The sequence below is a fragment of the Mesorhizobium sp. AR07 genome (genome assembly GCF_024746815.1).
Lineage (GTDB): Bacteria > Pseudomonadota > Alphaproteobacteria > Rhizobiales > Rhizobiaceae > Mesorhizobium.
On the sequence record NZ_CP080525.1, the window covers coordinates 3,566,064 to 4,013,308 of the forward strand.

Consider the following 447,245-nt stretch of genomic DNA (forward strand, 5'->3'; position numbering starts at 1 on the left):
GAAACCGCAGGCCGCGTTCTACAATACCGAGTTCGGCGAACGGTGACCACGGCGCCGGTGTCACTGTCGTGGATGGCAGAAGGAACGCGCCTTCGGCTCCCTCGAAATTGATTTGGCCAAGCAAACGCTTGAAACGCCGCTACGGCATCTCGATTGCGGCTACCATTTCACGCTCAACCCAGTTTATCGCTTAAGGATGGCTGTCGCCGAAATCCTTGAGACTCGCCCGTAGCGGTCATCCGTCCAGCTCAGCGAGCCACCAAGGTCGCCGCAGCCGACAGCCCACAGCGCCTGCACCTACACATTCGCTCTGAGGACCAATGGACAGGACGACCTTCTCGAGAGCGCCGCTGCTTGCAACCGGTAAAGACCCTGAACGTGCTACGTTATTCAGCCGATCGGAAGATCGAGGTGATCTCGTCTTGTGCTCACATACCCGGGATTGTCAGATCGCACAGCATACACGATCGAAAAAAACGTGGCCCGCGCCTAAACAGCGCGGGCCACGTTGGGGTCTACTGGCCAACAATGATCCGCTGTTTGTCGCGATTCTGCGCGTAGGTGCCCTTGTCATAGGCGGTCTGCGCCTCAAGCTGAGCCTTGGTGAAGTTGGTGTAGAGATACCGGTTGCCGTCCTTGTCCGACATGAACTTCAGTTTCTCCAGGCCCATGGCCACCTGTTTTTCGCCCATGCCAAGGAAACCGCCCACGTTGACGATGACGGCATCGACCTTCTTGTCGCCGGTCATAACCACGTCGCCGATCTCACCGACTTTTGCATCGTCGGCGCCATAGACGTTCGTGCCGATGAAGTCCTTGGTGCTGATTTTATCCATCGGCATCTCGGTCAGCGAAGACTTGTCGATTGCCGCGGTGGTCGTCTTGTCTGTCGTCGCCGCGGCCGGCTGGTTTTTCGCGGTAGCGGCAACATTGTTGCTGTTGGACGCCGATGCCGTGTCGTAGACCTTCAGGTCAAAATCCTTTTGCGCTTGAAGGTCTTCCTTGGTGGTCTTCGCGACCAACCAGCGATCACCCTTCTTCTCGACCCACTCGGCCTTGCTGAAATCGTAGGCGACGTTCTTTTCCCCTAGGCCCAAGAATCCGCCTACGCCGATGATAATGTACTTGGCTTTGCCGTCCTTGGTGAGAACGATGTCTTTGACATCGCCGATCTTCTGGGCATTGTCTGCGGCGCTATCATAGACGTCGGCGCCTATGATCTTGGTGACGAGGCTGCCGTCTGCAATAGCCGCCGGCGCCGTCGCCGCAGTGGTCGTAGCGGTGGCAGGTTTGGTGGCATCTTCAGCGGCGGCCCCTGATACCCACAGGCCAGACGACAGCAGGGTTGCTATTGCGGTGGTAGCCAAAAGTTTGCCGATCATGGTACGTTTCCTTGTGCGTTAGTGTTGATGCACGCCGCGTTCGGCCGAACCATTGCAGGGAGGCTGAACGCGGCACAGTTTGCGACGGCACAACGGGCCGCACGATGCGAAGTTCCCTTTGGAATTCGGAAGTGGCCTGAGATGGCTGGGGGGCTCGCGTTAACCGCAGCGGAGTTGTCGGCATCCGAACCACATAAGATTCCCTGCTGCGACTCGCATTTTTCTGAGCGTATACGGCACCTGTATCGCGGGAACTTGTTGGCCCCTGAACGTTCCCCTGCCGAAGCAATTTGCGGTTCGAGGAAAGGGAAACCTATGCAGAATCGTGGCTCGGCTGGCTGGCAGCGATCATCATCGGCGGTATCGCGGGAAGGGTCGCCGAGATGTCATGAAGAGCAACATGGGCGTGCTCATGAACATCATTTTGGGGATCGTGGGGTGCCATTGTCGCCAACCTCATCCTGAGCGTGATTGGCATATCGCTGGCCGGCTGGCTGGGCTATTTGGTCGCCGGCTTCATCGGCGCGTGTATCTTGATCGCGGTGGGGCGAGCGATAAAAACGCGCGGTCGCGCTCAATCTGAGGCCTTCGCCCGACGAATGGCTCAGTGTCCCTCAGCCTATGCAGTCCGCCTTGGAGCGAAGACGAGCTGTTCCATGAAGGCGACAGGGCCATGGATCGAAAAACCCCTTGGCGCATTTATTCTCCGGCCAATTAAGGCTTCAGGAGAGGACCCATGAAAAAGACACTGCTCATTTTGAGCCTGCTAATCCCGCTCGTAGCGTGTTCCCGTACCGAACAAGGCGCTGCCGTCGGTGGCTTGGGAGGTGCCGCGATCGGTGCCGCGGTGGCCGGCGATCCGGTACAAGGTGCTGTCGTTGGTGGTGCAGTCGGTGCGCTGGCCGGTGCGGTGATCGGGCATGCCAGTGAGGCAGGTCAATGCCGTTATCGGGATCGTCATGGCCGGGTTTACATTGCCCGGTGCCCGGACGGCTACTGATACCTAAGGCGCGTGATCTGTGCGATCACGCGCCGTCACCAAGGTAGGACAATTGGATGGCCTATAAAGTCAAAACACTGCTCGGTGTCTGGTTCGTCCTTCTAAGCGCTGCCGCGATCAACGTCGGCCTTATGCCCGCGCTTTCGGCCGCACCAATCGCAGCGCAGACGATCGCCGATCACTTCTCATCGGTAAAATCCATGTCCGGCGACTTTGTTCAGTCGGGCCCGAAGGGAGAAAAGACCAGTGGCAGGTTTTTTCTCAAGCGCCCGGGCAAGATCCGATTTAATTTTGCCGGCCAATCAGGGGTCACCGTAATAGCCGATGGAAAATCGGTGGTCGTCTATAATAAAAAACTTAAGACATCGCGGCTCTATTCGCTCTCGAAGACGCCGCTCAAGCTGCTACTCGACAACAAGGTAGACTTTTCTGGCAGACACCTCAAAAGCATCAAAGAAGAAAGCGACCTGATAATTATCAAGCTGGTTGACCGATCAGCCTATGGTAATTCAAACATTTCGATGATGTTTGACAGGAAATCACTCGATTTACGAAAATGGAGCCTTACCGACGAGAAGGGACTAACCACAACGGTGAATATCTTCAATGTAAAACTGGGTGTTCCACTTACCGAAGGAACCTTCACTATCGATTACGCGGCAAACCGGGAGTACAACACCGCCAAGTCGCGGTGAAGTCGGTGATCGAATTCTCTGGGGCAATGCCGCCCCGGAGAGACAGCGGACGAATCGCATCGCTTTGCCGCCCCAGAATCGTAGCACCAGTTAGCCGGGAGAAAGCCCGCCTGCGGGCTGCAACTTGAGCAAGGGGTTAAGCAAACGCCAAATGGTATGACCACGCCCTTCCTTCGCAAATCATCAAGAACGGAACCTTCTCGATCATTCAAAGGTAGTCGTCCGTCGAGTGTTCGTTCACCCAGACTGGAAACGACGAACAGCCCGTCTCGGCCCCCTCCGAGGCGGGCTATTTGCATTGAAGCCGGACCTGTATGGGGAAATAATATAACATCTTCAAACGCCGTTGAGCCAAACTGCAAATCTGGAAAAGCCCGCGCCTCTGGCGGAGAGCGCGGGCTCCGATCGAGTGCGGACCCGATCTCCAGCAGATACCGAGGGGTCGTTATCTGCTGCCCAGTACGAACCCTTAGCGGCGGCTAATGTTCCAAAAGCTCTCGCGATCGGGTAGAGCGGCGCGTAGATGGCCGATACCGTTAAACAAGTACCGGCTCTGGGGACGCCATCGCCCCGCCACCGCCTCGTCTTGGGACGATTGCACGGTAGGCCGGACAGGGCGGAGGATCATCGTCGTCATCGCGCCGGCGACGATGCGGCCAAGGCGCCCCCTTATTCTGACGTCGTCGAGCATACGGCGCTCCCCAAAGCGTGCGATTCCGATTTTGACGGTTGTCATCCGACACGCCGTCCAGGGTCTCCAAAGCGCGCAGGATGTCGTCGATCATGGCTATCGTTCCATCCTCCAGCTGACGCAGCAGAGGTATTCCGGGAACCGAGCACGCGTCGGACGCCCAGGAAGCCAAAATCGCCCGCTTCTCGGCAGCACTCAGGTCTGGAAGGCCGACAACGTCGTCAGGATGTGTGATCCCTTGTTGAGCCGTCCTGCATTTCCGGTTTGCCAAAAATTCGAATCCGGTTGTCATCTCCATTCTCCGCAATCTGTGCCTCCCGGCTGGGCCGGGAGGCGGGACCGCAGTCTTGCGTTAATTCGGGGAATTAGGCGACTTGGCGCCGTCGCTCCGTATCCTGGCTGATCTGCTGTTGCTGAGTGGGGGCTGCGGCGCTCGACGAAACAAGACCGATGCGACGCGGCTTCAATTCCTCGGGGATCTCGCGAACGAGGTCCACCGAAAGCAGACCGTTGTCCAGCGTGGCCTTCGCAACTTTCACATAGTCCGCCAATTTGAAGACTTGCTTGAAGTTGCGGGTCGCCATGCCGCGGTGCAGGATCTGGCGATCGCTCTCTTCGGGCTGCTTCTGGCCGATCACGACCAGTTCCGGCCCGTGCTGGGTCAACTCAACTTCGTCGGGGCTGAACCCGGCGATGGCCATTGTTATCCGGTAATCGTGGTCTCCGGTCTTCTCGATGTTGTAAGGCGGCCAGTCCGAGCGCACGCTGTTGTCGAGCATGTCGAAGAGACGGTCGAAGCCGACCGTAGTGCGATAGAGTGGGGCGTAATCAAAGCTTCTCATAGCCATATCCTCCGTAAAGCAACATGGGTTACAAGCAGCGTCACTGCGACGCCTGTTTCGTCGAGCCTAAGCCTCGACGGCAAACGATTTGGGAATGGCCAAGAAATCGTTCAAGAGCCAGAACGGATTTTTTTCACTCGGCTTTTTCGATACCTTAACTTCGAACAAAAGCTCGATCAAACCTCGGCTTGGGATTGCCGGAGCAACCAGTCTGCAACGTGGTAGGCACAACCGGGATGCTATTTCCAGTTCTTGGAGGTGGCGGTTGTACCGGCGCTATCGACGCTGCCGGCTAATCGCCGCGTGCGCGCGCGGATTGTCGCTACATAGGCTGGTGATCCTGGTGACAATGATCGCTTGAAGCCGGGCGTCCCCTGCCGGCTAGGCCACGTCATCACCACCGAGTCATCGAGCGAGTTCGAATCTGCAGAAGGTAATGGTATCAGGTCCGGCCAATCTGGCCGGACCTGCGCCATTTCAATGAGCGCTCGAGTTCTACAGTTCTCGCAGCCGATAGGTACTTAACGCAGGTGGTCCGCCTGATCGCGGCGACGTTTCGGCTCGGGCGGCCTGCCGTTTTTCAGGCGGACATGACGCTGCTTTTCTCGTCAACAACTCTGCCCTTTGCCAGCTTTGCGGGCGGTGTCCATGCTTAATGAACTCCGGACGACCAAGCTCCGCGCGCACCACGCAGCCAGGCGGGCACATTCTGGGGGAAGTTCAAATGCCGCTTCAACCACCAGCGCGCGGGCGGCCACCCAGGCCCGGCATTTTGATAAGAGCCGGCGGCTTGTGCCTGAGGCAGGTACCCGTCGCTCTTAGGTGGACTAAGAGCGACGGGCGGTGTTGCCTGAAAATGCGGAACTGCTACTTTAGCCGCAAACGAGATGCTAACGGCTGCACGGTAAATGAAGTCTTAAAAGCCCCGTCGGGGTTTGAAAGACAAGCATCTTCCGTCATCGGAGCAGGCCGGCCATTGGTCCCTGGGCTGGCAAGTGTCTCGCGATTCGGCGAGCTTTACCGAATCGCGAGATGTCTTGGTCAGTTGGCGCTGGCGACGGGCGCCACAAGCGGCGTGATGCGGCGAATAGCGACGCGGCGGTTCTGCCGTTCCGGTCCCGTCGTGTTCACCTTGAGATAACGTTTGCCGTAGCCTTGGGTCGTCAGGTTTTCCGGCGGGATGCCGAAGGCGCTGGTCAAGGCCTCGGCGACTGCCTCGGCTCGCCTGTCGGACAAGGCCAGGTTAGCGTTCTCGCTACCGACTGCATCGGTGTGGCCTTCGATGAGGAACGTTTCTGCCGGGTTCTTCTTCAGCAACCTGTTCATTGCATCCGCCACCCCTTGCAGCTTCTTGACTTCGCTGTCGGAGATCGAAGCCGAACCGGATTCGAAATTCAACGTATCTAGATCGACACGACGTGCGATATCGCGAACACGGGCCGAACGCTTGACCTCGACGACCGAGTAGAGCCGTTGGACCTTTTCCACCGGCGGCTGTTCGAGGAAGGTATAATAGTCTCCCTGATCCTGGACCGACTCTGAGTCCAGTATGTATTGGTCGCTGGGGATGGTCAGCTGCATGGGCGGCAAGTCATCTCCAGGATCGCGCCAGTCGTGCACGTCCTGATAGTAGTGCTCGTCAACATAGCTTAACACGTATTCGCGACCATCGGGCGTGATGCGCGAACGTTGGATGACGTCGCCATTGCTGTTGCGGATGGTGACGATCTGGTTGCCGTTGTCGCGCACGATGGTTTCGCGCGTACGGCCGCGCGGCAACTCCTCATAGTAGACATCCTTGGCGCCCCGGTCCAAACGTGGAGTTTCGTTGCTTTCAACAATAGTTTGGTTGTTGAACTGGATGATCAGGCGATCGCCTTCCGTCTGCACGTCTGCGCCTTGCGGGCGTTCCTTCGCAAGGACGTCAGGCGCCTTGTCAAGGCGCTTGCCTTTTTCGTCGGTAACCGGAACGATCTTTTCCGGCTTGATCGCCTCCTGCGCTGCCTTGTCGTCGGCAGGTGGTGGCCCTTTGGCAACTGCGGCGGGCGCGGGAGCGGCACCCTGGTCACTGCCGCCTTGCTGGGCAGGCTGTTTGCCGTCCTTGCCAGGGCGTTTCGCATCCTTCTGACTGTCAAGGATCGGTGCGGCGTTCGGATCAGTCGGTGCCTCGCCCTGGACCGGCTTTTCGCCTTGGGCGGGCGCCGCCGGCTCACCAACGGCCGGTTTTCCGCTGGCGGGGGGCTGCTCGGTTGAAGGTTGGGCTTTTGTCACGGGCTGCTTTGATGCAGGCGCCTCGGCGGCAGGCTGCGAGGTGGCAGGTTTCTTTTCTGACTTGCTCGTAGGTTCCGCCGGCTGTTCGCCCTGGGCAGGCGCAGGCTGATTGGTCGGAGCGGGCGCCTGGGGAGCCGGGGTGGGCAAAGGCGCCTTGTCTGCGGGCGGCTGGACTTGCTTTCCTGGAGCCGATTTGTCGGGAGCCTTGTTGGGCGCAGGCTCGGCTGGCGGCGCAGGCGCAGGCTCGGCCGTTGGAGCGGGCTGTTTCTTCGTGGACGGTTCAGCCGGTGGCGTGGATTCTGGAACGGGAGCTGCCTCAGACGCCGGAGCTGCCTCTTTTGGCTGAGCCTGCGGTTTTGGAGTAGGCTGTGGTTCGGTCGCTGGAAGTGGAGCAGCGTTTTCGGACGGAGCCTGTTGCCTTAGCGCGCAGGCTTCGGCGGACTCGCCCTCCTTACATTTCAACTTGATAAAAATCGGCGGTGCGGATGCGACGAACCGCGCCGCGCCGAATGCTGCGCTGCTGAGCGGGGCCCCCAACGGCGCTGAGGCGATAAGCAACCCGAGTGCGGTGCTGGCCAAAATCTTTGGTCGGCGTGTCATCTAAATTCTCCGTGTCATGTCCCGTCGCTATCCAAACTGGGCACTGCCACATTGGTTCCCCGTCAAGATCGAATGGCGCGCTTGTCAGCAGACACGATAGGCGGATCAATCGCTACTCCCTCTCATTGGCACTCATTGTTGCTATTTTTATGTGGTGATTAGCGATACCCGCCGGGCCGCCTCACAAGATCCGCGTAAGCCCACCTGAACCCTTCTGGCGCAATCCCGCTTTGGCATAATAAGCAGCAATCTCGAATCCGAAGGCACGCGCGGCTTTCAAGCTAGAGCGTTTCACGTTTTGACGGAAGCGTAGCCGGCGTTTTCGAAGTAGTTCTTGCATTCTGCTGCCTCGATGGTTTCGACAAGGTGGCCGATGTGGCGCCATGTGTCCTGGACGGTGCGCTTCTGGGCTTGGCGCATCCAGTGTTTGATCTTGGCGAAGGCCTGCTCGATCGGGTTGAGATCCGGCGAGTAGGGCGGCAGATACCAGAGCCTGGCGCCGGCAGCCTTGATCATCTGCCTGACGGCTGTCGACTTATGACTTCCGAGATTATCCATGACGACGATATCGCCGGGCTTCAGCACGGTGATTAGCTGCTGCTCGACATAAGCGCGGAAGCATTGGCCGTTGATCGGGCCGTCGAAGACGCAAGGCGCCGCGAGCCGATCCCAGCGCAACGCGCCGAGGAAGGTCAGCGTGCGCCAATGGCCATGCGGAGCCAGGCCGCGCAGCCGCTTGCCCTTCGGCCCCCAGCCTCGCAGCGGAGCCATGTTGGTCTTGATCCAGGTCTCATCAATGAAGACCAGGCACTGCGGATCGAGACCGCTCTGCCAAGAGCGCCATCGCCGGCGCCTGCGGGCAATATCAGCGCGCGCCTGTTCAAGGGCGAACAGCGTTTTTTTTGAAGCTCAGGCCCTCGCGGCGTAGGAACAGCCACACCGTATTGTGCGAGACCTTGACCCCGCGAGCATCCAACTCTTCCTTCAGCCGATGCAGCGTCAGTTCAGAGGTCTGATTGATCCGCTCCACGATGAAGGCCCGATGCGGCTCCAGAACGCGCTTGCGGTGTCCGCCCATCTTGCCCAGCGCCACCGAGCCGGTCGCACGGTAACGCTGCGACCACTTCACCACAGAGGAAACTGCAACGCCAAAGCGCGATGCCACCGAACGGCAGTTCTCACCCGCTCCAACTGCCTCAACAACACGCTCACGAAGATCGTTTGAAAGGGCTCGCGTCATCAGATGCTGGCCTCCAATCCAGCCAGCATCTTGAATCACAAACCTCCTTCTTTGGGAATCCTACGATTCTCTCAAGATAGGAAACGCTCTAGCAGGCTGTGGAAAAAGGATCGGAGATACCCGTTTTGAATCTGATTTGTACTCGGTCTGATTCCGATACGTTCCGTGAACAAAACAGTTTTTCAACAGCCTGCTAGTGGTGTGCGAATGCGCCTCCACCGGCTCTGAGGCTGGTCGCTACCTGGTCGTGATCAAGATCGCTGAGACCGCGCGGCTCACCGTCCATAAATGTCGGCCCGCGTCGGCGGCAGGCCACTTGGACCCCGCGCGCGCTTGGTCACGACAGTCTGGAAAATCTGTGCCGAGGCGCGCTCGAAGGTGATCGAGCAGCCGGTGAGATAAAGCAACCAGAGGCGCGCCTTGGCCTCACCCACCTCGGCAATCGCTTCGTCGAACCGTGCATGCAGGCGCTCCGCCCACAGCCTGCAGGTGCGAGCATAATGCTCGCGCAAATTCTCGACATCGTAGACGAGGAAGCCATGCGCCTCGAGATTGCCGAGCGTCATCCCGATCGTGTCGAGTTCGCCGCCAGGGAAGATGTATTTGATCAGCGCTTTGAATTCCGGGCCCTTGCGCAGGGTCTTTTTCATGTCTCCCTTGCTGCGACGGGTGATGGCGTGATGCAGATAGATGCCTCCAGGCTTCAGCAGACGATGGATGGTCGAGAAATAGGTGGCGTGATTGGCAAGCCCGAGATGCTCGAACATGCCGATCGACGATATCTTGTCGAACGAGCCGGAGAGTTCGGCGTAGGATTTTATCTCGATGGTGATGCGATCCTCCAGTCCTTCGGCTCGAATGCGCTCGCGGGCGAGTTTGGTCTGCGCCTCCGACAACGAGACGCCATGGCCGACAACGCCATAATTTTTCGCGGCATGGATGAGCATCGCGCCCCAGCCGCAACCTATGTCGAGCAATCTTTCGCCGGGCTTCAGCCTGAGCTTGCGGCAGATGTGATCGAGCTTGTCGACTTGCGCTTGGTCGATGCTGTTGGCGAAATCCTTGAAGTAGCCGCAGCTGTAGACCATGCGCTCGTCGAGGAAGAGCCGGTAGAAGGCATTCGAAATGTCGTAGTGGTGCTGGATCGCCTCCTGGCTCGAACCGCTGACGAAGGGATTGCGCCCGGAAAGATCAGTCCGCGCCGTCATCTGTTTTCTCGAAAACAGCACGGCGGGCAGGTCTCGCAAGATCGCCAGTTTCGGCAATGACTTGAGCTTCGTCCGCAGCTTGCCTTGCGACGGCAAGGCATAGAAATCGAACAGGGTCCCGTCTTCGACGTCGACGGTCTTGGAAATCCACATCTCAATCAGCGTCGAGAAAGAGGGCTGGCGGACCATCTGCCAGACGATGTCCTGATCGTTGATGGTGAGCACGGGGCCGGTGGCGGGACCGATCCGCTCACCGGTCCATAGCCTGACCGCAAAACCCGGCTTCAGAGTCTCAATCACCGTCCGGACGATGCGTGCGGCTCTGTCGGCGGCGTCCTTTGGCATTTCCTCGTCCTGTCGCAATGCTACGATGCTAACACGATGCCTCCGAAAGTGTGACGTCCATCAAAAGGCAGTCCATAATCTAGAGTCTCAGCCAGACTCAGCAAGTCCCGACGGAACGCGCGTGTGCCATGGCAACGGCTAAGCCGCACTTAAGGCGCGCCAATCCCTGATCCGCATGGCGGCGGCATTTTCCAAATCGACCAGAAAAGGAACCTTCTCGGTCATTCAAAGGTAGTCCTCCGCCGCGTGTCCTTTCAACTGTACTGGAAACGACGACCAGCCGCCCGACCGCAAATCTGAAAAAGCCAGCGCCTCTGGCCGAGAGCGCGGGCTCCGACCGAGTTGGCGGACCCAATCGTGAAGCAGGTACCGAGGGTCGCCAATACGCACCGTTAGAGTGCGTGCAACAAACGCGTCGCATGCGTGTTGGGCATCATCGGATGCAAGAAGGAACGAGATGGGGGACGACAAGACCAAACGAGATATTCATGACCGCGACCGCGTGCCGGGGGATGAGGAATAAGAGGTGGGCTACCTCGCCAACAAATTTTCCGAGGCTCGGGATCTCCAAGAAAAGCATGGCAATGAGCGTGAGCCTGTGAGGCGCGAGGCAAAGGCCCGCGGCAGCCGATGAATGACGTTCCAAATATCGGGCCTCCAATTGAAGGGAAGCACCACGGCGACCTTGCCGACGAGAGGAGGTATTTCTACTACTGCCGGACCTGTGGCAAGCCGGTAGACATGCGCGACCGTCGCTAGGTCATATTGCATGAGACGCTAGGGCACAGTCTGGCTCGACGGCGATTGTCGCGACGATCCAGAAGCTGAAGGCGGCAGGGCGGCAGCCAGCGAGGCCGGGCGTTAGTCAGATCGCCGCCTCATATATTAGCAATCCCTTGACGAACAGCTGCGCTGCTCCAGAATTCTATGCATGGCACGGGAAATCAATATCGGTGACAAGGTGGCGATTATCGCCACGGTTGGCGAGCGCATCGAGGATCGCGTGTCGCTGCATATTCCGACGGCTCTGCACCCCTATTCGACCGTCGATCCCGGAGCGAAGCCTGGCGACAGGATAAGGTTCGAAGGGGAAGTTGTGCACGTCGACGAGGATCTAAACAGGGTCACAGTGCAGGTGCTGGGGCGCCTCACGGTCGATACTAGCACGGTCAAGTTGGTGAGAAGATATCGGCGGCCGACCCGCAACGAGCCGCTGCGTGAAACGGTGGCAAAGCGTTAGAGGTCCTGTCAAGCGCGTCGCGTCCTGCGGGGGGCCGTGCGTTTCGAGTTCGCGGGCGGCTTCCTCGCTACTTGTGCGGGAGGCGCTTGCCGGCGAAGTAGCGTTGGTGGTAAATATCGGCACTGGCTTTTTGTTCGAGCTCCGTGTGGGATTTGATCCGATGCGGGTTTGCATGCTCCAGTCCCCACCACGTCGTTTCGCGTTTCTGCCAGCGCGATAATTAGCTCATCGAGCTTGGTGTGATGGCGGCGGTGTCGCGATAGCCCTGGATCGGCACGACAGCGAGTCGCACCCCTGCTTGCGGCAAGTTCACCGTGGGCCACCCTTGAACGTCAATGTAGCGTTCGGTGCGATGACATACCGAGTTCGCATCGGCATATACCGTATTCGGCCTCGACGACCTTCATCGTGGTCACCTTGCCGAGGATATCCGCCCAGCATGCTGCTGTAGCCGGCGGCCAGGTGCTGCACAAACCAGTTCGCAAGGGCCTTCCTGTTTCGGCGCGTCAAATGGGCGGTCTGCTGTGCAAAGGCGCCCGCTGGCCGGGAGCCAGCGGGCGACGGACCTTGCGGCCCTATTGACCGCCTGGAGGGGACCGGCGGGCAAATGGGATGACTTTCAGCGCTCCAATCTGAACTACAGGCAGACGATTTTCGGTCAGTTTCAAATAATCGATCTGATTCAACGATTCGGTTGGATTGCGAACCGGAACCTGCTCCTTCGGACGTTCATTGGGCTTGTTCGAAGGCGCGGATGCCTCGGATAGGCTACCATGGTTCAGATGCGTGCAGTGCTCATAACCATGGTCACGCGCACCGCAGCGAGAACAGCTCATCGAGATTTGGCCTAACAGCATTCACTAAAATGCGCGACTTGGATTTTGGTTGCCAAGGCTGGAAGCAAACATCCCGGTGCTGAAGACCCTCAAGAGGCCCCACACCCTACGAACACATCTGCAAAACCTGGGCAAAAGAGCCCGAGCACTTCATCCTAAATCCGATCCAGCAAATGCCGGGACTGAACACCGAGTGGCCCACCGTCCATCCCGTCGATGACACCGTTCGTTCCCACCCCATTTCGAGCCTCCCCGCCACCTCGCGCGGCTGTGTCGCCCTGATTTGCCTTTCTGCGCTCCTACTTGCCGCAGGCCGGCTCGCCTGGATGCCCGCAGGACGGCTTCTTACCTGGCGGCTGCTGCGGCTTGGGCGGCGGCGGCAGGCGCTGTTCTTGGATCTGGGGCTTCGGCTGGGCACGGAACTCCGGCTTGGGCTGCGGTGGCAGACGTCGCTCTTGGATCTTGGGCTTCGGCTGGGCGTGGAATTCCTGCTTCGGCTGCGCATGAAACGTCGGCTTCTGCGGCTTGGAGAACACGTGCACGTTCGGCTTTTCCTGCAGCTTGAGCTGGCGCTGTGGTTTCCGCTGCACGTTGATTTCCGGGCCGGCGGAACCTCCACCGCTGTTCTGCAGCTTGCGGATTTTCTTGTTCCCGTTGCCCGGGACCTGATCGCTCGGTACGACAACGGCCTGGCCAGCGGACAGGTCCTTGCGCGTCAGCTTCTTCGGCTTGCCGGTGTCCTGGTCGGACAACGCGTTCGGAGTGTTCTTCCTGAACTTCTGCTGAGCGTTGAGATCTTGCCCGGCCGGTGCACCGCTGACGGTCGGCGGCTTGCGGAACTTGCCATTCTTGCCCTGCCCATTGCCGGCTCCGTTCTGCTGGCCAGCGCCCTGCCCTGTCGTCACAGCGGCGCCTGTATTCCCTGTAGCCTGCGGGTTCCCGCTTATCGTACCCTGCTTGCGCAGGTTCCTGGACTTGTCGTTGGGTAAGGTCTGGCTGTTGAGCACCGGCTTGCCGTTGACGAGTGGCAGCGTCTTGCCGTTGGCGCCGGGCAAGGCGTGATCAGTCGAAAGTTTGCCGCCAGGTAGCGTCTTCGACATCGGCGTGGTGCCGCCTGGTTGACGACCTTGCGCCGCACCCTGCCCGAGCTTCGCCGGCAGGCCGCTCGGATTCTGCTTGACCAGCGCGGCCCTTTTCTGCAGCTGCGGCGGCAGCGCAACCTTGGCCGCGAGCGCGGCCGCGCCCAGGCCTGCGGCGGCGCCGAGCTTCTGGCCGGTGGTGAGACCGCCCGGCGCATTGCCATTGCTCTGCCTGGCCTGATTATTGGTCTCGTTGTTGATCGTCGTGTTGTTGATGATCGTGGTGTTGTGGATGTTGTTGAAGACGACGTCGTCGGGCGGAAATGTTTCCCAGACAGTGCGAACCAATCTCGCGCGGCTTTGCGGTTGAATTTCGTCCAAAAAATAGCGGTTTTGGGTATCCCGACGCGATGCGATCCGCAGCGGGCCGGGTCGGGGCACCGCCTGCATGTGGACGTTGCTATCGGCGATCCGGCACGGAGACGGCAGGAGACGTCCTGAGCATAAACTGGCACCGAAATAACGGGGCAGGGCTTTGTTGCAATTAGGCTGCTGCCAGATAGAGGCCCGCCCAGAGCTACCTAAGGGCTACCAACATCCAAGCAGGGCATGCAGGACTCATCATTCAGAGCCTGCTAAACTTCCGCGCATATTGGAGGGATGTCATGCTCAACCCGTCGCAACAGATCATGAGGCTAGGATTCGGATTCGCCGTGTCACAGGCACTGCGCGTCATTATCGAACTCGGCATCCCCGATCTCCTGGCTGCCAGCGAACAGTCGGTGGATGAACTAGCGGCTGCCACTCAGTCAGATGCTGACGCGCTTTATCGTGTAATGCGACTTCTCGCGCCCGAAGGGGTCGTTAGGGAAGTGCTGCCCCGCCATTTTGAGTTGACGGAGGTTGGCGCCGTGCTGCGCTCCGATCAGCCTGGCCCCCGTGACTTCGTTCGTATGATCAACAGCGAGGCCTATCTTGCCTTCGAGCAGCTCATGCATTCTGTCCGCACCGGAAAGCCAGCCTTCGACAAGGTGTTCGGCAGCCCAAGGTTTGACTGGCTGTCGGCACACCCCGAGCAGGCTGCCTTGTTTCAGCGTGCCATGGTCGCCTTGAGCCAAGGCAGCAACGAGGCCGTTGCCGAAGCTTGTGACTTCAAGCCGTTCACGCGGGTCGTCGACGTTGGCGGGGGACATGGCCAGCTTCTCTCGGTGATCCTGGCTCGCAATCCCCATTTGGACGGCGTGCTTTTCGATCTGCCTTCGGGCGTCGCGGCAGCACGCCAGGGTGCCGGAGGCGACCTGCCGCGCACCGAATTTGTTGCCGGTGATTTCTTTGAAAGCGTTCCCACCGGTGATGTCTACGTCATCAAGAAGGTCATTCACGATTGGGACGACAGGCGTGCCGCGGTGATCCTGCAAAATTGCCGCAAGGCAATGCTGCCGAACGGCAAGGTGTTCGTGGCCGAAACGCTCGTGCCGCCGGGTGACGAGCCGAACCAGATCAAGGGTATCGACGTGGTCATGCTCGCCGTCACTGGCGGCCTGGAGAGAACGCAGACCCAATATGCAAGCTTGTTCGGCGCCGCAGGGCTGCGCCTTGAACGAGTGATTCAGACCCGAGGACCCATTTCCATCCTTGAGGCCTGCCCAGCCTAACGCGGCATGGTCGACGTCGCGGCACTGAACCGAACACTAGAAGCCGTCCCTCCGAGTTTTGATTAAGGGAGCGAAACCATGAATGCTCTGTCTGCACTTTCTCCATCCTGATTTCCTCGCCGCATTCCTGGCGGCTTGCTCACAGGCCGACAAAGGTCTCCGGCGGACATAGGCCGGATGGGCCGAATACCCGACTGATCTCCCGGTAGCCGTTTTCAGGGACTGACATCCTGCGCGTGTTCTGAAGCGCGGCGGCATCCAGGTTCCTGTCCAATTTCGCAGGTTTCGTACCGCTCGCCCTTCCCGCCGACGGGTCGAGGAATCAGTCATGATCGCAGTGCCCCGCAGAAGAACGCCCACTGGTCCGCCGCAGGCTTCGCAGCGGCACAATTTTGCGATGTTCCGGACCAACGTGTCGGAGTTGGTCGCAGTTGCGCAGGCGGATTGGATCGGCGGGTGCTGAGGGTCAGGCGCGGTTTTGAAGCGCCAGCTCTCTCGTTGCCGGTCTCGACGATATCGCATTGATGGGTCAGGCGATCGCGCCGTGGTCATTCTTGACATCACCGAAAACGGGAGGCCATTCCCCAAAGGTCTGGTGGTGGTGACGCTGACTGAGGTCTGCTCGTTGAGGCGGTCAGGCGGCCGAGATAGTCGGCCATGCGTCCCTGCCGTTCGGTCCGGGTCTCGGCCTCGGGCTTGTTGACCAGATCCACGACATTCAAACCCGACGGGTGAACGCTCGCGTCTTGGGGTTCGAAATCTCTGAGCAGGCGCCAAACCCAAGACCTCGCTCAGGCCTCCACAATGAGGAGGTCATCCGCCATCATTCGGTCACGGTGTCGCCATGACGGTGGACGACTCTCCACTGGCCGTCCTCCCGGCGATAGACCTGAGTGACGCGCAACGTGTATGTACGCCGTTTGCCGTCGACCGAGACGGACGTGCGCTCCAGTCCAGCTGTGTAGGCCATGTCGCCGATCACGTCGTACGCCTGCACCTCGACGACGAAGGACGTGCAGTTCGAGAAGCTCTTTCCCAGATAGACGAAGAGGTCATCAACCTCGGCTTGACCGTTGGCGTTGCGCCACGCACCGAGAACGCTGACCGGCTCACGAGGGGACCAGAGCGCCCGGCGAGGCGCCGGGTCACCATTGTGGAGGGCAAGCTCGGCTTGGTACAGCGAGGTCTTCACCCACGCCAGGAAGTCTTCACGGTCCTTCATCTTCCTCGCGTCCTCCCTATGCAGCGCCTTGTCACAATCCGGTAGATTGAATTTCGAAGCTTTTGGCGTTCAGCATGATCGAGCCGCTATCAAGGATGTTCGACTTATCCGAAGGCTCAAATCATCAATCTGTAAAATGATTTTAAAAACCGCCTACAGGCTGGTGCAGACGCGACGCCGATCGAGATCAGGTCTTCCTGAGCGCGACCGACCTCCCGACGAAGAAGGGGCCGATCGAGAGCCCAGTGCCGGCAATGACACGATGGTCAAGCCGCAAATCTATGAATCGGTGTCGAGCGGACGTCAGAAGAAATCAGCCTGACATGATGATGGCGGGACATAGCCCGCCACCATACCGTTAGCGAAAGCCGTGGCTTATTTGGAACCGCCGAGTGCCTTCAATTTCTCGCAGAACTGGGCGTGAGGCTTGCTCATCGCTGCGTCGTTGCATTCCTTCATCATCTTGTCCTGATCGGCCTTAGCCATGCCAGCCCAAGCCTTTTTCATATCGGCGTCCGGCTTCATCGTCTTCATGCTCGCGTCGGTGAAGAACGGCGCCATCATCTTGGGTTCGTCGAGTGCGCCGGCAAGCGCCGCGCCGCCGACAATGGTGAACGCAAGTGCACCGAAACAGACAGTTTTGAAGCTCATGAAATTATCCTTCCCTACTCTTTTGCCCCGACCGTCGTTTGCGATCAGGTGCGGTTTTTAGCGCAATATAAGCGGCATCTAAAAAATGGCGAATGTTAGGATGCCGCTTCACAAATCGATACATCCTTGAAATGGCATAGCTACAAAAGGCACTTTCCCGGCAAAATTTTGCAGGCATGCTCGGCATATTCGAGCGCTAATCGCTCCTGCTGGAAGGCGTATGAGGCGGACGAAAATCTCGTCTCAAAGCTATCACCCCCGTTCGTGTACTTTCCGAGCGCCTTATCAGGCGCACCTTCATGCTTCATGTTGGATATCGAGGAGGCCCTCTTGAGGTCGGCGCTGAACGGTCACCGCCGAGCGAAACGATGGCGACGAGCAGTGAACATCTCGGAGTCAGGCCTCCATCGGTCTTCTTTGCCCGCTACCAGCCGTAGCTGAAGGTGGCGCCGCCGCCGCCATCGCCGTTCTGAACAACATTCGCGTCGGTGTTTCTTCCGAACTGGAAAATGCCGTAGGCGTTGTCATTGCCGTTCTGCTGCAGGGTGGCGGAATGGCCGTTGCCCCCCTGCTGGATGATGCCGAGATTGCCGCCGCCGTTTTGTCCGATGCCGGCGGCGTTGCCGTGTCCCAACTGGCGGATGCTGGCGCCGTGCAGGCCGCGATACAACGAATAGACGTGCAGGCCAGTCGCCAGCGCGCCAGCGTCGCGAGCGTTGCCGGGAGCAAATGTCACCGAAACCCAGCCGCCCGCGTAAGCCGGTGCAGACAGCGCCGCCTGGCCGAAGCTGCCGGCAACGAGAGCGGCGGTAAGGGTCTTGAACATATTCAGGGTCATCTTGGTCTCCATTTTCCGGCTGCCTCAGCCTATGGCCAACCTTCTCATCTCGTGGCTGAACCCTGCCGGAATTGGTCGTTCAGCTGCCGTTCAGTCATCTTCTTCCCCGGCCTGACGCACATAGAAAGGGCGCCGAATGCCGACGCCCTTTTTGTAAATCTAGCGATGCGATCAGGTCGCGCCGCCGACCCGCTCGGTGCAGCCCACGCTCTTGCCATCGACCGTGACCTCCAACTTGGCGTCGTAGACGGCGGCCTTCGCGTCGAGCGTAACAGCGCTGAGCGTGGCAGGCTTGCCGGGCGCCGCGCTGAAGGCGCCGCCCTGCTCGATATTGGTGCCGCCGGACCGGCCCGTGCTTTCGACATGGAAGGAATAGGTGCCGCTCAGGTTTCGATTTGCATGGGCGAGCGCCTCCAGGGAAACCATGCCGCTTTCCGGCGTGGCGCGGATCTCGCAGCGCACCGGTTCGACTGAGTGGTCGGCGGTGGCCATAGCCGCCAGCGCGCCGGCCGGGATCAGAACCAGGGCGAGTGCGGCCATGACGCGGCGGGGATGCTTGACGATGTGTGGCATGTTCGTCTCCTTGGCGTTCGTTGGCCGCGGCCGTGGACTCTTTCCACGGCCGCCGGCGTTGCCGCGTTTATGGGCAGGCCTGGACGAAAGCGGCGACGTTGCCGCTGCCGCCCTGGCTGACGTTGGCATCGCAGCCGTGGCCGACCTGCACGCCGGCGGCGATGTTGCCGTTGCCGTCCTGGGTCAGGATGGTGGTGTGGTTGGAGCCGAACTGGGCGACGCCGGCCACATTGCGGTTGCCGTTCTGGTAGGTGGCGCCGTAGTTGCCGACCCCTTCCTGGCCGATGGCCGAAAGGTTGTGGCGGCCGCGCTGCTGGCCGATCACCGTGTTGAAGCGGCCGTCCTGGTAGACCCGGATACGGTTCTTGAAGCCGTTCTGGGCGCCGCCGGCCGAGTTCGACCAGCCATATTGCTCAATGCTCAGGTCGTTGGCCATGGCCGGGGCGGCGGCGGTAATACCAACAAGAGCGGCGAGCGCGGTTGCGATGAAAGAAATGCGGATCATGAGAGCGTCTCCTTTGGCGGACGGGACCGCGAGTTGAACGGCTTCTTTTTAGGAGATGCCGTTCGAACCGATGCTGAAGACGGTGTTCAGATGGAGTTCAGGAAGGACTAATGGATCGCGCCATTGAGACTTTAGAGAGGATTTCCGCCATTCGGGCCGAAACATCCACCGGAGCGGGGCCGGTGGTGAATTAGGCTTCACTCGACTACTTGTCAAAACCTGGCAGCCATGCCCTTCCATCATCTGTTCAAAGGGGGCGGCCATACCATTCATACTAATTTGTAAGGTAGGCGCACGGAACCGAACCGGGAGTTTGCAGCTTCCTGGCGTTCAACAAAGGATGCATAAGGCGAGCCTAATGTTCAGTGACAAAGAAACACGATTCTTAGAGGCAGGGCTGTTCGTCGCTGTGCCGCTCTCAATCCTTGTCGCGGTGTTGATGGTTAGCCTTACGTTCGGCTGGTTTGGATGAGCGCGAATGGGATCAACTTTCTTGAGGCCAGCGGAATGCTGGTGTCGCCGCTTCACAACATCGTCTTCCTGGTCGGTGCGGGCGGCTCTCATTTTTTCGGTAGATATTACTACCGCCGATCTTAGATCGGGACCTTTAGCAATCCGCTGACGGATTTTTACATTGGGCGGGGTTTAATCGTGGACGCAAATGCAGCAAACCCGGTTGTCGGGCCATCCAAGCCGCGACTGCTTGGCATCCTTGGACCGGGCCTGATCACGGGAGCCTCTGATGACGATCCAAGCGGCATTGCGACCTATTCCCAGGTCGGTGCCCAGTTCGGCTACGGCATGGGCTGGGTCATGTTGTTCAGCTGGCCCCTGATGTGCGCGATCCAGGAGATCAGCGCCAGGATCGGCCGTGTCACCGGTCGAGGTATCGCGGGCAATCTGCGAAAGCACTATCCGGCCAGCGTTGGAATTTCCATCGTCTCGTTGCTCATGGTCGCCAATATCATCAACATAGGCGCCGACCTGGGAGCAATGGGAGCTGCGCTAAAGCTAATTATTGGCGGGCCGCAGCTGCTTTACGTTGCCGCGTTTGGCATCGTGACCGTCCTGCTTGAAATCTTCTCGCGTTACGCGCGCTATGTGTCCGTGCTGAAGTGGCTCACACTGTCACTTCTGGCCTATGTCGCCGTGGCCTTCGTGGCAAAGGTCCCCTGGGCGACGGTCGGTTACAATCTAGTTGTTCCGCACATCAGCTTTGACCGCCAATATATCACTTCTGTCGTGGCTATTCTTGGGACGACGATCAGCCCCTATCTTTTCTTCTGGCAGGCTGGACAGGAGGTGGAGGAGGTTAAGGAGCGCGATGAGGCCTCGCCGCTCAAAGTCGCTCCCGAACAGGCCCCAGAAGAACTGACACGTATCCGCATCGATACCTATTTTGGCATGGCCATTTCCAACGCCGTTGCCCTCTTTATTATCGTGACAACGGCGGCCACGCTCAATGCCAACGGTGTGACCGACATTCAGACTTCATCGCAGGCGGCCGAAGCGCTTCGTCCGATCGCCGGCCCGTTTGCGTTCTTCGTCTTTGCGCTTGGAATTATTGGCACAGGGTTGCTGGCATTGCCTGTGCTCGCCGGCTCCTCCGCCTATGCGTTGGGAGAGACGCTCGGCTGGAACGTGGGATTAGCCAAAAAACCGCACCGGGCTAAAGCCTTCTACAGCGCGATCGCTGTGGCGACCCTGGTCGGGGTCGCCCTTAATTTCACCCCGATCGATCCGATTAAGGCTCTGTTTTGGAGCGCGGTTATCAATGGCGTCGTGGCTGTGCCAGTCATGGGTATGATGATGCATCTGTCGGGCAAGCGCGCGGCCATGGGAGACTTTCAGCTGCCTACAGGGCTCAAAATTGTCGGCTGGCTTGCCACTGCGGTCATGGCCGTGGCTGCGGTGGGCCTCTTTGCGACGTGGTAATATGGGCCCCGCCTCGCTGTGCGAGGTCTTGCGCGCGTTGCGGGGCCATTTCTTCAACTTTGTTAAGCGGAATCAACACCTCTGTGCCGCCCTGCTGGCAGTTGCGGTCCTCGCACTCGTTTCATTGGTCGTCATGGTTCTATTCCTTTCCCATTACATGCCGAAGGCATGCCCCCCGGCATGCCTTCCAGGGGCGCGTGAGCGCGCGGCAGAGAGGCGGGCGAATGCCGGCGAGCGGAGATGGGCTGCGCCTCGAGCGGGGCGGATGGGATCAGCTTGCGAACGGGCGGCCCCACTCTGACGCAGGCGGCAATCGGGGAGAGAGAAGGTCGCCCCAGCACAACTATTCGTCATGTCCGGCGTCGGTTCGCCGACGCCGCAGGCGATAAAAAATTGGTGAACTCTGAAGATCCCGATGTGCTGTAACGGCCAGCAGAACGACGAACAACAAAACCAGCGCAAACGCTACCCCAAACACCCAGCCCATCGCGATCTCTCCTTAGAACCCACAGAACGCTCTGCCGGTCGTAAGGTTCATCTTGAAAGAGCGCCTCGCCTGTTTACTTCGTGAAGGATTTCTGCGCCACGTATTCGGCGGAGGCGCCATTTCATGGCACTGAGCAAGCGTTTCCAGCATGCTGCCAAGCTCACGGGGATTGGCTCGACGCCCACTGCCAACGCATCTACCAGATGGACATCGCACCGCAGAGCGGCTGGTAAGCTGTGTTTAGTCCAGTGAATGGTTGATAGGCATTCATTTCAACTGCGTGAAGTCGTAGTGCCGCGGGTCGCCGAGTGTTCTACGTCCATGAAGGCGTTCACGCGTTTCTAGCGGCGAAGTTGCAAGAGCCTGGCAGACTCTTCATGGCTGGCAGGTCGTTGATGCGTCGTCATTCCAATTCACCGACGTCGCCTCTTTGAAACAGCACCTTCTTCGTGGTTCCTCCGGCAGGTTTGCTCCACGCAATCACACCGGCGTGCTTGCCAGCAAGTGCGGATGCCAAAGCGATCGCGTCCTTTTCGCTTTCAGGCTGTGCGGGCTTATAGGAGGGGATCAGAACTCCGCACTCGTTCAGATCAAACGCCGTGACGACGAAGATTTGATCGACTGGATTCGACACTACTTATCCCCTGGGTAGCCGTGCGTTTCTCACGGAACGAGTCGATGCGGGTTATGTTCCAGGCGATGCCAACTGGTGTCGGGCTCGCCCAGGGCGAGCAGTAGCCGACTGAATGTTCGGATGCCGTTTTCTTTTGGATAGCGGTGGCTTCTCACGAGCGAAGCGCACTTGCCAAAGCTCGTCGTGTCACCGGCGTTGTCGTCCATTGGCTTCAATGCTGCCGCCACGGCCACGCCGGTTCCTAACGGGTTGATCGCCACAAGCATAGCCCTTGCGAGCGCGACACCGAAACTCTTACCTCATGGGCAAGAAAGGCACGCCATGTTGGCTGGACTTTCATCAATGCTATCGAGACGTGGCAACTATGGCAAGCGGTCCCGGGATGCCACCGCGGCCCACAAGGCTGCTGCCAACTACGCTGGCGGGCCAAGCCCGGACCATGCTCGCTTGAAGCATTTGCGCGGCGAGGCACGCAACGGCGCGCTCTGCCGCGGCATATTCGACCAGAAGCGATCCGTTACGTCTGATGGGACTACTTCTTCACGATATTGCCGTGGTTCAGGTCGAAGGCCTGCGTGTCTCCGGCCTGCTTGTGAAAATCATCCTGCAGTTCTCCCCATTCCCCGAGATACGCGCCACACTGGCTGCAATGAATGGCCGTGTGCTCCTCCGCGTTGTTCGGGATGTCCAACAGGATCGTCCCGCACGCTTTGCAGTCCAGTTTGTGGTCGAGCCGCTTGCTGTCCATCGGTGCTGTATATCCTGTCGGTCAACAGCATTTTATCCGCAGGCTCGCATACCGTCCAGCCGTTCCAGGAGTATTGGCCCATGTCCCCGAGACAGCCGAAAGTGCGCGGCGCATAAGAGGCGTAAAACGCCTAAGCCTAGCGACACTCTTCCGTCTCAAGCGCCGCCCACAGTTCGTCCAGACTATTCGCGCCGTTCGTATATGCTGACATGATCAGCCAAGCGGCATCGTCACGGCCTTGCACGTCCGAAATACCATGGGTGAGGCAATACTCCTCCAACGCCTGGCCAAGCATGCTAAGCTGTTCCGGTTCCGCTATTCCCGTGATGGCATGGCCAACTCCCCTTTTGCGCTAGGGCGAAAGCGATCGACTCTTTCAATCGCCCCTATGCCGTTCGAAAGCAGGCGACGGTTCAGTAGACAAAATCGGCCAGACGCGTCTATTAACAAAGACATATGAACCGACCCCTTGTGGTAGGGCCACCCGATGGCTGACGAACCCGATTCGCAGGGACGGCCCGGTAGTTCACGGTCTTGTCAAAGAAGCAGGCATCACTGAAGCGGAAGCTCGCGAGCTTGTCAGCTGTTTGGGCAGCGCCAATTGGCCGTCGTTCATGCGGGAAGCCCGGCTGTTAATTCGCAAAGCCCTGAATTTCAAACTGACCAGTACGGGAAGGCCGCCATTGTTGACTCCGCCTATGCCAAACGCGTAAGTCCCGGTTCGCGCATCACGTCCAGGGCGCAGCTTTTCAACTTTGAAGGTATCAAAATGGACGATAAATACGCCAATGCGCGAGAGCACTTTTTCGCGGCAATTCGCACGCTAGCAGCCTCTGCCGACGCCATACAAACGCGATTGATCGACGCAAATGTGAACATTTTGCACGTCACTATCGATGAATTTGCTGGGGACCGGGAGCTCAAGTTCAAGTTTGCAAAGATACTGGATCTTCTGGCAATCGATCAGGACGATATGGAGGCCGTGGCTGTTGAGACAGCCGCGCACATGACTGACTTTGAAGCCGTCAAAGTCGCGGATTTGATTTGCGATTTTTACTACGAGCTCACGTAATAGTCGGCGCGGCAGCCCGTCTTCCCACTAGCGAGGCGCCGGATCTTGGCCAACCAAACACGCTAGGAGCGGCTGAGATCAATCCGACTGATCACAATGGTTTTGCCGGTTGCCGGGTCTTTATCGATCGTCGTCAATCGCATCCCATTGTCGCCAACTTTTTCGAGCCTTAGCTGGGCGGCACGGTCGCCATTGACTTCTTTTGCCCAATGGATGCCGAGGACCAGTGCGTTGCCTGAGCGACTGCCACTGAGGCCGGCCGGGCCAGTGCTCGATCCGGTGTATATGCCCGTATAGGTTTTGCCATTCGTCTTCACGTCGGCGCCGATCGCCCGCGAGAAGACCACGTAACCTGTACACTTGCCGTTAAGCGCCAAAGAGCTTTCCGTCGCGTCAGATGCAAATTTGCAGTTGATTTTGATGGGTTGGGAATCGGCGTCGACTTTGACCGTGCCCTTGCCAACCCAGTTGCCGGCAAACGATTTCAGAAAGGCGCCGTCAGCGGCCTGAGCAGGCGCTCCAATGCAAAGCACTGCTGCGGCCAGCCATCCAATGGATTTTGTCATGATAAAGTCCTTCAATTCGGCGCAGGCGCGAAGACGATCATAGCGCAGGCGCGATGCAGATTTGAGTTCCTGTCGACGATGCGCCTAGGCGCTGGCAACTGCCTTCTCTATCTCCTGGGCCGAATGGCCCGTGAGATCCTTGGCGATTTCGCCAATCAGAACGTCCGATAATTTCTGATGATAGTGCTTGCGCAGTTCGCCAAGCGTTCGCGGAGCGGCGATGATGATCAGGTTGGCGATTTGCCCGCCGAGGACCTGTCGGTTGAGCAGATCGGCGGTTCCGGCGGCGAAACTGTCCTCCTCGATCTGGCTGTTGTCCGGATTGGCGGAGCTGCTCTGATGACGCGCACCGGATCCCTTGTTCTCGTTTGCCACGTCTTCAACAACCGAGGCCGTCAGTTTTGGATTGGCTTCGTCTCCTGAATTGCGGAACAGATTGAGCCTCTCGCCATCGGCCACTGCAACGGTCGCGCCTTTAGGAATATCCATGTGTAATGTTCTCCGAGATTGCGCCAGCCCTTGGCTAATCGGTTTGGGGGGCCTGCTGACGTCACTCTTAACGCCCCAAGCCGCCAATGGATGCTTGGATCTGAGCCTTTCGTCGACGCCCGACCGCCTGGGGGCCGCGCCGACCGGCCGCCCCCCCCAAATAGCACGGGGCTTCATTGTGATCCGGCATCAGCTGCCTGATGTTGGACGGATAGGCCGCATTATATGTCGCGCTGGAACGAATGTCGTCGCGCCCCGTTCGCTGAGAGATGGTGGGTACAGGGATGACGCGATGCACGATGCTTTTTTCAGGGTTCCAGTGACGGTTGAGTTGCCAAATGGAGAACTTCGCAGGTTGTCTAGTGCATCCGAGGCTGCGATCTTGCTGATGGAGAAGTGGCCTGAAGAGCATGGCTCAAGATACCGGGACGCGCTGCGGGCTTGCACAGGCTCACTGACTTCAGAGGAGGAGGTGGAAAATGCCCGGCAGGCGTTTTTGGCGGCTGCGGAGGAGGCAGGGCTGACCGTGCAAGGCGTGCATCACAACGAGGACGCTCCATCGCCGCGTTCGATAGAACAGCCAAAATCGTCATATATCGCCGACGAGAAACGACGGGATCGTGGGCACAGGGAGGAGCAAGAAGACTTTCTCATCCGTTTCCTAGCGCGCGAAACCGGGATTACGGAAGCCCAGGCGCGCGAGCTGATCGATATGGTCGGTACTGATCGTGGATCCCTGCTGCGAGAGGCCAGAATATTGACGGCGCAGCGCTGAGGCGCCGGAATCTGGCAATGTTCCGGAAGGAGTGCGCCGCCTAGGCTGACGGTGAGGACCCCGGGCTAGGCCCACAATCTCGGTAGGTTGGCGTTCAGTGCCTGATGCCGTCGCCGTGCGGCCTCATAGCCGTTTGATTGTTGAATGCAGAGGCCTCTTCGGCCGTGTCGAAACGCGTTGCGATCGCAGTTCCGTCAGGTGCCAGAACGACCGCCAGGTATGGGAAGCCGTTCATTGGCGGATGGTAGACTACATATACAGGTTGTGAATTTTTCATCGCCCTTTGTAGAAGGCGCGCAGGCTTTCGCCAAGGAGGCTTGCCCAAGGCCCACATAGCCACTCCTGCGCTAGGATTGGTTGATTTGGAACTGAGGGTGAAACAGCCGTGCCTCAAGTATGGTCAGGGGCGATAAAACTCGCGGCATGATCTGCGGTTTTTTCTCATATGCCGGATGAATTGGGCTAATAGAACCGCCAGCCGCTTGTTTATGACGTCACAACCGTTCCTTTTTCGACATCCTTGCGAGTTTCCATGACGACAACCGCGGAAAATCTAAAGCCCCTCCTTTGGGAACCCAAGAACCTGGTCCGAGCCATCGAAGCCGCAGGGGTCGCCCTGTGGTCATGGAACGTGGATAGCGACGCGTTGGCCATGGATGACCGCGCCTATGACCTTTGGGGCATCCCGCGCACGACAGACGTCAAGTTTGAAGACCTTTCCGCGCACATCCATCCTGCGGATCGCGACCGAGTGCGGGCGGCCTTCAACGCCACGCGAGCGATTGTCGGCCCCTATGAGATCGACTTCCGGATGATGATCGGCGACGAACTCAAATGGATTTCCGCGCGTGGTCAAGGCGACGACGAAGGGATCGTCCAGCGGCTGATGTTCGGCATCTTCATTGATGTGACCGGCCGCAAACAGGCGGAAGAAAGCCGTGAGCTGCTGGCTGGCGAAATGAGCCATCGCGTCAAGAACCTGCTCACCATAGCCTCCGGCCTTACTGCCATTACCTCGCGTTCGACGAACACCACCAACGATATGGCGCGCGAGCTTACTCAGCGGCTGACTGCCTTGGGGCGAGCCCATGATCTGGTGCGGCCGGTGCCCGGGCAGACCGAGGCCGCCTCGGCCCTGCTTGGCGATCTGCTTACGGTACTGCTCGCGCCTTATGACGATCTGGGAGCGTTCAGCGGCCGCATCAGGGTGTCGGTACCAAGGATGAGCGTCGGTGAATCCTCGGCAACTATCCTCGCGCTTATCATCCATGAACTTGCAACCAACTCGCTCAAATACGGTGCCCTGTCGGCCGAGGCAGGGACGCTGGATGTTTCGTGCTCGGCGCACGATGACGCCGTCACGATCGTCTGGACAGAAAGTGGTGGACCCCTCGTTGAGACACCTGCGGGCCCGCCCGGCTACGGAAGCAGATTGGTCGAGCGCAGCGTAACCGGGCATCTGCGTGGCTCGATCGCTTATGACTGGTCAAAGCAGGGCCTGGTCGTCACGCTGAAGGTCCAGCCGGAACGGCTCGCACAATAACCCCGCGCTGGCCTTCAGAGGCCTAAGCTGGTGATCGAGAAACGACCTGCCCAAGCCATAGAGGCGGAGGACTAGCCGGCTGGCATGTCAAGTTGAGACCAGGTCGCGTAGACTTGTTGCGATGGCTGCGTTGTCGTACGGCTTAGCATAAAACAGGCTGCCTTTCGGAAGGTCCGTTACCGACACCGCACGGTGGCCTGATGTCGCCACGATCCTGACGGGTGGCCAGCGGTCGCGAACAGCAGCGGAAAGCTTTATGCCATCCATGCTCCCCGGCATGTCGATGTCGGTGAACATGATCTGGATCTGGGCATTGGCTTCGAGCAAGTCGATTGCCTCATCGGCATTGGCAGCCTCCAATAACCTCGAAACCCTCGCCGAAGAGGAAATCCACGATGTCCATGCGGATTAGCGGCTCGTCCTCGACAACCAACACGCAGATGCTAGGCGCCAATGGACCCTCCTGCCAAAATGATGCTGGCGGTCCATAACTCTCTTGTGCCCAGATCGCTCCACAAAAACATGCAATACAAGCATTCAGCGCCAAAACGCCGAAGCTCATGGATATTAGCGTCGACGGGCACGAAGATTGCGACTCCGCTGACGGAGAGAACCAAGCAATGTTCCCGCCATGAGTCCAAGTCGAAGGTCTAACGGCCAAGATTGTCGTCGCCGCTCACAGGAACTGGACTGGCACGCCGCGACTGAGAAGCTTGCCAAGTCCCTGGGCATCCCAATTCGTCAGGCGAACACAGCCATGCGAGCCGGTCTTGTCGATACGGGCGGGCTCAGGGGTGCCGTGGATACCGAAGCTCGGTTCGGAGAGTTCAATCCAAACCGTTCCGACGGGACCATTAGGGCCGGGGGGAAGGGTCAGTACCTTGTCGTTGTTACCCTGTTTGAAATTGAGCTTGGGATTGTAGGTGTAGGTCGGGTTCGAGACCACCGCCCTAACCGTATATGTTCCGGACGGGGATGGGGTCTCCTCGCTGCCAATGGTAGCGGGATAGGCCGCCAGAAGAGAGCGGTCTTCGGCATAGGCGCGAACCTGGCCCTCTGCCTTGTCCACTTCCAGCCTGACAGCTTTCCCGCGCTTGCCTGAGCCAAGATCGGCCACGGAAATAGTTTCGCCCTCGGCGAAGGTCGCGCTCGGATTGAGTGACTTTAGAAAATCCTCGTCCATGTGGAAGCGCTCGGCCAGGGCCTCGCTTGCACGAGCATAGCCGAGATACTTCATCTCGGCCATTTTGGCATAGTCCTTCGGAATGGCGCCCACCACCGTCGAAAGGTCTTCGGCCGTGACGACATAGCTGCCGATCACCTGTTTGTCCGCGTCTATGGCGCCGATGACCTGCGGCCCGACCTTCCCGTCGACCGGAAGGCCACGCATCGTCTCAAAGGCTGCGATGGCGTGCCGTAGGTTGCCGCCGTCGAGCCCGTCAATAACTCCCGGCGACGCTCCCGCCCGGTCGAGCAATACCTGCAACCGGACAATAGAGGGTGAGGGTGTGCCGCCAATGTGGGGTGGGGTAAACTCGGTGGAAGGGCCGGCGAAGCCGACCTTGAAGGTACTGCTGGTCGTCAACGGGTCGACCTGCGAAGACGGAGGCTCATAGGTCGGCGGGATTGCGTCCAGTGGTGCTGCGTTGATGGCCTCGGGAGTAAGCAATGATGAGGCTGTCGCCGATGACATGACGAACGTCGCCGGGAAAAGGCCGAGCGCCGTGCTGGCGGCAAAGGTGAGTGCAGGTAAGCTGAGGCCGCGACGCATAGGGAGTGCTCCTGACAGCGGACGAAAAGAGGCCGCAAGCGACATTCTTCCGGATTGGTTACCGCTTTCTTAACATCCGCGTTCTAACGACAAATCAGATCAGAACTCCCTCGCCTTCATCTAGCGTCGCCTCATCAGACCTGCGGTCGGCGCGGCGCTCATTTTCTCAAATGCTTGGGCTTTGCAATGATCCGCCGTGTGCCGATGCTTCCGGTGTGAAAAGCGCGAACAGTGACCCAGGCACCGGAACGCTCAAGTATCTGATCCATCTCCCCATTTCTAGGATTTCGAGGGTCACGACAGTCCCGGTCCGGGACTCCTACCGTCACCAATTTTCGCAATGAAATCGCATAATATTCGACGCAGTCTCTTCCCAGGTCGGCGCGAACGGTTTTTGCACGATGGTGGGCGACGCCTTGCTATCACCAGCTCGCAAAGCTCGCGTGTGTGTGTCGTGGCGGGCAACGATGTCGACGGCGTCAAGCCGGTCGATGGCAAGCATGGTTGCGACGTCCGTATAGAACGGAGCGCTCAGAGCACGGTCGTTTCCGCCTTGGTGGGATCGACGTCGCAGACAGCGGCAAGCACTGCGCCTTCGCTCGCAAGACCTTCCTACCCATGCAAATGGTTTTGCGCGTAGAAGCCGCAGCCGATGACTCCAATGCGGATTGCCCCCGTTTCCATGTCTATCCAGCGACGATCGGTGCTGAAGATGGTGGCCTTCATGAAATTGGCGGGTTGACGCCGCAACGAGATTTGTCAGCACCCGGCTTGACCCGCTGCCATGCCGCCTCATTCCGAAAGTTGCATGCCAGGCTGCCGCTCGCTCCGTCGGTTCCCCAGCTGCGAAGAAACGAAAGTTGCACGTCAGCTTAATATGCCTGATCATGGCGGTTGGCACGGCGGAGATATCAATTGGCAGCCAATCCTCGAAACGGCATGCATCCGTCGGCTCCCGGACTGGCGGGCATTCTTTCCGCAGCCACCGCCCACCCGCGCACGTCCTTGCCCACTGTCGCAACTGTCGTGACGACGGTAGCCGCCCTGTACTTTGGGCGCGAGGTTTTCCTGCCGATTGCAATCGCGCTGCTTTTGACCTTCGCGCTTGTCCCGGTGGTTTCCGCGCTCAAACGAGCCGGCATACCCCGCCTTCCTGCTGTCATTGTGAGCGTGCTCAGCGCATTCGCGGCGCTCGCCCTATTCTCCTTCATTGCCGCGTCGCAGGTCAGCGAACTGGCGCAGAACATCCCAGTCTACCAAACAAACATCCTGACCAAGATCCGCTCGCTCAAGGAAACTGGCGTCGGCGGAGGTATCATTGCCAGATTGAGCGGGGTGATCGAGCGCGTCGGCCAGGAGATCGATCAGCAGGGGCCGTCGGCGCCTCCCGCGGCGAGCGACAAGCCGCAGCGTGAACCGATGCCTGTCGAGATCGTCTCGCGGGAAAAGCCGATCGAAGTCCTGCAGAACATCATCGGCCCGCTGATCAGCCCGCTGGCGTCGGCCGGGCTGATCGTAATCGTCGTCATCTTCATGCTGCTTGAGCGGGAGGATCTGCGCGATCGTTTCATCCGCCTTGTCGGTTACGGCGACCTCCACCGAACCACCCAGGCGCTTCAGGATGCCGGCAAGCGGGTCGGTCAATATCTGCTCATGCAGTTGGTGGTGAACACCGTCTACGCCATACCGATTGCGGCCGGGCTCTGGGTCTTGGGCATTCCCAATGCACTGCTGTGGGGGCTGCTGGCGCTGGCCCTGCGCTTCGTTCCCTATATTGGCCCGGTCATTGGTGCGCTGCTGCCGCTATTCTTGGCGCTGGCCGTGGCGCCCGGCTGGTCGCTCGTCCTGTGGACGGCCGCCCTGTTCGTGGTGATGGAGTTGGTCACCGGCAACGTCGTCGAACCCTGGCTTTACGGCTCGAGGACGGGGCTCTCGCCACTAGCTATCATTGTCGCGGCGATCTTCTGGACCTGGCTGTGGGGTCCGCTCGGTCTGGTTCTGTCGACGCCGCTCACCGTCTGTCTCGTCGTGCTCGGCAGGCACGTGCCGCAGTTCGAATTCCTCGACGTGCTGTTCGGCAACCAGCCGGTGCTCGAACCTCATGCCCGGCTCTACCAGCGACTGCTGGCTGGCGATCCCGACGAAGCCACCGACCACGCCGAGGAGATGCTGGAGGAGAAGTATTTGATCGAATTCTACGACAAGGTCGCCATTCCCGCCTTGCTGCTCGGTGAGCGGGACCGCGTGCGCGGCGTGATGGGCGACCAGCAAAGGCGGCAAGTGGCGGCCAGTGCTCTGACGCTGGTGGCAAACCTCGACGACAACGCACAGGAGGAAGCAGAGGAAGATGACCCGGAGGTGGCCGAGGACGCAAGGGCGAATGCGGGAAAAGAGGCAGCCGGAGAGGGCAAGGATGCCGAGGGCGACGACGACACCGAGCTGCCGGATGGCACCGACATGTCGGTGCTTTGTGCCGGCGGGCGCGGCGAACTCGACGATGCCGCCGCCGCAATGTTGGCGCAGGTGCTCGAAGTCCAGGGCGCGACCGTGTCGAAGGCGGGCTTTGCCGATATGGAGCCGGCAAGCATTCGCCGCCTCGAACTCGACGCGGTCGACACCGTCGTGGTCGGTTTCCTGAACCACGATTCCGTCAAGCACGCTCGATTTCTGGTGCGCCGTCTGAAGCGCGCCAAGCCGGCGTTGCGGGTAGGCATCGTGTTCTGGTCGGAGACCGGGGACGACAACACGGAAGCAGCCGCTGGGCTGGCCAGCGACATCAATGCCGATTTCGTTGCGCATAGCATGGCCGACGCCGTGCTGGGTGCGTTGTCAAACGATCCGCCGGTCGTGCTCAAGCTCGCTGTCAAACGCCGCATACGCCGCCGACCGCCAGCCCGCAAGAAAGTGTCGCTTGCAGCGGCAAACTGAGTCCCGGCAATCGAGTAGTGAGCCCCCGAGATTTGCTAATTTAACAAAACCGCAATTTGACACTCCCGCTGGGGACGACCGAGTAACTCCCCCGGGCCTAGCCCAGGATCAGGCAAGGCGACGCGGCCCCTGGCTCGGCCACGCCGGGCAGCCTGCGCGTGCCCCGCAGCCGGTTGCGGAGGTCTCCTTTTTTGTAGTCTTTCCAACGGTTTGGTGTTCAATCCAGTTCAGGATCGTGCCGAGTTCCCCATATAGCATGGCGTCAATCTCGCCTCGGTTCGCACCGGGACGCGATATAATCTTCTCGATCAGCGGCGTAGGGTCTCAGCAGCCTCTGCCCGCCCATCTGGGGGGTTCGGCGCCTCCTTCAACCGGGCAGCAGCCTCATTCGTGTACATGGCGCTCGGCAACAGGACCGGTACATCCTCCGACACGTCGCCGAGGAGGCGGACTGCGTGTTTCACTAATTCCGGGACAGTCTCGGGCGTGGATTTAAAGGTCGATTTTCGCAAGCGCCGTTCTGGCAATTTGCCCCTCATCATCGGTTGAGAGGGGCGATGCCAAGACGGAAGCAAGCGAGACGAACGACAGTGAAAGACATTCGATCGATACTGCGGCTGACGCATGAGCAGGGCCTTTCGGTTCGCGCTGTTTCGGAACGTCTGAAGATCAGCAAAAAACCTCGGTGCCGACTTATTTGTTGCGAGCGAAGGAGACCGGACTTTCGGTCTGGCCGTTGCCTGCGGGTCTCGACGACGATGCCGCGCTGGAGCGGTATCCGGCGCGTTGGCCGACCGCCACAGGGACCTGGTCGAGCCGGATTGGCGATCCGTTTCCGCCTCGCTGACGGGATGACGATGAGTAAACCGTTAAGAGGGAACCACCACGATCCGTATTGACGAATGCTCCTGAGCTATCATGCTCGCGCGCCGAAACACAGTGCTCCGCCATGAAGACGCATACGGCCACCCATTGCGCGACCTGTGTTGCTGGATCAGTTCACTCGTCTGTATGAAGGCTGGATGGGCAAATGCGACCTCTACGTAAATATCTCGCGGCGCAGACTGCCGCCGTCGTCACTTTGAAATTTGATGCCGTTGAAAAGATTGTCAGCTTCCGCCAGCGGCGAGAAGCAATGGACCTTGGTGGCCACAGAAGGACGATCGTGCATGTGCAATGCAAGTCGGGGCAATCTGCTGGATACACAGCTAATGCCAAAATGCACCAAGGCGAAATAAGCATTCCCAGGAAGTAGGTCTGCCAAGCTGCGAGAACTTTCGCCCGAATGCACCTGCACCTCTGCGGGCCGGCGGTGCGACGCAAGTCCTGTCTTAGCTTGAGAGGTCACGCTTCCGTGATCGCGTAACATTCGGCCAAAATTTGCGAACTCTAAAAGGGCAATTGTGCCCCTATGGGAGTAAGCAAATGAACGCGATCAAGCTCGTTGCTCTTGTCGGCCTTGTCGGGTTTTCCGCCTCACATGCCTTTGCCGAAGACACGATGGGTAAAATGACGATGATGAAGGGTGGAGAAGTCACGGCAATTATGCCGGATGGGCACATGGGAACGATGATTCCCGACGCAAAGATGAGTGCCGAAATGATGAAAATGGCGAAGCCGATCAAACATTGCATGATGATGATGACAGACGCCAAAGGCAAGGCGTACATGATCGACACGTCAACTAAGAAGGCCCAGGCCGAATGTGAAAAAATGGCGATGTAAGCGGCTGACAAACTCCCCGCCGGCATGCGCGTCGGCGGGACATCTCGCGCTTCGGTGTTGCTGGGTCCTCAACAATGTCGCGGCTCAGGTCGCGCCGGTTTGTCGACTTGAGGCGCCCGCGATGTCAGGATCGACGATCCGAACCGTCTCGTCCGCGACGTCGGGAACCACAGCGAAACGACCGCTGGGGTCAGAATCAATGGCTGATCACAAGCGACACAGCGCGCAACAGAATGAGATCAGCCTATCCTGTTACGCCCCAGGAGTTATAATCTCAGTGCAGAGGTACCTGGGCTAACCAAGCTCATGCCGAAGCATTTGAACGATTGGCTCGCCGGCGCGTTGATGCCCATGGGAATAGAACCTGTCTTCGTAGTTGGCACGTCAGAGGGTGGCGTGACAGCCTTGCAGCAGTTGCTTTCCGCTCTTCCTGAGGATTTTCCAAGGGCCGTGCTAGTCGTCCTCCACGTTGGAGCCCACAGGAGCAATCTCCCTTGGCTGCTGAACCAACGCGGACCTCTTCAGGCTGTTCATCCCAACGACGGCGACGCAATCACCGCCGGGCACATCTACATCGCTCCCCCCGACCATCATATGATTGTTGAACGTGGCATTATTCATTTAACCAAAGGGCCGCGGGAGAACTGGGCCCGCCCGGCGATCGATCCGCTGTTCCGAAGCGCAGCCAAAGCGTACGGTCCCAATGTCGTCGGGGTAATCCTGACGGGAGGGCTCAATGACGGCACCGCTGGATTGTATGAGATTAAGGAACGCGGTGGCACCAGCGTCGTGCAAAGCCCGGACGATGCCGCCAATCCCAGCATGCCGCAAAGCGCTATCGACCACGTGACCATCGATCACTGCACATCGTTGGCGGAGATGCCGAAGCTCCTGATGCGCCTGGCAGGGGCCAAGGTTCACGAAGTCATCGGATATGGTGAGGATGGGGATAAGGAGATGACTGCGGAGTTCACCCAAAATCATCCTGTCGCGATCACCTGCCCAGATTGCGGCGGGGCACTGCGGAAGACTGAATTGGGATCGCTGTCTCAATTCAGGTGTCATATTGGCCACGTCTACACCGCAGAAGTGATGTTGGCCGCGCAGTTCCTGGCACTTGAACGGGCGCTTGAAACGGCGATGCGATCACTGGGCGAGCGTGCCGAACTCTGCCGGCAGATGGCCGAAAAGACCAACGACCGGGGTACGGTCGCAAATTGGGAGACGGCCATGCATGAGGCGACAGATCAAAGGTTGCCGATCGAAACACTTTTGACGCGGCAATGGATTCATCCACATTTTGGACGTACAGATAGATAGATAGAGGCCGCGGGCGAGTTGGGAGCTCGAACAGGCGGGGCATGTAACTCAGCGAAGGCGACACTATCGACAAGCAATTGCCTAGCCCCGGCAGGAAGACGCCGCCCGACTTGGGTTTGATCGTCGGAATTGGCGCATCCGCTGGCGGCCTCAGCGCCTTTACGAGCTTCTTTGCAAACATGCCAACCGACGGCGGCATGGCGTTTGTCCTTGTCCAGCACCTGGCACCCGACCATCGAAGCATGCTGGCGGATATCCTCGGCAAGGTGACCGCGATGAAGGTGGTCGAGGCTGAAGACGGTATGCCGGTGGCCGCGAACGCGGTTTATGTCATTCCGCCGAACGCTACATTGACGTTCAAGGCTGGGCGCCTTCGGGTTTCGCGTCCGGCGCCGCCGCGCGAACATCGAAGGCCTATCGACACGTTCTTCTTTTCTCTGGCGCAAGACCAGGGTGAAAACGCCGTCTGCATCATTCTCGCCGGCACCGGCAGCGACGGCACGCTCGGATTGAAGGCTATCAAGGAAAATGGCGGGCTGACGTTAGCCCAAGCCGAATACGACCACATGGCAATGAGCGGCATGCCGCACAGTGCCGCAGCGACAGGGCTTGTGGATGCAGTGATGGCGGTCGAAGACATGCCTGCCAAACTTCTGTCCTACAAAGGCCATCTGCTTGTGGTCGCACCAGTCAAGGGCGAGGATGGGACGCGCCAGGATATGGCCGCCCATCTTAAAACGATCAGCAAGCTCCTGCACACAAGGATCGGGCACGACTTCAGTATGTACAAGGAGAACACCCTTATCCGGCGCATTCAGCGCCGGATGCAGGTTTTGCAGATCGACAAGGTTCCCGCTTACATAACACTCCTCAAGAAAGAGCCGGATCAGCTCGAATTGCTGTTTCGTGAATTCCTCATTGGTGTCACGCATTTCTTCCGCGATCCGCAAGCCTTCGAAGCGTTGGAGCGGATAGCCATCCCGAAATTGTTGGAAGACAAGGGCGCCAGCGACGCGATCCGCATCTGGGTGCCGGGTTGCTCGACGGGAGAAGAAGTCTATTCGATCGCGATTCTGGCAAAGGAGGAGGCGGAACGGCGAGGCATCGCTTCGAGGATACAGATATTCGCAACCGACATTGACGACCGAGCGGTCGCCATCGCCAGGGCAGGGCGTTATCAAAAGGTCTCCGGCGTTTCTGAAGAACGCCTCAACCGTTGGTTCACCAAGGACGGCGACGAGCATTGTCCGTTGAAGGAAATCCGCGAGCTATGCGTTTTCTCGCCCCATAGCGTCGTCAAGGATCCGCCATTTTCGAAGCTCGACCTGATCTCGTGCCGAAACATGTTGATCTATATGAACGCCGATCTGCAGGATCGTGTGCTGCGCAGCTTCCACTACGCCCTCAAGCCAAACGGCATTCTATTTCTTGGGCCATCGGAAGGAGCGACAAGGCTCAACTCGGCATTTAAAACCCTCGACAAGAAGCACCGTGTCTTTGAGCGCGTTGATGCAAAGGTGATACTACCCGAGCTTTCGATCTCTGCCGATAGACCGCCACGGCACCCTTCGACCGCAGCCGGATTTTCGCCCGGTGAGGATCGAATTGAGAGGAATGCGAGACGCGCTCTTGAGCAATATTCGCCTGTCTATGTGGTGGTCGACGAGCAACACGACATTGTGCGCTTCTCCGGCGGGGAAGTGGGCCATTATCTTGAGCCATCGTCAGGGACAGCTAGCCTGAACCTGTTCGGGCTTCTTAGGAAGGCGCTGCGGCCATCCGTCCGCGCCGCCATTCAAACCATGCTCACCACTAAACGTGCCGTCGTAAATGAGAATGTTGCCCTCAGGATAGACGGCAAGAGCCGAGCCGTGACCGTGATCGTCACGCCAATCGCCGGCGGGTTCTGCGTGGTCGCCTTTCAAGGCTCGCGTGTTGCAAGCATGGGCAACGCCGCCGTCACGCCTGGCGTACATCCGAACGCCGGCACGGAGGCGCTGGAACACGAGCTGCGGACCACAAAAACTCAGCTGCAATCCACCATCGACGAACTGGAAACCACCGCGGAAGAGATGAAGTCCGCAGCCGAGGAATATCAGTCGGTGAATGAGGAATTGCAGTCGTCCAACGAAGAACTGGAAACCGCTAAGGAGGAGATGCAGTCGGTCAACGAAGAGCTCCATACCGTCAATGCTGAAATGACCGCCAAGAACGAGACGATGACGCTGCTGAACAGCGACCTCAAGAACCTCCTCGACAGCACCGACATTGCAACGATCTTTCTCCACAACGATCTTCGCATCAAAAGCTTTACGTCCGGCATGACTGATATCTTCCATTTGCGCGACGCCGATCGTGGCCGCCCGGTGACAGAGATTGTCACGCTGCTGAACTACTCCGAGTTGCAGGACGACGTGCGCAAGGTGCTGCGCGACCTGGCCGTGCTTGAGAAAGAGGTCCGCGTCGGCGAGGAGGGCATGACGTTCATCATGCGCATTCACCCCTACCGCACGGTCGACAACGTGATCGATGGCGTCGTGATAACGTTCGTCGATATCAGCGAACGCAAGAAAGCCGAAGAGCATACGGCGCTTTTGATGGGCGAGCTTGACCATCGGGTAAAAAACATCCTGAGCATCGTTTCTGCCGTCGTCAAACAGACATTGAAAACGAGCACGTCGCCGGAATCCTTCATGATCAGTATGGAGGGACGTGTCGCTGCAATATCGCGAGCCCACGGGGTCCTGACAAGGAACGGCGGACAGGATGAGGCGCTGCTGCATGATCTGATCACCACCGAATTGGCCCCTTACGATCGCCGGGGGAACAACCTGGAGGTCACCGGACCCGATATCGCGCTTACTCCGAAGGCCAGCCTGGCGATAGCCATGGCAGTCCATGAGCTTTGCAGCAACGCAGCCAAATACGGAGCGCTTTCTACGAGTTCCGGCCGTCTCACAGTCAGATGGGAGATCATCGGAGGCGCTTCCGCATGGACACTAAAGCTGGTCTGGACGGAAGCCGGGGGGCCAACGGTGGCGGAGCCGACAAGACAGGGGTTCGGGACGACCCTGATTGAACGCGGCCTGGCCCACGAATTCGATGCTACCGTAACCCGGGAATTCCTTGCCTTAGGGCTGAGGTGTACGATCGACATTCCCCTCACTGCGGAAGTCGGTCATGCGCGACTTCCACGAGAAAGAAGCGACGCTTGACGACAACCGGTGAAATGGCGGGGTTTCGGGTTCTTGTAGTTGAAGACGAGATGCTCATCGCAATCGAAATCGAAGACACGTTGAAGGATTTCGGATGTGAAGTTGTTGGCCCGACTGGGAAGCTTGAAACCGCGCTTCAACTGGCTACCGACGAAATGATCGATGCGGCGATCCTCGACGTGACCATTCGCGGCGGAGAGGTGTTTCCCGTTGCAGAAAAGCTGCTGGAGCGCGGCATTCCATTCATTCTTGCCAGCGGTTACGGCGAATGGGCGCTGCCAGACAAAATGCGCGATCGGCCGCGCTTGACCAAGCCGTTTACATCCGAGGAACTGCACGTCCAAATACGAGCGCTCGGCAAGGAAGCGGCTGACCGCAAGAGGCTTGGTTAGCGTTCTTGTTCTAAAGGGGGGCCAAGACGGTGGTGAATAACATTCATCCTTCCGCCGAGGTGATCACAAAGAATTGAGGTAGCGAGCTTTTGCTGCCTTTCTCTCCGTCCAACCACTCGGAAGTTGATGATGCGCCTTTGGCGTCTCCGTAATTGTCGTCTCCAGCTCACTTCGCCGAGCTAAGGAGGTGAGTAACCAGTGCGCGAGTACAGCAAGCGCAAGAAGCTACTCCAGGAGCAGCAAACTTTACCCGCCCAGCCATCGATCAAAAGACAGACAGCTCAACAAGGCTTGGCCAGTAAACGCCTGCAATGGAAAGGGATTAATGGATCGTCCTTTGTATTTTTTTTGGCAGAATTTTTCTCAAGACCGCCGGGCTTCTACGTAATGCTCGGGCAGCCTCACTTGCGCGGCGATCGCCAGTTCGTCCGTTGGAAGTTACATCCTGTCCATATCAGCCATGGCGTTGACCGGCGTCGTCCTTATCCAGAACAACCGTGATACCCGTGCGATGCCGGCCAAATTGAACGAAATTATTGTGGCGCTGGACAATGCGCGAAACGAGGTGGTTGGTCTCGAACATGCTTCGCACGCGGAAATTACCGCTGAGATCGAGAAAATCGAGCAGAACGCTGCCCTTTCGAACAAGGGTGAGACCTCAAAAGAGAAACTATCGCGTTGACGAAATGGAAGACGACATCGTGCGCAAGACACATGCAATCAAAGCGCCGACGCCGTTCGAAGCTGCGGGAAAGATTAGCCAAACTGTGAAGCTGACCAAGCAGCCTGAAGGCGATTGGGTGAGGGTCACTGACGAAGAGAAGGGGCTGGTTTTCGGCTACATTCCGACGTCGTGATACGATGCACGCGTGGCATGACCGAGACGGGCGGATCAATATACCTTTAGACGAGGAAAGCGATGCGGACGGCACCGCATAGGGGCGGGCTTCCGCGATCACGAATTGGTGGTCTTGGCTGAAGAGGCGAACGACCCCCGTCGAATGCGCCTGAACCAGTTCAGCGCTATCAGCCCAACGATAGAGGCGACGACGAAGATAGCGGCGAATGAACCCAGGTAGAACAAGGAGTTTCTCATGGCTTCGACGACAGCAGCGTTAGTCTGGTATTTGGTAATCGACCAGCCCAGGGAACGCATGGTCGTGCTGCCCAGCACATTCGACAAGCGTGAACAATGTACCGCAGCCATCGCCGAATATCAGAAGCATCCAACGCCGGCCGGCTGGACGCTGCAGTGCGTGCCGAGCGCCTCGCCTTTCACTGACAATAGCCCCGCGCAGTAAATCCGCCTCCGTTGAGAGACTTCCTATTACGCGAGCGAAATGCTGGCCCGTATCGTTTAAAAGCCCGCGCCCCTGGCGGAGAACGCGGGCCGATCAGGGTTTCCCCGATCTTCAGCAGGGCATGGTTTCAGTCTCCCTGTCGTCTTCAAGCGCACTACCTGCCGCGATGCACAATTAGAGATGGCTAATACTCCGTTAAGTCGGTTTTGGTCGTCGAATGAAAGTCGGCTTCCATTCGCGGTTCCGCTTCCGCTGCTGGCCTTCGTAGTCGGGAATGGCACGGCCGGCGGCCTGCAACACGAAGCAACCGAAGCGCCCGACAGGTATACAAATGTCCCTACGGCTTGCTCGCATATGGCGCCTACAGTTGTATGACCGTTGAGTTCGTGAAAAGAAGACCCTCAAGTTTCAAGTGTCAGGCCGTTTTCGACGCGAGATCGCTGCTTGGGTGACTACCGTGCTCTATCGAATAGGCTCGGGTAACTCAGCTCCGAGCAGAAAGATCAGGGAGGAATAGTAAACCCACAAAAGGATGATGATCAGGGCACTTGCCGCCCTGAACGATGACCCGACAGCGCTGCTGCCGATATGCCAACCGATGAGGCTCTTTGCCAGCCGTGAACAGCCCGGCTGTGTCGAAAGCCCCGACCCAGACGTCGCGCCATTCCAGATCCCGGTCAGGAGGACCTTGTAAATGGCTGCAATAGTAGCGCGATCAGCAGATAAGACATCGGCGCGTTGACAAGGGCGATAAGCGGGGCGCCGAACGGCAGCACATGATTGATGCTGGCGCTCAAAGCTGCGCTTGCCGCGCTGGCTACAAGGGAAACCATCAGGAGGAAGCTTAATGCAATCACTAAGCCGAGACTGACGGTCCGGCCCGAATAGGCGTGACAAAGACGCGCCCTGGGGTTTGGTCTTCCAGATGACAACGACTGTCGCTATTATGCCCGATGAGGGGTTTGGGAACTTTGGAGAGCGCCTTGCAGCACCTCCGGCGCCTTAACGGCATCGGGCCAAAAACCAAGCCGGCTAATGGCAACGATTAGCAGCAATATTGGGCTAGCAACGTCACGGCGAAGAACGCCATCGCAGCCGCATGGGTGAGAGCATTGTCTTCTATAAACCCCGATAGCTTTCTCTCAACCGCCAAGCTTCTTTCAGCATGTGCGTTGCCTGAGCTGGCCTAAGAGCCTGACTCGAAACTCGGTTAGGCACGACGCGGAGCTGCCATGCGGCGAAGCATGAGGCGGATCGACGCGATGAAGATCCACGCCTCGGCGCTGGCGATGGTCGCCTCGAAGTCCTTGGCGAGCCGGCGACAACGTCCCAGCCAGGCGAAAGTTCGCTCGACGACCCATCGTCGCGGCAGCACCTCAAAGCCCTTGGCCGTGTCGGAGCGCTTGATGATTTCGATGGTCCATGTGCCGAGATTGACCAGAGCCTGCGTCAGTTTTTCTCCGGCATAGCCGCCGTCGGCGAACAGATGGCGCAACCAGGGGTAAAGCCGTCGAATGGAGGCGATGACGCCGACTGCCCCATCCCTGTCCTGGATGTCGGCCGTATGCACCGTCAGCCCGACCAAGTGCCCCTCGGTGTCGGTAATGATATGGCGCTTGCGGCCTTTGAGCTTCTTGCCGGCGTCGTAACCACGCAAACCGGCAACGTCCGTGGTCTTTGCCGATTGGCTGTCGATGACGCCGGCGCTCGGGCTCGCCTCGCGACCGAGGGCGAGGCGTGCCGCAGCCACCAAGTGGAAGTTGATGGTCTTCCACAGCCCGTTGTCCCGCCAGGCATAGAAATAGCGTTGAACCGTTGAAACCGGCGGGAACCGGTCCGGCAATGCCCGCCACTGGCAGCCGGTCCAGGCGATGTAGAGGAGCGCGTCCACGACCGCCCGAAGTTCTGTCGTCCGCGGTCGTCCCGTCGCCTTCGTTCCCGGCAGGAACGGCTCGATCAACTCCCATTCCTTGTCCGTCAACGCGTTTGCATCCCGCTGCCCCGCGCGGCAATATCGCCGGGTGGTCTCCGTCCAACCCATGTCGTGATCCCGTTCAAGTCTAGACAACTCAAGCGAATCACAACGGACGGGGCCACTCAACTGCTTCCACGCCCAATCCCGAGTTTCGGGTCAGGCTCTAAGGCAGAATAGAGAAATGGTAGGCAAAGACAGTTCCCTCAAGCTTCAGGATTTTGCCGATGAGCCTTCACCGCTAGCTCCTTGATGCATTCCACATTCTCACCGCAACGATCCATGATTTCGCGCGCTTTGAAAACCGAGATACCATACTGGGTCGCGATTTGCGCTGCCTCGGAATCAACAGGCTCGTCGGTGTCGTCTTGGGACGTATTCATAGTTCGATGTCCTTGACCCCGTGGGTCGGTCAAAATCCCCCGGGTATGGTCACTTGAAACTCCCCCACCTGATGGTCACCGGCAGCGCTACTGAACAGCGGTAGCCGGTAAGACAGGACGTTTATTTTCATCCCCTTTCATACAGCGAGGGGACCGGGAGTTGAACGTCTTGAAGGCACATCTGCAAAGCACCGTACTAACATTACTTGATCGCAACACCAGCCAGCGCGAGATCCAAAGGCTGACGGGTGTCGATCGCAAGACGATTCGGCGTTACCGAGCGCAGCGGGCTGGTGGGGAGGCAAAATCCCCCGGGGAAGTGACCACCGGCTCGGCAAGCGCGGAGGACCAAATTCCTCCACCCCGACCACCGGCTTTTGGGGTGTCGGGAGCGACGGTCACCAGCAGCCTGGCCCGCTCAGCCTGCGAACCGCATCGGGCATGGATCGAAGAACAGGTCCGCCTGAAGCGAAATGCGCAGGCGATTTACCAGGACTTGGTCGATCAGTTTGGCTTTCCGTCCAGCTACCAAAGCGTCAAGCGGTTTGTGCGCACGTTGCGACAAAGCGATCCCAAGCAGTTTGATCGTCTTGAGTTCCTCCCCGGCGAGGAGGCTCAGGTCGACTATGGCGAGGGCGCGCTGACGATCGATCCCAAGAGCGGCCGGTACCGTCGTCCCCGCCTGTTCGTGATGACGCTGCGCTATTCGCGGCGCAGCTTCCGGCGGGTGGTCTGGCAATCCAGCCAGCAAGTCTGGGCTCAGCTTCACGAAGAGGCGTTTCGCTATTTTGGCGGGGTGGCCAGCTATGTGGTGCTCGACAACCTGAAGGAAGGCGTCCTCAAGCCCGATCTGTACGAGCCCGAGCTCAATCCGATCTACAGTGCGATGCTGGCTCATTACGGCGTCGTCGCCGATCCGGCCCGCGTGGCGGACCCCAATCGGAAGGGCAGCGTCGAGAATGCGATTCAACATACCCAGGGGACCGCGCTGGCCGGACGGCGTTTCGAGACGCTGGAAGCCCAGAACGAGTTCTTGAGGCACTGGGAGGAGAACTGGGCTTCCAAGCGGATCCACGGCAGTACTCGCCGTCAGGTCGAGGCCATGTTCCAGGAAGAGAAGCCACACCTGCGGCCGCTGCCCGTCGCACCCTTCCGCATCTTCACGGAAGTCGTTCGGACCGTCTGCGACGACACCACCGTCCGCGTCGACAGCAGCTATTACGCCGCGCGGCCCGCGGCCATCGGCAGTCAGGTCGTCGTGCGCATCTACACTTCCACGATCGAGATCCGTGATCGCCACACCCATGCGCTGCTGCGGATTCATCCCCGGATGACGCACCCCGGTTCTGTCGCCTTGCCGACGAACGAACGGCCGTTCAATCCGTCGCGGCAAACCGCCGTGCTGCTGGCGAACGCCGGTCGCATCGGCCCCCAAACCAAGGCCCTGTGTCAACACATGTTCGATGCCGAGGGACGCCCCGGACAGCGCGCGATGTGGGGCATTGTCGGGCTGAGCCGGAAGTATCCGACACGGCTGGTCGAGCAGGCCTGTGCTCATGCCATCAGCAACCGCATCTACCGTTACAAGCACGTACGCGCGACTGTCGAGCAGCTGTTTGAGCAGGCGCTGCAACAGGTTGAAGAAGCCCCACAGCCGGTATCGCAGCTCACCCAGGATCATCCACTGATCCGCGCCCCCGCGGAATATGGCGACCTCTTCAGCCATGCTGTGCGACACGATGCCGGCAACAATGGCCGGCAGGCTGGGGCTGACGACGACCGCGCCTCTCCACCCCGCGCTCGTGGCGCCTGCGCAACCCCGACCAGCTTCGCCGCCACGAGCGCTCCCGCTACCCCTTCTCACCTCAAACTGGAGATCCAACCCCATGATGACCATACCCGAAATTGAACGTTGCCTGCGACAGCTGCGCCTGTCGGGCGTCCGCGACACGCTGCAGACGCGCGTGCTGCAGGCGCAGGGCGCAAACCAACCCTTCCTCGAGACCTTCTCCTTGATCCTGCAGGATGAACTGGATCGTCGCCAATCCCGCCTTATCGAGCGGCGATATCAGCAATCCGGGCTCGATGAAAAACTGACGCTCGCCGAATTCGACTGGTCCTTCAATCCCAAATTGCCCCGCCAAACTTGCTTCCAGCTCCACACCCTGGCGTTCATTGCCGCCGGCGAGAACGCGATGCTGATCGGCAAACCGGGCACCGGGAAATCCCACATCGCCAAGGCGATTGCCTATCAGGCGATCCTGCACAGCCACAAGGTCCAGTATCTCGAGACCGATGACTTCTTCCACCGCCACGCTCTGAACGCCCCCGCGCAACGCGAGGCCCGGATGCGAACAATCATCGACTGCGATCTCCTCGTGCTGGACGATCTGTTCCTCGCACGCGCCATCCCCGACGACGCCGGCGCATGGCTGCAAACCCTGATCCATCAGCGCTACAAACTACGCCGCAGCGTCATCGTCACCTCCAATCGGGTCGTGCAGGACTGGGGGACATATCTGCGAGACAACACCATGAGCACGACGATACTCGATCGGCTGATGCATCATTGCCATCTGCTTGAGTTCGATGGACGCAGCTATCGCCTCAAAGAGGCCGCTGAAGCCCTTGCTCGGGAAACAAAGTCAAACTAACAAATCCACCTCTGTCCTGTCTTGCGGGTGGGGGAGTTTGACTGACCCTACCCGGGGGAATTTGAAGTGACCCGCGGGGCCTTGAAGGCTAAATGTCCTGAACAACAAACATCAAGGCTGACCAAAGGTTCCCACAACACGCTCTGATCGCACCGGCGGCGGTTGCGAAGAGAGCCTTCGTCGGCAGCCAGAACTGGTCCACCAATGGTGGTACGTCCTTGCTGGTCTGCACGTATGGTGCCAATTTACAGGAATGAAAACCGAACGCTTCCAAATGAGCGCAAACCCGGACTTCCTAAAGCTCGTCGACAATTGGCGCCGGTCGCAGCCGGACATTCCCGCGAGGGCAGAGGCCATACGACGCATCGTCGCAAACGCGCTTGATACTACCGAAGCACCGAGCCTGTCGGCGTTAGTCCGCGACTGGTTTGCCTCGAACCCCACCAGGCTTGCTCTCTTTGGATTTGACGGATCAGTCACCGTGGAACAAGCCGTCGACGCGCTGCTAAAAGACAGATATCAATCGCCCGTCATACCCGCCAAGCTGATGCTTGAGGCATTTCAACATGAGGCCGACCCGATCGCCAAGCAAATCGTAGCGCTGCTTCAACGCCTCGCCTGACAGAAAATCGCTGGCCGAATTGTGGCACCGGGCTTACGAGTTCGGGGCGACCGCGTTCAATTGCGTTGGGGAACAGGCGTGGAACTTCGACACCACGCCGCGAACTGGAAACGAACGCCCTATCTGCCAGTTCGGATGGTGGACCAGGACAGCGAAACAGACGCGAGCACATAGCGTTTGCCCGCGCCCGTATTGGAAACAGCCCGCTGCCAAGGTCGATTGGAGCGAGGCAGCGGGCTGTGGGTGTGGACCCGGAGCAGCGAAGGGAAATGTTTCGCTGCTCCGGTTTGGCCTATGAAGGGACGGCACATGACAATGCGAGAAGGCGGGTATATAGTCCGCCTTCAACGTTTGGGCCTAGATTCAGCCGCCCATCTTCTTTGCCATCGCGCAGAAATCTGCATGCGACTTGCTAGTCGTAGCATCGCCGCAGTCTTTCAGCAGCGCCTTCTGTTCCTCGGGTTTCATGGCCGTCCATGCAGTCTTGAAATCCGCTTCCGACCTCAAAGTTTTCATGCCGGCATCGGTGAAGAATGGCGACATCGTTGCCGGATCGTCGAGCGCTGATGTGTTCCCAGCGGAGAGTGCTGACCCAGTCATCATTGCGAGCGCCATCGCGGCCATGCTGAGCATCTTGATGTTCATGAATATTTCTCCTTTAGGGTCATTCAAAAAACTAACCCGTAGGAGGAACGTCCACTTATTGATCCGGTCCGCAGCGCCCTACCCGCTTCTTCTCCTTAAGCCGTAGTGGCTTGCGGCGGCCAAAGTTCGCGCACGCCTTTTGGTTCCAATAAGCATTTATTATTTTAGCGGAACCTAATCTATATGGCCGGATTAGAATGGGCATGAGCGAGCACCAGCGTCACGCCATTCCAGAGTTGGCCGTTTTAGATCAGCTATACGATGATCCGGTGATCGCCACGCATCTTGCCTACAAGATGTTACAAGCATCAGAAAACTTCAATTTCAATTTCGTCAGCCGGGAACTAGAAGCCGACCCTTTCTAGTGGATGGAATCTAACACTTGGTGCCCACGTTTGACGGCAGCAATGATTTTGTCGGGATCGGCGGTCCAAGTGAAGGGTTTGGGTTGCTGGTTGTGCTCTGCCACGAAGCGGTTGATTGCCGCCTGGAGGTCGACGACGGAGTGGAAGACGCCTCGCTTGAGACGACGCGTGGAGAGTTTGGCGAAGAAGCCCTCGACGGCATTGAGCCACGAGCATGAGGTCGGCGTGAAGTGGAAGGTGAAGCGCTGATGGCGGTCGAGCCAGGCACGCACCTTGGGGTGCTTGTGAGCGGCGTAGTTGTCGAGGATGACATGGACCGCCTTGCCGGCCGGCGCCTCGGTGTCGATGGCGTTGAGGAAGCGGATGAACTCCTGGTGGCGGTGACGCTGCATGTTGCGGCCGATGACGGCGCCGTCGAGCACGTTGAGAGCGGCAAACAGCGTGGTGGTGCCGTGCCGCTTATAATCGTGCGTCATGGTGCCGAGCCTTCCCTTCTTCATGGGCAGGCCGGGCTGGGTGCGGTCCAGTGCCTGGATCTGGCTCTTCTCGTCGACCGACAGCACGATGGCGTGGGCCGGCGGATCGACATAGAGGCCGACGACGTCGCGCAACTTGTCGATGAATTTCGGATCGTTGGAGAGCTTGAACTGCCGCCAGCGGTTTGGCTGCAGCCCGTGCGCCTTCCAGATGCGGCGCACCGCGCTGGCGCTGATGCCGGCGGCCCTGGCCATCATGTCGGCGGTCCAGTGCGTCGTTTCCCCTGGCGGGTCGTCGAGCGCCAGCGCCACGACCCGCTCAGCGATCTCAGGCCCGAGCGGCGCAATGCGCGAGGGACGCGTCTTGTCGCGCAGCAGCCCCTCGAAGCCTTCCGTGGCGAAGCGCTCCTGCCAGCGCCACACGCAGGTCTTGGATTTGCCGGTCCGCCCCATGATTTCGATCGTGCCGGCGCCGGTGGCGCTCAACAGCACGATCTCGGCGCGCCACACATGCTTCTGCGGGCTGTTACGATCTTTGACCAGGGCAACCAAACGCCGATGGTCAGAAGGCGAGACGGTGAGAGATATTCCTGTGCGCATACCGCAGACTCGCACGCGCTCAGCCAAAAGGGAATCCCGATCCGGACTCTTATGTCAGGCGGAAACCACTAGGAAGCCGACCCTTTCTACATGGAAGAGCCGCAAAAGGGCGTCAAAGCATCAATCTTATTCGACAATACCGACCCCCTGCTCCTCGGTCTTTTTGCCGCCTATTTCTTGATAGTGACGGGGATCACTGTGTTCGTGTTGCTGCACTGGGGTCATGTTCCTTGGGCACGCTTTTCCGAGCTCCCGTCGTCGCCCTTCGTTCCCCTGCAAACTTTCGGAGAAAATGCGGGATGCCCCTATCTGACAAACTTCGCGACGTAGCGATCGAGTTTCGATGTCCCGCCTGTTCACGTGCCATGGTGAGAACGGGATCCTGGCTGAAAACGATCGCCAGTTTCAAATGCGATAGATGCAACGCTAAAGTGCGGATCGGCTACGAAGAGAAGCTGGGAATTTTCGAGCGCTACCTTAGAAGGCGCCAGCAGGACGGCGGAATTACCGCACGGCTGAAGAAGTCAGGCGAAAAATCGCAGCTGAAGCCAGGTATCGATCTTCTGTCGGTCGCGACGAGCAAAATGGATCGAACTCACCCAATCAGCCTGAAAGCTTCCACCGGATCGAGTACGGTTACTCCAAATTGGCAACCTGCCTCGTCGACCGCCGATTCTCTCCGGCCGCTGACCGACGCCGTCAAGCGGGAAGACATCAAATCCCCGTAGCCAGGCCTCCGCCCGTTCCTGACAGTGGCTTGGCCATAAGGGCGAAAGGCGGACTTGCCTGCCTCGCGTTCGACGCCCAGCAGGTCAAATTCGGCGATCGCATAACTCTTGATCTTCAGCCAGTTTGTGACGACCGCTACGGTATTTGCTAACGCGGCGCTTCGAGACCATGCCCTCGTTATCGCCTTGGGGTCGCCCGGCAGGGGCCGGCTGAATTGGAAGTGGCTGTCCGCAAACGCAAAATCCCTCCGACTGGAGCACAGCCATGCCGATGTTCCTAGGAAGCATTTTCGGCCTAAGAAGGAATGGCCCGCGCCTGTTGCACAGAGCGCGGGCCGACCAATGAGGGACGTTGGCCAACGGCCTTTATCCGGGGAGATGCGCGCCGCTATTCAGCAAACAAGCAAGCGCCGCCAACGTTCCCGCCGTTGAATAAAAAGTTTTGGCAGCAGACCCTCGCAGCCGGACACGCGAAGCCTTTGCGCTAAAATGGCTCCCGAACTGAAAACGGCCCCAAACCCGGATGAAAACCAGCCCCGCGAAGTACACAGAGAAAGCCCGCCGCTCGGAGGGGTACGGGGGCGACGGGCCTTTCTTGTGACGGATGTGCTATAGCGAAGCCGCCGCGCGATAATAATGAATGGGCGCCGGTAAATGTCGGATCAACAGTCGGATCTATCGTCCTTCGCCTTGGCGTATCCGTTTGGCATCGTATTGGCCAGCGAGTGGATGACGGCGCCTTTGCGCCCGCATCGATCGCATTTGAGGGATGCAGATATCCGCCTCTCGCCGACCATCTCATAGTCGGTCCCAAATCGCTCTATCAGCATGTCCATGTCCAGCGGCTTGCCGTGGCCGCAATTCGGGCCAGCGCAATTTGCCATCAATCCCATGCCCGATGCTTTGATTTCGGAGAGCGTCGTCATGTGGCGACGATAAGCCGCGCGCGGACAAACGAAAAGCCCGCCCCGGGGTGAACCGGAATGGACTCTTGATAATTTCTGCCTTGTTAAGCGACGGGCTTGGAACTCTGCACTGCTGCGGTGACGGCGGAAAGCTTCTCGCGCTTCACCAAAGTCGGCCGCTCGTATGTCTTCTTCAGGAATCCCCTGTTTCACCCTCAAGCGCCAAATTGGGTAGCGTCTCAGTTTGAAATTTGACCGCGTCCTTGTCGCGTCCGTTCCCGGTCTCCTATATGCTTAGCAGCATGGGAGCAGGGCAGTGAGTTATTCCATAAAACTTGGTAACGAGCCAAACGTCCTGGTGATCAACGACTTGTCCAGCAGGCAGGTCGTAAGCCAAGCGCGCGAACTCAAAGCGGGGAATATCAAATTCCGCATCTATGCCAGCGACGGCACATCGATCGAACTGTATGATCTTGAGCGTGCCGTGGAGGGCGACGACACATGAAGCCCTTCACAACCGTTACCGTCGTCCTCCTGGTTTTGATAGCCATAATGCATGCGCTACGGCTCTGGTTAGGCTGGGAGGTCACTGTAAATGGTCTCACTATCCCCATGTGGGCGAGTACGGCAGGCTTCTTTGTCGCGGCGGGACTGGCGATAGGGCTCTGGCGCGAAAGGCACATGTAGACTTCGGTCGAAATCGTTGCTTCAATCTCGATCAAATTTCAAACTGAGACACTACCCAACGGGCTGATGCTCTTCGTGACCTATCTGGGGAACTGGCAGGTCGTCAGCGGGCGCCATCTTGCTGACCCTCTACAAGGAAGCCGCCGGCTAAGAAGCAATACGATAATCGCTGCGGCCGTCGCGGCAATCGGCGTTGTTGTCTTGAGCCGTCAAAAGACCGGAGGCGCTGTCGGGTGGATTGTGAACCCTTGGCTAGACCACCTCCATGAAATCTCGACGGTACTGCCGTCCGTTTGAACCGCGCGCTCAGTTGTAGGCGAAGCCGGCCGCGATCAGCCCAAACCCGCCCAACGCGAGCGACCCAATCCACGGCCAACGCTTGCCGTGCATGATGATGGACAGCGTCGCGACGGCGATCGAAATGTGCAGAAGCGTTACTGCGAATGTCAGGACGTGATGTCGATGCGCCCGGACATCGCTGTCGTGCAGTTTTCCATCGACTTGCTTTTCAAAATCGACCGCTTTGGCCTGAGCGGCATGGCCTTCGACCTGTCGTCACCGCATGGGCGGATGCTAGCGACCTTCCTCTCCGGCATCGCGGAGTTCGAACGCGACCTGATCAGCGAACGGGTCAAATCCGGCCTCGCCGCAGCAAAAGCACGCGGCAAAAAACTCGGCCGCCAAGCTGGCGACCGACCTAAATCAGATCCCCTTGCGCCAAAGGTCATCGCGTTGAGCGCAGAAGGGCGAAGCTACCGTTGGATCGCGCGAGATCTCGGCATCAGCAAGAACACCGTCGCTGACATCTTCAATCACGATAGGCTTTCCTCAGCCAAAGGGGAGATCACGTCATGACAAGGCGATCAGGGCGTCCCCCAAGGGAGGCGGTTTAGGGGGGGTAGACTCGCGATGAACTGGAACTTCGAACCGGCTTGACGGACCATTAGCCATATCTAAAGTTTGTGCCTGCGGCAGGTGCCCTCTATCGCCTGCTGAAGATCGGGCGATGGCCTGATCGGCCCGCGTTCTCCGCCAGAGGCGCGGGCTTTTTACTGACCGAAGGGAAGAGATGACAGATAAGCCCGTTACTACCTACGTCGTCAGCGTTTTCGAGAAGCCGCATTGGCGCACGGTGCTGACCACGGACGACAAGGCCAAGGCACTGGGCTGGGCGAAAGAGATCGGCGACAGCGTCCGAGTCGAGGAGATCACGCCGAAGCCGGAGCGGCGCTGACCCCACCTTGGCCGATATCAATCGCTTGGCGACAGAGATGGACATCAGACCGTTCATCGACGGAACAGAGGATGAAACCGTACGTTCTGTGTTGACCCAAGGGAGCGAAAAAATGATACGCAAAATCGCAATCACTACGGCGCTTCTCAGTCAATTTACTGTGTCGGCCATTGGGGCCACCGAACAGTGGTGGGTGGCGAAAGACGCGGTCTCTAAGCAGTGCGAGGTGGTCACGAAGAAGCCTGACGGAACCCTGGTTATTGACCTCGCGAAGACCACATACAAAAGCGAGGCGGAAGCGAACGCTGCAATGAAGAAAATGCCAAGCTGCAAGAAGGCTACCGAACAGCGTTAGTTACCATCCTTGTCCGACACGAAGGCCTTATAGCGAAGCCATCCTTCGCGCTCGCCGCTGCGCAAGGTCGCGATAGATTTTCTCCCGGTCGCCATCGTGTTTCTCGATGAGAGCGAGTACCTCCTGTCGGTCCAAGCTCCCGATCTTCATCAAAAATTCGAATTCGTGCTTAGGGATGGACGTGGCGAATCGGTCGAGTTTCGATCGTTCGGTTTCATGGGCCATGGTCTGCTTCCTAGATAAGCTTAATCGGCAACCAGAGCGCCGCAGGACAGGCTTACGAATAGTCAATGTCAGCGGCTTACGATGTCGGATGCTGCAGACCGGGCGGGACAGATGGTATTGCCATTCCTTAGCCAGGATATGAAACCGGGAAAACCATCCTGTTCACCGTACCGCCAAGCCCGGTTGACGCGGTCCGCAGCAGTCAAGGAACTCCGTTTCTAACAATCGTTCCCGACGAGAAATGCGCGACCGGCTCGGAACCACGTGGCGCCCGGAGACTTATTGTCCGATGGAGCCATGGATTTGTGTGATGGCCGAAGAAACGAAACGGCCCGAAATGACGCCCGAAGGTGTGCGCGCTCTGGCACGCGAAGCGGAGGTCACTGAGGAACAAATACGCGAAATCATATCGATGGTCGGCCTCGATCGTTCCTCGATCCTTAAAGAAGCAAGGGTAATCAGCCAGGCCAAACCTCAAGGATTTCCGAATTGTCCTCCACGGTGACGGGCGATGACGGACGTGAAGCTAGCTGCTACGGCTGGGCAGCAGTCTAGCCGTGACGCTGCTGCTCATAGCGCCGATTGCGATCTGAAACCCGTAAAGGCCGGACTTCAATTCCTCAGCGCTAGTCGCGCCGTTATTGAACAGTGACATGACCAGCACCGCGACCATTTCCCGTTCCGATTCATCCGAGATACCAAAGGCTAAGCAATGGTCATTCAAAGCCTTGGTGAGGATCGCCATTTGTTCCGAATCGGCAATGCCATTCAAAAGCATGTGCTCTCTCCCTCCAGAGGGGCGAAAGCGTGATCGGCTCTTTCAAGCGCCAGCGCCCGCTAAAGTGGCCAGCGACAATTGGATTCTACGCTTGCGACAATCGGTTAGCGAATCATTCCGTGTGACGTGATTGTCAAATCGATAATCACTCGCCGCGCAGAAGACAGCCCAGCGAGAATGCCGCTATTTCGCTGTGAGAGTGCCCTTCATCGAGCTGTGGATCGCACAATGGAACGGGTGTGCGCCGGCCGCTGATATCTTGACCTTGGCACTCTTGCCGGTGGCGAGACGGCCGGTGTCGAAGGAGCCATCGAGCGCTGTGGCGGTGTGCGTCATCGAGTCGGCATTGGTGAAAGTGATGGTATCGCCAACGGCGACCGAGATTTTCGCCGGGTTGAATTTCATGCCCTTGATCTGGACCGCATGGTTGGCGGCGTAGGCGGGCATGGCAAAGGCGAGCAGAGCAAGAACGAGCATGGTGCGCATGATGGATTTCCTCCTGAGCGCGAACCCTCATCCTGCACTAACGCTGGCGCATAGGCTTTCATGCCACGAAGCCGATCTTTTTATGGGTACCGTCTGGCTTTCCTCATCGATTGCCTGCACCGGCAGATAGTCGTTGGCCCCAGGCCTTGCGCTTGCGTCGTGACACCCCTTGGGTTCCCAACTCGTTCAGAAAGGATGCGATCCGTCAGGGAGGAGCCAGAAGGCTCTCATCCGTTTCCTTACGCGCGAACCCGGATTACCGAAGCCCGGACGCGAGAGCTGATCAACATGGGCGGTACCGATCGTGGATCACGCTGCGAGAGGCCCCGACTATAAGGCGCAGCGGAATTCTTGACGTTACAGAAGCAAGACGCCGTTGGGCTACAGGCCAGGGCAAAGGTCTGCTAAGCCCCACGGTCTCGATAGGTTGGCGTTCAGTGCATGATGCCGCCGCCGTGCTGCGTCTTAGCCCGTTGAGGCTTCGGCCAAGGCGCAGGGTTGGGGGACCGAAAATCTCATTCTAAACCTGACCAAGATGCGGACGATTACTTGGGGCCTGCTTGGCTGAATACAACCGTGCCGTCGTCCTTGCGAACCTCGACCGCTACAATACCGTCCATGTTTCGAGCGGAAAAGGTCGCCAGCGCGTGATCCCGTGCAGCTTTCTCGGCCTCGAACGACGCTTTCTCAACGATGCCCTGCTTGCCGTACCAAATCACCGTGTAAGCCAACGTTTCGGCGTCCTTTTGTGCCTTAGTTTTCTTCGCGCGCGCTCGCAAGGGTGTCGAAAGGGACCAGTTGAGACATTACGCCTTGGGCAGGATATTACAAATCCAGGCATCAGACGTATCTCGGCGGGGAAGTTCGAACCGAGAGGTGAGCAGGTTTGAGGCATCGCGTGTCCCCCTCTCCATGGACCTTTATGCCCTGCTGCGAGTCCTGGCCCATTGACAGCGACATTGTAGAAGCTGGGCGATCGCAAGGCCATCGGACTATCGTGGCCAGTTTTTGGCCGCTTTGAGTTGTTAGGCGTTGCGTCTCTCCGCGCCCGAGGCCACTCGATCGTCCGGGAGAAACCGGTGTGTGTATGCAGAAGGCATTAAACGACGTCATGCCTATTTTTTCAGTGAGGCACTCGACCGTCTATCGTTACAGCCGACCTGTAAGGTTTGGCGAACACCGGCTGATATTCAGACCGCGCGACAGCTTCGACCAGAGACTTCTAGACCACGCCATGGTCATTGATCCCGAGCCGAATGAGCTCCGGTGGATCCACGACGTTTTTGGAAACTGCGTTGCGGTGCTCGATTTCAAGGCGGCGGCTAAAGCGCTGCACTTCGAAACAGCCATTCGGCTTGATCATACACCTCAGCACGCCCCCGATTTCCGCATCGACGAAGCAGCACTCAGCTATCCGTTCTCCTACGAATCTGACGAGGCAGCCGACCTTTCCCAAACGATCGAGCGTCATCATCCCGACGAAGGCGACGAGATTGGAAAATGGGCACGACAATTCTTGAGCGCCGGTGGCCAGACAGAGACGGGCACACTGTTGATGACACTCTGCTATGCCATCCACGAAAGCTTTGTATATTCCCGTCGAACGGAACCCGGGACGCAACCCCCTCTTGTCACGCTACATCTGCGGCGAGGCACATGCCGTGACTTCGCACTCTTCATGATGGAAGCTGTTCGATCGCTTGGTTTCGCTGCGCGTTTCGTGACCGGATATATCTACGTCCCAACCCGAGACAAGTTGGAGGTACGAGGGGGAGGATCGACGCATGCCTGGTGCCAGGTCTATTTGCCTGGAGCCGGTTGGGTCGAGTTCGATCCGACCAATGGCATTGTCGGTAATCGCGAACTGATCAGGGTGGCAGTCGCTCGACACCCACGACAGGCGATCCCTCTTTCCGGCAGCTATTCGGGAAGCGCTTCGAGTTTTTTGGGCATGGATGTCGAGGTGAAAGTTACCAAGGAATAGAGCAGACTAGATCCTCGCCGTTGATTTCGTGGAACCGATTGGTCAAGACGGAGTTGGTCGTCTCCTCAATCAAGAATATTTGGAGCCACGATGCGGATACGCGCAGGGTACAATCTCACCTACGAGTGTCCGAAGCCAACGCCGATGCTGCTGGTCCTGGAAATCCACCCGTCACGTCGGGTCGACCTTCTGACGGAACAGGTGATCGGTTTTGATCGGCCGATCGAAGCGAGGGGCTACATCGACAGTTTCGGCAATGCCTGCACGAGGATCGAGGCTCCTGCTGGACTGACGACGATTTCAACCACCTTTGAAATCTACGACAGCGGCAAACCGGACGTCGTCGCCCCCGAGGCCATACAACACGATATAAAAGACCTGCCGGATGAAGTGCTAACTTTTCTTCTAGGAAGCCGATACTGCGATACCGATCGTCTTGGAGATTTCGCCTGGGCGACCTTTGGCGACACAAAGCCTGGATGGTCTCGTGTCCAGGCGATCTGCGATTTCGTTCACAACCACATAGCGTTCAACTATCAGAACGCCGACGCGCTGCGCACTGCCCATGGTGGCTTCATCGATCGAACCGGTGTTTGCCGTGACTTTGCCCATCTGGCCATTACATTGTGCCGCTGTATGAACATCCCGGCGCGCTACTGTACCGGCTATCTCGGGGATATCGGAATCCCGCCGGTGCCAGATCCCATGGATTTTAGTGCCTGGTTCCAAGCCTATCTCAGTGGTCATTGGTTCACCTTCGACGCACGGCACAACCACCCCCGCATCGGAAGAATCCTGATGGCGACGGGAAGGGATGCCACCGACGTTGCCCTCTCGACCAGCTTTGGGTCGTCCAGACTGGCCCACTTCGAAGTTATTGCCGAAGAGGTCGGCACTTAGCGTCGATCGCGCATAGCCCGATTCCAAATTTAGACCTGCGTCGGCGGACGCAAGGCTATGGTCCCCCGCTTCTTCGCCCGCTTAGTTGCTACAATCCCATGTCCTTGCCCGTTTCGTGGCCATACTTCGTCGCCGCGTTGACCAATGGGCGCCCGCATTGTCGATTGCACCGCGATAGCTCCGCGAACCGGATGGCCGGCCGCGTTGCTGGTTGCAGCTTGGCCGTCGAGGCGCGGGCTGAGGAGATGTCGAAACAGTGGCCTACATGGTGACCTGTGCGGGAACGGGGGCATCGCTGAGAAGATGCCCTTTGATGCGGAAAAGCCGCACGGAACCACGCACTCGAGACTTTTGCCGATCGAAAATGACGGGATCGCCACTGTGGAAGTTCGCAAATCCGACGGGAACGGTTGCATTCAGCAAGGCGGCAGCAAAGCGAAGCCACCGCTGCCGCCATGCTTTCGCCTCCAGAACGCGTTTATTAATTGACTCGCCCACTGGATCTGGGGGCAACACAAGGAATGACCCGTGACTCCAACCGCAGTGTTGATCTGGTATCTTGTAATCGCCGGTCCGCAAGGCGGCATTGTCGTGTTACCGAGCACGTTCGATAAGCGCGAACAGTGCACCGCCGCTATAGCAGAATATCAGAAACAGCCGACGCCGGCCGGCTGGTCGCTGCAATGTATACCCAGCGCCTCCCCACTTACCGACAACGGGTCGGCAGAGTAGGGTCAGGCATCGGTGCGGCGGCTTGTTTTCTCGGCGGGGCATAATCCACCGTGTCAGGCTGCTGCGATCAAATCTTTGCATACCAGTCGGTGGCCGCCGTCCTCACAGCCAGCCCCTCGGTCAGGCCCGGTTTACCCTATCCGCGGCCGTGCCCGCCATCCACTCTGAGGAGGTGGCGGCACCTTATTTCTGGTGAGTCGCATGGCGGCTGGCGAGATGATCGCGAATGTCTTGACCGCCAGCCTTCTAGTTTGCCTGCTGGCGATCATACTATTTCTAAGCGGGTGCCGGATGGTTTGGCCAGAACATAAAGCTCCCATTGGTCATCCTTCTGCCGGTCGACGCACGCCCAAGGGATCAGTAACGACCCGCATTTGCCAGAGACTTTTGATGTCAATCTTGCTGCGCCCCAGGCCGAATGGGAGTTAGGCCCGAGCCCGGAAAAAAGGCCCGTCCTTGTGGAACGGGCTTAGTCTACGGGGACGCCGGTAAAAGGGTTGAGCTACCGGCTGGCTAGGCAACGATGCCGTGGAGCCTTCGTTCCCACGATTTTATTCAACCCCCCATCTTCTTGGCCATGGCGCAGAAATCCGCATGCGACTTGTTAATTGTGGTATCGCCGCAGTCTTTCAACACAGCCTTCTGTTCATCGGGTTTCATGGCCATCCATGCGGTCTTGAAATCCGCTTCCGACCTCAACGTTTTCATCCCGGCATCGGTGAAGAACGGCGACATCTTCGCCGGATCGTCCAAAGCGGAGGTGCCATTGGCAGCCGCAAACGCCGAGCCAGTCATGATTGTAAGCGCCATTGCGCCCATCGTCAGCATCTTGATGTTCATTTGAATTTCCTCCTTTAGGTCATTCAACACGAGTGACCTAAAGGAGAACGTCCACTTCTGAACTGTGTTCCCACTGCGCTGCCCCGTCTTCGGCCAATCTTCTCGATCCGCCCATTACCGCCAAGCTCCCGCACCATATGGAAGGCCAATTCCGGTCGGCCGTTCACCAAGTCAGGAAGGTCCACCACTCAGCCATCAGCGCCGGCAGCAGCGGCCTCGACTTGCCTCGCGTGCTCTTCTGCGATTTTAAGCAGAGCTACAGCCGTTTCCTGGGCCGTCCACCCCTGAGCCTCTGACGCAGTCACCAAGGCAGCGAATGCCGCTTCTAGTGCGACTTCACAGTTAACCTCGCGATCTGGGCTATCTTCTGGAAGTATCGGTGGTTCAACGGATTGGGACATGCGTGGATCTCGTACAAAAACAGAAAAGCCGCGTACGGGCCCGATCGGAGGACCGATCTTCACCGCAAGGACAAACTTTTAGAGGCGTCTAATGTTCCGTGAGATTTGCCCCGTCAGTTGGTACGTGCAGTGAAGGCTTTCATACCCTTCCTGATCGCTTTTAGAGCGTTCGGCGCCCCCTGCCAGCCCTTGAACTTGATGGTTTTGCCGGTGCCAAGCACCGATGAGAGAAAGAACTGCTCAATTTCCCGCCTGAGGTGCTCGGGCACTTGGTCCGCAGTCTCGTTCTCTGCATCCTCTTTATGAGGGCAGAAAATAAAACGATCATTGCGCAGGGCCTCGCCGTCCTGGTCCTTCTGCTTGACACGCAAAGCACCCAGCAACTGGCATTTGATAACCACCCCTGGGGCGGTAGCAGCCTGGTGAATGACGAGGCCATCGAGGGGATCACCATCCTCGCCCAGCGTCGAAGGGATGAAACTCCAGTCGTAGGGGTAACTCATTCCAACCGGCAGGGGCCGGACATAGCTAAAGACCCGGGACGCTGGATCGTAGGCTAATTTGGCCTCAGCACCACGAGGGGTTTCAACCACCACCCTGATCAGGCCACCCGTTGTCGTTGGCAGCTTTAGAAAGTCGCGCATTAAAAGGCCTCGCAAATGTAACCGGCTTTGGAACTTCGGGTCGTTGATAATGTTCCGAAGTCCTGCGCTAAGGAGATTTGCGGCATGACAAAAGCTCCTCTACATACACTCAAGGGCGTGGGCTATTTGATGTCAACGGTCAGCGTTATCCTGCTCGCCATCGTCAGTTGGAAAAGCGCTTCAGAAAGCCCGCTGCTGATGGGCTGCCTACTCGTCGGAGCCGTAGCATCGATTGCTGGCATGGTGTGTCGTTGGCTCACGTACGAAATCGAAAAGCGTCGGGAAGAGAAATAGGCGGCACAGGCGTGCTGGCGTCAGCGCCGTCTAGCGACGCCCTGGTCTTCGAATGGCTGGTGAAGCCAAGGTTTCTGTCGCCTCGTCCGCTTCCTGGCATGGCATACAGGACAGTACCATACTCAGATCCCGATGCATGCAGCCGTTCTCTTCACCTCGGCGATCAACCAGCATCTGGACGTCCAGTCGCGCTTGGCGCCGGCAGGTCATGCAGCAGACCGAAAGCCCCGATCCAATCGGCCGCTTTTGCCGAGCGTGTCTTCGACAAACGGTTGTTTCATTGTCATCGCCGGCCGCTGCTTCCGCGACCCCTCTTCTCCGGGTGCCAGACGATTTTGCCGTCCAGCTTGATGTGCTTGTCGATCATTGGGCGCTTTGGCAGGTGTTCCAGGTGAACCTCCAGCAGCGTAATTTTCACCTGTGGCTTGCAGCGGCTGCAGTCGAATTTCAGTGACAGGGATCAACTCCCACCACTGTGGACCATCATCACGTCGGCCGATCGGCAGTAGGCGGTCTCGCGCTGGTCGAATGCCGCGGCTCCCTGAAAGGGATGACATTTGAACGAGTTTCACCATTTGAGATGAGGCACCTGCAACTAGGTCCAAGGTCGGGCGTTAAAGCTTAGATGTCAGCCCGGAGGAAACATCATGGCAAACACACCCACTCCAAATGAACCATTCAACCCGATTCCACCCCTGGACACGAGTTCGGGCGTTGACCGGACAACAAATGTCAGGTCAAGAAGCGGCGGCGCTGGATGGCTTGCTGTATTGATTATTATTGTTCTCGCTATGGTCGCCTATTACTCCTTCAGCAGAACCCGCGATCATGCAGTCCCGGTCGCCGAGACGCCGGCAGCGAGCACACCCGCTCCGGCGTCTGTCACCCCAGCAAAGCCCGCCGAGCCAGCACCCGCTCTCGCCCCTGCCCCCAGCCCTGCAAAGACGGCCCCTGCACCGGCCGCGCCTGCCAACTAGTCGAGTCTGCTGTAATTAGACGGCCCGTTGAAGACGGGCCGTTGTTGGTGGTGATGGGAGCGGAGAGGCCGCACCTAACCGTGGAAGGCCTGATGCGTATGTCCTGAAATGAGCCCACTGTTACCCAAACCGATGTCGGCCAAGTCGCGTCACGCCAGCGCTCTGCACGGGTTCCGAAAATCGCTCTCGATCTGTGCATGAGAGGCAGCGGGCTTGGGTTCGCCAACGTGGCGAACGCTCAGAAATGGCCGTGCCAGCGCTGGCCCTCCTGCGGCACGTTCGGGTCATTGGGACCAGACTACCGTTTCGCCGTAGTCGTCCGAACGCGCCTCCGCGTCGTGTTGCTCTTCAAGGTCGCAATTCTCTTGTTCGCAGTCAGCGGTGCTGCGACTTCACCACGGCCAGCCACGGCGCCGCGCCGAAGGCGAGCGACATCTTTAGGAGTGCGTGATGCCGAAGAAGCCAAAAGACACGATGTTGCCCGGTGACTTCCTCGTCGATCTCTTCCCATTTGATGCCGACCGATTTTGCGTCGGCGAAACGCTTGTGCGTGACTTCGTCGATCGAGACGACATCGGCCGCCGCCGTCTCAGGGACGTCGTTGCCCAGCCATTGGTAGAGGAAGTCGAGCCGCGCGTGCTCACACCCCACCCCGCTTTCAGTTCCAACCAAGTCAACCTCAATTACTTTACGCGTCTTTTTCTTAGCCCGAGGCTACCCACAGCGCAGAGCGGCGTCGTTGAGGGTTCGAATAAAAGGCGCTGCTCACGTAACCTTGTTGATTTCGCTTCGCGCTCGGTACGCTCTGCCTCGACGATCGCGCGGTACTCGCGATCGGCTCGCTCCAGCCTTTCCTTGTCAAATCGGCGCTGGGTCAAGAAAGCTCACCATAGGAAGAATACGAACGCAGTCGCTCCCAGCACAACGAGCGTATAGACGAACAGGAGCAAGTGGATGGGGAAAAAGTCATCGTCGTAGACGCTGCGGATTTGAAAGATCAGTCTGCGTTTGAGCACGTCAAGCACAAGAGGGGTGCCATTCACAAGCCTGTCCTCTCGCGACCTCCCGAGACCAGGAAATCTAGCAGTGCGGCGCGTGCCCATCAGAATCAATCGCGCTGATGGCTACAGGTTCCACCCTGCTATTAGGTTTTTTCGCCAAAGCTTGAGAGAGCAAGGGTGAGCCGCCTACGGGCAAGCAACAGCCTGCCCGGTGTTAGCCCGAGTCGGGCTATCTGAAAACCGAGGGGTCAGCCTTCGTGTTTCACAAGAGGGAGCACTTGGCCGAGATAGATCATCTTCGATAGGCGCTGACGGTTCGGACGGCAAAGCCTTTACGCCGCATTCAGCGACAAGTGGCAGCTTTATTGCGCGGCGGTGCGTCGCTACGGGTTGGGCGAGTGTGCGGCGCATTTCGGTGCGCTGCGAAGCGGCGCGCGGGGGATCGATGAGATCGATGCGATGCTGCATCGCGTCGTCGAGACCGCTGATCAGCCGTGCCTTGGCGTCAGTTCGACCTATGAATTCGGCGCGTCCCACCCGACCTTGAGGAGATCCACACGCTCCTAGGCAAAAGCCTGCGCGGAGCCATCGTAGCCCGCGTTCACGATGCGCAACGCGAAGGCGATATCGCCCCGAGCCTGGACGCGGAAGCAATCGCCGAATTTCTGATCACCAACATCGCCGGCATCCGGGTCGCGGGACGCGGCGGCGCCGACCGCCCGACGCTGGCCAGCCTGGCCGAGATGGCGCTGAGGGCGCTGCGGTAGCCGCCCTTTTATTTTACTAATTATGGAACGATCATTCAAGAAAGGAGCACCCTCAATTAGAGCGTGTGGCAGGAAAACGGTCCCCTTACGCCCAATGGCGAAGAAGAACGCTTCTCCGTTCACCATGCGCGAACAAGGCGTTCAATCGCCCGATGCCACTCGCTCGTTGCATCCGAGGGCAACCAGAGCCGATTCAGTCATAGGGGTGGGCAGGTTCCGTCGAGAGTGCCAGCTTTCAGCTCTCGATGAAGATGATTGGCGCTCGGCATGGATTTGCGAAAGGAGATCTGCCGCGTAGACGACGGAAACCGTATGTTCGCCGTACTCGCAGCCGATTCTCCCCAGATGCTCTACGACGGACAGGATCTTGTGAGGCCAGACCAGTATTCCGTGGCTCTCGTGGAGAACACGTACAATCGCAACTTCCAGAGATTCCATCATATGGACAACTCCTCCCGGGAGACCCCATTTGATCAATTCAGAGTCTTGGCTGCGCTTCGTCAGTAGTACTCTGCCGTTTGCATCACTTATCACAGCTTCGCAAAGCAAGACCGGCGTCGCCTTGGCGGTAATGATCGAATCGCGAAAGATATTCATCTGGATACTCCGCAAGTATTCCGTGAATCATATGATAAATTCTATAGGTGGCGCTAAGCGCATAAATTGTTCATACAATACTATGGCAATCTAATCGGCCGACGACGCGGGCATTCCGGGATGCCTTGTCGCGCCGCCGGCCTAACGCCGATACTGGGAAGCACGGTATTTTGGGAACACAGAGCTTCAGCACGGCGTATGCTTCAAACCAGTAAGTAGACCACGACGCTCCTGATCGACTTGCCCTCGTGCGTCAGTCAAAGCCCTTGTTGTCCCTCGAGCTTCTGCGTGTGGGTGATCATCGGATCGATCAGAATCTTGCCGTCCATGTACCAGCCAAAGATCTTCGGCACGTCGGTGCGGCCACGCGCGCCGCCAAAGGCGGTGCCCATCCAGGTGCGACCAGCTGGAACGGCCGCGTCGAGATTTCCTGACCGGCGCCGGCAACGCCGATGACAACCGACTTGCCCGAGTGCGTTGCCTGTGAATACGCCGCCGCCGTGGCGCGCGTTCGGGATAGGTTATTCGCGGAAGCCGGGAACGTGGATGGATCGAACGGCGGTTCATCCGAACTCAGGGCCTCAGCCAGAAGGCGATCGCAATCGCCAGGACGAGAACGGCACCGATGCCAAGCACCGCCAGGATGATTTCGGGATCACGACGCAGCGGAATTCCGCGCGACTCGGCCCTCGCAAGGAACTGTTTCAGGTCCGCGTCGCGATCGAACTCGACGCGATGCGAGCCGCCGTCGACATTGATATCGACAATGGACCGGCCCCGCTGCCAGCCGATTACGCAGGCCTCTGCTCGTATAAGAAACCCGTCGATGCGGGAAGCGGTTGCCGGCTCGTAGCGGAGTGACGGCGCGGCGAGGAGCAAATGCTGGCAGTCAAGGTCCATCTCGTTCACCACTCCCATCAGATACCGCGCGCGATGCATGCGATCATGCTATTCCACCGCTCCCTGTGTCCCCTGCCAGCGACGGACGATGCCGGGGTCGAGGTCGAACAGGTCGAGCACGCGGCCGACGGTGTGATCCACCATGTCGGCGAGGCTTTTCGGCTTGGCATAGAAGGCGGGGACAGGCGGATAGATGATACCGCCGATTTCCGTGACCTGCGCCATGTTGCGGATATGGCCGAGATGCAGCGGCGTCTCGCGCAGCATCAGCACGAGGCGGCGGCGCTCCTTGAGCACAACGTCTGCGGCGCGGGAGAGGAGGTTATCTGTCGTGCCGGTCGCGATTTCCGCCAAGGTCTTCACCGAGCAGGGGGCGACGATCATGCCGAGCGTCTTGTAAGAGCCGGACGAACAGACGGCGCCGATATCCTTGTTGGAATGGACGGTCGTTGCGAGCGCCTCGAGGTCCTGCTTGGTAAAATCCGACTCGGCCGAGAGGGTGATACAGGCGGCTCGCGACATGATCAGGTGCGTCTCTATATCAAGGTCGCGCAGCACTTCGAGGATACGCTTTCCGTAGATCACACCGGAAGCGCCCGAAATGCCGACGATCATGCGTCTTGGCCGCGTCGTCATCTAGCCCACGCTTTCAAGAAGCGCCGCCGCCCGCGCGGCGGCCTCGTCGCTGATCCGGGCGCGCACGCCGTGGAAGTTCGGGCCGCGCGTCGCGTCGAGACCCATGCGCGAGGTCGTGCCGATGCCGCTCGCCGACGGGTCGAGCGCATTGCCCGGCAGACCCTCGATGATGACGACGTCCTTGTGCGGTTGGAAATGGGTGGCGAGCGCCCAGAGCACTTCGCTGTCGCGGGTGATATCCACGTCCGCGTCCACGACGACGACGGTCTTGAGATACTGGTCCCAGCCGAGAAGCCCCAGCATGACCTGCCGAGCCTCGCCCTCGCGCATCTGGTTCATGCCAACATAGGCGTGGAAATGGGTGCCCGAGGACGGGTAGTGCACGGCGGTGATCGAGGGGAAGCGGGCCTTCAGCTTCTCCACCACCTCCGCCTCGCGCGGCACGCGACCGAGGTTGAGATGTTCGGCCGAATTGCCGCCAGCGACGCTGACCAGAATGGCATCGCGCCGGCGCATCACGGTTTCGACGGTGAAGAGGTTGTTGGTAGAGCGGTCGGAGGAATAGCCGGTGAACTCGCCGAATGGTCCCTCCTCCACATGGGCCTCGGGGTCCAGCACGCCCTCCAGGACGAGCTCGGCATGGGCTGGAACGCGAATGCCGTATTTCGGCGTGCGCACGACCTGCAAGGGCTCGCCCATCAGGCCGCCGGCAACATCCCGCTCGTCCTCGCCGAAGGCAAGGCGCGCGGAGGCGGCGAGCATGAAGAGCGGGTGGCCGCCGACAACCATGGCGACCGGCATCGGCTTGCCCTTCTCCTTCGCCATGTTCATCAGGCGCCAGAGATGGCCGCGGGAATGCAGCGAGGTCGCGAGCGAATTCTTCGAATGGATCATCGCGCGGTGATAGCTGAGATTGCCGGCCCCGGTTTGCGGATGCTCGCCGATGATGATGCCGCTGGTGATGTATTTCGCGCGGTCGGTGTCGAAATGTTTCAGCATGGGCAGCGCGTGGAGATCGACGGCTTCACCGGAAATGACCTCCTCGGTGATCGGGCCGCTTTCCAGAAGCTCGGGCGTGAACGGCCGGTTGGCGCGGGCCTGGTAGGCCTCGTGCAGGTTTTCGGCGGTTGAGCCGAGCAGGCGCCCGATGCGATCGCGCGAGGCAAAGATGTTGCACAGGACTTCGCTGCCGATGCCCCTGACATCGGTGAGGTACAGCATCGGATGCTGGCCCTTCTCGGCGAGATTCCAGATCAGCGCCGTCGCGTCCTGATCGTCCGAGACCGGACGATCGATGGTGATGACGTCCTCGGGATGTTTTTCCCGGTAGTCGGCCAGGAAGCGGCGAACGTCTTGCTTGTGGTACAGGGTCATGTCACGGCCTTGATGCTGCGGGAGACGGCAGCGCCCCGAAGAGCGCCGCCGTCGTCAAATCAAGCGAACTCCAGATGCCTGCCGGTGGCGCGATCGACGCCGGCGTAAGAATCCTTCAGGCGCGCCTCAGCGTCCTTCAGGTCGCGCGGCGGCGGCGACGGGTCGACGCCGACGAGCTTGGCGATGTTGTTGCCGAGATAGCCTTCCAGATCGTCCTCGGAGAGGTTGATGCCGTGCGGCGGATCCTTGCAGAGCACTTCCAGCTCGCGCAGCCACATGCCCGGATCGTTCGGCGGGCTGTCCGTGCCGAAGACAATCTTGTTCTTCGGCAGTTGCTGGGCGAACTCGACGATGCGCGACTGGAAGCACCAGCCGGATTCGCAATAGACATTGGGCGTGTCCATCGCCATCCAGAAGGATTCGAACGAGTAGTTGCCGCCCGTCTGGATGCCGAAATGGCCGATGATGAAGTTGACCATCGGGAATTCGCGGATGATTGGGTAGAACATCGTCGGGATCGTGTACGGGCCGTCGCCGGTGTGGATCAGCACGACCACGCCGAGTTCTGCGCACTTCTTCATCGCCGGACGCAGCCAGTCGAGCGCGCGGTCGGGACGATAGCCGTGCATGTTGGCGTGCAGCTTCAGCATCTTGAAGCCGTATTCCTTGACGTGGAATTCCAGTTCCGCCGCGCCGTTTTCAGGCCCCCAGCGCGGATTGTAGTTGAAGTTGCCGATAAAGCGGTCCGGGTATGTCTGGCAAAGCTCGGCACAATAGGCCATGTAGTCGCGAATGCCGTCGCGGCCCTTGCGGTTGCCGTCACGGTAGCCGGTATTGCCCGGTGGCGGCTGGATGAAGCCCATGTCGATCCGGCGCGGCTTGCCGTTGATCATATAGGGGCCGTCCATCAGCTTGAGCATGCGCTCACCTGTGAAAGGCGAGCCCGTATGACGCCATGCCTCGTCGACGAGGTTGGTCGGGTGAAGATGGGTATCGATGATCATAGTTCACTCCGTTCAATTTTACGCGGCGAGCGCGACGCCGAGCTGGCGCAGATACGCTTCGGCTTCCTCGACGGTCGCCGGTGGCTTGGTCGGCTCGAGGCCGATCATGCGGGCGGTGTTGTTGCCGAGGTAATCTTCCAGCGTATCCTCATCGAGGTTGAGGCCCTGCGGGGGCTCGTGGCAGAGGACTTCCAGAAGGTTGATCCACATGCCCGGCTCGTTCGGCGGCGTATCGGAGCCGAAGAGGATCTTGTGCTTGGGCAGGACCTTGGCGAACTCGACGATGCGCGACTGCAGGCACCAGCCGGATTCGACGTAGACGCTCGGCGTGTCGAGCGCCATCTGCATCGGCTCGAACACGTAGACGCCGCCGGTCTGCACGCCGAAATGCGCCAGGATGAAGTTCACTTCCGGGAACTCGCGGATAATCGGGTAGAACTCGGTGGGGATCGAGTACGGACCGTCGCCGGTGTGCACCTTCACAATCAGGCCGAGCTCGGCGCACTTCTTCATGGCCGGACGCAGCCAGTCGAGCGCGCGGTCGGGGCGGTAGGCGTGCATGTTCGCCTGCAGCTGCACCATCTTGAAATCGAATTCCTTGGCGTAGCGTTCGATCTCTTCGGCGCCATTTTGCGTGCCGTAGCGCGGGTTGTAGACGAAACATCCGAGGAAGCGATCCGGATGCTGCGTCACCATTTTTTCCGTATATGCCATGTACTGGCGGATGGCGGCCTTGCCTTCCAGGTCCATGACCTCGTGGGTGTAGATGGTGTTGCCTTGCGGCGGCTGGATGAAGGCTTTGTCGATGCGGCGCGGTTTGCCGTTCACGTAGTAGGGGCCGTCCATCATTTTCAGCAGCTTGTCGCCGGTGAACGGCGGCCCGTCGTGGCGCCAAGCCAGGTCCACCAGATCGGTGGGGTAGCAGCTTAAGTCAATTATCATAGGGTTCTCCTGTCGTAGAGGGTCCGGTCGAGGGGCCGCGCGTTGAACGCCATGCCGGCCGAAGCCGGGCGTGGTCCGCGATCCTAGGAAATGCCGATGACGGAGAAGAACGGCCGGTGCGGAGGACCCGACATGGGCACAAACCGACAGGTGTTCGTTTCGTAGTCAGCATCGACATCGCGGCCTCATCTTCCAAGAGACGGTGAGCAATTGTCGGTGCTTCTACTCGCCCGTGAAGGAACCATAACGAGAACGCTGCGTCAATAGGAAACTCAGTCTAACGTATTATTTTTAAAAGGTTTTCTGGAAAAACTGCAAGGACAGCCGGCGCGCTGGGAGCGCGCTCGGGTGGGTCAGACGGAGGACTTATGCAGGCGTCCTGCAACGACGGGAGCGCCGCTAGGCCGCCAAGCACGCGCGCAACTTTCTGTCTATGCTGTCACGGTCGAGATTGCGGCCGATGAAGACGAACTTCGACTTCCGCGTGTCCTCACCCCAGCTGTGATCCGGGCGGAAATCGACCAGCTTGTGCACCGCCTGGAGCACGAAGAAGCGCTCGTCATTGGCGACGGAGACGATCCCCTTGGTGCGGAAAATGTCATCGCCGCGCTCGCCGAGATAATCCTTCAGGAAGGTGGCGAGCTTCTCGCCGTCGAAGGATTTCGGATAGACGAAGGAGTGAGATTTCACCGTCGCGTCGTGCTGGTGTGGCCGGCGGGCCGGCTCCTGGGCGTGACCATGCTCATGGCCATGGTGGTGATGCGCATGGTCCGGGTGGTCGCAGGTCGCGTCGTGGCAATGATGCGCGTCGTGGTCGTCGTCCATGTCGATGTCGAGGATTTCCGCCCGCTCGCGCACGTAGGACGGCCGGAAGCCGTTGACGCCGAGGATGTTGGAGAGGTCGACGACGCCGTAGCTGGACCGCAGGATCGGCGCGGTCTGGTTGAGCTTGCGCAGCGAGCTCTCCAGCGAGCCTAGCGCCTCCTCGCCGGCAAGGTCGATCTTGTTGATGATGATGCGGTCGGCGGCGACGATCTGGTTGACCGCCTGGTTGTCGCTGCCGTCCAGCACCGGGTCGTAGAGGTGCTGGTCGATGTGCTTGGCGTCCACCAGCGTCACGACGGCGTCCAGTTCGACCTGGTCGGCGACGCTGCGGTCCACGAAGAAGGCGGTGGCGACGGGCGTCGGGTCCGCAAGGCCGGAAGTCTCGACGATGATGTGGTCGAACTTGTCCTTGTGGCTCAAGAGCTTCTTCATCACGTCGATGAGGTCGTTGCGCACGTCGACGAAGCAGCAGATGCAACCGTTCTGCATCTGGAAGATCTCCTCGTCCGAGGCGAGCACGAGATCGCTGTCGACGTCCACCTCGCCGAACTCGTTCTCGATCACCGCGATCCGGTGGCCGTGGCGTTCGGTAAGGATGTAGTTGAGCAGAGTGGTCTTTCCCGATCCGAGGAACCCCGTGAGGATCGTGATCGGGAGTTTCTGGCTCACAGGTTCGATATGCATGTTCATGCGCCCTTCTCTCTCAAGGCTTTCAGGATGTCTTCCGGTGTGATCGGATAGTGGCGGAAACGCACGCCGATGGCGTCGTGGATGGCGTTTGCGATGGCCGGGCCGATGGCGATGATCGGATCCTCGCCGACGCCCTTCGCGCCCCAGGGGCCGCCCGGATCGGGTGCGGCTTCGAGGATGATCGTCTCGATCTCCGGCATGTCCATCGACAGCGGCATCTTGTAGTCGACAAGGCCGGCATTCAGCGACCGGCCGGTCGTCTTGTCGATCAGATAATCCTCGGTCAGCGTGTGGCCGATGCCTTGCTGGATGCCGCCTTCTATCTGCCCTTGTGCGGCGATCGGGTGGATGACCCGCCCGACATCATGCACCGGTATGACGCGCTTGACCTCGACGATGCCGGTTTCCGTATCGACATGCACCTCGGCGAAATGTGCGGCGAAGGAATAGGATTTCGTCGGCTCGTAGGTGCCGTTCGCGACGATGTTAGCGGCGGGAATGCCGCGCGAAGGCCCCATCGCCTCGGCGACCGTCATGAAGCGGCCTGGTTCGGCGATGACGAAGGCCTTGCCTTCGCTGAGATCCACATCGGCGGGCGAGACTTGCAGCTTCATCGCCGCCCGTTCGAGAACGGCGGCGCGGACTTTGCCGGCGGCAATCTTGGCGGCAGTGCCGACGAGATAGGTCGTGTGGCTGGCGAAGGCGCCGATGTCCCACGGCACCACGTCCGTATCGCCATGGATGGTGCCGACATCCTCAAAGCGCACGCCGAGTTCTTCCGCGACAATCTGCGCCAGCGCGGTGTGCGCGCCGGTGCCGAGGCCGGCAGCGCCGGTGAGCAGCGTCACCGTGCCGTCCTCGTTGACCTTCACGGTGGCATTGCCCTGCTCCTTGATGCCCGGATAGGCGGACGAGCCATGCATTTCGCAGCCGATGCCCCAGCCGTTGCGGATATGCGGTCGCTTGGGGTCCGGCGTGCGGTCACGGTTGCGCAGCGCCTTCCAGCCGATCGTCTCAACGCCGTGCTGGATGCAGATTTCCAGCCCGTGCCCGAGGATCGGATGGCCCGACGGCGCGATATCGCCCGCGCGGACCGCGTTCTTCAGCTTCAGCTCCGCCGGGTCCATGCCCAGTCGTTCGGCCGCCTCGTCCATCTGGATGTCAAGCGCATAATAGCTCTGCACCACGCCATAACCGCGGAAGGCACCGTTGATCGGCGTGTTGGTATAGACGCAGCGCCCCTCCAGCCGCACGTTCTCGCAACGGTAGAGCGAGGTGGCGGCATTGGTGCCGACGATCGTCACCCCCGGACCGTGCGAGCCGTATGCGCCGGAATCGTAGACGAGCTTCATGTCGCGCGCGACGAGGGTGCCGTCATTGCGGAAACCCTGTTTCAGCCAGATCTTACAGGGGTGGCGCGAGCGGCCGGCAACGAAGGTCTCGTGGCGGGTGAATTCCATCTTCAGCGGCCGGCGCGTCTCCTTTGCGAGCAGCGCGCAGAGGAATTCGTGTTGGAACAGATCCTGCTTAGCGCCGAAGCCGCCGCCCATGTGGTCGACGAGCACGCGCACCTTGGTAAGCGGCAGGCCCAGCACCTCGGCAAGGATGCCGCGCACCATGAAGGAGGTCTGGGTGGAGGTCCAGAAGGTGAGCTTGTTCGAGCCGTCCCAGTCCGCGATGCAGACATTCGGCTCCATATAGGCCGGATGCGGCCGCCCGCCGGAAAATTCGCCTTCGAGCACGAAATCCGCCTGGGCAAAGCCGACTTCCACATCGCCGCGATTGACCCGCACCGGATCGAGCACCAGGTTGCCGCCCGGCCCGACGTCGTGGATCAGCGGCGCACCCGGCCGGGCCGCGTCTTCGGGCTCGAAGACGGCCGGCAAGGGCTCGTATTCCACCTCGATGAGATCCAGCGCCTCGTCGGCGATCTCATCGCTGATCGCGGCAACGGCGGCAACGCCCTCGCCCCAGAACCGCACGCGGTCGTCGAGGATATACTGGTCCTTCGTGCAGGAGGCCGAGCGCGGATGCGGCGAGCCGTAATGCAGCACGCGCGGCACATTCTCGTGCGTCAGGATCGCCTTGACGCCGGGATAGGCGAGCGCCTTGCTGACGTCGATGCTCTTGATGCGCGCATGGGCAATGGCCGCGCGCTTGATCTTGCCGTGCAGCATGCCGGGCAACTTGACGTCGCCGGTATACTGCGCCTCGCCGGTCACCTTTTCAAGCACATCGTCGCGCCTAACGCTCTTGCCGACGATCTTGAAGTCGCGCTTCTCGATAGGGGTCGTCATGTTCATGATCTTGCTGCCTCCATCTCGCGCGCGGCGGATTTGATCGCGTCGAAAATCTTGGTGTAGCCGGTGCAGCGGCAGATATTGCCGCTGAGCCCGAAGCGGATTTCCTCGTCGCTCGGGCGCGGATTGTCGTCGAGCAGCTTCTTGGCCATCATCAGGATGCCCGGCGTGCAGAAACCGCATTGCGAAGCCCCATGCCGCATGAAGGCATCCTGCAAGGGATGCAGCGTGTCGACGCCCGGCTGAAGCCCCTCGACGGTCTCGACCGAGCAGCCTTCCGCCTCGACGGCTAGCATCAGGCAGGCATTGATCGGCTCGCCATCGACAAGCACGGTGCAGGCGCCGCAATCGCCGACGTCGCAGCCCTTCTTGGTGCCTGTGAGGCCAACGTCGTCGCGCAGCGCGTCGAGCAGCGAGCGGCAGCCATCGACCGCCATCTCGCGCGCCTCGCCGTTGACGGTGAATTCGACGATCCGTTTCATGCGAAAGCCTCCAATGCCTGTCTGATGGCGCGGCCCGTCAGCACGCCGACCATGTCGCGGCGATAGTCGGCGCTGGCGCGCACGTTGCTGATCGGCGAGCACTCCTCCATCGCCTTGTTCGCTGCGTTTTTGACCGTTGCCGCATCGAGCACCGTGCCGCGCAACATGTTTTCCGCTTCTGGGGCACGCAGCACGGTCGCGCCCACGGCGCCGAGCGCAATACGGATGTCGTTGCACACGCCGTCCTCCATCGTGAGGCTGACGGCGACGCCGACCGTGGAGAGTTCCATCGCCTTGCGGCGGCCATGTTTCAGATAGGCCTTGCCGCTGTTTTCGAGCGCCGGCGGCACGGTGATGCCAGTAACGATCTCGCCCTTTGCGAGCACGCTCTTGCCAGGGCCAGTGAAGAATTCCGACAGCGCGATGACCCGCATGTTGGTGCGGCTGTAGATGTGCACCAAGGCGCCGTCCGCGATCAGCGGTGGGATCGTGTCCGCCGAGGGCGAGGCGCGACAGATATTGCCGACGACGGTGGCGCGGTTGCGAACCTGGATGGAGCCGAGCGAAGCGAGCGCGGCTCGAAGGTTCGGATAGCGCGAGCGCACCAGCGGCAGACGTTCCAGGCGGCCGGCCGTCACCAGGGCACCGAAGCAAAGACCACGGGCTTCGTCATAGGTAATATCGGCAAGGCCGCGAATGTGCTTGATGTCGACAACATTGCGCACGCGGCGCAGCCGCTCCCTGATCTCAACCAGAAGGTCTGTGCCGCCGGCGAACAGAAAGCTGTCGTCGCCAAGCTCGGTAAGAAGGCGGGAGGCATGCTCCAACGTTTCGGCCCGATGGTATTCAAAGCGCCTCATGTCGTTCCTCTTTGTTCGGGGATCCGGCAACGCCACGCCGCCGGACTATGTCGGTCGTTTGTTCAGGCGGCGTCGACCGCAGGCGCGCCGTCCTTGAGTTCGCAGTCCACGGGCTCTTTGGCTGGTACGCCGTTGAAGAGAACGTTGAGAAGCGCTGCCGCGAAGGTGCCGACGAGCACGCCGCTGTGCAGGAATTTTCCCGCTGCCGCGGGAAGCTGGTCGAAGATGTTGTCCGCGACGATGGGCACCATGGCGAGGCCGACGCTAACCGCCACGATGTACAGATTGCGCCGGTTCACGGCGAAATCCACGCTCGACAGGATCTTGACGCCTGTCGCCGAAACCATGCCGAACATCACGATGGCCGCGCCGCCGACCACATAGCTCGGGATCGATGCGCTGACGAAGGCGACCTTCGGCAGAGAACCGAGCAGGATCAGGATGCCGCCGCCCGTTGCCACCACCCAACGGCTGAGCACGCCGGTGATCTGGAGCAGGCCGACATTCTGCGCAAAGGTTGTGTAGGTGAAGGTGTTGAGCAGGCCGCCAATGATGTTGCCTATACCGTCGGTACGAAGGCCGCGGGCAAGATCGGCTTGAGAAATCTTGCGTCCCGCCATGTCGCCGACCGCAAGGAACTGCCCGGTCGATTCGATCATCATGACCGTCATGACAGCACAGAGCGAGAGGATCGACCAGAACTCGAAGACCGGCCAACCGAACGCAAGGGGATGCATGATGCGCACCCAGTCGGCATCTGCCACGCCGTGGAAATCGACCTTGCCGGCGGCAATCGCGATTGCAAAGCCGATGCCGATCCCCATTAGCACCGCGAGATTGGACTGGAAGCCCTTCAGGACGCGTGTGAGCAGCAGGATCGACAGGAGCACGATCGCCGCGACCGCGAGCGCGAAGGGCGCTCCGTAGGCCGGGTTCGGGATCATTCCGTCCGGGCCTTTGATCATCGGCTGGCCTCCGGCCGCCCAGTTTACGCCGACGCGCATGAGCGACAGGCCAATGACCAGCATGACCGTGCCGGTGACGACCGGCGGGAAGAACCGCACCCAGCGCCCGAAAAAAGGCGCGGCCAGCATAGTGAAAACCCCTGAGGCTATGACGGCCCCGATAACGCCGGGCATGCCCAGTTCCGGATTGGAGCCTGTCGCGATGATCGACGGCACGGCGGTAAAGGAGATGCCCATCATGATCGGCAGCCGGATGCCGACATTCCAGATGCCGACCGCCTGGATGATGGTCACAAGACCACAACAGAACAGGTCCGCGCTGACAAGCATCGCGATCTGTTCCTTCGGCAGGTGCAGGGCGCTGCCGACGATGAGCGGCACGGCGACCGCGCCGGCATACATGACGAGAACGTGTTGCAGGCCCAGAGCCAGAAGGCTCGCGAGGGGATAGATCTTTTCGACAGGATCCGTCGTTGCAGGATTGGGCATTCGCTTTCCTCCCAGCGAATAGTTCCGGCGCGGTAAGGCTTCGTGGCCTCGTGGTTTTGTCACCGCACGCCTTATGAGGGAGATCATGCGGCTGGCCAAATCAGCAAACAATCGGCATAATCATATTTATTCATCTAATAACTGAATGAATGAGCCGCATGGATATCACGCTGAAGCAGCTTCGGGCGTTCGTCACCGTGGCTAATCTGGGGCAGTTCACATTGGCCGCCGACAAACTTGGCTCGTCGCAATCGGCGGTAAGCACGCTTGTGCGGCAACTGGAAACGAACCTCAATCTCCGCCTCTTCGACCGGCATACGCGGCTCCTGCGCCTCACCCAGGCGGGCATGGACATCTTGCCGGTCGCGGCGCGTGCCGTCGCTGATATCGAGGGCCTGGTGGAAAGCTCGCGGGAGCTGAACGCGCTCCGCCGCGGCAAGGTCTCGGTTGCGGCCGGCACGGTGCAGGCCGCACTCCTTCTCCCGCTGCTGGTCAATGCATTCAACAAGCTGCATCCCGAAATCACGGTCGCCCTGCACGACGTGGCCGAGAAAGTGGTGCTGGACTATGTCGCCAACGGAACGGCCGATCTCGGCGTCGGCACAGTGCCGGAGGAAGACAATGAACTCATCGGCACCCGGCTGACGACCGACGAATTCCTGGTGGTGCTGCATGCCGACGACCCTCTGGTGAGGCTTCCCGAACTTCGCTGGACCGATCTCGCCGACCGCAAACTGATCGGCCCGCAGCGCGGCAATCCCATTCGCGACCGGCTGGAAAACGAACTGGCGCGCAACGGCATCGTGCTGCCGCTCGACAAGACGATGCAGGAGGTGGCTCTGCCGTTGACGATCATCGGCATGGTCGAAGCCGGCCTCGGCGTCGCCATCATGACCTCGGCGGTCGTGCGGCTCGCGACTTCGATGGGGCTCGTCGTGCGCACGCCAACCGAGCCGCACATCAAGCGCGAGGTCAGCCTAATTCAGAAACGGGCCCGCTCCCTTTCCCCGGCAGCTCGGCGTTTTCGCGATTTCCTGCTGAAATCCGTCCATTGACCCGGCAAAAAGTTCGGCGCTATCTGATGGCGCTGCTGGACCGCGCGAGGCGCGGGCAGGCAGGGCGCAGGAAGGCCGTCTGGCTTTTGCTGTGCGCGGCCGGCCGGTGCCCACGCGCTGCCCGGCTAGCCGCCGCTCCCAGCCACATCAGACCAGGAGCACCCATGGCCCACTCCCTGAATGACCGTGCCCGCCGTTCGCATGATTCCGCCCGGCCCAACCGTCCCGACCTTTTCACCGATGCCATCCGGATCGCAAGGGAAGACCTTGCCGCCTGCTTCCGCATGGCAGCGCGCAACGGCTTCGAGGAAGGCATCTGCAATCACTTTTCCGCGGTCGAGCCCGGACATGACGATCTCTTCATCGTCAACCCTTACGGCCATGCTTTCCGCGAACTGACAGCCTCCAGGCTCCTCATCTGCGATTTTCAACGGCGGCGTCGTCGAGGGCGATGGCGAGCCGGGGGCGACAGCCTTCCACATCCATGCCGAAATCCACCGCCGCCTACCGCGCGCCAAGGTCGCCTTCCACACGCATATGCCTTATGCGACCGCGCTCTCCATGACCGACGGACCGCCGCTGATCTGGGCCGGGCAGACCGCACTGAAATTCTACGGCCGCACCGTCGTCGACGAGAACTACAACGGGCTTGCGCTTGATCGCAGTGAGGGCGCGCGCATCGCTGGGACGGTGGGCGATGCGAATATCCTGTTCATGAAACATCATGGCGTGCTGGTGCTGGCGCCCACCATCGCCGAGGCCTGGGACGACCTCTACTACCTCGAACGGGCCGCCCAGGTGCAGGTCCTCGCCATGTCTACGGGCCGCAACGTTTCGCCGGTCGATCCAGCCGTCGCGGAAGCCGCCTACCGGCAGATGCGCGAGGGCGACGCCGACTCCGCCAGGGCCCATCTCGCCGCTATCCGGCGACAGCTCGATGCGGAAGAACCGCAATATCGGCACTGAGCGTCATAGGGTCGACGCCGCATCGCTATCGGAACGACGCCGCCTTGGCGACGGCGTAATTCGTTGATTGGACTTATTTTTCTAAATTGGCGTTTGCGCATCATTATTGCGAATTATTTATCAAACAATTGAAATAATGAATTTGTTTAAATTAACTGCGCGTGCTTAGTTTTCCGCCATAGCAAGAAAGTGGGAACGAATGGTGGGTGGTAGTCTAACTGCGTCGCTCGCAAATCTGGTCCGCGGTCAGTCCTTCGCGCTCAGTGGCGGAACCGTGATCAATTCGGACGGCTCACAAGCGGTCAGCGATATCATCGTTGGGGCGGACGGACGCTTCCTCGCCGTCGAACCGTTCCTCGATGGCACATCCTGCGGCGCCTGCGTCGATATCAGCGGCATGCTCGTTTCACCGGGCTTTGTCGATGCGCATCAACATCTCGACAAGACCGGCGTGCTGCGCTTCACGCCCAATCCCTCCGGCACGCTACAAGGCGCCCGGGAGGCCTTCGCCAAATATGCCCGTACCGCCGGCCCCGATGACATTCACAAGCGCGCCACGCGCACGATCGAGCGATGTCTCTCGCGCGGCACGACAGCTATCCGCAGCCATATCAACGTCGACAAGGATGCCGGCTTCCATGGCATAGCGACGCTGGCCGGCATCCGCGACGGCGCGAAGGATCGCATCACGCTCCAACTCGTCGCCTTCATGACGCCTCATCCCGGCCAGGACTTCGACTGGTTGGGCAAGAACATCGACGGCGCGGTGGCGCTCGCCGATGTCGTCGGTGGAACGCCCGCCGTTTCGGAAGACCCGCCGCGCTACCTCGACATGCTGTTCTCCGCCGCGGTGAAGGCGGGAAAACCCGTCGACCTGCATCTCGACGAGCACCTCAATGCCGGCGTGCACCTCTTGGACGCTGCCCTCGAACGGGTCGAACGCTTCGGCATGCAGGGGCGCACCGTGTTCAGTCACGTTTCCGTGCTGAGCGCTCTGCCTCGCCGGGACTTCCAGCGCATCGCCGAGCGGATTCTTGCCCTCGATGTCGGTGTCGTGACGCTGCCGGCGGCCAACCTCTACCTGCAAGGCCGCGACTGCGAGATGCTGCCGCCGCGCGGCCTGACGCGCGTTGCCGAGTTGCACAGGGCCGGCGTCACCATCGCCACGGCCTCCGACAACATCCAGGACCCGTTCGTGCCGACCGGTTCGGGTGACATGCTGGAGATCGCGCGCTGGACGCTGCTTGCCGGGCACCTGCGCGGCGACGAGCTTGCCGCCGCCTACGGCATGATCACCACGGCCCCGGCCCGCCTGATGGGCCTTGGCAAGGATTATGGCCTCCAGGCCGGCGCCCACGCCGACTTCGTCGTCACCGACTGCATCGACACCGATACTCTGGTTGCTGGCGGACCGGATCGCGCCTTTGTCTTCTCGAAGGGACGCCTCGTCTCGGAAACGACGACCGCGCTGATGCGCGACGAAAACAGCCCGCTGAAGGAGGACGCGTAACCGATCGGCGACTCCGGGGGGATTGAAACGACAATCAAATGGGAGGAATGAAATGAAGAAAACTGCAATTTCACGTCGCTCGCTGCTTGCGTCCGTCCTCGGATTGGCCCTCGCCGGAATGACCTGGCAAGGCGTTGCGTATGCCGACGACTTCAAGATGGGCCTTCTCGTGCCCGGCAGCGTTTCGGAAGAGGGGTGGAACCGGATCGGCTACAACGCACTGAAAGGCGTGGAGACCCAGCTCGGAGCCAAGATCAGCTACGTCGAGCTGCAACAGAACCCGGCCTCCTTCGAAAAAGCCTTTCGCGACTACGCCAGCCAAGGCTACAAAATCATCCTCGGCCATGGCTTCGAATTCCAGGACGCCGCGCTCGAAGTCGCGCCCGACTACCCGGACACCTATTTCCTGATCTCATCGAGCGCCATTCATGAGGGCAACGTCATCGGTCTCAACACCGATACGAGCCAGCCCTTCTACCTGATGGGCGTCATCGCCGCGAAGATGGGCAAGAAGGCCGGGCTCGTCGGCGGCATGGAAATCCCCCCGATCCAGCAGGCCTTCGCCGGCTTCAAAAACGGCGCCAGGAGCGTCGATCCCAACTTCCCGATCAGCGAGGTCTATATCGGCAACTTCACCGATACGACGGCCACCAAGGAAGCGGCACTGAGCATGATCTCGCAGGGCGCCGATTTCGTCGTGCCGAACGCCTCGGGCGCCACCGTCGGCGGCTACCAGGCCATCGCCGAATCCGGACCGAACGTGCGCTCCTTCTCAATCTTCAGTGACTTCACCCAGGTCGCCCCAAAGAACATTCTAGGCCTCTATGTCGCCGACTATGCGCAGGGCGTGGTTGAGGTCGTGCGCTCGATCCGCGCGGGCAACCCTCCGAAGGAAAACGTCATCTTTGGCCTGAAGGATCCAAAAGTCATCTCCTTCACCTTCCGCGACGACGGGCCGGTATCCGTGACGGCAGACATTCGCGCCGAGGTCAAGGCGATCAGCGACAAGATCGCCGCCGGCGAGATCAAGACCGACGGCCAGTGACCGGCGTGCGCCGCGGCCGGATGAGCCAGCCGCAGCGCACCAATCCGCGCAACTCCAGTATCCGGACCGACCCCATGGAACAGGTAAACCAGGGAGTGCGTGAGAACGTATATCCCCAAGCCGCCCAACCCCTCTATCGGACGTTGTCGCAAATCGCGATCAGCGCCGTTATCCCCATCGCGGCGGTCCTCGTCGCCCTTGCCTTCGGCGCCGCTCTCCTGTGGCTCAACGGCTTCAACGGAAGTGACATAGTCACCGTGATGGTCTTCGGCTCGTTCCAGGACATGCGCTCGGTCGGCGAAATCCTCTTGAAGGCGACCCCTCTCATCCTGATCGGCGCCGGACTCTGCGTCGCCTTCCGGTGCAGCATCTGGAACATCGGCGCGGAGGGGCAGTTCTACATCGGAGCGATTGCCGCCACCCTAGTCGGCACCAGAATCGACGGGCTTTCCGTCTGGGTCCATGCACCGCTTGTCATGCTGGCCGGGGCGCTTGCGGGCGCCGTCTGGGCGGGCATTGCCGGCTATCTAAAGGTGCGTTTCCAAGCTAGTGAGATCGTCACAACGATCATGCTTAACTACATCGCCATCATCATGACGAGCTATCTCGTCACCGGTCCGATGCGCGATGCCAGCGCCGCCTATCCGCAATCGGCCCGGCTCGTGCACGAGGCCTGGACGCCCCGCATCGTCTCGGACATGCGCCTCCATATCGGCATTCTCATCGCTCTGGGGCTAGCGGTCGCACTCTATATCTTCCTGCAAAGGAGCAGCCGGGGCTTTGCTCTGCGCGTTGTCGGTCTCAACCCGCATGGGGCGCGCTATGCGGGCATGGACGTGCGCCGCAACGTAATGATCGCCATCTGTATCAGCGGCGCGATGGCGGGGCTTGCCGGCGCCTTCGAGGTGGCGGGCGTCACGCACCGGCTCTACCAGAACATTTCGCCCGGCTATGGCTTCGAGGGCATCGCGGTCGCGTTGCTCGCCAACAACAATCCGCTGGCGGCGATCCTGTCGGGCGGGCTGTTCGCGACGCTTCGATCCGGTTCGGAAGTCCTGCAGATCACATCACAGGTGCCGCAGGTCCTCGTGCTCGTCATCCAGGGCATCGTCATCCTCTCGGTCGTCGCCTTCGCCAAGTTCCGCGAAGTCCTCAGGATGGTGGCTTGAAGGAATGGAACCTCTCGCAAAGCACCAGAGCCTTTGCGTGAAAACAGTAATTTAGACGACCTCCCGAAGGGGCTGTTCAATGGACGACATGATGTCTCTCGCCTTCCTCGCGACGCTGATGGGTGCCGCTTGGCGGCTCGCCACGCCGCTGATCTTCACCTCGATCGGCGAAGTCTTTTCCGAACGAGCGGGCGTGCTCAACATCGGGTTGGAAGGAACGATGCTCGTCGGCGCTTTCTGCGGCTTCGCTACGGCGTTTGCGACGGGAAGCATCCCGCTCGGGCTTCTTGCCGGGATCGGCGGCGGCATGCTGTTCGGGCTGGTCTTCGCCTTCTTCACCATCACAATCAAGGCAGACCAGATCGTCGTCGGTGCGGCTCTCAACCTGCTCGGACTGGGCCTCACGGCCTTCCTGTTTCGCACCTATTACGTCTCGACCGGCAAGGGCATCGAGATCGCCCAGCCGGTCCATATTCCCTGGCTCAGCGACTTGCCCTTCCTCGGCGAGGCTTTCTTCCGCCAGAACCTCATCGTCTACAGCACCATCCTCGTCGCCATCCTTGCCACGCTCGTGCTCTACCACACCTCCTTCGGGCTGACGCTGCGCGCGGTCGGCGAACATCCAAAAGCCGTTGACGTCGCCGGCCGCAACGTCGCCGCCTATCGCTACGCGGCGGTCATGGTTGGCACGGGGCTTACGGGGCTCGGCGGCGCGTTCCTGACTCTCGGCCATTCCAACCAGTTCGTCGAGGGCATCACGTCGGGGCGTGGCTTCATCGCGCTTGCCGTGGTCGTCTTCGCAAGGTGGTCGCCCGCCGGGGCCTTTTTCGTCTCGCTGCTCTTCGGCCTCTTCTATGCCTTGCAGTTGATGCTCCAGGCGCAGGCGTCTGTCGTCGTACCCTATCAGGTCCTGCAAGCACTTCCCTACATCATGACGATCATCACGCTCGTCGTGGTCCGCGGCAAAGGTGCAGCGCCGAGCAAGCTCGGCCAGCCTTACGATATGAGGTAAGGATATGTCCCCAAAACCCTTCCTGCGGATTGAAAATATCCGCAAGCGCTTCGGCCCCATCATCGCCAGCGACGGCGTGACACTGGAAATCGACGAGGGCGAGATTCATTCGCTGCTCGGCGAGAACGGCGCAGGCAAGAGCGTGCTTATGAACATGATCTGCGGCATGGTGCGGCCCGACGAGGGCGAAATCGTCTACAAGGGCCAGTCCGTGCGCTTCAACAGCCCGCGCGAGGCGATCCGCCAGCGCATCGGCATGGTGCACCAGCATTTCATGCTCGTGCCAAACCTCACCGTTGCGGAAAACTATATTCTCGGCCGGGGGACGGCCCTAAGGGTCATCAACGACATGGACGAGGTTCATGCGAAGATTCGCGAGCTTAGCGACCGCTATGCCCTCGACGTGCGGCCCGACGCAGTTGTTGAAGATCTCTCCGTCGGCGAGCAACAGCGTGTCGAAATCCTGAAAACCCTGTTCCATGGCATCGACCTCTTGATCCTTGACGAGCCGACGGCCGTGTTGACACCGCAGGAAACCGACCGATTGCTCGCCCTCATGAGCGACCTCGTTTCCGATGGAAAGACGGTTGTCTTCATTTCGCACAAGCTCGACGAGGTGATGCGCGTCAGCAACCGCATCAGTGTCATGCGCGACGGGCGGGTGGTGCACACCGTTAAGGCCGCCGACACGGATGCGCGGGAGCTTGCCCGCATGATGGTGGGTCGCGACGTCGGCATGGAGCTGCCCCGCAGCACCGCCGCTCCCGGCCCGATCGTGCTGTCGGTCGAAAACCTCACCTGTCGCAGCGAAACCGGGCTTCCGGCCGTGCGCGGCGTCAGCCTCGATGTTCGGGCCGGCGAGATCGTCGGCATCGCTGGCGTTTCGGGCAACGGCCAGACCGAATTGTCGCTGGCGCTGTCCGGCCTCCTGCCGGTCGAATCCGGCCGCGTCGTGCTCAACGGCAAGGACATCATCGGCCTCGACCCCGCCCGCATCAATGCCAGCGGCTTTTCCCACATCCCGGAAGATCGGCACAAGCACGGGATCGTGCTCTCGCTCTCGCTCGGCGAGAACACCATCCTCCAGCGCTACGACCAGCCGCCCTTTGCCACCCGCGGCATGCTGAACCGACGCGCGATCGGCGCGCATACCCGCGATCTCATAAGGCGTTTTGGCATCAAATCCCGCGACGAAGACCAGCCGATCGGTGACCTTTCCGGCGGCAACCAGCAGAAGCTGGTGGTGGCGCGGGAGCTGGCGCGCAATCCGGATTTCATCCTCGTCAACCAGCTTACCCGTGGCATCGATATCGGCGCGACGGAATTTGTCATGGAGGAGATGCTGAAGCAGCGCGACAGCGGTCGAGCCATCCTGCTGATCTCGACAGAACTCGAAGAACTCTTTGCGATCTGCGACCGGATCCTGGTGATGTGCCACGGCGAAATCCTCGGCGAACTGCCACCAGACCGTACCCGGCTCGACGAACTGGGGCTGCTCATGGCGGGTAAAATGGCGAATCCGATAGGGCGCCAGGAGCATGCGGGCTAGACAGGAGCGCTGGCGCCAGCGTTTGATGTCATCTGCATTACTGGCACGTTCGAGGAAAGGGGCAGTTCGCCTATGAACATAAACCTGCGGCAACTGCGGGCATTCATCGCAGTCGCCGAGCTCGGTCAATTCAACCTCGCCGCAAGAAGCCTCCATCTCACGCAGTCAGCGGTCAGCATCCTAATCCGGGATCTGGAATCGGAAATCGGCGTGCGCCTTTTCGACCGCCACACGCGGATGGTGTCGCTGACGCTCGTCGGGCAGGAGTTCCTGCCGCAGGCCAACAAGATATTGAAGGACCTGGAACTTGCGGTCGGCAACGTCAGGGACAATGCATCGCTCAAGCGCGGTCAAGTGACCATCGCCGCCGCGATCGTGCTGGCGGCAACGATTGTGCCGCCAATCATCGGGCGGTTCCTGCGCATGTATCCCGAAATCTCCGTGAACATCCGCGACATGCCAGAAGAGGCGATCAGCCCGGCGCTCAAGCGCAACGAGGTGGATATCGCGGTCGGCACGTTGTCTGAAGAGGACCCTGAAATCACCGCCACGCCCCTGCTGCGCGACAAGCTGATGTTCGTCTGCCGCGAGGATCATCGATTCGCCAAGCGAAAATCCGTGCGCTGGGTGGAGCTAAAGGGCGAAATCCTCATCACGCTTGCCGCAGCCAACCCGCTGCGGAACATTGTCGAGCACAACCTCATCCGCGTCGTGCCGAGTTTACGGCCGAAATACGAAGTGCGCTTCTCGACCACTGCCATTAGCATGATCGCCGCAGGCATGGGCGTCGCCGTGCTGCCTGAAAATTCGAGCCAACTCGCCTCGGCCGTGCGGGTGACGACCGTCGATCTCGTCGAACCGCGCGTCATGCGCGACGTCTCGCTACTGCAGCGCCGCCAGCATAGCCTTTCGCCCGCCGCTGAGCATCTAAAGGGCGTGTTCGTCGCATGGGCCGCCGATCGAACCGGGTTCTCTGCCCTCGACTGAAAGGGTGTTTCGACGTTCACCAATGGCGGCTGAACCTTTGGCAAGCACCACCGATTGCGGTTGCCACGGTTTTTGGGCAGGTCGGCGAAGGTCATGCCGTTGTCGGTGAGCACGGCGTGGCTCTTGCAAGGAAAGGCTGCAATCACATTTCTGAGGAAGACCGTGCTTTCCATCTTGCTGGCGCAGTTATGGAAGTCAACTTCGAACGCCGTCGATCGCCAGGAACATGACCAGCTTGCCTTCGGCATGCGGCCCGGCGGGGGCGGCGCCGGCGCACGTTGGTAAGGCGAAGGGTTTCAGCGCGATCAAGTTCAAGTTTGCGTAGTCGATGTGCTTGTAGCGCTTGACGACGTAGGGCAATGGCGAATTCGTATTTCTCGGCTTCGTCGATCCCTGGGAACCCAACAGGATTCGGCCCTGTGGCCTTGGCTTTCGGAGGGTGACGCTCTATCTAGCTGAGCTACGGGCGCATTTTTCTGCCGTAGTGTTCGTGCGGAATTTCCGCAACCGTAAGGGCCGGAACAGAGCTCTTAACTAATTGATATTACAAGATATTTCACCCTAAGTTCGCCACTTGTCTGCTTGACACGAGCCTTCTGAGGGCAAGTGTTCCGTTTCGTTGAAGCCGCTAATCCTTGCCGCTCATCAGATCAAAAAGCAGACGCCTGCTTGGAATTGCACGCCATGCACAAGCGCGAGACTTCGATTCCTTCTGTCGCGACCGACCCGCATCGAGCATCCGACGTGAGATGGCCTCTTGCTGCTCGCGCAGGTGATCGCTCAGCAGCTTGTTGCGTGTGATGTAGCCAGCATTAACGCCTGGGATCGAGTGGTTCATCAGAAGGTGAACATCAAGCTCCGCAACACCCGCGGCCTGGGCGATTGTACGGAAAGTCTGCCGCAGATCATTCCCCCATTTCGACAGATCGCTGCGCTTCTCTTTGTGTTCAATGATGTGACCGCTTTCGCTCTCGGCTGGGAATAGCCATTCACGCGATTGCTCACCATAGAGAGCCCGACCAATGCGCATCACTCGAACCAGACAGCGGATCATGGCGTTCGAAAGCGGTATGTCGAAGGCCTTGACCTCACCACCCTTCGGCCTGGGTATGTGCAGGACACGCGCGCGAAAGTCGACATGCTCGACCCGCGCCGTCCTGATCGCTTCAGGGCGATGACCTGAGAGCAACATGAACAGATGCAATTCGCGCCGAATAGGATTCTTCAATGCCGCGAGTTGGGTGAACCATGCCTCGAGATCCGAAAGCCCCAGCGCGGTGTTGCGCCGATGCTCGGCATTCCAGTCTATGGCTGAGACGGGGTTGTCCGCAGGGAGCGTGCGGGCGGCCTTGCGAGCATGGTTGTAGACGGCGCGCAGCGTTCGCATGCACCCGTTGGCGATGTAGGCGCCATTCTCCTTGGTGAGTTTCTCGTGCCGCGCGGTCACGAGGGAAGGATCATTGCCTCGCTTGGAAAGCGGATCATCAAGCCAGTCGGCCAACAGCCGCTCGACGTGATCGCGATAGTTGTTGATCGTTCCATCGCTTCGGCCTTTGTTTTTCATATGCCCGTCACGATAGCGTTCCCAGGCAATGCGCAGCGTGGGGTTCGCAATCGATGGCAAATCAACCTCGGCAGTATTGCCGTCCGGCTTGCGAGGCGACGTGCGAGGATCAACGCCGCTGGCGATCTTGCCGAGAATGTCCTTCGCCTTCGCCCGCGCCGCGCGGGTCGTCAGTTCTCCAACTTCGGCAACCTTCATCCGGACGGAAAGCCGCTGGCCTGCTTTCTTCCGCTCACCCTGGACAACGAATGTCTTTTGCCGTTTGCCCACAAGCACCATGAAACCCGGCAGATCGGTATCTCGAGCAAAATATTGGCCCGAAGACGCCGGCTGGAGGCTTGCAATGGCGCGGTCTGTGAGGGAGAGACGAAGGTCTGTCATGACAATTAGTACGGCATTAGTACGGCGATTGCATCGGGTTTGATTTGTCGGTTTGCCTACGCTATCATAGTCGCGCAGTACGAAAATAGCAACAACTTGAATACGTTAGAACCGACGCAATCGTACAACGACGGGCATTGGGAAACAACAGGAAAGGCCGTCTGACAAATTCCTAATCTGTAGGTCACAGGTTCGATTCCTGTCGGGATCACCATGCTTTTCAAGCATTTGGCGAAGAACCGCCGTACTTTCTTGCGAAATCAGGTCGTCGGAGAGGACGAAAACATTCCACCTCGCGCGCATTTGATAACTGTCGGGCCTCGGAGGTGAGAGAGAATCCTCACCTGCGCTGGCATTTCGGCATTCGTCTGCTGCATTGGCTGACCGTGATCGCGCTCGTGGCGCAACTAGCCATTGCCTTCGGACCGATGAACGAGCCGGGGATGGCGGCGATGAACTGGCTGCCGCTCCATATGTCGGTCGGCGTGACGATCCTTGCCATCATCGTCCTCAGGCTTTGCTGGCGCAGCTTCACCCAGCCCCCTGCTAGGCACACCTCACGGTTCGTGCGATTTGCGACCGCATTCTTCCACATGTTTCTCTACGTTATTATTCTTGCCGTCCTGATAACGGGATGGCTGGGCTACCGGCCAATGCCTTTCATGCCTCCCGCACGGTTTTTCGGAAACTTGCCTGTCCCGTTGGCGCCATCTGTCGACGCGCTGTCGGCAAGGGCTTTCGCGTTCGTCCATGCAAAGCTGGTCTGGATCATGCTTGGATTTGTCGGCGTTCACATCCTGGCTGCCCTTGTGCATGTCGTGCTGCTTCGCGATGGTGTCATGCGCAGCATGTTGTTTGGACGGGCGCACTTCGCTTCGCGGGAAGAGAACGCTCAGCTTGCGGTCGACGATGAAGCCGGCAGCTCACGCAATCGCCCATAATCCTCCCGCAACGACGGCCGCGTATCGCGCCGCCTTGCCCAAGGCGACGAGAGTAACAAACACGCCGAGATTCATGCGTGCCGCGCCTGCCGCAATAGTGAAGGCATCTCCGACAACCGGCAGCCAGGCAAACAGCAGCGTCCATTCGCCAAAGCGTCGGAACGTCCGGCTTGCCTGCTCATAGCGCTCGGGACTTACAGGAAACCAGCGCCGGGTCCGGAGCGAATCGATGCCACGTCCCAGAATCCAGTTCACCACGGAGCCGAGCGTGTTGCCGATCGTGGCGACTGCCAGAAGCAATGCTGGATCACCCCGACCCAAGACGATGAGGCCGGCGAGCACCACCTCCGATGAGACCGGCAAGATGGTCGCGGCGAGGAACGCGCTGATGAACAGCGCGCCGTAGAGCGTCGCCACGTCGACAATACCCATCATGCGGAGCAGCTCGTGCTTCAGGATGTGGCAATGTTCGAGGTAAGTCCGATCGACAACAAGGCGAGGTGGCGCCCGGGCATGCCTGTCATTGCTCGCACTGAATATCTGCCAGGGGCGCCGACCATCAGCGACCTACGCGAACTGCCGCCCTCAGCCGCCTCAGCCGACCCTGACGACAAAATGCTTCGTCACCGGCTCGATGATCTTCCAGGTTCCCTTGAAATCGGCTTCCACCACGAAGGCATCGCCGGGGCCGACCTCGACCGGTGCGCCGCCGTCGGGGGTGATGATGATGCGGCCGGCGATCATGTGCACGAACTCGTAGTCGGTGTAGGTCGCGTGATAGGTGCCGGGCGTCGCCCGCCATGTCCCCGACATCACCTTGCCGTCCTCGGTCGTGTGCTGAACGGCGGTCTGCATGGTCGGCTTGCCCTCAACCACGACCCAGCCGGCCAGATCGCCGGCCTCCGCGTTTTCGACGGCGCCGAATTTGAGGATTGTCTTGTTTGTCATGGGCTCGGGCTCCGGGTGATGGTCGTCGGTGAGGCATCAGTTGCCTAGGTGATCAGATAGCGGATGCCCTTATGCCCGGCAACCGTCGCGGCCTCATGACGCTTGTGCCGCGTGCGCCTCGATCATGCGCCGCGCGCTTTCCTCGTCGGTGATCAGGATCGTCGGCGCGATCAGGGTCATGGCGCCGAGCAGCGCCTCGGTCTTTTCCGCACCGCCGGAGGTGAGGATGCGGATCGGCGCCTTGCGCAGACGGTCGACATCCACCGACATCACGTGGCTGTTGACGGGATGGTCGACCAGATCGCCATTGCGGTCGAAGAAATGGAAAAGGAGGTCGCCAACGGCGCCACGCGCAAGCAGCGCCTCACGATCCGCTTCCTTGAGAAAGCCGCCGCGAGAGAAGGTGGTGGCCGAGGCGATGCCGCCAACGCTCAGCAGAACGGCATCGAGCACGTTGGCCATTTCAAAAACCTCCTGCAGGCCGCAGCGCTCGACCAGCGCGATCTTGGTCTCGACGCTGTCGACGACGGCCGGCGTCGGGATCAGATAGCCGTCGCCCTGGAAGATTTGGGCGAAGCGCCAGGCGAACTCAGCCGGGTTGAATCGACGCACGACGCCGACGCCGCCCAGCAGCGAAATGACCTTGAAGTCGGTGAGCGACTTGGCGCTGATGAAGGGCAGGCTCGAGAACAGCGTCCTGCCCCAGCCGACGCCGACGCGCATGCCGGATTTCATCGTGTCGGACAGGAAGCTGCCGGTCTTGGCGCTGATCGCCGGTATCGGGTCGGCATTGGGCGCGGAAAGCGGCGCCACCAGCGCCTGCTGCAGCCCGAAGGTCTTTTCCAGCGCGCGTTCCAGCCGCACGATTTCCGACAATTCGCTTTCGATGCTGATCTTCACCTCGTTGCGCGAACGGGCGTCGGCCAGCATGCGCACGATGGTGACGCGGCCGACGCCGAGCACATCGGCGATCTCGTTCTGCGTCATCTGCTCGACGAAATACATCCAGGCGGCGCGAATCCTGAGGCGATCCGTCCGGCTTTCGCCGGCGACCTGCTCGGTTGCCTCGGCTCCGCCTCGACCGTCGGCGGTTTCGCTCTGTCGTCGCCTGCCCAAATCATCCCTCCCCGCGGCGATGGACGAGCCGCCGTCGCCGATTCTGCCTGCTGGTCTAGTATCGCCTATTGATCTACCACTCGATAGGAACAATGTAGAGGTGGCGGCCGGGTCCCTGCTGGCGGCCGTCTGCAGCAATTTCGAGGCGATTGGCGATGCTCCGACAAATCTCCGAAGACGTCCGCGTCAACCTGAAGGACCGGCTGCGGGAAGTCCGCGAAATCATCCGCCAGAGCCGCCATGACGGCAGCGGCGACGCCAGTGCCTTGCGCGAAGCAACCAGCCATCTGCCGCCGTTTCCGGGCAAGGGCATCGAAGGCCTGCTCAGCCATGCCGCAAGCGCTGTCGACGAGGCGCTGTCGATCGCCGAATCGTTTGTCCCGCACGAGCGCCCGATAAAGGTCGACGGAACGACCGTCAAAGGCCTTGGCACCTATTTCCCGGCCGGAAACGAGGAGCGCCAGCTGAGCGCGGAGCGCCTGTTCCGGCGCGACATGTATTATCTCACCAAGGCGGTGCTTGCCGGCCTGGGCATCGACAATGCCCGCATCCACGAGGCCGATTTTGCCGCCGTCCATGCCACGATGCGCAAGCGGCACGGCGATCTGCTGGCCGCCTTGGCCGCGCCCGGCGCGGGACTGCAGGCGATCGCGTCCATTTGTTCGGCGCTGCTGGTCGAGTCCCTCGGCCAGCGTCCCGTCCGCTTTACGGAAGCCGCATCGGAAACGCCGGCGGCGATCGCGCACCGGACACTCGACATAAGCTGCCTGGCGCCGGTCGTTCTGGCCTGCGGCCTGGCAACCACCGGCAGGGACGGTTTGCCGGAGCCGGATATGCTGGAGATCGCCATTCTGGCAGCCGATATCCGTCACGACCGGATCGTTCAGGCTTGCGCCAAGGCGAGCCCGATCGATGAACTGACTCCCGTCTTCGCCGCCTTGCTCGCGCATTTGCCGTAACTGCTCGGAATTCGGCTATGCGGCACCTTCGGCCGCCATGGCCATGATGGCCTTCTTGGCGCGCTGGATCGAGGCCGGGCTCATCGAGAGTTCGGTCAGCCCCATTTTCACGAATGTCGCAATAAGATCGGGGCGGCCGGCCGCCTCCCCGCACATGCCGACCATGATGCCGGCGGCAACGCCGGCTTTTGCCGTCATTTCGATCGCCGACATCACGGCCGGATTGGTGACATCGTTGAGCTTGGCCACGGTCGGGTTGAGCCGGTCGGCTGCCATGATGTACTGGGTCAGGTCGTTGGTGCCGATCGAGAAGAAAGCCACCTCCTTGGCCAGCGCCGGTGCGATCAGCACCGCGGCCGGTGTCTCGATCATCACGCCGAGGTCGAACGCCGCATGCGGCACGCCTTCGGCTTTCAGCTCGGCGGCGCATTCGGCGACAAGAACCCGCGTCTGTCTCACCTCGCCAATGTCGGAGACCATCGGCAGCATCACCTTGATGTTGCCGTGCACGGCCGCCCGCAGCAGCGCCCTGAGCTGGCGCTTGAAGATATCGGGCCGGTCGAGGCACATGCGGATGCCGCGCCAGCCGAGGAAGGGGTTTTCTTCGTCGGGAAACTCGATGCCGGCGATCGGCTTGTCGCCACCGATGTCGAGCGTGCGCACGATGACCGGGTAGGGCGCAAAGGCCTTGGCCAGCGCCGCATAGGTCTCCGCCTGCATGTCTTCCGAGGGAAGATGCATATGGCGCATGAACAGAAGCTCGGTGCGAAATAGGCCGACGCCCATCGCACCGGCCTCCTGAGCCGCCTCGATCTCCTCCAGCGAGCCTATATTGGCCGCGACCTCAATCACCCTGCCGTCCGCAAGTTTCGGCGTCACCGTCTTGAAGACGGTCAGGCCGGCGCGTTCCTTCGCCGCCGCTTCGACGCGGTTGGCGAAATCGGCGCGGGTCGCTGCATCGGGGTCGACGATCACACGGCCGCTGTTGCCATCGAGTGCCACTTCGTGGGCCGTGCGCAAGGCGTTGACCTGGCCGCCAAGGCCGAGCACGGCTGGAATGCCGTGCGAGCGCGCGATGATGGCGATGTGCGAGGTGGCGCCGCCATGGCCGCACACCACGCCGCCGATGCGCTTCAGCGGCGCGCGCGCCAGATCCCAGGCGCCGATATCGTCGGCGATGAGAATGGCGCCTTCGGGGATGTTTTCGAGGCTGAAATCGTCCTGCCCGAGCAGCACCAGGCAGATCTGTCGTCCAACCGCATGCACATCGTCCGCCCGCGCATTGAGATAGTGATCGTCGACGGCGCTGAAATCGGCGGCGATGGTGGAAGCGGCGGTGATGACGGCTGAGACCGCATCGTTGCCGCCCTTGATCAGGCCCTCGGCCTCGCCGGTCAGGCTATCGTCGGCGGCGATGTCCCTGAGTGCGGCGACGATGCCGCGGTCGCCAGCCGACAGACTGTCCTGCGCCAATGCCCGGTCCATGCGCGCCTGGACAGCACTGACGGCGGCGCGGAACCTGTCGACCTCGCCGGCGATCTCTTCGGCCTGCAACATGCGGCCTTGTCCGGCGATATCGGGCGGGAAATGCGCGAAGGCCGGCCCGATGGCGAAACCTTCGCTCGCCGCGACGCCGCGCAAACCGTTTGCTTCACCGGATGCCGTCGGCTCCGATTCAGGCATCGGCCCGGCTCCCATCGCCGACCCGGTGTCGCCTGTTGGCTTGTGATCCTCCTCGTCGTCCAGGCCGGCTTTGGGATTCTCGAGATAGCCGATCAGCGCCTCGATCGCCTCGATGGCATCGGCGCCGTTCGCCCGGACGGTGACTTTCTGGTTCTCCTTGACCGCCAGCAGCATCAGCTTGACCGAGCTCTTGGCGCTGACCGCCTTGCCGTCCTTGACCAGCTCGACATCGGATTCGAAGCCCTTGGCGAGCTTGACGAACCGCGTCGCGGGACGGGCGTGCAACCCTTCGTGCACTCTGACGATGGTCGAGCGTTCCATGGCAAATACTCTGGTCTTGAGCGCCGCCCCCAACATAGGCCGCGGCGCGAATGCTGTCAGGCGGCTATGGTGATGATCGCGCCCGTCTTCAGGGCGGCCACAAGCGCGTCTGTGTCGACTTGCGATGCGCAGATCTCGCCCGGCCTCTCGGCCTCGGTGGCGCCGTTGAACGAGATGACGACATGGCCCATTTCCAGCACCTTGCTCCAGGCGCTGGAGCCGACCGCCGTTATGGTCGCGGCAACCGGACCAAAGGTGATCGACGCGCCCTTTTGCGGCGCGCCGTCGCTGGGTCCGTGCTCCGTCTTGTGAAGCACGGAAACCTCGGCAAGCTCCGGCGGCGAGCCATCCGCAAACAGGATCACCACGCCCCCTTCGGCAAGGTCCGCCACTTCGGGTCCGATGGCAGTGACCCGTGTTCTCAGCAGAACCGTCATATGGCGAACCTCATTTGCTATTTTTCCCAAGAGCGGTTCACCGTTTCACGGAAACGGTGAACCGCTCTATCTCCTTGTTTTGACGCAATTCCCCAGGGAAAGCGCTACGCGATTTTCCCGGGAAAACCGTTTCACGCTTTTCCTGGAATTGCTTCAGAACACGATCAGGCTGACGACCCAGGCGATCAGCACCGAGACCGGGCCCATGATCTGGCGGCTGATGAGCACCGCCGGAACACCGATTTCGATCGTCTTCGGCTTGGCTTCGCCGAGGGCCAGGCCGACGGGGACGAAGTCGCAGCCCACCTGGGTATTGTAGGCAAACAGCGCCGGCAGTGCCATCGCCGGCGAGATCGTTCCGTTGGCGATCTGCGGACCGATGATGGCGACGCCGATGACCTGCGCGATGACCGCGCCTGGCCCGAGGATGGGCGACAGGAACGGCAGGCCGCAGATCGCCGAGATAACCAGCAGGCCGACGATGTTGTTGGCCAGCGGACCCATCGGCTGTGCCAGCACGTCACCGATGCCGGTGTAGAGGATCAGACCGATGAGCATGGTCACGAAGGCCATGAACGGCAGCACGTTGCGGATGACCTGATCGATGGTGCGGCGGCCGGCATTGAAGAAGATGCCGACCACACGACCCATGACGCGGCCGATCGAGCTGATCAGGCCTATGACGCCGCCCTCGCTTGGCAGCGGCTGCGGTGCGGCAGCCGCATTGTTATTGCCTGAACTCATCGATGCTGCTCCCCCGGCAGTGGTGACCGCTTCGGAGCCGTCCGCCATTGTGACGTTGGCCGGCTTCACGCCCGAAACGTAGATGTCCTCGGTGATGAACTGGGCAAGCGGCCCAGACTGGCCGACCGGCGTCAGATTGACGGTCGGGATGCGCTTGCGCGGATAGACGCCGCATCGTGCGGTGCCGCCGCAATCGACGACGACGACCGCCATCTCGCTTTCGATCGGCGGTGCCTTGAAGCCGTCGACGGCTTCGGCGCCGGTCATATCGGCGATCAGCTGTGCCACCGGGTGAATGCCCCCGCCGGTGACGGAAACAACCTTGCTGCGCTGCTCGGTCGGCTCGATGACCAGCGGCCCACCCCAACCGGTGTTGCCCCGGGAAATCCTTACGGCTTTGTATGTCTTGACCATGATGTCCTCCCCGCCCTTACAGCTCGACGCCCTGGCGGCGTGCCATGATGGCGGTGATGCGTTCGGTCAGCATGCCCTTGAGCAGGATGACGACGAGGCCGACGATGGCGTACCAGATCGCCACCTTGACGTGATAACCGGCGACGACAACGCCCTTCTTCTCCAGCTCCAGCAGCGCGACGAGAATGCCTCCCCAGACGAAATATTCGCCGGGATTGATGTGCGGGAACAGGCCGAGCGGCGGGTGCACATAGGACACGGCCGCGTCATAGAAGGCAGGCTTGTGCTTTTCTTCCAGGAACGATCCGAACGTATAAGCCATCGGATTGGTGAGGAAGAACACCGCCAGCAGCGGCAGCAGCGTGTAGCGGGTCAGCGCGATCCTGCCGGCGCCGCGCGCCAGACCGTGGACGCGCTCTTCGCCAACCAGTTCGGTGACGGCGTAGAAGGCCGTCATCAGCACCACCAGCGTCGGAATGATGCCGGTGACGAAGCCGGCGAAAACCTCGCCGCCCTTCTGGAAGATGCCGATGAAGAACTTGCCGATGGCGGTCAGCCAGCCGAGCTGCTCTTCCTGCTGGACTTCCTTCAGCTTTTCCTTGAACTGATCGACGGTGATCGGTCCGCTGTCCGCCTGTGCGAGGACAACGAGATGGTCGGAGGCATGCTCGACCGCGAGCTTGCCATGCAATGCAGCATCCGAGACCATGGCACCTGCGACATGCAAATTGTGCACGGCCATGTCGGCATGCTGCGCCAACAACGAAAATACAGACATTTCTCCTCCTTATGCCGCCCGCCGGTTGATCCCAGTCGGTGCGCGGCGTCCTCTCTCTAAGCCCTTGCTACGTTCAGACCGGACAGACCCGGCTTCTTCCCCGGCTCCGACCGTGTTTTGTCGATCTGTTCGATCGCCCGCTTCACGGCCTCGGCCACACCGGGTTCCCCCTCTCCCATGATTGCAGGATTGGACCGGACTCGATCGAGGGGAACGCCCTCGAATTCTTCATGTCTCTTGAATTTGGTGAAGACGGAACGGCCGCTCATCACCATCAGGCGGCGCACGACCAGGTCGGGCGTCACCACGATGAGCGCGATGGTCCCCTTGGCCAATCGGCCGCGAAAATTGCCGGCTCCGACGAAGCCATCCTTGTACTGGTCGGTGACGCCCTTGAAGACATCGGAATAGTGCCGCATCTGCAGCCAGACGCCGAGCGACTGCAGCGCCCACACAACAACCAGCAGAAGCAGTCCCCACTGCCAAATCGCCATTCGGTTCTCCTCCCGAAGCCTATGTTGAACCGCACCTTGGACCGACGCGCGACAACAGCAAAGTGAGAACATTTGTTTCCGCGAATGTCAATATGTATGATATTGGCCTTTGCAGCCGTCATCCACAGGACGCTGACAGATTTCGGCGGCGGTGCCGTTGTGCTACCCTCATCGGGAAACAGGATACGAGACCATGGATCTGCCCTTCAGGGACGAACTGGCGCTGATGCCGGACCTTCGCCACCGGTTGCGGCAGTTGCGCTGGTTCCGCGCCACCTTTCGCGGCAGCGCCAAGGTGGTCTCGGACACATTCGGCGTGCGCTTTGAAATCGACGAGGCAAAGCTCACCAGGGCGTTTCTCGACTGGGTCGAGATCATGGAGGCACAGAAGGGCTTCGCCGCGATCGACCGCGCCGACTTCATCGTCTTTGCCGCCGGCCTCGTTTTGCGTGAACTGATAAGACAGGCGCCGGCCAGGGAGATCTCCGGCCTCAGCCAGCTGATCGAGACGGACAAGAACGCCGGCACGCTGGAAATCGTCCGTTTCTGGCCGGAAGGGTTCCTCTACACCAACTACTGCGTCTCGGTGATTTCGGCGATCCACGAGCAGGAATTCGGCAGCGCGCCGAGCATCGACAAATGCGCCGACGACTTGAGGACTTGGTGGTCCTACCGCGAGAACGTGACCGAGATGCCTGCCTATGCGGTGGCGTTCCTCGACCGCTTTCTCGGTGCCGAACCGAACTGGATCACGCCAGATCGCGCGCAGTCCCGGCAAGCCATGCAACGGGCGCTTGGATCCTCGCGTGCGAGCGATGCCATCCGCCAGCTTTGAACACCGCGACCGGATGGCGGCGCTGGCCGGACGTTCGCGCGTCAACACGCGCTATTGAACATTTGACTTTTTGCCGATAGCGATGTGCCAAATCGACTCGGGGAGAGAAGCGCGTGGCGCGATCAAGGCCTATCATTTTCGATTGCGACGGCGTTCTTGTCGACAGCGAGCCCCTGGCTGCCCGGGCCTATGAACGCGTCTACGACAAGCATGGCATGCCTGGCGTCAACACCGGCATCATCGCCCAATGCATCGGCATGAAGCAGTCCGATATCATCGCCCGGATCAAGGATTTGACCGGCCACCAGTTCCCGGCGACGGCCGACGGCGACATCTGGGCCGAGACCAAGGTCCTGTTTTCGCAAGAGTTGAAGCCGACACCCGGCATCACCGCGTTTCTGGAGACGCTTGGCGGAGACCGCTGCGTCGCCTCGTCATCCTCCGTCGAGCGCATAAACCACAGCCTGGCCGTGACCGGATTGGCGCGGTTCTTCGGCGATGCGATCTACAGCTCCTCGATGGTCAAGAACGGCAAGCCGGCGCCGGACATCTTCCTGTTTGCCGCCGACAAGATGGGCGCCAACCCGGCCGACTGCATCGTCATCGAGGATTCGCCCTTCGGCATCCAGGGCGCTGTTGCCGCCGGCATGACGGCGATCGGCTACATCGGTGGCGGCCACACCTATCCGGAACACGGCGCGCGACTGGCAGGGGCCGGCGCCAATTTCGTCTGCGCCGACTGGCAGGAAGTTAGCCGGCAACTTGCCGGGCTCGGCGTGCCGGCCTAATTTAGTGGATACCGAGTTAGTCCAAGTCGCGTCCATTCGTCAAGCGGTATCAGTGGCCCCACACGGAAGTTGAAGGACAGGACCCTCGTCGCATCGGTGTCAACCTCGCACCGAAAATTCAGACTGTACCACGTGGTTCTCGTGCTGAAGGCGGCCTGCGGAGGATTAAGAACATTGCCTGTTTTCAGCGGAATAGTCGGCACCCATTTGGGCGAATAATCGGCACTCTGCAATTCCTGATTCAAAACGTTGCCGCAAAGGTTGGCAACGCGCTGATCGCGCGGAACGTTCTCCATAGAGCTTGTGGCGAGCGCGTTGCCGGTCGCGCCCTGCGAGTAAAGCTTTCTAACACCCGGAAGGCCGGAATAGATCGGCGATCCAACCTCGGTGTTGGCGGGATTTGACTTCCCTGCGTTCCCGCTTGGGGCTTTAAAGGCTTTTGCGGATTTGAAATTCATCGCCTTTGCAGGTTTGGGCTTTGTCTTTTCGGCAGAGGATGGAGGTGCTGGCTTGCCGCCGGCCTCGGCCGCCAATGACTTTGGCGTCACGATCGATTGCTTTTCGGCGGTTTGCGGCGCCGCCTCCTGTTTGGCCGGCTGCTGTTTGTCAGTATCCTCTGTCGCCTGCTTCTCCTCGCTTTGCGCGGGCTTGGCGTCCGGCGAGGCGGTTACCTTACTGGAATCTGCCTGTTGCTCGGGACTTGCAGGCGGAGCGGGCGCGAGCTTCGGTTCGACTGGCGGCTTCGTAGCCTCATCCTTGGCCGGCGACGGCGCATTGGCTTGAGCGCTACCTCCGTCTAGAGATTTCTGAGGCTCGGTATCCTTCTCGCCATACTGGAAAACGGGCTTCAGAGCCGGGATGTCCACCGGCTTACGCGGCTGCTCGGGTGGTTTTTCAACCTTTGGTGCCGGTGGCTTTTCAACCTTGGGTTCCGGCGGCTTTTCGGCTTTGGCTTCCTTTGGCGGTGCGGGAGCAGGTTTCGGCTTTGGCTGATCGGGCGCAGGCACGAGCGCGACATTGACCGGCTGCTCCTCCTGCGGCTGTTGGGGAGGCATGGGTAGGCTATAGATCAGAAGCGCCGCGACAAGCGCATGCAGGATCAGCGATGCGGGCAAGGCCCACAGCAAGGTCCGACGCCGCTGACGTATCTCGTCCTCCATCTGGACCGATGTGGAATGAAATAGCGGCGGCTTCAAGCACAGACGCTGGATTGGCGCAATTTAGCCGCTGACAGGTTGGTGATCTCGATAACCACGGCTGGCTAGTATCATGTCGATGCGGCGCCCGCGGCTGGGATGAGCCAGCCGGACCTTATGCGCAGACGCGCCTGCGCGCCGCTCTCCAGCACCACAGGGTCGGGCTGTTCGAAATGCAAGGTGAGATCCGGACCGGCGGAAGGCGTGAATTCGACGCGCGCCGCGCCACCTTGGTAGATCACCCGCTTGACCAGGCCATCGAAGCCGGGGCCGTTCGGCGACACGTCGAGATCGGCTGCCCGGCAGCAGATCTTGGCGCCGGTCCTCGGCCGCTCGCCGGCCCGGCAGCGGACAACCAGCTCGGCTCCCAGAACCCGGACCTTGCAACGACCGGCCTCCTCGGCGCTCAGCACGTCGGCGGGGAGCAAAATTCCTTGCGAAACGAAGGACGCCACCATTTCATTTGCCGGCTCATGATATAGCTGGCGCGGCGTCGCGAGCTGCGCCAGGCGTCCATGATCCATCACCGCGATGCGGTCGGCCAGCGCCATTGCTTCCGCCTGGTCGTGGGTGATGTAGACGATGGTCGTGCCCGTGCGTTTGTGGAAGGCGGCGAACTCATCCTCCATCGAGGCTCTCAGATGCACATCCAGATTGGCGAGCGGCTCGTCGAACAACACCAGCGACGGCGCCGCGACAAGGCAGCGCGCGAGCGCCACGCGCTGGCGCTGGCCGCCTGACAGATTGGCCGGTCGGCGGTCGCCCAATCCCTGCAGATTGACCAGGGTGAGCGCGTCTTCGACCTTCTGGCGCGCGACGGCCTTGTCGAGCTTCGCCACCTTCAGCGAATAGCCGATGTTCTCGGCGACCGTCATGTGCGGCCACAGCGCGTAGTTCTGGAAGACGATGCCGATGCGCCGCCTTTCCGGCGCAACGCTGCCGCCCTTGCCCGACACCACCTCGCTGCCGATGCGGATTTCGCCCGAGGTGACTTTCTCGAACCCGGCGACGAGCCGCAGCAACGTCGTCTTGCCGCAACCGGAGGGCCCGAGCACCGCCAGGAACTCGCCGTCGCCGACATCGATCGACACATCCTTGACCGCATCGAAATCGGCAAAACTCTTGGTCACCTTGTCCAGGGTCAATCGCGCCATGGCAGCACTCCGCCGGGAAGGTGAGGAGCAAGCAGATTGGTCACCAGCATCAGCACGAAGGTGAGCGCCACCGTGATGACGGACATCGCCGCCGCATAGTTGGAATCGCCGCCCTGCTCGAAGGAAAACATGACGACGCCGATCGTTTCCGACCCCGACGACCACAGCAGCACCGACACGGTGAGCTCGCTCAGCGCCGTCATGAAGATCAGCAGGCCACCAGCGATCGCCGCCGGTGCGACGAGCGGAAAGATGATCGTGCGCATGCGCGTGAACAGCCCGGCACCGGCCATCTGGGCTGCCTCCTCCAGCGCCCGGTCGATCTGGTGATAGCCGCTGATGGTCGGCCGCAGCGCCAGCACCAGGAAGCGGGCAAGGTAGGCGTAAAGAATGATCCAGACGGTGTTGTAGAGCTGGATGCCGGTGAGCGGGATCGGCCGCAGGAACAGCAGCAGCGAGGCGATCGCCAGCACCACGCCGGGCAAGGCATAGGGCAGTTCGACCGACAAATTGAGCAGCCGCACCCAGCGCTGCTTGCCCCAGGCAATCAGGTAGCCGATCGGCACGGCGACCAGGACCGCGAAGAAGGCGGCCGCGATCGACAGCCAGAAGCTGTTGAAGAAGGCGCGGCTGGCCGCGTCATGCTCGAACAGCACGAAGCGATAATTGTCGAGCGTTGCCGTCCTGGCGGTAAGAGCAATGCCATAGCCCGGCACCAGCGATGTCAGCGCCAGCCCGAACAGTGGCAGGAACAGCACCGCCACGATGAGCAGCCACATACCGGCCTGAACGGCAGGTCGCCAGCGGCCGAGTTCGTAGGGCTCGGCCGGCAGCGACGTCGAGCTGATGCGGTAGTCGCGGCGGCGGCTCATGACCTCCTGGGCGAAAATACCAGCCATGGCGATGACGCCGATCAGCAGCGACAGAAACGCGGTTTCGCCAAGCACCGCCGGGCCGCCAGCGGCCAGCCGCTGATAGATCAGCGTCGGCAGCACGAGATAATTGGCGGGAATGCCGAGAAAGGCGGGAATGCCGAAATTGCCGACGCAGGACACGAAAGCGAGTGCCGCCGCTGCCATGATCGACGGCGTCATCAGCGGCAGCACGATGGTGACCAGCACGGTGAACCAGCCGGCGCCGCCGGCCCGCGCCGCCTCGACCAGTTCGCGCGGCAGCTTGCGCAGGCCGGCGCGCACCAGCAGGAAAACCAGCGGGCCGTACTGCACGCCGAGCAGCAGGACAATGCCCGAGGTGGAATAGAGCGGGTTCTTGGTGCCTAGCGGGGGTGCCGCCCCAAACAGCTTGAGGAACGGGCTTGCCGGACCGAACAATTGCAGCCAGGCCAGCGCCGTCACCTGCGGTGCGATCATCAATGGCATGACATAGCAAAGCACCAGGGCGCCGCGGCCACGGATGTCTGTCAGCGTGACGAGGACGGCCACCAGCGTTCCCGACAGCACCGCAAGCAAGGTGCCGCCGATGCCGACGACCAGCGTGTGCCAGGTCGCGATCCAGATTGCCGGATTTCTCAATCCGGCCTCTATCGCCATATCGGACAAGATGCCGCCGGGTGCCACGATCTCCTTGATGAGGCGCAGCATCGGCAGCACGGAGAGCAGGACGATGACGACGACCACCATCGCCGTCAGGGCCATTTCCTGGCCCCGACTTTCCCTGATCCGTGTTGACATGATTGCGTTTCCTGAGATCGTTCAGCGGTCAGGGATGCCGTCGGGACGGCATCCCGCCGCGATTGTCGGGCTCAGCCGCCGAACAGTTCCGAGAACTTCGCCTTGTCGGCGTCGGTCGTGGCCACGATTGCCTTGGTGTCGAATGGCATCACCTTGACCTTGACGCCTTCCGGCATCCATTCTGGGCGGCCGACCGAGGCGCGCGCCGGCAGATAGCCCATCGAAAGCGCCAGCTTCTGGCCTTCGTCGGAAAGAATGAAGTCGACGAACTTCTTAGCGCCATCGACATTCCTAGCGGTCTTCATGATCGCGACCGGTTCGGTCACCGCCGGCACGCCTTCGCTGGGGAACACGAACTCGACCGGCGAGCCCTTCTTCTTGGCATTCATCGCCATGAAGTCGACGAGGATGCCATAAGGCTTCTCGCCTGATGCCACCGACTTCAGCACGGCGCCGTTGCCGCGCACGCTCACCGTGTTGTTGGTCTTCAGCTTCTGGAAGAAATCCCAGCCATAATTGGTGTCGCCGACAAAGCCCGAAAGCAGATAGGCGGCCGCACCCGAATAGAGCGGGCTCGGCATGACCAGGCCGTCGGCATAGGCCGGCTTGGCGAGATCGGCCCAATGCTGCGGCTTCTCGGTCGCCGCCGTGTTGTAGACGATGCCGGTGGTGATCAGCTTGCTGCCGAAATAGGTCTTGTCGGCGTCATAGGCATCCGCCTCGATGCCGTCGAGCTTGGCCTCGGGATAAGGTAGCAGCCGGTCGTCCTTCTTTAACAGCTCCATGCTCACCGCATCGGCGATCAAAAGCACGTCGGGCTGCGGGCTGCCGGCGGCGAATTCGGCCGCCATCTTGGTCAGGATGTCGCTCGTTCCCGAGCGATAGATGGTCACGTCGATGCCGGGCTGCGCCTTCTTGAAGGCATCCACGGTCTTGGCCGCATCGGCTTCCGGCTGGGATGTGTAGAGCGTCAGTGTTTCGGCGCCGGCCACGCCGGCAAACAAAGTTGCCGCGAGCGCAAGCTGGCTGGCCAGCAGCTTGATGAATAGCGTCTTCATGAGACCTCCTGTCTTGTCTGTGCATGAGCGGTCCGGCGTTGTGGCCGGTTCCCGTCTCCCCTCCCTGCACGGCGCATATGACTGGTGGATGACAGTGCGCATACCCGACCCGATCAGGCAACAGCTTCGCGCGAAATGCTCTCACGGCACAACAATACGAACCCGCGGAACTGGCGTTCCACGAGCCTCATGGCCGCCCTTGGCCTGGCGCCTCTCCCTTCCTAGACCAGCATGCCCATCGGGTTCTCGATCAGCCGCTTGAAGGCGACCAGCAGTTCGGCACCGAGTGCGCCATCGACGGCGCGATGATCGGTCGACAGCGTCACCGACATCACGGTGGCAATCTTGATCTCGCCATTCTTGACCACCGCCCGCTCCTCGCCGGCGCCGACCGCCAGGATCGTCGCATGCGGCGGGTTGATGACGGCGGCAAAGTCCTTGATGCCGAACATGCCGAGGTTCGACACCGCCGTGGTGCCGCCCTGATACTCTTCCGGCTTCAGCTTGCGGCTGCGGGCGCGGCTGGCCAGATCCTTCATCTCGTTGGAGATGGTGGAAAGCGTCTTTTCGTCCGCATGCCGAATGATCGGCGTGATCAGGCCACCCGGGATCGACACGGCGACGCCGACATCGGCGTGCTTGTGCTTGACCATGGCGCTTTCGGTCCATGAGGCATTGGCATCCGGCACCGCCTTCAGCGCCATGGCAAAAGCCTTGATCACCATGTCGTTGACCGACAGCTTGTAGGCAGGAGCGTCACCCTTGTCAGTTTTTTTCATCGGTGCTGTGGCATTGATCTGCGTGCGCAGCGCCAGCAGCGCATCGAGCTCGCAGTCGAGCGTCAGGTAGAAATGCGGGATGGTGGTCTTGGCCTCGACCAGGCGGCGCGCGATCGTCTTGCGCATGTTGTCATGCGGGGTCAGTTCGTAGGAGCCTTGTTCGAACAGTTTCAGCACCTGCTCGTCCGACATCGCCTTCACCGGCGCGGCAGGAGCAGCGGCCGGAGCCACCGGTGCGCCTGCGGGCGCTGCCTTGGTGGCAGGCTTGGCGCCGCCACCGGCAATCGCCGCATCGACATCGGCCTTCACCACGCGGCCGTGAGGACCGGTGCCTGATACGGCTGAAAGGTCGAGGCCGGCTTCGCGGGCCAAACGGCGAGCGAGTGGTGTTGCGCGCGCAACCGATGGCGATTGGCCGATCTCCCCCCTTGAGGGGGAGATGCCCGGCAGGGCAGAGGGGGGCGTGACAGGCTGAGACGCAGGCGGGACAGCGCCCCCCTCTGTCGGCTTCGCCGACATCTCCCCCTCTAGGGGGGAGATTGGCGCCTTCTCCTGCTCCAAACCAGCCCCATACGCCTCACCATCGGCATAGATCCACGCCACCGCCGCACCGACCGCGATATCCACACCCTGCTTGCCGGTGACGTCGCGCAGGACGCCACTGGCTGGCGCGTCGATCTCCATCGCCGCCTTGTCGGTCTCGATCTCGAACAGCACATCGCCCTTCTTGACCCTGGCGCCCTCTTCGGCGAACCAGCGCGAGATCTGTCCGGTCACCATGTCCATGTCGACCTTGGGAAGAATGACTTCGGTCGGCATGGGCTAGCGGATCCCCTTCACGAGGTCGCGCGCGGCGGCAATGATGTCGGGAACCTGCGGCACAGCAGCCTTTTCCAACTCCGGATTGTAGGGGATCGGCGTCTCGGCGCCGCCCAGCCGCACGATCGGCGCGTCGAGGTAATCGAACGCCTCGCTCTCGGCGATCATGGCACTGACCTCGGCGCCGATGCCCAGCGTCTTGACCGCTTCGTAGACGCACATCAGCCGCGACGTCTTCTTGACGCTGTCGATGACGGTCTGCTTGTCCATCGGCCGGATCGTCCGGAGATCGATGACTTCGATGTCGATGCCTTCGGCTTCCAGCGCTGCCGCGGCGTCGAGCGCCTTGTGCACCATGATCGAGGTGGCGACGATGGTCAGGTCGCCTCCCTCGCGGCGGATGTCGGCCTTGCCGATCGGCACCGTGAAATAGCCTTCGGGCACCGGACCCTTCATCTTGTAGAGCAGCTTGTGCTCGAAGATCATCACCGGATCGGGATCGGCGACCGCCGCCAGCAGCATGCCCTTGGCGTCATGCGGCGTCGCCGGCTGGATCACTTTCAGGCCTGGCACATGGCCGAGCCAGGCCTCGAGGCTCTGGCTGTGCTGCGCTGCCGCACCCGTGCCGGAACCGGCGGGAAAGCGCATCACCAAGGGAACCGAAACCTCGCCGCCGAGCATGAAGCGCATCTTGGCCGCCTGGTTGACGATCTGTTCCATGGCGAGCGTGGCGAAGTCGGAAAACTGGAACTCGAAGATCGGCCGCATGCCGGTGAGGGCGGCGCCGACCGCCACGCCCGCCCCACCCAGTTCCGAAATCGGCGTGTCGATCACCCGCTCCGTGCCGAAGCGATCGACCAGATCGCCGGTGACTTGGAAGGCGCCGCCATAGACGCCGATATCCTCGCCCATCAGGAAGACGCGTTCGTCCATGTCCATGGCGATCGCCATGGCCTCCTGGATCGCCTGGGCGTAGCTCAGTTCACGCACCATCGCGTCCATCACGCCTGCTCCGTATAGACATAGTTGCCGGTGTCGCGGACATCGGGAGACGGGCTCGTCTTGGCGAACTCGATGCCGTCGGCAATCTCCTGCGCCACGGCGCCGCGGATGGCCTCGATGCCGTTGTCGTCGATGAAGCCGAAGTCGCGCAGCTCGCTCTCGAACAGGGTGATCGGATCGCGGTTCGACATCCAGTCCTCGATCTCCTCCTTGCTGCGGTAGCGGTTGCGGTCGCTCTTGGAATGGCCGCGATGGCGATAGGTCTTGGATTCGATCAGTGTCGGCCCCTCGCCGGCGCGTGCCCGCGCCACCGCCTGGTGCGATGCCTCGGCGACTTCGGAGAAGATGTTGCCGTTGACGATGACGCCCGGCATCGAATAGGCGGCGCCGCGCTCGGCGATGTTCTTGACGGCGGTCGAGCGGGCCGTCGATGTCGACATGCCATAGCCGTTGTTCTCGCAGACGAAGATCACCGGCAGTTTCCAGACCGCCGCCATGTTCAGCGCCTCGTGGAAGGCGCCTTCATTGTTGGCGCCGTCGCCGAAGAACGACACCACGACCTTGCCGGTCTTCATCATCTTGGAGGACAGTGCCGCCCCGACAGCGATCGGGATGCCGCCGCCGACGATGCCGTTGGCGCCGAGATTGCCCTTGCCGACATCGGCAATATGCATCGAACCGCCGCGGCCCTTGCAGTAGCCTGACGTCTTGCCGAAGAACTCGGCGAACATGCGCTTGACCTCGGCGCCCTTGGCGATGCAGTGGCCATGGCCTCGATGCGTCGAGGTGATCTGATCATCCTCGGCAAGCGGCATGCAGATGCCCATGGCGCTGGCTTCCTGGCCGATCGACAGATGCATGGTGCCGTGGATGAGGCCGCGCGTGTAACACTCCTCCGCGCCCTCCTCGAAGCGGCGGATGAGGTACATCTTGTAGAGCACCTCCCTGAGCTGCTCGGCGCTGTACTGGCGATAGACGAAGGGCAGGTTGGCGCGACTGTCGGCGACGGCTTTGCTGGCTCCGGCCATGGTCAGGCTCCCACGGACCCGTAGACGAGCTTGTCCTGGCGGGCGCGCAGTTCGGCGATCTTGGAGCCCGGTGCGGGAGCGGCGTTCGCATAGGTGATGAGCTCACCCTTCTTGATCGGCGCGGTCACCGAGCCGCCTTGCAGCAGGCCGCAGGGAATGGCCTTGGCGGCGCGCGCTTCCGGCGCGGTCATGATCCAGGCGCGGTAGCAATATTCGCCGATCGCATCGAGCTTCTCGCCCGGCTTCATGTCCTTCTTGGCCACCGAGCAGACCTCGGCGGTCGGCTTGGCCAGCGGCACCATGTCCGCCTTGCCGTACAGCACGACGCGGGCGCAGGTCAGCGGCACTTCGAGCGAGGTCAAATGATAGGGACGGTGGAAGGTGAAATACGGGCCCTTGCCCATCTTCAGATCTTCCATGCGCTCCGAAATGCGCGGATGCGACATGTCGGCGACGACGAAGACGCCGGGCGCGACACCCTTGCCGATCGAGTAGTCGACGACGCCGACCTTCGACAGCACGCCGCCATCCTTTTGCGGCACCAGCACCTTGGACAGTTCGCCGAGCGTCGCCGCCGGGCCATGCATGCCGGGCTTGTCGGGAACCAGACCGGTGGCGTTGGCGATCGCGGCCATCTCGACCATGGTCTTGGAGCCATCGACGAATTCGACCAGCATGCGCACATTCATGTGCCGGCGCTTGGCCTCCTCCTCATAGTCGGGAGGGGTGGCATCGATGTTGAGCGGATTGTTCTTGCCCTTGCCGGCGGCGACGATCGGATGGCCCATCGCCGAGACGAATTCAATGAGCTCCATGCAGGAGGACGGCTCATCGCCGGCGCCCAGCGAATAGGTGACGCCGAGCCGGTCGGCCTCGCTTTTCAGATAGGCGCCGATGGTGACGTCGGCTTCGACATTCATCATCACCAGATGCTTGCCATGCTCCATGGCGCGCAGCCCAATCTCGGCGCCGACGGCCGGAACGCCGGTGGCGTCGATGACGACGTCGATGAGATCATTGTTGATGACCAGGCTGGCATCGTTGGTCACCGCGATCTTGCCGGCCTCCATCGCCGCCGTCATTGCCGATGCGTTCGACACTTCGCGCGCGTGCCCGGTTTCCTGGAAGGCGATGTCGGCGGCCTTGCTGGCGGCGGGCAGGTTCAGTTCGGAGATGGCGCCGATCTCGATGCCGGACATATGCGCGACGCGGGTGACGATATCGGTTCCCATCTCGCCCGAGCCGATCAGGCCGATGCGGATAGGCTTGCCGGACTTGGCGCGTTCCTCGAGATCGCGGGCAAGGCCCGTCAATGAAACATTGGAAGCCATACCGCTAGTTCCTCCCATAATGCAGGCTGTTCAATTGCCTTGACGGGTATTGAACATATGTATTTCTGTCAAGACTAATGTCCAGGTTAGGCGCTTTTTGGCAGTCTTTGCGGAGGCAAGGCAAGAACCACAAAAAGCCCCGTGAAGCGACTGCGGCCGCACGGAAAGTTGCGCGTGAACGCACACCGTGACGACCACGTCGTCGCCAGTCGATCGTTTCGGCTGCGGAGAAAGCTTCGGAAAGCGATCAGGCGTCGCCCGCACCCAAGAAATCGTGGAAATGAACAATCACGCCGTCCGCGTCGATCAGAATGATGGCATAGGCCGGCGGCTCGTGGCCCAGGCGCCAGCTCTGCGAGAAATCGAGCGCGGTCTGATGATTGGTGCTGCGCAGCGTGCTGACGGGAATGCCGCGCCAGCTGCCGGCGATCAGCCGGTGGACGTGTCCGGCGAAGATGTGGCGGACTTTGCCATGGCGCAGCAAAACTTCATGCAAGGCGTCAGTGTCGGCGAGCCGGACTCGGTCGAGCTCGGGGATGTGAATCCGGAACGGCGGATGATGCATGAAGAGGAAGACCGGCTTACCACGCGCCTCTTGCAGCCGCTCATCGAGCCAGTCGAGACGCGCGGCGCATAGCTTGCCCTCGACATGTCCGCTGTCCAGCGTGTCGAGCAGGATCAGGCGGCCCTCGCGGCTGTCGACGACGCTCTGGACAAAACCCCGCTCGGCAGCCGCTTCCGGGAACATCTCGAGAAACAGTGCCCGGTCGTCATGGTTGCCGAGCATCAGCCGGCAGGGCGGACCGAACCCTGCCAGTCTTTCCCCGAGCGCCGCATAGGCGGCGCGCTCGCCGTCATTGGTCAGGTCGCCGGAAATCACCACCAGATCGGCGTCGGCGTGGTTGCTGCCGATGTCGGCAAGGCAGGCTTCCAACCTGGAGAGCGGATTGGAGCCGTACAGAAGACCGCCCGGCGCAAGCAAATGAGGATCCGAGATCTGGATGATTTTCATGGTGTCGACCTGTGGTTGCGAATTTCACGGCGATTGACTCGGGATGTCGTTTTGCGTCACGCGGATGGAACAAAACTGCCGCGCACGACAAGCGGCACGCCGAGCCGCTCGCGGATCGGCGCCAGATCCGGTTGCTGCTGGCGCAGGTCGAGCAATGCGACGGCCTTGGCAGCCATCGTCTCCGGATCCTGGCGGAAGGTGGTCAGCCGATAGGCCAGCCAGCCGGCTTCGGGAACGTCGTCGAAGCCGATTACCGAGAGATCGCCGGGGATGGTGAGCCCGGCCTGGCGTGCATGATCCATGACGCCGAAGGCGATGAGATCGTTGACGCAGAAGATCGCCTGCGGCCTGTCCCGTCGATCGATAAGGGCGCGTCCTGCCTGCAAGCCGCCCGCATAGTCCGTGTCGCTTCCCCGCGCGACCGCCATCTCGGCGCCAAGACGGCTGGCCTCGGCGCAGAACGCATCCTCGCGCTCGGTGATGGTGGGAGTGCCCGACAGCGAGCCTGCCAGGCCGAGCCTCATCATCCCCCGCGCGACGAACATGGCCGCCGCCAGCCTGGCTGCCGCGGCGCCGTCTGTCTGGATGTGGTCGGCCTCCGGTTCGGAACGGCCAATCACCACAAGCGGCTGGCCGTTGCGCCGAGCCAACTCGAAGAAGGAGGACGGCGGCGAGCCGGACAGGATGATCGTCGCCTCGGCGCGGTGGCCGAGCAGCGTCTTCTGGGCCGCGATCAGTTCCTGTTCGGTCTGGCCGGTGTTGATCATCACCGGAACATTGCCACGATGGATCAATGCTTTGGTCAAGGCAGCTGCCAGATGGGCGCGGAAACCGACTTCCGGCTTCGTCACCACCAATCCGACCAGCCGACTTTGATTGGCGAGCAGGCCGCGCGCCAGGTCGTTGACCTGGTAGCCGAGTTCCTCAGCGGCGCGCATGATCTTTTCGCGCGTCTCAGTGGCGACACTGGCGCCGGGCGTGAAGGCGCGCGACACCGCCGACCGCGAGACGCCGGCCTGGCGCGCGACATGCAGGGCGCTGACGGAGCGAAGCTTGTCGGAGGTCTTGTCCTTGTCTTTCGTCGTGGTCGCGTCGTCGGTCATGCTCTTGCGCTCTTCAATGGCCGACCCGCGAAAGCACGTCCGCTTTCAGGAACCGCTCGACGATAAGCATAAAGCCGATCGACGGGATGAGCAGCAGAAGTGCCGTGATCGAGGCGATCTGGTAGTTGCCGCCGGCGCCCGCCGAATAGAGCAGCAGCGGCAGCATATTCACATCCGGCGCGCCGACGAAATAGCTGCCTGTGAATTCATCGAGCGATTCGAGAAAGACGAAGATGGCGCTGGCCATCAGGCCCGGCATGGCGAGCGGCAAGGTGACATCGCGAAAGGCGCGGAACGGTCCGGCGCCAATCGAACGGGCAGCTTGCTCCAGTTCGACATCGACGGCGGAAAAGGCCGCCGTGGCAATCCACACGGCATAGACGAGACCATGCACCGCATGCACCAGAACCACGCCGGTGATCGTGCCGTTGAGGCCGATCTGGTAGAACAGGCGGGCGATGTTGACATAGACCGGCAGGTTCGGAAACGCCTGCGGAATGAGGAAGGCGAGCAGGATCAGGCTGCGCAGCGGCAGCTTCAGCCGAGCCAGCGCATAGCCCGCCGGGATGGCCAGCGCCAGCGAGACGATGACCGTCAGCACCGCGACCAGAATGCTGTTCTTCAGCGAATCCATCGCATTGCCACGCGGCGAGAACACCCGCGCCCAGACGCTGAAGCCATAGTCGAGCGGCAGGACGTGCGGGAAATACCATCGCTCCGCCACCGTCCACAGCAGCAGATTGAGCAGCGGACCGAAGATGATGAAAGCAAGCAGCCCCAGAAGTGCGGCCCTGGGCAGCCACCAGTGGTCGACGCGCAGATTCTGCCGAATGGAGGGCACAGCGAGGCTCATGCGCGCTCCTTCATGGTGTGGCGCAGATAGATCCAGGCGACGCCCGAGGTGACGACAAGCGAGATCAGGCCCAGCGCATTGGCCACGCCATAATCGCCATAGGCGTTGATGCGGAAAGCAATGTCGGCCGTGAGCATGGTCGGCGACTGTGCGTTGATCATCAGCGGCACCGACAGCACCGACATCATGGTCACGAATGACAGGATGAGGCCGACCAGCAGCGTGGTGGCGATTTGCGGCACGACGATCTCGATCAGGATGCGCAGCCGCGAGGCGCCGAGATTGCGCGCGGCTTCAATGGTGCCGCGGTCGATAGACGCCATGGCGCCGGCAACCAGCAGCGCGACGAAGGGCACCTGTTTCCAGACGAAGGCGATGACGATGCCGCGCCAGTCGAGAAAGGCGGTGGCCTGCATTGGGGTGATGACGCCGGCGCCGATCAGCAAATTGTTCATCAGGCCGTTCTTGGCGAGAAAGGTGCGCAGGATCTGGCCGACGACAATGAACGGGATGAACATCGGCCAGCGATAGAGCCAGCGCAGGATCGCCACCGCGCGCGGATTTTCCCCCAACGTCAGGTAACCGCCGATGGCAATTGAAAACAGCCCGATGAGCAGCGTCGACAGGCTGACGATCAGAACGGTGAAGATCGTGTCGTTGCGGTAGAGCTCGAACGCCTTGACGAAATTGCCCAAGCCATAGGAGCCGCCCACTTCGAACGCGCCGACAACCGAAGCGGCAAGTGGGACGAGGAACAGCAGCACGATGACCGCCAGCGCGGGCAGGACGAGCAGCAGGCCGAAAAGGCGCTTCGACATGGTTGGACTTTCGCTCGATGGCAGGCAGCCGAAAACCGCCCGGCGGTGCCGGGCGGTTCGGGTTCAGATATCAGTCGGCGAGATCAATTCGCGGTCTGCCGCTCATAGGCTTCGAGAATGGCGTTGTTGTAGGGAGCGATCGGGAAAGGCTTGCCGTACTTGGCCAAATCCTCGGGCGAGATGTCGACGAACAGCTTGTTCCAGGTCGCCTCGTCGAGCTTCGGCTTGACGAAATCGGCATCGATGCCCGGATACCAGTTGAACTTCTTGACGATGCCGTCGGCCTGCACTTCCGGGCTGGTCGCCAGCGCCACGAACTTCTCGGCCAGCGCCTCGTTCGGGCTCTTGGCAGGGATCACGTAGTGCATCGGCTGGCCGGGCATGCCGGGTGCCGGCAGCACCAGTTTCAGGTCGGGCGGCAGCCGGCCGTCCGCCTGCCAGGAGTAGAACATGTCGACCCAGACCGGTCCCATGGCGATCTCGCCACGCGACAGCATGTCGAGCGTGCCGGCATTGCCTGGCGTCAGCGTGGCGTTGGCGGTGAACTCCTTCAGGCTGGCGAAGGCCTTGTCCCACTTCTTGGTTTCGGCTTCCTCGAAGGGGCCGTTCATCAGCTTGTTGGCATCGCCTTCGCCGAACGCGTAGATCCAGCTCATGACGAAGCTGACGCCGGAAGCGCCGCCCTTGATGCCGTTATAGCCGAACTGCTTGGGATGCTCCTTGGCCCAGGCGACCAGCTCGTCGTAACTCTTCGGCGGATTGGGCACCATGGCCGGATTGTAGGCGATCGCCGTCTGGCTGTTGAACATCGGCATGACGTAGCCGCTGACATTGCTGCCCAGCGCTATGTCGGCATTGGCACGCGTCACCATCTTGCCGGTGTCGATCTTCGGGCGATAGGCTTCGAGGTAGCCGGCGGTCACCATCGGACCGGCGAATTTTTCGTGCACGACGGCAACATCGGTATCCCATTTTGCCGAACCGGCATCGGCCTGTGCCTTGAAGCGCTCGGTGATCTTTTGCGATCCGGCGTCACCCGGACCGGTGCCGACGACACGCACGGTGTCGCCGGGATTCTGCTTCTCGAACAGCGGCCCGAGATAGTCGTTGATGTAATCGACCATGTTCTGGTCGCCGGCGGTGAGAACGGTGAGCTCGGCGGCGGTCGCGGGCGATGCCACCAGGCCGAGAGCCAGTGCAGCTTGCAGGATTGTCTTCACGAAAAGTCTCCAGTTGGATGAAGAGGGTCAAGCTTCGGATGTTTCCAGGGCGCGGCTTTTGGCACCGCCGGACCGGGAACGGATTGGCGCGAGCGGCGAAATTGCCGGCGCGCTGAACAGGAAAAGTACCTCGGGCGGGATACGGATCTTGACCGCCTCGCCCGCCGCGAAGGCCTTGTGCGCATCGACCAGGATCGTGTCGTCGCCGACCCGCACCGCATGGCGCCAGAAGCCGCCGGGGTAGCTGACGGTTTCGACGCGGCCCGACAGTTCGAGCGTTCCGGCAGGCACGGCATCCGCGGCACTGCCAGGAACAAGCTGCGCCGCTTCGGCACGAAAACGTGCCTCGACAAAGCCGCGCGCCAGCGCACGCCCATCCAGCGGCACCGCGCAGGCGGCGTTTGCCGGTCCGGCTTCGATCTCGAAACGACCCGACGATGGCTGACCCCACAGCTCGACCGTATTCTCCGCACCCATGAAGGCGGCGACAAAGGCGGAAGGCGGGCGGTTGTAGACGGCCTCGGGCGTCCCCTGTTGCGCGACGTGTCCCGCATCGAGGATGACGATGCGGTCGGCCATCACCATGGCTTCCTCGCGGTCATGCGTCACATGCACGGCGGTGATGCCGAGCCGTTTCTGCAAAGCGCGGATCTCGTGGCGCACGGTCAGCCTTATGCGCGCGTCGAGATTGGACAGCGGTTCGTCGAGAAGCAGGATTTCTGGATCGATGGCCAGTGCCCGGCCGAGCGCGACGCGCTGGCGTTGCCCACCCGAAAGCTGTGCCGGCTTACGATCGCCAAGACCATCGAGACCGAGCAGTTTCTCCATCTCGCCGACGCGCCGTGCAATCTCGCTGCGCGCATGCCGCTTGAGCTTCAACCCGTAGCCGATGTTCTGCGCCACCGTCATATGCGGCCAAAGCGCGTAGGATTGAAACACCAGCGCCATGCCGCGCTTGTCTGGCGGCAGACGGGTAACATCGCGGCCGGCCACCTTGATCGCGCCCGCGCTTGGCGAAACAAAGCCGGCTATGGCACGCAGAAGCGTGGTCTTGCCGCAGCCGGAGGCACCGAGCAGCGCGACGAACTCTCCTTTGGCGATTGCCAGGTCTATCCCGTTCAGAACCGGCGACGCACCATATCCGGCACTGATACCACCGAGCTCAAGAAAGCCGTCTTTCGTCATTTATCACCTGTTGCACAGCTGTGCATCGCAAGATGCCAACTGCCCGCACATGGGTTCCCAATAGGAGGTCTGGATAACATCTTGATGACGGTTGGCGGGGAAAGCTCCTCTCTTCCCCTTCATCCGCCGATCTTCGATCCGGCGAGTGGCTGGCGAAGAACCTCCCAGTTTTTCCGCTGCCGACGCCACGATACAATCATCTGGCGGCGATTGGGAAAGCTTTTTTGATCGAAGGTCGGCGAAAGCGAAACGGCCGGCTGGGCGCGTTATTGCGCCGTCCAGCCGCCGTCCATCGGCAACGTCGTGCCGGTGATCTGCCTGGCGGAATCCGAGCACAGGAACAGCGTCAGCGCCGCCAGTTCGTCGACAGTCACGAATTCCTTCGTCGGCTGTGCCGCCAGCAGCACGTCGTGCTTGACCTGTTCCTCGGTCATGCCGCGCGCCTTCATCGTGTCGGGAATCTGCTTTTCGACCAGAGGCGTCCAGACATAGCCCGGCGCGATCGCGTTGACGGTGACGCCGTCAAGCGCGGCCTCGAGAGCCACCGTCTTGGTCAGGCCCGCAATGCCGTGCTTGGCCGACACATAGGCTGACTTGAACGGCGAAGCGACCAGCGCATGCGCGGAAGCCGTGTTGATGATGCGGCCCCATTTGCGCGCCTTCATGCCGGGCAGCGCCGCCTTGATCGCATAGAAGGCGGCAAGCAGATTGATGCGGATGATGGCTTCCCATTTGTCATCCGGGAATTCCTCGATCGGCGCGACATGCTGGATGCCGGCATTGTTGACCAGGATATCGAGACTGCCGAACGCGGCCTCTGCCTCGTGCACCATGGCGCTCACCGCCGCACCGTCCATCATGTTGGCATCGGAGTAGCGGCATTTGACGCCGAAATCCTTCTCGATGCCGGCCCGCTCCTGCTCGATGTCAGCGGCATCGCCCAGACCGTTGATGGTGACGTTGGCGCCTTCGGCGGCGAAGGCGCGGGCGATCGCCAGGCCGATACCGCTGGTCGAACCGGTGACGAGCGCGTTCTTCGAGGACAGGGAAGCCATGATGATCTCGCAAGAAGTGGGAGGGAACGAACGAGGCGGCTTTGTGCGCCGCAACATGACAATGCCACAGCCATATGTCGGCTCGATTACAGGGGTGCGACCGTGTCGACGCCCCGGTTGGAAGGGCCCGTCAGGCGGCCGACACGGCACTGTCATGGTGCCGTGCAACATAAACCGAAGCGCACTCGCGCAGTCCTTCCTGAACCGAATGGGGCTACAGCCTTGCAGATCGCCGATGTCGTGAAGCGCGCCTATGCGATGCCGCTGACCAACCCGTCTTTCCCGCCCGGGCCATATCGTTTCTTCAACCGCGAATACGTCATCATCACCTATCGCACGACGCGCGAGGCCCTGGAGGCTGTCGTGCCGGAGCCCCTGGAGATCGACGAGCCGCTGGTCAAGTACGAGTTCATCCGCATGCCTGATTCGACCGGCTTCGGCGACTACACCGAAACCGGCCAGGTCATCCCGGTTCGCTACAAAGGCGAGCACGGCGCCTACGTCCATTCGATGTATCTCGATGATGACGCGCCGATCGCCGGCGGGCGTGAGCTGTGGGGCTTTCCGAAAAAGCTGGCCAGCCCGAAGATCGTCCATGAGGGCGAGGTGATCGTCGGCACGCTGCACTATGGCAGCGTTCTGTGCGCCACCGGCACCATGGGCTACAAGCACAAGGCCGCCGATCATGGTCCGGTCCTTGCCTCGCTGGCGGCGCCCAATTTCCTGATCAAGATCATTCCGCATGTCGACGGCACGCCGCGCATCTGCGAACTGGTCCGCTACCACCTCACCGACATCACGCTGAAGGAAGCCTGGACGGCGCCCGCGGCACTTGACCTGCGGCCCCACGTCATGGCCGACGTGGCGCGGCTGCCGGTGCTCGACGTCGTCTCGGCCGTCCACTTCACCGCCGATCTGACGCTTGGGTTGGGCGAGGTGGTGCACGACTATCTCGCCGACCGCGCCTGATCGCATCCGCCAATCAGAGCCCAAACGAAAGTCGGAGAAAAACCGTGCTCGAACGCAATCGCAAGAAGGAGGCCACCGCCACCATCGAGGAGATCTCGGCGCAGTATGACCGCATCGCGCTGGTGTTTCAGGGTGGCGGCGCGCTCGGCGCCTATCAGGCCGGGGTCTATCAGGCGCTGGCCGACGCCGGCTGCGAACCGAGCTGGTTTTCGGGTGTGTCGATCGGCGCCATCAACGCGGCGATCATCGCCGGCAATGAATCAAGCCGCCGCCTGCAGCGGCTCGAGCAATTCTGGCAGACGATCTCGGGCCGCAAGATCTGGGCCTACACGCCGGAAGGCGACATCTACCGCGACATCCGCAACCGCACCAGTTCGTGGATGACGATGACCATGGGCCAGCCCGGCTTCTTCAAGCCGCGCAATCCCAATCCGTGGTTCGAACAGCCCGGCGCCGAGGGCGCCACCAGCTTCTACGACACGGCCGAGTTGAAGGAGACGCTGCAGAGCCTGATCGACTTCGATATCCTCAACGACGGCAAGAAGCGGCTGAGCGTCGGCGCGGTCAATGTCAGGACCGGCAACTTCGTCTATTTCGACACCGAGAAGGTGCGCATCGAACCGGAGCACATCATGGCCAGTGGCGCGCTGCCGCCGGCCTTCCCGTCGATCCGCATCGAAGGCGAATATTACTGGGACGGCGGCATCGTCTCCAACACGCCGTTGCAATATCTGCTCGACCAGGAAGAGGATCGCTCGTCGCTGGTGTTCCAGGTCGACCTGTTCAGCGCGCGCGGGGTGCTCCCACGCAGCATGCCGGACGTTCTGTCCCGTCACAAGGACATCATGTATTCGAGCCGCACGCGGCAGAACACTGACAATTTCCAGCGCATCCATGCGCTGAAGATGAAGCTGCTCGAAGCGCTGAAGCGTGTGCCCGCCGAATTGCTGATGGATGGCGAAAAGGAGCTGATCGCCGACTATTCGAAGGCCGGCGTGGTCAACATCGTTCACCTGATCTACCAGCACAAAGGCTATGAGGGCCACGCCAAGGACTACGAATTCTCCGGCACCTCGATGCGCGAGCACTGGGAGATGGGGCTGGAAGACACGCAACGCACGTTGCGCCATCGCCAATGGCTGACCTTGCCGACCAATGTCGAGGGCGTCGCCATCCACGATCTGCACCGCGAGGATCCGACCTGAGATCTTCGCCGGCGCCCTCGTCTGACGAGGGCATTGGCTTCAATGGCGTGTGGCGAACCCAACCCAGAACGAGCCTATGCCATCCCAGACGAAAACGGCGCCGAAACCGGCGCCGTTTCCATTTCAATACGCGGCTGTTCGCTCAGAACACCTGGCGGAAGACGATGAACAGCACGAAGGCGAGCGTGATCGAGCACGGCAAGGTCAGCACCCAGGCAAGCAGCAGATTGCGCACCGTCGACCACTGCAGCCCCGAACCGTTGGCGGCCATCGTTCCGGCGACGCCCGACGACAGCACGTGGGTCGTCGACACCGGCAGTCCGAGCCGGTCGGCCATGCCGATGGTCACCATCGCGACAAGCTCCGCGGCGGCGCCCTGGCCATAGGTCAAATGGCTTTTGCCGATCTTCTCGCCGACGGTGACGACGATGCGCTTCCAGCCGACCATGGTGCCTAAGCCCAGCGCCAGGGCGACGGCGACCTTCACCCAGATCGGGATGAACTTCGTCGCGTTGTCGACGGCCTTGTGGTAGTCGGTGACCGCCTTGAGATCGGCGGCCTCCATCGGCAGCAACTGTTTCTTGTCGATCAGCTTGAGCGCCTCGCCGATCAGATAGATGTCGTTGCGGGCATTGCTGACCAGGTCGGTCGGCACGTTGTCGACCGAGGCATAGGGCTGCAGGCCCGCTGTCGTGTTGTGGATGTAGGTCTGCAGCGCAACCGTCGTCTGGTCGTTCCAGGTCCGGGTGCGCACGGCGTCCTGCACAGCGGCCTTGGCGTCGGCGACGGTGATGCCGGGCTTCACATATTTGCCCAGCGCTTGCTCGACACTGACGGAAGCCGACTTGTAGGCCTCGAGATAATTGATGTCGGGCGTCCGGTTCAGCGCAAAGGCCGTCGGCACGACACCGATCAGGATCAGCATGATCAAGCCCATGCCTTTCTGTCCATCGTTGGAGCCGTGCGCGAAGCTGACGCCGGTGCAGGTGAAGATCAGCAGCGCGCGAATCCACCATGGCGGCGGCGCGTTGCCTTTCGGTGCTTCGTAGAGCGCCGGATTGCGCACGAGCAGCTTCATCGCATAGAGCAGGATCGCCGCGGCGAAGAAGCCGATGATCGGCGACACCAGCAAGGTCACGCCGACATTGGTCGCCTGCGACCAGTCCACGCCGCTGGTGGCGCTGCCGGCCGGCGCCATGAACTGGTTGGCGAGGCCGACGCCGATAATCGAGCCGACCATCGTGTGCGAACTCGACGCCGGCAGGCCGAGGAACCAGGTACCGAGATTCCACAGGATGGCGGCAACGAGCAGCGCGAACACCATGGCAAAGCCGGAGGAGGAGCCGACCTGCAGGATCAACTCGACCGGCAGCAGCGACAGGATGCCGAAGGCCACGGCGCCGCTCGAGGTGAGAACCCCGAGGAAATTGAAGGCGCCAGACCATATGACGGCAAACTCGGCCGGCAGGGAGCGTGTGTAGATGACCGTCGCCACCGCGTTGGCGGTATCGTGGAAGCCGTTGACGAACTCGAAGCCGAGCGCGATCAGCAACGCAATGCCGAGCAGGATCCAGGGCACGGTCTTGGCCTCTGCCAGATCCCGGCTGAGCGCGTAACCGACGTAGACAATGCCGATGAGCACCAGCACGCCAAAGGCCGGCAGGAACCACTTCGCGCTACCCGAACTGTCCAGCGGATGATCCGGTCTCGGAATGCCCGCTTCACTAGAAACCACATCCACCATGTCCCACTCCTGTTGCATTGCAGCAAAGAACCGGGAGAACGCTATGGCCGCCCAATGAACCCTGTGTGACGATTTCGAACACAACCTTGGCGGATGTCTCAGGCGAAAAGCCTGGCGGTCGGCGCTTTCAAGCGCCGCGGGATCGCGTCTTCAAGATCGCCGAGAACAGCGGATCGAAGGCGTGGCTGATAGGCGCCGCCGCGGCGCCGAGCGCGATCGACCAGGGATCGGTCGTGCCGAGCTGCAGGCGCGGCAAATTCCGCCCTGGCCGGTCGGCGATCGACGGCAGCAGCGGATGCATCGCTTCGACCAGCCGGCGGGCCAGCGCTTCCGGCGCCCCGCTGGTCAGGATGACGGTCTGCGGATCGAAGATCGTTTCGATGAGATGCACGCTCCAGCGCAGATCATGCGCGGCACCTTCGATCCAGGCCATCATCTTGCGATCCTCGGCGATGACCAGGGCGTTCATCTGTTCGTAGATATCGTTGTCGGCCGGGTTGAGATCGAGATGCTGATAAAGCGAAGCCAGCGACGCGCGATGTTCGAGTGGCGTCGAGCCGGGGCCAGCCGGCGACAGCAGTGCCATGCCGATCTCGCCGGCATTGCCATGCCCGCCGCTGTAGAGTTCGCCATTGAGGATCAATCCGGCGCCGATGCCGTAACCGACATAAAGGCAGACCGCGTGATCGACGCCATGTGCCGCGCCGACGATGCGTTCCGCCGTGGCACAAGCGGCGGAATCGTTCTGCAGGCCGACATTCAGGCCCGTGCCTTCGGCCAGCGTCTCCAACAGCGGGAATTTCTGCCAGGCCGGCATCATCCATTTGTCGTCCGAATTCTTCAGCCCGAAAGGGCCTGGCATGGCGACGCCGAGGCCGACGAGCCTCTCTTCGGATTGGGCGGAGATTTCGGAAAGTTCACGCCGGACGCCGCTGATCAGGCCGAGGATGATTTCGACGCCCTTCGATGGCTCATCGAACGGCAAATTGGCCTCGGCGCGCGCCAGCACGCTGCCGACCAGGTCGACGGCGACCGCCCGTGTCAGGTGGCGATCGATCTGCAGCCCGATGGCAAAGGCGCCTTCGGGAACGAGCCTGTAAGGGGTCGATGGCTGCCCCCTGCCCTTGCGCACCGCATCCAGCGCAACGACAAGGCCGTCGCGTTCCAGATCCTCGATGATGTTGGAGACGGCCTGCTTGGTGAGCTGCGTCGCCCGCGCCAGGTCGGCGCGCGACAAGGCGCCGTTGAGACGCAGCGCCTCGATCATGACACGGCGGTTGTGTGCGCTCGTGCCTTCCTGATTGGTACCGCTTTTGGCGCGGATCGGGCTGATATCGTCCACCGGCGTTTCCCCTCTTGACTCCATTAGGATATTGATCGACTAATTAAGTCAAGCGAATTGACTTAATGGTGGAGCCGACACAAAAAGACGGAAAGGGCTTTGTGCCTGTCGCCGCCGACCGGTCGGGAAAACACTTAAGTCACGCGACATCAGTCCGGGAAGGCAGCATGGACCGCCGACCCGTCAACATCGGAAATGGGAGAAGAAGATGCTGAAATCGATCGCCAAGACCCTCTTGGGTGCAGTCTTTGTCGGGGGGCTGTTCGTTCCCCACGCCTTCGCCGAAACGACGCTCAACGCGCTTTTCATGGCACAGGCCGCCTACAGCGAAGCGGATGTGCGCGCCATGACGGAGGCCTTCTCCAAGGCCAATCCGGACGTGAAGGTCAACCTCGAATTCGTCCCCTATGAGGGCCTGCACGACAAGACCGTGCTCGCGCAGGGCTCGGGTGGTGGCTACGATGTCGTGCTGTTCGACGTCATCTGGCCGGCCGAATACGCCACCAACAAGGTGCTGGTCGACGTATCGTCGAAGATCACCGACGACATGAAGAAGGGCGTGCTACCCGGCGCCTGGACCACGGTCCAATATAACGGCAAATCCTATGGCATGCCGTGGATCCTCGACACCAAATACCTGTTCTACAACAAGGAAATCCTGGAAAAGGCCGGCATCAAGACGCCGCCGAAGACCTGGGAAGAACTCGGCGAACAGGCCAAGATCATCAAGGACAAGGGCCTGCTGAAGACACCGATCGCCTGGAGCTGGTCGCAGGCCGAAGCCGCGATCTGCGACTACACCACGCTGGTCAGCGCCTATGGCGGCGACTTCCTCAAGGACGGCAAGCCGGACTTCCAGAATGGCGGCGGCGTCGCGGCGCTGAAGTACATGGTCGACAGCTACAAGTCGGGCCTCACCAATCCCAATTCCAAGGAATTCCTCGAAGAGGACGTGCGCAAGGTCTTCGAAAACGGTGACGCCGCCTTCGCCCTGAACTGGACCTACATGTACAACATGGCCAACGATCCGAAGGACAGCAAGGTGGCGGGCAAGGTCGGCGTTGTGCCGGCGCCAGGCGTTGCCGGCACCAGCGAAGTGTCGGCCGTCAACGGCTCGATGGGCCTTGGCGTCACGGCGGTCTCGAAGCATCCGGACGAAGCGTGGAAGTACATCACCTTCATGACCTCGCAGGCGACGCAGAACCAGTATGCCAAGCTCTCGCTGCCGATCTGGGCTTCGTCCTATGACGACCCGGCGGTCACCAAGGGCCAGGAAGAGCTGATCGCCGCCGCCAAGCTCGGTCTGGCCGCCATGTATCCGCGCCCGACCACGCCGAAATACCAGGAGCTGTCGACCGCGTTGCAGCAGGCGATTCAGGAATCGCTGCTGGGCCAATCTTCGCCGGAAGACGCCTTGAAAACCGCTGCCAAAAACAGCGGCCTCTGAACACTGTTCTCCAATCACGGGCGGCACTACAGCGCCGCCCGTCCCCTTGGACGGGCAAAGGACGCTGTAGCACTTTCTGATCTTGCGCATGATCCTTTCCGGAAATCGGTTTCCGATTTCCGGGGTCATGCGCCAGTGCCGCCCGTGCTATGTCTGAAATCACGCTGGACTAGAGAGAGGCTGCTCCGATGTCGGGCACCTGGATGACAACCCGTGCGTGGCTGCTGATGTTGCCGCTGCTCGTGGTCACGGTCGCCGTCATTGGCTGGCCGCTGGTCGATACGGTCGGGCTTTCCTTCACCGACGCCAAGCTGGTCGGCACGGGCGGTAATTTCGTCGGCCTCGACAACTACACGAGCATGCTGTCCAGCTCGAATTTTTCGCGCACGCTGGTCACCACGACACTCTTCGCGGTGATTTCGGTCGCCGCCGAAATGGTGATCGGGGTTCTCGCCGCACTGCTGCTCAATCAGCAGTTTCGCGGCCGCGCCATCCTGCGCGCCTTGATGATCCTGCCCTGGGCGCTGCCGACCGTGGTCAACGCCACGCTGTGGCGGCTCATCTACAACCCCGAATATGGCGCGCTGAACGCGGCCCTGACGCAGCTGAATCTTCTCGACGCCTACCGTTCCTGGCTCGGCGAGCCGGGCACCGCGCTGGCGGCGCTGATCGTCGCCGACTGTTGGAAGAATTTTCCGCTGGTGGCACTGATCGCGCTGGCGGCATTGCAGGCAGTGCCGCGTGACATCACCGCCGCCTCGCTCGTCGACGGTGCCGGGCCTTTCAACCGCTTCCGCTTCGTCATCCTGCCCTATCTCGCCGGCCCGCTGATGGTGGCGCTGGTGCTGCGCACCATCGAGGCCTTCAAGGTCTTCGACATCATCTGGGTGATGACCCGCGGCGGCCCGGCCAACAGCACCCGAACGCTGTCGATCCTCGTCTACCAGGAAGCCTTTTCCTTCCAGCGTGCCGGCTCCGGCGCGTCGCTGGCGCTGATCGTCACCTTGCTCGTCACCGTGCTGGCCGTCGCCTATGCGGCACTTGTCAGGAAGACCGCCGGGAGTGCCGCCTGATGGAACGCCAGAGCCCTGCCTTCACCATCTTCATCCATGCCTCTGCGCTTCTGCTTGCCGCAATCATCCTAGCGCCCATCGCCTGGCTGTTCATCATGAGCATATCGCCAGCCGCCGACCTTGCCGCCAAGCCGCTGCGCTGGTGGCCGCAGAGCGCCGACTTCTCGCGCTACCAGCAATTGCTGTCGACGGCCGAAAACAGCGCCGGCGCCGCCTTCACCTCATCGCTGCGAAACAGTCTCGAGATTGCCGGCATGGCGACCATTGCGGCCTTGGCTCTGGCGATCCCCGCCGGCTGGGCCGTCTCGCGCACGCCGTCGATCGGCTGGTCGCTGTCGATGGTCATCGCCACCTACATGCTGCCGCCGGTCGCGCTCGCGGTGCCGCTCTATATGGGCCTGTCGCATCTCGGCCTGCTCAACAATGTCTTCGGCCTGGCACTGGTCTACCTGACCATACTGGCACCCTTCACCACCTGGCTGATGAAGTCGGGTTTCGATTCCATCCCGCGCGAAATCGAAGCGGCGGCGATGATCGACGGCGCCGGCCTGTTCCAGACGTTGCGCATCATCACGCTGCCGCTGGCCGCCCCCGTAATGGCGACATCGGCACTGTTTGCCGTGCTGCTCGCCTGGGACGAATTCTTCTATGCGCTGCTGTTCACCTCGGACCAGCGCGCCAAGACCTTGACCGTCGCCATCGCCGATTTGGCCGGCGGCCGGGTTTCCGATTACGGATTGATCGCCACGGCCGGGGTCCTGGCCGCCTTGCCGCCAGTGCTGATCGGCCTGGTCATGCAGCGCGCGCTGATCTCGGGCCTGACCAGCGGCGGTGTGAAAGGATGACGATGACTGCAGCAAAACCTCGGCCGGCCGGACTGCTGGCGATAGACCGCGAAATGGCGCGCCAGCGTGCGGATGCGATCGCCTCGTTCGGGCACAACACGGCCATCGCGGCAAAGGTCGCCGCCTCGATCCGCCAGACCGGCCGTCTGCTTCTGCTCGGCATGGGCGGCTCGCACGCCGTCGGTCGCGCCGTCGAACCGCTCTACCGCGCGCATGGCATCGATGCCTTGGCGCTGCCGCTCTCCGAACAACTCGGCCAGCCGCTGCCGCTGACGGACAGAACGGTGCTCGTCACTTCGCAGTCCGGCGAGAGCGCCGAGGTCGTCAGATGGTTCTCGGAGGCTGGCAGCACTTCCGATGTTTTCGGCCTGACGCTCGAAGGCGCCTCGTTCCTCGCCGGCACGGTGCCTTGCCTGGTCGGCGCCGGGGGGACCGAGCTGGCCTTCGCCGCGACCCGCAGCCTCACCGTCACCTTCGCCTTGCATCTGGCCATCCTCGCCGCACTGGGCGAGGACGCAAGCCCCGCACTTGGCGCACTGGATCAACCGCAAGACAACGACATCCGCCAAGCGCTCGGAGCTCTCGGCAAGGTGACCACCATCGTTACATCAGGCCGTCGCCTGCAAGGTCTGGCCGAAGCTTTGGCGCTCGGCCTTACCGAACTGTCGCGCCTGCCGTGTTTTTCTCTCGAGGGCGGCCAGTTGCGACATGGGCCGATGGAAATGCTCGGCCCGCACATCGGCGTCATCCTGTTTCGCGGCAACGACTCGACATCGGAACTGGTGACCGCCATGGCCATTTCAGTGGTCGAGGCCGGCGCGCCGCTGGTCATCTTCGATTCGTCCGGGCAAGCGCCTGTCACGGGCGCCATCACGCTTTCGTTCAAGCCAGCTTCGGGCCTCGCCGCGATCTTCGCCATGCTGCCGGTCGCGCAGCGCCTGATGATCGCCTTCGCCGATGCCCGCATCGACAATGCCGGCACGCCCGTCCGCTCCACCAAGATCACCAGGAGCGAATGATGCGTCCGCTTGCAGTGATCGGCAACGTCAATGTCGACCTGATTGTCGGCCCGGTCGCGCCATGGCCAAAGGCGGGAACGGAGACTGTCGTCGATCATGACGAATTGCGTGTCGGCGGCCAGGCCGGCAACAGCGCGCTGGCCTGGGAAGCGTTGGGCGTCGATTTCGCCGTTGCCGCCAATGTCGGCGACGACAAGTTCGGCCGCTGGCTTCGCGAAGCGTTCGGCCGTCGCGCCGAGAAATGGCCGGTCCGTCCCGAAGGCACGACGCTGTCCGTCGGCATGACCCATCCCGACGGCGAGCGGACCTTCTTCACCACGCGCGGCCACCTGCCGCGCTTCAGCCTTGCCGACGTATTTTCCGTTCTCGACGGCAGCGCGCTTTCCGGCGGCTACGCGCTGTTGTGCGGTTCCTTCCTGACCGACGATCTGACGCGCAACTACGACGCGTTTTTCGACTGGGCGGACAGCCACCACATCGCCGTGGCGCTCGACACCGGCTGGCCGATCGATGGCTGGACCGAGGCCAACTGCGCCGCCACGCGCGCGTGGCTGTCGCGCTGCGAACTGGCGCTGTTCAACGAGGTCGAGACCGTGACCCTGGCCGGAACGCAAAGCCCGGTCGAGGCCGCGCGCGAGATCCGCTCCAGCATGAGGCCAGGCGCGACCTTTGTCGTCAAGCGCGGACCGCAAGGCGCCATCGCCATCGGCCCGGATGGAGCACTCGTCGAAGCCGTCGCGCCCGATGTCCGGGTTGTCGACACGATCGGCGCCGGCGATGTCTTTAACGCCGCCTTCCTCGCCGCCCTTGCCCAGGAGCAGCCGCTGTCGGCCAGTCTCTCCGCCGCGACGCATGTCGCCTCGCGCGCGATTTCCACCTTGCCCCGCAACTATGGCGGGCCGATGCAGTCTAGGGAATCCATGCATGAGCGCGCTTGAAATCCGCGACATCCGCAAGAGCTACGGCAGTGTCGAAACGCTGAAAGGCATCGACATCGCGCTGCAGAACGGCGAATTCCTGGTGCTGCTCGGCTCGTCGGGCTGCGGAAAGTCGACGCTGCTCAACATCATCGCGGGGCTGGCCGAAGCGACAAGCGGCGACGTGCTGATCGGCGGCCGCTCCATCCTGGACGTTCATCCCAAGAACCGCGACATCGCGATGGTCTTCCAGTCCTACGCTCTCTATCCGAACCTGACCGTCCGCCGCAACATCGGCTTCGGCCTGGAGATGCGCGGCGTTGCCGCCGACGAGCGCGACAAGGCCGTGCGCGAGGCGGCCAGATTGCTGCAGATCGAGACCTTGCTCGACCGCAAGCCGAGCCAGCTTTCGGGCGGCCAGCGCCAGCGCGTTGCCATTGGCAGGGCGCTGGTGCGCAAGCCGCAGGTCTTTCTCTTCGACGAGCCGCTGTCCAATCTCGACGCCAAGCTGCGCCTTGAAATGCGCACCGAGCTGAAGCGGCTGCACCAGATGCTGCAGACCACCGTCGTCTATGTCACCCACGACCAGATCGAGGCGATGACGCTGGCGACCAGGATTGCGGTGATGCGCGACGGCAGGATCGAGCAACTCGGCACGCCCGAGGAGATCTACGACCAGCCGGCGACGCTCTATGTCGCGGGTTTCGTCGGCGCGCCATCGATGAACATGCTGCAGGCTGTATTCGTGGATGGAAAGTTGGCCATTGCGGATTCCGACGTGCGGATATCCGTGCCCGCACGCTATGCGAACTCGGTCCGTGACGGCGCACAGGTGGTCGTTGGCATCAGGCCCGAAGCGCTTCGCGTGGCGACCGGCGCGGCGACGGACTTGTCATTGCCCGTGGAGATCGAGGTCGTCGAACTGACGGGCCCCGAACTGGTCACCACGGCCCGCATCGGCGCGCAGCGGCTGACGGCTTGCCTGCCGCCAAGGACCCGGCTTGCCAAGGGCGAAACATGCAGCTTCGCCTTCGACGAGACAGCACTTCGCCTGTTTGACCCGGAGACCGGCAAGGCTCTCCAGGCGACAGTTTGAAAACAAGGCCGCGCGCATCCACCAGACGCGCGCGGCCCCGATGTCAGCGCGCCGGTGGCGCGTACATCAGGCCGCCGGCGTTCCACAACGCATTGATGCCGCGCGCTATTTTCAACTGGCTGGACTGGCCGAGATTGCGCTCGAACATCTCGCCATAATTGCCGACCTTGGCGACGATGTTGTAGGCGAACGCAGGGTCGAGCCCAAGCTGCTGGCCATTGTCGCCGTCGACGCCGAGGAACCGGCGGGTCGTCGGATTCTGCGACTTCAGCGAGGCTTCCACGTTGGCCTGGGTGACGCCTTCCTCTTCCGCTTCAATCAGCGAGAACAGCGTCCAGCGCACGATGTCGAACCATTTGTCGTCGCCCTTGCGAACGGCCGGGCCGAGCGGTTCCTTCGAGATGAACTCGGGCAGTACGGTGAAGGCCGCGGGATCGGTCAGCTTCAGGCGCTGCGCATAGAGCGCCGAGGCGTCCGTGGTGTAGACGTCGCAGCGGCCACTGTCGAATGCCTTGATGATGCTGTCGGCGGAATCGATGACGACCGCCTCGTATTTCATCTTGTTGGCGGTGAAGTAGTCGGCGACGTTCTGTTCGGTGGTCGTGCCCTGTTCCGCACAGACAGTGGCTCCCGAGAGCTTCAGCGCGCTGTCCACGGCAAGGTTCTTGCGCACCATGAAACCCTGTCCGTCATAATAGGCAGCGCCGACGAAATGGATGCCCATGCCGGTGTCGCGTGACAACGTCCAGGTCGACTGGCGCGACAGGATGTCGACGGTGCCCGCCTGCAGCGCGGTGAAGCGCTCCTTGGTCGACAGCGGCACGTAGCTGACCTTGTCGGGTTCGCCGAAAACAGCGGCCGAAACCGCGCGGCAGAAATCAATGTCGAAGCCGCTCCATTTTCCCTGGTCGTCGGGCGACGAAAACCCCGCCACGCCCTGGCTGACGCCGCAAAGGATCGAGCCCCTTTGCTTGACGATGTCGAATGTGTCCGCCCTCGCCGACGCGGCCATCGTGGCCGATGCGAGCAAGAGCGCGGTGACGATTGCATGTTTCATGGTTTCCTCCCTTGATGAGGCAAAGCCTCTCCTGCCGCCGGCACATGGAGCGCCGGAAGTTCGTGAAATCGCTGTTCGTAAAGTCTGTCCGCGCCGCCGGGACGGTGCCGGGATCTGTGCTAAGCCCCTTCCGCCAGAACCGCCGCGATCGTCTCGTCGAGAACGCCGACCAGATGATCGGCATTGGCCCGGCTGAAGATCATCGGCGGTCGCATCTTCAGCACATTGTCATGCGGTCCCTCGGTGCCGATCAGCACGCCGCGTGCCCTGACACCATCATTGACGCGGCGGGCAAGGACTGTCGCCGGTGCCTTGCTCTTGCGGTCCTCGACCAGTTCGATGCCGAGGAAAAGCCCCTTGCCGCGCACATCGCCGATAATGTCGTAGCGGTCCTGCAATGCCTTGAACCGCGAGACCAGATAGTCACCGATGTCCAGCGCATTGCGCCTGAGGCCATCCCGCTCGATCACGTCGAGCACCGCAAGCCCGGCCGCGCAGGACACCGGATTGCCGCCAAAAGTGTTGAAATACTCCATGCCGTTGTTGAACGAGGCAGCAATCTCGGAGGTCGTCACCAGGGCTGCCATCGGGTGGCCGTTGCCGATCGGCTTTCCCATCGTGACGATGTCGGGCGTCACCCCCTGTAGCTCGAACGCCCACCAATGGCTGCCGACACGGCCAAAGCCGACCTGCACCTCGTCGGCCGCACAGATGCCGCCGGCGGCCCGCACCATCGCGTAGACTTCGGCGAGATAGCCATCCGGCAGGAACACCTGGCCGGCGACGCTGGGGATCGATTCCGCCAGGAACAGAGCTGGCGCGCGGCCCTGTTTCGCCATCGTTGCGATCTGCTCGGCGACGCTTTCGGCGAAGCGCTTCGCATGTTCGCCCGACGGCCATTCGGCGGGGGCATGATAGCTGTCGGGAATGGTTGCCTCGAAGACATGCGGCGGGCGTCCCTTGCCGCCCTTGCGCTTGTATTTGTAGGGGCTGAGGTCGATCAGTTCCTGCGTCGTGCCGTGATAGCCCCAGTCGAGCACGATCGCCTCGCTGCGGCCTGTATGCGCTCGTGCCATGCGCAGCATCAGGCTGTTGGCCTCGCTGCCCGAACAGGCGAAGGACGCCACCGACAGGCCGGTCGGCAGCGTCGCCGTCAGCCGTTCGGCATAGGTGACGATGGCGTCGTGCAGATAGCGCGTGTTGGTGTTGAGCTTTGCGGCCTGGCTGGCGATCGCCTCGACCACGTCGGGGTGGGCATGGCCGAGATGGCAGACATTGTTGAAACAGTCGAGATAGGCGCGGCCGCGATCGTCGATCAGCCAGACGCCTTCTCCACGCACGAACTTGATCGGCTCAAAATAGGAGATGGAGAGATTGGGCAGCAGCGACGCCTTGCGCGCCGCCACGATCTCCGGCCGCGAACGGCCGGTCTGCTGGAAGGTTTCGGGCGGAATGCCGGCGAGTTCGGCGGCGTCTGGAAACAGTTCCCTCCAGACAGGAAGATAGCGCTCCTCGCCGACGCCGAGGATGTCGCGCGCGGTGAGGCTCGTGTCTGTCGATATCTGGAAATGCAGGTGCGGCGCCCAGCCGCCATTTTCGTCAGGCGTGCCCATCTCCCCGACAAGCGCGCCCGCTTCCAGTCGGTCTCCGGCCTTCAGCCGCCGCCCTGCTTTATGCGCCATATGCCCCCACAGGGTGACGAAGGGCGGGCATCCCGGCGGCGCATGCTCCAGCGCCACGAGGCAACCATAGCCGAGCGGATCTTCCTCGATCTCGACACTTCTGACCGTGGCGGCCAGCGGTGTGTAGAGCCGCGTGCCCGCCGGCATGAACAGATCGAGGCCGAGATGGTTGGCGCGCCGCGCGCCTTCGACGAAACGCGACCGGAAGATATCGCTTGTGTAAACCGTGCGTGCCTCGCCCCAGGGGCCGATGCCGAGTGCGATGCCATGCTCGGCGCAATAGGCATCCCACCATGCGGTCGCCTTGTCCGGCTGCTGCGCGGCCGATGTCACCGTCATCGGATTTTGCGCATCGCCGTAAGGCACGAGCGCCTTGGCAAGCGTCGCGGGGTGGCGGTCGAGAAGGGGCGCAAGCTGCGCGCGGTTCGCCGCGATCCAGCCGGTGATGGCGCGCGCTCCGGAAGCGGCTTCGAAGCCGCACGCCTGACGCAGGATCGCCGTCGCGAAGCGTCGGTTCATCCTGTCCATGCGACGCAGCAGGCGCCAAGCCGGAGCTTCCGAGATCGAAAGATAGGGATTGTCGGCGGTCCGCTCCTTGCGGGCAGCCGACAGCGTCACGGAGGTGACGAGACGCATCGCAATGAGATCGAAGAGCAGGTCGAGTTCTTCTTCCCGCAGTGGATACTCGGCATGGAACCCGGCGGCCAGGCGTGCCGCCGCGCCGATCGGATCCTCGGCATCGAGGATGGCATAGGCACAGGCGACCGCGACTTCGGCGATCAGCACGCTGTGCAAGGCATCGCCGAAGTCGATCAGTCCGGCGACACGGTCAGGCATCGCCGGGTCGACGAGCACATTCCAGTCATTGGCGTCATTGTGGATCACCTGCGCCCGCAACGCTGGCAGCCGGGGCGCCACCACGGCATCGAAATGACCGAGGAAACGCTCCAGCAAGGCGCGATCCTGTCTGTCGTCGATGTGGTGAAGGCGTTCCCGTGCGGCACCTGCCCGGCGAATGTCCCAGTCGAACGAACGCAGCGCGCCGGGGTGGATGAAGCCTTGCAGGGCGCGGTCCAGCCGGCCGAGCGCGCCACCGAGGTTTTCAAGCAGTGCCGGAGTGGACTGGCTCTCGGCCAGCGGCCGGCCGGGGAGCCACGACACCAGGCGCACGGCATGGCCTTCACCGCCGACGCCGGTAGCATGGGCGAGCGAGGCTCCGTGCGCCGTCTTCCTGAGACGCGGCACGGCGAGATCCGGGCTGTTGCGCTCGAGGTGGTCGAACAATGCCGTCTGGAATTCGCTCTCGGCCAGCGGCTCGCTGGCATTGACGATCTTGAGGATCCACAGCGAACGGTCGGGGGCGGTCAGCTTGAAATTCTGGTCGCGCTCGCTGTCGAGTGGCGTGACGCTGCCGGCAACGCCGAAGTGTCGCGCCGCCATATCCATGGCCTCGCTTTGCGAGAAGTGGGGCGCTGGATGGGAGACATCGGTCATCGGGAATCCGGATCTGCTTTCTCAAAGCTTGGCACGGGCATGAAAATCGGGCATCCGGCAAAGCGTCGGTTGCGCCGGCACAATGACTGCATTGACCGGCACATTAACGGAACCGCGTGGAGCATGATGCAATGAAGGAACTGGACGCCAAGGACCGGGACATTCTCGGCATCCTGTCGAAGGAGGCCCGCATCCCGTTGAAGGCGCTTGCGGGGCGCATCGGCCTGTCGCGCAGCGCGACGAGCGAGCGGGTGGCCTCACTGGAGAGAAGCGGCGTGATCCGCGGCTACCGCGCCGATATCGGTCAGATGGACAAGGGGCTGGTCTGCGCTTTTCTGCTGGTCACGCTGATACGCACGCCGTCAATCGGCATCCTCGACCAGCTGGCGCGCTATCCGGAGGTCCGCCGGGTATCGTCGGTCAGTGGCCAGCTCGATCTGATCGTCGAGGTCGAGGTGCCGTCCATCGACAGGCTGAACACGCTGCGCGATCTCATCGCCAGCCACGGCGGCGTCGAGGATTTGACCACCGCGATCGTCCTGCGCCGGGATATCGAGCGCGCCGTGGATTGAATACCCCCGCGACAGCGGTCGCGCTTCGCGCTGGCTTTCGCCTCGCCCGGCACGCCTACTTGGCGATCTCCAGCAGGGACGATACGAGCAGCTGGCGCTCGTCCTTCGACAGCACATCGGAATCGAACAGGTTCATGCTGCGCAGCCCCTCGATGGCGAGATAGCAGATCAGAAGCGACTTCAGATCCGGCGTCTCCCCCTTCAGCCGTTCGAAAAGCTGCCGCTTGAACGTCTTTATCGGCGTCATGAAATCGGGATCCTCGGCGATCGCCGAAAATATCCAGGATGCCGACGGTTGCGTATCCTCGCAGTCCTTGGCCGATAGCCTGATATAGACTGCGAGCGGATTGTCGCCATTGTCGTTGGTCCGGGCGGATTCCAGCGCCTGCCCGAACTCGCGCAGGTAGCCTTCGACCAGCCCCTGCATCAGTTTGGCCTTGGTCGGGAAATTGTAGAGGAGCCCGCCCTTCGATACGCCGGCGCGGCTGGCGACTGCGTCCAGCGACAGGCTTCCAGGCCCGGATTCCCGGGCAACATCGGCCGCCGCGGCGAGAATTTTCTCGCGCGAATTCGTTCGTTGTGGTCTCATGGCGCCTCCCTTCGCAAGCTTAGGCCCAATTGACAAGACCGTCCAGACGGTACAGTAAAGCCGCCATCATTTGAAATCGGGACCCGCCGTCGATATGTGTCCCGATGTCCGCGCTTCGCGCCGGATTCCGACCGAGGGGACTTTCTTGTTCAAGCGCATACTCCGTATCGTCATCATCCTCCTGGTTCTGCTCGTCCTCGTTGTCGTGGTCGGCGGCATCGTCGGCTTCAACTTCCTGCGCGACAACGGGATCAAGCAGTATTTCGCCTCGATGAAGCCGCCGGCGGCAACCGTGTCGACGACCATCGCCAAGCCGTCGACCTGGACACCGGGCGTCCAGGCGATCGGCACGGTCAGCGCGGTGCGTGGCGTCGACCTGACCGTCGAAGTCACCGGCATCGTCAAGGACATCCTTTTCCACGCCAACCAGAAGGTGGCCGCCGACGCGGTTCTTCTCCAGCTCGACGACGCTGTCGAGCGTGCCGACCTTGCCGCGACCAAGGCACAGGCCGTATCCGATCAGACGGCGCTGGAGCGCGCGGTCGAGCTGCAGCGGCGCGGCGTCGGAACCGATGCCACGCTTGACACCGCAAGGGCAGCAGCATCGAGCTCCGCTTCGCAGGTGGTCAAATTGCAGGCGGTGCTCGACCAGAAGCAGTTGACGGCGCCGTTTGCAGGCACGGTCGGCATTCCGAAAATCGACCTCGGCCAGTACCTGGCACCGGGCACCGCCGTGGTGACGCTGCAGGATCTCGACACGATGCGGGTCGATTTCACGGTGCCGGAACAACAGCTGCCTTCGCTCAAGATCGGCCAGACGGTGCGGCTGGGCATCGGCGGCGCAGAGATGCCCTATGCCGGCATCGTTCGCGGTATCGACCCGAAAATCGACCCCTCGAGCCGGCTGGTAACCGTGCGGGCCGAGGTCGCCAACACCGAAGGCAAATTGACTCCCGGCCAGTTCGTGCAGGTGCGTGTCGAACTACCCGAGGAGCAGAACGTGCTGACGCTGCCGCAGACGGCACTGACCACCAGCCTCTATGGCGACTATATATTCGTGGTGCAGCCGGCGAAGCCCGCCGAAGCGCCCCCGGCGCAGACCGCCAAGCCGGAAGAAAAGCCCGCCGCCGCGGCAGTCGACAAACCGGCGGACGCCAAACCCGCAGATGCCAAGCCGGCCGACGCCATGAAGCCTGCCGCCGATGCCATGAAACCGGCCACTGAAGCGACCAAGCCGGCGGACAAGGCGGCTCCTGACACCACGAAGCCAGCTTCTGCCGATCCGGCCAAGCCGGCGGCGGCAGGCGACAAGCCTGCGCTGGTGCTGTCGCAGGTCTTCGTCAAGCCCGGCCGCCGCAATCAAGGCATGGTCGAGATCGTCGAGGGGCTGAAGGCTGGCGACGAGGTCGTCACCGCCGGTCAGAACCGGCTCTTCAATGGCATGTCCGTGGCTGTCGACAACACGATCGACCCGACCAAATCGGCGAACAAGCAGGCCGGCCAGCAATGAGCTTTTCCGATCTCTTCATTCGCCGGCCTGTCCTTTCGACGGTCCTTGCCTGCATGATCCTGCTCCTGGGTTTCCAGGGCATCTTCAACCTGTCGATCCGGCAGTACCCAAAGGTCGACGAAACCGCGATCACCATCACGACGGCCTATCCGGGCGCCAGCGCCGACCTGATCCAGGGCTTCATTTCCGCCCCGATCGCCCGCGCCGTCGCCTCGACGGAAAACATCGACTACGTGACGTCGTCGAGCCGCCCTTCCTCCAGCACCGTGACGGTGCAGATGAAGCTTGGCTCCAACCCCGACGTCGCGCTGACTGAAGTGCTGTCCAAGGTCCAGGGCGTGCGCGGCACCTTGCCGACTGCCTCCAAGGACCCTGTGATCGTCAAGGGCACCGGGCAGCAGTTCGCGATGATGTACATCTCGATGCAGAACCCGAACATGACGAAGGAGCAGCTGACGGAGTATATCGAGCGCGTCATCCGCCCGCGCATGTCGACGGTCGAAGGCGTCTCCGACGTGCAGATCTTCGGCGCCCAGCAATATTCGATGCGCGTCTGGATCGACCCGATCAAGCTTGCCGCGCGCGGCGTGACGGCATCCGAAGTGCTGACGGCGATCAACAACTCAAATTTCCTGTCGGCGCCCGGCAACACCCAGAACGAGTATGTCGTCTCCTCGATCACCGTACGCTCGACGCTGCAGACGCCGGAGGCATTCGCCGAGTTGCCGCTGCGCTCGACCGGCGGCAATGTGGTGCGGCTGCGCGATGTCGCTCGCGTTGAACTCGCCGCCGCGAACACCGACACCAGGGTGAGCTTCAACGGCAAGCCCGGCACCTTCCTTGCCATCTTCCCGACCCCGGCGGCCAACCCGCTGACCACGGCGGCAGCGCTCACCAAGCTGGTGCCGCAGATTCAGGAGACGCTGCCGAAAGGCATGACGATCGAGGTCGTCTACGACGCAACCGGGCAGATCAGCGCCTCGATCTACGAGGTGTTCAAGACCATCGGCGAGGCGGTCGCCATCGTCGTCGTCGTCATTCTTTTGTTCCTTGGCTCGTTCCGTTCGGTGATGATGCCGATCATCACCATCCCGCTGTCCCTGATCGGCGTCTGCTTCCTGTTGTTTGCGGTCGGCTATTCGATCAACCTTCTGTCCCTGCTGGCCATGGTGCTGGCGATCGGCCTTGTCGTCGACGATGCCATCGTGGTGGTGGAGAACATCCATCGCCATATGGAAGAAGACCACATGTCGCCAATGCAGGCGGCGTTCAGCGGCATGCGCGAAATCGCCTCTGCCATCGTCGCCATGACGATGACGCTGGCCGCCGTGTTCGCGCCGCTGGCCTTCACCGGCGGCCTGACCGGCGCGCTGTTCCGTGAATTCGCGGTCACGCTCGCCGGCTCGGTGGTGCTCTCGGGCATCATCGCCATCACCATCACCCCGATGATGTCGGCACGCCTCTTGAAGTCCGGCACGCCGGGCCGTTTCCAGCGCATTGTCGACGGCGCTTTCGCAAGGGTAGAGCACGTCTACGAGAGGGCCGTCACCGGTTCGCTGAACTATCGCCCGCTGACGCTGATCATCGTGCTTGCCCTCGTCGGTGTGACCGGCTTCATGTTCACCAAGACCTCGGGCGAACTGGCGCCGGAAGAGGACCAGGGCTTTCTGCTCTCGCTTGTGACGGGGCCACGTTATGCGACGTCCGACTACACCGAGACATACGTCAACCAGATTCTCGGTCTGGTGAAGGATATTCCCGAAACTCGGGCGCAGTTCTCGGCCGTGGCCTTCGGCGGTGCGACGAACAGCGCCTTCGTCGGCTTTGCCTTCAAGGACTGGGCCGAGCGCAAGCGCAATTCGAAGCAGTTGCAGGCCGACATTACGGCTCGTATCGCCAAAGTGGCGGGTGTCCAGGCCTTCGTCTTTGCGCCGCCGACATTGCCGGGCTCCGGCGGCGGCCTGCCGATCTCCATGGTGGTGCGCTCGACCGGCGATTCCTCGGAAGTGTATGAGGCGGCCGAGCAGATCAAGAACAAGGCGCAGGCCTCCGGCCGCTTCATCGTCGTGCAGAATTCGATGGCCTATGACGCACCGCAGGTGACGGTCACCATCGATCGCGACCGCGCCGCGGCGCTCAACCTGCCGATCGCCGATATCGGCCGGACGCTGACGCTGCTGGTCGGCGGCGCCGAAGTGGCGCAGTTCGACCGCGACTCCAACAGCTACGACATCATCCCGCAGGTGCCGCAGGAATTCCGCGACAACCCCGAAAAGCTCGGACAATATTTCGTGCGCAGCGTGACGGGCGAGATGGTGCCGCTGTCGGCGGTGGTGAAGATTTCGACCAACGCGTCGCCGGCCGCCATCGAGCAGTTCAATCAGCTGAATTCGTCGACGATTTCAGCCCTTCCATTGCCCGGCGTCACCACAGGCGACGGATTGAAAGTCATCGAGGACATCGCCAAGGAGAGCCTGCCCAGCACCTTCTTCATCGACTACTCCGGCCAGTCCAGGCAGGAAAAGGAACAGGGCAACACCATCCTGATCGCCTTTGCGGCGGCCGTCATCGTCATTTACCTGGTACTGGCGGCACAGTTCGAAAGCTTCCGCGACCCGCTGATCATCATGATGGCGGTGCCGCTGTCCATCTTCGGCGCCATCGTGCCGCTCAATCTGGGCCTCGGCACGCTCAACATCTATACGCAGGTCGGCCTGATCACGCTGATCGGCCTGATCACCAAGCACGGCATCCTTCTGGTCGAGTTCGCCAACCAGCAGCGTGAAATCCATGGCATGCGGCGGCGTGACGCCATCATCGCCTCGGCCAAGGTGCGCCTGCGGCCGATCCTGATGACGACGGCGGCAATGGCGCTTGGTGTCGTGCCGCTGATCACCTCCAGCGGCGCTGGTGCCGCCGCTCGTTATTCGATGGGCCTGGTCATCTTCACCGGCATCCTGGTCGGCACCATGTTCACGCTCTTCGTCGTGCCCATGTTCTACACCTTCATCGCCAGCAAGGACCTGCCGCACCTGGCCGAGAAGCCGGATCCCAAGCTGATGCCGGCATTGCCGGACTGAAGCAATTCCAGGAAAGGTGCGAAACGGTTTTCCCTCCGAATTGCGCAAGACAGATGATTGCAAAAAAAGAGGCCGGAGAATTTCCGGCCTCTTTTCTTGGGCTAGGCTCAGTACCGCCGGTTTGAGCTATGATCAATACCGCCGGACGCCTTCCGGCGGGAGCCTTGAACAGGGCGCGGCATCAGGCCTCCCCATTGTACAGCCTGCTACTTGACGATGACGATGCTGGTGTTGGTCGGCCCGAAGGTTTCGACAAGCTGATAGAAATCGGCGGCGTTGTCGGGGTGCAGCCGCACGCAGCCATGCGACGCCGGCTGGCCGAGACGCTTGATCGCATTGGTGGCGTGCACCGCATAGCCGCCGCTGAAAAAGACCGAGTGCGGCATCGGTGCGTTGTCGTACTTCTTCGAATACCACATCTCATGCATGCGCGTCGGCTTGAACGAGCCGGTCGGCGTCACATGGGCCCGGTCGCCGGTGGAAACCTTCCAGGCAAAGGTCGGCCGGCCATCGACCGAGACTTCCATGATCTGCTGTGAAAGCGAAACGCGCGCCACGATCTTGTTGGCGGCGTGAGCGGCGCCCGAGCCGGCGCCGAGCAGAAGTGCGGCACCGGTCAGGGCGGCGGCGGTGATGTTGATGAGCTTGGCGGAAATGGCGGTATGCATGGTGGTGTCCCCTCTCTCTGCCGGTCTGGCCGGCTCCAATTCGATGGCCGCTTATCCCAACGTCATGTTTCGAGGAGATTTCGCAAAGTGCTCGTTTGTGTTTCGAATCTGTTTCCTCTGGTTAACAAACGGAGTCATCCACGGAGCCGAAAAGGGGACGGAATGCCGCGAGCCGAAGAGGCCGAGGTCAGGAACATAGGTATCAGTCTCTAAACGAAAGTGCGAATTCCCAATATATGAAAGAAAGACCCTCAATCTCGAAACAGAACTGAAACAAAACGCGGCTTTGTGCGGCATGATCCGGATACGGGCCGCAAGCAAAGTTGACGCAACGAAAACAGCCGGTAACGAAACATGGGAACGAAATCGAAAGCGCTGTCCTGGCTCCTCGGGATCAGCATCGCGGCAGCGGTCATTGGCGGCGTCGGCACGGTTGCCGGCAACCCGCTGACAAGTCTCGGCGCGATGACTTCAGGCGAGATTTCGACGCTGCATGCCGCACTGTTTTTCGCCACGGTCTGGATGGTTTCCAGCCTGCGCATCACTCGGCTCAAGGCCCTCTGGCGGGTCGGCCTTAAGCTGACGAGAATGCGCGGCCCCTCCGGCAACTTGCTGCCGAGAGGACCGAAGGCCCGCGCCGCGACGGGGGGCTCCGCACGCGGCGCGGGTGCTTCGGGGGTGTCCTGAAGCATCCTGCAAACGTTCATTTTTGGGGAACCGGTACGATGAAAACGAAATTTGCCGCTTCAGTGCTTTCGGCACTGCTTTACGCACAGGGCCTGCTCGGCTTTGCCGGCGTCGCCACCGTGCTGCTCAGGGACCGCGCGCATGCGGGCGAACTCACCATCGGCAATGACATGCCATCGGGCCCATCGCTGCTGGTGGTACGCTGAGCGTCGGGAGCATCGGACCCAAAGTGGAAAATCCGATGCTCAAACGAAGCGATAGCCTCGGCGTCCGGCCGTCAATCGGCGAATTGCAGCGGCGGATCGAACCGGTAGCCGGCGCCGCGTATGGTGGTGATGGTGTCGGTGTCGAGCTTGCGGCGCAGTCGCACGATGCGCGAATCGATCGAGCGATCGAAGGCGTCGACGTTTTCGGCCGGTGCCGCGGCAATGATGTCGTCGCGCGTCAGCACCTTGCGCGGACTGGCCAGGAACAGCCTGAGCAGCGCCACCTGACCCGGCGAAAGCTGCTCTTCCGTGCCGGAGCGATGCATGACCATGGCCGACCTCAGATCGACGGTCGCGTTCTCCAGCACAATCAGTTCCTGGGTGCCTCTGCCGCGCCGCGAAAGCAGGCCGCCGACACGGGCGGCCAGTTCCCTGACGTTGAGCGGGCTCTCGACGACGTCGGCCGCACCAAGCTCGAGCGCCAGCACCTTGTCGACGAGATCGGCCGGCCGGCAGATCAGGATGAAATCCGGTCCGCCCTCGCCGCCATGGCGGCGCAGCAGATCCCGCCCCTCCGCCTGGCTGAGACTGTCGCCGACGACGACGATGTCGATGCCCTTCCCCGACAGCAACGATTCGGCCTCCCACGGCTGGCGCGCCTGCCGCACATCGTGGCCTCGCCGCCCGAGATGGTCGGCGAGTTCGGTCGCGACCACTTCGGCGACGGAAACGAGCGCAATGACGGATCGTGCGACCATGTTTTCCAACCGTTCCCTGGCAACCGGATATGAGTGCTGGACATCATGTTTATACCCAATCTACTTTCCACTGAAAGTGGCAGCGAGGGCATCGTGAGGGCAAGAATTGTCATCGTCGAGGATGAGCCCGACCTCAGGGATGCGGTCGCCGAATATCTTGGCGCCGCCGGCTATGACACGGTCACCGCTGAAAGCGCGGCCGCCGCGCGCGGCCTCCTTGAAACGCAGTCGTTCCATCTCGCCATCCTCGACATCGCCATGCCGGGCGAGGACGGCCTGTCGCTCGGCCGCTGGCTGCGCTCGCGGCTGCCGATCGGCATCATCTACGCCACCGCCGCCGGCACCGCGCTCGACCGCATCGTCGGGCTGGAGCTTGGCGCCGACGACTACATCGTCAAACCCTACGAATTGCGCGAAGTGCTGGCGAGGGTCCGCAGCGTGCTGCGCCGCGTCCCGCAGCCAACCGGGCTGCAGGACAAGAAAGCCGCGTCGGACCGCCGCTCGGTTGCTTTCGGCCCCTTCCAGGCCGATCTCGACGGCAGGCTGGTCACCGGCGCCAATGGCGCGGTGATCGACATGGCCAAGAGCGAGTTCGACGTGCTGGAAGTTTTCCTGACCCGCGCCAACCGGCTGCTAACCCGCGCCGCGATCTCGGAGGCGATCGGCTTCACCGAAGACCCGGAATCGTCGCGCGCGGTCGACATCCGCATCATGCGGCTGCGCAAGAAGATCGAGACGGATCCGGCCAATCCGAAATTCCTGCGTACAGTACGCGGCGAAGGCTATATCTTCTCGCTGCCGACCGGCGACGGCAACTGAGCATCGAGGCCAGAGGGTTCGGATTCGCAGCCGTTGCTCGCCGATCGAATTGGCCCTGGAGTGACGGCAGACAATGACAGCTGAAGCAGCAAGCTCGGAGATGCAAGGGTTCAGGCAGGGTGCCGCGATGGCGGCCGTGCGCGTCGTTCGCCAGCTGCGCGAGGCCGGCGACTGGCAGCGCGAGATGGAAGGCGTCCTGGAGACGCTCTGTCGCGCCATGGAGTGCCAGCGCGGCATCCTCTTCCGCTTGCGCGAACTGCCCGGCCAGGGCTTCGCGCAGTCGGTCGCCGCGTATTGGATCGACGACCGGTTTGGCGGCGAACTGGCGTCGCCGACCGTCATCATGCAGTCGATCATCAATTCCGACCCGCTGCTGGAGCGGCTGGCCGAGGACGAACGCCAAGGCAAGATCTTCGCCGGCCATACGCGCGACCTCGAAGGCTTTCTGAGAACCGATTTCGAAAAGCAGAGCATCAAGTCGTTCCTGTCGGTGTCGGTCTTCGCGCATGGCCATCTGTGGGGCACGCTGGCGGTCAATGATTGCGTCGATGAGCGCGAGTGGACCGACGAGGAAGAGGCGACGCTGCACATCATCGCGCTGGCCATCGGCGACGCCATCGAACGGTCGCCCTCCGACGCTCATGCCAGCGAGGTCATTCGCCGCACCATGCTGCAGGCCTCGCTCGATGCCATCATCGTCATCGACGAGACCGGCTCGATCATCGAGTTCAACCCGGCCGCCGAAAAGATGTTCGGCTTCCTGCGCAGCGACATCCTCGGCAAGGACCTGCTCGACACCGTCGTGCCGGAATACTACCGCAAGGGCTATACGTCGGGGGCCGAATACATGTCCGGGCGCGGCGCGCCGATGGTCGGCCAACGGCTCGAGACGGTAACCCAGAACGCCGCCGGCGAGGTGTTCCCGATCGAGCTGACGGCAACCGAGATGCGGGTCGCCGAACGTCGCCTGATCTTCGGCTCCATCCGCGACCTGCGCGACAAATTGCGCGCCGAGGAAGAGATCGGTCGCCAGCGTGAGAAGCTGCACCAGAACGAGAAGATGGCGGCGATGGGCTCGTTGCTGGCCGGCGTCTCGCACGAGCTCAACAACCCGCTGGCCGTGGTGGTGGCGCAATCGACGCTGCTGCATGAATTCGCCTCCGACCCGCAGACCAAGGTGCGTGCCGAGAAAGTGCGCGCAGCCGCCGAGCGTTGCGGCCGCATCGTCAAGAGCTTCCTGTCGATGGTCCGCCTTCATCCCGCGGCCCATGCCGAGACCGACCTCAACCAGGTGGTCCGCGCGGCTCTCGAGGTGACCGCCTATGGCGCGCGATCAAGCGGCATCATCATCGACACCGATTTCGCCGCCGGTCCGCTGCTGGCCATGGCCGACGCCGACCATGTGACGCAGGTGGCGGCCAACTTCCTCATCAACAGCCAGCATGCGCTGGCCGGCGTTGCCGGCGACCGGCTGATCAAGGTGCGCACGTTCCGCGGCGACCTGGGCAAACCCGGCTTCTCGGTCGAGGACAATGGACCGGGCGTGCCGGAAGCGATCCGCGCCCGCATCTTCGAATCCTATTTCACCACCAAGCCGGTCGGCGTCGGCACCGGCATCGGCCTGTCGATCTCGAAATCGATCATCGAGCGGCACAATGGCAATGTCTGGTTCGAGGAAGCGCTGCCGAGAGGGGCGCGTTTTGTCGTCCATCTGCCGGCCATCGCGGCCGGCGCCGCCAGCGCCGGCGAGAACCAGCCGCGATCGAGCGGCTTGCGCCATGCCTTGATCATCGATGACGAGCCGGATGTCGCCGGCTCGCTCTCCGACATTCTCGAATTGATGGGCATCAAGTCGCGGATCGCGCCTGTCTGGGAATCGGGCGCCGCCACCTTGGGCGGCCACATGCCGCCGGACATCGTCTTTTCGGACCTGCGCATGCCCGGCATCAGCGGCATATCGATCTATCACGAGCTGCTTGCCGAAAGGCCCGACCTGGCGCGGCGTTTCGTGCTGGTCACCGGCGACCTGATCGGCGCGAAAGCCGAAATCGAGGCCCTGCCGGCGCAGCAGCGGCCACAGATCCTGGAAAAGCCGTTCAGCACCCTGGATGTGCGTAGCGTGCTGTCCGCCATTGCCGAACAGGCGACGGCAAAGGGGTAAGCATCGGTAAGGCGAAAAAAGGCTCCCGACCGGGTTGCGGCGGGAGCCAGGGGAGCGCTGGAGGAAGCGCTCGGGGAGGTCAGAGCATGATCCCAAGGTGGGAACCGGTTTCGGGATCATGCGTCGACGGAAATCAGAAGATGTTCGGCGTATTGGTCAGCGGCGCGGCATTGGCGATCATGCGGATCGCGCGCGCCTTGTGCGTCCCCGACTGCTCGGCGATGGCGCGCAGGCAATCCACGCTCTCGGCACCCCAGGACTGCCCCTTGCAGGCGAAGTCGGTCGCCGACATCGGCAGGCGCGCGGTCCTGGTCGTCGTCTGTGCGCCATCGACGAGGTTGGCTGGCGGCTTCAACGAAGCGAAGGCCGGCCCGACCGTCGGCGCGAACGCCATGCCGATGAAGGCGCAAGCAGCCAGCACCATGAACATTGCCATGGGGTGATCGCTGGCGCGCTGGCGCAGCGCCAGTTTCGGGCGGCGGTCACCGCGCACTGGAGCCTCAAGGCGGCGCTCGTTGCTATTCGTCTGGATTTTCGTATGCATCGCCGTTCCCTTCGTTGATTTTCTTTTTGTGATGAAATGAACTTAGTCGCGCTTTGTAACAGCGTTAAGGTGGCGCAAGGCCGACAATGTAACCGACTTGAAACATGAATTCGGGCAAAATCGGGCAGAATCGGTCATAGCATACTGCCTGCCGGCGAACAGGTCTCGGTCGACCCAACCACTCAGGCTCGAACGCCTGCCGACGACCGATGGCGGCGCTGTCCTTGCCCTCTGGAAGGTACTTGTTCTCCAGTCCGCACGCTTGGCGAAGCCGAGCCGGGACAGCAAGCCTGAAACCGTGACTAACACCCGGATTCTCCGGGATTTTTCGGGTCGACAGCCGGGCGGATTTCAGCTCCGGGCGACGCGCGGATTCCGTCCGGAAAATCGTCTGATTTTCACAACCCATTGCATTTCAATGAAAAATATGATTTTATTGAACGAGTATTCAATAAAAAGAAGAGACGTTTATGAACCCGCACCTCCGCGACGTGGCGATCCCCAACGATTGGGACCGGCGGGGGCTACCGGGCTGGAGTTACCATTCCGATGCCCTTCTCGAGCTCGAGAAGGAGCACGTCTTTCGCAACCACTGGCAGATCGTCGGTCATGTCTCCGATATCCCGGATGCCGGCGACTATCTGACCATGGACGTGGTCGGCGAACGCGCTTTGATCGTGCGTGGCAAGGATGGCGTCGTGCGCGGCTTCAACAATATGTGCCGCCACCGCGGCAGCCGCGTCGTCGCCGACAGCCAGGGCAATTGCAAGAACGCGCTGGTCTGCCCGTTCCATGGCTGGGTCTACAATCTCGACGGCACGCTGCGCGGCGCCGCACGTCCGCGCTCCTTCCCCGATCTCGACAAGACCGAGTTCGGCTTGATGCCGCTCGATCTCGAAGTCTGGATGGGCCTCATCTTCATCCGCTTCCGCAATGGCGGGCCGCAGCCCTCGGTCGCCGAGCTGATGAAGCCGATCGAGCCCGAATTCGCGCATTACAACGCCGCCGACATGGTGCCCTCCTGGGGCATCTGGAACCAGAAGACCCCGGTCAACTGGAAGTCGGTGCGCGATGTCGACAATGAGGGCTATCACGTCGCCATGGCGCATCCAGCCCTTCAGGATCTCTATGGCGCCACCTATTTCGACGAGCCCTTCATCAACGGCGTGTCGCGGTCGTTTGCCACCTACAACCCGCATGCCGGCCGCCGCTGGAGCGTCAAGAACTATGTCAAGATCGCGCCCGAGCCGACGCATCTGCCCGACTATCTGAAGAAGGCCTGGGTCTATTACGGCATCTTCCCCAATGCGGTCATTTCGGTGATGCCGGAATCGGTGCAGTTCTATCAGGAGTTCCCGCTGTCGACCGGGGAGACCCTGCTGCGCGGCGCCATCTACCGCTACCGCGACGAAAGCCGCGCGCAGGCCGCCGCCCGCTACCTCTCCTTCCGCATCGACCGCGACACCATGTCGGAAGACGTGCAGCTGTCGGTGTGGTCGAACGAATCCATGCTATCCGAGGCCTTCGAGGGCTTTTATCTCTCGGACCTCGAATACGGCGTGCGCACCCATCACGATCATCTGCGCAAGATGCTCCCGGTGCTGGGCCTGGAGACCGCACCCGAAGAGAAGGACATGTGGAATCTGAACGACGCGCTCAGGTCGCGGTCTTAGGACCAACGGCGGAGCTGCCGATCTCCCCCCTCGTGGGGGAGATGTCCGGCAGGACAGAGGGGGGCGTGAAGGATCGCTACCTTCGAGTCAATTTGATCGCTGAAAGCTGCACCGGCACCCAATATAGTCGATTGAGATGCTGGCGGGACAGCGCCCCCCTCTGCCCTGCCGGGCATCTCCCCCACAAGGGGGGAGATTAGCCTTCACCCCCGCCACACACCTTCCTTGCGCAAATCATCCATCGTGCGTGAAATGCCCTCGCGCAAGATGCCGACCATGTCGTCGATCTGCTCGCGCGTGATGATCAGCGGCGGCGACATCACGCACATGTTGATCAGCGGCCGGACAAGCAGGCCGAGCTCATGACAATGGGCATCGATGCGCTTGCCGACATCCTTGTCGAGCTGCAGCGGATCCTTGCTGTCGCGGTCGGCCACGCATTCGACGCAACCCATCAATCCCACGCCACGCACCTCGCCGACCAGCGGCAGCTCTTCCAGGGTCTTCAGCTGCGCCTGGAAATAGGGCGCGACCTCCTGCGTGTGGGCAAGCACACCCTCTTCCAGCAGATCGAGGTTTTTCAGCGCCACGGCGCAGCCGACGGGATGGCTGGTGTAGGTCAGGCCATGGCCGAACAAGGCGTCCGGATGGTTCGAGCGCCGCAACTCTTCCAGCAGCCGCTCCGAGATGATGACGCCGCCAAGCGGGAAATAGCCTGAAGTGACACCCTTGGCGAATGTGATCATGTCGGGATCGATACCGAACACGTCACCTGACGCAAAGACATGGCCAAGCCGGCCGAAGGCCGTCACCACCTCGTCGGAAACATAGAGGATGTCGTTGTCGCGGCAGATCTCGCGAATGCGCTTGAGATAGCCGTCGGGCGGCACGACGACGCCGCCGGATGCCTGCACCGGCTCACCGACGAAGGCGCCGATCTTGTCGGCGCCGACACGAGCGACCATGTCGCGGAACTGGTCGACGAGGAAATCGGTGAAGGCGGCAAGGCTCATGCCGTGCGGGCGACGGAACGGATCGGGCGAACACAGCTTGATCACCAGCTCGTCGGCACCGTCCATCCAGTCGCGGTCGCGCGGGCGGCCGTTGAGCGAGGCCGACAGATAGGTCGAGCCGTGATAGGCGCCGCCCCGGCTCAGGATCAGCTTCTTCTCCGGCCGGCCGCGCACATTGTTGTAGAACTGCATGAAACGCAGTGCCGTCTCGACGGCCGAGGACCCACCGGTGGTGTAGAATACATGGCTGAGATCGCCTGGCGCATGGCCGGCAATGCGCATGGCCAGTTCCGCCGACGGCGCATTCATCGTGTACCACGGCGTGTTGTAGGACAGCGCCATCGCCTGGTCGTACATCACCTTGGCGAGTTCCTCGCGGCGGTGGCCGACATTGACGCACCACATGCCGGCAGGCCCGTCGATCAGCCGCTTGCCGGTGCTGTCGGTGATGTAGATGCCGTCGCCCTCGCCGATCAGCGCGCGCGCCTCGGCACCGACAGAACCGGCGTAGGGCCAGGGCTGGATGAGATGGCGCCTGGCCAGTTCGACGGCATCGCCGACGACTTCAGCCGTTTCGGTCGCTCTCAGATCTCTCGCAGCAGCCACAATCGCCTCCACATCATCTCGTCGAATTTTTCTCGGGCACGGAACTCAGCGTCAAACGCCGAAAATGTCGGCTTTCTTCACTTCATTTTGAATGCCCGTTCAATCAATATTGCAGAAATAGCGCTTGATTTCAATCCGCGGATGCGCGCATGATGAAAGAAAGCCGGCAAGGGGAAGAAACAGCTGGCGCCACCACAATGGGATGCCGCATGGCGGGACAGTCCAGGTCAGCAACCGAGATCACACCCGGAGCCCTGCAATGACGGCGGCTGCCGAAGGGTCGCCCCCGTTGCGCATGACGCGGGCCAGACGAAATGCCCTTCTGCAGTCCGAACCCGTACAGGGCCTTGCCCTGATCAGCCCGACCTTTCTCTACGCGCTCATCCTTCTGGTCCTGCCCATCCTGGTGGTTATCGCCCACTCCTTCTGGACGCAGCATTACCTGACCATCGATCGCACCTTCACGCTGGAAAACTACCGCATCGCGCTGACCGAGCCGATCTACCGGGATCTCCTGTGGCGCTCGCTCTACATCTCGCTGACAGTCAGCCTGCTTACTGTCCTATTGGCCTATCCGATCGCCTACTTCATTTCGTTCCATGGCGGCCGCCACAAGAGCCTGTGGCTGTTCCTCATCACCATCCCGTTCTGGACCAGCTATCTCTTGCGCGTCATGTCGTGGAAGGTCATCCTCGGCTACAACGGCGTCTTGAATTCCGGCCTGATGGGCCTCGGCATCATCGACGAGCCGTCGACGGCACTGCTTTACAATTCGAGCGCCGTCATCATCACGCTGACCCATGCCTGGGCTGCCTTCGCCATCCTGCCGATCTTTGTGTCCTTGGAAAAAGTCGACCGCACGCTGGTCGAAGCTGCCACCGATCTCGGCGACGGTCCGCTACGTTCGTTCCTGCGCGTGACCTTGCCGCTGTCGGCGCCCGGCGTCATCTCGGCGGCACTGATCGTCATGATCCCGACCGTCGGGGACTATGTCACGCCGAAGCTGGTCGGCGGCAAGGACGGCGTCATGATCGCCAATGCCATCCAGGCGCAGTTCGGCAAGGCCTCCAACTGGCCGCTGGGCGCGGCCCTTTCCGTCACCACCATGGTCATCGTGACGCTGATGGCGGGCGCCACGGTGCTGATCATTCGCGCCATCCAGAGGCTGGCGCGATGACGGCGGTGCGGCGCTTCCTGTCCGGCGGCTGGCTGCCGGTCTACGCGTTCCTCTACGTCGTGTTTCTCTATCTGCCGGTGATCTTCCTGCCGATCTTCTCGATCAACACGGCGGCGACACCGAAGTTTCCGCTCTCCGGCTTCACCCTGCATTGGTACGCTGACCTGCCCAATACGCCGGCTCTGCTCGACGCCGCCTGGAACAGCCTGATCGTCGGTGTCTCGGCGGCGATCCTGTCCACCGTGCTCGGCATCCTCGCCGCCCGCTCGATCACCCGCTACCGCTACCCCGGCCGCCGCACCATCAACGGGTTGATCATGGCGCCGCTGGTGCTACCGGAAGTGATCGTCGCCATCTCGATGCTGCTGGTGATGCTGCAGCTCGGCTTGAGCCTGTCGCTGTTCACCGTCGTGCTCGGCCATGTCCTGGTCTGCATCCCCTATTCGATGACGGTGCTGACCTCCGGCTTCGAAGGCTTCGACCACAGCCTGGAAGAGGCTTCCGTCGATCTCGGCGAGAGCGCCTTCGGCACCTTCCAGCGAGTGACGCTACCGATGGTGGCGCCGGCGATCATCTCCAGCCTGCTGGTCTGCTTCACCATTTCGCTCGACGAGTTCATCATTGCCTTCTTCCTCACCGGCACCGAGGCGACGCTGCCGATCTACATCTGGGGCCAGTTGCGCTTCGCGGCGAAACTGCCCGGTGTGCTGGCGCTGGGCACGCTGTTGCTGGTTGCCTCTTTCCTGCTGATGACCGTCGCCGAAATCCTGCGTCGCCGCGCGGCCAGACGCACCCAGAACGAGGGAGGCCTCTATGCCTGAGCAGCCGCAAGTCGACCAGCCCACCGTCGGGCGCCTCCAGGAGGACGGGTCCAGGCCTGAACGAGCGATGATCGAGATCCGCAACGTCACCCGCAGCTACGGGGCGTTCAAGGCGCTCGACGATGCCTCGCTGACCATCAGGGAGGGCGAGTTCTTCTCGCTGCTCGGACCATCCGGCTGCGGCAAGACCACGCTGCTGCGGATGATCGCCGGTTTCGACAACCCGACCAGCGGTTCGATCTCGGTCGGCGGCCAGCCGATGGAAGGCATCCCGGCCAATCGCCGGCCGACCAACATGGTCTTCCAGAGCTATGCGATCTTTCCGCATCTCAATGTCGAGCAGAACGTTGCCTACGGATTGAAGCGGCTGAAGCTGCAGGGCGGCGAAGAAAAGCGCCGCGTCGAGGAGGCGCTGGCGCAGGTGTCGCTGACCGGCTTGGGCAAGCGCCTGGCGACAGAACTTTCCGGCGGCCAGCGGCAGCGCGTAGCGCTCGCCCGTGCGCTGGTGATGCGGCCCAAGGTGCTGCTGCTCGACGAACCGCTGTCGGCGCTCGACAAGAAGCTGCGCGAGCAGATGCAGGTCGAGCTGCGCCGCCTGCAGCAGGCGGTCGGCATCACCTTCGTGCTGGTCACCCACGACCAGTATGAGGCGCTCGCAATGTCCGACCGCATCGCCGTGATGTTCGGCGGAAAAATCGCGCAGGTCGCCTCGCCCAAGGAAATCTACCAGCGGCCGGTCAACCGCCAGGTCGCCGACTTCCTCGGCGGCATGAATTTCGTCAAGGCTGAGATCGTCGAGGAGAACGGCGCGTCGCTGGTTGTCGACACGCTGGGCTTCGGCCGCGTCAAGACCGACAAGCCCAAGGCTTTTATCCGCAACGGTGGCGCGGCCACGCTTGGCATCCGGCCGGAACGCCTGCGCGTGCTGTGGGACAACGCGACGGCCAAGTTCGAGGTTGCCGGCAAGGTGATCGAACGCCATTATTTCGGCGAGATCACCCATCTGATCGTCGAGATACCGGGGCTGGAAAAGCCGCTATCGGTGACCGAGACCAACGATTTCGGCGCCGACGACATCCCGGTCGGCACCTCGATCCGCCTCGCCTACGATCCCGAGGCGCTGGTGGCGATGGCCGACTAAAGCCCGGCCATGATCTTGCGCGCCGCGATGCGCCCGGCAACGATGGCGCCCTCGATATAGCCCGGAAATGACGGCGACAGTTCTGAACTGGCGAAATGCACCGGCGGCGTGCCGGCAAGGAGCCTGCGCTCGGCGTCGGTTGCCGTCACATCGATGATGAGATCGCTGTAGGCGCCGCCGCTCCAACGATCATCCGTCCAGTCGCGATAGCTGAGATCGAGCACGCCAGCCGCTTGTTGGCCAAGCGCTTCCACCAGCCTCGCCGTCACTTCGGCGCGCAGTGCCACATCGCCGAGGTCGCGCCAGCGCAAGGCGAGCGGCCCACCGACGAAGACGACCAGCGCCGCATGATCGTCGTCCTTGCTGGCATCACAGGCAAAAAGCCCCGGTAGGTCACGCCACATCACCATGCCGCTCAGGCCATGCTCACGCCAGAAGGCAGCGGGATAGCGTACCAGCACCTTGATCACCGCGCCGCTTTGCCAGACCGCCAGCGATCTTTGCAGGCCAGCCGGCAATGGCGGCGCAAAATCCAGTTTCGCGGCCGTCGCCGGCGGCACGGCAATCAACACCGCCCGTGCCTCGATGGTGCCCGTCGCCGCGACAATGCGAACCCTTCCCGGCCCATGTTCGATCGCCTTGACCGCGGTATTCAACCGCAGCCGGTCGCCGAGATCACGAGCCAGATCGTCGGCCAGCGAATGCATGGTTTCGCGCACGAAATACTGCAGCTCCGACACCTCGTTGGTGATGCGCCGGTCATTGTCGATCAGGTGCCACAACGGTATCTTTTCCAGTGCCTGGCACCACAGGCCCTCGATCATCGAACGGAACGCCGCCTTGGCGTCGTCGGGATCATTCTGGCTGGCGAGCCATGTGGCGACGGAGAGCCCAGCAATCGCGGGATCATCCGGGTCGATCCTGTTCATGCGGTCGCGGATGGCCATCGAGGCGAGATAGGTTCGCTCGGCTTCCGCCTCGCTCATCGCCGGCTGAGCGACAAACTCGCCGTCGACATAGGCCTCGACCAGAGCCTTGCCGCGCGTCTCGACCAGGGCCATCAGCTCCGGCATGTCCTCGCACAGGAACTGGCCGCCGCTGTCGACACGCTCGCCAAGTCCGTTCTCGGTGGACTCCACGCGTCCGCCGACGCGGTCGCGTGCTTCCAGCAACAGGAAGTCGATGCCGGCTGCCTTCAGCTCAAGCGCCGCCGACAAGCCGGTGAAGCCGGCGCCGATGATGACGACATCGGTTCTTTCCGGTCCGCTCTTCAATAGCCGGCCTTGATCTTCTCGAACTCGGCCACCATGCGCTGCTTGAGATCAGGCGCCACCGGCTGCTGGAACAGCGTCTTGTCGAGGAATTTGTCGAGATTGTCGAAGCCGCGGTCAGTTAGAACCTTGTGGTCGATCGCCGCCATGCCGGCGCCGTTGCCGTGGCCGTAGCCGAAGGTCTTGACCATATAGTCCGACACCGGGGGTGCGTTGACGGCGCTGAGGAATTCATAGGCTTCATCGAGCTTGCCCGGCGCGTCCTTCATCAGCACATAGCCGCACACCCAGGTCGAAATGCCTTCCTTGGTGTCGCGGTTCATGGCGATCGGCATGCCTTGCCCCTTGAGGGTCACGAAGGTTTCGTTCCAGCCCCAGACGAGGTCGACCTCATTGCCGATAAAGGCCTGGTTGAGGTCGGTGTCGTCGGTCCAGTAGAAGCGGATGTTCTTGTGCACATCGCGCAGGAAGGCGGACGCCTCCTGGAACTGCGCATCGGTCATCCTGGTCCAGTCCTTGAGGCCGATGACGAGACTTGCCAGCGCATAGGCATCGTCGACATTGTCGCCGATGGTGACGCGGCCCTTGAACTTGGGATCGGCGAAGATCCTGAGCGACTGCGCCTGGTCCGCCGTGACCTTGTCCGTGCGGTAGAGCAGTGAGGTGTTGCCCCAGTCGAACGGCATGAACCAGGCCTTGCCGTCGGCGGTGGTGGCGAGGTCCTTCATCGCCAGGATGCCGGGATTGAGATCCTTCCAGCCGGCGATCCTCGAAGTGTCCAGCGGCTGCAGCACGCCGGCCTCGCGCCACTTGACCACGCTTTGCGAGCAGGGGTGGGCGATATCGGCCTTGAAGCCGGCCCGCATCTTCTCGAAGGCTTCGTCCTCGTCGCCGAAGAAAGCGAAGGTCGGCTCGGCGCCGTATTTGGCGGTGTAGGCGGGGTGCAGCAACGGATCCTCATAGCCCGACCAGTCGAACACGACGAGGTCGCCGCCGCCTTCCGCCAAGGCATAGACCGCGCCAGCACCAATCAGACACGCGGCGGCAAGGGCAAGGCGGCGTAGCACTGATTTCATGGCGCGAAATTCCCCCATCGCGAACAAGGCTGCTGCGAGGTTAGGAGAATTCGGCTCACTTGGCGAGCCCGTCTGCCGCCCGATCGGCGCGCAGACGGGACACCCAGAACAGGGATCAATAGCCGGCTTTGATCTTCTCGAATTCGGCGATCATCTTGAGCTTGAGGTCGGACGGCACCGGCGACTGGAACAGCGTCTTGTCGACGAATTTCTGCACGTCGTCATAGCCCTTTTCCTTCAGGATCGCCTGGTCGACGCCGGCCATGCCCTTGGCGTTGGCCTGGCCATAGCCCCAGTCCTTGACCAGCACCTTGGCGGTCTCGGGATCGTTGACGGCGTTCAGATAGTCATAGGCCTTGTCGATGTTGCCAGGCGCATCCTTGAACAGCACGTAGCCGCAGACCCAGGTCGAGATGCCCTCGTTGGTATCCTTCTTCGACTTGATCGGCACGCCGGCAGCCACCGACTGCACCGTGGCATCATTCCATGCCCAGGCGAGGTCGACCTCGCCGCCGCTCAGCAGTTGGACAACGTCGGTGGTGTCGGTCCAGTAGGAGCGCACATTCTTGTGCACTTGGCGCAGGAAGTCGGACGCCTGCTTGAACTGGTCGTCGGTCATCTTGGTCCAGTCCTTGAGGCCGATGGCGAGGCTCGCCAGCGCATAGGCGTCGTCGACATTGTCGCCGATCGACACACGGCCCTTGAACTTTGGATCGGCGAACGCCTTCAGCGATTGCACATCCTTGGCGTCGATCTTGGAGGAGTTGTAGGTGAGCTGCGTGTTGCCCCAGTCCCACGGCATGAACCAGGCCTTGCCGTCCGATGTCGTGGCAAGATCCTTCATCGCCATGATGCCGGGATTGAGGTCTTTCCAGCCTGTGATCTTCGAGGTGTCGAGCGGCTGGAGCAAGCCCGCCTCGCGCCATTTCACCACGCTTTGCGAGCAGGGATGGCCGAGATCGGCCTTGAAGCCGGAACGGACCTTCTCGAACGCCTCATCCTCGTCGCCGAAGAAGGCGAAGGTCGGCGAATCGCCGTTCTTCTCGACATATTTCGGGTGGAAGCCCGGGGCTTCGTAGCCGGACCAGTCGAACACGATCAGGTCCTTGTCGGCGGCGATCGCCAGTGCCGCGACTGATGCCGCCAGCGTTCCAGCCAGTGCCAGGGTCAATGTCAGGCGTCGAGTGAATGTCTTCATTGCTGTTCCATCCTCTATCTTGTTCTGATTTTCTTATGATTTCGCCGTCTCGGCGGCCTTCCACGGGTAGTGTTTCGGGAATGCCGCCGACAGAAATTCATTGGCCGCCTGCAAGGCGGTCTCGCGGGTGGTGTCCTCGGTCCCCATCATCAACCGCAGCCACAAACCCTCGGTCATGGCGCTGAGTGCCAGGGCCATGACCTGCGGCTCGTAGGCATAGGAGCCGCTCTGCTTGAGAGCCGCGCACAGGTCGATGAAGATGTTTTGATAGACGGCATCGCGGGCGCTGCTCAGGGCCTGATAGGTCGGCCGCGACTTGGCCTCGCCCCAGAAGGCGCACCAGGCAGCCAGCTTGCGCTTGTTGCAGATCGAGCGGTCGAAATCGGCGGCGACCAGGGCCTGAAGCTGATGGGCGGGATCGTCACCTGCCTTCTGCAGGGCATGGCGCCAATGCGCCGAGTACTCGTCATACATGTGCTGCAAGGTTGCGATGAGCAGCTTTTCCTTGCTCTCGAAATGGAAGTTGACGATGCCGCGCGACAGACCCGCGCCGTCGGCGACATCGGCCATCGTCGTCTCCGAATAGCCGCGCTTGGCCAATGAATCGATCGTCGCCTCGATGAGCTGAAGCTGCCTGACCTCCTTCGAGGCCTTGCGTCCGCGCTTTTCGGAGTCACCTTTTCGCGCCGGTTCAAGGAGGGCGTCCCTGGCATCTGCCGTCTTCATGCGTGTGATGGTCTCCAGCATCGCCGGCTATCCAATCGCATCCGGCTTCCACCCGCGAAGATGAGTGGGACGGTGTTCGCCACTGTCAAGCACCTTCTGCATGGCTTCCCAGGTTCGTATGTTCTTGTCGACATAGGCAGCGCCGACCACGGCGGCCACGCTCGGATAGAGCGGTCCTTTGAGCCTTTCCAGTTCGCCGCGCGCGACGTCGCGATACCAGGGATTGCGGTCCCTGACGGTGACATCGGCGAAGCCGGCCCGGCGCATCGCCTGCGCATAGCGCGACGGCGACGCCATGGCGAAGGACAGTCCCTCGGCGGCGATATAGGCCTTCATCTCCGGCGACGGTTCGCCGTCATGCGAGATCATCCAGTTGGAGGCGGCAAAGACGCCGCCCGGCTTCAGCACGCGAAAAATCTCGGCGAACAGGCTGTCCTTGTCAGGCACATGCAGCAGCGCATCCTTGGAGAAGACGACATCGAAGGAATGGTCGGCGAAAGGCAGTGGTCCCGGTGGCGCCTGAACGAAGCTGGCGCGGTCCGCGAGCCCGCGCGCGGCAGCGCGCTTCATCGCCGTCTCGATCACCGGTCGTTCGACATCGAAGCCGGTGGCGTGCGCAGCGCCATGGCGCTCGACCAGATGCAGTGTGATACCGCCCGAACCGCAGCCGATGTCGAGGATCGTCTTGCCCTTGAACGAAAGCCCTTCGACCACCCGGTCGACCTCGTCTGGCCCGCCCGGCGACAGGTAACCGTCGCCCCACAGCGCTTCGAGGAAGCGGATGGCGGTGTCGTCATACTCCGGCTCGGCATCTGCCGTTTCGATCATCAGCCCTCGATCCCCAATCGACGAATGCTCATTTCGAACGCCGGCAAAGAGTAGCGCATACAAGGAAAAATGCAACACCATTTGTTGAACATTCATTCAATATGGCTGGACAAAATGGCGGCCGCCGTGTCAAATTCCGCGCATTCGGGAACAGATCACGCAAAAATGAAGAGCGGGTCGGAATGAAGACTGGGCCAAAATGAAAGCTTGGGATGCGATTGTCATCGGCGGCGGACACAACGGCTTGGTCAATGCCTGTTATCTGCAGCGCGCCGGCCTCGACGTGCTGGTGGTCGAGAAGAACGACTGGGTCGGCGGTGCCGCCACCAGCCGCGAATTGACGGCGGGCTTTCTCTATTCCAACTGCTCCTATGTCTGCTCGCTGTTCCGCCCCGAGATCACGCGCGACCTCGAACTGCCGCGCTTCGGCCTGCAGGTCATCTCCTATGAGGGCGGCGCGGTGTTCACGCGCGACGGCGACTACCTCGCCAACTATCGCGACCACGATGCCCACCGGCGCGAGTTCGCCCGCTTCTCGAAGCACGATGCCGAAGCCTATGACCGCTATTCCCGCGACGTGACGCGGCAGTGCCGCTTTATTCAGCCGCTGTTGATGCGCACCGCGCCGGACCCGACCAGCCTGCGGCCGCGCGACCTCGGCGAGCTTCTCTACCTCGGCAAGAAATTCGCCGGCCTGTCGGCGCAGGAAATGGCGCTGACGCTGCGCTTCTGGACCATGTCGATCTCGGAGTTCCTCGACGAGTATTTCGAGACCGACGTCATCAAGGCGAACTTCGCTCTGTCCGGCATCATCGGGACTGCACTGGGCCCGATGTCGCCCGGCACCGCCTACGTGCTGCTGCACCACTATATGGGCGAGGTCGACGGCTCGGTCGGCGCCTGGGGCTATGCGCGCGGCGGCATGGGCGCCGTGACCAAGGCGCTGGCCGCGTCGTTCAAGGCATCGGGCGGCACCATCCGCACCGGCGCCGAGGTCGACCATGTGCTGGTTGCCAGAGGCAAGGCCAAGGGCGTGGTGCTGGCCGGCGGCGAGGAGATTTACGGCAAGCTCGTCGTCTCCAATGCCGACGTGAAGCGCACCTTCCTGAAGCTGGTCGAGGAAAAGGAACTGCCCGACATCTTCCTGCGCCGGGTCAGGAACTTCAAGATCCGCGGCTCCTCCGGCAAGGTCAACATCGCGCTCGATTCGTTGCCGGAATTCCCGGCGCTGCCGAAGGATTCGCCGGTCTATCGCGGTGACATGCATTTCACCGATTCGATGGAGCGCATGGAGCGCGCCTATGACGACTGGAAGGCCGGGCGCTGGTCGGCCGATCCGTTCCTCGACATGGTTATTCCGACGACCCTCGACCCGACCATGGCGCCGCCCGGCAAGCATTTCATGAGCTGCTTCGTGCAATACGCGCCGCCCAAGATCGCGGGGGCAGAGTGGACAGACGCCGACCGCGACGGCTTCGCCGAAAGCGTGATTTCGCAAATCGCCGAATACTCGCCCGGTTTCCGCGACCGCATCGTCCACATGGAAGTGCGCACACCGCGCGAGATCGAGGCCGAGGTCGGCCTCACCGAAGGCAACATCTTCCAGGGCGAACTGACCTTCGACCAGCTTCTGTTCAACCGGCCGGTGCCGGGCTACGCGCAGTACCGCTCGCCGGTCGGTGGCCTCTATATGTGCGGCTCCTCGACCCATCCCGGCGGCGGCGTCATGGGCGCGCCCGGCCGCAATGCCGCGGCCGAAATCCTGCGCGATCTTGCCAAGTCCACCACGCATATGAGCCCGGCCCATGACGTCATTTGATGCCATCATCATCGGCGGCGGCCATAACGGCCTGGTCGCCGCGGCCACGTTGGCGAAGGCCGGCCGCAAGGTGCTGGTGCTGGAAGCCGGAAGCCACGTCGGTGGCGCCGCGCGCACCGAGGAATTCGCGCCGGGCTTTCGCGTCTCCTCAGTCGCCCATCTGCTGAACCGGCTGCATCCCGAAATGGTGAAGACGCTGGAGCTGGAGAAGCACGGGCTAAAAGTCGCGCGCGCCGACTTCATGCCGTCGGTTGCGCTGTCCAGGGATGGACCACCGCTTGTCCTGCACGGCGCCTATGGCGAGATGCTGACCGGCGCCAGTCCGACCGAGCATTCGGCCTGGAAGGAACTGCGCGCGCAATTGCTGCGCTACGCCGGCATATTGAAGCCGTTCCTCTCCCGCCGCCCACCCGATCTCGCCGGCATGTCGCTACTCGAGACCGCTTCGCTTGGCCAGACCGCGCTGGCGCTGAAAAAACTCGGCAAGGAAGACATGCGCGACTTCCTGCGCATTCTGCTGATGAACGTCGCCGACCTGCTCGACGAGCAACTTGCCGATATCAGGCTGAAGGGACTGCTCGCCTTCGATGCGACGCTCGGCAGCCACCTTGGTCCACGCTCGCCGACCTCATTGCTCGGCCTCTATTACCGGCTGGCCGGCGAGACCGGTGGCGCGACCGGCGCGCAGACAGTGCCGCAAGGCGGCATGGGCGCGGTTATCGCCGCCATCCGCGCCGCGGCGGAAAAGGCTGGCGTCGTCATCCGCACGTCAGCGCCGGTGGCAAAGATCATCGTCGAGAACGGTCGCGCCGTCGGTGTGACGCTCGACAATGGCGAGGTGCTGCGCGCCAGGACGATCGTCTCCGCCATCAATCCGGCGACCACGTTCCTCGACCTTGTCGGGCCGTGCGAGATCGACACGGGGTTTATGCGCAAGGTGAAAAACATCCGTATGAAGGGCGATGCGGCCAAGCTCAATCTGGCACTCGACCGGCCGCCGCAATTCACCGGTGTCGATGCCGCCGGCCACAAGGGCCGGCTGGTCATCGCCCCCTCGCCGGATCACGTCGAGCGCGCCTTCAACCCATCCAAATATGGCGAGTTCTCGCACGAGCCGGTGATGGAGATCACCCTGCCCAGCCTTGCCGACCCGTCGCTCGCGCCGAGCGGCGCCTGCGTGCTGTCGGCGGTCGTGCAATACGCGCCCTACGCGCTGAAAGAGGGCTGGGCCGCCGGCAAGCCGAAATTCCTGGCGGCGATCATGGCGCAACTCGAAGCCTATGCGCCTGATATCGGCAAGTCCGTGATTCACGCCGAGCTGCTGACACCGGCCGACATCGAAACACGCTACCGCATGCCGGGCGGCCACTGGCATCACGGCGAATTGCAGGCCGACCAGATGCTGGTCTCGCGGCCTGTCTCGGGCTGGTCGGGCTACGACACGCCGATCGACGGGCTGTTCCTGGCCGGCGCGGGCTCGCATCCCGGTGGCGGTGTCTCCGGCGCTCCTGGTCTCAACGCCGCGCGACGCATCATTGCGATGAGGGGGTGACCGTGATGTCGCTACTGGCCAAAGTTGCGCGCTACGGCGAAGGATCGCCGTCATGACCAGCCAGCTCAACACCACAGCCCGCATCGCCGCCCAGAACCATTTCCGCACGCTACGCCTCGGCACGCCATTCCAGCCGCGCATCGACGCACTGGCCAAAACCCAGGACTGGTACAATTGGGCCGGCTACCGCGCCCCGCATTCGCTGTGGGACGAGGAACTCGAATACTTCGCCATCCGCAGCCAGGCGGCGCTGTTCGACATTTCGCCGATGACCAAGTACCGGATCGAGGGGCCGGACGCCGAAGCCTTGCTCAACCGTGTCACCTTGCGCGATGTCACCAAACTAAAACCCGGCCGCGTCCACTACACCGCATGGTGCGACGACGAGGGCTTTGTCCTCGATGACGGCACGCTGTTCCGGCTGTCGCCGACGCGCTTCCGGCTATGTTCGCAGGAGCGGCATCTCCCATGGCTGCTCGACAGCGCCATTGGCTTCGCCGTAACGGTCGAGGAAGAGACCGAAGCCGTTGCCGGCCTCGCCTTGCAAGGCCCAACCTCCTTTGCCGTGTTGCGCGATGCCGGCTTCGCCGGTGTCGAGAAGCTGAAAATCTTCGACCTCGCCGACTTCCCGCACGATGGCGGCACCGTCAGCATTTCGCGCACCGGCTTCACCGGCGATCTCGGCTACGAACTGTTCGTGCCAGCCGACAAGGCGCTGAGCCTGTGGGACCGGCTGATGACATCGGGCGAGCTACGCGGCATCCGCGCCATCGGCTACACCGCGCTCAACCGCGCCCGGCTCGAGGCAGGGCTGATCGTCGCCAATGCCGACTTCACCACCGCCGAACACGCCATCCGCGCCGATCGCTTGCGCATGCCCGACGAGATCGGTCTAGGCTTCATGATCGATCTCGAAAAAGGCCATTTCAACGGCCGCCGCGCCATCCTCGAGGCTCGCGCCAAACGCAAGCTGCGCCATGTCCTGGTCGGGCTGGAGATCGAAGGCAACATCCCGGCCGAACACGCCATCGTCTATTACAAGAAAAGCCAGGAGGTCGGGCTGGTCAGCGCCGCCATGTGGTCGCCGATGGCCAAGCGCAACATCGCCATCGCCTCGCTGGCGCGGCCGTACGGTGATACTGTTGTCGAGGACCTGTGGGTCGAGATCTACGCCATGCGCGAGCTGCAGTACCAGAAGCTGATGAAACGGGCCAAGGTGGTGCAGCGCCCCTTCATCAAGCTCGACCGCCGCAGCGCCAACCCGCCGGCGGATTTCTGACCATGACGGACGAAGCCGACCTCGAGGCAGACGAACAGTGGGATCTGATCAACACGCCGCTCGGCGAAAAATGGTCGGGCCGCACGCGCTATGCCGCCGCCATGTTCTTCTACAAGCGGGACGAGATGAGCGCCGAGACGCTCGAAGTCTACCGCATCTGCGCGCGGCTCGATTCGGAAAATCCACTGCCTATCATCCGTGATCGCGGCGTCGGCAAGGACTGGCTGAAGCGCATGGGCTTCGAATAGGGTGCGCTATAAGGACGGTTGCGCTTGCACACCACGGCTTACAGCGGCGAGTTTGTTGCCATCCGGATCGCGCACATAAGCTGCGTAAAAGTCCGGGCTGTAGTGCAATCGAAGGCCGGGAGCACCTTCGCAACTGCCGCCATTGGCAAGAGCCGCAGAATGAAAATCGTCCACTTCTTTCCATGATCGCGCTCTGAAAGCGACCATGCTGCCATTGCCTGTTGTCGCTGTCTGCTTGTCGAACGGCGTTCCGACCCAGAACGCAAGTTCGCGCAAGCCGCCATTCTCGTAGATCCCCCAACCTGCCGAAGTGCTATCCCAATCCGGATCACCGGTGATGCAACGTTCCATGCCAAGCGGCGCCAAAGCCGCGTCATAGAACGTCGTAGCGCGTTTCAAATCGTTGGTACCGAAGTAAACGTAGGTAAGCATGGCGCACCATTATCGGCATAAGCGTGAGAAGACATTTTCGAAATACTGAAGTCAGCCTGCATCACCCTATCGTCCTATCCAGCATGCTGAGCCAGTTGCGATAGGCGATCTTTTCGATCAGCGCTCGCCCGAAGCCACGCGCGGCCAGCGCATCGATCAGCTTCGGGAGGCCGGCGACGTCGCCGATGATGGCCGGGATCATGGCGCCATCGAAATCCGAGCCGAGGCCGACACCGTCTTCGCCCAGCGCCTGCAGCAGGGAATCGACATGGCGCACCATGATGTCGAGGCTGGTGTCGGCATTCATGCGGCCATCCTCGCGCAGAAAACCGGTGGCGAAGTTCAGCCCGACCATGCCGCCGGACTCGCGGATCGCGCCGAGCTGCCAGTCGGTGAGATTGCGCGAATGGCCGCAGATCGCGTGCACGTTGGAATGGGTGGCGACCAGCGGTGCATCGCTGAGGGATGCGACATCGCGAAAGCCCTTCTCGTTGAGATGCGAGAGGTCGATCATGATCTTCAACTGGTTGCAGGCCTTGACCAGCGCCTTGCCGGCATCGGTCAGCCCGGGGCCGGTGTCGGGCGAGGACGGAAAGCGGAATGGCACGCCGTGGCCGAAGGCGTTCGGCCGGCTCCAGACGATGCCGAGCGAGCGCAGGCCGGCAGCGTGCAGCACGTCGAGCATGGTGAGCTCGGGATCGATCGCCTCGACCCCTTCGATGTGGAAGACCGCCGCGATCGAGCCTTGCGCCATGGCGTTGCGCACGTCGCCGGCACTGCGGCAGACGGTGAGCGCTCCGGCCCGTTCCAGCCTGAACAGGATCGAGGCCATCGCGATCGTCGAGGTCAGTGCATCGGCGCGCGGAACCTCGGGTGGCAGCGGCTCGGCATCGCTCGGCGCCATGGGTACGGCGCTGCGCCGGGATTTCTCGACAGGCGGCGGAAAGATGGCGAACATGCCGCCGGCAAAGCCGCCGGCCTTCGCGCGCGGCAGATCGATATGGCCGCCCGATTTCCCTTCGATGAACAGCTTTTCGACATCCGTGTCTTTCGACTGGTAGAGTCTGAGCAGCGTATCGTTGTGGCCGTCGAAGACGGGAACGAGATCGGTTTCGGTCATAGGGGGATCATTCGGTTCGTTTGTCGGCGCGGTGCGATATATCATATCTACTTAGGCAAGATGCGCCACCCGCGCAAATGCCAAAGCCGTGCCTATAAGAGCGACGGCCGGTTGTCCGTCGCTCTCGATCGATGACGTGCCTGCGCGATCCTACTGCTTCAGCACGTCGGCCCATTCCTGGTGGCGGCGGAATTGGGCGTTGGCGAACGGGCAGAGCGGGATGATCTTCTTGCCCGCCGCACGCGCATCCTCGACGGCGCGGGTGACGAGCCGAAGCCCGGCACCCTGACCGCGAAACGCGTCCGGCACTTCGGTATGGTCGATGATGATCTGGTGCTCACCGATCTTGGTGAAGGTCATCTCGGCCTCGGCCCCACCGGGGCCGCGCAGGACATAGCGACCCTTGGAGCCGCGATCTTCCAGTTCGATCTCAGGCAGTTGCTCAGGCATCGCTATACTCCTTGGATGGCAGCGGCAAAGAGCAGCCGGGCCGCCTCGATCTCGTTTGGCCGCACCTCGTGCCCGCCGTCATGCCACTCCACTGTGACATCGGCGCCGTCGGCACGCAAATAGGCTTCGAGCCGCGTGGTCAGGTTCGGCGGGCAGATTGGATCGCGCCTGCCGGCGGTCACCAGAATATGACGGCCGGCGAGACTGCCCTTGATCTCCGGTTCGAACGGGATCAGCGGATGCATCAGCACCGTGGCATCGAACACCGCCGGCGCGGCGAACACCACCGAGGCCAGGACGTTGGCGCCGTTGGAGTAGCCAAGGCCAAGCACGGCCGACGGTTTTGCCGCGTCGATATGGGCCTTGACGAAGCCGGCCATCTTGTCCGTCGCCCGCGCCAGGTCGTCCATGTCGTAGACGCCCTCGCCGGTGCGGCGGAAGAAGCGCGCCGCGCCATGTTCGGAAACATCGCCGCGCGGCGAGATGATGGTTGCCTGGGGCGCGAGATCGCGCCCCAGCGACAGAAGCTGGTTCTCATCGGCCCCCGTACCGTGGAAGACGAAGAGCAGCGGACCACCCGGCGAACCGGGCAGCAGCTTGTGGATGTAAGCGTCCTTGCTCATGAGCTCAGCCTTCCAGTTTCTGCAGATGTTGCTCGAGATAGGGTCTGAGATGCTGGTGCTGCGTCGGCAGCTTCAGCGCCTCCCCGAGATGAGCGCTGTCCTCATCCCTGTCGAAACCCGGCTCGTTGGTGGCGACTTCGAACAGCACGCCGCCTGGCGTGCGGAAATAGATAGCCCAGAAATAGTCGCGGTCGATCACCGGTGTCACCTGATAGCCGGTATCCATCAACGCCTTGCGCACTTCGAGCTGCTTGGCGCGGTTCTCGACGGCGAAGGCGACATGGTGGACGGAGCCCGCGCCGAGATCGGCAAAGGCAACACCAGGCAGCGATTCGATGTCGACGACATCGGCGCCGTTGCCGTTCTTCACCGCCAGTCGCCTGATGGTGCTGGACTTGTCGATCTCCTCGTAGCCCATGAATTTCAGCAACTCCTCGGTGGCGCCGCCGTCCTTCAGCCTGAGCGATACGGAATGAAATCCGCGGATCGCTTCGTCAGCAGGAATGCCGCCTTTCGCCCATGGCTTTCTGGCGTCGGCCTTGTCCTCGACCAGCGCGAAACCGTCGCCGTCCGGTCCGGCAAAGGCCAGACGTTTTTCGCCGAATGTCTCGTTGCGCGAGAGGCCGGAGACGCCCTCATCGGCGAAACGCTTTTCCCAATAGTCGAGCGTGCCTTCCGGTACCGAATAGACCGTGGTGCCGACTTCGCCGACGCCATGACGGCCCTTGCCGATGTTGGGAAACGGGAAATAGGTCATCACCGAACCCGGCGTGCCGGCCTCGTCGCCATAGTAGAGATGGTAGACGTCGGGCGCGTCGAAATTGACCGTCTTCTTGACCCGGCGCTGGCCGAGTTTTCGGGTGAAGAAATCATTGTTCCGCCGCGCATCGCTGGCCATCGAGGTGACGTGATGCAGGCCCTTGATCTGGTCGAGCATTGTCTTGCTCCTTCCCTTTTTGCTTGTGCGGCCCTCGCCGCTGTCCACGCCAATATGAGGACACCACCGCTCAAGGCAAAGGCGGCAAACACAGAATGGACTGTGCTGTAAAAGTGAACAATCAGAAGAAGTTTGTTCACAAATTGACGAGCAGGTCGGACTTGCGCCATCGCCAGAATTGGGTTCCATGAGCGGCGTTTGACCAAGCAGGGACAAGGGTATCGCGAGTGACCGGAAAAGCCAGGCGACCGAACATTCTCCTGATCACATGCGACCAGTGGCGCGGTGATTGCCTGTCGGCTGCCGGCCATCCGGTTGTGAAGACGCCGAATGCCGACGCGCTGGCCACTGAGGGTGTGTTGTTCAAGCGGCATTACGGCGGCGCGGCGCCCTGCTCGCCGGCCCGCGCCTGCCTCTACACCGGCCTCTACCAGATGAACAACCGCGTCTGCCGCAACGGCACGCCGCTCGACGCCCGTCACGGCAACATCGCGCTGCATGCCCGCGGCCTCGGCTATGATCCGACGCTGTTCGGCTACACCGACGTGTCGCTCGATCCACGCCTGCTGGCGCCGGGAGACCCACGGCTGCATAGCTATGAGGGCGTGCTGCCGGGATTCACCGTGCGCCAGTTGCTGCCCGAACATCAGAAGCAGTGGCTGTCCTGGCTCAGGCAGAGGGGCATCGACACCAGCGCCGAATCTTACGATATCCATCGCCCGGTCAACGACGGCAGTAACGCCGGCGCCACCGTCAGTAACGCCCCGCCCGTCTATTCCAGAGATGAGACGCCGGCCGCCTTCCTGACCAGCGAATTCACGCGCTGGCTCGGCGAACAGGAGGTCGCCGAGCCGTGGTTCGCGCATCTCTCCTTCATCAGCCCGCACCCGCCCTTCATCGTGCCAGAGCCGTACAACGCCCTGTACGATCCAGCCGACGGTCCCAATTTTCGGCGTGCGGAAAAGTGGCAGACCGAGGCGGAAAGCCATCCCTATCTCGCCTATGATCTTGCCCGGCAGAAGCAGGCCAGGTTCCGTCCCGGCTCCGATGGCAATGTGTACGACTGGAGCGATGACGACTTCCGCCGCATCCGCGCGATCTATTACGGCATGATCTCCGAGGTCGACGCGCAGCTTGGACGCATCTGGCAAGCGGTCAAGGCGGCAGGCGCGTGGGACGACACCATCATCGTGCTGACCTCCGACCATGCCGAGATGATGGGCGACCATTTCATGCTGGGCAAGGGCGGCTACTTCGACGGCAGCTACCACATTCCGCTGATCATCCGCGACCCGCGCCACGGCACGGCGGCCGGCAGCAGCGTCGATCGCTTCACCGAAGCGGTGGACATTTTGCCGACGCTTCTCGACCTGCTCGGCGAGGATGCCACGCCACATCTCGACGGGCAGTCGCTAAAACCGTTCATCGAGGGCGAGCGGCCGGCAGGCTGGCGCGATGCCGCGCATTGGGAGTTCGATTTCCGCTCGATTGCCGGGGGTGAGGCCGAACGCCATTTCGGCATCACGTCCCGCCAGTGCAATCTCGCCGTCATCCGCACGGAAAAATTCAAATACGTGCATTTCGGCGGCGGCCTGCCGCCGCTGCTGTTCGACCCGGAAAGCGATCCGGGGGAGTTGAACAACCTCGCCGCCGATCCAACTTATCTGGCCGTGCGGCTGGAGTTCGCCGAAAGGCTACTTGCCTGGCGAGCCGAACATCTCGACCAGTCGCTGGCATTATCCGAACTGACCGAGCATGGCGTTGTGGGGCATGTGAATAGGCAGTAGGGGAATAGGGCAGTAAGGCAGTAGGGAAATTGGAGCCTATCCGTGTCGACGCCCCAACCCTACTGCCCTACTGCCGACGGAACCTTTCCCGTTTTGCCGCGTTTCAGCCTGCGGCTGGGTCTGTCCCGGCCCATATCGCGGTTGAATGACGGAGCGGGGCATGAAGTTTGCAGCGGTGCTGAACCGGGACGGCGGCACCTTGCGCAACACCGACATTGCCGCTTTCTCCGACAGGATGCGCCAGACCCTGGAGACGGCAGGTCACTCTCTCAGCATCGATGTCGTTGCCGGCAAGGACGTGGTGGCGACGCTCGACGGCGCTGCTTCGCGCCGCTCCGTCGATGTCGTGCTGGCGGGCGGCGGCGACGGAACCATTTCTGCCGCGGCGGCCCGGCTGATGGGCACGAAGAAGGCGCTTGCCATATTGCCGGCCGGCACCATGAACCTGTTCGCGCGCGGGCTGGGCATTCCGCAGTCCCTTGATGCCGCGCTGGAATCTTTCGCCGACGGCGAAATCATCACCGTCGACATGGCCACGGCCAACGGCCGGCCGTTCGTTCACCAGTTCTCGATCGGCATGCATGCGAAGATGGTGCAACTGCGCCAGAAAATGGAGTTCGGTTCGCGCCTTGGAAAGATCGGCGCCTCGGCCAAGGCAGCCTGGGCGACGATCAACAATCCACCGGCGATGAACGTGACGCTCGGCATCGGCGAAGCCGAGATGACGGCGCGCATTACCGGCATCGGCATCACCAACAATCTGTTCGGCGAAGGCCATTTGCCCTACGCCGACAACCCGGCAGGCGGCGTGCTTGGCGTCTATGTCACGGTCGCGCAGCAGCGTGCCGAACTGGTCAAATTCATCTTCAACGTGGCACGCGGCAAGTGGCGCGACAACGAGCATGTCGAGATCCATCAGGCTGACAGAACGGTCCTGAAAATCCATTCGGGGAGCAGCAAGTTTCGCGCCGTCATGGATGGCGAATTGGTCAAGCTCGATCGCGAAACGACGATCGAAATCCAGCCCGGCGCGCTGAATGTCCTGGTGCCGGCCAGAATCGCAGAGGCAAAGGCTGCCTAATGCGATCGGAACCCATTGCGTCAGACAGTCTAGCCGCCGGGAACATTGCCCTGTTCGGTCGTATCCTTCTTGATCATCTCGCCATAGATTTCGACGCCGCCCCACGCAACAAAGGCCAGCAGCAACGCAGCGATCAGAATGCGCAGGCCGTGCCGGCCCCAACCTCCCTGCCGGGCTTTGTCCTTGGGAACGATCTTGGTCATGGGCGGCCCTTGTCTCGTCTTGCGCCAGCTGGCGCGTCTGGCAAAACACAGTCGGGTAACGGTTCCTCGCTAGGATGGTTCCGGGCAAGACGGCTGGTTCTGGCCCGGCTGGCTCTGCAACGGCAAGCCGGCGAAGCGACGGCGAAGGCCAAGACGGGGCATTGGGGACCTGGGTGAACAACAAGGCGGAAAGAGTGCCGGATCTGCCGGCCGAGATTGCACGCGCGGTCAATGACGAGGACCGGCTGGCCGTGTTGCACGGGCTGGAGATGCTGGATACGGCGGCCGATCCGGATTTCGACCGCATAAGCAGCCTTGCCGCGGCGGTCATGCAGGTGCCGATCGCCTTGGTGACGCTCGTCGACCACAAGCGGCAATGGTTCAAATCCTGTATCGGTCTGGACGAGACCGAAACCGCGACCGACATCTCCTTCTGCGCCCATGCGATCGCCGCCGGCGACGAGCCGATGGTGGTGGCGGATGCAACCATGGACCCACGCTTCAAGGCCAACCCGCTGGTCACCGGCAACCACCACGTCCGCTTCTATGCCGGTGCACCGATGATCGTGGCTGGCGTCCGGATCGGCACGCTATGCGTGCTCGACCGCAAGCCGCATGGCTTTCCGTCCCGCGCCAAGCTCGACCAGTTGAAGGCGCTGGCCGGCCTTGCCGGCAGCCTGTTCACCTTGAAGGATGCGACCCGCAGCGGCGCCATCGCCCAGGCAGCGCTGGTGCGTGAGGAGAAGCGGCGCGCCATCGCGCTCGATGCGGCCTCGCTCGCCAGCTGGGCATGGGACATCCGCACCGACATCATCGAATGCGACACCTTGCTGTCGGAACTGTTCAACCTGCCGCGCTCGAACCGGCTGCGGGCGCGCGACATCCTCACCGCCATCGATCCACGCGACGTCTACCAGACCGAAACCCGGTTTCGCGATGCCTTGAGCGGCAGCGACGACTATTTCGGTGAATACCGGGTGAAAGGCTTTCATCCACCGCGCTGGATCGCCACGCGCGGCCGGGTCATCGAGCGTGACGGCGACGGCAAGCCGACGCTGATCTTCGGCGTCAATTACGACATCACCGAGCGCAAGCTTGGCGACGAGCGGCAAAGGCTGCTGCTGCGCGAGCTCAACCACCGCGTCAAGAACACGCTGGCGACCGTCCAGGCGCTGGCGACGCAGACCGTGCGCCATGCCCGCCAGCCGAGCGAGTTCCTCGAAGCCTTTGGCGCCCGGCTTCAGGCTCTAGGCATCGCCCACAATCTGTTGTCCGACCGCGAATGGCGCGGCATCGGCATCCGCGAACTCGTCCAGATCGAGGTCAAGCCTTTCGACACCGCCGACCAGCCGCGCATGACGATCTCTGGCGACGATCTGCTGCTGTCGCCCGACCAGGCCGTCGGGCTTGGCCTGATCCTGCATGAGCTGGCCAGCAATGCGCTGCAATATGGATCGCTGTCGGTGGCGTCCGGCAAGGTTGATCTCGACTGGAAGACACAAGGCAGGAAGGGGGCCCGACGCCTTGTGCTGACGTGGCGCGAAAGCGGCGGCCCGCAAGTCGCCCCACCCGAGCGGCAGGGCTTCGGCTCGATCCTCATCCGCCGCAGCCTTGCCAAGGTCATTTCAAGCGAAGTAACCCATGAATTCCGACCGGAAGGCGTGTTCGCGGAAATATCCATGCCGCTGGAAGATTTGTCGAAGTGACCTTCCAATAACCTTATTTCCGCTCGCCTTCATCCGGTCCGTCGGGTTTCACGTTTTCGCGATAGATGGCGTAAGCGGCGAGCGCCACGGCCGGGCCCAGAATGACGCCAAGACCACCTTTACCCCTAAGCAGCGCCGGCAGCACGGCAAGCGCGGCCGCGATGCCGATCGCCTTCATGTCGGCATTGCGTCGTTGCGCCCGACGCCGGGCGCGCGAGCCTGCGGATATCTGGTAAATCAGCAGGATCAGCCCGGCCAAGACCAGGAAACCTGCGCCGAAGCTCAGCGCGGCGGCAAACGACCCATAGCGAAGCGCCACCCAGATATAGGCCGCGCCGATCAGGAAGCCGAGACCACAGAGCGCTGCGATCCCGGCGAGTGCATAGACGATGGCCGCCGTGCGCGCGCGACGGATGGCGGCGACTGTTTCACCCGAGGCGAAACCCGAGATCAGGGATGCGAGCATTCCCATCTGGTATGCGACTAGCGACGCGCGAGAAGCGCGAAGAGGAAGCCGACGCCGGCAGCGATCGCCAGGGACGTCACCGGCTTTTCACGCACGCTCGCCATCATCTGCGCCTCGATGTCCTTGGCGTTGCTGCGCAGGCTGTCAAAGGCGGCTTCGCCCTGCGCGCGCAACTGCTCGACCCCTTCGGTGGCCGCACGCCGCGCGGTGCCATAGCCGTGCTCGCCGGTTTTGGCCAGCTGCTTGGTGAGCTTGTCGATATCGGCCTTCAATTGCCTGATGTCGGCTTCGAGGTCTGCGTTCGCCCGGCCTTCGTTTGCGGTTTTTCCTGCGGCAGTTGCCATAGCTTAACTCCTTGTGATTGCTTGATTTCAAACGCACCGCATGTCTCAAGGTTCCGAGACCGGGACAAACTACCTGAAAACGCGTGCGCGCGCACCCGGTCCGCCGGCCCTGGCCAAAAGGCGCTTCGTCAGATCAGCGGCCGGCGCGCCTCGCCCAGCCCTTCCCAGCCAGCAAGTTGCTTGAGCCCTTCATTGTCGATGACCTCGCAACCGCCGTCGCGCCAGACAATCAGCTTGCGATCCATCAGCTTGCGGATGGTCTTGTTGGTGTGGACCAGCGACAGGCCGAGCGTGTCGGCGATGTGCTGTTGGGTGACCGGTATCTGGATGGCTTGCTTGCCGTTCAGCCCGACGACCTTGGCCCGGCTGCCGATGAAGGCGATAAGATAGGCGGCACGCTCGATCGCGCTGCGACGTCCGATGCTGAGCAGATTCTCGTCCAGCATGCGCTCCTCGCGCGATGCGATCCAGGTGATGTCGTAGGCGAGGCCGGGATGATTGCGGTAGAGTTCATGCAAAGACTCGCGTTCGAAAACGCAAAGCAGCATCGGCGACAGGGCCTCCACGGAATGCTGCATCTCGCCCATCACGGTGCCTTGCAGGCCGATCAGATCGCCGGGCAAGAGATAGTTGAGGATCTGGCGGCGACCGTCCCGCAAAAGCTTGTAGCGGAACGCCCAGCCGGAGAGCACTGTATAGAGATGGGCGCTGTGGCTACCTTCCACAAGCACCGTGGCGCCCTTGTCGACGGCGAGCTCGCCCTTCTTGAATTTGCTGATGAAGGCCAGTTCCTGTTTTTCGAACTCGCGGAAAATCGGCAACGGCCGCAACGGGCAGTTCTCGCAAGGATATTGGCGGCTGGAGAAAGCGCGACCGTTCTGGCCTGACATTTCGACCCCTCTTCGAAAGCCCGCTGTTCAGAAGGCTGCGGTTCAAACGCGTTGCAAGGATCGAGGTTCCGGGTCGGGCACATGTCTTTTTTAAATGACAGCCCATAAAATAACGATCATGACTCCGTCCGTTTCAAGGAGTCCTTGCCTGTGCCCCCTTTGCTTGATGGATTGCGGATTCTGGTCCTGGAGGATGAGTTTCTCATCGCCATGGATGTCGAGCAGCTTTGCCGCGACCACGGCGCCGGCGAGGTGGTGATCGCCCGTGATCTGGACGAGGTCGATGGCCGGCAGGTTGCCACGCACTTCGACGCCGCCATTGTCGACCTGATGCTGGGCGGCGCCTCGACACTCGATTTCGCCTCGGGGCTGCGCGCGGCAGGCGTGCCTTTCGTATTTGCCTCGGGCTATTCGGATGCCGATGAAATCAAGGCGTCCTTTCCGGGCATCAGGCTGGTCGGCAAACCCTATTCGGGTGAAGACCTCGTGCAAGCGGTGGCGGCGGCCTGCGGGCGCGCTTCGGCCGGTTGAGATCCGATCCCGACCCTGCGGATCGCGCCTTGCGATCACAGGTCAGCTGGCCCGTGTTCCCGTCACCTGGGTAGAAATCGCATCCGGACCATACTCGTCTTCGCCGGAGATCTTCAGGATCTCCTGCAGTCGTGCGCGGGCCCGGCTGACGCGGCTCTTGATCGTCCCCACCGCGCAACCGCAAATCTCGGCGGCCTCCTCGTAGGAGAAGCCCGACGCACCGATGAGGATGATGGCTTCGCGCTGGTCCTCCGGCAATTGCTCGAGGGCGCCGCGAAAATCCTTGAGGTCGAGCTGACCGTGCTGGGCCGGATGAACGGCAAGCCTGGCCGTCATGATGCCGTCGCTGTCCTGCACCTCGCGTCCGCGCTTGCGCATCTGCGAATAGAATTCATTGCGCAGGATGGTGAAAAGCCAGGCCTTGAGATTGGTGCCCGGCTGGAAGCTCTCATGCTTGTCCCAAGCCTTGACCAACGTTTCCTGGACCAGGTCGTCGGCCTTGTCGGCATTCTGCGTCAGCGACACGGCAAAGGCGCGCAAGCTCGGGATTGCCCCAAGCAGATCGGTCTTGAAGCCTTGTGAGACCGCTGCCATGCCTCAGTCCTTCTTCTGTGCGGGTTCGGCCTGTTCCAGCTGGCTGAGCAACTGGGAGAAGCGATCCGGCACATCGTCGGAGACCAGCTCGTCATAATATTGTTTGAGTTTGCGTCCGATTTCGGAGTTCGGCCCGAGGGCGTCACCGGAGCCGTCCCGGCGCCTGCCTGCGACGCCAGCCAGAATATCTTTCGTCATGTCCTTCATTTTGCCCTTATATTCCCAGCACCCAAGCCGCTCATAACATACTCGACACAACGCAAGCGGCACCCTCTTCTGGTTGCCCATCCCGACCTCAAACGCAGTCCCTCCACATTAGTTCCGCGCAGGCCGGAACTTTTTCGCGGGACCCGCGTTGGTTTGCCGGGGCTTGCAATCAGCCTGACCTGCTATCTATGCAATCACGTCATTCTGAGGGAGACGTCTTACCATGAGTTTATCAGCCACCATCGCGCCGAATCTGCCGTTCCTGCGCCGCTTCTCGCGTGCCGTTTCCGGATCGCAGGAGAGCGGCGATGCGCTGGTCGCCGCGATGCTCGAAGCTATCATTGCCGATGTCGAGATCTTCCCCGAGGCATCCACCGATCGCATCGCGCTGTACAAGGTTTTCGCCAAGCTGTTCACTTCGGTCGCCATCCGCGTTCCGCAGGAGCACGCGCAATCGGCATGGGAACAGCGCGCCGCCGCCAATCTGAATGCGATAGCGCCGCGTCCCCGCCAGGCCTTCCTGCTCGTCGCCGTCGAAGGGTTCAGCGAGGATGAGGCGGCCGAGATCCTCGATGTCGGCGACCAGGAGTTTTCCGAACTGCTTGCCCAGGCGAGCAACGAGATTTCCCGACAGGTGGCAACCGACGTGCTGATCATCGAGGACGAACCGTTGATCGCCATGGACATAGAAGAGATGGTGGAGAGCCTCGGTCATCGCGTCGTCGGAACGGCGCGTACCCATGCCGAGGCGGTGACGATGTTCGGCAAGACGCGGCCGAAAATGGTGCTGGCCGACATCCAGCTGGCCGACGGCAGTTCAGGCATCGAGGCTGTCAACGAGATCCTGTCGTCGACATCGGTGCCGGTCATCTTCATCACCGCCTTCCCCGAGCGTCTGTTGACCGGCGAACGCCCCGAGCCAGCCTTCCTGGTCACCAAGCCGTTCAATCCCGACATGGTCAAGGCGCTGATCAGCCAGGCGCTGTTCTTCGACCGCCAGGCGAAAGCCGCCGCATAATTCCCAGCACGTCCCGACGGCACGACAAAGGGCCGCTCGATGCATAGCATCGGGCGGCCCTTTGGCATGACCGGGCCGTCATCCGAGAATTTCCCGCACGCCCTGCCTGGAACGATTTGCAAGCATCGTCTTTTTCGGCAAAGGGTGGAACAAACCGCATCTACCCACGTTTTCATCGCACCATTCGAAGGAGATGGATCATGCTTTACTGGGCGCTCGTATTTCTCGTCGTGGCTATCATAGCCGGCGCGCTTGGTTTCGGCGGCATCGCCGGCACGTCCGCCGGCATCGCGCAGATACTGTTTTTCATCTTTCTCGCTTTCCTGGTCATTTCGCTTCTTGCTGGCCTGTTCAAACGGGCGTGAGGACGAAACGATCATCCGAGCGAACACTGGAAGCCGCACCCCTCAAACGGTTTCCAGCCACCGCCGGGCGGTATCCTGCAAGGGACGCCGTCCGGCGGACCGCTTTTGCAGGCTGGTTTTCGGCAAGCCTCTTTTGGGAACCCATTTGACGGTGAGCCGTTCAGCCTGAGTTGGGTGGACAGATTGACCGATGCGTTCCAGAACCGGAGATGGGCAAGACGACGCGCCGAGCGATGAAGTCATCGCCCTGCATCCCGCCGAAAGTGGCATGCAGCTTGGCCGGGCCCTTCTCCACGCGCTGCACAATGCCGGCATTTCCGTTCTCTATCAGGACCGCGAGATGAAGACCGTATGGGCGCGCAACATGCGCGCCCCTTGGGTATCCGACAGCGCTGACGGCAATGGCATCCTGCCAGCGGCGCAGGCCGACCGCATCGGCGCGGCCAAGCGTGACGTCATCGCGTCCGGCAAGCCGCAGCGCCTCGAGATCAGCGTTCCCGTCGAAGAGGGCATCCGCTGGTTTCAGGTCTGGATCGATGCCGACCACGGCGATGGCGGCTCGGTGCAAGGTGTCGTTACCACCATGGTCGAAACGACCGAGCAGAAACGCCGCGAGCAGACGCTGACGACGCTGCTGCGCGAAGTCAGTCATCGCTCGAAGAACCTCCTGGCGATCATTCAGAGCATAGCAACCCAGACCGGACGCTATTCCGACAACATCGGCGATTTCCTGACACGCTTTCGCGGCCGGCTGCAATCGCTGGCTTCGTCCCAGGATCTCGTGACCTCGTCCAACTGGCGGGGTGCTGCACTTCGTGAACTGGTGTCGGGCCAGGTTGGCCGCTACGGCGCGGATCCGGTGCGCAGCCTGCGTTTTCAGGGAGCAAACCCATATCTCAATCCCAACGCCGCTTTGCATATCGGCCTCGCCATGCATGAACTGGCCGTCAATTCGGTGAGCTATGGCGCCCTGTCGCGGCCCGATGGATTCGTCGAGGTTACAGCCAACCTGACCGCCGCTGATGCCGGGACCTCTCTGTCCCTGACATGGGTCGAGGCGATCGGAGCCAATGACAACCAGCGCAGCCGTAAGCGCTTCGGCAGTGTCGCGCTCGAGCGGGTCGTGCCGGCATCCCTGAACGGAACCGCGACGCTTGAGATAATGCCCGGCCGCCTCGAATACCGTCTTGTCGTCCCGCACGGCAATTTCGAGACGGAATGAGCGCCCCTCGCCTTCGCCAGCCTATCCTTAACCGGCTATTCACCATAAAAGCGGATACTGTTTTTCCCAGATACCGTTGGAACCTGCCGCACCGCCGGACATTGCCGTGGCAGGACTTGCAGCATGGTGCGGGAGGAATGCCTTGACGGTTGCCGACATGAACAGACTGGAGCAGGCCGCCCGCATTTCGATGGGCGAGTTTGAGGACTCCGATGCATCCGCGCCAGCGCTGCCTCCCGCTCCGCGCGCTTCATTGCGCCTTGCCGCCCTGGGTCTGGCCGCGGTGATCGTCGCCATCGCCCTGGTCCAGCTGATCACCTGACACCGACCACGCCAGTCGTAGCCGGAATTGCCCGTCGCGGCATGATAATTCGCTGGTTGAGGGGTCGGCACAGGAACTTTGGCGAGCATGGACCGTTGCTATGGCGAGAGGGCATATCGCCATGGAACACATCGCTGCATTGTTGCTGGTCATCGGTTGCTCGAACACGATGGCTGAATGCCGTGAATTGCCGGTCCCGGTCAGTGTTTTCGCAACGGCCGACGAGTGCACCGCCGAACGTCCCTTCGCCATGGGTGATGTACAGGGCCAGGCACAGCATATCGTTGCCAAATGCCTCGCCGTCGATCCGGCGCTGGAAGACGACTATGATCAGATCGTCTGGAAGGTGCGTCCGGATGGCAGCCTCGACGCCTCGCTGGCGATTTCCAGCATCGTCATCGCGTCAAACACGCTACGCCCAGAAAAAGACTATCTTAGCCAACAATAAATTCGAGCAGCAAAGGCCGTCATTTCGTGCTAAATGGCTGCTGGAGCTTACCAAAGTGTGGACACAAAGTGAGGAGTGACTCTATGCGGAAGATGATTATTGCCATGATTGCGGTGGCTGCCCTCAGCGGCTGCACCAGCACCGAACAGGATGTGGTTGGCGGCGGCTTGATCGGCGCCGGTATCGGCGGCTTGGTCGGTGGTGGCAAGGGCGCGCTGATCGGCGCGGCCGTGGGCGCCGGATCCGGCCTGCTGGTTCGCAGGCTGCAGAACGGCTATTGCCAGTATCGCGATCATCGCGGCCGGATCTACACGGCCCGCTGCAACTAATTCGGCGATAATCGAAACGTCGATCCGGAGGCCGGAATTCCAGCCTCCGGATTTGCATGGCTGGGCACTATGGCTGTCCCGGCTCGCCGACAGGCTTTCAGCCCGTCAGCGGAATCCTGATTTCCACTCTCAGACCACTGGCCTGATAATCGCGGTTGATCGCGCCGCGCAATTCGCGCGTGACGTTGAGGTCGATCAACTTGGTGCCGAAGCCGGTCTTGGCAGGCGCTTCGAGTTTTTTCTGCCCGGTTTCCCGCCAGTTGAGAGCCAGGGTCCTGTCGGCCCCGCGTCCTTCGACCGACCAGTCGACCTTGAGGGCCCAATCCCCCTTGAGTGAGTTGGCCGAATTGCCGGCTTCGCCATATTTCAGCGCATTCGTCGCCAGTTCGTGGAAGGTCAGGCCGAGCGCCTGCGTCGTGGTTTCGTCGAGCAGCACCTCCGGCCCTGACAAAAGCCCTTCGGGCAGCTCCTTGCCGAACACCTGGCCAAGCTCGATGCGCAAGAGATCGCCGAGATCGGCCTTCTGCCAGCGCGAGCGCGTCAGCATGTCCTGAGACGCCGCCATCGCCTGCAGCCTGGCCGAGAAGGATGCAGAAAACTCGTTGACGTCGGTGGCCCGCGAAGCCGTCTGGCGCGCGATCGCCAGCACGCGGGTGATCGAATTCTTGATGCGATGCTTCATCTCCTGCAGCATCAGGTCTTTTTCGATCAGGCTCTTTTCCGTCGTCTCGTGCAAGCGCGACGCCGCTTCATAGGCCCGCTCCTGATAGCGCGCCACCAGCGCGATGGCGCCCGCCAGCAGCAGGCCGAACAACCCCAGCATCACCGGAATGGCGCGCGACGACGGCTGCGAGAAGGCGCTTGTCGGCCGGAACAGGACCGTCCATGACCGGCCCGCCACCATGATCTTGCGGGTGACCAGCAACCTTTCCCCTAGGGATGACGCCGGTGGCGTCTCCGATCGGAACAACAGATTGTCGCCGTTCACCGCGCCGTCATAGATTTCGGTGTTGACCGGCAGCAGCGGCGACCGGCTGAGCGCTATCTGGAACAGGTCGCGCGCCCGAAACGCCGCGTAGAGGAAGCCGGACGTCGAGGATCTGGATGCATTGATGACATCGGGCGCGGTTTCGACATTCAGCCGCACGAAGACGAAGAAGCCGGTGAAGGTCTGCGCGGCACCCGTGCCCTGACCCAGTTGCACCAACCCGCTGGCGTGCTGCTGGTCGTCCGACATTGCCTGTTCGATCGCCGCGCGGCGTACCGGTTCGCTGAACATGTCGTAGCCGATGCTGGCCTGGTTGGACGGGTCCAGCGGCTCGAACAGCACGATGGGGGCTCGCCAGGGCTGCGTGCTGTCCGGATAGATCGGATGGCTGACGCCCTGGTCGCGCAGCATATCGCGTTCGACGGCGGCCTCGTCGCCGGCCTTCGCCAGCCTGAGAAAGCCGATACCGCGCAAGCCGGCGAAATTGTTGTCGACATCGAGCGCGTTGAAGAACGCCTTGAACTCGTTTTGGGAAATATCGCCGTTGCGGGCATCGAACAGGGCCTGCGTCGACCGCAGCAGCGACAGATGCAGGTCGATGCGGCTCTCGATCCGGTTGAGCGCGTCGTCGGCCGTTGCTTCGAACTTGATGCGGGCGGCTTCCTGGGTCGCGAAATAGGCAAACCCCGCCATCGTCATGCTGATCAGCGCAACGGCGATGAACGCGACGATTGGAAAAAGCTTCTTCAACGGATGATGCGGTCCCTAGGCAATGTCGGACCTTTATGGGCAAGTCGCCGTGCCAACACAATGGCAAGGCCAAGCCATCCTGACGGCTGGCACATCACATGACCGACAACCCAGCAGCCGGCAGGACGATACTGCCTTGTGCCGGCAAGACCTCAGGCGGCGATCTTCAGCGCGCCCGGACCGGGGATGGCGCCAGGCGGGCATTTGCCCAGGATGATCATGCCGAGCACCTCGTCCTGCGTCACGTCAGTGGTGCGGGCGGTGCCGACGACCTGGCCATTCTTCATGACGCAGACCCGGTCGGCAAGCTCGAACACATCGTGGATGTCGTGACTGATCAGGAAGATGCCGATGCCGTCGGACTTGAGCTGCTTGACCAGTTCGCCGACCTGCGCCGTTTCCTGCGGACCAAGTGCCGCCGTCGGCTCGTCCATGATCAGGATGCGCGCATTGAACAGGATCGCGCGCGCGATCGCCACCGATTGCCGCTGGCCGCCCGACAGTTTGATCACCGGCTCCTTGAAGCGCTGGAAGCGCGGATTGAGCCGGCCCATCACCTTGCGCGCTTCGGCCTCCATCGCGACATCGTCGAGCGTGCCCCAGGCGGTCATCAGCTCGCGGCCGAGGAACAGATTGGCGGCGGCGTCGACATTGTCGGCCAGCGCCAGCGTCTGATAGATCGTCTCGACGCCGTATCTCTTGGCGTCGCGCGGGTTGGAGATCGACGCCTCCTCGCCGTTGACGAAGATCTGGCCTGCATCGCGCTTGTAGGCGCCAGAGAGGACCTTGATCAGTGTCGACTTGCCGGCGCCGTTGTGGCCGAGCAGCGCCACGACCTCACCGGGGAAAAGATCGATCGAGGCGTCGTCGACGGCGCGGATGCCGCCAAAGGCGATCGAGATGTTGCGCATGTCGATCAGCGGCGTGCCGGTGGGAGCGGTTTTGTCCATATCGCTTCTCCTTTCCTACAGTCGTTGCATGAGCATGATCTTATCCGAAAACCGGCATCCACTTTTCGGGATCATGCTCAGACGCGCTTGCGATAGACGGTGTCGAGCCAGACGGCGATGACCAGCACGGCGCCGACGACGATGCTCTGCAGCGGCGAGTCGACGCCAAGCAGCACCATGCCGGACTGCAGCGATTGCATCAGAAGCGCGCCGAGCATGGCCCCGATGATCGTTCCTGAGCCGCCGGCCAGCGACGTGCCGCCAATGACGGCGGCGGCGATGACGAGAAGCTCATCGAGCGTCCCAAGCACGTTGGTCGACGAATTCTGCCGGGCCGAGGAGATCGCGGCGGCGATCGTCGCCAGCACGCCCATGATCATGAACACCTTCATGGTGATCCAGCGCGTGTTGATGCCGGCGAGGTTGGCGGCCTCCGGATTGCCGCCGATGGCAAACACATAGCGGCCGAAACGGGTACGGTTGGTGATGAAGGTCATGATCAGGCCGACGGCGATCGCCATCAGCACCGGGATGGCGATGCCGTGGGCGATGAACAGGCCGCCTTCGGGAACGGTGATGTTGTTGGCGGCCGCGTATCTGTTCACGATGCCGATCGGCCACGGATAGGAATTGGCCAGCCACACAGCGCCCATGATGACGGCGCAGGTGACCACGCCGAGCAGCGTCTCGGCCCAGATCGGCCGCAGCGGAAAGCGAAAACGCTTGCGCTGCACGCGCCCGTTGAACAGTGCAAACACCACGGCAAGACAGGCGACGACACCGACGACCCAGCTCCATGTCGCCCCGATCGAACCCGCCGGCCCGCCACCCATCAGCTGGAAGGTGGCATCGAGCGGCGCCACGGTCTGGCCGCTGGTGACCCACCAGGCGGCACCGCGCCAGACCAGCAGGCCGCCGAGCGTGACGATGAAGGCCGGCACTTCGAGATAGGCGATGACGAACCCCTGGAAGGCCCCGATCAGCAGGCCGAGCGCCAGGCCGATGACCAGCGCCAGAACCCAGATCCACGGGTTGCCGAGTTCGAGCCCGACGAACCGCACCAGGAAATGCACTTGCGCAAAGCCCATCACCATGCCGATCAGGCCCTCGGCGGAGCCGACGGACAGGTCGATGTTGCGCATGACGATGACCAGCACCATGCCACAGGCCATGATGGCGACCGCTGACGTCTGCACCGACAGGTTCCACAGATTGCGTGGCGTCAAGAAAGTGCGGCTGTCGAAATCGAGCGGATTGACGCCGAGGCGCAGGCTGGAAATGACGTGCAGCCCGATCCAGATGATCAGCAGCGCGCCGACCATGCCGAGCATGCGGGTATCGATCTCGGTTGCCTTCAGGAACCGGGCGACCACGCCGAGCTCGGATGCGCGCGCGGTGTCAGCCTGCGGGTTGGACGTCGTGTCGGTCATGCTTTCCTCCCACCGGCTTGCCGTCTGACGCGGATGCCGAAACCCAGCCTAGAAGCTATCCGCATGATACGGAAACACAAATCTTTTTGAGAAAACGCCGCGGCTTGGAAGCAATTCCAGGAAAAGTGCACTGCGATTTTCCGTCCGGAATTGCGGAAAACAAAGAACTGGAGCGGTTCAGCGGTTCCACAGAACACTGAACCGCTCCAGGCCGCGGCGTTGATATCGAGCAAGAGTCTGCCAGCCTTTAGTTGCAGGCCGCGACACTGCCGGCGGCGACGCCCGCGCAGACTTCTTCCTTCTTGATCCAGCCGGCGTCGATGACGAGCTTGAGGTTGTCCTTGGTGATGGGAACCGGGGTCAGGAACAGCGACTTGACGGTGTTGCCGCCAGGCGTCGTGAAGTCCTTGGCGCCGGCGATGTCGCCCGTCTTCTTGCCGTCGGCGAGCTGCGAGGCGATCTCGGCGGCGTTCTTGCCGAGTTCGCGCGCATCCTTCCACACCGACACGGTCTGCGTGCCGAGCGCGATGCGGTTCAGCGCGGCGTGGTCGCCGTCCTGACCCGAGACCGGCACGGTGCCGGCAAGGCCCTGCGCCGTCAGCGCCGCGACGACGCCGCCGGCGGTGCCATCATTGGCAGCGACCACGGCGTCGACCTTGTTGTCGTTGGCGGTAAGGAACTGTTCCATGTTCTTCTGGGCGTTGGCGGGCAGCCAGCCGTCCGTATAGGCCTCGCCGACATTCTTGATCTTGCCGCTGTCGATGGCCGCCTTGAGCACTTCCATCGAGCCCGAGAACAGGAAGTCGGCATTCGGATCGGCACCCGAGCCCTTGATGAAGACGTAGTTGCCTTCCGGCTTGACCTTGAACACTTCGCGGGCCTGCATGCGGCCGACTTCCTTGTTGTCGAAGGTCAGATAGAAGACGTCCTTGTTCTCGATCAGCCGGTCATAGCCGACGACCGGAATGCCTTCGTCCAGCGCCTTCTGCACCGCCGGGCCGATGGCCGAGGCATCCTGCGCCAGGATGATCAGCGCGTTGGCGCCCTGCGAGATCAGGCTCTCGACATCGGTGAGCTGCTTGCCGGGATTGGACTGCGCGTCGGCGGAGATGTATTTGTCGCCGGCGGCCTCGATCGCCTTCTTCATGGCGGCCTCGTCGGTCTTCCAGCGCTCTTCCTGGAAGTTCGACCACGAAACGCCGACGACCTTGCCCTTCGCCTGCGCGACCGACGCGAGCGTCAGCGACATGGCGACACCCGCCAGGATGGCGGCTGTGAATCTTTTCATATTATCCTCCCTGCGCCGCGTATGGCGCGACCAAACTGGCCCGAAGGCCGGCACAGAGGCTCTATTTTTTCGAGCCTCGAAAAAACACTGATCCAACACCGGAACGCTGTCAACATCGATTCTGATGGATTCTGATGTGCTCGCGAATTTTTTTCGAGCTCCGGAATAAATAATGACAGGATGGTAGGCTTCTGCCAGAATTTGGCTGGCGCAAGTCGTCCAAAGGTGCGCAGCAGTTTTGGGACGACGACAGGCGCGCAAACAAGGGCCTGAAGTGCGTCGCGCTTCGGGTTTCGCTGACGGCCTTCGGGGGGCACGAAAGGCCGCAGCGACCGGGAGGATGTAAAAGAGCATGTCGGTCGGAATCCGCCACGACGATCTGCGCCGCCGCAACCGGGCGATGGTGATTGCGGCCGTGCGCCGGGCCGGACAACCGTCACGCACGGAAATCGCGGCGACCACCGGGCTCAGCCACTCGACCATATCGGCGATCTCCGCCGACCTGATCGGCGAAGGCATCCTGGCTGAAAGCAAGCCGAGCGAAGCCGGCTCGCTCAAACGCGGCCGGCCGCAGGTCGGCCTCAGCCTCAATCCGGAAGCGGCGGCGGTGATGACCGTGGTGCTGTCGCTGAATTTTCTTTCGGTCGCCGTTATCGACTATGCCGGCCAGGTGATCGCCGAGGAACAGCGCAGGCTGGACACGCTGACCATGTCGCGCGAGGCGCTGATCGGCGAATGCGTCGCCATCGTGCGGCGCCGCCTCGAGGACCCCGATCTCGACGTCCGCAATGTCGCCCGCATCGCGCTGGCTATCCAGGGCATTACCGATACCCATGCCCGCGCCATGCTGTGGTCGCCGATCACGCCGCACACCGATGTCGCCTTCGCCGACATACTCGAAGACGAGTTCGGTATCCCCGCCACCATGGAGAACGACTGCAACATGATGGCGGTGGCGCTGCGCTGGCGCGATCCCCAGCGCTACCGCGACGACTTCATCGCCATCCTGCTGTCGCACGGCATCGGCATGGGCCTGGTGCTGAAGGGCGAGCTGTTCACCGGCACCCATTCCTCCGGCGGCGAGTTCGGCCACATGATCCATCGGCCGAACGGCGCGCTGTGCCGCTGCGGACGGCGCGGCTGCGTCGAGGCCTATGCCGGCAACTATGCCATCTGGCGCAACGCAAAACAGATGAGCGAGGATGCAGAGCCGGTCGCCGATGTCAGCGACGCCGACATGCGGGCCTTGGCAACCTCGGCCCGCGAACGGGACGGGCCCGAGCGCGAGGCCTATCGCAAGGCGGGCGAGGCGCTCGGCTTCGGTCTCGGCAGTCTGTTCGCGCTGATCGATCCGGCGCCCGTCGCCATGGTCGGCGTCAGTGCCGCCGCCTTCGACCTGATCGAGCCGGCACTGCGTGAGGCGATTGCCCAGACCGCCGGCGGCCAGCACTCGAAATCGATTTCCTTCGACACCGAGCCGAACGAACTGCCGCTGATCCGAGAAGGCTGCGCCATGCGGGCGTTGACCTTCGTCGACCAGGAGATTTTCGCACCTGGCGCGCAGACAAAATCCGGCCTCGTCGGCAAGAACGTCGCCTGAATTTGCGCGTAGAGCGCGGACGTTGGGATGTGCTGAGATTCAGGTCAGGCCGCGCCGAGAATGGTGGATTCCGAGAACCGGAACAGAGTGGACATTTGGGTCCATGAGTACCGGAAGCGCAGGAAACCGCCATTCGCAGGCCGGCATCACCTGAATATCAGCGCATCCCTAATCTTCGCGGATCGCGTAGCCGGCCCCACGGATGGTTCGGATGACATCGGGCATGCGGCCATTGTTGACCGCCTTGCGCAGCCGGCCGACATGCACGTCCACGGTGCGCTCGTCGATATAGATCGTCTCGCCCCAGACATTGTCGAGCAGCTGGCTGCGCGAAAACACGCGGCCGGGATGGCGCATCATGAATTCGAGCAGGCGGAATTCGGTCGGTCCGAGCCGGATCTCGCTCTTCTTGCGATAGACCCGGTGCGATTCACGATCGAGCACGATGTCGCCGACCTTGAGCACGCTGGACAGCACTTCCGGCTTGGCGCGGCGCAGCAGAGCCTTGACCCTGGCCATGAACTCCGGTGTCGAGAACGGCTTGACCAGATAATCGTCGGCGCCGGTCGAGAGGCCGCGCACACGATCGCTCTCCTCGCCGCGCGCGGTCAGCATGATGATCGGCAGCCGCTCGGTCTCCGGACGCATCCTTAGCCGGCGACAGAGTTCGATGCCGGAAACCGCCGGCACCATCCAGTCGAGCACCAGAAGGTCGGGGACGTTCTCCTGCAGCCGGATCTCGGCTTCGTCGCCGCGCGTCACCACCTCGACCTGGTAGCCCTCGGACTCCAGATTGTAGCGGAGCAGCACGCCTAGCGGCTCCTCGTCCTCCACCACCATGATGCGTGGCGCGATCATCGACTGGTCACCCCTGTCGTCATGCTGCCGGCACGGACATCGCCGTCTCGTCCTGCTTCGGGCGATTGGCGGGCAGTTGCGTGCCGGTCAAAACATAATACGCATTTTCCGCGATATTGGTGACGTGATCGCCGATGCGCTCGAGGTTCTTGGCGCAGAATAAAAGATGCGTGCAGGCGGTGATGTTGCGCGGGTCTTCCATCATGTAGGTCAAGAGTTCGCGGAACACGGAGGTGTATTTGACGTCGATGCGCTCGTCGTCGGCGCGCAGTTTCGCCAGGGCTTCGGCGTCGCGCGCCGCATATTCCTCGATGACGCCCTGCACCTGGATCAGCACCAGCTGCGCCATTGCGTCGATGGAGTGCGACAGGTCGCGCGGCGTGACGCTGAGGCCGACGGTGCCGACGCGCTTGGCGATGTTCTTGGCAAGGTCGCCGATGCGTTCGAGATCACCGGCCATGCGGATCGAACCGACGACATGGCGCAGATCGTCGGCCATCGGTTGACGCTTGGCGATCAGCGTGATGGCGCGGTCGTCAAGCTCGCGCTGGCGCGCGTCCATGATGGCGTCGTCGGAGACGACGCGCTGTGCCAGTGCGTTGTCGGAATTCAGCAGCGCCTTGGTGGCACCACCGACCATCGAGCCGGCGAGATCGCCCATGTCGCTGATCAGCTTGCTGATCTGTCCGAGATCCTCGTCGAAAGAAGCGACTGTGTGTTCGCCCATGATCCTAGTCCCTCGTATGCCTGAGCTCAGCCGAAGCGGCCGGTGATGTAGTCCTGCGTGCGCTTCTCGCGGGGCGACGTGAAGATCTTCTCGGTGCGGTCGAACTCGACCAGCTCGCCCAGATACATGAAAGCGGTCTGCTTCGACACGCGCGCCGCCTGCTGCATGTTGTGGGTGACGATGACGATCGTGTAGTCGGCTTGCAACTCGTCGATCAGCTCTTCGATCTTGGCCGTCGACAGCGGATCGAGCGCCGAGGCGGGCTCGTCGAGCAGGATGACTTCCGGCTTCACCGCCACGGTGCGGGCGATGCAAAGCCTCTGCTGCTGGCCGCCCGAAAGGCTGAGGCCGCTGGCATTCAGCTTGTCCTTGACCTCGGTCCACAGTGCCGCGCGCTTCAGCGCCTGCTCGACACGGCCGTCCATCTCGGACTTGCTCAGCTTCTCATAGAGCCTGACGCCGAAAGCGATGTTTTCGTAGATCGACATCGGGAACGGCGTCGGCTTCTGGAACACCATGCCGATCTTGGTCCGCAGCAGGTTGAGATCCTGCGAGCGGTCGAGAACGTTCTGGCCGTCGAGCAGCACCTGACCCTCGGCGGTCTGCTTTGGATAGAGCTCGTAGATGCGGTTGAAGACGCGCAGCAGCGTCGATTTTCCGCAGCCCGAAGGCCCGATGAAGGCCGTGACGCTGCGCTCGGGCAAGGACAGCGTGATGTCCTTCAGCGCTTTGCTCTGGCCGTAGTAGAAGTTGAGGTTCTTCACCTCGATCTTGGCCTTGGCGGTTGCCTCGGCGGCGATCGTCATGTCTGGAGACAACATCTGGCTCATTTGTCCTCTCTGCGTCCGGTCAGGCTGCGAGCAACGATGCTGAGCGCGAGAACCGTCAATGTGATGATGAGTGCACCGGTCCAGGCCAGTTGCTGCCATTCCTCGTAAGGGCTGAGAGCGAACTGGAAGATCGTCACGGGCAGGCTGGCCATCGGCGCGTTGAGATTGCTCGACCAGAACTGGTTGTTGAGCGCCGTGAAGAGCAGCGGTGCCGTCTCGCCGGAGATACGGGCGATCGACAGCAATATGCCGGTGACGATGCCGGAAAGGGCGGCGCGGTAGGCGACCGACTTGATGACAACCCAGCGCGGCGCGCCGATCGCGGTGCCGGCTTCGCGCAACGCGTTCGGCACCAGGTTGAGCATGTCTTCGGTGGTGCGCACGACGACCGGGATGACCAGGATGGCCAGCGCGACAGAACCTGCAAGTGCCGAGAAATGCCCCATCGGCCGCACCAGCAGCTCGTAGACGAACAGGCCGATGATGATCGACGGCGCCGACAGCAGGATGTCGTTGATGAAGCGCACCACGGTGGTGAGCTTCGAAAAGCGGCCGTACTCGGCCATGTAGGTGCCGGCCAGCACGCCGATCGGCGTGCCGACGATGACGGCGATGACCGTCATCACCACGCTGCCATAGATGGCGTTGAGCAGGCCGCCGGCGTCGCCGGGCGGCGGCGTCATCTGCGTGAACACGTCAAGCGACAGGCCGGCGGTGCCCTTGTAGACCAGCGCGCCGAGGATCAGCGCCAGCCAGGCAAGTCCGATGCCCGCCGCAGTGACGCACAGCGTCATCATCACGGCGTTCTTTCTCTTGCGGCTCTGATGAAGCGATGTGGCGGTCGACATCGGTCAGGCTCCCGTGCGGGCGTCAATGCGCATCAGCATATAGCGTGCGATGGCGAGGATCAGGAAGGTGATGACGAACAGGATCAGGCCGAGCGCCACCAGCGAGGATGTGTAGAGATCGCCGACGGCTTCGGTGAATTCATTGGCGATGGTCGCGGAGATCGTCGTTGCCGGCGCGAACAGCGAGGTTGAGATGCGATGCGCGTTGCCGATGACGAAGGTCACCGCCATGGTTTCGCCGAGCGCGCGGCCGAGCCCGAGCATGACGCCGCCCATGATGCCGATCCTTGTGTAGGGAATGACCACGCGGCGGGTCACTTCCCAGGTCGTGCAGCCAATGCCGTAAGCCGATTCCTTCAGCACCGGCGGCACCGTGTCGAAGACGTCCTTGGTGATCGAGGTGATGAACGGCAGCACCATGATGGCAAGGATCAGCGACGACGTCAAAAGGCCGATGCCGTAAGGCGGCCCGGCAAACAGGCTGTTGAGGCCGGGAATGCCGTGGAACGCGCCGATGATGAAGGGCTGTACGGTCGTCTGCAGGAACGGCGCCAGCACGAACAGGCCCCAGATGCCGTAGATGATCGAGGGGATGCCGGCAAGCAGCTCCACCGCCATGCCGATCGGGCGCCGCAGCGGGCGCGGGCAAAGCTCGGTGAGAAAGATGGCGATGCCGATGCCGAGCGGCACGGCAATCAGGATGGCGATGGCGGAGGTGATGATGGTGCCATAGATCGGCGCCAATGCGCCGAATTTCTCCGTCACCGGATTCCAGCTTTCGCTGGTCAGGAAGGAGAAGCCGAAGGTCGACAGGGCTTGCCAGGAGCCGGCAAACAGCGAGATCGCAACACCGCCGAGCAGGACCAGCACCAATATGGCGGCGGCACGGGTCATCCCATGGAAGATCGAGTCGGTCAGCGCGAACCGTCTGACAGTCGCGTCGCGCGAACCTCGAATGGCTGGCAAGGCTTCCTGGACAGCGCTCATGTGAAGCTCGGCTCTTTGTGTTTGGGGAGAAAAGGAGCGCCGCGGCGCGGCGCTCCTTCAAAGGATGTTATTCGCCGGCGTAGACGGGCTTGCCGCCGGCCTGGATGTCGGCCTTCCACGAAGCCTTGATCAGGTCGACGACGCTGTCGGGGATCGAGACGTAGTCGAGCGCCTTGGCGGTTTCCTTGCCGTCCTTGTAGGCCCAGGCAAAGAACTTCAGCGCTTCGCCGGTCGCGGCGGCATCATCGGGGGTCTTGTGGATCAGCACCCAGGTCGAAGCAGCGATCGGCCAAGTGGCATCGCCGGGTTCGTTGGTGATGATGACGTTGAAGTTCTTCGCGCCCTTGAAATCGGCATTCGAAGCAGCCGCGCCGAAGGATTCGAGCGACGGCTCGACGACCTTGCCGGCGGCGTTCAACATCTTCGAGTAGGACAGCTTGTTCTGCTTGGCGTAGGCATACTCGACATAGCCGATGCCGCCGTCGGTCTGCTTGACGGTGTTGGCAACGCCTTCGCTGCCCTTGGCGCCCACGCCGACCGGCCATTCGACCGCCGTGTCCGAACCGACCTTGCTCTTCCAGTCGGGGGACAGCTTGACCAGATAGTCGGTGAAGTTGAAGGTCGTGCCCGAGCCGTCCGAGCGATGCACGACGGCGATTGCCGTCGACGGCAGGGTCAGGGTCGGGTTCAGCGCCTTGATCGCGGCGTCGTCCCAGGTGGTGATGGCGCCGAGGTAGATCTGCGCGATCGTCTTGCCATCGAGGATAAGTTCGCCCGGCTTGACGCCGGTCAGGTTGACGATCGGCACGATGCCGCCCATCACCATCGGGAACTGCACGAGGCCGTTCTTTTCCAGGTCCGCGTCGGACATCGGCTTGTCGGTGGCGCCGAAGGTCACGGTCTTGGCGATGACCTGCTTGATGCCGCCGCCCGAACCGATCGACTGGTAGTTGAGGCCGATGCCGGTGTCTTTCTTGTAGGTGTCGGCCCATTTGGCGAACACCGGATAGATGAAGGTCGAGCCGGCGCCGGAAAGATCAGCTGCCATTGCCGCGGAAAGGGTGAAGGTAGACGCTGTAGCCATTGCGATCGCAACGGCCGCCGAGCGGATGAAATGTCTCATGTGGCCTGCTCCTGTTCGGAAGATGGTCTCTCGGCGCCATTCCTCTCGGCGCCCGCTGAGGCCAATAGCCTTCGATTATTACAGTCGCATGACAGTTTCATGTCACCCCGGTAACGCGTCGCCGGGGCGAGGAAAACACCGGCCGGCCAGCGCTCGCGACGGAGCCCGGCTTTACTCCGGGAATCAGGCACTTGCGCTGTTTCAGACCGAGACCGGCCTAGCGTTTCGGGATCGGCGCTTCGACAAAGAAAATCCGGGCGGGAGCGCGTTGCTCTCGGCCAGATGTTATGGCCGGGCCATCGCCGAAAACAGGTCCGTTGGGGTAGGGTGACGCTGTCTCATGCCGGCGGTCGCTGCTCCCGCCCGTAACTGGAAAAGCGGAATTCGAATGTGGCCATTGTCTCGGCTGGACGCCGCCTTTGATATGGTGCGATCGCGCCATAGTCTTGCGGCAGCAGGGGTCGCGAATCCCAGAGCGCGTCGCGTCGAACGGATTCGGGCGCCGCGCTTTAAGTCTTTGTTTTTATGCATGTCGTCGCCCCAAAACCGGGCCACTTTTGGACGACATGCATTACCGGATGCGGCGCCGGCTTTTATCCGGCGTTGCGCTGAGCCTGGCGGCTGGCGCCGACCCAGCGCTCGACCTTCTCGAGCAAGGCCCTGGGGCTGATCGGCTTGGGCAGATAGTCGTCCATGCCGGCCTCCAGGCAGCGTTCGCGATCGCCCTTCAGCGCATGCGCGGTGACGCCGACGATCGGCACATGCGTGCCGGTTTCCTCCTCCAGCCGGCGAATGGCGGCGGTCGCCTCCAACCCGTTCATCTCCGGCATCGAGACATCCATCAGGATCATGCACGGATTGAGCCGGCCGAAGGCGTCGAGCGCCTTGCGGCCATTGCCGACGATCTCGAAACCATAACCGGTCTCGCCGAGAATCTGGGTGAAGACCATCTGGTTCACCTCATTGTCCTCGGCCACCAGGATATCCAGCCTGTCGCCGCCGCCCGTCGCGGGTAGCCGGGGGCGAACCGAAGGCGGCTGCAGCAGTGCCCGTTGTTCCGACGGCGCCGGCGGCTGTGGCCGCGCAACGCTGCTTGCAGGGGCGTCGGCCGCGAGTGGCTGGACGTCGGTCATGTTGTGGCGATGCCGCTGGATGGTGGCGACGAGCGTTTCCAGCAGCACCGATGACCGCGCCGGCTTGATCAGCTGGGCATCGATGCCGAGATCGCGATAGCTGGTGTTGGCGAGTGATTGGTCGACCGAGGTCAGCATGATGATCGGCGTGCCGGCAAGGCCGGCGGTGTTGCGCACGATCCGGGCCATCTCGGCGCCGCTCATGGCCGGCATCTGGTAGTCGAGCACGACGCAATCGACCGGCACGCCGTAGGCGGCGGCGGCGATCAGCACCTTGAGACCCTCGGCGCCGCTTTCGGCCGCGCAGGAATCGAATGTCCACGATGTCATCTGCTCGGTCAGGATGGCCCGGTTGACGGCGTTGTCGTCGACGATCAGCACGCGCGCGCCGGTCACGTCGACGGGCATGATGCGTTGTCCATTCTGCTGCCCGGCCCTCGGCAGCGTGATCGAGAACCAGAAGGTCGAGCCCTTGCCCTCGGCGCTCTCGACGCCGATGTCGCCGCCCATCAGCTCTACGAGCCGTGAGGTGATGGCAAGGCCGAGGCCGGTTCCCTCGTGCCGCCTTGTCGACGAAGTGTCGACCTGGCTGAATTTTTCAAACACCAGTTTCAGTTTTTCCTCGGGGATACCGATGCCGGTATCGGTGACCGAGATCGTCAGTTTCGTTCCGGTCGGCACCCTTTCGCCGGTGACGTCGACGAGCACATGGCCTTCATCGGTGAATTTCACCGCGTTGCCGAGCAGGTTGGTGACGATCTGCCTGATGCGGCCGACATCGCCGAGAAACAGGCTCTCGAGACGAGGCTCGATGCGCACGATGAGCTCGAGGTCCTTTTCCTTGGCGCGTGTCGACACCAGCGTCGCCACATCCTCGATCGCCTCGGCAAGGTTGAAGGGCGTCGGATCAAGCACCAGCTGACCCGCGTCGATCTTGGAGAAGTCGAGGATGTCGTTGATGATCGTGAGCAGCGCATTGCCCGATTTCACGATGATGTCGGTAAACGTCTTCTGTTTCGGGTGGAGGTCCGATTTGGCCAGCAGTTCGGCCATGCCGAGCACGCCGTTCATCGGCGTGCGGATCTCGTGGCTCATATTGGCGAGGAATTCCGACTTGGCGCGGTCGGCAAGCACCGCGCGCTGCCGCGCCTCGCGCAGCTCGCCCTCGCGCGTCTTCAGCTCGGTGATGTCGGTGGTCGAGCCGATCAGGTAGAGCGACCCATCCGAGGCGATCATCGCCCCCTTGCGGGCAAACTGATGCCGCACGCTGCCGTCGGCGGCCGTCACGGTCTCTTCGACCTCCTGGGTTTCACCAGTGCGCAGTACAGCAAGGTCGCTGTCGACGAAGGCCTCGCCTTCCGGTCCGAAGATCTCGATGTCGGTCTTGCCGATCGCCTCTTCCTTGCTGAAGCCGGTGAGATCGCACCAGCCCTTGTTGACGTAGAACTGCCTGAGGTCGGAGCGCTTGGCGTAGATCGACACCGGCACGTTGTCGATCAGGCTGCGGAACACCTCGTTCTCGCGCATGCTCTCTTCCAGCGCGCGCTCGCGCGCCTTGACGTCGGTGATGTCGGTGCTCGAACCGACCAGATGCACCGATCCGTCCAGCGCCACCAGGCGGCTCTTGCGCGTCATCAACTGCCGTACCGTGCCGTCGCGATGGGTGACGGGTTCCTCGACCTCCTTGACTGCGCCGGTCACGGCGACCTCGGTGTCGTCGTGGCTGTAGCTGTCGGCGTCCTGCGCACCGAACAGCTGGCGGTCGGTACAGCCCAGCACATCCTCCTTGGCGAGGCCCGTCATCGCGCACCAGGCCTTGTTGACGAACTCGATGCTCAGGTCCTGCGCCTTGATGAAGGCGGCCACCGGCAGTTCGTCCAGCACGTGCCGGAACAGGTCGATCTGGCGCATCGAGTCGCGCAGCGCCGCCTCGCGGCTCTTGATTTCGGAGATGTCGACGCGAACGCCGATGAACGTGCCATCGTCGGTCCGCATGTCGTAGACCTGATACCAGCGGCCGTCGGGATTGTGACGCTCGAAGGAGGAGTTGGGCAAGCGGTAGCGGGCGAGGATGGCGTCCAGCCAGCGCTCGGGGTCGCTGTCGTAGAGTGTGTCGACTTGCGGATCGCCGCTTGAGCGGAAATAGCCATTCGAATGGCCAAGCGAGAGCGCCTCGCGCAATGTACGGCCGGGCTGCCATACCGGCCTCAGGGCCGGCAGCGTATCCTGGATCTTGCGGTTGGCGAAGATGAACTTGTCGTCGCGATCGTAGATGACCACGGCAGCCGGCAAGGATTCCAGCACGCTGGCGAGATGCTTGCGCGCATCCTCGGCCTCGGTCTCGCGGCGCTTCATGTCGGAAATGTCGAACAGGAAACCGGCGACATAGTTGCGGCCGCTGGCCATGCCGACGCGGCTCTTCCTGACGATGCGCGAGCGGCTGGCGCCATCGGCCTCGAAATTTTCCTCCACTTCGTAAGCGCGCCCGCTGGCAAGCACGTCCCGTTCGCTCTGCTCGAAAAGAGCGACATCGCTCTGCGAGAGGAAATCGCCGCCGGGCTTGCCGAGCATGGCTTGCGGCGTCTGGCCAAACAAGGCGGCGAACGCCTCGTTGACGAAGACGAAGCGCAAATGATCGTCCTTGACGAAGATCGGGTCCTTGACGGCGTTGATGACCGCTTCCGCCAGCCGCGCTTTCTCCAGCGCCTCGGCAAGTTCGGCCTCGCGGTCTTTCATGTCGGTGACGTCGACATAGGAGATCAGCCGCTTGCCGCCGGCCAGCCTCGCCGTCGAGCAGATGAGCGTGCGGCCATCGGTGCGCGGCAGCTGCCGCGACCCGGTCACCCCTGACCTGATTTCGGCCTCGCGCTCAGCGACATGGCGCTGCCATGCAGCGTCGTCCGAACCAAAGGGGTCGATGTCGCGGCTGGCTTCCATCAGGTCGCGGAACGCGCAGCCGACGCCGGCACGCCGCGCATCGACCTCCCAGAAATCGTAGAAGGCGCTGTTGATGATTTCCGTGCGCAATTCCTCGTCGACGACGACAACGCCGATCGGCATCGAATCGACCATGGTGCGGAGGTTGGCGAAGGTCTCGGCGGTCCTGGCGTTGGCGGTCTCGATCTCGGCATCGCGACGCTTGAGCTCGGTGACCTCATAGTAGGTCAACAGCCGCTTGCCCCCGGACAACGCGGTCACCGAGAACATCATCGTCCGGCCGTCGGCATGGCGAAACTCGCGTGGCGCAAGGGAGCCGGCGCGAATCTCTTCGATGCGGACGGCGAGGTAGCGCTGCCATTGCCGCTCGTCGATGTCGCCATAGATGCCGTTGCGGCGGTTGAGTTCCATCAACAGGCTGAACGGAGCACCGACGGTCACGGCGCCGTCCGGAATCCTCGAGAGGTCGCGATAGGCCTTGTTGACGATCAGTGTTTCGAGCTTGGCGTCGAGAAGCACGACGCCCATGTGCATGGCGTCCATCGTCCGCTCGAGGTCGGCAAGATACTGGGCGGATTCACCGCCAGCCGATGGTCTCTGCTCCGGGGTTTCGAAGGCGCTTGCCAGCGCCGTGACGTTGCGACCGATGCCGCGATAGCCGGCGAATCTTCCCTCGCCATCGAACCTTGGAAAGCCGGTGGTTAAGATCCAGCGGCAATCGGCACTGCCGCCCTTCAGTTCATAGACGAAGTCGCGAAACGGCCGGTGTGCCTGCAGATCCTCCAGATGCGCGGCGCCACTGCGGTCGCCGTTAAGAACCTGGTTGAGGAAATCGAAACGGAACCGGCCAAGCACGTTTGCCGGATCGATGCCGGTGGCTGCCTGGTAGCTTTGCGAAAGCCAGGAGAATCGCAGCTCGGCGTCGGTCTCCCAGATCCAGTCCGAACCGGCTTCGACCAGTTGGCGAAGCGTATCGGTCGAATCCATGTCGGCGGCGCACGATGATGCACCGTCGCCATGCGCTGTCGATCTGCGAGGCCCGCGCTTGCCGCGCGCGCCGATTGTTTCGTCCGCTTCCGCCATGCCGCCCCCACCCCGAAAACCAAGGTCGAACCCTCCTCCGCGGTTCGTCGGCGGAATGTGCCCGAGAAGCATTAACGATCCGCTAACCTTAACGGCCGGCTAGATATATCGTCCGACGCGGCCTGCGCCATTGCGCCGGGTTGTCGGCGGGATCGTAGCCGCTATATAGGTCCCAAGGGATATTGCGGATGTTTGGACGGATCTTGCCTTTTTTCATGGGATTGACGCTGCTTTTCGGCAGCGGCTGTTCGCGCAGCTATGACGGTACCGTCGTTATCCCGAGGCCGCTCGATGTCCGGCGTTTCTGGGATCGGCCACCACCGCGTGTCGAATACGGGCCGGTCGAGGACGGCGCCTTTCCGGTGGCGCCGCAGGAGCCGCGGCGATTTTCCGAGCGCAGGGTGACGCATGCCGCGCCAAGACGACACAGGACGAGAGTCTCGACACCGCCCTCCCTGTCAGGACCGGCGAAGCAGCTGACATGCAGAAATGTCAGCGAGCCCGGCAAGAGAGCTCGCATGGTCTGCGATTAAAGCGGGTCGCCCAGAACTGGCCGGGTTTGGGGCAACGACATGCAAAAACAAAGACTTAAAGCGCGTCACGTCTGCCTTACAGCGAGGCAGCACCCTTTTTGGGCTCTTTCGCACCGAGCTTGTCGAGCGCAAGACGCACTTGGCGCAGATCGTCCTGCCAGCCGTCATCGTCGCCCATCGAGCTCTCCGACGCAGCCCGCTGCAGCCCGCGCGCCTCGGATTCGATCTCGCGCAGTCCAGCGATTTTCTGTTCGGTGCTCAGGGAGCCGTCTTCGACGATCTCCAGCACCCTCATTTCCCTGAACGTGGCCATGGCGTTTCTCCTGGCTGATGTCGATCACAACGCCGCGAGCGCCCCTCTGTTCCAGACCATCTCGCTATGGTCAATCGGCCGGGAAGAAGGCGGGGCCGACCACCCGCACCTGCCGCTTGCTGGCCTCGACCGACTGGTGCTGGGCGGCGCCCGGGGTTTCGGCAACGGCCGCAACGGTGCCGAGATCGGGCTTTGGCATCGGCAGCGGAATGATGGCGTTGCTCATGTCGGTGGGCGTCACCGTCCTGGCCCGCAGCTCGGTGACCCGCTGATAATAGCGCTTGACGTCGCACGCCTTGAAACTCGCGTCATCGCGGTATTTGAAGGCAGCCGGCAGATCGGTATAGGGCTTGCGCGTATCGAGCGCGACCATGTTGTCGGTCTCGAGGCTGGCGTCGCTCAGCGTATAGAGGTCGACGCCGGGGTCATCGCAGATGTAACGGCACTGATCGGCCGTGTCCTTCAGGTCGTCGCCTCCGGCGAATTGCGACTTTGGCGCCGGGAAGAAGTACCCGTCCGACCGGCGTACGCAAAACAGCATCGCATTGCCGCCGAGCGCTGCCCCTGCCGATTGGGAGCTGGCGCGCGACCGCTCCCTCGAAGACGCGCAGCCAAGCGCAACGAAGCGCGCCTGCAGGCCAGAAGTATCGCCACCCGAATTCGCCGCGATAGCGATCCGGCGCAGCACATCCGTGCGGCTCCTGGCAAGGTCGGCGCAAGCGTTGAAGAGGCCACCGAGCGAACTTTTCGCAGAACACTGGCGCTGTCTCTCGATGTTCTGGATGGCGGCAAGTTGTCGGCGCAGCTGGGCAAGCTCCGGGCTGGCCCCACCGCCGCGGCCGGCGGAAAGCAACTGGCTTCGGATCGCGCCGCAGCTGTCCGCATGGGACGAAAGCGTGCCCAGCAAAATCGTCGCCATCGATATCAGCGCGATCATTGGGAGAGACCAGGAGCGAGTCATCGGGACGACTTTGTCCTTGTTGCCGGAAACCATCTCTCGACTTCTGTAAGATTTGGCTAAATGAGTATTTCCTAATCCGACAAAGCTTTTCATCTCATGGAGAGCGGCTCCCTGAGGTAATAGATCGCCGGCTGTGAATTCGATATTACATTTTTATTTCAAGATTGAGACGAACTGCAAAGCGATGCGCCATGCCGAAGGCCAGCGGGGCTTGCGGCGCAATGGATCGCGATCAATCCCCCGTTACCGGCCGCCGCTTTTGAAACCTTTCCCCGACCTTCGGCGTTGAAAGCCAAAGGAGAACACAGATGTCGATCCATTTCACGGTCTCGGACCTGACAAGGAACCTGTTTCACTCGCTTGGGCTGGATCACGAACGCGCGCCAAGGCCCCTCAACGCCGAGCAAAGCCTGTTGCTGGAATGCTATCTGGCTGGCCATGTCCCGGAATCGGCCTGGAACGACTATGTTTTCGAGACGCCTGACCTTGCGCGGCATGCCGAGGCAAGGCGCAGCCACCACTGAGCCAGCTCGGGCATGATCCCGAAAAGTGGGAACCGGTTTTCGGAAAAGATCATACCCAAACAACAAGATGGAGCCCCATCCCGACTCCATCGGGATGGGACGAGCGCCAGGGCCATGCGCCGCCGTGGTAGGGCGGCTCGGTCTACTTGGGCGAGGCGAATTGCAACGTGAAGACGTTGCCGGCGATCCCTTGCGCCAGCTTCGGCGAGAGGGTCAGGGCAGACAATTCCGCAAGGCCGTGGTCGCGGCGTCGACAAATGATTTCTTTGCCTTGGCATCGCCGTTCACCTTGATGGCTGTCGGCCTCGGTGGGCCGATCAGCGTACCGTCACGCTTGAAGCTGAAGCTCAAGGTGACGCTGGCGGTTCCGACATCCGCCGGCGGCGTCCAGCATGCCTGGATCGCGGCACCGACATCGTCCATGGTTTTGAGTTCAGCGGCATTTGAAGGGTGAATGGCGCTGGCCAGCATGACGCCCGCAATCGCAACCAGCCTCGCAACGCTTTTCATCGCCAACCCTCGTCTTGTTCCTGACCGACAATCCCTGCCGGACTGCCGAAATGGATGGTAGGGCCAAAGCCGGCGATGACAATATCACGCCGCAAAAAGTTGATGCCGGAAGCCGGTTCCAGGGATGATTGCACGGCCTGATCGCAGCCTCACTCTGTCTCGGCGACAGCGCGAAAAAGCAAAAAGGCCGGCATTGCGCCGACCTTTCCTTTCACCTCGACATTGAGCGCCAGTACATCCGTGGTCGCGCGCCGAAAGCGAATTGGCTCCAGTAGATAGGCTATTGGTAAACGAAACCTTAACGAGCACGCAATCACAGCGCGCTAGTCGAGAAATCTGATTTTCGTGAAGGACATCATCTCTCCCATCACGTTTCCGCTGTCGTCCACCTGCTGTCCTTGCCCGACCATGACCGTCACGCGTTTTCCCTTGTAGCGGGACGGCATTACGGTTTGCTCGTTCCAGCTTTCGCACACGGGTGCGGCACACAGGCCGACTTGCTCGGTCTTTTTGCGGTCGACAATGGTCAGATAACAATTGTCGCCGCATTCGAAGCCGCGAATTGTGCCGGTGATCTTCCTGTCCTTGGAAAAGGACGGGCCGCACTGTGCGAACAGAGCGGCGGAGACCACGAGGGCCAAGGCGAAATAGCGCGACTGTTGTTTCATGCAGTCAACTTGCTGCAACATGCCATGCCGCGCAAGCCGAAGATCTGAAAAGAATTCCTTGGTACGCCCAAGGGGAATCGAACCCCTGTTCCCGCCGTGAGAGGGCGGTGTCCTGACCGCTAGACGATGGGCGCGTTCAAGAACCGGCGATATAGGCTGACGGCTGGGAAAAAGCAACTGGGGTTCGACCGGTTTACCGCATAGAGAGAAAGGCGGCCCCGGGGCTACCGTTTCGGCTCGATCAGGTCCCAGAGATTGCCGTGCAGATCGGCGAAAACCGCAACCGTGCCATAGGGCTCGAAGCGCGGCGCCTCACGGAATTCGACGCCCTTTTCCAGCATCGTCGCATGGTCGCGGGCAAAATCGTCGGTCTCGAGGAACAGGAAGACCCGGCCGCCGGTCTGGTTGCCGATGCTTTTGCCTTGGGCCTCGTCGGACGCTTCGGCCAGAAGCAGCCTGGCGCCTTGCCCGTTGGCCGGCGCGACCGTGACCCAGCGCTTGCCGCCGCCGAGATCGACATCCTCGATGAGCAGGAAGCCGAGCCGCTCGACGTACCAGGCAATCGCCTCGTCATAACTGGCGACCACCAGAGCAACAGTCGCCACGCGACGGTGTTCGGCAAATCCGCTCATTTGTTGCGAATTGCAAAACGGCCGATCAGGCGGCGCTCGGCTATATCGTAGATGAAGATCGTGCGGCTGCCATCGGCAAGCTCGGCGTCGATCGAGACGAGGTTGCCGGACAGCGACTGGCTGACCACCTTGGCGCCGACCGGCAGCACGATGTCGCCGCTGATCGGCTCGCCGGCGGGCACCTGGATGTCGCCGGACAGCGGCGGGTTCGCCGGCGGCGCGTTGCGCGCTTTGTAGACAAGGGCGCCGATCACCACCATAAGGGCGAGAAACAGCAGGCCGAGATTGATCACGATGAACCGGACGAGTTTCCTGCGCACCTTTTCGACCTCGGGGTCGAGCGGCTTTTCTTCATCTTCGTCGGCAACAGGCCGGGCCATGGCAAACATTCCGGAACGGGTTTTCAATGAGCGCTCATAGCGAAGAGGTCCCTGAATTGATAGGGGATCAATTCATAGCGGCAGCACCCACCGTTCTGGTGGCGGGCGCGGATGCCGCCGGTCAGCGCCTCGACCAGTGGCTGGCGGCGAGCCTTGGCCCCGACATGTCGCGCAGCCGTGTGCAGATGCTGATCAGGCAGGGCGCGGTAAGCATCGACGGCAAGCCCGTGAACGAAACCAAACGCAAGATGACGGCAGGCGAAAGCGTGTCGCTGGCCATGCCGGAGCCGGAGCCGGCGGAGCCACAGGGCGAGAACATCGCGCTTGATGTGCTTTATGAGGACGACGACCTGATCGTCATCAACAAGCCGGCAGGGCTTGTCGTGCATCCCGGCGCCGGCAACTGGACCGGCACGCTGGTCAACGCGCTGATCCATCATTGCGGCGACAGCCTTTCCGGCATTGGCGGCGTGCGCCGGCCGGGCATCGTCCACCGCCTCGACAAGGAGACCAGCGGCGTCATGGTGGTCGCCAAGACCGACCGCGCTCACAAGTCGCTGTCCGAAGCCTTTGCCGATCACGGCCTGACCGGCGACCTCGAACGCGCCTATCTGGCTTTGGTCTGGGGCATACCGCAGCGGCCGACGGGAAAGGTCGACGCGCCGCTCGGCCGCGCCGCCGACCGCGTGCGCCGCGCCGTGGTGCCGGAAGGGCGCGACGACGCCCGCCATGCCGTCACCCACTTTGCGTTGCGGGAACGCTTCGGCGAGAACCAGGAGGAGTTCGCCAACGCAAGCCTGGTCGAATGCCGGCTCGAGACCGGCCGCACCCACCAGATCCGCGTCCACATGGCGCATATCGGCCATCCGGTGATTGGCGACCCCGATTACGGCCAGGCCTTCCGCACCAAGGCCAACCGGCTGCCCGAGCCGCTGAAAAGCCAGGTCAAGGCATTTTCCCGCCAAGCTTTGCATGCCTGGCTCCTTGCATTTCGACACCCCACTACCCATCTAGCGATGAGGTTCGAGGCGCCGTTGCCGGGGGACATGGAGGAACTCGTCGGCGGCTTTCGCAAGCTCTGAACCGATCACCAACAGGCTTCAAACTGGCCATCAAAAAACCTGACTGGCATTGTTCACTTCAGCGTGACACACTGTTTCGTGTTGAACAAACGCCTGTCTTTTCTGGTTTTGTTCCTGTATAACAATCGATGTCGCGGGCGAGCCTTTTGGTGCTCGCGTCACATGCCCGCCGCGTTTCGGGGGCATCACTCCAATAGAGAGGGGGCGCTATCATGGCCCAGTCATTACCCAGTATCGTTTCCGGCGAAGGCGGCCTCAGCCGCTACCTGGAAGAAATCCGTCGCTTTCCCATGCTGCAGCCGCAGGAAGAGTACATGCTCGCCAAGCGTTATGCCGAGCATGAGGACACCACGGCCGCGCACAAGCTCGTCACCAGCCACCTTCGGCTCGTCGCCAAGATCGCCATGGGCTATCGCGGCTACGGCCTGCCGATCGGCGAGGTGATCTCGGAAGGCAATGTCGGCCTGATGCAGGCCGTCAAGAAATTCGAACCGGAGCGCGGCTTCCGCCTCGCCACCTATGCCATGTGGTGGATCAAGGCCTCGATCCAGGAGTACATCCTGCGCTCGTGGAGCCTGGTCAAGATGGGCACGACCGCCAACCAGAAGCGTCTGTTCTTCAACCTGCGCAAGGTGAAGGGCAAGATCCAGGCGCTCGACGACGGCGACCTCAAGCCCGATCAGATCACCGAGATCGCCACGAGGCTCAACGTTTCCGAAGCCGAAGTGGTGTCGATGAACCGCCGCCTGTCGGGCGACGCCTCGCTCAACGCCCCGATCCGGGCGAGCGAAGGCGAGTCCGGCGAATGGCAGGACTGGCTGGTCGACGACCACGAAAGCCAGGAAGACATGCTGATCGAGCAGGACGAGCTGGAAAACCGGCGCGGCATGCTGTCGGGCGCTCTTGCCGTCCTCAACGAGCGCGAGCGGCGCATCTTCGAGGCCCGTCGCCTCGCCGAGGAGCCGCTGACCCTGGAAGAGCTGTCGGCCGAGTTCGACATCAGCCGCGAGCGCGTGCGCCAGATCGAGGTGCGCGCCTTCGAGAAGGTGCAGGACGCGGTCAAGGCCGCCGCCAAGCGCCAGACCCAGGCGCTGCGCACCATCGAGGCGCAGCCGGCGGCGTAAAGCCAGCTTCGGCAGAACACAAAGGCGGCGTCAGGAAACTGACGCCGCCATTTTTTGTGTTTAACGGTTGCGCCGGCGGTTTGGTGAAAGGGGTGACATCCAATCAGATCAGGACAATCGCCTATGGCGCTCCCCCACTCCGTCTCGGCTTCGCCGAGCCACCTCTCCCCCATGATGGGGGAGAGGAAACGCCAATCCCCGAGGTTGCAGCTTCGAGAAGCTTGGGTTTCCTCTCCCTCACAAAGTGGGGGAGAGGTGGCTCGGCAAAGCCGAGACGGAGTGGGGGCTGGCGCTGCCATAGGCGATTGCCCCCTTGAGGCTGATATCGACAGTTTCCTCAAAGCCCATCCAGCGGAAACTTCAGATACCGGCGGCCATTGGCTTCCGGTTCCGGTAGCCGTCCGCCATTCATGTTGACCTGCAGCGCATGCAGGATCAGCCTCGGCATCGGCAGTGTCCTGTCGCGAGCCTCGCGCAAGGCGGCGAAATCGGCCTCGTTGCGCGCGGCAACGAGGTGGATATTGCCAGCCTTCTGCGCCGCGACCGTGCTTTCCCACAACGGCTCGCGGCCGCCGGCCTGATAGTCGTGGCCGACGAAAACGCGCGTCTCGCCAGGCAGCGCCAGAATGTCCTGGATCGAGTGCCAGAGACGCGCGGCACTGCCGCCGGGAAAGTCCGTCCTGGCCGTGCCGCTGTCGGGCATGAACAGCGTATCGTGGACGAAGGCGGCATCGCCGATCACATAGGTGATCGAGGCCAGCGTGTGCCCGGGTGAGAACAGCACCTTGACCGGCATGGTCCCGACCCGGAAGGTTTCGCCTTCCCCAAACAGCCTGTCCCACTGCGAGCCGTCGGCGGGAAAATCCGGCCAGTTGTAGATCGCCTTCCACAGGGTCTGGACCTCGACGATCCTGTCGCCGATGGCGGTGGGCGCCCCGGTCCTCTGCTTCAAATAGTGTGCAGCCGAGAAATGATCGGCGTGCGGATGGGTGTCGAGGATCCACTCGACGCTCAGCCCGCGCTCGCTGATGAAGTCGAGCAAGGCATCGGCATTCTTCGCCGCTGTCGCGCCGGACTTCTCGTCGAAGTCGAGGATCGGATCGATGATGGCGCATCGCTTCGTCGCCTGGTCGGCGACGACATACTGGATGGCCCCCGTCGGCTTGTCGTAGAAGCCGCTGACCTGCGGCCTGGCCAAAGCTGCGTCCAAGTTCGGCTTCCTCAACCCCTAGCCGGCAGGAATTATTTTCTCCGCCGGCGCGCGAGAGGAGCATGGTTGTCCACCTGGATGCCTCAGTCAAGTATCCCTTGCCCTACAAGGGCAAGAAAGGCAAAAACCGTTCCGAAGCCCCGCTCAGGCCGATGGCTGCTTGGTCTTCCTGAGATAGGGCAGGATGGTCTCATAGGCGCCAAAGCGCTTGATCGCATCCTCGTTGGAAACGGCGGCGGTGATGATGACGTCCTCGCCCTGCTTCCAGTTCGCCGGCGTCGCCACCTGGTGCTTGGCGGTCAGCTGCATGGAGTCGACCGCGCGCAGGATCTCGTCGAAGTTGCGGCCCGTGGTCATCGGATAGGTGAGCACCAGCTTGATCTTCTTGTCCGGTCCGATGACGTAGACCGAGCGCACCGTGGCGTTGTCGGCGGGGGTGCGGCCCTCGGACGTCTCGCCGGCGCCGCCCGGCAGCATGTCATAGAGCTTGGCGACCTTGAGGTCCTTGTCGCCGATCAGCGGATAGTTCACCGAATGGCCGGTCGCCGTCTTGATGTCGTCCTGCCATTTGCCGTGGCTTTCGACCGGATCGACCGAAATGCCGATGATCTTGACGTTGCGCTTCTTGAATTCGCCTTCCAGCCCGGCCATCGTGCCAAGCTCGGTGGTGCAGACCGGGGTAAAGTTCTTCGGGTGGCTGAACAGGATCGCCCAGCCGTCGCCGATCCAGTCATGGAACTTGATGGTTCCTTGCGTGGTCTCGGCGGTGAAGTCCGGCGCGATGTCGTTGATACGAACGCTCATGGCATAGTTCCCCTGTAACAAATCTCGCCAGCAGAGAGGGCAGCGGGCGGCAAATCATGCCGCCGCCATGGCACCACGCTCCGGCACAGCTGCACCTTAGCGCAAAAATCGCGACCGCGAGATAATATGAAACTCTTGTCGGCGGCAGAACGAGCATTTTTGTGCTGCCGAGGGCACTGCTAACGCATGAGAGCTTTTGAGCTTGAGGCTCCGCGCCTTAAAGCGCGTCGCGTTGAAACGGATTCAGTCGACGCGCTTTAAGTCGACGCGCTTTAAGTTTTTTGTTTTATGCATGTCGTTGTCCCAAAACCGCTGCACACTTTTGGGCGACATGCATCAGGCCTTGCTGACCACCAGCGTGGTTGCCAGATCTTCCATACGCTGTGCCAGCCCGCCAAGCGCGTCGGTCAGCATGTTGTCGCTCTTGTCGGCCTTGGTCAGCGCATCGTCGCGCGTCTTGCGCAAGGTTACCACTTCGCTCTCCATGCCCTTGACGCGCTTCTGCAGCTCGGAAAGTTCGTCCATCACCATGATGCCGGCCATCACGGTCAGCCGCTGGTCGCCGATCTCGCCAAAGGAGTCCTTCAGATGCAAGACATAGCGGTCGAAGCGTTCGGCAAGGTCGATCAGATGCTCTTCCTGGCCTTCGTCGCAGGCCATCCGATACTGCTTGCCGTCAATGGAAACCGTGACCTGTGCCATTGGCCTACCTTGTCCAGCCCCTATCTGTCCAACACGGCGCGGATGGTTTCCATGGCGGTCACCAGCCGTCGCGACACTTCCTTGTTGGCGTCTTCCAGACGCTCGGCGCGCGCTTCGGAATTGTCGAGTTCCTGCGCCAGCCGGGAGCGGTCGGCGTTCATCCGCTGCACCTCGGCCTCTGCTTCCGAGTAATCGCGCTCGTGCTCGAGCTTGGCCGCAACGGCATTTTCCAGCCCTTCGATGGCCTTACCCAGCCGGGCGATGACTTCCTTGAGTGTGGTTTCCCCGGTCATGGCTTCGTCCTGTGCCCTGCCCATCACCGAATCGTTCGCGTTCAGAACGCGTTATCCCGGAAACATTAGGCACCGGGTGAAGGCAACGTCAACAAAGCTCTCGCGACTGTCCCCTGCTAACGCTAATGTAGGCCCGCCACCGGCATCACAAGACCGGCAAATGCGCACCGATTTGTTGACTAAAAACCCGCGCCTGCTATGTGTCGCGCACCCTTTTCAAGGGCTCGCCCAAGCCCCAAACCCCCATTTCTGGAGGAACCATGACGTCGCGTGAACAACATGACCGGATGGCCAATGCGATCCGCTTTCTCTCCATGGACGCCGTCGAAAAGGCCCAGTCGGGCCATCCGGGCCTGCCTATGGGCTGCGCCGACATCGCCACGGTGCTGTTCACGCGCTTCCTGAAATATGACCCCAAGGCGCCGCACTGGCCCGATCGCGACCGCTTCATCCTGTCGGCCGGCCACGGTTCGATGCTGCTCTATTCGCTGCTGCATCTGACCGGTTATGAAGACATGACTATCGACCAGATCAAGCATTTCCGCCAGCTGGGCTCGAAGACCGCCGGCCACCCCGAATACGGCCATGCCACCGGCATCGAGACGACGACCGGCCCGCTCGGCCAGGGTCTCGCCAATTCGGTCGGCTTCGCGCTCGGCGAGCGCATCATGAACGCCGCCTTCGGCAACGACCTGGTCGACCACTACACCTATGTGCTGTCCGGCGACGGCTGCCTGATGGAAGGCGTCAGCCAGGAAGCCATCGCGCTGGCCGGACACCTCAAGCTCAACAAGCTGATCGTCTTCTGGGACAACAACAATATCTCGATCGACGGTCCGGTGTCGCTCGCCGACAACACCGACCAGGTCGCCCGCTTCCAGGCCTCCGGCTGGAACGCCAGCCACATCGACGGCACGGATCCCGAAGCCATCGCCTATGCCATCGAAGCCGCCCGCCATTCCGACAAGCCGACGCTGATCGCCTGCAAGACGACCATCGGCTTCGGCGCGCCGACCAAGGCCGGCACCAACAAGGCGCACGGCTCGCCGCTCGGCGCCGACGAGATCGCCGGCGCGCGCAAGTTCTTCAACTGGGAGTCGCCGCCCTTCGAGATTCCAGCCGACATCCTCGACGCCTGGCGCGCCGCCGGCAAGACCGGCGTCAAGGCGCGCACCGACTGGGAAGGCCGCCTTGCCAAGGCCGACGCCAAGCTGAAGGCCGAGTTCGAGCGCCGCATCGCCGGCAAGCTGCCGTCCAACTTCGACGCCGTCATCGCCGACTACAAGAAGAAGCTCTCGGTCGACAAGCCGAAGGTCGCCACCCGCAAATCGTCCGAGATGGCGCTGGAAATCATCAACGGCGCCGTGCCCGAGACCATCGGCGGTTCGGCCGACCTGACCGGCTCCAACAACACCAAGACCAGCCAGACCAAGAACATCACGCCCGACGACTATGGCCAGCGCTATGTCCACTATGGCATCCGCGAGCATGGCATGGCCGCCGCGATCAACGGCCTGACGCTGCATGGCGGCCTCATCGCCTATGGCGGCACCTTCATGTGCTTCTCCGACTATGCCCGTCCGTCGATGCGGCTTTCCTCGCTGATGGGCATCCGCTCGATCTTCGTCATGACCCATGATTCCATCGGTCTGGGCGAAGACGGCCCGACCCACCAGCCGGTCGAGCATCTGGCGGCACTGCGCGCCATCCCGAACCACAATGTCTTCCGCCCGGCCGACGCGGTGGAAACCGCCGAATGCTGGCAGATCGCGATCGAGTCGGAAAAGACGCCTTCGACGCTGGCGCTGACCCGCCAGAACCTGCCGACGGTGCGCACCGAGTTCTCGGCCAAGAACCTGAGCAGCCAGGGCGGTTACGAGCTGGCCGCCGCCAGCGGCAAGGCCGCGGTGACGATCTTCGCCACCGGCTCCGAGGTCGAGATCGCGCTCGCCGCCCGCGACTTGCTGGAAAAGCACGGCCATCCGACCCGCGTCGTGTCGATGCCTTGCTTCGAACTGTTCGACAAGCAGAGCGACGACTATCGCAAGACAACGATCGGCAACGCGCCGATCAAGATGGCGATCGAGGCCGGCATCCGCCAGGGCTGGGATCATCTCATCGGCTCCGACGGCATCTTCATCGGCATGACCGGCTTCGGCGCCTCGGGCACCATCGAGCAGCTCTATCCGCATTTCGGCATCACCGCCGAAGCAGCCGCCAAGGCAGCGGAAGCCCGCCTGCACGGCAAGTAAGGCCTTGCCTGTCGCCCAAAAGCGTATCGCGGTTTTGGGACAACGGCAGGCGTGAAACAAAAATGCTCCGGCGAAACCGCGCAAAGCGATTTCGCCGGACTGGCCCAACCTAATCGATTTAAATCCACGTCGCTGCGGCTGGATTCTTTCCGCTTCCGCCGCTATGAAGCTGCGGACCCTTCGTCTGCCCTCCAGCTCCCCGGGAGAGAAAAATGACCGTCAGAGTTGCCATCAACGGATTCGGCCGCATCGGCCGCAACATCCTGCGCGCCATCCATGAATCCGGCCGCAAGGACATCGACGTCGTCGCCGTCAACGACCTCGGCCCGGTCGAGACCAACGCACATCTGCTGCGCTTTGACAGCGTGCATGGCCGTTTCCCGCACGAAGTCTCGGTTTCCGGCGACCAGATCACCGTCGGCAAGGAAAAGTTCAAGGTCACCGCGATCAAGGACCCGACCCAGCTGCCGTGGAAGGAACTGGGCGTCGACATCGCGCTCGAATGCACCGGCATCTTCACCGCCCGCGACAAGGCCGCCGCGCACCTGACCGCCGGCGCCAAGCGCGTGCTGGTCTCCGCACCCGCGGAAGGCGCCGACCTCACCGTCGTCTACGGCATCAACCACGACAAGCTGACCAAGGATCACATCGTCATCTCGAACGCGTCGTGCACCACCAATTGCCTGGCGCCGCTGGCCGCCGTGCTGCACGAGACGGTCGGCATCGAAAAGGGCATGATGACGACGATCCATTCCTACACCGGCGACCAGCCGACGCTGGACACCATGCACAAGGATCTCTACCGCGCCCGCGCCGCCGCCCTGTCGCAGATCCCGACCTCGACCGGTGCCGCCAAGGCGATCGGCCTCGTCCTGCCCGACCTCAAGGGCAAGCTCGACGGCATCTCGATCCGCGTGCCGACGCCGAACGTCTCGGTCGTCGATTTCAAGTTCATCGCCAAGCGGCCGACCACCGTCCAGGAGATCAACGAGGCGGTCATCGCCGCTTCCAACGGCAGGCTGAAGGGCATTCTCGGCGTCACCCATCACCCGAACGTGTCGATCGACTTCAACCACGATCCGCGCTCCTCGATCATGGCGCTCGACCAGACCAAGGTGATGGACGGCAATTTCGTTTCGGTGCTGTCCTGGTACGACAATGAATGGGGTTTCTCCAACCGCATGTCCGACACCGCGGTCGCCTTCGGCAAGACCATCGCCTGATCGCAAGGCTTTCTTTTCGAGACCTGAAACGCCCGGCTTTGTCCGGGCGTTTTTCATGCGAGCGGCGCGCGCCTTCCGAATTTGTGGCTTGAGCGCCAAAACGCTCAGAAATCAGCGGCATAGGTCAAAAAGCCACCCTGCCGCCTTGCACTGGTCACGTCTTCGCCCCACTCTACCGTAAACCAGGAGACAGACGAATTTGAGGGGCTGATTTCAGGATGGAGCATGCGATCTATCTCTTCACGCTGGTCGGCACAGCACTGGTCGTCGCCGCCGCGTTTTCGAGCCTGATTGCCTTCCGCTTCGGCGCTCCCCTGCTCTTGTTGTTCCTCTGCATCGGCCTCGCCACCGGCACCGACGGCCTCGGCATCGAATTCGACAATGCGCGGGTGGCTTATTTTGCCGGCTCACTGGCGCTGGCCGTCATCCTGTTCGATTCCGGTTTCGGCACGCCGCTCAACGCCTTGCGGCAGGCGGCAGGCCCGGCGTTGTCGCTGGCAACCTTGGGCGTGCTGCTGACCACTGGTCTGTTCGGCGCCGCTGCCCACTATCTGCTTGACCTCAGCTGGCTGGAATCCTTCCTGCTCGGCGCCGCCGTCGCCTCCACCGACGCCGCGGCGGTGTTCTTCCTGCTGCGCGCCGGCGAGATCAATCTGCGCGAACGGGTGCGTTCGACCCTCGAGGTGGAATCCGGCACCAACGACCCGATCGCCATTTTCCTCACCATCACGCTGGTCGAGATCATCGCCGCCCACGCCAACCCCGAGGCCAATGTGCTGGTCACCAGCCTGATCCTCGGCTTCCTCCTCAATATGGGCCTCGGTGCCGTCGTCGGCGTGCTCGGCGGCCTCGCCATCGTGCGCCTCGTCGATCGGCTCAATCTCGACCATGGCCTGCTGCCGATCTTCGTGCTGACCCTGTCGCTGATGGTCTTCGCCGCCGCCGGCGCCATCGGCGGCTCCGGTTTCCTGGCGGTCTATATCGCCGGTCTCATTGCGGGCAATTCCGACATCCGCGCCGTCACCATCCTCAAGCGTTTCCAGGACGGCATGTCGTGGCTGGCGCAGATCATCATGTTCCTGATCCTCGGCCTGTTCGCGACGCCGTCGCAGTTTCCGGCGATCATGGTGCCGGCGGTGCTGCTCGGCCTGTTCCTGATGTTTATCGCCCGCCCGATCGCGGTCTGGCTCTGCCTGATCCCGTTCCGCTTGCCGCGTCCCGAAGTCGCCTTCGTCTCCTGGGTCGGCCTGCGTGGCGCGGTGTCGATCCTGCTCGCCATCACCCCGCTGCTCGGCGGCCTGGAAAACGGCCGTGTCATCTTCAACACCGCCTTCATCATCGTGCTGGTGTCGCTGGTCATCCAGGGCTGGACGGTCGGGCCGCTGGCACGTCGCCTCGGCCTGATCGTTCCGGCACGCCTCGGGCCTCTGGACAAGGTCGAGCTGGAACTGCCGGGCTCGGCCCACCACGAACTGCTCGCCTATCGCGTCGCACCCGGCAGTCCGGTGGCGCGCGGCGAGCGCATCCCGCGCTGGGCGCGGCCCTCGCTGGTGCTGCGCGACGGCCGCTCGATGCGCTTCCAGGACATGGGCCGGCTCGCCGCCGGCGACCATGTCTATATCTTCGTGCCGGATCGTTACCCGCGCCTGCTCGACAAGCTGTTCGCCAGCCGCGCCGTGGTCGATCCCGAGGATGCGGATTTCTTCGGTGCCTTCGCCGTCGACCCGGCACGCTCCGCCGCCGAACTGGAAGCGGCCTATGCGCCTAGCCTGACCGAAGCCGAGCAAAAGCTCACCGTCGGCGCGCTGGTGACAGGGCGGCTCGGCGGTCATGCCGAATATGCCGACCGCGTGCTGCTCGGTCCGATCGAGCTGATCGTCCGCGACGTCGACGACAAGGGCAAGATCATAGGCCTTGGCCTTTCCTTCGAGCCGACCGCTCCGGTGGCGCGGGTGCCGGTGTTCCTGAGCGCCGGCGAAATCGGCGACCGTATCTCCGCCTTCATCCGCAACTGGCGCAAGCCGACCGAGACGCAGATGGAGGAGGGGCGGGTCGACGAAAAGCCGGCGCCGGAAACGCCTGCGGAGAAGGCAACGACCGAGAGTTGACACGGCGATCGTTTACGCCGCCCCTTATCCGCCACCACCACAGGCTTCGCACCGATCTCAAAATTTCGTTCCCGCCGCAGCCTAAGCCTTGCATCGTCGTTGGCGCGGGGTATGGTCCCCCGATTTTTCGCGAAAGGAACCCGCATGGCCGCCTTCAAGACCCTGGACGACATCGGCAACATCAGCGGCAAGCGCGTGCTGGTGCGCGTCGACCTCAACGTTCCCGTCACTGAGGGCAAGGTCACCGACGCCACCCGCATCGAACGCATCGCCCCGACCATCGCCGAACTGTCCGGCAAGGGCGCCAAGGTCATCCTGCTGGCGCATTTCGGCCGCCCCAAGGATGGCCCTTCGCCCGAATTCTCGCTGGAGCCGATCGCCAGGGCAACGGCTGAGGTGCTTGGCCGCCCCGTCGGCTTCGCCAGCGACTGTGTCGGCGACACGGCCGGAAGCGCCATCGCCGCCATGAACAAGGGCGACGTGCTGCTGCTCGAAAATACCCGCTTCTACAAGGCCGAGGAGAAGAACGACCCGGCCTTCACCGAAAGGCTCGCCGCCTGTGGCGACATCTTCGTCAACGACGCCTTTTCCGCGGCGCACCGCGCCCACGCCTCGACGGAGGGGCTGGCGCGCCTGTTGCCTGCCTTCGCCGGCCGCACCATGCAGGCCGAACTCGAGGCACTGGAGAAAGGTCTGGGAAACCCGGTCCGTCCGGTGGTCGCCATTGTCGGCGGCGCCAAGGTCTCGACCAAGATCGACCTCTTGATGAACCTGGTGAAGAAGGTCGACGCGCTGGTCATCGGCGGCGGCATGGCCAACACCTTCCTCGCCGCGCGCGGCACCGATGTCGGCAAATCGCTGTGCGAGCATGATCTCGCCAGCACCGCCAAACAGATCATGATCGAGGCGGCCGAGGCCGGCTGCGCCATCATCCTGCCGGTCGACGGCGTCGTCGCCAAGGAATTCAAGGCGGGCGCGGCCTGCGAGACCGTCGCCATCTCGGACGTGCCGGCCGACGGCATGATCCTTGATGTCGGCGCCAAAACGGTGAAGACCATTGGCGAATGGATCGACCGCGCCGCGACGCTGGTCTGGAATGGCCCGCTCGGCGCCTTCGAGATCGCGCCCTTCGACCACGCGACGGTGGCGGCGGCGAAGCATGCGGCAGCGCGTACCAAGGCCGGCAAGCTGGTCTCGGTTGCCGGCGGCGGCGATACGGTGGCGGCGCTCAACCATGCCGGCGTCGCCGACGATTTTACTTACGTCTCGACAGCCGGCGGCGCCTTCCTGGAATGGATGGAAGGCAAGCCGCTGCCCGGCGTCGACGTGTTAAAGAAATAGGCCCGGCGAGATCGACGGTGCGGCTGGCGGCGCCAGAGGCTTTCAATCGATTCGAGCTTTCCGATGCCATTCCTTTGGCGCTAGACTTCCGTTAAGCGCGGAACAACCGTTTCAGGAGAAGCAGAATGAGCGAACGTCTCGAAGACATTGCCGCCGCGATCGTGGCTGATGGCAAGGGCCTGCTGGCCGCCGACGAAAGTTCCGGCACCATCAAGAAGCGCTTCGACGTCATCGGCGTCGAATCGACAGCCGACAGCCGCCGCGATTACCGCGAGATGATGTTCCGCGCCAGGGAGGCGATGACCCGGTACATTTCCGGCGTCATCCTCTACGACGAGACGATCCGCCAGAAGGCGGCCGACGGCACGCCGCTGGTCGATATCATCAAGGCGGCCGGCGCCATCCCTGGCATCAAGGTCGATGCCGGCGCCAAGCCGCTGGCCGGTTTTCCCGGCGACACCATCACCGAGGGCCTTGACGGCCTGCGCGAGCGCCTTGCCGATTACTACAAGCTCGGCGCCCGCTTCGCCAAATGGCGCGCGGTGATCGACATCGACACCGGCAAGGGCGTGCCTTCGGCCAATTCGATCGGTTCGAACACCCATGCGCTCGCCCGCTATGCGGCACTTTGCCAGGAGGCCGGCATCGTGCCCATCGTCGAGCCGGAAGTGTTGATGGACGGCGCCCACGACATCGACACCTGCTATGAGATTTCGAAGGCGACGCTGATGAAGCTCTACGACGAGCTCTACGCGGCGCGCGTTGTGCTCGAAGGCACGATCCTGAAGCCGAACATGGTCATCGCAGGCAAGAAATCCGGCAAGACGAACAGTCCGGAGGAAATCGCAGAAAAGACCATAAAACTGTTCCGCGAGACCGTGCCGACAGCGGTGCCGGGCATCGCCTTCCTCTCCGGTGGCCAGGAGGACGAGGAAGCGACCGCCAACCTCAACGCCATCAACGCCATCGGGCCGCACCCGTGGAAGCTGACCTTCTCCTATGGCCGTGCACTGCAGGCCGCGCCGCAGAAAGCCTGGAGCGGCAAGGCAGCCAATGTCGCCGCCGGCCAGGCCGCCTTCACCCATCGCGCCCATATGAACCATCTGGCGGCACTCGGAAAATGGAAGGCGAGCCTGGAACAGGCCGCCTGACCACAGGTTCTCTCTCCTTGAAACCCGGGCCGACGCGCCCGGGTTTTTTGTTTGTGCGACTTGCCGGGCTTGGGACGAGACGTCTGCGTCCTTATTTCCTCTCCGGCGCTGAAGCATGATCCCGAAAGTGGAAATCCGGTTTTCGGAGAAGATCATGATCGAACAAACAGCCGGCGATGTCGGTTTTCGCCCGTCCCGAACGTCCTTGGGATGACAGACAGGAGAGGTTCATGCATCGCAACAAGGTCGTTTCGCGTGAAGACTGGTTCCAGGCGCACAAGCAGCATCTGGCCCGCGAGAAGGAACTGACGCGGCTTCGCGAGCGCATCGCGGCCGAGCGGCGCGAACTGCCCTGGCTGAAAATCCGCAAGGATTACGTCTTCGAGACCGCGCAAGGGCCGAAAAGACTGGCCGACCTGTTTGCCGGCAACAGCCAGTTGATCGTCTACCACTTCATGTTCGGGCCGGGGTGCAACCATCATTGCGAGGGCTGCTCTTTCCTTGCCGACCATATCGACGGCGCCAACCAGCATCTCAGACATCACGACGTGTCGCTAGTGGTGATTTCGCGCGCACCGCTGGCCGAATTGCTGCCCTACAAGCAGCGCATGGGTTGGAAGTTCGACTGGGTGTCGTCCTACGCTTCGGATTTCAACTTCGACATGCAGGTCTCCTTCACCGACAAGCAGATCGCCGCCGGCGATACCACCTACAATTTCGAGACCCGTCCGCGGACGTCGAAGGAGCTTCCCGGCACCAGCGTTTTCTACAGGGACGGGACCGGCGACATCTTCCTCACCTTCCTATCGCGCGCCCGCGGCGGCGAGGCACTCATCGGCACCTATGATTATCTCGACATGACGCCGAAGGGCCGCAACGAAACAGGCCCCTATCACGGCCTGATGGACTGGGTACGCTTGCACGATGAATATGGCGACCGGTCTGGAACTCGGGAGACCTGTTGCGATTAGCGCGACAGGCAGCCGCCGGTCGTTCACGTCAGCCGCAACATGCGCTAAAGGTGCGGCATGCAGCGCCTTCTCGCCCTTCTCACCTGGCTGGCCTACCCTGTCTATGTCTGGCAGGGCCTTGGCGTGCGCCGCCGCACCACGCGCATGCTGCCGGCGCAGGGGCCGGTCATGCACGATCTCCCGGGCAAGGCGCCGCCAATCTCGCTTCTGGTGCTGGGGGATTCCTCGGCCGCTTCGGTCGGCATAGGCAATTCCGAAGACGGGCTTGCCGCGCAACTTGCCATGCTGATCGCGCAAGGCACCGGCCACGCCGTGCGCTGGCGGGCGGCCGGCTTCAATTCGGCAACGTCGGGCCAGATTCGCGACCATGTCCTGCCCAATCTGTCGGCGGATCCGTGGACGCATATCGTGCTCGCCATCGGCACCAACGACACCAAGAACTTTCACTCGGTGCCGCGCTTCAAGAAGGAGTTCGGCGGCCTGCTTTATGCGCTACGCGCCAAATGGCCGGAGGCGCGCGTGGTGTGGTCGCCGGTGCTGGAGTTCACGCGAGCGCCGGCGATGCCGCCGCTGCTCGGAAAGATCCTCGAGGTGCGCGCCACCGAGATGAACCGGATGGGCGAACGCCTTTGCCTGGAACGCGGTGCGGTGCCGGCGCCACGCCTGCCGATCACAAATCCTGAAGAGGGTTTTGCCTCCGACGGTTTTCATGCTTCGGAAGCCGGCTACCGCGCCTGGGCCGAGCATCTCGTCGGCCCGGTGCTTGCCTCTTGAACGACCGGCAGGAGTGGCGTTGCCCTGCGCGCAGGCTTATGTCCAATGCCCGAGCACGGCCGTTATGGAAATCGCCGCCATCGCCAGCAGCGCGAGCTTCCAGAAGTCGCTGCGTCGCTTCAGCCCCGGCCAGCCGAGCGGCTTGATCAGCTGGATGGCCATGATGCCAACAATGACGAGCGCGAGGAGTTTCGACATGCCGCCTTTGACCAGCAACGCGGCCGGCTGTCAAAGCGCCTCATTCCTTCCCTGAGAAAGAATAGGCGCCGCGATCCGAACCGGAACGCGGCGCCCGTCTTTGGTCTGGGCGATCTACTTGAGCGGCTTGAGACCGGCCTCGATCGAGGCGCGCTTCGGTTCGAGGAAAGGCGGCAGAGCCAACTTTTCACCCAGCGTTTCCAGCGGCTCGTCGGCGGTGAACCCCGGGCCATCGGTGGCGATCTCGAACAGGATGCCGTTCGGCTCGCGGAAATAAAGCGAACGGAAGTAATAGCGTTCGACCTCGCCGCTCGACGGCAACCGGAATTCGGCCAGACGGGCGGTCCATTGATGCAGCGTCTCCTGGTCCGGCGCCCTGAAGGCGACATGGTGAACCGCACCGGCGCCTTGCCGTGCCGGCGCGAGGCCTGGCTGCACCAGGACGTGAAGCTCCGCCGCCGGCCCGCCGTCACCCATTTCGAAGACGTGAACCTGACCTTCCGGCGAGGCATAGTCGCGGGCCTTGCGCATGTTCATCACTTGCGTCACCACCGCCTCGGTGTTGGTGATGTCGGGAACGCTGATGACGATCGGCCCGAGCCCGCGGATCTGGTGCTCGGCCGGCACCGGACTTTGCGCCCAGGCATGGCTGTCGCCCTTGCCGCCATCGCTGACGAGGCGCAGGCGCTGGCCCTCTGGGTCTTCGAAATCCAGGCAGGGGTAGCCGCCGATGTCGGCGATCTCACTTGTCGCGATGTTTTCGCCGGCCAAGTGCTGCTTCCACCAGGCAAGGCTTTCCTGGCTGCCGACCCTGAGGCTGGTCCGCACGATGCTGTGCGTGCCACGCCGCTCGCGGCCAACCGGCCAGTCGAAGAAGGTGAGATCCGTGCCTGGTGTCGCTTCGCCGTCGGCATAGAAGAGGTGGTAGGCCGAGGTGTCGTCCTGGTTCACCGTCTTCTTGACCAGCCGCAGGCCCAGCACCTTCGTATAGAAATGAAGGTTGCCCGGTGCATTGGCGGTGACGGCGGTCAGATGATGGATTCCTGTCAGTTGCAGGCTCATGGTCGTCTCCCTGTTTTTGGGGTAGAATTTTCTCCTTTCATATCAGAACTGCGGCCGCATCGCTGAAGGCCGCGTATCCTGACAGTCCGTCGCCGCAGGATGAACAGTGGAGCCTCGATCGGTATCCCCACGGTGAACAATGTCAGCCCTGAAAGCCTGCTGAGGGCCGCGGTCCGATGCCGGGAAAACGGTGCCTTCCCCCGGCATACGCACCAATCGCAACTATCGTCGCGCGCCTGCCACCCTCCTGACAGACTGCTGTCAGGAGGGGTATGCGATAGTGTCTCCATTCAGAGAGAGGAGACTAGCTATGAACGGTTTTACCCTTCTGCGCGGCATGCAGCACTATGTCGGCAAGATCCGGACGATGCGCAATGAAATCCGCACCCAGCGGTTCTTGAACTCGCTGCCGGCGGACATTCGCAAGGATATCGGCTGGCCGGACATGTATGCCGAGCGTCGCCTTCGCGGCAATTGAGACGAATTTTTCGACACAGCGGTTGGATGTGGGCGCCCCAACGCCCAGATAATAGGCCAGATAGCAGGTTTGGCGCGCGAGGGATGGAGCGAGCTTATGCCCGAACAGAAGACAATCGGCTTTCTTTTCATCGAAGACTTTGCCGACTGGGAATATGGCCTGCTGGCGGCATCGGCGGTCGAATGGTTCGGCGCCCGCGCGGTTTCGCTGACATCAGACGGCAAGCCAGTCACCGGGATCAGCGGTTTTCGACTGACGCCCGATCGCTCGGCCAGGGTCGATGAGAATACCGATCTCGACGCCATCGCCGTTATCGGCTCAGACCAATGGGCAGGCAAGGCGCCGCCGGACGCGGCGGTACTGCTCACCGCCGTTGCGTCGCGTGGCGGCGTGGTCGGCGGTATTTGCGCCGGCACATTGGCGCTGGCCCGGGCCGGCCTGTTCGAGAACGCCAGGCACACCAGCAATGGCCGCGACTGGATCAACGGCCATGAAGCAGCCTATGCCGGCGACGACAACTATCAGGATGTGCCGCATGCCGTTGCCGACGGCAAAGTCATTTCCGCGCCGGGTTCGGCGCCGGGCACTTTCGCGCTTGCCTTTCTGAAGACGCTCTATCCCGAAAGAGACAGCGATCTCGCGCGGATGCGGACGCTGTTCGCCAAGGAGTATGCTGAAGCCTCCTGACAGTATGCTGTCAGGATGGACGTGCAATAGGTGTCGCCACCAAACTTACTTCGGGAGAAACGCATGGTTTTCATTCCTGCAAAAGCCTCGGTCTGGTTCGAGATACCTGTTACCGACATGGACAGAGCGAGGGCCTTCTATGCGTCGGTGCTGCAGAACGACCTGCATCTCGAGGAGAGCGGGCCAAATCCGACCGCGATGTTTGCGGCACAGGACCGGATGGCTGCCGGCCATGTCTATCCCGGCAAGCCTGCGGCGCCCGGAACCGGACCGACCATTCACCTGTCTGTTGCCGCCCCGATCGAGGACGCCATGGAACGGGTGACACGCAATGGCGGCCAGGTCGTCTCGCCGGCCATCTCCATCCCTGCCGGCACATTCGCCTATTGCCTCGACCCTGATGGCAACAGTTTCGGACTCTTTGTCTGAGGAGGGACGGCGCGGAATGGTGAAGAGCTGGAACGACAGGTTGAACACGCCCGGCATCAACGGGGTGAAACCGACGCCGCGTACGATGGCCGATGTTATCGAGGGCCAGCCGATGCTGGTGCCGACCGCTCGCCAGGTCGATGATTTCATCCGTTCGATCCCCGAAGGCGTCGAGATGGATGTCCGAGCGCTGCGTACGGCACTTGCCCTCGAGCATGGCGCTGAAGTGACATGCCCGGTCACCATCGGCTATCATCTGCGCACCGTCGCCGAGGCAGCCAACGAGGATCTCGAACGCGGCATGACGCTGAGCGACATTGCGCCCTTCTGGCGCGTGCTCGATGCGAAGACTCCGACCACCGGAAAACTGTCCTTCGGCGCGGCATTCGTCGCCGCGCAGCGCAAGCGCGAAGGGCTGAAACCATGATGCATGCCGCCCAAAAGTGTTTTGCGGTTTTGGGATAACGGCATGCGCAAGAACATGACACATGCCGCCCAAAAGTGTTCTGCGGTTTTGGGCGACATGCATAGAAACAACGCCGAGGGACCATACGATGCGACGCGCCGACAGGCTCTTCCAGATCGTGCAGCATCTGCGCGGTGGCCGCTTGGTCACCGCCCAGAAGCTTGGCACGTGGCTCGAGGTTTCCGAGCGAACCATCTACCGCGATATCGCAGACCTGCAGTCGACCGGCGTGCCGATCGACGGCGAGGCCGGCGTTGGTTACATGATGAGGGAGGGTTTCGACCTTCCGCCGCTGATGTTCACGCGTGACGAGATCGTGGCGCTGGTTGCCGGCGCCCGCATGGTGCGCGCCTTTGGCGGCGCGGCCATGGCGAGGGCCGCCGACGAGGCGCTGGTCAAGATCGGTGCGGTGCTGCCGGATGCCGAAAAGGACCGTATCGCCCGCACCGAGATCCACACCCCGATGTGGGTGGTGAGCGACGCCGCCCGCGAGGCGATCGACCTGATCGAGCGCGCGGTCGAAAAGCGCCAGGTGCTGACCATCGACTATTGCGACGAAGCCGGCCGCGGCACCGCGCGCGATATCCGTCCGCTCGGCTTGTGGTTCTGGGGTAAGGTGTGGACGCTGGTTGCCTGGTGCGAGATGCGCGACGATTTTCGCGCCTTCCGCATCGATCGCATCGCCTCGGTGATCATCGCCGGCCGCATCTTCAAGCCGGAGCGCGGCAAGCAGCTTGCCGACTTCTACCGGGCGGTCGAGCGCAGTGAGGATTACGGCATGGCGCCGGACCGCTCTGCGCGAAGCTGAGGTTCAGGTCTTCCCTTCTCCTCTTGTGGGAGAAGGGAAGTGAGCTGTGCCTCACTCGTCGTCGTTATCGGTATTCTTCGACTTCAAAGCCGAGAGCTTGGCGAAAACGGCGTTGGCGTCGAGTTCTGCGTCCTCGTCCTTGGGCTTCTCGGGGGCCGGCACCAGACGCTCGGTCAAGGCCGCCGGCAGCAGCGTGTCGCCGACCGGCTGCGCTTGCTCGCGACCACGCGAAGCGCGGTTGACTTCCATGTCGAGGTCGATCTGCGAGGCGAGGCCCAGCGTCACCGGGTCCATCGGCTGCAGATTGGCCGAGTTCCAGTGCTTGCGCTCGCGGATCTGTTCGATCGTCGACTTGGTGGTGCCGACGAGGCGCGAAATCTGCGCGTCCTTGAGTTCGGGATGGTTGCGCACCAGCCACAGAATGGCATTCGGCCGGTCCTGACGCTTCGACAGCGGCGTGTAGCGTGGCCCCTTGCGCTTCGATTCCGGCACGCGGACCTTGGGGTCCGAAAGCTTCAGGCGCTGGTTCGGGTCCTTCTCGGCACGCGCGATCTCGTCACGGGTCAGCTGGCCGGTCATGATCGGGTCCATGCCCTTGATGCCTTGCGCCGATTCGCCGTCGGCGATCGCCTTGACCTCGAGCGGATGCAGCCCGCAGAACTGCGCGATCTGCTCGAAGGAAAGCGCGGTGTTGTCGACCAGCCAGACAGCGGTCGCCTTGGGCATCAGCAGCGTATTGGCCATTTCAAAAAATCCTTCTCGTTCGCCCGCGTTCCCGCGCGGGCGGTGGTTTAGAGCCACCAAAATGGGAAATTCGCGGTCTGTATAACCGCTCTCGGGCCGTTTCGCAACGTTTTTGGAAGCAGCGACCGGGCCGCGCTCATGCCATCGAGCGGAGCGAATTCAAAACCGACATGGCGATGATCTCAAGGGGGCATCTCCAGGCAATCGTCAGACCGCCAAGGGCGCAAAGCTGAGATCGACCGCTGATTGCTGTCGGGCGGCATTCGGCTGGTGTCGACCCCAAAACGACAAAACCCGCCGGACTGGGTCCAGCGGGCTTGGAACCGCGACGGAAAATCCGTCTGGTGCGGCTCTGGCTTGCAAGGCGCGACCTTTGCAGGTCACGCTTTACGTCAGATCGCTTTGCGGGCGATCTTTTCGATGTCGGCGCGATTGATGCCGAGATCGCTGAGTTGACGTGCGTTGAGGCGGTTCAGTTCGCGCACGGTCTCGGTGTACATGCGCCAGTTACGGAAAGCGCGGATCGGGTTCATGGTAGTCCTCCAGTGATTTGTTCGTTTCGGTGATGCTCAAATAGTCATCATCGATCAGGACTTGAACGGCCGATTTTGCATAGCAATGATGCAAATGCTGCATTGCACCATTAAGCCTTTGTTCATCTTGTAGGCAGGGAAGACACACGCCCCAGGACATGTCGAGATTCAGGTCAGGCCGTATCGAAGTAAGTAGGCACCGGAGGCGCAGGTATCAGCCATTTGCAGGCCGGCTGAATCTCGATACGTCCTAGCCGACGTCGAGCACGATCTTGCCGATATGCTCGCCGTCCTCCATGCGCTCATGCGCCCGCCAGGCTTCGCTGAGCGGGAAGATCATGTCCATGACCGGAGCCACCTTGCGCGTGCCGAGCAACGGCCACACCTGCGCCTCCAGCACTGCTGCGATCGCCGCCTTGAACTCGACGGTCCGTGGCCGCAGCGTCGAACCCGTGTGAGTCAACCGCTTGACCATGATCTTGGAAAAGTCGGCGCTCGCCACGGCGCCAGCCTGCACGGCGATCTGGACAATGCGGCCCTCGACCGCAGCGGCCTCGTAATTGCGCGCCACATAGTCGCCGCCGACCATATCGAGGATGACGTTGGCGCCCTTGCCCCCGGTCGCCTCCTTGACCGCGGCGACGAAATCCTCCTCGCGATAATTGATCGCCCAGTCGGCGCCGAGCTGCAGGCAGGCGTCGCATTTCTCCTTGTTGCCGGCTGTGGTGATGACATAGGCGCCGAATGCCGAGGCAAGCTGGATTGCCGTTGTGCCGATGCCGGACGAGCCGCCATGGACAAGCAATGTCTCGCCGCTCTTCAGGCCGCCGCGTTCGAACACATTGTGCCAGACGGTAAAATAGTTTTCCGGCACCGCCGCCGCTTCGGTGTGGGTAAAGCCGGCCGGCAGCGGCAGCACGCTGCCGGCATGGACCTTGACATATTCGGCATAGCCGCCGCCCGGCGTCAGAGCGCAAACGCGGTCGCCGATGCGCCAGCGCGATATGTCGTCGCCAAGGGCGGCCACTTCGCCCGAGGCTTCGAGGCCCGGCAAGTCGGATGCACCGGGCGGCGGCGGATAAGCGCCCTTACGCTGCTGGACATCGGGCCGGTTGACGCCGGCGGCATGCACCTTGATCAGGATCTCGCCGGGGCCGGGCTGCGGCACGTCGCGCGTTTCCGGTTTCAGCACTCGGGGGCCACCGGGTTCGGAGATCGCAATGGCCGTCATTCTTGCCGGAATTTTCTGTCCGCTCGCCATGGATTTTCCCGTCTCCGTAATGCCGGTCTTTCGGCAGCGTTTGCATCCGTGCCCTTGCCCTATGTATGCTCATTGCCAAATCACGCAAATGGTCAATCAGGGAGGAGCGACGATGGCGATCTTCGACGACGAACCCAAGAAGAAAGCACGCCCGCACGAGATCGGGCAGGACCTGTCGCTGCTTTCCGTCAGTGACTTGACCGAGCGCATCGGCATCCTGCGCGGCGAGATCGCCCGATTGGAAGCCGAGCTCAAGGCCAAGGACACCACCAAATCGGCCGCCGAGGCGCTGTTCCGCCGCGGATAGACGCGCCGGCGCGAAGGTCCGCCGCCGAAAAGCCCGAATGCGACTGTCTTCAGACCCAGCGCCCCTGTGAAACTCGAGCCGGATCAAACAATGTTCGCAACCTACAGGCCGATCCTCTCGCTGCTTCGCGGCACCGCATTCCTGCTCGCGGCGTCTGGATTGCACGGGCTGCTGTTGCCCCTGCGCGGCCAACTGGAAGGCTTCTCGACCGCATCGCTCGGCCTGATGGGCACGGCCTGGGCCGGCGGCTTCGTCACCGGCTGCTTCTTTGCCCCGCGCCTCGTGCGGCGCGCCGGCCATGTGCGCGCCTTCGGCGCCTTTGCCGCGTCGGGCGCCATCGTGGCGCTGCTCACCGGGCTGATCATCGATGAATATGTCTGGATCCTGCTGCGCGCCTTCACCGGCTTCACCATGGCCGGCGCCTTCATGGTCATCGAGAGCTGGCTGAACGAGAAGGCCACCAACGAGAACCGCGGCACCGTCTTCGGCCTCTACATGATGGTCACCTATGCCTCGATCATGGGCGGGCAGATGATCGTCGCCGGTGGCGACGTGAGGTCGGCGTCGCTGTTCATGATCACCGGCATCCTGTTCTGCCTGTCGCTGATCCCGACAGCGGTCTCGACCGCCTCCCACCCCAAGCCGCTGCAGGATGTCTCGCTCGACGTCAAAGGCCTTTATGCCAATTCGCCGGTATCGGCTGTCGCTTGCCTTCTGATCGGCATCGCCAATGGTGCCTGGGGTACGCTTGGCGCCGTCTATGGCGCCCGCATCGGCATCTCCACGGCCGAGATCGCCCTGATGATGAGCCTGGTGGTGGTCGCCGGTGCGGCCATGCAGCTTCCGGCCGGACGTCTCTCCGACAAGACCGACCGGCGTTTCGTGCTGGCGGGCGCTGCCTTCGGCGCAGCCTTGTTCGCGCTTGCGATCTTCCTGTTCGAGCCACGCTCCGCCGTGTTCGTCATCGTCTGCACCGCCGCCTACGGTGCCTTCGCCTACACGCTCTATTCGATCGCAGTGGCGCATGCCAACGACCACGCCCGCTCCGAGGATTTCGTCAAGGTATCGGGCGGCCTGCTGCTGCTCTATGGCTTCGGCACGATGATAGGGCCCTTGCTGGCGGCCGCCTTGATGGGCTGGATGCGCCCGGAAGGCCTGTTCCTGGCGACCGCCTTCGCCCATCTCAGCCTGGCGGGCTATACGCTGCTGCGCATCAGCCGCCGCGCTCCGGTGCCGATCGGCGACCGCGACGCCTTCAAGACGCAGCCGGCCGACCGTTCGGTGACGCCGGAAGCATTGCGACTTGATCCACGCAGAAAAGCTGAAACCACCGGTTGAGATTCGAAAGACTTTGCCTCACTAATAGGGCATGTTGTTTTCCGACGCCTTCATGGCGATTGCCGACCCCAACCGGCGTTATCTCTTGGAAGAGCTCCGCCGCGGCCCGAAGACTGTCAATCAACTGGCAGCGGGTTTGCCTGTATCGCGCCCGGCTGTGTCGCAACATTTGAAGGTGCTGCTCGATGCCGGGCTGGTCAACGCCAAGGCCGAAGGCACTAGGCGCGTCTATACTGTAAGCAATGCCGGCTTCCTGAAACTCAACATCTGGCTCGATCAGTTCTGGGAAGCGTGACCACTCGAGTCGCCCGACAGATCATCCCATTTCAGTCCTTCGTGCCCAGGAAGGCGCCAAGCGCATCGAGCAACAGCCTGGTCCCGTGCTCGCGTGTCTCCGACTTGTCATGGCCGTCCAGGAAAGCGCCTTGCTCTGTCAGCACCAACCGCGTCCCCTCGCCTTCCGCAAGGAGTTCGATCGTGGCCAGCGACACCGAAATGCGGGTTTCGCCAAACAGCATCTCGTAGCTGTAGACGATGCGCTGGTCCGGCACGATGTCCTGATAGATAGCGTTGTAGACGTGGACCGGCCCATCCTTCGGCCCACCGGCATTGACCTCCTTGCCGCCGACGCGGAAATCCATCTCGTGCCTGTGGGTCATCGGATTGTCGGGGTCGGCGAACCAGCGTTTCTTGGCGGCCGGATTGCTGAGCGCAAAATAGACCTTCGCGGGCGACGCCGGATAGAAGCGCTCGATGACGAAGGTGGAGTGGACGACGGAATGTCCGGTCACGGGTTTCTCCTCTGTGGTTGATCGAACTGGCCAGTTATGGCTGCGGAACGAAAACGCCATCCTTCCAGGCGGCGCCGAAATAGACCTCCACGCTGCGCAGCTGGTCGTCGCGGAACGAATGGAGTTCGGTGTTGCGGAAGGTCTTGCCGTCCGATGTTTCGCAGCGGTAGAGAACGAAAACCGCATCGCCGTCCTCGCAGATTCTGTCGACGGTGATGGACCTGATGAGCTTGTTGTTCGGCCAGCAGCGCACGAAATAGGTCGCGCGGTCGATGGCATCGTCATAGGGGCTGGTGAAGGTGAAATCGTCGGTCAGTGCCGCCTCCATAATCGCGCGGTCGTTTGCCCGATAGGCCGCGAAATAGCTGCGCACCAAGTCCGATCTGCTTTTGCCATGCATGATGATTGCTCCTCTGGTTTCAGCGGCGCCCGTTCCGATCGATCGCTGCTTGTCAGGCGCCGACGGTCGTGGACAAGAATTCGACAGCCAGATTGTCCAATGCCGCGCTGAATCCAGCCTCGCTGCCGGCGACCATGTCCTTGCCGCCGAAGGCGGCGATCTGATCGGTCAGCACCAGCCGCGTCGACGCACCGACCGGCTGAAGCTCAACCGTGATCAACGAGGCGGAAAGCCGGTTCCAGCCCTCGCGGACCAGCTCGGTCGAGACGATGCGCTGCTCGGGTTCGATGTCGATGTAGCGGGTTTCGACCCGGTAGATCAGACTGCCACGCGGTCCGCAGCGGCTGATATCCAGTCCGCCGACACGGAAGTCGGCCTTGTCGTAGATCAGTTCGACATTTTTCGATGGGGTCCCCCAGCGGACGCGCGCCCGCGGGTCGGCAAGCGCCTGGAACACGCGCGCCGGCGAGGCCTCGTAGATGCGCTCCAGCACGATCGTCGCGTGGGTCACGGATGCTTCCGTCATCATCGCCTCCTTCAGCTTTCGTCCTTGGTTTCGGCGAGAAAATCGCCGAGCCGGTCCAGCCGGCGCTCCCAGGCGAGGCGCCGTTCATTGATCCAGTGTTCCGCCGCTCTCAACGCCTTCGGCTCGATCTGGCAGGTGCGCACACGTCCCAGCTTTTCCGAGCGCACCAGGCCGCTTGCCTCCAGCACATTGAGGTGTTGGACGACGGCCGACAGCGACATCGCCAGCGGCTCGGCCAACTGGCTGACCGACGCGGGCCCGCGCGACAGCCGGTCGACCATCTGCCGCCGCGCCGGATCGGCGAGCGCCTGGAACATCAGATCGAGCTGGGCAGGATCGTGCAGCATCGCGATCAGCCGTTGTTGTACGGGAAGAACTTGAAGTAGGGCTGCGCCTCCTCGATCACGCGGGTGAAAGCGGGGCGCAGCATCAAGCGGTCATGATAGCGTTTTACGGCCGGGTATTTGTCGCCGAACGGCTCGACCTTGTTGGCATAGAACAGCGCCGGAGACGCCGCGCAATCGGCCATGGTGAAGGCGTCACCCATCGCCCAGTCTTTCGACAGCATGTCCTGCTCGATGATGGCGTAGGAGTTGCGCAACTGGGCGCGGGCCTGCTCGACACCAAACGGATCGGTCTTGTCTTGCGGCCGCAACCGGTCGCCGACGATTTTCTGCATCGGCTCCTGCACATAGAAATCATAGAAACGATCGGCCTGCCGGACGGCGAGCGCCAGGTCGATGTCGGCGGGAACGAGGTCGACCGGCCCCGGATAATGCGCGGCCAGATATTCGACGACGATGGTCGATTCCAGCACCGTGCGGTCGCGCGCATCGTCGCGCAGCGCCGGCATCTTGCCGCTCGGCGAAATCTTCAGGAAGGCCGCGCGCGACTGCTCGTCGCCAAGATCGACGATATCAGGCGTAAAAGGGATGCCGTTCTCATACAGCGCGATCAGCGGCTTCCAGCAGAAGGAGGCCAGTGGATGGCAATGAAGCGTCAGGGACATTTTTTTGCTCGTCTGTTTCATGGTTCGTCGGTGGCCGCGCGGCGCTGCTGGCCGAATTAACACTGAAGCATTTGCTTAACTATCGCGATGGACCTCGCTCGTCAAGACCCGCTTTGCCGCCTTGGTTCGCTCGGGTATGGGTGACGATGGCATCAGTCATCACCGTCCAGTCGTCGGGAGGCAGCTCATGACCGCCGCCTTCGATCCGAAGAATTGTCGCACCGGCGACCGCCTCGGCCAGCGCCTCGCCATGTTCGACCGGAAAGATCGGATCCGCCGTGCCATGGATGACCAGCAGCGGCGCCGCCAAGTCGCGCAGGCGGCCATTCCAATCGTCGCCGCCCTTGACCATGAAGTGGTTGGTCGCGCTCAGCAAACCACCGGAGCGATCGTAATCCTGTTCGACGAAGGCCCGCATCCGGGCCTCATCGAATGGATGCGCGATGCTGGCAATGGCGCGCGTGTCCTTGATCATGAAATCGATCACCTGGCCGCGATCCGACCAATCGACTTTGGCGCCCTCGGCCGAATGCTTGGCATAGGCGTCGCTCGTCTGCGGCAGATGCGCGGTGTCGATCCCCAGCGGCGAACTGCTGATGACGGTCAGCGATGTGACGCGGGACGGGTGCTTGAGAGCCACAAGCTGTGCGATCATGCCGCCCATCGACATGCCGACGACATGCGCCTTGCCGACGCCGTGGTCGTCAAGGACACGCATGGCATCGTCCGCCATGTCGTCGAATGTGTAAGGCGGCTCTCCCGGCGGATATTTGGCCGAGCGGCCGGTATCGCGATTGTCGTAGCGGATGACGAACAGGCCCGCGTCGGCCAGTTTCCGGCACAGCGCCTCCGGCCACCAGAGCATCGAGGCCATCGCTCCCATGATCAGCAACAGCGGCGGGTTTGCCGGATCGCCAAAGGCTTCGGATATGATTTGGGGGCGTTCGATCGTCGTCATGGCGCAGTCTCCCGCTCCGCAATACTGATTGCATTTTGCAATCAGTTGCACGATAATAGAACTGATACGATAATGCAACTGGTTTCTTGGAGAAAATATCATGAGCATGGATCGCCGGTCCGGATGCCCAATCAACCTGTCGCTCGAAGTGTTCGGCGACCGCTGGAGCCTGATCATCCTTCGCGACATGATTTTCGGCGGCAGGCGCCACTTTCGCGAACTGCTCAACGGATCGATGGAAGGCATTGCCTCCAACATCCTCGCCGACCGGCTGAAACGGCTGATGGTGCTGGGCATGCTGACCAAGGCCGACGACCCCAGCCACAAGCAGAAGGCGATCTACAGCCTGACCGAGATGGCCATCACACTGGTGCCGATCCTGGCCCATCTCGGTGCCTGGGGCCGCGTCTGGCTGCCGGTCAGCGAAGAACTCTCGATCCGCGCCGAGCTTCTGGAGAAGGGCGGACAGCCGATGTGGGACAAGTTCATGGACGAATTGCGCCACGAGCATCTCGGCATGCCACTCGATACACCAGCGGACGCCACCGTTCGTGCGACCTTGCGGGCCGCCTATGAGGCCGTGGTCGCCAGCAAGGCCCTCGCCGCCAGCACCGCTGCGTGACCAACTTATTTTCCCGTTTGGGGGCCGGCTCTGCTAGAAGGTACGGAAATCACAATTCACGGGATTGGATAAGGTCTTGGTTGAGAACTCTCGGGATGCCGCCCGCGCGCGCGCCGACCTGCGTTTCAAGAAGCAGGAAGAGGCGGCCACCGTCCGCCAGAAGGCAATGGCCGAATACGTCGCCGAGAGCGACGCCCGCCAGGCCAAGACCAACAAGCTGCGGGCGCTGCGTCTCGCCAAGGAAGCGGAAGACCTTGCCAACGCGCCTGCGGCCCCCGCCAAGAAGACGGCGCGCGCCAAGAAGAAATAGCGCGACCGGCAGGTATGCTCGACCGCGGGTGCGAAAGCACGCAAGCGGCAATGCCGCATCGGTGCTGCTTTCCATTCCGCCTCTTCATGCGAAGCAATTTCAACCGAAACCGGGATTTTGCCGTGCCCGTCGACGGTCGATGATCGGCGCGTTTTCAAACAGGAGATTGCCATGACCGCACTGCCGCTCGAAAAAGCCAGGCAAATCATCGATGCCGCCTTTGCCAAGGGCGCCGATCTCAAGCTCAAGCCGCTCGGCGTCTCCGTGCTCGACGCCGGCGGACACCTGGTCGCCTTCCAGCGTCAGGACGGCGCCTCGTTCCTGCGCCCGCAAATGTCGGCCGGCAAGGCCTATGGCGCGCTCGCCATCGGCATGGGCTCGCGTCGGGTCGAGGCCTTCGCCAAGGAGCGCCCGCACCTCGTCGCCGGCATCTCCGACGTGTCGGGCGGTCGCGTGCTGCCTGTCGTCGGCGGTGTACTGATCCGCGACAAGGCCGGCGCCATCATCGGCGCCGTCGGCATTTCCGGCGATACCTCGGACAATGACGAGGCCGCGGCAATCGCCGGCATCGAGGCCGCCGGCTTCACCGCCGATCCGGGCTGAGCCGTTGGAAGCCTTCCGACTTCGTCATCCCAGGGCGAAGCAGGAGCGAAGCTCCGTCGCGGAGACCCTGGGACCCATGCCGGGACCTTTGCCGGAGAGTGCAGCGGAGCAGAATTCTGCACCGCTGCAGCGCTCTGAAGTCGCGGCATGGATCCCGGGGTCTGCGCTGCGTCGCTTCGCTCCTTGCTCCGCCCCAGGATGACCAAGGCAAACGTCGGCGCCAAAAGCTTAATTCAGATTGATATCCCGGCTTGCCGACCGCATCGACACCGCGAAACCGGCCAGCACATCGAACAGCGCGATGACCATCAGCGTGAAGAACACGGAATGCGCCGCGCCCTTCACCAGCAGGAACTCGACCAGGAAGGCGACGAAGACCAGTGTCGACAGAAGATGGTCCATGATCGAAGCATTGGTCGTGCGCACCGACTTCGCTATTTCGAGGAAAAGGAAGATTAGCCCGAGCAGCACCATCAGGTCGCCCAGCGTCATCGAGAACACGCCGCCCGACATCATGCTGAACGAGAAGATTTCGCTCGCCCACGGGTCGTCACCGCTGCCGAATATTCCCAGAAGCCCGAGATTGTAGAGCACGAAAGGCACGATCAGCAGCGGAATGGCACCGAACATCTGGCGTCTCCATGTGGGGGCAATCCTTTGTAGAATGCGCCACTGGCACGCCGTCAAGATTTTTCGGTGGCAGCGCTGAACACGGTCGAAGACCGCATGCAACAACCGTGTCAGCCGGTTGACCGGCTGACACGGAGCAATTCCAGGAAAGTGCGGAACGGTTGTCCGCCCGCAATTACCTCAAACGAAAGGACGGAAGGCTCAGCGCTTGAATTGACCCGCGCGCACGGCCGCACCGATGACGTTGAGGATGATGTGGCCGGCGGTCATCGAGGTGATCTCGTTGATGTCGCGGGCAGGCGCGATCTCGACGATGTCCATGCCAACGACCTTTCCCTTGGCGAACAGCCCCTTGATCAGCTCGATCGTCTGGCGATAGGTGACACCGCCGGGCTGCGGTCCCTCGACCGCCGGCATCACAGCCGGATCAAGGCCATCGGCGTCGATGGTCAGATAGTAACGGCCGCCATCCGGTATGCGCTTGAGCAAAGCCGCCGTGCCGATATCCTGCCATTCATTGGTGGTGATGATGTTGGCGCCGTACGCGTGGGCGGCTGCCACCTCCTCGGCGCGGGCACTGCCCTGGCCGCGAATGCCGACCTGGAAGATGTCCTTGATATGCGCCATCTCGGACGCCCGGCGGATGGTGCTGGAATAACCTTCCTTGACGCCGTTGACGTTGTCGCGCCAGTCGAGATGGGCGTCGAGCTGCACCAGCGTGATCGGGCCTTCGCCGTCGAGTGCCCGGAAGATCGGGATCGGAATGCCGTGATCGCCCCCGATGGTGATCGGCAGCGTGCCGGCCGCGCGGATCTTGCGGATCGCCGCCTCGGCTCTGCTGTAGTGCCCGACATGATCGGCCGCAGCGCCGGGCACGTCGCCGACATCGACAACCCTGATGTCCTGGCCGTCGAAGACCGGCCCGCCAATGTCGAAATCATAGCGGTCGAGCGCCTGGCTGATGCGCTGCGAGGCGCGCCGCACCGCGGTCGGCGCTTTGGTCTGGTCGTTGATCAGCTCGTCGATCGTATAGGGATCGCCATAGGGCATGCCGATGATGGCGACATCGGCCTTCAGCGTGTCGAGGTCCTCGACCAGCGGGAAGTTCATGAATGTCTGGAAGACATCGCGCGGCGCAATGGTGAGTTTGGACATGGGGTCTCCTCTGTGTTGAAGGCTTTTTGAATCAGGCGCCACGGCGGGCTGCGAGATGGGGCTGCAGCCTGTGCTCCAGGCTGCGCGAGATCGCCGCCACAAGGGCGGTCAGCCCCCAGTACAGCAATGCGATGGCGGTGAAGATCTCCACCGGCGAGAAGGTGCGGCCGATGATGTTCTGGGCCATGTAGGTGAGTTCCGGCACGGTGATCGCCGACAGGATCGCCGATTCCTTGATCAGCGTGATGGTGAGGTTGGTGGCCGCGGGCAGGATGTAGCCGACCACTTGCGGCACCAGGACCTTGCGGAAGATCGTGAAGTAGCGCAGCCCCAGCGCATAGCCTGCCTCGACCTGCCCAGACGGGATGGACTGGATCGCCCCTCTGATGATTTCGGCGGAATAAGCGCTGGCATAGGCCGACAGCGCGCCGATCGAAACGACCACTGGCGACAGCCGGATGCCGAACATCGGCAAGGCGTAGAACAACAGGAAGATCTGGATCAGGAACGGGATGTTGCGGAAGATTTCGACATAGGCCGAGACGATTCCCGCCGGCAGCCGCCCGCCGCGCAGCCTGACCAGCGCCAGCACGATGCCGAGCGCGAAGCCGAGCGGCAGCGAGACGCCGCACATCAGCACCGTATTGCCGAACCCCTTGGCGAGTATCTGCCAATTGTCCAGGATGACGGAAAAGTCGAAGCTCATGCGCGCGCTCCCTCCGCCTTGCGTTCCAGATGCCTGGTCAGCAGGCTGCAGGAGAACAGCACGATGAAATACAGCACCGCCGCGATGCAGAAGGCTTCGACCGGCCGGTAGGTGACGTTCATGATGTTCTGCGCCGTGCGGGTCAGCTCGACCACGGCGATCACCGACAGGATGGATGACGCCTTCACCAGCATGGTGAACTCGTTGACCATCGGCGGTATGATGGCGCGAAACAGCTGCGGCATGATGATCTTGAACCAGGTCACCACCGGCTTCAGGCCAAGCGCCTTGGCCGCCTCATACTGGCCGGCGGGAATGCGCGTCAGCCCGGCGCGCAGGATCTCGGCGACGAAGGCGGCGCTGTTGAAGCTGAGCGCCAGCACGCCCGCCAGCAGCGGCGGCAGGTCGATGCCGACCAGGCCCGGCAGCACATAATACACCACGAAGATCTGCACGATCAGCGGCGTGCCGCGAATGAAGCTGGTGTAGAGCGCGCCGATCCAGCGAACCACGCGCCAGCGCGACCGGCCGCAGGCGAGCAGGCCGAAGCCGATCACCGTTCCGACCAGGAACCCCAGCGCCGAGACACCGAGCGTGATGCCGGCGCCGGTCAGGAATTGCGGCAGGAAGGTCAGCGTTTTTGAAAAATGGAACATTTTTCAGCTCGGACGGAGGGACGCTGTCTGGCGCCGGCACAAGCGATGACGGCGACCATCGCTTGCGCCGCGCCAGACATGTTCAAGGATGGAACCGGTTAGAGCGCGCCTGCCGGCAGATAGCCTTCGGCAGGCGTCTTCATCTCGAAACCGAACCATTTGAGCTGAAGTTCCTTCAGCTTGCCGCTATCCTTCAACTCGCCGATCTTGGCGTTGATGAATTCGCGCAGATCCTTGTCCTCCGGCCGCACGACCCAGGACAGATAGGAGAACTCGCCGATCGAGCCGACGACCTTGTAGGTATCGGGAACGTTCTTCATCAGCACGGCCGCCGAAGGCGAGGCGATGACGATGGCGTCGACCTGACCGGAGGCGAGAGCGACATGGGTTTCGGGGAAGGAGGTGAACAGCTTCAGTTCGCCGACCCCCTTGCCGCCCTTGTCCTTGAGCTCCTTGTCATAGGCCTCGATGATCGGCTGCACGGAAGAGGCGAGCTGCGTTGCCACCACCATGCCGTTGATGTCCTCCGGCTTCTTGATGCGCTCCTCGTCGGCGCGCACGACGATGACGTTCTCGAACGAGCCTGTCGGCCGCGTATAGGCGTATTTCGCCGCCCGCTCGGCATTGATGCCGGTCGAGGTCGCCATCAGGTCGAACTTCTTGGCCAGCAGGCCCGGCAGCAGCCCCTGGAAAGGCAGGTTCAGCTGGTCGAGCTTCACGCCAAGCTGGCTGACGACATAGTCGAGAATGTCCTTGTTGTAGCCGACGATCTGGCCGTCGCGCACGAATTCGAACGGCTCGAAGGCGGCCTCGGTGCCGACGACGATGGTGCCGCGCTGCTTGATCTGGTCGATCAGGCCATCGGCATGGGAAGCTGCCGTAAATGACAGGAAAAGCGGCGCGGCGGCGAGCAGGGACAGGACGCGGCGGCGCGATGTGGAGAAGAACTCAATCATTGTTACCCTCTTTTTTTTCTTCGGTTTTGCTGCGCTGGTAGGCCCGGCCTGAGTGCTTGAACACGCGGCCGATCATGTAGCTCTCGGAATCCTTGATCCCGGGAACATTGGACAGTTCGCTGACCAGGAAGTCGTGCAGGCTGGTCGTTGATGGCAAGGTGAGCTGGATGATGATGTCGAACGGCCCGGTCATGGCGTAGACGCTGTCGACGAACGAATACTCCGACAGCTTCCTGGCAACGCTGATGATGTGCTCGCGGTCGACGTCGAGCCCGACGATGGCAGCGATGCCGACATCGCTGCGCAGCGGCCGCACGACAGCCTGGATGCAGATATCCGGATCCTCGAGCACACGGGCCATTTTGCGCCGCACGGTCGCTTCGGTGACGCCGATGCGCTTGGCGATGTCGACGCTCGACATCCGCCCGTCGACCTTGAGCTGGGAAAGCACCGCCTGTTCGGTGTCGTCGAGATCACTCGTGCTGACGAAATCCCACATCAAAATCCCCATCTGTGTCGATTTACGACTATAAAATAGAAATTTACATAAGAAATCGTCCCATGCAATCCCATGCGCGCCGAAAAACATCGAGCGCTGCCATCTCCGATGGCAGCGGCTCCCCGGATCGCTGGTTGGTTTTGGAGAAGTCGCCTGGGCGAGCGCCAGGCAGCAATGACCCCACCTCGCCAGATATCCGTCCGGACATGGCTGGCGATGCCCGCGCGCTGAACAGCGCCAGGACAGATCAGGGATCAAAACCTGGAGGATGCTGGCGGTTGCCGCCCGCGTTTCGCGATGCGGGCCAGAGCAATTCCAGGAAAAGCGCGTAGCGCTTTCCTTAGGGAATTGCGTCAAAATAGGGGGCCACCGCGACCACCGAACGCAAAAAGACCGGCCAGTGGCCGGTCTTTCGGTAACTCAAAGCTTCAGGAAAGCTGGTCTCAGCTTTCCTTGGGCGTCAACACCTGACGGCCGCGATACATGCCGGTCTTCAGGTCGATGTGGTGCGGGCGGCGCATTTCGCCGGAATTCTTGTCCTCGACATAGGTCGGGGCCTTGAGGGCGTCGGCCGAGCGGCGCATGCCGCGCTTGGACGGAGAGGTTTTTCGTTTCGGAACGGCCATGGATATGCTCCACTACATGGTCAAAAAGCCCCGCCCGCCCTCGTGAAAGGGCCGTTTCAGGGGCCGGAATCTGAGAAAGTCGGGTGCCTATACACGCCCTGCGCCGTTTTGGCCAGCACTGCGGCGAATTTTTTTGAGCTGGCTACTGCAGACAGCCGACATAGGCGCCGGAGCGGCCGGCCCGCCGCTCGATCAGATTGGCGAGCCGTCTGAGGCCAGGCCCGGGCTTCGCCGGATTGCGGGCGATCGGATTGGGCAAGGAGACGGCGAGCAGCGCGGCCTGCCGCCGCGACAATTGTTTTGCCGGAATGCCGAAATGGTGCTGCGCCGCGGCTTCGATGCCATAGATGCCCGGCCCCCACTCGGCGATGTTGAGATAGATCTCCATGATGCGCCGTTTCGACATCACCGCGTCGAAATAGACGGCCAGCGGCAGTTCGACGACCTTGCGCACCGAGCCCAGCGGCCGCGACCAGAGAAACAGGTTCTTCACCGTCTGCATGGTGATGGTCGAGGCGCCGCGCGTCGCTTCGCCGGCCAGCGCGTCGTCGACAACGCCCCTCAGCTCGCCGAGATCGACGCCGCGGTGAAAGCAGAATTGCCCATCCTCCGACATGATGACCGAATTCGCCAGCACCGGCGCCACGTCGTCGATCGACACCCAGCGGCGGTCGTAGCCGGAAAACGTCGCCAAATCCTTCAGCATCAGCGTCGAGACCGGGTGCACGAAGGACGGCAGATAGAGAAACGTCAGCACCGTTGGGATGAGCGCCAGCACCGCGGCCACGACGATGCCGCGCCGGACCCAGCGCCTGAGACCGCGGCGGTTCACGCCCCGCGATCTCTTCGCCATGTCCAGCTTTTCGGTCTCATGATCGACGATCGGTTCCGCCAAGCCGCCCAACCCGTGCATCTGCCTGCTCCGGCATAATGGCGCTTGGCTTCTTGCGCAACGTCTGAGTGTCGGCTACCGGTCCCGGCCATGACGAATGACGACGAAATGGCGTTCGAAATGGCGCTTATCAGACGGGCAGCCGCCGTCGAGGTGCTGCTGCGGCGGCTGCTCGACGACCGCGCGCTTTCGGGCGAGATCGCGCGGCCCGACCGTCTGATGGCGGCGATGCGCCACGGCGTGCTGAACGGCGGCAAGCGCCTGCGCCCCTTCCTGGTCATGGAAAGTGCCGCCCTCTTTTCCGCCGACGGCGAGGCGGCACTGCGTATAGCGGCCGCACTCGAATGCGTGCATTGCTATTCGCTGATCCACGATGACCTGCCCGCCATGGACGACGACGATCTGCGCCGTGGCCAGCCGACCGTGCACAAGGCTTTCGACGAGGCGACCGCCATCCTGGCCGGCGATGCCTTGCTGACGCTGGCCTTCGACATCATTGCCGGCGAGGCGACCGTGCTGCCGGCGGAGCGGCGGGCAGCCCTGGTGCTGGCGCTTGCCCGCGCGGCCGGACCCGGCGGCATGGTCGGCGGCCAGAAGCTCGACCTCGAAGCCGAACAGACCCCGCCGGACGAGGCCGGCATCATCCGGCTGCAGGCGATGAAGACCGGCGCGCTGATCCGCTTCGCCTGCGAGGCCGGCGCGCTGATCGCCGGCGCTCCCACCGAAGACCGTGAACGGCTGGCCGAATTCGGCTCTGCGATCGGCCTTGCCTTCCAGCTCGCCGACGACCTGCTCGATTTGACCGCCGATGCCAGCCAGATGGGCAAGGCCACCGGCAAGGACGCCGCCGCCGGCAAGGCGACGCTGGTGGCGCTGCACGGAGCGAATTGGGCACGCGGCCAGTTGAATGGGCTCGTCGAGCAGGCGCATGAATTGCTGGAACCTTATGGCGAGCAAGCGGCGCTGCTGAAGGAGGCGGCAACGTTCGTGGCAGCGCGCAACAGCTGAGTCAGGCCAACGAGGACGTCGGCCAGATCGGATTGCGAAATCAGTCTGCTTCGCGCCAGGAGCGGACGCTTGGCATCAAGGCCCTGAACGTCTCCATAGGGGCGGATGCGGATGGTCCGTTTTCGGGTGGGGCGTCACCCGCCGATGACGATCCACAGGTCTAGATCATTGCTCGATGATGAGCGCCGCCAAGCCGCAAGATCCCGGACCTGTCGCCCAAACGACGAAACCCCACGATCGGCTGTCTCGCCCCGTGGAGTTCGAGAACGCAGCTATGCTAGCCTACGTGTCCATCGAGCCGCCTGAAGCTCGGGCCTGAGGGGCAAGTCATGTTGGATCAATGGAGTAATTTCTTCGTCATGGTGGGCGGCGGCGCGGCAGGGCTTGCCGGGTTGATCTTCGTCGCGATCTCAATCAATCCTGAACGCATTGTCCGCAACACGACGCACAAGAACCGGGCAATCAACATGCTGTCGGGCTTCAGCGCGATTTTCATGGCATGCAGCCTTGCGCTTCTGGGAGGTCAATATCTTCCGGCACTCGGCTTCGAATGGCTTTTCCTCTGGCTCATAGCAACATTCATCTTTGTCAGAGGGTATGTCGTCGCCATCATGGCGGGCATGAGTTCCATCGGGCTGACCCCGCCCCGGCTCGCGGGCGGCACGGTGTGTTACCTTGCCGAAGTCACAGGCGCGATTTTCCTTATTCTCGGACGCGGCATAGGACTTTACATCGCGGCCCTTGGAACCATCGTTTTGTTCGCCTTCCTCATTTCGGGCGCATGGCTCCTTATCATCGGCATCTACGAAGAGCCGACCAAGGGATGAATTGCACGCCCGGCGCTTCTGCCCATCGACGTGTATAGGCCGGTGTCAAGGCCAAGCAGCGTTATCCCGGAACGCCTGTCGAGGCCTTCATCAATACCGACGACCGGACTTTCCTCGAGTAATTCGCGCGGCCGATGCTGGATTCGTTCACGCGGGCGCGCCGACGAAACGGTAGGCGCGCCAAGCCGCAAGATATCCCGGACCGTACCGATCGCCGATGTCGGCTCGGGAACGAGCCCTATCCACTTCTGGCCGACAGCGGACGATCCGGTTTCAACCAACTTCTGCGGTAAGCTGTCGTTCCGAAACCGACCCACAATGGGTCGTCGCATTTGTCAAAGCCGCGTCCCGCGCGAGAGCCGACCTCATCGTTGGCGAGTGGCCCAGTGTCAGATCTTCAAAAATCGAAAGGCGAAGCGATCGGTCTCGCCTTTGATCGAGGGATCGAAGACCTTGATCGAGTGCGCATCATCCTTGTTCGCGAGGATGATGCTTTCTGCGTCCAGTACGAAGCCGGCTGCCTCCACCTCCTCGCGGACGGAAGCAGGGTCGATCCGATGCAGCGACTGGGTGTCGCTCGTGCCCGACCCAGCGGCGGCGGCGTGGTCTACGATGACGTAGGACCCACCGGGCTTAAGCCGCTCGTGGACGGCTCGATTGAAGTCGGCCGCCGTCGCACCCTTCTTCTGGATCAGCGCGGTGTGGAGATCATGGTAGAACAGGTGCAGCCATAGGACATCCGCTGGCTGCGTGACCTGCGGCATCGCGACGAGGTCCGCCGAGACCGCTTCGACGTTCTCTCGGCCCGGCTCCTTCGCAAGCGTCCGCATGCGGCCGACCGGATCGTTCTTGAAGTCGGCGACTTCGGCCGGCACGAAGCTGTAGACCCGTCCTTTGGGTCCCGCGATGTCGGAGAAGAGACGGGTCCAGTCGCCGTCGCCCGGGTAAACGTCGATGACGGTGGAGCCCGCATCAACTCGTGCGAACCGGATCAATTCGGATAGCTTGGATTGGTCGTACATTGGAATCTCCTTTAGGTTGAGCATTCGACTAGCCTGCGGCGTGCGAGGGGGCGATCCACGGCTGATCCACCGTCTACCCCGAGCCGACGGCTGCAGAGGGCCGGCGCTATGCAGGCCCGGCCGCGCCCATCTGCGCGGCGCGCGCCAGTGCTTGTGTGTCGACGTATTCCCGGATGTTGGTCAGTCTGCCGTCCCGGACCGTGATGGCGAAGATCCAGTTGTCCTCGAACGTCTTGTTCGTGGCTTTGATCTTTCCCGTCGCAAAGCCGACGACGAGGACCCGGTCTCCTTGCGCCACGAACTCCCGGGGTTCCGTGGACGTTTCTATCGACTTGGATGCCGTCTCAAGCAAATCCGCCAGCCCGGCGTGTCCGTGGCGCGTTCCAGCCAGTGGCCAGTCTTTGCCCGGGATGATCCACTCGATGTCTTCGGCGGCCAGCGCCAGCAGGCCATCCCTGTCGCCGCTGCCGATCGCGGCGAAGAAGTCCTTCACGGTCTGGATGTTCTTCTCAATGCTCATGGGAATTTCTCCATTTCGCTTGGATCGCATCGTGCCCGATCCGATCCGTGCATCGTGGCCCTGCCGGTGGGCACGTCGTGTTCATCAATCGAACTTGACCAGGTCCTTAAAGATCAGATGACCCCAGCTATTTCCGCGCGCCTGGACCAGCAGCCCACCTTCCGACAGCCCGCCAAGTTTGATCGGCGAGAAACCGAGATTTTCCGCGAGCGCACCAATCTCCGCTGCGGCGGCGTCATCGTCGCTCGCCAGGAACACGACTCTTCTGCCACCATGCACGGCCGGGTCTTGGTCAAGGACGGCAGCGACCAGATGGTTGAAGCCCTTGACTAGTTTTGCACCAGAGAAAGCATGCGCGATGAACTTGGAAGAAGGCTGTCCCCCCAGTTTTTCAGGAGGCACGCCGTAGGCATTGGTCACATCGACGATGGTCTTTCCCTGCCAGCTGGCGAGCGCCTTCGCGACCTCTGGGTGCGACTCGAAACGGACAGCCAAAAAGATGATGTCCGCCTTGAGGGCGTCCGCCAATTTTTTGGGAATGATCGTGGGTCCGATCGCGGCCGCATCGGCTGCAAAGCTTTCCGGGTCGCGTGTGGTTGCAACGGATACTTTGATGCCGTTGCGGGCAAACGCCTTGGCCAATGCCTGGCCGATATTGCCGAATCCTATAATTGAATAGCTCATAATGCCTCTCCGATCTTGTTTTAACGCCGGGGTCAGACCTGCGCCATGCCTCCGTCGACGGCGAGATCCACGCCAGTGATGAAAGAACTTTCATCGGAGGCGAGGAACGTGACGGCAGCCGCGATTTCCTCTGGTTTGCCCCTGCGACCCATTGGGATCTGTGACGCAAACTGGGCGGCCGCTTGCTCGGCTTGCTCAGGGGTAAGGCCAGTCGTTGTCTCTAAGGCCGGCGTCTCGATTGCTCCGGGACTCATTGCATTGACGCGGATTTTGCGGTCTTTGAGCTCCAGTGTCCAAGCGCGCGCGAAGTTGCGTACAGCCGCCTTACTCGCGGCGTAGGTACTAAACCCTGGAAGCCCCAACACGTTCGACACTGAAGAGTTCAGGATGATCGAACCGCCGTCTTTGAACAGGGGAAGGGCCTTCTGCACCGTAAAGAACAGACCCTTCACGTTCACATCGAAGGTCTGATCAAAATGTGCCTCAGTGGCGACCGCGAGCGGTGCGATTGTCCCCGCGCCCGCGTTCGCGAAGAGAATGTCGATGTGACCATGTTTCTCCTTCACGACGGCATAGAGCCGGTCCAGATCTTCCAAGCGTGACACGTCGCCCACGACCGTCGTAATATTACTCTTGATGAAGGCTGCGGCCTCCTTCAGCTCTTTCTCTCGTCGCCCGGTGATGACGACGTGTGCACCTTCTTCTACAAAGCGCTTGGCCGTCGCCAAGCCAATCCCGCTGCTTCCGCCTGTGATGACTGCAACCTTGCCTTCGAGTTTTTTCATAATCTTTGTCTTTCTTTGCGCGCGGGCCAGACACGAACCGCGCTGGGGTCAAAGTTGCGCCAGGCCGCCGTCGACGGCGACCTCGCTGGCGGTCATGAAGCTGCTGTCCGACGACGCGAGAAAGGCAGCCACCGCTGCGATCTCCGCGGGATCGGCCATGCGCTGGAGCGGAGTCATCGCGCCGTAGGCCTTCTGGCCCTCCTCGCCCAGCGCTTCCTTCGCGAGTTCGGTCGCCGTCGCCCCGGGCGACAGAACGTTGACCCGGATGCCGGTGCCCTTCAGGTCCTCCGCCCAGGTCCGCGCGAGATTGCGCACGGCCGCCTTGCTCGCGCTGTAGGCAGTGAATCCCGGGGCGCCCGTGGTGCCGGCGCTCGATCCGGTCAGGATGATCGAACCGCCCGAGCCCATGAGTGGCAACGCCTTCTGGACCGTGAAAATCGTACCCTTCACATTGGTGTCGAAGGTTTCGTCAATGTGCTCGGCGGTGATCTGGCCGAGCGGAAGCGGGCCTCCGGCCCCGGCATTGGCGAAGACGATGTCGAGGCTACCGCGCTCGGCCTTCACCGCAGCGTAGAGCCGGTCGAGGTCGGCCTCATCCGAGACCGAGCCTTTCACCGCGCGTGCATTGGGCCCGAGGTCCGCCACAGCGGCGTCGAGCGCTTCCTGTCGGCGGCCGAAGATGAAGACGAAGGCGCCCTCCTCGACGAATCGCTTTGCTGCGGCGCGGCCAATGCCGGTGGCGCCGCCGGTGATGACGGCGGTCTTTCCATTCAGTCTGGTCATGACGTGCATTCCTTCCAGCCTTCCGCCTTGCTCATTCGGGGACGCCCCCGAGACCCTCAAGATGGGTCCGCCGAGGTCAGGCGTTGAGTGAGGAAGCACGCACATCGGTGGTGCGAAATCGATCCGATCCGGCTGTTAACGGCAGCCGCGACGATAAGGTTCCGCCGTTTGGAATTGAGCGCCGCTGGTGGACAAGTGTTATCATGGCCGCCCTGTACTGTTGTAGGATAAGTTAGGGCTTTGGAAGGCGCACCGCGCGGTGCGAGATTGCACCATGATCGACTGGGATGACGTTCGCTACTTTCTTGCCGTCGCGCGCGGAGGCTCGGTGCGGGCCGCCGCCAAGAGCCTCGGTGTGAACCACGCGACCGTGCTGCGGCGCATCGCCCAGCTCGAGGAACGCCTCGGGGCGCACATGTTCGAAAAGCTGCCTTCGGGCTACCGCCTGACGGCTGCGGGCGAGGAGGTCCTCGAGCTCGCGGAGCAGATGGAAGCGTCGTCGCACCAGCTGGAAACGCGCGTCTTGGGGCGCGACCAGAGTGTGCGCGGGCTTCTGCGCGTGACGCTGGCACCGACCCTCGCGACACACCTGCTCATGCCGGACTTCGCCGATTTCGCGCGTCTGCATCCGGACATCGAGATAGAAATCCTGTCGTCCGGCGAGCTGGCAAATCTGACCAACCGAGACGCCGACGTGGCGATCCGCGTCGTCTACGACCGCAAAACCCTACCGCTCAATCTTCACGGCCTGAAGGGACCGGAGCTGTTCGGAGGCGTCTACATGTCCCGGGATCGACTAGCCGCATGGCGTGCGGGCGCGCCTGATCCCATCCGGTGGATCGTCATAAGCATTCATGGAATTCCGGAATGGGCCAGTGAGGGTGAGGTTCGCACCGCCGAAGTTCCGTTCAGGGTCACGGACGGCGAGGCGCAGATCGTCGCGGTGCGGCAGGGGCTCGGGATGACGACGCTGCCATGCTTCATTGGCGATGCCGACCCCCTGCTGGCGAGGGTGCCAGGCACCGACCTGCACATGTACGGCACGGTATGGCTTCTCACACAGGGCGAGACACGCAAGACGAAGCGCGTGCGGCTCTTCACCGAGTTCGTATCCCGCAGGCTCGCCGCCTACGCGCCGCTTCTCGCGGGACTGTCCGTATCGCGCGAGGCGACGATGCAGCCGTCGCCGGCCAGATGACCGAATGGCGGCTTTTAGGAGTAACGAAACTTTGGCACGAATGACCGAATGGAGGCGCAAAGCTGCCATTCAAGATTCAACCAACGAAGGTCGGCTTCGGATCAAACCCATCACCCATCGGTTGGCTCCGCCTCCCACACACGAAATTTTAATGTAAATGAAGCGTAATCCCGGTCATTAAAATGATGCGTATGTGTTGGGGTTGCGCATGCCGGAATATTCGTCCTTCATCCGGTCCGTCCGGATCCGCTATATTTCAGGGTTGCTGATCTTCGCGCTGGCCTCCGCGGCAATCGTGATTGCGCTCGATCGGGTCAATTCCTTTCGCCACCAGATCGATGCGCTGAACAGCAACCTTGTCGTCTTCACCCGCGACCTGCGCAACGCGACCAGCTTTGCCGAGACGACCGGTACCGCCTGGCGGGCGGAGACCCGCGAAGCGCTGACCACATCGGCACGCGGCCATTCGGAGCGGCTGACCGGCGAGATCGAGACGCTGACCGCGCAGCTTGCCGCGATCAAGCCGCGTCTTTCGGTGAACACCATCAACGAGATCGAATCGGCTTCCGTCAACGGCGACCTGTTCTGGTCGCCGCGCGACATGGTGCGCAACTTCAACCTGATGTCGGTGGCGCAGAAGGTCGATGAATGGAGCTATCGCGAGATCCGCAACCAGAACGACCTGTTTGCCCAGCCCATGCTGGTCCGCGTCCGCACCGCCATGGACGAAGAGCGCCATCTGGCCGATGCTTCGAGTGACAGGCTGCTGCTGTGGGCGAGCGGCATCCTGTTCGCCGCCCTTGCCATCGTCGCCTTCTGGATCTTCCGCCCGATGGAAGTGGCTATCCGCCGCGCCTTTGCCGAATCCGCCGAATCCCTGTTCAAGGCCGAGGCCGCCGACCGCGCCAAGTCGGAATTCCTGGCCAATATGAGCCACGAGATCCGCACGCCGATGAACGGCGTGCTCGGCATGGCCGAGTTGCTGGCCAAGACCGACCTGACCCCGCGCCAGAAGACGTTCACCGACGTCATCGTGAAATCCGGCAACGCGCTGCTCACCATCATCAACGACATCCTCGATTTCTCGAAGATCAATGCCGGCCAGCTCACCCTCGACCCTGCTCCCTTCCGTCTCTCCGAGGCGGTCGAGGACGTGGCGACGCTGGTCTCGGCGCGCGTCGCCGAAAAGAACCTCGAACTGATCGTGCGTGTCGACCCGCGCCTGCCGGCCCATGTCATCGGCGACGCCGGGCGGTTCCGGCAGATCGTCACCAATCTGCTCGGCAACGCGGTCAAGTTCACCGAAAAGGGTCACGTGCTGATCGATGTCGGTGGCGAGATCGTCAATGACGTGGTCCAGCTCAAGGTTCGCGTCGAGGATACCGGCATCGGCATCCCGGCCGAAAAGCTGCAGAACGTGTTCGAGAAATTCGCCCAGGTCGACGGCTCGTCGACACGCCGCCACGAAGGCACCGGCCTAGGCCTCGCCATCGCCGCCCGCCTCGTCGACCTGATGGCAGGCAAGATCGGCGTCGAGAGCGAGATCGGCCGCGGCTCGGTGTTCTGGTTCGCCGTGCCGCTGCCCGCGCATCACGCCGCGGCGCGCGACGAGATCATTCCGGTCGACGTCACCGGCGCGCGCGTGCTGGTCATCGACGACAACCCGGTCAACCGCGAGATCCTGCTCGAGCAGCTCAGAAGCTGGAGCTTCGACTGTGCCGCCGCCGAAAGCGGCGCCGTGGGCCTGGCCTTCCTCGACCGCGCCTGCCAGCTGGGAGCCGCTGTCGACTGCATCATCCTCGACTACCAGATGCCGGGCATGAACGGCGCCGACGTCGCCAGGGCCATCGCTTCCGACAGCCGGCTGTCCGCCATTCCGGTGGTGTTGCTGACCTCGGTCGACCAGGTCGATTTCGGCAAGATGATCATCGACTTCGGCATCGCCGCGCACCTGACCAAGCCGGCGCGCTCGGCGGTCCTGCTCGGCACCGTCATCTCGGTCGTCCAGAAGGCCCGCTCGCAGATGGGCAAGGCGCGGTTCGTCCGCGAACCGATCGTGCCGGCCGCCCCGCCAGCGCCGCCCGCTTTCACCGTCATCCGCGGCCCGTCGATGCCGGCCTCGGCAGTGCCGGAATCGACGGCCACGCCGAACGGCCCGATCGATATCCTCATTGCCGAGGACAACGACGTCAACCAGCTGGTGTTCGGCCAGATCCTCAATGGCCTCGGCCTCAGCTACCGCATCGCCGGCAACGGCCGCACGGCGGTCGAGATGTACCGGGCGCTGCGCCCGAAGCTGATCCTGATGGACGTCTCGATGCCGGAGATGAACGGCTACGAAGCGACCCGCGCCATAAGGGCCATGGAGGTCTCGTCGGGCACGCACATCCCGATCATCGGCGTCACCGCGCACGCGCTGAAGGGCGATCGCGACAAGTGCATCGAGGCCGGCATGGACGACTATCTGCCCAAGCCGGTTTCGCCCGACCGCCTCGGCACCAAGATCGGCACCTGGCTCAGCGAGACGGTGGTGGCGAAGACGGCGTAAGCCTGGCTGCTGGTCTGGCGTATCAGCGCAGCCGGCCGATCGGGATGATTTCCGGAGAGGTGGCGACATAAGGCTCGCCATCCCAGTCGCCGAGCCATTGCTCCGCCAGCAGGCCGGCCTCATCCAGCATCCCGGCGAGATCCTCCTTCTCCGGGAAAGCTATTTTCGATTCGGCGCCCAGAACCGATCTGCCGCCTGGAATTTCATAGAAAGTCGAACAGGTGACGACGCCAGTGGCGGCATCGTGTTCGACATCATTCCAGGCCTTGACTGTGCCGAGACTGGGATGCGCCACCATCCGTTCGGAGCGCTGCGGCGTCCACTCCAGCCACGTCTCCACAGCGGGATTTCGCGTGTCGAAGATGAAGCGCCCAGAGGGAGCGAGATGTTCAGCGATGGTGCGCAACACCGCCCGCTGATCCTCTTCCGTCAGGAAAACCTGGAACGCGTGCCCGGTCAGCAGCACCAGATCGAAGCGTCGTTCGAGACGAACGGTTCGCGCATCGGCCTCCACCCAGTCGACCTTGCGCCCGCCGGTCCTGCGCCGCGCGACGTCGAGCATCGCCGATGCTGGGTCAACGCCGGTGACACTATGCCGGTCGGACAGTTCGGCAGCCAGTTGCCCGGTGCCACAGCCGAGATCGAGAACCGAACCGCCATGTCTGGCAAGACTTGTGCAGTAGTCAAAATCGGTACGGCTCTGGTTCTCGATATCGTAGAACTGGACGAAGTCGGGATTATTGTAGATGGGATCGGTCATACTGCTGCCTTCAATCGAAATGCTCGCGTGTGCGACAGGCGCATTCCATACCTTCGCTGATGGCATCTACCTTGCTCGGCATACCCCGCGATGCGTCAGACGGCTACGTCCAGATGATAGCGGCGCATCCAGTCAAGGCTCGTCTCGTCGGAGAGCTTTGCAACGCCGGGTCTTACGTCATCGGCGTTCGGCGCTTGAACTCCCAGGGCTTCGCAGATGGACACCAATGTCGCCGCCGGATTGCTTGAAAGCCGCTCATAGCCAACGCGCAGCGGAATTATGCCTTGTTCTGCGAACCAGATGTTCCAGGCCGCATCATAGGTCTCGAGGTCGGCGACCTCTCGTTTGATCCGCTGGAAATCATACCGAGGTTCCTTTGGAGATCCCACCCTTTCGATCTCGGTTCCATCAGGGGCGATGTGCCAGAGACCGGTTTGCTCCGCCTTGATCAGGGAGACGGCCTGCGCAAGCTTGTTCTCCCGCGAGAGATGTATGTAGAGAACATGGCCGAATGCTTTCTCAAGACGCGCTCTGTCCGAGGGAAGTTTTGGGAAAATCCGGTCGAGGATCGCCGAGAGCTCACCCAGGTTTTCTCGCATCAGACGAAGGCCGAAGATGCCTGTCCCACCCTTGCCGGCGGTGATCGCCGCATTGAGATAGGCGGCATTGAATTCGAGTTCGCTCATCATGCCGCGGTCGGGCAGATTCCACTCTTCGGCCCACTCCGACACGTCCTGCCGCCGATAGAATGAGTGAGGGTCGCCGGCTGTCTTCGTGGACGCCAGAAGCTTGCACAGCAGAGTGCTTCCGGTTCTCGGCGTGCCGCAGAGAATGTATCCGTCAAACATGTAACGCCATGCTGCTCGTCGGTGGTCGGGCGTGTGCCCCTGGCAAATGATGGCCGCCGCTATAGCCGAAATCTTTGCTGTATGCGACGGGCGCATTCGAGCGGCGTAAGAACGCTGGTGTCGATTTCCAAGTCGTAGTCCATGCCCTGGTGCACGCGGCCATATTGCCCGCGCGCCAGGCCCGGCAGCCTGTCCGCCCGCTGGGCTTCGCGTGCCTCCAGCACCTCCAGCGGCGCCATCACGCCGACCAGATGCAGATCGAAAGCCGACAGCAGTTCGAGATAGTCTGATATTTCGCCGTTGCAGAGCACGTCGTCGACGATGAGATTGTTGCCTTGCCCGGCCATGGCGGCGATGGCGTGCCGCATGCCGCGCAGGGTTCGTGCGCCCACCGGCCCGGTCCTGATCACGACCGAAGGCTTGCCGTCCCGCCGGATGGTTTCATAGAAAAACCCATCCGTATGGTCCTGCAAGGCGTCGGGCAGCATCTCGATGAAAGTGTCCATCTGGACATGCAGGAAGGACGCGGCGGTAATCTGCTGCAGCGCCCTGGCGATCGAGCTTTTGCCGGCACTGCCGACGCCGTTGAGCAGAACGATGCTGGCTTTCACTTCAAGCGCCTCTTTCAGACAAGAACATCGGCCGCGTGTCTCGCTACCGGTTGCGCACCACCACGCACGCCCCGCCGACGCTTTGCAATTTCTGGCAGATGACATTGGCGGCGGCGCGGTCGTCGACACCGATCCTGACCGCGTAGATGCCGCGCCGGCCGATTGGCGTGCGCACCCGGCTGACCACCGGATCATGGCCGCTGAGCAGCGCCGGAAACCGGCTCCTCACCCGCAGCCACTGGCTGATCGCGGCACTGCGGCGGAAATTGCCGGCCACCTGGATGCCCCATGGTTTTATGTTGGTCGAGGCCATCGCCACGGTCTGCGACATGATCACCGGCAGCCTGCGGCAAGCAACGGCAAAATCTGCCTTTGCGTCGAGCGGCTCGACCTTTCCGGCATAGGCCCGGTCGGTGAACTTGTCGACCGGCTCGCCCATGATGTCGAAAACATAGCTCTCGGTCTCCATCGGCAGGAACCCGCCGGAACCCAGCCAGCGCGACACCCGGCTTTCGCCGGCATTGTAGGCGGCGGCCGCCAAACCGAGATTGCCGTAGCTGGTTTTCATTTCGGCGAGATATTGCGCCGAGGCCGTGATCGCCTGGCTGATGTCGAAGGAATTGGCGAGCCCACGCATCTTGGCGGTGCCCGGCATGAACTGGGCGATGCCTTCGGCGCCAACCGGACTGACAGCGTTGGGATCGAAGCGGCTTTCCTTCCAGATCAGCCGGGCGAAGAAATCCCTGGGCAGGCCGTTCTGGTCGGCATGGGCCTGGATCAAATTGCAGACCTTGTAGATGAGCCTCTGCTTGGCGGATTGCGGCGGATCGGCCTGAACTGATGTCGACAACCCCAGCCCGCCCAGCAAGATCAGCGCCGCCCAGAAGAAACGCGGCATTTTGGTCTACTCTGCCGCGGCTTTGCCGCGGCCAAACCGTTGCTCGATATAGTCGGCGACCATTTTCTCGAAATCCGCCGCGATCGACGGCCCGCGCAGCGTCGCCGCCTTCTTGCCGTCGACGAAGACAGGCGCCGTCGGCGTCTCGCCGGTGCCGGGCAGTGAAATGCCTATATCGGCGTGCTTGGACTCGCCCGGGCCGTTGACGATGCAGCCCATCACCGCGACCTTGAGGTTCTCGACGCCGGGATATTTTTCGCGCCACACCGGCATGTTTTTCCGCAGATCCGCCTGGATGTTCTGGGCCAGTTCCTGGAACACGGTGGACGTGGTGCGGCCGCAGCCGGGGCAAGCGGCGACGATCGGCACGAACTGCCTGAACCCCATGGTCTGCAGCAGTTCCTGCGACACCTGCACCTCACGCGTGCGGTCGCCATTCGGCTCCGGCGTCAGCGAGATGCGGATGGTGTCGCCAATGCCTTGCTGGAGCAGGATGCCCATCGCGGCGGACGACGCGACGATGCCTTTCGAGCCCATGCCGGCCTCGGTCAAGCCGAGATGCAGCGCATGGTTGGAGCGGGTGGCGAGTTCGGTATAGACGGCGATCAGATCCTGCACGCCGCTGACCTTGGCCGACAGGATGATCTTCTCGCGGCCAAGGCCGATTTCTTCCGCCATTTCGGCCGACAGGATCGCCGACTGCACGATCGCCTCGCGCGTCACTTCCTGCGCCGTAAGCGGAAAGCCCTGGCGCTGGTTGTCGTCCATCAGCCGGGTCAAAAGCTCCTGGTCGAGCGAGCCCCAGTTGACGCCGATGCGAACCGGCTTGTCGTATTTGATCGCCATCTCGACGATCGCCGCGAACTGCCGGTCCTTCTTGTCCTTGAAGCCGACATTGCCCGGATTGATGCGGTATTTGGCCAGCGCCTCGGCGCAGGCCGGATGATCGGCCAAAAGCTTGTGGCCGATATAGTGGAAATCGCCGACCAGCGGCACGTTGACGCCGAGCCGCTGTAGCCGCTCATGAATGCGTGGCACGGCAGCGGCACTCTCGTCGCGATCGACGGTGATGCGCACGATCTCGGAGCCGGCGCGGTGCAGCGCCGCAACTTGCGCAACCGTCTGGTCGATGTCGGCCGTATCGGTGTTGGTCATCGACTGCACGACGACGGGCGCGCCGCCTCCGACGACCACGCCGCCGACATCGACGCCGACCGAGGTGCGGCGGGGGAAGGGAGAGGAAAAATATCCGGTCATGCCGGCAGCCCTTTTGTCTCGGGAGCGCCATTACGTCCACATGGACGCACAAAGCGCGCTCCGGGCGATGCGCTGAAGTCCGGGCATGAGGTGGAGGAGCAAAGATGGCTTGTCAATGGCGACAGGTCGCCACTGACCGCAATTGGCCCGCCGCCGGGACCAGAAACGATCCATGATCCGCCGACGGCCGAAGCGGAAATTGACCCGAATGGAAATCCAGGCTTGGCTGACAGCTCGGCTGGAAGTCAAAACCCACCATCCCGGCGGCGGGTGCCGCCGGAAAAAGAGGCCGAGAAGCGTAAGCTTCTATGTCAGGAGAGCATCAATGCGTGGTCGGTTGCGCTCTCAGTTTTTCAATCTCGTCCTTGAGTGCCAGCTTGCGTCGCTTGAGATTCACGATTTCGAGGCCGTCGACCGACGGATGGTTCATCGCGTCATCGATCTCGCGCTCGATGTCGCCGTGTTTCCGCTGCAACTCATCAAGATGGGATGCAAGAGACATGATTGGTTCTCCCTTTCATGGTTTCCTCGATTGCAGCCGTCACGGCGCGTCCACCGCAGGTTCGCTCTGTGACGGCACAATGACACTGTGCCACCATCCGGCGACGATGTCGAATGCTGCGTGGTAGCATTCCACGACAATGTGAAATGTGATATGGGCTGCGCGCCGGTGATAAAAGACCCCGGCCCCGCCCAATCAGGCCCAGTTTTGGGCGCCGCAGACGTGCAGACGGTAGAGAATGTCCGATCAGGAACAGGCCGATATTCGCCTTGAATTTTCCCGGCTGAAGCAGGAACACGCCGATTTCGATGCGGCGATCAATGCGATGATCGCCACGAATTGCGACCCGCTGCAGATCCAGCGCATGAAAAAGAAGAAGCTGTTCCTCAAGGACCGGCTGATGGCGCTGGAAGACAAGATCATTCCCGACATCATTGCCTGATCGCGCATGGCGCTGACGGCGTAATCTCTCCCGCTTTGCCGGGCAGGTTGCCATCACGCGACCGTGAACGACCGGACCGGCACCCACCGGGAATAAACCGGCGCCATCCCTGGTCTCCTCTGCATACGCCACTCCGGGCGTAGAGGAGACCGACATGACCCATCACCACGATGACGATAATGGGCGCGACGGCATCAGCCGCCGCCACGCGCTGGAATGCATGATCTGGGCCGGCACCGGCGTGCTGTGGACGATTTCAGGCGGCATACCGGTGTCGCTCAACCTGCTTGGCGCCGCAAAGGCGGCCGAGGCCATGGCGAGCGGCTTCACCTTCCTGCAGATATCCGACAGCCATATCGGCTTCGACAAGGCGGCCAACCCGCATGCCATCGACACGCTGAAGGAGGCGATGGGCAAGATCCAGGCGCTGCCGCAAAAGCCCGCCTTCATGATCCACACCGGCGACATCACCCATCTTTCCAAGGCGGCACAATTCGACAATGCGGCTCAGATCATCGGCGGTGCCGGTTTCGACGTGCACTACGTGCCGGGCGAGCACGACCTGATCGACGACGGCAATGGCAAGGCCTATCTCGACCGCTATGGCAAGGGCACCAAGGGCGCCGGCTGGTATTCGTTCGACCAGAACGGCGTGCATTTCGTGGCACTGGTCAATGTCGTCAACCTAAAGGCCGGCGGGCTCGGCAATCTCGGAGGTGAGCAGCTGGCATGGCTGGCCGACGATCTGAAGGCGGTCAGCGCCTCGACGCCGATCGTCGTCTTCGCCCATATTCCGCTATGGGCCATCTATCCCGAATGGGGCTGGGGCACCGACGACGCGGCACAGGCGCTCGGCCTGCTCAAGGGCTTTGGCTCGGTCACCGTGCTCAACGGCCACATCCACCAGATCATGCAGAAGGTGGAAGGCAACGTCACCTTCCACACCGCGCGCTCGACCGCCTTCCCGCAGCCGGCCCCCGGTACTGCTCAGTCGCCCGGGCCCATGACTGTGCCGGCAGGCCAGTTGCGCGGCCTGCTGGGCACCAGCAGCGTCTCCGTGAAGCAAGGCGGGCAGGACCTTGCCATCATCGACTCGACATTGGCCTGAGAGGACATCCCGTGATCCGTTTTCCGACCCGACCCTTTGTCGGTCCTGTTGCCGCGCTCGGTTTTGCCGGCCTTGCCCTCCTGGCGCCCGCGCCGCTGCGGGCAGCCGATGCGCCGATGGTCAAAATCGAGAATTTCGCCTTCACGCCGCCAGTGCTGACGGTCAAGCCCGGCACCACCGTGACCTTCAGAAACGACGACGACATCCCGCATCTGGTCGTCGCCAACGATTCCTCCTTCCGCTCCAAGGCGCTTGACACCGGTGACACATATGAATTCACCTTCACCAAAGCAGGCGACTTTGCCTATTTCTGCGGGCTTCACCCGCACATGCAGGGCAAGATCACCGTCGCTCCTTGACGGGGCGTGGCAGGACCTGCCCGGAGTGCTGGAACATGCTGCGGTGTTGAGCGAAAAGGCCCAGGCCGAGCGCTTCAGCGAGGTGGTGCTGCCCCATCTCGGCGACGCGCTTGCGCTCGCCCGCTGGCTGACCGGCAACGCCGCCGATGCCGAGGATGTCGTGCAGGATGCCTGCCTGAAGGCGCATGCCGGCATCGCCGGCTATGCCGGCGGCAATGCCCGCGCCTGGCTGCTGACCATCGTGCGCAACACCGCCTACACCTGGATGTCGCGCAACCGGCCGCGCGCCGTGCTCGCCGTCGGCGACCTCGGCGATCTCGACGAGATGGCGGCGGCGCATGGCACCAGCCTGCCAGCCGAAGACGGCCCGGAGGCAAGCCTGATCGCCAAGACCGATACGGCGGCGCTGGAGGCGGCGATATCAGCGCTGCCGCAGCCGTTTCGCGAGACGCTGGTGCTGCGCGACATCAATGGGCTCAGCTACCGCGAGATAGCGGCCATGCTCGGCGTACCGATGGGCACGGTGATGTCGCGGCTGGCGCGGGCGCGGAACCTGCTTATGTCTGAACTTGGGAGTGCGCCATGAGCGACGACGGACTGCCCAATGACGCGGAAGGGATCAAGCTGATGATCCACGCTTTGATCGACGGCGAACTCGACGCGGCAGCGGCGCTGGCACTGGAGCGGCGCATCGCCGCCGACCCGCGGCTGGCCGCCGAACACGCGCGCATCCTCGCCTTGCAGGGCGCGGTCAGCCGCTTGCCGCGCCCCGATGTCAGCGACGCCTTTCGGGCGCGCATCGCGGCGCTCGGCATGACAGGTACGTCACAACAGGCGCAAGACGAGGCGCCGCAGCCGGGCACGCCGTCGGCGCAGCCGGGATTGAGTGCACCGATCGGGGGAGGCCAGAGGCGTAACGCCGGGACACGCCTATCGCAGCGGGTCCTGCCAAGGGCACGCCGCTTCGGCTCGTTCGACTGGCGTGCTCTTGCCGCGTCGATCGTGGTCAGCGCGGTGCTGGCCAGCGGGGCGACGCAATGGGTGATGGTCAACAGCGCATCCGACAGCTTTGCCGCGGCGGTCGCCAGCGGCCATCGCCGCAGCCTGCTTGCGGCGAGCCCGATCGACATCGTCTCGTCCGACCGCCACACGGTCAAGCCATGGCTCGATGCCCGGATCGGCGTGTCGCCGCCGGCGCCGGACCTGGCGCAGGACGGCTACGCGCTGATCGGCGGCCGGGTCGAGGTGATCGCCGACCGGCCGGTGCCGGCGTTGGTCTACCGCCACCGCGAGCACCTGATCACGCTGGTCGCCGAGCCGCGGCAGGGCGGTGGCACTGTCGCGCCCGAAGATCTCTCGTCGGGCGGCTTCTCGCTGGTGCACTGGAGCGACGGCGCCTTCTCCTACTGGGCGATCTCCGACATGGAGCGGCCCGAACTCGACGACTTTGTCGCCCGCTTCCGCAAGGCGGCGGTGTAATGCGTGTCGACCAAAAGTGGCCCCGGTTTTGGGGGAACGACATGCATAAAAAGCGCGTCGCCTGAATCCGTGCAAACGCGAAGCGCTTTAGGCTGATTTCCGCCTTGTCAGACGACGGCGATTCGATGCCCCCGAGGACTTGGGTTCGGGCTGTCGCCTTTGGGCAAGAGCCATCTTGTCGGCAAGAAGCGGCGCGCGCGGGCAAGCAAGCCCCAGGCGGACACCAATTCCATCCGCGTTATCCATCTGTCGCAGAAAAAGCAGAAGAAGGACTGCTGATGATCTACAGTCGTTTAAATCAAACGGCAGTAGGAGGGAATGACGGACATGCCTGCATTAGGACGAGCGAATGCAACGGGATAGACTTTGGCCTGTCGCGATCGTCTGTTTCTCCGGTGTTCTCTGCGTCCCTGGCGTCGCATTGGCTGATGACCCCATGCTGTTGCTCGACAGCAATGGGCTTGTGATCAGGGCACATCTTCAGGCAGGCCTGAATGTCGTGGCTGAACACAATCTGTTCTGGAACTATGCCGACACGTTCGCACCATCCGCCGGTTTCAATGCGAACACGACCTGGCTCGAAGGCTAAGTCAAACCCGGCCTGAGTTTCTCCAAGGAGCTCACCTCGGTCGTGTCGGCATACGGCATGATCTCGCTGGTGGCGTCAGGCACGGTTGGCATCGACGCCTATGACACCGGCAATACTGGTCGCATAACCCTCGAGGAGGGTTATCTCGGCCTGCGCTCCACCAACCAGGAAGGACCTACATTCGACATTTCGGTCGGACCGCGCGAATTCAAGGCGGGCACCGGCATGCTGCTCGCCAATGGCGGTTCCAGCGGCTTCGATCGCGGCGCGCTCAAGCTCGGACCACGCAAGGCTTGGGAACAGGCCGCGATCGGGCGGTTTGGCGTCGACGGCTTTACTGGTACTGCCTTCTATCTTGACGCCAATGAGCTGTCCGACACCGACAGCAACACCAGGATCGCCGGCACCGACCTTCGCTATGACGCGGGGCCGGAGAACTTTGCCGGCGCAACATTCGGCCACGTGCTGGACTCCGACGCCCCCTATCCAAAAGCCGCGCCTAACGGCATCGGTGCGCCGAGCATCCTGCCCGGCGGGCGCAACGGCCTGAATTTCGTCAACCTCTATGGCGTCAGCCCTTCGCAAGGGAGCTTCGAGAACTTCTTTGTTGGCGGCGATTTCGCCTATGAATGGAATAACCGCATCGACATGGCGGCGTGGGCCGGTCGAGCCCAGGTCGGCTACACCTTCGCCGAATATTCATGGGCGCCGACCATCTCTTATTCGTACCAGACTTTTTCAGGTGACAATCCATCGACCTCGAAGCTCGAACGCTTCGATCCGCTCTTCTACGAGGGCAGCCCGAGTTCCTGGTCGACCGGATCGAAATCGTCGATGCTCTTCATCAACACCAACGTCAACGCCCACCAGATCAGCCTGCGCGTGACGCCGACAGACCGTGACACCTTCACCCTTCGCTACGCCTATATCAACGCCAACGAGCTGCGCAGTCCGCTCCAGTTCGGCCAAGCGACGCGTGTCGACTCTTCGGAAGGCGTGCCGAACGCGATCACCGGCGCCACGGCCAGGCATCTCGCGGACGACATCTTCCTCGAATACAACCGTGTCTTGACCCCCAATATCTATCTTACCGCCGGCTTCAGTGTTTCCTTTCCCGGGCCCGGAGCGGCCTCGCTCGTCAACGGCAATCTGCCAGTCTGGACAGGAGGTTTCGTCAATGTCGTCGCCAATTATGGATGCCAGGAGGAAATCCCGTTTTGCCGCCGCACTGTTCTTCACCGCGGCGCTTGGCGCGGCGGTCGTGCCGACGATTTCTCATGCCAAGGAGACAACCTCCATTTCAGCCGAAGCGTCCGATCCCGGCAAACTCGGATGGATGGTCGGTTCGCCTCCGCCCGATGACAAGATCATCCGTTTTTCCGACCCCGACTATTTCAGCTTCCCCAAGCTGCGCTGGACCGCCTGCCACTTCCGCCAGCTGATGCCGACGGTCGGTGTCAGCCGCGGCATCGGTGCGCCTGTGCCCCTCGAACGCAGGATCGACCCGACGATCGACACGATCGAATTCACCCCGTTGGGCGGCGACAAGCCGATGAGTTGGGAGGAGTCGCTGGCGGCCAACTACACCGACGGCATCGTCGTGCTGCATGACGGCATCGTGGTCTATGAACGCTACTCTGGCTGCCTGAACGAGACCGGCCAGCACGGGGCGATGTCGGTGACGAAGTCCCTCACCGGGCTTCTGGGCGAGATGCTGGTGGCCGAGGGCAAACTGGATCCGGGCGCCAAGGTCGGCACCGTCGTGCCGGAGCTTGCCGGGAGCGCCTTCGGCGACGCGACCGTTCGGCAGGTTCTGGATATGACAACCGGTCTTCACTACAGCGAGGACTATGCCGATCCCGATGCCGATGTCTGGGTCTATTCGGCGGCGGGCAATCCGCTGCCGAAGCCGGCAGACTATACCGGTCCGCGCAGCTATTTCGAATACCTCCAGACCGTGCGCAAGGAAGGCGAGCACGGCAGCGCCTTCGGCTACAAGACCATCAACACCGATGCGCTGGGCTGGATCATTGCCCGCGTCACCGGCAAATCCGTCGCCGACCTGTTGTCGGAGCGGATCTGGAGCAAGATGGGCGCCGAACAGGACGGCTACTATACTGTCGATTCCATCGGCACGCCCTTCGCCGGCGGCGGCCTCAATGCCGGCCTGACATGGCGCGGATCGGGCAATTGCTCCTCGACGACGGCGTGATCGACGGCCGGCGTCTCGTGCCGGAAGCGGCGATTGCCGACATCCGCGCCGGCGGCGACAAGGCCGCCTTCGCAAAGGCGGGATATTCCCTGCTGAAAGGCTGGAGCTACCGTGGAATGTGGTGGATCTCCAACAACGACCATGGCGCGTTCATGGCCCGCGGCGTCCACGGACAAGCCATCTATGTCGATCCGAAGGCTCGCATGGTCATCGCGCGCTTTGCCTCCAACCCGGTCGCCGGCAATGCCGCGAACGATCCGACATCGCTGCCCGCCTACGAAGCTCTCGCCAGACATCTCATAAAATAACTGCCGGCCGCGACATCGGCCGCGCGGCACGCTCATATCCTGCAACTGGGCCACGGCCCAGCGGCAACCGAAACAACAACTCCCCCCGCATCCTTGCCGTGGCAGCCAAATTCCGCTAAGGCGCGCCTTTGTCGCCGGGGAGCAGGAACTTGGACGATCAACGCGCCGACGTCGCCGTCATCATGGGCAGCCAGTCCGACTGGGCAACCATGCGCCACGCCGCCGAAACGCTGGAGGCACTGGGCATCCCGCACAAGCGCCTGATCGTCTCGGCGCATCGCACACCCGACCGGCTCTATGATTTCGCCAAGGGCGCCAAGGCTGCCGGCTACAAGGTGATCATCGCCGGCGCCGGCGGTGCCGCGCACCTGCCCGGCATGACGGCGGCGCTGACGCCGCTGCCGGTGTTCGGCGTGCCGGTGGAATCGAAGGCGCTCTCCGGGCAGGATTCGCTGCTGTCCATCGTGCAGATGCCGGCCGGCATCCCCGTCGGAACGCTGGCCATCGGCAAGGCTGGCGCCGCCAATGCAGCCCTTCTGGCTGCCGCCGTGCTGGCGCTCTACGACGACAAGCTTGCCGCGCGGCTGGATGCCTGGCGCGCCGCGCAGACCGCCAAGGTGGCGACCGAACCCACGGATACACCGTGAGCCTGCCCGCCGGATCGACCATTGGCATCATTGGCGGCGGCCAGCTCGGCCGCATGCTGGCGATGGCCGCGGCCCGCCTCGGCTACCGCACGGTCGTGCTGGAGCCGCAAGCGGATTGCCCGGCGGCACAGGTCGCCAACCGACAGATAACAGCCGCCTATGACGACCCGGCCGCTCTTGTCGAGCTGGCAGCGTCGAGTTCCGTCGTCACCTACGAGTTCGAGAACGTGCCGGTCGCGGCGGCAACCGCGCTTGCCGCCAAGGTTCCGGTCCATCCGCCGGCGCGTGCGCTTGACGTGGCGCAGGACCGGGTGGGCGAAAAAACATTCCTCAATGGCATCGGCATTGCCACAGCGGATTTCCGCCCGGTCGACAATGACGACCAGCTGACGGCGGCGCTGAAGGCATTCGGCGGCAGCGGCATATTGAAGACGCGGCGCATGGGCTATGACGGCAAGGGCCAGCGCGTCTTCCGCAACATGGAAGCGGGCGGCTTTGCCGGCGCCTGCGAAGCGATGGGCAATGTACCGCTGATCCTGGAAAGCTTCGTGCCGTTCGAGCGCGAGATTTCTGTGATCGCGGCACGAGGGCTGGACGGCACTGTTGCCGCCTACGATCCGGCCGAGAATGTCCACCGCAACGGCATTCTGCACACATCGACCTTGCCGGCCGCCATTATGCCCGAAACGGCGGAAGCGGCGCGGGCAGCCGCATCGAAGATACTTGCGGCGCTCGACTATGTCGGCGTCATCGGCGTCGAGTTCTTCGTGCTGGCCGATGGCTCCCTGCTGGCCAACGAGATCGCGCCGCGCGTCCACAATTCCGGCCATTGGACGGAAGCCGCCTGCATCGTTTCGCAGTTCGAACAGCACATCCGCGCCGTCGCCGGCCTGCCGCTGGGAGACCCTAATCGTCACTCCAACTGCGTGATGGAGAACCTGATCGGCGACGATGTGCTGCGCGTTCCAGCCTTGCTCGCCGAGCCCGATCTGATGCTGCATCTCTACGGCAAGGCCGAGGCCCGCCTAGGCCGCAAGATGGGCCACTTTACCCGGGTCAACCGTCGCGCCTGAGTGCGGAACGCGGTCTACTGGACGTCGCCCTCGTCGCCCGGACTGGCGCAGCTCGCATCGCCTTCCTGGCAATTGGCCGCCGCCGCGAGTTGCCTGATGCGATCATTGGTCAGCCTGGTCAGGCATTGCGAAACCTCCATCGCGTGGATCGAGCCGCCGCTGCTGGCTGCGGTGGAGTGGGTGCATTCGGCGTCGCGGAAGGCGATCCAGGCGCGTTGCGCCGCCTGCAGCAATCTCTTGTCATCGGCATCATCGGAGTTGATGAGGTCCTGATAGGCCGTGTTGAGCCTGTCGTCGGCGGCCTGGTAATCCTCGCCGGCGCAGATGTTCATCATCTGCTGGCTGTCGTCGTTGCGGTCGCACTCCTGCGCGCGGGCAGCCGAGGCTCCCGCCAGCAAGACAAGGCAGGCGGACAGGAAAATTAGGCGCATGGTCATCCCCAAATCAGTTCGCAAAGACCTTATCATCCCAGCCGGCCAAAGGCCGCGCAATGCCGCCAGGCCGACATGGCGGATATTTGATGATATGGAGAGGTGGAGCACGCTTGCGGTTGACAGGGACGAGGCTCCTCGTTTATGAGCCACCCACAGTTCAAAGGCGCGTCTTCTGGCGCGCCTTAAAATTTCGACCCGGACCGGGTCCACACCGACAGGCAAGACCATGAAGATCAAGAATTCGCTCAAGGCGCTCAAGGCGCGTCACCGCGACAACCAGTTGGTTCGCCGCAAGGGCCGCGTCTACATCATCAACAAGACCGCCCCGCGCTACAAGGCACGCCAGGGCTGAGTTTCGGCCGGAGGCGTGTTGCCTCCGCCCAATTGATGCTTGTCGCCGGCCTGCCGGCCCCTTCACGCCAAATTCAGTTTGACGTTCCGCAGACCGGGACTAGAGTCCCGCGATGCGGATTCTCTTTGCATTTTTGACAAGTCTGCTTCTTTCCGGCACGATTTCCTTGCCGGCTCGGGGGGATGACGCTGTCGCGCCACCCGCCGCTGCGGATACACCGCCGGTGGCAACGACGAAGCAGGCCCGTCTCGACCAGCTGTTCAGCGACCTGAAGCGCGAGCGCAACGAAAAGGCCGCCGAACGCATAGCCGGCAACATCTGGAACGAGTGGCTCCAGTCCGGCAGCGCCTCGATCGACCTGATGATGCTGTGGTCGCAAAGGGCTATCGAAGGCCAGAAATTCGCCGTCGCGCTCGACTTCCTCGACCAGGTCGTGACCTTGCAGCCGACCTATGCCGAAGGCTGGAACCGGCGCGCCACCGTGCATTTCATGATGAAGAACTACGGCAAGTCGATGTCCGACATCGACCACACGCTGCAGCTCGAGCCGCGCCATTTCGGCGCGCTGTCCGGCCTGGCGCAGATCATGGCCCTAACCGGCCACAAGCAATCGGCGCTCGAAGCCTGGCAGAAGGTGCTGGCCATCTATCCGATGATGCGCAGCGCCCAGGACCAGGTCGCCACGATTTCCGAAGAGCTCGCCGGCGAGGGCATTTGATGTCTTTAAGGGAGTAGGGGAATAGGGGGGTAGGGCAGTAGGGGGCAGTGTAAACTGCCCTGTGGAATAGATACCCCTACTCCCCTACTCCCCTACTCCCCTACTCCAGAACTAATTCCGCTCCGGCCCGTATCTCCCCGCATGAACCTGATCTATGCCCTGCTCGCCTTCCTGATGGCGCTCGTCTTAAGCCTTGTCGGTGTCACCCGCGTCGGCTCATGGCTGATCGAGCGGCGCAATCCGCCGATCGGTGAATTCGCCGACATCAATGGCGCCCGCATCCATTATGTCCATGTGCCGGCACCTGCGAACGCCGATCTGCCGCCGATCGTCTTCATCCATGGCGCCAGCGCCAATCTCAGGGATCAGATGCTGCCGCTGCGGCCGCGGCTCGAAGGTCGCGCCGAAATGCTGTTCTTCGACCGGCCGGGTTTTGGCTGGTCGGGGCGCGGCCCCGGCAACAATGAAACCCCGTCGGCGCAAGCCAACACCATCGCCGCCCTGATGGACCGTCTCGGCATGAAAAAGGCGGTCATCGTCGGCCATTCCTTTGGCGGCGCTGTGACCACGGCCTTTGGTCGCGAGCATTCCGACAAGACGCTTGGGCTGGTCTTCCTGTCGCCGGCCAGCCACCCCTGGCCGGGCGGCGCGACCTCCTGGTACTATGATGCGACGACCATTCCGGTCCTCGGCTGGCTGTTTTCCGAGACGCTGACCTATCCGGCGGGAACGCTGCAGATGGCTGACGCGACGACCTGCGTCTTCTCGCCCAACAAGGCGCCGGACAATTATCTCAGCATGGCCTCGATCCGGCTGGTGCTGCGGCCGTCGGCCTTTCGCGCCAACGCCACCGACGTCGCCGGGCTCTATCGCTATGCCCTTGGCGCCGCACCGCACTACAACGAGATCGAGGCGCCGACCGTGGTGATTTCGGGCGACCGTGACAAGGTGGTCTACGCGCATATCCACTCGGTCGGCCTGGTGCGCGACATTGCCGGCGCCGAACTCGTCTGGGTGCACAATCTCGGCCACAAGCCGGACTGGATCGCGCCCGACCTCGTCGTCGGCGCCATCGAGAAGGTCGCCGGCAAGGACATCGACCTGCAGGCACTGGCAAAGACCGTGGAGGCGCGCATCGCCGGCGACGCTTATGGCACCGACAGATGCGCCGACATCAAGGTGCCGCAGGCGGAGCTCGCGCCGACCTGATCACGCCTGGCGCAATTCCAGGAAAAGTGTGAAACGGTTTTCCCGGGAAAAGCGCGCAGCGCTTTCCCTTAGGGAATTGCGTCAAGATAAAGAGGTGAGCGGTCCTGCGTTTCCGTGAAACGATGAACCGCTCTGGTGGTTCAGGCGATCTACCGGTTGCCCTGCACGTCGGACCCGATATAGGCGATGCGCAGCATGTTGGTCGAACCCGGTGTCCGCAGCGGCACGCCGGCGGTGATGATGACGCGATCGCCCGGCTTGCCGAAGCCCTCGTCGAAGGCGATGCGGCAGGCGCGGTTGACCATGTCGTCGAGGTCGCTGGCATCGGGAGAGACGACGCAATGCGTGCCCCACAGCAGCGACAGCCGCCGCGCGGTGTTGAGGATCGGCGACAGCGCGATGATCGGCACCTGCGGGCGCTCGCGGGCGGCGCGCAGGCCGGTGGTGCCGGACGCGGTGTAGGTGATGATGGCCGACAGTTTCAGCGTCTCGGCGATCTCGCGGGCGGCGAGCGAAATGGCGTCGGCGCCTGTCGCCTCCGGCTCGGAGCGCTGGGCGTTGATGATGCCGGCATAGGTCGGATCGGTTTCGACCTTGGTGGCGATACGGTCCATCATCGCCACCGCTTCGACCGGATAGGCGCCGGCGGCGGATTCCGCCGACAGCATGATGGCGTCGGCGCCTTCGAAGACGGCGATCGAGACATCGGACACCTCGGCGCGGGTCGGCACGGGTGCCGTGATCATCGATTCCAGCATCTGCGTCGCCACCACCACCGGCTTGCCGGCACGGCGCGCCGCGCGCGTGATCTGCTTCTGGATGCCGGGCACCGCCTCGAGCGGCATTTCGACACCGAGATCGCCACGCGCGACCATCAGCGCATCGGACAGTTCGATGATCTCGGCCAGCCGGGCAACGGCCTGCGGCTTTTCGATCTTGGCCATGATCAGCGCCCGGCCGCGTGCGATCTTGCGCGCTTCCGCCAGATCCTCCGGCCGCTGCACGAAGGACAGCGCGACCCAGTCGACGCCGGTCGCCAGCACGGCATCGAGGTCCTTGCGGTCCTTCTCTGTCAGCGCGCCGACAGGCAGGTCGGTGTCGGGCAGGCTGACGCCTTTCTTGTCGGAAATCGTGGTGCCGGCAATGACGGTGCAGACGATTGACTTGCCGTCGCTTCTCACCGCCTTCAGCTCAAGCTTGCCGTCATCGATCAGCAGGCGATGACCAGCCTCGACCGAACTCAGGATCTCCGGATGCGGCAGGTAGACCCTGGTCGACGTGCCGGGTTCGGGATTGTCGTCGAGCGTGAAGGTCTGGCCGACGGTCAGCACTTCCTTGCCATTGGCGAACTTGCCGACACGCAGCTTGGGGCCTTGCAGGTCGGCCAGGATGCCGATCGGCCGGCCAACCGCTTCCTCGACGGCGCGGATGCGTCCGACCAGCGTGCGCATCAGCTCGTGGTCGGTATGGCTCATATTGATGCGGAACACGTCGGCGCCCGCTTCGAACAACTTCTTCAGCATCTCTTCCGACGAGGAGGCCGGACCGATGGTGGCGAGGATCTTGACCTTGCGGCTACGTCTCATTGACTGTTCGTTCCCGGGGCGGCTGGAGCGCCTCCCGTTGCGGGCTCATCGGTCAGCTGGACCATCCAGCTTGCCTGTTCGCCCGTGTCATATTCCTGGAATCCGGCGCGCTGAAAGCCCCGGGCGACGCAATCGGTTACGCCGGCGATCTTGAACTCTTTTTCGGCCACGCACATGTTGATCGGGCCGTCCCAGCGTCCACCGCGCTCGGCGTCTTCTGCATAAAGATAGTAAAACCTTGATGACAGCGGCCCTTCGATCAGCGTCTTGCAGCTCGATCCTTCGATGTGCCACCAGCCCTCGGTGATCCAGCCGGCCTTGGCGCGATAGCCGATGCCGACCCCAACCAGGTTCTGCGTGGCGTTGCAGACGCGGAAATCGGCACGCGCCGGCGAGGCCATGACCATCGCCGACAGGCCAATGGCAAGGATCAGGAGCGGCATGGCAAAGGCAGAGCGCATGCGCTGCCTGCCGGCGGAACCCATCCGAAAACCCCTCAAGAACCACATCAGCATCTCTCTGCGCCCCTTTTCGGAAAAGTCCGGGCGCATGTCAACGCACCGTTTTGTCCAATTCCAATCGATTTAGAAAGGCTCCGGCGCACAATTCGCCGACTTCTGCCAGATTTCCTGGGAAACCTTGGCCAAACAACGGCATTGCGCAAGCGTCGTCTTCGTGGAATGACGATAGCACCCTCCCCGGAAGCCAGCGAACAGACCATTTCCCGCCAATGACCCGATCCACAGTTTTCGCGCCTTTCGATGTCATCGAAGGCGACCGCAAGCGAGGCATCGTGCTGCTGGGCGACCATGCCCGCCGCGACCTGCCGGAGGACTATGGCAGTCTCGGCCTGCCGGCGGCGGAGTTCGACCGTCACATCGCCTATGACATCGGCGTCGAGGCGGTGACGCGCGAACTGGCTGCCTCGCTCGGCGTGCCGGCGGTGCTGGCCAATTTTTCGCGGCTGCTGATCGATCCCAATCGCGCGGAAGACGATCCGACGCTCATTCGCCAGCTTTATGACGGCACCGTCGTGCCCGGGAATTACCCCCTCGCTCCCGAGGAACGCGAAAGGCGGCTCGACCGCCTCTACAGGCCCTATCACGACGCCGTCGGCGCCATGATTGCCTCGGTCTCGCAGGCCTCGGCGCAGGCGCCCTTCATCTTCTCGGTGCATTCCTTCACCCCGATGATGCAAGGCGTTTCACGTCCGTGGCATGTCGGCATATTATGGGATCTCGATGACCGGGTGGCGCGGCCGCTGATCGACATGCTGGCCGCCGACAAGAGCCTCGTCGTCGGCGACAATGAGCCCTATGACGGCGCGCTGCGCGGCGACACCATGTACAAGCACGCCATCGTCAACGGCTTCGCACATGCGCTGATCGAGATCCGCCAGGACCTGATCGCTGACCTGAAAGGCGCGCTTGCGTGGGCGCAGCGGCTGGCGCCGATCGTTGACGCGATCGACCGCCGTCCCGATATACATGTGGTCAAGCAATTCGGCTCCCGCACCGGGCCGCTGTAGGCCGCAAGGAGGTTTCGATGACCGAGCTCAGCGACGAACAGAAGCGCGATTTCGAGGCGGCAGCCTTTCGCCGGCTGGTCGAGCATCTGCGTGAGCGCAACGACGTGCAGAACATCGACCTGATGAACCTCGCCGGCTTCTGCCGCAACTGCCTGTCGAACTGGTATCGCGAAGCAGCCAATGCCGACGGCGTCGATCTCAGCAAGGACCAGTCACGCGAGATCGTCTACGGCATGCCCTATGCCGAGTGGCAGGCGCTCAACCAGACCGAAGCCTCCGACGCCAAGAAAGCCGAGTTCGAGGCAAGGCGGCCCAAGGATCACTGAGTCCAATCGCCGACATCATTCTATCGCCTTCAAGCCTGTGCTTTGGCCCAAGCGCTTTCGCCGAACAGTGCTTGACTGAAAATTGAATCGATCTAATTTGCCGCCCGAAGCCATTTTTGGACCGGATTCGCCTTATGAATGCGCAAAACGCCATGCAGACTGCCATTCGCGGACGATGGGCCGTCGCGGCCATTTTCCTCGCCAACGGCTTCCTGACCGGCAGCTGGGCGCCGCAGATCCCGGTGTTCCTGACCCGGCTGGACATTTCAAAGTTCACGCTCGGCCTGCTGATCCTGCTGTTCGGCGTCGGTGCGGTGACCGCCATGACCTGGTGCGGCCACCTGATCTCGAAACATGGCTCGCGCACCGTGCTGCGCTGGTTCGCCCTTTGCGGCAGCCTCGGCCTGCTGGTCGTGGCGCTGGCGCCCAACGTGCCGCTGGCGGCGATTGCCATGGTCATCTTCGGCGGCTCGATCGGCGGCATGGACGTCGCCATGAATGCCAATGCGGTGGTGGTGGAACGGCGGCTCTCCCGCGCCATCATGTCGTCCTCGCACGGCTTCTGGAGTCTTGGCGGCTTCGCTGGCGGCGGCCTCGGCGGCTTTGCCATCCAGCATTACGGCCACCTCGCCCACGCGGCGGTGGTCACGGTGCTTGCCTTCGCGGTGATCGTGGTGGCGGTTCGCCATCTGGTCGCCGAGGACAGGCCGCAGGCGACCGAGCATCATAAATTCGTGCTGCCGGCAAACCCGCTGGTCTATCTCGTGGGGCTGATGGCGCTGCTGACCATGATTTCCGAAGGCGCGGTGCTCGACTGGGCGGCACTGTATTTGCGGCAGGAACTCGGCGCCGACCTCGCTGTCGCCGGGCTTGCCTATGCCGCCTTCTCCGGTGTCATGGCGATCATGCGGTTCTTCGGCGACGGCGTGCGCAACCGCCTCGGCGCGGTGATGACGCTGCGCGCGTCGGCGCTCGTCGCCGCCACGGGCATGCTGATCGCCGGGCTGTCACCCTCGCCCTGGCTTGCGATCGCGGCCTTTGCCCTTTGCGGCTTCGGCATCGCCAACATGGTGCCGATCATCTTTTCGGCCGGCGGCAACCAGGAAGGCATGTCGTCGGGCACCGGTGTGAGCGTGGTCACCACCATGGGTTACTCGGGCATTCTGGTGGCACCGTCGGCGATCGGTTTCGTTGCAGAGCATTTCAGCTTCGGCCCGATCTTCGTCGCCATGTCGGGGCTGCTGATCGTCGTGCTGCTGATGGCCGGGCTCGCTCACCGCGCCGAATTCGCTCCCGACGCCACGCCGGCCGAATAGCGTTTGAGTTCCTCGTAAAGGAAATCCGCCACGCGGCGGATGCGCACGCTGGTGCGGACGTCGCGATGCATCGCCAGCCACACCGGGAGATCAGGCAGTGGCAGGCCAGGAAGCACCTTCTCCACCGATGGATCACGGTCGGCCAGCGGCTCCTGGCCAAGGCCAATGCCGTTTCCCGCCCGCACCGCCTCCCACAAAACAATCTGGTTGTCAGCCCTGAAGCGGAAGCTGTTTCGGGTGACCGGGATGCCATACTGGGTAAAGCCCCTGATTATCTCGTCGCTGCGGTCGAAACCGATCAAGGCATGGCCGACAAGGTCGCCAGGTTCCAGCGGACGACCGCGCCTGTCGAGATAGGATCTGGCGGCGCAGGCGCAGAGCTTGATATCGCAGACCTTGCGCGCCATCAGCTCATTTTGCTCCGGCTTGACCATGCGGATGGCGATGTCGGCATCCCTGCGCAACAGGTTCTCGACCTGGTTGGAAGCGACGATCTCGACCTCGATGCCGGGCTCCTCGATGCTGAGCCGCGCCGTCATCTCCGGCAGCACATAGGCCGCCACCACCTCGCTGGCAGCAATGCGCACCGTGCCTTCGATTGCCTCGACCGAACCCAGCGCCAGCAGTGAAAAGGCGCTCGCCTGCTCGCTGACCGCCTTGCCGCGCTCGAACAGCGTGCTGCCGGCTTCCGTCAGTTCATAGCCGCGCCGCCCGCGCCGGAACAGCGTGATATCAAGCGCCTGTTCGAGCTCACCGATGTGACGGCCGAGCGTCGGCTGGCTCGCGGATAGCTTTCGCGCGGCTGCCGACAGGCTGCCGGTTTCCGCCACGGTGACGAAGCTCTTGATCAGGTTCCAGTCGAGTTCATTCATTCATTCATGAATATCAAAACCCCATTCATAGTCAATTTCCATTCGCATACGAGGGGGCCATATTCGGGTTGCAAACACCAACACGGAGACGAAAAATGACCAAGATCGCAATTCTCGGTGCCAACGGCCGGCTCGGCCGCGTGGTCGCCAAGGCCTTCATCGATGCCGGCTATGATGTCCGCGCAATCACTCGAAGCGGCAAGGTGCCGGCCGAACTCAAGGGCGCCACGGCCGCTGCCGGCGACGCACTCGACCGCGAAGCCCTCATCCGCGCCACGCAAGGTGTCGACATCATCTTCAACGGCCTCAACCCGATCTACACCGACTGGGGCAAGTGCCTGCCGATGGCCGAGAACGTCATGGCCGCCTGCCATGCGAACGGCACGCTGCATCTCTTCCCCGGCACCGTCTACAATTACGGCTCGCCGATGCCGGCGGTGATCACCGAGGACACGCCCTTCCACCCGACCACGGAAAAGGGCCGCATCCGCACCGCGATGGAAGACCTGTTTCGCCGTGAGGCCGACGCGGGCCGCGTCCGCACCATTCTCCTACGCGCCGGCGACTTCTTCGGCGGCACCGGCAGCGGCTCATGGTTCGATCTGGTCGTTGCCGCCAAGATGAACAAGGGCACCTATACCGCGCCCGGCCCAGTCGATCTGGTGCATGAATGGGCCTACCTGCCGGACTTCGCCAAGGCCTTCGTCGGCCTGACCGGGAATCTCGACAAACTCGGCGCCTATGAATCCTTGAACTTCCCGGGGCATCCCGTCACCGATCTGCAAATCAAGGCGGCTTCCGAGAAGGCGCTTGGTCGCTCGCTCAAGATGACCTGGATGCCCTGGTGGGTGCTGCGTGCCGGCAGCCCGTTCGTGGCGATGTGGCGCGAGATCGTCTCGATGTCCTATCTGCGCTTCGAGCCGCATCAACTGGCTTCGGCAAGGCTGGAAGGCATCATCGGTACGATCCCGCACACGCCGCTGGATCAGGCGGTCGCGGAGGCTCTTAGGGATATCGGCATCGCCACTGTGCATGGCGCATCGAAAGCGGCCTGACAGGCGCAATTCCGGGCGGAAAACCGTTTCACACCTTTCCTGAAATTGCTCAGAGCCGCCCCATCAACAGCAACACCAGAAGCACCACCAGCACCACGCCGACAATACCCAACGGACCATAGCCCCAGGAGCGCGAATGCGGCCAGGCCGGCACCGCGCCAATGAGGACAAGGATCAGGACGATGATGACAATGGTGGTGATCGGCATGAAGAACTCCCCGCGCTGATGTTTTGCTCCGGGACAACGCTGCGCGTTGCCCTTGGGGAGACAATGCAAAAGGCCGCCCGGTTGTTCCGGGCGGCCTTCGTCGGTCAAATCGGCAGTCGGTCTATTCGGCGGCTTTCGGAAAGGCGATCGCCGGTTCTGTTCCGGCATCCTGTCCCGGCGCATCGGTGAACGGGATCTCGTCCTTGCCGCGCCGGAACAGCCGGCTGAACCAGCCGCGCCGCGCACCTGGCTTGACCTTGGCGCGGGTGAACACCATCAGCATCGACGGCGTCACCACCAGCGTCAGCACCGTGGCGAAGGACAGGCCGAAGACGATCGCCGAGGACAGCGAAATCCACCATTGCGTCGACGGCGCGTTGATCGTCGTCTCGTGATGGAAGATTTCAAGACCAAGGCCAAAGGCGATCGGCAGCACACCGAGAATTGCCGACACCGCCGTCAGCACCACCGGGCGGGCGCGTTCGCGACAAGTCTGCAGCACCGCTTCGACCTTGTCCCAACCCTCTTCGCGCAGCCGGTCATAGGTGTCGATCAGCACGATGTTGTTGTTCACCACCACACCGGCCAGCGCGATGACGCCGATGCCCGACATGACGATGCCGAACGTCTCGCCTGTTATCAGCAACCCCAGGAACACACCGATCGTCGCCATGACCACGCAAGACAGCACCAGCCAGACGCTGGTGAACTTGTTGAACTGCGCCAAGAGCACCAGGAAGATCAGGAAGATCGCGGCACCGAAGGCCTTGCTCAGGAAGGCGCTGGCCTCGGCGCTATCCTCGTTCGAGCCGGCCAGCTTCCAGCGGATGCCGCCGCCGAGATTCATGTCGGTGACAGCCTGGGTAACCTCCTGCTGCACGGCGGCGACCTGGGCGCCGGCGGCAACGTTGGCCTGCACCACCACGGTGCGCGCGCCGTCGATGCGGTTGAGGATGCCGACGCTCGGTTTCGCCTTGCGGACGACGAAGTTCGAGATCGGTACCGACCCTTGCGAGGTCTGCACCCGAAGCTCGTCGAGCGTCGACAGCGTGCGCCGGTCCTCCGGCAAGCGCAGCCGGATGTCGACCGCCTTGTCGGCGCCCGCCGGCCGGTATTCTGAGAGCTTCAAACCGTTGGTGACGAGCTGCACCACCGTTCCAACCGAGGTCGGGCTGATGCCGTATTGGGCAGCCTTGGCGCGGTCGACCTCGAGCGCCCAGTCAACGCCGGGCGGCGGCAGACCGTCGGAAATGTCGATGACGCCGGGCACCTTGGCAATGCGCGCCGCGACGGCGCGCGCCTTCTCGTCCAACCCCTTGGGGTCGATGGCCGAAAGCCTTATCTGGATCGGCTTGCCGGTCGGCGGGCCGGCTTCCGGTACGCGAACCTCGACATCGACGCCGGGAATGCCGGCCATGACGCCGCGCAGATCGCTCAGGATCTGGTTCGCCGACTTGCGCTCGCGCCAGTCGATGAATTCGTACTGGATGACGCCGACGACGTCTTCGGGGACATCCTGGCCGCCGCCGTCGGACTTGCCGACGCGGGTATAGACCGATTTCAACCCCGGCCAGCCGAGCAGCCTGTTTTCGGCAATCTTGGTCGCCGTGTCCATTTCGGCCAACGAAAGGTTGCCGCGTGCATGCACATAGAGCAGGCCGTAGTCGGGCTCGACACTCGGGAAGAACTCGACGCCGGCGCCGTATTTCGAATAGGCAAAGCCGACACCGAACAGCAGCGCAACAGTCAGCACCAGCACGGTGACAGGGAAGCGCACCGCTTGCTTGACAACAGCCATGTACCAGCCGTCGCGATTGTCGTCCGCGTGATGCTGTGGCGCCTTGGCGAAGATCGCGCCCAGGGTCGGCGCGAAGACCAGCGCATAGAGCATCGAGGCCGACAGCGTGACGATCAGGGTGATCGGCATGTATTTCATGAAGTCGCCGATGATGCCCGGCCAGAACAGCAGCGGCGAGAAGGCGGCGATACGCGTCATCGTCGCGGCAATGACCGGACCGGCCATGCGCTTGGCGGCAAGCGCGAAGGCTTCCTCCTTGGGCATGCCTTCGCTCATCCGCCGTTCGGCGAATTCGGTGACGATGATGGCGTCGTCGACCAGCATGCCGACCGCCAGGATGAGGCTGAACAGCACGATCATGTTGATCGTGTAGCCCATCATCGCCAAGAGCAGGATGCCGATCAGGAAGGATGACGGAATGGCCAGGCCGATCAGCAGCGAAGCACGGCCGGACAGCGCATAGAGAATGACGATGAACACCAGGATGACGGCGATCATCACGTGGTTCTGCAGGTCGCCGAGCAGCTGGTTGACGAAGACAGACTTGTCCTGCGTATAGGTGACGTTCAGGCCCTCGGGCATCGTCTTGACGAACGCGTCGGACACCGCCCTGACCTTGGTGAGCGTGTCGATCAGATTGGCGCCGATGCGCTTCTTGACCTCGATGGCGATGGCCGGCTTGCCGTTGAGGCGAGTGATCGTCGTGGCATCGGCGAAGGTCGAGCGGATCGTCGCGATGTCCCTGGCATGCACCACGGCGTTGGGGCCGGCGACAACCGGCAGGTTGGCGACATCTTCCGGCGTCTCGATCAGCGACGGTACCTTGACCGCGTATTTGCCCTGCGAACCTTCGAGGTTGCCGGCGGCGACCAGGCTGTTGGAGGCACCGACGGCACCGATCAGCTGGTCGAGCCGCAAGCCGTAGGAAGACAGTTTCATCGGATCGATGACGACTTCGACGAGGTCGTCGCGCGAGCCTTGCAGCGAGCCTTCGAGAACACCGGGCACTTCCTCGATGCGGTCGCGCAACTCGCGCGCCGCGGCGGCCAGCACGCGCTCGGGCAATTCACCCGACAGCGTGACGACGAGCACCGGAAACTCGGAAATGTTGACTTCGGTGACGACAGGCTCCTCGGCCGCCTGCGGCAGGTCGGCCTTGCCGTCCTGCACCTTGCTGCGTGTATCCTGCAGCGCCGTTGCCAGGTTGGTCTGCGGCTGGAACTCGACCAGCACATAGCCGCCGCCCTGGAAAGCGGCCGAGCGCATCTCCTTGAGGCCTTTCAGGCTTTTCAGCTTGCTTTCCATCGGCCGCAGCAGAAGGCGCTCCGAATCCTCCGGCGAAATGCCTTGATAGATCAGGCTGACATACATCATCGGAATCGGAACGTCGGGCTCCGCTTCCTTCGGCGTCGACTGATAGGCGACCCAGCCTGCAATCAGAAGGAAGACCAGGACCGAAATGGTCAGGCGGGCATTGTTGATTGCGAGTCTGACGATATCCATGGCTAACGCCTGTTCTTGAATTTCAGGAGCTGCGTCGCAGCCGATTGTCCCCGCCTAGGGCTAGTCCGTCGCGATCGGATGCTACTGCGTGCCCGCAGTAGCCTCGCCCAGCAGCTTCTTGATGGTCGCCTGGTCGGCATCGACCGGCTTGACCTCATCGCCTTCCTTCACCAGTTCCTGGCCGGCGACGATGATGCGCGCGTCGGCCGGGATGCCGCCGAGCACGAGGCCGATCGGCGTGTCGTCGACGAGGTCGATCGGGAAGAACGCCACCTTGTTGTCCTTCCCGACGGCACGGATGCCGAGGTCGCCCTTGTCGCCGAGCGTCACCACCGAGCGCGGCAGCAGAACCGCGTCGGTCGGCAGCGCGCTGAGCGCGATTTCCGCCGTCATGCCCGCCGGCACGGAGCCATCGGCATTAGGGATGGCCACCTCGACGCGGAAGGTGCGGGTCGCCGACGACGCGTCGCGGCTGATATAGCGCACGGTGCCTTCGACCGTCTGGCCGCTGACCAGCCGCACATTGGCCTTGTCGCCGAGCTTGAGATAGCCGAGATCGCGCTCGCTGATTTCGCCGCGGGCGATCACCGGATCGAGCTTGAGGATGGTTGCCACCTCGCCGCCTTGCATGATGGAACTGCCGAGTTCCACCGGCACCCGGTCGATGACGCCGTCGAAAGGCGCCTTCACCTCGTTGCGGTCGAGCTCAGCCTGCGCCGTCTCCAGCAGCGACTGCGCCGAGGTCAGGTTCGAGCGTGCGGTGTCGAGCTGCAGCTTGGGCAAATTGCCGGTCTTCATCAGCCGCAGGGATGCGTCCAACTCGGCCTGACGCTGCGCCACCAGTTGCTTGGCGTTGTCGACCATCGAGATCTTTTCCTCGGCGGCAAGCATCATCACCAGATCGCCGGTCTTGACGTGCTGGCCTTGGCTGACCGGCAGTTTGTCGATGACGCCGGCGACGCGCGTCGCCAGCACGGCCCGCTTGTCGGCTTCCGTCAGTCCGGAAATACGAATGGCGCGTGCGTAGGTCTTGCGCGGCGGTGTCACCACCGCGACGGTGCGCAACGGCGCCTTCGGCTCGGCTTCCGCCGCCTTGGGCTTGTTTGCGTCCGGCGCCTTGCCCTGCTCGACTTCAGCCGCCTTGGCCTTGTTGGCCGCTACGCTGCCGACGGACGAGAATTCGCCTGTCGCCATCCACGCCGCGAAACCAATGAGCACAACAATGGCTGCAAGCTTGTGAAACCTGATTCTGGGCATCGTCGTTTTTTTCCACTGCGGGTTCGGCCAGCACCGCGTCCTCAAAACGCGGGCGCGTCGCCGATATGGGTGCGCGCCTGACCGTGTTCAATTTGCCGTGATCGGCGAAGGGCGCTTCTACATCAAAGTTGCACCGCAATACAGTCTGAAAGTTACGGGATCATTGCGGCGCCGGACAAGGTGCACCCATCGCCGTCCAGTTTTCGATCTCTTGATAAGTTGCCTCGGCCGAGCCCGGAGCCGGCTCACGATCCGACCCAGGCGCCCAGCCCCAGGCGACCAGTCTGTCGTCGCGAACATGCAGCGCTATATCCTTCAAACTGCGGCCGCCATTGCGCGCCGGGTCCTTGATCTGGGCGCAGATTTCGGCCGAGGATTTGCCGAACCAGGCCATCTCGACCGGCGCCAAATGCCAGTTCTCGGCGCCGGGCGGTCCGTGCAATGCATTGGAATTGCTGGCGAAATGGCAAGTCGTGCAGCGCAGACCCGGATTGCCGAAACCCGATCCGTCCGCGCCGCGCTGGACATTGAAGGCGTGAACGCGCGTGCCGCCATAATGCGCACCGGACCAGCGCGGCCGGTCATCGGCGACATGACAGTCGGCGCAACGCGGATGCGAGAACACCGCATGGATCTTGTCCCATTCGGACAGACCTTTGGCCGTGTCGACCGTCGCCGTCGCCGGCGTCTGGCTGTCTTGTGCGACTGCGAACGGCGTCGCGAGCACGAGCATGGCAGCAGGCGTCAGCATGATGAGGAGCGTCTTCATGCGAAGGCCACCGTTTTCGACAGCGGCAGCGTGCGGATGCGCTTGCCGGTGAGCGCGAAGATGGCGTTGGCCAGCGCCGGTGCCGCCGGCGGTGTGCCGACCTCGCCGACGCCGCCCATCTTGTGGAAATTCTCCAGGATGGCGACTTCGAAGACCGGGCACTGGAATATCCGCATGGCATCGAAATCGTGGAAGTTCGACTGTTCGACCATGCCGTCGGCGAAGGTGATTTCCTGTCCCATTGCCGCCGAAAGACCGAAAATGGCGGCGGAAATCAGCTGCGCCTCGATGATGCCGGGATCGAGCGCGGTGCCGACATCGGCGGCGATCCACACCTTCTCGATGCGGATGCCGGCCGGCGTGTCCGCCACCTGGACGATCTCGCCGACCCAACTGCCGAAGGACAGGGTGAAGGCCATGCCCTTGGCCTTGCCGGCGGGCAGCGCCTCGCCCCATTTCGCCATCGCGGCGACCTTCTCCACCACCTTCACCGCCGAGGGATAGGCGGCCATCAGCTTCTTGCGCATCTCGACCGGATCGACTTTCCCGGCCGCGGCGATCTCGTCCATGAACCCTTCGTGGAAGAAGCCGTTGATCGAACTGCCGACCGATCGCCAGGAGCCGACGGGAATGGAGACGGACGCCGCGATACCGCTCACCCGATAGTTCGGGATGGTGTAGGGCTGGTCATAGGCGCCGTCGACAATGCTCTTGTCGGGTCCAAGCGGCGATATCGAGGGGAACAGCCGGCGCAAGGTGCTGGCTATCATGGATGGCGAGGCGATCTTCATGTCGACGGCGAGCGGCATGCCGTCGTCGCCGAGCCGCGCCTGGAACTTGCCGACCGCGGCCGGCCGGTAGGCGTCGTGACGCATGTCTTCTTCACGTGTCCAGGTCACCTTGACCGGACGCCCGCCTGTCTCCTTTGCCATCAGCGCGGCGCACAGCGCGTAATCCATCTCGACGCGGCGGCCGAACCCACCGCCCATGAAGGTGGTGTGGACGGTGACCTTGTCCTGTTCGATGCCGACCAAATTGGCGCAAAGCTGCCGCACCAGGGTCGGCGCCTGGTTGCCGCACCAGATGTCGAGGGCACCATCGCTGAACCGCGCCGTGGCGTTCATCGGCTCCATCGTCGCATGCGCCAGATAGGGCACGGCATAGTCTGCCTCGACGATCCTTTCGCGCGGCGCGTCGGCGAAGGCGGTATCGACATCGCCATTGTCGCGCATCGCCGAGCCCTTGGTGCCGAGCGCCTGTTCGAGCACGCCTGATATTGCGGCGCTGCTGAGTGGATATTCGGGATCCGCCCATTGGGCGTCGATGGCGTCGGCCGCCTTGAACGCCGCCCAGGTATTTTCCGCGATGATGCCGAAGCCGTGGCCATAGTTCGTTTCGAGCGGCACGATCTTGATCACACCGGGTATCTTTTCGGCCTTGGCGAGGTCCGCCTTGACCGGCTTGGCCCAGAAGCGCGGGCTCATCTTGACCGTGCCGTAGAGCATGCCGGGCAGCCTGACATCGATCCCGAAGATCGGCGCCCCGGTGACCTTGGCCAGCATGTCGATGCGCTTCTGCGGTTTTCCCAGCAGTTTCCAGTCGGCTTTGTCCTTGAGCCTGACTTCGGCCGGCGGCGCAATCGCGGCAGCGGCGGCGGCGACCGCGCCATAGGTCAGCGACTTGCCCGACGCCTTGTGCAGGATCGAGCCATTGGCCGTTTCCAGATCGGCGGCGGCAACGCTGAGTTTCTGCGCCGCCGCCACGATCAGCAACTGCCGGGCGGTGGCGCCCGCCTGGCGCATCTTGTCGAAACCGTCGCGCGCCGAAGCCGAGCCGCCGGTGGCCTGGAGAGCGAGGAACTTGCCGACCACGCCGAGACCCGAGCGCACCGCCTGCGCGGTCATGCTCTCGTCGAAGAAGGCGAACGGGCCGCCCTCTTCGAGGATCGCGGCGTTGTAATAGGCATAGGAGGCCGGGCCGTGCTCGACCTTGACCTGATCGAGACCGACATCGAGTTCTTCGGCGACCATGACGGCGAGCGTCGTCGAGATGCCTTGTCCCATCTCGGCGCGCGGCGCGACGATGGTGATGGTGTTGTCGGCGCCGATCTTCACATAGGGGTTGAACGTCGCTTCGCCCTTGCCGAGATCGGCCTCGAGCGGGTTCGGAAACGGTCTGCGATAATAGTAATAGCCGACGGCAACGCCGCCCGCGACAGCGGCCGCGCCAATCAGAAACGTGCGGCGGGCGATCTTTCCGACACTGGCCATGGTCAGAGCCCCGCCGTCTTGAGCGCCGCAGCCTTCTTGATGGCCGAGCGGATCTTCGGATAGGTGCCGCAGCGGCAGAGATTGCCGCCCATGGCGTTGTCGATGTCGGCGTCGCTCGGGTCAGCGACCTCGTCGAGCAGCGCCACCGCGCTCATGATCTGCCCGGCCTGGCAGTAGCCGCATTGCGCCACCTGTTCCTCCAGCCATGCCTGCTGCACCGGATGCAGTCTGTCCGCGGTGCCGATGCCTTCGATGGTGGTAACAGCGCCGCTGACCTGGCCAACCGGCAGCGAGCAGGAGCGCACCGGCTGACCGTCGACATGCACGGTACAGGCACCGCAGGCGGCGATGCCGCAGCCGAATTTCGGTCCGGTCTTGCCAATGATATCGCGCAGCGCCCATAGCAGCGGCATCTCCGGATCGGCGTCGATGTCGAATGACTGCCCGTCGACGGTGAGGCGCATGGGGATACCCTTTGTTGTCGTCCACAGCCCGAGGGCGAAGCGTCCTTCTTAGGTCGCTTCGTCCCGATACAGATTGACAAATTACGTCATTTTGTCAATTGATATTTTGCAGGATAATGTCGCCCCATGAATCAGACCGAAGACATCGCCGCCACCGACCCCAAACGCGTCCGCATCTTGGACGGCGCGATGAAGGTGTTTTTGGCCTACGGCTTCTCCCGCACCACCATGGACGACATCGCCCGCGCCGCCGAGATGTCACGCCCGGCGCTCTACCTTCTGTTCAAAAACAAGACCGACATTTTCCGGGCCATCGCCATGATGGTGCTGTCGCGCTCGGTCGAGGCGGCAAAAATGGCTCTGGCCGGCGATGGCGCTTTCACCGAGCGCATGATGCGGGCCATCGACGAGGCATTCATCTCGATGATGAGCTCGATCGTTGCCTCGCCCCACGGCGCCGAATTGGTCGACATGAAATCGAGTCTTGCCGATCTGGTCGGCTGCTGGCGTGGAGGGCTTGGCGAACATATCGCTGCCGCGATCAAGGGCGAGGCAGCCAGGAGCGGCGCCGATCTGGCGGCCAAGGGCCTGTCGGCGCAACTGCTTGCCGACATGCTGCTCGACGGGCTGGAAGGCATGAAGGCACGGATCAGCGATCCCGAGGGGCAGCGGCAGGCGGCCGCCGCCCTGATCAGGGTGATCGACCTGGCGCTGAAATCTGGATGAGGCCAAGAAGCCAAGCTGTGCTGAGTCAGGCCGAGCCGGAGTCGAAGACGGGCGCGAAGCGACCAAACAAGATGACTTCCGAGAACCGGAACGGAGCGTACTTTTGGGTACGTGAGTACCGGAAGCGCAGGAAACCGCCATTTGCAGGCCGGCATCACCTGAATATCGACATAGCTCAGGCTCGACGGCGCTCTGCCTCGGGTTTCTTGCGCGCCGCGAGGAATTCCTTGACCCGCCGGCCAGGTGCGGGACCACGCACTGGCTTGAAGCCGTCGTCGAGTTCGCCGGAGAGATCGAGAGTCGGCCGCTTGCCGACGGCATCGTAATTCTCCTCCAGCCAGTCGCTGGCGGCGGTGCGGCCGAGATCGCGCAGATAGGTCAGGAAAGCCCATTCGGCATTGACCTTCGAGGATGCCGATAAGTCCTTGAACGCCTCGTCGGCGTCGATGCGATGCATGCGGATGTCGCGGTATTCGCCATGTGGCAGACGGCCGGCGGCGATCAGTTCCTTGACGAAGGCGATCGAGCGGAATTCGCGCAGCAGCCCGGCGTTGAAGGTGATCTCGTCGATGCGGTTCTGGATCTCGTTGGCGCTCCTTGGCGTTCCTTCCCGCACCACCGGATTGATCTGCACCAGAAGCACGTCCTCGGTCGCCGCCGTCTTGAAGAAAGGATAGAGCGCCGGGTTGCCGCCATAGCCGCCGTCCCAATAGGGCACGCCCTTGATCTCGACGGCGCGGAACAGTTGCGGCAGGCAGGCCGAGGCCATCACCGTGTCGAGGTCGATCTCGCCGTCGGAAAACACCCACAGCTGGCCGGTTTCGACATTGGTCGCCGAAATGAACAGCTCCATCGACTTGCAGGCACGCACATTCCTGAAATCGATCTCGCGCGCGACCACGTCGCGCAGCGGATTGAGGCCGAGCGGGTTGGCGACATAGGGCGAGAACACGCGCGACATGGTGTCGAAGAAGACATAGCCCGGCGAGTTCTCGATCGACCAGTTGCCCCAGGCGACATCCCACGGCATGCGCTGCACCGGGCTGAAGCGGCCCTTCGCCGCCACAGCGCGCCAGAAATCGTCGAGCTTTTGCCGCGCGCCTTCGACGCCGCCACGGACGAACCCGTCGGCCAGCGCCACCGCATTCATGGCACCGGCGCTGGTGCCGGACACAGCCGCGATCTCCAGCCGTCCGTCCTCCAGCAGCCGGTCGAGCACGCCCCAGGAAAAGGCGCCGTGCGAGCCGCCGCCCTGAAGCGCGATGTTGATTTTTTTCGTCTCCTCCGCCTTGCCGTTTTTCGTCATGGCGTCGTCCTTTATGTGTCGAGCTGATTTGCTTCGAGCCGCTCGTCGCTTGTTTCACGAATGGAATTGATTGGAAGAAATCTCCGGCCTCACGCGGCGGTCCAGCCGCCATCGACCGAGAGATGCGTGCCGTTGACCTGTGCCGCCGCGTCCGAACAGAGGAAGACCGCCGCCGCCGCGATCTGCTCGACCGTGACGAATTCCTTGGTCGGCTGCTTGTCGAGCATCACCTCGCGGATGACGGTTTCGCGGTCCATCTTGTGGGTTTTCATCTGGTCGGGGATTTGCGCCTCGACCAGCGGCGTCAGCACATAGCCGGGGCAGATGGCGTTGCAGGTGATCTTTTCGCGCGCCAACTCGAGCGCAACGGTCTTGGTCAATCCCAGGATGCCGTGCTTAGCCGAGACATAGGCCGACTTGAAGGGCGACGCGACCAGGCCATGCGCCGAGGCGATGTTGACGATCCGGCCGCCACCCGCCTGCTTCATCAATGGGATGGCGGCCGCGATGGTGTGGAATGCCGACGACAGGTTGATGGCGATGATGGCGTCCCACTTCTCGATCGGGAACTCTTCAACCGGCGCGACATGCTGGATGCCGGCATTGTTGACGAGAATATCAACCGAACCGAAAGTTTCCGCCGCCTTGGCGATCAATGCCCGACACTCAGCCGGTTTCGACATGTCGGCCTTGACGTAGGCGGTCTTCACGCCGTGCTGTTTGGCGATCGCATCGGCAATGGCGTGGTCGGCAGCCGTGTCGGAGAAGGAGTTGACGACGATCGCGTGGCCTTCGGCTGCCAGGGCATGGGCGATGGCCAGGCCAATGCCCGATGTGGAGCCGGTGATAACAGCGGTTTTTCTGGCGGCCAAGGGCGGAATCCTCTGGTTGCGGCAAGAGCGGGCTTATGTTGCAGTGCAGCATATATGCTCAATACGACGCAATAACAGCGGTGCCGCTGGGAGAGGGTATGAAATTTTCGCCATGCGCGGGCTGCCGGCAAGCGGCGGCTCAACCGATGCACGGCGGATCTCGGGCTTTCAGCCCTTGGAACAAAACCTCAGGCAACCAGGTCCGGCACCGGCCCGACATAGCGCGACTGCGGCCGGATCAGCCGGCCTGTCGCCTGCTGCTCGCGGGCGTGCGCAATCCAGCCGGCGACACGCCCGGCGGCGAAGACGTTGCTGAACGCCTCCTTGGGGAAGCCCGCCGCCTCCAACAGGAGTGCGGTGTAGAACTCGACATTGGTCTGCAGCGAGCGTGACGGCTTGGCGACCCGCAGCACGTCGAGCGCCGCTTGCTCCACCTTCTCCGCAAAGGCCAGCCGGCGACCGGTTTCACCCTCGCCGCCGAGTTGCCGCACGACCGCCTTCAGCACGTCGGCGCGCGGATCGCGCACGCGGTAGATGCGATGGCCGAAGCCCATGATGCGCTCGCCATGCGCGACCTCGTCGCGCAGCCAGCCGGCGGCATCGCCATGCGCCTCGATCGCATCCAGCATCTCGATCACCGGGCCTGGCGCGCCGCCATGCAGCGGCCCCTTGAGCGCGCCGAGCCCGGCCAGCACCGCCGACGTCAGGCCAGCCTGCGTCGAGGCGACCACGCGGGTGGCAAAGGTTGACGCATTGAGGCCATGGTCGCAAACGGTCACCAGATAGGTGTCTAGCGCCTTCACCAGCGCCGGCGAGGCGGCGATGCCATTCAGCATCCTCAGCATGTCGGCGGCATGACCGGCCCGGCTGTCCGGCGCGACGGGCTCCTCGCCGTGTCGCAGACGCAGCAAGGCCGGCGTCAACACGGCGGGCGCCGCGATCAGCAGCAAGGCATCCGTCAAGGTCTCGCCGTCCGGCAGCAGCGCCATGCCGGCACGCATGGCGCTGTAGACATCCAGAGAGGCCAGCGAAGGCAGGAAAGGCAAAAGCCGCTCGAACACTTCTGCTCGCGCCTGGCCCAGCGCTCGCGCCAGTTCCGCGTCGCCGGGAAGATCATCGAAAAAGCCGTCGAGCAGCAGGCGAACCACCCGCGCATAATTCCAGCGACCGGCCAGTTCCGGCAGGCAATGACCGCGGATCGTCAGATGGCCGCCAAGACCATCCACGTCGGAGAGGACGGTTTCCGCCACCACCACGTCATCGAGCCCATTCGCCATAGCCTGTCTCCTTGAACCGTTTTCGGATCGCAGATAAGGCTGGGCAACACACGCATCAATCTTGATCAACTGAATCAATATCAGAGTTCGGTATGTCCGAGTGGTTGTCGCGGGAAGAGGCGCTGGAAAAGCTCAAGGTGCGGCCGCAGACGCTCTACGCCTATGTCAGCCGTGGGCGCATCGGCATGCGGCCTGACCGCGCCGACCCGCGCCGCAGCCAGTATCGCGCCGACGACATAGCGGCACTGGCAACGCGAAGGGTGCGCGGACGCAGCCCATCGGCCATCGCCGAAAGCGCCATTGCCTGGGGCGAACCGTCGATCGCCACGGCGATTTCGACCGTCTTGCACGGGCATCTTGTCTATCGTGGCCAGGACGCCGTTGCGCTCTCCGGGCGCGCCACGCTGGAAGAAACCGCCGCGGTGCTCTGGGCTCTGCCCGAACCGGTGGCTTTCGAAGCGCCGTTGCCGGATGCGCCCCATCAAGCCGGTCGAGCCTCGGCCTTTGCGCAGCTTGCGCTGCTTGCCGGCCGAGGGCGGCCATCGCTCGGGCGCAGCGCCGCCTCGCAGCATGCCGATGCCGCGCACGCGGTCGGCGTGCTGGCCGGCGCCTTAGGCGCATCGGCGGGACCGGATCCAGTCCATCGACGGCTGGCGCGGCACTGGTCGGTGGACGCAACGGGAGCGGAAGCGATCCGCCGCGCGCTTGTCCTGCTTGCCGATCATGAACTCAACGCATCGACTTTCGCCGCCCGTGTCGCGGCCTCGACCGGGGCGTCGCTTGCGGCATGTCTTCTGGCGGGGCTGGCGACGCTGCAGGGGCCACGCCATGGCGGCGCCGGCGAAGCGGTGATGCAACTGGCCGAGGATGCGGCGCGGCACAACGCCGATGCGGCGATCCGGCGCTGGCTCAGCCATGACCGACCGTTGCCGGGGTTCGGCCATCCGCTCTATCCCGACGGCGATCCCCGGGCGGCGGCATTGCTTGGTGTGATCGACATCGATGATCTCTCGCGATCGCTGCGCGACGCTGCCCTTGCCGCGACCGGCGCGCGCCCGAACATCGACTTCGCCTTGGCCGTGCTGACGCGCGGCCTTGGCTTGCCGCGCGATGCACCGTTCCGCCTGTTCGCACTCGCACGCAGCGTCGGGTGGGCCGCGCACACGGTCGAACAGATAACAAGCGGAAGTCTCATCAGGCCGCGCGGCCGCTATGAGGGAGTGCTGCCGTAGCGTCGCGATAGCACTATGCGGTAGCTACCGGATCTTTCGATCCGAAACGCTCACGACATCGTGTCGAGCTTGCGCTGCATGGCGGCGATCTGGTCCTTCAGTTCCTGAAGGTCGTCGGGCTTTTCCGGCGTTTCCTTCCTGGCCGGCTCGGCCGGAGCCGCGGCTGGCGCGGAACCCGCCGGCGGGAACGGCGTGAACAGCCGCATCGCATTCTGGAACATTTCCATGTTGCGGCGCGTCTGCTCCTCCAGCGCCTTGATCGGCGTGGTGATCTTCATCATGTCGAGCGGCGACTTGCCGATGGCGCCCTTCATCTGCTCGCGAAAGCGTTCCTGCTCCTTGGAGAAGGCGAGCATGGACTGCTCGAGGAAGCTCGGCACGATCATCTGCATCTGGTCGCCATAATAGGCGATCAGCTGGCGCAGGAACGGGATCGGCAGCATGTTCTGCCCATCCTTGTTTTCCAGCTCGAAGATGATCTGTGTCAGCACCGGATGCGTAATGTCGTCGCCGGTCTTGGCGTCCTGGACGGTGAACTCCTCGCCCTTCTTGACCATCTCGGCGAGGTCCTCGAGCGTCACATAGGTGCTGGTGCCGGTGTTGTAGAGGCGGCGATTGGCGTATTTCTTGATGATGATCGGATCGTCTTTCGCGGCCATCTGCATCCTCCCAGGGACACCGGCGCGCCCAGAGTAAGCCGCCGGTAACGATTGTGCCTTTTTTGAGGATATGCGCAAAAGCCTCATAATTCCAAGCAGTTTGTGCAGTGCGGGATCACTAAATGCTGCATAGCAGGCAAAATATGCTGCGCAGCAATGGACAGACTGCCGCCATGGCAAGGCGCGACCTGCTTGCCGCGCATGGGCGCCATGCCTATTTCCGGTTTGACTTGGGTTCTGGAAAGGGCAAGAAAAGTCCTCAACGACAGAACAACACCTTGAAGTCTGGAGAAGAAAATGTCCGCTTCCATCGTCATTGCCAGTGCCGCGCGCACGCCGGTCGGCTCCTTCAACGGCGCCTTTGCCGCCACGCCGGCGCATGAACTCGGCGCCGTTGTCATCAAGGAATTGCTGTCGCGTGCCGGTGTCGAGCCAGGCGAGGTCGACGAGGTCATCCTCGGCCAGGTGCTGACCGCCGCTCAGGGTCAGAATCCGGCCCGCCAGGCATCGATCAATGCCGGCCTGCCCAAGGAAACCACGGCTTGGGGCCTCAATCAGGTGTGCGGCTCGGGTCTGCGCGCCATTGCGCTCGGCATGCAGCAGATCGCCACCGGCGATGCCAAGGTGATCATCGCCGGTGGACAGGAATCGATGTCGCTTTCGGCGCATGCCCAGCACCTGCGCGCCGGCGTCAAGATGGGCGACTTCAAGCTGATCGACACCATGATCAAGGACGGGCTGTGGGATGCCTTCAACGGCTATCACATGGGCAACACCGCCGAAAACGTCGCCCGCCAGTTCCAGATCACCCGCGACGACCAGGACCAGTTCGCACTCGCCTCGCAGAATAAGGCCGAGGCCGCGCAGAAGGCCGGCAAGTTCAAGGACGAGATCGTCGCCGTCACCATCAAGGGCAAGAAGGGCGACACCATTGTCGACCAGGACGAGTACATCCGCCACGGCGCCACGATCGACGCCATGACCAAGCTGAAGCCGGCTTTCGACAAGGACGGCACGGTGACCGCCGCCAATGCCTCCGGCATCAACGATGGCGCCGCGGGTGCTGTGCTGATGAGCGAAGCGGAAGCGGTGCGGCGCGGCATCACCCCGCTGGCGCGCATCGTGTCCTGGGCGACCGCCGGCGTCGATCCGCAGATCATGGGCACCGGACCCATTCCGGCTTCCCGCAAGGCGCTGGAAAAGGCTGGCTGGTCGGTCGGCGATCTCGACCTGATCGAGGCCAACGAGGCCTTTGCCGCCCAGGCCTGCGCCGTCAACAAGGACATGGGCTGGGATCCCTCGATCGTCAACGTCAATGGCGGCGCCATCGCCATCGGCCATCCGATCGGCGCTTCGGGTGCCCGCATCTTCAACACGCTGGTCTTCGAGATGCGCCGGCGCGGCGCCAAGAAAGGCCTCGCCACTCTGTGCATCGGCGGCGGCATGGGCGTCGCCATGTGCGTGGAAGCGCTCTAAAAGAGAGAAGTGAATAGGGAGTAGCGAATAGGGGAGAATGGCGTCAGCGCGACGGGACATCTGATCCCTACTCGCTATTCGCCACTCCCTATTCGCTCGCCCGACCAAGGGGAGGAACGCATGAGCAAGGTAGCAATCGTCACAGGCGGATCGCGCGGCATCGGCGCGGCGATCTCGATCGCATTGAAGAACGCCGGCTATTCGGTTGCCGCGAACTACGCCGGCAATGACGACGCGGCGGCGAAATTCAAAGCCGAGACCGGCATCCCGGTCTACAAATGGTCGGTCGCCGACTACGAGTCCTGCGCCGCCGGCGTCAAACAGGTCGAGGCCGATCTCGGTCCGGTCTCGGTGCTGGTCAACAATGCCGGCATCACCCGTGACGCCATGTTCCACAAGATCACGCGCGAGCAGTGGAAAGAGGTCATCGACACCAATTTGTCGGGCGTCTTCAACATGACGCATCCGCTGTGGAGCGGCATGCGCGACCGCAAGTTCGGCCGCGTCATCACCATCTCCTCGATCAACGGCCAGAAGGGCCAGGCCGGCCAGGTCAACTATTCCGCCGCCAAGGCCGGCGACATCGGCTTCAGCAAAGCTCTCGCTCAAGAGGGGGCTCGCGCGGGCATCACCGTCAATGTCATCTGCCCCGGCTACATCGCCACCGAAATGGTCAAGGCAATCGACGAGAAGGTGCTCAACGAGCGCATCATCCCGCAAATCCCCGTCGGCCGCCTCGGCGAACCGGAAGAGATCGCGCGCTGCGTCGTCTTCCTCGCTTCCGAAGATGCTGGCTTCATCACCGGCTCGACCATCACCGCCAATGGCGGCCAATATTTCGCCTGAGGTTTCGGCGTACGCGGCAAGATCGACGGGCCGGGAAACCGGTCCGTTTTTCGTTGGTCGCGTTGTGCTTTCGTCGGCCCCTGACCCAATCCGGCACGCAGAGATTAACAGCGGCCGCCTGCCCTGTGCGAAAGCTGCTTTGCAACCTGTGGATTCTCGGTGGATAAGCTGTTCATAACACAAGATGTTGGGGTGAACAAAACAAGAAAATCTTGGCATCGCTGATTCGTCGCCGATTCGTTCCGGCTTTGAGCGGAACGTTAACGATGGCAGCCGGAATCGCCTGCCAAATCCTTAACGCAGATTAGGAAAGATCAACAATTTCATAACCTTGGATAAGGCATGCCAAGCCATCGTGATCGTTCATCGGCAAAGGTTAACGGCAAAGCTCGCCCTGCATGAAACGGGCCAGTTCTGTGATTCAGCATGTGGTGAGTTCAGCGGCCGCAAAAACCACATGTAGCCGTGAACAAAAGCTGAATCTGATCGAGTCACTGATTCGTCGCCGATTCGTTCCAGACTCGTTCCAACTGTTAATCCGCAACCGATCTGGAGCTTGACACGGACGACTTCGGGCCGCCGGCGGAACATTCCGCTTTCGCTTCGCGCTCGAAATCCCTATGTGTCGCCTGTCATACGCGCCACTCAAGGCACGCTCCCGACAACCAGAGGCCAGAAAGCCTTATTTCCAGGTCGATGAACATCCAGCCCAAACCCACCGAGCCGCTGATCCTGTCGGGGCCGCGACGTGACCGCCGTGCTTGGGCCGACCAACACCGGCAAAACCCATCTCGCCATCGAGCGCATGGTGGCGCACGAGAGCGGCATCATCGGCCTGCCGCTTAGGCTGCTGGCGCGGGAAGTCTACGCCCGCGTCTGCGAAAAGGTCGGCGCCCACAAGGTGGCGCTGATCACCGGCGAGGAAAAGATCCAGCCGGCAGGGGCAAAATATTCGGTCTGCACCGTCGAGGCCATGCCGCGCGAGACCGATGCCGCCTTCGTCGCCATCGACGAGGTGCAGCTTGCCGGCGACCTCGAGCGCGGCCACATCTTCACTGACCGCATCCTGCATCTGCGCGGCCGCCAGGAAACGCTGCTGCTCGGCGCGGCCACCATGCACGGCATCCTCCAGCGCCTGTTGAAGGGCGTCTCGGTGGTTACGCGTCCAAGGCTATCGCATCTCGCCTATGCCGGCTCCAAGAAGCTGACCCGCCTGCCGCGGCGCACGGCGATCGTCGCCTTCTCCGCCGACGAGGTCTACGCCATCGCCGAGCTGATCCGCCGCCAGCAGGGTGGTGCCGCCGTCGTGCTCGGCGCATTGTCGCCGCGCACCCGCAACGCGCAGGTGGCGCTGTTCCAGGCTGGCGATGTCGACTATCTCATTGCCACCGACGCCATCGGCATGGGTCTCAACCTCGACCTCGACCATGTTGCCTTCGCCCAGAACCGCAAGTTCGACGGCTATCAGTATCGCAACCTGACGGCGGCCGAGCTTGGCCAGATCGCCGGCCGTGCCGGCCGGCATCTGCGCGACGGCACCTTTGGCGTCACCGGCCAGGTCGATCCACTTGACGAGGATCTGGTCAAGAAGATCGAGAGCCACGATTTCGATCCGGTGAAGGTGCTGCAGTGGCGCACCGCGCATTTCGACTTTGCCAGCCTCGACGCGCTGAAGCGCTCGATCGAGACCAATGCCCCGGTCGAGGGGCTGACGCGCGCTCTGCCGGCAGTGGACGCGCAGGCGCTCGAGCACCTGTCGCGCGACGAGGATATCCGCGCGCTCGCCACCAATGCCAAACGCGTGGCACTGCTGTGGGAGGCCTGCGCGCTGCCGGATTACCGCAAGATCGCGCCGGCCCAGCATGCCGACCTCATCGCCTCGATCTATACGGACCTCGCCCGGCATGGCCATGTCGACGAAAACTACATGGCCGAGCAGGTGCGCCGCGCCGACACCACCGAGGGTGATATCGACACGCTGTCGCACCGCATTGCCCAGATCCGCACCTGGACATTCGTGTCGAACCGGCCGGGCTGGCTGGCCGATCAGGCACACTGGCAGGAAAAGACGCGCGAAATCGAAGACAGATTGTCGGATGCGCTGCATGAGCGGTTGACGAAACGCTTCGTAGACCGCAGGACTTCCGTCCTCATGCGGCGCCTTAGAGAAAATACCATGCCTGAAGCCGAAATTAGTCCTACCGGAACCGTCCTTGTCGAAGGCCACCATGTCGGCGAGCTGCAGGGGTTCCGCTTCACCGCCGACCAGACCGCCGGCGGCGAAGACGCCAAGGCGGTGCGCACTGCCGCCCAGAAGGCGCTGGCTGCCGAATTCGAGGCGCGCGCCGAACGCTTCGGCGCCTCAGCCAACGGCGACATCGCGCTCGGTTCGGATGGCACGCTGCGCTGGATCGGCGCGCCGATCGGCACCCTGGTTTCAGGCGAAGACGCGCTGAAGCCGCGCCTTGTGCTGCTGGCCGACGAACAACTGACCGGCCCGGCCCGCGACAAGGTCGCGGCGCGTGCCGAGCGTTTCGTCAATTTCCAGATCGAGTCGCTGCTGAAGCCGCTGGTCGACCTGAAGAACGCTGACCAGATCGCCGGCATCGGCCGCGGCATCGCCTTCCAGCTGGTCGAGAATTTCGGCCTCATCAACCGCCGCGACATCGCCGAGGAGATGAAGTCGCTCGACCAGGAGGGCCGCGCAGCCCTTCGCCGGCTTGGCGTGCGCTTCGGCGCCTACCATGTCTTCGTGCCGGCGCTGATCAAGCCGGCACCGGCCGGACTGGTGACGCTGCTGTGGGCGCTGAAGAACGACGGCAAGGACAAGCCGGGCTTCGGCGACGTGGTCCATGCGCTCGCCTCCGGCCGCACCTCGGTGGTCATCGATCCGACCTTCGACAAGGCCTTCTACAAACTGGCCGGCTACCGCAATCTCGGCCGCCGCGCCGTGCGCATCGACATTCTGGAGCGGTTGGCGGATCTGATCCGCCCGGCGACCAACTGGAAGCCTGGCCTCGGCCAGCGCCCGGACGGCGCCTATGACGGCCACTCCTTCATGGTGACGCCGCCGATGATGTCGATCCTCGGCGCCACCGCCGACGACATGGAAGAGATCCTGAAAGGCCTCGGCTACCGTGCCGAGCCGAAGCCGGCCGTCGAGGTCAAGGCCCGGCTCGAGGCGCAGGACAATGCCGCGCGCGAAGCGGCGGCGGCGAAGGCTGCGGCTGAAGAGGCTGCAAAAGCCGAGCAGGCCAAGGCGACGGAAGCCGCGGCAGCGGATGCAGCCGCGGAGACATCGGTAGAAGGCGCTGAGCCGGCTGTCGCAGGTGAGACTGTCGCCGAAATTTCCGCAGAGCCCGTCGCGGAAGCGGCAGCAGAGCCTGTCGCGGAAGAGCAACCCGAAGCGTCGGCCGAGGCCACTGAAGAAGTTCCGCAAGTAGTAGAGGCTGCTGCGGCGGTGCTTGAGCCGGCCGAAAGCGCCGACGCTCTCACCTCCCCCTCGATGGGGGAGGTCGCGGCGCGAAGCGACGCGGATGGGGGTGATGGCGCCAACCATGCAGTTGCAACCACCGACGCTCCCACCACCCCGGCGCTGCGCGCCGACCCTCCCCACGAGGGGGAAGGTGAAACCGGCGAGCCCGCCCCAGAGGCCGAGGCGCCAAAGCCGATCCTGTTGTGGCGTCAGGGCCGTTTCGAGCAGCGCCCGCGTCATCGCGAAGGCCGCAACAATCGCCCGCGCAACGGACAGGCGACGCGCGGCCGAAGCGATGCACCGGCCGATGCCGCCGGCGTGCAGGCGGCAGCCACGCCAGGAGAACGTCCGGCCCACGAGGGACGGCGCGACGGCACCGGCAAGCCGCGCTTCGACCGCTCGAAGTTCAAGCCCAAGCCGCAGGCCGAAGGCGAACAGCGGCGTGAAGGCCGGCCGCAAGGCGAGCGTCCCGACCGCCGCGAAGGCCGGCCTGATTGGAAGGGTGGCAGGCCGGAAGGCAAAGGTGGCCCGCAAGGCGGAAAGCCCGCTTTCCAGCCGAAGCCGCGCGAGGAGCGCCCGGTGCGCTTCGATCCGGACTCGCCCTTCGCCAAGCTCGCCGCCTTGCGCGACCAGCTGAAGAAGTAGGCTTGGGCTCGCTTCGATGGTTGCCCCAATGGCCGCCAGGGACCGTCAGCGCATCGACAAATGGCTGTTCTTCTCGCGTGCCGTGAAATCGCGCTCGCTGGCGGCGAAGCTGGTGATCGCCGGTCGGGTTCGCATCAATCGCGACAAAGCAGCGCAGGCCTCCGATCTGGTCAAGCCAGGCGACGTGCTGACCATCACGCTCGAGCGGCGCATCTTCGTCTGGAAGGTGCTGAACGCCGGTGTGCGGCGCGGCCCGGCCGAAGAGGCCCGCACGCTTTATGAGGATATCTCGCCGCCGCCGGCGCCGAAGGGTGAAGCCCCGCCCGATGCAATTCCGGCGCTGCGCGAGGCCGGCAGCGGCCGCCCGACGAAGAAGGAACGCCGCCAGACCGACCGCTTGCTTGGCGAGGACTGATGCCCCGTCGCTCAAAAATGCGCTGTGGTTTTGCGACAACGACACACGCGAGACAAAAACTGAGCCCCGCAAACAACGCGCTCTGCGGGACATAACTGGCTTGTGCCGGACCTGCCGTCTGGAATTCCATTCCGGAAACACCGGCACCGCCCGCAACGGCTGCCCTTGCAAGCCGCGGCCAAAGGCGTTACCTCACGCAAAAAGCCCAACAAAAGTGGGACGTCCCGGAGCCGACCGATGACCTATGTCGTGACCGACAATTGCATCAAATGCAAATATATGGACTGCATCGAGGTCTGTCCGGTCGACTGTTTCTACGAAGGCGAGAACATGCTCGTCATCCATCCCGACGAGTGCATCGACTGCGGCGTCTGCGAGCCGGAATGCCCGGCTGACGCAATCAAGCCCGACACCGAGTCCGGCCTCGACAAATGGCTGCAGATCAACACCGAATACGCCGAGAAATGGCCTAACATCACCGCCAAGAAGGAACCCCCGGCAGACGCCAAATCCTTCGATGGCGAGGCCGGCAAGTTCGAGAAATATTTCTCGGCCGAGCCCGGCGAAGGCGATTGACAACAGGGCCGCAAAGGCCGGTATTACGCTGGGTAAGAGGCACGTCACATTAACCGCCTTGACAGGCGGCGTTGACCTGTGGCCTTCGCGAATGCAGCAAAACCTTGATTCTTCCGACTTTTTGTGTTACATCAGCGAAACATGCCGGTGACACAACGTCGATTTATGGCGCAGACGCCCCAAATCACTGAAAGGTGAAAATCCCATTCCGGACCAGAGCGATCTGGGCCAGGCGGTCGCACTATTGCGGTTTGCCGGTCCCGGCTTTTTCCGATGGGTCATCTGTTGTGCGGCTAACGATCGGTTCCCCGATCGCGCGAGTTCGGGCCGGCAGGACGCCGGCACCACAACGAAGGAGTTCAGGGCGTAATGGCAACGATCACCCCGCAGAAGAAGTCCACAGCTGCACGTCACGGTTTCAAGACCGGCGAGTACATCGTCTATCCGGCGCATGGCGTCGGCCAGATCGTCTCGATCGACGAGCAGGAAGTGGCTGGGCACAAGCTGGAACTGTTCGTCATCGACTTCCAGAAGGACAAGATGCGCCTGAAGGTGCCGGTCGCCAAGGCGACCTCCATCGGCATGCGCAAGCTGTCGGAAGAGGATTATGTCGAGCGCGCGCTGAAGGTCGTGCAGGGCCGTGCCCGCGTCAAGCGCACCATGTGGTCGCGCCGTGCGCAGGAATATGATGCGAAGATCAATTCAGGCGACCTGATCTCGATCTCGGAAGTGGTGCGCGACCTTTACCGCGCCGACAACCAGCCGGAGCAGTCCTATTCCGAACGTCAGCTCTACGAGGCGGCGCTCGACCGCATGGCCCGCGAGATCGCGGCCGTCAACCGCATGTCGGAAACCGAAGCCGTGCGCCTGATCGAGGTCAACCTCAATAAGGGCCCCAAGCGCGGCGCCAAGGCCGACAATGAGGAAGCCGAGCAGGAAGAAGCTGCCTGAGCTTTTTTCGCTTCTGAAGTCATGAAAAACCCGGCCTCGCGCCGGGTTTTTTGTTGGTTGGCTCGATAGCTTGGACGCAGATGCCGGGCAAACTCGATTTGCCTTGCCCATTTAAATCAGAACGGCCGCGCTGCCCCTCATCCGCCTGCCGGTGTCCAGCCGATAGATGGGTAACACTTTGAACCGGATACATGGGTTACAGTTCTCCCCCTGTATTGTCCGTTGCAGCGCCAAGCGGTTTGGTTGGCGCGGCGCTGCGGCGGACAAGCTTCATGCGCCTGGTGTCGATGATGCCGAGCGGATGGGCATGGAAGGAGAGTGCCCATTCGCCGCCCTCGGTTTCGGTGGCGGCGACCGCTTCGCCGACCAGCGCCTTTGAGATGTAGATGAAGCCGCCATTCCACCTGATTTCGCCATTGTGGCGCACATGGCGCACCGCCGCCTCGTCCGGATAATCGGGCTCGGGTGCTGTTTTTGGCATGGCGCGCTGTGACGGGCGGTAATGCTGGGCTGGAGTGTCCATGGCGAGCGCCTCATGCGGACGCTCCTCATTGTAGCTACGCCGGAAGGCCTCGAAGGCCTGGCCCTGAGCCGTTCTGTCGGCCTCCGGCGTCTCAGCCAATGGCAGCATGGTCAGATGAAAGCGCTCGTGGCGTCCATTCTGCTGCGGCTTGCCAGGCGCGATCCGCTCCAGGATGATCCCGAGCTTGATGAAGCGCACCGCAAGCGGCGTCAGCCCAGTGACGCCGGCCGATGCAAACGGTGAACCGTTGTCGCTTCTGAACCGATCCGGCAGGCCATGCTCCTCAAACAACCGCTCGAACACCGGCCAGGCCTCGCTCTCTGCTGTTGACCCCGTCGCTTCCAGCGCCAGCAAGTAGCGGCTCGACGCATCCATCACCGTCAAGGGCTCGCAACGCCACCCGTCAACAGTCCGGAACCAACCCTTGTGATCACCCGTCCAGACTGCGTTCGGCCCCTCTGGCTCCGGCCACGGACCATTGCCGCAGGCCCGCAGGTGCGGCCGCTTGCGAGTGCCGACAAGTCCATGCCGCGCAAGGATCGCGCCCACCGTCGAGGCTGAAGGCCAGACCAGCTCGGGCGCCGTGCGCTTGAGCCGCGCAACGATCTTCTTAGGCCCCCACAGCGGGTGCGTCTCCTTCGCCGCGACGATCCGCTCCACCAAGTCAAGCGCCGTCGCCCGGCCATGATTGAGCGGTGCTCGCGGCAGATCGTGCAAACCTTCCGGGCCAAACGCGCGATAGCGACCAAGCCATTTGTAGCCGCTCTTACGCGAGATGCCGTACGCCGCACAAAGCGCGCTCATCGTCTCCTCGCCTGCCAGACAATCCACAACAAACCGAAGTCGTTCGTCCATGATGCCAGTCTCTCGCCAAACCATCGCCGGTCCTCCCGGCGGACAAGAAAACTGTCACCCATGCTATCGGTCCATTCTGTTACCTATCTATCCGGTTCGGACACCGGCACCTTCTCCCCGTATAGTGACGGGGAGAAGCCCGCTTAGCCGCAAACTCGGCATTCTTTCTTGCAGCGCTGACAATTGGCGAAACCGTCAATGACGTCGACCTTTCTCCCCGTCACTATACGGGGAGAAATGCCCGGCAGGGCAATGAGGGGCAGCGCAAACCCACGAGGCATTAAGCGCCCCCACCTTCCCTCTCTGCCTCCTGCTTCAGCGTCGCGATGAACCGTTTCGTCCGCTGCTGCTCCGGATTGCCGAACAGCGCGGCGGCCGGGCCTTTCTCGACGATGACGCCGGCATCGAGGAACACCACTTCCCGCGCGATCTTGGAGGCGAGGCGCAGATCATGCGTCGCCATCACCATGGTCGTGCCTTCGCTGGCGAGCTTGCCAAGCACGTCGACCACCTCCTGCGCCAGTTCGGGGTCGAGCGCCGAGGTCGGCTCGTCGCACAGCAGCACTTTCGGCGACGGAGCGAGCGCGCGGGCGATCGCCACGCGCTGCTGCTGACCGCCCGACAGCGTCGACGGCCAGGCGTCGGCCTTGTGCGCCATGCCGACCTTCTCCAGCAGAGCGAGCGCCCGCTCGCGCGCCCGCTCCGTCGGCCATTTCAGCACCGTCACCAGCCCCTCCATGACATTCTCGATCGCGGTGCGATGCGGGAACAGCTGGAAGTTCTGGAACACCATGCCGGTCTGCAGGCGCAGGCGCTGGATGTCCCTGGCGGGGACCTTGCCGCCCGGGCGGAATTCGAGCGTCTCGTCGCCGATGCGCACCGTGCCTGAGGTCGGCATCTCGAGCAGGTTGATGCAGCGCAGCAGCGTGCTCTTGCCGCCCCCCGAAGGGCCGACCAGCGCGGTGACGCTGCCTTCGGCGATGGCGACCGTCACGCCCTTCAGCACGAGATTGTCACCGAAGCGCTTTTCGATGTTGATGAGGCCGATCATGAGCGCGCCTCCAGGAAGCCGCCATAGCGGTTGAGCCGCCCTTCCAGCCGCGTCTGCAGGGCCGACAGCACCGAACTCAGCGCCAGATAAAGGATCGCCGCCTCGACATAGAGGATCAGCGGCTCATAGGTGGTGGCGACGATGCGCTGCGCCGCCTGGAACATCTCCGGCACGGTGATGGCGGCGGCCAGCGACGTGTCCTTGACCAGCGAGATGAAGGTGTTGGAGAGCGGCGGCACCGCGACCCGGCCGGCTTGCGGCAGGATGGTGCGCCGCATCGCCTGGCTCCAGGTCATGCCGATCGAATAGGCTGCTTCCCACTGGCCTTTCGGCACCGAGCCTATCGCCGCGCGGATGATTTCCGACGTGTAGGCGCCGATGTTGAGCGTGAAGCCGATCAACGCCGCCGGAAAGGCGTCGAGCAGGATGCCGACCGACGGCAGGCCGTAGAAGATCAGGAACAGCTGCACCAAAAGCGGCGTGCCGCGGAAGATCCAGACATAGAAGCGGACAAGCGCGACCAGCGGCTTCGGGCCGAACAGCCGGGCAAGTGCTGCCCCCAGGCCGACCGTCAGGCCAAGGACGAAGGACAGCAGCGTCAGCGGCACGGTGAAGATCAGCGCCGCCCACAAGAGCGACGGCAGCGACTCCAGCATCAATTGCAGCCAATGCGGCACGAAAGGCCCTCCAGATGGTCAAGAGCAATTCCAGGAAAAGTGTGAAGCGGTTTTCCGTCCGGAATTGCGTCAAAACAAGAGATATAGCGGTTCGGCGTTTCCGTGAAACGGTGAACCGCTATAGGCGGCTTCGACGAAACGCGAATGCAAGCGCCATATCACGACAAAAGCGGCGGGCCGTCAAAGACGGCTCGCCGCTTGATATGTCTCATGGCCGGAGACCGGCCACACCTCATACAATTACTTCGAAACGTCCTGGCCGAAATAGGTGTCGGCGATCTTCTGATAGGTGCCGTCGGCCTTGATGTCGGCCAGCGCCTTGTTGATCGCGGCCACCAGCTCCGGATCGCCCTTGCGCACGATGACGCCGGAATAGTCGGCGTTTTCCTCTTGCGCGGCGATCTTCACATTGGCCTCGGGCTTGTGCTTCTTGAAGTCGAGGAACGACAGGCTGTCATTGATGGTGGCATCGGCGCGTCCGGTCAAAAGCAGCTGGATCGACTGGTCAAAGCCATCGGTGCCGACGAGTTCGGCGCCGTTCGTCTCAGCCAGCTTGCCGAAGTTCGAGGTCAGCGACTGCGCCGACTTCTTGCCCTTGAGATCGGCGAAGCTCTTGATGTCGGTGTTGTCGCCGCGCACGATCAGCACCGCCTTGGAGGCAATGTAGGGATCGGAGAAATCGTACTTGGCCTTGCGGGCGTCGGTGATGCCGACTTCGTTGATGACGGCGTCATAGCGATTGGCGTCGAGGCCGGCGATCAGCCCGTCCCACTTGCCTTCGAGGAACTGCGCCTTGACGCCAAGCTTGTCGGCGATCGCCTTGGCGATCTCGACGTCGAAGCCGACCAGCACGCCGGAAGCGTCATGATAGGTGAACGGCGCATAGGTGCCTTCCGTGCCGACCTTGATGGCCCCCGCCTGCTTGATCTGGTCGAGATTGGCGCCGGCATGGCCAGCGGTGACAGCCAGGGCCTGCAGCGTTCCAGCGATGATGAGCGACTTGAGCCATTTCATTTTTCTGTGATCCCGTCCTTGGCCGGCTGGCCGGCATGTTGTGAGCGCTGGAAACTGACAGATGCAAGTCGGAAAAATAAGGAACAGGATTTCAAAAACAACCGTCTTCTGAAATCAGATTCTCGAATTGTCATTGTTCGGCGGCAATGGCGGCCATTGTGCATCATCGCCGACATCTCGCAGGCGACACAATCCGGCCGCCAACGGCCACGGAACCATTCTCGGACATGGCACGTTTTGGCTGTTCTAGGGCACGACGCCGCCATTTCAACCCGGGCGTCAGCTAAGTTCGCAAAGTCATCCGCATCGCCTGAGCCAGGGAGCGCCTCATGATGGAAGACACGGCAGGACGGATCATGGTCCGCGCGGCCATGAAGGCTCCCTACCTCGAACGTGACGAGGAGCATCGGCTGGCGTTGCTCTGGAAAGAGGACAACGACCAGAACGCCCTGCACAGCATCACCGTCGCCCATATGCGGCTGGTTATTTCCATGGCCTCCAAATTCCGCCACTACGGCCTGCCGCTCGGCGACCTGATCCAGGAAGGTCACGTCGGCCTGCTTGAAGCCGCCGCCCGCTTCGAGCCGGAGCGTGAGGTGCGGTTTTCGACCTATGCGACGTGGTGGATCCGCGCCTCGATGCAGGACTATATCCTGCGCAACTGGTCGATCGTGCGCGGCGGCACCAGTTCGGCGCAGAAGGCGCTGTTCTTCAACCTGCGACGTCTGCGCGCGCGGCTGGCCAACGGCACCGAGCCGCTGTCCAACGCCACGCTCTATCGCGAAGTGTCGGTGGCACTCGGGGTCTCCGAAGCCGACGTCGCCATGATGGATTCGCGGCTGTCGGCACCGGATTCGTCGCTCAACATGCCGATTGCCGACGATGCGGGTTCGACCGAGCGGATGGATTTTCTGGTCTCGGACGATCCTTTGCCCGACGAGATCGTCGGCGACAAGATCGATGTCGCACGACGCTCGCTCTGGCTGCGCGAGGCGCTTCGCGCGCTCAACGCGCGTGAGTTGAGGATTATCGAGGAACGTCGGCTGAATGACGAAGGCGCAACCCTCGAAGCGCTCGGCGAGACGCTCGGCATTTCCAAGGAACGTGTCCGCCAGATCGAGGCGCGAGCCATGGAAAAGCTCAAACTGGCGCTGGTGAAGCAGAACCCTGAATTTCTGGCGACTGCCGCTTGAGAACCTGATGCCCGGAAAGCCGCGTCGGACCTCCGGCGGATAGCAACGGATACTTACTTGTCGGTGACGATCTTGACCTTGTCGCCGGCCGAAACCGCCGCACCCGGCGACAGCGCATTGAGCACGCGGAACAGGTCCAGCTTGCGGTCGACACCAACCATCTGAGCGGACAGCGAACCCATCGTCTGGCCGGGCTGAACGGTGACGACGCGGATATGCAGCGGCTTCAGGGCTGCCTTTTCGGCAGCGCTGAGGATACGGAACGATCCGCTGACCGAACGCGCCACGGTGTCCAGCGACGTGCTGGCCGACGGGGCCGCGGTCAGCAGCCGATAGACTTGGCCGCCAGCACGGATCACCGCGATGTCGAACTGCCAGCCGTCGGCGCCGGCATGCGCGGTCGCCGCCTCGTTGCCGTTGATCGTCTCCTGCTTGACGGTGCTGGCGTCGAGACCAGCCACCCAGCCGCTGCGGACATAGTCGGTCAGCGCGCGGTTTTTGTCGATGGAGACGCCGTCGAAGCGGATCGCCATGTCGCCCGGCCCGGTTGCCGTCACGGCCGCCGCCGAATTGTCGATGATGAAGCCTTGTGGCACCGAGAAGGACACGCCGAGGCCCGGATGCAGGAAGGTTTCGCCGCGCACATAGCCTTCTTCCGGCGTGTCGCCATAGAGCAGGCCATCTACGCCGGCGAGGAAGGAATCGCGATCGCGCGTGCCGACGCCGGGCGCACCGAACTGGCGGGCATGGCGCTGCGCCAGATCGATGCGCTGCGGCGTGTTGGGGTGCGTGGCCAGGAAGTCGAGGCTGGCATCGGTGGCGCCGCTGATCGAGCGAAAGTCGGTATAGGCCGACATCGACTGCAGGAAGCGGCCGGCGGCAAAAGGATCGTAGCCGGCTTCGCCGATCGACTTGATGCCGATGGCGTCGGCCTCCAGTTCCTGGTTGCGCGAGAATTGCGCCAGCCTAAGCTTGCCGCGGATCAGCGCTGCCTTGGCGGTCGGGCTGTCGCCGAGTACGTCCGAGACAACCTTGGTCGCCAGGCCTTCCTCGGCCTCCAGCTGCTGGCGCTGCAAGCCATGGTTGGCGGTGACGTGGCCCATCTCATGCGCGATGACCGCGGCAAGCTCGGCCGAATCGTTGGCCAGCGCCAGCAGGCCGCGCGTGATGTAGAGATAACCGCCCGGCAGCGCGAAGGCGTTGACGTTGGGGGAATTCAGGATGGTGATGCGATAGGTCTGCGTCGGGTTAGCCGACACCACGGTCAAATTGCCGACCACCTTGGCGACCATGCGCTCGAGCTTGGGATCGGAATATTCGCCGCCATAGGTCGCCAGGATGCGCGGATGCTGCGCCTTGGCCAGTTCGGCGAGCTTGCTGTTGGCGGCGACATTGTCGACCGTGATCGGCTTGTCGGAAGGCTGGAAGCCGGATTCCTGAACCGCTGGCGGGGTGAACATCTGGCAGCTCGCCAGCGCCACGGCAAAGCCGGCCAGCGCGAGGAAGCGCGCCAGCGGATTCATTCGTAATCTGTCAACGCCGATCGCCAGAACGGCTTCCTTTCGGGTCCCGGGCGCATCACCACGAAAATCGGGGGCGATTTTCGGACCATGCCATGCGCCATATCTCAAACTGCTACAGCATTCGCCGCGCGTCCCTCGGGCGGGCGGCGAATGCTGTTGGCAAATCACGGCCTGTGCCGGACCAGTAGGGCCGACCTAGCCACACTCCTCCAGTCATGGCAAGCAAGCGCCACATCGCCTGAGGCCGGTTTGACCGTAAATTATGTCCGCTTCCGGGCAATATCTCGTGATACCGCACCGATGACGCTGGCACCGATATAGCGCCGGAACGCTTCCGGACCAGTCCCGGTGAAGAAATCATCCGCCTTGCCCGTTGCGGCCACCACGCCATTGTCGAGAAACACCACCTGCTCGCCGATACGGCGGGCATCTTCGGGCTGATGGGTGACGAACAGCACCGTCATGCCCCGCTCGGCATGCACGGCGGCGACCAGATCCAGCATGTCGTCACGCAGCGCGGGCCCAAGCGAAGCAAAGGGTTCGTCGAGCAGGAGCACCGGCCGGTCGCGCACCAGGACACGGGCCAGGGCGACGCGCTGGCGCTCACCGCCGGAGAGTTCGCGCGGCAGGCGCTTTTCCTTGCCGGCAAGGCCGGTGCGTTCGAGCGCCTCGGCGACCGCGGCGCGATCCGCTTCGGTCAACCGCAGCGACGGCGAGCGGCCGAGCCTGACATTCTGCTCAACGCAGAGATGGGCAAACAGGTTGTTTTCCTGGAACACCATCGATACCGGCCGCGCCGAAGGCGGCTCGGCGCTGACGTCGGCCCCGCCGATCAGCACGCGGCCCGACTGTGGTGCCTCGAAACCCGCCACCAGATTGAGCAGCGTCGACTTGCCCGAGCCGCTCGGCCCCATGATAGCGGTGATTTTCGAAATGGCGAAATCGACATCGAAGACCAGCGGCGCCTCGCCGTAGCTGAACGACACCTTGTCCAGCCGCACCGCGGCGCCTTTTCCAAGCCTGCCAGCCGCCCCATCAGGCATCACGGTTCGTCTCCCTTCCCAGCCAGTCCGCCGCCAGGACCAATGCGAGGCAGACGAGACCGAGCAGCAGCGCCAGGCCGGCGGCGTCCTGCGTGCGGTAGCTGCCCATGCGCGCCAACAGAAGGTAGGGCAAGGTCTGCACGGAATCACTGCCGAACAGTGCGATGACGCCGAGATCGCCGAGCGACAGCGCCATGGCGAAGGCAAAGCCGGTGGCGAGCGGCCGCCGCAGCGACGGCCAGTCGACCTGAACGAGCCGAGTCCAGCCCGCAATGCCGAGCTGCGCACAGAGCCGTTCGTGACGCTCGCTCGCCGCATCATAGGCGGGACGGACGGCGCGCAGTGCGAATGGCATCGCCATCACCGCGTTGACGGTGACGACCATGACCGGAGCGATGGCGAAGACATCGCCGACATGACGCAGAGCCAGAAACCAGCCGGCGCCGATAACGATCGGCGGCACGACCAGGACAAAGCCGGCGCCGGTATCCGTGGCATGTTCAAGCATTGTCCTTGCGCCGATGCGGCGGTTCAACGCCAGCGCCCGGCGCGCCATGGTCAGCGCCAGCGACAGCATCACCGAAAGCAGCGCCGACAGGAAGGCCAGCACCGCACTGGTCAGCGTCGCCTGTCGCACGGCGCCCTCGCCGGCCAGCCGGCCGAGATCGGCGCCGAGCCCGGCCATCACCGTCGCCGCCATCGGCCCGGCAACGAACAGCAGCGCAAGCGCGATCAGCACAACGTTCAGCGTGGTCTCGGCGCCATTGACCGAGAGGTAGCGGCGCGGCGCGACCGGCAGATTGGTGTCGCCGACTACGTTGGCGCCAAGCCGCGTCAGCGCCAGCACCACGACAAACGTCAAGGCGATCTGCAGAAATGTCAGCGTGACCGCTCGCGCCGGATCGAAATCGAAGCGCAGCGCCTGGTAGATGCCGACCTCCAGCGTCGTCGCGGCCGGCCCGCCGCCGAGCGTCAGCACGATCGTGAACGAGGTGATGCAGAGCATGAAGACAAGCCCGCCGACACCAGGCAGGCTAGCACGCAAAGTTGGCCATTCGATCAGCCGGAACGCCGGCCCCGCGCCCATGCCGAGCTGGCTGGCCAGCCGCCACTGATCGGCGGGGATGGTCTGCAGCGCCTCGAGAAACAGCCTTGTCGCCAACGGCAGATTGAAGAAGACATGCGCGACGAGAATGCCCGACAGACCATAGATGCCCGGCCAGCTTCCACCGCCGACCACCGTGAACAGGCCCGCGAAATAGCCGGCACGGCCATAGAGCGCAAGAATGCCGAGGGCAGCAACGATGGCCGGCAGCGCCAACGGCACGGCAAAGAGCTGCAGGATCAAGGCACGGCCGAAAAAGCGTGGATGCCGCGACAGCGCGCGCGCCACGAACAGTGCCGGGCCGACGGAAAGCAGTGTTGAGAGGGCAGCCTGCCAGAGCGTGAAGTGGACAACGCGCAGGAGATAGGGATCGAAGGCTGCCCAGGCGCCGGAGAAATCGTGAGCGCCCTCGACGAGCAAGCCGGCAAACGCACCGCCGATCAAAAGCGCGACTGCGGTGAGCGCGATGATGCCGGCGGTGGTGCGGGGGTCGATTGAATGGCGCGTAGGCATGTCGCGCTACCCAACACTGTGATGGGTGTTGATTGATTGAAATGCTTGGCTAAGGTCGAGTTCCCGCCCACCCCCCTCTGTCCTAGCGGACATCTCCCCCGCAAGGGGGGAGATTGCAGGCTTCACCGCCCAGGCCAATTTCCAAAATGGCAGGAATGAACGAGGCGACAGAGCTGCCAATCTCAATCTCCCTCCTTGCGGGGGAGATGGCCGGCAGGCCAGAGGGGGGTGACTTGATGCAAACATCTAGCGAAGCTTGAATCCTACTTGCTCATCACCGCCAGCCATTCATCGACCCAGGCCTTGCGGTTGGCGGCAACTTCCTCGGGGCTGAACAGCAGGGTCTTGGTCGGCTTGACCAGCTTGTCGAAGGCTGGATTGAGCGGCTTGTCGGTCTTGCCGGCCGGGAACATCCAGTTGGTCTCGGGGATAGCATCCTGGAATTTCGGTCCGGTCATGAAGGCCATGAATTTTTCCGCCAGCGGATTTTTCGCCCCTGTCGTCGTGATGCCCGCTACCTCGATCTGCAAATACTCGCCCTCCTCGAACGAGGCCGCCTGGTAGCGCTGCGTGTTCTCGGCGACCATGTGATAGGCCGGCGACGTGGTGTAGGACAGCACCATCGGCGCCTCGCCCTTGGTGAACAGGCCGTAGGCCTCGCTCCAGCCCGGCGTCACGGTCAGCACCTTCGGCTTGAGCTTGGCCCAGGCTTCCGGCGCCTTGTCGCCATAGACCGACTTGACCCACAACAGCAGGCCGAGGCCCGGCGTCGAGGTGCGCGGGTCCTGGATGACGATCTTGTCGTCGGCACTGCCTTCGACCAGGTCCTTCAGGCTCTTGGGCGGTGTCTTCAGCTTCTCGGTGTCGTAGACAACGGCGAAATAGCCGTAGTCGAACGGCACGAAGGTGTCGTCGCTCCAGCCGCCCGGCACATTGACATCGGACACCGCGCCATGCGGCGCAAACAGGCCGGTGGCCTTGGCATCGGCCGTGAGATTGGTGTCGAGGCCAAGCACGATGTCGGCCTTGGTCGATGCCCCTTCCAGCCTGACGCGGTTGAGCAACGCGACGCCGTCGGCGACCGAGACGAAGTCGATCTCGCAGCCGCATTCGGCCTCGAATTCCTTCTTCACCACGGGGCCAGGACCCCAGTCGGCGGTGAAGCTCTCATAGGTGTAGACGGTGAGTTTGTCCTTGGCCAAGGCTGGCCCGGAAAGAACCACCGCGATGACTGAGGTAAGGGAGTATAAAAACGTGCGCATCGGCGCCTCCTTCGTTCGAATTGAAAGGAATTGAGGCGCCGGACTGTCCGAAACGTCTAATCCCTCCGCCGGTACAAACCGGATCAGGTTCAGCGGGTTGGCGAGTTTGCCTCTCAGCCGGTCCGCGAAGATCGCGTCCGGCACCCCGTTAGAGCGTTTCGACACATAGGCCCGGCCGATCCCTCACGCAAGTGGCAGTTTGCCGGCCTTCCGTTTCCCGTGCCGGGCTGGTAAGGGCCACACGATATGAGCACATTCACCATCCTGCTTGGCGGCGATCTCATCCGCACGCCACGGCTCGACCGCCAGGTCGAAGGCTCCCGCGTCATCGCCGCCGACGCCGGCATCGGCCATGCGCGGCTGCTGGGCCTTGTCCCGGAACTGTGGGTGGGTGATTTCGATTCGGTGCCGGCCAACCTGCCCGATGACCTCGCCGCCGTGCCCCGCCGGACCTTCCCGGCGGAGAAGGACATGACCGATGGCGAATTGGCCATCGCCGCCGCACTGGAGCGCGGCGCGACCAGCCTGGTGCTTGCCGGCGCCTTCGGCGGCAAGCGCGCCGACCACGCCTTCCTGCATCTGGCGCTTGGCCTGCGGTTGGCCGAGGCCGGGACGGAGGTGCTTTTGAGCAGCGGCGCCCAGGAAGGCGCGCCCCTGCTGCCCCGCAAAGCCGGCTTCGACTATGCCGACGGCACGCTGTTTTCGGTGCTCGGCTTTTCCGATCTTTCCGGCCTGACCGTCACCGGCGCCAAATGGCCGCTCGATCACGTCAAGGTGGCGTTCGGCTCGTCACTGACCATCTCCAACGAGGTCAAGGGCCACCTCGAAATCGCGCTGGGCCATGGCCGCGCGCTGTTGCTTGCTCACCCTTATCCCTTACCTGAAAGCTGACATGGCCCCGCCCCTTCTCAATCTCGACGGGATAAAGCTGACCTTCGGTGGCACGCCGCTGCTCGATGGCGCCGCCTTGACCGCTTCTGCCGGCGACAAGATCGCGCTGGTCGGCCGCAACGGCTCCGGCAAGTCGACGCTGCTGAAGATCGCCGCCGGCCTGATCGAGCCGCAGGATGGCGAGGTGTTCCGCCAGCCTTCGGCGACCGTCCGCTATTTGCCGCAGATGCCTGACATGGAGGGTTTTGCGACGGTCCGCGCCTATGTCGAGGCGGGGCTTGGCCCCGCCGACGATCCGTACCGCGCCAGCTATCTGATGGAGCATCTCGGCCTCTCCGGCGAGGAGCGGCCGAACGACCTTTCCGGCGGCGAGGCGAGGCGCGCCGCCCTCGCCCGCGTCATGGCGCCGGAGCCAGATATCCTGCTGCTCGATGAGCCGACCAACCACCTCGATCTGTCTGTCATCGAATGGCTGGAAGAGGAGCTTAGCCGCACCTCTTCGGCGCTCGTCGTCATATCGCACGACCGCCGCTTTCTCGAACGCGTGTCGCGCGCCACCATCTGGCTCGATCGCGGCCAGACCCGCAGGCTGGACAAGGGCTTTGGCCATTTCGAGGAATGGCGCGACCTCGTGCTGGAAGAGGAAGAGCGCGAGCAGCACAAGCTCGGCCGCCAGATCGTGCGCGAGGAGCACTGGCTGCGCTATGGCGTGACGGCGCGGCGCAAGCGCAACATGCGGCGTCTCGGCGAGTTGCAGACCATGCGCCAGCGTTTCCGTGGCCATCGCGGCGCCGAAGGCTCGGCAACCATGGTGGCGAGCGACGCCGCCGAATCCGGCAAGCTGGTGATCGAAGCCAAGAACATCGAGAAGCGTTTTGGCGATCTCACCGTGGTCCAGGGCTTCTCGACCCGCATTCAGCGTGGCGATCGCATCGGCCTTGTCGGCCCCAATGGTGCCGGCAAGACGACGCTGCTGAAAATGCTGACCGGCGAGATGAAGCCCGACGCCGGTTCGGTGCGGCTCGGCACCAATCTGGAAATCGCCACGCTCGACCAGAAGCGCGAGGCGGTCGATCCGCAAGAGACGCTGGCGCAATATCTCACTGACGGACGCGGCGAGAACCTCGTCATCAATGGCGAGCAGCGCCATGTCGTCTCCTACATGAAGGATTTCCTGTTCAAGCCGGAGCAGGCACGCACGCCGGTGCGCGAGCTGTCCGGCGGCGAACGGGCACGGCTCTTGCTGGCGCGCGTGCTGGCGCGCCCGGCAAACCTTCTGGTGCTCGATGAGCCGACCAACGATCTCGACATGGAGACGCTGGAACTGCTGCAGGAACTGGTCGCCGGCTTTGCCGGCACCGTCATCCTGGTCAGCCACGACCGCGATTTCCTCGATCGGACCGTCACCAGTATCATCGCGCCCGACGGCGCTGGCCGCTGGATCGAATATGCCGGCGGCTATTCGGACATGCTGGCACAGCGCGGCGGCACCAGGCTCGACGACCGCAAGGCACGGGCGAAGGCCGAAACCGGCGAAGCCCCAGTGACGGCCAAAAGTGAAGCCACTGCGCCAAAGGGGCCGGCGAAGAAACTTTCGTTCAAGCAGAAATTCGCGCTGGAATCCCTGCCCAAGAAAATCGAAGCCGTGATGGCTTCAATCTCTAGGCTGGAGAACAACATCGCCGATCCGGCCTACTACGAGCGCGATCCAGCCTCGTTCCAGAAGACCATCGCCGCCCTCGACAAGGAGCGCGCAACGCTGGCCGCGCTCGAGGAAGAGTGGCTGGAACTCGAGATGCTGCGCGAAGAGATGGAAGGGTGAGGAGCGTTCGACTGTAGGCCGATCAATCGACATCGGTTTATCGATTGAAGTGACGAACGCCCGGAGCCATCGCCAAGGGCCGGACATTCCGCGTTTGATCATTGCCCCGAGGCGGAAATGCGCATACATTATGCGCATGTTGCGGAGGCTACTATGCGCAAGATTGCCTTGAATGCGATCCGTCAGCCAGCAAATCTGTCGATCGATTCGAACCTCATGCGGGAAGCCAAGGGCCTTGACGTGAATGTCTCGCGCGCCGCGGAAGCTGGCATCGCGGAAGCGGTGGCGGCCGAAAAAACACGGCTTTGGAAACTTGAGAATCGCGCCACCATGGATGCATGGAACGACTATGTCGAAAAACACGGCATCCCGCTGGAAGACTCGCGGCAGTTCTGATGGCACGTTTCGATGTCTTCGCGGGGCGCATCGAAGGCAGCTATTTGCTCGACGTTCAATCCGACCTACTCGACAATTTCAAAACACGAGTGGTGGTTCCGCTTCTGCCGGTCGCAACGGCGCCGCCGCCGATGCGAAAGCTCCATCCCACCTTTGAAATCAACGGGCGAAAACTGGTCATGGCCACCCATCTGATCGCAACCGTGGCTGCCAGCGACTTGGGTGATAGTCGACTGAACATGGCGAAGCAGCACGATGTCATCGTCGCTGCACTCGATATGCTGTTCCAGGGCTTCTGAACGACGGCGGCAGTTACGGCCTTTTTCTCAGCCCGCCGTCTTCGCCTGCCAGGCCTTGATCGCCTCGTCGAACACCTTCTCGCCGGGAATGCCCTTTTCCATGGTCAGCAGCGCCCGCCGTCCGGTCTTGTAGACGACCGGCACGTCGATCCAATCCTGGCCGCGCAGCAAGGTCAGGTTGGCGTCTTCGTCCGCCTTGGTGTCGTTGAGCGCGACGAGGAAGAAACCGTCGGCGATCTTGGCCGGGATACCGATCAGCGGACTGCCGGCATCCTGTTCCGAACTCTTCATGGCGACGCGCAGGATGTTGTCGACACCGCCGCCTTCGAAGCCGTCGGGCGTCAGGAAGATCATCTCGATGATGTGGCTGGCCGGCAATGTCTTGTCGGTGTTGCGGCGGATGGTCATGCGCAGCTGGATGTCTTTGCCGGGAATGGTCGCCTCGGCGCGGATCGCCGGCTCCGGCGGCAGGTCGCCGCCGGGCGATTCCTGCACCAAGGACCAGACGATGTTGCCCGGCTCCGCCGAACCCTGCGCGGTGCTGGTGCGCTCCTCATAGAAGATCGCCTTCTGGCCGACCGGCAGAGCGGTCTGCGCTGGTGCGGCTGCCGGTGCCGCAGGCGCAGCGCCCGCCGGTGCTGGCGGAGTGGCGGCGGCAGCCGGTGCCGCGGGCGCGGCCCCAGTGGCAGGTGGCGTCGCGGGTGCCGTACCCGGTGCCGGCGTTGTGGCGGGTGCGGCCGCGGCGGGCGTGCCGGCGGCCGGTGCGGGAACCGCCGGTGCTGAAATGGCCGGTGCGTTCGTCGCCGTTGGCGGCGTGGTCAGCGCGGCGACCGATTCGCCTTCGCCGATGCCGCTTTGTCCGCCGGCCGGGCCGGGATCGGTTTCGCTACCCTGTGGCGTCAGCCGCTGGGTGAATTTCGTGCCTTCGGCTTCCGTGCCAGCGGCCGCAGGCGCCGGCGGCGTTGCCGCGGAATTGGTAGCCGGCTTGGCCGGCGCCGGCTTGGCCGGCGCCGGCTTCACCGGTTCGGTCTTCGCGACCTTGGTGCCGTCAAGCCCGAGCATCTTGCTGAAGGCGTCCTTGTTCAGCCAGATGCCGTAGCCGCCGCCGGCAACGACCAGCAGGGCGACGACGGCGGCGATCAGCCCGCCATAGCTGCGCTTGCGCTCGGCGGGACGCAGGCGCTGGAAAGTGTCCGATACCGGCTCTTCGTTGCTGGAAAAGACATCGACGTCGTCATCGGCCTCCTCCGCGTCCATGCCTGGAAGCACCGTATCTGCATCTGCCCGAGCCGGCACGGCCGGCGCCGGTGTCGGCTTTGGCCAGCTTGGCTCGACCTTGGCGGCAGGCGGTGGCGCCGGTCGATAAGGTTCAGGCTTGGCGGCCGCCGGTGCCGGCCAGGTCGGTTCAGCCTTCGCCGGTTGCCGTGCATGACTCGGCTGGTTCTTGTTGCGGTCGATGGAAGAAAAGATGTTTTCCAGCTCCGCGAGCGGGTCGGACTCCGGCACGCTCTTGGCATAGTCCTGCTCGACACTCACGATGGCGTCTTCCAGGGACCGCTTATGCTTGGCAATGGCCTCGGCAGACAGCGGCGGCGTATACTCCGCAAGTTTCTTTTCGAGCGCGGAACGAGCCCCATCATAGGTCCGCGTGCGCGTTTCCGGCGTCGGCTCGCCGTACTTGTCGAGCGCCTTTTTCAGAACAGCAACGAAATCTGCCATGCTTCAGTCGACCTGTATTTTGTTTCCGCGCCGGCCCCCGCAAATCGGCCGCGATGCCCGGAAAGGCTTCAGAAACTAGTCTTGAAACGGATCGGTCACAAGTATCGTATCGTCCCGTTCCGGGCTGGTGGAAAGGAGCGCGACCGGGGCGCCGATCAGCTCCTCGATGTAGCGGACATATTTGACGGCCTGGGCCGGCAGATCGTTCCAGCTGCGCGCTCCGGCGGTGGTGCCTTTCCAGCCCTCCAGCGTCTCGTAGACCGGTTCGACGCGGGCCTGAGCGCCCTGGCTGGCGGGCAGATAGTCGATCATCTCGCCGTCGAGACGGTAGCCGGTGCAGACCTTGATCTCGTCCAGCCCGTCGAGCACGTCGAGCTTGGTCAGCGCGATGCCCTTGATGCCGTTGACAGCGACGGCCTGGCGCACCAGCACCGCGTCGAACCAGCCGCAGCGGCGCTTGCGGCCGGTGACGACGCCGAACTCGTGGCCGCGCGTGCCGAGGAACTCGCCGATCTCGTTCTTCTGCTCGGTCGGGAACGGACCTTCGCCGACACGCGTCGTATAGGCCTTGGTGATGCCGAGCACATAGCCGATGGCGCTTGGGCCGACACCGGAGCCGGCAGCCGCCTGCCCGGCAACCGTGTTGGACGAGGTGACGAACGGATAGGTGCCGTGGTCGATATCGAGCAGCGTGCCTTGCGCGCCCTCGAACAGGATGCGCTCGCCGGCACGACGCTTGTCGTCGAGGATTTTCCAGACCCGGTCCATATAGGGCAAGATCTCATCCGCGACCGAGGTCAGCTCATGCATGATCGCGTCGTGCGTGACTTCGGCATGGCCAAGCCCGCGACGCAGCGCATTGTGGTGCGTCAGCAGCCTGTCGACCTTCAAGGGCAGCGTTTCCAAATCCGCCAAATCCATCACCCTGACCGCGCGCCGGCCCACCTTGTCTTCATAGGCGGGGCCGATGCCGCGGCGGGTCGTGCCAATCTTCGTTCCGGAATTGGAGGCGGCGTCCTCGCGGAATCCGTCCAGCTCCCGATGCAGGGACAGGATAAGCGCTGTGTTTTCGGCTATTTTCAGGCGATCCGGCGTCACGTCGACGCCTTGTGCCTTGAGCTTCGCCACTTCGGCGACGAAGGCATGCGGGTCGAAGACGACGCCATTGCCGATGATGGACAGCTTGCCCTGACGCACGACGCCGGACGGAAGCAACGACAGTTTGTAGACCTTGCCGTCGACGACCAGCGTGTGACCGGCATTGTGGCCACCCTGGAAGCGCACCACGACATCGGCACGCTCCGACAGCCAGTCGACGATCTTGCCCTTGCCCTCGTCGCCCCACTGCGAGCCGACGACCACCACATTGGCCATGTTTCTTTTCCCTTGAAACGCCGCGCGGCGGCTGGAAGACTGTTCAAAACGACAGGCCTCTATAACGTCAAGACCTCGCGAGCGCGACCTTTCTTTGCCGTCGAAAATACGCTGAGGCACAACAATTTTCGGCTTTGACATCATTTACTTGGGTGGACGAGGGCAATAGGCCGGCAAACGCCGCAGCTTGTCCTTGAAGCGCGTCGCGACGCGCTTTGGGGTTTTTTGTTTCCATGCATGTCGTTGTTCCAAAACCGCTGCCCACTTTTGGGCGACATGCAATAGTGTCCGGAATCCCGCCATGCATCGAAGCGCCTACATATTCCTGCTGCTCACCACCTTGCTGTGGGGCGGCAATTCGGTGGCCGGCAAGCTGGCGGTCGACCATGTCTCGCCGATGACGCTCGTCTTCCTGCGCTGGGTGCTGGCCGTGCTGATCATGCTGCCGATCGGCTTTCAGACGATACGCAAGGACTGGCCCGTGGTGCGCAAGCACTGGCTCGTGCTGGCGGCCCTTGGCGCCAGTGGTTTCACTCTGTTCAACACCATCTTCTACACGGCGCTCAACTACACGACGGCGATCAACGTCTCGATCGAACAGGCGGCGATGCCGATCCTGATCATGACAGCCAATTTCGTCTTCTTCCGCTTGCGCGTGAACTGGGCGCAGATTGCAGGTGTCGTGCTGACAATCCTCGGTGTGATCCTGACCGCCTGCCACGGCGACCCGCGCCGGCTGTTGACGCTGGAGCTCAATTTCGGCGACGCGATCATGCTGGTCGCGGTGTTTCTCTACAGCGGCTATTCGGTCGGACTGCGGCTGAAACCGGCGATGCACTGGCAGAGCCTGATGCTGGCCCTGTCGGTCGCCGCATTGGTTACCTCGCTGCCCTTCTTCTTGTGGGAGGTCGCCGCCGGCAAGGTCATCGTGCCCGACGCGCGCGGCTGGGCGGTCATCGTCTATACCGCGATCGGCGCCTCGGTCATTTCGCAGATTTTCTATATCAGGGGCAACGAGCTGATCGGCGCCAACCGCGCCGGCCTGTTCATCAACCTGGTGCCGATCTTCGGCACCTTGCTGTCGGTTCTGATCGTCGGCGAGACGTTCCAGCTCTATCAGGCGCTGGCGCTGGTGCTCGTGCTGGGCGGCATCGCACTTGCCGAATACAGCGGACGCAAGCTGGCCAACCTGCCTTCAGCCAGCACACGCTGAACAAAAAAGGCACGGGCCAGGCCGCGCCTTTTCGATCTTTCATGACAGGTCAGGGTCACATCGCGTTGACGTCGAACTGCAGCCGCTTGGCCGAGTCGATCGACTTGTGCGCCTTGACCTGCTCCAGCACCTTCTCCGGGAACGGTGCATCGAGATAGAGCAGCGCGATGGCATCGCCACCCGGCCGGTTGCGGCCAAGCTGGAAGTTGGCGATGTTGACGCCGTTCTCGCCGCACACCGTGCCGAGCAGGCCAATGATGCCCGGCGCGTCGGCATTGGTGGTGTAGAGCATGTGCTGGCCGACCTCGGCGTCGAGGTTGATGCCCTTGATCTGGATGAAGCGCGGCTTGCCGTCCGAGAAGCAAGTGCCCGCGATCGACCGCGTCTTGTGCTCGGTCTTGACCGTCAGCTTGATGTAGCCGTCGAACACGCCGGATTTGTCGCGCTTGACCTCGGCGACGATGATGCCGCGCTCCTTCACCATGATCGGCGCCGACACCATGTTGACGTCGGAGACCTGCGGCCGGATCAGCCCGGCAAGCGTGGCGCTGATCAGCGCGCGCGTGTTCATCGTCGCGGTCGAGCCGTCGAACAGGATCTCGACCTCCTTGATCGGGTCCTCGGTAACCTGCCCGACGAAGGCGCCGAGCACTTCGGCGAGCTTGACGAAGGGCTTCAGCCGCGGCGCTTCCTCGGCGGTGATCGACGGCATGTTGATGGCGTTGGAGACGGCGCCCTTGATCAGGTAATCGGCCATCTGCTCGGCGACCTGCAGCGCGACATTCTCTTGCGCCTCCGCCGTCGAGGCGCCGAGATGCGGCGTCGCCACCACGTTTTCCATGCCGAACAGGGCATTCTGTTCGGCCGGTTCGACCTCGAACACGTCGACACCGGCGCCCGCCACCTTGCCGCTCTTCAGCGCCGCGACCAGGTCGGCCTCGACGATCAGCCCGCCGCGCGCGCAGTTGATGATCCGCACGCCGTTCTTCATCTTGGCGATCGCCGCGGCATCGATGATGTTGCGCGTCTTGTCGGTCAACGGCGTGTGCAGCGTGATGAAGTCGGCGCGGGCGAACAGCTCGTCCAGCTCGACCTTGTCGACGCCGAGCTCCTCGGCGCGCTTGTCCGACAGGAACGGGTCGAAGGCGATGACATGCATCTTGAGGCCGACACCGCGCGTGGCGACGATCGAGCCGATGTTGCCGCAGCCGATGACGCCCAGCGTCTTGCCGGTGATCTCGACGCCCATGAAACGGTTCTTTTCCCATTTGCCGGCATGGGTCGAGGTGTTGGCTTCCGGGATCTGGCGCGCCAGCGCGAAGATCATGGCGACCGCATGTTCGGCGGTGGTGATCGAATTGCCGAAGGGCGTGTTCATCACGATGATGCCCCTGCGGCTTGCCGCCGGGATATCGACATTGTCGACGCCGATGCCGGCGCGGCCGATAACCCTGAGATTGGTGGCCGCGCTGATCAGCTTTTCGGTGACCTTGGTCGCCGAGCGGATGGCGAGGCCATCATACCGGCCGATCACTTCGGCGAGCTTTTCCTTGTCCTTGCCGAGGTCGGGCAGATAGTCGACCTCGACGCCGCGATCCTTGAATATCTGCACGGCGGTGGGAGAAAGTTTGTCTGAGACGAGAACGCGGGGCATGGATTTGATCCTTTGCGATTGGCGTCCCTCCCGCTTGAGGGGAGGGTCGGCGCGAAGCGCCGGGGTGAGGTCCTTGCGGCCGGATGCGGCCGGATCTTCTGGATGATGGATCGTTGAGCTGGGCGGAAGCGAACCCACCCGGCCCTTCGCAATCAGGCCGCGGCCTTGAGCGACGCCTTCTGCGCGGCGAAGGCCCAGTCGAGCCAAGGCAGCAGCGCTTCGAGATCCGACGTCTCGACCGTCGCGCCGCACCAGATGCGCAGGCCGGGCGGTGCGTCCCGATAGGCGCCGATGTCGTAGGCGACAGCCTCCTTGTCGAGCACCGAGACCAGCCCTTTGGCGAAAGCCGCTTGTCCGTCGGCGTCGAGCGCGGACACGTCTGGGTCGGTGAAGGACAGGCAGACGGAGGTGTTCGAGCGCGTCGCCGGCAGGACGGCGAGATGACCGAGCCATGCGGACTTGCCGACAAAGCCGTCGAGGACGGCGGCATTGGCATCCGCCCTGGCGATCAGCGCCTCAAGGCCGCCGATCGACTTCGCCCAGTTGAGCGCGTCGAGATAGTCCTCGACGCACAGCATCGACGGCGTGTTGATGGTCTCGCCCTTGAAGATGCCCTCGATCAGCTTGCCGCCCGAGGTCAGGCGGAAGATTTTTGGCAGCGGCCAGGCCGGCTTGTAGGTTTCCAGCCGCTCGACGGCGCGGGGCGACAGGATCAGCATGCCGTGCGCGCCCTCGCCGCCCAGCACCTTCTGCCAGGAGAAGGTGACGACATCGAGTTTTTCGAAATCGAGCCTCTGCGCGAAGGCCGCTGAAGTCGCGTCGCAGATGGTCAGGCCCTTGCGATCGGCAGGAATGAAATCGCCGTTCGGGACCCGCACACCCGACGTGGTGCCGTTCCAGGTGAAGACCACATCGCGGTCGAAGTCGATCTTCGCCAGATCCGGCAATTGACCATAGTCGGCCTCGATCTTGCGAACGTCGGCGAGCTTCAGCTGCTTGACCACATCGGTGACCCAGCCGGAGCCAAAACTCTCCCAGGCGACCATGTCGACGCCGCGCTCGCCGAGCAGCGACCACAGCGCCATCTCGACCGCGCCGGTGTCCGACGCCGGCACGATGCCGATGCGGTAGTCCGCCGGGACCTGGAGGATTTCCCGCGTCAGCCCGATCGCTTGTTCGAGCTTGGTCTTGCCGATCTTGGCGCGGTGGGAACGGCCGAGCGCGGCAGCCTTCAGCGCCTCGACCGACCAGCCGGGGCGTTTTGCGCAGGGACCTGAGGAAAAATTGGGATTTGCCGGACGGAGTCCGGGCTTCGTATGCGTCGTCATCGTGGTCTATCCTTCCAGATAGTGGCCCCTCGTTGGGGAGGGGTGGCCCACGGACGGCGATATGCGTTCAGGCTTCGGGCGTCAAGAGGAAAGTTTTTGTCGCTGTCGGGATACTGGCGATCTGCGATCAGGATGTCGTGACTTCAAACGCAAACGGCGGACCGAAGAGATCCGCCGTATATGTTTCGCATGTGCCAAGCCTTGCCGTGTGGGTCAGGCCTACCAGAGGTCGTAGCGCAACCCGAGTTTGACCTGATGGTTGCTGATCCCCTTGTGGACCGGAAAGGAGGTCAGGCTCTCGGCGGTCACATACTCGGCGTCCGGCGCAGAGAAGTACTGGTAGCCGAGATCGACGGAAACGTTCTTGGAAACCTGATAGGCAAGGCCCGCATTCAACGTATAAGCCAAGGAGTACTTTGTCTTGTCGTCTTGCTGGATGAGATTGTTGGTGGGATCATTGTTATCGATGTAGCTCGCCGAAAGCTTGCGCGTGCTACGAACAATTCCGACGCCAGCGCCGAGATAGGGCGTGATCCCGACATAGGTACCAAGGTCGACATAGCCATTGAGGATGCCCGAGAAGGCGTAGTTTTTCAGGGATGCCGATGCCACGGTCGACAGCGTCGGAGGCGTCACGATCAATGAATCGTCGTAGCCAAGGCCGATTTTGTTGCCGGGCAGATAGCCGAGATTGAGATCGGCGCGCAGATAGTCGTTGAAATGGTAGCCGAAGCCGATGCTGGCGAAAACGGGATTTTCCTTGTCATCGAAGCTTGCCGGCGTGAAGGCGAAGTCCTCATTGTTGAAGCTCTTCTTCACCAGATACGAGACATCGCCGCGCAGATACCAGCCCGAGCCGACTTCCACAGGCTTGTAGTCCGGCGCCTGGTCGACATAGATCGGCGGATCGTAATCGGCCGCGACCGCGGGCGTAAGCGGTACAAAGGCAAGTGCAGTAAGCGCCAGCGCCATACGCGATGTGAGTTTCATGGTCCGCGACTCCCGAATTTGGCGCCACCAGCAATTGCAACGGCAGCCATCGTTTCAAGGAGCATTGTTAACCATAGTGGTTAAGTGCCGGTTAAGGCTAACAGAGCGTTAGCGAATTCATTTCTGGCGGACAGTTTCACTGCAGGTGACCCAAACGAAAACCGCCCGGCTGATGCCGGGCGGTTCGCGAACTTTCAAGCAATGCAAGTGTTACTTGGTGTAGACTGGCTCGGGTTCGGGCTGATAGGCCGCCACGGGAGCGGCGCAACCGTTGCTGCCACCGAACTGGTAGCGCAGGCCACCGCGCACCTCGTGTGTGCTGATGCCACCGTCAAAGCCCGGCCCGGCGCTGCTCGCGTCCCATTCGAACATGCGGCCGCCCTGGATGTGGCTGTAGCGATAGCCCGCATCGAGGATGATCTTGTCGGTCAGGCAGTAGGAAGCGCCCGCCATCAGAGCGTAAGCGAAACGCCAGTTGGCCGCCCCGGGGTTGAACTCGGTGGTGTTCGGATCCCTGAGATCATCCCATTGGACGCGCGCGCCGCCGATACCGGCGCCGACGTAAGGCGTGATGCCGTGATAGGTGCCGAGATCGACATAGGCATTGGCAAGCAGCAGCAAGGCACTCATCTTCGACACTTCGGTCGAGGTCGACACGGCATCCGAGGTCCCGCCATCGAAGTTCGACTTGAACCAGTAATCGGCGGTCAGATCCGTACGAAAGTGCTCGTTGATCTTGTAGCCGACGCCGGCTCCAAGCGAGAAACCGCCCTTGAGCTTGCCGAAATCGAAACTCTTGCTGCCGGGGATGATGTTACAATTGCAGGGATCGAGGGTGTAGGTCATATAGTCGATACCGCGCACAGTCGACTTGTGATAGTCGATGTCGCCGCGAATATACCAGCCGCCGACATCGGCCGGCTGCTCATAGACCGGCGGCGGAGCCTCTTCGACCACCGGCTCGGGGAGGTCGGCCGCGAACACCGGCCAGGCCAGGCCTGTGAACAGAGCGGCGAACAGGGCCTTTCTTGCTGTATTGAACATGCTTGTCACCCCTAGGAAGTCGGAACGGCGATCGCGTCCGAATGCGATTTGCTTTCAGTCGTGGATAATGAATTGCAAAGGTTAAAAGGCGTTTAACCCTGTTGCTTAACCACGAATCTCCAAACGTCGAAGGGATCAAGACGCGTCTTCGAGACCCGGGATCGGCCGCCCGGTCACAAAAAAGCCCGCCGGAAAGGCGGGCTTTGAGCGGGTGGAGATAGCTGCGGCACGACACCCTTACGGGCGCGCTGGGGATCAGGCGGCGCTGCGCGTTTCCGAGATGATATCGACGATATCATTGACGACGGCCTCGACCAGCTGCGGATCGTCACCCTCGGCCATGACGCGGATCAGCGGCTCGGTGCCCGAGGGTCGAATGACCAGGCGCCCGGCCTTGCCGAGGCGGTTACGCGCGTCTTCGATGGCCGCCTTGACCGGCGCTTCCTCGAGCGGCTTGCCGCCGGAAATATGGACGTTCTTCAAAAGCTGCGGCACCGGCTGGAATTTCTTAGACAGTTCGCTGACCGGCCGGCCCTGCCGTTTGATGCAAGCCAGCACCTGCAGCGCCGAGACGAGGCCGTCGCCGGTGGTCGAGAAATCCGACAGCACGATATGGCCCGACTGTTCGCCGCCGACATTCAGCCCGTGCGCGCGCATATGCTCCACGACATAGCGGTCGCCGACCTTGGTGCGGTGCAATTGCAGCTTCATGTCGCCGAGGAAGCGCTCGAGGCCGAGATTGGACATCACGGTCGAAACGACGCCGCCGCCGGCGAGCCGCCCGCTCTGGTGCCAGGATTCGGCGATCAGCGCCATGATCTGGTCGCCATCGACGATCGCGCCGTTCTCATCGACGATGACGACGCGGTCGGCATCGCCATCGAGCGCGATGCCGATGTCGGCGCGCACTTCGTGCACCTTCTTCTGCAGGCCGGCGGGATGGGTCGAGCCGCATTCCTTGTTGATGTTGAAACCGTTGGGTTCGACATTGATGGCGACGACTTCGGCGCCGAGTTCCCAAAGCGCCTCGGGCGCCACCTTGTAGGCCGCGCCATTGGCGCAATCGACAACGATCCTGAGGCCGGAAAGCGACATCGAGCGCGGCAAGGTGCGTTTGGCGAATTCGATGTAGCGGTCATGCACGCCGTCGACGCGCTTGGCGCGGCCAAGCCCGTCGGAATCGGCGAGTGCCAGCTCGATATCCTTGTCGAGCATGCTCTCGATGCGTTCTTCGATCTCGTCGGAGAGCTTGTAGCCGTCTGGACCGAACAGCTTGATGCCGTTGTCGTAATAGGGATTGTGCGAAGCCGAGATCATCACGCCGATATCGGCGCGCAGCGAACGCACCAGCATGGCGACCGCAGGCGTCGGAATCGGGCCGAGCAGGAACACGTCCATGCCGGCTGCGCAAAGGCCGGCCACCATCGCGTTCTCGATCATATAGCCGGAAAGCCTGGTGTCCTTGCCGAGCACGACACGATGGCGATGACTGCCGCGCTGGAAGGAAAGGCCGGCGGCCATGCCGACCCGCATCGCGATTTCCGCGGTCATCGGAAACTTGTTGGCGCGCCCGCGAATGCCGTCCGTGCCGAAGTAATTCCCTGCCATGCTTGTTAAAGTCCTTGACGGTTTCGCCGCGCGCACGTCATGCCACACTTAGCCGACGTGCTATGATCACATTGTGTGATTATATGTTACGAATCCTTAGAAAATCATTGTTGTGCACTGCACACAACATGGCTCCCTCCCAACATGCCGGGACCGCCACGCTGCAATATACCAGTCATGCGAGCCTTTCCGCGCGGATGCACCTGGAAAATCTTGCTCTGAAGCCTGGCAACAGGCAACAATTTCATCACCTTATCGGGAAAAACCGGCTTTCGGCGATATATACGCCACTTAGCATCTGGCGCAACCGACCGTTGAGCGTTATTGATTTGCAGGGACGTACTATGGGCTGCTGCAACGGAGAAACGCTATGCTCATCCACCGACTTGCCACTTTGACCGGCCTCGCCGTCGCGACATTATTCCTGGCTGCGCCAGCCAACGCGCTGACGATGGCCGAGTGCAGCACGAAGTACAACGCCGCCAAGGACGCCGGGACACTCGCCGGGGCGACCTGGAACCAGTTCCGCAAGGCGCAGTGCGGCACCGACGCCGCGGCCACCACCGACACCAAGCCGGCAGCAGCCACCAAGGCGGCCGAAACGAAGCCGGCCAAGGCGGCCACCGCCGCTGCGGCCGACAGCACGGCCAAGAGCCTGACGGCGAAGGAATGCAGCGCCAAGTACCAGGCGGCGAAGACCGCCGGTACGCTGAACGGCATGAAGTGGAACGACTTCCGCAAGTCCGAATGCGCCGCCGGCGCATCCGCCGCCGCCGCCACCAAGCCGGCAACCAAGGCCGCCGCGACCACCACGGCCGCCGCCGCCAGCGGCGGCAAAGGGCTGAGCATGGCCGAATGCAGCACCAAGTATAAGGCTGCCAAGACGGCCAACACGCTGAAAGGCATGAAGTGGAACGACTTCCGCAAGACCGAATGCGGCGCCGGTGCATCGGACGACGAGACGGTGCCGGCCGCCGACGAGGCGAACTACAAGGCTGAGCCGGAGAAGCCCTCGACGGTTGCGCCCAGCGGCGTGACCTTCCCGAAGGCGATCGCAGCGAAATACGCCAGCGAGACCCCCGGCAAGGGCCGCATGCACACCTGCCTCGACCAGTACTATGCCAACAAGGACGCGAACGCGCTTGGCGGCCTCAAGTGGATCCAGAAGGGCGGCGGCTTCTACAGCCTCTGCAACGCCAAGCTGAAGGGCTGAGCGACAACAGCATCTGAAGAAAAGCAAAGCCCGCGAACCGCAAGGTTCGCGGGCTTTTTTCATTGCCCGCGGAGGGCAGTCCTGCGGTCGCCAGCGGCGACGCTGCCGATCTCCCTTTGCGGGGAGATGTCCGGCAGGACGGAGGGGGAAGGATCGCCTGCCTTCCATTGTCGCGCTCCATACGGAATCGGTGCGAGGAGCGTGGCTCCTCCAATTGGCTGACAGGTCGGCGGGATAGCACCCCTCTTCCCTGCCGGGCATCTCCCCCCGCAAGCAGCGCAATCACATATGGATTTTTGCGAAGATGAACCCCCACCCTAACCCTCCCCACAAGGGGGAGGGGATGCTGCCGCGTGCTCTTATTCATCTTTGGCGTCGAGACATCGACAGTTTGCCGAGATCAGCGCCTGCGGAAGTCTCCCTCCCCCTTGTGGGGAGGGGCTAGGGGTGGGGGTGTTCGTAGAGCGAAAACCTCAGCGTCTCAAATGCGATTGCCCTACCCCCGCAAGGAGGGGAGATCAAGCTGTCGCACCGTTTCGCAATCTCCTCCGATACAAAGGAATCGGCGAAACTGCCGATCTCTGTGCGGAGAAATCCCCGACAGGCGACGGACTTTCCCACTGTCGGCTAACTTGCAAACAAAAACGCCGCGGGTTTGAAGCCGCGGCGTTTCCTTGAAATCAGCGGTCTTTGTCAGCTTGACGGCTGCGGTTCCATGCCGCCTTCGGGCTCGGGGCCTTTCTTGCGGCGGCCGCCGGACTTCGGCACGGCCGAGCCACGGCTCGGCGGCGTATCGTCGCCAAGATCGCGCGCCGGCTTGTGGCCGGCGATCAGCTGCTTGATCTCCTCGCCGGACAGCGTCTCGTATTCCAGCAGGCCTTGCGCCAGAGCGATCCATTCCTTCTTTTTCTTGGTTAGGATGGACCTCGCCGACGAATAAGCCTCGTCGATCAGGCGGCGCACTTCTGCGTCGATGATCTGCGCCGTCTCTTCCGAGACGTTCTGTGTCCGGGCAACCGAGTGGCCGAGGAAGACTTCTTCCTGATTGTCGCCATAGGCGACATGGCCAAGCTTGTCGGAGAAGCCCCAGCGCGTGACCATGGCGCGCGCCAGCTTGGTTGCCTGCTCGATGTCCGAAGAGGCGCCGGAGGTGATGTTCTCCTTGCCGAACTTGAACTCTTCGGCGACGCGGCCACCCATCATGATGGCGAGGCGCGAGATCATGTATTTGTAGCTCATCGAATAGCGGTCGCCTTCCGGCAACTGCATGACCATGCCGAGCGCCCGGCCACGCGGGATGATGGTGGCCTTGTGCAGCGGATCGGCCGACGGCACGTTGAGCGCCATGATCGCGTGGCCTGCCTCGTGATAGGCGGTGAGTTCCTTCTCGGCCTGTGTCATGGCAGACGAGCGGCGCTCGGCGCCCATCATGATCTTGTCCTTGGCGTCCTCGAACTCCGCCATCGTCACCAGGCGCTTGTTGCGCCGTGCGGCCATCAGGGCCGATTCGTTGACAAGATTCATCAGGTCGGCGCCGGAGAAGCCCGGCGTGCCGCGCGCGATAACCTTGAGGTCGACATTGGGCGCCAGCGGAACGTTGCGCACATGCACCTTGAGGATCTTCTCGCGGCCGACGATGTCGGGATTCGGCACCACCACCTGGCGGTCGAAGCGGCCCGGCCTGAGCAGCGCCGGGTCGAGCACGTCGGGCCGATTGGTGGCGGCGATCAGGATGATGCTTTCATTGGACTCGAAGCCGTCCATCTCGACAAGCAACTGGTTCAGCGTCTGCTCGCGCTCGTCATTGCCGCCGCCGAGACCGGCGCCGCGATGGCGGCCGACGGCATCGATTTCGTCGATGAAGATGATGCAGGGCGCATTCTTCTTGGCCTGGTCGAACATGTCGCGGACGCGGCTGGCGCCGACGCCGACGAACATCTCGACGAAGTCCGAACCGGAAATGGTGAAGAACGGCACATTGGCTTCGCCGGCGACCGAACGGGCGAGCAGCGTCTTGCCGGTTCCCGGAGGGCCGACGAGCAGCACGCCGCGCGGAATCTTGCCGCCGAGCCGCTGGAACTTCTGCGGATCGCGCAGGAACTCGACGATCTCTTCCAGATCTTCCTTGGCTTCATCGACGCCGGCAACGTCCTGGAAGGTGACTCGGCCATGCGCCTCGGTCAAAAGCTTGGCCTTCGACTTGCCAAAGCCCATGGCGCGTCCGGAGCCGGACTGCATCTGGCGCATGAAGAATATCCAGACGCCGAGGATGAGGATCATCGGCAGCCACGAGATCAGATAGCCGAACAGCGAATTGGAGCCGTCGGTCTCAGGCCGCGCGTTGATGGTGACGTTCTTGTCCTGCAGCCGCTGGACCAGCGACGGATCGCCGGGCGAATAGGTCTGGAAGCCGCTGGTATTGTCGGTGTAGGTGCCGGTGATGCGTTCGCCCGCGATGATCACCGTCTTGACCCGGCCGGCCGCGACATCCTGCAGGAACTGCGAATAAGGCACATCGCTCGAGGCCCCACGCGTCTGCGGTGTCTGGAACAGATTGAACAGGGCGATGAGCAGGACCGCTATGATCGCCCAGAGCGCGAGGTTGCGATAGTTCGGATTCATCAATTGTCCCGTTGGGGTCCGCAGGGCGGACACGCGTCATGAGAGGAAACTTGCGCCTAACATAGGGAGGGCGTCCCCCCTTGCCAAGCAGAACAGCACGTCTGGGTTAAGCTTTCGCCCATCATCGACCGGCACTGTGGCCGCTGAAAGGCAGAGCGGGAACCGGGGCCGCGCCAATCAGCCCGGCGACGGCCCGCGCCGGCGCCAGATCGAAGGACGGCAGAAAGTGGGCAAAGGGCGCAACGACCGGCCGCGCTTCGGCCATATCAGGCGCCTGGCTATCCTCCGGCAAACCAAGGCATTCAACGGCTTGCCATAGCGCCGGCTCGGCGGCGAGCGCGGCGCGCATCAGGCTCGGCGGGGTTTTTCCTTCGCCGATCGCCTGCCGCTTGGCTGCTGCCCCGAACGGGGCGATCAACAATGCGCCGCTGCTGTCGTTCAATGTGATGCCCCGGCGGCCATCCCAGAGGATATCGCCGCTGGCTACGGCGGCGGGCGGCAGACCGCGCGCCTCGCGGCGCAGGAAGATGCCGGCGCGCCTGGAATCGACCACCGTCCGCGACAATGTGGCGCAAAGAAATCCGGCCTTCAGCCGGGCAAACAGCGCCTCGCTGCGGGCCCGATCCGGCAGCAGGGCAATCCCGCCGGTCGTGGCCAGCAGGATGCGCAATGCATAGACGGCCGCCCGCTCGTCGCCGGCGTTCAAAAAACCCGGGTCAAGACGAATGAGCCCGACGGCCGGCTGGGTCGCCAGATCGCGGATCAGGTCCGCGGCGGCCAGGCCGAGCTGCCGGCGCGCATTGCCCTCATGCGCGGCCAGCGCCAGCGCATCGTCGACGCGCCGCACGCCGTTGCGGTCGGCAAGGGCTGCCCGCATGCGCGGCCGCTCGAAAGCCTCGTCGGCATTGGTCGGGTCATCGACCCAGCCGACATTTTGACGTCGCAGGACGTCGCGCAGTGCCGCGCGCCGCATCCCGAGAAGTGGTCGCACAATCCAGTTTCGCCAGTCATAAAGAGTGGCCGGCGCCATGCCGGCAAGTCCTCGGCCTGCCATCTCGGCATGGCCTCGGCCTGCCGTCTCGGCGTGGCCTCGGTCCGCATCACGCGCCAATCTCTCCGTGCGCACTTGCCGCATCAGCACCGTTTCAGCCTGGTCGTCGGCGGTGTGGCCGGTCAGGATCAGGCCGATGCCTTGCGCCTGCGCTGCCTCGGCCAGCAGTCGGTAGCGCGCCTCCCGTGCGGCGGCGGGCAGACCGGTCGACGGCTTGTGCCCCGACCATGTCAGCGTGCGGTGCTCAATGGCATGCGTGGCGCACAGCTGCGCGACCGCTTGCGCTTCCGCGGCCGAACCGGACCGCAGACCGTGGTCGATCGTTACCGCCAGCAGCTTCGTTGCCGGCGCCGTGCGGTCGAGATGTTGTTTGAGAAGAAGGAGCAGGGCGGTCGAGTCGCTGCCGCCGGACACGGCCGCAACGGCGCCGTTGGTAAAATCGATATGCGAAAAAAGGCGTTTCGAAAGGTCAGGCTCGGTGTCGAGCATCAGTGCATGTCGCCCAAAAGTGGTGCCGTTCTTGTGGCAACGCTAGGCATGGGAGGATCAGCACGCCGCCAGCGCCCTTTCCTGCTTGACGCGTTCCTTGAGCGCACCGGAGATGTCGGGGTAGCGCTTGCCGATCTCGCTGAAGGTGGCGCAGGCCACATCATGCTGCTTGAGGCCGACCAGCGACACACCGAGCTTCAGCAACATGTCGGGAGCCTTCTTGGCCTTGGGGTAATCCTTGCTGGCGGCGAGGAAAGTCTCGGCCGCATCGCGGTATTTCTGCTGGCCGAGCAAGGACTCGCCCAGCCAGTAATGCGCATCCGCCGTCTTCGCATCCTTGGGGAAGCGAGCGATATGGTCGCGGAATCCCTGCTCGGCGGTGCTGTAGTCGCCCGAGAGGATGAACTGATAGGAGTTGCGGTAAAGTTCCTCCGGGTCGTTGGTGGCGGGCAATGCCGCGACCACAGTGCCGCCGGACTTGCCGGCCTTGGCCGGGGCGCCGGTGACTGGCGCGGTGTCTTGCACCGGCGCCGTCGCCTGGGTGTTGCCGCCGGCATCGATGACATTGCCGTTCTTGTCGACGGTGATGGTGCCGAACGTCTTGGCCGGCGTGCCGGGCACCACCGTGCCCGGATCGCCATTGGGCGATTCGACGATGACGTCCTCGACGCTCTGGCCGCCGGCGGGCGCGGTGCCTGCAACGGCCGGCGCTTGTTTTGCCGGGGCAGCCGCCACATTGGTGTTGGTATCGGTGGTGGTGGCGTCCGACTTCTTCTGTGCCGGCGGCTGCCGGCCCTGCGTGCCGCCTTCGAGCTGCTGGAAGCGGAACTCGTTGTCTTCCTGCTGCTTTCGGATCTGCTCCTGCATCTGCAGGACCTGGAAATTGAGCTCCTCGATCTTGCCATTCATCTGCCGCAACTGGTCCTCCAGCGCGGTCACGCCGGTGCCGTTCGATTGCTGCGCGAGCTGCTGAGCCTGATCCGGTTTCTTCTTTTCGCCGAAAATGCTGGGCAACTCTATGCTGGGCAGATGGAAGGAAAAGCCGCTGTCGGTTGATTGCCCTGTGCCGCTCGCCCCCAAGCCGCTAGCCAAGGCGGTGACGCCTGATAGGAGCAGCAGCGCAAGCGTGCCGCTCAGAACCGATCTCAAATGCATGTGCCTCTCGCCGTGATTTCGTTAGCTTGTTCGCGCCTTCCAATCAGAGTGGGACCAGCCAAGCGCCCTCGGCTCATAGCAGGACCCGAGACTTCGGCCAAATTTTGTTTGGGACATGCGGATATGAAAAAGGCGGCCCAGGGCCGCCTTTCGTAAGGGTGTGTTGCATTTTTGCCGCCAGACCGCCGCGTTCTCTATGACGCGCCGGTCGGCCGCATGACGCCTCAGGAACCGGCGCCGCTGAGCGTGGTGACCGCACGGCGGTTCTGCGACCAGCAGGAGATGTCGTCGCACACCGCGACCGGACGCTCCTTGCCGTAGGAAATCGTCTTCAGGCGGCTGGCCGAGACACCCTTGGCGACGAGGAAGTCGCGGGTGGCGGCAGCACGGCGGGCACCGAGCGCCAGATTGTATTCGCGCGTGCCGCGTTCGTCGGCATGGCCTTCGACGACGATGGCATATTGCTTGTACTGGTTCAGCCACTGCGCCTGGCGCGCCAGCGTCGTCTGCGCGTCGGCACGGATCGCGGTCGAGTCCGTGTCGAAGAAGATGCGGTCGCCGATGTTGACGGTGAAGTCCTTCGCCGAACCGGGCGTTGCCGCGCCAGCGCCGTTGAGGCCGAGGTCGGCGGCATTGTTCATCTTCTTCGAGGCGCAACCGGCGATGGCGAGCATCGCCACCAGCGCGATCATGACCGGGTTTCTGGTAAGTGCTGCGATACGGCCCATGCCGCCTCTCCTTCGCATTTCGAGTGATTTCGTTGATCACCCAGTAACCACGTTTGGGTTAACCGGCATTCAAGAAACACGGTTAAAATTTGGTTTAGGCTGCCCGTCCGCAGCCGTTTGGCCTGAAGCCACATTTCACGCGGACCCTAGGCGTAAATACGGCCAAAACGCGACCAAGACGTGGAAAAGAACGAATTGAAGAGTTGAGGAATCGAAGAACTGAAGAGAGAAATCACTTGTTTCTCCATCTCTTCAATTCTTCATTTCTCCAATTCGTCTCTTACTCCAGCAACGGCGACCAGGCCGGGTCGGAGGCGAAGTTCGTCGTCGGGATCGATTGTTCGTTGCGGCCGGTGAGGTCGACCGAGACCAGCTTCGGTCCCCCGGCGGAATCGCGGAAGAACATCAGCACGCGGCCGTTCGGGGCCCATGTCGGCCCTTCCTGCTGGAAGCCGGACGACAGGATGCGCTCACCCGAGCCATCGGTCTTCATGACGCCGATCTGGAATTCGCCACCGGTCTGCTTGGTGAAGGCGATGAGGTCGCCCCGCGGCGACCAGACCGGCGTCGAATAGACGCCGTCGCCAAAGGAGATACGGTTCTGGCCCGAGCCGTCGGCGCCCATCACGTAGATCTGCGCGCGGCCGCCACGGTCGGAAGTGAACACCACCTTGCTGCCGTCGGGCGAATAGGACGGCGAGGTATCGATGGCGGTCGAATTGGTCAGCCGCGTCGTCGAGCGGCTCCGCAAGTCCATGGCGAAAATGTTGGAATTGCCGTCGTCGCGCAGCAGGCTCATGATCACCTTCTGGCCGTCGGGCGAAAAGCGCGGCGCAAAGGTCATGCCGGGGAAATTGCCGACCAGTTCGCGCTGGCCGGTCTCGATCTGCAGCAGGTAGACCCGCGGCTGACCGCTTTCATAGGACATGTAGGTGATTTCCTGCCGGTTCGGCGAGAACCGCGGCGTCAGCACGATCGACTTGCCGTCCGAGAGATAGCGCACGTTGGCGCCGTCCTGGTCCATGATGGCGAGGCGCTTCTTGCGCGCGTTCTTGGCGCCGGATTCGTCGATGAAGACGACGCGGGTGTCGAAATAGCCTTTTTCGCCCGTCAGCCGTTCGTAGATGGCGTCGGCGATGATGTGGGCGACGCGCCGTTGATTGGCGTCGTTGGCGAAGAACTGCTCGCCGGCCATCTGCTGGCCGGCAAAGGTATCCCAAAGCCGGTACTGGGCGCGGATACGTCCGTCGGCTTCCTTGCTGACGCTGCCGGTGACCAGCGCCTGCGCGTTGATGACCTTCCAATCGTCGAAACGGGGAGCCGCATCCGGATTGGCGATCTTCTCGATGAAGGCATTCTTGTCGATCGGCGCGAACAGCCCTGAGCGCTTCAGGTCGGCGGTGACGATCTGCGAAATCTGGGCGCCAAGCGCGTCGCCGCCCTGAAAATCCGTAATGGCGATCGGCAGCGGCTCGACATTGCCCTTGTTGACGTTGATCTCGACGAGTGCCCATGCCGGCATGACGGCGCCAACCATCGAGCCCAGCGCTATCGTTGCGACCATCAGGAGCGGCTTGAGGATGAATTTCATGTCTTCTCGCTTCTCTTCGCTGATTCTGGGAAGCCGGCCCTAGAGGCCGAGCATCTCCCTCGGATCGAAAGTGACCCGGACCTGGGCCCAGATGTCCTGCTTGCCAGCCGGAACCTGGAGGCCAGCCATGTTGCATTTCTGAACCGCGCGCACGGCACTCTCGTCGAACTGGCGGTTTCCACTCGATTTTTCGACGGTCGGCCGGCCATCCAGCTTGCCGGAGGCATCCAGGTTGAACAGGACCACGGCGACGAAATTCTCCGAGCCCTCGAGCCCAACTGGAAGTGTCCAGCAACCACCAAGTTGATCCGACAAGGCGCCCATCTCGGTCCTCGACAGCTTCTGGCCCTGATCCTTGGCCCCGCCGAGCGACGACTGCTGGGTCGAGCGTTTGGCGCCGCCGCCGGACGGCTTCTGCTTATCCAGCAGAGCGGAAATCTCGTCGGCGTTGAACTGCTTGTCGTCGGACTTCGGCTTCGACGAGGCGTCCTTGACCGGCTTCTCGGCATCCTTACGGTCCGGCGCCTTGGCGCTTTCGGCCTGCGCCGGCTGCGGCTTCGGCCGCGCTTCCGGTGCGGGCGCCAAGTTCGGCAGTTGCGTCTCTTCGGTGGGCGGATCCTTGGCTATGGCTTCGGCGACGGCATCCGGCTTGACCACGGGCGTCGGATCGATCGCAGCGGTCTTGTCCTGCGGCGGCGGTGTCGGCGCCGGCTTGGCCGGTGTCGGCTTGGGGTCCGTCTGCTTGACCGGCTCGGGCTTGACCTCCGCCTTGGGCTGCGGCTCCGGCGCCACTTCCGTCGCCGGAATGGGCTTGGGCTTTTCCTGCGGCTTCGGCACGTCCTCGGGCTTCGGCTTTTCGATCGGCGTCGGCGCGGGCGGCGGCGCCGATGTCGTGTCGACGGGCTTCGGCTTGGCTTCCGGCGTTATCGGCTTTTCGGTGTCGACGCTGTTCTCGCCCACCCTCCGAGCATCCGGAACGACGTCCGGGCGCTGGGTCGGCAGCGGCGCCGGCTTTTCATGCATCACGGACTTCTTGTCGCCCTGCAGTGTCTGCGCGATGGCTTCCATCGGCACGATATCGACCGCCACCGACTCGACATCGGCGGCCGGCAGTGCGGCCGGCGCCGACAACGTGAACAGGCCGAAGGCCAGCACCGCCGCATGCAAGATCACCGATGTGGTGAGGCCGGTCTTCATCTTCTTGTCTATTGACCTTGTTCCTGCAGTGAAACGAGGCCGATGTTCTTGTAGCCAGCGGCCGAAATGCGGGCCATCACCTTCATGGCGGTGCCATAATCGGTGGATTTGTCACCACGAATGAAGATGCGCTCTTCATAGCCGGTCTTCGAGATCGCCTGCAGCTTGGCCACCAGTTCCTCGATCGGGATCTCGGTTTCCTGGAGATAGATCTGGCCGGCGGCGTTGATCGAGACGGTGATTGGCTGCGTGTCTGCGTTCAGGGCCTTGGCCTGCGTGTCCGGCAGGTCGATCGGCACGCCGACCGTCAGCATGGGTGCCGCGACCATGAAGATGATCAGCAGCACCAGCATCACGTCGACCATCGGCGTGACGTTGATTTCCGACATCAGCGCATGGTGGCGGCCGCGCCGCCTGTGGCCGCGCCCACCGCGTCCTCCCATGCCTACGGACATACCCATTCTGTTGCTCCTCAGGCCTTGGGGGCCACTTTTTCATCGATTTGGCGCGAGAGTATGGCGGAGAACTCGTCGGAGAACCCTTCCATGCGCACTGCTATCTTGCTCGCATCAGACGACAGTTTGTTGTAGGCGATGACGGCGGGGATGGCGGCGAGCAGGCCGATGGCGGTCGCCAGCAGCGCTTCGGCAATGCCGGGCGCGACCACCGCGAGACTGGTGTTCTTGGAGCCGGCGATCGCCTGGAACGAGGTCATGATGCCGATGACGGTGCCAAACAGGCCGATGAAGGGAGCCGCAGAGCCGGTGGTGGCGAGGAAGCCGAGACGGCCCTCGAGTTTTTCCATTTCGCGGGTCAGCGCCAGGTCCATCGCCTTGTCGATGCGGGTCTGCAGCCCGAGCGGCGTCTTGGCGCCCTTTTCGAAGCTCTTCTTCCACTCGCGCATCGCGGCGACGAAAATCGCGCCCATGCCGGTGGTCTTGCGGTCGGCGAGCGTCCGGTAGAGCTCCTCCAGCGACTGCCCCGACCAGAACACCTGTTCGAAACGGTTGAGTGACAGCCGCATGCGGGCATAGGAAACCAGCTTGTCGACAATGATAGCCCAGGTCCAGACCGAGGCGCAGAGCAAGCCGATCATGACCAGCTTGACCACCCAGCTGGCCGAAATGAACAGCGCCCAAATCGACAATTGCGCGCCCGGTTCGGCGAGTGCGATATTTTCCATCGTTACGTCCTTAAGATTTTCCGGGCAAAGCTGGCGGCTGGCCCCTGGCATCCTTTGTGGTCGGTTCGCACGAAGCTACCGGAACAACCCCAAACCGCGCCGTTGGTGGCCTTTTCGGGGCAAATATTGGTGAAAGGAAGGCGCTTGATCGCGCCAATCTTCACCAATCTCTTCATGAACCGTTATGGTTAAGGATGGGTTAGGACATAAGGCGCGGCGCATTGCCACGCCAGCGGTGTCGCAATGCCGTCAATTCATTGGCCGCCCAGGGTGTGCTGAGATTCAGGTCAGACCGAGCCGTTTGCAGGCCGGTATCACCTGAATATCAGCACACCCGCGGCATGAATGCCGCCACCCATTCCTTCGGAAAGCGTCTTGGCCGGCCATTCTCGCCGATGATCGCCGCCTCGACCTTGGCCTCGACCAGCACCTCACCGCCGCGTTTGAGCTGCTGCGCCATGAAGATGCGCGCGCCGGAAATGTCCTCGGTGCGGGTGTCGACCGTCAGGATGTCGTCGATGCGGGCGGGGCCGCGAAAGTCGATCTCCATGCGACGCACCACCCAGACGATCTTCTCGCCATGCTTGCCATCGGCAAGCTCGGTGTGATGCACGCCGGTCAGCCTGAGATAATCGGAGCGGCCGCGTTCGAAGAATTCGAGATAGCGCGCATGGTAGACGACGCCGGAGAAATCGGTGTCGGCGTAATAGACCCGCGCCATCAGCCGGTGGCCGAACTCCGTCAGCGCCCCGGAAAGCCCCGACAGCAACGCCGCCGATTCATCATGATCGTCCATTGCGCTTCCTTTTTCACTCCCGACAAGGCAGGTATTTTTCGGCGCATGAACCCGATGGCACTGTTGACGGCGATGATCAAGACCTGGATGGCGGCACTGCTTGTGCTCGTGGCTCTGGCCTGGCCCGGCCAGGCGGCGACCTTCTCGATGAAGCGCGGCCTCAACCTCGACCAGTGGACGACATGGCCGGGCGAGGACCAGTGGGGCGACGCCAAGGCCATCCTGCCCTATCCGGAATGGCGCAAGTTCCTCAGGGAAGATGACCTCAAGGCGCTGAGGGAAGCGGGTTTTGATTTCCTGCGCGTGCCGGTCGATCCGTCGCCCTTCCTGTCCGGCCAGACCGTGGCCTTGCGCGACGACCTCTATGCCAGCGTGTTGGACTCGGTGCGCATGATCAACCGCGCCGGCCTGAAGGTCATCGTCGACATGCACCTGATCCCGGCCGGCGGCAGCCGCAAGATCGGCATGGCCGAGGTGATGGATAACCCGCAAACCTTCGACGCCTATGTCGACATGGTGCGCAAGATGGCGCGCACGCTGGCCGGCGAAGATCCCAAAACGGTCGCATTGGAGTTGATGAACGAACCGATCGTCGACTGCGACAGCGACGGCACTAGCCTGTGGCCGGACCGCCAGCAAAAACTGTTCGCGGCGACGCGATCCTCGGCGACCAAACTGACCCTGGTGCTGACCGGCGCCTGCTATTCGGCGGCTGCGTCCCTGGAGAAGATCGATCCGAAGACGATCTTGGACGACAATGTCATCTGGACGTTCCACTCCTACGATCCGTTCCTGCTCACCCATCAGGGCGCGACCTGGGCCGGCGACTTCATTCCTTACGTGACCGGCCTGCCCTATCCGCTGACCGCCGTACCAAAAGAACAGCTCGGGGTGACGCTCGACACCATCCGCGCCAGGATCAAGGCCGAGGCACCGTGGACACGGCAGAGCGGCCTGCTTGCCTATCTCGACGAACAGGTCGCCAGCATGGACAGTCCCGACAAGCTGCTCGGCCTGATGGATGCGCCGTTCAAGAAGGTCGAGGCGTGGGCGAAGGCCAATGGCATCAAGCCGCAAAACATCACGCTGGGCGAATTCGGCATGATCCGCCAGGAATACGGCAACGCCTATGTGATGCCGGCTGCGTACCGGGCCGCCTATGTCCGGGACATGATCGCGCGCGCCGAAACGCACGGCTTCTCATGGTCGGTGTGGAGTTATGGCGGCGCCTTCGGCATCGTCGACGCCTTCAACGGCGACAAGGCCGAGCCCGATGTGATGAACGTGGTCCGTTCTCTTCACTGAAGGGCGGTTGAGATTCAGGTCAGGCCGAGTCGAAAATGGCTGATACCGAGAACCGGAACGGAGCGGACATTTGGGTCCGTGAGTACCGGAAGCGCAGGTATTGGCCATTTGCAGACCGGCATCACCTGAATATCAACCGCCCTAGCCAAGGTCGATCGACAGGATTTCAGGGCGCATCCCAAAACGCACCGGCACGATGCTGAAGCCAAGCCCGCCCGAGACGATCAGATTGCGATCATTCTCGACGACATGGCCATAGGCATAGCGATTGCCGAAACGCGACGGCACGACAGGCGAATAGCCGAACAGCCGAATTTGTCCGCCATGGGTGTGGCCGGACAGGGTCAGCGACACCCGCCACGGCACGGTCGGAAAGATATCGGGCTCATGGGCGAGCAGGATGACCGGCGAACTATCGCTGACCTTGGCCAGCGTGCCGTCGAGGTCGTCCAGCCCCTTCCAGCCGGTGCGGTCCCTGGTCGGCAGCAGGGCCAGCTGGTCGGCGAGCCCGGCGATCCAGACGCCATGCCCGTCCTTTTCCAGGCGCACGACATCGTTCTCCAGGACAGGGATGCCGACCTTCTCCAATGCCTTGCGCGCTATGGTCGGGCCGGCGCCTGCCCGCTGCGCGAAGCCATCGCTCCACCAGTCATGGTTGCCAAGGATCGACAGCACGCCGAGCGGCGCCTTGAGACCCGACAGCGCGGACGCCCATTGCGATGGCGTCACCGGCCCTGTCACGAAAGGCATGCCGGCGATGTAGTCGCCAAGCAGGACAATCAGGTCCGCTTGCTGAGTATTCGCGTCTTCGACAAGCGAAGCGATCCGCTCCGGCGTCATCCATGGCCGGCTGGCATGGATGTCGGCGAGCGCGACGACGCGCAGCTTCAATCCCGCCGGCCAATGCGGTGGCGTCAACGCGTAGCGCTTCACATGCGTCAGCAGCATCAGCTCGATGCCGACCGCATAGGCGCTGAACGCGGCGACCGACAGGAAGGAACCGCCGACGAAGCGCAGAAACCCGCGTCTGGTTATCATGGATTGGCTCCGGCCCTCGGATCGCAGCGGTGTGCCGCAAGCCTCCGATAAAATCCACGATTGCGCCGGCAAACCGACAAAGCTGAGGAGATTTTGCGCAAGGGCGTTCACGTCTCCTTGATCCCGCGCCCAATCGCCGGGCAGCTACTCTTCCTGGAACAGGTTGATCTGCTGCTGCGCCAGATCCTTTGGCGCGTCGAGGCCGAGATGCCGCCAGGCGTTGGCCGTCAGCACCCGGCCACGCGGCGTGCGCTGGATGAAACCCTGCTGGATCAGATAGGGCTCGATGATGTCCTCGATGGCGTCGCGCGGCTCGGACAGGCCGGCCGCGATGGTCTCGATGCCGACCGGGCCGCCGCCGAAATTGCGGGCGATCATCGACAGATAGCGGCGGTCGAGCGCGTCGAGGCCGAGCGCGTCGACCTCCAGCCGGGTCAAAGCCTCGTCGGCGATCTGGCGGTTGACGTGGCCATCGCCGGCGACCGAGGCGAAATCGCGCACGCGGCGCAGCAGCCTTCCGGCAATGCGTGGCGTGCCGCGCGCGCGCCGCGCGATCTCCAGCGCACCATCGTCGCCGAGCGGCATTTGCAGGATGCGGGCGCCGCGCCGCACGATCTGCTCCAGCTCCTCGACGGAGTAGAAATTGAGCCGCACCGGGATACCGAAACGATCGCGCAGCGGATTGGTGAGCAGGCCAAGCCGCGTGGTGGCGGCGACCAGCGTGAAACGGGCAAGGTCGATCTTGACCGAGCGCGCCGCCGGTCCCTCGCCGATGATCAGGTCGAGCTGGAAATCCTCCATCGCCGGATAGAGGATTTCCTCCACCGCCGGGCTCAGCCGGTGGATCTCGTCGATGAACAGCACGTCGCCTTCCTCGAGATTGGTCAGCAGCGCGGCGAGATCGCCGGCCTTGGCGATGACCGGGCCTGAGGTCGAGCGGAAATTGACACCGAGCTCGCGCGCCATGATCTGCGCCAGCGTCGTCTTGCCGAGACCAGGCGGCCCGACGAACAGCACATGGTCGAGCGCCTCGTTGCGGCCCTTGGCGGCCTCGATGAACACTTTGAGATTGGCCCGCACCGCCGCCTGGCCGACGAAATCGTCAAGCGTCTGCGGCCGCAAGGTCTGCTCGGCATCCTCGCCGCGCTTCTCGGGGGCAATGAGACGGGGCGACAGGCTCATGTTGACACCCCGAAGCCCTCTCGTCCGTGGTGTTTCGTATCGCCAACAACATGGCGACCCACAGCGTCCCTCACTGCAGCGTCGATTTCCTCCAACATCGCGAGACCGCCAGAGGGATCGCCTAGAAACCCCGCAAGATCGGCAAAATCGAGGGTACGCGGCGTCCCGATCAGGCGGCCGTCCACAACCGTCCAGGCGATCGTGTCACCTGCCTTGATCGACAACTGATCTCTGACATCCTTTGGGATTGTAAGTCGTCCCTTCGAGGTCAAACTCGCATATCCGCCCATTTTACCGCGCCAGTTCCTTCAGCCCGAAGCGGATCAGCTTCGGCGCATCGGCATCCTCGCCCGCTGTCTTCAGCGCCGCCGCCACCGCATTGGCGGCGGTGTCGCGTGAATAGCCGAGATTGACCAGCGCCGAGACGGCGTCGGTGATCGGCGCCGGTGCAACGCCTTCGCCGAGTTCCTGCTTCAGGCCGATCGTGCCCGAGGCGGTGCCCGCATAGGCCGGCGCCTTGTTCTTCAGCTCGGTGACGATGCGCTCGGCCACCTTCTTGCCGACGCCAGGCGCGCGGGAAACCATGGCGATATCGCGCAGCGCGATCGCATTGGCGAGATCGGCCGGCGCCAGTGTCGACAGGATGGCCAGCGCCACCTTGGCGCCGACGCCCGGCACATTGTTCATCAGCAGCCGGAACCATTCGCGCTCCAACTGCGACTGGAAACCGTAGAGCCGCAGCATGTCCTCGCGCACATAGGTTTCGATGAACAGCACCACCGCTTCGCCCGGCGAAGGCAGCGCGGCCAGCGTGCGCGCCGAGCAATAGGCGACATAGCCGACGCCATGGATATCGACGAGGCAATGGTCCTCGTCGATCTCGTCGAGCATGCCCTTGAGTTTGCCGATCAAGTGAGTTTTCCGATCATGCCAGATCTTTCATGGAAGATGGGGCCTTCATGGGTGCGTTTCAGGAGAGATGATGTCGATATCCGGGAAATAACTGCGGTAGCGAGCAGCGTCGCGGGTCAGCAGGCGATGTCCGGCAACCATCGCATGGGCGCCAATGAAAAAGTCTGGCAACGTCCGCTCACGAACCCCACCGGCCCGGCGATAGCGGGAATGCGTGACGCCCGCAAGGAATGCCGCGTCCCAGGGCAGAAACTCGCGATCCATCTCGAGCATGTCGACCGCTTTTTTAAGCGCCGTCTCCGTCGCTATCAGCGGCGCAAGCTCGGACCAGACGATCGTGTTGACCACCAAGGCTCCGTCGCGACGGCAGGAAGCAATCGCCGACGCCGACCATTTTGTCAGCGGTCCGGCCGGTCCCCAGACGTCGATCAGGACATTCGTGTCAATCAACGTCGAGATCTTCACGCGGCCCCCTTAACCACTCCATGTACTCGTCGGTCGTCATGCCACCCAAATCCAGGGTTCCCTCCATCCGGTCAAGGACATCGCTGAACCTGCGGGCTGCCTCCTCCTCGGACAGGTTTTCGTTGACGGCGACAAGCCGAGCGCCCTCTTCGGTCGCCACGAACTCCACCTCCGAGCCCGGACCGATACCAAGATGGTCCCGTATCTGCTTGGGGATTGTGACTTGCCCTTTGGTGGTCACGCGCATGGTAATACCTCTGCGGTATTACTTACTGGTATACCGTGAACAAGTCAAGAACAGACTTAACCGGCCAGCGCCATCCGGTAGGCCACGCTCTGCCGGTGATGCGCGTGGCAGATGGCGATGGCCAGCGCGTCGGCGGCATGTTCGGTATCGAAAGTGGCTTTTGGCAGCAGCACTTTCACCATCATGTGGATCTGCTTCTTGTCGCCATGGCCGACGCCGATCACCGCCTTCTTGACGGCGTTGGGCGCATATTCGGCGACGACAAGGCCGGCGCGCGCCGGCACCAGCATGGCGATGCCGCGCGCCTGGCCGAGCTTCAGCGTCGCCACCGCGTCCTTGTTGACGAAGGTCTGTTCGACCGCCGCCTCGTGCGGCATGGCGGTGTGCAGGATTTCGGCGAGCCCGTCATGCAATTGGCACAGCCGCGTCGCCAGGGCCGCCTTGTCGTCGGAACGCACGGTGCCGGAGGCGACGAAGCGCAAGGAATTGCCGAGGCTCTCGACGATGCCCCAGCCGGTGCGCCGAAGTCCCGGATCGATACCGATGATGCGAATCGCTTCCCCCATCCCGCCAGTCTACCTCCGGCGGACAGCGATGCCAGCGAAATGTGAACAAACCGGAAACGAACGGACGGGCCGAGGTTCAGCCCCGGGCGAAGGCCGTGTTGAGCAGGCTGATCTGGTCGGAAACCGGATTGAGGCGGCGAGCCATCGGTTGCATGTCGACCACGGCGCCGGAGCCGTAGATCTCCTCGTCCATGCGGCGCACCAGCGCCTGCAGGCGCAGCGAGCGGGTGACGAGGTCGAGGAAATCGTTGGGCAGTTCGGCCCAGCCGGCGGCTTCGTCATGGGCGGAAGCGGTGTCGAGACGCACCTTGGACTTTTCCGACGCAACCTGGTCGCGGGTCATCTCGCCGGAATTCGCGGCGCGCTGCAAGAGCAGCCAGGAGGCGACCTGCATCAGCCTGGTGGTCAGACGCATCGATTCAGCGGCATAAAGCGTTGCCGCCAGTCGCGACAGTTTCTTCGCTTCGGCGCGGCCCTTGCCGTCGAGATATTCGGCGGCCTGTTCGACCAGACCCATGCCTTCCTGGTAGAGCGGCTTGAAGGATTGCGTGAAAACCCGGCGCTCCGCCAGCTTGACGGTTTTCGCACTGCCCTTCGAAGGCTCGTTCATTGATACGCCCCTGCACTACAGCCGGCCGATTCGGCTCACTGCCGATACACCCAGCACCCTATGTGACTGAAGCTTGAAAATGCGCTTCGTCACCGGTGAAGGCAAGCACATGTTTAACAGAAGGTTAACGGCGAGCCGATGTCGGGTGCCCCCGAATGCGGACAAAAAAAGAGCCGCGGATAAGGCGGCTCTCAGGAGTTTAACAGGGAGGCGTCAAACAAAGTGGCTCCAACCACTCGGTAAGAATCCAGATCACTGGATGGACATAGTAAACACCTGTAAAGCTTAATGAAGCCTTAACGGCGCTATGGTTTTTTGAGCAATCGCGGCCGTTCTGTGCCGGAACAGCACATCGGCGAAGGCTTGTTCGGGCTCGGCTCAGGCCTTCTTCCAGACCACTGGCAAGGCGATGAAGGCAAACAGCAGCATGCCTGCATAGAAACCCATCGAGGCGATCCCCAGCACCGGTTCTATCGCGGCGTTACCGGCAAGCAGAATGTAAAGGCCGATCATGAGCCCGATGCCGCTGATTGCCGTCAGCCAGAAATGAACCATGGCGAGCGTCTTTTGCCCAACGGCCGGAAACAGGTGATAGAAGAAGGCGAAGACCGCCGACATCAGCCATCCGGCGACCATGATGTGGGCGTGGGTCGGCATCTGGCCATGGTCCTGGCTGATCGCCATGTGAATGCCGAGAGCCATGCCGCATAGCGAATAGATGATGGCCAGCGTAAAGAAATTCCGTGCTACCCCTTGCATAATGTTCCCCTCGAATTGCCTCTTCCCGTTCCGGGAATGGGTTGATCGTCAGGCGATTTTTCGCCACCGGGTTCCCGGCGTCGGCGCACTAGCATCGGCACTGTTTCAGGACGATGTCGCGCCGACCCCTCCCGGCGCGCTCACGATACCAGAAAATGAATCCGCGCATCGGTGCTTGTTGGACGCCGCGCTGGCCTGAAACCGCCGAAACAGAATCGGTCTTTTCGCGACATCGTTCCGAAACACACGCCAGGCTAAACGCCCGCTCCTCGTCGGCTGGCGCAAATTCGCTCCGCCGCAATTCCCAAAAACCCTCAGGGAGTAAGCCATGGACTGGTACTCGATCGTCAAATTCCTCCACGTCGTCTCGGCCATTTTGTGGGTCGGGGGCGGTTTCGTGCTGTTTCTGCTCGGCGTGCTTGCCGAGCGCGCGGGCAACGTCGAGGAAAAGTTGCAGGCGATGCTTGCCAGCGGGCAGTTGGGTGGCCGTTTCTTCGCGCCGATGTCGATGCTGACCCTGATCTTCGGTCTCATCATGTGCAGCTTCTGGGTCGGCTTCTCGGATCTGTGGATCATCATCGGTCTCGTCGGCTACGCCACGACCTTTTCGATCGGCATGTTCATCTTCAAGCCAACCGGCGAGCGCATGGGGGCGATGATCGCCAAGGAAGGCGTCACGCCGGCTGCTCTCGCCATCGGCCAGCGTATGATGAGCGCCGCGCGCTTCGACTATGCGGTGATGCTGGTGATCATCGCCGACATGGTGTTCAAGCCGACCACGCAGGACGTCGGCATCCTTGCCGGCATGGCGTTGGTCGTAGCAGCAGGCGCCGCATTGGCATTTGGCGGCACCCGCCGCCTCGTGCCGAGCGCCGCCTGACACCGCCGTAGTGGTGAGGGCTTCTGCACAGCCTTTTACATAAGGCCGGCGATGCCATCCCACAGCAGCTTCAGCGCCACGACCGCCACGGTTGCATAGGTGAAGGGATAGAAGGTTTCCGGCCGCATCCGCCGTACCAGCCACGCACCGGCGATGGTCGAGAGCGGCGCCAGCGGCATTAGCACCGCCGATGCCGTCAGATTGGCGGTGTCGAACTGGCCGAGCGCGAAATAGGGCACCAGCTTCAGCGCATTGGTTGCGGCAAAGAAGATCGCCGCGGTGCCCGACAGCACCATCGGATCGAGCCGGATCGGCAAGGCATAGACCTGGAAAGGCGGGCCGCCGACATGGGCGACGAAGCTGGTGAAGCCGGCGACCGTTCCCCAGATGGCCGCGGCCAAGCGGTTGGGCGCGACGGCGTGGTCGGAGCCATGGCGAAACTGCAGATAGAGCCAGCGCAGAACGAAGACGATGGCGACGGCGCCGACGATCAGCCGCACCGCCTCTTCGGTGACGAGTGCGGCCGTCAGCCAGCCGAGACCGATGCCGATGACGGCGCCCGGCATCATGTCGACCAGCATCTTGCGGTCGTAGACACCCCACCATGTCCATACCGACACGATGTCCATCAGGCACAGGATCGGCAGCAGGATGGCGGCCGCCTGCACCGGCGGCATGGTCAAGGCCATCAGCGGCACGCCGACGAAACCGACGGCGCCGCCAAACCCGCCCTTGGACAGGCCGACCAGAATGACCGCCGGAATGGCGGCCGCATAGAACCAAGGATCGAGAAGCAGGCCTGACATGGGAGGGGACTGTCTGGAGGGAAGCGTATCGACGCTTGAATAGCCTAGAATTTCGGGCGCAGCGACAGCAAAGATAGGCATGGCCACACGCGCCTGGCCGATCGCGGGCTGTGCCCTACCGGCGGGCCGAGACCAGCAGGAACATCGGCCGCTCGAGCTCTTCCTCCAGTTCGGGCCTGGCTGCGATCTGCGCGTCCGTCGGACGGAACTCCTCGACGTGGTCGATGGTGAAACCGGAGCCGATGAGAGTGTTGAGCGTGGTGCCGATGGTGCGATGATGTTTCACCACGCCCTTGGCCAGCCAGTCGGTCCTGCGCGGTCCCTCCACCAGATATTGGTCGACGGGCCATGTCTTGCGGCCTTCTGCATCAACCACCCAGCCGGGTCTGGTCGGCGCCATGAAGATTGGGTGCTCCGTCGAGAAGACGAAATGCCCGCCGGGCGACAGCGCCTGATGCACGGTCCTGAACAGGCGCAAGACGTCCTCGACATAGTGCAGGGCGAGCGAGCTGTAGGCGAGATCGAAACCGGCTTGCGGCAGGCTGAGCCGATCGAGATCGGCCCGCTCATAGATGATGCCAGTGTCCGGGCCGGCGGCCCTTGCCCGCGCCAGCATCTTTTCGGACAGATCCAGGCCAAGCACCTCCTTGGCCCCATGCTCGCGTGCCCAGCGGCAGAACCAGCCGAAGCCGCAGCCGAGATCGACGACCCGCAAGCCGCTCACATCGGGCAGCATAGCGCGAAGCGCTGGCCACTCGGCGGCGCCATCCAGGCCTTCGACGGAACGGCCAAGCTGGCTGTAGCCTGCGAAGAAATCCTCCCGGTCGTATATGTTCTGCGCCATGATGGTCCTGGTCTCGTTTGGACGGCACCCTAGCCAACCGGCCGCCGGCTTTCCACCCAATGATCAGCCCTGAAGACCAGGGCGTGGCCGCCGCAGTCTTGCTCAAGATATCTGGTTCAGGACGCCTGCAAAACCTTTGCCCTGTCACGAGGGGCGGTTGCATCGAGCGGTGGCGGCCGGCGCCGGATCGGCTGCGCCTTGATGATCGCGGTGCTTGTCTCGGCCTTGTCGGCGATGCGGTCGAGGATCCCGTCCAGGTCACCGATCGAGCGCACGAACAGCCGGGCGACGAAGCAGTCATCGCCCGTCACTTTGTCGCATTCGCCAAATTCGGGGATCTCCTCGATCAGCTTCTGGACGATGTGCAGTTTGCCCGGCAGAGGCCGGATGCGCACGATGGCCTGCAGGGTATAGCCGAGCGCCAGCGGATCGATCTCGACGGTGAACGCCCGGATGACGCCCCGCTCCTCGAGCCGTCGGAGCCGTTCCGAAACGCTTGGCGACGACAGCCCGACCTGGCTGGCCAGATCCTTCAAAGACGTCCGCGCGTCCTTGACCAGGATTTCGAGAAGGCGCCGGTCGAGATCATCAAGCATTTTATATTTCTCGCAGTTTCAAAGCTTTGGCCTGATATAATTAGGCATCGTAGCCATACTACCTTTCTTATATAATGGAAAGCGCCATCGCGGCATGAGATTATATCGGCTCAACTGATGCGGAGGCTCGTTGTGAACGATACAGTACGCGGCACGGTCGAAATGTCGGCCGCAATGGCGATCCTGGGAACGATCGGATGGTTCGTCGTCCTGTCCGGCCAGCCGATCATGGATGTGGTGTTCTGGCGTTGCGCATTCGGCGCCGTGACGCTGCTTGTCATCTGCGCCGGGCTGGGCTTGCTGCGCAACCGGCTGTCGCCGCGCATCATCGCCATCGCCGCGCTCGGCGGCGTCGCCATCGTCGTCAACTGGCTGTTGCTCTTTAGTGCTTTCTCCCGCGCCTCGATCTCGATCGCCACCACTGTCTACAACACCCAGCCCTTCATGCTGGTCGGCTTCGGCGCGCTGTTCTTCGCCGAGCGGCTGACCCTGACAAAGCTGACCTGGCTGGCCATCGCCTTCATAGGCATGGTGCTGATCGTGCAGGCCGCCCCTGATGCCGGCCCCAATGCCGACATGGTCGGCACGGATTACTTTACCGGCATCGTCATGGCATTGGGCGCAGCCTTCTTCTGGGCCGTCGCCGCCATCGTCACCAAGAAACTCAAGGGCACGCCGCCACACCTGATCGCGCTCATTCAGGTCTGCGTCGGTGTCGTCATGCTGGCGCCCTTCGCCGATCTTGCCCAGCTTCCCGCCGATGCGTGGAGCTGGGCCATGCTGGCGACGATTGGCATCGTCCATACCGGCCTGATGTACATCCTGATGTACGGCGCCATCCAGAAATTGCCGACCCATCTGCAGGGGTCGCTGTCCTTCATCTATCCCGTCGTGGCGATCCTGGTCGATGTCGTGGCCTTCGGCCATCGGCTGCATCTGACCCAGATCGTCGGCGCCGCTGCTATCCTGGTGGCCGCCGCCGGCATGAACCTTGGCTGGACGCTGTGGAAGTCGAAACCGCCCGTCGCGAGCCCGCACCCGATCAAGTGACACGGGCCGCCGGCTGCACGGCGGGCCGAAATCGCGATCCCGGCCCGCCTGTTCAAAGCGGGCGCTTTGCTCTATGCCGCAATCCAACCATCTTCGCCCGGCATAGGCGAAACGCGGGATCGAAGAACCATGAATGACGCAACGCCCCCCAACCGCTGTCGCATCGTGCTGATCGCGCCGCCCGGCGTGCAGGCGGCCCGTATCGCCGCGGCATTCGAAGGCGGCGACGTCGCTTCGCTGATCCTGCCGGAGAACGGCATGGACGAGGCCTCCTTCCAGGCTTTCGCCGAACAGATCGTGCCGGCAGCCCAGGCCGCGGGCGTCGCTGTCGTCATCGCCGGTGACACCCGCATAGCGGGTCGCGTCCAGGCCGACGGTATCCATGTCGAGGTCTCCAAGGCCGAACTCGCCGAGACGATCGAGCATGTCCAGGCAAGGATGATGGTCGGCGCCGGCGGCGCGAAGACGCGTGACGACGCGCTTGAGCTTGGCGAGACCCGGCCCGACTACATCTTCTTCGGCCGCTTCGGCTACGACAACAAGCCCGAACCGCATCCGCGCAACCTGTCGCTCGGCAAATGGTGGGCCGATATGATCCAGATTCCTTGCATCGTCATGGCCGGATCCGACATCGCCTCGGTGGAAGCAGTGGGCGCCACTGGCGCCGAATTCGTGGCGCTGTCGAGCGCCGTGTTCGCCGACGGCACCGATCCCAAGACAGCGGTCGCCAGCGCCAACGCGCTGCTCGACGAGACCGCGCCGCGCTTCGAGGACTGACGTGTCCTCGACGAGGCTTTCCCTCCAGGCCCTGCTTGCGGTGCTCATGGTCCAGGCAGCGGCCGCGGAGACCATCCCGCTGCCGCAGCCCAAGCCGGAAGTCGGCGTGCATACGGACAAGCCGATCGACAAGCCGCTGCCGCAGCCTGCCACCACGGCCGAGCCCGCGCCGCTGCCATCGGCCGACGCCATCAATCCCGACCGCTTCGGGGCCAAGCCTGCCGACCCTGCCTATGGCGCCTTCCAGCGCGGGCTCTACAAGACGGCCTACAATCTCGCGCTGGTGCGCGCGCAAAACGGTGACCCGGCGGCGCAGACGCTGGTGGCCGAGATCCTGTCGCGCGGGCTGGGTGTGCCGCTCAATGCGGCGCAAGCGGCGAAATGGTATGCGCTTGCCGCCGAGCAGGGCGTGCCGGAATCGCAGTTCCAATATGCGCTGATGCTGCTCGATGGCCGCTACGTCAAGAAGGACGAGAAGGGGGCCTATGCGCTGATGCAGGCCGCCGCCGAAGCGGGCAACCGGCTGGCGCAGTTCAATTTCGCGCAGATGCTGGTCCAACAGGACCCCGGCGACGCCGGCCTCGCCAAGGCGGTTTCCTACTATGAGCGCGCCGCCGCCACCGGCCTCGCCGACGCGCAGTATGCAATGTCGCAGATCTATGCCAACGGCGTCGGCGGCAAGCCGCGCGACGACGCGCAGGCAAGGCGCCTGCTGGCGCAGGCAGCGCGGCAGAACTACGACACCGCGCAGATCGATCTCGCCGCTTGGATGATCGAAGGTCGCGGCGGCGCGCGCGACCTGAAATCCGCCTTCGGCTGGATGAGGCAAGCGGCCGAGGGCGGCAATGTCGCCGCCCAGAACCGCCTGGCAAAACTCTATATGCAAGGCATCGGCACCGATCCGGACCTTGTCCTCGCCGGCGCCTGGTACATCGTCGCCCGCCGTGCCGGTCTCATCGACCCGCAGATGGACGATTTCCTGCAAGGCCTGGGCGACGACCAGACCAAGCAGGCTCTGCAGAAGGCGAACCGGCTGCCGTAGCGGCAAAGCCTGGGCGACCTCGGGCTGGTGCCATGCCGAGGACGTCATGCCCGACTTTTCGCAGGACAAGACCGCGCAACGTGGCAACATTCCACGCTTCGACTGATCCAGAGGCTCGGCCTCGCCAACGTGCCGCTCCCTTGCCTCTTCGGGTGTTTTGTGGTCTTGGGAGCCCGAAATCGCTTTCCCAGCGAACATCCCATACCAACGGCCTGGCCGTTGGTAGCATCCCGGATTGCATCATCATGGCCAAGATCAATGGCAACGAAATCCGTCCCGGCTACGTCATCGAGCACGATGGCGGCCTGTGGGTGGCGGTCAGGACGAACACCGTCAAGCCCGGCAAGGGCGGCGCCTACAACCAGGTCGAACTGAAGAACCTCATCAACGGCACCAAGCTCAACGAACGCTTCCGCTCGGCCGAGACCGTCGAGCAGATCCGGCTCGATCTGAAGGATTTTTCCTTCCTTTACGCGCAGGAAGACACGCTGGTGTTCATGGACACCCAAAGCTACGAGCAGCTCGAATTGAACAAGGACTTCGTCGGCGATCGCGCCGCCTTCCTGCAGGACGGCATGATGGTGACGGTCCAGCTCTATGAAGACAGGCCGATCGGCATTTCGCTGCCCGATTATGTGACGTTGACCATCACCGAGGCGGATCCTGTGGTGAAGGGCCAGACGGCCGCGTCCTCCTACAAGCCGGCGGTCCTGGAGAACGGCATCCGCGTGCTGGTGCCGCCCTTCATCGGCGCCGGCGAGCGCATCATCGTCGACACCAACGAAATCACTTACGTGCGCCGCGCGGACTGATGCATATCGCCCAAAAGTGGCCCCGGTTTTGGGTCACCGACATGCATCAAGACAGTGCTTAAAGCGCAGCACCAGGAAGAAGCACGATGGCACGCTCAGCCCTTCTCAACGTCATGGTCCAGGCCGCAATGAAAGCCGGCCGCTCGCTGTCGCGCGACTTCGGCGAGGTGCAGAACCTGCAGGTCTCGATGAAAGGCCCTGGCGACTATGTCAGCCAGGCCGACCGCAAGGCCGAGGACATCGTCTTTGCGGAACTGTCGAAGGCACGACCGGGCTACGCCTTCCTGATGGAAGAGCGCGGCGCGGTGGAGGGTGACGACGGCCAGCATCGCTGGATCGTCGACCCGCTCGACGGCACCACCAATTTCCTGCACGGCATCCCTCTCTTCGCCGTTTCGATCGCGCTGGAACGCCAGGGCCAGATCGTTGCCGGCGTCATCTACAATCCGGCGATGGACGAACTCTATACCGCCGAACGCGGCGGCGGCGCCTTCATGAACGACCGCCGCTTGCGCGTCGCCGGCCGCATCAAGCTCACCGACACGGTGATCGGCTGCGGCGTGCCGCATCTCGGTCGCGGCCATCATGGCAATTTCCTCGTCGAACTGCGCAACGTCATGGCCGAAGTCTCCGGCGTGCGTCGCATGGGCGCCGCCTCGCTCGACCTCGCCTATGTTGCCGCCGGCCGCATGGACGGCTTCTGGGAAACCGGCCTATCGGCCTGGGACATCGCCGCCGGCCTGCTTATGATCCGCGAGGCGGGCGGCTTCGTTTCGGACATGGATGGCGGCCAGGACATGCTCGACAACGGCTCGGTCGTCGCCGGCAACGAGGTCATCCAGCGCGCTTTGTTGAAGGCCGTGAAGAAACCGCTCTCGGCGCGTTGAGAGGCACGCCGCGCTGATGCGCCGCAGTCGTAAAATCGCAACGGAAGCTTGAAATACTGCCCGGCGAGCGCCCAGATTGGAGTGCGCGGCGCAGGAACCCGGCAGTGAAAGTCAACCAAACCCATCCCGACATCCCGTTCATCGGACGCTGGCACTATTCGCGCGCCGAGATGATCGCCGACGGCATCGTCCATGCGGTCGGCATCGTGCTGGCAATATCGGCGGGTTCGGCACTGCTGGCGCTGGCGGCCTTTCGCGTCGGGCCGGGCGAATACATCGCCGCCGCCTTCTATGTGGTTTCGCTGCTCACCGTGCTGTCGGTGTCGCTGACCTACAATCTGTGGCCGGTGTCGTCGCCGGTGAAATGGATCTTGCGGCGCTTCGACCACGCCGCGATCTATCTGCTGATCGCCGCTACCTACACGCCCTTTCTGGCGCAGCTCGAAGCCTCGCCGCTGGCGCGCTGGATGATCGTCCTCGTCTGGACTGCGGCAGTGTTGGGCATCGCCATCAAGGTGTTTTTCCCCGGCCGTTTCGACCGGCTGGCGATCGTCTTCTATCTCGCCATCGGCTGGAGCGGCATCATCCTGGTGAAGCCGCTTGTCCAGACGCTGCCGACGACATCGATCGCGCTCATCGTCGCCGGCGGTATCGTCTACTCCTGCGGCGTCATCTTCTTCGCCTGGAAGGGGCTGCGCTTCCACAATGCGCTGTGGCACGGTTTCGTCGTCACCGGCGCCGGCCTGCATCTGGCCGCCATGGTCGACTGTCTGGTCATCAATCGCCTCTGACACAGACTATCGACGCGGCAATATTGCCAAGCGCCATTCAATTTGGTCACAATTCCGTTTAGAGTCGCGGTCTACGTGATCGGCGGTGGCATCGGAAACGGGGCACGGATGGCTTTTCTCAAATCCTTCGGCATGGGCAGGCGTTCTGATGTCCTGATCTACGACCCGCACAAACTGTCGAGCCCGCAGGTCTTTCTGCTGACCATGGTGATCTTCCTGGTCATCGTCGCCTTCATCGCCGCCATCCTGACCCGCCAGATCTCGACCGCCTTTGGCAGCAATCCCGGCCTCAATGGCCTGATCGTCGGCGTGCTGGTGGTCGGCATCCTTTTGGCCTTCGCCCAAGTCGGGCGGCTGTTTCGCGAAGTGCGCTGGGTCAACTCCTTCCGTGCCGGCTCGGAAACCACCGAACCGGTTCTGCTGGCGCCGATGAAGGCGATGATCGGCCGCTCCTCGGCGACGGCCTTCTCGACCAGTTCGATGCGCACCATGCTCGATTCCATCGCCACACGCCTGGACGAAAGCCGCGACACCTCGCGCTATCTCGTCGGCCTGCTGGTGTTCCTCGGCCTGCTCGGCACCTTCTGGGGCCTCTTGAACACCATCGGCTCGATCCGCGAGACCATCGAATCGCTCGATCCGGGCACCGGTGACGCCGCCGCGGTGCTCGATTCTCTCAAGCAAGGGCTTTCGGCGCCACTGGCCGGCATGGGCACGGCCTTCTCGTCCTCGCTGTTCGGCCTGTCCGGCTCGCTGGTGCTCGGTTTCCTAGACCTGCAGGCAGGCCGCGCCCAGACGCGCTTCTACACCGAGCTGGAAAACTGGTTGTCCTCGGTCACCGATCTGTCGTCCGACATCGTCGTCTCCGACCCGGCCAAGACCGAATCCTCCGACGAGATCCGGGTGCTGTCCGAACGGCTGCGCAGCATGCAGGAGAATGGCGGCGGCTCCAATCCGCGCGTCGCCACCGCCATGGCCAATCTCGCCGACGGCATTTCCGGGCTGGTCAAGAACATGCGCTCGGAGCAGCAGATCATGCGCGATTGGGTCGAGGCCCAGTCCGACGAGCAGAAGGCGATGCGCAACACGCTGGAAAAGATCGCCGACGCCCTGAAGAAGCCCGGGGTGCATTGACGTGGCACTGGCGCGTGGGCGACGCACGGATCGCCGCATCGATTACTGGCCGGGCTTCGTCGACGCGCTGTCGACATTGCTTCTGGCGATCATGTTCCTGCTCACCGTCTTCGTGCTGGCGCAGTTCCTGCTCGGCCGCGAAATCTCCGGCAAGGACACGGCGCTCTCACGCCTCAACTCGCAGATCAATGAACTGACCCAGTTGCTGGCACTGGAGCGTTCGACGGCGCAGGACAAGGAAGATTCGCTTGCCAATCTGCAGGCATCGCTGTCGGCCGCGCAAGCGGAGAAGAGCCGGCTCGAACAATTGCTGGCGCAAGGCGCCGGCGCCGGCGACGCGGCCAGCCAGCGCGCCGTGGCGCTGACCGGCGAACTCGACAGCCAGCGCCAGATCAGTCAGCAGGCGCTGAGCCAGGTCGAAATCCTCAACCAGCAGATCGCGGCACTGCGCAAGCAGATCGGCGCGCTCGAGGATGCGCTCAACGTCTCCGAAACCCGCGACCGTGATTCCAACACCAAGATCGCCGATCTCGGCCGCCGCCTGAACGTAGCCCTTGCGCAACGCGTGCAGGAGCTGAACCGCTACCGTTCAGACTTCTTCGGCCGCTTGCGCGAAATCCTCGCCGACCGCGAGAACATCCGCATCGTCGGCGACCGCTTCGTCTTCCAGTCCGAAGTGCTGTTCCCGACCGGCTCCGAAGTGATCAACGATGCCGGCAAGGTCGAGATGAAGAAACTCGCCGACGCCATCATCGAGCTGCAGAAGGAAATCCCGCCGGAGATCAACTGGGTGCTGCGCGTCGACGGCCATACCGACAACAAGCCGCTCTCCGGCACCGGCCGCTACCGCGACAATTGGGAGCTGTCGACAGCGCGTTCGACCTCGGTGGTGAAGTACCTGATCGAGAACGGCGTGCCGGCCAACCGGCTGGTCGCCGCCGGCTTCGGCGAGTTCCAGCCGCTCGACCCCGCCGACACCGAAGAGGCGCGCAACAAGAACCGCCGTATTGAACTGAAGCTCACCGAACGGTGATCCATCATCACGCTGTATCACGCGAATTTGTTCGCCGGCTCAACTCTAGGGCGTAGATCGAGGCCGGCAAGGCCTGAAAAGATTATCTTTTTTTAATTACACATCGTCGCAGCGCGGTCCTAGCTTCCCCCTGGGCCGAGAACCGCCGGCGATGAATCCCCCTCCTCGCGACGCGACGGAACCGGACGGCCCGCGGCCGGAAGGCAGGCGAAACAGCCGCCTTCTTCTTCAAGAGGAGACGCGTGATGCGCTCTTTTACTCCCAGGACCTCGCTTAGAACCGCAACACTCACGGCGCTCCTCATCGCCATCCCCCTCGCTGGCGCCTATGCGGCGGGCGATCATAGCAAGGGCGCTCTCGACGCAGCCAACCCGACCGACTTTACCGGCCCGCGCATCGAGGGTCTCATGCAGCAGGTTCAAGGCGTCCGTCAGGGCATAGTGAACGCAAGACAAGCCAACACCATCACGCCGGCGGTGGCCGAACGTCTGGAAATGCGGACGGCCCAAATCGGTCGGGCGGCCGAGAAAATAGCGGCATCGGATCACGGCAGGATACCGGCCGCGCAATACCACGACCTGCTGCGCCGTCTCGACAATGTCGACCAGCGGCTGATGGTCGATACCGGCAGCGGCTTCATGATCGGCGACGGCGCGGACGGCGGAAACTATCCGAACGGCTGAGATCGCGTTCCTCGATATTGCGCATGATTCATGCCGAAATCGGTTTCGATTTTCGGACCATGCGCCAGGAAGGGACCACCTGGCGCCTTCGGGACCCCAATCCCGCAGGCGTCCTTTTTCCCTACAGCCCAGTTTCCTGCCAGCCCAGTTTTCTACCAGGCAAGCCAGACCGCAATCAGGGCAACCACCGCCGGCACGGTCTGGATGAACAGGATCTTGCGGCCAACCGTCGCCGCGCCATAGAGGCCGGCGATGGCCACGCATAACAGGAAGAAAACCTTGACCTGGAACCCGGCGGCGCCGAGGTAGAGCCCCCAGATCAGGCCGGCGGCAAGGAAGCCATTGTAGAGCCCCTGATTGGCGGCGAGCACCTTCGAGGCGCTGGCGAATTCGGGCGTCAGGTTGAATGCCTTGTGTCCTCGCGGCGTGTCCCACAGCACCATCTCCAGATAGACGATGTAGACATGGATCAAGGCCACCAGCCCAACCAGGATGTTGCCGATCATTGTTTTCCCCCTTCACGTGTCGCCGCCAGCATTTCATGCGCGACCTCACCTGCGCAAGGCACATCCTCCGCACAGTACCCGAGGGTTGCAAACGCCTTTGCGTTGGTATCTTTTCGCGCCGTCCTCAATCACGGAAGCCGCCATGTCCTTTCAGAAACTCGATGACCTCGGCCACAAGCTCGAAGCGCTTGAGCACGCTCTGGCCATCCTCGGTGCCGACGAGGCCACTCATATGGCCGTCGGCGGTGGCGAGAAGCGCGCCGAGGCGATGTCGGCACTGGCCGGCATGTATCACACCAGGGCAACGGCGCCGGAGATCGCCGACTGGATCGCGGCGGCCGAACAGGAAGCTTTGAGCGAAGAGCAACGGGCGACCGTCACGGAATTGCGGCGACAGTACACCAACCTGACCTGCCTGCCGGTCGAATTCGTCGAACGTCAGACCACCGCGCGCATGCGCTGCGAGCAACTGTGGCGCGGCCTGCGCGCCAAGAACGACTGGGCGGGCTTCCTGCCGGCGCTGGAGGGCGTGGTGGCGCTGGTGCGCGAGGAGGCGGCGCTGCGTGCCGACGTGCTCGGCCTCGCCCCCTATGACGCGCTGATGGAGCAATACGACCCCGGCAACCGCACCGCCGACATCACGCCTGTCTTCACCGACCTCAAAGCCTTCCTCAAGGGGTTCGTGCCGGAGGCGCTAGCGATACAGGAAGCGCGGCTGCGCAAGCGCCCGCTGAAACCGCTTTCGGGCACCTATGCGATCGACCGGCAACGCGAACTCGGCCTTGCCATGATGGCGGCAGTCGGCTTCGACCTGACGCACGGGTCGCTGTCGGTGTCGCACCATCCGTTCTGCGGCGGCGTCCCGAGCGACGTGCGCATCACCACCCGCTACAAGACATCTGACTTCCTGTCGGCGTTGATGGGCGTACTGCACGAGACCGGTCATGCGCTGTACGAACAGAATCTGCCCAAGGCATGGTCGCACTGGCCGTTCGGCAAGGCGCGCGGCATGGCGGTACACGAAAGCCAGAGCCTGTTCGTCGAAAAGCAGCTCGGCCGCAACCCGGCCTTCTGGCGCTGGGCGCTGCCGGTGGCCGAAAGGCATCTCGGCGAAGCCTGGTCGCTCGACGACGTCCTGCCGCATGTGCATCGCGTCGAACGCGGCCTGATCCGTGTCGATGCCGACGAGGTGACCTACCCGCTGCATGTCATCCTGCGCTACGAGCTTGAGCAGGAACTCGTATCGGGGCGGCTGGAGGTGGCCGATCTGCCCGAAGCCTGGGACGCCAAGATGCGCGACTATCTCGGCCTCTCCACCATTGACAATCCCGCCGACGGGCCGATGCAGGACGTGCATTGGCCGGGTGCCGCCTTCGGCTACTTCCCCTCCTACACGCTGGGCGCGATGATGGCGGCACAGCAATGGGCGGCGCTGACGCGCGAGCACCCTGCAGCCGACGACGATCTTGCCAAAGGCAATTTCGAGGCGATCAACGACTGGCGCCGCGAAAAGATCTGGTCGCAGGGGTCGCGCTGGTCGACGCCGGACCTGCTCGAACGCGCCACCGGCGAAAAGCTCAACGCGGCACACTTTACCGACCATTTGCGCAAGCGGTATGGGGGCTGAAAGAGCACAATAGAGCGAACATCGCGTTTCATACCCTCAAAGCGTATATTTCAGTATGAGGATTTGGGAGAACGCACCGTGGGAATTTCCACTCCGAAGGAACGCGCCACCTTTTCCATCGCCGCTGAAATAAAGAGCCGGCTTGAGGACGAAGTGCCGAAAAGTGAGAGATCGCGCTTCGCGGAAAAGGCAATCGCCCAGGCGTTACGGGCAGTCGCAGTCAAGCGCCTCAAAAAAATGCTGGATGAATTACCGCGTGGAGCCAGCGCGAAAGGCGAAAGCGCCACCGATTTTCTGCGCCTCCAGCGAATGAAGTGGACGGCCGCCCGTTTGACGTTGTCGAACGTACGAAGGAGTGAAAATCGTGATGCTCCCGTGTTCGTGAAGCTTCGGCATTGACGCTACTCCGCCGCGCCCCTGAAGGCGCTGGCGCCTGTTTCGAACTGCAGCTTGGCCAGCCGCGCATAGATGCCGCCCTTGGCGACCAGGCTCTGGTGGGTGCCTTCCTCGACGATGCGGCCGCCATCCATGACGAGGATCCTGTCGGCCTTCAGCACCGTCGCCAGCCGGTGGGCGATGACGATGGTGGTGCGGCCTTGCATCAGCCGCTCCAGCGCCGTCTGCACCAGCGTCTCGCTTTCGGCATCGAGCGCCGAAGTGGCTTCGTCGAGCAGCAGGATCGGCGCGTCGCGCAGGATGGCGCGAGCGATCGCCACCCGCTGGCGCTGGCCGCCGGACAGCGTCACGCCGCGCTCGCCGACCTGGCTGTCATAGCCTTTTTCGAGCTTGAGGATGAATTCGTCGGCCAGCGCGTCCTTCGCCGCCACCTCGATCTCGGCCTCGCTGGCGCCTGGCCGGCCAAAGCCGATATTGTCGCGCGCGCTCGCCGCGAAGATGGTGACATCCTGCGGCACGATGGCGATGCGCTCGCGCACCGAGACCGGATCGGCTTCGCGCACGTCGACGCCATCGATCAGGATCTTGCCAGTTTCGGGATCGTAGAAGCGCAGGATGAGGGAGAAGACCGTGCTCTTGCCGGCGCCTGACGGGCCGACGATCGCCACCGTCTCGCCGGGCATGACCTGGAAGCTCAGGCCGTGGACGGCGGCGCGGTCTGGCCTGGCGGGATAGGAGAAGGACACATCGTCGAAGACGATCGCGCCCTTGGCGACCGCCGGCAGCGGCTTCGGATCGGCCGGCGCCTGGATCGCCGGTTTCTCGGCCAGGATCTCGGTCAGCCGTTCGGCCGCACCCGCCGCCTGCGCAAGCTCGCCCCAGACTTCCGACAGCGCGCCGAGCGCGCCGGCGGCGAACACCGAATAGAGCAGGAACTGGCCGAGCGTGCCTGGCGATATCGCGCCATCGAGCACGTCGCGCGAGCCGAACCACAGCACGGCCACGACCGATGAGAAGATCGTGAAAATGGCAAAGAAGGTGAGGAAGGAGCGCGCGAAGATCGAGGCGCGTGCCGCCTCGAACGCGGCTTCCACCGCACCGGAGAAATGCCCGGTGACCAGCTTCTCGTTGGTGAAGGCCTGCAAGGTGCGCACCGCGCCGATCTGCTCGCTGGCATAGGCGGTGGCGTCGGCGAGCGTATCCTGCGCCTGCCGGGACTTGGCGCGCACCGAGCGGCCGAAGGCGACCAGCGGCAGCACGATGACCGGAATGGCTGCTATGACCAGGCCGGAAAGTTTCGGGCTGGTGACGACCATCATCCCCAGCGCACCGAGGCCGAGGATGACGTTGCGCAGCGCCACCGAGGCAGTCGCCCCGACCGCCGACTTGACTTGCGTCGTGTCGGCGGCGAGCCGGGATACGATCTCGCCCGACTGGGCGGTGTCGAAGAAGGCAGGCGACAGCGTCGTCACATGGGCAAAGACATCGCGGCGGATGTCGGCGACGACGCGCTCGCCGAGCGTGATGACGAAATAGTAGCGGCCGGCCGAGGCCGCCGCCAGCACGGCGGCCATCGCCACCAAGGCGGCGAAATACTCGGCGATGAAGGTGGTGCTCGACGACGAGAAGCCATGATCGATCATGCGCCGTACCGCCAGCGGCAGCGCCAGTGTCGTTGCCGCGGCGATGACCAGCGAGATGAGGGCGCCGATCACCAGCGTGCGGTAGTGCGTGATATAGGGGAACAGGCGCCTGAGCGGCTTGAGCGAGCGCCGGCGCTCGTCTGCGCTGCTGGATTGCGCCATTCCTGCGTTTCCTCTAGCCGCCTTTGGGGTATGCGCCTCAATATGCGCTTGCCGCGGCCTTGTGATTCAATTCCGGCTGATGTATAGGCTCGCCGACCGTTTTAGAAGCCGTGGCTCCTCAATAGCTGCGGCTTCGAGTTTTAAAAAGGGGCGCATCGACGCAGGCTTCATGCCCGTCGGCAGCGCCGGCAAGCCAGGAACCGAACCATGAAGACCGACATCCATCCCGATTACCACACCATCAAGGTCGTCATGACCGACGGCACCGAATACATGACCCGTTCGACCTGGGGCAAGGAAGGCGATACGATGAACCTCGATATCGACCCGACCACCCACCCGGCCTGGACCGGTGGCCAGCAGACCCTGCTCGACCGCGGCGGCCGCCTGTCGAAGTTCAAGAAGCGTTTCGAAGGTTTCGGCCTCTAAGCCCGACGACCTTTTCGCAGATCAGAAACCCGCTTTCGAGGCGGGTTTTTTGTTGCAACGGGATGGGTCGCCTCAAACTGGCGCTCGCCCCTACCTCCCCCTTGTGGGGAGGTCGGACCGAAGGTCCGGGTGGGGTCTGGCGCCGCCCCGCACCCCGCTGCTTCGCAGCGACTTGCCGGGGCGAGCCACGGTCTCGCCCGTCCTTCGGACCCCACGAGGGGGAGGGGGTGGGGACCATCCTACTCGGCCAACAGTTCCCGCAATGCCATGCGCTTGTAAGCAGCGACCAGCCTGTCGCCCTCTTGCCGCTCGACCGAAATCGCCAGCCGCATGGCGGCCTCGCCCATCTGCCAGACCAGAAAAGCCGTGGTTTCCAGCGCCGCCGGATCGGCCGCCGGCCGCAGCCGTTTCAGCACCGCGGTGAGGAATTCGGCGTTGGCCCGGCTGTCGGCGAGTTCGAGTTGGCGCAGGGCCTTGTCGGCCTGCGTGCCCGACCAGATGTCGCGCATCACCGGCTCGGCCAGGAACAGCCCATAGTAGATATCGACCAGCTCCGAAAATGCTTGGCCTAGGCCTTCGGCGTCGCCGACGCCGGCGAGTGCCGCCGAGATACAGGCCTGGCTCTCGACGGTGTGGCGCTCGGCCAGCGCCCAGATGATCGCCCGCTTGTCCGGAAAGAACTGGTAGAGCGAACCGATCGACACCCCTGCCCGTTCCGCCACCTCACCCATGCGCATGGCGTCGCTGCCTTGCTCGGCAATCAGCGCCGAGGCGGCGGCGAGCATGCGCTCGACCCGTTCGCGGCTGCGCTGCTGGCTCGGCGCCCGGCGCGGCGAAGCAATCTGCTCCTGGGGGGAAACCGGCGCGGCGGTGTCTTCCATGACTGTCTCCAATGCCAACAAATTCGCTTGACTCGCAAAATACGAGGGTTTATCACGTTTTGCAAATGTGAGGATTATTCATATTCTAAAACAGAGGAAACCGCTATGAACGACACGACACCAAAACCCATCCTGATCCTCGGTGGTACCGGCAAGACCGGCCGCCGCCTCGCCGAACGGCTGACCGCGCATGGCCTGCCGGTGCGCATCGGCTCGCGCTCGGGCACCCCGTGCTTCGACTGGGACAGTCCGGCGACCTGGGGTGCGGCAATGCAAGGCGTCAGTGCCGTCTACATCAGCTATTATCCAGATATCGCCGTGCCGGGTGCGGCCGAGGCGGTCGACGCCTTCGCCAGGCTTGCCGTACAAAACGGCATCACCCGGCTCGTGCTGCTGTCGGGACGCGGCGAGACGGAAGCCCAGCGCGCCGAAGAGATGCTGAAGGCCTCCGGCGCCGACTGGACGATCCTGCGTTGCGCCTGGTTCTCGCAGAACTTCAGCGAAGGCTTCCTGATCGACCCGCTCCTTGCCGGCGAAGTGGCGCTGCCGGTCGGCACTGTCGGCGAACCCTTTGTCGATGCCGACGACATCGCCGACGCCGCCTTTGCCGTGCTGACTGACCCAGGGCACATCGGCCAGCTCTATGAACTCACCGGCCCGCGGCTGCTGAGCTTCGCCGACGCGGTCGCCGAGATCGGCAAGGCCGCCGGCCGCGACATCCGCTTTGTCAGGATCTCGCACGACGAATTCACCGCCGCTGTCGCGGCGCATGAACTGCCGCTCGAATTGGTCTGGTTGCTTAACGAGCTGTTCACGCAAGTGCTCGACGGCCGCAACGAGACGCTGACCGATGGCGTCCAGCGCGTGCTCGGCCGCCCGCCGAGAGACTTTTCCGCCTACGCAACCGAAACCGCCGCGACTGGCGTCTGGAGCAATTGAGATGATCGCGAAGCTTCTTCCCACCCTCACCTTCATCGCCGCGATCGGCTCGGGCGTCGTCGGCGGCGTGTTCTTCGCCTTTTCCAACTTCGTCATGCCGGCGCTCGCCCGCCTGCCGGCGGCGGGCGGCATCGCCGCGATGAATTCGATCAGCATCACCGTCATCACACCGACATTCATGACCGCGCTCTTCGGCACCGGGTTGATCTGCCTTGTCCTCATCGCCGGTGCGATGATCGGCTGGAGCCAGCCGGGCTCGTTCTGGCTTCTCGCCGGCGCCCTGATCTACCTCGTCGGCAACCCGATCGTGACCATGATCTTCAATGTGCCGCTCAACGACGCGTTGGCGGCCGTCGACCCGGCGAGCAGCAATGGCGCCGCCATGTGGGCCACCTATCTCAGGGACTGGGTGATGTGGAACCACGTGCGCACCGTCACCGGCATCGTCGCGCTGGGCTGCTTCATCATGGCGCTGCAGTGAAGTACGTTTTCAACGAATCCCGGAGGAACAACCACCCTCCGGGATCGATTACTTCGACCATGGGGGCAAGGAAGGACGATCAAAAATGGCCGATTTCAAAATAGAGGCAGTATCGACCCTGACGCCATGGCTGGCGCGTTCCATGATTGCATTGATCCCTCAGCTGTCGTCATCCGCTTCGGAGCCACGCCACGAGGACCTGGAATTTGTCATCAAATCGCCGGCGACAACCCTTCTCGTCGCAACGACAGGCCAAACGCTACAAGGGATGCTGACGCTCGCCATTTTCCGCGTGCCGACAGGGGTGCGCTCGATCATCGAAGATGTAATCGTCGATGACCGCCACAGAGGTCAAGGCATCGCATCAGCCCTGGTTCGTGAAGCACTGGCGTTTGCGAAGACTGCCGGCGCCAGAACGGTAGACCTCACTTCGCGTCCGTCAAGGGAGGCAGCGAACCGCCTGTATCTGAAACTGGGATTCGAGCAACGGCAAACGAATGTCTACCGCTTCGCTTTCGAAGCGGCCTGATCAGGCTGGATCTTTTGACTTGTGGCCCTTGCGATCGGAGTGGCCGAGGTCGCGATCCGGATCGATCACGTCGCGGACCAGTTGCTTCAGTTTGGCCGCTTCCGGAAAGCCGCCATCGCGCTTGCGGTCCCAGACCAGCACGTCATTGCAGGAAATGGTGAAGACGCCGCCGGTGCCGGGCACCAGCGTGACCTCGCCCAGATCGGTGCCGAAGGTCGACAGCAACTCCTGCGCCATCCAGCCGGCACGCAGCAGCCACTGGCACTGCGTGCAGTAGGTGATACGGATGGAAGGCAGCTGAGCTTTGCTCATGCCGCGCTGAGCTTGGCCATGGTCTCGTCATCGACTTCGAAGTTGGCGTAGACGCTTTGAACGTCATCGTCATCCTCGAGCGTGGCGACCAGCTTCATCAGCGACTGTGCCCGGTCCTCGTCGACCGGAACACTGTTCTGCGGCTTCCAGATCGGCTTCACCGATTCAGCTTCGCCCAGCGAGGCTTCCAGCGCCCTCGACACTTCGCCGAGATTCTCGAAAGCGCAGTAGATCGTGTGGCCTTCCTCATCTGATTCCACATCATCGGCGCCGGCTTCGATCGCCGCATCCATGACCTTGTCGGCGCTGCCGGCCGATGCCGGATAATAGATCTCGCCTGCACGATCCCACATGAACGACACCGAGCCGGTTTCGCCCATCGCCCCGCCGGCCTTGGTGAAGGCGGCGCGCACGTTCGACGCCGAGCGGTTGCGGTTGTCGGTCAGGGCTTCGACGATGACGGCGACGCCGCCGGGCCCATAGCCCTCATAACGGACGGCTTCGTAGTTTTCGGCGTCGCCCATCGATGCCTTGTTGATGGCGCGCTGGATGTTGTCCTTCGGCATCGACACCGCCTTGGCGTTCTGCACGGCTAGGCGCAGGCGCGGATTCATCGATGGATCGGGCGTCCCGCTCTTGGCGGCAACGGTGATTTCGCGCGCCAGCTTGGAAAACATTTTCGACCGCACCGCATCCTGGCGGCCCTTGCGGTGCATGATGTTCTTGAACTGTGAATGGCCAGCCATGGCACCCCTGTCGTCTTCTCGGCTAGAGCATTCCGAAGCGAGGTGATCTCACCTCGTCTTCTGCAATGCTCGACTTCAAAATTTCAGAGCATCCCGGGTGCAACTCGCGGAAGCACGGCGTTCTCTGTCGGAATGGCCGGCTTATAGATAAATCGGCTCAATTCGTCCAGCCGCACCGCGCGCGGGACGCAACGACACGGGCTTCTACAAGAGCTTACGCCTCCAGGTCGGATTTCAACCGGTCGATGATGGCGAGCGCATGGCCGGCATACTGGCTGATCCAGCGGTCGTGTATCTGCTTGATCGGCAGCGCGTTGAGATGATTCCAGCGCTCGCGCCCGTCACGCCGCGCGACGATCAGGTCGGCCTCCTCAAGCACCTTGAGATGCAGCATGACGGTGCAGCGATCGATGTCGGGAAAGGCATCGCACAGCATGCCGGTGGTCTTCGGCACGTCCTTCAGCTGATCCAGCATTTCGCGCCGGCGCGGATGCGCCAGCGCCTTGAAAACATTGTCGTCCTGCGATCGACTTGACATGTTATCTTTTTATAACATATCGTTGAGCCGATCAAGCAAGGAGCTGTGGATATGTCACTTGGATTCAGGGTCTCCGGCCGCATCGGCAGGCCGGTCGCCGACGTCTTCGACGCGGTCGTCAATCCGAACAAGCTCAGTGGTTATTTCACCACCATCGGCGGCGCCAGCGCGCCCTTGGTGGCGGGAGCCGGTGTCGTCTGGTGGGGCAAGGTGCCGGTCGAGGTTGATGAAGTGGTCAAGGACAGCCGCATCGTGCTGCGCTGGGATGCCACCGATGCCGATGGCGAACCCGCCTACAAGACCCGCATCGAGATGAATTTCGAGCCGCTGGACGATGGCGGCACCTTCGTCACCATCGCCGAAAGCGGCTGGCAGGAAGGCGCGGTCGGGCTGAAGAAATCCTATCTCAATTGCGAGGGCTGGTCGCAGATGCTGGCCTGCATGAAGGCCTATGTCGAATACGGCATCAACCTGCGCGACGGCTACTACCGCAGCGAGATGAAGGGCGAACCCGCCAACGAGACCAATGTCTGAGCCGGGAAGACGGAGGCCCGCGATGAAGAAAGTAACGCCGTTCCTGATGTTCGAGGGCAAGGCCGAAGAGGCAATGACCCTCTATTGCGAGACCGTTCCCGACAGCAGCGTCCTTGACGTCACCCGCTACGGCGCCGGCGAAGATGGCCCGGAAGTGGCGGTCAAGCTGGCGCGCGTCTCCATAGCTGGCCTGGAAGTGATGGTCTACAACAGCCCGGTCCACCATGGCTTCACGTTCACGCCGTCGGTCTCGCTGTATGTGGATTGCTCCACGGAGGCCGAGTTGAACGGCATTGTCGAGACCCTGGCAAAGGGCGGCGGATTCTTGATGCCGCCCGACAATTATGGCTTCAGCAGCCGTTTCGCATGGCTGAACGACAGGTTCGGGGTCTCCTGGCAGGTCAATCTGGCATAGCGAGATGCCGGCGACGCGGCCAACGACCACAACGTCCCAACGCAGCATAGTGGAGTCAGCAAATGACCGCGAACATCACCGGTGGCATCAACATCGCCATGAAGGTGCCGACGCACCAGTATGAAGCGACGATCGCCTTCTACCGCGACGTTGTTGGCCTGAAACCGTTCACCGCCAAGGCGCCGGCAATCGGCTTCGAACTCGGCCCCAACCGCCTGTGGATCGATGAGGCGCCCATGATGAGCCAGGCCGAGGTGTGGCTGGAGCTGTTCACCGACGATTTCCCGATGGCCGCGGATCATCTCGCCAAGGCCGGGGTCGTGCGTTGCGACGCCATCGAGCCCTTGGGCGAAGGCTTTCGCGGCGGCTGGATCACCAACCCGGCCGGTATCATTCACATGCTGCGCGAGCCCGACGCCTGGTTAGAACTCAGCAACGAATTAGAGCAATCTACTCTTAGGACCAGCCTTGTCCCGACCACGGCGAGCATGAAGCCAGCTCTCGGCCGGAGCTTCCGGAACGTCCGAAGTATCGATCTCGCTGTCAGGCAAATCAGCCAGCTTGGCCAACTGATGGCGCTGATCCTGGTTAAGGTCCTTGCCAGTCATAGTTCAATGCCCGCCGCTGGACTTCGCTTTCCTGCGCCGCCGGGCCAGCATGTTGAGCCCTTCGACCAGGGCCGAAAAACCCATCGCCGCGTAGATGTAGCCCTTGGGCACGTGATAGCCCATGCCGTCGGCGATCAGCGTCATGCCGATCATCAGCAGGAAGCCCAGCGCCAGCATGACGATGCTCGGGTTCCTGGCGATGAAGTCCGCCAGCGGCCCGGCCGCCAGCATCATCACGCTGACCGCGACGATCACGGCGATGTACATGATGGCGATCTCGTCGGTCATGCCGACGGCGGTGATGATCGAATCGATCGAGAAGACGAGGTCGAGCAGCAGGATCTGGAAGATCGCGCCGGCAAGGCTGATCTGCAATGTCCCGCCCAGCATCGTGTCCTGGTGGTCGTCGGGATCGACCGTGTGATGGATCTCCTTGGTCGCCTTCCAGACCAGGAACAGGCCGCCGGCGATCAGGATCAGGTCGCGCCAGGAGAAGCCGTGGCCGAAGGCCGTGAACACCGGCGTCGTCAGCTGGACGATGATCGAAATGGTGGCCAGCAGCACCAGCCGCATGATCAGCGCCGCCGAGATGCCGAGGCGGCGGGCGCGGGCCCTTTGCGCTACCGGCAGCTTGTTGGTCAGGATCGAGATGAAGATCAGATTGTCGATGCCGAGCACGATCTCCAGCACCACCAATGTCAGCAGCGCGACCCAGGCGGTTGGATCGGACACGAAGTGAAAGTGCGGCGCCAGGAATTCGATGAGCTGCATGGAGGTCGTCCCCTCTACGATCTAGAGCAGTGTCGCCGGCAGTTAGGTACTGCTTGTGTCCATATCAATGTCACGACCAGAAGGACGGCGCGGTTTCCTCCAGCCGCGGCCCGCGACGAAACGGCGCGATCCTCTCGGTCAGCCCCGTGCGGTCGGAAATATCGACGCCGACACCGCACAATGTCGCCGGTCCGGTGGCTGCCTCGAAGCGCCCTTTCGGCACTTTCGACAGGAACCGGTTGAGCGGTTCCTCCTTGTCCATGCCGAGCGAGGAATCATAATCGCCGCACATGCCGGCGTCGGAAATGTAGCCGGTGCCGCCATTGAGGATCTGGTGGTCGCCGGTCGGCTGATGCGTGTGGGTGCCGACGACGAGACTGGCGCGGCCATCGACGAAATGCGCGAAGCACATTTTTTCCGAGGTCGCCTCGGCGTGGAAGTCGATGATGACGGCATCGGCCTGCTCGCCGAGCGGACAGGCGGCCAGCTCCCGTTCGCCGGCCTGGAATGGATCGTCGAGTTCGGGATGCATGAACACCCGGCCCATGATGTTGGCGACCAGCACGCGCGCGCCGCTCCTGGCGATGTAGACGCCGGAGCCGCGCCCGGGCGTGCCCTTGGGAAAATTGGAGGGGCGCAGAAAACGCTCTTCGCGCGGCGCGAAGGCCAGCGCGTCGCGCTGGTCCCAGACATGGTTGCCGGTGGTGACGACATCGGCGCCGGCTGCGATCGTCTCGCGAAAGATCTCTTCGGTGATGCCAAAACCGCCGGCGGCATTCTCGCCGTTGACGATGACGAAATCGAGTTTGAAATCGGAGATCAGCCCCGGCAGTTGTTCCCACACCGCCGTGCGTCCCGTTTTTCCCACCATGTCACCGAGGAAGAGAAGTCTCATATGATCCCGCACCGAAGGTCAGCGAAGCAAAAGCTGCATGACATCTGTGAAAAGATCATGCGTCCATTGTGCTTATCTACAATTTTGGCGCGAAGCGGCGCAACCCGCTCTCGGTGAGTATTTCCGAGATGATGACGTCGTGGTCCTCATCCGGCACCAGCGCCACCTCCTGGCAGTCGAAGGCGATGCCGATCAATCGGGGTGGCTGCCCCTTGTCGATCAGCTTGGCGATGGCGCGGTCGTAATAGCCGGCGCCGTAGCCGATGCGATGGCCGCGCGCGTCGAAGGCGGCGAGCGGCACCAGCATCACCGAGGGGTCGAGCACCTCGGCTTCTTCATGCGGCCCGACCGTGCCGAAACCCATCTCGACCATCGGCGCGCCGCGCACCAACTCGCGAAAGACGATGGTGGTCTTGTCGAGAATGGCAGGCAAGCAGAGCCTGGCTCCCTTCTCACGCAAGGCGAACATCAGTGGCCGGACGTCGACTTCCGAACGCATCGGCCAGAAGCCGGAAACGATCTGGCCCGGCTCGACAGCGAGGTGATCGCGTGCCGTCTCGGCCATTTCGAGAGCGATCTCCACCCGCCAGAATTCATCGAGCGCATCGCGGCGCCCGAGTGCCTCGCGGCGGAGCTGCTTTTTCAGGTCTTTTGAGGATGTCATGCGCAGACGATAGAAAAGGTCAGATTTGGGTGGAGTTTTAGGAGCGACGTTTTGGAGGAGCGGAGCGAACTTTTCGTTCGTCAGCACCGCACAAGACGGCGCGACGACAAAATCCGCCAAATATGGCCTTTTCGATAGGTGACGATCCACACAACCGGTGGAGAGAGCGATCCCGGGAACCTACAAAGTAGGTGGGCGCCGTGTGAGAAAACCCACGGGTCTTCCCAGGGACAGCTCCCTAAGGATCGTTAAGGCCCCGGGGAAAATGTTCTCCTGCCGGGAAGCACAGACCGTCACGCCCAATATAGGCTGCTGGTCGGCTAAGCGCCAGTGAGACGGCCGCTCTCGGCGGCTTTATTCGCAACACGCCCCTGCCACAAGACCAGCGCCGGCACAGCCAGCAGTTCGACTGACAGGCCTGCGATGTGCCCCAACGATGGCGCGCCGACCGTGAGCAGCGAGAAAAGCCGCGCCAGCCCGCCGGCAAACGTGCAGGCGGCAAGCAGCCGGAACCGCTCGGTCCTGGTCTCGATGGCGGGAATGCAGCTGTACCAGGCGAGGCCGACAGCAAGGAAGAACCCGGACAGGAAGCGGAAATGGCTGTCGAGATCGACCGGCCACGGTGCCGTGACATGCAGGAATTCCGGTCCCGACAAAATGCCTTCGAGGCCGACCAGCACCGGCGTCGCCGCCAGCACCGCGACGACGATCTGGAGTGAAGTCTTGCCGAATGTCTGTGTTTTCAAGCTGCCACCCCTTCAGCCCGCTGGCCTTGTGATAGAAACGGACGGTTCCTTCCAGGGTTTCAAGCGCCTTCGGCGCACCCTTGCACAGGCACGCCGGCCTCCTTACGGTCGCGGTGACCAACCAGGGAGCAAAAATGCGTTTCGAAGGCACGGCGGCCTATGTCGCCGACAAGGATCTGATGGTGGCCGTCAACGCGGCGATCGCGCTGGAACGGCCCTTGCTGGTCAAGGGCGAGCCCGGCACCGGCAAGACGGAACTCGCCCGCCAGGTGGCGGCCGCGCTCGGCCTCGACCTGATCGAATGGCACGTCAAGTCGACGACACGCGCGCAGCAGGGTCTTTACGAGTACGACGCCGTCTCGCGGCTGCGCGACAGCCAGCTCGGCGATATCAGGTTCAACGACATCAGGAACTACATCAGGCGCGGCAAGCTGTGGGAGGCGTTCGCGGCGGGCAAGAAGGTCGTGCTGTTGATCGACGAGATCGACAAGGCCGACATCGAATTCCCCAACGATTTGCTGCAGGAACTCGATCGGATGGAGTTCTTCGTCTACGAGACCGGCGAGACGATCCGCGCCGCGGTCAGGCCGATCGTCATCATCACCTCCAACAATGAGAAGGAACTGCCGGACGCCTTCCTGCGCCGCTGCTTCTTCCACTACATCCGCTTTCCCGACGTCGACACGCTGCACAGAATTGTCGACGTGCACTATCCCGGCATCAAGCAGAACCTAGTCCGGGCAGCGCTGACCCAGTTCTACGAGATCCGCGAGGTGCCTGGGCTGAAGAAAAAGCCGTCGACCTCCGAGGCGCTCGACTGGATAAGGCTTCTGGTCGCCGACGACATCGCGCCGGAAGACCTGCGCGCCGACCCGAAGAACGCCCTGCCCAAGCTGCATGGCGCGCTGCTGAAGAACGAGCAGGACGTGCATCTGTTCGAGCGGCTGGCCTTCATGGCGAGAAGGCAAGGCTAGAACGTGCAAGTGTCGGAGGCCGCGGCTACGAGCAGGCCTCGCCAGCGGTCTGAGCGGAAGCATGTCCTCTTCCCTCCCGCGGCGCTATAGTCTTCGCGCCGAAGATGACGAAGCTGATGACGGCAAGGGCAAGAACGCCGATCCCGCAATACAGCATGACCCAACCAAAACCGTTGACCAGGGCGGCATGCACGACGGCGCCGGATGGGTCGAGGGTCGCGAGCTTGGGTTGCGCGAGGCTGCCGAGGTTTCCGGTGGCGATCCTTTCCGCCAGCGCATGCAATTCATTCGGGACGAGAGCCGTGCCAAAGGCGTCCCGCAGATAAGAAACAATCCCCCGCGTCAGCAACAGGCCCAGCACCGCGATGTTGATGGCGAGCGTGATCAGGCGCGCGCTGATATCGATGCCCGATGCCATGCCGGCACGATCCGGCGACACCGAGCCGGTCGTCGTGTTGGTGGTCGGTGAATTGGTCAGGCCGATGCCGATGCCGGCGATCAGCGTACCGGGCAGCATGCTCACCCAATTGGCTCCCTCCAGCCCGGAACCTATCCGCATGGCGATAAAACCGATCCCCAATGTCAACAGGCCGAGCGGGATCGCAATCCGCGCCTGATAGCGCGCGCGCAGGCGCTCGGCGGTCGAGGACATCAGCATCAGGGGAAGCGTGTAGACGAGCAGCAACAGGCCGGTCGTCGTGCTGTTGTAACCGAGAACGCCCGAAAAATAGATCGGCAGATAGATGATGAACGGCCAGTAGCTGAAATTCATGCCAATGCCGCCCATGATCGCGCCTGAAAATTGGCGGATGCGGAAGACGGAGAAATCGAACATCGGATAGGGATTGACCTTCTCGGCAACAAGAAACCCGATGAAGGCCGCCACCGACGCGACAATCACGCCGATGCGGGCGCCTCCCCCGAGATCGGCGCCTTGCGTGATCAGATAGGAGAAGCCGAACACCGCGAGCGAGAGCGTCAGGATGCCGGCCCGATCAAGCTTCTGGGCGTTGTGATCGCGAGATTCCGTGACACCGGCAACGATGAAGACCAGGGCAAGGATCGCGAGTGGTACATGGATGAGGAACACCCATTGCCAGCTCGAGAACGTTACGATCAATCCGCCGATGGCGGGACCGAAACCGAGCCCGATGCCCGAGACGACGCTCCAGGCCACGAAGGCCTTGCCGCGTTCACCGCCATCCTGAAATTGATGCGACAGCACGGCCACGCTGCAGGTAAACATCGCTCCGCCCGCGAGCCCTTGCAGAAAGCGCGCGACAATCAGAATTGGAGCGCTCGGCGCGAAGCCGCACAGCAGCGAGGCAAAGCCGAAGGCGATGGTGGTGATCACCATCACCCGTTTGCGGCCGAAACGGTCGGCCAGTGTCCCCGTCGCCATCAACACCGTGGTGCAGGCAATGGTGTAGGCATTCATGATCCACTGCAGATCCTTAAAATCGGCGGCGAGCACGCTTTCCAGTTTCGGAAGGATCACCGGTACGCTGGAGATTTCGAGGCCGAACAGCAGCGAGGCAAGGCAGGCGCCCGCAAGCGCAACGGTGTTTCGGTCAATTTGAAGCATATCAATCACTTTCCATCGAAGCATTCGCAGGTGAGCCGCGCTTTTCAAACTGCGATGGAGGTGACATAGACGACGCCTGACCATGAAAAAAGGCTATGTGTCTCTATTTCAGAGATGACAAAAAGGAATGATCGCGATGGCCAGCCTTGATGTCGACGCCGTGCGGACCTTCGTGATGGTGGCCGATCTGCAGAGCTTCACCCGGGCGGCTGCCGCGCTGGGGAGTACCCAGGCGACGATCAGCGTCAAGCTGCGCCGGCTCGAAGAAAAGCTCGGCGCGCGTTTGATCGAACGAACCCCGCGCCGCGTCGCCCTGTCGGCAAGGGGAGCGGTTTTTCTCCCGGCGGCCCGCGAATTCCTTGCCGCCCATGAACGCGCCATCACAGAGTTTTCCGAGGCGCCCTGTCGGCTTGCTCTCGGCTTTGTCGACCATGTCGCGGGACCTGAGCTTGCCATACTGATCGCTCAGCTTCATGCCCACGATCCCTCGCTTGCGCTCAATATCAGGATCGATACCAGCTCTCTGCTGGAGGAAGCTTTCGATCGGGGCGAACTCGATGCGGTCATCGTGCACCGGGAAAGCGGCAGTCGCCGGGGCGAAGCTTTGTCGCGCACCCATTATGGCTGGTTCGCGGCCCCCGCCTTCGAATGGCGACCCGGGACGCCCTTGCGCCTGGCTCTCTTAAGCACGGTATGCAACTGCCCGGACCGTCTGAGAGCGGTCGAGGCGCTGGATAGAGCAGGCATCGCCTGGAACGAGGCTTTCGTCGGCGGCGGCGGCGCGGCCGTCAACATCGCGGTATCGGCCGGCTTTGCCCTTTCCGCCCTCGCCCACCGTGTCGTGCCCCCCGGCCTGATCGAGGTGGGCCGCAAACTCGGCCTGCCGCCAATTCCCCCCTCCGAGATTGTCTTGCATTCGCACGCTTTGGCGCCGCGGGCACGAGAGGCACTGCACATGCTCGCGACGGCTTTTCGCGAGTATAATTTGCCGGCCGGATAGGCAAAGATAGTCCTGATCCCGATTCTGTTGGGATGGATCGGATTCCAGACTTCAAAGGGAAATGAAATGACCGAGATCACTGTTCGCCCGCTCGCGCAGGCCGACCACACCGACTGGCGCCGCCTGTGGACCGACTACCTGACCTTCTACGAAACCAAGCTGCCGGAAGAAGTCTATGCCGTCACCTGGAAGCGGCTGTTCACGCAAGGCGAGTTCGAGCCGAAGGGCTTCATCGCCACCCTCGACGGCAAGGCTGTCGGCCTCACCCACTATCTCTATCATCGCTCCGGCTGGTCTGAGAAAAACAACTGCTATCTGCAGGATCTGTTCGCCGACCCGGACGTGCGCGGCAAGGGCGTGGGTGCTGCGCTGATCAAGGCTGTGAAGCAGGAAGCCGCAAAAATCGGCGTCAAGAACGTCTACTGGATGACGCACGAGACCAACGCCACCGCACGCAAGCTCTACGACCATGTCGCGCGCAGAACCGGCTTCATCGAGTATGATCTGCTATAGATAGACGATGTTCATCCCCTTCTTCCTCGAACTGAAGGCAGCACGCGTTCCCGTTTCGCTGCGGGAATATCTATCGCTGCTGGAGGGGCTGGAAGCCGGGCTGGTCGACTACGACGTCGAGGGTTTTTATTACCTCGCCCGCACGGCACTGGTGAAGGACGAGCGCCATATCGACCGTTTCGACCAGGTGTTTGCGCATGTCTTCAAAGGCATCGAGGCGCTTGGCGGGCCAGATGCCATGGACGTCGCGAACATTCCGGAAGAGTGGCTGCGCCGCCTTGCCGAAAAGCATCTGACCGACGAAGAGAAGAAACTGGTCGAGGCGCTCGGCGGTTTCGACAAGCTGATGGAGATCTTGAAGCAGCGGCTCGAGGAGCAGAAGGGCCGCCATCAGGGCGGCTCGAAATGGATCGGCACTGGCGGCACCTCGCCCTTCGGCGCCTATGGCTACAATCCCGAAGGCGTGCGCATCGGCCAGCACGAAAGCCGCAACCGTCGCGCGGTGAAGGTGTGGGACAAGCGCGAGTTCAGGAATTTCGACGATGCCGTCGAGCTCGGCACCCGCAACATCAAGATCGCGCTGAAGCGGTTGCGCCGCTGGGTACGCGAGGGCGCCGAGGAGGAATTCGACCTGCCCGGCACCATCCACGCCACCGCCGAACATGGCTATCTCGACGTGCGGACCCGGCCCGAACGCCGCAATGCGGTGAAGCTCTTGATGTTCTTCGATGTCGGCGGCTCGATGGATGACCACATCAAGAGCGTCGAGGAATTGTTTTCGGCGGCGCGTGCCGAATTCCGCCAGCTCGAATATTTTTATTTCCACAACTGCCTCTATGAAGGCGTGTGGAAGAACAACCGCCGCCGCCATGCCGAGACGATCCCGACCTTCGACCTCATCCACAAATATGGGCCGGACTACAAGGTGATCGTCGTCGGCGATGCCTCGATGAGCCCTCACGAGATTGCGCATCCCGGCGGCTCGGTCGAGCACTGGAATCCGGAAGCAGGCAGCGTCTGGCTCGGCCGCCTGCTGCAGCAATGGCCGAACGCGGTATGGCTGAATCCCGAGAACCAGAAGAACTGGGGTTTTACCCACTCGATCGCGATGATCCGTGACATCTTTGGCGGCCGCATGTTCCCGCTGACGCTGGCCGGGCTCGAAGGCGCGACGAAGCAGCTTTCAAGAAAGCATTGAGCTCGAGCATTCTTGGAACTGGGCAGGGGTGTAACAAATGCCTATCTTCATGCGAATATGAGCTTGCAATCAACAACGAGCCGGCAAGGCTGAGGAGATCAAATGGACACCCACACCTACCCTGTCACCCGCACCGACGCCGAATGGCGTGCACGGCTGACGCCGGAGCAATATGCCGTCATGCGCAGCCACGGCACCGAGCGGCCGGGAAGCTGCGCCCTGCTCTACGAGAAGCGCGCCGGCACCTTTTCCTGCGTCGGCTGCGACCAGCCCTTGTTTGAATCCAAGCTGAAGTTCGAGAGCGGCACCGGCTGGCCGAGCTTCAACGACCCGGTGCCGGGTTCGGTCGAGAACACTGTCGACCGCAGCTACGGCATGGTTCGCACCGAATGCCATTGCGCCCGCTGCGGCAGCCATCTCGGCCATGTCTTCGAGGACGGCCCGCCGCCGACCGGCCTGCGCTACTGCATCAACGGCGTGGCACTGAAATTCGAACCTGCGGCCTGAGCGGCAAACCAAGTGGCAGATTTTTGGAAAGGCGGCTTCGGCCGCCTTTTTCATTGACGAAATCGGGAACCCTGATCAGACCACGATCATTTCGCCCAGCGTCATCATCCAGGCTTTGGCACCAGGATATTGTTCGGCAGTTCGCCACACGGCCAGCGTCAGAAACAGACTGTAGGGCATCGGTGCAAAATGAACCGCGAGCACGAGGCCAAGCGGCATCTTCAACCCGAGCAGGATGAGCGCCAGCGCTGACGAGGCAATGCTGATCGCGGTGCCGACAAAGACAAGGTCGCGCCAGAACAGCCGATCAAGCGGCACCTGGCCTTGCCAGCGGGAGCGGAAGAAGGATCTCATGACTTCCGCGGACACCGGCGACCTATCCCTGCCCGAGGACTTCGGTCACCGCCCGCTCGATGCGCGAGGCTTCCGTCACCAGCCAGTCGGCCATGGCCGGCCAATTGTCCTCGGCAAAGCAGTTCACCCGCCACATCGAATTGATGCCAAGGCCCTCGCAACTCTGTTCCGGCCTGAGCTTCAGCCTGTCTTCGATCGCCTGCTGGAACGGCTTCAACCGCGACCAGGCTTGCGTGGCGCCGAACTTCTCATTGCGGCCGAAGAAGACGCCGACATGGTTCTGCGCCGGCGCGACATACATGGAGAGAACCAATGCGAAGTCCGGCAGCCCGCGCTGCCAGAACCAGGGTCCGCGCCTCGCCAGCCGTATTCTCTCCTCCGGATGCCGCTCGTCGAACAGCGTCCAGAAGCCGCGCTGGCGGAATTCAGAAGCGCGGCGGGCGCCGAAGTCGAATTCGCTCATGGTCAGAACCGTATCTCCGGCAACCGCGTCGGGTGCCGGGCCGGTTAGTCTTACACCATGCCGAGCGCGGCCTTATAGAGATCGAGGATGGTTTCCTCTTCCTGCCGCTCGGCCTGATCCTTCTTGCGCAGCCGGATGATCGTGCGCATCGCCTTGGTGTCGAAACCGGTGCCCTTGGCTTCGGCGAACACTTCCTTGATGTCGTCGGAAATGGTCTTTTTCTCTTCCTCGAGCCGCTCTATGCGTTCGATGAAGGCACGCAGCTGGCCGGCGGCAACAGTCTGGCTGGTATCGGTGATATCGTCGGCCATGTTTTTCTCCACATCGTTTCCGCGCCGCGACTCGGGCGACGACGGCGGCAAATTTGAGCCGGTTCGATGCCCGACCGGCGGCGGCGGGTCAAGCCGTTATCGAACAGGCCACAAGGGCATGTTCCCGAAAAGTGGGCACAGGTTTTCGCTGGAGATCGTGCCCAAGCACAGGGATGGAGTCCCATCCCGATTCCATCGGGATGGAACAGGCTCGAGGGCCGCCGACAGAAGCCGACAGCCCGCCCGTTCTCTGCGGCTCTTAAGTGAACGCGATCAGCAGATCCTTGGCATCGATCTGATCACCGGCCTTGACCAGCACCTCGGCGACCGTCCCGTCGCGCTCGGCATGCAGTGCCGTTTCCATCTTCATCGCTTCGATCGAAAGCAGCACGTCACCAGCCTTCACAGCCTGACCGGCGGCAACCGAAAGCGCCGAGACGACGCCCGGCATCGGCGCGCCGACATGCGCTTCGTTGCCCGGCTCGGCCTTGCGGCGGGCCTTGGCGGCGGACGCTCCATGCGCCCTGTCGGGCACCTTGACGCGGCGCGGCTGGCCGTTGAGCTCGAAGAACACTGTGACCATGCCCTTCTCGTCGACATCGCCGATGGCGAGACAGCGCACCACCAGCGTCTTGCCCTTCTCGATGTCGACAAAAATCTCGTCCTCCGGCTTCATGCCGTAGAAATAGGTCGGCGTCGGCAGCACGCTGACCGGCCCGTAGGTCTCCTGCGCACCGGCGAAGTCGGAGAACACTTTCGGGTACATCAGCCACGAGGCGAATTCGAATTCCGAGAGCTTGCGCTCGAGCTTCTCCTCGATCTCCTTGCGGCTGGCCTTGAGATCGGCTGCCTTCAACAGCGAACCGGGTCGCACCGTGATCGGTCTGTCGCCCTTCAGCGCCTTCTTCTGCAGCGCCTCCGGCCAGCCGCCGGGCGACTGGCCGAGATCGCCGCGCAGCATCGAGACGACCGAGTCCGGGAAGGCGATATCCTTGTCCGGATTTTCGACATCGGCGACGGTCAGATCCTGGCTGACCATCATCAATGCCATGTCGCCGACGACCTTGGACGACGGCGTCACCTTGACGATGTCGCCGAACATGAGGTTGACGTCGTGATAGGTCTGCGCCACCTCGTGCCAGCGCGTCTCCAGGCCGAGCGAGCGCGCCTGTTCCTTGAGATTGGTGAACTGTCCGCCCGGCATTTCGTGCAGATAGACTTCCGACGCCGGTCCCTTGAGATCGCTTTCGAAGGCGGCGTACTGGTTGCGCACCGCCTCCCAGTAGAACGAGATGTTGCGGATCCATTGCGGGTCGAGGCCCGGGTCGCGTTCGGTGCCCTTCAGCGCTTCGACGATCGAGCCCAGGCAGGGCTGCGAGGTGTTGCCCGACAGAGAATCCATCGCCGCGTCGATGGCATCGACGCCACTGTCGACCGCCGCCAGCACCGTCGCCGCCGACAGGCCCGACGTGTCGTGCGTATGGAAATGGATCGGCAGGTCGGTCGCCTCGCGCAACGCCTTGAACAGCACGCGCGCGGCGGAAGGCTTCAACAGGCCCGCCATGTCCTTGACGGCGATGATGTGGGCGCCGGCCGCCTGCAACTCCGTGGCCAGGCCGACATAGTATTTGAGATCGTACTTGGCCCGCGCCGGATCGAGTATGTCGCCGGTGTAGCAGATCGCCGCCTCGATCAGCTTGCCCTCGGCGCCGACCGCGTCCATGGCGACACGCATGTTCTCGACCCAGTTCAGGCAGTCGAACACGCGGAACAGGTCGATGCCGCCGCTTGCCGCCTGCTTGACGAAATGCTGCACGACATTGTCGGGGTAATTGGTGTAGCCGACGCCATTGGCGCCGCGCAGAAGCATCTGCAGCAACAGATTGGGTGCCGCCTCGCGCACCAGCGACAGCCGCTCCCATGGATCCTCGGTGAGGAAGCGCATGGCGACGTCGAAGGTGGCACCGCCCCAGCATTCGAGCGACAGAAGCTGCGGCAGGGCACGCGCATAGGTGCCGGCAATGCCGGCAATGTCATGCGTGCGCACGCGGGTGGCGAGCAGCGACTGGTGGCCGTCGCGCATCGTCGTGTCGGTGACCAGAACCTCCTTGCGCTCGCGCATCCAGGCGGCGAATTTTTGTGGGCCTAGCACGTCCAGCTTCTGTTTGCTGCCGCCCGGCACATTGCCGTTGAGGTAGGGCACTATCGGCGGCGCCGCGTAGGCCTTCGGCTGCGGCCGGCCGCGCGTCTCGGGATGGCCGTTGACCGACACGTCGGCCAGATAGTTGATCAGCTTGGTGGCGCGGTCCTGGCGCTTGACCTGCTGGAACAGCTCCGGCGTCGTGTCGATGAACTTGGTCGTGTAGGAATTGTCGGCGAAGCTCGGGTGGTTGATGATCGCTTCGAGGAAGGTGAGGTTGGTTGCGACGCCGCGGATGCGGAACTCGCGCAGCGCCCGGTTCATACGGGCGATGGTCTCGGCCGGCGTCGGCGCCCAGGCCGTCACCTTTTCCAGCAGCGGGTCGTAGAAGCGGGTGATGACCGCGCCGGAATAGGCGGTGCCGCCGTCGAGGCGGATGCCGAAGCCGGTCGCGCCGCGATAGGCGGTGATGCGGCCGTAGTCCGGGATGAAATTGTGCTCGGGGTCTTCGGTGGTGATGCGGCACTGCAGTGCGTGGCCGTTCAGCCGAATGTCCGCCTGCGCCGGCACGCCCGATTCCGGCGTGCCGATGGCGAAGCCGTCGAGGATGTGGATCTGCGCCTTGACGATGTCGATGCCGGTCACCTGCTCGGTGACGGTATGCTCGACCTGAATGCGCGGATTGACCTCGATGAAATAAAACTTGGCCGTATCGGCATCCTGCAGGAACTCGACCGTGCCGGCGCCGATATAGCTGGTCTCGCGCGCGATATTCAGCGCGTAGCCGCAAAGCTCCTCGCGCTGCGACATTTCGAGATACGGCGCCGGCGCCCGCTCCACGACCTTCTGGTTGCGGCGCTGGATCGAGCAGTCGCGCTCGAACAGATGCACGGCATTGCCATGCGTGTCGCCCAGCACCTGCACCTCGACATGGCGGGCGCGCTCGATCAGCTTTTCGAGATAGACCTCGTCCTTGCCGAAGGCGGCTTTCGCCTCGCGCTTGCCTTCCATCACCTCGCGGGCAAGATCGGCCTCGGAGCGGATGGCGCGCATGCCACGTCCGCCGCCACCCCACGATGCCTTCAGCATCACCGGATAGCCGATCTGCTTGGCCAGGTTCTTGACCGCTTCCATGTCGTCCGGCAACGGATCCGTGGCGGGGATCACCGGCACGCCGACCTCGATGGCGAGATTGCGCGCGGCAACCTTGTTGCCGAGCCGGCGCATTGTGTCCGGCTTGGGGCCGATGAAGGTGATGCCGGCGACGGCACAGGCTTCGGCGAATTCGGGGCTTTCCGACAAAAGCCCGTAGCCGGGATGGATGGCATCGGCGCCCGAAAGCCTGGCGACACGGATCACCTCCTCGATCGACAGATAGCTTTCGATCGGACCCATATCCTTGGTCAGATGCGGCCCGCGCCCGACCTGATAGCTCTCGTCGGCCTTGAAGCGGTGCAGCGAATACTTGTCCTCCTCGGCCCAGATCGCCACGGTTTTGAGGCCAAGCTCGTTGGCCGCGCGAAAGACGCGAATGGCGATTTCGGACCGGTTGGCGACGAGGATCTTCGTGATGGCCAAGGACGAACTCCGGACAGTGTCGGGGAAGAAACTGGCGTCATGATTAGCGCGAAAATGCTGCAGTGCAAACAAAATTGACGCCGATTTAAACCGATTTAAATCGAATCTTTGCACCAAAGCCGGCTGCATCCGTCCGAATGCGCAAGAAAGTGCCGGCGTTACTGTTCAAGGCATGATCATTTTCCGGCTAAAGGCCGGCTGTATCGGCTTGCCGGACTCATCTCAAAAGGGAGCATGCTCAAAAGAAAAATGCCCGGCGCGAGGCGCCGGGCATTCGTAAGAATCGAGACTGAAGGCTTACTTCTTCTGGATGTAAGTGTACTTGCCGTCGTCGCCCTTCTTCCATTCGTACATGACGTAGCCGGGCAGCGTCGGATCGCCCTTGGCGTCATAGGACAGGTCGCCGAGCACGGTCTTGAACGGGCCGTTCGCATGCATCGCCTTGGCAACCGCCTGCGGGTCGTTCGACTTGGCAGCGGTCGCTGCTTCGGCGATCGCCTGCACGGCGGCGTAGGAGTAGAGCGTGTAGGCTTCCGGCTCGAAGCCCTGCGCGCGGAACTTCTCGACCAGTTCCTTGTTGGCGGGGATCAGGCGCGGATCCGGGCCGAACGTGTTGAGCGTGCCCGCAACCGCGTCGCCCGCGATCGAAGCCAGCTCGTTCGACACGATGCCGTCGCCGGAAACCAGCGTCGCCTTGAGGCCTTGGTCGGCCGCCTGGCGGATGATCAGGCCGGCTTCGGTGTGCAGGCCGCCCCAGTAGATGATGGAAACGCCGGCTTCCTTCATCTTGGCGATCAGCGCCGAGAAGTCCTTGTCGCCGACATTGATGCCTTCATACATGACTTCCTTCACGCCCTTGGCGTTCATCGCCTTCTTGGTTTCGTCGGCAAGGCCCTGACCGTAGGTGGTCTTGTCGTGCACGACGGCGATCTTGGCGTCCTTGAAGTTCGCGGCGAGATAAGCGCCGGCAATGCTACCCTGCTGGTCATCGCGTCCGCAGGTGCGGAACACGTTCCACAGGCCGCGCTCGGTGAACTGCGGGTTGGTCGCGGCCGGCGTCACTTCGACGATGTTGTTTTCCGCATAGACTTCCGATGCCGGGATCGAGACGCCCGAGTTGAAGTGGCCGACCACGAACTTGACGCCGTCGCCGACGAACTTGTTGGCGACCGAGATGCCCTGCTTCGGATCGGAGACGTCGTCGCCAACCTCGAGCTTGATCTGCTCGCCGTTGATGCCGCCCTTGGCGTTGATGTCGGCGACAGCCGCTTCCGCACCCTTCTGAAGCTGTGCGCCGAAGGCTGCGTTCGGACCGGTGATCGGGCCGGCGACGCCGACCAGGACGTCAGCCCACGCGGCGCCGCCAAACGCGACGAGCGCGCCCAGGGCGACAGCGGACAATAGTGATTTTCTCATGTAAAACGCTCCCATTTACGGAGTGGGCGTGGATGAAGCTTTCATGCGATGCCCACTCTTATCGCAGAAAGCATAGTTTGCCGATTTTCAGGCACTTGTCACGCCGATTCATCCCCGAAGCGGCGTTAATGATGAACGTCAACCTTTCGGTTTCCAGCTCAGGATTGAAGCTCTTTCATAGAGCCAGTTATACTGTGTCACCATCTGGTTTGTTCGCGTGTATTGATAGCCGACGAAGCCGAGGATCATCAGCACGATGGTATCGACGATGTAATAGTGCAGCGAGAACATCGTGCCGCCGAACAGCGCGTGATGGATGAAGCGGATGCCGATGCCGAGGCCCAGCATATAGGCGAACAGCTGGATGAAGCTGCGCCATGTCTGGGCGCTGGCCTTGCCCGTCATCCAGGCCGCCCAGCCGCCGAGCAGGCAGGTGACGAAGAAGAACTGCCAGATCGACGGCTCCTCGTAGAGAATGCCCTGCATGGTGAAGTCTCCTTAGCATGATCCCGAAAAGTTGCAGACTTTTCGGACAAGGATCATGCGACAAACAAACAATTTGGAGCGGAATACCGGATGCACACATTCCGCTCCAAACTCAGTGGTGTCCGCCTTCGAGATAGGCGGCGCGCACTTCCGGATTGGCGAGCAGTTCCTTGCCGGTGCCGCTCATCGTCACATTGCCGTTGACCATGACATAGCCGCGCGTGGCCAGCTTGAGCGCGCCGAAGGCGTTCTGCTCGACCAGGAACACGGTCAGCCCCTGCGTGCGGTTCAGCTCGCGGATGGCATCGAAGATCTGCTTGACGATCAGCGGCGCCAGGCCGAGCGACGGCTCGTCGAGCAGAAGCAGCTTCGGCCGCGCCATCAGCGCGCGCCCGATCGACAGCATCTGCTGCTCGCCGCCCGACAGCGTGCCGCCGCGCTGGGCGATGCGCTCCTTCAGCCGCGGAAACAGCGTGAACACCTTCTCGACATCCTCGTCATAGTGCTTGAGGTTGTCGAGGCTGGCGCCCATCTGCAGGTTTTCCATGACCGTCATGCGCGGGAAGATGCGCCGGCCCTCCGGCGACTGGGCAATGCGCATGCGGGCGATCTCGTGCGTCGGCATCTGGGTGATGTCGGTGCCGGCGAAGGTGATGCTGCCGGCGCGGGCGCGGGGCGAGCCGAAGATGGTCATCATCAGCGTCGACTTGCCGGCACCATTGGCGCCGATCAGCGCCACGATCTCACCCTGGTTGACATGGACATCGACGCCGTTCAGCGCCCGGATGTTGCCGTAGTAGGTCTGCACGCCCTTGACATCGAGCAGCGTTGTCCCGGCCATCATTTACGCCCTCCACGCTTGCCCGCCACAGGCTTGGCAGCGGTCTTTCCAGAAGCCGCGCCAGCGGTCTTTCCGGAAGCATGGCTGGTCGCCACCTTGCCCGCATCGACGCGGCGCGAGAATTCCGTGTCCTTGCCCTGGCTAAGCAGCTTGGCCTGCTTGACCCATTCCTCACGCGCGATGCGCCCGTCAAAGGCGAGATAGGCTTCGGCGGCCTCGACATCGGCCTTTTTCCAGGCGCCGATCTGGTCGAAATGGAAGATGCCGTGATCGTTGAGCTTCTTCTCGTTGACCGTGCCGATCCCCTTGATGCGGGTCAGATTGTCGGCCTTGCCGTCGCGAGGCGCTGCCAGCCGGTTGGAGATTTCCCCAGCCTTCGCCGCTGGAGCCTTCGCCGCTGGCGCCTTGGCTGCTGGTTTGGCCGCTGCGGTTGACTTCACCGCCGTCTCGGTTGCCGCCTTTGATGCCGCGTTCGGAGCAGGTTTTGCCTTCGCCGCGGGAGCCGGCTTTGCAGCCGGTATCGCCGCCAGAGAAGCTGCCTTGTTTGCCGCGGCCAGCGACCTGGCATCGACCTGACCGGCCTTTGATGCGCCCTTCGCCACCGTAACCCGCTCGCCCGAACTGTGGCCGACCGTGTCGGTCACCGGCCCGGCGAGATACGACGACGACGTCCCCGGTCCATGCGCGGCATCCGGCCCCGTATCGAGCTGTTCGATGACGTCTTCGTCGCCGACTTCGGTGAGGACCTGCTCGACTTCCTCGTCGTCGACGCCGAGATAGGCGGCGATGACGCGCGGATCGGTGCGCACCGATTGCGGACTGCCGTCGGAGATCTTGCGGCCGTATTCCAGCACCACGACATGGTCGGAGATCTGCATCACCACCGACATGTCGTGCTCGATGAGCAGGATCGAGGTGCCCGACGTGTTCTTGATGTCGATCAGCAGTTCGTTGAGCGCCGCCGATTCCTTCGGATTGAGCCCGGCCGCCGGCTCGTCGAGGCACAGAAGCTCCGGCCCCGTGCACATGGCGCGGGCGATCTCGAGGCGCCGCTGCGCGCCATAGGGCAGGTCGCCGGCCGGATCGTCGGCACGGTCGACGAGATCGGCCTTCTCCAGCCAGTGCCGGGCCAGTTCGACCGAGTCGGCCGAGGCCTTGCGGTAGCCGCTGAAGCCGAACAGGCCCAGCACCGTATAGCCCGATGCCTTCATCAGCTTGTTGTGCTGGGCAACCAGCAGGTTCTCCAGCAGCGTCATGCCCGAGAACAGGCGGATGTTCTGGAAGGTGCGCGCCACCTTGGCGCGCGCCGGGATCTCATGATTGGGCAGCCGCTCGAGCAGGAAGCTCGAACCGTCAGCCCGGTTGAGCGTGATCATGCCTTCCGACGGCTTGTAGAACCCGGTGATGCAGTTGAACACGGTGGTCTTGCCGGCACCGTTGGGGCCGATCAGCGCGGTGATCTCACCGCGCCTGGCGGCGAAGGACAGGTCGCCGATGGCGACCAGGCCGCCGAACTTCATCGACAGATGCTCGACCCGCAGGATGGCGTCGTTCATTTGTGTGCTCGCATTCATCAGCCGTGCCCTTCCTTGGTGAAGGAGCTGGAGACCGCCCTTCGCTCCTTGAGGAAGGCGGTCGGTTCACGACTGCCGACGAAGCCGCGCGGCTTCCACAGCATGACGATGACCATGGCCATGCCGAACAGAAGCATGCGGTAGAGTTCCGGGGTGAAGTCCGGCCCGAAGATCTGCTTGAGGAAGTCGAGTTCGCGCAGCGCCTCGGTGCCGCCGATCATCACCATGGCGGCAACGGCAATGCCGACCAGCGAGCCCATGCCGCCGAGCACGACGATGGCCAGGATGATGGCCGATTCCAGGAAGACGAAGGATTCCGGGCTGACGAAGCCTTGCCGGGCGGCGAAGAACGAGCCGGCGAAGCCGCCGAACATGGCGCCGGTGGCAAAGGCGGTCAGCTTGGTGGTGGTGGTGTTGATGCCGAGCGAGCGGCAGGCGATCTCGTCCTCGCGCAGCGCTTCCCAGGCGCGGCCGACCGGCAGGCGGCGCAGCCTGATGGTGACGAAGGCGGTGAGCAGGCACAGGCCCAGGATCAGGTAGTAGAGGAAGATCTTGTAATACGCGCCGGACTGGGCAATGCCCAGCACCTTGGCGATGTAGTTCGGGTCTGACACGTTGAACGACATCAGGCCGAAGAAGCTGACCTTGGGAATGCCGGAAATGCCGGCCGATCCGTTGGTGACCTCGCGCCAGTTGATCAGCACCAGGCGGATGATCTCGCCGAAAGCCAGCGTCACGATCGCCAGATAGTCGCCGCGCAGGCGCAGCACCGGGAAGCCGAGCAGCACGCCCCACAGCGCCGCCATGGCGCCGGCGGCCGGCAGCAGGATCCAGAACGACAGGCCGAAATGCGTGGCGAGCAACGCATAGGCATAGGCGCCAAGCGCATAGAAGGCGACGTAGCCGAGATCGAGCAGGCCGGCGAGGCCGACGACGATGTTCAGCCCCCAGGCCAGCATCACATAGATCAGGATCTGGATGCCGAAATTGTCGACCCATTTCAGCGAACCCTGCAGTCCGCCGGCAATCGACCAGGCGTTCAGCGACAGCACCGCGACCACCAGGATCGGATACAGCACCAATGCTGCGATGCCCAATTTGGTGAAGTTGGCATGGATGAAGGCGCGGAAGTAGTAGATCACGCAAGCCAGCACATAGATGATCGCCAGGGCGCGCAGGAATTGCAGATAGCCGGCCGGTTCCGTGCCCACCCATCCGGCGAGAGAGTTGTTGAATACGAACAGCAGCACCGCGGCGACGGCTGCCACGATGAATGCCGGCAGTTGGAAGAACCGCGATGCCACGCTGCCCGGCAACAGGCCGGTGGCGACGTCTGCGATCTTCTGGTTGGCCATGAAGGGCTGGCCATAGGCGACATAGAGGAAGCGTCCGACAGCCGTGGCGATCACCACGGCGGCAAGCAGGCCCCAGCGCGTCGTTACGACCAGTTCATTGGAAATGTTCTGGCCGGTCTTCAGGCCGATGAACAGCACGAACAGACCAAGCGAAATGGCGCCTGCGTAGAACGCCTCGCGCAACGCGCGCTGCACGGGGGTGGCGACGATGTCGCGCTCTGGAGATACGGTGACGGCCATGGTCTCAGACCTTTTCGACTTCTGGCCGGCCCAATATGCCGGAAGGCAGGAAGATCAGCACGATCGCCAGGATCGAGAACGCCGCGACGTCCTTGTAGTCGATCGAGAAATACGCCGACCACATGCTCTCGATGAAGCCGATCATCAGCCCGCCGAGCACCGCACCCGGCAGCGAACCGATGCCGCCCAGCACCGCCGCCGTGAAGGCTTTCACCCCCGGCGTGAAGCCGTCCGAGAAGGCAATGACGCCGTAATACATCAGGAACAGCGTGCCGGCGACGTGCGGCCAGCGCCGCGCCCATGATGAAGGTGATCGAGATGGTGCGGTCGACATCGATGCCGAGCAGTGCCGCCATCTTGCGGTCCTGCTCGCAGGCCCGCTGTGCCCGCCCAAGCGAGGTCCTGTTGACCAGGTACCAGAACAGCGCCAGGAGTGCGGCCGTGACGAGGACGATGATGATCTGCTTCAGCGACACGCTGATGCCGTTGATGTTGTAGACTTGGCTGACCATCGGCGGGATCGGCTTGTTGCGCGGCCCTTGCGTCACCTGGACGAAGTTCGACAGCGCGATCGACATGCCGATCGCGGTGATCAGCGGCGCCAGCCGGAACGACCCGCGCAGCGGCCGGTAGGCGACCTTCTCGATCGTCCAGTTGTAGAGGCTGGTGAGCAGCATCGCCACGATCATCATGACCAGCAGCGCGATGACAACGGGCACCGAATAGAACAGCGCGCCGAGCACCAGGAAGACGATCAGCGCCGTGAAGGCGCCCACCATGAAGATGTCGCCATGGGCGAAGTTGATCATGCCGATGATGCCGTAGACCATCGTGTAGCCGATCGCGATCAGCCCATAGATGGACCCCAGCGTCAGCCCGTTGATAAGCTGCTGGACAAAGTACTGCATGTGTACATGGCTCCCCTGGAATGTCGCCCATGCAGACGCATTCCTTTTCGTATTTCCCCTAGTCGTAAAGTTTCGAGCCCGGATTGCAACGTCATTTTTCAATCGTCATGCGTGTTTTGCCGGCACGCCGTCCGATTGCCCGTTTTTTCCCATCCGGCCCCTGGACCACTGCGGACCCTACCATTGGCATAACGCAATGTCTTTGACGATTCGGCCGCATCATGCGCCCCATTTCGAAGAAATCGCCGTCAAAATTAGGTGATTAGAAGAATCGTTGCGTTGCCGACACGGTCCGTTTTTCGTTCTGTTCCTTTCCCCTGGGTGAGAATTCCCGTTACTTGACGACAAAACCATGCGCGAACGGATCGCGGTCGTCGATGAAGATGGTGTTCAAGCCGGTCATCCGCGCCCAGCCGCCGATCGAGGGAATGATCGCCGGTTTGCCGGCGACGGTGACGTCCTTTTCGACCTTGCCCTTGAACAGCGAACCGATAATCGATTCATGAACGAAGCTGTCGCCGGCCTTGAGCTTGCCCTTGGCATGAAGCTGCGCCATGCGCGCCGAGGTGCCGGTGCCGCACGGTGAGCGGTCGATCGCCTTGTCGCCGTAGAAGACGGCATTGCGCGCATCGGCGCCCTCCACAGTCGGCTTGCCGGTCCACAGCATGTGCGACAGCCGGTTGATGCCCGGGTTCTCCGGATGCACGAAGGAATACTTTTCGTTCAGCCGCTGCCGCACCACCGGGCTCCAGGCAATGAAGTCGCCGGCCGAATAGTCGGCCATGTCGCGATAGTTCTTCTGCGGCTCGACGATGGCGTAGAAATTGCCGCCATAGGCGACATCGACGGTGATCTCGCCGAGCTGCGGACATTCGACCGTAAGCCCCTCAGCATGGAGGAAGGACGGCACGTTGGTGATGCGCACCTCCTCGACATAGTCGCCGACCTGTTTGTATTCGGCGATGACCAGGCCGGCCGGCGTGTCGAGCCGGAGCACGCCCGGCGTCTTCGGCTTGATCAGCCCGTGCTCGATGGCCATCGTTACCGTGCCGATGGTGCCATGGCCGCACATCGGCAGGCAGCCGGAGGTTTCGATGAACAGGATGGCGATGTCGCAATCATCGCGCGTCGGCGGATAGAGGATCGAGCCGGACATCACGTCGTGGCCGCGCGGCTCGAACATCAGCCCGGTGCGGATCCAGTCATATTCGGCCAGGAAATGCGCCCGCCGTTCCATCATCGTCGCGCCCTGCAGCAGAGGGCCGCCGCCGGCGACCAGACGCACCGGGTTGCCGCAAGTGTGGCCGTCTATGCAGAAGAAGGATTTCTTGGCCATGACGCTCCTCGAAAAATCAAAATCCGAAAAATCAAAATCGTTGCGGACTGAAGGGGGCCAGATCGATCGGCGGAGTCTGCCCCAGGACGAGATCGCGGATCAACCGTCCTGTGGCCGCCGCCTGGGTCAGGCCGAGATGGCCATGGCCGAAGGCATAGACCACCGGCCGGTTTCCCGGCGCACGGCCTATGACCGGCAGCGAATCCGGCAGCGAGGGACGGAACCCCATCCATTCGCGCCCGCCGGCCGCATCGAGCCCCGGCAGGAATTTCTGCGCCTTCCGCAGCAGCGCCTTCGAGCGGGCATAATTGGGCGGCCGCTCGATACCGCCGAGTTCGACCGCGCCACCGACGCGAAGGCCCGTTTCGAGCGGCGTGATGACGAAGCCGTGGCCGGAGAAGATCAGCATCCGCTTCACGTCGAAGGCGCTCTTCGGCAGCGTCGTGTTGTAGCCGCGCTCGGTCTCCAGCGGAATGCGATCGCCGAGTTGACTGGCCAGCAGATGTGACCACGCACCGGCGGCAACAACAAGGTGCCTGGCATGCCTGGTCGTGCCGTCGGCCAGTGTCAGCGTCGCACCGTCCTGGTCCGCCGCGATGCGCTCAATCCGTGCCTTTTCAAAGCGGGCGCCCTTGCTCTGCGCATAGGCCCACACCGCCTTGCCGAGCAGTTTCGGATCCGCGACCGTCTTCCATCCCGGCACAAAGGTGCCCCTGACGAAGCGCGGCGACAGCCCCGGCTGCAGCCGTGCCAGCTCCTCACCCTCGACATGGCGAAAACCGATGCCGAAGCGCTCGCGCGCCGCCCAACCCGGCAGCGAGACACGGAACTCGGCCTCGCTTTCGTAGAGTTCCAGCGAGCCATCCTCGCGTAGCATCTGCCTTGTGCCGGAGCGATCGAGCAAAGCCATCCACTCCGCCTCGGCGAGCTTCATCATATCCGCCTGGGCGGCTAGGCCCGCTTCGTATTTCTCTGGCGCGCCGGCGCGCCAGAATCGGATCAGCCAAGGCAGAAGTTTCGGCAGATAGGTTGGCGGAATGCTGAGCGGGCCGAGCGGATCGGCAAGCCATTTCGGCAGCTGCCGGATCATGCCCTTATGGGCCATCGGCAGCACGTCGGAAAAGGCGAACGCAGCGGCATTGCCGGAGCTCGTTTCCTCGCAGATGCCGGTCCGATCGAAGATCGTGACGTTTCGTCCCGCCTCGGCAAGACAGGCAGCGGCGCAAATGCCGATGATGCCGCCGCCGACTATGGCGATGTCTTCCCCTTCTCCCCGTTCACGGGGAGAAGGTGCCCGAAGGGCGGATGAGGGGCGGCTCCCTGCTTCTGTCAACTTGGAATTTCCTGACACCTAGGCGCTGCCCCTCATCTGGCTGCCGCCATCTTCTCCCGGCGAACGGGGAGAAGAAAGCCCTTAGAACTGCGGCAGTGTCGGCCGAACCGCCAGTGCGTCCTTGACGATCTTTTCGACGGCCTTGCGGCGCTCGCCCGACAGCGGTTGGCGCGGCATGCGCACGCGGTCGTTGGTGTTGATGGCGAACACTTCGGCAAGCTTGATGTTCTGCACCAGATAGGTCGAGACGTCGAGATCGAGCAGCGGCCGGAACCAGCGGTAGATGGCGAGCGCCTCTTCGCGGCGGCCCTGCTTCATCAGCTGGTAGATGGCGACGGTCTCGCGCGGGAACGCCGTGACCAGTCCGGCCACCCAGCCGATGGCGCCGACCGACAGCGCCTCGAAGGCCAGATTGTCGACGCCGGTGAACAGGTCGTAGCGGGTGCCCAGCCGATTGATGATCTCGGTCGAACGGCGGATATCGTCGGAGGATTCCTTGATGGCGACGAAGCGCTTGTCCGCCGACAGTTCCTCCATCTGGTCGACGGTGACGTCGACGCGGTAGGCAAGCCGGTTGGAATAGATCATGACCGGCAGGTCGCCGGCTTCAGCGACGGCCCGCAGCGCCGCGACCGTCTCTTCCGCATTGGTGTGATAGATCGGGCTCGGCACCACCATCAGGCCGTTGGCACCTTCTTTCGCGGCGCGGCGCGCAATGCTGGCGGCCTCGCGGGTGCCGGCTTCGTTGACCGTCATCAGCACCGGCTTCTTGCCAGCGACCTTCTGCGCGGTCTTCAGCACCTCGATCTTCTCGTCAGGCGACAGCATCGGCCCTTCGCCGAGCGAACCGCAGACGACGATGCCGTCGCAGCCGGCATCCATCTGCAAGCCGAAGCAGCGCTCCATCTCGGCATGGTCGAGGCGGTCGTCTGCGGTGAATTTCGTCGTAACGGCGGGGAAAACTCCAGTCCACATTGCGGTCTCTCCATCTGATATATCAGTCGTATATCTATTAAGAAACCACCTGTCAATACGGATTCTCCTATGATATATCCTGAATATATCAGGAGATCGCCTTTGATATCCATGGAATCAACGACTGCATCCGAGCCGGCGGCGGCCAAAGCCTACCGCGTGCTCGAGCACATGATCGTCACGCTCGAACTGGCGCCAGCGAGTTTTGTCACCGAGGGCGCCCTGATCGAAAGGCTGGCGCTCGGCCGCACGCCGGTGCGCGAGGCGATCCAGCGGCTGGCCTGGGAAGGACTGCTCGACGTGCGGCCGCGCGCCGGCATTGCGATTGCTCCGCTGCATCCCGGCGACTGGCTGCGCGTGCTTGACGCCAGGCGTGGCGTCGAGGTGGTGCTGGCCCGCTCGGCCGCCCGCTTCGTCACCCGCGAGGCCGCCGACATGTTTCACGAAGCAGCCCTTGCCATGCAGAAGGCAGTGATCGCGGGCAATGTGCTTGCCTTCATCCAGGCCGACAAGGCGCTCGACGACGCGCTGGCGCTGGCCGCCGACAATCCGTTCGCCGCCCGGCTGGCAGCCCCGCTGCAGACCCACAGTCGCCGCTTCTGGTTCCGCTACAAGGCCGATACCGGGCTGGCTGAATCGGCCGAACACCATGTCGCACTGATCCGCTCGATCCTCGACGGCGACGAAGAGGCCGCCGCCAAGGACGCCAAGCGGCTGATGGCGCTGCTGCGCGGCCATGCCGAGACGGCGGCGACACGCTGATCGGGTGGTCAGATCCCATGCGCCATTGCGGTCACCGCGAGGGTATCCTCCCAGCCCTCACCGGTCGCGAGGATGCAGCTTCGGCCTTTCACGTCGGTTACCAGCATGGTCCATGTCCCACTTGCCGAAACATAGATCTCGACAATGGCAGCTTGCCCGACCACACCGTAGCCGACCTGCTTTTGGTGAAAGGCCTGCGCCAGGCCCGCGACAAGATCGCCGTGGCCGCCGCAGACGAATTGCGCCTGTGCGGATAGCGTCGACAGCGCAAGCGCGGCGCCGATCGCGGCTATCTTGATCCATCGAAACGAAAATTTGTGTGCCATTTGGCACCTCCTTCGCCTTCACGTTCCGGCAAAGGGAGGCACATAGGCAGCCTCAATATGCCGGGGCGTTCCAGGCCGGGCCCGACGTCTTCATCACGTCACTCCTTCTGGTTTCCGGTCTGTCGTCTGGGAATTTTATCGCATTCCCTGGATTCGATATGGTGAGGTCCCGATCCGAAAACAAGCACCATGTCCGCCCTCGCGGTGGGCTGCGAGGCGACGATCCGCGTCAGCCTTCCACAGGTTCGCGAAGCGCCGCCCATTTCAGCAGGGCGTCGAGAGCCGGGCATAACGCTTGGCCCCAATCGGTCAGGCAGTACTCGACTTTCGGCGGCACTTGATGATGGACGATGCGGCGCACGATCCCGTCACCCTCCATCTGCCTCAGCTGCTGGATCAGCATCTTCTGCGAGATCGCCGGGATCGCACGTTCGAGATCAGAGAAGCGCAGCACCTTGCCGCCGAACAGGTGAAACAGGATCACCAGCTTCCAGCGGCCTTCGAGGATGCGCAGCACATTCTCGACGCCGCTCGCCGCGGACAATGGCGTCATTGCTTCAACCTTGCTTTCAGGCCTAACCTTACTTTCAGGTAGGTACCTTACCTTTTCGTCGGTTCTTGTCATTTTTTCAGCCTATCTCATTTTAGGAGCCAGACAAGGGCCGCGGACTTCAAGTCGACGGCAGAAACTGGAATCGGAGACGAACCATGACCGCAAAACTTCCGCAGCCGCTGACAGACTATTTTGCCGCCAAGAACAGGCACGACATCGACGCTATGCTCATCCCCTTCTCGTCGGATGCCACGGTCAAGGACGAAGGCGAAACCCATCGGGGTGTGGCCGCTATCCGCGGCTGGATGGAAGCAACGACACGCAAATATCGGGTGACAGTTGAAGTCGCCGACGCGGCCGTCAATGGCCATGCATGGCGGGTCGCCGGCATCGTGTCGGGCAATTTCCCCGGCAGCCCGGCGAGGCTTCATTACAACTTCACGCTGCATGACGACCGGATCGCAAGACTGGAGATCGGTGCATGACCATCCCTGGGAAATTCGCGGTCGACGATCAGGAATTTGCCGGCAAGCGCGTTCTGGTCACCGGCGGCACCAAGGGTGCCGGCGAAGCGATCGTGAACCGGCTTGCGACGGCGGGCGCGATGGTTGTCACCACGGCCCGCTCGGCGACCGAAGCATCATCGCCGAAGCTGTTCGTGCAGGCTGACATCAGCACTCTGGCAGGCGCCGAAAAAGTGGCGGCAGCCACTATGGAAAGTCTCGGCGGCGTCGACATCATCGTGCACAGCGTCGGCGGCTCGAAAAGCCCCGGTGGAGGGTTCGCTGCGCTGATCGACCGGCTCTGGCAGGATGAGCTGAGCCTCAACCTGCTGGCGGCGGTGCGGCTCGATCGCCTGCTGATTCCCAAGATGATCGAGCAAGGATCCGGCGCGATCGTCCACATATCGTCGATCCAGCGCCGCCTACCGCTGCACGAATCCACCATCGCATATGCGGCGGCGAAGGCGGCACTTTCAACCTACAGCAAGGCGCTGTCCAAGGAGCTCGGCCCGAAAGGCATCCGCGTCAACACCGTGGCACCGGGCTGGATCCACACCACCGCATCGAAAGCGATGGTGGAGCGACTGGCTGCTCATTCCGGCTCTGATGAGGAAACCGCCCGCCAGGGCATCATGGATGCGCTCGGCGGCATCCCGATCGGCCGGCCGGCATGGCCGCAAGAGGTAGCGGAACTGGTGGCGTTCCTTGTTTCGGACCGTGCGGCGTCGATCCACGGCGCCGAATACGTCATCGACGGTGGCACGATACCGACGGTATGATAGCGCGCAAAAAAAGGGCGCGACAAAGCCGCGCCCTTAACTCGGTGAAATGACAAATCTCAGTTCAGCGTCGGGATGACGAACCCGGCGCCGTCCTTGATGCCTGCCCGCGCGCCCGCAGCCGAAGGCGAGGACGCGCAAACAGGAAATCGTCGCCCTCAGTTCATCGTCGGAATGACGAACTCAGCACCGTCCTTGATGCCGGACGGCCAGCGCGACGTGACCGTCTTGGTCTTGGTGTAGAAGCGGAACGCGTCCGGGCCGTGCTGGTTGAGGTCGCCGAAGGATGACGCCTTCCAGCCGCCGAACGTGTAATAGGCGATCGGCACCGGGATCGGCACGTTGACGCCGACCATGCCGACCTGGACGCGCGAGGCGAAGTCGCGCGCGGCATCGCCGTCACGGGTGAAGATGGCGACGCCATTGCCCATCTCGTGGTCGTTGGCGAGCTTGATCGCGCTCTCATAAGTCGGCGCGCGCACCACCGAGAGCACCGGCCCAAAGATCTCTTCCTTGTAGATGCGCATGTCTGATGTCACGTTGTCGAACAGGCAGCCGCCCATATAGTAGCCGTCCTCATAGCCCTGCATGGAGAAGCCACGGCCGTCGACGACCAGCTTGGCGCCTTCCTTGACGCCGGTGTCGACGTAACCCTTGACCCGTTCAAGCGCCTGCGCCGTCACCAGCGGGCCGAAATCGGCGGAAGAATCCGTCGAAGGCCCGACCTTCAGGCTTTCGACACGCGGAACCAGCTTTTCCATCAGCCGGTTGGCGGTGTCCTCGCCGACCGGAACGGCAACCGAAATCGCCATGCAGCGCTCGCCGGCCGAGCCGTAGCCGGCGCCGATCAGCGCGTCGACGGTCTGGTCCATGTCGGCGTCCGGCATGATGATCATGTGGTTCTTGGCGCCGCCGAAGCACTGCACGCGCTTGCCGGCGGCGGTGCCGCGCGAATAGATGTAGTGGGCGATCGGCGTCGAGCCGACAAAGCCGATCGCCTTGATGTCGGGATCGTCGAGGATGGCGTCGACGACGCCCTTGTCGCCATTGACGACGTTGAGGATGCCCGCCGGCAGGCCGGCTTCGATGAACAGTTCGGCGATGCGCATCGGCACGCCCGGGTCACGCTCCGACGGCTTCAGGATGAAGGCATTGCCGCAGGCGATGGCAGGCGCGATCTTCCACAGCGGGATCATCGCCGGAAAATTGAACGGCGTGATGCCGGCGACGACGCCGAGCGGCTGGCGCATCGAATAGACGTCGATGCCGGGACCGGCGCCGTCGGTGAATTCGCCCTTCATCATATGCGGCGCACCGATGCAGACCTCGACCACTTCGAGGCCGCGCTGAATGTCGCCCTTGGCGTCGGCGATCGTCTTGCCATGCTCGCGGGCCAGGATATCGGCCAGCTCGTCATAGTCGCGGGCGACCAGTTCGAGGAATTTCATCAGCACGCGCACGCGGCGCTGCGGGTTGGTCGCCGCCCATTTGGGCTGCGCCGCCTTGGCATTCTCGACAGCCGCGCGCAGTTCAGCCGGCGAAGCCAGCGCCACCGTGCCGCGCACGGAGCCGTCCATCGGCTGCATGACATCCTGCTTGCGGCCGCTGGTCCCGACGACATGCTTGCCGCCGATGAAATGACCGTAGTCGATCATGATTTCTCTCCCCTTGTTTGTGATGCCGCATTGTCCGCCTTTGGCCGGCCGATGGCAACGCGAGTGAGAACGCAACCGTTGTGCGGAAAATAGATAGCGGTTGACGGCGGAGCATCAATTCCCGCAAATGACCAGGTGTTTTGGTTTGCTACCTCAAGGACGACAGATTGAGTTCCTTCGCACCCCCCTCTGTCCTGCCGGACATCTCCCCCTCTAGGGGGGAGATTGCGCGGTCATCTCCGCTTTCGCCAATTGTCGAGGCCGTTAGGGGAGAGCCGTCAGCACAACAGCCGATCTCCCCCCTAGAGGGGGAGATGTCCGGCAGGACAGAGGGGGGCGCGAAGAAACGCGACCTTGACCACCACCATGCGGACCATTCCCATGAACTGGGATGACGTCCGCATCTTCCTGGCCGTGGCGCGCGCCGGACAGATCCTGGGCGCCGCCAAACGGCTGGAGCTCAACCACGCCACCGTCTCGCGCCGCATCGCCGCACTCGAGGATGCGTTGCGGACAAAGCTGTTTCGCCGGCTGACCACCGGCAGCGAGCTGACGCCTGCCGGCGAGCGCTTTCTCGACATCGCCGAGCGCATGGAGGGCGACATGATCGCCGCGCGTTCGACCGTCGCCGGCGAGGGCGACGACGTCTCCGGCACGGTGCGCATCGGCGCGCCCGACGGTTTTGGCGTCGCCTTCCTGGCCAAGCGTCTCGGCGAATTGACCGCGCTGCACCGCGAGCTGACCATTCAGCTGGTGCCGGTGCCGCGCTCCTTCTCGTTGTCCCGCCGCGAGGCGGACATCGCCATCACTGTCGAGCGGCCGACCGAAGGCCGGCTGGTGGCAGGAAAGCTGGTCGACTACACGCTCGGCCTGTTTGCCTCGCGCGCCTATGCGCAAGCGCATGGCTTGCCCCAGACCGCAGCCGAACTCGGCCAGCACACCCTCATCGGCTACGTGCCGGACCTGATTGTCAGCCCCTCTCTCGACTACGCCGCCGAATTCAGCCCGGACTGGCGAACCAGCTTCGCCATCTCCTCGGCGCTCGGCCAGGCCGAAGCGGTGCGGTCGGGCGCCGGCATCGGCATCCTGCACATCTTCGTCGCCCGTTCGATGCCGGAACTGGTGTCGGTCGATGTGGTCGCGCCCATCCGCCGTGCCTACTGGCTGGTCTATCACGAATCGGTCCGGCCACTGCGCCGCGTCCAGATCGTCGCCAGCTTCATCACCAAGGCGGTGGAACGGGAAAAAGGTCTCTTCCTGTAGATGCGCTGTCAGGGCCTATGACGATAACACGGCCGGAACCGCGCACGCCGCCCTTTCCTTGCCACAAGACCGGCCAGTGTGGCATCAGGTGTGCGGTCGCCGGTCACGGGGTGGGTCGCCGGGTGGGGAAATCTTTCAGAAAGCTGGCGCGGATAGACATGCGAGCCGTTCTTGCCATCCTGCCGCTGCTTTGCGTTTCGGCTTGCGCCAATCCGTGGACCAAGGTGCCGGAGGCCGAACTGCCCAAGCCGATCCGCTATGCCATGGCCCGCCCTTCGCCTTTCGTCATCGGCAATTATTGCGGCCCCGGCACCCGCACCGGCGATCTGTCGGCCCGGCCGGTCGACCGCCTCGATGCGGTCTGTCAGACGCATGACGCCTGCTACATCGCCCGTCACAACCATTGCGACTGCGACGGCGCGCTCGTCGCCTCGGCCAAGGTGATCCGCGACGACAAGACAGCACCGCGCAAGATGCGTGGCGAGGCGGAACTGCTGATCGCCACCTTCGCCATTCCCATCTGCAAGGTGTTCCCGCAAGGTTTCATGCCGCCGCGCGACCCGGCACAATTGCGCGCCCTGAAGGCCGGAGCGACCGGGTGAACGGCCGGGTATTCCTTGCGCTGGTCCTGTTCGGGCTGGCGCTTGGCGGCTGCGCCGGTCCGTCCGGCCGCGGATCCTGCGATTTCCTGCCCGACGAGAGTGCCTGCGCTCGCCCTTCGCTGTCAGCCGAAGCGCCGGGACCGAAGATCGCAGCCGCGCGGTTTTTCGGCGATGCCGCGGCAAGCGACTACGAAAAGCGGTTCCTGGCGCTGCTCGCCCATCACGAGCTCGGCGCCATGGATCGCGACAACGGCACCGGCCCTTTCGGTCGTGATCGCCATGAGATCCGCAACAGCGATTTCCAGGCGACCTACCGGACGCTGCAACAGCTGGCCGGTCCGGTTGCCGAAACGCTGCCGCCACCCGCCGGCGACGGCAGCGGCGACGGCCATTTCGATCGCCGCTGGCGGGTATCACGGCAGACGCTCTACATCGATGCGGCAGCCCGGCCTTCGGCGCCCAAGATTTTCGACTTTTCCGGCCTGCAGGCGCGCAGCGTCGAGATCGTGCTGCGCCAGGCGGGTGATCAGCCGGCCGATATCGAGGGCACATGCGACGGCGCGCTGGCGATCCATGGCGGCGCCGGTTCACGCACAGTCGCCACGGGCACGGCATTCCGCATTCGCCTGTCGGGTGAAGACGACACGGTCAGCCTGTTCCCGAGTGACAGCCTCAACCGCTGCGCTGTAAAAATCCGCTCCAGCCTTGCCCCGGCCGGCGCACCGCTCACCATACGGCGCGAAGAGGTCGCCGACCCGGCGCTCGCGGCCTTCGACAGCCTCTACCAGCGCTGTCCGACGCCCGGCGCCACCGGCCTCGACCGCTTGAGCCGCGTCTTCTACGCCAGCCGCTGGTTGTCGCAGACCTGCGCCTTGCCGATCGGACAACCGCGCCTGCTGCGCAAGTCGCGCGACGGCTTCAACGCCAAGGTCGAGGCGCTGATGGGCGCGCCGCTGCCCGACAGCGCCATCGGCAAGGGCGACCCGGACCTGCCTCTCGACTTCTCGAGGGCACCGAGGTTGAGGCTGATCTATCTGTCGTCGCTCGAATTCAAGGCGGACTTTTCCGGCCGCATCATCGAACGCCTGATTCGCCACCATGCGGCGCTGGGCACCAAGGTGCGCATCATGGTCACCGACGTGCTGGAACGCGACAAGGACGACGCGCTGCTGCACCGGCTGGCGGCCGAATTCCCCAATGTCCAGCTGCAGGAATACCGCTGGCGGGCGGACCAGGGCGCGCCGATCGACGAGCAGATTTCACAGCTGCACAAGACCCACCACATCAAGATGCTGGCGACGCTGGCTGAAGACCCTGGGCGCTCGCGCGTCATCATCGGCGGCCGCAACATCCATGACGGCTTCCTGTTCCACCAGCCGATCGACCTGTCGCGTTATCCGGACCTGCAGCAATACGGCAGGACCGACGGGTTTTCGCTGAACTACTATTCGAACTGGAGCGATTTTGACATCGAGTTAGCCGACCGGGCCACGGTCGAGACGCTCGCCGCGCATCTTTCGACAGTGTGGCTGCGCGACGCCGACACCAATTTGGCGCGGCCATTCTCCATCCCGGTCCGCTCCGACGGCCGCCGCCCATCAGCCACGGCGCGGCACTTCATTTCCGTACCCTACGAGGATGGCCATGCGCTGGAGAACTATTTCGTCGAGCTGGTCGACGCCGCCCAGCACCATATCCAGATCGTCAACCCCTACCTCAACCTGACGCCGAAGCTCGCCCAAGCCTTCGACCGGGCGCTCGCCCGCGGCATCAGGATCGACATTGTCGGCCGCATCGATCTCAAGGGCGATATGGGCGGCAGGTTCCTCACCGCGCTCAACAAGCTGTTCGTCGAGAAATACGGCGACCGCATCAACATTCGCGAGTTCAAGGCGCCGGATGTCGTGCTGCACTCCAAGATCATGATGATCGATGACAGGCTGGTGGCCATCTCGTCGGTCAATCTCAACAACCGCAGCTTCTTCCACGACTCGGAGAACGGCATGATGGTGCTCGACCCGGCCTTCTACACCAGGATGAAGCCGGTCTATGACGACTATCTCGCCCACTCCAATCCGGTCGCCACCAACGTGACGATCGGGTTGGCCTATCGGCTGCTGTTCGACGAGGACTGGGTCAGGCAGGCGTTCTGATCCCCTATCGCAGATAGCGCTCCTGCGCGAGGTCGCGGACATCGATGTCCGGCACCCGGCTGGAGATGATGTCGGCCAAGACCCTGGCCGAGCCGCAGGCCATGGTCCAGCCAAGCGTGCCGTGTCCGGTGTTGAGATAGAGATTGGAGAGCTCGGTACGGCCGATCAGCGGCGGACCATCCGGCGTCATCGGCCGCAGCCCACACCAGAACGTTGCGTCCCGCATGGCACCGGCGCCCGGAAAGAGATCGCCGACAGAGTGCTCCAGCGTGCGGCGGCGCGATTCGTGCAGCCTGAGGTCGAAGCCGGAAATCTCGGCCGTGCCGCCGACGCGGATGCGGTTCCCGAGCCGGGTGATCGCCACCTTGTAGGTCTCGTCCATCACCGTCGACACTGGTGCCGCGGCCGCATCCTGGATCGGCACGGTGATCGAATAACCCTTGACCGGATAGACGGGGATCGGCCGCTTCACCCGGCGCATGAACGCCGCCGAGTAGCTGCCCAGCGCCATGACATAGGCGTCGGCGGCCTTCCAGCCCTTGCTGGTGCTGAGATTGGCGATGCGGTTGCGGCTGCGGATGACGCGCCATATCGTCACGTCGTATTCGAATTTCACGCCGCGGGCCACGCACAGCTCTGCCATCCTGTCGGTGAACATCTTGCAGTCGCCGGTCTCGTCGCGCGGCAGCCTGAGGCCGCCGACGAACTTTTCGCGCACTCCGGCCAGGCCCGGCTCTGCGGCGATGCAGCCGTCCTGGTCGAGGATCTCGTAGGGCACGCCATATGTCTTCAGCACCTCGACATCGCCACCGGTACCGTCGAGCTGCTTTTGCGTGCGGAACAACTGGAGCGTGCCCTGGGTACGCTCGTCATAGGCGATGCCGGTCGCCTCGCGCAGCGCCTTCAGCGTGTCGCGGCTGTATTCGGCCAGCGGCACCATGCGCGCCTTGTTGATCGCATAGCGCTCGGCCGTGCAATTGCGCAGCATCTTGATCAGCCATGTCCACATATGCGGGTCGAAGGCGGGCCGCACGACCAGCGGGCCATGCTTCATCAGCAGCCATTTGATCGCCTTCAGCGGAATGCCGGGGCCGGCCCAGGGCGAGGCATAGCCGGGCGAGATCTCGCCGGCATTGGCGAAGCTTGTTTCCAGCGCCGGGCCTTTCTGGCGGTCGATCACCGTCACCTCGTGGCCGGCCTCGGCGAGATAATACGCCGTGGTCACCCCGATGACACCACCGCCCAGCACCATGATTTTCATCGTTCACTCCTTGCCGCGCCGCGCGTCCTCCAGGACGCCCACGGACACCCACGGACACCGCCGCATTTCCGATTTGCGCATGATCCTTTCCGAAAATCGATTCCGATTTTCGAGGCCATGCGCCGTGGCCCGTTCACGCCGCCGAGGGACCGGGGTCGTCGTCTTCTGTCTGCCGCATTCCAGCCTTCTCGCCAAGAGGCCGCCAGTCGGCCGCGGCGCTGTAGACCAGAGTGAGCCCATGCGGTCGCCTGGCTTGGGATTTCTCCTTGACCGCGCGCCGCGCGGCTTCCGGCTGGTAGAGCACGGTCTCGATCAGGATCGACTCTCGCCTGCCATCGGCCCGTTCGATCATCGCCGTCTGGCCTTGCGCCATTGCCAAGCATGCAAAGCCCGCGCCTCGTTGCGATCGACAGGCTGGAGCCGACCGGTCCGCGCATATCGTTTTGCACCAGGGTTCGCGTCTCGGCAGGGCCGGCATCGATGCGAAACACCACTCTGCTGTTCAGCGTCACGACATCGGGTTCGACCCGATCGATCGGGACGAGATCGGCGTTTGAAAGCTTGTGTTCAAGCATATCCGCCACCGGATCGGCGAATGCCCGCCGACGCTCCAGCATGACTTCGAGGACGGCAAAGTCCTTCGTCGTCAAGCGACAATTCGTGCCTGTCATCACCGCCTCCACGATCAGGGCCGCTGCTGGCCGGAGGCGGGTGTCTCGACGGCTTCGACGGTCACCGACAACTCCCGGCCACCGCGGCCGCTCCAGCGCACCGCCTGTCCCCTGCTCGCACCGATGAGCGCCGTCCCCATCGGCGTCAGCACCGAGATCCTGTTTTCAGTGATGTTGGCATCGCCGGGATAGACCAGCGTGATGCGCTGGGTGTCCCCGCTTTCGCCACGGATTGTCACCGTCGACCCCATTCGCACCACGTCGGCCGGCATAGCCGCCGCTTTCGTGACGACCGCTCTGTCCATTTCCGAAAGCAGCTCTTCGGCCGTCTCAGGCGTGCGGTCGAGCGACGCCCTCGCCAGGCCTGTCAGTCTGTCATGGTCCGCATCGCTGACCATGAGCTGGCTCGGAGGACGCAGTCCTGTTGCATGTTGCATGGCAAACCTCATGAATTGGCGCATTGAATGGATGCGCGCTTGCCGCCGTACCAACGGGCGGCTTGATGAAAAGCCGGCAGCCGCGAGGGCTGTCTGACTAGATGGCGATGTTGGATGTATGGACGCCCCGGTTCGGACGGACGCCAAAAGGCGGCCGCGCCGGGGCTACGATCCCGCGATCGGGCAGACCCTGAACAAGGTTCTGATATGGGCGAGGTTGCTCATGCGCGGACCCTTGCCGACAGGCGTCCGCTTGTCAAGCGTGGCCAAATCGCTCAACCCAAACCGCTCAACCCCGAATCGCTCAACCGATGACATGACGCCGATGAAAGCGATGGCCGAGACTGGTCAGGATCTCATAGCCGATGGTGCCGGCATGGCCGGCCGCGTCGTCAACGCTTTGCGAGAGGCCAAGCAGTTCGACGAGATCACCTTCGCGGAGCTTGCCGGACGGCAAGGCGGAAATGTCGAGAATGATCGAATCCATCGACACCCGCCCGAGGAAGGGCAGGCGCACGCCCTCGAACCAGGCCGCGGACGCGGCGCGCCGATGCCAACCATCGGCATAGCCGAGCGAAATCGTCGCCGCCGCGAGCGGAGCCGTCGTGTGGAAAATGTGGCCATAGCCGACACCGACGCCGGCCTCCAGCATGCGTGTCTGGACAACCTTGGCCTGCAGCCGCACCGCCGGCAGCATCGGGTTCGGCCCGGCCGGTGTCGGATTGATGCCGTAGAGCGCCGCACCCGGCCTTGCGAGATCGTAATGAAAGCGCTGCCCAAGAAAGATGCCGGACGAATTGGTGAGCGAGGCCGGCGCCTGAGGCAACATCGCGCGCAACCGCTCGAACGCAAGTCGTTGCCGCTCATTGGCCGGATGCTCCGGCTCGTCGGCGCAGGCCAGATGGCTCATGACGAAACGGACGTCGATGCCGTCGAAGGCACCGGGGTCGGCCGCAACGCGCTCGACATCCTGTGGCGCCATGCCAAGCCGCGACATGCCGCTGTCGACCTGGATCGCCGCAGGCAGTTTCCGGCCGGCGCGGCGGGCGGCCGCACGCCAGGCCGCCAGTTGTTCCTGGCTGTTGATGACAGCGGAAAGGTCTGCCGCCACGGCGTCCTTCTCGGCACCGGGCGAAACGCCGTTCAACACGAAAATGGCGGAACCCGGCCCAAGCGAGCGGCGCAAGGCGATGCCTTCGCCCAGCAGCGCGACGAAGAAGATATCGCAACCTTCGCGCAGCAGCGCCGCCGCCACCTGGCTCGCGCCAAGCCCGTAGCCATCGGCCTTGACCACGCCGGCGCAGCGCACGCCATCCAGTTGCACTTTCAGCCGCCGGTAGTTTTCACGGATCGCGCCAAGGTCGATGGTGAGGATGGCGCCAGCCACCGCTTCGCTTGTGGCGGTAACGTCCTCGGGCAGCGGCTTCTTGGGGGCGTCGTTCATGGCGACCCTTCTCTTGGCTGATAATGGATGTCGCCAAAAGTGGCCCGGTTTTGGGGCAGCGACATGCATTAAAACAAAGACTTGAAGCGCGGCGCCTGACTCCGTTTCAACGCGGCGCGCTTTGGACATCAATAGGACCGCTGGGCCGGCGCGGCAACTGCGGTCGTTTCGCGTCGAGGCTATGACACCAGATGCCGGAACGCCGCCACCACATCCTCATAGACGTGGCGCTTGAACGGCACAATCAGGTCGGGCAAGTCCTGCATCGGCCGCCATGACCATTCGTCAAATTCGGCGGTGTGGCCACCCGGCGGCGGATTGATCTGGATCTCGCTGACATCGCCGTCGAAGCGGAAGGCGAACCATTTCTGCGTCTGGCCGCGATACCTGCCCTTGAAGGCGATGCCGACGAGGTGGTCCGGCAAATCATAGTTGATCCAGTCCGGCGCCTCGGCGAGCAGCGAGACGCTGCGCATGCCGGTCTCCTCATGGAGCTCGCGCTCGGCGGCCTGCAGCGGCTCCTCGCCATTGTCGATGCCGCCTTGCGGCATCTGCCAGAGCTGCGTCGTGCCGGCAAACTCGCTGTCCGGTTCGGCAATACGATGCCCGACCCAGACCAGGCCCTCGGCATTGAGGATCATCAGCCCGACACAGGGACGATACGGCAGCGTTTCGCGATCGATCTTTTTTGTCTTTGGCATCAGTCAGTCTTTCCAGCCGGTTGCCGATCTAGCTGTTTGTTTTAGCGTGATCTTTTCCGAAAACCGGATCCACTTCTCGGGATCATGCTCTGATGCATGTCGCCCAAAAGCGGCCCCGGTTTTGGGCGAACGACATGCAAAAAGGCGCGTCGCCAGAATCCGTTTCAACGCGACGCGCTTTAGCCTTTTTGCGGATCGATGGCCACCGCCGAAATCGGCACGATCTCGATGCCGCGCTTCTTGGCCTCGACCACCCAGGACGACACAGTGTCGACCGTCACGTCGAAGGCCGAGCCGATGCCGACGGCAAAGCCCTTGGCGCGCGCGGTCGCTTCCAGCCCGTCGAGTTTCTTCAGGATGGCGCCACGATCCTGCACCGCATCGATGGCCGTATCGCCGGAAACGAAGGGCACGCCGTCCTTCAACGCCAGGTCCGATGCCAGGCTGCGTGCCGACGAGCCATCGTCGATATAGGCCAGCCCACGTTTGCCGAGCTCGGCCATGAACGGCTCCATCGCCGCCGCGTCGGCGGAGAAGCGCGCGCCCATGTAATTCATGACGCCGGTGTAGTTGGTCGTCCGCGACAGCGCCCAGTGCAGGTTCTTCAAATTCTCGTCGGCGCTCGCCGCCACTGTCAGCGTGTTTCGACCGGGGTTGATATTCGGGTAGTCGAACGGTTCAAGCGGCACCTGCATGACGATCTCGTGGCCGCTCTGCCGCGCCGCCTGCATCCAGCGGCCGATGCTGTTGCCTTGCGGCGCGAAGGCCAGCGTCACTTCAGCCGGCAGCTTGGCGATGGCCGCCTGGGTACCGGTCTGCGAAACCGAAAGTCCACCGATGACGATCGCCACCCGCGCGCCGCGCGCGCCGGACCAGGGCCGCGCATAGACATCGAACGGCCGCCGGCCATCGGCGGCGCGCACAGGCAAGGGCCCGGTCTCGCTGGTCTCGATAAGCGCCTTGTCGGGAATATGCGCGACCTTCAAATTCTGGCCGAGGGTCGACGGGTCGCGGATGACGATCGCCTTGGGCGGCCCATCGCCCTCTTCCGTCTGCACATGGATGATCTGCGGCCCGCCTGCCTTGGCCGGCGCTTCCGGTTTTGCTGCCGGGGCCAATGCGGCAGGCGCGGCGGCGGGCTCGGCCGCCGCCGCCACTTTCGGCGTCGAAACGGCGACCTCTTGCGGCTTTCGAAACGGTTTTTCCCTAAGCGCGATCGCGCCGGAGACGCCGACCACGGCCAGAACGACCACGGTTGCCGCGATTGCACCGGCACCGGGCTTGCCGGCGGCGCGCGGCGACTGGACGGTCTGTCCGAGCGGGCGTTCGATGTCCTTGCCTATGTCAGCCAAGCCGCATCCCCGGGCGCATGACTTCGAAGACGAAGCCCTTCGAAAAGACATGCGCGCATTCATCAATCCCGGCGCACCCTTGGCGCCGCATCTCAGGGCTTCGCCTTGCCCCGAATCAAACTGCCGGAACCTTTCGGTCCCGGCAGCATCGCATTGCTTCCGTCAGGCGGCCAGACCTGTTGTCGGCCGCCTGGCATCGGACCCAAACGTGGAATTCGGTTTTGGGAAAATCCGATGCCCAAAGAAAAACTGGAGCGGCGCGTGCGCCGCTCCAGACCTTTACTGGTTGAGAACGGCCTTTTCCGGATTGGGCGGGAAGGACGGATCGGTCTTCTGGCCGCGCAGCAGCTGCTCGGCAAAGATGAGTTGCAGATCGTCCTTCGGATCCGGCGGCACATAGGCCGCCGAGCCCGAACCGGTCGAGCTCTCGTCGGCGCCCTTGATATGGCCCTTGAGGTCGGATTCGCCGCGCGTCAGGTCTCTGCCTTGCAGTTCCGGCGGCAGCGGCTGGTCGACCTTGATGTCGGGCGTGATGCCCTTGCCCTGGATCGACTTGCCCGACGGCGTGTAATAGAGCGCCGTCGTCAGCCGAAGCGCACCATTTTCGCCAAGCGGAATGATGGTCTGCACCGAACCCTTGCCGAAGGACTGCGTGCCGACCACCGTGACGCGACGCAGGTCCTGCAGCGCGCCGGCGACGATTTCCGACGCACTGGCCGAGCCGCCATTGACGAGCACGATCATCGGCTTGCCGTTGATGTCGTCGACCTGCTTGGCCTTGGCGTCGAAACGGGTGACATCCTTCGGATCGCGGCCGCGCGTCGAGACGATTTCGCCACGCGTCAGGAAGGCGTCGGACACGCTCACCGCCTGGTCGAGCAGACCGCCCGGATTGAGGCGCAGGTCGAGCACGTAGCCCTTGAGCTTGTCGTTCGGCACCTGCTTCTTGATGGTCTCGATGGCGTTCTCGAGATCGTCATAGGTCTTTTCGGTGAAAGAGGTGATCTTCATGTAGCCGATGTCGTTCTCGACCCTGAACTTGACCGCCTTGACCTTGATGATGTCGCGCACGACCGTCAGCTCGATCGGCTTGTCGGCGCCCTGGCGCAGGATGGTGAGCTTGATCGGCGTGTTGACCAGGCCGCGCATCTTCTCGACGGCGTCGTTGAGCGTCAGGCCACGAACCTCCTGGCCATCGATCTTGGCGATATAATCGCCCGCAAGCACGCCCGCCTTGGCGGCCGGCGTGTCGTCGATCGGCGTGATCACCTTGACCAGGTCGTTTTCCATCGTGACCTCGATGCCGAGGCCGCCGAACTCACCCTTGGTCTGGACGCGCATGTCCTGCGCCTGCTCGGCGTTCATGTAGGAGGAGTGCGGGTCGAGCGAGGCAAGCATGCCGTTGATGGCGTTCTCGACCAGTGACTTGTCGTCGGGCGGTGTCACATACTGTGCCCGCACCCGCTCGAAGATATCGCCGAAGATCGCCAATTGCTTGTAGGTCTCCGACCCTGCAGCGTTCGCCGCCGAGCCGGGTGTGCCATAGACAAGGCTCATGGCGGACGCGCCCATCAGCGCACCGGCAAACAGAAGCGACAGTTTCCGCATTATTCACGTCCTTCCAGAAAAACGGTCCGCCCACCATGGGGCCGGATCGACGGGTTTTCCATCCTTGCGAAACTCGACATAAAGTTCCGGCGTGGCATTTCCATTCTTCGAAACCGAGGTGCTCGCCACCCGGGCCTCTCCCATCGCGCCGACCGGCTCTCCTGCGAGCACTGACTGGCCAGTCGCGACGCTGATTCTACTCATCCCCGCCAAAACGACATGATAACCGTCGCCAGCGTTCAGGATCAAGAGTTGACCATAAGAGCGAAACGGCCCCGCATAAAGCACATTCCCATCCGCCGGCGCCGTGACGATGGCTCCCGATTGTGTCGCAACCATGTCGCCAAGCATCACCGCGCCGTTACCGTCGTCGGCGCCGAATCGCCGTTTGATGCGGCCGGTGACCGGCAGCGCGATCTGCCCCTGCAGTGCCGAAAAGGGTGCTGCGGCGGCAAGTTGGTTGCCTTCCGGTACAGGTAGGGCCGCCAATTCCGCTGGGGCCTCCGCCGGCGCCAATGTCTTGTCGCCGTCCGCCGTCTTTTGCTCGGCGGCCTTGGCCGCATTCGCCGCCTTGCGGCTCTTGTCGGCTTCGAGCGAGGCGATCAATTCCTTCAAGCTGCCGGCTTTGGCGGCCAGCGCTTCGGATCGCTGCTTCTCGGCGGCCATTTCCGTTTGCGTGTCGGCTTCGAGCTTCTGCTTGGCTTCCAGCAGCATGCCGAGCCGCTTCTTTTCCGCCGCCTGGTCGCCGACCGCCGCCGTCAGCCGCGCTCGTTCGGCCTCGATCGAGGCCGTAACCCGCGACTGCTCCTTGAGATCGGCCAGCAGGCTGTCGGTCTGCTGGCGCAGTTCCGGCACCACGGCGCCGAGCAGGATGGCGCTGCGCACCGACGACAATGCGTCCTCGGGCTTGACCAGGATCGCCGGCGGCGGGTTGAGCCCCATGCGCTGCAGAGCGCCCAGCACTTCGGCCAGCACGTCGCGTCGTGCCATCAGCGAGGCACGGATTTTCTGTTCCTGGCCCTTCAGCCCTTCCAGCTTGGCGCCGATGTCCTCGATGTCCTGGCCGAGCTTCTGTTCGGTCATCGCCGACTGGATCAGCGCCGCGGTGATCGAGGCATGGTCCTTCTTGATCGTCGCTATGTCGGCCGAGAGCTTGGCCAGGCGATCGGCCGACAGCGTGATCTCCTTCGAGACCTGTTCGTATTCGGCGCGGCTCTGGTCCGGATCGGGGGCAAGGTCGAGCGTGTTCTCGGCCCGCGTCGCATGCAGCGACAGCACGATCACCGCCACCGCGATGCCGCAGCGCGCGCGCCATGAGCTCGTTCCTGATTTCCAGTCTTCAGACATTGAAGCCCGACTCTATGCGCGGCTTCGTTAACGAACAATCAACCATGTTCGAAAGCGCCCCTAAACCATGTTCGAGAGCCCAATTGGCACAGTCTGGCCATGCATTGGGGCGGAAATCCGTGTGGGTCGCGCCAATCACCGGTTTACGAGCGATGGTAGGGATGTCCCGAAAGGATGGTGGCCGCCCGATAAAGCTGCTCCCCCAGCATCACGCGCACCAGCTGGTGCGGCCAGGTCAGCATTCCGAATGACATCACCAGTTCGGCCTGGTCGCGCAGCGACTGATCGTGCCCGTCGGCGCCGCCGATGGCGATGACCAGCGCCTTGCGGCCGCCATCGCGCAGCTGACCGATGCGCCTGGCGAAGTCTTCCGAGGAAAAGCCTTTGCCGCGTTCGTCGAGCAGGATCAGCGCGGCGCCGGGCGACAGCTGCGCCTGCAGCTTCTGGCCTTCCTCGCGCCGACGCTCGTTGGCGGTCTGGGCGCGCCCTTCGGCGATCTCGGCCACGCCGGCAAATTCGAGCCCCACCGCTGGACCACTTTTGGCAAAGCGCTCGAAATAGCGGTCGGCGAGCTGCTTCTCGGGGCCGGCTTTCATCCGGCCCACGGCATGAACTGATATCTTCATCCTCGCCCCTGTAAGCCGCTAATGCATGTCACCCAAAAGTGGGAACCGGTTTTGGGGCGATGACATGCATCAAAACAAGGCGACTTAGTGGAGGGTTTCTTCCTCGAGATCCGGCGCCTGCCACATCTTTTCGAGATTGTAGAAGTCGCGGACTTCGGGACGGAAGACATGGACGATGATGTCACCCGAATCGATCAGGACCCAGTCGGCGCCTGCCAGCCCCTCGACGCGCGCGGTGCCGAGACCGGCATCCTTGATCGCTTTGAGAAGATGATCGGCGACAGCCGCGACATGGCGATGCGATCGGCCCGACGCGATGACCATGTAGTCACCGAGGCTCGATTTCCCCTGAATGTCGATTGAGACGATGTTTTCGGCCTTGGAGTCTTCCAGACTGGCAAGGACTGTCTTGATGGCGCGGGACACGGCGTCGTTTACGCTGATCCCGGCCGGCGAAGGCATGATATCGGCCTTCTTCCGCAGTGCTGTTCTCAGTGTATTTCCTTTCGCAGCAAGAACAACCAAATCACCCCCAAAAGCAGGTGACGCCACTTAGATAGGCAGAGTTCCGTTGCAGTTTCAAGACGGCGCCTTGTCACGCACGAACGTATTGTCGGTCCAGCGGTTCCGCCGCATGCCGGAAAAGATCGGAACCGTCGCGGCCCGCGTGGGTTATCGGCTCACCGACCAACCGGAATTTTGCCATGCCGATCGACCCTCAAAATGCCCTTCTCACTGCCCAGGCCGGCCTCGCGCAACTGAGCACGCTGATCGTTTCCTATTCCTTCTCGGCCATCGGTGCCGTCATCCTGCTGGTTGTCGGCTATATCGTCGCCGGCCTTGCCGAACGCTCGATTTTCGCCGGCCTCGGCCATATCCATGGCTTCGACGCGACGTTGCGGCATTTCTTCTCCAAGATCGTCCGCTACGCCATCCTGATCCTCGTCACAATCATGGTGCTCGGCCAGTTTGGCGTGCAGACGGCGTCAATCATTGCCGCCATCGGCGCCATCGGTCTCGCCATCGGCCTGGCGTTGCAAGGCACGCTGCAGAATATCGCTGCCGGCATCATGCTTCTGGCGCTACGGCCGTTCCGCATCGGCGAGTCCGTCGAGGTCGGTCCCGTTGCCGGCTCGATCGAGGAGATCGGCCTCTTCGCCACCAGATTGCGGACCGCCGATGGCGTCTACATCCTTGCACCCAATTCGACGCTGTGGAACCAGCCGGTGCGCAACTTCTCGCGCAATGGTGTGCGCCGCAGCGACATCACGCTCTCGATCGGTTCCTGGAACGACATCGACCGCGCCCAGAAGACACTGCTTGCCATTGCCGTCGCCGAGTGCCGGGTCAAGCGCGATCCGGCGCCGGTCGCTTTCGTGGCGACATTGGGCGAGAGCACGGCTTCGATTGCCTTGCGCTACTGGACATCGTCGGCGGATTTCTTCGCCACCCAGACCGATCTCACCAAGCGCGCCAAGCAGGAATTCGACGCGGAAGGCATTTCGATCCCGTTGCCGCCGCCGGAAGCCTCGCCACCGCAAGCCCGCCGACAATAGTCAATTGCCTCGGTGCCGATCCTGCTCGTCCGGTCCGAAGGCCAGTTCGACCGGCAGCGGCGCCTGCGCCGTCATCGGCGCGAAATTGCCGGTTTCATGGGCCGGAACCGGCCGTGTGGTGAACACGCGCAACAGCACGAACAGGCAGAAGGCCGCGGCGATGAGGATCGCCACATAGATGAAGGCCTGTGTTCCAAAGACGGCCGAAAGCGCCGTGACGATGCCGGGCACGATGAAACCGGACAGCGACCAGGCAAACAAAAGCGAGCTGGACAGCGCCACCATGTCCTCCTTGCCGGCACGGTCGGAGGCGTGCGCGCTGGAGAGCGAATAGATCGATTCCGACGCACCGTCCCAGACGATGTAGATCACCACCAGCGCCGTCAGCGCGCCGCCATCGAACCCCAGCGCGAACAGGCCGGCGAGCGTGGCGAGCGCGGATGCCGCGATCAGCACATAGCGGCGGTCGGTGCGGTCGGAAATCCAGCCGAGCGGGATCTGCAGGATCAGCGTGCCGACAGGCATCGCCGAAAGCAGCAGCGCGACGTCCGCCTGGCTGTAGCCCTTGGCCGTGGCATGGATCGGCGCGAAACCGGCGATTGCCATCGACAGGCCGCCGACCGCAAGCATGCCGGCGACACCGACCGGCGAAATCCGCCAGGCTCGGCCAAGCGCCACCGAGGCTGCTTGCGGCGCCGGCGGCTGGGCCAGCCGCGTCAATCCGACCGGCAGGATCGACAGCGCCGTGAAGACGATGCCGATCAGCGGCGCATCCGCGGTTCTGATGTCGACAAGAGCCAGCGTCGCATAGCCGACGCCGAGCCCGGCGACATAGGCGACGTAGAAAAACGCCATCACCCGGCCGCGAATGGCGTTGGCGACGGCATCGTTCAGCCAGCTTTGGGCGACGATGAACAGGCCGCATATGGCAAAGCCGTATAGCGCGCGGGCCGCGATCCACAGCAACGGATGTGGGCCGGCGCCGACAGCGGCGTTGGCCAGCGCGATCAGCGCCGACAGCACCATGAAGGCGCGGGCATGGCCAACCCTGCGCACCAGCGGTCCGGTCAGGATACAACCGGCTAGGCCGCCTGCCGAAAGACCGGTGATGATCAGCCCGGCCCAGGTCGGATCGAAGCCTTCGGCGCCGAGCCGGACCGGGATATAGGCAAACATCAGCCCATTGCCGACGGCGATCAGCGCCATCGACGCGATGACGCTGGCAATCGCGATCAGCGGCGTGGGCTCGGCCCCCTGCTCGGCTTCGCTGCGGTGTTTTTCGTGAATCGACATGCCCGCTCAGGATTGCCCAAGAAACGGGCAAAGGGAGCGATAAAAGCGACATAGCCGATCTTCCCTTCTCCCCGCGTGGAGAAGGGAAATCCGCGCGGACGCTACCCCTTCGCCAGCTTGCGGATCGCGCTCGACGACAGCGACGAGCGCGGGCCGTGGATGAAAGTCCAGGCCGGCGCCTTCATGCGGGCGAGCCTTGGCGCATCGCCTTCGTCGACGCGGGCATAGTCGAAGGTCTTGGCGACGACCGACGACAGGAACGACAGTGTCGCACCCGGACGGTCGATGACGGCGATCGGGAAGGTCATGACGATCTCGCGCCAGCGCTGCCAACGATGGAAGTCGCGCAAGCTATCGGCGCCCATGATCCAGACGAAGTCGACGCCAGGATTGCGCGCCTTGACCAGCGCCAGCGTGTCGGCGGTGTAGCGCACATGGCGCGCCGCCTCGAAGGCGGTGACCTTGATCTTCGGGTTCTTGGCAATCTGCTCCGAGCGTTGCAATCGTTCGCCGAGCGGTGCCAATTCCCTGGTGCTCTTCAGCGGATTGCCTGGCGTGACCATCCACCACAACTGGTCGAGTGCCAGCCGTCTGAGCGCGATCTCGGCGACCAGCGCATGGCCGGCATGCGGCGGGTTGAACGAGCCGCCGAACAGGCCAACGGCCAGCCCCTTTTCGGCATGCGGCATCTTGAGATAGCGGGAGGAGATGGCGGGCTGGGGCGATGACAGCATGGCGCTAGTCGCCCCCCTCTGGCAGCTTCATGGACAGCGCAAATCCTGCAAGGCCGGCAATTGGCGAATTCATACATGACAGCCAATCTCCCCCCTTGAGGGGGAGATGTCCGGCAGGACAGAGGGGGGTGGCTTGGCGCAAGGGCCTCAGGCTCTAACGACGAAAAGCTTCAAGGCCTCACCTGTCCCGACCCGCGCACGCGGTATTTGAACGAGGTCAGTTGCTCGACGCCGACCGGCCCGCGCGCATGCATCTTGCCGGTGGCGATGCCGATCTCGGCGCCCATGCCGAACTCGCCGCCATCGGCGAACTGCGTCGAGGCATTGTGCAGCAGGATCGCCGAATCGATCTCGTTGAAGAATTTTTCGACCGCCTGCGCATCCTCGGCGACGATCGCTTCGGTGTGATGCGAAGAGAATTTCTCGATGTGGTCGATCGCACCGGCCACGCCATCGACCAGCTTCACCGCGATGATGGCATCGAGATATTCGGTCACCCAGTCGAGATCGGTGGCCGGCTTCGCGTCGGAAAATACCTTAAGCACCTCGGCATCGGCATGGATCTCGCAGCCGGCGGCGCGAAGTGCGTCGAGGATCGGCACCAGATGGGTGGAGGCAACCGCCCGGTCGACCAGCAATGTCTCGGCGGCACCGCAGACGCCGGTGCGCCGCATCTTGGCGTTGACGGCGATCCGCACCGCCATGTCGGGCTTGGCCGAGCGGTCGATGTAGAGATGGCAGATGCCTTCGAGATGAGCGAAGACCGGCACCCGCGCCTCGGTCTGCACCCGCCCGACAAGGCTCTTTCCGCCACGCGGAATGATGACGTCGAGCGTGCCGTCGAGCCCTTTCAGGATCTCGCCGACGGCGGCGCGGTCGGTGGTCGGCACCAGCTGGATGGCGTCCTCCGGCAGGCCGGCGGCCTTCAGGCCCTCGACCAGGCAGGCATGGATGGCGGCCGACGAATTGAGCGAATCCGAGCCGCCGCGCAGGATCACCGGATTGCCGGCCTTGAGGCAAAGAGCGCCGGCATCCGCCGTGACGTTCGGCCGGCTCTCATAGATGACGCCGACGACGCCGAGCGGCGTGCGCACGCGCTCGATATGCAGGCCGTTCGGCCGGTCCCACGCGGCGATAACGTTGCCGACCGGATCGCGCAGTGCCGCGATTTCCCTGATACCGTCAGCCATGGCACGGATGCGCGCTGGGTTAAGCTTCAGCCGGTCCATGAAGGAGGCGGAGAGCCCGGACTCCTCGCCATTCGAGACATCGATGGCGTTGGCGTCGAGAATATCCTGTTCCCGGGCGACGATCGCTTCGGCCATGGCGACAAGTGCTGCGTTTTTGGCGGCGGTGGTGGTGATGGCCAGCGGTCGGGCGGCAGCGCGGGCGCGGCGGCCGATATCGGCCATCAGCGCCACGGTGTCTTCCCCGGATTTTTCATACAGCTTCAGCATGGCTCATCCTCCGCTGGTTACTTGGTCGTCCGCTCGTACTTGGTCACCAGAATGGCTCACCACAAGGTCGTCGCGGTGGATCATCGCCGAACGCGCCTCGTAACCGAGCACCGTTTCGATCTCGGCCGTCTTCAGGCCTGCGATCCTTACGGCATCGGCGGCATCATAGGCAACCAGCCCGCGCGCGATCTCGCGGCCCTCGGGCGACAGGATCGCCACCGTGTCGCCGCGCGAGAAATTGCCGCTGACCAGCTTGACGCCGGCCGGCAGCAGCGACTTGCCCGACAGCAGGGCGCCGATGGCGCCGGCATCGACCGTCAGCCGGCCGGCAGGTTCGAGCTGGCCGGCGATCCAGGTCTTGTAGCCCTTGACCGGATTGGCGCTTGGCCGGAAGAAGGTGGCGCGTTCGCCGCGCTCGATCGCCATCAGCGGCGACAGCCGCGTGCCCGACGTGATGATCATCGCCGTGCCGGCGGCAGTGGCGATCTTGCCGGCATCGAGCTTTGTCCGCATGCCGCCGCGCGACAGCTCGGACGCGGCGGCTCCAGCCATCGCTTCTATGTCTGGCGTGATCCGGTCGACGACCGGAATGAACTTTGCACTAGGGTCGCGCGCCGGCGGCGCGGTGTAGAGGCCGTCAATGTCGGAAAGCAGCACCAGGAGGTCGGCGCCCATCATGGTGGCCACGCGGGCGGCCAGCCTATCATTGTCGCCATAGCGGATTTCGGAGGTGGCCACCGTGTCATTCTCGTTGATGACCGGCACCGCCTTCATCTTGAGCAGCGTGGAGATCGTCGCCCGCGCGTTGAGATAGCGGCGGCGCTCCTCGGTGTCGCCGAGCGTCAGCAGGATCTGGCCCGACTTGAGCGCGCCCTTGCCGAGCGCATCCGACCAGGCGCCGGCCAGCGCGATCTGTCCGACGGCGGCCGCCGCCTGGCTCTCCTCGAGCTTCAAGGCCCGCTTGCCAAGGCCCAGAATGGTGCGGCCAAGCGCGATGGCGCCGGACGACACGACGAGGATTTCAGCGCCGCCATGGGCCAGCGCGGCAATGTCGTCGGCGAGCGAAGCCAGCCAGTCGCGCTTCAGGCCGGTCGTGCGGTCGACCAGCAGTGCCGAGCCGATCTTCACGGTGATGCGCCGGTATGTCTTCAGCGACTGCATCGTCCTATCTGTCCCAGCGCGTCTCGACCGGGGCCGCGATTTGCGCCCGCGCCTCGGCCACCACCGCCATCAGCGCCCGCAGCACCGCTTCGACGCCCTCGCCGGTGACGGCCGACAACAGCATTGGCGCCCGACCGGCGGCGCGCTTCAGCGAGGCGACCTTCTTCTTGCGCGCATCGGCGTCGAGCGTGTCGACCTGGGAAAGCGCCACGATCTCGACCTTGTCGGTCAGGCCGTTGCCATAGGCGTCGAGTTCGGCGCGTACGGTCTTGTAGGCCTTGCCCGGGTTTTCCTCTTGCGCCGAGACCAGGTGCAGCAGCACGCGCGTGCGCTCGACATGGCCAAGAAAACGGTCGCCGATGCCGACGCCCTCATGCGCGCCTTCGATCAGCCCCGGAATGTCGGCGATGACGAATTCGCGCGCATCGATGCGGGCGACGCCAAGACCGGGATGCAGCGTCGTGAACGGATAGTCGGCGATCTTCGGCTTGGCCGCCGTGACGGCGGCCAGGAAGGTCGACTTGCCGGCATTGGGCAGCCCGACCAGTCCGGCATCGGCGATCAGCTTCAGCCGCAGCCAGATGTTGAGCTCCTCGCCCGGCAGGCCGGGATTGGCGCGGCGCGGCGCCTGGTTGGTCGAGGTCTTGAAATGCTGGTTGCCGAAGCCGCCATTGCCGCCCTTGGCCAGCAGGAATCGCTGGCCGACCACGGTCAGGTCGCAGATCAGCGTCTCGTTGTCTTCCTCGAACACCTGCGTTCCCGCCGGCACTTTCAGCGTGACGTCGGCACCCTTGGCACCGGTCATGTTGCGGCCCATGCCGTGGATGCCGGTCTTGGCCTTGAAATGCTGCTGGTAGCGATAGTCGATCAGCGTGTTCAGCCCGTTGACCGCCTCCAGCCAGACATCGCCGCCACGACCGCCATCGCCGCCGTCCGGCCCGCCGAACTCGATGAATTTTTCGCGCCGGAACGACACCGAGCCGGCGCCGCCGTCACCGGAGCGTATGTAGACTTTGGCTTGATCGAGAAATTTCATGGGATTGTGCAGTTTCTGCTAGTGGCTTTAAGGCATTGCTCTAAATCTACGGCCTTGCTCTAAACCAAGGCGCGGCGAAGGGCGAGGCCGTTTTGTGACAATGGCCGCGAGGGACCGGCCGGAGAGATGTCGGAATGAAGCTTGTAACCTACAACATCCAGTACGGCATCGGCCTTGATGGGCAGTACAATGTCGAGCGCATCGCTGATGCCGTGCGCGGCGCCGACGTGATCGCGCTGCAGGAGGTGACCCGCAACAATCCCAGGAATGGCGGGCGCGACATGGTCGCCGAGATCGGCGAAGCGCTGCCCGACTATTTCGCCGTCTATGGCAGCAATTTCGAGGCCAATATTGGCTCCCGCATCGACAATGGCCGCGCCATCACCACGACCTTCCAGCTCGGCAACATGGTTCTGTCGAAGACCCCCATTCATCTTTCGCGCAACCTGCTTTTGCCACGCAGCCGCAGCTTCGAGATGATGAATTTCCAGCGCGGCGCGCTGGAAGCGCTGATCGAGACGCCGTTGGGTTTCATCCGCTTCTATTCCATCCATCTCGATCACCGCAGCCCGGTCGAACGCGCCAGCCAGATCCAGTTCCTGCGCCAGCGCATGCTGAATTATGCGCTCGAAGGCGGCGCGCTGTCTGGCGTCGCCGAGATCGGCCTGCCGGAATTGCCGCATCCCGAAGCCTTTGTCGGCATGGGCGATTTCAACATGCTGGCCGGCTCACCCGAATATGTCGAACTCGCCGGCCGGCCGGACCACGAATTCGGCATGCCGCTGACCGCCGACTTTGCCGTCGATGCCGCCTTGCGCCTGAACGTCACGGGCGACGATCTCGTCAGCTGGGTCGACCCCGATCAGCCCACCAATACCAGCCGCCACAAGCGCATCGACTATGTCTTCACCAGCGCTTCGCTGGCCAAATCCCTGAAGCGTCTGTGGGTCGACCGGCAAGCGATCGGTTCGGACCACCTGCCGGTGTGGGTCGAACTGGGCTGACCTTAATCTGGTCCCGCAACCGACGATCCTTCCCAGACCCTTGGTTTCGACGCCATGCGCCGAGGTGTGTCGAGATTCAGGTCAGGCCGCGCCGAGAAGGGGCTTCCGAGAACCGGAGCGGAACGTACTTTTCGTACGTGAGCACCGGAAGCGCAGGAAACCGCCATTCGCAGGCCGGCCTCACCTGAATCTCGACACACCTAAAAGTGCACCCAGTTACGCAGGCTGGTCCAGGTCTTCCTGTCGAGCCGGTAGCGCTCGACCGGCACCTGGCCGGCAACGATCGAGTTCAGCATGCCCTGGCCGGCATACTGGAACCCGCACTTGTGGATGACCCGGCGCGAAGCCGGATTGATGACCCGCGTAGAAGCGTGCAGCACCTGGATCGACGTCTTCTGGAAGGCGAGGTCGACCAGCGCGTGGGCTGCCTCCGTCGCATAGCCCTTCTTCCAGTAAGGCTCGCCGATCCAGTAGCCGAGTTCCAGCCCGCGATCGGTGGTGTTGAGACCGGCGCAGCCGACGAAGGTTTCGGTGCCGGCCAGCGTCAAGGCATAGGCGATGCCGGCACGGCGCGACTTGGTCATGGCAAGGAAGGCGCGTCCCTCGGCCTCGCCATAAGGGTGCGGCATGCGGGCCAGCATTTCGGCGACATGGCGGTTGTCCGCGAGTTCGACCAGTTGCGGAATATCGGCTTCGCGGGGCGCCCGCATCACCAGCCGCTCGGTAACCAGCACCGGGCAGTCTATCGCGTAACTTTCGTCGTCGGTGTCTTCCGCTTCGGCAACCATGTGAAAGTCCTCCAGGCCAAGAAAAAGGGGAGATGGAAACCCATCTCCCCTGATCCTTTTCCTGGCTTTGCCAGACACCGGTTCCCGAGATGGGCGCCGGTGTTCTAGTGCGGAACCGGCTACTCCGCGGCTTTGGTAATCGGGTTGACCGATACGTAGGTTCGGCCGTTGGCTTTTTTGTTGAACGTCACGGCGCCGCTTTCGAGCGCAAAAAGGGTGTGGTCCGTGCCGATGCCGACATTGACGCCGGGATGCCACGTGGTGCCGCGTTGACGAATGATGATGTTGCCCGGGATGACGGCTTCGCCGCCGAACTTCTTCACGCCCAGACGCTTAGAATGCGAGTCGCGACCGTTGCGCGACGAGCCGCCAGCTTTCTTGTGTGCCATCTAACTAACTCCGTTGCGCCGCAAGGCGCCTAAAAGGCCTTATGAACGCGTTCGCGTTCCGTTTCAAGTCCGATCCGGCGACCTGATCGCCAGAAAATTACTTCGCCGCCAATTCCTTGGCCTGCTCGCGCCAGTCCTTGATCTGGTCGGCGCTGAAGGGCATGTGCTCGTCGATCTTGGCGACATCCTTGTCGGTCAGCTTGGCGAGCTGGGCGAAGGTGATGATGCCCTGCTCGGCGAGATCCTTGGCAGCGACCGGGCCGATGCCCTTGATCACGGTCAGGTCGTCCGGCTCGCCCTTCGGCGCCTTGAACAGCGGTGCTGCCGCGGTCTCGGCGGCCTTGGCTTCCTTCTTCGGCGCGGCTTCCGCCTTCGCTTCGGTCGCGGCCTCTGCCTTGGCTTCCTTCTTGGGCGCCTTGACCGCTGCCGTCTTCGTCGGCTTGGCGCCACCCAGCAGGATCTCGGAGATCCGCACGGTGGTCAAAAGCTGGCGATGGCCGATCTTGCGGCGCGAGTTCTGCCGGCGGCGCTTCTTGAAAGCAATGACGGTGCGGTTCTTGCCCTGCTCGACGACTTCGGCGGTGACAACCGCGCCATCGACGAACGGCGCGCCGAACGTGACATTCTCGCCCTCGCCATGCGCGAGCACGTGGCCGATCTCGACCATATCGCCGACATTGGCTTCGACTTTTTCGATCTTCAGGAGATCGTTGGCGGCAACGCGATACTGCTTGCCACCCGTTTTAATGACTGCGAACATTTTTTGCCTTTCGCTGTTCGGTCGGCCTTGATGAACCGCCTCTGGCGGTTCGGCCGTCTTTTTGTCAGTCTGCGGGTTCAAAAAACAAGCGGCGCGGAAGAAACCTCCACGCCGATTGCGCGCTGTCCCTAACCGAAGGCTGGGTGCGAGTCAAGGCGAAGGCCGGTGCCGAGACTGTTATTGGCGGGCAAGCATCCAGCCGTGTCGACATGACCGCATGGCGTTGCTGCCATCTGGAGGCGAGGATGCGTGGGTGGTCCGGCTTCTGCCTAATCCCCTCTGCACCTGAACCGGCATGAATCCATGGCTTGTCCGGGAAGCCAAATAACTCACGGATTGGCCTTGTAACCTGCCCGTTCAGCCGTTATCTAGTGCGCCGCGCCGGCAACGGCCGACCATGACCGCGGAGAGGTGGCAGAGTGGTCGAATGCACCGCACTCGAAATGCGGCATGGGTGCAAGCCCATCGGGGGTTCGAATCCCTCCCTCTCCGCCATCGGCCCCCTAAGCAGCTGAAATCGCTCAACCCGTTGGTAACTGATCCGTTCCCGTCAGGCGGCGACACGGATTCGCTCCCGCCAGCTGTGATCAGCTCGAAACCACCCCTGTCCGAACTACAAGAGTCGTCTACACCAAGAACCAATTGCTAGGTTCATGGCGCAGGGTCCAATTGCGAGGAAGCGCAATTCAACTAACACCTTCAAGTCACCCATTTGGATGAAGCGGCATCGATTGTCTCATGCTCTTTCCATTTGACCGTACGCTCTGACTGCGAGGCGGGCAATCTATCGGGAGAGTGAGAAAATGAAGCGCTACATCATTTTGCTTGCGGGAGCCGCGATGCTCTCGGGCTGCAATCAGACACTCAAATCGGAACCCAGCCCCGGCACATTGACCTTCGGTACGAAGCTGCTGGTCGATGACGGGACATGTCCGGCTGGCCAGATCAAGCAGATTACCGGCGGACACGGCAGCAAGGTGCGGCGCCAACGCAAATGCATAGCCAAGCCCTGACACTTCTGAGATCACGAAGCCCTCTTCCAGCGAACTGGAAGAGGGCTTTCCAGTCCATGCCTCTCAGCGGCACGAGTCGTTTTCGTCGCGACTGTGGTCTGACAACCGCGGATATTGCGTTGGCGCAGGCTGGCGCGACACGGCGGCCGCGCCAACAATCCGTTTCACTTTAGCCGTGTCTTGCCTGCCTGATCGCGATGTTCGTCCTTGTTCCAACGATTCAATCGGCTTATTTTCCAGAAACGAAAATCATGCCATGCGGCGCCTGCATGTTGGTGGTGACCGGCAGCAGGGCGCCGCTGTTGACGTCGAGAAGGCCGACATAGCCCGGGATCGCCGGGGCGACTTTCGTCGCATCGACACCGCTCATCGCTGAATAGGCTGTGCCTACCCCCCAATTCGCCGCTTCGATCTTGTAGACGATATTGGCGGGCGTATCGGCCACCAGCAGAAAGCCGTGCTTGGCGCCGACAAAGGTGGTGTCGTCGACCTTGACGCCTCCCATGAGATGGAGAACCTTGCCCTCGCCGCCACTCGTTGAGGTCTTGTGGACAAAAAGCAACTCGCTATCATCCTGACTGGTCATCACCAAATCGCCGGAGGGGGCGATCGTAAGCGAGTCTGGATCCGTGAGGTTGAGGGTTTCCTTGTCGCCGGTGGCGATGTCAGTGACGTTCGGCGCACCTGCAAAGGCGGCCGCCACGACGACCTTGTGATCCGCAGTCAACTTGGCTGTGACAATGGAGGGGCCGGGATTGGTCTTGCCGCCATCGACCTGCGGGGCGGAGGCTGAAATGAAGGCCTCGCCATTTTTGAACGCGACATCGTCATAGCCACCACCATGCTTGCCGGCCTCGAAAGTGTAATTTTCCATCGCTCCGCTCACGGGATCGATGACGACGAGGTTGGCGTCGCCGTCCTCGTTTTGCAGCGCCCAGATCTTCTTTGTCGCTGGATTGAGCTTCAGGCCGTCATTGTGGCCTTTGACCGACAGGGTTCTCAACACCTTGCCGTCGAGCGAATATTGGACGATCTGGCTCATGCCGCCATCGGAACCATCGGGCTTGCCGCCATTTGCATAGCCGATCCAGACATTGCCGTCGATCAAGGCCAGCGAGTCCGGCTTTGATGAGCCGGCGGGCGGGGTGACGAAGGTTGAAAGGGTGAAGCCCGGAGATACCCCGGGAGCCCCGTCGGCACGCGCGACGAGACTACCAGTGGCGACAAGAGCCGCTGCGCCAACGAGGCTGAAGGCAAGCTTGGAAAGGTGCAGGGACGAAACTGGATGACGCATGGGGGAGTCTCCTGGGTGCGAGGGGGACCCTTCCCTACGCACCGAAGACAACAGCGTCATGACACCAGGCCTCGCAACGCGTCAGAGTGCTCGCCGGCTGCTGTCGATTGTAGGATTCGTTTGAGGCAGCTCGGACTGACCGTCCGAGTTCTGGCATTTCCCGCCGCGGCGCCGCAAGAAGTTTAGGAGACGAGCCACCACGTCCGCAGCGGGCAATCCCAGATGGCGTTGCCTTTCAACTGGCCGTTTCCTGGATCGCGGATAGCAGCCATGGTTGCCCAGTCTCACGCGTGAAGGTCCACAGCTCCGTTGTCTCGACAGGATTGTTGAGGTCGCCCTGTTCGACGGCGCCTGTTTGACGGTTGCGCATGACGTCGATAGCGGACCATTGCATTGCCACCGTCGCGTAGTCGCGCGTGCCCTCACGCCACGCTTCGGAGACCTCACCGTTCAAGAACTGAAGATTTGATACCTCGTTCTTCAAGCCCTTGGTGGCGTTGTCCGCCAACTCCTCGGAAAGGTAGGAAACCATTTCCGGCGTTGTCAGCCGGCGTAGCCCTTGGTGGTCTTCGCGGGCGAACGCTGCTTGCATGTCCGAGAGAATGCGTTCGAACGCGGAACGATCCGCATCGGTAATCCCGATTTCGTCCGCACCGGTTGCGCCGCTTGTCCCTGTCCCGGTGGCCGCAGGCGGGCTGTAAGCTGGCGCGCCGGTTCCAAAACCCTGCCGGCCAAATGGAGGCGCGAAACCTCCAGCCTCGGTCGCAGCGGTATTGTTGCGGCTGAAGAACCGCATTGCCAACATGACGACACCGCCGATCAGCAACAACTGGAGTATGAAGCTGAGGCCGCCACCGATGCCGCCAAATCCGTGGCCAAACATCATGCCAAAGATTCCATTGAAGAGCAGTCCGCCGACCAGCCCGCCAACCAGCCCACCGCCAAAGCCGCTCCAAAAACTTGGACGCGGCTGAGCAAGCGACGGCTGCGACGGTGACGCCGGTTGGACGGTATTGGGCGTCATCGAGCGCTTCACGGGCGCGGTATAGGGGGCAGTTGTCGTCGGAGCGGGGGCCTGGAAAGTCCGGCTGCCGCGACTGCCGAAACTGCCGCCTCTGCGGGCTTCTGCCGGGTTGAGCGATACGCTCCCAAGTGCCGTCGACAGTATCAACAATATCGACGCCACTTGGATCAGCCGTGACTTGGGCATTCTAAAAATCCTTCGGTAGGTATCGTTATTCGCCGTGCGCGAAGCCCTGTATATGGTGACTGGACCGAGGCAGGTTTAGGTCCTCGGAGGCTCGCCCATGCGCCGGCCTGGACGATTCTCGCAAGATCCATGGCTAAGCGTCGGCCTTTGCTGTGATTCTCTTCGGCCTTACAAATCGGTAAGCCTTCGCACTCTGGCCGATCACCCGGCCTCGCATGCGCTGATCGCAAAGATCGATGACGCCAGACTGCAGGGCATTTCCGAGCCCCGCCTCTGTCCTTGAGAATTCAAGTTCTCCGCCCTATATGATGCGTGATGTTTGATGCGCACCAAGAGGGCGATATGAGAACGACACTGGCAATCGATGACGACGTGCTCCTCGCGGCAAAGGCAATGGCGCGGCAGCAGGAGCGCAGCCTGGGCGAGGTCATCTCCGATCTCGCCCGCCGCTCCTTGCGTAGGCCATTCTCCGGCAACGAGCGAAACGGGATACCTTTGCTGTCACCCAGGCAAGACACGCCTTCGGTCACGCTTGAGATCGTCAACACCTTGCGCGATGAACTGCCGTGACCTTTCTGCTCGACATCAATGTGGTGATCGCGCTGATTGATCCAGGCCACGTCGCGCATGACGACGCGCATCGCTGGTTTGAGGCGCTCGGCAGTGTCTCCTGGGCCACCTGTCCCATCACCGAAAACGGCGTGATCCGGATTGTCGGCAACCCCAAATATCCCAATAACCCGGGTTCTCCCGCAATCGTCGCGGAGATTGTAGGCAAATTGCGCGCACTTCCAGGGCACAGCTTTTGGTCCGATGATGTCAGCCTGGTGGGATCAGACGATATCGATGCGACAAAAATCCTGACATCGGCACAAGTCACCGATACTTATCTGCTTGCGCTCGCCAAGACGCATGGCGGCCAACTGGCGACGTTCGACCGGAAGCTGTCGGTGGCGGCCGTGAAGAACGGGAAAGCCGACTTGCATCTGATCTCCGGCAACTAGATCGCTGAATGACTGGCAACTCCCTTGGTCCAACATGACGCTGGCGACGGCTTGGCAGCGATCAGATCGAAGATCGCAAACAACTGCTCTGCACTCCATCCTCGGCAACAACGATAATGTCTTCTTCCGCCGCTAGAGAAAGGCGAAACCCCACTGGCGCATCGGCCCGCGCCAGTGCCGCCTATGGCCTAGGTCCTTCTCGACCTCCGCCATTTGCTGCCAACCCGTGCCTGAAACTTCGGAGAGTGAACGAGGCCGAGTGAACAGACAGCGAGAAATCGCCAGCCCGGGTCTGCAGCACAGGAATTTGTTGGCCACCCCAGATCGGCTGTTGAAAGTCAAAAGGCCTGGCGTAGATTTGGCGAAGGTTAACGATCGAGGTTCCCATGAAGAAGGAAGAGGCGGAAAAACTCCTGGGCAACGGCCAGCCCGACTTCGATCTCGGTCCGATCGAAGATCAATTGTACGCCGTGGCTACCGAGCGGCAATTGCCGGATGTCGCCATTGGGCTCTGCACCATCAGGATCGAAGAATCCGGTCCCGCATTGCGCGCGGTTCTCGCAAAGGCAGCCGATGGGATAGCTCTGTCGGACGACGAGGAGATGCTGCTCTTCAGGGGCCTGTATATCCTGGGCGGCGCCCGCGACAGTCAGGCATGCCAACTCTTGCTGCGCCTGTTGCGTCGCCCCGCGAAGGAAGTCGATCGCCTGCTTGGCGATGCCCTTACCGAAACCATGTCGAGCATTGCCGCCGGCGTGTTCGACGGCGATGTCGACGCCCTGTTCGGAATCATCGCCGATCGCTCCGTCGACGAATTTGCCCGCGATGCACTCTTCGGCGCGGCGACTTTTCTGGCCTGGGATGGCCGCATCGAGCGCGACCGGATGCGGCATTTTCTCGAACGCTTCCACAAGGAAAGGCTGGCTGCCGACGGCGATTTTGCCTGGATCGGCTGGCTCGAGGCAATCGCCCTGCTTGGACTGCGCGACATGGCAGGACTCGCTCACGGTGCCTGGGACGAGGGCCGAATACCGCCGGGCGTGCTTGATCGCGGCCATTTCGAAAACAACCTCCGGAGCGCCGAGCAAAGGCCGGACGACGTCGACCGGTTCAAGCGCGTCAATCTCGGCTACATCGAAGATGTGCTTGCGGCGCTGGACTGGACCCGCGGCATTGGTCTCGACGAGGGCAGTGGTCTTGGCGAGGAAGATTGGCAATCGCCTTGGCCAGACCGAGATTGGTCCGACATGACACCAGCCACCAACCCCTTGCGCGATGTCGGACGCAACGATCCATGCCCTTGTGGAAGCGGCAAGAAATTCAAAAAATGCTGTCTCACGAACTGACGATCATGGCGACAACCGACGGTCATGGTTGCCGTCAGGCCGTCCCATCGGATTGATGCCCGGCGATTGCACTCAGGAAAATCTTGCCGAACTCCTTGAGCTTGGCGGCGCCGACGCCATTCACCTCGGCGAAGGCATCGAGGTCGTGCGGGCGGCGCTCGGCCATGTCGATCAGGGTGCGGTCGGAGAACACCACATAGGCCGGCACCTGGCGCTCCTTGGCCAGCCGCAGCCGCAGCGCCTTGAGTGTGGCCAGCAGTGAAGCATCCACGCCTTCCCCATTCGTGGCGGAACCCTGGGCGGAACGCATCTTGCCGCGCAAGGCGCGGCTGCGCACCTCGACGCGGTAGTGGAACGGCACTTCGCCACGGCCAAGCGCATGGCCCTTTTCCGCGATGGCGAGGCCGCCATGGCCGCCCGGATCCGGCGCCAGGAACCCGCCCGCGACCAGCTGCCGGATCAGCGACAGCCAGAAATCCTTCTTGTGTGCCACGCCGCTGCCGAAGCTGGCGAGCCTCTGGTGGCCCCTGGCCAGCAGCTTCTCGGTCTCATGGCCGAGCAGGATGTCGATGACATGGCCGGCACCGAAACGTTCGCCGCTCTGCGCCATGGCCGCCAGGATGATCCGCGCCTCCGCCCCGCCATCCGCGCGCGGCGCCTGGTCGAGGCAGTTGTCGCAATTGCCGCAAGGCGACGCCTCCTCGCCGAAATAGCCAAGCAGCACCTGGCGGCGGCACTGCGCCGTCTCGCAATAGCCGATCAACGTATCGAGCCGGCCATGCGAACGCCTCTTGTGCTCGGCCGGCGCGTCCTCGTCGTCGATGAACATCCGCCGCATGCGGATATCGCCAAGGCCAAACAGCATATGCGCCTCGGCCTCCCGCCCGTCGCGGCCGGCGCGGCCGATCTCCTGATAGTAGGCCTCCAGGCTGCCCGGCATATCGGTGTGGAAGACATAGGCGACATCAGGCTTGTCGATGCCCATGCCGAAGGCGATGGTCGCCACCATGACGACGCCAGACAGGGTCATGAAGCTGTTCTGGTTGGCGTCGCGCGCCTCCTTGCTCATGCCAGCATGATAGGCGAGCGCGGTGACGCCGTTCTTTTCCAAGAACGCCGCCATCTCTTCCGTCTTCTTGCGCGACAGGCAGTAGACGATGCCGCTGCGGCCGGCGTGACGTTCGATGAAACTCAGCAACTGCCGCTTGCCGTCCTGCTTGGCCGCGATGGCAAGCTTGATGTTCGGCCGGTCGAAGCCCAGCACCAGGGTTTCGACACGCTCGGCGAACAGCCGTGCTTCGATGTCGGTGCGTGTGCCCTCGTCCGCCGTCGCCGTCAGCGCGATGATCGGCACCGGGGAAGATGCCGCGCAGCCGCGACAAATCCTCATATTCGCGTCGGAACGCCGGACCCCATTGCGAGATGCAATGCGCCTCGTCGACAGCGATCAGGCTGATGTCGAGCCTGGCCAGCGCCTCGAGCATCCGCTCGGTCATCAGCCGCTCCGGCGCGAGATAGAGCAGGCGCGTCTGGCCCGCCGCGACGCGACGCCAGGCGGCGACATTGGCCTCGCGGTCGATCGAGGAATTGATCGTATCGGCGGCCACGCCGGCAAGGCGCAGCGCCGCGACCTGATCCTGCATCAGCGCCACCAGCGGCGAAACGACGATGGTCAACCCGCCCAGAACCAGCGCCGGCACCTGGTAGCAGAGCGATTTGCCAGCACCGGTCGGCATGACAGCCAGTACATGACGCCCCGCCAGCAGCGCATCCATGACATCGGCCTGGCCGGGACGAAAATCGTCAAAGCCGAACACGTCCTTCAGGACGCGCCGCTTGGGATCCTCGGCCCGAATGCTCGCTGCCTGCGCCTGCATCAGCCGGACACCGGACTGGAACCGATTTTTCGGGAATTGGAGAGGATGTGGAAACCGATCAAAGCGACTCTCCGCGTGACGCTTTGGAGTAACGCAGCAATCAACCAACCACAACGCCCCTTTGCAGGAACCCGATGATCGTATGCCCCCAGCCAGGCGGCGCATCAGCTTCACTCCCTATGGGCTAGAGGCTGTCCCTTCCCTTGCGATATCAGCACCCCCGCTGGATTCCCTCACGCCGTGCGATGTAAGCTTGGCCTTCAGGCCAGGGAGGGCGCGGTGCTGCAGACCAAACAGGATGTTCTCGGCGAGCGGTTCGAGTTACAGCGCGCGGCCTTCGAGGCGCAGCCCTTTCCGGACATTGGCGTCCGCAAGGACCGCTTGAAGCGCCTGCTGGCATTGACCGAGCGGCATGAGGCAGACATCTGCGCGGCGATCGACGCCGACTTTGGTGGCCGCTCGGCGCACGAGACGCGCCTTGCCGAACTGTTCGTCGTGCGCGCCGGCATCCGCCATACCATGTCCCATCTGAAAAGCTGGATGCGCGAACGGCGCGTTGCCACCACCCTGCCGTTCCTGCCCGGCAGAAATCGCCTCGTCGCGCAGCCGCTCGGTGTCGTCGGCATCGTGTCGCCGTGGAACTACCCCTTCCAGCTCGCCGTCGCGCCGGTCACCGCGGCGCTTGCCGCCGGCAATCGCGTGCTCGTCAAGCCGTCCGAACTGACGCCGGCCTTTTCCGCCTTGCTGGCGCAACTGGCCGGCGAGCATTTCGCGCCCGATGAGCTCAGCGTCATCACCGGCGACGCCGAAATGGGCAAGGCCTTCGTGTCGATGCCTTTCGATCACCTGCTGTTCACCGGCTCGACGGCGGTCGGCCGCCAGGTGGCGATGGCCGCGGCCACCAACCTGACCCCGGTCACGCTCGAGCTCGGCGGCAAGTCGCCGGCAATCTTCGATCCATCCTGCGACCTCGATGCGGCGGCAGCCAGCATCGCCTATGGCAAGCTGTTGAACGCCGGGCAGACCTGCATCGCGCCGGACTATCTCTTGGTGCCGAAGGGACAGGCAGGCGCTGTCGTCGCGAAACTTGCAACGGCTGTGGGGCGGCTCTACCCGACCCTGCGCGATAACCCCGACTATACCGCCATCATCAGCGGCCGGCATCACCAACGCCTGCGAGACATGATCACCGAAGCCCGCGATGCCGGCGCCGATGTCACCGAAATCAATCCGGCCGGCGAGGAGCTCGGTGCCACCAGCCGGAAGTTGCTGCCGACCCTGGTCCGCAATGCCGGCTCAAACCTGCGGCTGATGCGCGAGGAGATTTTCGGGCCGGTGCTGCCGATCGTCGAATATGCCGGGATAGACGAGGCGATCGACCATGTGAACCGGGCGGACCGGCCGCTGGCGCTCTACTGGTTCGGGCGCGACAGCGCCAACCGTCAACGCATCCTGCACGAGACCGTCGCCGGCGGCGTCACCATCAACGACTGCATGCTGCATCTGGTGCAGGAGAACCAGCCTTTCGGCGGTGTCGGTGCCAGCGGTATGGGCGCCTATCACGGCGAATGGGGTTTCCGCACCTTCAGCAAGGAGAAGCCGGTTTTCCTGCAGTCGCGGCTGAGCGCGGGGGGCTTGCTGCGCCCGCCCTACGGCAAGACGTTCGAGCGGATTTTCAGCCTGCTCCGGCACATCACCTGACCCGACGCAGCCGCCAGCCATCGTGACCACGCGACACCGGCGCATTAAGACTATCTTCACCACGATGCTGCAGGCTCCACATCCTGCGGTGATGTCTTGAGTACCGCGGCGCCACAAGCGCCCAGGCAACAGACCCGCGCTTCTTTTGGGGCGCGGGTCATTCCGTGCTCGATCTCCCTTAGGGAGCAGGCAATCGCATATGGATTCTTGCGAAGATGGACCCCCACCCTAACCCTCCCCACAAGGGGGAGGGAACGCTACCGCGTGCTCTTATTCATCTTTGGCGTCGAGACATCGACAGTTTGCCGAGATCAGCGCCTGCGGAAGTTTCCCTCCCCCTTGTGGGTGTTTGGACCGGAGACATCGCGAACAGGTGTGCGAGGACATCGCGAACAGTTTTGCATGCTATCGAGCCATGGCATTGAGGTCGATGGTTTCTATTTTCTGGTGTCTGAACCAGGCGTCGAAGAGGCCGTCTGTTGCGGTCGGACGGAAGGCAACGGATTTTCCGGCGAAGGCTTTGCAGAGGCGCATTTTGCGGCCGAGAATAGAGACGAAGCCATGCTGCTGAACGCGGCGGATGAGATCGTCCTTGGCGTATTCGAACGGCTCGACAATTTCGCGATACTGGCGCTGCGAGGCCCGGTAGCGGTCGAGCGGCACGGCGCCGTCCAGCGCGTCGTGGGGACGCTGGGCGTTGTAGACATGGCGCCACTGGTCGAAGGCGTGCTGAGCCTTGGCGAGATCGGCAAAGGGTGGTCCCTGCAGCGCCTCGGCCTTGAGCGTTCGGTGGAAGCGCTCGTCCTTGCCGAGTGTCTGCGGGTGGCAAGGCCTGGAGTGGCTGACGGCGACGCTGGCCTCGATCAACCAGACCGTGAGCAGCGTGAAGTTGTTGCGGCCGCCATCGCCCCAGGGCGGGCCATTGTCGGTGGCGATGCGCCACGGCAGGCCATAGCGACGGAAGGCCTCGATCAGGCGCGTTTGCACGGTTTGGGTGGTCTGATCGGAGCAGGCCGACAGCACGATCGAGAAGCGCGAATGGTCGTCGAGCACGGTGAGCGGATGCAGCCGGCCGGTGCGCAGGGCGACATGGCCCTTGAAGTCCATCTGCCACAGATCGTTGGGGGCTTCGTGCTCGAAGCGGATGAAAGGCTGCGCCCCGCCGCCCTGCAATCCGAGCTCGATCCCGTTGCGGCGCAGGATGCCGGTCACCGTCGAGGGCGAAGGGGTGCCGATACCCTCGCGAGCGAGCACACGCGCGATCTTGCGCCCACCCCAGGCCGGATGCGCCGCACGCACCCAAAGGGCTGCCGCTTCGACCTCAGGGGCGCTGCGCCGTGGGCTCAAATGGGGCTGCCGCGAACGCTCCAAAAGCCCCGCATCGCCTTGCGCTCGATAGCGAGCGATCAGCTTGTGGGCCAACGTCCGGCCGATTCCGAAGCGCCGACACAACGCGCTCACATTCGCACCCGCCGCGCTCGCCAACCTGACGAATTCCAATTTCTGTTTCATCGCGCTGTTGTCCCCGAATGGCATCCCGAACCCCCTCGCGCAAAACGCGCAAAACTGTTCGCGATGTCTTCGCACACCTGTTCGCGATGTCTCCGGTCCAAACAGTGGGGAGGGGTTAGGGGTGGGGGTATGTCGTAGAGCGAAAGCGTCGGCTTCCCATATGCAATTGCCCTGCTTAGGGGAGGGAGACGATGGCGCCACTGGTTCGACCAATATCGTCAAAGCTTGTCACCAGGCAGGGCTGCTGCAAGATTTCCTCCCCCTTGTGGACGTTTGGACTGGGGTGGGGGTGCGTGCCGGACAAACATGGCGCTCTGAGCAGGTAGAATTTCGCCGGCGCGGCCTTATCCGTCGAGGCTAATGATACGTCCTTGGTGGCCCATACCGAGATAGAGCATGTCGCGCCCCATCGCCGCAGCGGCGACGAAGTGTAGCCGGTATGGCTCTGGCTCATTGCTGTCCCGACTTGAGATGGGTCATTCGCCAGCAGCGGCCTTGACCGTGTCGGTATAAAAAACCTGCCTTGCGTGCAGGCGCTTGCGGTAGCGCTGCTGGCTGGCAGTGAGGTGTGTGCGCATCGCCTCGCGCGCGGCTTCGGCATCGCCTGATGTAATCGCGTTGAGGATCACCAGATGCTCGCGCTGCAGCCCGCGCTGGTATGTGTCGGACTGCACCAGTTCGGCCGACCGGGGTAAGGTGACGTCGCACGGAATGGCGCGCCGGCCGAGCACGTCGAGCATGTCGACATAGAACGGGTTGCTGGTGGCAGTGGCGATGGCGCGATGGAAGGCGAGGTCGGCCAGGCCGGTCGGCTCGCTGGCGAGCAGCAGCCGTTCGAATTCGAAGAACGCTTCCTGGATCGCCGCCTCCTGCGCGGCATTGCGGCGGATGGCGGCGAGCCCAGCCGATTCGATCTCGATCGCCAGCCGCACCTCGAGCACGTTTAGGGCGATCGAATCCTTGCTGCTCATGTCGGCGGCCAGCGCGCCGAACATCGTCGAGACGTGCTCGGTGACGAACACGCCGGCGCCCTGGCGCGGCTCGACCAGGCCGTCGGCGGCGAGCTTCGCCAGCGCCTCGCGGATAACGGTGCGGCTGACGCCGAAGGTCTCGGTCAGCTGGCCTTCGGTCGGCAGTTTATGGCCGGGCAGGATCTCGCCCGCCTGCAGCTGCTTGCGAATCGTCGCGACGACCGTCTCCGACAGCTTGGGTTTTCTCTCGACCCTGAGGTTGGTTGCGGTGTCCGATGCCATGTCGCCCCCTATTTGAACACGCTCGGCAACCAGTGCGAGATGGCCGGACTATAGGTCACAGAGAAGCGCACCGGTTCAGAGCCGGTAGGCCTTTTTCGCAAGCGTGTAGGCAAGCTCCCGCGCCAGCTCGTGCGCCTCGTCCTCGCGCAGCCGGTGTTCGGCGACGAGACGCGCCAGGAACGCGCAGTCGACGCGGCGCGCAACATCGTGACGCGCCGGTATGGATGGAAAGGCGCGGGTGTCGTCGTTGAAGCCGACGGTGTTGTAGAAGCCAGCCGTCTCGGTGGTCATCTCGCGGTAGCGGCGCATGCCTTCCGGACTGTCGTGGAACCACCAGGCCGGGCCGAGCTTCAGCGCCGGGTAGGTGCCGGCCAGCGGCGCCAGTTCGCGCGCATAGCTGGTCTCGTCGAGGGTGAAGAGGATGATCGTGAGATCTCGTTCCAGGCCGACGCAGTCGAGCAGCGGCTTCAGCGCCGTCACATAATCGATCCTTGTCGGGATATCGAAGCCCTTGTCGCGGCCAAATTTCTGAAAGATGGAGGGCGAATGGTTGCGCGAGGAACCGGGATGGATCTGCAGCACCAGCCCGTCATCCCTGCTCATCTTGGCCATCTCGGTCAGCATCTGGGCGCGGAACAGTTTTCGCTCGCGCTCGTCATCCGAGCCGCGACGGACACGATTGAACAGCTCCTCGGCCGCCGCATCCGAAAGATTGGCGGTCTCGGCCGTCGGATGACCGTGATCGGATGAAGTCGCGCCAAAGCCTTTGAAGAAGGCGCGCCGCTGGCGGTGCGCATCGAGATAGCCGGCCCAGCTGCCGGTATCGCAGCCGGTGATCTCGCCGAGCTTGTCGAGATTGGCCGAAAACCCCTCGAAATCGGGATCGACGACGGCGTCCGGCCGATAGGTGGTGATGACCTTGCCCTCCCAGCCGCTGTCTCGGATCATCTTGTGCCATCTGAGATCGTCGAGCGCGCCTTCCGTCGTTGCGATGACCTCGATGTTGAAGCGCTCAAACAGCGCTCGCGGGCGGAAATTCTCCCACTGCAGCACCGTTGCGATGGTGTCGTAGTGACGGTCGGCGGTCGCCGCGTTCAGCGGTTCGTCGATGCTGAACAGATGCGCCAGCACATGGTCGAACCACAGCCGGGTCGGCGTGCCGCGAAACAGATGATAGTGCTCGGCGAAACACCGCCAGATCGTCCTGCCGTCGGTCTCGACAGGTGCGCCGTCCAAGGTCGCCACGCCGAGATCCTCGAGGCGGATACCCTGGCTGAACAGCATGCGGAAAATATAGTGGTCGGGCACGATGAGCAGTTGCGCCGGATCCGGGAACGGCTCGTTGAGCGCATACCAGCGCGGGTCGGTGTGACCGTGCGGGCTGACGATGGGCAGGTCCTTGATCCCGGCATAGAGATCGCGAGCGATCGAGCGCGGATGCCCCTCGGCGGGAAACAGCAAATCCGCATCGGTCAGTGCCACGACGTTCCTCCCAGGCCCGTTTATCGGTAGGGTCGGCTGGAAACAGTGTCAACATACAAAAATTGGATTGTTGTATGATGATTTTTCCAGCCATTGTGTGGCGGGAAGTCGGATGTTACGCCGCTTGCCGATCCATCCCGAGGCGATTTCATGCCATCCGACCAGCCCAGCCGCGCCACGACGACCGAACGCCTTTCCGACGGCACTGTGCAAGCATTGCCGGCCTCGGTCGCGGCGCCCTTGTATGATCGCGGCCGGGTCGTCCCGGGCATCGTGCAGCTCGGCGTCGGCGCCTTCCATCGCGCCCATCAAGCCGCCTATGTCGACGATTGCCTGGCGGCTGGCGACACCGGCTGGGGCATCGTTGGCGTCTCGCTGCGCAGCGCCGACACGCGCGATGCGCTGGCGCCACAGGACGGGCTCTACACGCTGGCGATCAGGAGCAGCGGCGAGGAAAAGCTTCGTGTCATCGGCTCCATCGGCTCGCTGCTGGTGGCGCCCGAAGATCCGGGCGCCGTGCTGGCCGCGCTGACCGATCCCCGCACCCGCATCGTGACGCTGACGATCACTGAAAAGGCCTATCTGCGGGCAGCCGACGGCAGCCTCGACGACTCCCATCCCGACATTCTCCACGATCTAGAAAATCCGCAGGCGCCCAGAACCGCGCATGGTTTTCTCGCCGAGGCGCTTGCGCGACGACAGGCCAACGGCACGCCGCCTTTCACCGTGCTATGCTGCGACAACCTGCCGGCCAACGGCGCCACGCTGCACCGCCTTATGATAGAGTTCGCCGGATTGCGTGACGCCAGGCTCGCCACGAAGGGCGATACCGGTCTTGCCAGTCATATCGCCGATGGAGTCGCTTTCCCCTCCAGCATGGTCGATCGCATCGTGCCGGCAACCACCGACGCCGACCGCGCGCGGATCGCTGTCGAGCTCGGGCTCAACGACGCATGGCCGGTCATGACCGAGCCGTTCTGCCAATGGGTGATCGAAGACAATTTCCCAGGAGGCCGGCCAGCCTGGGAAAAATTCGGCGTCACCATGGTCGGCGATGTCGGCCCCTTCGAGGACATGAAGCTCAGGCTGCTCAACGGCGCGCATTCGGCCATCGCCTATCTCGGACTGCTCAGCGGTCACGCCACCGTCGACCGCGCCTTCGCCGATCCGGCGATCCGGCAGTTCGTCGACGGGCTATGGGCCGAGGCCATTTTGACACTGCCGGAGGATGCCGGGCTCGACACCAGCGCCTATACGGCCGAACTTGCAAAGCGTTTTTCCAACACAGCACTTGCCCATCGCACGGCGCAGATCGCCAATGACGGCAGCCAGAAATTGCCGCAGCGCATCATCGCCTCAGCCATCGAGCGGACCGAAGCCGGCTTGCTGCCCGAGCATCTGACGCTCGTGATCGCCGCCTGGATCGCGACCTGCGCGGGCGGCAAGACCTTGCCGGAGAACCATTTCACCGATCCGCTCGACGCGGCACTTGCCGCGCTTCTTGGCCGGAACCTGCCAATGGAAGAGATGGTGGCGGCCGTATTTGACCTCGCCGGCTTCGCCAAGGACCACGCCGAACGTCAGACGCTGATCGAGTTTGTGGCCACCCACCTCGTCCATCTCAAGCAGGGCGGGCCGGTACTTGCCTTCGCCGCGCTTGGCATAAGGACCGGAAAAGAATGAGGCAGACCTAGCGCTGGTTCGATCCAGACGATCCGTCGCACTGGCGCATGTCCGCCGATACCCGCGCTCCACTCGCCGCTTGCCCATCACCTTGTCCATCACCGGCCAACGGACTGACGCTGTGCTCCGGTTCTCATAGTGCAGGCCGGCAAGACGACCTGCCGGCAATGACCAGGGAGTTCGCCAACGACATCCATTTCGCCCCTCTGCGCAACACCTCGCGGCAAGATGCGCTCCGACTATGGCATGGCCATGCCATAGTCGCATCCATGGCGTCATGCGGGCGGTGGACGCCCTGCCCCGCTAAGCTCCGCGTACACGGCAGGGCAATCGCTTCAGCTCAACGAAAGTTTCCGACTTGTGGCGGAGCGACCAATTTTCGAAGTTGGCGCCGCCCCTCATCGCCCTGCAGGTGAGGGGCGGCGCCAGCGCTTGGAAAGGGTGACGGGGTTAATTCGAAACCTGAGGCGATTGTCCTGCGTATCTTGGCATTGCAGATGTTCACTATTTGTTCTAATATCGCGATATGCAACTGGCCCTGCAGCTCGGTATCCGCGCCGATCTCGATTATATGATGGAGCGCCTGAGGCCGGCATTCTCGGCGCTGCAGCCATTCCCCGTGCTGGATCCGATGGCGCAGCTGGTGAAATCGCTGATCAGCAGCCGCACCAAGGACGAAGTCTCATGGCCGAGTTTCTGGAAACTGGTCGAGCTTTATCCGAACTGGCGGCTCATGGCGGAGGCGCCCGTTGGCGAAATCGAGTCGGCAATTGTCGAGGTCAAATTTGCCAAGGACAAGGCGGCTAACCTTCTGCTCACCTTGCGCAAGGTGGCAGCGGAGCATCCCGACTTCAACCTGGGCTTCCTGGGCGACATGTCGGTGCCCGACGCCCACGGATGGCTCGAACGTCTCGATGGCGTTGGCGTGAAGGTAGCTGCCTCGACCCTGAACTTCAGCACTCTGAACAGACCATCCTTCGTCATAGACTCGCATGTGCTAAGGATTCTGCAGCGATATGGCGCGGTCGTGCATTCGGCCGACAGCGACAAGGCTTATCGGGCTGTGATGGGTTCCGTTCCCGACTGGAGCCCAAGGCGATTGGTCGAGCTTCACCGCCTGATGAAGCGGCTTGGACAAAGCTGGTGCCAGAAACTAGATGTGGACTGCAACGGATGCCCGCTCGCGCAGCGATGCGCCAAGCGTATCGGATAAAATTCTACGCTCGACTTCAAACAAAAAAGCGAGGCAAGGCCCCGCTTTTCGTCAAGTCATCTGAAGCGGACGTCAGGCCGGCAGGATGGCGCCTTCCAGCGTGGTGAGCTGGCTAAGGAACTGCTCCGCCTTGCTGCGTGACTGGTCGTCCTTGGCATCAGTGGCGTCTTCCCTGGCTTCCTTGATGCGGCGCGCGAGATCGGCGCGGTCGACATCCTTGACCGCCACAGCCGATTCCGCCAGCAGCGTGCAGCCTGAAGGAACGATGTCGGCGAAGCCGCCGAACACGACATAGCGCTCTTCACCGCCCGAAGCTGCCTTCACCGTGACGACGCCCGGCTTGATCGTGGTCATGACCGGCGCGTGATGCGCCATGACGGTCATCTCGCCCTCGGCGCCCGGGATGACGACGGATTCGACCTGCGTGGAAACCAGCAGGCGCTCCGGCGAGACCAGTTCGAACTTGAAAGCTTCAGCCATGATTACTTAGCGAACAGCGAATAGCGAGTAGCGAATAGTCAGAAGAATTCGCCGGCCCTATTCCCTATTCGCTACTCCCTATTCGCTATTCGCTTCTTATGTCGCTTCAGCCGCCAGGCGCTGTGCCTTCTCGACCGCTTCCTCGATGCCGCCAACCATGTAGAAGGCAGCTTCCGGAAGGTGGTCGTAGTCGCCGTTGCAGAGGCCCTTGAAGCCCTTGATGGTGTCGGCGAGGTCGACCAGCTTGCCCGGTGCGCCGGTGAACACTTCGGCGACGAAGAAGGGCTGCGACAGGAAGCGCTCGATCTTGCGGGCGCGGGCCACCGTCTGCTTGTCCTCTTCCGACAGTTCGTCCATGCCCAGGATGGCGATGATGTCCTGCAGCGACTTGTAGCGCTGAAGGATCGACTGCACCTGGCGCGCGACGCCGTAGTGCTCGTCGCCGACGACCAGCGGGTCGAGCATGCGCGAGGTCGAATCCAGCGGATCGACAGCCGGATAGATGCCCTTCTCGGCGATGGCGCGGTTGAGCGTCGTCGTCGCGTCGAGGTGGGCGAACGAGGTTGCCGGGGCCGGGTCGGTCAGATCGTCGGCCGGCACGTAGATGGCCTGCACCGAGGTAATCGAACCCTTGGTGGTGGTGGTGATGCGTTCCTGCAGCGCGCCCATGTCGGTGGCGAGCGTCGGCTGATAGCCGACGGCCGACGGGATGCGGCCGAGCAGAGCCGACACTTCCGAACCTGCCTGCGTGAAGCGGAAGATGTTGTCGACGAAGAACAGCACGTCCTGGCCCTGGTCGCGGAAATATTCCGCAACCGTCAGGCCGGTCAGGCCGACGCGGGCGCGCGCGCCCGGCGGCTCGTTCATCTGGCCATAGACCAGTGCCGCCTTGGAGCCTTCGCCGCCGCCCTTCTTGTTGACGCCGGATTCGATGAACTCGTGATAGAGGTCATTGCCTTCGCGGGTGCGCTCGCCGACGCCGGCGAACACCGAATAGCCGCCATGCGCCTTGGCGATGTTGTTGATCAGTTCCTGGATCAGCACGGTCTTGCCGACGCCGGCGCCACCGAACAGGCCGATCTTGCCGCCCTTGGCGTAGGGCGCCAGCAGGTCGAGCACCTTGATGCCGGTGATCAGGATCTGTGCTTCCGTCGACTGCTCGACATAAGTCGGAGCCGGCTGATGGATGGAGCGCATCTCGGTCGCGTCGACCGGGCCTTCTTCGTCGACCGGCTCGCCGATGACGTTGATGATGCGGCCGAGCATGCCCGGGCCGACCGGCACGGTGATCGGCGCGCCGGTGTCGCGCACTTCCTGGCCGCGAACCAGACCTTCGGTCGAGTCCATGGCGATGCAGCGCACGGTGTTTTCGCCCAGATGCTGGGCAACTTCGAGCACCAGGCGGTTGCCGACATTGGTCGTCTCGAGCGCGTTCAGGATCGCCGGCAGGTGTTCGCCGAACTGCACGTCGACAACAGCGCCGATGACCTGGCGGACCTTGCCGACAACGCCCGTTGCCTTGGTGGCCACTGCCGATGTCTTGGCCGCGGCGGCCTTTGCCGGTGCTGCCGCAATCTTGGCCGGAGCTGCCTTCGCGGCTGCTGCGGGAGCCTTTGCCGCCTTCGCGGGGGCTGCGGTCTTCGCGGCTGCCGTCTTGGGGGTTACCTTCTGGGGGGTCGCTGCTTTCGCCATCGTCTTTACCCTTTTTCGTCCTTTGTTTCTCACGCGGTCCGCTCGCGGGTCGATGACCCGCAAACCGCGCCTAGAGCGCCTCGGCGCCCGAAATGATTTCGATCAGTTCCTTGGTGATCTGCGCCTGCCGCTGGCGGTTGTAGGTGATCGACAGCTTGTTGATCATCTCGCCGGCGTTGCGCGTCGCATTGTCCATGGCGCTCATCTTGGCGCCCATTTCGCCGGCCGCGTTTTCGAGCAGCGCCCGGAAAACCTGCACGGAGATGTTGCGCGGAATGAGATCGGAGAGGATTTCGCCCGGCTCCGGTTCGTACTCGTAGACGGCATTGCCACCGGCCGTCGCCTCGGCCGGCGCAGAAGCCACACCGGCCGGAATGATCTGCTGCGCGGTCGGGATCTGGCTGATCACCGACTTGAACTGCGAATAGAACAGCGTGCAGATGTCGAAGCCGCCCTCATTGAAGAGGTGGATGACCTTCTTGGCGATCGCGTCGGCATTGACGAAACGGAGGGTCTTGACCTCACGCAGGTCGACACGGTCGAGGATCATCGATGCATAGTCGCGGCGCAGGATATCGAAACCCTTCTTGCCGACGCAGATGATCTTGACCTGCTTGCCGTCGGCCAGCAGCCGGCGGATGTGGTCGCGGGCGAGACGGGCGATCTGCGAATTGAAGCCACCGCACAGGCCGCGCTCGGCGGTGCAGACGACGAGCAGATGCACGTTGTCCTTGCCGGTGCCGGTCATCAGCGCCGGGGCATCGCCGCCGCCGCCGATCGCCTGGGTGATGTTGGCCAGCACCGAACCCATGCGCTCCGAATAGGGGCGCGCGGCTTCCGCCGCCTCTTGCGCGCGGCGCAGCTTCGCCGCGGCGACCATCTGCATCGCCTTGGTGATCTTCTGCGTCGCCTTGACCGAGGCGATACGGTTACGAAGGTCTTTTAATGAAGGCATGCTTCAAACCTGATCCCGTCTTGGCACTTCGCTCAGGCGAAGGTCTTGGCGAAAGCGTCGATCTCGGCCTTCAGTTTGGCGCGCAGATCGTCCGACAGCGCCTTTTCCTTGCGGATGGCGTCGAGAACGTCCTTGCCGGCCGCACGCATGTGGCTGAGCAGGCCATGCTCGAACTTGCCGACCTGGTTGACCGGCAGCTTGTCGAGATAGCCGTTGACGCCGGCGAAGATCACCGCGACCTGCTCTTCCGTCTTCAGCGGCGAGAACTGCGGCTGCTTCAGGAGTTCGGTCAGACGCGCCCCGCGGTTGAGCAGGCGCTGCGTGGCGGCGTCGAGATCCGAGCCGAACTGCGCGAAGGCCGCCATTTCGCGGTACTGCGCGAGCTCGCCCTTGATCGAGCCGGCAACCTGCTTCATCGCCTTGATCTGCGCGGCCGAACCGACGCGGCTGACCGACAGGCCGACGTTCACCGCAGGACGAATACCCTGGAAGAACAGGTTGGTTTCGAGGAAGATCTGGCCGTCGGTGATCGAGATCACGTTGGTCGGAATATAGGCCGACACGTCGTTGGCCTGCGTTTCGATGATCGGCAGCGCGGTCAGCGATCCACCGCCCAGATCGTCGTTGAGCTTGGCGGCGCGCTCGAGCAGGCGCGAGTGCAGGTAGAAGACGTCGCCCGGATAGGCTTCGCGGCCCGGCGGACGGCGCAAGAGCAGCGACATCTGGCGATAGGCGACGGCCTGCTTCGACAGATCGTCATAGCTGATCAGCGCGTGCATGCCGTTGTCGCGGAAATATTCGCCCATGGTGGCGCCGGCGAACGGCGCCAGGAACTGCATCGGCGCCGGATCGGATGCGGTGGCGGCGACGATGATCGAATATTCGAGCGCGCCGCGCTCTTCCAGCACCTTGACGAACTGAGCCACGGTCGAGCGCTTCTGGCCGACGGCGACGTAGACGCAGTAGAGCTTTTCCTTCTCGGGGCCGTTGTCGTGCACCGACTTCTGGTTGAGCATCGTGTCGAGGATGATGGCGGTCTTGCCGGTCTGGCGGTCGCCGATGACCAGCTCGCGCTGGCCGCGGCCAACCGGGATCAGCGCATCGATGGCCTTGAGTCCGGTCGACATCGGCTCGTTCACCGACTTGCGCGGGATGATGCCGGGCGCCTTGACGTCGACGCGCTTGCGCTCGACTGCCTTGATGGGACCCTTGCCGTCGATCGGATTGCCGAGCGCGTCGACGACGCGGCCGAGCAGGCCCGGACCAACCGGAACGTCGACGATGGCGCCGGTACGCTTGACGATGTCGCCTTCCTTGATGTCGCGGTCGGCGCCGAAGATGACGACGCCGACATTGTCGGCTTCGAGGTTGAGCGCCATGCCGCGGATGCCGCCCGGGAATTCGACCATCTCGCCGGCCTGGACATTGTCGAGGCCGTAGACGCGGGCGATACCGTCACCGACGGACAGCACCTGCCCGACTTCGGAGACCTCGGCCTCCTTGCCGAAATTCTTGATCTGGTCTTTCAGAATTGCGGAAATTTCCGCGGCGCGGATGTCCATCAGCCGACCTCTTTCAGTGCAAGCTTGAGCGAATTGAGTTTGGTTTTGAGCGACGTATCGATCTGGCGCGAGCCCATCTTGACCACCAGCCCGCCAAGCAGCGACGGATCGACGGTGACGGAGACGGCCACGTCCTTGCCGGCAACGCTCTTCAGCGCCGCCTTGAGTTCTGTCTGCTGGGCAGCGGTCAGCTCGTGCGCCGACGTCACTTCAGCAGCGGTTTCACCACGGTGTTCGGCGGCGATCTGCCGGAACGCCCTGATCATGCCGGGAATGGCGAACAGCCGGCGATTCTGGGCGACGACGCGCAGGAAATTGCCGGTGAGGCCCGTGATCCCTGCCTTGTCGGCGATCGCCGCGATGGCCTTGGCCTGGTCCTCGCTGGAAAACACCGGGCTGTTGATCAGCCGGGTCAGATCGGCGCTGCCCGCGAGCATCGCTTCGAAACTGTTGAGGTCGGCCTCGACCTTGGCCACGGAATTTGCCTGCAGGGCGAGTTCGAACAGCGAACCCGCATAGCGTTCTGCGACACCTGAGATTGGCGATGACGATTGGGCCACGGACCGTCTTTTCTCTTGTCTGACAGGCCGCAGATTGTTGGCGCGAGCAAAAACTCTGGCTAAATCTTTGACCTTACTGCATTTTTTCGAGCACGGAGGCGCGGCTTCCGCTATCCCCGGCCGAAAGTCGATTGCCGTCTAGCACAGGCATTTTAAGACCGCAATGCGTCGTTACCGCATGGTTTTCAGGCACTATTGTCGCATCCGGCGAAAGAACTCTGTCTTCCGCCCTGGAAACCCTAAGGATTCAAGGCAGAAAGCCGAAGGCGAAGGCGAGCGGCAACGCCGCCAGCACCAATTCCACCACAATGGAAACCCAATTGAAAGGCGTATTGGCGCCGTCCGACATCATCGACAGCAGCCGGCCGAAGGCGGTGAACAGCCAGGAGAAGCCGAGCGCCATGTAGATCAGCGGCTGCGCCAGGAGGATGCAGCACAGGCCGACGCCCAGATAGAAGCCCGACATTCTGCCGCGCCCTTCGGCGATCGCCGCCGCTTTCTCAGGCCTTGCCTGCAAGCGCAGGATACGGAAGGCAAGGCCTGGCGCCAGAAAAAACAGCAGGCCGAGCAGCGTGGTGAAGACGGCGCTCGACCACGCCAGCCATTCGCCCTGGCTCGCCGGCCATGGAAGCGCAAAATCCATCTTGTCCCCTCGAAATGTCTGTTTTGAAATTGCCGGCATTCTAGCCCAGGTGGAGACATGCGCCAGATAGGGTGGGCGATTTTCGAATGGAAGCCTGTCAGCCCAATGCGAATTCGACCGCCGCTTCGACATGGATGCGCGTCGTGTCGAAGACAGGAATGTCGAAGTCCGGCTGGCCGATGAGCATGGTGATCTCGGTGCAGCCCATGATGACGCTGTCGGCGGCCTCGTCGCGACGCAGGCGTTCGGTTTCGGCGATATAGGCGGCCTTGGAGGCTTCGGTGACGACGCCCTGGCACAGTTCCTCGTAGATGACGCGATGGACCATGTCGCGGCCGGCGGCGTCGGGCACAACGGGGTGCAGACCATGTTTGTCGACGAGCCGCCCTTTGTAGAAATCCTGCTCCATGGTGAAGCGCGTCGCCAGCAGCGCCGGGCGCTGCATGCCGGCGCGCTTGACGGCAATCGCGGTGGCATCGGCAATGTGGATCAGCGGGATCGACACCGACGCCTGCACCTGGTCGGCCAGTTTGTGCATGGTGTTGGTGCACAGAAGCAAGCCTTCCGCGCCGCCCGCCTCGAGCTTGCGCGCGGCGTCAGCCAGAAGCACGCCGGCACCGTCCCAGTCGCCATGATGTTGCCGCTCGGCGATCTCGGCGAAGTCGAACGACCACAGCAGCAGTTTCGCCGAATGCAGCCCACCAAGCCGCTCGCGCACGATCTCGTTGAGCAGGCGATAGTAGATGGCGGTCGATTCCCAGCTCATGCCGCCCAGAAGGCCAAGGGTTTTCATGTGATCTTCCGTATCTTGCTGGCTTGAGACAGCCTATCGTTGAAATCGCGACCTTACAAAAAGCTCTGCGGATCGATATCCACCTGCACCCTGACCGAGCCACGCTGTTTCGGCCCATTGGCCAGCATGGTGCGAATGAACCCTTGCATGTCGGCGCGCCTTTCGCCCTGGATCAGCAGGCGAAAACGGTGGCGGCCGCCGAGCAATGACAGCGGCGCCTCGGCCGGGCCCAGCACGAACAGGTCGGTGGCTTCGGGCGCGGCGCGGCGCAGGCCGCGCGCATGGCCCTCGGCCTCCGCCCGCGTCACCGCGCTGACAATGACGCCGGCGAGCCGACCGAAAGGCGGCAGTGCCGCCCGTTCGCGCTCAGTGATCTCGCGCTCGTAAAAAGCCTCGGCATCGCCGGAGACGATCGCCCGCATTACCGGATGGTCGGGCTGAAAAGTCTGCAGCAGGCCGAGGCTCTTCTTGCCGGTGCGGCCGGCGCGGCCGGTCACCTGGCTGAGCAACTGGAAGGTGCGCTCGGCGGCGCGCGGATCGCCATTGGCGAGACCGAGATCGGCGTCGACGACACCAACCAAAGTCATGTTGGGGAAGTTGTGGCCCTTGGCGACAAGCTGCGTGCCGATGACGATATCGGCCTCGCCCTTGGCGATCGCCTCCAGCTCCAGCCGCAGCCGCCGCACGCCGCCCATCAGGTCCGAGGACAAGACGATGGTGCGCGCGTCGGGGAAATGCGCGACGACCTCCTCGGCGATGCGCTCGACGCCTGGCCCGCAGGCGACGAGATGGTCGAGCGTGCCGCATTCCGGACAGGCTTCCGGCCGGCGCTCATTGTGCCCGCAATGATGGCAGACCAGCTGACCACGGAACCGATGCTCGACCAGCCAGGCCGAGCAGACCGGACAGCCGAAACGGTGGCCGCAGACCCGGCACAGCGTCAGCGGCGCATAGCCGCGCCGGTTGAGGAACAGCAGCGATTGCTCCTGCCTCTCCAGCGTCTGGCGCATGTGGTCGAGCAGCACCGGCGACAGGAAGCCGCCGCGTGCCGGCGGCGCGCGCCGCATGTCGACCGTCTTGAGATGGGGAAGAGCCGCCTCGGCAAAACGGGCGGAGAGAACCGCCCTGTCGTAGCGACCCTGCTGGGCATTGACCCGGCTTTCAACCGATGGCGTCGCCGACGCCAGCACTATGGGAAAGCTGCCGATATGGCCGCGCACCACCGCCATGTCGCGCGCATTGTAGAAGACGCGGTCTTCCTGCTTGTAGGCCGGGTCGTGCTCCTCGTCGACGACGATCAGGCCAAGCTCCTTGAACGGCAGGAACAGCGCCGAGCGCGCGCCGGCGACGACGCGCACGCCGCCCTCCGCCACTTGCCGCCAGACCCGTTCCCGCATTTTTGGCGGCAGGTCCGAATGCCATTCGCCCGGCTTGGCGCCGAAGCGCTGCTGGAAGCGCTCGAGAAAGGCATGGGTCAGCGCGATTTCCGGCAGCAGGATCAGCACCTGCTTGCCCTGGTCGAGCGCGGCCGCCACCGCTTCGAAATAGACTTCCGTCTTGCCCGAACCGGTGACGCCGTCGAGCAGCGCGACATTGAACACGCCGGCCGCGACATTGGCGCGCAGCATCAGCGCCGCGTCGTTCTGGTCCGGCATCAGGTCCGGTATGGCGTAGCTGGTGTCGGGCGCGGCCACCACCGGCCGTGGCGGGATCATCACCGTTTCGAACACGCCTTGCGCCCTCAACCCGTCGATCACCGTCGATGAAACGCCGGCCGCATGTGCCAGGCCGGACCGCGTCCAGGCAAGTCCGCCTTCGGCCGTCTCCAGCACACGCTCTCGCGCACCCGTCATCCGGTCGGGAGCGACCAGCGTGCGTTGCAGCCCCTCGATCCACGGTTCGGGATCGAATGCTTCCGGCGCCCTGAGCAGCATGCGCGCCACCATGCCGGGCGGCGACAGCGTGTATTGCGCCACCCAGTCGACGAAGCGGCGCATCGCGCGGTCGATCGGCGGGCAATCGAAGACCTGCTCGATGGGGCGCAGCTTTTTCGCGTCGACCTTCTCGACCGCGCCATCCCAGACGATGCCGGCGACCTGGCGCGGGCCGAGCGGCACGCGCACGATCGAGCCCGGCACCACGCGCATGCCGGCGGGCACGGCATAGGTGTAGGGGCGTTCGGCAGGCATCGGCACCAGCACCGGTGCGGCCGCGACAAAGGGCGAATCTTCAATCATGAAGCGTGACCTTGCCCCGACTTTGGTCTAGATCAAAGAGCAACGCTGAACGTGCGCTAGCCAGCACGGCGAAATCGTCAGGAGACCCGCCATGAAATTTTTTGTCGACACCGCCGACGTCAAGGATATCCGCGAGCTCAACGATCTGGGGCTGCTCGACGGCGTCACCACCAACCCGTCGCTGATCCTGAAATCGGGCGGCAAGATCGCCGAGGTCACCAAGCAGATCTGCGATATCGTCAAGGGCCCGGTCTCGGCCGAAGTCACCGCAACCGAATATTCGGAGATGATGCAGCAGGCCAAGGTCCTGGCCAAGATCGCCGACAATGTCTGCATCAAGGTGCCGCTGACGCTGGACGGCCTCAAGGCTTGCAAGACGATCCGCACCGAGATGAACCGCCTGGTCAACGTCACGCTGTGCTTCTCGGCCAACCAGGCGCTGCTTGCCGCCAAGGCCGGCGCATCCTTCATCTCGCCCTTCGTCGGCCGCATCGACGACATCGGCGGCGACGGCATGGAGCTGATCCAGGAGATCCGGCAGATCTACGACAATTACGATTTCCAGACCGAGATCCTCGTCGCTTCGGTCCGCACCGTGAACCACGTCAAGCAGGCAGCACTCATCGGCGCCGATGTTGTTACCGCGCCGCCGGCGACGCTGAAGGCACTCGTCAAGCATCCGCTGACCGACAAAGGCCTGGAACAGTTCCTCGCCGACTGGGCAAAGACCGGCCAATCTATCGGCTGAGATGGCGATCAGCTGAGGCCAATACCGTTTCAATGAAAAAGGCCGGGCAACCGGCCTTTTTTGTTGATGGTGCGGATTCCGAGGAGTCTAGCCAGCCGTCTTGCCGTGCTTGACGAGATCCTGGGCTATCGACAGCTGCAGCGCTTCCGCCAGCTCGCGCGCGGCACGGTTCTCGGCGTCGATCTGCGCCCGGTATGAGGCGAATTCCTGACGCGGCCTGTCGAAGGACGAGGTGATCGCGCGCGTCCCGGACGCGATCTTCGCGCCGGTCTTCGCATCGCTCAAAATATAGTTGGCGGTCAGCGTCACGGAGCCGGCGGTCGGCTCGTCCTGGTCGGTTCCGACCTGCACGACTGCCGCGGAATCGACGGCTTCGCCGACGCCGATATAGAGCGAATAGACGGGCGAAGCCGGCTCGCCGGCACCCCGTCCAAACCCGAAGATCAAATTGTTGCGCACCTGCTGCCCGAAGCGCGTGTTGACCGGCTTGATGGCGATCGACGCCAGTTCGGCATTGGCGCTGACGGTCGAGCCGGTCGACAGCGGCGCGTTCGAGTAAAGCGGCCGCACCGTACAGGCCGAGGCCAACGCGAGCGAGCCGATCAAGCCGGCAAGCGCGATGCGGCGCGGCAAACGGCTCAGCTCTGTCTTTTTCGGATCAGGCGACGACATTGACGATCCTCTGCGGCACGATGATCACCTTGCGCGGAGCCTTACCTTCGAGCGCTTTCTGCACGAAGTCGAGAGCCAATACCGCTTTTTCGACCGCACCTTGGTCCGCGTCGCGGGCAATTGTCAAATCCCCCCGCTTCTTGCCGTTGACCTGCACCGGATAGGTGACTTCGTTGTCGACGACCAGCGCCGGATCGAAGACCGGCCACGGCCGCTCGGCAACGAGATCGGTCCCGCCGAGCGTCTCCCAGCACTCCTCGGCCAAGTGCGGCATGACCGGCGCGATCAGATGCACGAGTATCTCCACGGCCTGCCGGCAGGCGCCTTTCAGCGCCGCATCGGCCTTGCCTTCCGCCACCTCGTTGAGCGGCGTGGTCAGCGCATTGGCCAGTTCGTAGATGCGGGCAATGGCGCGGTTGAAGGCGAGCTTCTCGATATCCTCGCCGACCGCCTTCAGGATCTTGTGCGCCGCCTTGGAGACCGTTCCCGCCTCGCCGGCGCCAGCCGCCGCCGGGCTCACGCCTGCCAGCGTCTCGGCCCCCGTCGACACCAGGCGCCAGATGCGCTGTATGAAACGATGCGCGCCGGCGGCACCATCGTCTGTCCATTCGACGTCGCGCTCGGGCGGCGAGTCCGACAGCATGAACCAGCGCGCCGTGTCGGCGCCGTAGCCGTCGGTGATGTCTTCCGGGCTCACCGTATTCTTCTTCGACTTCGACATCTTTTCGAGCGGGCCGATCGTCACCGCCTCGCCGGTGGCGATGTCGATGGCGCGGCGCTTGCCGTCGACGTCCTCCAACCTGACCTCGGTGGGCGCCAGCCAGCGGCCATTCGAAGCCGAACCGACGCGATAGGTTTCGTGCACCACCATGCCTTGCGTGAACAGGCCCTTGAACGGCTCGGCCAGATCGACATGGCCGGTCTCGCGCATGGCACGGGTAAAGAAGCGCGAATAGAGCAGATGCAGGATCGCGTGCTCGATGCCGCCAATATACTGGTCGACCGGCAGCCATTCATTGGCCGCCTTGGGATCGGTCGGCTCATGCGCCCAGGGTGCCGTGAAGCGGGCGAAATACCAGGACGAATCGACGAAGGTATCCATCGTGTCGGTTTCGCGACGCGCATCCTTGCCGCATTGCGGGCATTTGACGTGCCGCCAGGTCGGATGGCGGTCGAGCGGATTGCCGGGCCGGTCGAAATCGACATCGTGGGGCAGCTTGACCGGCAGGTCGGCCTTCGGCACCGGCACCACGCCGCAATCCTCGCAATGGATCATCGGGATCGGGCAGCCCCAGTAGCGCTGGCGCGAAATGCCCCAGTCGCGCAGGCGGAAATTCACCTTGCGCTCGGCCATCGGCCGGTTGCCGATGGTCTTCTGCTCCAGCAGTTTTGCCACCTCGTCGAAGGCCCGATCCGGCTTCATGCCGTCCAGGAAGCGCGAATTGATCATCACGCCGTCGCCGACATAGGCTTCGTCGATGATCTGGAAGCGCGCCGGATCCTCGCCTTCCGGCATCACCACCGGGATCACCGGCAGGCCGTATTTGTTGGCGAAGTCGAGGTCGCGCTGGTCGCCGGACGGACAGCCGAAGATGGCGCCGGTACCGTATTCCATAAGCACGAAATTGGCGACGTAGACAGGCAGCGTCCAGCTGTCGTCAAACGGATGAACGACGCGGATGCCGGTGTCGAAACCCTTCTTCTCGGCCGTCTCCAGCGCCGCCACCGAAGTGCCCATATGGCGGACCTCGTCGATGAACTTGGCCAGCGCCGGATTGCTCTCGGCAGCCTTCCTGGCCAGCGGATGATCGGCGGCGACAGCCATGAAGGACGCGCCGAAGATGGTGTCGGGCCGCGTCGTGTAGACTTCCAGTTCGTGCTCGCCACCAGAAGCGGTGGCCAGTGGCCAGCGGATCAGCAGGCCTTCGGAGCGGCCGATCCAGTTCTGCTGCATCAGCTTCACTTTTTCCGGCCATTCATCGAGGCCGTCGAGCGAATCCAGCAGGTCCTGCGCGAAGTCGGTGATCTTGAAGAACCACTGCGTCAGTTCGCGCTGTTCGACCAGCGCGCCCGAGCGCCAGCCACGCCCGTCGATGACCTGCTCGTTGGCGAGCACGGTCATGTCCTCCGGGTCCCAGTTCACCTTGGAGGATTTGCGCGTCACCAGCCCCTTCTCGACGAAATCGAGGAACAGCATCTGCTGGCGGTGGTAATAGTCGACGTCGCAGGTGGCGAATTCGCGCGCCCAGTCCAGCGACAGGCCCATGACCTTGAGCTGCTCGCGCATGGTGGCGATGTTCTGGTAGGTCCATTCCTTGGGATGGACCTTGTTTTGCATCGCCGCGTTCTCTGCCGGCATGCCGAAGGCGTCCCAGCCCATCGGGTGCAGCACGTTGAAGCCCTTGGCCCGCTTGTAGCGCGCCACCACGTCGCCCATCGTGTAGTTGCGGGTATGGCCGATATGGATGCGCCCCGACGGATAGGGGAACATTTCCAGCACGTAGTATTTCGCACGCGGATCGTCATTATGCGCTTCGAAAAGCTTCTTGGCGTCCCAGGCCTTCTGCCATTTGGGCTCTGACGCGCGCGGATTGTATCGTTCGGTTGCCATGAGACGTTTTTCACTTAAAAGCATGCGGACTGCCGGCGACAGCTCGGCAGTTCATTGGATATGGTCCGGGTGTTCACCATGGTTTGGCAAACCCGTCAACCATATGGGTCCCGCGTCTGACAAAAACGCGGATCAAAACAGCGGGATTTGCATATGCGCGACGCCGTTCAGCAGTTTTTCGCGGTCAAGGCGAAGATCGCCGCCGCCGAGCGCGACGCCGGCGCGGTGACGCTGGTCGCGGTTTCCAAGACCTTTGACGCCGCCGATATAGGCCCGGTCATCGAGGCCGGCCAGCGCGTCTTCGGCGAAAACCGCGTGCAGGAGGCGCAAGGCAAATGGCCGGCGCTGAAGGAGGATTTTGCCGACATCGAATTGCATCTGATCGGCCCGCTGCAGTCGAACAAGGCGAAAGAGGCGGTGGCGCTGTTCGACGTCATCGAGACGGTCGATCGCGACAAGATCGCGGCCGAACTCGCCAGGGAGATCGCCAGGCAGGGCCGCGCGCTGAAACTCTATGTCCAGGTCAACACCGGCTCCGAGCCGCAAAAGGCCGGCATCGAGCCTCGCGACGCTGTCGCCTTCGTCGCCCGCTGCCGCGACGTCCATGGCCTCGCCATCGAAGGCCTGATGTGCATTCCGCCGGCGGATGAGAATCCCGGTCCGCATTTTGCCCTGCTGGAGAAACTTGGCCGCGAAGCCGGCGTCGCCAAACTGTCGATGGGCATGTCCGGCGACTACGAGACGGCCATCGCCTTCGGCGCCACCAGCGTCAGGGTCGGTTCGGCGATCTTCGGCAGCCGCTGACAGGCCACGGCCCTTGGGCCAGTTTGGTAGGCTCGTTGCTCCAAGACTAGAAACGAAACGTACCGTTCCTATTTGATTCGTGTCATCACAAGTCTCCTGGAGCCACCACCCATGCGTTACAACCAGCTTGGAAATACGGGGATGTTCGTCTCCGAACTTTGCCTCGGCACCATGACCTTCGGCGCCGCCGGCGAGAATGCCCAATGGGGCCTTATCGCCAGCCTCGACCAGAAGGGCGTCAACGAGATCGTCGCCCGCTCGCTCGCCGCCGGCGTCAACTTCTTCGATACGGCCGACGTCTACTCCTTCGGCGAGTCCGAGCGGCTGCTCGGCCAGTCGCTCAGGGATCTCGGCGTCGACAGACAGAAAGTGGTCATTGCCACGAAAGTGCACGGCGCCATGGGCGACGGCCCCAACCAGCGCGGCTCGTCACGCGGCCACATCATGGATTCGGTCGATGCCAGCCTCGAGCGGCTGCAACTCGATCACATCGATCTCTATCAGCTGCATGGCACCGACACGGTGACGCCGATCGACGAGACGCTGCGGGCGCTGGACGATCTCGTCGCCAGCGGCAAGGTGCGCTATGTCGGCGTTTCCAACTGGCAGGCCTGGCGCATCGCCAAGGCGCTCGGCATCGCCGACCGCAAGGGCTTCGCTCGCTTCGAGACCATCCAGTCCTACTATTCGATCGCCGGCCGCGATCTCGAGCGCGAAATCGTACCGCTCATCAACGAGGAAAAGTTTGGCCTGATGGTGTGGTCGCCAATGGCCGGCGGTCTGCTGTCCGGCAAATACGGCCCTGGCGCGCCCGGCAATGGCGAGGGCCGCCGCGCGAGCTTCAACTTCCCGCCGGTCAACGAGGAGCGCGCCTGGGCGGCCGTTGCCGTCATGCGCGAGATCGCCAAAAAACACGATGTGAGCGTTGCCACCGTGGCGCTCGGCTATGTTCTGGCCAAGCCTTTCGTGATGAGCGTCATCATCGGCGCCAGCCGCATGGAGCAGCTGGAGCAGAACCTTGCCGCCACCCAGCTGAAGCTCGACACCGACGATCTCGTCCGCCTCGACGAGGTCAGCGCCCTGCCGGCCGAATATCCCGGCTGGATGCTGGAGCGCCAGGGTGCCGGACGGCGTCCGGCGCCGTTCACACCGAAATCATAACCGCTGCCAGCGTTAACGTCTCGGGAGCCATCGGCTCCCGAGCGCCTTCTCGCCTCAGGTCAGCCGGACAGTTTCAGCCAGAAAATCGAGAAAGGCGCGCACCCGCGCCGGCAGATGCCGGCCCTGTCCGACATAGACGGCATGGGTGGCCTCCTCGTCGCCGGGATTGAAGTCGTCGAGCAGCGACACCAGCCGACCCGCCGAAATATCGGCGGCGACGTGCCAGCGTGCCAGCCGGGCGATGCCGGCGCCCGCCAGCGCCATCAGCCGCATCGCCTCGCCATCGCTGACCAGCGTGTTGCCGGTGATCGGAACCATGATGGCGCGGCCTTCCGTGTCGAGGAACGGCCAGCCGTCGACATGCCGCACAAAACCGAAACCCATGCGGTTGTGCCTGTCGAGATCGGCCGGTGTCAGCGGCGTGCCATGTGTGGTGAGGTAGGAGGGCGCGGCAACGACCACGACCGGGCTTTGCCCGAGCTTGCGCGCCACCAGCCGCGATTCGCCGAGCGGCCCGGCGCGGATGGCGACATCGGCGCGTTCCGCCATCAGGTCGATGACGCTGTCGGTCAGCACCAGATCGACCGAGATTTCGGGGTAGCGTTCGAGGAAGCGCGGCATCAGCGGGATCAGCCGGTGCACGCCGAACGGAACATAGCTGTTGACCCGCACCCGTCCGCGCGGCGCCGCACCCGCCGCTGCCTCCCGTTCGGCAGCCGCCATGTCGGCCAGGATGCGCAGGCCGCTGTCGTAGAACGCGGTGCCTTCCGGCGTCAGTTGCAGCTTGCGCGTCGAGCGGCTGACCAGCCGCGCGCCGAGCCGCGCCTCCAGCCGCGCGATCAGCTTGCTGACCGCCGACGGCGTCATGCGCAACGCGCGTGCCGCAGAAGAGAAACTACCTTCCTCGACGACGCGCACGAAGACTTCGATCTCGCCGGAACGATTGATATCGGGCCTGGCCATCTGTGAGTCTATTTCACAGAAAATGTGCCCAAGGCAAGTCTGGTTCACAATGCATGGCGACACGATCTTTCGGGTCGGGGCGCGGGACGGCGCTCGTCGCCATCGAAATGGAAATCGCCATGCCTCTTGCTCTTTACGCCCTCGCCGCCGGTGCCTTCGGCATTGGCGTCACCGAATTCGTCATCATGGGTCTGCTGCTCGATGTCAGCAAGGATCTCGGCGTCTCGATCTCGGCCGCCGGCCAGCTCATTTCTGGCTATGCGCTCGGCGTTGTCATCGGCGCGCCCTTGCTGACCATCGCCACCGGCAACTGGCCGCGCAAGACCGTGCTTCTGGCGCTGATGGCGATCTTCACGCTGGGCAATCTCGCCTGTGCGCTGGCGCCCGACTACTGGACGCTGATGGGCGCCCGCATCATCACTGCCTTTGCCCATGGCACCTTCTTCGGCGTCGGCTCTGTCGTCGCCACCGGGCTGGTCGCGCCCAACAAGAAGGCCTCGGCGATCGCGCTGATGTTCACCGGCCTGACCATCGCCAACATCCTCGGCGTACCCTTCGGCACCTGGCTTGGCCAGGCCTTCGGCTGGCGCGCGACCTTCTGGGCGGTAACCGCGGTCGGCCTGGCGGCCTTCGCCGTCATCCTGGCTCTGGTGCCACGCAGCCAGACGGCGCCCGAAAAGAGCGACCTGCGTGCCGATCTCGCCGTGCTGCGCCGCACGCCCGTGCTGCTCGGCCTTGCCACCACCGTGCTCGGCTATGCCGGCGTCTTCGCCGTCTTCACCTACATCGCCCCGCTGCTGACCGAGATCAGCGGCTTCAAGGAGACAGCCGTGTCGCCGATCCTGCTCATTTTTGGCGGCGGTCTCATCGCCGGCAATCTCGCCGGCGGCAAGGTCGCCGATCGCTGGCTGGTGCCGGCCGTGCTGGGCAGCCTCGTGGTGCTGGCCCTGGTGCTCGCCACCATGACCTTCGCCGTCCACAGCCAGGTGATGGCCGTCATCTATGTCGGCCTTCTGGGAGCCGCCGCCTTCGCCACCGTGGCGCCGCTGCAGATGTGGGTGCTGGAAAAGGCGCAAGGTGCCGGCCAGAGCCTGGCCTCGTCCTTCAACATCGCCGCCTTCAACCTCGGCAATGCCGCCGGCGCCTGGCTGGGTGGCGCGGTCATTGCCCATGGCCTGGGCCTCGGTGCGCTCACCTGGGTCGCTGCCCTGCTGCCGCTCGCCGCCCTCGCCGTGGCGTTGCTGGCCTTGCGTCTCGATCGCACCACCCCGCTCGGCGTGCCGGCCTCCGTCCGGTCGTGACATCAGCCGGCAAACCGGATCGGTTTTCGACTTCCTTCTTTCCACACCATCAGGAGCCAAGAAAATGGACTATCGACGTCTCGGTGCATCGGGCCCGAAAGTGCCCGCACTCTCATTCGGCGCGGGAACCTTTGGCGGCTCCGGCCCGCTGTTCGGCGCCTGGGGCAACAGCGACGCCAAAGAGGCACGGCGGCTGATCGACATCTGCCTCGAGGCCGGCGTCAACCTGTTCGACACCGCGGATGTCTATTCGAACGGCGCGTCGGAAGACGTGCTTGGCGAAGCGATAAAAGGCCGCCGCGATGCCGTGCTGATCTCGACCAAGACCTCGCTGCCGATGGGCGACGGCCCGGCCGATTACGGTTCGTCGCGTTCGCGGCTGATCAAATCCGTGGACGATGCGCTGAGGCGCCTCGGCACCGACTACATCGACCTTTTGCAGTTGCATGCTTTCGACGCCGGCACGCCGATCGAGGAGGTTCTGTCGACGCTGGACGAACTCGTGCGTGCCGGCAAGCTGCGCTATGTCGGCGTCTCCAACTTCTCCGGCTGGCAAGTGATGAAGTCGCTGGCACAAGCCGACAGGCACGGCTATCCGCGCTATGTCGCGCATCAGGTCTACTATTCGCTGGTCGGCCGCGACTATGAGTGGGAGCTGATGCCGCTCGGCCTCGACCAGGGCGTCGGCGCACTGGTGTGGAGCCCGCTCGGCTGGGGCCGCCTGACCGGCAAGATCCGCCGCGGTCAACCTTTGCCGGATAAGAGCCGGTTGCACGACACCGCAAGCTTCGGCCCGCCGGTCGAAGACGAGCATCTTTACCGCGTCATGGATGCCCTTGACGCCGTGGCCGGGGAAACCGGCAAGACCGTGCCGCAGATCGCCATCAATTGGCTGCTGCAGCGCCCGACCGTCTCATCGGTCATCATCGGCGCCCGCAACGAAGAACAGCTGCGCCAGAACCTCGGCGCCATCGGCTGGACCTTGACGCCGGAGCAGATCAAGACGCTCGACGCGGCAAGCGAAGTCACCGCGCCCTACCCCTATTTCCCCTATCGTCGCCAGGAAGGTTTCGCCCGCCTCAACCCGCCGGCGGTCTGACGACTGAAGGCCTTCCGGTTTCGTAACCGGAAGGGCGCTACCCCCAGATCGGCCAAAGCGCCGCCTGGCCGCTGCCGATCAGGGCAATGACGATCAGGCAGACGATCCACAGCGCCGGATATTCCCAGCCACCGCCCGCATTGGTGAACCAGAAACCGTTCTTGCCGTGAACGAGCACGATGGTGCCCAGCATCAGGGGAATGAGCAGGATGGCCGCCAGCCGCGTGGCGACGCCGAAGATCAGGCCAAGACCGCCAGCCGTTTCGGCGGCGATGGCGATCAAGCCGAAATAGCCGGGAACGCCGAGCGATTGGAAATAATCGGTTGTGCCCTTGGGTGTGAAGACGGCGTATTTCAGATAGGCATGGGCAAGAAACAGGCCGCCGACGCTGACACGAAGCAGCAGTGCGGCATAGTCGAAAGCGGTCATGTCCGTTCTCCCGATCGGGTACGCCGCATGAGGCACTCTGCCTAGCGGCGCCACCTACCATCATAGCCGGCAGTCACTTTGCTGTCGCCGGACGAGAATGGAAACAGACCGTCTGCGGCAGCGTCAGTGCAGCACGAACTCGCCATCGACCTTGCGCCACTCGTTCGGCGCGATCAGCTTCTGGTGCGTGTAGCTGACGGAGTGCAGCGGGCCGTCGAGCCTGGCCTTCCAGAATTCGATGAACCGGATCAGCACCGGAAATTTCGGCGCCAGATCGTAGTCCTGCCAGATGAAGCTCTGCAGCAGATGCGGATGGTCGGGGAAATGATAAAGGATCTTGGCCGTGGTCAAGCCGTAGCCTTTGAGCATCAGGTCCATTTCGGAATGGTCGTGCATTGCAGCCCCCCTTAGGCGGTCCCTAGTTAAGTCTCCTCTCCTCCTAACGTCAGAGTGTGCGCTTCGTTGCTTAACCGTCTATTGATTTCTTCGTGATCGCCATCGTATTTCGCGATCAAAAACATGGTGTTAGCAGCGATGAGGCCTGAGTGCTGACAGCGGCGACGGGGCCGCCTGCGGCATCCCGCCACGCGAATCCAACGTCTAATATTGCCGTCACCGCGGAACTGGTAATAATGCCGCCGAATTCGCGGCTGCTTCGCCGCGATCCCCGCCGGCGTTTCAAGCCGGCGGATTGGTTCTGGAGGAAAGTGAAGAATGTCCGAGGTTCATGTCTATCGCGTCCAGCCGGCGTGGAAGAAAAACGCGCTGATCGACAATGACACCTACCTGAAATGGTATGCCGACAGCGTCAAGAACCCGGACAAGTTCTGGGGCAAGCACGGCAAGCGCATCGACTGGTTCAAGCCCTTCAGCAAGGTCAAGAACACCTCCTTCGACGGCAAGGTCTCGATCAAATGGTTCGAGGACGGGCTGACCAACGTCTCGTACAATTGCATCGACCGGCACCTGAAGAAGCGCGGCGACCAAACCGCCATCATCTGGGAAGGCGACAACCCCTATGACGACAGGAAGATCACCTACAACGAGCTTTACGAGCATGTCTGCCGGCTCGCCAATGTGATGAAGAAGCACGGCGTCAAGAAGGGCGACCGCGTCACCATCTACATGCCGATGATCCCGGAAGCCGCCTATGCGATGCTCGCCTGCACTCGGCTAGGCGCCATCCACTCGATCGTCTTTGGCGGCTTCTCGCCGGACGCACTGGCCGGTCGCATCGACGACTGCAAGTCGACCTTCGTCATCACCGCCGATGAGGGCCTGCGCGGCGGCAAGCCGATCCCGCTGAAGGACAACACCGACAAGGCGATCGAGATCGCCGCCAAGGCCGGAACGAAAGTCGACAAGGTGGTGGTCGTGCGCCGCACCGGCGGCAAGACCGGCTGGGTGGCCGGACGCGACGTCTGGTACCATGACGAGGTCGCGACGGTAAAGGCCGAATGCAAGCCGGAGAAGATGAAGGCCGAGGACCCGCTGTTCATCCTCTACACTTCGGGCTCGACCGGCAAGCCGAAGGGCGTGCTGCACACCACCGCCGGCTATCTCGTCTATGCCTCGATGACGCACCAATATGTCTTCGACTACCATGACGGCGACATCTACTGGTGCACCGCCGATGTCGGCTGGGTCACCGGCCACAGCTACATCGTCTACGGGCCTCTCGCCAACGGCGCCACCACGCTGATGTTCGAAGGCGTGCCCAACTATCCGTCGCAGTCGCGCTTCTGGGAAGTCATCGACAAGCACAAGGTCAACATCTTCTACACCGCGCCGACGGCGCTGCGTGCGCTGATGGGCGCCGGCGATGCGCATGTGAAGAAGACATCCCGCAAGTCGCTACGCGTGCTCGGTTCGGTCGGCGAGCCGATCAATCCGGAAGCCTGGGAGTGGTATTTCAACGTCGTCGGCAACGGCAAGGTGCCGATCGTCGACACCTGGTGGCAGACCGAGACCGGCGGCATCCTGATCACGCCGCTGCCGGGCGCCACCGACCTCAAGGCGGGTTCGGCGACGCGGCCGTTCTTCGGCATAAAGCCGCAGCTGGTCGACGGCGAAGGCAAGGTGCTGGAGGGTGCCGCCGACGGCAATCTGTGCATTACCGATTCGTGGCCCGGCCAGATGCGCACCGTCTATGGCGACCATGACCGCTTCGTGCAGACCTATTTCTCGACCTACAAGGGCAAGTACTTCACCGGCGACGGTTGCCGCCGCGACGCCGACGGCTATTACTGGATCACCGGCCGCGTCGACGACGTCATCAACGTCTCCGGCCATCGCATGGGCACGGCCGAGGTCGAATCGGCGCTGGTCAGCCACGACAAGGTTTCGGAAGCCGCCGTCGTCGGCTATCCGCACGACATCAAGGGCCAGGGCATCTATTGCTACGTCACGCTGATGGCCGGCGAGCAGCCGAGCGAGGAATTGCGCAAGGAACTCATCGCCCATGTGCGCAAGGAGATCGGCGCCATCGCTTCGCCCGACAAGATCCAGTTCGCGCCCGGCCTGCCGAAGACGCGCTCCGGCAAGATCATGCGCCGCATCCTGCGCAAGATCGCCGAGGACGATTTTGGCGCGCTCGGCGACACCTCGACGCTGGCCGATCCGGCCGTCGTCGAGGACCTGATCGCCAACCGGCAGAACAAGAAAAGCTGATGCAATCGACAGTCGCGGTGGGTTCGGTCACCGAGCTTTGGCGCTATCCGGCGAGTTCGCTCGCCGGCGAACGCCTGGACGCGATCTCGGTGGATCGGGAAAGCATCGACGGCGACCGCATGTTCGGTCTCGTCGATGTCTCCGACAACGAAATCGCGCGGCCCGACCGCGACGCGAAATGGCACAAGGTGCCGCGCATCAAGACCCGGTTGTCGCCAGCCCGCGACCTGGAGGTTGCCACTCCGGACGGCGACTGGCTGGCCGCACCTGGGGCCGAAAGCGACCGCGCCGTTTCCGCCTATCTCGGCTTCGCGGCCTCGATCCGGCCGTTTCGGAGGGAAACCGTGGCGCCCGGCTATTCGGGACCATTGACCGCCGAGCGTTATCGCAAGGCTCCGATCCACCTGCTGACCACGGCGTCGCTGGCACGGCTGAAGGCATTGCACCCCGAAGGAGCGCCTGACCCGCGCCGCTTCCGCCCCAACATCATTGTCGACATGGCGCCGATCGAAGGCTCGTTCCCGGAGACGGAATGGATCGGCCGCAAGCTGGCGATAGGCGATCTGCTCCTGACCATCTCCGAACCGTGCCGCCGCTGCGGCTTCACCATCATCGCCCAGGATGGTTTCGATCACGACCCGGCCATCCTGCGCAATCTGGTTCGTCACAACGCGCACAATCTGGGCGTCTACTGCACGGTCGACCAGCCCGCCCGCGTCGAAATCGGCGCAGCGATGCGATTCGTGTAGGATTACGAAGGCGCGGGGACATCGGTCTCGAAGCTTCGCGGTAACGACAGCCTCCGATCCTCATTCCCGATACAGATCCGCCCGCGTCGGCGGCAGGCCGCTCGGGCCGCGTGCCCGCTTGGTGACGACGGTCTGGAAAATCTGCGCCGAGGCGCGTTCGAAGGTGATCGAGCAGCCGGTGAGATAAAGCAGCCACAGCCGTGCCTTGGCTTCGCCGACCTCGGCGATCGCCTCGTCGAAGCGGGCGTGCAGACGCTCGGCCCACAGCCTGCAGGTGCGGGCATAGTGCTCGCGCAGATTCTCGACATCGTGGACGAGAAAGCCATGCGCCTCGAGATTGCCGAGCGTCATGCCGATCGTGTCGACCTCGCCGCCGGGGAAGATGTATTTGATCAGCGCCTTGTATTCCGCGCCCTTGCGCAGCGTCTTCTTCGCGCTGCCCTTGCCGCGCCGGGTGATGGCATGGTGCAGGTAGATGCCGTCGGGCTTGAGCAAGCGATGGATGGTCGAGAAATAGGTGGCGTGGTTGGCAAGACCGACGGCCTCGAACATGCCGATCGAAGAGATCTTGTCGTAGCTGCCGCTGAGTTCCGTGTAGGATTTTATGTCGATGGTGACCCGATCCTCGAGGCCCTCGGCGCGGATGCGCTCGCGCGCCAGCAGGGTCTGCTCTTCCGACAGCGACACACCGTGGCCGATGGCGCCATAATGCTTGGCGGCATGGATCAGCATCGCACCCCAGCCGCAGCCGATGTCGAGCAACCGGTCGCCAGGCTTCAGCCTCAGCTTGCGGCAGATATGGTCGAGCTTGTCTTGCTGCGCCTGGTCGATGCCGTTGGCGAAATCGGTGAAATAGGCGCAGGTATAGACCATGCGCTCATCCAGGAAGAGCCCGTAAAACGCGTTCGAAATGTCGTAATGATGCTCGATCGCCTGCTTGTTGGAACCGCTGACGAAGGGGTTGCGGCCGGCAAGATCGGCCCGCTGCGTCATCTGCTTTCGCGAAAACAGGACGGCGGGCAGATCGCGCAGGATCGCCAGCTTCGGCAACGCCTTGAATCTGAGCTTGCCCTTCGAAGGCAAGGCGTAGAGGTCGAACAGCGACCCGTCCTCCACGTCGATCGTCTTGGAAATCCACATCTCGAGCAGCGTCGAAAAATTTGGCCGGCGGGCCAATTGCCAGACGATATCCTGATCGTTGATGGCCAGCACCGGACCGCCGGCGGGACCGATCCGTTCGCCGGTCCACAGCCTGACCGCAAAACCCGGCTTCAGCGCCTCGATCACCGTTCGAACGATGCGCGCGGCCTTGTCGGTGGCGTCCATGCTTCCTCCCCAAAGCCAGAGCAACAATGTTGTCTGTTTGCTCCTGGACTGCAAGCCGCCCCTTCTGGCCGGCCGGTCCTGAAAGACACACCACCGGCTTTTTGGGAGTGATGCCTTGCCATTTGCCAAATCAGACCCCATCATCTCCGCGTGTTCAACAAATCGAAAGGAGGTGATCCGATGTCGAGTGATTTCGTTTTCCAGAACGTGGCCTCAGCGGATTGCACTTTCGGGAAGCAGTCTTCCCGTTAAGGCGCGAAATGCGCGGCGGGTGACCTCAAGGGGTCGCCGCCATTGGCCGCGCCACGGACGGAAACACGGAAGGCCGCCGGCTTCGCAAGAAGCGGCGGCCTTTTCCTTTTTTGGCCTATTGCATGTCGCCCAAAAGTGGCCCCGGTTTTGGGGCAACGACATGCATAAAAATAAGGACCTAAAGCGCGTCGCCGAAATTCGATCAAACGCGACGCGCTTCAGGACCTACTTGGTCAGCGCCAGGGTTTCGATGTTGCGGGCAATCGTCTGAAAGGCGTTGTTGAGTTCGGCACCGGTGGCGGCCTGATAGAAATGCTTGATCGAACCGCTGTCGGTGCTGGCACAGTCCTTCAGGGTCGCTTCGGCATTGGGCTCGTTCAGATTGAAGCCGATCGTGAAGATTTCGATGCCTTTGGCTCGCATGGCGGCACAAAGCGTCTTTGCTGCCGTGCGGGTCGGCTCCTTGCCGGCATTGTTGTAGACCTTGTCGACGCTGTTAGCGTCGAAATAGGACAGGTTGAATTCGCCATCGGTCATCAGGATCGCATATTTGGCGACTTTCTTCGGATCCATCCTAGCCGGCCGCTCCGAGGCCTTCATCACGCTACCCCAATTCTCCGAGAGCATGTACCAGGTCCATTGCACGCCGATATGGCCGGCCGTGCCGCCCGATGCGACAAAATCGTCGATGACGTTCTTGAGTGCGTCGGCGTTGGCCGTCAACGGCACGACCGCTGCGACCGGGCAAGTTGCGGTCCCCCCACCTTGAGGACTACGGACGAACAACGACAACAGATAGTCGCGATTGACCATGCTGGAGTCCGGACCGGCGTCCGAATATTGATCGGCACCCTTGCGTTCGGTGGCGCAATTGTCCGGGCGCGCCGACGCCGAAACAGGCTGCGCACTGGTGTTGCCGGGCGCCTGCTTGCGCTGGCTGGCCTCGGTTTCGACATAGACGCTGCTGGCGGCAAGCGATCCCGTATTGACCGAATTGGCGTAGGGCACGATGGAGACGCGCACCCTTGGCTCGGACGGATCCCGGTTGTTGCCCAGGAAACTATCGACCGCGTTGCTGGCGGCCGCCTTCAGATCCTCGATCTTCTGACCTGCCATCGACCCGGTCACATCGAGCATCATCGCCACTTCGATGGTCCTGTCCGAATAGAGCGCCGTCGTGGAAGCGGCGACGCGTTTCATGTTCTCCATGCCGAAAATCGGGAAATACAGGCCGACATCGACATGGACGTCCGCCTGGACCGTCTTGGCGGTCCTGTTGACAGTCAGCCTGTCCATGACGATCTGGTCGGCCTGCAGGATGCCCGCCTGGCTGTTGGCATCGAGAAACGCCTGCACCGATGCGTTCGCATCGGCTTCCTTGATGACCCCGATCGTCAGGTCGCGTGCCGTCGACGTCACCGCGGCGTCGACCACACCCTGCAGGCTCGACCTGGCGCTGTAGAGCTGTGATATGTTGACGGAAAAGCCAACAGCTAGCGCCAAGACCGAGGCGGCAAGACTGAACAGGACCGCGAAATTTCCACCGCGATGTCTGGCAAAGACGCCGACCGCGTGAACAAGACCCCCGTAATTCCGCATCCTACAGCCCCCACTCGCCTCGGCCTCGTCGCCGCAGGAAGGACAATGCAGGATTCCAGCCGGGTGACGGCGCTACGTGGCAGAAGATCGGCCCTTCACCAACAACTTATTGTTTTTGTTTGGTTTCGACGTTTGCAAAGGTGAACGGCTGGTAAACGGAAAAGCGCCGCCGCGGCTTCGTTTACGAGCCGCTTACCATCATCGGAACCGAGGAATCGCGAAATGCCCGATGACGTCCTGTTGCGGCACAGCGCTTCTGTGCCGAAGCGGGCCAGCTGTCCCAAAACCGCAGGATGCGAAGCGGTCGGATTACACGCCCCAGCGGCCGTAAGACTAGGCCAGCATCTGTGCGCTGACGGTCCGATCGACGCCGTGATAGGGCGGGTTGAACAGATTGCCCTCCTGTTCGTAAGTCCACACCTTGAACAGGCTGAGCCGGTGCGGGCCGAAGCTGTGCAGCAGCGGCACGTCGGTCGCGTCGCGGCCGCGCGCGATGACGACGCGGCCGGTCCTCGGCGTGTTGTGGCGGGCATCGAACGTGTACCATTTGCCGTCGAGGAACACTTCCAGCCAGGCCGAAAAATCCATCGGCGCCGGATCGACCGGCACGCCGATGTCGCCGAGATAGCCATTCACATAGCGCGCCGGAATGTTCATGCAGCGGCACAGCGTGATCGCCAGATGGGCGAAATCGCGGCAGACGCCGACCCGTTCCTCATGCGCCTGCGCCGCGGTGCGCGTCGAGCGGGCATAGCCATAGCCGAACGACAGGCGGTTGTGGACATAGTCGACGATCGCCTGCACCCGCGCCCAGCCCGAGGGGACATGACCGAAAAGCTGCCAGGCCAGACCGCTCAGATGATCCGTCTCGCAATAGCGGCTGCCGAGGAGATAACCGAGGACCTCGTCCGGCAGCTCCGCCACCGGCACTTCCCGGGCCAGCGTGTTGACCGCATCGGTCTCGCCGCTGTCCTCGACAACCGCGTCATAAAGGATGCGAAAGCCGCCCGCCGGCGCCGTGAAGCGGCGGCAGGCATTGCCATGCAGATCGTGGTAAAGCCGTGTCGGCACGGCGGGCGAGGTCAGCACCCGCGTCTGCCGCTTGATGTCGGCCTGGCGGTCCTTGTGGATCTCGAGCAGCGAGATCACCGGAGTGGCCTCGGTGCATTCGATGGCGATTTCGTAGCCGAGCCGGATCAGCATCGCAGTCCCCTTCGATTATCGCGGAAAACAGTTTTGCTCAAACGCGAAAGGCAGGGCCGTGGTTCCCTGGGACCATCGAAAAGATGGCCCCCGCGCCTTCCCACAGGGACGCCGCGACGTTAGGTTCGGCAACCGCCGCAAGCGCTCCCTCGGGCTCAAGGAAAACCATGTTCGCAGGCAAGAAATTCGCAGCCTTCCTCTTCGATATGGACGGCACGCTGCTCAACTCGATCGCCGCCGCGGAGCGGGTCTGGAGCGCCTGGGCGACCCGGCACGGCCTGGATGTGGCGGCTTTCCTGCCGACGATGCATGGCATCAGGGCGATCGAGACCGTCCGCCGGCTGGCACTCCCAGGTGTCGATCCCCAGCATGAGGCGGACGAGATCTCGCGAGCCGAGATCGCTGACGTCGAAGGAATTCATGCCATCGCCGGCGCGGCGGCTTTCCTGGCCTCGTTGCCGCCACAGCGCTGGGCGATCGTCACCTCATCGCCGCGCGCGCTTGCGCTGCGGCGGATCGAGGCGGCGGGCCTTCCGCTTCCCGCCACCCTGGTCACGGGCGAAGACGTGTCGCACGGCAAGCCGGCGCCCGACTGCTTCCGGCTGGGGGCCGAGCGGCTCGGCTTCGACCCACGCGACTGCCTGGTTTTCGAGGACGCAGTGCCCGGCATCCAGGCGGCCGAGGCCGCCGGCGCCACGGTGGTCGTCGTCACCGCGACACATCAGCACAAGATGGAAACGCCGCACGCCACCATCTTCGACTATGGCAACCTGACGGCAGTCACCGACTCTCAGGGCCGGCTTGGTCTGGAGCGAATGCAAAGTGCCGCGGCGGCGTCCTGATGCGTGTCGCCCAAAAGTGCGCAGCGGTTTTGGGATAACGACAGGCATAAAAACAAAAGCTGGCAACGCCTAAAAATCGCTGGTCAGGCCCTTGACCTCCCAGTCGCCATAGCGGCCGGGCTCCTTGCCGCCACGGCCGCCGATTTCCTTCGGCACAGCGGCTTCCTTCTCCAGATATTTCACGCGCCTTGCTTCGGCCTCCGCCAGCGCACGTCGGGCTTCCGGCGTCAGCGCCTTCGGCTGGACGTCATGGCCAAGGTCGGCATCGGTTTTACTGCTTTCATCGTTCATGCGATATTTCCGGCGGATTGAAACGGGAACTGGCATTTCCCATCATATAGCGATGAGCTTACAGGGTTCGACCCCCTTTCACAGGAACAGGAGCAGACGATGAACACACTTCGCACCGCCATGCTTCTTGCCGCGATGACGGCGCTGTTCATGGGCGTCGGCTTTTTGATCGGCGGAACCGGCGGCATGATGATCGCGCTGGTCATCGCCGCCGGCACCAATCTGTTCAGCTACTGGAACGCCGACAAGATGGTGCTGTCGATGAACCGCGCCGTCGAGGTCGACGAAAGGAACGCGCCCGAATATTACGCCATCGTTCAATCATTGGCCCAGCAGGCCGGCCTGCCGATGCCGAAGACCTACCTGATCGACAATCCGCAGCCGAACGCCTTCGCCACCGGCCGCAACCCGCAGAACGCCGCCGTCGCCGCCTCCACCGGCCTGTTGCAGGCACTGACCCATGAAGAGGTCGCCGCTGTGATGGCGCATGAGCTCGCCCATGTGCAGCATCGCGACACTCTGACCATGACGATCGTCGCCACCTTTGCCGGCGCCATCTCGATGCTCGGCAATTTCGCCTTCTTCCTCGGCGGCAATCGCAACAACAACAATTCGTTCGGCTTTGTCGGCGTGCTGGCGGCGATGATCGTGGCGCCCTTTGCCGCCATGATCGTGCAGATGGCGGTCAGCCGTACCCGGGAATACGAGGCCGACCGGCGCGGCGCCGAAATCTGTGGACACCCGCTCTGGCTGGCGTCGGCACTTGACAAGATCGCCCGTGGCGCCGAACGCATTCCCAACCCCGATGCCGAGCGCAATCCGGCAATGGCCCATCTCTTCATCATCAATCCTCTTTCCGGCGAGCGCATGGACAGTCTGTTTTCCACCCACCCGAGCACCGACAACCGCATCGCCGCCTTGCAGGCGATGGCGCGCGAGATGGAAGGCGGCAACGCCAAGGCCGCCCCGCGCCAGGCCCCGGCGCCCCGGCAGGCGGACGAACAGCGGCCATCAGGCCCGTGGGACCAGGCAGCACGGCCCGAGCAGCCGGCGGAACCTGCCGAGCCGAAGCGCAATCCATGGGGGCGTAACCCGACCGGGCCCAAAGGCCGGTGGTCGTGAGCGTGGCGGACAAAGCACCTCGACGCACCGTTTCAGGCGATCAGGAACACAGGGACAGCGGCGACTTCGTTGCCGGTCTTGCCGCCCGCAAGGCGGCGGCGCGCCTGCTTGCCGCCGTCATCGACGCCAGGACGCCGCTCGACGGGCTGACCGACCACGAGAACGGCCATCCGCAATACAAGGCGCTCGACCTGCGCGACCGTGGCCTGGTCCGCGCCATTCTGGTCACCGCGCTGCGCTATCGCATGACGATCACCGGGCTGCTGGCGCGGCGCCTGGAGAAGCCGCTGCCGCCCAACGCCACCGCGCTGTCGCACATATTGCATGTCGCGGCCGCACAGATCCTGTTCCTCGACATCCCCGACAGCGCTGCCGTCGACCTGGCCGTCACCCACGCCAAGTCCGATCCGCGCA

444 protein-coding genes, 2 tRNA genes, 1 other RNA gene, 12 pseudogenes and 1 riboswitch (2 of these 460 cut by a window edge) are annotated in these 447,245 nt (G+C 62.7%); of the genes and pseudogenes, 192 read left to right on the forward strand and 267 right to left on the reverse strand.

All coding sequences use genetic code 11. The annotated features are described in order from the left end of the window. On the forward strand, position 1 holds a 1-nt sliver of the coding sequence (locus BPNPMPFG_RS18170) for a PAS domain-containing HWE histidine kinase family protein (protein WP_258590104.1). The gene continues 1,373 nt to the left of window position 1, outside the view; only 1 of the gene's 1,374 nt is visible here; its start codon lies off the left edge, out of view; only part of the stop codon is in view: it crosses the left edge, with 1 base visible at position 1. Between the two features lie 514 nt (positions 2-515). Here the strand turns inward: BPNPMPFG_RS18170 and BPNPMPFG_RS18175 are convergent. Then, positions 516-1,382, reverse strand: a complete 867-nt coding sequence (locus BPNPMPFG_RS18175; RefSeq protein ID WP_319945940.1) for a PRC-barrel domain-containing protein — start codon at positions 1,380-1,382, stop codon at positions 516-518. Between the two features lie 290 nt (positions 1,383-1,672). Between BPNPMPFG_RS18175 and BPNPMPFG_RS18180 the strand changes: the two are divergent. The 3 genes and pseudogenes from BPNPMPFG_RS18180 to BPNPMPFG_RS18190 form a co-directional block, all read left to right on the forward strand. Then, a pseudogene (locus BPNPMPFG_RS18180) lies at positions 1,673-1,942 on the forward strand (GlsB/YeaQ/YmgE family stress response membrane protein); the annotation flags it as partial. Between the two features lie 176 nt (positions 1,943-2,118). Next, positions 2,119-2,382 carry a YMGG-like glycine zipper-containing protein gene (locus BPNPMPFG_RS18185; protein WP_258590105.1) on the forward strand — a complete coding sequence of 88 codons (264 nt, stop codon included), beginning with the start codon at positions 2,119-2,121 and terminating at the stop codon, positions 2,380-2,382. A 56-nt stretch (positions 2,383-2,438) separates the two neighbouring features. Further along, entirely contained in the window at positions 2,439-3,077 is a 639-nt protein-coding gene (locus BPNPMPFG_RS18190; RefSeq protein ID WP_258590106.1) for an outer membrane lipoprotein carrier protein LolA, read from the forward strand. Positions 3,078-4,133: 1,056 nt separating this feature from the next. On the opposite strand, the gene BPNPMPFG_RS18195 is transcribed toward BPNPMPFG_RS18190, so the two are convergent. The 4 genes from BPNPMPFG_RS18195 to BPNPMPFG_RS18210 all read right to left on the reverse strand — a co-directional run bounded on the left by BPNPMPFG_RS18195 (position 4,134) and on the right by BPNPMPFG_RS18210 (position 10,274). After that, entirely contained in the window at positions 4,134-4,610 is a 477-nt protein-coding gene (locus tag BPNPMPFG_RS18195) for an Hsp20 family protein (RefSeq protein ID WP_258590107.1), read from the reverse strand. A gap of 1,041 nt (positions 4,611-5,651) precedes the next feature. After that, positions 5,652-6,881, reverse strand: coding sequence for an OmpA family protein (locus BPNPMPFG_RS18200; protein WP_319945941.1), 1,230 nt, complete (start codon positions 6,879-6,881; stop codon positions 5,652-5,654). An 891-nt stretch (positions 6,882-7,772) separates the two neighbouring features. Next, positions 7,773-8,721, reverse strand: a protein-coding gene (locus BPNPMPFG_RS18205) for an IS630 family transposase (protein WP_258590109.1) whose coding sequence is annotated in 2 segments (ribosomal slippage) — positions 7,773-8,384 and positions 8,386-8,721 — 948 coding nt in all. Because the reading frame shifts where the segments join, the coding sequence is not laid out codon by codon here. A 275-nt stretch (positions 8,722-8,996) separates the two neighbouring features. Beyond that, on the reverse strand, positions 8,997-10,274 hold the full coding sequence (locus BPNPMPFG_RS18210; protein ID WP_258590110.1) for a class I SAM-dependent methyltransferase: 1,278 nt from the start codon (positions 10,272-10,274) through the stop codon (positions 8,997-8,999). Between the two features lie 931 nt (positions 10,275-11,205). Between BPNPMPFG_RS18210 and BPNPMPFG_RS18215 the strand changes: the two genes are divergently transcribed. After that, a complete protein-coding gene (locus BPNPMPFG_RS18215) occupies positions 11,206-11,514 on the forward strand; it encodes a hypothetical protein (protein ID WP_258590111.1) in 309 nt (102 codons plus the stop codon). Between the two features lie 1,135 nt (positions 11,515-12,649). On the opposite strand, the gene BPNPMPFG_RS18225 is transcribed toward BPNPMPFG_RS18215, so the two are convergent. Next, positions 12,650-13,879 carry a hypothetical protein gene (locus BPNPMPFG_RS18225; RefSeq protein ID WP_258590112.1) on the reverse strand — a complete coding sequence of 410 codons (1,230 nt, stop codon included), beginning with the start codon at positions 13,877-13,879 and terminating at the stop codon, positions 12,650-12,652. Between the two features lie 215 nt (positions 13,880-14,094). Here BPNPMPFG_RS18225 and BPNPMPFG_RS18230 point away from each other — a divergent pair, with 215 nt between their 5' ends. Beyond that, positions 14,095-15,084, forward strand: coding sequence for an acetylserotonin O-methyltransferase (locus BPNPMPFG_RS18230; RefSeq protein ID WP_258590113.1), 990 nt, complete (start codon positions 14,095-14,097; stop codon positions 15,082-15,084). Positions 15,085-15,561: 477 nt separating this feature from the next. Here BPNPMPFG_RS18230 and BPNPMPFG_RS18235 read toward each other — a convergent pair. The 6 genes and pseudogenes from BPNPMPFG_RS18235 to BPNPMPFG_RS18260 all read right to left on the reverse strand — a co-directional run. Further along, positions 15,562-15,803: pseudogene (locus BPNPMPFG_RS18235) on the reverse strand (ATP-binding protein); the annotation flags it as partial. A 104-nt stretch (positions 15,804-15,907) separates the two neighbouring features. Beyond that, the gene (locus BPNPMPFG_RS18240; RefSeq protein WP_258590114.1) at positions 15,908-16,306 is read right to left on the reverse strand and encodes a nuclear transport factor 2 family protein; all 399 of its coding nucleotides are present in this window, start codon (positions 16,304-16,306) and stop codon (positions 15,908-15,910) included. 375 nt (positions 16,307-16,681) lie between these two features. After that, positions 16,682-16,957, reverse strand: coding sequence for a hypothetical protein (locus BPNPMPFG_RS18245; RefSeq protein WP_095204127.1), 276 nt, complete (start codon positions 16,955-16,957; stop codon positions 16,682-16,684). A 424-nt stretch (positions 16,958-17,381) separates the two neighbouring features. After that, positions 17,382-17,795 carry a curlin gene (locus tag BPNPMPFG_RS18250; RefSeq protein WP_258596806.1) on the reverse strand — a complete coding sequence of 138 codons (414 nt, stop codon included), beginning with the start codon at positions 17,793-17,795 and terminating at the stop codon, positions 17,382-17,384. A gap of 171 nt (positions 17,796-17,966) precedes the next feature. Next, entirely contained in the window at positions 17,967-18,368 is a 402-nt protein-coding gene (gene csgH / locus BPNPMPFG_RS18255) for a curli-like amyloid fiber formation chaperone CsgH (RefSeq protein ID WP_258590115.1), read from the reverse strand. Between the two features lie 67 nt (positions 18,369-18,435). Then, complete coding sequence (locus BPNPMPFG_RS18260) at positions 18,436-18,873, reverse strand: curlin (RefSeq protein WP_258590116.1); 438 nt, start codon at positions 18,871-18,873, stop codon at positions 18,436-18,438. Between the two features lie 651 nt (positions 18,874-19,524). Here BPNPMPFG_RS18260 and BPNPMPFG_RS18265 point away from each other — a divergent pair. Continuing rightward, positions 19,525-20,808, forward strand: coding sequence for an NRAMP family divalent metal transporter (locus BPNPMPFG_RS18265; RefSeq protein ID WP_258590117.1), 1,284 nt, complete (start codon positions 19,525-19,527; stop codon positions 20,806-20,808). Between the two features lie 890 nt (positions 20,809-21,698). Here the strand turns inward: BPNPMPFG_RS18265 and BPNPMPFG_RS18270 are convergent. The 3 genes from BPNPMPFG_RS18270 to BPNPMPFG_RS18280 all read right to left on the reverse strand — a co-directional run bounded on the left by BPNPMPFG_RS18270 (position 21,699) and on the right by BPNPMPFG_RS18280 (position 22,677). Beyond that, positions 21,699-21,929 carry a hypothetical protein gene (locus tag BPNPMPFG_RS18270; RefSeq protein WP_258590118.1) on the reverse strand — a complete coding sequence of 77 codons (231 nt, stop codon included), beginning with the start codon at positions 21,927-21,929 and terminating at the stop codon, positions 21,699-21,701. A gap of 29 nt (positions 21,930-21,958) precedes the next feature. After that, on the reverse strand, positions 21,959-22,195 hold the full coding sequence (locus BPNPMPFG_RS18275; RefSeq protein ID WP_258590119.1) for a hypothetical protein: 237 nt from the start codon (positions 22,193-22,195) through the stop codon (positions 21,959-21,961). Positions 22,196-22,461: 266 nt separating this feature from the next. Next, positions 22,462-22,677 (reverse strand): hypothetical protein, encoded by a 216-nt coding sequence (locus BPNPMPFG_RS18280; RefSeq protein WP_136619709.1) that lies wholly within the window; start codon positions 22,675-22,677, stop codon positions 22,462-22,464. A 601-nt stretch (positions 22,678-23,278) separates the two neighbouring features. Here BPNPMPFG_RS18280 and BPNPMPFG_RS18285 point away from each other — a divergent pair. Then, on the forward strand, positions 23,279-23,749 hold the full coding sequence (locus BPNPMPFG_RS18285; protein WP_258590120.1) for a hypothetical protein: 471 nt from the start codon (positions 23,279-23,281) through the stop codon (positions 23,747-23,749). A 62-nt stretch (positions 23,750-23,811) separates the two neighbouring features. Here BPNPMPFG_RS18285 and BPNPMPFG_RS18290 read toward each other — a convergent pair whose 3' ends face one another. Then, positions 23,812-24,315 carry a hypothetical protein gene (locus BPNPMPFG_RS18290; RefSeq protein WP_258589652.1) on the reverse strand — a complete coding sequence of 168 codons (504 nt, stop codon included), beginning with the start codon at positions 24,313-24,315 and terminating at the stop codon, positions 23,812-23,814. An 84-nt stretch (positions 24,316-24,399) separates the two neighbouring features. Beyond that, positions 24,400-24,804: a host attachment family protein gene (locus BPNPMPFG_RS18295; protein WP_258589653.1), complete on the reverse strand. Its 405-nt coding sequence runs from the start codon at positions 24,802-24,804 to the stop codon at positions 24,400-24,402. Positions 24,805-25,096: 292 nt separating this feature from the next. Between BPNPMPFG_RS18295 and BPNPMPFG_RS18300 the strand changes: the two genes are divergently transcribed. Continuing rightward, a complete protein-coding gene (locus BPNPMPFG_RS18300) occupies positions 25,097-25,579 on the forward strand; it encodes a DUF982 domain-containing protein (RefSeq protein WP_258590121.1) in 483 nt (160 codons plus the stop codon). 532 nt (positions 25,580-26,111) lie between these two features. Next, positions 26,112-27,122 (forward strand): sensor histidine kinase, encoded by a 1,011-nt coding sequence (locus tag BPNPMPFG_RS18305; RefSeq protein WP_258589655.1) that lies wholly within the window; start codon positions 26,112-26,114, stop codon positions 27,120-27,122. Between the two features lie 87 nt (positions 27,123-27,209). Here BPNPMPFG_RS18305 and BPNPMPFG_RS18310 read toward each other — a convergent pair. The 3 genes and pseudogenes from BPNPMPFG_RS18310 to BPNPMPFG_RS18320 all read right to left on the reverse strand — a co-directional run bounded on the left by BPNPMPFG_RS18310 (position 27,210) and on the right by BPNPMPFG_RS18320 (position 29,395). Continuing rightward, positions 27,210-27,525: pseudogene (locus BPNPMPFG_RS18310) on the reverse strand (response regulator transcription factor). 273 nt (positions 27,526-27,798) lie between these two features. Next, on the reverse strand, positions 27,799-28,893 hold the full coding sequence (locus BPNPMPFG_RS18315) for a L,D-transpeptidase family protein (protein WP_258590122.1): 1,095 nt from the start codon (positions 28,891-28,893) through the stop codon (positions 27,799-27,801). Positions 28,894-29,218: 325 nt separating this feature from the next. Beyond that, positions 29,219-29,395, reverse strand: a complete 177-nt coding sequence (locus tag BPNPMPFG_RS18320; RefSeq protein ID WP_258590123.1) for a hypothetical protein — start codon at positions 29,393-29,395, stop codon at positions 29,219-29,221. Between the two features lie 413 nt (positions 29,396-29,808). Between BPNPMPFG_RS18320 and BPNPMPFG_RS18325 the strand changes: the two genes are divergently transcribed. The 10 genes and pseudogenes from BPNPMPFG_RS18325 (at position 29,809) to BPNPMPFG_RS18365 (ending at position 39,774) form a co-directional block, all read left to right on the forward strand. Further along, complete coding sequence (locus tag BPNPMPFG_RS18325; protein WP_258590124.1) at positions 29,809-31,821, forward strand: AI-2E family transporter; 2,013 nt, start codon at positions 29,809-29,811, stop codon at positions 31,819-31,821. Between the two features lie 557 nt (positions 31,822-32,378). Further along, positions 32,379-32,667: pseudogene (locus BPNPMPFG_RS18330) on the forward strand (IS21 family transposase); the annotation flags it as partial. Positions 32,668-33,246: 579 nt separating this feature from the next. Then, positions 33,247-33,546: a hypothetical protein gene (locus BPNPMPFG_RS18335; protein ID WP_258590125.1), complete on the forward strand. Its 300-nt coding sequence runs from the start codon at positions 33,247-33,249 to the stop codon at positions 33,544-33,546. 306 nt (positions 33,547-33,852) lie between these two features. After that, positions 33,853-34,866, forward strand: a complete 1,014-nt coding sequence (locus BPNPMPFG_RS18340) for a chemotaxis protein CheB (RefSeq protein ID WP_258589661.1) — start codon at positions 33,853-33,855, stop codon at positions 34,864-34,866. Positions 34,867-34,976: 110 nt separating this feature from the next. Continuing rightward, positions 34,977-38,081 carry a chemotaxis protein CheB gene (locus BPNPMPFG_RS18345; RefSeq protein ID WP_258590126.1) on the forward strand — a complete coding sequence of 1,035 codons (3,105 nt, stop codon included), beginning with the start codon at positions 34,977-34,979 and terminating at the stop codon, positions 38,079-38,081. Continuing rightward, complete coding sequence (locus tag BPNPMPFG_RS18350) at positions 38,078-38,473, forward strand: response regulator (RefSeq protein WP_258590127.1); 396 nt, start codon at positions 38,078-38,080, stop codon at positions 38,471-38,473. Before BPNPMPFG_RS18345 ends, BPNPMPFG_RS18350 begins: the two co-directional genes overlap by 4 nt. A gap of 198 nt (positions 38,474-38,671) precedes the next feature. Next, a complete protein-coding gene (locus BPNPMPFG_RS42915) occupies positions 38,672-38,974 on the forward strand; it encodes a hypothetical protein (RefSeq protein WP_319945942.1) in 303 nt (100 codons plus the stop codon). Positions 38,975-38,984: 10 nt separating this feature from the next. Further along, a complete protein-coding gene (locus BPNPMPFG_RS42920; RefSeq protein WP_319945943.1) occupies positions 38,985-39,155 on the forward strand; it encodes a hypothetical protein in 171 nt (56 codons plus the stop codon). 4 nt (positions 39,156-39,159) lie between these two features. Then, a complete protein-coding gene (locus tag BPNPMPFG_RS18360) occupies positions 39,160-39,330 on the forward strand; it encodes a hypothetical protein (protein ID WP_258589665.1) in 171 nt (56 codons plus the stop codon). A gap of 237 nt (positions 39,331-39,567) precedes the next feature. Further along, on the forward strand, positions 39,568-39,774 hold the full coding sequence (locus BPNPMPFG_RS18365; RefSeq protein WP_258590128.1) for a hypothetical protein: 207 nt from the start codon (positions 39,568-39,570) through the stop codon (positions 39,772-39,774). 1,210 nt (positions 39,775-40,984) lie between these two features. Here BPNPMPFG_RS18365 and BPNPMPFG_RS18370 read toward each other — a convergent pair. Beyond that, positions 40,985-41,815 (reverse strand): IS5 family transposase, encoded by an 831-nt coding sequence (locus BPNPMPFG_RS18370; protein WP_258590129.1) that lies wholly within the window; start codon positions 41,813-41,815, stop codon positions 40,985-40,987. Positions 41,816-41,952: 137 nt separating this feature from the next. Continuing rightward, positions 41,953-42,129 carry a hypothetical protein gene (locus BPNPMPFG_RS18375; protein ID WP_258589668.1) on the reverse strand — a complete coding sequence of 59 codons (177 nt, stop codon included), beginning with the start codon at positions 42,127-42,129 and terminating at the stop codon, positions 41,953-41,955. Positions 42,130-42,289: 160 nt separating this feature from the next. Here BPNPMPFG_RS18375 and istA point away from each other — a divergent pair, with 160 nt between their 5' ends. The 3 genes from istA to BPNPMPFG_RS18390 all read left to right on the forward strand — a co-directional run bounded on the left by istA (position 42,290) and on the right by BPNPMPFG_RS18390 (position 45,405). Then, positions 42,290-44,038, forward strand: a complete 1,749-nt coding sequence (istA, locus tag BPNPMPFG_RS18380) for an IS21 family transposase (protein WP_258590130.1) — start codon at positions 42,290-42,292, stop codon at positions 44,036-44,038. Then, positions 44,016-44,783 carry an IS21-like element helper ATPase IstB gene (gene istB / locus BPNPMPFG_RS18385; protein WP_258590131.1) on the forward strand — a complete coding sequence of 256 codons (768 nt, stop codon included), beginning with the start codon at positions 44,016-44,018 and terminating at the stop codon, positions 44,781-44,783. Before istA ends, istB begins: the two co-directional genes overlap by 23 nt. Before the next feature lie 253 nt (positions 44,784-45,036). Further along, a complete protein-coding gene (locus BPNPMPFG_RS18390; protein WP_258590132.1) occupies positions 45,037-45,405 on the forward strand; it encodes a hypothetical protein in 369 nt (122 codons plus the stop codon). 363 nt (positions 45,406-45,768) lie between these two features. Here BPNPMPFG_RS18390 and BPNPMPFG_RS18395 read toward each other — a convergent pair whose 3' ends face one another. Beyond that, positions 45,769-46,050 carry a hypothetical protein gene (locus BPNPMPFG_RS18395; RefSeq protein ID WP_258590133.1) on the reverse strand — a complete coding sequence of 94 codons (282 nt, stop codon included), beginning with the start codon at positions 46,048-46,050 and terminating at the stop codon, positions 45,769-45,771. A gap of 203 nt (positions 46,051-46,253) precedes the next feature. Between BPNPMPFG_RS18395 and BPNPMPFG_RS18400 the strand changes: the two genes are divergently transcribed. Further along, entirely contained in the window at positions 46,254-46,415 is a 162-nt protein-coding gene (locus BPNPMPFG_RS18400; RefSeq protein WP_258590134.1) for a hypothetical protein, read from the forward strand. Here BPNPMPFG_RS18400 and BPNPMPFG_RS18405 read toward each other — a convergent pair. Next, on the reverse strand, positions 46,412-47,491 hold the full coding sequence (locus BPNPMPFG_RS18405) for an IS630 family transposase (protein ID WP_258590135.1): 1,080 nt from the start codon (positions 47,489-47,491) through the stop codon (positions 46,412-46,414). The genes BPNPMPFG_RS18400 and BPNPMPFG_RS18405 overlap by 4 nt on opposite strands. A gap of 90 nt (positions 47,492-47,581) precedes the next feature. On the opposite strand from BPNPMPFG_RS18405, the gene BPNPMPFG_RS18410 reads away from it, so the two are divergent. Together BPNPMPFG_RS18410 and BPNPMPFG_RS18415 are read left to right on the forward strand one after the other, a co-directional pair. Next, positions 47,582-47,821, forward strand: a complete 240-nt coding sequence (locus BPNPMPFG_RS18410) for a hypothetical protein (RefSeq protein ID WP_258590136.1) — start codon at positions 47,582-47,584, stop codon at positions 47,819-47,821. Positions 47,822-47,922: 101 nt separating this feature from the next. Then, on the forward strand, positions 47,923-48,219 hold the full coding sequence (locus tag BPNPMPFG_RS18415) for a helix-turn-helix domain-containing protein (RefSeq protein WP_258590137.1): 297 nt from the start codon (positions 47,923-47,925) through the stop codon (positions 48,217-48,219). A gap of 662 nt (positions 48,220-48,881) precedes the next feature. Here the strand turns inward: BPNPMPFG_RS18415 and BPNPMPFG_RS18420 are convergent. Then, on the reverse strand, positions 48,882-49,337 hold the full coding sequence (locus BPNPMPFG_RS18420; protein WP_258590138.1) for a hypothetical protein: 456 nt from the start codon (positions 49,335-49,337) through the stop codon (positions 48,882-48,884). A 103-nt stretch (positions 49,338-49,440) separates the two neighbouring features. Between BPNPMPFG_RS18420 and BPNPMPFG_RS18425 the strand changes: the two genes are divergently transcribed. Further along, the gene (locus BPNPMPFG_RS18425) at positions 49,441-49,629 is read left to right on the forward strand and encodes a hypothetical protein (protein WP_258590139.1); all 189 of its coding nucleotides are present in this window, start codon (positions 49,441-49,443) and stop codon (positions 49,627-49,629) included. 488 nt (positions 49,630-50,117) lie between these two features. Here BPNPMPFG_RS18425 and BPNPMPFG_RS18430 read toward each other — a convergent pair whose 3' ends face one another. Beyond that, entirely contained in the window at positions 50,118-50,300 is a 183-nt protein-coding gene (locus BPNPMPFG_RS18430; RefSeq protein WP_244571348.1) for a DUF4337 family protein, read from the reverse strand. On the opposite strand from BPNPMPFG_RS18430, the gene BPNPMPFG_RS18435 reads away from it, so the two are divergent. From BPNPMPFG_RS18435 to BPNPMPFG_RS18450, 4 genes are all read left to right on the forward strand, one after another. Further along, positions 50,274-50,666, forward strand: coding sequence for a recombinase family protein (locus tag BPNPMPFG_RS18435; protein WP_258590140.1), 393 nt, complete (start codon positions 50,274-50,276; stop codon positions 50,664-50,666). The two genes, BPNPMPFG_RS18430 and BPNPMPFG_RS18435, sit on opposite strands and share 27 nt — an antisense overlap. A 214-nt stretch (positions 50,667-50,880) precedes the next feature. Further along, positions 50,881-51,045, forward strand: a complete 165-nt coding sequence (locus BPNPMPFG_RS18440) for a hypothetical protein (RefSeq protein ID WP_179298170.1) — start codon at positions 50,881-50,883, stop codon at positions 51,043-51,045. A gap of 37 nt (positions 51,046-51,082) precedes the next feature. Beyond that, the gene (locus tag BPNPMPFG_RS18445) at positions 51,083-51,400 is read left to right on the forward strand and encodes a hypothetical protein (protein ID WP_258590141.1); all 318 of its coding nucleotides are present in this window, start codon (positions 51,083-51,085) and stop codon (positions 51,398-51,400) included. A 535-nt stretch (positions 51,401-51,935) separates the two neighbouring features. Further along, complete coding sequence (locus tag BPNPMPFG_RS18450; protein ID WP_258590142.1) at positions 51,936-52,130, forward strand: hypothetical protein; 195 nt, start codon at positions 51,936-51,938, stop codon at positions 52,128-52,130. A gap of 21 nt (positions 52,131-52,151) precedes the next feature. Here the strand turns inward: BPNPMPFG_RS18450 and BPNPMPFG_RS18455 are convergent, their stop codons facing one another. From BPNPMPFG_RS18455 to BPNPMPFG_RS18465, 3 genes are all read right to left on the reverse strand, one after another. Next, positions 52,152-52,403: a hypothetical protein gene (locus BPNPMPFG_RS18455; protein ID WP_258589681.1), complete on the reverse strand. Its 252-nt coding sequence runs from the start codon at positions 52,401-52,403 to the stop codon at positions 52,152-52,154. 183 nt (positions 52,404-52,586) lie between these two features. Then, entirely contained in the window at positions 52,587-52,889 is a 303-nt protein-coding gene (locus BPNPMPFG_RS18460; protein WP_258590143.1) for a cupredoxin domain-containing protein, read from the reverse strand. 545 nt (positions 52,890-53,434) lie between these two features. Next, complete coding sequence (locus tag BPNPMPFG_RS18465; RefSeq protein WP_258590144.1) at positions 53,435-53,620, reverse strand: hypothetical protein; 186 nt, start codon at positions 53,618-53,620, stop codon at positions 53,435-53,437. Between the two features lie 380 nt (positions 53,621-54,000). Here BPNPMPFG_RS18465 and BPNPMPFG_RS18470 point away from each other — a divergent pair, with 380 nt between their 5' ends. From BPNPMPFG_RS18470 to BPNPMPFG_RS42925, 3 genes are all read left to right on the forward strand, one after another. Next, positions 54,001-54,873 carry a transglutaminase family protein gene (locus BPNPMPFG_RS18470; RefSeq protein ID WP_258589893.1) on the forward strand — a complete coding sequence of 291 codons (873 nt, stop codon included), beginning with the start codon at positions 54,001-54,003 and terminating at the stop codon, positions 54,871-54,873. Between the two features lie 90 nt (positions 54,874-54,963). After that, positions 54,964-55,773 (forward strand): transglutaminase-like domain-containing protein, encoded by an 810-nt coding sequence (locus tag BPNPMPFG_RS18475; RefSeq protein WP_258590145.1) that lies wholly within the window; start codon positions 54,964-54,966, stop codon positions 55,771-55,773. A gap of 528 nt (positions 55,774-56,301) precedes the next feature. Further along, on the forward strand, positions 56,302-56,505 hold the full coding sequence (locus BPNPMPFG_RS42925; protein WP_319945944.1) for a hypothetical protein: 204 nt from the start codon (positions 56,302-56,304) through the stop codon (positions 56,503-56,505). 555 nt (positions 56,506-57,060) lie between these two features. On the opposite strand, the gene BPNPMPFG_RS18480 is transcribed toward BPNPMPFG_RS42925, so the two are convergent. Beyond that, positions 57,061-57,345, reverse strand: a complete 285-nt coding sequence (locus BPNPMPFG_RS18480; RefSeq protein WP_258590146.1) for a hypothetical protein — start codon at positions 57,343-57,345, stop codon at positions 57,061-57,063. 514 nt (positions 57,346-57,859) lie between these two features. Next, a complete protein-coding gene (locus BPNPMPFG_RS18485; RefSeq protein WP_258590147.1) occupies positions 57,860-58,390 on the reverse strand; it encodes an inorganic diphosphatase in 531 nt (176 codons plus the stop codon). An 84-nt stretch (positions 58,391-58,474) separates the two neighbouring features. Here BPNPMPFG_RS18485 and BPNPMPFG_RS18490 point away from each other — a divergent pair, with 84 nt between their 5' ends. Together BPNPMPFG_RS18490 and BPNPMPFG_RS18495 are read left to right on the forward strand one after the other, a co-directional pair. Further along, positions 58,475-58,684: a hypothetical protein gene (locus BPNPMPFG_RS18490; protein WP_258590148.1), complete on the forward strand. Its 210-nt coding sequence runs from the start codon at positions 58,475-58,477 to the stop codon at positions 58,682-58,684. A 208-nt stretch (positions 58,685-58,892) separates the two neighbouring features. Next, complete coding sequence (locus BPNPMPFG_RS18495; protein WP_258590149.1) at positions 58,893-59,138, forward strand: hypothetical protein; 246 nt, start codon at positions 58,893-58,895, stop codon at positions 59,136-59,138. A gap of 898 nt (positions 59,139-60,036) precedes the next feature. Here BPNPMPFG_RS18495 and BPNPMPFG_RS18505 read toward each other — a convergent pair. The 14 genes and pseudogenes from BPNPMPFG_RS18505 to BPNPMPFG_RS18570 form a co-directional block, all read right to left on the reverse strand. After that, positions 60,037-60,333, reverse strand: coding sequence for a DUF768 domain-containing protein (locus tag BPNPMPFG_RS18505; RefSeq protein ID WP_319945945.1), 297 nt, complete (start codon positions 60,331-60,333; stop codon positions 60,037-60,039). An 892-nt stretch (positions 60,334-61,225) separates the two neighbouring features. Beyond that, positions 61,226-61,555 (reverse strand): hypothetical protein, encoded by a 330-nt coding sequence (locus BPNPMPFG_RS18510; RefSeq protein ID WP_258590150.1) that lies wholly within the window; start codon positions 61,553-61,555, stop codon positions 61,226-61,228. Between the two features lie 15 nt (positions 61,556-61,570). Further along, entirely contained in the window at positions 61,571-62,026 is a 456-nt protein-coding gene (locus BPNPMPFG_RS18515; protein ID WP_258590151.1) for an NUDIX domain-containing protein, read from the reverse strand. A 203-nt stretch (positions 62,027-62,229) separates the two neighbouring features. Continuing rightward, positions 62,230-62,501, reverse strand: a pseudogene (locus BPNPMPFG_RS18520) (S-(hydroxymethyl)glutathione dehydrogenase); the annotation flags it as partial. 98 nt (positions 62,502-62,599) lie between these two features. Further along, positions 62,600-62,965, reverse strand: a complete 366-nt coding sequence (locus BPNPMPFG_RS18525) for a hypothetical protein (protein ID WP_258590152.1) — start codon at positions 62,963-62,965, stop codon at positions 62,600-62,602. A 9-nt stretch (positions 62,966-62,974) separates the two neighbouring features. After that, positions 62,975-63,562, reverse strand: coding sequence for a UbiX family flavin prenyltransferase (locus tag BPNPMPFG_RS18530; protein WP_258590153.1), 588 nt, complete (start codon positions 63,560-63,562; stop codon positions 62,975-62,977). Further along, a complete protein-coding gene (locus tag BPNPMPFG_RS18535; RefSeq protein WP_258590154.1) occupies positions 63,563-64,936 on the reverse strand; it encodes a UbiD family decarboxylase in 1,374 nt (457 codons plus the stop codon). It abuts the gene before it with no gap. Positions 64,937-64,995: 59 nt separating this feature from the next. Beyond that, entirely contained in the window at positions 64,996-65,940 is a 945-nt protein-coding gene (locus tag BPNPMPFG_RS18540) for an amidohydrolase family protein (protein ID WP_258590155.1), read from the reverse strand. An 18-nt stretch (positions 65,941-65,958) separates the two neighbouring features. Next, a complete protein-coding gene (locus BPNPMPFG_RS18545) occupies positions 65,959-66,882 on the reverse strand; it encodes an amidohydrolase family protein (protein WP_258590156.1) in 924 nt (307 codons plus the stop codon). A gap of 399 nt (positions 66,883-67,281) precedes the next feature. Further along, the gene (locus tag BPNPMPFG_RS18550; protein WP_258590157.1) at positions 67,282-68,397 is read right to left on the reverse strand and encodes a CobW family GTP-binding protein; all 1,116 of its coding nucleotides are present in this window, start codon (positions 68,395-68,397) and stop codon (positions 67,282-67,284) included. Further along, positions 68,394-70,700 (reverse strand): xanthine dehydrogenase family protein molybdopterin-binding subunit, encoded by a 2,307-nt coding sequence (locus BPNPMPFG_RS18555; protein ID WP_258590158.1) that lies wholly within the window; start codon positions 70,698-70,700, stop codon positions 68,394-68,396. Before BPNPMPFG_RS18555 ends, BPNPMPFG_RS18550 begins: the two co-directional genes overlap by 4 nt. Further along, a complete protein-coding gene (locus BPNPMPFG_RS18560) occupies positions 70,697-71,179 on the reverse strand; it encodes a (2Fe-2S)-binding protein (RefSeq protein WP_258590159.1) in 483 nt (160 codons plus the stop codon). The genes BPNPMPFG_RS18555 and BPNPMPFG_RS18560 overlap by 4 nt, the downstream gene beginning before the upstream one ends. Further along, positions 71,176-72,039: an FAD binding domain-containing protein gene (locus BPNPMPFG_RS18565; RefSeq protein WP_258590160.1), complete on the reverse strand. Its 864-nt coding sequence runs from the start codon at positions 72,037-72,039 to the stop codon at positions 71,176-71,178. Before BPNPMPFG_RS18565 ends, BPNPMPFG_RS18560 begins: the two co-directional genes overlap by 4 nt. Positions 72,040-72,101: 62 nt before the next feature. Then, complete coding sequence (locus BPNPMPFG_RS18570) at positions 72,102-73,493, reverse strand: nucleobase:cation symporter-2 family protein (RefSeq protein WP_258590161.1); 1,392 nt, start codon at positions 73,491-73,493, stop codon at positions 72,102-72,104. A 158-nt stretch (positions 73,494-73,651) separates the two neighbouring features. Here BPNPMPFG_RS18570 and BPNPMPFG_RS18575 point away from each other — a divergent pair, with 158 nt between their 5' ends. The 8 genes and pseudogenes from BPNPMPFG_RS18575 (at position 73,652) to BPNPMPFG_RS18610 (ending at position 82,786) form a co-directional block, all read left to right on the forward strand. Continuing rightward, positions 73,652-74,548 carry a LysR family transcriptional regulator gene (locus BPNPMPFG_RS18575; protein WP_258590162.1) on the forward strand — a complete coding sequence of 299 codons (897 nt, stop codon included), beginning with the start codon at positions 73,652-73,654 and terminating at the stop codon, positions 74,546-74,548. Between the two features lie 164 nt (positions 74,549-74,712). After that, positions 74,713-75,514 (forward strand): annotated as a pseudogene (locus tag BPNPMPFG_RS18580) (aldolase). Positions 75,515-75,713: 199 nt separating this feature from the next. Next, entirely contained in the window at positions 75,714-77,024 is a 1,311-nt protein-coding gene (locus BPNPMPFG_RS18585; RefSeq protein WP_413776782.1) for an amidohydrolase family protein, read from the forward strand. Positions 77,025-77,076: 52 nt separating this feature from the next. After that, positions 77,077-78,069, forward strand: a complete 993-nt coding sequence (locus BPNPMPFG_RS18590; RefSeq protein WP_258590163.1) for a BMP family protein — start codon at positions 77,077-77,079, stop codon at positions 78,067-78,069. Positions 78,070-78,143: 74 nt separating this feature from the next. After that, a complete protein-coding gene (locus tag BPNPMPFG_RS18595; RefSeq protein ID WP_258590164.1) occupies positions 78,144-79,238 on the forward strand; it encodes an ABC transporter permease in 1,095 nt (364 codons plus the stop codon). Positions 79,239-79,317: 79 nt separating this feature from the next. Continuing rightward, positions 79,318-80,250 (forward strand): ABC transporter permease, encoded by a 933-nt coding sequence (locus BPNPMPFG_RS18600; protein WP_258590165.1) that lies wholly within the window; start codon positions 79,318-79,320, stop codon positions 80,248-80,250. 4 nt (positions 80,251-80,254) lie between these two features. Further along, positions 80,255-81,799, forward strand: a complete 1,545-nt coding sequence (locus tag BPNPMPFG_RS18605; protein WP_258590166.1) for an ABC transporter ATP-binding protein — start codon at positions 80,255-80,257, stop codon at positions 81,797-81,799. A 72-nt stretch (positions 81,800-81,871) separates the two neighbouring features. Then, entirely contained in the window at positions 81,872-82,786 is a 915-nt protein-coding gene (locus BPNPMPFG_RS18610; protein WP_258590167.1) for a LysR family transcriptional regulator, read from the forward strand. Between the two features lie 50 nt (positions 82,787-82,836). On the opposite strand, the pseudogene BPNPMPFG_RS18615 reads toward BPNPMPFG_RS18610, so the two are convergent. Together BPNPMPFG_RS18615 and BPNPMPFG_RS18620 are read right to left on the reverse strand one after the other, a co-directional pair. Further along, positions 82,837-83,035: pseudogene (locus tag BPNPMPFG_RS18615) on the reverse strand (IS481 family transposase); the annotation flags it as partial. A gap of 379 nt (positions 83,036-83,414) precedes the next feature. Further along, positions 83,415-84,731, reverse strand: coding sequence for a tyrosine-type recombinase/integrase (locus BPNPMPFG_RS18620; protein WP_258590168.1), 1,317 nt, complete (start codon positions 84,729-84,731; stop codon positions 83,415-83,417). Positions 84,732-85,057: 326 nt separating this feature from the next. Between BPNPMPFG_RS18620 and BPNPMPFG_RS18625 the strand changes: the two genes are divergently transcribed. Beyond that, the gene (locus BPNPMPFG_RS18625; RefSeq protein ID WP_258590169.1) at positions 85,058-85,672 is read left to right on the forward strand and encodes a cytochrome b; all 615 of its coding nucleotides are present in this window, start codon (positions 85,058-85,060) and stop codon (positions 85,670-85,672) included. Here BPNPMPFG_RS18625 and BPNPMPFG_RS18630 read toward each other — a convergent pair. The 3 genes from BPNPMPFG_RS18630 to BPNPMPFG_RS18640 form a co-directional block, all read right to left on the reverse strand. Next, positions 85,655-86,107: a YqaA family protein gene (locus BPNPMPFG_RS18630; RefSeq protein WP_258590170.1), complete on the reverse strand. Its 453-nt coding sequence runs from the start codon at positions 86,105-86,107 to the stop codon at positions 85,655-85,657. The two genes, BPNPMPFG_RS18625 and BPNPMPFG_RS18630, sit on opposite strands and share 18 nt — an antisense overlap. A gap of 159 nt (positions 86,108-86,266) precedes the next feature. Continuing rightward, positions 86,267-86,620, reverse strand: a complete 354-nt coding sequence (locus tag BPNPMPFG_RS18635) for a cupin domain-containing protein (RefSeq protein WP_258590171.1) — start codon at positions 86,618-86,620, stop codon at positions 86,267-86,269. Between the two features lie 93 nt (positions 86,621-86,713). Further along, positions 86,714-87,736 carry a sugar-binding transcriptional regulator gene (locus tag BPNPMPFG_RS18640; RefSeq protein WP_258590172.1) on the reverse strand — a complete coding sequence of 341 codons (1,023 nt, stop codon included), beginning with the start codon at positions 87,734-87,736 and terminating at the stop codon, positions 86,714-86,716. Between the two features lie 155 nt (positions 87,737-87,891). On the opposite strand from BPNPMPFG_RS18640, the gene BPNPMPFG_RS18645 reads away from it, so the two are divergent. Next, positions 87,892-88,695, forward strand: coding sequence for a hypothetical protein (locus tag BPNPMPFG_RS18645; RefSeq protein ID WP_258590173.1), 804 nt, complete (start codon positions 87,892-87,894; stop codon positions 88,693-88,695). A gap of 15 nt (positions 88,696-88,710) precedes the next feature. Here the strand turns inward: BPNPMPFG_RS18645 and ptsP are convergent, their stop codons facing one another. The 5 genes from ptsP to BPNPMPFG_RS18670 form a co-directional block, all read right to left on the reverse strand. Beyond that, the gene (ptsP, locus tag BPNPMPFG_RS18650) at positions 88,711-90,699 is read right to left on the reverse strand and encodes a phosphoenolpyruvate--protein phosphotransferase (protein ID WP_258590174.1); all 1,989 of its coding nucleotides are present in this window, start codon (positions 90,697-90,699) and stop codon (positions 88,711-88,713) included. A gap of 56 nt (positions 90,700-90,755) precedes the next feature. Beyond that, positions 90,756-91,136 carry a PTS glucitol/sorbitol transporter subunit IIA gene (locus BPNPMPFG_RS18655; RefSeq protein ID WP_258590175.1) on the reverse strand — a complete coding sequence of 127 codons (381 nt, stop codon included), beginning with the start codon at positions 91,134-91,136 and terminating at the stop codon, positions 90,756-90,758. A 153-nt stretch (positions 91,137-91,289) separates the two neighbouring features. Beyond that, complete coding sequence (srlE, locus tag BPNPMPFG_RS18660; RefSeq protein WP_258590176.1) at positions 91,290-92,294, reverse strand: PTS glucitol/sorbitol transporter subunit IIB; 1,005 nt, start codon at positions 92,292-92,294, stop codon at positions 91,290-91,292. 16 nt (positions 92,295-92,310) lie between these two features. Beyond that, positions 92,311-93,072 (reverse strand): PTS glucitol/sorbitol transporter subunit IIC, encoded by a 762-nt coding sequence (gene srlA / locus BPNPMPFG_RS18665; RefSeq protein ID WP_258590177.1) that lies wholly within the window; start codon positions 93,070-93,072, stop codon positions 92,311-92,313. Between the two features lie 56 nt (positions 93,073-93,128). Then, positions 93,129-93,566 carry a transcriptional regulator GutM gene (locus BPNPMPFG_RS18670; protein ID WP_258590178.1) on the reverse strand — a complete coding sequence of 146 codons (438 nt, stop codon included), beginning with the start codon at positions 93,564-93,566 and terminating at the stop codon, positions 93,129-93,131. Between the two features lie 193 nt (positions 93,567-93,759). On the opposite strand from BPNPMPFG_RS18670, the gene BPNPMPFG_RS18675 reads away from it, so the two are divergent. Together BPNPMPFG_RS18675 and BPNPMPFG_RS18680 are read left to right on the forward strand one after the other, a co-directional pair. Beyond that, complete coding sequence (locus BPNPMPFG_RS18675) at positions 93,760-94,401, forward strand: hypothetical protein (protein ID WP_258590179.1); 642 nt, start codon at positions 93,760-93,762, stop codon at positions 94,399-94,401. A 113-nt stretch (positions 94,402-94,514) separates the two neighbouring features. Then, positions 94,515-95,189: an HAD family hydrolase gene (locus BPNPMPFG_RS18680; protein ID WP_258590180.1), complete on the forward strand. Its 675-nt coding sequence runs from the start codon at positions 94,515-94,517 to the stop codon at positions 95,187-95,189. Here BPNPMPFG_RS18680 and BPNPMPFG_RS18685 read toward each other — a convergent pair. From BPNPMPFG_RS18685 to BPNPMPFG_RS18755, 15 genes are all read right to left on the reverse strand, one after another. Continuing rightward, positions 95,186-96,349, reverse strand: coding sequence for a DUF930 domain-containing protein (locus BPNPMPFG_RS18685; protein ID WP_258596809.1), 1,164 nt, complete (start codon positions 96,347-96,349; stop codon positions 95,186-95,188). The genes BPNPMPFG_RS18680 and BPNPMPFG_RS18685 overlap by 4 nt on opposite strands. A 107-nt stretch (positions 96,350-96,456) precedes the next feature. Then, on the reverse strand, positions 96,457-97,539 hold the full coding sequence (locus BPNPMPFG_RS18690) for an ABC transporter ATP-binding protein (RefSeq protein WP_258590181.1): 1,083 nt from the start codon (positions 97,537-97,539) through the stop codon (positions 96,457-96,459). Continuing rightward, positions 97,527-99,230: an ABC transporter permease gene (locus tag BPNPMPFG_RS18695; protein WP_258590182.1), complete on the reverse strand. Its 1,704-nt coding sequence runs from the start codon at positions 99,228-99,230 to the stop codon at positions 97,527-97,529. Before BPNPMPFG_RS18695 ends, BPNPMPFG_RS18690 begins: the two co-directional genes overlap by 13 nt. A 71-nt stretch (positions 99,231-99,301) precedes the next feature. Continuing rightward, positions 99,302-100,288, reverse strand: coding sequence for an ABC transporter substrate-binding protein (locus BPNPMPFG_RS18700; RefSeq protein ID WP_258590183.1), 987 nt, complete (start codon positions 100,286-100,288; stop codon positions 99,302-99,304). 221 nt (positions 100,289-100,509) lie between these two features. Then, positions 100,510-101,886 carry a pyruvate dehydrogenase complex dihydrolipoamide acetyltransferase gene (locus tag BPNPMPFG_RS18705; RefSeq protein ID WP_258590184.1) on the reverse strand — a complete coding sequence of 459 codons (1,377 nt, stop codon included), beginning with the start codon at positions 101,884-101,886 and terminating at the stop codon, positions 100,510-100,512. 3 nt (positions 101,887-101,889) lie between these two features. Beyond that, positions 101,890-102,888 (reverse strand): alpha-ketoacid dehydrogenase subunit beta, encoded by a 999-nt coding sequence (locus BPNPMPFG_RS18710; protein ID WP_258590185.1) that lies wholly within the window; start codon positions 102,886-102,888, stop codon positions 101,890-101,892. Beyond that, positions 102,888-103,916, reverse strand: a complete 1,029-nt coding sequence (locus BPNPMPFG_RS18715) for a thiamine pyrophosphate-dependent dehydrogenase E1 component subunit alpha (protein ID WP_258590186.1) — start codon at positions 103,914-103,916, stop codon at positions 102,888-102,890. Before BPNPMPFG_RS18715 ends, BPNPMPFG_RS18710 begins: the two co-directional genes overlap by 1 nt. Before the next feature lie 2 nt (positions 103,917-103,918). Further along, the gene (locus tag BPNPMPFG_RS18720) at positions 103,919-105,247 is read right to left on the reverse strand and encodes an NAD(P)H-dependent oxidoreductase (RefSeq protein ID WP_258590187.1); all 1,329 of its coding nucleotides are present in this window, start codon (positions 105,245-105,247) and stop codon (positions 103,919-103,921) included. Between the two features lie 247 nt (positions 105,248-105,494). Next, the gene (locus BPNPMPFG_RS18725; protein ID WP_258590188.1) at positions 105,495-106,259 is read right to left on the reverse strand and encodes a phosphodiesterase; all 765 of its coding nucleotides are present in this window, start codon (positions 106,257-106,259) and stop codon (positions 105,495-105,497) included. A 56-nt stretch (positions 106,260-106,315) separates the two neighbouring features. After that, positions 106,316-107,362: a LacI family DNA-binding transcriptional regulator gene (locus tag BPNPMPFG_RS18730; RefSeq protein WP_258590189.1), complete on the reverse strand. Its 1,047-nt coding sequence runs from the start codon at positions 107,360-107,362 to the stop codon at positions 106,316-106,318. 13 nt (positions 107,363-107,375) lie between these two features. Then, positions 107,376-108,215 (reverse strand): ABC transporter permease, encoded by an 840-nt coding sequence (locus tag BPNPMPFG_RS18735; protein ID WP_258590190.1) that lies wholly within the window; start codon positions 108,213-108,215, stop codon positions 107,376-107,378. Then, on the reverse strand, positions 108,212-109,033 hold the full coding sequence (locus BPNPMPFG_RS18740; RefSeq protein WP_258590191.1) for an ABC transporter permease: 822 nt from the start codon (positions 109,031-109,033) through the stop codon (positions 108,212-108,214). Before BPNPMPFG_RS18740 ends, BPNPMPFG_RS18735 begins: the two co-directional genes overlap by 4 nt. Before the next feature lie 83 nt (positions 109,034-109,116). Next, a complete protein-coding gene (locus tag BPNPMPFG_RS18745) occupies positions 109,117-110,253 on the reverse strand; it encodes an ABC transporter substrate-binding protein (protein WP_258590192.1) in 1,137 nt (378 codons plus the stop codon). Positions 110,254-110,280: 27 nt separating this feature from the next. Beyond that, the gene (locus BPNPMPFG_RS18750) at positions 110,281-111,438 is read right to left on the reverse strand and encodes an ABC transporter ATP-binding protein (protein WP_258590193.1); all 1,158 of its coding nucleotides are present in this window, start codon (positions 111,436-111,438) and stop codon (positions 110,281-110,283) included. A gap of 266 nt (positions 111,439-111,704) precedes the next feature. Next, positions 111,705-112,493: a 3-hydroxybutyrate dehydrogenase gene (locus BPNPMPFG_RS18755; protein WP_258590194.1), complete on the reverse strand. Its 789-nt coding sequence runs from the start codon at positions 112,491-112,493 to the stop codon at positions 111,705-111,707. A 222-nt stretch (positions 112,494-112,715) separates the two neighbouring features. On the opposite strand from BPNPMPFG_RS18755, the gene BPNPMPFG_RS18760 reads away from it, so the two are divergent. Further along, positions 112,716-113,462 (forward strand): acetoacetate decarboxylase, encoded by a 747-nt coding sequence (locus BPNPMPFG_RS18760; protein WP_258590195.1) that lies wholly within the window; start codon positions 112,716-112,718, stop codon positions 113,460-113,462. Positions 113,463-113,506: 44 nt separating this feature from the next. Then, entirely contained in the window at positions 113,507-114,667 is a 1,161-nt protein-coding gene (locus BPNPMPFG_RS18765; protein ID WP_258590196.1) for a patatin-like phospholipase family protein, read from the forward strand. A gap of 142 nt (positions 114,668-114,809) precedes the next feature. On the opposite strand, the gene BPNPMPFG_RS18770 is transcribed toward BPNPMPFG_RS18765, so the two are convergent. After that, positions 114,810-116,411 carry an inorganic phosphate transporter gene (locus BPNPMPFG_RS18770; RefSeq protein ID WP_258590197.1) on the reverse strand — a complete coding sequence of 534 codons (1,602 nt, stop codon included), beginning with the start codon at positions 116,409-116,411 and terminating at the stop codon, positions 114,810-114,812. Positions 116,412-116,538: 127 nt separating this feature from the next. Next, entirely contained in the window at positions 116,539-117,753 is a 1,215-nt protein-coding gene (locus tag BPNPMPFG_RS18775; RefSeq protein ID WP_258590198.1) for an ROK family transcriptional regulator, read from the reverse strand. Positions 117,754-117,961: 208 nt separating this feature from the next. Here BPNPMPFG_RS18775 and BPNPMPFG_RS18780 point away from each other — a divergent pair, with 208 nt between their 5' ends. The 6 genes from BPNPMPFG_RS18780 to BPNPMPFG_RS18805 all read left to right on the forward strand — a co-directional run bounded on the left by BPNPMPFG_RS18780 (position 117,962) and on the right by BPNPMPFG_RS18805 (position 124,150). After that, a complete protein-coding gene (locus BPNPMPFG_RS18780) occupies positions 117,962-119,200 on the forward strand; it encodes an extracellular solute-binding protein (protein WP_258590199.1) in 1,239 nt (412 codons plus the stop codon). Positions 119,201-119,388: 188 nt separating this feature from the next. Continuing rightward, positions 119,389-120,273, forward strand: a complete 885-nt coding sequence (locus BPNPMPFG_RS18785; RefSeq protein ID WP_258590200.1) for a carbohydrate ABC transporter permease — start codon at positions 119,389-119,391, stop codon at positions 120,271-120,273. Beyond that, positions 120,273-121,118 carry a carbohydrate ABC transporter permease gene (locus BPNPMPFG_RS18790; protein WP_258590201.1) on the forward strand — a complete coding sequence of 282 codons (846 nt, stop codon included), beginning with the start codon at positions 120,273-120,275 and terminating at the stop codon, positions 121,116-121,118. Before BPNPMPFG_RS18785 ends, BPNPMPFG_RS18790 begins: the two co-directional genes overlap by 1 nt. Then, positions 121,115-122,137, forward strand: a complete 1,023-nt coding sequence (locus BPNPMPFG_RS18795) for an SIS domain-containing protein (RefSeq protein WP_258590202.1) — start codon at positions 121,115-121,117, stop codon at positions 122,135-122,137. Before BPNPMPFG_RS18790 ends, BPNPMPFG_RS18795 begins: the two co-directional genes overlap by 4 nt. After that, positions 122,137-123,075, forward strand: a complete 939-nt coding sequence (locus BPNPMPFG_RS18800) for a PfkB family carbohydrate kinase (protein WP_258596810.1) — start codon at positions 122,137-122,139, stop codon at positions 123,073-123,075. Before BPNPMPFG_RS18795 ends, BPNPMPFG_RS18800 begins: the two co-directional genes overlap by 1 nt. Beyond that, positions 123,062-124,150 (forward strand): ABC transporter ATP-binding protein, encoded by a 1,089-nt coding sequence (locus tag BPNPMPFG_RS18805; RefSeq protein ID WP_258590203.1) that lies wholly within the window; start codon positions 123,062-123,064, stop codon positions 124,148-124,150. Before BPNPMPFG_RS18800 ends, BPNPMPFG_RS18805 begins: the two co-directional genes overlap by 14 nt. A gap of 43 nt (positions 124,151-124,193) precedes the next feature. On the opposite strand, the gene BPNPMPFG_RS18810 is transcribed toward BPNPMPFG_RS18805, so the two are convergent. Together BPNPMPFG_RS18810 and BPNPMPFG_RS18815 are read right to left on the reverse strand one after the other, a co-directional pair. Then, positions 124,194-125,207 carry an amino acid ABC transporter substrate-binding protein gene (locus BPNPMPFG_RS18810; RefSeq protein ID WP_258590204.1) on the reverse strand — a complete coding sequence of 338 codons (1,014 nt, stop codon included), beginning with the start codon at positions 125,205-125,207 and terminating at the stop codon, positions 124,194-124,196. A gap of 119 nt (positions 125,208-125,326) precedes the next feature. Then, positions 125,327-128,383, reverse strand: coding sequence for an aminotransferase class III-fold pyridoxal phosphate-dependent enzyme (locus BPNPMPFG_RS18815; protein ID WP_258590205.1), 3,057 nt, complete (start codon positions 128,381-128,383; stop codon positions 125,327-125,329). 131 nt (positions 128,384-128,514) lie between these two features. Here BPNPMPFG_RS18815 and BPNPMPFG_RS18820 point away from each other — a divergent pair, with 131 nt between their 5' ends. Then, complete coding sequence (locus tag BPNPMPFG_RS18820; protein ID WP_258590206.1) at positions 128,515-128,955, forward strand: Lrp/AsnC family transcriptional regulator; 441 nt, start codon at positions 128,515-128,517, stop codon at positions 128,953-128,955. A gap of 55 nt (positions 128,956-129,010) precedes the next feature. Here the strand turns inward: BPNPMPFG_RS18820 and BPNPMPFG_RS18825 are convergent, their stop codons facing one another. Continuing rightward, positions 129,011-129,544 carry a TetR/AcrR family transcriptional regulator gene (locus BPNPMPFG_RS18825; RefSeq protein WP_258590207.1) on the reverse strand — a complete coding sequence of 178 codons (534 nt, stop codon included), beginning with the start codon at positions 129,542-129,544 and terminating at the stop codon, positions 129,011-129,013. Between the two features lie 145 nt (positions 129,545-129,689). On the opposite strand from BPNPMPFG_RS18825, the gene BPNPMPFG_RS18830 reads away from it, so the two are divergent. Together BPNPMPFG_RS18830 and BPNPMPFG_RS18835 are read left to right on the forward strand one after the other, a co-directional pair. After that, entirely contained in the window at positions 129,690-131,054 is a 1,365-nt protein-coding gene (locus BPNPMPFG_RS18830; protein WP_258590208.1) for an efflux RND transporter periplasmic adaptor subunit, read from the forward strand. Beyond that, positions 131,051-134,134 carry an efflux RND transporter permease subunit gene (locus tag BPNPMPFG_RS18835; RefSeq protein ID WP_258590209.1) on the forward strand — a complete coding sequence of 1,028 codons (3,084 nt, stop codon included), beginning with the start codon at positions 131,051-131,053 and terminating at the stop codon, positions 134,132-134,134. Before BPNPMPFG_RS18830 ends, BPNPMPFG_RS18835 begins: the two co-directional genes overlap by 4 nt. A 206-nt stretch (positions 134,135-134,340) precedes the next feature. On the opposite strand, the gene BPNPMPFG_RS18840 is transcribed toward BPNPMPFG_RS18835, so the two are convergent. Continuing rightward, positions 134,341-134,802, reverse strand: a complete 462-nt coding sequence (locus tag BPNPMPFG_RS18840) for a L,D-transpeptidase (RefSeq protein ID WP_258590210.1) — start codon at positions 134,800-134,802, stop codon at positions 134,341-134,343. Positions 134,803-135,156: 354 nt separating this feature from the next. Between BPNPMPFG_RS18840 and BPNPMPFG_RS18845 the strand changes: the two genes are divergently transcribed. Both BPNPMPFG_RS18845 and BPNPMPFG_RS18850 read left to right on the forward strand, forming a co-directional pair. Continuing rightward, complete coding sequence (locus tag BPNPMPFG_RS18845) at positions 135,157-135,489, forward strand: hypothetical protein (RefSeq protein WP_258590211.1); 333 nt, start codon at positions 135,157-135,159, stop codon at positions 135,487-135,489. Positions 135,490-135,527: 38 nt separating this feature from the next. Then, positions 135,528-135,695, forward strand: coding sequence for a hypothetical protein (locus BPNPMPFG_RS18850; RefSeq protein WP_258590212.1), 168 nt, complete (start codon positions 135,528-135,530; stop codon positions 135,693-135,695). Positions 135,696-135,766: 71 nt separating this feature from the next. Here BPNPMPFG_RS18850 and BPNPMPFG_RS18855 read toward each other — a convergent pair whose 3' ends face one another. Beyond that, complete coding sequence (locus BPNPMPFG_RS18855; protein WP_258590213.1) at positions 135,767-136,453, reverse strand: response regulator transcription factor; 687 nt, start codon at positions 136,451-136,453, stop codon at positions 135,767-135,769. A gap of 45 nt (positions 136,454-136,498) precedes the next feature. Between BPNPMPFG_RS18855 and BPNPMPFG_RS18860 the strand changes: the two genes are divergently transcribed. After that, the gene (locus BPNPMPFG_RS18860) at positions 136,499-137,272 is read left to right on the forward strand and encodes a response regulator (protein WP_258590214.1); all 774 of its coding nucleotides are present in this window, start codon (positions 136,499-136,501) and stop codon (positions 137,270-137,272) included. A gap of 73 nt (positions 137,273-137,345) precedes the next feature. Then, entirely contained in the window at positions 137,346-139,433 is a 2,088-nt protein-coding gene (locus BPNPMPFG_RS18865; protein ID WP_258590215.1) for a PAS domain S-box protein, read from the forward strand. A gap of 133 nt (positions 139,434-139,566) precedes the next feature. On the opposite strand, the gene BPNPMPFG_RS18870 is transcribed toward BPNPMPFG_RS18865, so the two are convergent. Then, entirely contained in the window at positions 139,567-139,977 is a 411-nt protein-coding gene (locus tag BPNPMPFG_RS18870) for a hypothetical protein (RefSeq protein ID WP_258590216.1), read from the reverse strand. Positions 139,978-140,447: 470 nt separating this feature from the next. Here BPNPMPFG_RS18870 and BPNPMPFG_RS18875 point away from each other — a divergent pair, with 470 nt between their 5' ends. Continuing rightward, positions 140,448-141,650 carry an aromatic ring-hydroxylating oxygenase subunit alpha gene (locus BPNPMPFG_RS18875; RefSeq protein ID WP_258590217.1) on the forward strand — a complete coding sequence of 401 codons (1,203 nt, stop codon included), beginning with the start codon at positions 140,448-140,450 and terminating at the stop codon, positions 141,648-141,650. Positions 141,651-141,853: 203 nt separating this feature from the next. On the opposite strand, the gene BPNPMPFG_RS18880 is transcribed toward BPNPMPFG_RS18875, so the two are convergent. Further along, entirely contained in the window at positions 141,854-143,269 is a 1,416-nt protein-coding gene (locus BPNPMPFG_RS18880; protein ID WP_258590218.1) for an aminotransferase, read from the reverse strand. Between the two features lie 259 nt (positions 143,270-143,528). Between BPNPMPFG_RS18880 and BPNPMPFG_RS18885 the strand changes: the two genes are divergently transcribed. The 3 genes from BPNPMPFG_RS18885 to BPNPMPFG_RS18895 all read left to right on the forward strand — a co-directional run bounded on the left by BPNPMPFG_RS18885 (position 143,529) and on the right by BPNPMPFG_RS18895 (position 146,408). After that, positions 143,529-144,446 (forward strand): ABC transporter permease, encoded by a 918-nt coding sequence (locus BPNPMPFG_RS18885; protein ID WP_258590219.1) that lies wholly within the window; start codon positions 143,529-143,531, stop codon positions 144,444-144,446. Further along, positions 144,443-145,267: an ABC transporter permease gene (locus BPNPMPFG_RS18890; protein ID WP_258590220.1), complete on the forward strand. Its 825-nt coding sequence runs from the start codon at positions 144,443-144,445 to the stop codon at positions 145,265-145,267. The genes BPNPMPFG_RS18885 and BPNPMPFG_RS18890 overlap by 4 nt, the downstream gene beginning before the upstream one ends. 67 nt (positions 145,268-145,334) lie before the next feature. Continuing rightward, entirely contained in the window at positions 145,335-146,408 is a 1,074-nt protein-coding gene (locus BPNPMPFG_RS18895) for an ABC transporter ATP-binding protein (protein ID WP_258596811.1), read from the forward strand. Here the strand turns inward: BPNPMPFG_RS18895 and BPNPMPFG_RS18900 are convergent. From BPNPMPFG_RS18900 to BPNPMPFG_RS18920, 5 genes are all read right to left on the reverse strand, one after another. Further along, positions 146,405-147,682, reverse strand: a complete 1,278-nt coding sequence (locus tag BPNPMPFG_RS18900) for a flavin monoamine oxidase family protein (protein ID WP_258590221.1) — start codon at positions 147,680-147,682, stop codon at positions 146,405-146,407. The genes BPNPMPFG_RS18895 and BPNPMPFG_RS18900 overlap by 4 nt on opposite strands. Continuing rightward, entirely contained in the window at positions 147,679-148,755 is a 1,077-nt protein-coding gene (locus tag BPNPMPFG_RS18905) for an extracellular solute-binding protein (protein ID WP_258590222.1), read from the reverse strand. The genes BPNPMPFG_RS18900 and BPNPMPFG_RS18905 overlap by 4 nt, the downstream gene beginning before the upstream one ends. 115 nt (positions 148,756-148,870) lie before the next feature. Then, positions 148,871-149,953, reverse strand: coding sequence for an ABC transporter substrate-binding protein (locus BPNPMPFG_RS18910; RefSeq protein ID WP_258590223.1), 1,083 nt, complete (start codon positions 149,951-149,953; stop codon positions 148,871-148,873). A 33-nt stretch (positions 149,954-149,986) separates the two neighbouring features. After that, entirely contained in the window at positions 149,987-150,700 is a 714-nt protein-coding gene (gene betI, locus BPNPMPFG_RS18915; protein WP_258590224.1) for a transcriptional regulator BetI, read from the reverse strand. A gap of 6 nt (positions 150,701-150,706) precedes the next feature. Next, on the reverse strand, positions 150,707-151,507 hold the full coding sequence (locus BPNPMPFG_RS18920; RefSeq protein WP_258590225.1) for a class I SAM-dependent methyltransferase: 801 nt from the start codon (positions 151,505-151,507) through the stop codon (positions 150,707-150,709). Positions 151,508-151,706: 199 nt separating this feature from the next. On the opposite strand from BPNPMPFG_RS18920, the gene BPNPMPFG_RS18925 reads away from it, so the two are divergent. From BPNPMPFG_RS18925 to BPNPMPFG_RS18940, 4 genes are read left to right on the forward strand one after another with little or no spacing between them, the layout of a single operon-like run. Continuing rightward, positions 151,707-153,326 (forward strand): phytoene desaturase family protein, encoded by a 1,620-nt coding sequence (locus BPNPMPFG_RS18925; RefSeq protein ID WP_258590226.1) that lies wholly within the window; start codon positions 151,707-151,709, stop codon positions 153,324-153,326. After that, on the forward strand, positions 153,313-154,878 hold the full coding sequence (locus BPNPMPFG_RS18930; protein ID WP_258590227.1) for a phytoene desaturase family protein: 1,566 nt from the start codon (positions 153,313-153,315) through the stop codon (positions 154,876-154,878). The genes BPNPMPFG_RS18925 and BPNPMPFG_RS18930 overlap by 14 nt, the downstream gene beginning before the upstream one ends. Positions 154,879-154,930: 52 nt before the next feature. After that, on the forward strand, positions 154,931-156,157 hold the full coding sequence (locus tag BPNPMPFG_RS18935) for an aminomethyl transferase family protein (RefSeq protein WP_258590228.1): 1,227 nt from the start codon (positions 154,931-154,933) through the stop codon (positions 156,155-156,157). A 2-nt stretch (positions 156,158-156,159) separates the two neighbouring features. Further along, positions 156,160-156,405: a hypothetical protein gene (locus tag BPNPMPFG_RS18940; protein WP_258590229.1), complete on the forward strand. Its 246-nt coding sequence runs from the start codon at positions 156,160-156,162 to the stop codon at positions 156,403-156,405. Between the two features lie 6 nt (positions 156,406-156,411). On the opposite strand, the gene BPNPMPFG_RS18945 is transcribed toward BPNPMPFG_RS18940, so the two are convergent. From BPNPMPFG_RS18945 to BPNPMPFG_RS18965, 5 genes are all read right to left on the reverse strand, one after another. Continuing rightward, positions 156,412-156,837, reverse strand: a complete 426-nt coding sequence (locus tag BPNPMPFG_RS18945) for a VOC family protein (protein WP_258590230.1) — start codon at positions 156,835-156,837, stop codon at positions 156,412-156,414. 61 nt (positions 156,838-156,898) lie between these two features. Next, entirely contained in the window at positions 156,899-157,957 is a 1,059-nt protein-coding gene (locus BPNPMPFG_RS18950; RefSeq protein ID WP_258590231.1) for a dipeptidase, read from the reverse strand. 150 nt (positions 157,958-158,107) lie between these two features. Then, positions 158,108-158,407, reverse strand: a complete 300-nt coding sequence (locus BPNPMPFG_RS18955; RefSeq protein WP_258590232.1) for a GNAT family N-acetyltransferase — start codon at positions 158,405-158,407, stop codon at positions 158,108-158,110. A 2-nt stretch (positions 158,408-158,409) separates the two neighbouring features. Continuing rightward, positions 158,410-159,030 carry an alpha/beta hydrolase gene (locus BPNPMPFG_RS18960; protein ID WP_258590233.1) on the reverse strand — a complete coding sequence of 207 codons (621 nt, stop codon included), beginning with the start codon at positions 159,028-159,030 and terminating at the stop codon, positions 158,410-158,412. A 4-nt stretch (positions 159,031-159,034) separates the two neighbouring features. Continuing rightward, entirely contained in the window at positions 159,035-159,967 is a 933-nt protein-coding gene (locus BPNPMPFG_RS18965) for a VOC family protein (RefSeq protein ID WP_258590234.1), read from the reverse strand. Positions 159,968-160,194: 227 nt separating this feature from the next. On the opposite strand from BPNPMPFG_RS18965, the gene BPNPMPFG_RS18970 reads away from it, so the two are divergent. Together BPNPMPFG_RS18970 and BPNPMPFG_RS18975 are read left to right on the forward strand one after the other, a co-directional pair. After that, positions 160,195-161,754, forward strand: a complete 1,560-nt coding sequence (locus BPNPMPFG_RS18970; RefSeq protein ID WP_258590235.1) for an alkaline phosphatase family protein — start codon at positions 160,195-160,197, stop codon at positions 161,752-161,754. Between the two features lie 160 nt (positions 161,755-161,914). Next, complete coding sequence (locus BPNPMPFG_RS18975) at positions 161,915-162,835, forward strand: diacylglycerol/lipid kinase family protein (protein ID WP_258590236.1); 921 nt, start codon at positions 161,915-161,917, stop codon at positions 162,833-162,835. A gap of 29 nt (positions 162,836-162,864) precedes the next feature. Here BPNPMPFG_RS18975 and BPNPMPFG_RS18980 read toward each other — a convergent pair whose 3' ends face one another. Next, positions 162,865-163,038: a hypothetical protein gene (locus BPNPMPFG_RS18980; protein ID WP_258590237.1), complete on the reverse strand. Its 174-nt coding sequence runs from the start codon at positions 163,036-163,038 to the stop codon at positions 162,865-162,867. Positions 163,039-163,211: 173 nt separating this feature from the next. On the opposite strand from BPNPMPFG_RS18980, the gene BPNPMPFG_RS18985 reads away from it, so the two are divergent. Then, a complete protein-coding gene (locus BPNPMPFG_RS18985; RefSeq protein ID WP_258590238.1) occupies positions 163,212-164,744 on the forward strand; it encodes a sensor histidine kinase in 1,533 nt (510 codons plus the stop codon). A gap of 13 nt (positions 164,745-164,757) precedes the next feature. Here the strand turns inward: BPNPMPFG_RS18985 and BPNPMPFG_RS18990 are convergent, their stop codons facing one another. The 3 genes from BPNPMPFG_RS18990 to BPNPMPFG_RS19000 form a co-directional block, all read right to left on the reverse strand. Further along, a complete protein-coding gene (locus BPNPMPFG_RS18990; RefSeq protein WP_258590239.1) occupies positions 164,758-165,216 on the reverse strand; it encodes a hypothetical protein in 459 nt (152 codons plus the stop codon). 11 nt (positions 165,217-165,227) lie between these two features. After that, entirely contained in the window at positions 165,228-165,554 is a 327-nt protein-coding gene (locus BPNPMPFG_RS18995) for an ElaB/YgaM/YqjD family protein (RefSeq protein ID WP_258590240.1), read from the reverse strand. A 128-nt stretch (positions 165,555-165,682) separates the two neighbouring features. Beyond that, positions 165,683-166,444 (reverse strand): Crp/Fnr family transcriptional regulator, encoded by a 762-nt coding sequence (locus tag BPNPMPFG_RS19000; protein WP_258590241.1) that lies wholly within the window; start codon positions 166,442-166,444, stop codon positions 165,683-165,685. 210 nt (positions 166,445-166,654) lie between these two features. Here BPNPMPFG_RS19000 and BPNPMPFG_RS19005 point away from each other — a divergent pair, with 210 nt between their 5' ends. Further along, entirely contained in the window at positions 166,655-166,975 is a 321-nt protein-coding gene (locus BPNPMPFG_RS19005; RefSeq protein ID WP_413776879.1) for a response regulator, read from the forward strand. A 42-nt stretch (positions 166,976-167,017) separates the two neighbouring features. On the opposite strand, the gene BPNPMPFG_RS19010 is transcribed toward BPNPMPFG_RS19005, so the two are convergent. Then, positions 167,018-167,569, reverse strand: a complete 552-nt coding sequence (locus BPNPMPFG_RS19010) for a sigma-70 family RNA polymerase sigma factor (RefSeq protein ID WP_258590243.1) — start codon at positions 167,567-167,569, stop codon at positions 167,018-167,020. 3 nt (positions 167,570-167,572) lie between these two features. Beyond that, the gene (locus BPNPMPFG_RS19015) at positions 167,573-167,776 is read right to left on the reverse strand and encodes a NepR family anti-sigma factor (protein WP_258590244.1); all 204 of its coding nucleotides are present in this window, start codon (positions 167,774-167,776) and stop codon (positions 167,573-167,575) included. Between the two features lie 223 nt (positions 167,777-167,999). Between BPNPMPFG_RS19015 and BPNPMPFG_RS19020 the strand changes: the two genes are divergently transcribed. The 6 genes from BPNPMPFG_RS19020 (at position 168,000) to BPNPMPFG_RS19045 (ending at position 171,480) form a co-directional block, all read left to right on the forward strand. Further along, complete coding sequence (locus BPNPMPFG_RS19020; protein WP_258590245.1) at positions 168,000-168,794, forward strand: response regulator; 795 nt, start codon at positions 168,000-168,002, stop codon at positions 168,792-168,794. Between the two features lie 200 nt (positions 168,795-168,994). Next, a complete protein-coding gene (locus BPNPMPFG_RS19025; protein WP_027031438.1) occupies positions 168,995-169,159 on the forward strand; it encodes a DUF1328 domain-containing protein in 165 nt (54 codons plus the stop codon). A 190-nt stretch (positions 169,160-169,349) separates the two neighbouring features. Next, complete coding sequence (locus BPNPMPFG_RS19030) at positions 169,350-170,381, forward strand: sensor histidine kinase (protein ID WP_258590246.1); 1,032 nt, start codon at positions 169,350-169,352, stop codon at positions 170,379-170,381. 142 nt (positions 170,382-170,523) lie between these two features. Beyond that, positions 170,524-170,703, forward strand: a complete 180-nt coding sequence (locus BPNPMPFG_RS19035) for a hypothetical protein (protein ID WP_258590247.1) — start codon at positions 170,524-170,526, stop codon at positions 170,701-170,703. 121 nt (positions 170,704-170,824) lie between these two features. Beyond that, positions 170,825-171,151 (forward strand): hypothetical protein, encoded by a 327-nt coding sequence (locus BPNPMPFG_RS19040; RefSeq protein WP_258590248.1) that lies wholly within the window; start codon positions 170,825-170,827, stop codon positions 171,149-171,151. A gap of 83 nt (positions 171,152-171,234) precedes the next feature. Then, a complete protein-coding gene (locus tag BPNPMPFG_RS19045; protein WP_258590249.1) occupies positions 171,235-171,480 on the forward strand; it encodes a YMGG-like glycine zipper-containing protein in 246 nt (81 codons plus the stop codon). 97 nt (positions 171,481-171,577) lie between these two features. On the opposite strand, the gene BPNPMPFG_RS19050 is transcribed toward BPNPMPFG_RS19045, so the two are convergent. The 4 genes from BPNPMPFG_RS19050 to xylF form a co-directional block, all read right to left on the reverse strand. Then, complete coding sequence (locus BPNPMPFG_RS19050) at positions 171,578-173,218, reverse strand: CHASE domain-containing protein (protein WP_258590250.1); 1,641 nt, start codon at positions 173,216-173,218, stop codon at positions 171,578-171,580. A gap of 152 nt (positions 173,219-173,370) precedes the next feature. Then, positions 173,371-174,168: an ATP-binding cassette domain-containing protein gene (locus tag BPNPMPFG_RS19055; protein WP_258590251.1), complete on the reverse strand. Its 798-nt coding sequence runs from the start codon at positions 174,166-174,168 to the stop codon at positions 173,371-173,373. 77 nt (positions 174,169-174,245) lie between these two features. Continuing rightward, a complete protein-coding gene (locus BPNPMPFG_RS19060) occupies positions 174,246-175,598 on the reverse strand; it encodes a sugar ABC transporter permease (RefSeq protein ID WP_258590252.1) in 1,353 nt (450 codons plus the stop codon). A 247-nt stretch (positions 175,599-175,845) separates the two neighbouring features. Then, a complete protein-coding gene (gene xylF / locus BPNPMPFG_RS19065; RefSeq protein ID WP_258590253.1) occupies positions 175,846-176,886 on the reverse strand; it encodes a D-xylose ABC transporter substrate-binding protein in 1,041 nt (346 codons plus the stop codon). Positions 176,887-177,238: 352 nt separating this feature from the next. Here xylF and BPNPMPFG_RS19070 point away from each other — a divergent pair, with 352 nt between their 5' ends. Continuing rightward, entirely contained in the window at positions 177,239-178,486 is a 1,248-nt protein-coding gene (locus tag BPNPMPFG_RS19070; protein WP_258590254.1) for an ROK family protein, read from the forward strand. 168 nt (positions 178,487-178,654) lie between these two features. Here the strand turns inward: BPNPMPFG_RS19070 and phoB are convergent, their stop codons facing one another. The 7 genes from phoB to BPNPMPFG_RS19105 all read right to left on the reverse strand — a co-directional run bounded on the left by phoB (position 178,655) and on the right by BPNPMPFG_RS19105 (position 189,012). Further along, the gene (gene phoB / locus BPNPMPFG_RS19075; RefSeq protein ID WP_010911896.1) at positions 178,655-179,344 is read right to left on the reverse strand and encodes a phosphate regulon transcriptional regulator PhoB; all 690 of its coding nucleotides are present in this window, start codon (positions 179,342-179,344) and stop codon (positions 178,655-178,657) included. 19 nt (positions 179,345-179,363) lie between these two features. Continuing rightward, positions 179,364-180,071, reverse strand: a complete 708-nt coding sequence (gene phoU, locus BPNPMPFG_RS19080; RefSeq protein ID WP_258590255.1) for a phosphate signaling complex protein PhoU — start codon at positions 180,069-180,071, stop codon at positions 179,364-179,366. Positions 180,072-180,097: 26 nt separating this feature from the next. After that, entirely contained in the window at positions 180,098-180,901 is an 804-nt protein-coding gene (gene pstB, locus BPNPMPFG_RS19085; RefSeq protein ID WP_126070813.1) for a phosphate ABC transporter ATP-binding protein PstB, read from the reverse strand. Next, entirely contained in the window at positions 180,898-181,749 is an 852-nt protein-coding gene (gene pstA, locus BPNPMPFG_RS19090; RefSeq protein ID WP_258590256.1) for a phosphate ABC transporter permease PstA, read from the reverse strand. The genes pstB and pstA overlap by 4 nt, the downstream gene beginning before the upstream one ends. 3 nt (positions 181,750-181,752) lie before the next feature. Beyond that, a complete protein-coding gene (gene pstC / locus BPNPMPFG_RS19095) occupies positions 181,753-182,736 on the reverse strand; it encodes a phosphate ABC transporter permease subunit PstC (protein WP_258590257.1) in 984 nt (327 codons plus the stop codon). A gap of 67 nt (positions 182,737-182,803) precedes the next feature. Next, a complete protein-coding gene (gene pstS, locus BPNPMPFG_RS19100; protein ID WP_258590258.1) occupies positions 182,804-183,859 on the reverse strand; it encodes a phosphate ABC transporter substrate-binding protein PstS in 1,056 nt (351 codons plus the stop codon). A 593-nt stretch (positions 183,860-184,452) separates the two neighbouring features. Next, positions 184,453-189,012: a PAS domain-containing protein gene (locus tag BPNPMPFG_RS19105; RefSeq protein ID WP_258590259.1), complete on the reverse strand. Its 4,560-nt coding sequence runs from the start codon at positions 189,010-189,012 to the stop codon at positions 184,453-184,455. A gap of 188 nt (positions 189,013-189,200) precedes the next feature. On the opposite strand from BPNPMPFG_RS19105, the gene BPNPMPFG_RS19110 reads away from it, so the two are divergent. After that, a complete protein-coding gene (locus BPNPMPFG_RS19110) occupies positions 189,201-189,545 on the forward strand; it encodes a hypothetical protein (RefSeq protein WP_258590260.1) in 345 nt (114 codons plus the stop codon). 76 nt (positions 189,546-189,621) lie between these two features. Here BPNPMPFG_RS19110 and BPNPMPFG_RS19115 read toward each other — a convergent pair whose 3' ends face one another. Both BPNPMPFG_RS19115 and BPNPMPFG_RS19120 read right to left on the reverse strand, forming a co-directional pair. Then, the gene (locus BPNPMPFG_RS19115) at positions 189,622-189,858 is read right to left on the reverse strand and encodes a hypothetical protein (protein ID WP_258590261.1); all 237 of its coding nucleotides are present in this window, start codon (positions 189,856-189,858) and stop codon (positions 189,622-189,624) included. Between the two features lie 70 nt (positions 189,859-189,928). Next, on the reverse strand, positions 189,929-190,795 hold the full coding sequence (locus BPNPMPFG_RS19120) for a DUF2865 domain-containing protein (RefSeq protein WP_258590262.1): 867 nt from the start codon (positions 190,793-190,795) through the stop codon (positions 189,929-189,931). A gap of 332 nt (positions 190,796-191,127) precedes the next feature. Between BPNPMPFG_RS19120 and BPNPMPFG_RS19125 the strand changes: the two genes are divergently transcribed. Beyond that, positions 191,128-191,343, forward strand: a complete 216-nt coding sequence (locus BPNPMPFG_RS19125; protein WP_258590263.1) for a hypothetical protein — start codon at positions 191,128-191,130, stop codon at positions 191,341-191,343. A gap of 142 nt (positions 191,344-191,485) precedes the next feature. On the opposite strand, the pseudogene tolA (BPNPMPFG_RS19130) reads toward BPNPMPFG_RS19125, so the two are convergent. From tolA (BPNPMPFG_RS19130) to BPNPMPFG_RS19150, 5 genes and pseudogenes are all read right to left on the reverse strand, one after another. After that, a pseudogene (gene tolA, locus BPNPMPFG_RS19130) lies at positions 191,486-191,853 on the reverse strand (cell envelope integrity protein TolA). A 323-nt stretch (positions 191,854-192,176) separates the two neighbouring features. Then, positions 192,177-192,542 carry a hypothetical protein gene (locus tag BPNPMPFG_RS19135; RefSeq protein WP_258590264.1) on the reverse strand — a complete coding sequence of 122 codons (366 nt, stop codon included), beginning with the start codon at positions 192,540-192,542 and terminating at the stop codon, positions 192,177-192,179. Between the two features lie 38 nt (positions 192,543-192,580). Next, positions 192,581-192,655, reverse strand: a tRNA-Glu gene (locus BPNPMPFG_RS19140). A gap of 90 nt (positions 192,656-192,745) precedes the next feature. Next, entirely contained in the window at positions 192,746-193,153 is a 408-nt protein-coding gene (locus tag BPNPMPFG_RS19145) for a VOC family protein (protein ID WP_258590265.1), read from the reverse strand. Next, positions 193,150-193,533, reverse strand: coding sequence for a fimbrial protein (locus BPNPMPFG_RS19150; protein ID WP_258590266.1), 384 nt, complete (start codon positions 193,531-193,533; stop codon positions 193,150-193,152). The genes BPNPMPFG_RS19145 and BPNPMPFG_RS19150 overlap by 4 nt, the downstream gene beginning before the upstream one ends. 26 nt (positions 193,534-193,559) lie before the next feature. On the opposite strand from BPNPMPFG_RS19150, the gene BPNPMPFG_RS19155 reads away from it, so the two are divergent. Both BPNPMPFG_RS19155 and rpoH read left to right on the forward strand, forming a co-directional pair. Beyond that, positions 193,560-194,615, forward strand: coding sequence for an RluA family pseudouridine synthase (locus BPNPMPFG_RS19155; protein ID WP_258590267.1), 1,056 nt, complete (start codon positions 193,560-193,562; stop codon positions 194,613-194,615). 212 nt (positions 194,616-194,827) lie between these two features. Next, positions 194,828-195,739 (forward strand): RNA polymerase sigma factor RpoH, encoded by a 912-nt coding sequence (rpoH, locus tag BPNPMPFG_RS19160; RefSeq protein WP_091578635.1) that lies wholly within the window; start codon positions 194,828-194,830, stop codon positions 195,737-195,739. A 337-nt stretch (positions 195,740-196,076) separates the two neighbouring features. Here the strand turns inward: rpoH and BPNPMPFG_RS19165 are convergent, their stop codons facing one another. The 4 genes from BPNPMPFG_RS19165 to BPNPMPFG_RS19180 all read right to left on the reverse strand — a co-directional run bounded on the left by BPNPMPFG_RS19165 (position 196,077) and on the right by BPNPMPFG_RS19180 (position 198,748). Beyond that, positions 196,077-196,949 (reverse strand): MBL fold metallo-hydrolase, encoded by an 873-nt coding sequence (locus tag BPNPMPFG_RS19165; RefSeq protein WP_258590268.1) that lies wholly within the window; start codon positions 196,947-196,949, stop codon positions 196,077-196,079. A 144-nt stretch (positions 196,950-197,093) separates the two neighbouring features. Further along, positions 197,094-197,753, reverse strand: coding sequence for a peroxiredoxin (locus BPNPMPFG_RS19170; RefSeq protein ID WP_258590269.1), 660 nt, complete (start codon positions 197,751-197,753; stop codon positions 197,094-197,096). A 336-nt stretch (positions 197,754-198,089) separates the two neighbouring features. After that, on the reverse strand, positions 198,090-198,455 hold the full coding sequence (locus tag BPNPMPFG_RS19175) for a cell division protein ZapA (protein ID WP_258590270.1): 366 nt from the start codon (positions 198,453-198,455) through the stop codon (positions 198,090-198,092). A gap of 20 nt (positions 198,456-198,475) precedes the next feature. Next, on the reverse strand, positions 198,476-198,748 hold the full coding sequence (locus BPNPMPFG_RS19180; RefSeq protein ID WP_006200774.1) for a DUF4164 domain-containing protein: 273 nt from the start codon (positions 198,746-198,748) through the stop codon (positions 198,476-198,478). 260 nt (positions 198,749-199,008) lie between these two features. Between BPNPMPFG_RS19180 and tkt the strand changes: the two genes are divergently transcribed. The 7 genes from tkt to BPNPMPFG_RS19215 all read left to right on the forward strand — a co-directional run bounded on the left by tkt (position 199,009) and on the right by BPNPMPFG_RS19215 (position 208,568). Continuing rightward, positions 199,009-201,000, forward strand: a complete 1,992-nt coding sequence (tkt, locus tag BPNPMPFG_RS19185; RefSeq protein ID WP_258590271.1) for a transketolase — start codon at positions 199,009-199,011, stop codon at positions 200,998-201,000. Between the two features lie 212 nt (positions 201,001-201,212). Then, entirely contained in the window at positions 201,213-202,223 is a 1,011-nt protein-coding gene (gene gap, locus BPNPMPFG_RS19190) for a type I glyceraldehyde-3-phosphate dehydrogenase (protein ID WP_258590272.1), read from the forward strand. Positions 202,224-202,441: 218 nt separating this feature from the next. Continuing rightward, complete coding sequence (locus BPNPMPFG_RS19195; protein ID WP_258590273.1) at positions 202,442-204,331, forward strand: potassium/proton antiporter; 1,890 nt, start codon at positions 202,442-202,444, stop codon at positions 204,329-204,331. Positions 204,332-204,475: 144 nt separating this feature from the next. Next, positions 204,476-205,672, forward strand: a complete 1,197-nt coding sequence (locus BPNPMPFG_RS19200) for a phosphoglycerate kinase (RefSeq protein ID WP_258590274.1) — start codon at positions 204,476-204,478, stop codon at positions 205,670-205,672. A gap of 125 nt (positions 205,673-205,797) precedes the next feature. Continuing rightward, a complete protein-coding gene (locus BPNPMPFG_RS19205; RefSeq protein WP_258590275.1) occupies positions 205,798-206,823 on the forward strand; it encodes a class I fructose-bisphosphate aldolase in 1,026 nt (341 codons plus the stop codon). Between the two features lie 230 nt (positions 206,824-207,053). Then, positions 207,054-207,794 carry a DUF899 domain-containing protein gene (locus BPNPMPFG_RS19210; protein WP_258590276.1) on the forward strand — a complete coding sequence of 247 codons (741 nt, stop codon included), beginning with the start codon at positions 207,054-207,056 and terminating at the stop codon, positions 207,792-207,794. Positions 207,795-207,851: 57 nt separating this feature from the next. Beyond that, positions 207,852-208,568 (forward strand): SGNH/GDSL hydrolase family protein, encoded by a 717-nt coding sequence (locus tag BPNPMPFG_RS19215; protein ID WP_258590277.1) that lies wholly within the window; start codon positions 207,852-207,854, stop codon positions 208,566-208,568. A 36-nt stretch (positions 208,569-208,604) separates the two neighbouring features. Here BPNPMPFG_RS19215 and BPNPMPFG_RS19220 read toward each other — a convergent pair whose 3' ends face one another. Continuing rightward, positions 208,605-208,784, reverse strand: a complete 180-nt coding sequence (locus tag BPNPMPFG_RS19220; RefSeq protein WP_258597095.1) for a hypothetical protein — start codon at positions 208,782-208,784, stop codon at positions 208,605-208,607. A gap of 96 nt (positions 208,785-208,880) precedes the next feature. Then, positions 208,881-209,828 carry a ring-cleaving dioxygenase gene (locus tag BPNPMPFG_RS19225; protein WP_258590278.1) on the reverse strand — a complete coding sequence of 316 codons (948 nt, stop codon included), beginning with the start codon at positions 209,826-209,828 and terminating at the stop codon, positions 208,881-208,883. Positions 209,829-210,138: 310 nt separating this feature from the next. Here BPNPMPFG_RS19225 and BPNPMPFG_RS19230 point away from each other — a divergent pair, with 310 nt between their 5' ends. The 5 genes from BPNPMPFG_RS19230 to BPNPMPFG_RS19250 all read left to right on the forward strand — a co-directional run bounded on the left by BPNPMPFG_RS19230 (position 210,139) and on the right by BPNPMPFG_RS19250 (position 212,696). Beyond that, the gene (locus tag BPNPMPFG_RS19230) at positions 210,139-210,306 is read left to right on the forward strand and encodes a hypothetical protein (RefSeq protein ID WP_258590279.1); all 168 of its coding nucleotides are present in this window, start codon (positions 210,139-210,141) and stop codon (positions 210,304-210,306) included. A 96-nt stretch (positions 210,307-210,402) separates the two neighbouring features. Further along, positions 210,403-210,993, forward strand: a complete 591-nt coding sequence (locus BPNPMPFG_RS19235; protein ID WP_258590280.1) for a DJ-1/PfpI family protein — start codon at positions 210,403-210,405, stop codon at positions 210,991-210,993. A 63-nt stretch (positions 210,994-211,056) separates the two neighbouring features. Then, entirely contained in the window at positions 211,057-211,422 is a 366-nt protein-coding gene (locus BPNPMPFG_RS19240) for a VOC family protein (protein ID WP_258590281.1), read from the forward strand. A 16-nt stretch (positions 211,423-211,438) separates the two neighbouring features. Next, positions 211,439-211,849: a hypothetical protein gene (locus tag BPNPMPFG_RS19245; protein WP_258590282.1), complete on the forward strand. Its 411-nt coding sequence runs from the start codon at positions 211,439-211,441 to the stop codon at positions 211,847-211,849. A 127-nt stretch (positions 211,850-211,976) separates the two neighbouring features. After that, on the forward strand, positions 211,977-212,696 hold the full coding sequence (locus tag BPNPMPFG_RS19250; protein WP_258590283.1) for a helix-turn-helix transcriptional regulator: 720 nt from the start codon (positions 211,977-211,979) through the stop codon (positions 212,694-212,696). 51 nt (positions 212,697-212,747) lie between these two features. Here the strand turns inward: BPNPMPFG_RS19250 and BPNPMPFG_RS19255 are convergent, their stop codons facing one another. From BPNPMPFG_RS19255 to BPNPMPFG_RS19265, 3 genes are all read right to left on the reverse strand, one after another. Continuing rightward, positions 212,748-213,440 (reverse strand): DUF1013 domain-containing protein, encoded by a 693-nt coding sequence (locus BPNPMPFG_RS19255; RefSeq protein ID WP_095089368.1) that lies wholly within the window; start codon positions 213,438-213,440, stop codon positions 212,748-212,750. 392 nt (positions 213,441-213,832) lie between these two features. Beyond that, entirely contained in the window at positions 213,833-213,973 is a 141-nt protein-coding gene (locus tag BPNPMPFG_RS19260) for a DUF1127 domain-containing protein (protein WP_091578925.1), read from the reverse strand. 250 nt (positions 213,974-214,223) lie between these two features. Continuing rightward, a complete protein-coding gene (locus BPNPMPFG_RS19265; protein ID WP_258590284.1) occupies positions 214,224-215,234 on the reverse strand; it encodes an NAD(P)H-quinone oxidoreductase in 1,011 nt (336 codons plus the stop codon). 112 nt (positions 215,235-215,346) lie between these two features. Between BPNPMPFG_RS19265 and BPNPMPFG_RS19270 the strand changes: the two genes are divergently transcribed. The 3 genes from BPNPMPFG_RS19270 (at position 215,347) to BPNPMPFG_RS19280 (ending at position 217,174) form a co-directional block, all read left to right on the forward strand. Next, entirely contained in the window at positions 215,347-215,541 is a 195-nt protein-coding gene (locus BPNPMPFG_RS19270) for a DUF1192 domain-containing protein (protein ID WP_258590285.1), read from the forward strand. A gap of 90 nt (positions 215,542-215,631) precedes the next feature. Beyond that, positions 215,632-216,879, forward strand: coding sequence for an MFS transporter (locus tag BPNPMPFG_RS19275; RefSeq protein ID WP_258590286.1), 1,248 nt, complete (start codon positions 215,632-215,634; stop codon positions 216,877-216,879). Positions 216,880-216,910: 31 nt separating this feature from the next. Further along, positions 216,911-217,174, forward strand: coding sequence for an ArsR/SmtB family transcription factor (locus BPNPMPFG_RS19280; RefSeq protein WP_258590287.1), 264 nt, complete (start codon positions 216,911-216,913; stop codon positions 217,172-217,174). 31 nt (positions 217,175-217,205) lie between these two features. Here the strand turns inward: BPNPMPFG_RS19280 and BPNPMPFG_RS19285 are convergent, their stop codons facing one another. The 6 genes from BPNPMPFG_RS19285 to BPNPMPFG_RS19310 all read right to left on the reverse strand — a co-directional run bounded on the left by BPNPMPFG_RS19285 (position 217,206) and on the right by BPNPMPFG_RS19310 (position 220,563). Continuing rightward, the gene (locus BPNPMPFG_RS19285; protein ID WP_258590288.1) at positions 217,206-217,670 is read right to left on the reverse strand and encodes an SRPBCC family protein; all 465 of its coding nucleotides are present in this window, start codon (positions 217,668-217,670) and stop codon (positions 217,206-217,208) included. 34 nt (positions 217,671-217,704) lie between these two features. Further along, positions 217,705-218,070, reverse strand: coding sequence for a nuclear transport factor 2 family protein (locus BPNPMPFG_RS19290; RefSeq protein ID WP_258590289.1), 366 nt, complete (start codon positions 218,068-218,070; stop codon positions 217,705-217,707). Between the two features lie 52 nt (positions 218,071-218,122). Beyond that, positions 218,123-218,596, reverse strand: coding sequence for an SRPBCC family protein (locus BPNPMPFG_RS19295; protein WP_258590290.1), 474 nt, complete (start codon positions 218,594-218,596; stop codon positions 218,123-218,125). An 11-nt stretch (positions 218,597-218,607) separates the two neighbouring features. Further along, positions 218,608-218,943, reverse strand: coding sequence for an ArsR/SmtB family transcription factor (locus BPNPMPFG_RS19300; RefSeq protein ID WP_258590291.1), 336 nt, complete (start codon positions 218,941-218,943; stop codon positions 218,608-218,610). Positions 218,944-218,948: 5 nt separating this feature from the next. Next, positions 218,949-219,605, reverse strand: coding sequence for a glutathione S-transferase family protein (locus BPNPMPFG_RS19305; RefSeq protein WP_258590292.1), 657 nt, complete (start codon positions 219,603-219,605; stop codon positions 218,949-218,951). 79 nt (positions 219,606-219,684) lie between these two features. After that, positions 219,685-220,563 (reverse strand): alpha/beta fold hydrolase, encoded by an 879-nt coding sequence (locus BPNPMPFG_RS19310; RefSeq protein WP_258590293.1) that lies wholly within the window; start codon positions 220,561-220,563, stop codon positions 219,685-219,687. Between the two features lie 100 nt (positions 220,564-220,663). Between BPNPMPFG_RS19310 and BPNPMPFG_RS19315 the strand changes: the two genes are divergently transcribed. The 3 genes from BPNPMPFG_RS19315 to BPNPMPFG_RS19325 all read left to right on the forward strand — a co-directional run bounded on the left by BPNPMPFG_RS19315 (position 220,664) and on the right by BPNPMPFG_RS19325 (position 222,098). Next, a complete protein-coding gene (locus BPNPMPFG_RS19315) occupies positions 220,664-221,185 on the forward strand; it encodes a winged helix-turn-helix transcriptional regulator (RefSeq protein WP_258590294.1) in 522 nt (173 codons plus the stop codon). 76 nt (positions 221,186-221,261) lie between these two features. Further along, the gene (locus BPNPMPFG_RS19320; protein WP_258590295.1) at positions 221,262-221,495 is read left to right on the forward strand and encodes a hypothetical protein; all 234 of its coding nucleotides are present in this window, start codon (positions 221,262-221,264) and stop codon (positions 221,493-221,495) included. Between the two features lie 171 nt (positions 221,496-221,666). Then, positions 221,667-222,098 carry a GlcG/HbpS family heme-binding protein gene (locus BPNPMPFG_RS19325; protein WP_258590296.1) on the forward strand — a complete coding sequence of 144 codons (432 nt, stop codon included), beginning with the start codon at positions 221,667-221,669 and terminating at the stop codon, positions 222,096-222,098. Positions 222,099-222,326: 228 nt separating this feature from the next. Here the strand turns inward: BPNPMPFG_RS19325 and BPNPMPFG_RS19330 are convergent, their stop codons facing one another. The 8 genes from BPNPMPFG_RS19330 to BPNPMPFG_RS19365 form a co-directional block, all read right to left on the reverse strand. Next, entirely contained in the window at positions 222,327-222,728 is a 402-nt protein-coding gene (locus tag BPNPMPFG_RS19330) for a hypothetical protein (protein WP_258590297.1), read from the reverse strand. A gap of 201 nt (positions 222,729-222,929) precedes the next feature. Continuing rightward, entirely contained in the window at positions 222,930-223,883 is a 954-nt protein-coding gene (locus tag BPNPMPFG_RS19335; protein ID WP_413776783.1) for an agmatinase, read from the reverse strand. A 31-nt stretch (positions 223,884-223,914) separates the two neighbouring features. Continuing rightward, positions 223,915-224,589: an amino acid ABC transporter permease gene (locus BPNPMPFG_RS19340; RefSeq protein ID WP_258590298.1), complete on the reverse strand. Its 675-nt coding sequence runs from the start codon at positions 224,587-224,589 to the stop codon at positions 223,915-223,917. After that, positions 224,586-225,245 carry an amino acid ABC transporter permease gene (locus BPNPMPFG_RS19345; RefSeq protein ID WP_258590299.1) on the reverse strand — a complete coding sequence of 220 codons (660 nt, stop codon included), beginning with the start codon at positions 225,243-225,245 and terminating at the stop codon, positions 224,586-224,588. Before BPNPMPFG_RS19345 ends, BPNPMPFG_RS19340 begins: the two co-directional genes overlap by 4 nt. A 98-nt stretch (positions 225,246-225,343) precedes the next feature. Continuing rightward, entirely contained in the window at positions 225,344-226,201 is an 858-nt protein-coding gene (locus BPNPMPFG_RS19350) for a transporter substrate-binding domain-containing protein (protein WP_258590300.1), read from the reverse strand. Next, entirely contained in the window at positions 226,194-226,700 is a 507-nt protein-coding gene (locus BPNPMPFG_RS19355; RefSeq protein ID WP_258590301.1) for an Lrp/AsnC family transcriptional regulator, read from the reverse strand. The genes BPNPMPFG_RS19350 and BPNPMPFG_RS19355 overlap by 8 nt, the downstream gene beginning before the upstream one ends. Positions 226,701-227,143: 443 nt before the next feature. Beyond that, positions 227,144-227,326, reverse strand: a complete 183-nt coding sequence (gene rpmF, locus BPNPMPFG_RS19360) for a 50S ribosomal protein L32 (RefSeq protein WP_008834724.1) — start codon at positions 227,324-227,326, stop codon at positions 227,144-227,146. Between the two features lie 142 nt (positions 227,327-227,468). Then, on the reverse strand, positions 227,469-228,230 hold the full coding sequence (locus tag BPNPMPFG_RS19365; protein ID WP_258596813.1) for a biosynthetic peptidoglycan transglycosylase: 762 nt from the start codon (positions 228,228-228,230) through the stop codon (positions 227,469-227,471). A 78-nt stretch (positions 228,231-228,308) separates the two neighbouring features. On the opposite strand from BPNPMPFG_RS19365, the gene BPNPMPFG_RS19370 reads away from it, so the two are divergent. Together BPNPMPFG_RS19370 and BPNPMPFG_RS19375 are read left to right on the forward strand one after the other, a co-directional pair. Continuing rightward, complete coding sequence (locus tag BPNPMPFG_RS19370; protein ID WP_258590302.1) at positions 228,309-229,226, forward strand: polyprenyl synthetase family protein; 918 nt, start codon at positions 228,309-228,311, stop codon at positions 229,224-229,226. 329 nt (positions 229,227-229,555) lie between these two features. Continuing rightward, entirely contained in the window at positions 229,556-230,053 is a 498-nt protein-coding gene (locus tag BPNPMPFG_RS19375; protein ID WP_258590303.1) for a hypothetical protein, read from the forward strand. A gap of 389 nt (positions 230,054-230,442) precedes the next feature. On the opposite strand, the gene BPNPMPFG_RS19380 is transcribed toward BPNPMPFG_RS19375, so the two are convergent. The 5 genes from BPNPMPFG_RS19380 to BPNPMPFG_RS19400 form a co-directional block, all read right to left on the reverse strand. After that, on the reverse strand, positions 230,443-231,075 hold the full coding sequence (locus BPNPMPFG_RS19380; protein WP_258590304.1) for a class I SAM-dependent methyltransferase: 633 nt from the start codon (positions 231,073-231,075) through the stop codon (positions 230,443-230,445). Positions 231,076-231,181: 106 nt separating this feature from the next. Then, positions 231,182-231,595, reverse strand: coding sequence for a nuclear transport factor 2 family protein (locus BPNPMPFG_RS19385; RefSeq protein WP_258590305.1), 414 nt, complete (start codon positions 231,593-231,595; stop codon positions 231,182-231,184). A gap of 84 nt (positions 231,596-231,679) precedes the next feature. Continuing rightward, the gene (locus BPNPMPFG_RS19390) at positions 231,680-232,279 is read right to left on the reverse strand and encodes an NADPH-dependent F420 reductase (protein WP_258590306.1); all 600 of its coding nucleotides are present in this window, start codon (positions 232,277-232,279) and stop codon (positions 231,680-231,682) included. Between the two features lie 32 nt (positions 232,280-232,311). Further along, positions 232,312-233,064, reverse strand: a complete 753-nt coding sequence (locus tag BPNPMPFG_RS19395; protein ID WP_258590307.1) for an SDR family NAD(P)-dependent oxidoreductase — start codon at positions 233,062-233,064, stop codon at positions 232,312-232,314. Between the two features lie 48 nt (positions 233,065-233,112). Beyond that, positions 233,113-233,847: an SDR family NAD(P)-dependent oxidoreductase gene (locus BPNPMPFG_RS19400; RefSeq protein ID WP_258596814.1), complete on the reverse strand. Its 735-nt coding sequence runs from the start codon at positions 233,845-233,847 to the stop codon at positions 233,113-233,115. A 274-nt stretch (positions 233,848-234,121) separates the two neighbouring features. Here BPNPMPFG_RS19400 and BPNPMPFG_RS19405 point away from each other — a divergent pair, with 274 nt between their 5' ends. Both BPNPMPFG_RS19405 and BPNPMPFG_RS19410 read left to right on the forward strand, forming a co-directional pair. Then, positions 234,122-235,045 carry a LysR family transcriptional regulator gene (locus tag BPNPMPFG_RS19405; protein WP_258590308.1) on the forward strand — a complete coding sequence of 308 codons (924 nt, stop codon included), beginning with the start codon at positions 234,122-234,124 and terminating at the stop codon, positions 235,043-235,045. Positions 235,046-235,253: 208 nt separating this feature from the next. Then, positions 235,254-237,593, forward strand: coding sequence for a response regulator (locus BPNPMPFG_RS19410; RefSeq protein WP_258590309.1), 2,340 nt, complete (start codon positions 235,254-235,256; stop codon positions 237,591-237,593). 22 nt (positions 237,594-237,615) lie between these two features. Here BPNPMPFG_RS19410 and BPNPMPFG_RS19415 read toward each other — a convergent pair whose 3' ends face one another. The 6 genes from BPNPMPFG_RS19415 to BPNPMPFG_RS19440 form a co-directional block, all read right to left on the reverse strand. Continuing rightward, entirely contained in the window at positions 237,616-238,353 is a 738-nt protein-coding gene (locus tag BPNPMPFG_RS19415; protein ID WP_258590310.1) for a class I SAM-dependent methyltransferase, read from the reverse strand. 95 nt (positions 238,354-238,448) lie between these two features. Next, the gene (locus BPNPMPFG_RS19420; protein WP_258590311.1) at positions 238,449-239,201 is read right to left on the reverse strand and encodes a Stf0 family sulfotransferase; all 753 of its coding nucleotides are present in this window, start codon (positions 239,199-239,201) and stop codon (positions 238,449-238,451) included. Positions 239,202-239,260: 59 nt separating this feature from the next. Beyond that, the gene (locus BPNPMPFG_RS19425) at positions 239,261-239,812 is read right to left on the reverse strand and encodes a phosphotransferase-like protein (protein ID WP_258590312.1); all 552 of its coding nucleotides are present in this window, start codon (positions 239,810-239,812) and stop codon (positions 239,261-239,263) included. Positions 239,813-239,855: 43 nt separating this feature from the next. Continuing rightward, on the reverse strand, positions 239,856-240,710 hold the full coding sequence (locus BPNPMPFG_RS19430) for a lytic transglycosylase domain-containing protein (protein ID WP_258590313.1): 855 nt from the start codon (positions 240,708-240,710) through the stop codon (positions 239,856-239,858). 6 nt (positions 240,711-240,716) lie between these two features. Beyond that, complete coding sequence (gene ispG, locus BPNPMPFG_RS19435; RefSeq protein ID WP_258590314.1) at positions 240,717-241,967, reverse strand: flavodoxin-dependent (E)-4-hydroxy-3-methylbut-2-enyl-diphosphate synthase; 1,251 nt, start codon at positions 241,965-241,967, stop codon at positions 240,717-240,719. 322 nt (positions 241,968-242,289) lie between these two features. Then, entirely contained in the window at positions 242,290-242,469 is a 180-nt protein-coding gene (locus BPNPMPFG_RS19440; protein ID WP_258590315.1) for a YdcH family protein, read from the reverse strand. Between the two features lie 238 nt (positions 242,470-242,707). On the opposite strand from BPNPMPFG_RS19440, the gene BPNPMPFG_RS19445 reads away from it, so the two are divergent. The 10 genes and pseudogenes from BPNPMPFG_RS19445 to BPNPMPFG_RS19490 all read left to right on the forward strand — a co-directional run bounded on the left by BPNPMPFG_RS19445 (position 242,708) and on the right by BPNPMPFG_RS19490 (position 250,686). Next, positions 242,708-242,911 (forward strand): YdcH family protein, encoded by a 204-nt coding sequence (locus BPNPMPFG_RS19445; RefSeq protein WP_095089397.1) that lies wholly within the window; start codon positions 242,708-242,710, stop codon positions 242,909-242,911. A gap of 154 nt (positions 242,912-243,065) precedes the next feature. Then, entirely contained in the window at positions 243,066-244,019 is a 954-nt protein-coding gene (locus BPNPMPFG_RS19450; protein ID WP_258590316.1) for a metallophosphoesterase family protein, read from the forward strand. A gap of 11 nt (positions 244,020-244,030) precedes the next feature. Next, positions 244,031-244,378 carry a cupredoxin domain-containing protein gene (locus tag BPNPMPFG_RS19455; protein WP_413776784.1) on the forward strand — a complete coding sequence of 116 codons (348 nt, stop codon included), beginning with the start codon at positions 244,031-244,033 and terminating at the stop codon, positions 244,376-244,378. A 46-nt stretch (positions 244,379-244,424) separates the two neighbouring features. After that, positions 244,425-244,964, forward strand: coding sequence for a sigma-70 family RNA polymerase sigma factor (locus BPNPMPFG_RS19460; RefSeq protein ID WP_258596817.1), 540 nt, complete (start codon positions 244,425-244,427; stop codon positions 244,962-244,964). Then, entirely contained in the window at positions 244,961-245,857 is an 897-nt protein-coding gene (locus BPNPMPFG_RS19465; RefSeq protein WP_258590317.1) for an anti-sigma factor family protein, read from the forward strand. The genes BPNPMPFG_RS19460 and BPNPMPFG_RS19465 overlap by 4 nt, the downstream gene beginning before the upstream one ends. A gap of 421 nt (positions 245,858-246,278) precedes the next feature. Beyond that, entirely contained in the window at positions 246,279-246,446 is a 168-nt protein-coding gene (locus BPNPMPFG_RS19470; RefSeq protein WP_258590318.1) for a hypothetical protein, read from the forward strand. Positions 246,447-246,488: 42 nt separating this feature from the next. Continuing rightward, positions 246,489-247,808: an alginate export family protein gene (locus BPNPMPFG_RS19475; RefSeq protein WP_258590319.1), complete on the forward strand. Its 1,320-nt coding sequence runs from the start codon at positions 246,489-246,491 to the stop codon at positions 247,806-247,808. After that, positions 247,783-248,966, forward strand: a pseudogene (locus BPNPMPFG_RS19480) (serine hydrolase domain-containing protein). The gene BPNPMPFG_RS19475 and the pseudogene BPNPMPFG_RS19480 overlap by 26 nt, the downstream one beginning before the upstream one ends. A 149-nt stretch (positions 248,967-249,115) precedes the next feature. Then, on the forward strand, positions 249,116-249,613 hold the full coding sequence (gene purE / locus BPNPMPFG_RS19485) for a 5-(carboxyamino)imidazole ribonucleotide mutase (protein WP_258590320.1): 498 nt from the start codon (positions 249,116-249,118) through the stop codon (positions 249,611-249,613). After that, positions 249,610-250,686 carry a 5-(carboxyamino)imidazole ribonucleotide synthase gene (locus BPNPMPFG_RS19490; RefSeq protein WP_258590321.1) on the forward strand — a complete coding sequence of 359 codons (1,077 nt, stop codon included), beginning with the start codon at positions 249,610-249,612 and terminating at the stop codon, positions 250,684-250,686. The genes purE and BPNPMPFG_RS19490 overlap by 4 nt, the downstream gene beginning before the upstream one ends. A gap of 14 nt (positions 250,687-250,700) precedes the next feature. Here the strand turns inward: BPNPMPFG_RS19490 and BPNPMPFG_RS19495 are convergent, their stop codons facing one another. Next, the gene (locus BPNPMPFG_RS19495; RefSeq protein WP_258590322.1) at positions 250,701-251,117 is read right to left on the reverse strand and encodes a lysozyme inhibitor LprI family protein; all 417 of its coding nucleotides are present in this window, start codon (positions 251,115-251,117) and stop codon (positions 250,701-250,703) included. Positions 251,118-251,346: 229 nt separating this feature from the next. Between BPNPMPFG_RS19495 and ykgO the strand changes: the two genes are divergently transcribed. The 3 genes from ykgO to BPNPMPFG_RS19510 all read left to right on the forward strand — a co-directional run bounded on the left by ykgO (position 251,347) and on the right by BPNPMPFG_RS19510 (position 253,399). Next, positions 251,347-251,472 carry a type B 50S ribosomal protein L36 gene (gene ykgO / locus BPNPMPFG_RS19500; protein WP_006327841.1) on the forward strand — a complete coding sequence of 42 codons (126 nt, stop codon included), beginning with the start codon at positions 251,347-251,349 and terminating at the stop codon, positions 251,470-251,472. A gap of 112 nt (positions 251,473-251,584) precedes the next feature. Further along, complete coding sequence (locus BPNPMPFG_RS19505; protein WP_258590323.1) at positions 251,585-252,190, forward strand: tetratricopeptide repeat protein; 606 nt, start codon at positions 251,585-251,587, stop codon at positions 252,188-252,190. Positions 252,191-252,331: 141 nt separating this feature from the next. Continuing rightward, positions 252,332-253,399, forward strand: a complete 1,068-nt coding sequence (locus tag BPNPMPFG_RS19510) for an alpha/beta fold hydrolase (protein ID WP_258590324.1) — start codon at positions 252,332-252,334, stop codon at positions 253,397-253,399. Between the two features lie 149 nt (positions 253,400-253,548). Here BPNPMPFG_RS19510 and pyk read toward each other — a convergent pair whose 3' ends face one another. Further along, complete coding sequence (gene pyk / locus BPNPMPFG_RS19515) at positions 253,549-254,985, reverse strand: pyruvate kinase (RefSeq protein WP_258590325.1); 1,437 nt, start codon at positions 254,983-254,985, stop codon at positions 253,549-253,551. Next, positions 254,982-255,428 carry a DUF1036 domain-containing protein gene (locus BPNPMPFG_RS19520; RefSeq protein ID WP_258596818.1) on the reverse strand — a complete coding sequence of 149 codons (447 nt, stop codon included), beginning with the start codon at positions 255,426-255,428 and terminating at the stop codon, positions 254,982-254,984. Before BPNPMPFG_RS19520 ends, pyk begins: the two co-directional genes overlap by 4 nt. 287 nt (positions 255,429-255,715) lie before the next feature. On the opposite strand from BPNPMPFG_RS19520, the gene BPNPMPFG_RS19525 reads away from it, so the two are divergent. From BPNPMPFG_RS19525 to BPNPMPFG_RS19535, 3 genes are all read left to right on the forward strand, one after another. Then, the gene (locus BPNPMPFG_RS19525) at positions 255,716-256,513 is read left to right on the forward strand and encodes an N-formylglutamate amidohydrolase (protein WP_258590326.1); all 798 of its coding nucleotides are present in this window, start codon (positions 255,716-255,718) and stop codon (positions 256,511-256,513) included. Positions 256,514-256,530: 17 nt separating this feature from the next. Then, positions 256,531-256,839, forward strand: a complete 309-nt coding sequence (locus tag BPNPMPFG_RS19530; RefSeq protein ID WP_258590327.1) for a DUF1244 domain-containing protein — start codon at positions 256,531-256,533, stop codon at positions 256,837-256,839. A 134-nt stretch (positions 256,840-256,973) separates the two neighbouring features. Next, the gene (locus tag BPNPMPFG_RS19535; RefSeq protein ID WP_258590328.1) at positions 256,974-258,155 is read left to right on the forward strand and encodes an MFS transporter; all 1,182 of its coding nucleotides are present in this window, start codon (positions 256,974-256,976) and stop codon (positions 258,153-258,155) included. On the opposite strand, the gene BPNPMPFG_RS19540 is transcribed toward BPNPMPFG_RS19535, so the two are convergent. Further along, positions 258,113-259,027: a LysR family transcriptional regulator gene (locus tag BPNPMPFG_RS19540; RefSeq protein ID WP_258590329.1), complete on the reverse strand. Its 915-nt coding sequence runs from the start codon at positions 259,025-259,027 to the stop codon at positions 258,113-258,115. The genes BPNPMPFG_RS19535 and BPNPMPFG_RS19540 overlap by 43 nt on opposite strands. 95 nt (positions 259,028-259,122) lie before the next feature. Here BPNPMPFG_RS19540 and BPNPMPFG_RS19545 point away from each other — a divergent pair, with 95 nt between their 5' ends. Next, the gene (locus BPNPMPFG_RS19545) at positions 259,123-260,082 is read left to right on the forward strand and encodes an SDR family oxidoreductase (RefSeq protein WP_258590330.1); all 960 of its coding nucleotides are present in this window, start codon (positions 259,123-259,125) and stop codon (positions 260,080-260,082) included. Positions 260,083-260,131: 49 nt separating this feature from the next. Here BPNPMPFG_RS19545 and BPNPMPFG_RS19550 read toward each other — a convergent pair whose 3' ends face one another. The 6 genes from BPNPMPFG_RS19550 to BPNPMPFG_RS19575 form a co-directional block, all read right to left on the reverse strand. After that, complete coding sequence (locus tag BPNPMPFG_RS19550; RefSeq protein WP_258590331.1) at positions 260,132-260,290, reverse strand: DUF3309 domain-containing protein; 159 nt, start codon at positions 260,288-260,290, stop codon at positions 260,132-260,134. A 121-nt stretch (positions 260,291-260,411) separates the two neighbouring features. Further along, positions 260,412-263,591: an efflux RND transporter permease subunit gene (locus BPNPMPFG_RS19555; RefSeq protein WP_258590332.1), complete on the reverse strand. Its 3,180-nt coding sequence runs from the start codon at positions 263,589-263,591 to the stop codon at positions 260,412-260,414. Between the two features lie 81 nt (positions 263,592-263,672). Next, positions 263,673-264,848, reverse strand: coding sequence for an efflux RND transporter periplasmic adaptor subunit (locus BPNPMPFG_RS19560; protein ID WP_258590333.1), 1,176 nt, complete (start codon positions 264,846-264,848; stop codon positions 263,673-263,675). A 160-nt stretch (positions 264,849-265,008) separates the two neighbouring features. Further along, positions 265,009-265,617 carry a hypothetical protein gene (locus BPNPMPFG_RS19565; protein ID WP_258590334.1) on the reverse strand — a complete coding sequence of 203 codons (609 nt, stop codon included), beginning with the start codon at positions 265,615-265,617 and terminating at the stop codon, positions 265,009-265,011. Next, on the reverse strand, positions 265,614-267,887 hold the full coding sequence (locus BPNPMPFG_RS19570) for a xanthine dehydrogenase family protein molybdopterin-binding subunit (protein ID WP_258590335.1): 2,274 nt from the start codon (positions 267,885-267,887) through the stop codon (positions 265,614-265,616). The genes BPNPMPFG_RS19565 and BPNPMPFG_RS19570 overlap by 4 nt, the downstream gene beginning before the upstream one ends. A 2-nt stretch (positions 267,888-267,889) precedes the next feature. Then, positions 267,890-268,351 carry a (2Fe-2S)-binding protein gene (locus BPNPMPFG_RS19575; protein ID WP_258590336.1) on the reverse strand — a complete coding sequence of 154 codons (462 nt, stop codon included), beginning with the start codon at positions 268,349-268,351 and terminating at the stop codon, positions 267,890-267,892. A gap of 126 nt (positions 268,352-268,477) precedes the next feature. On the opposite strand from BPNPMPFG_RS19575, the gene BPNPMPFG_RS19580 reads away from it, so the two are divergent. Continuing rightward, positions 268,478-269,077 (forward strand): TetR/AcrR family transcriptional regulator, encoded by a 600-nt coding sequence (locus BPNPMPFG_RS19580; RefSeq protein WP_258590337.1) that lies wholly within the window; start codon positions 268,478-268,480, stop codon positions 269,075-269,077. Between the two features lie 175 nt (positions 269,078-269,252). Here BPNPMPFG_RS19580 and BPNPMPFG_RS19585 read toward each other — a convergent pair whose 3' ends face one another. The 3 genes from BPNPMPFG_RS19585 to BPNPMPFG_RS19595 all read right to left on the reverse strand — a co-directional run bounded on the left by BPNPMPFG_RS19585 (position 269,253) and on the right by BPNPMPFG_RS19595 (position 272,532). Next, positions 269,253-270,383, reverse strand: a complete 1,131-nt coding sequence (locus tag BPNPMPFG_RS19585; RefSeq protein ID WP_258590338.1) for a patatin-like phospholipase family protein — start codon at positions 270,381-270,383, stop codon at positions 269,253-269,255. Positions 270,384-270,472: 89 nt separating this feature from the next. Continuing rightward, a complete protein-coding gene (locus BPNPMPFG_RS19590) occupies positions 270,473-271,255 on the reverse strand; it encodes a 3-hydroxybutyrate dehydrogenase (protein ID WP_413776785.1) in 783 nt (260 codons plus the stop codon). A gap of 188 nt (positions 271,256-271,443) precedes the next feature. Beyond that, positions 271,444-272,532: a citrate synthase/methylcitrate synthase gene (locus BPNPMPFG_RS19595; RefSeq protein ID WP_258590339.1), complete on the reverse strand. Its 1,089-nt coding sequence runs from the start codon at positions 272,530-272,532 to the stop codon at positions 271,444-271,446. Positions 272,533-272,624: 92 nt separating this feature from the next. Between BPNPMPFG_RS19595 and BPNPMPFG_RS19600 the strand changes: the two genes are divergently transcribed. Continuing rightward, positions 272,625-273,764: a citrate synthase gene (locus BPNPMPFG_RS19600; protein WP_258590340.1), complete on the forward strand. Its 1,140-nt coding sequence runs from the start codon at positions 272,625-272,627 to the stop codon at positions 273,762-273,764. Positions 273,765-273,814: 50 nt separating this feature from the next. On the opposite strand, the gene phaR is transcribed toward BPNPMPFG_RS19600, so the two are convergent. Both phaR and BPNPMPFG_RS19610 read right to left on the reverse strand, forming a co-directional pair. Further along, complete coding sequence (gene phaR / locus BPNPMPFG_RS19605) at positions 273,815-274,423, reverse strand: polyhydroxyalkanoate synthesis repressor PhaR (protein WP_258590341.1); 609 nt, start codon at positions 274,421-274,423, stop codon at positions 273,815-273,817. Positions 274,424-274,506: 83 nt separating this feature from the next. Then, complete coding sequence (locus BPNPMPFG_RS19610; RefSeq protein WP_258590342.1) at positions 274,507-274,734, reverse strand: hypothetical protein; 228 nt, start codon at positions 274,732-274,734, stop codon at positions 274,507-274,509. Between BPNPMPFG_RS19610 and BPNPMPFG_RS19615 the strand changes: the two genes are divergently transcribed. The 6 genes from BPNPMPFG_RS19615 to BPNPMPFG_RS19640 all read left to right on the forward strand — a co-directional run bounded on the left by BPNPMPFG_RS19615 (position 274,721) and on the right by BPNPMPFG_RS19640 (position 282,807). After that, complete coding sequence (locus BPNPMPFG_RS19615) at positions 274,721-275,899, forward strand: acetyl-CoA C-acetyltransferase (protein ID WP_258590343.1); 1,179 nt, start codon at positions 274,721-274,723, stop codon at positions 275,897-275,899. The genes BPNPMPFG_RS19610 and BPNPMPFG_RS19615 overlap by 14 nt on opposite strands. A 120-nt stretch (positions 275,900-276,019) precedes the next feature. After that, positions 276,020-276,745 (forward strand): acetoacetyl-CoA reductase, encoded by a 726-nt coding sequence (gene phbB, locus BPNPMPFG_RS19620; RefSeq protein ID WP_258590344.1) that lies wholly within the window; start codon positions 276,020-276,022, stop codon positions 276,743-276,745. A 748-nt stretch (positions 276,746-277,493) separates the two neighbouring features. Further along, positions 277,494-280,865 carry a helicase-related protein gene (locus BPNPMPFG_RS19625; protein ID WP_413776786.1) on the forward strand — a complete coding sequence of 1,124 codons (3,372 nt, stop codon included), beginning with the start codon at positions 277,494-277,496 and terminating at the stop codon, positions 280,863-280,865. A gap of 28 nt (positions 280,866-280,893) precedes the next feature. Beyond that, complete coding sequence (locus BPNPMPFG_RS19630) at positions 280,894-281,280, forward strand: RNA-binding S4 domain-containing protein (RefSeq protein WP_258590345.1); 387 nt, start codon at positions 280,894-280,896, stop codon at positions 281,278-281,280. Between the two features lie 237 nt (positions 281,281-281,517). Beyond that, a complete protein-coding gene (gene fdxA, locus BPNPMPFG_RS19635) occupies positions 281,518-281,856 on the forward strand; it encodes a ferredoxin FdxA (protein WP_095089463.1) in 339 nt (112 codons plus the stop codon). Between the two features lie 369 nt (positions 281,857-282,225). Beyond that, positions 282,226-282,807, forward strand: a complete 582-nt coding sequence (locus BPNPMPFG_RS19640) for a CarD family transcriptional regulator (protein WP_006327799.1) — start codon at positions 282,226-282,228, stop codon at positions 282,805-282,807. Positions 282,808-283,003: 196 nt separating this feature from the next. On the opposite strand, the gene BPNPMPFG_RS19645 is transcribed toward BPNPMPFG_RS19640, so the two are convergent. The 4 genes from BPNPMPFG_RS19645 to BPNPMPFG_RS19660 form a co-directional block, all read right to left on the reverse strand. After that, positions 283,004-284,209, reverse strand: a complete 1,206-nt coding sequence (locus tag BPNPMPFG_RS19645; protein WP_258590346.1) for an integrase core domain-containing protein — start codon at positions 284,207-284,209, stop codon at positions 283,004-283,006. A gap of 256 nt (positions 284,210-284,465) precedes the next feature. Next, positions 284,466-285,236: an amino acid ABC transporter ATP-binding protein gene (locus BPNPMPFG_RS19650; protein WP_258590347.1), complete on the reverse strand. Its 771-nt coding sequence runs from the start codon at positions 285,234-285,236 to the stop codon at positions 284,466-284,468. After that, a complete protein-coding gene (locus BPNPMPFG_RS19655) occupies positions 285,233-285,913 on the reverse strand; it encodes an amino acid ABC transporter permease (protein ID WP_258590348.1) in 681 nt (226 codons plus the stop codon). Before BPNPMPFG_RS19655 ends, BPNPMPFG_RS19650 begins: the two co-directional genes overlap by 4 nt. Positions 285,914-286,153: 240 nt before the next feature. Further along, entirely contained in the window at positions 286,154-286,927 is a 774-nt protein-coding gene (locus tag BPNPMPFG_RS19660; RefSeq protein WP_258590349.1) for an amino acid ABC transporter substrate-binding protein, read from the reverse strand. A 329-nt stretch (positions 286,928-287,256) separates the two neighbouring features. Here BPNPMPFG_RS19660 and BPNPMPFG_RS19665 point away from each other — a divergent pair, with 329 nt between their 5' ends. After that, a complete protein-coding gene (locus tag BPNPMPFG_RS19665; protein WP_258590350.1) occupies positions 287,257-288,120 on the forward strand; it encodes an RNA polymerase factor sigma-32 in 864 nt (287 codons plus the stop codon). Between the two features lie 53 nt (positions 288,121-288,173). On the opposite strand, the gene BPNPMPFG_RS19670 is transcribed toward BPNPMPFG_RS19665, so the two are convergent. The 4 genes from BPNPMPFG_RS19670 to thiB all read right to left on the reverse strand — a co-directional run bounded on the left by BPNPMPFG_RS19670 (position 288,174) and on the right by thiB (position 293,566). After that, positions 288,174-289,643 (reverse strand): M48 family metalloprotease, encoded by a 1,470-nt coding sequence (locus BPNPMPFG_RS19670; protein WP_258590351.1) that lies wholly within the window; start codon positions 289,641-289,643, stop codon positions 288,174-288,176. Between the two features lie 260 nt (positions 289,644-289,903). Continuing rightward, positions 289,904-290,686 (reverse strand): thiamine ABC transporter ATP-binding protein, encoded by a 783-nt coding sequence (thiQ, locus tag BPNPMPFG_RS19675; RefSeq protein WP_258590352.1) that lies wholly within the window; start codon positions 290,684-290,686, stop codon positions 289,904-289,906. Beyond that, positions 290,679-292,304 (reverse strand): thiamine/thiamine pyrophosphate ABC transporter permease, encoded by a 1,626-nt coding sequence (thiP, locus tag BPNPMPFG_RS19680; protein WP_258590353.1) that lies wholly within the window; start codon positions 292,302-292,304, stop codon positions 290,679-290,681. Before thiP ends, thiQ begins: the two co-directional genes overlap by 8 nt. A 263-nt stretch (positions 292,305-292,567) precedes the next feature. Next, positions 292,568-293,566, reverse strand: a complete 999-nt coding sequence (thiB, locus tag BPNPMPFG_RS19685) for a thiamine ABC transporter substrate binding subunit (RefSeq protein ID WP_258590354.1) — start codon at positions 293,564-293,566, stop codon at positions 292,568-292,570. 43 nt (positions 293,567-293,609) lie between these two features. Then, positions 293,610-293,724: riboswitch (TPP riboswitch) on the reverse strand. Positions 293,725-293,812: 88 nt separating this feature from the next. Between thiB and BPNPMPFG_RS19690 the strand changes: the two genes are divergently transcribed. The 4 genes from BPNPMPFG_RS19690 (at position 293,813) to BPNPMPFG_RS19705 (ending at position 296,974) form a co-directional block, all read left to right on the forward strand. Next, positions 293,813-294,457, forward strand: coding sequence for a thiamine diphosphokinase (locus BPNPMPFG_RS19690; RefSeq protein WP_258590355.1), 645 nt, complete (start codon positions 293,813-293,815; stop codon positions 294,455-294,457). A 1-nt stretch (position 294,458) separates the two neighbouring features. Then, entirely contained in the window at positions 294,459-296,279 is a 1,821-nt protein-coding gene (locus tag BPNPMPFG_RS19695; protein ID WP_258590356.1) for an ABC-F family ATP-binding cassette domain-containing protein, read from the forward strand. 153 nt (positions 296,280-296,432) lie between these two features. Beyond that, the gene (locus BPNPMPFG_RS19700) at positions 296,433-296,675 is read left to right on the forward strand and encodes a type II toxin-antitoxin system CcdA family antitoxin (protein WP_258590357.1); all 243 of its coding nucleotides are present in this window, start codon (positions 296,433-296,435) and stop codon (positions 296,673-296,675) included. Further along, on the forward strand, positions 296,675-296,974 hold the full coding sequence (locus BPNPMPFG_RS19705) for a CcdB family protein (protein ID WP_258590358.1): 300 nt from the start codon (positions 296,675-296,677) through the stop codon (positions 296,972-296,974). The genes BPNPMPFG_RS19700 and BPNPMPFG_RS19705 overlap by 1 nt, the downstream gene beginning before the upstream one ends. Positions 296,975-297,001: 27 nt before the next feature. On the opposite strand, the gene BPNPMPFG_RS19710 is transcribed toward BPNPMPFG_RS19705, so the two are convergent. After that, positions 297,002-298,693, reverse strand: a complete 1,692-nt coding sequence (locus tag BPNPMPFG_RS19710; RefSeq protein WP_258590359.1) for a hypothetical protein — start codon at positions 298,691-298,693, stop codon at positions 297,002-297,004. A gap of 75 nt (positions 298,694-298,768) precedes the next feature. After that, positions 298,769-300,067 (reverse strand): adenylosuccinate synthase, encoded by a 1,299-nt coding sequence (locus tag BPNPMPFG_RS19715; RefSeq protein WP_258590360.1) that lies wholly within the window; start codon positions 300,065-300,067, stop codon positions 298,769-298,771. Between the two features lie 301 nt (positions 300,068-300,368). On the opposite strand from BPNPMPFG_RS19715, the gene BPNPMPFG_RS19720 reads away from it, so the two are divergent. Continuing rightward, complete coding sequence (locus BPNPMPFG_RS19720; RefSeq protein WP_258590361.1) at positions 300,369-301,280, forward strand: DMT family transporter; 912 nt, start codon at positions 300,369-300,371, stop codon at positions 301,278-301,280. Between the two features lie 55 nt (positions 301,281-301,335). Here BPNPMPFG_RS19720 and serA read toward each other — a convergent pair whose 3' ends face one another. The 5 genes from serA to glmM all read right to left on the reverse strand — a co-directional run bounded on the left by serA (position 301,336) and on the right by glmM (position 307,904). Further along, on the reverse strand, positions 301,336-302,934 hold the full coding sequence (gene serA, locus BPNPMPFG_RS19725; RefSeq protein WP_258590362.1) for a phosphoglycerate dehydrogenase: 1,599 nt from the start codon (positions 302,932-302,934) through the stop codon (positions 301,336-301,338). A 152-nt stretch (positions 302,935-303,086) separates the two neighbouring features. Further along, positions 303,087-304,262, reverse strand: a complete 1,176-nt coding sequence (locus BPNPMPFG_RS19730; RefSeq protein WP_258590363.1) for a phosphoserine transaminase — start codon at positions 304,260-304,262, stop codon at positions 303,087-303,089. 219 nt (positions 304,263-304,481) lie between these two features. Continuing rightward, positions 304,482-305,252, reverse strand: a complete 771-nt coding sequence (locus BPNPMPFG_RS19735) for an outer membrane protein (protein WP_258590364.1) — start codon at positions 305,250-305,252, stop codon at positions 304,482-304,484. A gap of 210 nt (positions 305,253-305,462) precedes the next feature. Then, the gene (locus BPNPMPFG_RS19740) at positions 305,463-306,296 is read right to left on the reverse strand and encodes an outer membrane protein (protein WP_258590365.1); all 834 of its coding nucleotides are present in this window, start codon (positions 306,294-306,296) and stop codon (positions 305,463-305,465) included. A gap of 255 nt (positions 306,297-306,551) precedes the next feature. Beyond that, positions 306,552-307,904, reverse strand: a complete 1,353-nt coding sequence (gene glmM, locus BPNPMPFG_RS19745) for a phosphoglucosamine mutase (RefSeq protein WP_258590366.1) — start codon at positions 307,902-307,904, stop codon at positions 306,552-306,554. A gap of 370 nt (positions 307,905-308,274) precedes the next feature. On the opposite strand from glmM, the gene BPNPMPFG_RS19750 reads away from it, so the two are divergent. Beyond that, positions 308,275-309,117, forward strand: coding sequence for a hypothetical protein (locus tag BPNPMPFG_RS19750; protein WP_258590367.1), 843 nt, complete (start codon positions 308,275-308,277; stop codon positions 309,115-309,117). A 693-nt stretch (positions 309,118-309,810) separates the two neighbouring features. Here BPNPMPFG_RS19750 and ftsH read toward each other — a convergent pair. The 9 genes from ftsH to ybgC form a co-directional block, all read right to left on the reverse strand. Next, positions 309,811-311,739, reverse strand: coding sequence for an ATP-dependent zinc metalloprotease FtsH (gene ftsH, locus BPNPMPFG_RS19755; protein WP_258590368.1), 1,929 nt, complete (start codon positions 311,737-311,739; stop codon positions 309,811-309,813). Positions 311,740-311,860: 121 nt separating this feature from the next. After that, the gene (gene tilS, locus BPNPMPFG_RS19760) at positions 311,861-313,279 is read right to left on the reverse strand and encodes a tRNA lysidine(34) synthetase TilS (RefSeq protein WP_258590369.1); all 1,419 of its coding nucleotides are present in this window, start codon (positions 313,277-313,279) and stop codon (positions 311,861-311,863) included. Between the two features lie 57 nt (positions 313,280-313,336). Further along, positions 313,337-314,434, reverse strand: a complete 1,098-nt coding sequence (gene ybgF, locus BPNPMPFG_RS19765; protein WP_258590370.1) for a tol-pal system protein YbgF — start codon at positions 314,432-314,434, stop codon at positions 313,337-313,339. Between the two features lie 224 nt (positions 314,435-314,658). Then, positions 314,659-315,162 (reverse strand): peptidoglycan-associated lipoprotein Pal, encoded by a 504-nt coding sequence (gene pal, locus BPNPMPFG_RS19770; protein WP_258590371.1) that lies wholly within the window; start codon positions 315,160-315,162, stop codon positions 314,659-314,661. 280 nt (positions 315,163-315,442) lie between these two features. Then, positions 315,443-316,753, reverse strand: coding sequence for a Tol-Pal system beta propeller repeat protein TolB (gene tolB / locus BPNPMPFG_RS19775; protein WP_258590372.1), 1,311 nt, complete (start codon positions 316,751-316,753; stop codon positions 315,443-315,445). Positions 316,754-316,792: 39 nt separating this feature from the next. After that, the gene (gene tolA / locus BPNPMPFG_RS19780; RefSeq protein ID WP_258590373.1) at positions 316,793-317,950 is read right to left on the reverse strand and encodes a cell envelope integrity protein TolA; all 1,158 of its coding nucleotides are present in this window, start codon (positions 317,948-317,950) and stop codon (positions 316,793-316,795) included. Between the two features lie 8 nt (positions 317,951-317,958). Then, positions 317,959-318,411, reverse strand: a complete 453-nt coding sequence (gene tolR, locus BPNPMPFG_RS19785; RefSeq protein ID WP_258590374.1) for a protein TolR — start codon at positions 318,409-318,411, stop codon at positions 317,959-317,961. 11 nt (positions 318,412-318,422) lie between these two features. Beyond that, the gene (gene tolQ, locus BPNPMPFG_RS19790) at positions 318,423-319,133 is read right to left on the reverse strand and encodes a protein TolQ (protein WP_258590375.1); all 711 of its coding nucleotides are present in this window, start codon (positions 319,131-319,133) and stop codon (positions 318,423-318,425) included. A 325-nt stretch (positions 319,134-319,458) separates the two neighbouring features. Further along, a complete protein-coding gene (gene ybgC, locus BPNPMPFG_RS19795) occupies positions 319,459-319,929 on the reverse strand; it encodes a tol-pal system-associated acyl-CoA thioesterase (RefSeq protein ID WP_258590376.1) in 471 nt (156 codons plus the stop codon). Positions 319,930-319,983: 54 nt separating this feature from the next. Here ybgC and BPNPMPFG_RS19800 point away from each other — a divergent pair, with 54 nt between their 5' ends. After that, on the forward strand, positions 319,984-321,234 hold the full coding sequence (locus tag BPNPMPFG_RS19800; RefSeq protein WP_258590377.1) for a glycoside hydrolase family 5 protein: 1,251 nt from the start codon (positions 319,984-319,986) through the stop codon (positions 321,232-321,234). A 141-nt stretch (positions 321,235-321,375) separates the two neighbouring features. On the opposite strand, the gene BPNPMPFG_RS19805 is transcribed toward BPNPMPFG_RS19800, so the two are convergent. From BPNPMPFG_RS19805 to BPNPMPFG_RS19845, 9 genes are all read right to left on the reverse strand, one after another. Further along, positions 321,376-322,272, reverse strand: a complete 897-nt coding sequence (locus BPNPMPFG_RS19805) for a metallophosphoesterase (protein ID WP_258590378.1) — start codon at positions 322,270-322,272, stop codon at positions 321,376-321,378. Positions 322,273-322,416: 144 nt separating this feature from the next. Continuing rightward, positions 322,417-323,454: a Holliday junction branch migration DNA helicase RuvB gene (gene ruvB / locus BPNPMPFG_RS19810; protein ID WP_258590379.1), complete on the reverse strand. Its 1,038-nt coding sequence runs from the start codon at positions 323,452-323,454 to the stop codon at positions 322,417-322,419. Beyond that, positions 323,451-323,678 carry an AbrB/MazE/SpoVT family DNA-binding domain-containing protein gene (locus BPNPMPFG_RS19815; protein WP_258590380.1) on the reverse strand — a complete coding sequence of 76 codons (228 nt, stop codon included), beginning with the start codon at positions 323,676-323,678 and terminating at the stop codon, positions 323,451-323,453. Before BPNPMPFG_RS19815 ends, ruvB begins: the two co-directional genes overlap by 4 nt. Positions 323,679-323,745: 67 nt before the next feature. Further along, positions 323,746-324,366: a Holliday junction branch migration protein RuvA gene (gene ruvA, locus BPNPMPFG_RS19820; protein ID WP_258590381.1), complete on the reverse strand. Its 621-nt coding sequence runs from the start codon at positions 324,364-324,366 to the stop codon at positions 323,746-323,748. Between the two features lie 45 nt (positions 324,367-324,411). After that, positions 324,412-324,831, reverse strand: coding sequence for a type II toxin-antitoxin system VapC family toxin (locus BPNPMPFG_RS19825; protein WP_258590382.1), 420 nt, complete (start codon positions 324,829-324,831; stop codon positions 324,412-324,414). Next, the gene (locus BPNPMPFG_RS19830) at positions 324,809-325,078 is read right to left on the reverse strand and encodes an AbrB/MazE/SpoVT family DNA-binding domain-containing protein (RefSeq protein ID WP_258590383.1); all 270 of its coding nucleotides are present in this window, start codon (positions 325,076-325,078) and stop codon (positions 324,809-324,811) included. Before BPNPMPFG_RS19830 ends, BPNPMPFG_RS19825 begins: the two co-directional genes overlap by 23 nt. A gap of 56 nt (positions 325,079-325,134) precedes the next feature. After that, positions 325,135-325,644, reverse strand: a complete 510-nt coding sequence (gene ruvC / locus BPNPMPFG_RS19835; protein WP_095089535.1) for a crossover junction endodeoxyribonuclease RuvC — start codon at positions 325,642-325,644, stop codon at positions 325,135-325,137. A gap of 76 nt (positions 325,645-325,720) precedes the next feature. Beyond that, complete coding sequence (gene rcdA, locus BPNPMPFG_RS19840) at positions 325,721-326,254, reverse strand: protease adaptor protein RcdA (protein ID WP_258590384.1); 534 nt, start codon at positions 326,252-326,254, stop codon at positions 325,721-325,723. Between the two features lie 378 nt (positions 326,255-326,632). Then, positions 326,633-327,013 carry a hypothetical protein gene (locus BPNPMPFG_RS19845; protein ID WP_258590385.1) on the reverse strand — a complete coding sequence of 127 codons (381 nt, stop codon included), beginning with the start codon at positions 327,011-327,013 and terminating at the stop codon, positions 326,633-326,635. 328 nt (positions 327,014-327,341) lie between these two features. Here BPNPMPFG_RS19845 and BPNPMPFG_RS19850 point away from each other — a divergent pair, with 328 nt between their 5' ends. Next, on the forward strand, positions 327,342-327,893 hold the full coding sequence (locus BPNPMPFG_RS19850) for a DUF2269 family protein (protein WP_258590386.1): 552 nt from the start codon (positions 327,342-327,344) through the stop codon (positions 327,891-327,893). 35 nt (positions 327,894-327,928) lie between these two features. On the opposite strand, the gene BPNPMPFG_RS19855 is transcribed toward BPNPMPFG_RS19850, so the two are convergent. The 3 genes from BPNPMPFG_RS19855 to BPNPMPFG_RS19865 form a co-directional block, all read right to left on the reverse strand. After that, positions 327,929-328,699: a sulfite exporter TauE/SafE family protein gene (locus tag BPNPMPFG_RS19855; protein ID WP_258590387.1), complete on the reverse strand. Its 771-nt coding sequence runs from the start codon at positions 328,697-328,699 to the stop codon at positions 327,929-327,931. 115 nt (positions 328,700-328,814) lie between these two features. Continuing rightward, the gene (locus BPNPMPFG_RS19860; protein WP_258590388.1) at positions 328,815-329,543 is read right to left on the reverse strand and encodes a class I SAM-dependent methyltransferase; all 729 of its coding nucleotides are present in this window, start codon (positions 329,541-329,543) and stop codon (positions 328,815-328,817) included. A 116-nt stretch (positions 329,544-329,659) separates the two neighbouring features. After that, complete coding sequence (locus BPNPMPFG_RS19865) at positions 329,660-330,139, reverse strand: Lrp/AsnC family transcriptional regulator (protein ID WP_258590389.1); 480 nt, start codon at positions 330,137-330,139, stop codon at positions 329,660-329,662. 132 nt (positions 330,140-330,271) lie between these two features. Here BPNPMPFG_RS19865 and BPNPMPFG_RS19870 point away from each other — a divergent pair, with 132 nt between their 5' ends. From BPNPMPFG_RS19870 to BPNPMPFG_RS19910, 9 genes are all read left to right on the forward strand, one after another. After that, a complete protein-coding gene (locus BPNPMPFG_RS19870) occupies positions 330,272-331,189 on the forward strand; it encodes a DMT family transporter (RefSeq protein ID WP_258590390.1) in 918 nt (305 codons plus the stop codon). Positions 331,190-331,318: 129 nt separating this feature from the next. Further along, positions 331,319-331,966 (forward strand): thiamine phosphate synthase, encoded by a 648-nt coding sequence (locus BPNPMPFG_RS19875; protein ID WP_258590391.1) that lies wholly within the window; start codon positions 331,319-331,321, stop codon positions 331,964-331,966. A gap of 46 nt (positions 331,967-332,012) precedes the next feature. Further along, on the forward strand, positions 332,013-333,008 hold the full coding sequence (locus BPNPMPFG_RS19880; RefSeq protein ID WP_413776880.1) for a tetratricopeptide repeat protein: 996 nt from the start codon (positions 332,013-332,015) through the stop codon (positions 333,006-333,008). Positions 333,009-333,253: 245 nt separating this feature from the next. Beyond that, positions 333,254-333,820: an elongation factor P gene (gene efp, locus BPNPMPFG_RS19885; protein WP_258590393.1), complete on the forward strand. Its 567-nt coding sequence runs from the start codon at positions 333,254-333,256 to the stop codon at positions 333,818-333,820. 86 nt (positions 333,821-333,906) lie between these two features. Further along, positions 333,907-334,707, forward strand: coding sequence for an inositol monophosphatase family protein (locus BPNPMPFG_RS19890; protein WP_258590394.1), 801 nt, complete (start codon positions 333,907-333,909; stop codon positions 334,705-334,707). A gap of 104 nt (positions 334,708-334,811) precedes the next feature. Then, on the forward strand, positions 334,812-335,498 hold the full coding sequence (gene trhA / locus BPNPMPFG_RS19895; RefSeq protein WP_258590395.1) for a PAQR family membrane homeostasis protein TrhA: 687 nt from the start codon (positions 334,812-334,814) through the stop codon (positions 335,496-335,498). A 108-nt stretch (positions 335,499-335,606) separates the two neighbouring features. After that, complete coding sequence (locus BPNPMPFG_RS19900) at positions 335,607-336,632, forward strand: MotA/TolQ/ExbB proton channel family protein (RefSeq protein ID WP_258590396.1); 1,026 nt, start codon at positions 335,607-335,609, stop codon at positions 336,630-336,632. A 1-nt stretch (position 336,633) separates the two neighbouring features. Beyond that, positions 336,634-337,665, forward strand: a complete 1,032-nt coding sequence (locus BPNPMPFG_RS19905) for a peptidoglycan -binding protein (protein WP_258590397.1) — start codon at positions 336,634-336,636, stop codon at positions 337,663-337,665. Positions 337,666-337,910: 245 nt separating this feature from the next. Next, complete coding sequence (locus BPNPMPFG_RS19910) at positions 337,911-338,348, forward strand: hypothetical protein (RefSeq protein WP_258590398.1); 438 nt, start codon at positions 337,911-337,913, stop codon at positions 338,346-338,348. Positions 338,349-338,500: 152 nt separating this feature from the next. Here the strand turns inward: BPNPMPFG_RS19910 and BPNPMPFG_RS19915 are convergent, their stop codons facing one another. Further along, entirely contained in the window at positions 338,501-338,854 is a 354-nt protein-coding gene (locus BPNPMPFG_RS19915) for a DUF1304 domain-containing protein (protein ID WP_258590399.1), read from the reverse strand. A gap of 142 nt (positions 338,855-338,996) precedes the next feature. On the opposite strand from BPNPMPFG_RS19915, the gene BPNPMPFG_RS19920 reads away from it, so the two are divergent. After that, the gene (locus BPNPMPFG_RS19920; protein ID WP_258590400.1) at positions 338,997-340,481 is read left to right on the forward strand and encodes a carboxypeptidase M32; all 1,485 of its coding nucleotides are present in this window, start codon (positions 338,997-338,999) and stop codon (positions 340,479-340,481) included. A gap of 78 nt (positions 340,482-340,559) precedes the next feature. Beyond that, positions 340,560-340,880, forward strand: a complete 321-nt coding sequence (locus BPNPMPFG_RS19925) for a hypothetical protein (protein ID WP_258590401.1) — start codon at positions 340,560-340,562, stop codon at positions 340,878-340,880. Between the two features lie 2 nt (positions 340,881-340,882). Here BPNPMPFG_RS19925 and BPNPMPFG_RS19930 read toward each other — a convergent pair whose 3' ends face one another. Further along, positions 340,883-342,682, reverse strand: a complete 1,800-nt coding sequence (locus tag BPNPMPFG_RS19930; RefSeq protein ID WP_258590402.1) for an ABC transporter transmembrane domain-containing protein — start codon at positions 342,680-342,682, stop codon at positions 340,883-340,885. Between the two features lie 207 nt (positions 342,683-342,889). On the opposite strand from BPNPMPFG_RS19930, the gene rpmE reads away from it, so the two are divergent. Next, positions 342,890-343,111 carry a 50S ribosomal protein L31 gene (rpmE, locus tag BPNPMPFG_RS19935; protein ID WP_006327661.1) on the forward strand — a complete coding sequence of 74 codons (222 nt, stop codon included), beginning with the start codon at positions 342,890-342,892 and terminating at the stop codon, positions 343,109-343,111. 239 nt (positions 343,112-343,350) lie between these two features. On the opposite strand, the gene BPNPMPFG_RS19940 is transcribed toward rpmE, so the two are convergent. Then, positions 343,351-343,992, reverse strand: coding sequence for a TetR/AcrR family transcriptional regulator (locus tag BPNPMPFG_RS19940; RefSeq protein WP_258590403.1), 642 nt, complete (start codon positions 343,990-343,992; stop codon positions 343,351-343,353). A gap of 105 nt (positions 343,993-344,097) precedes the next feature. On the opposite strand from BPNPMPFG_RS19940, the gene BPNPMPFG_RS19945 reads away from it, so the two are divergent. From BPNPMPFG_RS19945 to BPNPMPFG_RS19955, 3 genes are all read left to right on the forward strand, one after another. Further along, positions 344,098-344,931 carry an NAD(P)H-binding protein gene (locus tag BPNPMPFG_RS19945; protein ID WP_258590404.1) on the forward strand — a complete coding sequence of 278 codons (834 nt, stop codon included), beginning with the start codon at positions 344,098-344,100 and terminating at the stop codon, positions 344,929-344,931. Position 344,932: 1 nt separating this feature from the next. Next, positions 344,933-345,412, forward strand: coding sequence for an anthrone oxygenase family protein (locus BPNPMPFG_RS19950; protein WP_258590405.1), 480 nt, complete (start codon positions 344,933-344,935; stop codon positions 345,410-345,412). 85 nt (positions 345,413-345,497) lie between these two features. After that, the gene (locus BPNPMPFG_RS19955; RefSeq protein ID WP_258590406.1) at positions 345,498-345,941 is read left to right on the forward strand and encodes a GNAT family N-acetyltransferase; all 444 of its coding nucleotides are present in this window, start codon (positions 345,498-345,500) and stop codon (positions 345,939-345,941) included. On the opposite strand, the gene BPNPMPFG_RS19960 is transcribed toward BPNPMPFG_RS19955, so the two are convergent. The 3 genes from BPNPMPFG_RS19960 to BPNPMPFG_RS19970 form a co-directional block, all read right to left on the reverse strand. Next, positions 345,942-346,253: an Rdx family protein gene (locus BPNPMPFG_RS19960; RefSeq protein ID WP_258590407.1), complete on the reverse strand. Its 312-nt coding sequence runs from the start codon at positions 346,251-346,253 to the stop codon at positions 345,942-345,944. It lies immediately after the preceding gene. Further along, entirely contained in the window at positions 346,250-346,999 is a 750-nt protein-coding gene (locus tag BPNPMPFG_RS19965; protein ID WP_258590408.1) for a YebC/PmpR family DNA-binding transcriptional regulator, read from the reverse strand. Before BPNPMPFG_RS19965 ends, BPNPMPFG_RS19960 begins: the two co-directional genes overlap by 4 nt. A 214-nt stretch (positions 347,000-347,213) precedes the next feature. Beyond that, on the reverse strand, positions 347,214-347,537 hold the full coding sequence (locus BPNPMPFG_RS19970; RefSeq protein ID WP_258590409.1) for an ArsR/SmtB family transcription factor: 324 nt from the start codon (positions 347,535-347,537) through the stop codon (positions 347,214-347,216). Positions 347,538-347,588: 51 nt separating this feature from the next. Here BPNPMPFG_RS19970 and BPNPMPFG_RS19975 point away from each other — a divergent pair, with 51 nt between their 5' ends. The 3 genes and pseudogenes from BPNPMPFG_RS19975 to BPNPMPFG_RS19985 form a co-directional block, all read left to right on the forward strand. Beyond that, on the forward strand, positions 347,589-348,071 hold the full coding sequence (locus BPNPMPFG_RS19975) for an SRPBCC domain-containing protein (protein WP_258590410.1): 483 nt from the start codon (positions 347,589-347,591) through the stop codon (positions 348,069-348,071). Between the two features lie 22 nt (positions 348,072-348,093). Next, positions 348,094-348,486, forward strand: a complete 393-nt coding sequence (locus tag BPNPMPFG_RS19980; RefSeq protein WP_258590411.1) for a VOC family protein — start codon at positions 348,094-348,096, stop codon at positions 348,484-348,486. Positions 348,487-348,548: 62 nt separating this feature from the next. Then, positions 348,549-348,908, forward strand: a pseudogene (locus BPNPMPFG_RS19985) (VOC family protein); the annotation flags it as partial. Positions 348,909-349,097: 189 nt separating this feature from the next. Here BPNPMPFG_RS19985 and BPNPMPFG_RS19990 read toward each other — a convergent pair. From BPNPMPFG_RS19990 to BPNPMPFG_RS20010, 5 genes are all read right to left on the reverse strand, one after another. Next, on the reverse strand, positions 349,098-349,865 hold the full coding sequence (locus BPNPMPFG_RS19990) for a TerC family protein (protein ID WP_258590412.1): 768 nt from the start codon (positions 349,863-349,865) through the stop codon (positions 349,098-349,100). Between the two features lie 70 nt (positions 349,866-349,935). After that, entirely contained in the window at positions 349,936-350,760 is an 825-nt protein-coding gene (locus BPNPMPFG_RS19995; RefSeq protein ID WP_095084226.1) for a TIGR00282 family metallophosphoesterase, read from the reverse strand. Positions 350,761-350,836: 76 nt separating this feature from the next. Beyond that, positions 350,837-351,424: a 5-formyltetrahydrofolate cyclo-ligase gene (locus BPNPMPFG_RS20000; protein ID WP_258590413.1), complete on the reverse strand. Its 588-nt coding sequence runs from the start codon at positions 351,422-351,424 to the stop codon at positions 350,837-350,839. Between the two features lie 139 nt (positions 351,425-351,563). Then, positions 351,564-351,719, reverse strand: a non-coding RNA gene (gene ssrS, locus BPNPMPFG_RS20005) — 6S RNA. Positions 351,720-351,744: 25 nt separating this feature from the next. Then, a complete protein-coding gene (locus tag BPNPMPFG_RS20010) occupies positions 351,745-352,170 on the reverse strand; it encodes a DUF4345 domain-containing protein (protein WP_258590414.1) in 426 nt (141 codons plus the stop codon). Between the two features lie 134 nt (positions 352,171-352,304). Here BPNPMPFG_RS20010 and BPNPMPFG_RS20015 point away from each other — a divergent pair, with 134 nt between their 5' ends. Continuing rightward, positions 352,305-353,144: an AAA family ATPase gene (locus BPNPMPFG_RS20015; RefSeq protein WP_258590415.1), complete on the forward strand. Its 840-nt coding sequence runs from the start codon at positions 352,305-352,307 to the stop codon at positions 353,142-353,144. Between the two features lie 25 nt (positions 353,145-353,169). On the opposite strand, the gene BPNPMPFG_RS20020 is transcribed toward BPNPMPFG_RS20015, so the two are convergent. Continuing rightward, the gene (locus BPNPMPFG_RS20020) at positions 353,170-354,729 is read right to left on the reverse strand and encodes an MFS transporter (protein ID WP_258590416.1); all 1,560 of its coding nucleotides are present in this window, start codon (positions 354,727-354,729) and stop codon (positions 353,170-353,172) included. Between the two features lie 136 nt (positions 354,730-354,865). Between BPNPMPFG_RS20020 and BPNPMPFG_RS20025 the strand changes: the two genes are divergently transcribed. The 4 genes from BPNPMPFG_RS20025 (at position 354,866) to msrB (ending at position 357,947) form a co-directional block, all read left to right on the forward strand. Beyond that, positions 354,866-355,729: a LysR family transcriptional regulator gene (locus BPNPMPFG_RS20025; protein ID WP_258590417.1), complete on the forward strand. Its 864-nt coding sequence runs from the start codon at positions 354,866-354,868 to the stop codon at positions 355,727-355,729. A 66-nt stretch (positions 355,730-355,795) separates the two neighbouring features. After that, entirely contained in the window at positions 355,796-356,242 is a 447-nt protein-coding gene (locus BPNPMPFG_RS20030) for a GNAT family N-acetyltransferase (protein ID WP_258590418.1), read from the forward strand. Between the two features lie 7 nt (positions 356,243-356,249). Then, the gene (locus tag BPNPMPFG_RS20035; RefSeq protein ID WP_258590419.1) at positions 356,250-357,440 is read left to right on the forward strand and encodes a vWA domain-containing protein; all 1,191 of its coding nucleotides are present in this window, start codon (positions 356,250-356,252) and stop codon (positions 357,438-357,440) included. A 102-nt stretch (positions 357,441-357,542) separates the two neighbouring features. Further along, positions 357,543-357,947 (forward strand): peptide-methionine (R)-S-oxide reductase MsrB, encoded by a 405-nt coding sequence (msrB, locus tag BPNPMPFG_RS20040; RefSeq protein WP_258590420.1) that lies wholly within the window; start codon positions 357,543-357,545, stop codon positions 357,945-357,947. Positions 357,948-358,022: 75 nt separating this feature from the next. Here the strand turns inward: msrB and BPNPMPFG_RS20045 are convergent, their stop codons facing one another. The 13 genes and pseudogenes from BPNPMPFG_RS20045 to BPNPMPFG_RS20105 all read right to left on the reverse strand — a co-directional run bounded on the left by BPNPMPFG_RS20045 (position 358,023) and on the right by BPNPMPFG_RS20105 (position 373,257). Continuing rightward, complete coding sequence (locus tag BPNPMPFG_RS20045; RefSeq protein WP_258590421.1) at positions 358,023-358,301, reverse strand: hypothetical protein; 279 nt, start codon at positions 358,299-358,301, stop codon at positions 358,023-358,025. A gap of 22 nt (positions 358,302-358,323) precedes the next feature. Further along, a complete protein-coding gene (locus BPNPMPFG_RS20050; RefSeq protein ID WP_258590422.1) occupies positions 358,324-358,764 on the reverse strand; it encodes a hypothetical protein in 441 nt (146 codons plus the stop codon). Positions 358,765-358,814: 50 nt separating this feature from the next. Beyond that, entirely contained in the window at positions 358,815-359,075 is a 261-nt protein-coding gene (locus tag BPNPMPFG_RS20055; protein WP_013529099.1) for a DUF2312 domain-containing protein, read from the reverse strand. Positions 359,076-359,334: 259 nt separating this feature from the next. Continuing rightward, positions 359,335-362,793: a pyruvate carboxylase gene (pyc, locus tag BPNPMPFG_RS20060; RefSeq protein WP_258590423.1), complete on the reverse strand. Its 3,459-nt coding sequence runs from the start codon at positions 362,791-362,793 to the stop codon at positions 359,335-359,337. 297 nt (positions 362,794-363,090) lie between these two features. Further along, entirely contained in the window at positions 363,091-364,209 is a 1,119-nt protein-coding gene (locus BPNPMPFG_RS20065) for a branched-chain amino acid ABC transporter substrate-binding protein (RefSeq protein ID WP_258590424.1), read from the reverse strand. Between the two features lie 138 nt (positions 364,210-364,347). Then, positions 364,348-364,695: a DUF6867 family protein gene (locus BPNPMPFG_RS20070; RefSeq protein ID WP_056586311.1), complete on the reverse strand. Its 348-nt coding sequence runs from the start codon at positions 364,693-364,695 to the stop codon at positions 364,348-364,350. A gap of 112 nt (positions 364,696-364,807) precedes the next feature. Further along, entirely contained in the window at positions 364,808-365,536 is a 729-nt protein-coding gene (locus tag BPNPMPFG_RS20075) for an ABC transporter ATP-binding protein (protein WP_258596820.1), read from the reverse strand. Then, positions 365,536-367,110 (reverse strand): ATP-binding cassette domain-containing protein, encoded by a 1,575-nt coding sequence (locus BPNPMPFG_RS20080; protein WP_258590425.1) that lies wholly within the window; start codon positions 367,108-367,110, stop codon positions 365,536-365,538. The genes BPNPMPFG_RS20075 and BPNPMPFG_RS20080 overlap by 1 nt, the downstream gene beginning before the upstream one ends. Next, positions 367,110-368,705 carry a high-affinity branched-chain amino acid ABC transporter permease LivM gene (gene livM, locus BPNPMPFG_RS20085; protein ID WP_258590426.1) on the reverse strand — a complete coding sequence of 532 codons (1,596 nt, stop codon included), beginning with the start codon at positions 368,703-368,705 and terminating at the stop codon, positions 367,110-367,112. The genes BPNPMPFG_RS20080 and livM overlap by 1 nt, the downstream gene beginning before the upstream one ends. Positions 368,706-368,709: 4 nt before the next feature. Next, positions 368,710-369,613: pseudogene (locus tag BPNPMPFG_RS20090) on the reverse strand (branched-chain amino acid ABC transporter permease). Between the two features lie 334 nt (positions 369,614-369,947). Continuing rightward, the gene (locus BPNPMPFG_RS20095) at positions 369,948-370,949 is read right to left on the reverse strand and encodes a 4-hydroxyproline epimerase (RefSeq protein ID WP_258590427.1); all 1,002 of its coding nucleotides are present in this window, start codon (positions 370,947-370,949) and stop codon (positions 369,948-369,950) included. Between the two features lie 31 nt (positions 370,950-370,980). After that, on the reverse strand, positions 370,981-372,300 hold the full coding sequence (locus BPNPMPFG_RS20100) for an NAD(P)/FAD-dependent oxidoreductase (RefSeq protein WP_413776787.1): 1,320 nt from the start codon (positions 372,298-372,300) through the stop codon (positions 370,981-370,983). Between the two features lie 63 nt (positions 372,301-372,363). After that, on the reverse strand, positions 372,364-373,257 hold the full coding sequence (locus BPNPMPFG_RS20105) for a dihydrodipicolinate synthase family protein (protein WP_258590428.1): 894 nt from the start codon (positions 373,255-373,257) through the stop codon (positions 372,364-372,366). A gap of 69 nt (positions 373,258-373,326) precedes the next feature. On the opposite strand from BPNPMPFG_RS20105, the gene BPNPMPFG_RS20110 reads away from it, so the two are divergent. Next, on the forward strand, positions 373,327-374,019 hold the full coding sequence (locus BPNPMPFG_RS20110; protein WP_413776788.1) for a GntR family transcriptional regulator: 693 nt from the start codon (positions 373,327-373,329) through the stop codon (positions 374,017-374,019). An 8-nt stretch (positions 374,020-374,027) separates the two neighbouring features. Here BPNPMPFG_RS20110 and BPNPMPFG_RS20115 read toward each other — a convergent pair whose 3' ends face one another. Both BPNPMPFG_RS20115 and BPNPMPFG_RS20120 read right to left on the reverse strand, forming a co-directional pair. Next, complete coding sequence (locus BPNPMPFG_RS20115) at positions 374,028-374,345, reverse strand: hypothetical protein (RefSeq protein WP_258590430.1); 318 nt, start codon at positions 374,343-374,345, stop codon at positions 374,028-374,030. A gap of 229 nt (positions 374,346-374,574) precedes the next feature. Continuing rightward, entirely contained in the window at positions 374,575-374,898 is a 324-nt protein-coding gene (locus BPNPMPFG_RS20120; protein ID WP_208647184.1) for a winged helix-turn-helix transcriptional regulator, read from the reverse strand. A gap of 155 nt (positions 374,899-375,053) precedes the next feature. Between BPNPMPFG_RS20120 and BPNPMPFG_RS20125 the strand changes: the two genes are divergently transcribed. Beyond that, entirely contained in the window at positions 375,054-375,383 is a 330-nt protein-coding gene (locus BPNPMPFG_RS20125) for a nuclear transport factor 2 family protein (RefSeq protein ID WP_258590431.1), read from the forward strand. Then, the gene (locus BPNPMPFG_RS20130; RefSeq protein ID WP_258590432.1) at positions 375,380-376,180 is read left to right on the forward strand and encodes an SDR family oxidoreductase; all 801 of its coding nucleotides are present in this window, start codon (positions 375,380-375,382) and stop codon (positions 376,178-376,180) included. Before BPNPMPFG_RS20125 ends, BPNPMPFG_RS20130 begins: the two co-directional genes overlap by 4 nt. A 158-nt stretch (positions 376,181-376,338) precedes the next feature. On the opposite strand, the gene BPNPMPFG_RS20135 is transcribed toward BPNPMPFG_RS20130, so the two are convergent. Continuing rightward, positions 376,339-377,835 (reverse strand): CoA-acylating methylmalonate-semialdehyde dehydrogenase, encoded by a 1,497-nt coding sequence (locus tag BPNPMPFG_RS20135; RefSeq protein ID WP_258590433.1) that lies wholly within the window; start codon positions 377,833-377,835, stop codon positions 376,339-376,341. Positions 377,836-378,216: 381 nt separating this feature from the next. Between BPNPMPFG_RS20135 and BPNPMPFG_RS20140 the strand changes: the two genes are divergently transcribed. The 3 genes from BPNPMPFG_RS20140 (at position 378,217) to BPNPMPFG_RS20150 (ending at position 381,853) form a co-directional block, all read left to right on the forward strand. Then, positions 378,217-379,098, forward strand: a complete 882-nt coding sequence (locus BPNPMPFG_RS20140) for a LysR family transcriptional regulator (RefSeq protein WP_258590434.1) — start codon at positions 378,217-378,219, stop codon at positions 379,096-379,098. Positions 379,099-379,256: 158 nt separating this feature from the next. Then, positions 379,257-379,700 (forward strand): phospholipase A2 family protein, encoded by a 444-nt coding sequence (locus BPNPMPFG_RS20145; RefSeq protein WP_258590435.1) that lies wholly within the window; start codon positions 379,257-379,259, stop codon positions 379,698-379,700. Beyond that, positions 379,697-381,853, forward strand: a complete 2,157-nt coding sequence (locus BPNPMPFG_RS20150) for a phospholipase D-like domain-containing protein (protein WP_258590436.1) — start codon at positions 379,697-379,699, stop codon at positions 381,851-381,853. Before BPNPMPFG_RS20145 ends, BPNPMPFG_RS20150 begins: the two co-directional genes overlap by 4 nt. A gap of 4 nt (positions 381,854-381,857) precedes the next feature. Here the strand turns inward: BPNPMPFG_RS20150 and BPNPMPFG_RS20155 are convergent, their stop codons facing one another. From BPNPMPFG_RS20155 to rsfS, 10 genes are all read right to left on the reverse strand, one after another. Then, the gene (locus tag BPNPMPFG_RS20155) at positions 381,858-383,114 is read right to left on the reverse strand and encodes a D-amino acid dehydrogenase (protein ID WP_258590437.1); all 1,257 of its coding nucleotides are present in this window, start codon (positions 383,112-383,114) and stop codon (positions 381,858-381,860) included. A gap of 133 nt (positions 383,115-383,247) precedes the next feature. Next, positions 383,248-383,487 carry a hypothetical protein gene (locus BPNPMPFG_RS20160; protein ID WP_258590438.1) on the reverse strand — a complete coding sequence of 80 codons (240 nt, stop codon included), beginning with the start codon at positions 383,485-383,487 and terminating at the stop codon, positions 383,248-383,250. A gap of 312 nt (positions 383,488-383,799) precedes the next feature. Next, complete coding sequence (gene rnk / locus BPNPMPFG_RS20165; RefSeq protein WP_413776789.1) at positions 383,800-384,183, reverse strand: nucleoside diphosphate kinase regulator; 384 nt, start codon at positions 384,181-384,183, stop codon at positions 383,800-383,802. 343 nt (positions 384,184-384,526) lie between these two features. Next, complete coding sequence (alr, locus tag BPNPMPFG_RS20170) at positions 384,527-385,666, reverse strand: alanine racemase (protein ID WP_258590440.1); 1,140 nt, start codon at positions 385,664-385,666, stop codon at positions 384,527-384,529. A 179-nt stretch (positions 385,667-385,845) separates the two neighbouring features. Further along, positions 385,846-386,367: an RNA pyrophosphohydrolase gene (locus tag BPNPMPFG_RS20175; RefSeq protein ID WP_258590441.1), complete on the reverse strand. Its 522-nt coding sequence runs from the start codon at positions 386,365-386,367 to the stop codon at positions 385,846-385,848. Between the two features lie 179 nt (positions 386,368-386,546). Next, on the reverse strand, positions 386,547-387,719 hold the full coding sequence (locus BPNPMPFG_RS20180) for a divergent polysaccharide deacetylase family protein (protein WP_258590442.1): 1,173 nt from the start codon (positions 387,717-387,719) through the stop codon (positions 386,547-386,549). Positions 387,720-387,998: 279 nt separating this feature from the next. Continuing rightward, positions 387,999-389,330, reverse strand: a complete 1,332-nt coding sequence (locus BPNPMPFG_RS20185; RefSeq protein ID WP_258596823.1) for a S41 family peptidase — start codon at positions 389,328-389,330, stop codon at positions 387,999-388,001. Then, the gene (locus BPNPMPFG_RS20190; protein ID WP_258590443.1) at positions 389,331-390,674 is read right to left on the reverse strand and encodes a murein hydrolase activator EnvC family protein; all 1,344 of its coding nucleotides are present in this window, start codon (positions 390,672-390,674) and stop codon (positions 389,331-389,333) included. It lies immediately after the preceding gene. A gap of 143 nt (positions 390,675-390,817) precedes the next feature. Continuing rightward, positions 390,818-391,300 (reverse strand): 23S rRNA (pseudouridine(1915)-N(3))-methyltransferase RlmH, encoded by a 483-nt coding sequence (rlmH, locus tag BPNPMPFG_RS20195; RefSeq protein WP_258590444.1) that lies wholly within the window; start codon positions 391,298-391,300, stop codon positions 390,818-390,820. Positions 391,301-391,384: 84 nt separating this feature from the next. Further along, positions 391,385-391,762, reverse strand: coding sequence for a ribosome silencing factor (gene rsfS / locus BPNPMPFG_RS20200; protein ID WP_258590445.1), 378 nt, complete (start codon positions 391,760-391,762; stop codon positions 391,385-391,387). Positions 391,763-392,004: 242 nt separating this feature from the next. Here rsfS and BPNPMPFG_RS20205 point away from each other — a divergent pair, with 242 nt between their 5' ends. Then, on the forward strand, positions 392,005-392,856 hold the full coding sequence (locus BPNPMPFG_RS20205; RefSeq protein ID WP_258590446.1) for a mechanosensitive ion channel family protein: 852 nt from the start codon (positions 392,005-392,007) through the stop codon (positions 392,854-392,856). Here BPNPMPFG_RS20205 and BPNPMPFG_RS20210 read toward each other — a convergent pair whose 3' ends face one another. The 5 genes from BPNPMPFG_RS20210 to obgE all read right to left on the reverse strand — a co-directional run bounded on the left by BPNPMPFG_RS20210 (position 392,857) and on the right by obgE (position 398,537). After that, complete coding sequence (locus tag BPNPMPFG_RS20210) at positions 392,857-394,149, reverse strand: MFS transporter (RefSeq protein ID WP_258590447.1); 1,293 nt, start codon at positions 394,147-394,149, stop codon at positions 392,857-392,859. Between the two features lie 101 nt (positions 394,150-394,250). Continuing rightward, positions 394,251-394,838 carry a nicotinate-nucleotide adenylyltransferase gene (locus BPNPMPFG_RS20215; RefSeq protein ID WP_258596825.1) on the reverse strand — a complete coding sequence of 196 codons (588 nt, stop codon included), beginning with the start codon at positions 394,836-394,838 and terminating at the stop codon, positions 394,251-394,253. Positions 394,839-395,053: 215 nt separating this feature from the next. After that, positions 395,054-396,340 carry a glutamate-5-semialdehyde dehydrogenase gene (locus tag BPNPMPFG_RS20220; RefSeq protein WP_258590448.1) on the reverse strand — a complete coding sequence of 429 codons (1,287 nt, stop codon included), beginning with the start codon at positions 396,338-396,340 and terminating at the stop codon, positions 395,054-395,056. Positions 396,341-396,343: 3 nt separating this feature from the next. Next, entirely contained in the window at positions 396,344-397,501 is a 1,158-nt protein-coding gene (proB, locus tag BPNPMPFG_RS20225; protein ID WP_258590449.1) for a glutamate 5-kinase, read from the reverse strand. Positions 397,502-397,505: 4 nt separating this feature from the next. Then, complete coding sequence (obgE, locus tag BPNPMPFG_RS20230; RefSeq protein WP_258590450.1) at positions 397,506-398,537, reverse strand: GTPase ObgE; 1,032 nt, start codon at positions 398,535-398,537, stop codon at positions 397,506-397,508. A 134-nt stretch (positions 398,538-398,671) separates the two neighbouring features. On the opposite strand from obgE, the gene BPNPMPFG_RS20235 reads away from it, so the two are divergent. Continuing rightward, positions 398,672-399,541: an endonuclease/exonuclease/phosphatase family protein gene (locus BPNPMPFG_RS20235; protein ID WP_258590451.1), complete on the forward strand. Its 870-nt coding sequence runs from the start codon at positions 398,672-398,674 to the stop codon at positions 399,539-399,541. Positions 399,542-399,741: 200 nt separating this feature from the next. Here BPNPMPFG_RS20235 and BPNPMPFG_RS20240 read toward each other — a convergent pair whose 3' ends face one another. The 3 genes from BPNPMPFG_RS20240 to BPNPMPFG_RS20250 all read right to left on the reverse strand — a co-directional run bounded on the left by BPNPMPFG_RS20240 (position 399,742) and on the right by BPNPMPFG_RS20250 (position 401,478). Next, positions 399,742-400,329 (reverse strand): GNAT family N-acetyltransferase, encoded by a 588-nt coding sequence (locus BPNPMPFG_RS20240; protein WP_258590452.1) that lies wholly within the window; start codon positions 400,327-400,329, stop codon positions 399,742-399,744. Positions 400,330-400,448: 119 nt separating this feature from the next. Further along, positions 400,449-400,718, reverse strand: coding sequence for a 50S ribosomal protein L27 (gene rpmA, locus BPNPMPFG_RS20245; protein ID WP_027031700.1), 270 nt, complete (start codon positions 400,716-400,718; stop codon positions 400,449-400,451). Between the two features lie 97 nt (positions 400,719-400,815). After that, positions 400,816-401,478: a 50S ribosomal protein L21 gene (locus BPNPMPFG_RS20250; RefSeq protein ID WP_258590453.1), complete on the reverse strand. Its 663-nt coding sequence runs from the start codon at positions 401,476-401,478 to the stop codon at positions 400,816-400,818. A gap of 405 nt (positions 401,479-401,883) precedes the next feature. On the opposite strand from BPNPMPFG_RS20250, the gene BPNPMPFG_RS20255 reads away from it, so the two are divergent. Together BPNPMPFG_RS20255 and BPNPMPFG_RS20260 are read left to right on the forward strand one after the other, a co-directional pair. Further along, a tRNA-Ser gene (locus tag BPNPMPFG_RS20255) sits at positions 401,884-401,973 on the forward strand. A gap of 308 nt (positions 401,974-402,281) precedes the next feature. Beyond that, entirely contained in the window at positions 402,282-402,491 is a 210-nt protein-coding gene (locus BPNPMPFG_RS20260; protein ID WP_258590454.1) for a DUF6719 family protein, read from the forward strand. 229 nt (positions 402,492-402,720) lie between these two features. On the opposite strand, the gene BPNPMPFG_RS20265 is transcribed toward BPNPMPFG_RS20260, so the two are convergent. Both BPNPMPFG_RS20265 and BPNPMPFG_RS20270 read right to left on the reverse strand, forming a co-directional pair. Continuing rightward, entirely contained in the window at positions 402,721-403,785 is a 1,065-nt protein-coding gene (locus BPNPMPFG_RS20265) for a hypothetical protein (protein WP_258590455.1), read from the reverse strand. Positions 403,786-404,020: 235 nt separating this feature from the next. Next, positions 404,021-404,995, reverse strand: coding sequence for a Tim44 domain-containing protein (locus tag BPNPMPFG_RS20270; RefSeq protein WP_258590456.1), 975 nt, complete (start codon positions 404,993-404,995; stop codon positions 404,021-404,023). Between the two features lie 342 nt (positions 404,996-405,337). On the opposite strand from BPNPMPFG_RS20270, the gene BPNPMPFG_RS20275 reads away from it, so the two are divergent. From BPNPMPFG_RS20275 to BPNPMPFG_RS20285, 3 genes are all read left to right on the forward strand, one after another. Beyond that, positions 405,338-405,565 (forward strand): CopG family transcriptional regulator, encoded by a 228-nt coding sequence (locus tag BPNPMPFG_RS20275; RefSeq protein WP_258590457.1) that lies wholly within the window; start codon positions 405,338-405,340, stop codon positions 405,563-405,565. Continuing rightward, entirely contained in the window at positions 405,562-405,999 is a 438-nt protein-coding gene (locus BPNPMPFG_RS20280; protein ID WP_258590458.1) for a TA system VapC family ribonuclease toxin, read from the forward strand. Before BPNPMPFG_RS20275 ends, BPNPMPFG_RS20280 begins: the two co-directional genes overlap by 4 nt. A 386-nt stretch (positions 406,000-406,385) precedes the next feature. After that, a complete protein-coding gene (locus BPNPMPFG_RS20285) occupies positions 406,386-407,345 on the forward strand; it encodes a DUF1186 domain-containing protein (protein WP_258590459.1) in 960 nt (319 codons plus the stop codon). A 34-nt stretch (positions 407,346-407,379) separates the two neighbouring features. On the opposite strand, the pseudogene recQ reads toward BPNPMPFG_RS20285, so the two are convergent. Further along, positions 407,380-409,222 (reverse strand): annotated as a pseudogene (recQ, locus tag BPNPMPFG_RS20290) (DNA helicase RecQ). A 279-nt stretch (positions 409,223-409,501) separates the two neighbouring features. Between recQ and BPNPMPFG_RS20295 the strand changes: the two are divergent. Continuing rightward, positions 409,502-410,923 carry a coniferyl aldehyde dehydrogenase gene (locus tag BPNPMPFG_RS20295; RefSeq protein WP_258590460.1) on the forward strand — a complete coding sequence of 474 codons (1,422 nt, stop codon included), beginning with the start codon at positions 409,502-409,504 and terminating at the stop codon, positions 410,921-410,923. 405 nt (positions 410,924-411,328) lie between these two features. On the opposite strand, the gene BPNPMPFG_RS20300 is transcribed toward BPNPMPFG_RS20295, so the two are convergent. The 3 genes from BPNPMPFG_RS20300 to uxaC form a co-directional block, all read right to left on the reverse strand. Beyond that, entirely contained in the window at positions 411,329-412,459 is a 1,131-nt protein-coding gene (locus BPNPMPFG_RS20300; RefSeq protein WP_413776790.1) for an IS481 family transposase, read from the reverse strand. 452 nt (positions 412,460-412,911) lie between these two features. Next, positions 412,912-413,688, reverse strand: coding sequence for a FadR/GntR family transcriptional regulator (locus BPNPMPFG_RS20305; protein WP_258590462.1), 777 nt, complete (start codon positions 413,686-413,688; stop codon positions 412,912-412,914). Positions 413,689-413,763: 75 nt separating this feature from the next. Beyond that, entirely contained in the window at positions 413,764-415,170 is a 1,407-nt protein-coding gene (gene uxaC / locus BPNPMPFG_RS20310; protein ID WP_258590463.1) for a glucuronate isomerase, read from the reverse strand. Between the two features lie 150 nt (positions 415,171-415,320). Between uxaC and BPNPMPFG_RS20315 the strand changes: the two genes are divergently transcribed. From BPNPMPFG_RS20315 to BPNPMPFG_RS20325, 3 genes are all read left to right on the forward strand, one after another. After that, the gene (locus BPNPMPFG_RS20315; RefSeq protein ID WP_258590464.1) at positions 415,321-416,853 is read left to right on the forward strand and encodes a mannitol dehydrogenase family protein; all 1,533 of its coding nucleotides are present in this window, start codon (positions 415,321-415,323) and stop codon (positions 416,851-416,853) included. A 47-nt stretch (positions 416,854-416,900) separates the two neighbouring features. Then, on the forward strand, positions 416,901-417,269 hold the full coding sequence (locus BPNPMPFG_RS20320; RefSeq protein WP_258590465.1) for a mannonate dehydratase: 369 nt from the start codon (positions 416,901-416,903) through the stop codon (positions 417,267-417,269). 215 nt (positions 417,270-417,484) lie between these two features. Continuing rightward, positions 417,485-418,066, forward strand: coding sequence for an endonuclease III domain-containing protein (locus BPNPMPFG_RS20325; RefSeq protein ID WP_258590466.1), 582 nt, complete (start codon positions 417,485-417,487; stop codon positions 418,064-418,066). 72 nt (positions 418,067-418,138) lie between these two features. Here BPNPMPFG_RS20325 and BPNPMPFG_RS20330 read toward each other — a convergent pair whose 3' ends face one another. The 8 genes from BPNPMPFG_RS20330 to BPNPMPFG_RS20365 all read right to left on the reverse strand — a co-directional run bounded on the left by BPNPMPFG_RS20330 (position 418,139) and on the right by BPNPMPFG_RS20365 (position 426,988). Next, positions 418,139-418,546: a F0F1 ATP synthase subunit epsilon gene (locus BPNPMPFG_RS20330; protein WP_258590467.1), complete on the reverse strand. Its 408-nt coding sequence runs from the start codon at positions 418,544-418,546 to the stop codon at positions 418,139-418,141. Between the two features lie 96 nt (positions 418,547-418,642). After that, positions 418,643-420,238 (reverse strand): F0F1 ATP synthase subunit beta, encoded by a 1,596-nt coding sequence (atpD, locus tag BPNPMPFG_RS20335; protein ID WP_258590468.1) that lies wholly within the window; start codon positions 420,236-420,238, stop codon positions 418,643-418,645. A gap of 70 nt (positions 420,239-420,308) precedes the next feature. Then, the gene (locus BPNPMPFG_RS20340) at positions 420,309-421,193 is read right to left on the reverse strand and encodes a F0F1 ATP synthase subunit gamma (RefSeq protein WP_258590469.1); all 885 of its coding nucleotides are present in this window, start codon (positions 421,191-421,193) and stop codon (positions 420,309-420,311) included. A 32-nt stretch (positions 421,194-421,225) separates the two neighbouring features. Continuing rightward, positions 421,226-422,755 carry a F0F1 ATP synthase subunit alpha gene (gene atpA, locus BPNPMPFG_RS20345; protein WP_258590470.1) on the reverse strand — a complete coding sequence of 510 codons (1,530 nt, stop codon included), beginning with the start codon at positions 422,753-422,755 and terminating at the stop codon, positions 421,226-421,228. After that, complete coding sequence (locus BPNPMPFG_RS20350; protein WP_258590471.1) at positions 422,755-423,315, reverse strand: F0F1 ATP synthase subunit delta; 561 nt, start codon at positions 423,313-423,315, stop codon at positions 422,755-422,757. The genes atpA and BPNPMPFG_RS20350 overlap by 1 nt, the downstream gene beginning before the upstream one ends. Before the next feature lie 247 nt (positions 423,316-423,562). Continuing rightward, positions 423,563-423,958 (reverse strand): AGROH133_08824 family phage infection protein, encoded by a 396-nt coding sequence (locus tag BPNPMPFG_RS20355; protein ID WP_258590472.1) that lies wholly within the window; start codon positions 423,956-423,958, stop codon positions 423,563-423,565. 97 nt (positions 423,959-424,055) lie between these two features. Then, positions 424,056-424,751 carry an aspartate/glutamate racemase family protein gene (locus BPNPMPFG_RS20360; protein WP_258590473.1) on the reverse strand — a complete coding sequence of 232 codons (696 nt, stop codon included), beginning with the start codon at positions 424,749-424,751 and terminating at the stop codon, positions 424,056-424,058. A 53-nt stretch (positions 424,752-424,804) separates the two neighbouring features. Next, positions 424,805-426,988: a primosomal protein N' gene (locus tag BPNPMPFG_RS20365; protein ID WP_258590474.1), complete on the reverse strand. Its 2,184-nt coding sequence runs from the start codon at positions 426,986-426,988 to the stop codon at positions 424,805-424,807. Positions 426,989-427,079: 91 nt separating this feature from the next. Here BPNPMPFG_RS20365 and fsa point away from each other — a divergent pair, with 91 nt between their 5' ends. Next, the gene (gene fsa / locus BPNPMPFG_RS20370; RefSeq protein ID WP_258590475.1) at positions 427,080-427,736 is read left to right on the forward strand and encodes a fructose-6-phosphate aldolase; all 657 of its coding nucleotides are present in this window, start codon (positions 427,080-427,082) and stop codon (positions 427,734-427,736) included. 87 nt (positions 427,737-427,823) lie between these two features. Here the strand turns inward: fsa and lptE are convergent, their stop codons facing one another. Both lptE and leuS read right to left on the reverse strand, forming a co-directional pair. Then, positions 427,824-428,408, reverse strand: coding sequence for an LPS assembly lipoprotein LptE (gene lptE, locus BPNPMPFG_RS20375; protein ID WP_258590476.1), 585 nt, complete (start codon positions 428,406-428,408; stop codon positions 427,824-427,826). Further along, positions 428,395-431,019, reverse strand: a complete 2,625-nt coding sequence (gene leuS, locus BPNPMPFG_RS20380; protein ID WP_258590477.1) for a leucine--tRNA ligase — start codon at positions 431,017-431,019, stop codon at positions 428,395-428,397. The genes lptE and leuS overlap by 14 nt, the downstream gene beginning before the upstream one ends. A gap of 153 nt (positions 431,020-431,172) precedes the next feature. Between leuS and BPNPMPFG_RS20385 the strand changes: the two genes are divergently transcribed. Further along, entirely contained in the window at positions 431,173-431,823 is a 651-nt protein-coding gene (locus BPNPMPFG_RS20385) for a YggS family pyridoxal phosphate-dependent enzyme (protein ID WP_258590478.1), read from the forward strand. A 111-nt stretch (positions 431,824-431,934) separates the two neighbouring features. Continuing rightward, positions 431,935-432,984, forward strand: a complete 1,050-nt coding sequence (locus BPNPMPFG_RS20390; protein WP_258590479.1) for an aldo/keto reductase — start codon at positions 431,935-431,937, stop codon at positions 432,982-432,984. Positions 432,985-433,038: 54 nt separating this feature from the next. Here the strand turns inward: BPNPMPFG_RS20390 and BPNPMPFG_RS20395 are convergent, their stop codons facing one another. Continuing rightward, positions 433,039-433,947 (reverse strand): LysR family transcriptional regulator, encoded by a 909-nt coding sequence (locus BPNPMPFG_RS20395; RefSeq protein ID WP_258590480.1) that lies wholly within the window; start codon positions 433,945-433,947, stop codon positions 433,039-433,041. A 119-nt stretch (positions 433,948-434,066) separates the two neighbouring features. Here BPNPMPFG_RS20395 and BPNPMPFG_RS20400 point away from each other — a divergent pair, with 119 nt between their 5' ends. Together BPNPMPFG_RS20400 and BPNPMPFG_RS20405 are read left to right on the forward strand one after the other, a co-directional pair. Then, complete coding sequence (locus tag BPNPMPFG_RS20400) at positions 434,067-435,248, forward strand: MFS transporter (protein ID WP_258590481.1); 1,182 nt, start codon at positions 434,067-434,069, stop codon at positions 435,246-435,248. Between the two features lie 64 nt (positions 435,249-435,312). Continuing rightward, positions 435,313-436,347 carry an aldo/keto reductase gene (locus tag BPNPMPFG_RS20405; protein WP_258590482.1) on the forward strand — a complete coding sequence of 345 codons (1,035 nt, stop codon included), beginning with the start codon at positions 435,313-435,315 and terminating at the stop codon, positions 436,345-436,347. Positions 436,348-436,384: 37 nt separating this feature from the next. Here BPNPMPFG_RS20405 and BPNPMPFG_RS20410 read toward each other — a convergent pair whose 3' ends face one another. Together BPNPMPFG_RS20410 and BPNPMPFG_RS20415 are read right to left on the reverse strand one after the other, a co-directional pair. Continuing rightward, positions 436,385-436,777, reverse strand: a complete 393-nt coding sequence (locus BPNPMPFG_RS20410) for a DoxX family protein (RefSeq protein WP_258590483.1) — start codon at positions 436,775-436,777, stop codon at positions 436,385-436,387. A 123-nt stretch (positions 436,778-436,900) separates the two neighbouring features. Further along, positions 436,901-437,173, reverse strand: a complete 273-nt coding sequence (locus tag BPNPMPFG_RS20415) for an usg protein (RefSeq protein WP_258590484.1) — start codon at positions 437,171-437,173, stop codon at positions 436,901-436,903. A 318-nt stretch (positions 437,174-437,491) separates the two neighbouring features. Here BPNPMPFG_RS20415 and acs point away from each other — a divergent pair, with 318 nt between their 5' ends. Further along, positions 437,492-439,447 (forward strand): acetate--CoA ligase, encoded by a 1,956-nt coding sequence (gene acs / locus BPNPMPFG_RS20420; protein ID WP_258590485.1) that lies wholly within the window; start codon positions 437,492-437,494, stop codon positions 439,445-439,447. After that, entirely contained in the window at positions 439,447-440,196 is a 750-nt protein-coding gene (locus BPNPMPFG_RS20425; protein WP_258590486.1) for an MOSC domain-containing protein, read from the forward strand. Before acs ends, BPNPMPFG_RS20425 begins: the two co-directional genes overlap by 1 nt. A gap of 60 nt (positions 440,197-440,256) precedes the next feature. Here BPNPMPFG_RS20425 and BPNPMPFG_RS20430 read toward each other — a convergent pair whose 3' ends face one another. From BPNPMPFG_RS20430 to BPNPMPFG_RS20440, 3 genes are all read right to left on the reverse strand, one after another. Beyond that, a complete protein-coding gene (locus BPNPMPFG_RS20430) occupies positions 440,257-441,522 on the reverse strand; it encodes an SAM-dependent methyltransferase (protein WP_258590487.1) in 1,266 nt (421 codons plus the stop codon). Between the two features lie 477 nt (positions 441,523-441,999). After that, positions 442,000-443,373: a pilus assembly protein gene (locus BPNPMPFG_RS20435; protein ID WP_258590488.1), complete on the reverse strand. Its 1,374-nt coding sequence runs from the start codon at positions 443,371-443,373 to the stop codon at positions 442,000-442,002. Between the two features lie 333 nt (positions 443,374-443,706). Beyond that, the gene (locus BPNPMPFG_RS20440) at positions 443,707-444,576 is read right to left on the reverse strand and encodes a transglutaminase-like domain-containing protein (protein WP_258590489.1); all 870 of its coding nucleotides are present in this window, start codon (positions 444,574-444,576) and stop codon (positions 443,707-443,709) included. Between the two features lie 167 nt (positions 444,577-444,743). Here BPNPMPFG_RS20440 and BPNPMPFG_RS20445 point away from each other — a divergent pair, with 167 nt between their 5' ends. Next, positions 444,744-445,418 (forward strand): HAD-IA family hydrolase, encoded by a 675-nt coding sequence (locus tag BPNPMPFG_RS20445; protein WP_258590490.1) that lies wholly within the window; start codon positions 444,744-444,746, stop codon positions 445,416-445,418. A gap of 69 nt (positions 445,419-445,487) precedes the next feature. Here BPNPMPFG_RS20445 and BPNPMPFG_RS20450 read toward each other — a convergent pair whose 3' ends face one another. Then, on the reverse strand, positions 445,488-445,709 hold the full coding sequence (locus BPNPMPFG_RS20450; RefSeq protein WP_258590491.1) for a DUF1674 domain-containing protein: 222 nt from the start codon (positions 445,707-445,709) through the stop codon (positions 445,488-445,490). Between the two features lie 99 nt (positions 445,710-445,808). Here BPNPMPFG_RS20450 and htpX point away from each other — a divergent pair, with 99 nt between their 5' ends. Next, a complete protein-coding gene (htpX, locus tag BPNPMPFG_RS20455) occupies positions 445,809-446,831 on the forward strand; it encodes a zinc metalloprotease HtpX (protein ID WP_258590492.1) in 1,023 nt (340 codons plus the stop codon). After that, positions 446,828-447,245: the start of an RsmB/NOP family class I SAM-dependent RNA methyltransferase gene (locus BPNPMPFG_RS20460; protein ID WP_258590493.1), read on the forward strand. The gene runs 965 nt beyond the window's last position; only the first 418 of its 1,383 coding nucleotides appear in the window; its start codon is at positions 446,828-446,830; its stop codon lies off the right edge, out of view. Before htpX ends, BPNPMPFG_RS20460 begins: the two co-directional genes overlap by 4 nt.

Coding starts and splice junctions, on each gene's coding strand:
- BPNPMPFG_RS20140 (WP_258590434.1), top strand. CDS start 378,217: ATGAACTGGGATGACGTCCGCATCTTCCTGGCCGTGGCGCGCGCCGGA.
- BPNPMPFG_RS18485 (WP_258590147.1), bottom strand. CDS start 58,390: ATGCGCGACTTTCTAAAGCTGCCAACGACAACGGGTGGCCTGATCAGG.
- BPNPMPFG_RS18365 (WP_258590128.1), top strand. CDS start 39,568: ATGGCTTCGACGACAGCAGCGTTAGTCTGGTATTTGGTAATCGACCAG.
- rpmE (WP_006327661.1), top strand. CDS start 342,890: ATGAAGACCGACATCCATCCCGATTACCACACCATCAAGGTCGTCATG.
- BPNPMPFG_RS18210 (WP_258590110.1), bottom strand. CDS start 10,274: ATGCCAAAGGACGCCGCCGACAGAGCCGCACGCATCGTCCGGACGGTG.
- BPNPMPFG_RS18735 (WP_258590190.1), bottom strand. CDS start 108,215: ATGAGCCTCGCTGTGCCCTCCATTCGGCAGAATCTGCGCGTCGACCAC.
- BPNPMPFG_RS20305 (WP_258590462.1), bottom strand. CDS start 413,688: ATGGCATCGGACACCGCAACCAACCTCAGGGTCGAGAGAAAACCCAAG.
- BPNPMPFG_RS18870 (WP_258590216.1), bottom strand. CDS start 139,977: ATGCATACGAAAATCCAGACGAATAGCAACGAGCGCCGCCTTGAGGCT.
- BPNPMPFG_RS19545 (WP_258590330.1), top strand. CDS start 259,123: ATGACCAAGATCGCAATTCTCGGTGCCAACGGCCGGCTCGGCCGCGTG.
- BPNPMPFG_RS19880 (WP_413776880.1), top strand. CDS start 332,013: ATGGTCCAGGCAGCGGCCGCGGAGACCATCCCGCTGCCGCAGCCCAAG.
- BPNPMPFG_RS19710 (WP_258590359.1), bottom strand. CDS start 298,693: ATGGCAGATTTCGTTGCTGTTCTGAAAAAGGCGCTCGACAAGTACGGC.
- BPNPMPFG_RS19705 (WP_258590358.1), top strand. CDS start 296,675: ATGGCACGTTTCGATGTCTTCGCGGGGCGCATCGAAGGCAGCTATTTG.
- BPNPMPFG_RS19250 (WP_258590283.1), top strand. CDS start 211,977: ATGCGACGCGCCGACAGGCTCTTCCAGATCGTGCAGCATCTGCGCGGT.
- BPNPMPFG_RS18930 (WP_258590227.1), top strand. CDS start 153,313: ATGACGTCATTTGATGCCATCATCATCGGCGGCGGCCATAACGGCCTG.
- tolR (WP_258590374.1), bottom strand. CDS start 318,411: ATGGGTATGTCCGTAGGCATGGGAGGACGCGGTGGGCGCGGCCACAGG.
- BPNPMPFG_RS18850 (WP_258590212.1), top strand. CDS start 135,528: ATGAAAACGAAATTTGCCGCTTCAGTGCTTTCGGCACTGCTTTACGCA.
- glmM (WP_258590366.1), bottom strand. CDS start 307,904: ATGGCAGGGAATTACTTCGGCACGGACGGCATTCGCGGGCGCGCCAAC.
- BPNPMPFG_RS20330 (WP_258590467.1), bottom strand. CDS start 418,546: ATGGCTGAAGCTTTCAAGTTCGAACTGGTCTCGCCGGAGCGCCTGCTG.
- BPNPMPFG_RS19945 (WP_258590404.1), top strand. CDS start 344,098: ATGAACGACACGACACCAAAACCCATCCTGATCCTCGGTGGTACCGGC.
- BPNPMPFG_RS18445 (WP_258590141.1), top strand. CDS start 51,083: ATGGACATCAGACCGTTCATCGACGGAACAGAGGATGAAACCGTACGT.
- BPNPMPFG_RS19215 (WP_258590277.1), top strand. CDS start 207,852: ATGCAGCGCCTTCTCGCCCTTCTCACCTGGCTGGCCTACCCTGTCTAT.
- BPNPMPFG_RS19865 (WP_258590389.1), bottom strand. CDS start 330,139: ATGCTTGATGATCTCGACCGGCGCCTTCTCGAAATCCTGGTCAAGGAC.
- serA (WP_258590362.1), bottom strand. CDS start 302,934: ATGCCCCGCGTTCTCGTCTCAGACAAACTTTCTCCCACCGCCGTGCAG.
- obgE (WP_258590450.1), bottom strand. CDS start 398,537: ATGAAATTTCTCGATCAAGCCAAAGTCTACATACGCTCCGGTGACGGC.
- BPNPMPFG_RS20045 (WP_258590421.1), bottom strand. CDS start 358,301: ATGAGATCCTTCTTCCGCTCCCGCTGGCAAGGCCAGGTGCCGCTTGAT.
- BPNPMPFG_RS19495 (WP_258590322.1), bottom strand. CDS start 251,117: ATGCGCCTAATTTTCCTGTCCGCCTGCCTTGTCTTGCTGGCGGGAGCC.
- BPNPMPFG_RS18815 (WP_258590205.1), bottom strand. CDS start 128,383: ATGACCGATGTCTCCCATCCAGCGCCCCACTTCTCGCAAAGCGAGGCC.
- BPNPMPFG_RS18975 (WP_258590236.1), top strand. CDS start 161,915: ATGAAGTTTGCAGCGGTGCTGAACCGGGACGGCGGCACCTTGCGCAAC.
- BPNPMPFG_RS18795 (WP_258590202.1), top strand. CDS start 121,115: ATGACGATGACTGCAGCAAAACCTCGGCCGGCCGGACTGCTGGCGATA.
- BPNPMPFG_RS20250 (WP_258590453.1), bottom strand. CDS start 401,478: ATGTTCGCAGTCATTAAAACGGGTGGCAAGCAGTATCGCGTTGCCGCC.
- BPNPMPFG_RS18770 (WP_258590197.1), bottom strand. CDS start 116,411: ATGGTGGATGTGGTTTCTAGTGAAGCGGGCATTCCGAGACCGGATCAT.
- srlA (WP_258590177.1), bottom strand. CDS start 93,072: ATGTCTGTATTTTCGTTGTTGGCGCAGCATGCCGACATGGCCGTGCAC.
- BPNPMPFG_RS19750 (WP_258590367.1), top strand. CDS start 308,275: ATGCTCATCCACCGACTTGCCACTTTGACCGGCCTCGCCGTCGCGACA.
- tkt (WP_258590271.1), top strand. CDS start 199,009: ATGACGTCGCGTGAACAACATGACCGGATGGCCAATGCGATCCGCTTT.
- BPNPMPFG_RS19135 (WP_258590264.1), bottom strand. CDS start 192,542: ATGTTGCAGCAAGTTGACTGCATGAAACAACAGTCGCGCTATTTCGCC.
- BPNPMPFG_RS20080 (WP_258590425.1), bottom strand. CDS start 367,110: ATGAATGCGAGCACACAAATGAACGACGCCATCCTGCGGGTCGAGCAT.
- BPNPMPFG_RS18560 (WP_258590159.1), bottom strand. CDS start 71,179: ATGAAACGGATCGTCGAATTCACCGTCAACGGCGAGGCGCGCGAGATG.
- lptE (WP_258590476.1), bottom strand. CDS start 428,408: ATGTCGTCGCCTGATCCGAAAAAGACAGAGCTGAGCCGTTTGCCGCGC.
- BPNPMPFG_RS19110 (WP_258590260.1), top strand. CDS start 189,201: ATGTTTGGACGGATCTTGCCTTTTTTCATGGGATTGACGCTGCTTTTC.
- BPNPMPFG_RS20415 (WP_258590484.1), bottom strand. CDS start 437,173: ATGCACGACCATTCCGAAATGGACCTGATGCTCAAAGGCTACGGCTTG.
- BPNPMPFG_RS19405 (WP_258590308.1), top strand. CDS start 234,122: ATGATCGACTGGGATGACGTTCGCTACTTTCTTGCCGTCGCGCGCGGA.
- BPNPMPFG_RS19960 (WP_258590407.1), bottom strand. CDS start 346,253: ATGAGCAAAGCTCAGCTGCCTTCCATCCGTATCACCTACTGCACGCAG.
- BPNPMPFG_RS19395 (WP_258590307.1), bottom strand. CDS start 233,064: ATGAAAAAACTCGAAGGCAAGGTTGCAGTCATCACAGGCGGAAGCAGC.
- BPNPMPFG_RS19410 (WP_258590309.1), top strand. CDS start 235,254: ATGCCGGAATATTCGTCCTTCATCCGGTCCGTCCGGATCCGCTATATT.
- BPNPMPFG_RS19855 (WP_258590387.1), bottom strand. CDS start 328,699: ATGTCAGGCCTGCTTCTCGATCCTTGGTTCTATGCGGCCGCCATTCCG.
- BPNPMPFG_RS18410 (WP_258590136.1), top strand. CDS start 47,582: ATGGAAGAGCCGCAAAAGGGCGTCAAAGCATCAATCTTATTCGACAAT.
- BPNPMPFG_RS18225 (WP_258590112.1), bottom strand. CDS start 13,879: ATGCAGGCGGTGCCCCGACCCGGCCCGCTGCGGATCGCATCGCGTCGG.
- BPNPMPFG_RS18675 (WP_258590179.1), top strand. CDS start 93,760: ATGGATCTGCCCTTCAGGGACGAACTGGCGCTGATGCCGGACCTTCGC.
- BPNPMPFG_RS19735 (WP_258590364.1), bottom strand. CDS start 305,252: ATGAAACTCACATCGCGTATGGCGCTGGCGCTTACTGCACTTGCCTTT.
- BPNPMPFG_RS20155 (WP_258590437.1), bottom strand. CDS start 383,114: ATGAAAATCATGGTGCTGGGCGGTGGTGTCATCGGGGTGACCACGGCG.
- BPNPMPFG_RS19270 (WP_258590285.1), top strand. CDS start 215,347: ATGGCGATCTTCGACGACGAACCCAAGAAGAAAGCACGCCCGCACGAG.
- BPNPMPFG_RS18250 (WP_258596806.1), bottom strand. CDS start 17,795: ATGACCCTGAATATGTTCAAGACCCTTACCGCCGCTCTCGTTGCCGGC.
- rpoH (WP_091578635.1), top strand. CDS start 194,828: ATGGCCCAGTCATTACCCAGTATCGTTTCCGGCGAAGGCGGCCTCAGC.
- BPNPMPFG_RS19600 (WP_258590340.1), top strand. CDS start 272,625: ATGTCCGAGTGGTTGTCGCGGGAAGAGGCGCTGGAAAAGCTCAAGGTG.
- BPNPMPFG_RS18245 (WP_095204127.1), bottom strand. CDS start 16,957: ATGAGCTTCAAAACTGTCTGTTTCGGTGCACTTGCGTTCACCATTGTC.
- fdxA (WP_095089463.1), top strand. CDS start 281,518: ATGACCTATGTCGTGACCGACAATTGCATCAAATGCAAATATATGGAC.
- BPNPMPFG_RS19155 (WP_258590267.1), top strand. CDS start 193,560: ATGAGCGCTCATAGCGAAGAGGTCCCTGAATTGATAGGGGATCAATTC.
- BPNPMPFG_RS19180 (WP_006200774.1), bottom strand. CDS start 198,748: ATGACCGGGGAAACCACACTCAAGGAAGTCATCGCCCGGCTGGGTAAG.
- BPNPMPFG_RS18860 (WP_258590214.1), top strand. CDS start 136,499: ATGTTTATACCCAATCTACTTTCCACTGAAAGTGGCAGCGAGGGCATC.
- BPNPMPFG_RS19015 (WP_258590244.1), bottom strand. CDS start 167,776: ATGAAGGACATGACGAAAGATATTCTGGCTGGCGTCGCAGGCAGGCGC.
- BPNPMPFG_RS19645 (WP_258590346.1), bottom strand. CDS start 284,209: ATGGTTTGGCGAGAGACTGGCATCATGGACGAACGACTTCGGTTTGTT.
- BPNPMPFG_RS19235 (WP_258590280.1), top strand. CDS start 210,403: ATGCCCGAACAGAAGACAATCGGCTTTCTTTTCATCGAAGACTTTGCC.
- BPNPMPFG_RS19240 (WP_258590281.1), top strand. CDS start 211,057: ATGGTTTTCATTCCTGCAAAAGCCTCGGTCTGGTTCGAGATACCTGTT.
- BPNPMPFG_RS19355 (WP_258590301.1), bottom strand. CDS start 226,700: ATGTGGGATTTCGTCAGCACGAGTGATCTCGACGACACCGAACAGGCG.
- BPNPMPFG_RS18980 (WP_258590237.1), bottom strand. CDS start 163,038: ATGACCAAGATCGTTCCCAAGGACAAAGCCCGGCAGGGAGGTTGGGGC.
- BPNPMPFG_RS19230 (WP_258590279.1), top strand. CDS start 210,139: ATGAACGGTTTTACCCTTCTGCGCGGCATGCAGCACTATGTCGGCAAG.
- BPNPMPFG_RS18515 (WP_258590151.1), bottom strand. CDS start 62,026: ATGAATATCTTTCGCGATTCGATCATTACCGCCAAGGCGACGCCGGTC.
- xylF (WP_258590253.1), bottom strand. CDS start 176,886: ATGAAAAGATTCACAGCCGCCATCCTGGCGGGTGTCGCCATGTCGCTG.
- BPNPMPFG_RS18685 (WP_258596809.1), bottom strand. CDS start 96,349: ATGGAGGACGAGATACGTCAGCGGCGTCGGACCTTGCTGTGGGCCTTG.
- BPNPMPFG_RS18605 (WP_258590166.1), top strand. CDS start 80,255: ATGTCCCCAAAACCCTTCCTGCGGATTGAAAATATCCGCAAGCGCTTC.
- BPNPMPFG_RS18800 (WP_258596810.1), top strand. CDS start 122,137: ATGCGTCCGCTTGCAGTGATCGGCAACGTCAATGTCGACCTGATTGTC.
- alr (WP_258590440.1), bottom strand. CDS start 385,666: ATGAACGACGCCCCCAAGAAGCCGCTGCCCGAGGACGTTACCGCCACA.
- BPNPMPFG_RS18475 (WP_258590145.1), top strand. CDS start 54,964: ATGCGGATACGCGCAGGGTACAATCTCACCTACGAGTGTCCGAAGCCA.
- BPNPMPFG_RS18940 (WP_258590229.1), top strand. CDS start 156,160: ATGACGGACGAAGCCGACCTCGAGGCAGACGAACAGTGGGATCTGATC.
- tilS (WP_258590369.1), bottom strand. CDS start 313,279: ATGCTCGACACCGAGCCTGACCTTTCGAAACGCCTTTTTTCGCATATC.
- BPNPMPFG_RS20130 (WP_258590432.1), top strand. CDS start 375,380: ATGACCATCCCTGGGAAATTCGCGGTCGACGATCAGGAATTTGCCGGC.
- BPNPMPFG_RS19315 (WP_258590294.1), top strand. CDS start 220,664: ATGAGCATGGATCGCCGGTCCGGATGCCCAATCAACCTGTCGCTCGAA.
- BPNPMPFG_RS20105 (WP_258590428.1), bottom strand. CDS start 373,257: ATGTGGACTGGAGTTTTCCCCGCCGTTACGACGAAATTCACCGCAGAC.
- BPNPMPFG_RS18530 (WP_258590153.1), bottom strand. CDS start 63,562: ATGACGACGCGGCCAAGACGCATGATCGTCGGCATTTCGGGCGCTTCC.
- BPNPMPFG_RS19535 (WP_258590328.1), top strand. CDS start 256,974: ATGAATGCGCAAAACGCCATGCAGACTGCCATTCGCGGACGATGGGCC.
- thiP (WP_258590353.1), bottom strand. CDS start 292,304: ATGCCTACGCGCCATTCAATCGACCCCCGCACCACCGCCGGCATCATC.
- BPNPMPFG_RS18600 (WP_258590165.1), top strand. CDS start 79,318: ATGGACGACATGATGTCTCTCGCCTTCCTCGCGACGCTGATGGGTGCC.
- BPNPMPFG_RS19990 (WP_258590412.1), bottom strand. CDS start 349,865: ATGCAGCTCATCGAATTCCTGGCGCCGCACTTTCACTTCGTGTCCGAT.
- BPNPMPFG_RS20020 (WP_258590416.1), bottom strand. CDS start 354,729: ATGCTTCAAATTGACCGAAACACCGTTGCGCTTGCGGGCGCCTGCCTT.
- BPNPMPFG_RS18710 (WP_258590185.1), bottom strand. CDS start 102,888: ATGGACGCGATGGTGCGTGAACTGAGCTACGCCCAGGCGATCCAGGAG.
- BPNPMPFG_RS18390 (WP_258590132.1), top strand. CDS start 45,037: ATGAAAACCGAACGCTTCCAAATGAGCGCAAACCCGGACTTCCTAAAG.
- BPNPMPFG_RS19290 (WP_258590289.1), bottom strand. CDS start 218,070: ATGCATGGCAAAAGCAGATCGGACTTGGTGCGCAGCTATTTCGCGGCC.
- BPNPMPFG_RS19525 (WP_258590326.1), top strand. CDS start 255,716: ATGACCCGATCCACAGTTTTCGCGCCTTTCGATGTCATCGAAGGCGAC.
- BPNPMPFG_RS18990 (WP_258590239.1), bottom strand. CDS start 165,216: ATGGGAATGCTCGCATCCCTGATCTCGGGTTTCGCCTCGGGTGAAACA.
- BPNPMPFG_RS19740 (WP_258590365.1), bottom strand. CDS start 306,296: ATGTTCAATACAGCAAGAAAGGCCCTGTTCGCCGCTCTGTTCACAGGC.
- rnk (WP_413776789.1), bottom strand. CDS start 384,183: ATGGTCAGCGATGCGGACCATGACAGACTGACAGGCCTGGCGAGGGCG.
- BPNPMPFG_RS20160 (WP_258590438.1), bottom strand. CDS start 383,487: ATGGCGCAAGGCCAGACGGCGATGATCGAACGGGCCGATGGCAGGCGA.
- BPNPMPFG_RS19915 (WP_258590399.1), bottom strand. CDS start 338,854: ATGATCGGCAACATCCTGGTTGGGCTGGTGGCCTTGATCCATGTCTAC.
- tolQ (WP_258590375.1), bottom strand. CDS start 319,133: ATGGAAAATATCGCACTCGCCGAACCGGGCGCGCAATTGTCGATTTGG.
- BPNPMPFG_RS19175 (WP_258590270.1), bottom strand. CDS start 198,455: ATGGCACAGGTCACGGTTTCCATTGACGGCAAGCAGTATCGGATGGCC.
- BPNPMPFG_RS18965 (WP_258590234.1), bottom strand. CDS start 159,967: ATGCTCGACCAGATCAAGGGCCTGCATCACGTCACCTCGATGGCCAGC.
- BPNPMPFG_RS18540 (WP_258590155.1), bottom strand. CDS start 65,940: ATGATCATCGATACCCATCTTCACCCGACCAACCTCGTCGACGAGGCA.
- BPNPMPFG_RS19610 (WP_258590342.1), bottom strand. CDS start 274,734: ATGGAAGCGGACATTTTCTTCTCCAGACTTCAAGGTGTTGTTCTGTCG.
- BPNPMPFG_RS20095 (WP_258590427.1), bottom strand. CDS start 370,949: ATGGCCAAGAAATCCTTCTTCTGCATAGACGGCCACACTTGCGGCAAC.
- atpA (WP_258590470.1), bottom strand. CDS start 422,755: ATGGACATCCGCGCCGCGGAAATTTCCGCAATTCTGAAAGACCAGATC.
- BPNPMPFG_RS20270 (WP_258590456.1), bottom strand. CDS start 404,995: ATGCCCAAGTCACGGCTGATCCAAGTGGCGTCGATATTGTTGATACTG.
- BPNPMPFG_RS18780 (WP_258590199.1), top strand. CDS start 117,962: ATGCTGAAATCGATCGCCAAGACCCTCTTGGGTGCAGTCTTTGTCGGG.
- pal (WP_258590371.1), bottom strand. CDS start 315,162: ATGGGCCGTATCGCAGCACTTACCAGAAACCCGGTCATGATCGCGCTG.
- BPNPMPFG_RS20355 (WP_258590472.1), bottom strand. CDS start 423,958: ATGGATTTTGCGCTTCCATGGCCGGCGAGCCAGGGCGAATGGCTGGCG.
- BPNPMPFG_RS19550 (WP_258590331.1), bottom strand. CDS start 260,290: ATGCCGATCACCACCATTGTCATCATCGTCCTGATCCTTGTCCTCATT.
- srlE (WP_258590176.1), bottom strand. CDS start 92,294: ATGGTCAAGACATACAAAGCCGTAAGGATTTCCCGGGGCAACACCGGT.
- BPNPMPFG_RS18545 (WP_258590156.1), bottom strand. CDS start 66,882: ATGATAATTGACTTAAGCTGCTACCCCACCGATCTGGTGGACCTGGCT.
- BPNPMPFG_RS18740 (WP_258590191.1), bottom strand. CDS start 109,033: ATGTCGAAGCGCCTTTTCGGCCTGCTGCTCGTCCTGCCCGCGCTGGCG.
- BPNPMPFG_RS19505 (WP_258590323.1), top strand. CDS start 251,585: ATGCGGATTCTCTTTGCATTTTTGACAAGTCTGCTTCTTTCCGGCACG.
- BPNPMPFG_RS19875 (WP_258590391.1), top strand. CDS start 331,319: ATGAATGACGCAACGCCCCCCAACCGCTGTCGCATCGTGCTGATCGCG.
- BPNPMPFG_RS20190 (WP_258590443.1), bottom strand. CDS start 390,674: ATGTCTGAAGACTGGAAATCAGGAACGAGCTCATGGCGCGCGCGCTGC.
- BPNPMPFG_RS19660 (WP_258590349.1), bottom strand. CDS start 286,927: ATGAAATGGCTCAAGTCGCTCATCATCGCTGGAACGCTGCAGGCCCTG.
- BPNPMPFG_RS19300 (WP_258590291.1), bottom strand. CDS start 218,943: ATGCTGCACGATCCTGCCCAGCTCGATCTGATGTTCCAGGCGCTCGCC.
- BPNPMPFG_RS19955 (WP_258590406.1), top strand. CDS start 345,498: ATGGCCGATTTCAAAATAGAGGCAGTATCGACCCTGACGCCATGGCTG.
- BPNPMPFG_RS19325 (WP_258590296.1), top strand. CDS start 221,667: ATGACCGCACTGCCGCTCGAAAAAGCCAGGCAAATCATCGATGCCGCC.
- BPNPMPFG_RS19665 (WP_258590350.1), top strand. CDS start 287,257: ATGATGGAAGACACGGCAGGACGGATCATGGTCCGCGCGGCCATGAAG.
- BPNPMPFG_RS19380 (WP_258590304.1), bottom strand. CDS start 231,075: ATGTACGACCAATCCAAGCTATCCGAATTGATCCGGTTCGCACGAGTT.
- BPNPMPFG_RS19385 (WP_258590305.1), bottom strand. CDS start 231,595: ATGAGCATTGAGAAGAACATCCAGACCGTGAAGGACTTCTTCGCCGCG.
- BPNPMPFG_RS18610 (WP_258590167.1), top strand. CDS start 81,872: ATGAACATAAACCTGCGGCAACTGCGGGCATTCATCGCAGTCGCCGAG.
- BPNPMPFG_RS19370 (WP_258590302.1), top strand. CDS start 228,309: ATGACGAATGACGACGAAATGGCGTTCGAAATGGCGCTTATCAGACGG.
- BPNPMPFG_RS18490 (WP_258590148.1), top strand. CDS start 58,475: ATGACAAAAGCTCCTCTACATACACTCAAGGGCGTGGGCTATTTGATG.
- BPNPMPFG_RS18670 (WP_258590178.1), bottom strand. CDS start 93,566: ATGGCGATTTGGCAGTGGGGACTGCTTCTGCTGGTTGTTGTGTGGGCG.
- BPNPMPFG_RS18875 (WP_258590217.1), top strand. CDS start 140,448: ATGAACCCGCACCTCCGCGACGTGGCGATCCCCAACGATTGGGACCGG.
- pstC (WP_258590257.1), bottom strand. CDS start 182,736: ATGAGCGCTGTCCAGGAAGCCTTGCCAGCCATTCGAGGTTCGCGCGAC.
- BPNPMPFG_RS18565 (WP_258590160.1), bottom strand. CDS start 72,039: ATGAGGCGCTTTGAATACCATCGGGCCGAAACGTTGGAGCATGCCTCC.
- csgH (WP_258590115.1), bottom strand. CDS start 18,368: ATGCCACACATCGTCAAGCATCCCCGCCGCGTCATGGCCGCACTCGCC.
- BPNPMPFG_RS18590 (WP_258590163.1), top strand. CDS start 77,077: ATGAAGAAAACTGCAATTTCACGTCGCTCGCTGCTTGCGTCCGTCCTC.
- BPNPMPFG_RS20050 (WP_258590422.1), bottom strand. CDS start 358,764: ATGAGCGAATTCGACTTCGGCGCCCGCCGCGCTTCTGAATTCCGCCAG.
- BPNPMPFG_RS20125 (WP_258590431.1), top strand. CDS start 375,054: ATGACCGCAAAACTTCCGCAGCCGCTGACAGACTATTTTGCCGCCAAG.
- BPNPMPFG_RS19145 (WP_258590265.1), bottom strand. CDS start 193,153: ATGAGCGGATTTGCCGAACACCGTCGCGTGGCGACTGTTGCTCTGGTG.
- BPNPMPFG_RS19295 (WP_258590290.1), bottom strand. CDS start 218,596: ATGACGGAAGCATCCGTGACCCACGCGACGATCGTGCTGGAGCGCATC.
- BPNPMPFG_RS18240 (WP_258590114.1), bottom strand. CDS start 16,306: ATGAAGGACCGTGAAGACTTCCTGGCGTGGGTGAAGACCTCGCTGTAC.
- BPNPMPFG_RS19575 (WP_258590336.1), bottom strand. CDS start 268,351: ATGCGCCTCACCGTCGACGGGCAGTCATTCGACATCGACGCCGATCCG.
- BPNPMPFG_RS19170 (WP_258590269.1), bottom strand. CDS start 197,753: ATGAGCGTTCGTATCAACGACATCGCGCCGGACTTCACCGCCGAGACC.
- BPNPMPFG_RS19040 (WP_258590248.1), top strand. CDS start 170,825: ATGGAACACATCGCTGCATTGTTGCTGGTCATCGGTTGCTCGAACACG.
- BPNPMPFG_RS19375 (WP_258590303.1), top strand. CDS start 229,556: ATGTTGGATCAATGGAGTAATTTCTTCGTCATGGTGGGCGGCGGCGCG.
- BPNPMPFG_RS19690 (WP_258590355.1), top strand. CDS start 293,813: ATGAGCACATTCACCATCCTGCTTGGCGGCGATCTCATCCGCACGCCA.
- BPNPMPFG_RS18620 (WP_258590168.1), bottom strand. CDS start 84,731: ATGACAGACCTTCGTCTCTCCCTCACAGACCGCGCCATTGCAAGCCTC.
- BPNPMPFG_RS18785 (WP_258590200.1), top strand. CDS start 119,389: ATGTCGGGCACCTGGATGACAACCCGTGCGTGGCTGCTGATGTTGCCG.
- BPNPMPFG_RS18525 (WP_258590152.1), bottom strand. CDS start 62,965: ATGCATCGCGCGCGGTATCTGATGGGAGTGGTGAACGAGATGGACCTT.
- BPNPMPFG_RS19265 (WP_258590284.1), bottom strand. CDS start 215,234: ATGGCGAGCGGACAGAAAATTCCGGCAAGAATGACGGCCATTGCGATC.
- BPNPMPFG_RS20365 (WP_258590474.1), bottom strand. CDS start 426,988: ATGATTGAAGATTCGCCCTTTGTCGCGGCCGCACCGGTGCTGGTGCCG.
- BPNPMPFG_RS20205 (WP_258590446.1), top strand. CDS start 392,005: ATGCCGATCGACCCTCAAAATGCCCTTCTCACTGCCCAGGCCGGCCTC.
- BPNPMPFG_RS18960 (WP_258590233.1), bottom strand. CDS start 159,030: ATGAGCAAGGACGCTTACATCCACAAGCTGCTGCCCGGTTCGCCGGGT.
- BPNPMPFG_RS18295 (WP_258589653.1), bottom strand. CDS start 24,804: ATGGATATTCCTAAAGGCGCGACCGTTGCAGTGGCCGATGGCGAGAGG.
- BPNPMPFG_RS18575 (WP_258590162.1), top strand. CDS start 73,652: ATGGATATCACGCTGAAGCAGCTTCGGGCGTTCGTCACCGTGGCTAAT.
- pstB (WP_126070813.1), bottom strand. CDS start 180,901: ATGAGCCAGATGTTGTCTCCAGACATGACGATCGCCGCCGAGGCAACC.
- rcdA (WP_258590384.1), bottom strand. CDS start 326,254: ATGAACGAGCCTTCGAAGGGCAGTGCGAAAACCGTCAAGCTGGCGGAG.
- BPNPMPFG_RS18190 (WP_258590106.1), top strand. CDS start 2,439: ATGGCCTATAAAGTCAAAACACTGCTCGGTGTCTGGTTCGTCCTTCTA.
- BPNPMPFG_RS20320 (WP_258590465.1), top strand. CDS start 416,901: ATGTCCGCCGATACCCGCGCTCCACTCGCCGCTTGCCCATCACCTTGT.
- BPNPMPFG_RS20070 (WP_056586311.1), bottom strand. CDS start 364,695: ATGCAGGGCATTCTCTACGAGGAGCCGTCGATCTGGCAGTTCTTCTTC.
- BPNPMPFG_RS19020 (WP_258590245.1), top strand. CDS start 168,000: ATGAGTTTATCAGCCACCATCGCGCCGAATCTGCCGTTCCTGCGCCGC.
- BPNPMPFG_RS18315 (WP_258590122.1), bottom strand. CDS start 28,893: ATGCGTCGCGGCCTCAGCTTACCTGCACTCACCTTTGCCGCCAGCACG.
- BPNPMPFG_RS18375 (WP_258589668.1), bottom strand. CDS start 42,129: ATGAATACGTCCCAAGACGACACCGACGAGCCTGTTGATTCCGAGGCA.
- BPNPMPFG_RS18480 (WP_258590146.1), bottom strand. CDS start 57,345: ATGAACATCAAGATGCTGACGATGGGCGCAATGGCGCTTACAATCATG.
- BPNPMPFG_RS18725 (WP_258590188.1), bottom strand. CDS start 106,259: ATGAAAATCATCCAGATCTCGGATCCTCATTTGCTTGCGCCGGGCGGT.
- BPNPMPFG_RS18495 (WP_258590149.1), top strand. CDS start 58,893: ATGCAGCAGACCGAAAGCCCCGATCCAATCGGCCGCTTTTGCCGAGCG.
- BPNPMPFG_RS18645 (WP_258590173.1), top strand. CDS start 87,892: ATGCTCCGACAAATCTCCGAAGACGTCCGCGTCAACCTGAAGGACCGG.
- phoB (WP_010911896.1), bottom strand. CDS start 179,344: ATGATCGCGCCACGCATCATGGTGGTGGAGGACGAGGAGCCGCTAGGC.
- ruvB (WP_258590379.1), bottom strand. CDS start 323,454: ATGAGCCTGTCGCCCCGTCTCATTGCCCCCGAGAAGCGCGGCGAGGAT.
- BPNPMPFG_RS18395 (WP_258590133.1), bottom strand. CDS start 46,050: ATGAACATCAAGATGCTCAGCATGGCCGCGATGGCGCTCGCAATGATG.
- BPNPMPFG_RS18510 (WP_258590150.1), bottom strand. CDS start 61,555: ATGGTGAACGGAGAAGCGTTCTTCTTCGCCATTGGGCGTAAGGGGACC.
- BPNPMPFG_RS19805 (WP_258590378.1), bottom strand. CDS start 322,272: ATGATAACCAGACGCGGGTTTCTGCGCTTCGTCGGCGGTTCCTTCCTG.
- BPNPMPFG_RS19950 (WP_258590405.1), top strand. CDS start 344,933: ATGATCGCGAAGCTTCTTCCCACCCTCACCTTCATCGCCGCGATCGGC.
- BPNPMPFG_RS20240 (WP_258590452.1), bottom strand. CDS start 400,329: ATGGTTGCCGAAGCGGAAGACACCGACGACGAAAGTTACGCGATAGAC.
- BPNPMPFG_RS18865 (WP_258590215.1), top strand. CDS start 137,346: ATGACAGCTGAAGCAGCAAGCTCGGAGATGCAAGGGTTCAGGCAGGGT.
- BPNPMPFG_RS19650 (WP_258590347.1), bottom strand. CDS start 285,236: ATGATCGGCCTCATCAACATCGAAAAGCGCTTCGGTGACAATCTCGTG.
- BPNPMPFG_RS19615 (WP_258590343.1), top strand. CDS start 274,721: ATGTCCGCTTCCATCGTCATTGCCAGTGCCGCGCGCACGCCGGTCGGC.
- BPNPMPFG_RS18585 (WP_413776782.1), top strand. CDS start 75,714: ATGGTGGGTGGTAGTCTAACTGCGTCGCTCGCAAATCTGGTCCGCGGT.
- BPNPMPFG_RS19930 (WP_258590402.1), bottom strand. CDS start 342,682: ATGGCGCAATCCAGCAGCGCAGACGAGCGCCGGCGCTCGCTCAAGCCG.
- BPNPMPFG_RS18905 (WP_258590222.1), bottom strand. CDS start 148,755: ATGAAATCAGTGCTACGCCGCCTTGCCCTTGCCGCCGCGTGTCTGATT.
- BPNPMPFG_RS19920 (WP_258590400.1), top strand. CDS start 338,997: ATGTCCTTTCAGAAACTCGATGACCTCGGCCACAAGCTCGAAGCGCTT.
- BPNPMPFG_RS42920 (WP_319945943.1), top strand. CDS start 38,985: ATGCCGGCCAAATTGAACGAAATTATTGTGGCGCTGGACAATGCGCGA.
- istB (WP_258590131.1), top strand. CDS start 44,016: ATGATGACCATACCCGAAATTGAACGTTGCCTGCGACAGCTGCGCCTG.
- BPNPMPFG_RS19730 (WP_258590363.1), bottom strand. CDS start 304,262: ATGACGACGCATACGAAGCCCGGACTCCGTCCGGCAAATCCCAATTTT.
- BPNPMPFG_RS18630 (WP_258590170.1), bottom strand. CDS start 86,107: ATGATGGGTATTGTCGACGTGGCGACGCTCTACGGCGCGCTGTTCATC.
- BPNPMPFG_RS19045 (WP_258590249.1), top strand. CDS start 171,235: ATGCGGAAGATGATTATTGCCATGATTGCGGTGGCTGCCCTCAGCGGC.
- BPNPMPFG_RS20025 (WP_258590417.1), top strand. CDS start 354,866: ATGGCCAGCCTTGATGTCGACGCCGTGCGGACCTTCGTGATGGTGGCC.
- BPNPMPFG_RS20390 (WP_258590479.1), top strand. CDS start 431,935: ATGCGTTACAACCAGCTTGGAAATACGGGGATGTTCGTCTCCGAACTT.
- ptsP (WP_258590174.1), bottom strand. CDS start 90,699: ATGGAACGCTCGACCATCGTCAGAGTGCACGAAGGGTTGCACGCCCGT.
- BPNPMPFG_RS20120 (WP_208647184.1), bottom strand. CDS start 374,898: ATGACGCCATTGTCCGCGGCGAGCGGCGTCGAGAATGTGCTGCGCATC.
- ispG (WP_258590314.1), bottom strand. CDS start 241,967: ATGACCGGATATTTTTCCTCTCCCTTCCCCCGCCGCACCTCGGTCGGC.
- BPNPMPFG_RS19430 (WP_258590313.1), bottom strand. CDS start 240,710: ATGCCGCGTTTCTTCTGGGCGGCGCTGATCTTGCTGGGCGGGCTGGGG.
- BPNPMPFG_RS19860 (WP_258590388.1), bottom strand. CDS start 329,543: ATGGCGCAGAACATATACGACCGGGAGGATTTCTTCGCAGGCTACAGC.
- BPNPMPFG_RS19570 (WP_258590335.1), bottom strand. CDS start 267,887: ATGGCCAGTGTCGGAAAGATCGCCCGCCGCACGTTTCTGATTGGCGCG.
- pyk (WP_258590325.1), bottom strand. CDS start 254,985: ATGAGACGTAGCCGCAAGGTCAAGATCCTCGCCACCATCGGTCCGGCC.
- BPNPMPFG_RS19850 (WP_258590386.1), top strand. CDS start 327,342: ATGGACTGGTACTCGATCGTCAAATTCCTCCACGTCGTCTCGGCCATT.
- BPNPMPFG_RS18810 (WP_258590204.1), bottom strand. CDS start 125,207: ATGAAACATGCAATCGTCACCGCGCTCTTGCTCGCATCGGCCACGATG.
- BPNPMPFG_RS18855 (WP_258590213.1), bottom strand. CDS start 136,453: ATGGTCGCACGATCCGTCATTGCGCTCGTTTCCGTCGCCGAAGTGGTC.
- BPNPMPFG_RS19255 (WP_095089368.1), bottom strand. CDS start 213,440: ATGGCCAATACGCTGCTGATGCCCAAGGCGACCGCTGTCTGGCTGGTC.
- BPNPMPFG_RS20210 (WP_258590447.1), bottom strand. CDS start 394,149: ATGTCGATTCACGAAAAACACCGCAGCGAAGCCGAGCAGGGGGCCGAG.
- BPNPMPFG_RS18440 (WP_179298170.1), top strand. CDS start 50,881: ATGACAGATAAGCCCGTTACTACCTACGTCGTCAGCGTTTTCGAGAAG.
- BPNPMPFG_RS18300 (WP_258590121.1), top strand. CDS start 25,097: ATGCACGATGCTTTTTTCAGGGTTCCAGTGACGGTTGAGTTGCCAAAT.
- BPNPMPFG_RS18720 (WP_258590187.1), bottom strand. CDS start 105,247: ATGGCTTCCAATGTTTCATTGACGGGCCTTGCCCGCGATCTCGAGGAA.
- BPNPMPFG_RS19275 (WP_258590286.1), top strand. CDS start 215,632: ATGTTCGCAACCTACAGGCCGATCCTCTCGCTGCTTCGCGGCACCGCA.
- BPNPMPFG_RS19465 (WP_258590317.1), top strand. CDS start 244,961: ATGAGCGACGACGGACTGCCCAATGACGCGGAAGGGATCAAGCTGATG.
- BPNPMPFG_RS19585 (WP_258590338.1), bottom strand. CDS start 270,383: ATGACGAAAAACGGCAAGGCGGAGGAGACGAAAAAAATCAACATCGCG.
- BPNPMPFG_RS18470 (WP_258589893.1), top strand. CDS start 54,001: ATGCCTATTTTTTCAGTGAGGCACTCGACCGTCTATCGTTACAGCCGA.
- BPNPMPFG_RS18925 (WP_258590226.1), top strand. CDS start 151,707: ATGAAAGCTTGGGATGCGATTGTCATCGGCGGCGGACACAACGGCTTG.
- proB (WP_258590449.1), bottom strand. CDS start 397,501: ATGCAGTCGCTGAAGACATACCGGCGCATCACCGTGAAGATCGGCTCG.
- BPNPMPFG_RS18885 (WP_258590219.1), top strand. CDS start 143,529: ATGACGGCGGCTGCCGAAGGGTCGCCCCCGTTGCGCATGACGCGGGCC.
- BPNPMPFG_RS20445 (WP_258590490.1), top strand. CDS start 444,744: ATGTTCGCAGGCAAGAAATTCGCAGCCTTCCTCTTCGATATGGACGGC.
- BPNPMPFG_RS20220 (WP_258590448.1), bottom strand. CDS start 396,340: ATGCTGAAGCTGTATGAAAAATCCGGGGAAGACACCGTGGCGCTGATG.
- BPNPMPFG_RS18405 (WP_258590135.1), bottom strand. CDS start 47,491: ATGCGCACAGGAATATCTCTCACCGTCTCGCCTTCTGACCATCGGCGT.
- BPNPMPFG_RS19335 (WP_413776783.1), bottom strand. CDS start 223,883: ATGTCCAAACTCACCATTGCGCCGCGCGATGTCTTCCAGACATTCATG.
- BPNPMPFG_RS20450 (WP_258590491.1), bottom strand. CDS start 445,709: ATGAACGATGAAAGCAGTAAAACCGATGCCGACCTTGGCCATGACGTC.
- BPNPMPFG_RS19105 (WP_258590259.1), bottom strand. CDS start 189,012: ATGGCGGAAGCGGACGAAACAATCGGCGCGCGCGGCAAGCGCGGGCCT.
- BPNPMPFG_RS19555 (WP_258590332.1), bottom strand. CDS start 263,591: ATGGATATCGTCAGACTCGCAATCAACAATGCCCGCCTGACCATTTCG.
- ftsH (WP_258590368.1), bottom strand. CDS start 311,739: ATGAATCCGAACTATCGCAACCTCGCGCTCTGGGCGATCATAGCGGTC.
- BPNPMPFG_RS19445 (WP_095089397.1), top strand. CDS start 242,708: ATGTCCGATCAGGAACAGGCCGATATTCGCCTTGAATTTTCCCGGCTG.
- BPNPMPFG_RS18555 (WP_258590158.1), bottom strand. CDS start 70,700: ATGAACATGACGACCCCTATCGAGAAGCGCGACTTCAAGATCGTCGGC.
- BPNPMPFG_RS20440 (WP_258590489.1), bottom strand. CDS start 444,576: ATGCTGATCCGGCTCGGCTACGAAATCGCCATCGAATGCACCGAGGCC.
- BPNPMPFG_RS19595 (WP_258590339.1), bottom strand. CDS start 272,532: ATGGCGAATGGGCTCGATGACGTGGTGGTGGCGGAAACCGTCCTCTCC.
- BPNPMPFG_RS20175 (WP_258590441.1), bottom strand. CDS start 386,367: ATGCCAAAGACAAAAAAGATCGATCGCGAAACGCTGCCGTATCGTCCC.
- BPNPMPFG_RS18695 (WP_258590182.1), bottom strand. CDS start 99,230: ATGTCAACACGGATCAGGGAAAGTCGGGGCCAGGAAATGGCCCTGACG.
- msrB (WP_258590420.1), top strand. CDS start 357,543: ATGGACACCCACACCTACCCTGTCACCCGCACCGACGCCGAATGGCGT.
- BPNPMPFG_RS18535 (WP_258590154.1), bottom strand. CDS start 64,936: ATGACCCTGTACCACAAGCAAGACGTTCGCCGCTTCCTGGCCGACTAC.
- rpmF (WP_008834724.1), bottom strand. CDS start 227,326: ATGGCCGTTCCGAAACGAAAAACCTCTCCGTCCAAGCGCGGCATGCGC.
- BPNPMPFG_RS19670 (WP_258590351.1), bottom strand. CDS start 289,643: ATGAATCCGCTGGCGCGCTTCCTCGCGCTGGCCGGCTTTGCCGTGGCG.
- BPNPMPFG_RS20000 (WP_258590413.1), bottom strand. CDS start 351,424: ATGACATCCTCAAAAGACCTGAAAAAGCAGCTCCGCCGCGAGGCACTC.
- BPNPMPFG_RS18275 (WP_258590119.1), bottom strand. CDS start 22,195: ATGCTTGTGGCGATCAACCCGTTAGGAACCGGCGTGGCCGTGGCGGCA.
- BPNPMPFG_RS18750 (WP_258590193.1), bottom strand. CDS start 111,438: ATGACGAAAGACGGCTTTCTTGAGCTCGGTGGTATCAGTGCCGGATAT.
- BPNPMPFG_RS18895 (WP_258596811.1), top strand. CDS start 145,335: ATGATCGAGATCCGCAACGTCACCCGCAGCTACGGGGCGTTCAAGGCG.
- BPNPMPFG_RS19340 (WP_258590298.1), bottom strand. CDS start 224,589: ATGAGCTTCGACTTTTCCGTCATCCTGGACAATTGGCAGATACTCGCC.
- BPNPMPFG_RS20145 (WP_258590435.1), top strand. CDS start 379,257: ATGCGAGCCGTTCTTGCCATCCTGCCGCTGCTTTGCGTTTCGGCTTGC.
- BPNPMPFG_RS18260 (WP_258590116.1), bottom strand. CDS start 18,873: ATGATCCGCATTTCTTTCATCGCAACCGCGCTCGCCGCTCTTGTTGGT.
- BPNPMPFG_RS19125 (WP_258590263.1), top strand. CDS start 191,128: ATGTCGATCCATTTCACGGTCTCGGACCTGACAAGGAACCTGTTTCAC.
- BPNPMPFG_RS18215 (WP_258590111.1), top strand. CDS start 11,206: ATGGCACGGGAAATCAATATCGGTGACAAGGTGGCGATTATCGCCACG.
- BPNPMPFG_RS18360 (WP_258589665.1), top strand. CDS start 39,160: ATGGAAGACGACATCGTGCGCAAGACACATGCAATCAAAGCGCCGACG.
- BPNPMPFG_RS19910 (WP_258590398.1), top strand. CDS start 337,911: ATGCGCTCTTTTACTCCCAGGACCTCGCTTAGAACCGCAACACTCACG.
- BPNPMPFG_RS18945 (WP_258590230.1), bottom strand. CDS start 156,837: ATGCTTACCTACGTTTACTTCGGTACCAACGATTTGAAACGCGCTACG.
- BPNPMPFG_RS20055 (WP_013529099.1), bottom strand. CDS start 359,075: ATGGCCGACGATATCACCGATACCAGCCAGACTGTTGCCGCCGGCCAG.
- BPNPMPFG_RS19330 (WP_258590297.1), bottom strand. CDS start 222,728: ATGTTCGGTGCCATTCCGCTGCTGATCGTGCCTTTCGTGCTCTACAAT.
- BPNPMPFG_RS18840 (WP_258590210.1), bottom strand. CDS start 134,802: ATGCATACCGCCATTTCCGCCAAGCTCATCAACATCACCGCCGCCGCC.
- BPNPMPFG_RS19940 (WP_258590403.1), bottom strand. CDS start 343,992: ATGGAAGACACCGCCGCGCCGGTTTCCCCCCAGGAGCAGATTGCTTCG.
- BPNPMPFG_RS20395 (WP_258590480.1), bottom strand. CDS start 433,947: ATGGCCAGGCCCGATATCAATCGTTCCGGCGAGATCGAAGTCTTCGTG.
- atpD (WP_258590468.1), bottom strand. CDS start 420,238: ATGGCGAAAGCAGCGACCCCCCAGAAGGTAACCCCCAAGACGGCAGCC.
- BPNPMPFG_RS20030 (WP_258590418.1), top strand. CDS start 355,796: ATGACCGAGATCACTGTTCGCCCGCTCGCGCAGGCCGACCACACCGAC.
- BPNPMPFG_RS18820 (WP_258590206.1), top strand. CDS start 128,515: ATGAAGGAACTGGACGCCAAGGACCGGGACATTCTCGGCATCCTGTCG.
- BPNPMPFG_RS19345 (WP_258590299.1), bottom strand. CDS start 225,245: ATGTTCCATTTTTCAAAAACGCTGACCTTCCTGCCGCAATTCCTGACC.
- BPNPMPFG_RS19245 (WP_258590282.1), top strand. CDS start 211,439: ATGGTGAAGAGCTGGAACGACAGGTTGAACACGCCCGGCATCAACGGG.
- leuS (WP_258590477.1), bottom strand. CDS start 431,019: ATGGCAACCGAACGATACAATCCGCGCGCGTCAGAGCCCAAATGGCAG.
- BPNPMPFG_RS18185 (WP_258590105.1), top strand. CDS start 2,119: ATGAAAAAGACACTGCTCATTTTGAGCCTGCTAATCCCGCTCGTAGCG.
- BPNPMPFG_RS18730 (WP_258590189.1), bottom strand. CDS start 107,362: ATGACCGACGACGCGACCACGACGAAAGACAAGGACAAGACCTCCGAC.
- BPNPMPFG_RS18305 (WP_258589655.1), top strand. CDS start 26,112: ATGACGACAACCGCGGAAAATCTAAAGCCCCTCCTTTGGGAACCCAAG.
- BPNPMPFG_RS18320 (WP_258590123.1), bottom strand. CDS start 29,395: ATGCTTGCCATCGACCGGCTTGACGCCGTCGACATCGTTGCCCGCCAC.
- ruvC (WP_095089535.1), bottom strand. CDS start 325,644: ATGGGGGAAGCGATTCGCATCATCGGTATCGATCCGGGACTTCGGCGC.
- BPNPMPFG_RS19400 (WP_258596814.1), bottom strand. CDS start 233,847: ATGACCAGACTGAATGGAAAGACCGCCGTCATCACCGGCGGCGCCACC.
- BPNPMPFG_RS20400 (WP_258590481.1), top strand. CDS start 434,067: ATGCCTCTTGCTCTTTACGCCCTCGCCGCCGGTGCCTTCGGCATTGGC.
- BPNPMPFG_RS18455 (WP_258589681.1), bottom strand. CDS start 52,403: ATGCTTTTGAATGGCATTGCCGATTCGGAACAAATGGCGATCCTCACC.
- gap (WP_258590272.1), top strand. CDS start 201,213: ATGACCGTCAGAGTTGCCATCAACGGATTCGGCCGCATCGGCCGCAAC.
- phbB (WP_258590344.1), top strand. CDS start 276,020: ATGAGCAAGGTAGCAATCGTCACAGGCGGATCGCGCGGCATCGGCGCG.
- BPNPMPFG_RS18805 (WP_258590203.1), top strand. CDS start 123,062: ATGAGCGCGCTTGAAATCCGCGACATCCGCAAGAGCTACGGCAGTGTC.
- BPNPMPFG_RS20435 (WP_258590488.1), bottom strand. CDS start 443,373: ATGCGGAATTACGGGGGTCTTGTTCACGCGGTCGGCGTCTTTGCCAGA.
- BPNPMPFG_RS20215 (WP_258596825.1), bottom strand. CDS start 394,838: ATGCCGCATGCCGAAAAGGGGCTGGCCGTTGGCCTGTTCGGCGGCTCG.
- phoU (WP_258590255.1), bottom strand. CDS start 180,071: ATGGGCGAACACACAGTCGCTTCTTTCGACGAGGATCTCGGACAGATC.
- BPNPMPFG_RS18715 (WP_258590186.1), bottom strand. CDS start 103,916: ATGGCCGGAGCCAGCAAAGCCGTCGCCGACAGTCGCGCCAACCTGCCC.
- BPNPMPFG_RS18550 (WP_258590157.1), bottom strand. CDS start 68,397: ATGAACATGCATATCGAACCTGTGAGCCAGAAACTCCCGATCACGATC.
- htpX (WP_258590492.1), top strand. CDS start 445,809: ATGAACACACTTCGCACCGCCATGCTTCTTGCCGCGATGACGGCGCTG.
- BPNPMPFG_RS18825 (WP_258590207.1), bottom strand. CDS start 129,544: ATGAGACCACAACGAACGAATTCGCGCGAGAAAATTCTCGCCGCGGCG.
- BPNPMPFG_RS19010 (WP_258590243.1), bottom strand. CDS start 167,569: ATGGCAGCGGTCTCACAAGGCTTCAAGACCGATCTGCTTGGGGCAATC.
- BPNPMPFG_RS18195 (WP_258590107.1), bottom strand. CDS start 4,610: ATGAGAAGCTTTGATTACGCCCCACTCTATCGCACTACGGTCGGCTTC.
- BPNPMPFG_RS18175 (WP_319945940.1), bottom strand. CDS start 1,382: ATGATCGGCAAACTTTTGGCTACCACCGCAATAGCAACCCTGCTGTCG.
- BPNPMPFG_RS18835 (WP_258590209.1), top strand. CDS start 131,051: ATGAGCTTTTCCGATCTCTTCATTCGCCGGCCTGTCCTTTCGACGGTC.
- BPNPMPFG_RS18340 (WP_258589661.1), top strand. CDS start 33,853: ATGCCGAAGCATTTGAACGATTGGCTCGCCGGCGCGTTGATGCCCATG.
- BPNPMPFG_RS20315 (WP_258590464.1), top strand. CDS start 415,321: ATGCCATCCGACCAGCCCAGCCGCGCCACGACGACCGAACGCCTTTCC.
- BPNPMPFG_RS19995 (WP_095084226.1), bottom strand. CDS start 350,760: ATGAGACTTCTCTTCCTCGGTGACATGGTGGGAAAAACGGGACGCACG.
- BPNPMPFG_RS19280 (WP_258590287.1), top strand. CDS start 216,911: ATGTTGTTTTCCGACGCCTTCATGGCGATTGCCGACCCCAACCGGCGT.
- BPNPMPFG_RS20410 (WP_258590483.1), bottom strand. CDS start 436,777: ATGACCGCTTTCGACTATGCCGCACTGCTGCTTCGTGTCAGCGTCGGC.
- BPNPMPFG_RS20325 (WP_258590466.1), top strand. CDS start 417,485: ATGGCGCAGCTGGTGAAATCGCTGATCAGCAGCCGCACCAAGGACGAA.
- ykgO (WP_006327841.1), top strand. CDS start 251,347: ATGAAGATCAAGAATTCGCTCAAGGCGCTCAAGGCGCGTCACCGCGAC.
- pstS (WP_258590258.1), bottom strand. CDS start 183,859: ATGAGACATTTCATCCGCTCGGCGGCCGTTGCGATCGCAATGGCTACA.
- BPNPMPFG_RS18755 (WP_258590194.1), bottom strand. CDS start 112,493: ATGGCTTCCCTGTCCTCGAAGAACGCGCTCGTCACCGGTTCGACCAGC.
- thiB (WP_258590354.1), bottom strand. CDS start 293,566: ATGCGCACGTTTTTATACTCCCTTACCTCAGTCATCGCGGTGGTTCTT.
- BPNPMPFG_RS19070 (WP_258590254.1), top strand. CDS start 177,239: ATGTCGGTCGGAATCCGCCACGACGATCTGCGCCGCCGCAACCGGGCG.
- BPNPMPFG_RS18890 (WP_258590220.1), top strand. CDS start 144,443: ATGACGGCGGTGCGGCGCTTCCTGTCCGGCGGCTGGCTGCCGGTCTAC.
- efp (WP_258590393.1), top strand. CDS start 333,254: ATGGCCAAGATCAATGGCAACGAAATCCGTCCCGGCTACGTCATCGAG.
- BPNPMPFG_RS18790 (WP_258590201.1), top strand. CDS start 120,273: ATGGAACGCCAGAGCCCTGCCTTCACCATCTTCATCCATGCCTCTGCG.
- BPNPMPFG_RS19700 (WP_258590357.1), top strand. CDS start 296,433: ATGCGCAAGATTGCCTTGAATGCGATCCGTCAGCCAGCAAATCTGTCG.
- BPNPMPFG_RS19640 (WP_006327799.1), top strand. CDS start 282,226: ATGGCAACGATCACCCCGCAGAAGAAGTCCACAGCTGCACGTCACGGT.
- BPNPMPFG_RS19890 (WP_258590394.1), top strand. CDS start 333,907: ATGGCACGCTCAGCCCTTCTCAACGTCATGGTCCAGGCCGCAATGAAA.
- BPNPMPFG_RS18995 (WP_258590240.1), bottom strand. CDS start 165,554: ATGGCAACTGCCGCAGGAAAAACCGCAAACGAAGGCCGGGCGAACGCA.
- BPNPMPFG_RS18920 (WP_258590225.1), bottom strand. CDS start 151,507: ATGATCGAAACGGCAGATGCCGAGCCGGAGTATGACGACACCGCCATC.
- BPNPMPFG_RS19845 (WP_258590385.1), bottom strand. CDS start 327,013: ATGCAAGGGGTAGCACGGAATTTCTTTACGCTGGCCATCATCTATTCG.
- BPNPMPFG_RS19440 (WP_258590315.1), bottom strand. CDS start 242,469: ATGTCTCTTGCATCCCATCTTGATGAGTTGCAGCGGAAACACGGCGAC.
- BPNPMPFG_RS18230 (WP_258590113.1), top strand. CDS start 14,095: ATGCTCAACCCGTCGCAACAGATCATGAGGCTAGGATTCGGATTCGCC.
- BPNPMPFG_RS20115 (WP_258590430.1), bottom strand. CDS start 374,345: ATGGCACACAAATTTTCGTTTCGATGGATCAAGATAGCCGCGATCGGC.
- BPNPMPFG_RS18935 (WP_258590228.1), top strand. CDS start 154,931: ATGACCAGCCAGCTCAACACCACAGCCCGCATCGCCGCCCAGAACCAT.
- rlmH (WP_258590444.1), bottom strand. CDS start 391,300: ATGAAGATATCAGTTCATGCCGTGGGCCGGATGAAAGCCGGCCCCGAG.
- BPNPMPFG_RS19965 (WP_258590408.1), bottom strand. CDS start 346,999: ATGGCTGGCCATTCACAGTTCAAGAACATCATGCACCGCAAGGGCCGC.
- BPNPMPFG_RS20075 (WP_258596820.1), bottom strand. CDS start 365,536: ATGGCCGGGACAACGCTGCTCGATGTCAAGGGCGTGCAGACCTACTAC.
- BPNPMPFG_RS19970 (WP_258590409.1), bottom strand. CDS start 347,537: ATGTCAAGTCGATCGCAGGACGACAATGTTTTCAAGGCGCTGGCGCAT.
- BPNPMPFG_RS18460 (WP_258590143.1), bottom strand. CDS start 52,889: ATGCGCACCATGCTCGTTCTTGCTCTGCTCGCCTTTGCCATGCCCGCC.
- BPNPMPFG_RS20275 (WP_258590457.1), top strand. CDS start 405,338: ATGAGAACGACACTGGCAATCGATGACGACGTGCTCCTCGCGGCAAAG.
- BPNPMPFG_RS19000 (WP_258590241.1), bottom strand. CDS start 166,444: ATGTCAGGCCAGAACGGTCGCGCTTTCTCCAGCCGCCAATATCCTTGC.
- rpmA (WP_027031700.1), bottom strand. CDS start 400,718: ATGGCACACAAGAAAGCTGGCGGCTCGTCGCGCAACGGTCGCGACTCG.
- pstA (WP_258590256.1), bottom strand. CDS start 181,749: ATGTCGACCGCCACATCGCTTCATCAGAGCCGCAAGAGAAAGAACGCC.
- BPNPMPFG_RS20340 (WP_258590469.1), bottom strand. CDS start 421,193: ATGCCTTCATTAAAAGACCTTCGTAACCGTATCGCCTCGGTCAAGGCG.
- betI (WP_258590224.1), bottom strand. CDS start 150,700: ATGCTGGAGACCATCACACGCATGAAGACGGCAGATGCCAGGGACGCC.
- BPNPMPFG_RS18955 (WP_258590232.1), bottom strand. CDS start 158,407: ATGCCTGAGCAACTGCCTGAGATCGAACTGGAAGATCGCGGCTCCAAG.
- BPNPMPFG_RS20235 (WP_258590451.1), top strand. CDS start 398,672: ATGAAGCTTGTAACCTACAACATCCAGTACGGCATCGGCCTTGATGGG.
- BPNPMPFG_RS20430 (WP_258590487.1), bottom strand. CDS start 441,522: ATGGACGCCACCGACAAGGCCGCGCGCATCGTTCGAACGGTGATCGAG.
- BPNPMPFG_RS20015 (WP_258590415.1), top strand. CDS start 352,305: ATGCGTTTCGAAGGCACGGCGGCCTATGTCGCCGACAAGGATCTGATG.
- thiQ (WP_258590352.1), bottom strand. CDS start 290,686: ATGCCTGATGGGGCGGCTGGCAGGCTTGGAAAAGGCGCCGCGGTGCGG.
- livM (WP_258590426.1), bottom strand. CDS start 368,705: ATGGCCGTCACCGTATCTCCAGAGCGCGACATCGTCGCCACCCCCGTG.
- acs (WP_258590485.1), top strand. CDS start 437,492: ATGTCCGAGGTTCATGTCTATCGCGTCCAGCCGGCGTGGAAGAAAAAC.
- tolB (WP_258590372.1), bottom strand. CDS start 316,753: ATGAAATTCATCCTCAAGCCGCTCCTGATGGTCGCAACGATAGCGCTG.
- BPNPMPFG_RS19415 (WP_258590310.1), bottom strand. CDS start 238,353: ATGACCGATCCCATCTACAATAATCCCGACTTCGTCCAGTTCTACGAT.
- BPNPMPFG_RS19540 (WP_258590329.1), bottom strand. CDS start 259,027: ATGAATGAACTCGACTGGAACCTGATCAAGAGCTTCGTCACCGTGGCG.
- BPNPMPFG_RS19200 (WP_258590274.1), top strand. CDS start 204,476: ATGGCCGCCTTCAAGACCCTGGACGACATCGGCAACATCAGCGGCAAG.
- fsa (WP_258590475.1), top strand. CDS start 427,080: ATGAAATTTTTTGTCGACACCGCCGACGTCAAGGATATCCGCGAGCTC.
- BPNPMPFG_RS19150 (WP_258590266.1), bottom strand. CDS start 193,533: ATGGCCCGGCCTGTTGCCGACGAAGATGAAGAAAAGCCGCTCGACCCC.
- BPNPMPFG_RS19715 (WP_258590360.1), bottom strand. CDS start 300,067: ATGGCCAATGTGGTGGTCGTCGGCTCGCAGTGGGGCGACGAGGGCAAG.
- BPNPMPFG_RS19260 (WP_091578925.1), bottom strand. CDS start 213,973: ATGAACCCGATCCGCGCTTTCCGTAACTGGCGCATGTACACCGAGACC.
- BPNPMPFG_RS19830 (WP_258590383.1), bottom strand. CDS start 325,078: ATGCGCGTGACCACCAAAGGGCAAGTCACAATCCCCAAGCAGATACGG.
- BPNPMPFG_RS18700 (WP_258590183.1), bottom strand. CDS start 100,288: ATGAAGACGCTATTCATCAAGCTGCTGGCCAGCCAGCTTGCGCTCGCG.
- BPNPMPFG_RS19560 (WP_258590333.1), bottom strand. CDS start 264,848: ATGCCCAGAATCAGGTTTCACAAGCTTGCAGCCATTGTTGTGCTCATT.
- BPNPMPFG_RS19030 (WP_258590246.1), top strand. CDS start 169,350: ATGCGTTCCAGAACCGGAGATGGGCAAGACGACGCGCCGAGCGATGAA.
- BPNPMPFG_RS20285 (WP_258590459.1), top strand. CDS start 406,386: ATGAAGAAGGAAGAGGCGGAAAAACTCCTGGGCAACGGCCAGCCCGAC.
- BPNPMPFG_RS19980 (WP_258590411.1), top strand. CDS start 348,094: ATGAAGAAAGTAACGCCGTTCCTGATGTTCGAGGGCAAGGCCGAAGAG.
- BPNPMPFG_RS19630 (WP_258590345.1), top strand. CDS start 280,894: ATGGCCGCCAGGGACCGTCAGCGCATCGACAAATGGCTGTTCTTCTCG.
- BPNPMPFG_RS20385 (WP_258590478.1), top strand. CDS start 431,173: ATGCGCGACGCCGTTCAGCAGTTTTTCGCGGTCAAGGCGAAGATCGCC.
- BPNPMPFG_RS19520 (WP_258596818.1), bottom strand. CDS start 255,428: ATGCCGCTCCTGATCCTTGCCATTGGCCTGTCGGCGATGGTCATGGCC.
- BPNPMPFG_RS18595 (WP_258590164.1), top strand. CDS start 78,144: ATGGAACAGGTAAACCAGGGAGTGCGTGAGAACGTATATCCCCAAGCC.
- ybgC (WP_258590376.1), bottom strand. CDS start 319,929: ATGGACGATCATGATGAATCGGCGGCGTTGCTGTCGGGGCTTTCCGGG.
- BPNPMPFG_RS19580 (WP_258590337.1), top strand. CDS start 268,478: ATGAATCAGACCGAAGACATCGCCGCCACCGACCCCAAACGCGTCCGC.
- BPNPMPFG_RS18690 (WP_258590181.1), bottom strand. CDS start 97,539: ATGGCGCGATTGACCCTGGACAAGGTGACCAAGAGTTTTGCCGATTTC.
- BPNPMPFG_RS20300 (WP_413776790.1), bottom strand. CDS start 412,459: ATGCCATTCGGGGACAACAGCGCGATGAAACAGAAATTGGAATTCGTC.
- BPNPMPFG_RS20260 (WP_258590454.1), top strand. CDS start 402,282: ATGAAGCGCTACATCATTTTGCTTGCGGGAGCCGCGATGCTCTCGGGC.
- BPNPMPFG_RS19420 (WP_258590311.1), bottom strand. CDS start 239,201: ATGTTTGACGGATACATTCTCTGCGGCACGCCGAGAACCGGAAGCACT.
- BPNPMPFG_RS19975 (WP_258590410.1), top strand. CDS start 347,589: ATGTCACTTGGATTCAGGGTCTCCGGCCGCATCGGCAGGCCGGTCGCC.
- BPNPMPFG_RS18400 (WP_258590134.1), top strand. CDS start 46,254: ATGAGCGAGCACCAGCGTCACGCCATTCCAGAGTTGGCCGTTTTAGAT.
- BPNPMPFG_RS19060 (WP_258590252.1), bottom strand. CDS start 175,598: ATGACCGACACGACGTCCAACCCGCAGGCTGACACCGCGCGCGCATCC.
- ybgF (WP_258590370.1), bottom strand. CDS start 314,434: ATGCATTTGAGATCGGTTCTGAGCGGCACGCTTGCGCTGCTGCTCCTA.
- BPNPMPFG_RS19800 (WP_258590377.1), top strand. CDS start 319,984: ATGGCACTGTTGACGGCGATGATCAAGACCTGGATGGCGGCACTGCTT.
- BPNPMPFG_RS19720 (WP_258590361.1), top strand. CDS start 300,369: ATGCATCGAAGCGCCTACATATTCCTGCTGCTCACCACCTTGCTGTGG.
- BPNPMPFG_RS19390 (WP_258590306.1), bottom strand. CDS start 232,279: ATGAGCTATTCAATTATAGGATTCGGCAATATCGGCCAGGCATTGGCC.
- BPNPMPFG_RS19005 (WP_413776879.1), top strand. CDS start 166,655: ATGGATGTCGAGCAGCTTTGCCGCGACCACGGCGCCGGCGAGGTGGTG.
- BPNPMPFG_RS19510 (WP_258590324.1), top strand. CDS start 252,332: ATGAACCTGATCTATGCCCTGCTCGCCTTCCTGATGGCGCTCGTCTTA.
- BPNPMPFG_RS18635 (WP_258590171.1), bottom strand. CDS start 86,620: ATGACAAACAAGACAATCCTCAAATTCGGCGCCGTCGAAAACGCGGAG.
- rsfS (WP_258590445.1), bottom strand. CDS start 391,762: ATGCCTTCGCCGGCCGGGATCAGCGTAAACGACGCCGTGTCCCGCGCC.
- BPNPMPFG_RS20065 (WP_258590424.1), bottom strand. CDS start 364,209: ATGAGAAAATCACTATTGTCCGCTGTCGCCCTGGGCGCGCTCGTCGCG.
- BPNPMPFG_RS18290 (WP_258589652.1), bottom strand. CDS start 24,315: ATGACAAAATCCATTGGATGGCTGGCCGCAGCAGTGCTTTGCATTGGA.
- BPNPMPFG_RS19900 (WP_258590396.1), top strand. CDS start 335,607: ATGGCTTTTCTCAAATCCTTCGGCATGGGCAGGCGTTCTGATGTCCTG.
- BPNPMPFG_RS19350 (WP_258590300.1), bottom strand. CDS start 226,201: ATGATTGAGTTCTTCTCCACATCGCGCCGCCGCGTCCTGTCCCTGCTC.
- BPNPMPFG_RS19565 (WP_258590334.1), bottom strand. CDS start 265,617: ATGAAGACGCTCCTCATCATGCTGACGCCTGCTGCCATGCTCGTGCTC.
- BPNPMPFG_RS19310 (WP_258590293.1), bottom strand. CDS start 220,563: ATGACGACGATCGAACGCCCCCAAATCATATCCGAAGCCTTTGGCGAT.
- BPNPMPFG_RS20425 (WP_258590486.1), top strand. CDS start 439,447: ATGCAATCGACAGTCGCGGTGGGTTCGGTCACCGAGCTTTGGCGCTAT.
- BPNPMPFG_RS20360 (WP_258590473.1), bottom strand. CDS start 424,751: ATGAAAACCCTTGGCCTTCTGGGCGGCATGAGCTGGGAATCGACCGCC.
- BPNPMPFG_RS20135 (WP_258590433.1), bottom strand. CDS start 377,835: ATGATCGACTACGGTCATTTCATCGGCGGCAAGCATGTCGTCGGGACC.
- BPNPMPFG_RS18570 (WP_258590161.1), bottom strand. CDS start 73,493: ATGCCCAATCCTGCAACGACGGATCCTGTCGAAAAGATCTATCCCCTC.
- BPNPMPFG_RS19225 (WP_258590278.1), bottom strand. CDS start 209,828: ATGAGCCTGCAACTGACAGGAATCCATCATCTGACCGCCGTCACCGCC.
- phaR (WP_258590341.1), bottom strand. CDS start 274,423: ATGGCCGCGAAAGACGATCCGATCATCATCAAGAAATACGCCAATCGC.
- BPNPMPFG_RS19025 (WP_027031438.1), top strand. CDS start 168,995: ATGCTTTACTGGGCGCTCGTATTTCTCGTCGTGGCTATCATAGCCGGC.
- BPNPMPFG_RS19450 (WP_258590316.1), top strand. CDS start 243,066: ATGACCCATCACCACGATGACGATAATGGGCGCGACGGCATCAGCCGC.
- BPNPMPFG_RS18370 (WP_258590129.1), bottom strand. CDS start 41,815: ATGGGTTGGACGGAGACCACCCGGCGATATTGCCGCGCGGGGCAGCGG.
- BPNPMPFG_RS19120 (WP_258590262.1), bottom strand. CDS start 190,795: ATGATCGCGCTGATATCGATGGCGACGATTTTGCTGGGCACGCTTTCG.
- BPNPMPFG_RS20035 (WP_258590419.1), top strand. CDS start 356,250: ATGTTCATCCCCTTCTTCCTCGAACTGAAGGCAGCACGCGTTCCCGTT.
- BPNPMPFG_RS19210 (WP_258590276.1), top strand. CDS start 207,054: ATGCATCGCAACAAGGTCGTTTCGCGTGAAGACTGGTTCCAGGCGCAC.
- BPNPMPFG_RS18845 (WP_258590211.1), top strand. CDS start 135,157: ATGGGAACGAAATCGAAAGCGCTGTCCTGGCTCCTCGGGATCAGCATC.
- BPNPMPFG_RS19195 (WP_258590273.1), top strand. CDS start 202,442: ATGGAGCATGCGATCTATCTCTTCACGCTGGTCGGCACAGCACTGGTC.
- BPNPMPFG_RS18450 (WP_258590142.1), top strand. CDS start 51,936: ATGGCCGAAGAAACGAAACGGCCCGAAATGACGCCCGAAGGTGTGCGC.
- BPNPMPFG_RS18910 (WP_258590223.1), bottom strand. CDS start 149,953: ATGAAGACATTCACTCGACGCCTGACATTGACCCTGGCACTGGCTGGA.
- BPNPMPFG_RS19695 (WP_258590356.1), top strand. CDS start 294,459: ATGGCCCCGCCCCTTCTCAATCTCGACGGGATAAAGCTGACCTTCGGT.
- BPNPMPFG_RS18705 (WP_258590184.1), bottom strand. CDS start 101,886: ATGCCGACCGAAGTCATTCTTCCCAAGGTCGACATGGACATGGTGACC.
- BPNPMPFG_RS18655 (WP_258590175.1), bottom strand. CDS start 91,136: ATGACGGTTCTGCTGAGAACACGGGTCACTGCCATCGGACCCGAAGTG.
- BPNPMPFG_RS19115 (WP_258590261.1), bottom strand. CDS start 189,858: ATGGCCACGTTCAGGGAAATGAGGGTGCTGGAGATCGTCGAAGACGGC.
- BPNPMPFG_RS20405 (WP_258590482.1), top strand. CDS start 435,313: ATGGACTATCGACGTCTCGGTGCATCGGGCCCGAAAGTGCCCGCACTC.
- BPNPMPFG_RS20110 (WP_413776788.1), top strand. CDS start 373,327: ATGATATATCCTGAATATATCAGGAGATCGCCTTTGATATCCATGGAA.
- BPNPMPFG_RS20265 (WP_258590455.1), bottom strand. CDS start 403,785: ATGCGTCATCCAGTTTCGTCCCTGCACCTTTCCAAGCTTGCCTTCAGC.
- BPNPMPFG_RS18435 (WP_258590140.1), top strand. CDS start 50,274: ATGCGCCCGGACATCGCTGTCGTGCAGTTTTCCATCGACTTGCTTTTC.
- BPNPMPFG_RS19530 (WP_258590327.1), top strand. CDS start 256,531: ATGACCGAGCTCAGCGACGAACAGAAGCGCGATTTCGAGGCGGCAGCC.
- BPNPMPFG_RS18950 (WP_258590231.1), bottom strand. CDS start 157,957: ATGACCGAAACCGATCTCGTTCCCGTCTTCGACGGCCACAACGATACG.
- BPNPMPFG_RS19055 (WP_258590251.1), bottom strand. CDS start 174,168: ATGGACAAAACCGCTCCCACCGGCACGCCGCTGATCGACATGCGCAAC.
- BPNPMPFG_RS19205 (WP_258590275.1), top strand. CDS start 205,798: ATGAGCGAACGTCTCGAAGACATTGCCGCCGCGATCGTGGCTGATGGC.
- tolA (WP_258590373.1), bottom strand. CDS start 317,950: ATGAAGACCGGCCTCACCACATCGGTGATCTTGCATGCGGCGGTGCTG.
- BPNPMPFG_RS19305 (WP_258590292.1), bottom strand. CDS start 219,605: ATGTCCCTGACGCTTCATTGCCATCCACTGGCCTCCTTCTGCTGGAAG.
- BPNPMPFG_RS18335 (WP_258590125.1), top strand. CDS start 33,247: ATGAACGCGATCAAGCTCGTTGCTCTTGTCGGCCTTGTCGGGTTTTCC.
- BPNPMPFG_RS18280 (WP_136619709.1), bottom strand. CDS start 22,677: ATGGACAGCAAGCGGCTCGACCACAAACTGGACTGCAAAGCGTGCGGG.